The 455,770-nt window shown below is 67.5% G+C and carries 410 protein-coding genes, 10 tRNA genes, 2 rRNA genes, 1 other RNA gene, 25 pseudogenes and 1 riboswitch (1 of these 449 cut by a window edge); of the genes and pseudogenes, 193 read left to right on the top strand and 255 right to left on the bottom strand.

What is annotated here, in order from left to right:
* Positions 1-698: the 3' portion of an adenosylmethionine--8-amino-7-oxononanoate transaminase gene (locus tag AAG689_RS06610; RefSeq protein ID WP_406625251.1), read on the top strand. Its footprint begins 580 nt before the window's first position; 698 of the gene's 1,278 nt are visible here — the last part of the coding sequence; its start codon lies off the left edge, out of view; it ends in the stop codon at positions 696-698.
* A gap of 573 nt (positions 699-1,271) precedes the next feature.
* Here AAG689_RS06610 and AAG689_RS06605 read toward each other — a convergent pair.
* The 5 genes from AAG689_RS06605 to AAG689_RS06585 form a co-directional block, all read right to left on the bottom strand.
* Complete coding sequence (locus tag AAG689_RS06605; protein WP_406625250.1) at positions 1,272-1,895, bottom strand: hypothetical protein; 624 nt, start codon at positions 1,893-1,895, stop codon at positions 1,272-1,274.
* 126 nt (positions 1,896-2,021) lie between these two features.
* A complete protein-coding gene (gene glyA / locus AAG689_RS06600) occupies positions 2,022-3,293 on the bottom strand; it encodes a serine hydroxymethyltransferase (protein ID WP_406625249.1) in 1,272 nt (423 codons plus the stop codon).
* Between the two features lie 314 nt (positions 3,294-3,607).
* Positions 3,608-4,465 (bottom strand): tryptophan synthase subunit alpha, encoded by an 858-nt coding sequence (gene trpA, locus AAG689_RS06595; RefSeq protein ID WP_406625248.1) that lies wholly within the window; start codon positions 4,463-4,465, stop codon positions 3,608-3,610.
* A complete protein-coding gene (gene trpB, locus AAG689_RS06590) occupies positions 4,462-5,697 on the bottom strand; it encodes a tryptophan synthase subunit beta (protein WP_406625247.1) in 1,236 nt (411 codons plus the stop codon). Before trpB ends, trpA begins: the two co-directional genes overlap by 4 nt.
* A 56-nt stretch (positions 5,698-5,753) precedes the next feature.
* Complete coding sequence (locus AAG689_RS06585) at positions 5,754-6,995, bottom strand: benzoate/H(+) symporter BenE family transporter (RefSeq protein ID WP_406625246.1); 1,242 nt, start codon at positions 6,993-6,995, stop codon at positions 5,754-5,756.
* 403 nt (positions 6,996-7,398) lie between these two features.
* Between AAG689_RS06585 and AAG689_RS06580 the strand changes: the two genes are divergently transcribed.
* From AAG689_RS06580 to AAG689_RS06560, 5 genes are all read left to right on the top strand, one after another.
* The gene (locus AAG689_RS06580) at positions 7,399-7,845 is read left to right on the top strand and encodes a cupin domain-containing protein (protein ID WP_406625245.1); all 447 of its coding nucleotides are present in this window, start codon (positions 7,399-7,401) and stop codon (positions 7,843-7,845) included.
* Positions 7,846-7,955: 110 nt separating this feature from the next.
* Positions 7,956-8,918: a Bug family tripartite tricarboxylate transporter substrate binding protein gene (locus AAG689_RS06575; protein ID WP_406625244.1), complete on the top strand. Its 963-nt coding sequence runs from the start codon at positions 7,956-7,958 to the stop codon at positions 8,916-8,918.
* Positions 8,919-8,962: 44 nt separating this feature from the next.
* Positions 8,963-9,718, top strand: a complete 756-nt coding sequence (locus AAG689_RS06570) for a GntR family transcriptional regulator (protein WP_406625243.1) — start codon at positions 8,963-8,965, stop codon at positions 9,716-9,718.
* 318 nt (positions 9,719-10,036) lie between these two features.
* A complete protein-coding gene (locus AAG689_RS06565) occupies positions 10,037-10,933 on the top strand; it encodes a dihydrodipicolinate synthase family protein (protein WP_406625242.1) in 897 nt (298 codons plus the stop codon).
* Positions 10,930-11,898, top strand: a complete 969-nt coding sequence (locus tag AAG689_RS06560) for a Bug family tripartite tricarboxylate transporter substrate binding protein (RefSeq protein WP_406625241.1) — start codon at positions 10,930-10,932, stop codon at positions 11,896-11,898. Before AAG689_RS06565 ends, AAG689_RS06560 begins: the two co-directional genes overlap by 4 nt.
* Before the next feature lie 6 nt (positions 11,899-11,904).
* Here AAG689_RS06560 and AAG689_RS06555 read toward each other — a convergent pair whose 3' ends face one another.
* Positions 11,905-12,825, bottom strand: coding sequence for a LysR substrate-binding domain-containing protein (locus tag AAG689_RS06555; protein WP_406625240.1), 921 nt, complete (start codon positions 12,823-12,825; stop codon positions 11,905-11,907).
* A gap of 275 nt (positions 12,826-13,100) precedes the next feature.
* Between AAG689_RS06555 and AAG689_RS06550 the strand changes: the two are divergent.
* The 7 genes and pseudogenes from AAG689_RS06550 to AAG689_RS06520 all read left to right on the top strand — a co-directional run bounded on the left by AAG689_RS06550 (position 13,101) and on the right by AAG689_RS06520 (position 19,538).
* Positions 13,101-14,593: pseudogene (locus AAG689_RS06550) on the top strand (PLP-dependent aminotransferase family protein).
* Between the two features lie 303 nt (positions 14,594-14,896).
* On the top strand, positions 14,897-15,232 hold the full coding sequence (locus tag AAG689_RS06545; RefSeq protein ID WP_406626302.1) for an antibiotic biosynthesis monooxygenase family protein: 336 nt from the start codon (positions 14,897-14,899) through the stop codon (positions 15,230-15,232).
* Between the two features lie 33 nt (positions 15,233-15,265).
* Entirely contained in the window at positions 15,266-15,733 is a 468-nt protein-coding gene (locus AAG689_RS06540; RefSeq protein WP_406625239.1) for an HIT family protein, read from the top strand.
* A gap of 51 nt (positions 15,734-15,784) precedes the next feature.
* The gene (locus AAG689_RS06535; RefSeq protein WP_406626301.1) at positions 15,785-16,675 is read left to right on the top strand and encodes a LysR family transcriptional regulator; all 891 of its coding nucleotides are present in this window, start codon (positions 15,785-15,787) and stop codon (positions 16,673-16,675) included.
* Between the two features lie 102 nt (positions 16,676-16,777).
* Positions 16,778-17,560, top strand: a complete 783-nt coding sequence (locus AAG689_RS06530) for an aldolase (protein WP_406625238.1) — start codon at positions 16,778-16,780, stop codon at positions 17,558-17,560.
* Between the two features lie 41 nt (positions 17,561-17,601).
* Complete coding sequence (locus AAG689_RS06525) at positions 17,602-18,945, top strand: MFS transporter (RefSeq protein ID WP_406625237.1); 1,344 nt, start codon at positions 17,602-17,604, stop codon at positions 18,943-18,945.
* The gene (locus tag AAG689_RS06520) at positions 18,942-19,538 is read left to right on the top strand and encodes a 2-hydroxychromene-2-carboxylate isomerase (protein WP_406625236.1); all 597 of its coding nucleotides are present in this window, start codon (positions 18,942-18,944) and stop codon (positions 19,536-19,538) included. Before AAG689_RS06525 ends, AAG689_RS06520 begins: the two co-directional genes overlap by 4 nt.
* Before the next feature lie 584 nt (positions 19,539-20,122).
* On the opposite strand, the gene AAG689_RS06515 is transcribed toward AAG689_RS06520, so the two are convergent.
* The 11 genes and pseudogenes from AAG689_RS06515 to AAG689_RS06465 all read right to left on the bottom strand — a co-directional run bounded on the left by AAG689_RS06515 (position 20,123) and on the right by AAG689_RS06465 (position 28,265).
* On the bottom strand, positions 20,123-20,680 hold the full coding sequence (locus tag AAG689_RS06515) for a peroxiredoxin (protein WP_406625235.1): 558 nt from the start codon (positions 20,678-20,680) through the stop codon (positions 20,123-20,125).
* A 64-nt stretch (positions 20,681-20,744) separates the two neighbouring features.
* Positions 20,745-20,818: transfer RNA gene (locus tag AAG689_RS06510), tRNA-Cys, on the bottom strand.
* Between the two features lie 59 nt (positions 20,819-20,877).
* Entirely contained in the window at positions 20,878-22,104 is a 1,227-nt protein-coding gene (locus AAG689_RS06505) for a PLP-dependent aminotransferase family protein (protein ID WP_406626300.1), read from the bottom strand.
* Positions 22,105-22,300: 196 nt separating this feature from the next.
* Positions 22,301-23,500: an amino acid aminotransferase gene (locus AAG689_RS06500; protein WP_406625234.1), complete on the bottom strand. Its 1,200-nt coding sequence runs from the start codon at positions 23,498-23,500 to the stop codon at positions 22,301-22,303.
* 185 nt (positions 23,501-23,685) lie between these two features.
* Positions 23,686-23,871 (bottom strand): annotated as a pseudogene (locus AAG689_RS06495) (hypothetical protein); the annotation flags it as partial.
* Between the two features lie 152 nt (positions 23,872-24,023).
* Positions 24,024-24,467 carry a nuclear transport factor 2 family protein gene (locus AAG689_RS06490; RefSeq protein ID WP_406625233.1) on the bottom strand — a complete coding sequence of 148 codons (444 nt, stop codon included), beginning with the start codon at positions 24,465-24,467 and terminating at the stop codon, positions 24,024-24,026.
* 91 nt (positions 24,468-24,558) lie between these two features.
* Positions 24,559-25,527: a Bug family tripartite tricarboxylate transporter substrate binding protein gene (locus tag AAG689_RS06485; protein ID WP_406625232.1), complete on the bottom strand. Its 969-nt coding sequence runs from the start codon at positions 25,525-25,527 to the stop codon at positions 24,559-24,561.
* A 142-nt stretch (positions 25,528-25,669) separates the two neighbouring features.
* A complete protein-coding gene (locus AAG689_RS06480) occupies positions 25,670-26,083 on the bottom strand; it encodes a nuclear transport factor 2 family protein (RefSeq protein ID WP_406625231.1) in 414 nt (137 codons plus the stop codon).
* Positions 26,084-26,162: 79 nt separating this feature from the next.
* Positions 26,163-27,338 carry an NAD(P)/FAD-dependent oxidoreductase gene (locus AAG689_RS06475; RefSeq protein ID WP_406625230.1) on the bottom strand — a complete coding sequence of 392 codons (1,176 nt, stop codon included), beginning with the start codon at positions 27,336-27,338 and terminating at the stop codon, positions 26,163-26,165.
* 29 nt (positions 27,339-27,367) lie between these two features.
* Positions 27,368-28,009 carry an FMN-binding negative transcriptional regulator gene (locus AAG689_RS06470; protein WP_406625229.1) on the bottom strand — a complete coding sequence of 214 codons (642 nt, stop codon included), beginning with the start codon at positions 28,007-28,009 and terminating at the stop codon, positions 27,368-27,370.
* Between the two features lie 55 nt (positions 28,010-28,064).
* Entirely contained in the window at positions 28,065-28,265 is a 201-nt protein-coding gene (locus AAG689_RS06465) for a rubredoxin (protein ID WP_406625228.1), read from the bottom strand.
* Between the two features lie 120 nt (positions 28,266-28,385).
* Here AAG689_RS06465 and AAG689_RS06460 point away from each other — a divergent pair, with 120 nt between their 5' ends.
* Positions 28,386-29,945: a PLP-dependent aminotransferase family protein gene (locus AAG689_RS06460; RefSeq protein WP_406625227.1), complete on the top strand. Its 1,560-nt coding sequence runs from the start codon at positions 28,386-28,388 to the stop codon at positions 29,943-29,945.
* 147 nt (positions 29,946-30,092) lie between these two features.
* Here the strand turns inward: AAG689_RS06460 and AAG689_RS06455 are convergent, their stop codons facing one another.
* The gene (locus tag AAG689_RS06455) at positions 30,093-31,694 is read right to left on the bottom strand and encodes a GMC family oxidoreductase (RefSeq protein WP_406626299.1); all 1,602 of its coding nucleotides are present in this window, start codon (positions 31,692-31,694) and stop codon (positions 30,093-30,095) included.
* 149 nt (positions 31,695-31,843) lie between these two features.
* Positions 31,844-33,367, bottom strand: a complete 1,524-nt coding sequence (locus tag AAG689_RS06450; protein WP_406625226.1) for a CoA-acylating methylmalonate-semialdehyde dehydrogenase — start codon at positions 33,365-33,367, stop codon at positions 31,844-31,846.
* 98 nt (positions 33,368-33,465) lie between these two features.
* On the opposite strand from AAG689_RS06450, the gene AAG689_RS06445 reads away from it, so the two are divergent.
* Positions 33,466-34,383, top strand: coding sequence for a LysR family transcriptional regulator (locus tag AAG689_RS06445; protein WP_406625225.1), 918 nt, complete (start codon positions 33,466-33,468; stop codon positions 34,381-34,383).
* Between the two features lie 83 nt (positions 34,384-34,466).
* Positions 34,467-34,703 carry a hypothetical protein gene (locus AAG689_RS06440; protein WP_406625224.1) on the top strand — a complete coding sequence of 79 codons (237 nt, stop codon included), beginning with the start codon at positions 34,467-34,469 and terminating at the stop codon, positions 34,701-34,703.
* Between the two features lie 72 nt (positions 34,704-34,775).
* Here AAG689_RS06440 and AAG689_RS06435 read toward each other — a convergent pair whose 3' ends face one another.
* Entirely contained in the window at positions 34,776-36,236 is a 1,461-nt protein-coding gene (locus AAG689_RS06435) for a PLP-dependent aminotransferase family protein (RefSeq protein WP_406625223.1), read from the bottom strand.
* 353 nt (positions 36,237-36,589) lie between these two features.
* On the opposite strand from AAG689_RS06435, the gene AAG689_RS06430 reads away from it, so the two are divergent.
* The 6 genes and pseudogenes from AAG689_RS06430 to AAG689_RS06405 all read left to right on the top strand — a co-directional run.
* Entirely contained in the window at positions 36,590-39,007 is a 2,418-nt protein-coding gene (locus AAG689_RS06430) for a TonB-dependent siderophore receptor (protein ID WP_406625222.1), read from the top strand.
* A 130-nt stretch (positions 39,008-39,137) separates the two neighbouring features.
* Entirely contained in the window at positions 39,138-40,841 is a 1,704-nt protein-coding gene (locus AAG689_RS06425) for an ABC transporter ATP-binding protein/permease (protein ID WP_406625221.1), read from the top strand.
* 50 nt (positions 40,842-40,891) lie between these two features.
* Positions 40,892-41,224, top strand: a complete 333-nt coding sequence (gene trxA, locus AAG689_RS06420) for a thioredoxin (RefSeq protein ID WP_406625220.1) — start codon at positions 40,892-40,894, stop codon at positions 41,222-41,224.
* A 1-nt stretch (position 41,225) separates the two neighbouring features.
* A complete protein-coding gene (locus AAG689_RS06415; RefSeq protein WP_406625219.1) occupies positions 41,226-44,093 on the top strand; it encodes a S9 family peptidase in 2,868 nt (955 codons plus the stop codon).
* Positions 44,090-44,740 carry an IS21-like element helper ATPase IstB gene (istB, locus tag AAG689_RS06410; RefSeq protein WP_406625218.1) on the top strand — a complete coding sequence of 217 codons (651 nt, stop codon included), beginning with the start codon at positions 44,090-44,092 and terminating at the stop codon, positions 44,738-44,740. The genes AAG689_RS06415 and istB overlap by 4 nt, the downstream gene beginning before the upstream one ends.
* A 363-nt stretch (positions 44,741-45,103) precedes the next feature.
* Positions 45,104-45,238, top strand: a pseudogene (locus AAG689_RS06405) (transposase); the annotation flags it as partial.
* 63 nt (positions 45,239-45,301) lie between these two features.
* Here the strand turns inward: AAG689_RS06405 and AAG689_RS06400 are convergent.
* The 8 genes from AAG689_RS06400 to AAG689_RS06365 all read right to left on the bottom strand — a co-directional run bounded on the left by AAG689_RS06400 (position 45,302) and on the right by AAG689_RS06365 (position 53,616).
* Positions 45,302-46,762 (bottom strand): hypothetical protein, encoded by a 1,461-nt coding sequence (locus AAG689_RS06400; protein ID WP_406625217.1) that lies wholly within the window; start codon positions 46,760-46,762, stop codon positions 45,302-45,304.
* 233 nt (positions 46,763-46,995) lie between these two features.
* Positions 46,996-47,292 carry an ABC transporter ATP-binding protein gene (locus tag AAG689_RS06395; protein ID WP_406625216.1) on the bottom strand — a complete coding sequence of 99 codons (297 nt, stop codon included), beginning with the start codon at positions 47,290-47,292 and terminating at the stop codon, positions 46,996-46,998.
* Positions 47,268-47,726, bottom strand: coding sequence for an ABC transporter ATP-binding protein (locus tag AAG689_RS06390; protein ID WP_406625215.1), 459 nt, complete (start codon positions 47,724-47,726; stop codon positions 47,268-47,270). Before AAG689_RS06390 ends, AAG689_RS06395 begins: the two co-directional genes overlap by 25 nt.
* Positions 47,723-48,502 carry an ABC transporter ATP-binding protein gene (locus AAG689_RS06385; protein ID WP_406625214.1) on the bottom strand — a complete coding sequence of 260 codons (780 nt, stop codon included), beginning with the start codon at positions 48,500-48,502 and terminating at the stop codon, positions 47,723-47,725. The genes AAG689_RS06390 and AAG689_RS06385 overlap by 4 nt, the downstream gene beginning before the upstream one ends.
* A complete protein-coding gene (locus AAG689_RS06380) occupies positions 48,499-49,716 on the bottom strand; it encodes a branched-chain amino acid ABC transporter permease (RefSeq protein ID WP_406625213.1) in 1,218 nt (405 codons plus the stop codon). The genes AAG689_RS06385 and AAG689_RS06380 overlap by 4 nt, the downstream gene beginning before the upstream one ends.
* Complete coding sequence (locus tag AAG689_RS06375) at positions 49,713-50,630, bottom strand: branched-chain amino acid ABC transporter permease (protein ID WP_406625212.1); 918 nt, start codon at positions 50,628-50,630, stop codon at positions 49,713-49,715. Before AAG689_RS06375 ends, AAG689_RS06380 begins: the two co-directional genes overlap by 4 nt.
* Positions 50,631-50,676: 46 nt before the next feature.
* Entirely contained in the window at positions 50,677-51,843 is a 1,167-nt protein-coding gene (locus AAG689_RS06370) for a branched-chain amino acid ABC transporter substrate-binding protein (protein WP_406625211.1), read from the bottom strand.
* Positions 51,844-52,071: 228 nt separating this feature from the next.
* Entirely contained in the window at positions 52,072-53,616 is a 1,545-nt protein-coding gene (locus AAG689_RS06365) for a CoA-acylating methylmalonate-semialdehyde dehydrogenase (RefSeq protein ID WP_406625210.1), read from the bottom strand.
* Between the two features lie 261 nt (positions 53,617-53,877).
* On the opposite strand from AAG689_RS06365, the gene AAG689_RS06360 reads away from it, so the two are divergent.
* On the top strand, positions 53,878-54,495 hold the full coding sequence (locus AAG689_RS06360; RefSeq protein WP_406625209.1) for an amino acid synthesis family protein: 618 nt from the start codon (positions 53,878-53,880) through the stop codon (positions 54,493-54,495).
* Between the two features lie 225 nt (positions 54,496-54,720).
* Entirely contained in the window at positions 54,721-55,623 is a 903-nt protein-coding gene (locus tag AAG689_RS06355) for a LysR family transcriptional regulator (RefSeq protein ID WP_406625208.1), read from the top strand.
* A 145-nt stretch (positions 55,624-55,768) separates the two neighbouring features.
* On the opposite strand, the gene ptsJ (AAG689_RS06350) is transcribed toward AAG689_RS06355, so the two are convergent.
* The 4 genes from ptsJ (AAG689_RS06350) to ptsJ (AAG689_RS06335) form a co-directional block, all read right to left on the bottom strand.
* Positions 55,769-57,064 carry a transcriptional regulator PtsJ gene (gene ptsJ, locus AAG689_RS06350; protein ID WP_406626298.1) on the bottom strand — a complete coding sequence of 432 codons (1,296 nt, stop codon included), beginning with the start codon at positions 57,062-57,064 and terminating at the stop codon, positions 55,769-55,771.
* Positions 57,065-57,321: 257 nt separating this feature from the next.
* Entirely contained in the window at positions 57,322-57,828 is a 507-nt protein-coding gene (locus AAG689_RS06345; protein ID WP_406625207.1) for a redoxin domain-containing protein, read from the bottom strand.
* Positions 57,829-57,865: 37 nt separating this feature from the next.
* Positions 57,866-58,588, bottom strand: coding sequence for a peroxiredoxin (locus AAG689_RS06340; RefSeq protein ID WP_406625206.1), 723 nt, complete (start codon positions 58,586-58,588; stop codon positions 57,866-57,868).
* A complete protein-coding gene (gene ptsJ, locus AAG689_RS06335) occupies positions 58,585-59,886 on the bottom strand; it encodes a transcriptional regulator PtsJ (RefSeq protein WP_406625205.1) in 1,302 nt (433 codons plus the stop codon). Before ptsJ (AAG689_RS06335) ends, AAG689_RS06340 begins: the two co-directional genes overlap by 4 nt.
* Positions 59,887-60,247: 361 nt before the next feature.
* Here ptsJ (AAG689_RS06335) and AAG689_RS06330 point away from each other — a divergent pair, with 361 nt between their 5' ends.
* From AAG689_RS06330 to AAG689_RS06285, 10 genes and pseudogenes are all read left to right on the top strand, one after another.
* On the top strand, positions 60,248-61,075 hold the full coding sequence (locus AAG689_RS06330; RefSeq protein ID WP_406625204.1) for a YggS family pyridoxal phosphate-dependent enzyme: 828 nt from the start codon (positions 60,248-60,250) through the stop codon (positions 61,073-61,075).
* On the top strand, positions 61,072-62,022 hold the full coding sequence (rarD, locus tag AAG689_RS06325; RefSeq protein ID WP_406625203.1) for an EamA family transporter RarD: 951 nt from the start codon (positions 61,072-61,074) through the stop codon (positions 62,020-62,022). Before AAG689_RS06330 ends, rarD begins: the two co-directional genes overlap by 4 nt.
* A gap of 40 nt (positions 62,023-62,062) precedes the next feature.
* Entirely contained in the window at positions 62,063-62,785 is a 723-nt protein-coding gene (locus AAG689_RS06320) for a glutamine amidotransferase (RefSeq protein WP_406625202.1), read from the top strand.
* Positions 62,782-63,663 carry a pyridoxine/pyridoxal/pyridoxamine kinase gene (pdxK, locus tag AAG689_RS06315; protein WP_406625201.1) on the top strand — a complete coding sequence of 294 codons (882 nt, stop codon included), beginning with the start codon at positions 62,782-62,784 and terminating at the stop codon, positions 63,661-63,663. Before AAG689_RS06320 ends, pdxK begins: the two co-directional genes overlap by 4 nt.
* Positions 63,664-63,666: 3 nt before the next feature.
* On the top strand, positions 63,667-63,906 hold the full coding sequence (locus tag AAG689_RS06310; protein ID WP_406625200.1) for a cytoplasmic protein: 240 nt from the start codon (positions 63,667-63,669) through the stop codon (positions 63,904-63,906).
* A gap of 6 nt (positions 63,907-63,912) precedes the next feature.
* Entirely contained in the window at positions 63,913-65,097 is a 1,185-nt protein-coding gene (locus AAG689_RS06305; RefSeq protein ID WP_406625199.1) for an aspartate aminotransferase family protein, read from the top strand.
* Between the two features lie 177 nt (positions 65,098-65,274).
* The gene (locus tag AAG689_RS06300) at positions 65,275-66,012 is read left to right on the top strand and encodes a 2OG-Fe dioxygenase family protein (RefSeq protein WP_406625198.1); all 738 of its coding nucleotides are present in this window, start codon (positions 65,275-65,277) and stop codon (positions 66,010-66,012) included.
* A gap of 126 nt (positions 66,013-66,138) precedes the next feature.
* Positions 66,139-66,581 (top strand): annotated as a pseudogene (locus AAG689_RS06295) (universal stress protein).
* Between the two features lie 487 nt (positions 66,582-67,068).
* Entirely contained in the window at positions 67,069-67,662 is a 594-nt protein-coding gene (locus AAG689_RS06290; protein ID WP_406626297.1) for a GNAT family N-acetyltransferase, read from the top strand.
* Between the two features lie 93 nt (positions 67,663-67,755).
* The gene (locus AAG689_RS06285) at positions 67,756-68,646 is read left to right on the top strand and encodes a dihydrodipicolinate synthase family protein (protein WP_406625197.1); all 891 of its coding nucleotides are present in this window, start codon (positions 67,756-67,758) and stop codon (positions 68,644-68,646) included.
* A 78-nt stretch (positions 68,647-68,724) separates the two neighbouring features.
* Here the strand turns inward: AAG689_RS06285 and AAG689_RS06280 are convergent, their stop codons facing one another.
* On the bottom strand, positions 68,725-69,006 hold the full coding sequence (locus AAG689_RS06280) for a helix-turn-helix transcriptional regulator (RefSeq protein ID WP_406625196.1): 282 nt from the start codon (positions 69,004-69,006) through the stop codon (positions 68,725-68,727).
* A 420-nt stretch (positions 69,007-69,426) separates the two neighbouring features.
* Positions 69,427-70,188 (bottom strand): DUF1845 domain-containing protein, encoded by a 762-nt coding sequence (locus AAG689_RS06275; RefSeq protein WP_406625195.1) that lies wholly within the window; start codon positions 70,186-70,188, stop codon positions 69,427-69,429.
* A gap of 546 nt (positions 70,189-70,734) precedes the next feature.
* On the opposite strand from AAG689_RS06275, the gene AAG689_RS06270 reads away from it, so the two are divergent.
* The 6 genes from AAG689_RS06270 (at position 70,735) to AAG689_RS06245 (ending at position 76,018) form a co-directional block, all read left to right on the top strand.
* Positions 70,735-71,331 carry a hypothetical protein gene (locus AAG689_RS06270; protein WP_406625194.1) on the top strand — a complete coding sequence of 199 codons (597 nt, stop codon included), beginning with the start codon at positions 70,735-70,737 and terminating at the stop codon, positions 71,329-71,331.
* A 67-nt stretch (positions 71,332-71,398) separates the two neighbouring features.
* Positions 71,399-71,635 carry a hypothetical protein gene (locus AAG689_RS06265; protein WP_406625193.1) on the top strand — a complete coding sequence of 79 codons (237 nt, stop codon included), beginning with the start codon at positions 71,399-71,401 and terminating at the stop codon, positions 71,633-71,635.
* 11 nt (positions 71,636-71,646) lie between these two features.
* Positions 71,647-71,976 carry a hypothetical protein gene (locus AAG689_RS06260; protein ID WP_406625192.1) on the top strand — a complete coding sequence of 110 codons (330 nt, stop codon included), beginning with the start codon at positions 71,647-71,649 and terminating at the stop codon, positions 71,974-71,976.
* A 67-nt stretch (positions 71,977-72,043) separates the two neighbouring features.
* Entirely contained in the window at positions 72,044-73,684 is a 1,641-nt protein-coding gene (locus AAG689_RS06255) for an ATP-binding protein (RefSeq protein ID WP_406625191.1), read from the top strand.
* Positions 73,677-74,681, top strand: coding sequence for a toprim domain-containing protein (locus tag AAG689_RS06250; protein ID WP_406625190.1), 1,005 nt, complete (start codon positions 73,677-73,679; stop codon positions 74,679-74,681). The genes AAG689_RS06255 and AAG689_RS06250 overlap by 8 nt, the downstream gene beginning before the upstream one ends.
* Positions 74,682-74,953: 272 nt before the next feature.
* Positions 74,954-76,018 (top strand): DUF932 domain-containing protein, encoded by a 1,065-nt coding sequence (locus tag AAG689_RS06245; RefSeq protein ID WP_406625189.1) that lies wholly within the window; start codon positions 74,954-74,956, stop codon positions 76,016-76,018.
* 76 nt (positions 76,019-76,094) lie between these two features.
* On the opposite strand, the gene AAG689_RS06240 is transcribed toward AAG689_RS06245, so the two are convergent.
* Positions 76,095-76,748, bottom strand: a complete 654-nt coding sequence (locus tag AAG689_RS06240) for a helix-turn-helix transcriptional regulator (RefSeq protein WP_406625188.1) — start codon at positions 76,746-76,748, stop codon at positions 76,095-76,097.
* Positions 76,749-77,093: 345 nt separating this feature from the next.
* Here AAG689_RS06240 and AAG689_RS06235 point away from each other — a divergent pair, with 345 nt between their 5' ends.
* From AAG689_RS06235 to AAG689_RS06215, 5 genes are all read left to right on the top strand, one after another.
* Complete coding sequence (locus AAG689_RS06235) at positions 77,094-77,396, top strand: hypothetical protein (RefSeq protein ID WP_406625187.1); 303 nt, start codon at positions 77,094-77,096, stop codon at positions 77,394-77,396.
* 718 nt (positions 77,397-78,114) lie between these two features.
* Positions 78,115-79,182 (top strand): MobH family relaxase, encoded by a 1,068-nt coding sequence (gene mobH, locus AAG689_RS06230; RefSeq protein WP_406625186.1) that lies wholly within the window; start codon positions 78,115-78,117, stop codon positions 79,180-79,182.
* Positions 79,183-79,518: 336 nt separating this feature from the next.
* Entirely contained in the window at positions 79,519-79,872 is a 354-nt protein-coding gene (locus tag AAG689_RS06225; RefSeq protein ID WP_406625185.1) for a hypothetical protein, read from the top strand.
* 1 nt (position 79,873) lies between these two features.
* Positions 79,874-81,781: a conjugative transfer system coupling protein TraD gene (gene traD, locus AAG689_RS06220; RefSeq protein ID WP_406625184.1), complete on the top strand. Its 1,908-nt coding sequence runs from the start codon at positions 79,874-79,876 to the stop codon at positions 81,779-81,781.
* A complete protein-coding gene (locus AAG689_RS06215) occupies positions 81,778-82,401 on the top strand; it encodes a DUF4400 domain-containing protein (protein WP_406625183.1) in 624 nt (207 codons plus the stop codon). The genes traD and AAG689_RS06215 overlap by 4 nt, the downstream gene beginning before the upstream one ends.
* A gap of 25 nt (positions 82,402-82,426) precedes the next feature.
* Here the strand turns inward: AAG689_RS06215 and AAG689_RS06210 are convergent, their stop codons facing one another.
* Positions 82,427-82,672 carry a helix-turn-helix domain-containing protein gene (locus tag AAG689_RS06210; RefSeq protein ID WP_406626296.1) on the bottom strand — a complete coding sequence of 82 codons (246 nt, stop codon included), beginning with the start codon at positions 82,670-82,672 and terminating at the stop codon, positions 82,427-82,429.
* A gap of 138 nt (positions 82,673-82,810) precedes the next feature.
* Between AAG689_RS06210 and AAG689_RS06205 the strand changes: the two genes are divergently transcribed.
* On the top strand, positions 82,811-83,119 hold the full coding sequence (locus AAG689_RS06205) for a hypothetical protein (RefSeq protein WP_406625182.1): 309 nt from the start codon (positions 82,811-82,813) through the stop codon (positions 83,117-83,119).
* A gap of 27 nt (positions 83,120-83,146) precedes the next feature.
* Here AAG689_RS06205 and AAG689_RS06200 read toward each other — a convergent pair whose 3' ends face one another.
* Together AAG689_RS06200 and AAG689_RS06195 are read right to left on the bottom strand one after the other, a co-directional pair.
* On the bottom strand, positions 83,147-83,683 hold the full coding sequence (locus AAG689_RS06200; protein WP_406625181.1) for an RES family NAD+ phosphorylase: 537 nt from the start codon (positions 83,681-83,683) through the stop codon (positions 83,147-83,149).
* Positions 83,680-84,051, bottom strand: coding sequence for an antitoxin Xre/MbcA/ParS toxin-binding domain-containing protein (locus AAG689_RS06195; protein WP_406625180.1), 372 nt, complete (start codon positions 84,049-84,051; stop codon positions 83,680-83,682). The genes AAG689_RS06200 and AAG689_RS06195 overlap by 4 nt, the downstream gene beginning before the upstream one ends.
* Before the next feature lie 228 nt (positions 84,052-84,279).
* Between AAG689_RS06195 and AAG689_RS06190 the strand changes: the two genes are divergently transcribed.
* From AAG689_RS06190 to traE, 6 genes are all read left to right on the top strand, one after another.
* Positions 84,280-84,780 carry a hypothetical protein gene (locus tag AAG689_RS06190; RefSeq protein ID WP_406625179.1) on the top strand — a complete coding sequence of 167 codons (501 nt, stop codon included), beginning with the start codon at positions 84,280-84,282 and terminating at the stop codon, positions 84,778-84,780.
* Between the two features lie 142 nt (positions 84,781-84,922).
* Positions 84,923-85,450, top strand: coding sequence for a lytic transglycosylase domain-containing protein (locus tag AAG689_RS06185; RefSeq protein WP_406625178.1), 528 nt, complete (start codon positions 84,923-84,925; stop codon positions 85,448-85,450).
* Positions 85,447-86,217 carry an OmpA family protein gene (locus tag AAG689_RS06180; protein ID WP_406625177.1) on the top strand — a complete coding sequence of 257 codons (771 nt, stop codon included), beginning with the start codon at positions 85,447-85,449 and terminating at the stop codon, positions 86,215-86,217. The genes AAG689_RS06185 and AAG689_RS06180 overlap by 4 nt, the downstream gene beginning before the upstream one ends.
* A gap of 25 nt (positions 86,218-86,242) precedes the next feature.
* Entirely contained in the window at positions 86,243-86,605 is a 363-nt protein-coding gene (locus tag AAG689_RS06175) for a hypothetical protein (RefSeq protein ID WP_406625176.1), read from the top strand.
* 31 nt (positions 86,606-86,636) lie between these two features.
* Complete coding sequence (traL, locus tag AAG689_RS06170) at positions 86,637-86,936, top strand: type IV conjugative transfer system protein TraL (protein ID WP_406625175.1); 300 nt, start codon at positions 86,637-86,639, stop codon at positions 86,934-86,936.
* A gap of 13 nt (positions 86,937-86,949) precedes the next feature.
* A complete protein-coding gene (traE, locus tag AAG689_RS06165; protein WP_406625174.1) occupies positions 86,950-87,516 on the top strand; it encodes a type IV conjugative transfer system protein TraE in 567 nt (188 codons plus the stop codon).
* Here traE and AAG689_RS06160 read toward each other — a convergent pair.
* A complete protein-coding gene (locus AAG689_RS06160; RefSeq protein WP_406625173.1) occupies positions 87,509-87,700 on the bottom strand; it encodes a hypothetical protein in 192 nt (63 codons plus the stop codon). The genes traE and AAG689_RS06160 overlap by 8 nt on opposite strands.
* Here AAG689_RS06160 and AAG689_RS06155 point away from each other — a divergent pair.
* The 16 genes from AAG689_RS06155 (at position 87,677) to AAG689_RS06080 (ending at position 105,531) form a co-directional block, all read left to right on the top strand.
* The gene (locus AAG689_RS06155) at positions 87,677-88,465 is read left to right on the top strand and encodes a type-F conjugative transfer system secretin TraK (protein WP_406625172.1); all 789 of its coding nucleotides are present in this window, start codon (positions 87,677-87,679) and stop codon (positions 88,463-88,465) included. The two genes, AAG689_RS06160 and AAG689_RS06155, sit on opposite strands and share 24 nt — an antisense overlap.
* A 21-nt stretch (positions 88,466-88,486) precedes the next feature.
* Positions 88,487-89,854 (top strand): TrbI/VirB10 family protein, encoded by a 1,368-nt coding sequence (locus AAG689_RS06150; RefSeq protein ID WP_406625171.1) that lies wholly within the window; start codon positions 88,487-88,489, stop codon positions 89,852-89,854.
* Positions 89,838-90,662, top strand: a complete 825-nt coding sequence (locus AAG689_RS06145) for a DsbC family protein (protein WP_406625170.1) — start codon at positions 89,838-89,840, stop codon at positions 90,660-90,662. Before AAG689_RS06150 ends, AAG689_RS06145 begins: the two co-directional genes overlap by 17 nt.
* Positions 90,659-91,288, top strand: a complete 630-nt coding sequence (locus AAG689_RS06140; protein WP_406625169.1) for a TraV family lipoprotein — start codon at positions 90,659-90,661, stop codon at positions 91,286-91,288. The genes AAG689_RS06145 and AAG689_RS06140 overlap by 4 nt, the downstream gene beginning before the upstream one ends.
* Positions 91,285-93,867, top strand: a complete 2,583-nt coding sequence (gene traC, locus AAG689_RS06135) for a type IV secretion system protein TraC (protein WP_406625168.1) — start codon at positions 91,285-91,287, stop codon at positions 93,865-93,867. The genes AAG689_RS06140 and traC overlap by 4 nt, the downstream gene beginning before the upstream one ends.
* Positions 93,864-94,217 carry a hypothetical protein gene (locus AAG689_RS06130; RefSeq protein ID WP_406625167.1) on the top strand — a complete coding sequence of 118 codons (354 nt, stop codon included), beginning with the start codon at positions 93,864-93,866 and terminating at the stop codon, positions 94,215-94,217. The genes traC and AAG689_RS06130 overlap by 4 nt, the downstream gene beginning before the upstream one ends.
* A 95-nt stretch (positions 94,218-94,312) precedes the next feature.
* Positions 94,313-94,810, top strand: coding sequence for a conjugative transfer signal peptidase TraF (gene traF / locus AAG689_RS06125; protein WP_406625166.1), 498 nt, complete (start codon positions 94,313-94,315; stop codon positions 94,808-94,810).
* Between the two features lie 11 nt (positions 94,811-94,821).
* Positions 94,822-95,199 (top strand): hypothetical protein, encoded by a 378-nt coding sequence (locus AAG689_RS06120; RefSeq protein ID WP_406625165.1) that lies wholly within the window; start codon positions 94,822-94,824, stop codon positions 95,197-95,199.
* Positions 95,196-95,819, top strand: coding sequence for a type-F conjugative transfer system protein TraW (gene traW, locus AAG689_RS06115; RefSeq protein WP_406625164.1), 624 nt, complete (start codon positions 95,196-95,198; stop codon positions 95,817-95,819). Before AAG689_RS06120 ends, traW begins: the two co-directional genes overlap by 4 nt.
* Complete coding sequence (locus tag AAG689_RS06110) at positions 95,816-96,841, top strand: TraU family protein (RefSeq protein WP_406625163.1); 1,026 nt, start codon at positions 95,816-95,818, stop codon at positions 96,839-96,841. Before traW ends, AAG689_RS06110 begins: the two co-directional genes overlap by 4 nt.
* Positions 96,842-96,863: 22 nt before the next feature.
* On the top strand, positions 96,864-97,589 hold the full coding sequence (trbC, locus tag AAG689_RS06105; protein ID WP_406625162.1) for a type-F conjugative transfer system pilin assembly protein TrbC: 726 nt from the start codon (positions 96,864-96,866) through the stop codon (positions 97,587-97,589).
* Between the two features lie 9 nt (positions 97,590-97,598).
* A complete protein-coding gene (gene traN / locus AAG689_RS06100; RefSeq protein ID WP_406625161.1) occupies positions 97,599-100,019 on the top strand; it encodes a type-F conjugative transfer system mating-pair stabilization protein TraN in 2,421 nt (806 codons plus the stop codon).
* Between the two features lie 74 nt (positions 100,020-100,093).
* A complete protein-coding gene (locus AAG689_RS06095) occupies positions 100,094-100,402 on the top strand; it encodes a hypothetical protein (protein WP_406625160.1) in 309 nt (102 codons plus the stop codon).
* Positions 100,403-100,412: 10 nt separating this feature from the next.
* On the top strand, positions 100,413-101,282 hold the full coding sequence (traF, locus tag AAG689_RS06090; RefSeq protein WP_406625159.1) for a conjugal transfer protein TraF: 870 nt from the start codon (positions 100,413-100,415) through the stop codon (positions 101,280-101,282).
* Positions 101,283-101,291: 9 nt separating this feature from the next.
* The gene (locus tag AAG689_RS06085) at positions 101,292-102,743 is read left to right on the top strand and encodes a conjugal transfer protein TraH (RefSeq protein ID WP_406625158.1); all 1,452 of its coding nucleotides are present in this window, start codon (positions 101,292-101,294) and stop codon (positions 102,741-102,743) included.
* A 19-nt stretch (positions 102,744-102,762) separates the two neighbouring features.
* Positions 102,763-105,531 carry a conjugal transfer protein TraG N-terminal domain-containing protein gene (locus tag AAG689_RS06080; protein WP_406625157.1) on the top strand — a complete coding sequence of 923 codons (2,769 nt, stop codon included), beginning with the start codon at positions 102,763-102,765 and terminating at the stop codon, positions 105,529-105,531.
* Between the two features lie 4 nt (positions 105,532-105,535).
* Here AAG689_RS06080 and AAG689_RS06075 read toward each other — a convergent pair whose 3' ends face one another.
* The gene (locus tag AAG689_RS06075) at positions 105,536-105,871 is read right to left on the bottom strand and encodes a hypothetical protein (protein WP_406625156.1); all 336 of its coding nucleotides are present in this window, start codon (positions 105,869-105,871) and stop codon (positions 105,536-105,538) included.
* A 437-nt stretch (positions 105,872-106,308) separates the two neighbouring features.
* Between AAG689_RS06075 and AAG689_RS06070 the strand changes: the two genes are divergently transcribed.
* On the top strand, positions 106,309-106,527 hold the full coding sequence (locus tag AAG689_RS06070) for an AbrB/MazE/SpoVT family DNA-binding domain-containing protein (RefSeq protein ID WP_406625155.1): 219 nt from the start codon (positions 106,309-106,311) through the stop codon (positions 106,525-106,527).
* Entirely contained in the window at positions 106,524-106,952 is a 429-nt protein-coding gene (locus tag AAG689_RS06065) for a putative toxin-antitoxin system toxin component, PIN family (protein ID WP_406625154.1), read from the top strand. The genes AAG689_RS06070 and AAG689_RS06065 overlap by 4 nt, the downstream gene beginning before the upstream one ends.
* 111 nt (positions 106,953-107,063) lie before the next feature.
* Here the strand turns inward: AAG689_RS06065 and AAG689_RS06060 are convergent, their stop codons facing one another.
* The 5 genes from AAG689_RS06060 to guaB form a co-directional block, all read right to left on the bottom strand.
* Positions 107,064-107,693 carry a DUF6088 family protein gene (locus AAG689_RS06060; RefSeq protein WP_406625153.1) on the bottom strand — a complete coding sequence of 210 codons (630 nt, stop codon included), beginning with the start codon at positions 107,691-107,693 and terminating at the stop codon, positions 107,064-107,066.
* Positions 107,694-107,848: 155 nt separating this feature from the next.
* Positions 107,849-108,178, bottom strand: a complete 330-nt coding sequence (locus AAG689_RS06055; protein ID WP_406625152.1) for a hypothetical protein — start codon at positions 108,176-108,178, stop codon at positions 107,849-107,851.
* A 70-nt stretch (positions 108,179-108,248) separates the two neighbouring features.
* The gene (locus tag AAG689_RS06050) at positions 108,249-109,577 is read right to left on the bottom strand and encodes a tyrosine-type recombinase/integrase (protein ID WP_406625151.1); all 1,329 of its coding nucleotides are present in this window, start codon (positions 109,575-109,577) and stop codon (positions 108,249-108,251) included.
* Positions 109,578-109,797: 220 nt separating this feature from the next.
* Positions 109,798-111,414: a glutamine-hydrolyzing GMP synthase gene (gene guaA, locus AAG689_RS06045; RefSeq protein ID WP_406625150.1), complete on the bottom strand. Its 1,617-nt coding sequence runs from the start codon at positions 111,412-111,414 to the stop codon at positions 109,798-109,800.
* A 132-nt stretch (positions 111,415-111,546) separates the two neighbouring features.
* Complete coding sequence (gene guaB / locus AAG689_RS06040; protein WP_020227985.1) at positions 111,547-113,022, bottom strand: IMP dehydrogenase; 1,476 nt, start codon at positions 113,020-113,022, stop codon at positions 111,547-111,549.
* A gap of 95 nt (positions 113,023-113,117) precedes the next feature.
* On the opposite strand from guaB, the gene AAG689_RS06035 reads away from it, so the two are divergent.
* Positions 113,118-113,597 (top strand): DUF4124 domain-containing protein, encoded by a 480-nt coding sequence (locus tag AAG689_RS06035; protein WP_406625149.1) that lies wholly within the window; start codon positions 113,118-113,120, stop codon positions 113,595-113,597.
* A 67-nt stretch (positions 113,598-113,664) separates the two neighbouring features.
* Here the strand turns inward: AAG689_RS06035 and AAG689_RS06030 are convergent, their stop codons facing one another.
* Entirely contained in the window at positions 113,665-114,003 is a 339-nt protein-coding gene (locus AAG689_RS06030; protein ID WP_406625148.1) for an RnfH family protein, read from the bottom strand.
* Positions 113,996-114,436, bottom strand: coding sequence for a type II toxin-antitoxin system RatA family toxin (locus tag AAG689_RS06025; protein WP_020227982.1), 441 nt, complete (start codon positions 114,434-114,436; stop codon positions 113,996-113,998). Before AAG689_RS06025 ends, AAG689_RS06030 begins: the two co-directional genes overlap by 8 nt.
* 90 nt (positions 114,437-114,526) lie before the next feature.
* On the opposite strand from AAG689_RS06025, the gene smpB reads away from it, so the two are divergent.
* Both smpB and AAG689_RS06015 read left to right on the top strand, forming a co-directional pair.
* Positions 114,527-115,000 (top strand): SsrA-binding protein SmpB, encoded by a 474-nt coding sequence (gene smpB / locus AAG689_RS06020; protein WP_406625147.1) that lies wholly within the window; start codon positions 114,527-114,529, stop codon positions 114,998-115,000.
* Positions 115,001-115,087: 87 nt separating this feature from the next.
* Complete coding sequence (locus AAG689_RS06015; RefSeq protein ID WP_406625146.1) at positions 115,088-115,486, top strand: ATP-binding protein; 399 nt, start codon at positions 115,088-115,090, stop codon at positions 115,484-115,486.
* Between the two features lie 62 nt (positions 115,487-115,548).
* Here AAG689_RS06015 and AAG689_RS06010 read toward each other — a convergent pair whose 3' ends face one another.
* The 14 genes and pseudogenes from AAG689_RS06010 to rnr all read right to left on the bottom strand — a co-directional run bounded on the left by AAG689_RS06010 (position 115,549) and on the right by rnr (position 131,766).
* Entirely contained in the window at positions 115,549-116,643 is a 1,095-nt protein-coding gene (locus AAG689_RS06010; RefSeq protein WP_406625145.1) for an enoyl-CoA hydratase/isomerase family protein, read from the bottom strand.
* Positions 116,640-116,996: pseudogene (locus AAG689_RS06005) on the bottom strand (EamA family transporter); the annotation flags it as partial. The gene AAG689_RS06010 and the pseudogene AAG689_RS06005, both read right to left, overlap by 4 nt.
* Positions 116,997-117,158: 162 nt before the next feature.
* Positions 117,159-118,988, bottom strand: coding sequence for a translational GTPase TypA (typA, locus tag AAG689_RS06000; protein ID WP_020227978.1), 1,830 nt, complete (start codon positions 118,986-118,988; stop codon positions 117,159-117,161).
* Between the two features lie 13 nt (positions 118,989-119,001).
* Positions 119,002-119,988, bottom strand: coding sequence for a tRNA pseudouridine(55) synthase TruB (gene truB / locus AAG689_RS05995; RefSeq protein ID WP_406625144.1), 987 nt, complete (start codon positions 119,986-119,988; stop codon positions 119,002-119,004).
* Complete coding sequence (rbfA, locus tag AAG689_RS05990; RefSeq protein WP_020227976.1) at positions 119,985-120,362, bottom strand: 30S ribosome-binding factor RbfA; 378 nt, start codon at positions 120,360-120,362, stop codon at positions 119,985-119,987. The genes truB and rbfA overlap by 4 nt, the downstream gene beginning before the upstream one ends.
* A 6-nt stretch (positions 120,363-120,368) precedes the next feature.
* On the bottom strand, positions 120,369-121,049 hold the full coding sequence (gene lepB, locus AAG689_RS05985) for a signal peptidase I (protein WP_406625143.1): 681 nt from the start codon (positions 121,047-121,049) through the stop codon (positions 120,369-120,371).
* Between the two features lie 24 nt (positions 121,050-121,073).
* Positions 121,074-123,887 (bottom strand): translation initiation factor IF-2, encoded by a 2,814-nt coding sequence (gene infB / locus AAG689_RS05980; protein ID WP_406625142.1) that lies wholly within the window; start codon positions 123,885-123,887, stop codon positions 121,074-121,076.
* Between the two features lie 24 nt (positions 123,888-123,911).
* Positions 123,912-125,399 carry a transcription termination factor NusA gene (nusA, locus tag AAG689_RS05975; RefSeq protein WP_406625141.1) on the bottom strand — a complete coding sequence of 496 codons (1,488 nt, stop codon included), beginning with the start codon at positions 125,397-125,399 and terminating at the stop codon, positions 123,912-123,914.
* Between the two features lie 70 nt (positions 125,400-125,469).
* Entirely contained in the window at positions 125,470-126,057 is a 588-nt protein-coding gene (rimP, locus tag AAG689_RS05970; RefSeq protein WP_024001168.1) for a ribosome maturation factor RimP, read from the bottom strand.
* 183 nt (positions 126,058-126,240) lie between these two features.
* On the bottom strand, positions 126,241-126,582 hold the full coding sequence (locus tag AAG689_RS05965) for a thioredoxin family protein (RefSeq protein ID WP_020227971.1): 342 nt from the start codon (positions 126,580-126,582) through the stop codon (positions 126,241-126,243).
* 62 nt (positions 126,583-126,644) lie between these two features.
* Positions 126,645-127,928, bottom strand: coding sequence for a c-type cytochrome (locus AAG689_RS05960; protein WP_406625140.1), 1,284 nt, complete (start codon positions 127,926-127,928; stop codon positions 126,645-126,647).
* Positions 127,925-128,661 (bottom strand): annotated as a pseudogene (locus tag AAG689_RS05955) (c-type cytochrome). The gene AAG689_RS05960 and the pseudogene AAG689_RS05955 overlap by 4 nt, the downstream one beginning before the upstream one ends.
* The gene (locus AAG689_RS05950; RefSeq protein WP_406625139.1) at positions 128,658-129,413 is read right to left on the bottom strand and encodes an SDR family oxidoreductase; all 756 of its coding nucleotides are present in this window, start codon (positions 129,411-129,413) and stop codon (positions 128,658-128,660) included. The pseudogene AAG689_RS05955 and the gene AAG689_RS05950 overlap by 4 nt, the downstream one beginning before the upstream one ends.
* A gap of 64 nt (positions 129,414-129,477) precedes the next feature.
* Complete coding sequence (gene rnr / locus AAG689_RS05945) at positions 129,478-131,766, bottom strand: ribonuclease R (RefSeq protein WP_406625138.1); 2,289 nt, start codon at positions 131,764-131,766, stop codon at positions 129,478-129,480.
* A 19-nt stretch (positions 131,767-131,785) separates the two neighbouring features.
* Here rnr and AAG689_RS05940 point away from each other — a divergent pair.
* Positions 131,786-131,870: transfer RNA gene (locus AAG689_RS05940), tRNA-Leu, on the top strand.
* Positions 131,871-132,033: 163 nt separating this feature from the next.
* A tRNA-Leu gene (locus AAG689_RS05935) sits at positions 132,034-132,118 on the top strand.
* Positions 132,119-132,288: 170 nt separating this feature from the next.
* Here AAG689_RS05935 and AAG689_RS05930 read toward each other — a convergent pair.
* Positions 132,289-134,926, bottom strand: a pseudogene (locus AAG689_RS05930) (DUF349 domain-containing protein); the annotation flags it as partial.
* 263 nt (positions 134,927-135,189) lie between these two features.
* The gene (locus AAG689_RS05925) at positions 135,190-138,879 is read right to left on the bottom strand and encodes a DUF748 domain-containing protein (RefSeq protein WP_406625137.1); all 3,690 of its coding nucleotides are present in this window, start codon (positions 138,877-138,879) and stop codon (positions 135,190-135,192) included.
* A gap of 669 nt (positions 138,880-139,548) precedes the next feature.
* Between AAG689_RS05925 and AAG689_RS05920 the strand changes: the two genes are divergently transcribed.
* The 3 genes from AAG689_RS05920 to nrdR all read left to right on the top strand — a co-directional run bounded on the left by AAG689_RS05920 (position 139,549) and on the right by nrdR (position 142,303).
* A complete protein-coding gene (locus AAG689_RS05920; protein ID WP_406625136.1) occupies positions 139,549-140,385 on the top strand; it encodes a transglycosylase SLT domain-containing protein in 837 nt (278 codons plus the stop codon).
* A gap of 22 nt (positions 140,386-140,407) precedes the next feature.
* Positions 140,408-140,546, top strand: a riboswitch (ZMP/ZTP riboswitch).
* A 38-nt stretch (positions 140,547-140,584) separates the two neighbouring features.
* A complete protein-coding gene (gene glyA, locus AAG689_RS05915; protein WP_406625135.1) occupies positions 140,585-141,829 on the top strand; it encodes a serine hydroxymethyltransferase in 1,245 nt (414 codons plus the stop codon).
* A gap of 24 nt (positions 141,830-141,853) precedes the next feature.
* Positions 141,854-142,303, top strand: a complete 450-nt coding sequence (nrdR, locus tag AAG689_RS05910; RefSeq protein ID WP_406625134.1) for a transcriptional regulator NrdR — start codon at positions 141,854-141,856, stop codon at positions 142,301-142,303.
* Between the two features lie 63 nt (positions 142,304-142,366).
* Here the strand turns inward: nrdR and aroC are convergent, their stop codons facing one another.
* From aroC to AAG689_RS05895, 3 genes are all read right to left on the bottom strand, one after another.
* A complete protein-coding gene (gene aroC / locus AAG689_RS05905; RefSeq protein ID WP_406625133.1) occupies positions 142,367-143,461 on the bottom strand; it encodes a chorismate synthase in 1,095 nt (364 codons plus the stop codon).
* Between the two features lie 86 nt (positions 143,462-143,547).
* Positions 143,548-145,308: a bifunctional metallophosphatase/5'-nucleotidase gene (locus AAG689_RS05900; protein WP_406625132.1), complete on the bottom strand. Its 1,761-nt coding sequence runs from the start codon at positions 145,306-145,308 to the stop codon at positions 143,548-143,550.
* A 79-nt stretch (positions 145,309-145,387) separates the two neighbouring features.
* Entirely contained in the window at positions 145,388-145,846 is a 459-nt protein-coding gene (locus AAG689_RS05895) for a CBS domain-containing protein (protein WP_020227389.1), read from the bottom strand.
* 99 nt (positions 145,847-145,945) lie between these two features.
* Here AAG689_RS05895 and AAG689_RS05890 point away from each other — a divergent pair, with 99 nt between their 5' ends.
* From AAG689_RS05890 to AAG689_RS05880, 3 genes are all read left to right on the top strand, one after another.
* The gene (locus AAG689_RS05890; RefSeq protein ID WP_406625131.1) at positions 145,946-147,259 is read left to right on the top strand and encodes an O-acetylhomoserine aminocarboxypropyltransferase; all 1,314 of its coding nucleotides are present in this window, start codon (positions 145,946-145,948) and stop codon (positions 147,257-147,259) included.
* Positions 147,259-148,065, top strand: coding sequence for an alpha/beta fold hydrolase (locus AAG689_RS05885; RefSeq protein WP_406625130.1), 807 nt, complete (start codon positions 147,259-147,261; stop codon positions 148,063-148,065). The genes AAG689_RS05890 and AAG689_RS05885 overlap by 1 nt, the downstream gene beginning before the upstream one ends.
* A 200-nt stretch (positions 148,066-148,265) precedes the next feature.
* Entirely contained in the window at positions 148,266-151,001 is a 2,736-nt protein-coding gene (locus AAG689_RS05880; protein WP_406625129.1) for a cation-transporting P-type ATPase, read from the top strand.
* Here AAG689_RS05880 and AAG689_RS05875 read toward each other — a convergent pair.
* The gene (locus AAG689_RS05875; RefSeq protein WP_406625128.1) at positions 150,973-151,698 is read right to left on the bottom strand and encodes an HAD family hydrolase; all 726 of its coding nucleotides are present in this window, start codon (positions 151,696-151,698) and stop codon (positions 150,973-150,975) included. The two genes, AAG689_RS05880 and AAG689_RS05875, sit on opposite strands and share 29 nt — an antisense overlap.
* A 125-nt stretch (positions 151,699-151,823) precedes the next feature.
* Here AAG689_RS05875 and AAG689_RS05870 point away from each other — a divergent pair, with 125 nt between their 5' ends.
* Positions 151,824-152,927: a LuxR family transcriptional regulator gene (locus AAG689_RS05870; RefSeq protein ID WP_406625127.1), complete on the top strand. Its 1,104-nt coding sequence runs from the start codon at positions 151,824-151,826 to the stop codon at positions 152,925-152,927.
* Positions 152,928-152,932: 5 nt separating this feature from the next.
* The gene (locus tag AAG689_RS05865; protein ID WP_406625126.1) at positions 152,933-154,042 is read left to right on the top strand and encodes a LuxR C-terminal-related transcriptional regulator; all 1,110 of its coding nucleotides are present in this window, start codon (positions 152,933-152,935) and stop codon (positions 154,040-154,042) included.
* Between the two features lie 55 nt (positions 154,043-154,097).
* Here the strand turns inward: AAG689_RS05865 and AAG689_RS05860 are convergent, their stop codons facing one another.
* The gene (locus AAG689_RS05860; protein WP_406625125.1) at positions 154,098-154,472 is read right to left on the bottom strand and encodes a hypothetical protein; all 375 of its coding nucleotides are present in this window, start codon (positions 154,470-154,472) and stop codon (positions 154,098-154,100) included.
* A 77-nt stretch (positions 154,473-154,549) separates the two neighbouring features.
* Entirely contained in the window at positions 154,550-156,022 is a 1,473-nt protein-coding gene (locus tag AAG689_RS05855) for a hypothetical protein (RefSeq protein WP_406625124.1), read from the bottom strand.
* A gap of 174 nt (positions 156,023-156,196) precedes the next feature.
* Between AAG689_RS05855 and AAG689_RS05850 the strand changes: the two genes are divergently transcribed.
* The 3 genes from AAG689_RS05850 to hemH are packed head-to-tail and all read left to right on the top strand — an operon-like array spanning position 156,197 to position 160,863.
* Entirely contained in the window at positions 156,197-158,227 is a 2,031-nt protein-coding gene (locus tag AAG689_RS05850; protein ID WP_406625123.1) for a WD40/YVTN/BNR-like repeat-containing protein, read from the top strand.
* Positions 158,228-158,241: 14 nt separating this feature from the next.
* Entirely contained in the window at positions 158,242-159,837 is a 1,596-nt protein-coding gene (locus AAG689_RS05845; RefSeq protein WP_406625122.1) for an IPTL-CTERM sorting domain-containing protein, read from the top strand.
* Between the two features lie 33 nt (positions 159,838-159,870).
* Positions 159,871-160,863 (top strand): ferrochelatase, encoded by a 993-nt coding sequence (gene hemH / locus AAG689_RS05840; RefSeq protein ID WP_406625121.1) that lies wholly within the window; start codon positions 159,871-159,873, stop codon positions 160,861-160,863.
* Between the two features lie 58 nt (positions 160,864-160,921).
* Here the strand turns inward: hemH and AAG689_RS05835 are convergent, their stop codons facing one another.
* The 12 genes from AAG689_RS05835 to AAG689_RS05780 all read right to left on the bottom strand — a co-directional run bounded on the left by AAG689_RS05835 (position 160,922) and on the right by AAG689_RS05780 (position 175,399).
* The gene (locus AAG689_RS05835) at positions 160,922-161,800 is read right to left on the bottom strand and encodes an alpha/beta fold hydrolase (protein WP_406625120.1); all 879 of its coding nucleotides are present in this window, start codon (positions 161,798-161,800) and stop codon (positions 160,922-160,924) included.
* Positions 161,801-161,832: 32 nt separating this feature from the next.
* Positions 161,833-162,996: an ABC transporter substrate-binding protein gene (locus AAG689_RS05830; protein WP_406625119.1), complete on the bottom strand. Its 1,164-nt coding sequence runs from the start codon at positions 162,994-162,996 to the stop codon at positions 161,833-161,835.
* A gap of 7 nt (positions 162,997-163,003) precedes the next feature.
* Positions 163,004-165,184, bottom strand: a complete 2,181-nt coding sequence (locus tag AAG689_RS05825) for a 3-hydroxybutyrate oligomer hydrolase family protein (RefSeq protein WP_406625118.1) — start codon at positions 165,182-165,184, stop codon at positions 163,004-163,006.
* Positions 165,185-165,236: 52 nt separating this feature from the next.
* Positions 165,237-166,301 carry a branched-chain amino acid ABC transporter permease gene (locus AAG689_RS05820; protein ID WP_406625117.1) on the bottom strand — a complete coding sequence of 355 codons (1,065 nt, stop codon included), beginning with the start codon at positions 166,299-166,301 and terminating at the stop codon, positions 165,237-165,239.
* Between the two features lie 2 nt (positions 166,302-166,303).
* Positions 166,304-167,284 carry a branched-chain amino acid ABC transporter permease gene (locus AAG689_RS05815; RefSeq protein ID WP_406625116.1) on the bottom strand — a complete coding sequence of 327 codons (981 nt, stop codon included), beginning with the start codon at positions 167,282-167,284 and terminating at the stop codon, positions 166,304-166,306.
* Positions 167,285-167,352: 68 nt separating this feature from the next.
* The gene (locus tag AAG689_RS05810) at positions 167,353-168,078 is read right to left on the bottom strand and encodes an ABC transporter ATP-binding protein (protein WP_406625115.1); all 726 of its coding nucleotides are present in this window, start codon (positions 168,076-168,078) and stop codon (positions 167,353-167,355) included.
* The gene (locus AAG689_RS05805) at positions 168,075-168,842 is read right to left on the bottom strand and encodes an ABC transporter ATP-binding protein (RefSeq protein WP_406625114.1); all 768 of its coding nucleotides are present in this window, start codon (positions 168,840-168,842) and stop codon (positions 168,075-168,077) included. The genes AAG689_RS05810 and AAG689_RS05805 overlap by 4 nt, the downstream gene beginning before the upstream one ends.
* 67 nt (positions 168,843-168,909) lie before the next feature.
* Entirely contained in the window at positions 168,910-170,112 is a 1,203-nt protein-coding gene (locus AAG689_RS05800; protein WP_406625113.1) for a substrate-binding domain-containing protein, read from the bottom strand.
* Between the two features lie 157 nt (positions 170,113-170,269).
* The gene (locus AAG689_RS05795) at positions 170,270-171,766 is read right to left on the bottom strand and encodes a sigma-54 interaction domain-containing protein (RefSeq protein WP_406625112.1); all 1,497 of its coding nucleotides are present in this window, start codon (positions 171,764-171,766) and stop codon (positions 170,270-170,272) included.
* 140 nt (positions 171,767-171,906) lie between these two features.
* Positions 171,907-173,442, bottom strand: coding sequence for a tripartite tricarboxylate transporter permease (locus AAG689_RS05790; protein WP_020227369.1), 1,536 nt, complete (start codon positions 173,440-173,442; stop codon positions 171,907-171,909).
* Between the two features lie 267 nt (positions 173,443-173,709).
* Entirely contained in the window at positions 173,710-174,258 is a 549-nt protein-coding gene (locus AAG689_RS05785; protein ID WP_406625111.1) for a tripartite tricarboxylate transporter TctB family protein, read from the bottom strand.
* A 181-nt stretch (positions 174,259-174,439) separates the two neighbouring features.
* Positions 174,440-175,399: a Bug family tripartite tricarboxylate transporter substrate binding protein gene (locus tag AAG689_RS05780; RefSeq protein WP_406625110.1), complete on the bottom strand. Its 960-nt coding sequence runs from the start codon at positions 175,397-175,399 to the stop codon at positions 174,440-174,442.
* 153 nt (positions 175,400-175,552) lie between these two features.
* Between AAG689_RS05780 and AAG689_RS05775 the strand changes: the two genes are divergently transcribed.
* From AAG689_RS05775 to AAG689_RS05755, 5 genes are all read left to right on the top strand, one after another.
* The gene (locus AAG689_RS05775; protein WP_020227366.1) at positions 175,553-176,236 is read left to right on the top strand and encodes a response regulator; all 684 of its coding nucleotides are present in this window, start codon (positions 175,553-175,555) and stop codon (positions 176,234-176,236) included.
* The gene (locus AAG689_RS05770; protein WP_406625109.1) at positions 176,233-177,666 is read left to right on the top strand and encodes a sensor histidine kinase; all 1,434 of its coding nucleotides are present in this window, start codon (positions 176,233-176,235) and stop codon (positions 177,664-177,666) included. The genes AAG689_RS05775 and AAG689_RS05770 overlap by 4 nt, the downstream gene beginning before the upstream one ends.
* Positions 177,663-178,106: an RNA-binding S4 domain-containing protein gene (locus tag AAG689_RS05765; RefSeq protein ID WP_406625108.1), complete on the top strand. Its 444-nt coding sequence runs from the start codon at positions 177,663-177,665 to the stop codon at positions 178,104-178,106. The genes AAG689_RS05770 and AAG689_RS05765 overlap by 4 nt, the downstream gene beginning before the upstream one ends.
* 16 nt (positions 178,107-178,122) lie before the next feature.
* Entirely contained in the window at positions 178,123-178,680 is a 558-nt protein-coding gene (locus tag AAG689_RS05760; RefSeq protein ID WP_406625107.1) for a DUF1643 domain-containing protein, read from the top strand.
* An 89-nt stretch (positions 178,681-178,769) separates the two neighbouring features.
* The gene (locus AAG689_RS05755) at positions 178,770-179,252 is read left to right on the top strand and encodes a GNAT family N-acetyltransferase (protein ID WP_406625106.1); all 483 of its coding nucleotides are present in this window, start codon (positions 178,770-178,772) and stop codon (positions 179,250-179,252) included.
* A gap of 69 nt (positions 179,253-179,321) precedes the next feature.
* On the opposite strand, the gene AAG689_RS05750 is transcribed toward AAG689_RS05755, so the two are convergent.
* Positions 179,322-180,761 carry a short-chain fatty acyl-CoA regulator family protein gene (locus AAG689_RS05750; protein ID WP_406625105.1) on the bottom strand — a complete coding sequence of 480 codons (1,440 nt, stop codon included), beginning with the start codon at positions 180,759-180,761 and terminating at the stop codon, positions 179,322-179,324.
* Between the two features lie 147 nt (positions 180,762-180,908).
* Between AAG689_RS05750 and AAG689_RS05745 the strand changes: the two genes are divergently transcribed.
* Genes AAG689_RS05745 through AAG689_RS05715 form a run of 7 tightly spaced genes read left to right on the top strand, consistent with a single transcriptional unit; the run spans position 180,909 to position 188,117 of the window.
* Positions 180,909-181,268 carry an acyl-CoA thioesterase gene (locus AAG689_RS05745; RefSeq protein WP_020227361.1) on the top strand — a complete coding sequence of 120 codons (360 nt, stop codon included), beginning with the start codon at positions 180,909-180,911 and terminating at the stop codon, positions 181,266-181,268.
* A complete protein-coding gene (gene prpC / locus AAG689_RS05740) occupies positions 181,265-182,422 on the top strand; it encodes a 2-methylcitrate synthase (protein ID WP_406625104.1) in 1,158 nt (385 codons plus the stop codon). The genes AAG689_RS05745 and prpC overlap by 4 nt, the downstream gene beginning before the upstream one ends.
* A 21-nt stretch (positions 182,423-182,443) precedes the next feature.
* Positions 182,444-185,074: a Fe/S-dependent 2-methylisocitrate dehydratase AcnD gene (gene acnD, locus AAG689_RS05735; protein WP_406625103.1), complete on the top strand. Its 2,631-nt coding sequence runs from the start codon at positions 182,444-182,446 to the stop codon at positions 185,072-185,074.
* Positions 185,075-185,101: 27 nt separating this feature from the next.
* Positions 185,102-186,280 (top strand): 2-methylaconitate cis-trans isomerase PrpF, encoded by a 1,179-nt coding sequence (gene prpF, locus AAG689_RS05730; RefSeq protein WP_406625102.1) that lies wholly within the window; start codon positions 185,102-185,104, stop codon positions 186,278-186,280.
* Entirely contained in the window at positions 186,277-187,134 is an 858-nt protein-coding gene (locus AAG689_RS05725) for an oxaloacetate decarboxylase (RefSeq protein WP_406625101.1), read from the top strand. The genes prpF and AAG689_RS05725 overlap by 4 nt, the downstream gene beginning before the upstream one ends.
* A gap of 51 nt (positions 187,135-187,185) precedes the next feature.
* Entirely contained in the window at positions 187,186-187,506 is a 321-nt protein-coding gene (locus AAG689_RS05720; protein ID WP_406625100.1) for a TA system antitoxin ParD family protein, read from the top strand.
* A 5-nt stretch (positions 187,507-187,511) separates the two neighbouring features.
* Positions 187,512-188,117 (top strand): AAA family ATPase, encoded by a 606-nt coding sequence (locus AAG689_RS05715; protein WP_406625099.1) that lies wholly within the window; start codon positions 187,512-187,514, stop codon positions 188,115-188,117.
* A 51-nt stretch (positions 188,118-188,168) separates the two neighbouring features.
* On the opposite strand, the gene AAG689_RS05710 is transcribed toward AAG689_RS05715, so the two are convergent.
* Positions 188,169-189,098 carry a LysR family transcriptional regulator gene (locus AAG689_RS05710; RefSeq protein WP_020227356.1) on the bottom strand — a complete coding sequence of 310 codons (930 nt, stop codon included), beginning with the start codon at positions 189,096-189,098 and terminating at the stop codon, positions 188,169-188,171.
* A 97-nt stretch (positions 189,099-189,195) separates the two neighbouring features.
* Between AAG689_RS05710 and metE the strand changes: the two genes are divergently transcribed.
* The gene (metE, locus tag AAG689_RS05705) at positions 189,196-191,544 is read left to right on the top strand and encodes a 5-methyltetrahydropteroyltriglutamate--homocysteine S-methyltransferase (RefSeq protein WP_406625098.1); all 2,349 of its coding nucleotides are present in this window, start codon (positions 189,196-189,198) and stop codon (positions 191,542-191,544) included.
* Between the two features lie 77 nt (positions 191,545-191,621).
* Entirely contained in the window at positions 191,622-192,080 is a 459-nt protein-coding gene (locus AAG689_RS05700; protein WP_406625097.1) for a DUF4149 domain-containing protein, read from the top strand.
* 110 nt (positions 192,081-192,190) lie between these two features.
* Here AAG689_RS05700 and ppa read toward each other — a convergent pair whose 3' ends face one another.
* Complete coding sequence (ppa, locus tag AAG689_RS05695; protein WP_020230949.1) at positions 192,191-192,727, bottom strand: inorganic diphosphatase; 537 nt, start codon at positions 192,725-192,727, stop codon at positions 192,191-192,193.
* Positions 192,728-192,933: 206 nt separating this feature from the next.
* Between ppa and AAG689_RS05690 the strand changes: the two genes are divergently transcribed.
* The 3 genes from AAG689_RS05690 to AAG689_RS05680 all read left to right on the top strand — a co-directional run bounded on the left by AAG689_RS05690 (position 192,934) and on the right by AAG689_RS05680 (position 197,154).
* Positions 192,934-195,006 carry a sodium-translocating pyrophosphatase gene (locus AAG689_RS05690; protein WP_406625096.1) on the top strand — a complete coding sequence of 691 codons (2,073 nt, stop codon included), beginning with the start codon at positions 192,934-192,936 and terminating at the stop codon, positions 195,004-195,006.
* Between the two features lie 58 nt (positions 195,007-195,064).
* Positions 195,065-196,498: an aldehyde dehydrogenase family protein gene (locus AAG689_RS05685; protein ID WP_406625095.1), complete on the top strand. Its 1,434-nt coding sequence runs from the start codon at positions 195,065-195,067 to the stop codon at positions 196,496-196,498.
* Between the two features lie 86 nt (positions 196,499-196,584).
* Positions 196,585-197,154 carry a DUF2889 domain-containing protein gene (locus AAG689_RS05680; protein ID WP_406625094.1) on the top strand — a complete coding sequence of 190 codons (570 nt, stop codon included), beginning with the start codon at positions 196,585-196,587 and terminating at the stop codon, positions 197,152-197,154.
* A 78-nt stretch (positions 197,155-197,232) separates the two neighbouring features.
* On the opposite strand, the gene AAG689_RS05675 is transcribed toward AAG689_RS05680, so the two are convergent.
* Positions 197,233-198,006 (bottom strand): type IV pili methyl-accepting chemotaxis transducer N-terminal domain-containing protein, encoded by a 774-nt coding sequence (locus AAG689_RS05675; protein WP_406625093.1) that lies wholly within the window; start codon positions 198,004-198,006, stop codon positions 197,233-197,235.
* Positions 198,007-198,213: 207 nt separating this feature from the next.
* Between AAG689_RS05675 and moaA the strand changes: the two genes are divergently transcribed.
* The 6 genes and pseudogenes from moaA (at position 198,214) to AAG689_RS05645 (ending at position 202,051) form a co-directional block, all read left to right on the top strand.
* Positions 198,214-199,353, top strand: a complete 1,140-nt coding sequence (moaA, locus tag AAG689_RS05670) for a GTP 3',8-cyclase MoaA (protein ID WP_406625092.1) — start codon at positions 198,214-198,216, stop codon at positions 199,351-199,353.
* Positions 199,350-199,739, top strand: a pseudogene (locus AAG689_RS05665) (NTP transferase domain-containing protein); the annotation flags it as partial. The gene moaA and the pseudogene AAG689_RS05665, both read left to right, overlap by 4 nt.
* A complete protein-coding gene (locus AAG689_RS05660) occupies positions 199,724-199,951 on the top strand; it encodes a hypothetical protein (RefSeq protein ID WP_406625091.1) in 228 nt (75 codons plus the stop codon). The pseudogene AAG689_RS05665 and the gene AAG689_RS05660, both read left to right, overlap by 16 nt.
* A complete protein-coding gene (gene glp / locus AAG689_RS05655) occupies positions 199,948-201,270 on the top strand; it encodes a gephyrin-like molybdotransferase Glp (RefSeq protein ID WP_406625090.1) in 1,323 nt (440 codons plus the stop codon). The genes AAG689_RS05660 and glp overlap by 4 nt, the downstream gene beginning before the upstream one ends.
* Positions 201,271-201,329: 59 nt before the next feature.
* The gene (locus AAG689_RS05650; RefSeq protein ID WP_406625089.1) at positions 201,330-201,656 is read left to right on the top strand and encodes a thioredoxin family protein; all 327 of its coding nucleotides are present in this window, start codon (positions 201,330-201,332) and stop codon (positions 201,654-201,656) included.
* Positions 201,653-202,051: a hypothetical protein gene (locus AAG689_RS05645; protein WP_406625088.1), complete on the top strand. Its 399-nt coding sequence runs from the start codon at positions 201,653-201,655 to the stop codon at positions 202,049-202,051. Before AAG689_RS05650 ends, AAG689_RS05645 begins: the two co-directional genes overlap by 4 nt.
* A gap of 46 nt (positions 202,052-202,097) precedes the next feature.
* Here the strand turns inward: AAG689_RS05645 and rnhA are convergent, their stop codons facing one another.
* From rnhA to AAG689_RS05565, 16 genes are all read right to left on the bottom strand, one after another.
* Positions 202,098-202,544 carry a ribonuclease HI gene (gene rnhA, locus AAG689_RS05640; RefSeq protein ID WP_020229503.1) on the bottom strand — a complete coding sequence of 149 codons (447 nt, stop codon included), beginning with the start codon at positions 202,542-202,544 and terminating at the stop codon, positions 202,098-202,100.
* Between the two features lie 20 nt (positions 202,545-202,564).
* Positions 202,565-203,320: a methyltransferase domain-containing protein gene (locus AAG689_RS05635; RefSeq protein ID WP_020229502.1), complete on the bottom strand. Its 756-nt coding sequence runs from the start codon at positions 203,318-203,320 to the stop codon at positions 202,565-202,567.
* A 10-nt stretch (positions 203,321-203,330) separates the two neighbouring features.
* Positions 203,331-203,942, bottom strand: coding sequence for a recombinase family protein (locus AAG689_RS05630; RefSeq protein ID WP_406625087.1), 612 nt, complete (start codon positions 203,940-203,942; stop codon positions 203,331-203,333).
* A gap of 377 nt (positions 203,943-204,319) precedes the next feature.
* On the bottom strand, positions 204,320-205,477 hold the full coding sequence (locus tag AAG689_RS05625; RefSeq protein ID WP_406625086.1) for a zonular occludens toxin domain-containing protein: 1,158 nt from the start codon (positions 205,475-205,477) through the stop codon (positions 204,320-204,322).
* Positions 205,477-205,776, bottom strand: coding sequence for a DUF2523 domain-containing protein (locus AAG689_RS05620; RefSeq protein WP_406625085.1), 300 nt, complete (start codon positions 205,774-205,776; stop codon positions 205,477-205,479). Before AAG689_RS05620 ends, AAG689_RS05625 begins: the two co-directional genes overlap by 1 nt.
* 2 nt (positions 205,777-205,778) lie before the next feature.
* A complete protein-coding gene (locus AAG689_RS05615; RefSeq protein WP_406625084.1) occupies positions 205,779-206,273 on the bottom strand; it encodes a virulence factor TspB C-terminal domain-related protein in 495 nt (164 codons plus the stop codon).
* A gap of 158 nt (positions 206,274-206,431) precedes the next feature.
* The gene (locus AAG689_RS05610; protein WP_406625083.1) at positions 206,432-206,725 is read right to left on the bottom strand and encodes a hypothetical protein; all 294 of its coding nucleotides are present in this window, start codon (positions 206,723-206,725) and stop codon (positions 206,432-206,434) included.
* Positions 206,726-207,600: 875 nt separating this feature from the next.
* The gene (locus tag AAG689_RS05605) at positions 207,601-207,819 is read right to left on the bottom strand and encodes a major capsid protein (RefSeq protein WP_406625082.1); all 219 of its coding nucleotides are present in this window, start codon (positions 207,817-207,819) and stop codon (positions 207,601-207,603) included.
* Between the two features lie 4 nt (positions 207,820-207,823).
* A complete protein-coding gene (locus tag AAG689_RS05600) occupies positions 207,824-208,030 on the bottom strand; it encodes a hypothetical protein (protein WP_406625081.1) in 207 nt (68 codons plus the stop codon).
* Positions 208,023-208,235 carry a hypothetical protein gene (locus AAG689_RS05595; protein ID WP_406625080.1) on the bottom strand — a complete coding sequence of 71 codons (213 nt, stop codon included), beginning with the start codon at positions 208,233-208,235 and terminating at the stop codon, positions 208,023-208,025. Before AAG689_RS05595 ends, AAG689_RS05600 begins: the two co-directional genes overlap by 8 nt.
* A gap of 35 nt (positions 208,236-208,270) precedes the next feature.
* Entirely contained in the window at positions 208,271-208,621 is a 351-nt protein-coding gene (locus AAG689_RS05590; protein ID WP_406625079.1) for a hypothetical protein, read from the bottom strand.
* Positions 208,622-208,898: 277 nt separating this feature from the next.
* Positions 208,899-209,225 carry a hypothetical protein gene (locus AAG689_RS05585; protein WP_406625078.1) on the bottom strand — a complete coding sequence of 109 codons (327 nt, stop codon included), beginning with the start codon at positions 209,223-209,225 and terminating at the stop codon, positions 208,899-208,901.
* A gap of 23 nt (positions 209,226-209,248) precedes the next feature.
* Positions 209,249-210,511: a replication initiation factor domain-containing protein gene (locus AAG689_RS05580; RefSeq protein ID WP_406625077.1), complete on the bottom strand. Its 1,263-nt coding sequence runs from the start codon at positions 210,509-210,511 to the stop codon at positions 209,249-209,251.
* A 492-nt stretch (positions 210,512-211,003) separates the two neighbouring features.
* Positions 211,004-211,243 carry a multiprotein-bridging factor 1 family protein gene (locus tag AAG689_RS05575; protein WP_406625076.1) on the bottom strand — a complete coding sequence of 80 codons (240 nt, stop codon included), beginning with the start codon at positions 211,241-211,243 and terminating at the stop codon, positions 211,004-211,006.
* Positions 211,240-211,455, bottom strand: a complete 216-nt coding sequence (locus AAG689_RS05570; protein ID WP_406622940.1) for a hypothetical protein — start codon at positions 211,453-211,455, stop codon at positions 211,240-211,242. Before AAG689_RS05570 ends, AAG689_RS05575 begins: the two co-directional genes overlap by 4 nt.
* The gene (locus tag AAG689_RS05565; RefSeq protein WP_406625075.1) at positions 211,452-211,844 is read right to left on the bottom strand and encodes a hypothetical protein; all 393 of its coding nucleotides are present in this window, start codon (positions 211,842-211,844) and stop codon (positions 211,452-211,454) included. Before AAG689_RS05565 ends, AAG689_RS05570 begins: the two co-directional genes overlap by 4 nt.
* A 79-nt stretch (positions 211,845-211,923) precedes the next feature.
* On the opposite strand from AAG689_RS05565, the gene AAG689_RS05560 reads away from it, so the two are divergent.
* From AAG689_RS05560 to AAG689_RS05550, 3 genes and pseudogenes are all read left to right on the top strand, one after another.
* Positions 211,924-212,208 (top strand): hypothetical protein, encoded by a 285-nt coding sequence (locus AAG689_RS05560; RefSeq protein WP_406625074.1) that lies wholly within the window; start codon positions 211,924-211,926, stop codon positions 212,206-212,208.
* An 11-nt stretch (positions 212,209-212,219) separates the two neighbouring features.
* A pseudogene (gene gloB / locus AAG689_RS05555) lies at positions 212,220-212,995 on the top strand (hydroxyacylglutathione hydrolase).
* Positions 212,992-214,515, top strand: coding sequence for a transglycosylase SLT domain-containing protein (locus tag AAG689_RS05550; protein ID WP_406625073.1), 1,524 nt, complete (start codon positions 212,992-212,994; stop codon positions 214,513-214,515). Before gloB ends, AAG689_RS05550 begins: the two are co-directional and overlap by 4 nt.
* A gap of 11 nt (positions 214,516-214,526) precedes the next feature.
* On the opposite strand, the gene AAG689_RS05545 is transcribed toward AAG689_RS05550, so the two are convergent.
* From AAG689_RS05545 to dnaX, 6 genes and pseudogenes are all read right to left on the bottom strand, one after another.
* The gene (locus AAG689_RS05545; RefSeq protein ID WP_406625072.1) at positions 214,527-214,679 is read right to left on the bottom strand and encodes a DUF3096 domain-containing protein; all 153 of its coding nucleotides are present in this window, start codon (positions 214,677-214,679) and stop codon (positions 214,527-214,529) included.
* Between the two features lie 54 nt (positions 214,680-214,733).
* Entirely contained in the window at positions 214,734-215,765 is a 1,032-nt protein-coding gene (locus AAG689_RS05540) for an ABC transporter substrate-binding protein (protein ID WP_406625071.1), read from the bottom strand.
* Between the two features lie 118 nt (positions 215,766-215,883).
* Positions 215,884-216,291 carry an MAPEG family protein gene (locus AAG689_RS05535; RefSeq protein ID WP_034691160.1) on the bottom strand — a complete coding sequence of 136 codons (408 nt, stop codon included), beginning with the start codon at positions 216,289-216,291 and terminating at the stop codon, positions 215,884-215,886.
* 72 nt (positions 216,292-216,363) lie between these two features.
* Positions 216,364-216,954, bottom strand: coding sequence for a recombination mediator RecR (recR, locus tag AAG689_RS05530; RefSeq protein WP_020229496.1), 591 nt, complete (start codon positions 216,952-216,954; stop codon positions 216,364-216,366).
* A 14-nt stretch (positions 216,955-216,968) separates the two neighbouring features.
* Positions 216,969-217,301, bottom strand: coding sequence for a YbaB/EbfC family nucleoid-associated protein (locus AAG689_RS05525; protein WP_020229495.1), 333 nt, complete (start codon positions 217,299-217,301; stop codon positions 216,969-216,971).
* 56 nt (positions 217,302-217,357) lie between these two features.
* Positions 217,358-219,224 (bottom strand): annotated as a pseudogene (dnaX, locus tag AAG689_RS05520) (DNA polymerase III subunit gamma/tau).
* A gap of 166 nt (positions 219,225-219,390) precedes the next feature.
* Here dnaX and ffs point away from each other — a divergent pair.
* From ffs to AAG689_RS05505, 3 genes are all read left to right on the top strand, one after another.
* Positions 219,391-219,487: signal recognition particle sRNA small type (ffs, locus tag AAG689_RS05515), an RNA gene on the top strand.
* Positions 219,488-219,615: 128 nt separating this feature from the next.
* The gene (locus AAG689_RS05510) at positions 219,616-220,002 is read left to right on the top strand and encodes a DUF4398 domain-containing protein (protein ID WP_020229493.1); all 387 of its coding nucleotides are present in this window, start codon (positions 219,616-219,618) and stop codon (positions 220,000-220,002) included.
* 39 nt (positions 220,003-220,041) lie between these two features.
* On the top strand, positions 220,042-220,962 hold the full coding sequence (locus AAG689_RS05505) for an OmpA family protein (RefSeq protein ID WP_406625070.1): 921 nt from the start codon (positions 220,042-220,044) through the stop codon (positions 220,960-220,962).
* Between the two features lie 15 nt (positions 220,963-220,977).
* Here the strand turns inward: AAG689_RS05505 and AAG689_RS05500 are convergent, their stop codons facing one another.
* The 11 genes from AAG689_RS05500 to AAG689_RS05450 form a co-directional block, all read right to left on the bottom strand.
* Positions 220,978-221,802, bottom strand: a complete 825-nt coding sequence (locus AAG689_RS05500) for a TOBE domain-containing protein (protein ID WP_406625069.1) — start codon at positions 221,800-221,802, stop codon at positions 220,978-220,980.
* Positions 221,803-221,844: 42 nt separating this feature from the next.
* On the bottom strand, positions 221,845-222,696 hold the full coding sequence (gene modD / locus AAG689_RS05495; RefSeq protein WP_406625068.1) for a ModD protein: 852 nt from the start codon (positions 222,694-222,696) through the stop codon (positions 221,845-221,847).
* Complete coding sequence (locus AAG689_RS05490) at positions 222,693-223,352, bottom strand: molybdate ABC transporter permease subunit (protein WP_406625067.1); 660 nt, start codon at positions 223,350-223,352, stop codon at positions 222,693-222,695. The genes modD and AAG689_RS05490 overlap by 4 nt, the downstream gene beginning before the upstream one ends.
* Positions 223,353-224,069 (bottom strand): molybdate ABC transporter substrate-binding protein, encoded by a 717-nt coding sequence (gene modA, locus AAG689_RS05485; protein WP_406625066.1) that lies wholly within the window; start codon positions 224,067-224,069, stop codon positions 223,353-223,355.
* A gap of 11 nt (positions 224,070-224,080) precedes the next feature.
* A complete protein-coding gene (locus AAG689_RS05480; protein ID WP_406625065.1) occupies positions 224,081-224,845 on the bottom strand; it encodes a Rossmann-like domain-containing protein in 765 nt (254 codons plus the stop codon).
* 327 nt (positions 224,846-225,172) lie between these two features.
* Positions 225,173-225,967: a class I SAM-dependent methyltransferase gene (locus AAG689_RS05475; protein ID WP_406625064.1), complete on the bottom strand. Its 795-nt coding sequence runs from the start codon at positions 225,965-225,967 to the stop codon at positions 225,173-225,175.
* Positions 225,964-226,737, bottom strand: coding sequence for an ABC transporter ATP-binding protein (locus tag AAG689_RS05470; RefSeq protein WP_406625063.1), 774 nt, complete (start codon positions 226,735-226,737; stop codon positions 225,964-225,966). Before AAG689_RS05470 ends, AAG689_RS05475 begins: the two co-directional genes overlap by 4 nt.
* A complete protein-coding gene (locus AAG689_RS05465) occupies positions 226,734-227,732 on the bottom strand; it encodes a FecCD family ABC transporter permease (protein ID WP_406625062.1) in 999 nt (332 codons plus the stop codon). Before AAG689_RS05465 ends, AAG689_RS05470 begins: the two co-directional genes overlap by 4 nt.
* A gap of 58 nt (positions 227,733-227,790) precedes the next feature.
* Complete coding sequence (locus AAG689_RS05460) at positions 227,791-228,855, bottom strand: ABC transporter substrate-binding protein (protein ID WP_406625061.1); 1,065 nt, start codon at positions 228,853-228,855, stop codon at positions 227,791-227,793.
* Positions 228,852-229,385 carry a DUF2478 domain-containing protein gene (locus AAG689_RS05455; RefSeq protein WP_406625060.1) on the bottom strand — a complete coding sequence of 178 codons (534 nt, stop codon included), beginning with the start codon at positions 229,383-229,385 and terminating at the stop codon, positions 228,852-228,854. The genes AAG689_RS05460 and AAG689_RS05455 overlap by 4 nt, the downstream gene beginning before the upstream one ends.
* Complete coding sequence (locus AAG689_RS05450; RefSeq protein WP_406625059.1) at positions 229,366-231,348, bottom strand: TonB-dependent receptor plug domain-containing protein; 1,983 nt, start codon at positions 231,346-231,348, stop codon at positions 229,366-229,368. Before AAG689_RS05450 ends, AAG689_RS05455 begins: the two co-directional genes overlap by 20 nt.
* A 368-nt stretch (positions 231,349-231,716) precedes the next feature.
* On the opposite strand from AAG689_RS05450, the gene AAG689_RS05445 reads away from it, so the two are divergent.
* Positions 231,717-232,268 (top strand): hypothetical protein, encoded by a 552-nt coding sequence (locus tag AAG689_RS05445; RefSeq protein WP_406625058.1) that lies wholly within the window; start codon positions 231,717-231,719, stop codon positions 232,266-232,268.
* On the opposite strand, the gene AAG689_RS05440 is transcribed toward AAG689_RS05445, so the two are convergent.
* The 3 genes and pseudogenes from AAG689_RS05440 to AAG689_RS05430 all read right to left on the bottom strand — a co-directional run bounded on the left by AAG689_RS05440 (position 232,250) and on the right by AAG689_RS05430 (position 239,536).
* On the bottom strand, positions 232,250-233,575 hold the full coding sequence (locus AAG689_RS05440) for a TIGR03862 family flavoprotein (protein ID WP_406625057.1): 1,326 nt from the start codon (positions 233,573-233,575) through the stop codon (positions 232,250-232,252). The two genes, AAG689_RS05445 and AAG689_RS05440, sit on opposite strands and share 19 nt — an antisense overlap.
* Before the next feature lie 117 nt (positions 233,576-233,692).
* A pseudogene (locus AAG689_RS05435) lies at positions 233,693-237,012 on the bottom strand (UvrD-helicase domain-containing protein).
* Positions 237,005-239,536 carry a PD-(D/E)XK nuclease family protein gene (locus tag AAG689_RS05430; RefSeq protein ID WP_406625056.1) on the bottom strand — a complete coding sequence of 844 codons (2,532 nt, stop codon included), beginning with the start codon at positions 239,534-239,536 and terminating at the stop codon, positions 237,005-237,007. The pseudogene AAG689_RS05435 and the gene AAG689_RS05430 overlap by 8 nt, the downstream one beginning before the upstream one ends.
* Positions 239,537-239,637: 101 nt before the next feature.
* Here AAG689_RS05430 and trxA (AAG689_RS05425) point away from each other — a divergent pair, with 101 nt between their 5' ends.
* From trxA (AAG689_RS05425) to AAG689_RS05390, 8 genes are all read left to right on the top strand, one after another.
* On the top strand, positions 239,638-239,970 hold the full coding sequence (gene trxA, locus AAG689_RS05425; RefSeq protein ID WP_020229983.1) for a thioredoxin TrxA: 333 nt from the start codon (positions 239,638-239,640) through the stop codon (positions 239,968-239,970).
* A 217-nt stretch (positions 239,971-240,187) separates the two neighbouring features.
* The gene (gene rho / locus AAG689_RS05420; protein ID WP_406625055.1) at positions 240,188-241,450 is read left to right on the top strand and encodes a transcription termination factor Rho; all 1,263 of its coding nucleotides are present in this window, start codon (positions 240,188-240,190) and stop codon (positions 241,448-241,450) included.
* 105 nt (positions 241,451-241,555) lie between these two features.
* Complete coding sequence (locus AAG689_RS05415) at positions 241,556-242,635, top strand: HlyD family secretion protein (RefSeq protein WP_406625054.1); 1,080 nt, start codon at positions 241,556-241,558, stop codon at positions 242,633-242,635.
* 13 nt (positions 242,636-242,648) lie between these two features.
* The gene (gene rbbA / locus AAG689_RS05410) at positions 242,649-245,414 is read left to right on the top strand and encodes a ribosome-associated ATPase/putative transporter RbbA (protein ID WP_406625053.1); all 2,766 of its coding nucleotides are present in this window, start codon (positions 242,649-242,651) and stop codon (positions 245,412-245,414) included.
* On the top strand, positions 245,414-246,541 hold the full coding sequence (locus AAG689_RS05405) for an ABC transporter permease (protein ID WP_406625052.1): 1,128 nt from the start codon (positions 245,414-245,416) through the stop codon (positions 246,539-246,541). The genes rbbA and AAG689_RS05405 overlap by 1 nt, the downstream gene beginning before the upstream one ends.
* A 201-nt stretch (positions 246,542-246,742) precedes the next feature.
* Positions 246,743-246,988, top strand: coding sequence for a type B 50S ribosomal protein L31 (locus AAG689_RS05400; protein ID WP_020230649.1), 246 nt, complete (start codon positions 246,743-246,745; stop codon positions 246,986-246,988).
* A gap of 105 nt (positions 246,989-247,093) precedes the next feature.
* Positions 247,094-248,791 (top strand): hypothetical protein, encoded by a 1,698-nt coding sequence (locus tag AAG689_RS05395; protein ID WP_406625051.1) that lies wholly within the window; start codon positions 247,094-247,096, stop codon positions 248,789-248,791.
* 1 nt (position 248,792) lies between these two features.
* Positions 248,793-250,163, top strand: a complete 1,371-nt coding sequence (locus tag AAG689_RS05390; protein WP_406625050.1) for an MATE family efflux transporter — start codon at positions 248,793-248,795, stop codon at positions 250,161-250,163.
* Here AAG689_RS05390 and phoR read toward each other — a convergent pair.
* The 7 genes and pseudogenes from phoR to pstS all read right to left on the bottom strand — a co-directional run bounded on the left by phoR (position 250,126) and on the right by pstS (position 257,016).
* Positions 250,126-251,453, bottom strand: a pseudogene (gene phoR, locus AAG689_RS05385) (phosphate regulon sensor histidine kinase PhoR). The gene AAG689_RS05390 and the pseudogene phoR overlap by 38 nt on opposite strands.
* Positions 251,454-251,579: 126 nt before the next feature.
* The gene (gene phoB / locus AAG689_RS05380) at positions 251,580-252,299 is read right to left on the bottom strand and encodes a phosphate regulon transcriptional regulator PhoB (RefSeq protein ID WP_020229301.1); all 720 of its coding nucleotides are present in this window, start codon (positions 252,297-252,299) and stop codon (positions 251,580-251,582) included.
* Between the two features lie 18 nt (positions 252,300-252,317).
* Positions 252,318-253,019 carry a phosphate signaling complex protein PhoU gene (phoU, locus tag AAG689_RS05375; RefSeq protein ID WP_406625049.1) on the bottom strand — a complete coding sequence of 234 codons (702 nt, stop codon included), beginning with the start codon at positions 253,017-253,019 and terminating at the stop codon, positions 252,318-252,320.
* A 175-nt stretch (positions 253,020-253,194) separates the two neighbouring features.
* Positions 253,195-253,980, bottom strand: coding sequence for a phosphate ABC transporter ATP-binding protein PstB (gene pstB / locus AAG689_RS05370; RefSeq protein ID WP_406625048.1), 786 nt, complete (start codon positions 253,978-253,980; stop codon positions 253,195-253,197).
* An 18-nt stretch (positions 253,981-253,998) separates the two neighbouring features.
* Positions 253,999-254,880, bottom strand: a complete 882-nt coding sequence (pstA, locus tag AAG689_RS05365) for a phosphate ABC transporter permease PstA (RefSeq protein WP_020229298.1) — start codon at positions 254,878-254,880, stop codon at positions 253,999-254,001.
* The gene (pstC, locus tag AAG689_RS05360; protein ID WP_406625047.1) at positions 254,877-255,902 is read right to left on the bottom strand and encodes a phosphate ABC transporter permease PstC; all 1,026 of its coding nucleotides are present in this window, start codon (positions 255,900-255,902) and stop codon (positions 254,877-254,879) included. Before pstC ends, pstA begins: the two co-directional genes overlap by 4 nt.
* A gap of 73 nt (positions 255,903-255,975) precedes the next feature.
* Positions 255,976-257,016 (bottom strand): phosphate ABC transporter substrate-binding protein PstS, encoded by a 1,041-nt coding sequence (gene pstS, locus AAG689_RS05355; protein WP_406625046.1) that lies wholly within the window; start codon positions 257,014-257,016, stop codon positions 255,976-255,978.
* A gap of 189 nt (positions 257,017-257,205) precedes the next feature.
* On the opposite strand from pstS, the gene AAG689_RS05350 reads away from it, so the two are divergent.
* The 3 genes from AAG689_RS05350 to AAG689_RS05340 all read left to right on the top strand — a co-directional run bounded on the left by AAG689_RS05350 (position 257,206) and on the right by AAG689_RS05340 (position 258,998).
* A complete protein-coding gene (locus AAG689_RS05350) occupies positions 257,206-257,697 on the top strand; it encodes a fasciclin domain-containing protein (protein ID WP_406625045.1) in 492 nt (163 codons plus the stop codon).
* On the top strand, positions 257,694-258,839 hold the full coding sequence (locus AAG689_RS05345; RefSeq protein ID WP_406625044.1) for an ABC transporter substrate-binding protein: 1,146 nt from the start codon (positions 257,694-257,696) through the stop codon (positions 258,837-258,839). Before AAG689_RS05350 ends, AAG689_RS05345 begins: the two co-directional genes overlap by 4 nt.
* Before the next feature lie 69 nt (positions 258,840-258,908).
* A tRNA-Ser gene (locus AAG689_RS05340) sits at positions 258,909-258,998 on the top strand.
* Positions 258,999-259,080: 82 nt separating this feature from the next.
* Here AAG689_RS05340 and AAG689_RS05335 read toward each other — a convergent pair.
* From AAG689_RS05335 to AAG689_RS05190, 30 genes and pseudogenes are all read right to left on the bottom strand, one after another.
* Positions 259,081-259,518 (bottom strand): Fur family transcriptional regulator, encoded by a 438-nt coding sequence (locus AAG689_RS05335; RefSeq protein WP_406625043.1) that lies wholly within the window; start codon positions 259,516-259,518, stop codon positions 259,081-259,083.
* The gene (locus AAG689_RS05330; protein WP_406625042.1) at positions 259,515-260,939 is read right to left on the bottom strand and encodes an efflux transporter outer membrane subunit; all 1,425 of its coding nucleotides are present in this window, start codon (positions 260,937-260,939) and stop codon (positions 259,515-259,517) included. Before AAG689_RS05330 ends, AAG689_RS05335 begins: the two co-directional genes overlap by 4 nt.
* A 10-nt stretch (positions 260,940-260,949) precedes the next feature.
* On the bottom strand, positions 260,950-262,911 hold the full coding sequence (locus AAG689_RS05325; RefSeq protein ID WP_406625041.1) for an ABC transporter permease: 1,962 nt from the start codon (positions 262,909-262,911) through the stop codon (positions 260,950-260,952).
* The gene (locus AAG689_RS05320) at positions 262,911-264,089 is read right to left on the bottom strand and encodes an efflux RND transporter periplasmic adaptor subunit (RefSeq protein WP_406625040.1); all 1,179 of its coding nucleotides are present in this window, start codon (positions 264,087-264,089) and stop codon (positions 262,911-262,913) included. Before AAG689_RS05320 ends, AAG689_RS05325 begins: the two co-directional genes overlap by 1 nt.
* A gap of 10 nt (positions 264,090-264,099) precedes the next feature.
* Entirely contained in the window at positions 264,100-264,447 is a 348-nt protein-coding gene (locus AAG689_RS05315; RefSeq protein WP_406625039.1) for a DUF3325 domain-containing protein, read from the bottom strand.
* Positions 264,444-266,107: pseudogene (locus AAG689_RS05310) on the bottom strand (PepSY-associated TM helix domain-containing protein). Before AAG689_RS05310 ends, AAG689_RS05315 begins: the two are co-directional and overlap by 4 nt.
* Before the next feature lie 8 nt (positions 266,108-266,115).
* Positions 266,116-266,412: pseudogene (locus tag AAG689_RS05305) on the bottom strand (hypothetical protein); the annotation flags it as partial.
* Positions 266,413-266,558: 146 nt separating this feature from the next.
* Positions 266,559-269,021 (bottom strand): TonB-dependent siderophore receptor, encoded by a 2,463-nt coding sequence (locus tag AAG689_RS05300; protein WP_406625038.1) that lies wholly within the window; start codon positions 269,019-269,021, stop codon positions 266,559-266,561.
* Between the two features lie 83 nt (positions 269,022-269,104).
* Complete coding sequence (locus AAG689_RS05295; RefSeq protein WP_406625037.1) at positions 269,105-270,442, bottom strand: sigma-70 family RNA polymerase sigma factor; 1,338 nt, start codon at positions 270,440-270,442, stop codon at positions 269,105-269,107.
* Positions 270,443-270,510: 68 nt separating this feature from the next.
* Positions 270,511-272,982, bottom strand: a complete 2,472-nt coding sequence (locus AAG689_RS05290; protein ID WP_406625036.1) for a TonB-dependent siderophore receptor — start codon at positions 272,980-272,982, stop codon at positions 270,511-270,513.
* 241 nt (positions 272,983-273,223) lie between these two features.
* A complete protein-coding gene (locus AAG689_RS05285) occupies positions 273,224-274,204 on the bottom strand; it encodes a FecR family protein (RefSeq protein WP_406625035.1) in 981 nt (326 codons plus the stop codon).
* Positions 274,201-274,710 carry a sigma-70 family RNA polymerase sigma factor gene (locus tag AAG689_RS05280; protein WP_406625034.1) on the bottom strand — a complete coding sequence of 170 codons (510 nt, stop codon included), beginning with the start codon at positions 274,708-274,710 and terminating at the stop codon, positions 274,201-274,203. Before AAG689_RS05280 ends, AAG689_RS05285 begins: the two co-directional genes overlap by 4 nt.
* 102 nt (positions 274,711-274,812) lie before the next feature.
* Positions 274,813-277,215, bottom strand: a complete 2,403-nt coding sequence (locus AAG689_RS05275) for a TonB-dependent siderophore receptor (RefSeq protein WP_406625033.1) — start codon at positions 277,213-277,215, stop codon at positions 274,813-274,815.
* Between the two features lie 98 nt (positions 277,216-277,313).
* Positions 277,314-278,291: a FecR domain-containing protein gene (locus AAG689_RS05270; protein ID WP_406625032.1), complete on the bottom strand. Its 978-nt coding sequence runs from the start codon at positions 278,289-278,291 to the stop codon at positions 277,314-277,316.
* Positions 278,288-278,803 carry a sigma-70 family RNA polymerase sigma factor gene (locus AAG689_RS05265; protein WP_406625031.1) on the bottom strand — a complete coding sequence of 172 codons (516 nt, stop codon included), beginning with the start codon at positions 278,801-278,803 and terminating at the stop codon, positions 278,288-278,290. The genes AAG689_RS05270 and AAG689_RS05265 overlap by 4 nt, the downstream gene beginning before the upstream one ends.
* 97 nt (positions 278,804-278,900) lie before the next feature.
* On the bottom strand, positions 278,901-279,056 hold the full coding sequence (locus AAG689_RS05260) for a hypothetical protein (protein WP_406625030.1): 156 nt from the start codon (positions 279,054-279,056) through the stop codon (positions 278,901-278,903).
* The gene (locus tag AAG689_RS05255; protein ID WP_406625029.1) at positions 278,995-279,558 is read right to left on the bottom strand and encodes a TonB-dependent receptor domain-containing protein; all 564 of its coding nucleotides are present in this window, start codon (positions 279,556-279,558) and stop codon (positions 278,995-278,997) included. The genes AAG689_RS05260 and AAG689_RS05255 overlap by 62 nt, the downstream gene beginning before the upstream one ends.
* Positions 279,559-279,571: 13 nt before the next feature.
* A protein-coding gene (locus tag AAG689_RS05250) for an IS5 family transposase (protein ID WP_406625028.1) occupies positions 279,572-280,353 on the bottom strand; the annotation gives its coding sequence in 2 pieces (ribosomal slippage) (positions 279,572-279,648 and positions 279,648-280,353; 783 coding nt in all).
* A 63-nt stretch (positions 280,354-280,416) separates the two neighbouring features.
* A protein-coding gene (locus tag AAG689_RS05245; protein ID WP_406625027.1) for an IS5 family transposase occupies positions 280,417-281,209 on the bottom strand; the annotation gives its coding sequence in 2 pieces (ribosomal slippage) (positions 280,417-280,951 and positions 280,950-281,209; 795 coding nt in all).
* A gap of 43 nt (positions 281,210-281,252) precedes the next feature.
* Positions 281,253-282,785 carry a PepSY domain-containing protein gene (locus tag AAG689_RS05240; protein WP_406625026.1) on the bottom strand — a complete coding sequence of 511 codons (1,533 nt, stop codon included), beginning with the start codon at positions 282,783-282,785 and terminating at the stop codon, positions 281,253-281,255.
* Positions 282,786-282,795: 10 nt separating this feature from the next.
* Positions 282,796-285,036 carry a TonB-dependent receptor gene (locus AAG689_RS05235; RefSeq protein WP_406625025.1) on the bottom strand — a complete coding sequence of 747 codons (2,241 nt, stop codon included), beginning with the start codon at positions 285,034-285,036 and terminating at the stop codon, positions 282,796-282,798.
* A gap of 77 nt (positions 285,037-285,113) precedes the next feature.
* Positions 285,114-285,536, bottom strand: a complete 423-nt coding sequence (locus AAG689_RS05230) for a DUF2946 domain-containing protein (RefSeq protein WP_406625024.1) — start codon at positions 285,534-285,536, stop codon at positions 285,114-285,116.
* Between the two features lie 57 nt (positions 285,537-285,593).
* On the bottom strand, positions 285,594-286,064 hold the full coding sequence (locus AAG689_RS05225; protein WP_406625023.1) for a copper chaperone PCu(A)C: 471 nt from the start codon (positions 286,062-286,064) through the stop codon (positions 285,594-285,596).
* Positions 286,065-286,096: 32 nt separating this feature from the next.
* Positions 286,097-286,696, bottom strand: coding sequence for an SCO family protein (locus AAG689_RS05220; protein ID WP_406625022.1), 600 nt, complete (start codon positions 286,694-286,696; stop codon positions 286,097-286,099).
* A 247-nt stretch (positions 286,697-286,943) separates the two neighbouring features.
* The gene (locus AAG689_RS05215) at positions 286,944-287,303 is read right to left on the bottom strand and encodes a DUF2946 family protein (protein WP_406625021.1); all 360 of its coding nucleotides are present in this window, start codon (positions 287,301-287,303) and stop codon (positions 286,944-286,946) included.
* Between the two features lie 62 nt (positions 287,304-287,365).
* Positions 287,366-288,763 carry a Na+/H+ antiporter NhaA gene (nhaA, locus tag AAG689_RS05210; protein WP_406625020.1) on the bottom strand — a complete coding sequence of 466 codons (1,398 nt, stop codon included), beginning with the start codon at positions 288,761-288,763 and terminating at the stop codon, positions 287,366-287,368.
* A 373-nt stretch (positions 288,764-289,136) separates the two neighbouring features.
* Positions 289,137-290,138 carry a YcjF family protein gene (locus AAG689_RS05205; protein ID WP_406625019.1) on the bottom strand — a complete coding sequence of 334 codons (1,002 nt, stop codon included), beginning with the start codon at positions 290,136-290,138 and terminating at the stop codon, positions 289,137-289,139.
* 50 nt (positions 290,139-290,188) lie between these two features.
* Positions 290,189-290,599 (bottom strand): YgiW/YdeI family stress tolerance OB fold protein, encoded by a 411-nt coding sequence (locus AAG689_RS05200; protein ID WP_406625018.1) that lies wholly within the window; start codon positions 290,597-290,599, stop codon positions 290,189-290,191.
* Between the two features lie 95 nt (positions 290,600-290,694).
* Positions 290,695-291,972, bottom strand: a complete 1,278-nt coding sequence (locus AAG689_RS05195; protein WP_406625017.1) for a sensor histidine kinase — start codon at positions 291,970-291,972, stop codon at positions 290,695-290,697.
* Between the two features lie 101 nt (positions 291,973-292,073).
* Positions 292,074-292,742: a response regulator transcription factor gene (locus AAG689_RS05190; protein WP_406625016.1), complete on the bottom strand. Its 669-nt coding sequence runs from the start codon at positions 292,740-292,742 to the stop codon at positions 292,074-292,076.
* A gap of 141 nt (positions 292,743-292,883) precedes the next feature.
* Between AAG689_RS05190 and AAG689_RS05185 the strand changes: the two genes are divergently transcribed.
* From AAG689_RS05185 to AAG689_RS05160, 6 genes are all read left to right on the top strand, one after another.
* The gene (locus AAG689_RS05185; RefSeq protein ID WP_406625015.1) at positions 292,884-294,218 is read left to right on the top strand and encodes a diguanylate cyclase; all 1,335 of its coding nucleotides are present in this window, start codon (positions 292,884-292,886) and stop codon (positions 294,216-294,218) included.
* Positions 294,219-294,412: 194 nt separating this feature from the next.
* Positions 294,413-295,120, top strand: coding sequence for a FadR/GntR family transcriptional regulator (locus AAG689_RS05180; protein WP_406625014.1), 708 nt, complete (start codon positions 294,413-294,415; stop codon positions 295,118-295,120).
* Positions 295,121-295,126: 6 nt separating this feature from the next.
* The gene (locus AAG689_RS05175) at positions 295,127-296,116 is read left to right on the top strand and encodes an NAD(P)-dependent oxidoreductase (protein WP_406625013.1); all 990 of its coding nucleotides are present in this window, start codon (positions 295,127-295,129) and stop codon (positions 296,114-296,116) included.
* Between the two features lie 33 nt (positions 296,117-296,149).
* Positions 296,150-297,316 carry a mandelate racemase/muconate lactonizing enzyme family protein gene (locus AAG689_RS05170; protein WP_406625012.1) on the top strand — a complete coding sequence of 389 codons (1,167 nt, stop codon included), beginning with the start codon at positions 296,150-296,152 and terminating at the stop codon, positions 297,314-297,316.
* A gap of 42 nt (positions 297,317-297,358) precedes the next feature.
* A complete protein-coding gene (locus AAG689_RS05165) occupies positions 297,359-298,345 on the top strand; it encodes a Bug family tripartite tricarboxylate transporter substrate binding protein (RefSeq protein WP_406625011.1) in 987 nt (328 codons plus the stop codon).
* A gap of 189 nt (positions 298,346-298,534) precedes the next feature.
* A complete protein-coding gene (locus AAG689_RS05160) occupies positions 298,535-299,365 on the top strand; it encodes a Bug family tripartite tricarboxylate transporter substrate binding protein (RefSeq protein ID WP_406625010.1) in 831 nt (276 codons plus the stop codon).
* Positions 299,366-299,387: 22 nt separating this feature from the next.
* Here AAG689_RS05160 and AAG689_RS05155 read toward each other — a convergent pair whose 3' ends face one another.
* Positions 299,388-300,557 carry an MFS transporter gene (locus AAG689_RS05155; protein ID WP_406625009.1) on the bottom strand — a complete coding sequence of 390 codons (1,170 nt, stop codon included), beginning with the start codon at positions 300,555-300,557 and terminating at the stop codon, positions 299,388-299,390.
* A gap of 112 nt (positions 300,558-300,669) precedes the next feature.
* Between AAG689_RS05155 and AAG689_RS05150 the strand changes: the two genes are divergently transcribed.
* The gene (locus tag AAG689_RS05150; protein WP_406625008.1) at positions 300,670-301,047 is read left to right on the top strand and encodes a hypothetical protein; all 378 of its coding nucleotides are present in this window, start codon (positions 300,670-300,672) and stop codon (positions 301,045-301,047) included.
* Positions 301,048-301,055: 8 nt separating this feature from the next.
* Here AAG689_RS05150 and AAG689_RS05145 read toward each other — a convergent pair whose 3' ends face one another.
* The 16 genes from AAG689_RS05145 to rpsB all read right to left on the bottom strand — a co-directional run bounded on the left by AAG689_RS05145 (position 301,056) and on the right by rpsB (position 316,157).
* A complete protein-coding gene (locus AAG689_RS05145; RefSeq protein ID WP_406625007.1) occupies positions 301,056-301,829 on the bottom strand; it encodes a TrmH family RNA methyltransferase in 774 nt (257 codons plus the stop codon).
* Positions 301,826-302,452 carry a ribonuclease HII gene (gene rnhB / locus AAG689_RS05140; RefSeq protein WP_024002094.1) on the bottom strand — a complete coding sequence of 209 codons (627 nt, stop codon included), beginning with the start codon at positions 302,450-302,452 and terminating at the stop codon, positions 301,826-301,828. Before rnhB ends, AAG689_RS05145 begins: the two co-directional genes overlap by 4 nt.
* A complete protein-coding gene (lpxB, locus tag AAG689_RS05135; RefSeq protein WP_406625006.1) occupies positions 302,427-303,593 on the bottom strand; it encodes a lipid-A-disaccharide synthase in 1,167 nt (388 codons plus the stop codon). The genes rnhB and lpxB overlap by 26 nt, the downstream gene beginning before the upstream one ends.
* 12 nt (positions 303,594-303,605) lie before the next feature.
* The gene (gene lpxA / locus AAG689_RS05130) at positions 303,606-304,394 is read right to left on the bottom strand and encodes an acyl-ACP--UDP-N-acetylglucosamine O-acyltransferase (protein WP_406625005.1); all 789 of its coding nucleotides are present in this window, start codon (positions 304,392-304,394) and stop codon (positions 303,606-303,608) included.
* 16 nt (positions 304,395-304,410) lie between these two features.
* The gene (gene fabZ, locus AAG689_RS05125) at positions 304,411-304,851 is read right to left on the bottom strand and encodes a 3-hydroxyacyl-ACP dehydratase FabZ (RefSeq protein ID WP_406625004.1); all 441 of its coding nucleotides are present in this window, start codon (positions 304,849-304,851) and stop codon (positions 304,411-304,413) included.
* Positions 304,852-304,864: 13 nt separating this feature from the next.
* Positions 304,865-305,845, bottom strand: coding sequence for a UDP-3-O-(3-hydroxymyristoyl)glucosamine N-acyltransferase (gene lpxD / locus AAG689_RS05120; protein WP_406625003.1), 981 nt, complete (start codon positions 305,843-305,845; stop codon positions 304,865-304,867).
* Positions 305,846-305,870: 25 nt separating this feature from the next.
* A complete protein-coding gene (locus AAG689_RS05115; RefSeq protein ID WP_020230236.1) occupies positions 305,871-306,398 on the bottom strand; it encodes an OmpH family outer membrane protein in 528 nt (175 codons plus the stop codon).
* Positions 306,398-308,695, bottom strand: coding sequence for an outer membrane protein assembly factor BamA (gene bamA, locus AAG689_RS05110; protein WP_406625002.1), 2,298 nt, complete (start codon positions 308,693-308,695; stop codon positions 306,398-306,400). Before bamA ends, AAG689_RS05115 begins: the two co-directional genes overlap by 1 nt.
* A 45-nt stretch (positions 308,696-308,740) precedes the next feature.
* Positions 308,741-310,117 (bottom strand): RIP metalloprotease RseP, encoded by a 1,377-nt coding sequence (rseP, locus tag AAG689_RS05105; RefSeq protein WP_406625001.1) that lies wholly within the window; start codon positions 310,115-310,117, stop codon positions 308,741-308,743.
* 102 nt (positions 310,118-310,219) lie between these two features.
* A complete protein-coding gene (gene ispC, locus AAG689_RS05100) occupies positions 310,220-311,395 on the bottom strand; it encodes a 1-deoxy-D-xylulose-5-phosphate reductoisomerase (RefSeq protein ID WP_406625000.1) in 1,176 nt (391 codons plus the stop codon).
* Positions 311,392-312,246 (bottom strand): phosphatidate cytidylyltransferase, encoded by an 855-nt coding sequence (locus AAG689_RS05095; protein WP_406624999.1) that lies wholly within the window; start codon positions 312,244-312,246, stop codon positions 311,392-311,394. Before AAG689_RS05095 ends, ispC begins: the two co-directional genes overlap by 4 nt.
* 20 nt (positions 312,247-312,266) lie before the next feature.
* Complete coding sequence (gene uppS / locus AAG689_RS05090; protein WP_020230241.1) at positions 312,267-312,998, bottom strand: polyprenyl diphosphate synthase; 732 nt, start codon at positions 312,996-312,998, stop codon at positions 312,267-312,269.
* Between the two features lie 28 nt (positions 312,999-313,026).
* The gene (gene frr, locus AAG689_RS05085) at positions 313,027-313,587 is read right to left on the bottom strand and encodes a ribosome recycling factor (RefSeq protein ID WP_406624998.1); all 561 of its coding nucleotides are present in this window, start codon (positions 313,585-313,587) and stop codon (positions 313,027-313,029) included.
* A gap of 49 nt (positions 313,588-313,636) precedes the next feature.
* Positions 313,637-314,359: a UMP kinase gene (gene pyrH / locus AAG689_RS05080; protein WP_020230243.1), complete on the bottom strand. Its 723-nt coding sequence runs from the start codon at positions 314,357-314,359 to the stop codon at positions 313,637-313,639.
* 53 nt (positions 314,360-314,412) lie between these two features.
* Positions 314,413-315,309 (bottom strand): translation elongation factor Ts, encoded by an 897-nt coding sequence (gene tsf / locus AAG689_RS05075; protein ID WP_024002100.1) that lies wholly within the window; start codon positions 315,307-315,309, stop codon positions 314,413-314,415.
* A gap of 95 nt (positions 315,310-315,404) precedes the next feature.
* Positions 315,405-316,157, bottom strand: a complete 753-nt coding sequence (gene rpsB / locus AAG689_RS05070) for a 30S ribosomal protein S2 (RefSeq protein WP_020230245.1) — start codon at positions 316,155-316,157, stop codon at positions 315,405-315,407.
* Between the two features lie 270 nt (positions 316,158-316,427).
* Between rpsB and AAG689_RS05065 the strand changes: the two genes are divergently transcribed.
* The 5 genes from AAG689_RS05065 (at position 316,428) to AAG689_RS05045 (ending at position 322,171) form a co-directional block, all read left to right on the top strand.
* A complete protein-coding gene (locus AAG689_RS05065; protein ID WP_406624997.1) occupies positions 316,428-317,675 on the top strand; it encodes an FAD-dependent oxidoreductase in 1,248 nt (415 codons plus the stop codon).
* 13 nt (positions 317,676-317,688) lie between these two features.
* Positions 317,689-319,176: an NAD(P)H-hydrate dehydratase gene (locus tag AAG689_RS05060; RefSeq protein WP_406624996.1), complete on the top strand. Its 1,488-nt coding sequence runs from the start codon at positions 317,689-317,691 to the stop codon at positions 319,174-319,176.
* A gap of 88 nt (positions 319,177-319,264) precedes the next feature.
* Positions 319,265-320,770: a hypothetical protein gene (locus AAG689_RS05055; protein ID WP_406624995.1), complete on the top strand. Its 1,506-nt coding sequence runs from the start codon at positions 319,265-319,267 to the stop codon at positions 320,768-320,770.
* Positions 320,770-320,835: a hypothetical protein gene (locus AAG689_RS05050; RefSeq protein WP_406626295.1), complete on the top strand. Its 66-nt coding sequence runs from the start codon at positions 320,770-320,772 to the stop codon at positions 320,833-320,835. The genes AAG689_RS05055 and AAG689_RS05050 overlap by 1 nt, the downstream gene beginning before the upstream one ends.
* A 145-nt stretch (positions 320,836-320,980) precedes the next feature.
* Positions 320,981-322,171 carry a helix-turn-helix transcriptional regulator gene (locus AAG689_RS05045; RefSeq protein WP_406624994.1) on the top strand — a complete coding sequence of 397 codons (1,191 nt, stop codon included), beginning with the start codon at positions 320,981-320,983 and terminating at the stop codon, positions 322,169-322,171.
* A 347-nt stretch (positions 322,172-322,518) separates the two neighbouring features.
* Here the strand turns inward: AAG689_RS05045 and AAG689_RS05040 are convergent.
* The 4 genes and pseudogenes from AAG689_RS05040 to AAG689_RS05025 all read right to left on the bottom strand — a co-directional run.
* Positions 322,519-323,088 (bottom strand): annotated as a pseudogene (locus AAG689_RS05040) (hypothetical protein); the annotation flags it as partial.
* Between the two features lie 196 nt (positions 323,089-323,284).
* Complete coding sequence (locus AAG689_RS05035; RefSeq protein ID WP_406624993.1) at positions 323,285-324,268, bottom strand: MlaD family protein; 984 nt, start codon at positions 324,266-324,268, stop codon at positions 323,285-323,287.
* 2 nt (positions 324,269-324,270) lie between these two features.
* Complete coding sequence (locus AAG689_RS05030; RefSeq protein ID WP_406624992.1) at positions 324,271-325,080, bottom strand: MlaE family ABC transporter permease; 810 nt, start codon at positions 325,078-325,080, stop codon at positions 324,271-324,273.
* Between the two features lie 99 nt (positions 325,081-325,179).
* A complete protein-coding gene (locus AAG689_RS05025) occupies positions 325,180-325,623 on the bottom strand; it encodes a Cd(II)/Pb(II)-responsive transcriptional regulator (protein WP_020230254.1) in 444 nt (147 codons plus the stop codon).
* A 62-nt stretch (positions 325,624-325,685) separates the two neighbouring features.
* Here AAG689_RS05025 and AAG689_RS05020 point away from each other — a divergent pair, with 62 nt between their 5' ends.
* Positions 325,686-327,686, top strand: a complete 2,001-nt coding sequence (locus AAG689_RS05020) for a heavy metal translocating P-type ATPase (RefSeq protein ID WP_406626294.1) — start codon at positions 325,686-325,688, stop codon at positions 327,684-327,686.
* 143 nt (positions 327,687-327,829) lie between these two features.
* A complete protein-coding gene (locus AAG689_RS05015) occupies positions 327,830-328,459 on the top strand; it encodes a YitT family protein (protein WP_406624991.1) in 630 nt (209 codons plus the stop codon).
* Positions 328,460-328,569: 110 nt separating this feature from the next.
* Here the strand turns inward: AAG689_RS05015 and AAG689_RS05010 are convergent, their stop codons facing one another.
* Positions 328,570-329,799, bottom strand: coding sequence for a hypothetical protein (locus AAG689_RS05010; RefSeq protein WP_406624990.1), 1,230 nt, complete (start codon positions 329,797-329,799; stop codon positions 328,570-328,572).
* A 147-nt stretch (positions 329,800-329,946) separates the two neighbouring features.
* Here AAG689_RS05010 and AAG689_RS05005 point away from each other — a divergent pair, with 147 nt between their 5' ends.
* The 9 genes from AAG689_RS05005 (at position 329,947) to AAG689_RS04965 (ending at position 337,324) form a co-directional block, all read left to right on the top strand.
* Entirely contained in the window at positions 329,947-330,318 is a 372-nt protein-coding gene (locus AAG689_RS05005) for a hypothetical protein (RefSeq protein WP_406624989.1), read from the top strand.
* A gap of 69 nt (positions 330,319-330,387) precedes the next feature.
* Positions 330,388-330,693 carry a hypothetical protein gene (locus AAG689_RS05000; protein ID WP_406624988.1) on the top strand — a complete coding sequence of 102 codons (306 nt, stop codon included), beginning with the start codon at positions 330,388-330,390 and terminating at the stop codon, positions 330,691-330,693.
* Complete coding sequence (locus AAG689_RS04995) at positions 330,690-332,087, top strand: TolC family protein (RefSeq protein ID WP_406624987.1); 1,398 nt, start codon at positions 330,690-330,692, stop codon at positions 332,085-332,087. The genes AAG689_RS05000 and AAG689_RS04995 overlap by 4 nt, the downstream gene beginning before the upstream one ends.
* A gap of 1 nt (position 332,088) precedes the next feature.
* Positions 332,089-333,471, top strand: a complete 1,383-nt coding sequence (locus AAG689_RS04990; RefSeq protein WP_406624986.1) for a multicopper oxidase family protein — start codon at positions 332,089-332,091, stop codon at positions 333,469-333,471.
* Between the two features lie 17 nt (positions 333,472-333,488).
* Positions 333,489-333,983, top strand: a complete 495-nt coding sequence (locus AAG689_RS04985; protein WP_406624985.1) for a plastocyanin/azurin family copper-binding protein — start codon at positions 333,489-333,491, stop codon at positions 333,981-333,983.
* A 25-nt stretch (positions 333,984-334,008) separates the two neighbouring features.
* Positions 334,009-334,497 (top strand): DUF411 domain-containing protein, encoded by a 489-nt coding sequence (locus AAG689_RS04980; RefSeq protein ID WP_406624984.1) that lies wholly within the window; start codon positions 334,009-334,011, stop codon positions 334,495-334,497.
* 5 nt (positions 334,498-334,502) lie between these two features.
* Complete coding sequence (locus AAG689_RS04975) at positions 334,503-334,847, top strand: copper-binding protein (protein ID WP_406624983.1); 345 nt, start codon at positions 334,503-334,505, stop codon at positions 334,845-334,847.
* 138 nt (positions 334,848-334,985) lie between these two features.
* Positions 334,986-335,990, top strand: a complete 1,005-nt coding sequence (locus AAG689_RS04970; RefSeq protein WP_406624982.1) for a P1 family peptidase — start codon at positions 334,986-334,988, stop codon at positions 335,988-335,990.
* Positions 335,991-335,992: 2 nt separating this feature from the next.
* Positions 335,993-337,324, top strand: a complete 1,332-nt coding sequence (locus AAG689_RS04965) for a TAXI family TRAP transporter solute-binding subunit (protein ID WP_034691359.1) — start codon at positions 335,993-335,995, stop codon at positions 337,322-337,324.
* A 2-nt stretch (positions 337,325-337,326) separates the two neighbouring features.
* Here AAG689_RS04965 and AAG689_RS04960 read toward each other — a convergent pair whose 3' ends face one another.
* Positions 337,327-339,561: a DUF1631 family protein gene (locus tag AAG689_RS04960; protein WP_406624981.1), complete on the bottom strand. Its 2,235-nt coding sequence runs from the start codon at positions 339,559-339,561 to the stop codon at positions 337,327-337,329.
* Between the two features lie 59 nt (positions 339,562-339,620).
* A complete protein-coding gene (ettA, locus tag AAG689_RS04955) occupies positions 339,621-341,282 on the bottom strand; it encodes an energy-dependent translational throttle protein EttA (protein WP_406624980.1) in 1,662 nt (553 codons plus the stop codon).
* Positions 341,283-341,539: 257 nt separating this feature from the next.
* On the opposite strand from ettA, the gene AAG689_RS04950 reads away from it, so the two are divergent.
* Both AAG689_RS04950 and AAG689_RS04945 read left to right on the top strand, forming a co-directional pair.
* The gene (locus tag AAG689_RS04950; RefSeq protein WP_406624979.1) at positions 341,540-343,270 is read left to right on the top strand and encodes a DEAD/DEAH box helicase; all 1,731 of its coding nucleotides are present in this window, start codon (positions 341,540-341,542) and stop codon (positions 343,268-343,270) included.
* 118 nt (positions 343,271-343,388) lie between these two features.
* A complete protein-coding gene (locus AAG689_RS04945; protein ID WP_406624978.1) occupies positions 343,389-345,182 on the top strand; it encodes a M14 family zinc carboxypeptidase in 1,794 nt (597 codons plus the stop codon).
* A 111-nt stretch (positions 345,183-345,293) separates the two neighbouring features.
* Here AAG689_RS04945 and AAG689_RS04940 read toward each other — a convergent pair whose 3' ends face one another.
* The 15 genes and pseudogenes from AAG689_RS04940 to AAG689_RS04870 form a co-directional block, all read right to left on the bottom strand.
* The gene (locus AAG689_RS04940) at positions 345,294-345,926 is read right to left on the bottom strand and encodes a DUF6806 family protein (RefSeq protein ID WP_406624977.1); all 633 of its coding nucleotides are present in this window, start codon (positions 345,924-345,926) and stop codon (positions 345,294-345,296) included.
* A gap of 12 nt (positions 345,927-345,938) precedes the next feature.
* Positions 345,939-346,031 (bottom strand) — tRNA-Leu (locus AAG689_RS04935).
* A 111-nt stretch (positions 346,032-346,142) separates the two neighbouring features.
* Positions 346,143-346,218 (bottom strand) — tRNA-Gly (locus AAG689_RS04930).
* 111 nt (positions 346,219-346,329) lie between these two features.
* A tRNA-Cys gene (locus AAG689_RS04925) sits at positions 346,330-346,403 on the bottom strand.
* A gap of 58 nt (positions 346,404-346,461) precedes the next feature.
* Positions 346,462-346,537, bottom strand: a tRNA-Gly gene (locus tag AAG689_RS04920).
* Positions 346,538-346,636: 99 nt separating this feature from the next.
* Positions 346,637-349,057: an endopeptidase La gene (gene lon / locus AAG689_RS04915; protein WP_406624976.1), complete on the bottom strand. Its 2,421-nt coding sequence runs from the start codon at positions 349,055-349,057 to the stop codon at positions 346,637-346,639.
* A 111-nt stretch (positions 349,058-349,168) separates the two neighbouring features.
* Positions 349,169-350,434: an ATP-dependent Clp protease ATP-binding subunit ClpX gene (gene clpX / locus AAG689_RS04910; RefSeq protein ID WP_406624975.1), complete on the bottom strand. Its 1,266-nt coding sequence runs from the start codon at positions 350,432-350,434 to the stop codon at positions 349,169-349,171.
* 100 nt (positions 350,435-350,534) lie between these two features.
* Positions 350,535-351,143, bottom strand: coding sequence for an ATP-dependent Clp endopeptidase proteolytic subunit ClpP (clpP, locus tag AAG689_RS04905; RefSeq protein WP_406624974.1), 609 nt, complete (start codon positions 351,141-351,143; stop codon positions 350,535-350,537).
* A 95-nt stretch (positions 351,144-351,238) separates the two neighbouring features.
* Positions 351,239-352,552, bottom strand: a complete 1,314-nt coding sequence (gene tig / locus AAG689_RS04900) for a trigger factor (RefSeq protein ID WP_020230987.1) — start codon at positions 352,550-352,552, stop codon at positions 351,239-351,241.
* 53 nt (positions 352,553-352,605) lie between these two features.
* Positions 352,606-352,691, bottom strand: a tRNA-Leu gene (locus tag AAG689_RS04895).
* A 65-nt stretch (positions 352,692-352,756) separates the two neighbouring features.
* Positions 352,757-355,819 (bottom strand): efflux RND transporter permease subunit, encoded by a 3,063-nt coding sequence (locus AAG689_RS04890; protein WP_406624973.1) that lies wholly within the window; start codon positions 355,817-355,819, stop codon positions 352,757-352,759.
* Positions 355,820-355,902: 83 nt separating this feature from the next.
* Complete coding sequence (locus AAG689_RS04885; RefSeq protein ID WP_406624972.1) at positions 355,903-357,096, bottom strand: efflux RND transporter periplasmic adaptor subunit; 1,194 nt, start codon at positions 357,094-357,096, stop codon at positions 355,903-355,905.
* 109 nt (positions 357,097-357,205) lie between these two features.
* A complete protein-coding gene (locus AAG689_RS04880) occupies positions 357,206-358,507 on the bottom strand; it encodes a sensor histidine kinase (protein WP_406624971.1) in 1,302 nt (433 codons plus the stop codon).
* A complete protein-coding gene (locus tag AAG689_RS04875; RefSeq protein WP_406624970.1) occupies positions 358,504-358,644 on the bottom strand; it encodes a hypothetical protein in 141 nt (46 codons plus the stop codon). The genes AAG689_RS04880 and AAG689_RS04875 overlap by 4 nt, the downstream gene beginning before the upstream one ends.
* A gap of 29 nt (positions 358,645-358,673) precedes the next feature.
* Positions 358,674-359,216: pseudogene (locus tag AAG689_RS04870) on the bottom strand (response regulator transcription factor); the annotation flags it as partial.
* 183 nt (positions 359,217-359,399) lie between these two features.
* Between AAG689_RS04870 and AAG689_RS04865 the strand changes: the two are divergent.
* From AAG689_RS04865 to hpnE, 4 genes and pseudogenes are all read left to right on the top strand, one after another.
* Positions 359,400-360,191: pseudogene (locus tag AAG689_RS04865) on the top strand (IS5 family transposase).
* Positions 360,192-360,218: 27 nt separating this feature from the next.
* The gene (gene hpnC, locus AAG689_RS04860) at positions 360,219-361,094 is read left to right on the top strand and encodes a squalene synthase HpnC (RefSeq protein WP_406624969.1); all 876 of its coding nucleotides are present in this window, start codon (positions 360,219-360,221) and stop codon (positions 361,092-361,094) included.
* A 111-nt stretch (positions 361,095-361,205) separates the two neighbouring features.
* The gene (gene hpnD, locus AAG689_RS04855) at positions 361,206-362,054 is read left to right on the top strand and encodes a presqualene diphosphate synthase HpnD (protein ID WP_406626293.1); all 849 of its coding nucleotides are present in this window, start codon (positions 361,206-361,208) and stop codon (positions 362,052-362,054) included.
* Positions 362,051-363,337 (top strand): hydroxysqualene dehydroxylase HpnE, encoded by a 1,287-nt coding sequence (gene hpnE, locus AAG689_RS04850; RefSeq protein ID WP_406624968.1) that lies wholly within the window; start codon positions 362,051-362,053, stop codon positions 363,335-363,337. Before hpnD ends, hpnE begins: the two co-directional genes overlap by 4 nt.
* 24 nt (positions 363,338-363,361) lie before the next feature.
* Here hpnE and AAG689_RS04845 read toward each other — a convergent pair whose 3' ends face one another.
* Positions 363,362-364,654, bottom strand: a complete 1,293-nt coding sequence (locus AAG689_RS04845; RefSeq protein WP_406624967.1) for a YihY family inner membrane protein — start codon at positions 364,652-364,654, stop codon at positions 363,362-363,364.
* A gap of 21 nt (positions 364,655-364,675) precedes the next feature.
* Here AAG689_RS04845 and AAG689_RS04840 point away from each other — a divergent pair, with 21 nt between their 5' ends.
* The 6 genes from AAG689_RS04840 (at position 364,676) to AAG689_RS04815 (ending at position 369,350) form a co-directional block, all read left to right on the top strand.
* Positions 364,676-365,080: a DUF2069 domain-containing protein gene (locus AAG689_RS04840; RefSeq protein ID WP_406624966.1), complete on the top strand. Its 405-nt coding sequence runs from the start codon at positions 364,676-364,678 to the stop codon at positions 365,078-365,080.
* A complete protein-coding gene (locus tag AAG689_RS04835) occupies positions 365,077-366,498 on the top strand; it encodes an FAD-binding oxidoreductase (RefSeq protein ID WP_406624965.1) in 1,422 nt (473 codons plus the stop codon). The genes AAG689_RS04840 and AAG689_RS04835 overlap by 4 nt, the downstream gene beginning before the upstream one ends.
* Positions 366,499-366,552: 54 nt before the next feature.
* On the top strand, positions 366,553-367,365 hold the full coding sequence (locus tag AAG689_RS04830) for a thymidylate synthase (RefSeq protein ID WP_406624964.1): 813 nt from the start codon (positions 366,553-366,555) through the stop codon (positions 367,363-367,365).
* 11 nt (positions 367,366-367,376) lie between these two features.
* Positions 367,377-367,910 carry a DinB family protein gene (locus tag AAG689_RS04825; RefSeq protein ID WP_406624963.1) on the top strand — a complete coding sequence of 178 codons (534 nt, stop codon included), beginning with the start codon at positions 367,377-367,379 and terminating at the stop codon, positions 367,908-367,910.
* A gap of 7 nt (positions 367,911-367,917) precedes the next feature.
* Positions 367,918-368,412, top strand: coding sequence for a dihydrofolate reductase (locus AAG689_RS04820; RefSeq protein WP_406624962.1), 495 nt, complete (start codon positions 367,918-367,920; stop codon positions 368,410-368,412).
* A 74-nt stretch (positions 368,413-368,486) separates the two neighbouring features.
* Positions 368,487-369,350, top strand: coding sequence for a TIGR00730 family Rossman fold protein (locus AAG689_RS04815; RefSeq protein WP_406624961.1), 864 nt, complete (start codon positions 368,487-368,489; stop codon positions 369,348-369,350).
* Here AAG689_RS04815 and AAG689_RS04810 read toward each other — a convergent pair.
* From AAG689_RS04810 to AAG689_RS04785, 6 genes and pseudogenes are all read right to left on the bottom strand, one after another.
* Positions 369,338-370,533 (bottom strand): annotated as a pseudogene (locus tag AAG689_RS04810) (MFS transporter). The gene AAG689_RS04815 and the pseudogene AAG689_RS04810 sit on opposite strands and share 13 nt — an antisense overlap.
* A 1-nt stretch (position 370,534) precedes the next feature.
* The gene (rmuC, locus tag AAG689_RS04805) at positions 370,535-372,175 is read right to left on the bottom strand and encodes a DNA recombination protein RmuC (RefSeq protein ID WP_406624960.1); all 1,641 of its coding nucleotides are present in this window, start codon (positions 372,173-372,175) and stop codon (positions 370,535-370,537) included.
* A 63-nt stretch (positions 372,176-372,238) separates the two neighbouring features.
* A complete protein-coding gene (locus AAG689_RS04800; protein ID WP_406624959.1) occupies positions 372,239-373,219 on the bottom strand; it encodes a 2-hydroxyacid dehydrogenase in 981 nt (326 codons plus the stop codon).
* 32 nt (positions 373,220-373,251) lie between these two features.
* Positions 373,252-374,664: a sodium:proton antiporter gene (locus AAG689_RS04795; protein ID WP_406624958.1), complete on the bottom strand. Its 1,413-nt coding sequence runs from the start codon at positions 374,662-374,664 to the stop codon at positions 373,252-373,254.
* A gap of 63 nt (positions 374,665-374,727) precedes the next feature.
* On the bottom strand, positions 374,728-375,927 hold the full coding sequence (gene pncB / locus AAG689_RS04790; RefSeq protein WP_020231011.1) for a nicotinate phosphoribosyltransferase: 1,200 nt from the start codon (positions 375,925-375,927) through the stop codon (positions 374,728-374,730).
* Between the two features lie 82 nt (positions 375,928-376,009).
* Complete coding sequence (locus AAG689_RS04785) at positions 376,010-376,480, bottom strand: thioesterase family protein (RefSeq protein ID WP_020231012.1); 471 nt, start codon at positions 376,478-376,480, stop codon at positions 376,010-376,012.
* 234 nt (positions 376,481-376,714) lie between these two features.
* Here AAG689_RS04785 and AAG689_RS04780 point away from each other — a divergent pair, with 234 nt between their 5' ends.
* The 3 genes from AAG689_RS04780 to AAG689_RS04770 all read left to right on the top strand — a co-directional run bounded on the left by AAG689_RS04780 (position 376,715) and on the right by AAG689_RS04770 (position 379,430).
* Positions 376,715-377,272, top strand: a complete 558-nt coding sequence (locus AAG689_RS04780; protein ID WP_020231013.1) for a phasin family protein — start codon at positions 376,715-376,717, stop codon at positions 377,270-377,272.
* 230 nt (positions 377,273-377,502) lie between these two features.
* Complete coding sequence (gene ppx, locus AAG689_RS04775) at positions 377,503-378,981, top strand: exopolyphosphatase (protein ID WP_406624957.1); 1,479 nt, start codon at positions 377,503-377,505, stop codon at positions 378,979-378,981.
* Positions 378,982-379,037: 56 nt separating this feature from the next.
* Entirely contained in the window at positions 379,038-379,430 is a 393-nt protein-coding gene (locus AAG689_RS04770; RefSeq protein WP_406624956.1) for a hypothetical protein, read from the top strand.
* A 58-nt stretch (positions 379,431-379,488) separates the two neighbouring features.
* Here AAG689_RS04770 and AAG689_RS04765 read toward each other — a convergent pair whose 3' ends face one another.
* From AAG689_RS04765 to AAG689_RS04755, 3 genes are all read right to left on the bottom strand, one after another.
* Positions 379,489-379,953 (bottom strand): SixA phosphatase family protein, encoded by a 465-nt coding sequence (locus tag AAG689_RS04765; RefSeq protein ID WP_406624955.1) that lies wholly within the window; start codon positions 379,951-379,953, stop codon positions 379,489-379,491.
* Entirely contained in the window at positions 379,950-382,103 is a 2,154-nt protein-coding gene (gene ppk1, locus AAG689_RS04760; RefSeq protein ID WP_406624954.1) for a polyphosphate kinase 1, read from the bottom strand. The genes AAG689_RS04765 and ppk1 overlap by 4 nt, the downstream gene beginning before the upstream one ends.
* Before the next feature lie 104 nt (positions 382,104-382,207).
* Positions 382,208-383,044, bottom strand: a complete 837-nt coding sequence (locus AAG689_RS04755) for a GNAT family N-acetyltransferase (RefSeq protein WP_406624953.1) — start codon at positions 383,042-383,044, stop codon at positions 382,208-382,210.
* A 246-nt stretch (positions 383,045-383,290) separates the two neighbouring features.
* On the opposite strand from AAG689_RS04755, the gene AAG689_RS04750 reads away from it, so the two are divergent.
* Positions 383,291-385,513 (top strand): EAL domain-containing protein, encoded by a 2,223-nt coding sequence (locus tag AAG689_RS04750; protein ID WP_406624952.1) that lies wholly within the window; start codon positions 383,291-383,293, stop codon positions 385,511-385,513.
* A 69-nt stretch (positions 385,514-385,582) separates the two neighbouring features.
* Here the strand turns inward: AAG689_RS04750 and glmM are convergent, their stop codons facing one another.
* From glmM to AAG689_RS04730, 4 genes are all read right to left on the bottom strand, one after another.
* Entirely contained in the window at positions 385,583-386,917 is a 1,335-nt protein-coding gene (glmM, locus tag AAG689_RS04745; protein ID WP_406624951.1) for a phosphoglucosamine mutase, read from the bottom strand.
* Positions 386,914-387,774: a dihydropteroate synthase gene (folP, locus tag AAG689_RS04740; RefSeq protein WP_406624950.1), complete on the bottom strand. Its 861-nt coding sequence runs from the start codon at positions 387,772-387,774 to the stop codon at positions 386,914-386,916. The genes glmM and folP overlap by 4 nt, the downstream gene beginning before the upstream one ends.
* 65 nt (positions 387,775-387,839) lie before the next feature.
* Positions 387,840-389,759: an ATP-dependent zinc metalloprotease FtsH gene (ftsH, locus tag AAG689_RS04735; RefSeq protein WP_406624949.1), complete on the bottom strand. Its 1,920-nt coding sequence runs from the start codon at positions 389,757-389,759 to the stop codon at positions 387,840-387,842.
* 130 nt (positions 389,760-389,889) lie between these two features.
* On the bottom strand, positions 389,890-390,552 hold the full coding sequence (locus tag AAG689_RS04730) for an RlmE family RNA methyltransferase (RefSeq protein WP_406624948.1): 663 nt from the start codon (positions 390,550-390,552) through the stop codon (positions 389,890-389,892).
* Positions 390,553-390,573: 21 nt separating this feature from the next.
* Between AAG689_RS04730 and AAG689_RS04725 the strand changes: the two genes are divergently transcribed.
* Positions 390,574-391,047 carry a YhbY family RNA-binding protein gene (locus AAG689_RS04725; protein WP_020231024.1) on the top strand — a complete coding sequence of 158 codons (474 nt, stop codon included), beginning with the start codon at positions 390,574-390,576 and terminating at the stop codon, positions 391,045-391,047.
* Positions 391,048-391,093: 46 nt separating this feature from the next.
* Positions 391,094-391,816 (top strand): glycosyltransferase, encoded by a 723-nt coding sequence (locus tag AAG689_RS04720; protein ID WP_406626292.1) that lies wholly within the window; start codon positions 391,094-391,096, stop codon positions 391,814-391,816.
* Positions 391,817-391,828: 12 nt separating this feature from the next.
* Here AAG689_RS04720 and AAG689_RS04715 read toward each other — a convergent pair.
* From AAG689_RS04715 to AAG689_RS04620, 20 genes and pseudogenes are all read right to left on the bottom strand, one after another.
* Positions 391,829-392,697 (bottom strand): annotated as a pseudogene (locus tag AAG689_RS04715) (Kdo hydroxylase family protein).
* Between the two features lie 2 nt (positions 392,698-392,699).
* Complete coding sequence (locus AAG689_RS04710; protein WP_406624947.1) at positions 392,700-393,113, bottom strand: DUF4149 domain-containing protein; 414 nt, start codon at positions 393,111-393,113, stop codon at positions 392,700-392,702.
* Positions 393,114-393,115: 2 nt separating this feature from the next.
* Positions 393,116-393,592 carry a transcription elongation factor GreA gene (gene greA / locus AAG689_RS04705; RefSeq protein WP_406624946.1) on the bottom strand — a complete coding sequence of 159 codons (477 nt, stop codon included), beginning with the start codon at positions 393,590-393,592 and terminating at the stop codon, positions 393,116-393,118.
* A 104-nt stretch (positions 393,593-393,696) separates the two neighbouring features.
* A pseudogene (carB, locus tag AAG689_RS04700) lies at positions 393,697-396,938 on the bottom strand (carbamoyl-phosphate synthase large subunit).
* A gap of 11 nt (positions 396,939-396,949) precedes the next feature.
* On the bottom strand, positions 396,950-397,333 hold the full coding sequence (locus AAG689_RS04695) for a hypothetical protein (protein ID WP_406624945.1): 384 nt from the start codon (positions 397,331-397,333) through the stop codon (positions 396,950-396,952).
* 16 nt (positions 397,334-397,349) lie between these two features.
* On the bottom strand, positions 397,350-398,522 hold the full coding sequence (gene carA, locus AAG689_RS04690) for a glutamine-hydrolyzing carbamoyl-phosphate synthase small subunit (RefSeq protein WP_406624944.1): 1,173 nt from the start codon (positions 398,520-398,522) through the stop codon (positions 397,350-397,352).
* A 65-nt stretch (positions 398,523-398,587) separates the two neighbouring features.
* Positions 398,588-398,803, bottom strand: a complete 216-nt coding sequence (locus tag AAG689_RS04685; protein WP_406624943.1) for a hypothetical protein — start codon at positions 398,801-398,803, stop codon at positions 398,588-398,590.
* Between the two features lie 591 nt (positions 398,804-399,394).
* A complete protein-coding gene (locus AAG689_RS04680) occupies positions 399,395-399,664 on the bottom strand; it encodes a hypothetical protein (protein ID WP_406624942.1) in 270 nt (89 codons plus the stop codon).
* Positions 399,661-399,933 carry a hypothetical protein gene (locus tag AAG689_RS04675; RefSeq protein ID WP_406624941.1) on the bottom strand — a complete coding sequence of 91 codons (273 nt, stop codon included), beginning with the start codon at positions 399,931-399,933 and terminating at the stop codon, positions 399,661-399,663. Before AAG689_RS04675 ends, AAG689_RS04680 begins: the two co-directional genes overlap by 4 nt.
* Before the next feature lie 177 nt (positions 399,934-400,110).
* Positions 400,111-400,950: a hypothetical protein gene (locus AAG689_RS04670; protein ID WP_406624940.1), complete on the bottom strand. Its 840-nt coding sequence runs from the start codon at positions 400,948-400,950 to the stop codon at positions 400,111-400,113.
* A gap of 92 nt (positions 400,951-401,042) precedes the next feature.
* Positions 401,043-401,588, bottom strand: a complete 546-nt coding sequence (locus AAG689_RS04665; protein ID WP_406624939.1) for a hypothetical protein — start codon at positions 401,586-401,588, stop codon at positions 401,043-401,045.
* Entirely contained in the window at positions 401,585-402,046 is a 462-nt protein-coding gene (locus AAG689_RS04660) for an XF1762 family protein (protein WP_406624938.1), read from the bottom strand. Before AAG689_RS04660 ends, AAG689_RS04665 begins: the two co-directional genes overlap by 4 nt.
* A 42-nt stretch (positions 402,047-402,088) precedes the next feature.
* Positions 402,089-402,727: a lysozyme gene (locus tag AAG689_RS04655; protein ID WP_406624937.1), complete on the bottom strand. Its 639-nt coding sequence runs from the start codon at positions 402,725-402,727 to the stop codon at positions 402,089-402,091.
* Positions 402,724-402,930 (bottom strand): hypothetical protein, encoded by a 207-nt coding sequence (locus AAG689_RS04650; RefSeq protein WP_406624936.1) that lies wholly within the window; start codon positions 402,928-402,930, stop codon positions 402,724-402,726. The genes AAG689_RS04655 and AAG689_RS04650 overlap by 4 nt, the downstream gene beginning before the upstream one ends.
* Before the next feature lie 2 nt (positions 402,931-402,932).
* Positions 402,933-403,541: a DUF4376 domain-containing protein gene (locus AAG689_RS04645; protein ID WP_406624935.1), complete on the bottom strand. Its 609-nt coding sequence runs from the start codon at positions 403,539-403,541 to the stop codon at positions 402,933-402,935.
* Positions 403,541-404,533 (bottom strand): hypothetical protein, encoded by a 993-nt coding sequence (locus AAG689_RS04640; RefSeq protein ID WP_406624934.1) that lies wholly within the window; start codon positions 404,531-404,533, stop codon positions 403,541-403,543. Before AAG689_RS04640 ends, AAG689_RS04645 begins: the two co-directional genes overlap by 1 nt.
* A gap of 1 nt (position 404,534) precedes the next feature.
* Positions 404,535-405,152, bottom strand: coding sequence for a hypothetical protein (locus AAG689_RS04635; protein ID WP_406624933.1), 618 nt, complete (start codon positions 405,150-405,152; stop codon positions 404,535-404,537).
* 3 nt (positions 405,153-405,155) lie between these two features.
* Entirely contained in the window at positions 405,156-405,719 is a 564-nt protein-coding gene (locus AAG689_RS04630) for a hypothetical protein (protein WP_406624932.1), read from the bottom strand.
* A 12-nt stretch (positions 405,720-405,731) separates the two neighbouring features.
* Positions 405,732-405,899 carry a hypothetical protein gene (locus AAG689_RS04625; protein ID WP_406624931.1) on the bottom strand — a complete coding sequence of 56 codons (168 nt, stop codon included), beginning with the start codon at positions 405,897-405,899 and terminating at the stop codon, positions 405,732-405,734.
* The gene (locus AAG689_RS04620; RefSeq protein ID WP_406624930.1) at positions 405,892-406,224 is read right to left on the bottom strand and encodes a hypothetical protein; all 333 of its coding nucleotides are present in this window, start codon (positions 406,222-406,224) and stop codon (positions 405,892-405,894) included. Before AAG689_RS04620 ends, AAG689_RS04625 begins: the two co-directional genes overlap by 8 nt.
* Before the next feature lie 8 nt (positions 406,225-406,232).
* Here AAG689_RS04620 and AAG689_RS04615 point away from each other — a divergent pair, with 8 nt between their 5' ends.
* The 4 genes from AAG689_RS04615 (at position 406,233) to AAG689_RS04600 (ending at position 408,125) form a co-directional block, all read left to right on the top strand.
* Positions 406,233-406,742, top strand: coding sequence for a helicase-related protein (locus AAG689_RS04615; RefSeq protein WP_406626291.1), 510 nt, complete (start codon positions 406,233-406,235; stop codon positions 406,740-406,742).
* The gene (locus tag AAG689_RS04610) at positions 406,739-406,954 is read left to right on the top strand and encodes an excisionase (RefSeq protein ID WP_406624929.1); all 216 of its coding nucleotides are present in this window, start codon (positions 406,739-406,741) and stop codon (positions 406,952-406,954) included. Before AAG689_RS04615 ends, AAG689_RS04610 begins: the two co-directional genes overlap by 4 nt.
* Positions 406,933-407,871: an Arm DNA-binding domain-containing protein gene (locus AAG689_RS04605; RefSeq protein ID WP_406624928.1), complete on the top strand. Its 939-nt coding sequence runs from the start codon at positions 406,933-406,935 to the stop codon at positions 407,869-407,871. Before AAG689_RS04610 ends, AAG689_RS04605 begins: the two co-directional genes overlap by 22 nt.
* 74 nt (positions 407,872-407,945) lie before the next feature.
* A complete protein-coding gene (locus AAG689_RS04600; RefSeq protein WP_406624927.1) occupies positions 407,946-408,125 on the top strand; it encodes a hypothetical protein in 180 nt (59 codons plus the stop codon).
* 57 nt (positions 408,126-408,182) lie between these two features.
* On the opposite strand, the gene AAG689_RS04595 is transcribed toward AAG689_RS04600, so the two are convergent.
* From AAG689_RS04595 to AAG689_RS04585, 3 genes and pseudogenes are all read right to left on the bottom strand, one after another.
* Positions 408,183-408,259 (bottom strand) — tRNA-Val (locus tag AAG689_RS04595).
* Positions 408,260-408,323: 64 nt separating this feature from the next.
* Positions 408,324-410,539, bottom strand: a pseudogene (locus AAG689_RS04590) (RelA/SpoT family protein).
* 20 nt (positions 410,540-410,559) lie between these two features.
* Positions 410,560-411,498: an alpha/beta fold hydrolase gene (locus AAG689_RS04585; protein WP_406624926.1), complete on the bottom strand. Its 939-nt coding sequence runs from the start codon at positions 411,496-411,498 to the stop codon at positions 410,560-410,562.
* 69 nt (positions 411,499-411,567) lie between these two features.
* Here AAG689_RS04585 and AAG689_RS04580 point away from each other — a divergent pair, with 69 nt between their 5' ends.
* Complete coding sequence (locus AAG689_RS04580; protein ID WP_406624925.1) at positions 411,568-412,350, top strand: 3-hydroxybutyrate dehydrogenase; 783 nt, start codon at positions 411,568-411,570, stop codon at positions 412,348-412,350.
* Between the two features lie 204 nt (positions 412,351-412,554).
* Here the strand turns inward: AAG689_RS04580 and AAG689_RS04575 are convergent, their stop codons facing one another.
* Positions 412,555-413,268, bottom strand: coding sequence for an SIMPL domain-containing protein (locus tag AAG689_RS04575; RefSeq protein ID WP_406624924.1), 714 nt, complete (start codon positions 413,266-413,268; stop codon positions 412,555-412,557).
* A gap of 220 nt (positions 413,269-413,488) precedes the next feature.
* On the opposite strand from AAG689_RS04575, the gene ompR reads away from it, so the two are divergent.
* Together ompR and AAG689_RS04565 are read left to right on the top strand one after the other, a co-directional pair.
* Positions 413,489-414,220, top strand: a complete 732-nt coding sequence (ompR, locus tag AAG689_RS04570) for a two-component system response regulator OmpR (RefSeq protein WP_406624923.1) — start codon at positions 413,489-413,491, stop codon at positions 414,218-414,220.
* A 90-nt stretch (positions 414,221-414,310) separates the two neighbouring features.
* Positions 414,311-415,810, top strand: a complete 1,500-nt coding sequence (locus AAG689_RS04565; RefSeq protein WP_406624922.1) for an ATP-binding protein — start codon at positions 414,311-414,313, stop codon at positions 415,808-415,810.
* A 4-nt stretch (positions 415,811-415,814) separates the two neighbouring features.
* Here the strand turns inward: AAG689_RS04565 and AAG689_RS04560 are convergent, their stop codons facing one another.
* Genes AAG689_RS04560 through AAG689_RS04545 form a run of 4 tightly spaced genes read right to left on the bottom strand, consistent with a single transcriptional unit; the run spans position 415,815 to position 419,885 of the window.
* Complete coding sequence (locus AAG689_RS04560; RefSeq protein ID WP_406624921.1) at positions 415,815-416,657, bottom strand: citryl-CoA lyase; 843 nt, start codon at positions 416,655-416,657, stop codon at positions 415,815-415,817.
* Positions 416,654-417,856: a CaiB/BaiF CoA transferase family protein gene (locus AAG689_RS04555; protein WP_406624920.1), complete on the bottom strand. Its 1,203-nt coding sequence runs from the start codon at positions 417,854-417,856 to the stop codon at positions 416,654-416,656. Before AAG689_RS04555 ends, AAG689_RS04560 begins: the two co-directional genes overlap by 4 nt.
* 2 nt (positions 417,857-417,858) lie before the next feature.
* Complete coding sequence (locus AAG689_RS04550) at positions 417,859-418,824, bottom strand: Bug family tripartite tricarboxylate transporter substrate binding protein (protein ID WP_406624919.1); 966 nt, start codon at positions 418,822-418,824, stop codon at positions 417,859-417,861.
* Between the two features lie 47 nt (positions 418,825-418,871).
* Positions 418,872-419,885, bottom strand: coding sequence for an amidohydrolase family protein (locus tag AAG689_RS04545; protein ID WP_406624918.1), 1,014 nt, complete (start codon positions 419,883-419,885; stop codon positions 418,872-418,874).
* Between the two features lie 130 nt (positions 419,886-420,015).
* Here AAG689_RS04545 and AAG689_RS04540 point away from each other — a divergent pair, with 130 nt between their 5' ends.
* Positions 420,016-420,729 (top strand): IclR family transcriptional regulator, encoded by a 714-nt coding sequence (locus tag AAG689_RS04540; protein WP_020231042.1) that lies wholly within the window; start codon positions 420,016-420,018, stop codon positions 420,727-420,729.
* Positions 420,730-420,738: 9 nt separating this feature from the next.
* On the opposite strand, the gene ispF is transcribed toward AAG689_RS04540, so the two are convergent.
* Together ispF and ispD are read right to left on the bottom strand one after the other, a co-directional pair.
* Entirely contained in the window at positions 420,739-421,215 is a 477-nt protein-coding gene (gene ispF, locus AAG689_RS04535; protein WP_406626290.1) for a 2-C-methyl-D-erythritol 2,4-cyclodiphosphate synthase, read from the bottom strand.
* Between the two features lie 24 nt (positions 421,216-421,239).
* Positions 421,240-422,055 (bottom strand): annotated as a pseudogene (gene ispD / locus AAG689_RS04530) (2-C-methyl-D-erythritol 4-phosphate cytidylyltransferase); the annotation flags it as partial.
* A 64-nt stretch (positions 422,056-422,119) separates the two neighbouring features.
* Here ispD and mfd point away from each other — a divergent pair.
* From mfd to AAG689_RS04460, 14 genes and pseudogenes are all read left to right on the top strand, one after another.
* Positions 422,120-425,581, top strand: a complete 3,462-nt coding sequence (gene mfd, locus AAG689_RS04525; protein ID WP_406624917.1) for a transcription-repair coupling factor — start codon at positions 422,120-422,122, stop codon at positions 425,579-425,581.
* 70 nt (positions 425,582-425,651) lie between these two features.
* Entirely contained in the window at positions 425,652-426,326 is a 675-nt protein-coding gene (locus tag AAG689_RS04520) for a hypothetical protein (RefSeq protein WP_406624916.1), read from the top strand.
* 37 nt (positions 426,327-426,363) lie between these two features.
* Positions 426,364-426,867 (top strand): MarR family winged helix-turn-helix transcriptional regulator, encoded by a 504-nt coding sequence (locus AAG689_RS04515; protein WP_406624915.1) that lies wholly within the window; start codon positions 426,364-426,366, stop codon positions 426,865-426,867.
* Positions 426,854-427,645 (top strand): DNA alkylation repair protein, encoded by a 792-nt coding sequence (locus tag AAG689_RS04510; protein WP_406624914.1) that lies wholly within the window; start codon positions 426,854-426,856, stop codon positions 427,643-427,645. The genes AAG689_RS04515 and AAG689_RS04510 overlap by 14 nt, the downstream gene beginning before the upstream one ends.
* An 82-nt stretch (positions 427,646-427,727) precedes the next feature.
* Positions 427,728-428,450 carry a phosphoserine phosphatase SerB gene (serB, locus tag AAG689_RS04505; protein WP_406624913.1) on the top strand — a complete coding sequence of 241 codons (723 nt, stop codon included), beginning with the start codon at positions 427,728-427,730 and terminating at the stop codon, positions 428,448-428,450.
* A gap of 228 nt (positions 428,451-428,678) precedes the next feature.
* Entirely contained in the window at positions 428,679-429,464 is a 786-nt protein-coding gene (locus AAG689_RS04500; RefSeq protein ID WP_406624912.1) for a MetQ/NlpA family ABC transporter substrate-binding protein, read from the top strand.
* Between the two features lie 328 nt (positions 429,465-429,792).
* Positions 429,793-430,935 (top strand): branched-chain amino acid ABC transporter substrate-binding protein, encoded by a 1,143-nt coding sequence (locus tag AAG689_RS04495; protein ID WP_020231051.1) that lies wholly within the window; start codon positions 429,793-429,795, stop codon positions 430,933-430,935.
* 54 nt (positions 430,936-430,989) lie between these two features.
* Positions 430,990-431,919 carry a branched-chain amino acid ABC transporter permease gene (locus AAG689_RS04490; protein ID WP_406624911.1) on the top strand — a complete coding sequence of 310 codons (930 nt, stop codon included), beginning with the start codon at positions 430,990-430,992 and terminating at the stop codon, positions 431,917-431,919.
* A gap of 4 nt (positions 431,920-431,923) precedes the next feature.
* Positions 431,924-433,084 (top strand): branched-chain amino acid ABC transporter permease, encoded by a 1,161-nt coding sequence (locus tag AAG689_RS04485; RefSeq protein ID WP_406624910.1) that lies wholly within the window; start codon positions 431,924-431,926, stop codon positions 433,082-433,084.
* Complete coding sequence (locus AAG689_RS04480; RefSeq protein WP_406624909.1) at positions 433,081-433,869, top strand: ABC transporter ATP-binding protein; 789 nt, start codon at positions 433,081-433,083, stop codon at positions 433,867-433,869. Before AAG689_RS04485 ends, AAG689_RS04480 begins: the two co-directional genes overlap by 4 nt.
* A complete protein-coding gene (locus tag AAG689_RS04475; RefSeq protein ID WP_406624908.1) occupies positions 433,866-434,573 on the top strand; it encodes an ABC transporter ATP-binding protein in 708 nt (235 codons plus the stop codon). The genes AAG689_RS04480 and AAG689_RS04475 overlap by 4 nt, the downstream gene beginning before the upstream one ends.
* 13 nt (positions 434,574-434,586) lie before the next feature.
* Complete coding sequence (locus AAG689_RS04470) at positions 434,587-435,867, top strand: amidase (RefSeq protein ID WP_406624907.1); 1,281 nt, start codon at positions 434,587-434,589, stop codon at positions 435,865-435,867.
* Positions 435,868-435,887: 20 nt separating this feature from the next.
* Positions 435,888-437,167 (top strand): annotated as a pseudogene (locus AAG689_RS04465) (M20 family metallo-hydrolase).
* Between the two features lie 15 nt (positions 437,168-437,182).
* Positions 437,183-437,770: a cupin domain-containing protein gene (locus AAG689_RS04460; protein WP_406624906.1), complete on the top strand. Its 588-nt coding sequence runs from the start codon at positions 437,183-437,185 to the stop codon at positions 437,768-437,770.
* Here the strand turns inward: AAG689_RS04460 and AAG689_RS04455 are convergent.
* Positions 437,767-438,395 (bottom strand): annotated as a pseudogene (locus AAG689_RS04455) (LysE/ArgO family amino acid transporter). The gene AAG689_RS04460 and the pseudogene AAG689_RS04455 overlap by 4 nt on opposite strands.
* A 69-nt stretch (positions 438,396-438,464) precedes the next feature.
* On the opposite strand from AAG689_RS04455, the gene AAG689_RS04450 reads away from it, so the two are divergent.
* The 3 genes from AAG689_RS04450 (at position 438,465) to xth (ending at position 441,058) form a co-directional block, all read left to right on the top strand.
* Entirely contained in the window at positions 438,465-439,373 is a 909-nt protein-coding gene (locus tag AAG689_RS04450) for an HTH-type transcriptional regulator ArgP (RefSeq protein ID WP_406624905.1), read from the top strand.
* A 194-nt stretch (positions 439,374-439,567) separates the two neighbouring features.
* On the top strand, positions 439,568-440,206 hold the full coding sequence (locus AAG689_RS04445) for a DUF1345 domain-containing protein (RefSeq protein ID WP_406624904.1): 639 nt from the start codon (positions 439,568-439,570) through the stop codon (positions 440,204-440,206).
* 75 nt (positions 440,207-440,281) lie between these two features.
* Entirely contained in the window at positions 440,282-441,058 is a 777-nt protein-coding gene (gene xth, locus AAG689_RS04440; protein ID WP_406624903.1) for an exodeoxyribonuclease III, read from the top strand.
* Positions 441,059-441,070: 12 nt separating this feature from the next.
* On the opposite strand, the gene AAG689_RS04435 is transcribed toward xth, so the two are convergent.
* From AAG689_RS04435 to AAG689_RS04375, 13 genes and pseudogenes are all read right to left on the bottom strand, one after another.
* Complete coding sequence (locus AAG689_RS04435; RefSeq protein ID WP_406624902.1) at positions 441,071-442,012, bottom strand: PA2169 family four-helix-bundle protein; 942 nt, start codon at positions 442,010-442,012, stop codon at positions 441,071-441,073.
* Between the two features lie 184 nt (positions 442,013-442,196).
* A complete protein-coding gene (ntrC, locus tag AAG689_RS04430; RefSeq protein WP_406624901.1) occupies positions 442,197-443,729 on the bottom strand; it encodes a nitrogen regulation protein NR(I) in 1,533 nt (510 codons plus the stop codon).
* A 35-nt stretch (positions 443,730-443,764) separates the two neighbouring features.
* A complete protein-coding gene (glnL, locus tag AAG689_RS04425; RefSeq protein WP_406626289.1) occupies positions 443,765-444,796 on the bottom strand; it encodes a nitrogen regulation protein NR(II) in 1,032 nt (343 codons plus the stop codon).
* An 81-nt stretch (positions 444,797-444,877) separates the two neighbouring features.
* Positions 444,878-445,375: a hypothetical protein gene (locus tag AAG689_RS04420; protein ID WP_406624900.1), complete on the bottom strand. Its 498-nt coding sequence runs from the start codon at positions 445,373-445,375 to the stop codon at positions 444,878-444,880.
* Between the two features lie 177 nt (positions 445,376-445,552).
* On the bottom strand, positions 445,553-446,968 hold the full coding sequence (gene glnA / locus AAG689_RS04415) for a type I glutamate--ammonia ligase (protein ID WP_020231072.1): 1,416 nt from the start codon (positions 446,966-446,968) through the stop codon (positions 445,553-445,555).
* A gap of 166 nt (positions 446,969-447,134) precedes the next feature.
* Entirely contained in the window at positions 447,135-447,956 is an 822-nt protein-coding gene (locus AAG689_RS04410) for a competence/damage-inducible protein A (RefSeq protein ID WP_406624899.1), read from the bottom strand.
* Positions 447,953-448,812: pseudogene (locus tag AAG689_RS04405) on the bottom strand (EI24 domain-containing protein). Before AAG689_RS04405 ends, AAG689_RS04410 begins: the two are co-directional and overlap by 4 nt.
* Before the next feature lie 33 nt (positions 448,813-448,845).
* Entirely contained in the window at positions 448,846-449,820 is a 975-nt protein-coding gene (locus AAG689_RS04400) for a sterol desaturase family protein (RefSeq protein WP_406624898.1), read from the bottom strand.
* Between the two features lie 6 nt (positions 449,821-449,826).
* Positions 449,827-450,666 (bottom strand): polysaccharide deacetylase family protein, encoded by an 840-nt coding sequence (locus AAG689_RS04395; protein WP_406624897.1) that lies wholly within the window; start codon positions 450,664-450,666, stop codon positions 449,827-449,829.
* Positions 450,653-451,624, bottom strand: a complete 972-nt coding sequence (locus AAG689_RS04390; RefSeq protein ID WP_406624896.1) for a YncE family protein — start codon at positions 451,622-451,624, stop codon at positions 450,653-450,655. Before AAG689_RS04390 ends, AAG689_RS04395 begins: the two co-directional genes overlap by 14 nt.
* 138 nt (positions 451,625-451,762) lie before the next feature.
* Positions 451,763-452,500, bottom strand: a complete 738-nt coding sequence (locus tag AAG689_RS04385) for a 16S rRNA pseudouridine(516) synthase (protein ID WP_406624895.1) — start codon at positions 452,498-452,500, stop codon at positions 451,763-451,765.
* 65 nt (positions 452,501-452,565) lie between these two features.
* Positions 452,566-452,678: ribosomal RNA gene (gene rrf / locus AAG689_RS04380) — 5S ribosomal RNA — on the bottom strand.
* A gap of 125 nt (positions 452,679-452,803) precedes the next feature.
* A 23S ribosomal RNA gene (locus tag AAG689_RS04375) occupies positions 452,804-455,679 on the bottom strand.
* Positions 455,680-455,770: the final 91 nt, after the last annotated feature.

Here is a 455,770-nt window from a genome sequence, read left to right as displayed (position 1 = left end):
AGCACTTGGCCAGGCACGCCGGCCAGCTCGCGGGCATCATCGTGGAGCCATTGGTGCAAGGGGCTGGCGGCATGCTGATGCACTCCGCCGACGTCCTGTCACGACTGCGCGCGCTGGCCGACAAGTACGGGCTGTTGTTCGTACTGGACGAGGTATTCACCGGCTTCGGGCGTACCGGCAGCATGTTCGCCTTCCAGCAAGCGCCGATCTTTCCCGACATCCTGGTGCTGTCCAAGGCGCTGAGCGCCGGCACCCTTCCGCTCGCCGCCACGGTGGCCAGCCGGCGGGTCTTCGACGGCTTCTGGTCGGACGATCCCGCGCATGCCCTTATGCATGGCCCCACCTTCATGGGCAACGCCCTGGCCTGCGCGGCGGCCAATGCCTCACTGGACCTGTTCGAGCAGCACCCCAAGTTGGCGCAGGTCACGGCAATCGAGCGCGCCTTGCGGGCCGGACTGGCGCCGCTGGCCGACCGGCCCTGGGTGCGCGACGTGCGTGTCCTCGGGGCGATCGGCGTGGTAGAACTGCACAGCATCGGAGACCAGAAGGCGCTGCGTCACCGGCTCGTCGATGCCGGCGTCTGGATCCGCCCCTTCGGCAACATCGTCTACCTGACGCCTGCGCTGACCATCCCCGAAGATGAGCTGCAGACGCTGCTCCGCGCGGTGCAGCGCGTCGTCGGGGAAGCAGCACCGTAGCCGTTGCGGAGCGATCCTCAAGCCACGCGCTCGCCTCATCGGCGGGCAATCCACCCCAGCTGTCTGAACCAGGCGTAGTCGATCGGGACCAGCAGCAGGAAGGTGACGATGGCCAGCGCCAGGCAAAGCCGCAGGCCACCCCTCGCCGGCACCCCCGTCTTATGCCCATGGCAACCACGATGGGGGCTGCCTGGTACGGCAGCAGCGGCGTCGTATAGCCGATGACCTGCACCATGAGCATCGTGGACAAGGGGAAGCCCGCGGCATCGGCCAGCCCGACCTTGCGGATGGCGACACCAAGCACGAACCCGCTGAGCACCAGCCAGAAAGCAGCCGACGAGAATCCCGAGAACAGGACGTCCGGCGGCGCCAGATGGAGGACCACCGCTGCCGAGAGGAAAAGCAGCGCGGAGAGGTACTCCGGTAGCCTTGCCGTCGCCCACAGGCCGATTGTCAATGCGATGAGCCCGGCACTGGTCCACATGGAAACCGTCATCCCTTTTCCCTTGGTAATGCTTCTGCCGTGGACCCGGAAAGCAACTGGCCGGGCTCCGGGCAATCGTCTACTACCGGTCAGGCCGTGGGAGCCTGCACACCGCCCGCCGTGGCGGAAAGCTTGTCCAGTAGTTCTTGCAGGCCCATACGGCCGTTGTCGAAGAATTCGCCGTTCAGGTAGATCTTCGGCACCATCTGGATCTCGCGCTGCCGGACCTCGTCGGGGAACAGCGCGCCGTCGATCGACACGTGTTTCACGCTCGGATTCAGGATGGCCAGCAGGTTCAGCGCCTGCACCGCCTCCGGGCAGCTCTGGCAGTCCTGGGCGAAGTAGGTCTCGAAGCTGTAAGCCCCCTTCAGGCGCCTTGCCCGCTCCAGAAGTTCCGGCGCTTCCCTGGGGGCGTGGCCACCGACCTGCAGCAGCGCCAGCACCAGCGACGTGAACTGCTGGCCCATTGGCAGGCCTGCGAAGGCCAACTCGATGTGCTGCCCCGGCGAGCGGACAGCGAAGGATGGGACGCGGCCGCCCTCGCCTCGCCGCTCCGTGACGCTGATCTTGCCCGACAGCGACGCGATCTCCGCCAGCAGTTCGCGTATTCCCTGAGATGCGTCGCTGTCGTCCAGCGCACCGACCAGCAGCACAGGGCGGTTGATCCGGTCCAGGTAGGTCTTGAGCTGGTCTTTCAGGGCTTGGTCGAGCATTGAGCGGTCTCCAAAGGTTAAGCACACGGCGGCCAGGCACGAACGCTGATTAATGATCCAAGAGTCTCCAAGCGTTTGAGATCCTCCTCCGTGCTGTGCAACGCTTGGAATCGAAGACGATAGAGATCAGTTTGCGCGATACACGGGATGGCGGCGGCACAGCGCCACCACTTGTTCACGCACGCGCGACCGCACCCGCTCGCCGGTCCCGGCTTCGAGGGCGTCCAGCACGTCGCAAAGCCAGCCTGCCAGTTCTTCACATTCGGCGACGCCGAAGCCGCGGGTCGTCACGGCCGGTGTTCCGATGCGCAGTCCAGAAGTCACGAAGGGGGAGCGCGGGTCGTTGGGCACCGAGTTCTTGTTCGCCGTGATATAGGCATCGCTCAGGGCCGCGTCCGCATCCTTGCCGGTATATGGCTTGTCGGACAGGTCGATCAGCATCAGGTGGTTGTCCGTGCCGCCGGAGACTATCTTGTAGCCGCGCTCGAGTAGCACCGCAGCCATGGCCCTTGCGTTCGCCACCACCTGCTTCTGGTAGGTCTTGAACTCGGGTTGCAGGGCTTCCTTGAACGCGATCGCCTTGGCGGCAATCTGGTGCATCAAGGGGCCGCCCTGAACACCGGGGAACATCGCCGAGTCGAGCTTCTTGTAGAAGCCTTCGTCTTGACCCTTGCCGAGGATGATGCCGCCGCGCGGACCGCGCAAAGTCTTGTGTGTGGTGCTGGTCACGACGTGGGCATGCGGTAGCGGGTCCGGGTACTCGCCGGCGGCGACCAGGCCGGCCACATGCGCCATGTCCACCCAGAAGATCGCGCCGACCCTGTCGGCGATGCTGCGCATGCGGGCCCAGTCCTTGTAGCGCGAGTAGGCGGAGAACCCTCCGATGAGCAGCTTGGGCCGGCTCTCGAGCGCGATACGCTCCATCTCGTCGTAGTCGATCAGCCCGGTCTCGGGGTCGAGTCCGTACGGAACGATCTTGTAGAACCGGCCGGAGAAGTTCGCCGGGTTGCCGTGGGTCAGGTGGCCGCCCTGGGCCAGATTCATGCCCATCACGGTATCGCCGGGCGCGACCAGCGCCAGGAATACCGCGGTGTTGGCCTGGGCGCCTGCATGCGGCTGGACGTTCGCGTAGTCGCAGCCGAACAACTCCTTGACCCGCTCGATCGCCAGGCGTTCGGCCACGTCCACGTACTCGCAGCCGCTGTAATAGCGGCGGCCCGGATAGCCCTCGGCATACTTGTTGGTGAACACCGAGTTTTGGATGGCCATCACCAGCGGGCTGGCGTAGTTTTCCGAGGCGATCAGTTCGACATGATCTTCCTGGCGACCTTCTTCGTCATGGACGGCCTTGGCCAGTTCCGCGTCGAAGTCGGCGAGTTTGAGGGAGGTGTCATACATGGAAATGTGGTCCTAGTGGGTTGAATGAATGGAGGCCTGCATGGATGGCGGCAGCCCGGCGCGAGAGGCCGGACTATCCGGTGTCCCCTGTTGACACTTTCGGGTGCCCTTCAGACATCAATGATACTATTGACCTAGGACAAATGGCGACGTATGGACGTGCTGCGCCGTGAATACTGAAGGAGCCTCCCATTCGGCGGGTGAAGACATGCCACGCATGGCATGTCTTCACCCGCCGAGACGAGCCGCACGTTTTGGGCCCCTCGGGGTCGAAATCGGCGAGGGTCAGCGAAGTGTCGAACATGGGATTCGTCCTAGGTTTTGGAATGCTTGGGGTTTGGGGTTGAGTCTTGTTCCGGCACGTCTTTGTCCAGTTCCCGGCGCACATCGCGGACCAGGTCGCTGGCCGCGGCCAGCGCTTCGGCCGCCGGTTTGCCGGCCAGGCTCTCGATCAGCCAGGAGCCGATCACCACGGCGTCGGCGACCTGGGCGACTTCCCGGGCGGTGCTGGCATCACGGATACCGAACCCGACCCCGACAGGGATGTGCACATGACGGCGGATGCGTGTCAGCGTGTCACGCACGCTTGCCATGTCGAGTGTGGCAGCACCGGTAACGCCCTTGATGGACACGCAATAGACGTAGCCACCGGCCCGCTTGGCGACCTGCCGGATGCGCTGCTCGGTGGAGGTCTGCGCAAGCAGGAAGATCAGATCGAGGCCGTGCTGGCGTAGCTGTGCCGCGAGGTCAGCAGATACTTCGGGCGGGTAATCGACCACCAGCACGCCATCCACTCCGGCTTTGGCCGCGTCCGTGGCGAACGTGCCCGGCTGGCGCAGCAGGTCATAGCGTTCGATGGGGTTGGCATAGCCCATCAGCACCACCGGGGTCTCGGTGTCCGATTCGCGGAAGCGCCGCACCTGGTCGAGCACCTGCGGCAGCCCTATGCCCTGGCGCAGGGCGTGCTCGCTGGCCGCCTGGATCGTGGGACCGTCTGCCGATGGATCAGAGAACGGCACGCCCAGTTCGATGACGTCGGCACCGGCCTCGACCAGCACGTGCATCAGCGCCGGGGTGATGTCCGCGCCGGGGTAGCCCGCGGTGACATAGGGGATCAACGCCTTGCGCCCCTCTCGCCGCAGATACCGGAAGGTGGGATCGAGCCGGGTCATAGCTTTCCTCCAGGCGCGTTGGCCTGCGCCATGACCGTCTCCATGTCCTTGTCGCCCCGGCCGGACAGGTTGACCAGCAGGGCCTGCTCCATGGGCAAGGTGGCCGCCAGCTTGATGGCATGGGCTACGGCGTGACTGGCTTCGAGCGCGGGAATGATGCCTTCCGTGCGGCTCAGTTGATGGAAGGCGTGCAGCGCCTCGTCGTCGGTCGCACCGACGTACTCGGCGCGGCCAATCTCCTTGAGCCAGGCGTGTTCCGGCCCGACGCCGGGGTAATCCAGCCCGGCGCTGATGCTGTGGGTTTCCTGCACCTGTCCGTTGTCATCCTGGAGGATGAGCGAGCGGCTACCGTGCAGGACACCGGGACTGCCGCACTGAAGCGATGCAGCATGCCGGCCCGTGTCCAGTCCCAGGCCCGCCGCCTCGACACCGATCAGGCGCACGCTCTCGTGTTCGATATACGGATGGAAGATGCCGATGGCGTTGCTGCCGCCGCCCACGCAAGCAATCACTGCATCGGGGTGCTCCTTCGCCATGCCCAGGCGCTTGAGCAGTACCGGCATCTGGGTCAGGCACTCCTTGCCGATCACGGTCTGGAAGTCGCGCACCATCGTCGGGTACGGATGCATGCCCGCGACCGACCCGATCAGGTAGAAGGTGTCATCGACGTTGGTGACCCAATCGCGGATCGCGTCGTTCATCGCGTCCTTGAGTGTGCGGCTGCCGGAGGTCACGGGGACCACGGTTGCGCCAAGCAGCGCCATGCGCTGGACATTGGGGCGCTGCCGCTCGATGTCCTCGCTGCCCATGTAGATCACGCATTCCAGACCGTAGCGCGCGCAGATCGTCGCGGTGGCAACACCATGCTGGCCTGCACCCGTCTCGGCGATGATGCGCCGCTTGCCCATGCGCCTCGCCAGCATGGCCTGTCCAATCACGTTGTTAATCTTGTGGGCGCCGGTATGGTTGAGGTCCTCGCGCTTGAGGAAGATGCGGGCACCGCCCGTTTCCTCGCTGAGACGCCGGGCGTAGTAGATTGGTGACGGACGGCCGACGTAATCGGCCAGTTCTTCTTCATATTCGGCGACAAACGCGGGATCGTCGCGATAATGCTGCCAGGCGGCCGCCAGTTCCTCGACTGCCTGCGCCAGGGCCTCGCTGATGAAACTCCCTCCGAAGTGGCCGAAGAAGCCTCCTGTGTCGGGTTGCTTGTCGTTCAGAATCGTGGTCATGTCGTCAGTTCCTCCTGGGTGGCAATGGCGATCGGCGCTATCCGAAGGCCCGGTCATCAGCTTGACTGCCCGTTGACGTGCTGCGGTGCGACGACAGGCCTTGATGCTCGCTGCGGCAACCGACCGTTGAGCACGGCGTAGGCCGTCAGCCCGATCACCAGGCCCCAGAAGGCACCACCAATGCCAAGCAAGTTGATGTTGGCAGCGGCACCCAGGAAGGTGATGAGCGATGCTTCGCGGGCCTTGGGATCGACCAGCGCACCGGCGAGGCTGCCGCCGATCGTGCCCAGTAGCGCCAGACCGGCCAACGTGGTGATGAAGGTCGCCGGAAAGGCCATGAACACGGCGGCGAGCGTGACCCCGAACACCCCGACCAACACGTAGAAGATACCTGCGGCAATACCGGCGATCCAGCGCTTGGACGGGTCTTCGTGGGCTTCTCTGCCCGTCGCGATGGCGGCCGTGATGGCGGCGATGTTGAAGGCGTGCGAACCGAACGGTGCCATCAGCAGCGAACCCAGCCCGGTGACGGTTACGATGGGGTTGGCGCTGGTCTTGAACCCATCGTTGCGCAACACCAGCATGCCTGGCATGTACTGCCCGGTCAGGGTGATCAGGAACAGCGGCAGCGCGACGCTCAACAAGGCATTGAGCGAGAACGCGGGCATGGTGAAGATCGGCGTAGCCAGTTCCAGTCTCAGCCCGGACAGATCAACGCGCTCTTGGACCAGCAGGAAGGCCAGCCCCAGCACCAGGATGCCCACCACCGCGTAGCGCGCGCTGAAACGCTTGAACACCAAGTAGGCCACGATCAGCAGCCCTGCGAGCAGTGGATCGACGGTCATGCCGCCAAAGGCGCCGATGCCGAACTGGAGCAGGATGCCGGCCAGCAATCCGGCGGCCACGCCCGGCGGAATCATGCGGATGACCCGCTCGAACCAGCCGGACAGCCCGAGCACCACAAACGCGGCGGCCGAAATCAGGTAGGCGCCGACCGCTTCCGCATAGGGCGTGGTCGCCAGCGCAGTGACCAGGAACGCCGCTGCCGGCGTGGACCAGGCCGTGATGATTGGCTCACGGGAGATCCAGCTCAGGAAGATCCCGGTCACGCCCACGCCAATCGAAATCGACCAGACCCACGAAGCCGTCAGCTCGGGGCTGAGGCCAGCCACCTTGGCGGCCTGAAACACCAGAATGAACGTGCCACCGTAGTTGACGATGACCGAGATCAGGCCGGCTACGACAGGATGGGTGAGATCGCTCAGACGGACAGATGAAGATGGGGCAGCGGAGGACATGGTCTTGTCATAACTCCTAAAAGATCGGCTCTTAGACCTTGTTGGAAAGCTACTTTTTAATCGGAAAATGGCTCGTTGTGCCCCACCATTTTTAACATTGTTAGCAGACCAATTTTCAGATTTTGTTAAGTCCAAACCCTTCCAACCGGGACGAAAGAACAACCTCACGGCTTTGTCGCGGTCCAGATTGAGGAAACCGCCTTCAAGGGCATGTCTGTTGTGAGCAAGCTTCCGCCCGTTGAGCTCCCAGAAGCGTGTGCCAGCAGAGGAGACCCTCCATGGCACGTCGGTCGCGGCGGTGGCTCCATTGATAAGGAAGACATGTGCCGCCTCGTTTTTGTATCCAGTATTTTTTTTAGAGCGTTCATAGAATGGCTCATCTATTCACAACTGGAGTATCAAGATGACCACAGATGGTAAGGACGTCACTTCGTTTGTTCACCGGATGCCTCAATACCGTCGTCCCGAGGACATGGAGTGGGAGATGGGGCGTTTTAAGAACAAGACCAAATTTCTGTTTCATACGCGTCCCGAAGCCCCGACCGAACCCAACGCAGGATTCCTCCGCTATGAGCCTGGCGCCGGCTTCAGGCTCCATAAGCACGATTTTGCACAGGTTTGGTATGTGATTGAAGGGGAATTCAAAATGGGCGACAAGCCCTTCGGTCCGGGCACAGTTGTGTTTCATCCAGACCCCCACATCGAGGAGGAGCTCACCACCGAAACGGGCGGCACCATTTTCTTCGTGCAATACCAGGGCCCGACAACCGGGGGGCGCCCGGTGTATGAAGGCCGAATGAATATTAAAGGTGATGTTCCAGAGATAACGGACAAGGATCTGGAGCACTAACTGCAAGAAGCCGTCATCAGCATATGGTGAGCGATGTCTTATGGGCTCCCGGAAGACTCCGCGGCCCATAGACTGTTTACAGAAAAGCTACAATCACCACGAGACAAAATATGTTTACCTTTTTTATTCAGAAAGTGCTAATCGGCACCGCCCTCGCGATCAGTACTGTCGGCATTTCCAACGCATCCGAAAACTGGCCCACACGCCCTGTGACGCTTGTGGTTCCATTCGGGGCAGGTGGCATCACAGACGTGACGGCGCGCACGGTCGCAAAACTGCTTCAGGAGGAATTGGGGCAGCCAGTTGTGGTGGAAAACAAACCAGGTGCCAGCGGAAACATCGCTGCTGGCCTCGTCGCGCGAGCGAAGCCGGATGGTTACACGTTGATGGTGATTACTAACGGGATGGCTGCAGTCAATCCTCTCATCAACAAAGAGCTCAATTACAATGCCTTGAAGGATTTCACGTATATCTCCATGATCGCCAATACTCCGCTGGTATTGGTGGTGTCCGAGAAGTCCCCGATCCGTGATCTGAGCGCACTCATAGCCCAAGCAAAACAGCAGCGAGAGAACGTCACCTTCGCCAGTTCTGGACTTGGCACTTCCATTCACCAAGTGCTCGCATCGCTCCAGCATGCAACGGATACCACCTTCTTGCACGTGCCGCACAAGAGCGGCGCCGAGGCAGCAAACGCCTTGCTGTCGGACGCCGTGCAAAGCACCGCCGTGGAGACCGTGGTTGTTGGTCCCTTCATTGATTCAGGCAAGATGCGGCCGCTTGGCGTGACCTCCAGCCAGCGAGTACCTCAGTTCTCAGAGATTCCTACGGTTGAAGAACAACTCGGAAAAGAGTTTGATGTAGGGTCGATTTCCGGGCTTGTTGCTCCGACCAATACTCCGGCCCCCGTCATCAGACGGCTTGAGGATGCAATGGCCAAGGTGCTCAAGGGTGAAGGTATGAAGAATTTATTTGCACAGGGCAGCCAGCCAATGCCAGTCGGTTCTGAGGCATTTCAAGGCCGTATGCGACAGGAGGTTGCTAAATGGAAGGATTTTTTTGGCACTCGCTGACGCAACAGACTGGCTCTCCTTCACGTACCGCCAGGAGCGTAGGTATGGACGACGAAGACCTCAATGACAAGGATTTGTTGCAAAACCTTGTGGAGTCGATTGCTAGCAAGATCTTCAACGGAACCTACGCGCCTGGCCAAAAGCTGCGTCAGGAAACTTTGGCTGAAGAATATGAGGTCAGCCGCACGCCGGTAAGGGAAGCGCTTCGGCAACTTGAGATCAAGGGCTTGGTCGTACAGAGAAAGCGCTTCGGAGCCACGGTGGTAGCTCCCACCGCCAAAGACATCAGTGCCAATTACTGGCTGCGTGGTGAACTTGAAGGAATGGCAACGGAGTTGGCGGTGCAATGGATATCGGATGCTGATCTGCAACGTTTGCAAGCGGTGCATGCCGAATGCACGGACTCCGTCCGCGCCTTGTATGATGCCGTAAATGCAGCAGGGGGCCTACCCTGTCGGGAGGCCGCAGAGCCCATGCGCCATTGGGTTATCAAGAATCAGGAATTTCACGCGTTGATCTACAGCGCCTCGGGCAACGCATCGCTGGAGCGCATCATTCGGGAACTTCATCTGGACTATACGCGTAACATCCTAAACATGACGGTCCTAGGTATGTACGATTCCCGCATGAGGAAAAATATCGAGCATCATTCCGCGATTGTGGAAGCCATGGTTGCTCGTGATCCCATTGCAGCCAGGCATGCAATGAGAACCCATATTCAAGAATCGGGTGAATTCGTAGTGGACTGGCTGCAGAAGCGCCCCGCACCGCCGCGCTCACGCTCAGGCCGTCGAACCTGAGTATCCGAAGCCTATTCGAGGACAGTCAGCGCGCTGCACTAAAAATGAAGCAGCGGCGACAAAAGTGTGGAAAACCTCGGATAGGGCTAGGCTGTCCTCAAGGTACATGAACAAGTCCATAGCAGGTTGCCGAGATCGCTTCCTAGGATACCCACCCAGCCACCGAGATAGACACGCCTACCGTGCTGCGATACTTAATGTATATGCTCTTCAAACATGACGTAATTCCGCATCCAATTCCAAAAGATATCAGGTACACACAAATTCAAAATTGGACGAAACCACGCCACTCTTTCATCATTGCGGTAACTGAAACCAATGCACAAGCAAGCAATGAAACTACGTGGCATCATAGGATATCTGTTAACACCGTTGGCCGAAGATAATTCTGTAGACGGTGAACTTCTCGCATTGCATGTCGAGCGGCTCATAGATGCAGGCGTTCATGGTATCGCACCGCTTGGTAGCGTGGGTTGCCTACCGTATCTTTCAGATGAAGAGCGGCACACAGTTATTGCCCGAACTGTCGAAGCCTGCGCTGGGCGTGTTCCGGTTTTGGCAGGCGTCTCCAGTCTTGGTACCGAAGCAACCGTACGGTATGCGCGCGCAGCCGAAGCTGCAGGCGTGTCGGCCATCCAGGTTCTACCGAGTACATACTGGAAACTTACCGAGGAAGAGATCTTCACTTATTTCCGCTCAGTTGCGGAGGCCGTATCAATTCCCGTCATGGCCTATAACAATCCGTTTACAACGGGAATAGATCTGACAGTGGATTTTCTTCACAGGTTGACATCTCTTCCCAACATCAGTCTCATCAAAGAGGCCAGCCCGGATCCGACGAAAATAGCCAAACTGCGCAATGCGTGTGCCGACCATGTGCAAATATTTGTTGGGCTCAATAGCATGGCCCAACAAGGCTTCCGGGATGGGGCAGTTGGTTGGTGCACAGCGGCCCCCAACATCTGCGCGCCATGGATACTTAATTTCTATCACAGTATCATCGAGAATAATGACGCAGAGGCAGCGCGTTGGTTCAATCAGGTGCGCAACCTGCTTGGATTTCTAATGGACTTCGGACTGCCACGCACAGTCGCCGCTGGATTGGAATTAAGTGGTGTGAGCAGCGGGAAACTTCGTCCACCTCTCATGCCGCTTCACCCAGATCATCGAAAAAAGCTGGAATCGATTCTAAAAACCATGGAGATCGTTAAATGATGCGAAACCGTATTTTCGCTGCTGTAGCACTCGCAGTTGGAATGGTCGCTTTTGCGCCCGCCCAGGCTGATACTTATCCCACTCAACCTATACGGGTAGTGGTGCCGTTTGGCGCCGGTGGCGTCACAGACATCACTGCCCGAGTGTTTGCAGAAGGGCTGAGCCGAGAACTCGGCCAGCCGGTTGTTGTAGAAAATCGACCCGGTGCCGGTGGTGGTATTGCAGCCAGTGCTGTTGCAAAAGCACGACCCGATGGTTATACGCTTTTGGTGATCACGAACGGTATGTTCGCGGTGAATCCATGGATATATCCGAAACTTCCTTATGATCCAAAGAAGGATTTCACCTATGTCGCGATGCTCGCGCACACACCAAATATCCTGGCCGTCAGCGCCAACAGCCCTTACAAGTCGCTGGGAGACTTGGTGAAGGCTGCCGCTGGTGGCAAGGGCAAGCTGTCGTTCTCGACTGCGGGGGAAGGCTCTGACAATTATCAAGTCCTACAACTTTTCCAGCAGGCCACTAACACCCAGTGGCTTCAAGTACCGTACAAGAGCGGCTCTGAATCCCTTACAGCGATGATCGGAGGGCAGGCGGACGCTACCGCGATCTCCGCAGCGACGGTTGGAAGCTTCATACAAGGAGGTCAAGTCCGCCCATTTGTGGTGACTTCGAAGCGCCGGTTGGAAAGCCTGCCCGAGATACCGACCGTGAAGGAAGTGCTCGGCAAGGACTTAGAGGGTGGATCTCTGTCTGGCGTCGCCGTGCCGGCGGGCACACAGGCAGACATTGTCCAGCGGTTGAATTCAGCAATTTCCGCCGTGGCAGCTTCGCCACTTGCACATGAAAAGATCTACAGCAGGGGAAGCGAGCGTGTCGACAGCTCTCAGACGGCTTTCGAGGAGCGGGTGAAACGAGAGCAGGAAAGATGGTCTTCGTTGCTACGTAATCGTAAAGAGCAATAAGGTCAGCTACGCTCCGATGGAAGTTGTTTGCTCGGGAGAAAATATCTCCCGGGCAGTCGCTATAAATTGCCTAACTGCGGGATTTATATTCTTTCGATGATATGCAAGTGCCATTGCATAAAAAAGCGGGGCTCCGAAAGAGTTGTGTAATTCAACATAGGTCACATTATCGAGGTTGACGCGCTTGAGTGCGGCAGGCACGATAGCCATCCCCAGTCCGGCAGATACCAACGGCAATGTCACCAAAGCGTGCGAGGACTCCTGCAATATCTTTGGATGAAAACCCTCACGCTGACAAGACGCCATTATTTCTCCAGCAAAACCAGGGCTATCCGAGTGTGCCAATGCCACGAGGGGTTCATCTCCGAGGTCACTCAGCTTGACATGGCGCCTCTGCGCAACCTTGTGAGCGCTCGGTACAGCGAGCAGGAGTTCTTGGCGCGGCATTTGGACGTACTCAATTTCCGGGTATTTAGATGCGGGCGGCACGACAAAGGCTGCGTCCAGTCCACCTTGCTGCAGGTCACCGAGGATTTGGACTGTACTGCCGCTGCTAAGCGCTATTCGGATAGATGGGAACCGCTGGGTGAAGACCGGCAATATTTGAGGAAGCAGCAGTATCGCCGCGCTTGGAACGGAGCAAAGCCGCAAAGTCCCGATACGCCCCCTATCTGCATCCCGAGTGGTTTGCACGGCGATCTCTGCATTTTCAAGCAGCCGGCAAGCTTCATCTAAGAACACACCTCCGGGTACAGTCAAGCGCACTCCAAGGCGATCCCGCTCGAAGAGCTTCACCCCGAGATCTTCCTCAAGCCGCTTAATGGCGATACTCAATGGGGGCTGCGTCATATTCAACCTTTCCGCGGCCCGTCTGTAGTTTAGCTCCGTAGCGAGCACCACGAACTGCCTTAACTGTCGAAGATCCATGGCATATAAAGAAAATTCCTGGGGAGGCACCAACCAGCTTTGATCGCACGCCCTTGATTGCATTGTCTCATGCGGACGCATAGGCCAACCGCACACAGGTCTGATTCTGTGGCCTCCGTGCGCCTATCCTTCCTGCCGATTTCATTAGCCCCGTCCAGTTAGTGGGGAGATCTGCCCGCTTTGCAAATTCTTCCAGCTCAAACTTGGCGAGACTTTGTCTTTATCTTAAAATGGTCGGTGTGTTCATACCAATTTTTCGATAAGAGCCATACCAATTGTTTAAGCATGCCCAACTTGAATCCGTCAAGGCATGGATCAGCGATCCGGCGCACGGGACGTTGCCGCTGCATGCACGCATCCAGCGGGGCATCCGCCAACTGATCCTCGACGGTGCCCTCGACGTGGGCAGGCCATTGCCTGCATCACGTGCCTTGGCCAAGTCGTTGGAGGTCTCCCGCGATACGGTCGAGTCGGCCTATAGTCAGTTGCACGCCGAGGGATTCATCGAGCGACGTGTGGGCAGCGGCAGCTTCGTGTCGGAGCGGGCACAGCGCTTGCCGGGTCGGGGGAAAGCGCGGCCAAGGGGGATCAAGCCGCGCCGCGCCTCAGTCAGCGTGGGACCGCGATGTTCAAGAGCGGCGGCGTGCGAGACTTCCTGATGCCTCGACCGTTTGCGCCTGGCGTCCCGGAGACGCGCAGCTTTCCGCTCCAGAGCTGGGAGCGATTGGAGAGGCAGGTGTTGAAGGAGTACGGCACCTTGGCGCTGCTACACAGCCCACCCCAGGGCATGGAGCCGTTGCGCCGCGCCATCGCCGATTACGTCAATCTTGAACGCGGAGCACGTGCGACGCCTGAGCGAGTACTGGTGCTGACCTGTTCGCAGCAGGCCCTGACCCTGTGCGCCACTGTGCTGCTCGATGCCGGTGACCAGATATTCATTGAAGATCCCGTGTACCACGGCGCACGCAAGGCGTTCGATGCCGCCGGGCTGCAATGCGTGCCTGTACCGCTTGATGCCGACGGCATGCGAGTGGAATACCTGACCCAGGCTGCGACCGCTCCGGGTGGTCAGCCCAAAGCGGTGTTTCTGACGCCATCGCACCAGTTCCCGACGGGGACAACACTGGCGTTGGACAGGCGACTTGCCGCCATTGAATGGGCGAGGCAGCATCAGAGCTGGATCATCGAGGACGACTACGACAGCGAGTTCCACTACGCAGGCAAGCCTACAGCTTGCGTCCAGGGACTTGATCCGTATGAGCGGACGATCTACATCGGCACCTTCACGAAATCACTGTTTCCCAGCTTGCGCATCGGCTACATGGTGCTGCCGTCTTCGCTTGTGGCGCCCATGACGGTGGCCCGCACCTTGCTGGACGGCCACAATGCAACGATTCCGCAACTCACACTGGCGCGCTTCATGGAGGGCGGCCACTACGGGGCTCATGTCCGCACGATGCGGGCCGTGTATGCCGAACGGCGCGACGTGCTGGCCCGGCTGGTACGCGAGCACCTGGCCGAGTTTGTGGAGCCGCGGATACCTGCGGGGGGCATGCAGATGCCTTGCGTGTTCATTCGAGACATTCCCGAGCACGAGGCCGTGGCGTCGGCACGTCGCGCAGGTATTGATCTGTTGGGATTGATGGCACTTCATGCGTCGGTCCGCCACAAAGCCGGATTCCTCATGGGGTTTGCTGCCTATGCACCGCATGAACTTGAGGTCGCCATCAAGAAATTGGCGAACGTGCTGCGGGCGCTGTCCAACTGAAACTACGAGCACCTAGTGAGAACCGCAAGATTGAAATTCTCGTACAACGGGCTGCTGGCCCACCATTGCAGTTATCCATCACCCAGCTCACGGACACGAACTCACCTCGGAATATGTTACATTGAAATTTGTCATATGACACAATCCAAATAAAAACAAGTCCCTCTCAGAAAGGCCCTACCCAGGCCAAGGTGACGCGGTGAGTTGGAAGGAGTCGCGCAACCTTCATCGATTGGCCCATTCCACTCTGGCGGATGTCCTTCCGAGGTCTGATACAGCACGATGAAAGGCTCTCTCATGGCGATGTTTTCCTCTACCTTCATCTTTGCCAAGAAGGAGTTTGACGACGAGTTCCATGTCCTGGACCAAGCCATCGCGTGCAAAGCGCGCAGCATCGCCGGCTACTTGGGCGAGGAAGCCTGGGAAAACCCTGCCACGGGCATCATCTGCAATGTCTACTACTGGAACAGCCTGGAAGCGCTGCAGGAACTGGTGCGGGATCCGACACACCAACTGGCGAAGGCAAAGCAGGAGAAATGGCTCGACGGCTTTCGCGTCGTGATTTCCGAAGTTCACCACGAGTACGGCCAGAAAGGACTCGGCCTGCTACCTCACGGCGCTACCACGTCGGCGGGCTAGCGGTCGAAACCAGAAAAAGAAAAAGGAGACACCATGCCGAATTTCATCGACGACTCCCCGCCAGGAGAGTGCATTTTCTGTCGCCTCGTGGAAGGTGCGATCCCAGCCGCCAAGGTCTACGAAGACGAGCTGACCTGTGCGTTCATGGACATCGGCCAGGTCAATCCAGGCCATGTCCTCGTCGCGACCAGGCAGCACTGGACGAACATCTTCGATATCCCTTCCGTGCAGGCGCAAGCGGTCATGGCAACGGCCCACCGCATCGCTACCGCAGCCAGGGACGCCTTCGGCTGCCCAGGGCTGATGCTGTTCCAGGCAAATGGCCGCGAAGGCGAGCAGACGGTCTTCCACTTCCACCTGCATGTGGTTCCCCGGCATGCCGACGATGGCGTCGGCTTGATCTGGCCGCGTAAGGAGCCGCCGTTCAGCGAGTTGGAAAAGCACGCGCAGGCATTGAGGAACCGCCTCGGCGGCGGAAGCCTCGAGCAGGAACGCAGTTGAACTACCCTGCACAACGGCTTTCGTAAGCCGCGACCATGAGCCGGCATGGCGATAGAAACACTCGACCGATCTCTGCGCTATTTCCTGCGCATCGCCGAACTCGGCTCGCTATCGAAGGCCGCCGAGGTTCTCGACCAGACGCAATCCGGGCTCAGCAAGCAATTGGCTGGACTGGAATCGAGCCTGGGTCTACCCTTGTTTGTCCGCACGGGTCGAGGCGTCGAATTGACGGACGCCGGCGCGAGGCTTTATGACGTACTGCGGGCGTCATACCGGGAGATCGACCAAGCTGTCGAAGGCGTCCGGCAACGTGGCTTCACCCACGGCACCGTCCACCTGGCGACAGTGCATACGCTGAGCTACTACTTCACCGCGGACGTCGTCGCTCGATTTGTCAGCACACGCCCCAATGCGAATCTCTCGCTCCTGGGAAGAAGTTCACCCGAGGTCGTCGCTCTGGTCGAGAGCGGCAAAGCGGATCTAGGGCTGGTCTATGACGTCGCGGTAGACACGGACCGCGTGATCTCCCACCACTTGTTTGACGATGAGATGTCGCTCATTGTGCCCCGGGACAGCCCATTGGTCGGCCCGCAGGATCTGTCGGAGATGAAACTGCGCCTTGTGGGCTTTCCGCCGCACTATGCGTTGCGCCGCATGCTCCACAGCGCCGGCCTGCAGGCGACCTACGCGACCGAGGCCGAGACGGTCGATGCCATGCTCAAACTGGTGTCATCGGGCGTGGGTGATTGCATCTTGCCTTCGCGGATTCCGAACAAGCTACTGGCGGACAACGGCCTTCGCTACGTTCCCATCGAAGCCCCTCCCCTACGCCGCCGCGCCGTGGCGATCACGCCAGCGGGACCTCTGTCGCCCCTGACGGCGGGTCTGCTGCAGTGCGTCATGCACGTGGCAGGCGGACTGCGACACAACCAAATGGAATAGCTGGTATGAGCCTCGATTCATGGAGATTTTCGACATAGATCAACACACTATGGGGTGATTGTAGGCATGTAAGCCGGCAACAACATCAAAAGGAGACAACACATGAATGCCCCATTGCGAGAGAAAACGTACTTCGACCAGCGAGCGACGCAAGACATGGCCAAGCACCTGCACAAGGCCAAGCGCAGCACGCAGGAGACCATGGCCTATGCCTGCCGGATTCTGGCGATGACCGAGCAGGAGGCCGGCCTGGCCGGTCAGATCAGTGTCCGCTCGGAACGCCCCGGTGCCTACTGGACCCTGCGCTTCGGTCTGGGCTTCGATGAGGCCAAGCCCGGCGACTTCATCGAAGTCGACCGTGACCTCAACACACTGAGCGGCGAAGGCATGGCCAATCCCGCCACGCGCTTCCACCTCTGGGTGTACGAAGCGCGCCCCGATGTGAACTCTATCATCCATACGCATTCGCCCTGGGCGACCACGCTCGCAGCGGCGCGCCAGCCACTGGTGATCGCGCAGATGGACATGACACCACTGCACAACGACTGCGCCTTCCTCGCCGAGTGGCCTGGAGTCCCAATTGCTGACCAGGAAGGAGTGATCATCTCCGGGGCGCTGGGCAACAAGCGCGCCATCATCCTTGCACACCACGGCTACCTGACCGCGGGCGCAAGCTGTGAAGAAGCTACCTACCTGTCGGTCTACCTGGAGCGTGCTGCTCGCCTGCATGTCCGTGCGCAGTCGGCGTTCGGTCCGCTGACGCCGGTCGACGACAAGCTCGCTGCCGAGGCACATGACTACTTGCTCAAGCCCTCGATTGTCAACGCGACCTTCGATTACTGGTCGCGCCAGACGCACGGCATCCCTCCCCTGGCGGTCAAGTGACCAGCTGACTTCCCCAATTTCATTTCACAAAGGAAGTCACGATGACTACGCCTGCACCCCAGGCGGCGCGGTCGCGCCGCCAATACGTTACCGCTGGCCTGGCCAGCATGATGGGAACCACCATCGAGTGGTACGACTTTTTCCTTTACGGCACCGCCGCAGCCCTGGTCTTCAACAAGATCTTCTTCCCGGCGATCGACCCACTGACCGGCACGCTGGCAGCATTCGCGACCTACGCGGTGGGGTTCTTCGCCCGACCGCTGGGCGGGATCGTTTTCGGGCACTTCGGCGACAAGATCGGACGCAAGTCGATGCTGATCGTGACGCTGCTCCTGATGGGCGTTCCTACCATCATCATCGGCCTTATCCCTTCTTACGAGAGCATCGGCTACTGGGCAGCGATCCTGCTTACCCTGATGCGCATTCTGCAGGGCCTAGCCGTGGGTGGTGAATGGGGAGGTGCGATCCTGATGGCGGTCGAACACGCACCCGAAGGCAAGAAGGGCTTCTTCGGCAGCCTTCCCCAGGCAGGTGTCGCTCCGGGTTTGATCCTGTCGTCCTTGGCGATGGGAGCCGTCGCAACGCTGCCCGAAGAGGACATGCTGTCCTGGGGCTGGCGACTGCCCTTCCTGGCGAGCATTCTGCTGCTTGCGGTTGGCTGGTTCATCCGGATCAAAGTGGCAGAGTCGCCGGACTTCGAACACGTGAAGTCCAAGGGGCACGAGGTGAAGGCTCCAGCCCTCGTAGTGCTCCGTCAGTACCCCAAGGAGGCATTGCTGCTGGTGGGGAGCAAACTGGCCGAGACGACCTGGTTCTACACCGTGGTGACCTACTCGCTGTCCTACGCAACGACCCAACTGGGCATCGCCCGCACCGTCATGCTTGATGCCACTGTCTGGGGTGCGCTGGCGGGGCTCTTCACCATACCGCTGTTCGGTATGTTGGGCGACCGATTCAGTTTCAAGTGGGTGTTCATCGCCGGCGGGGTCGGTATCCTTGTCTTCGCGCCCAAATACTTCACCATGCTGCAGACCTTGGATCCTATGACGATCAAATGGGCGGTGGTAATCGCTATCGGCGTGGTCTATGCCGCCATGTGGGGCCCTGAGGGCGGTCTGTTCTCTGCGCAGTTCCCACCGGAGGTGCGCTACACCGGGCTTTCCATGCCGGTCCAGATCGGAGCCGCCATCGGTGCCGGCCTGGCCCCCATCGTCGCCACGTCGCTGCTGGCCTACGGCGACGGAGATCCCAAGTACATCGTGTGGTACCTGAGCGCGCTCGGCATCATCGCCATCATCAGTGCATTGCTGATGCACGGACCGTCCCGCTTCGCGCTGCCCACCGCCTCACGCGAAGCCTCCACGCACGGAGGAGCCCGGCCATGAGTTCGCGCCACATCGACTACTACTTCTGGATGAACTCGGACTGGGCCTATCTCGGCGCCGATCGCTTGGAGGCGCTAGCCGCGCGGCAGGAGGTGCAAATCCGGTACAAGCCCGTTGACCTGCCGAACGTCTACTCACGCACGGGCGGTGTCCTGCTGGGCCAGCGCGCGCCGGAGCGCCAAGCCTACCGCATCGCCGAACTCAAGCGCTGGTGCCGCAGGCTAGGCATCCACATCAACCCGCAGCCGGCCCACATGTGCCCGAACGCCGACCTGGCCTCGCGCATCGTCATCGCGGCCGATCAAGCCGGGCTTCCGGTCGCAGGTCTCTATAAAGCCATCCTGCACGCCGAATGGTGCGAGGACCGGGACATCTCGTCCGAGACCACGCTACGCGAGATCCTGCGCGAGCAGCACCAGGACGCTGATCTGCTGCTGCGGGAAGCCGGCAAGCCGGCCACCGAGCAGCGGTATAGGCGCTACACCGATGAGGCCGGCGTCTTCGGCTCGCCCTCGTACGTCTACCGCGGCGAGCTGTTCTGGGGGCAGGATCGGTTGGACATGCTGGAGGAATGCGTGGCCGCTGCGACGTGATCAAGGCTGCCGATGGCTCCCTGCTGTCGGCATCGTATTCCGATTCGACGCGCTGGGCGGGCTGGGCAACCAGCTCGCCTACCTGAACCTTGGATAGGCAAAGGAGCCCCCGATCAGCAGCTAGGGCCGGTAGAGGCCATCGTTATCTCCAAAGTTGCGATGGTTCGATTATGTCAAGATCGAGTTTCTCCAACTCCTCAACAGCATGTACCAACGCCACTCTGATGTAGCTGCCACCAGATTGGCAGAAAAATCCTGTCGCAGCTGGCTGATGCCGAGATCGGTCTACGCCCATGTCACTACTTCATTCATGCCAGCGGCAGCTCCGTGAAGATCGGTCGTACTCACGGACAGCAAGCTGTTGAGGCGCGCCACGATGTCAGGCGGCGCATGTTGTGCGAAAGGTGTCGTACCCAATTCAGGGATGCGGCCAGGTGCATTCATCATCCGCACCCCGACCTCGACAGGTTGGTGCGGCGCTGAACAAACGGGAAGGTCAGTCCGGGAGCGAGCCTGCGGCCATACGTGATGGGTGATGGGCGTGGCCCCGCGGGCGGGATGATTGAAAAAAGAAGGAGGACGGTTCAAAGCGGATGCTCGTGCAGCCAGAGCAGCACTGTCAAGGCGTTTTCCTCGGGAACGGGGACTGGATAGAAGACGTGCTCGATACGGCCGTCCCGCACGATCAGAGTCAAGCGGCGCAGGACACGGAGTTGTCCCACCTGGAAAGTAGGCAAGCCGAGCGCTGAACTCCACTTCAGGTCTGCATCCGAAAGCAGCGGAAACGGCAGATGCAGCCGAGCCACGGCCTCGCGCTGCTCGGTGCTCGGCTGGATCGACAAGCCGAATACGTGCGAGCCGCTCATCAGATCGACAAAGACATCGCGAAAGGCACAAGACTGCGCGGTGCAACCGCGCGCGCCAGGTGCTTGCTCCCATCCCAGAGGTGACGCTGCGCCGGGGCGGCGAATCATCGGATGGACATAGACCACCGATCGTCCCGCCAAGCGGGCCAGATCCATCAAATGCCCATCGGTTGAAAGTAGTCGCCGATCGGGTGGCAACGGCCTGCCGAGCAGGGCAGCAACAATCTCCGCATCCGTTGCCGAGATTGCGGCTTTGTTAGTGCGAGTTCGTCCCATTCAATCCCCTTCGGACCGGCTTCACCTGCCAGTGAAAAAGAAGGTTTTCGAGGTCACCAGTCTGTGGAGGCGCGGGCTGGAATCGAACCAACTTGAGCGGATTTGCAATCCACTGCATAACCATTCTGCCACCGCGCCATTTTGTCATATGCCAAACATTATATTGGCATATATATAAGAAAACAAGCCCGCGTAGCCTATTGCGGGCCAATACTTTGGTCCAGCGCCTCGCGCAGAGTTCGCGCCAGCGCTGCAATGGCGATATCGATTTGCGCCGGGCCGACTGTGGCGAACGACAGGCGCAGCTCTCGCAGCCCCGTCCCGTCGCTGTAGAACGGCGCACCGGGCACATAGGCGACACCGCGCGCCATCGATTCCGACAGCATCTTTCCTGTGTCAATGCCAACTGGCAGCCGCAGCCAGAGGAACATGCCACCCGCAGGCACGGTGAACTGCACATCCATCCCTTGCATCTCGCGCCGGATCGCGGCCACCATCGCATCGCGCTGCACCCTGTAGCGAGCGCGGATGGCGGGCACATGGCGACCGAGGAAACCGTCCCGAATTACCTCGGCCACCACGCGCTGCGTGAAGATTGGCGTGTGCAGATCCACCGCCTGCTTAGCCTGCAGCAACTTGGGATACAGCGTTCTGGGCGCCACCAGGAAGCCCAGCCGCAGACCCGGCGCCAGCACCTTGGAGAAGGAACCAAAATAGAGCACGCCCTCCGGATTGCGAGAGGCCAGCGGTGCGGGCGGGGGCTGGTCGAACCACAGTTCGCCATAAGGGTTGTCCTCCAGCAACGGCAGGCCGGTCCGCGCCGCGGTGGCTATGACGGCCGTGCGCCGCGCCTCCCCCATGCTGCGGCCAGTGGGGTTCTGGAAGTTCGGCACCAGGTAGGCGAAGCGCGCCTTGTTCTCCAGCATGCCGTCGCCCAGGGCCTTGTCAGCCATATCGTCGGGCAGCGCGCCCTCGCCGTCGCTGGCCACGCCTACGGGCTGCGGTTCCATCGGGCCGAAGGCCTGCAGCGCACCCATGTAAGTTGGCATCTCCACCAGCATGCGGCTGCCGGGATCGAGCAGTACCTTGGCGGCCAGATCCAACCCCTGCTGTGAGCCCGTCGTGATGAGCACCTGGTTCGGGGCCACGTTCCAGGGAAGCATGGCGGCCACGGCCTCGCGTAGCGGGCCGTAGCCCTCGCTAGCGGCGTATTGCAGTGCGGCCGCGCCATCATTCCGCAACACCCGCTCGCAGGCGGCGGAGAAGGCATCGATGGGGAAAGTCTCGGGTGCAGGCAATCCACCAGCCAGGCTGATGATGCCGGGTCCGCCCACCTTGAGCATTTCGCGCAGCACCGAGGATTGCATGACATTTGCTCGACGAGAAAGCGTCCAAGGGCATGCAAGTGTTTCGTCGGGTTTCATCAGCATGCCGTTTTTTTCGAGAGATGACAGTTTCATGGATTTGGTCGAGATCAACGGGTGCGCGATTTGACTTTTTAGTCAGGGGCAGACGTCGATACGGCTGACCGGCCCGCACGCCGGCGAACGCACACGGACAGCGACACGGACGGATGGGCCGGTGCGGAATCGGCGAGAACCGAGCCGCAACTCGCTAGGATCAGCCGGAAACCTGGGCAATCGCCTGGCAGACGTGGTCGATGTTCTTGCTATTGAGCGCAGCCACGCAAATGCGGCCCGTGTCGGTGCCGTAGACGCCGAACTCGCTACGCAGGCGCACCATCTGCTCCCTGGTCAGGCCTGAGTAGCTGAACATGCCGATCTGCTCGGTTATGAAGCTCATGTCCTGCTTCACACCGGCGGCCGCGAGGCCTTCGACCAGCTTCTGACGCATCGCCTTGATGCGAGCACGCATTTCACCCAATTCCTGCTTCCACAGAGCACGCAGCTCGGGGTTGCCCAGCACCGCCGCGACCACGGTGCTACCGTGGATTGGCGGATTGCTGTAGTTGGTGCGCACCATGATCTTCAGCTGCGACAGCACGCGCGCTGCCTCGTCCCCGTCCTGGCACAGCGCGGACAGAGCGCCCACCCGCTCGCCGTACAGGCTGAAACTCTTGGAAAACGATGTGGCGACGAAGAAGGTCAGGCCAGCGGCGGCGAACTTGCCGACGGCTGCGCCGTCCTCCCGGATGCCATTGCCGAAGCCCTGGTAGGCCATGTCGAGGAAAGGGGTCAGGCCGCGCGCCTTGACGGCTGCCACCACCTGATCCCACTGCGCGGGCGTGATGTCGTAGCCGGTCGGGTTGTGGCAGCAGGCGTGCAGCACGACGATGGTACCGGTGGGGGCGGCATTCAGCGCGGCCAGCATGCCCTCGAAGTTCACACCACGCGCGGCGGCGTCGTAGTAAGGGTAGGCCTCGACCGTGAAACCCGCCTGACTGAACAGGGCACGATGGTTTTCCCAGCTCGGGGCGCTGATCAGCACCTTGGCGCCCGGTGAGAGCTTCTTGAGGAAGTCGGCGCCGATCTTCAGGCCACCGGTGCCGCCCAAGGCCTGCACCGTGGCCACACGACCGGACTTCACCGGCTCGCTATTGACGCCGAAGACCAGCGCCTTCACGGCGGCGGCGTAGGCCGCCAAGCCGTCGATCGGCAGGTAGCCGCGGGCGCTGGACGCCTTCATCATGTCGACCTCGGCCTTCTTCACACACGCCAGAAGCGGCACCTTGCCATTGTCGTCGCAATACACACCCACGCCCAAGTTGACCTTGTCAGGGTGGGTGTCGATGGCGAATTGTTCGTTCAGGCCCAGGATCGGGTCGCGCGGCGCCATTTCGACGGCGTCGAAGAGTGACATGGCGAATACATCCTTGAAAAAGACAAGTTCCCCAAGCCAACCTTCCCTGCCGGCCAACAGAAGAGAGGAATCTTCGGAATCACGGATAAGGAGCCGCGTGCTGTATTCGAACCGACCTGAGCGGATTTGCGATCCGCCGCATAGCCATTTTGCCACAGCGCGAATTTTGACCTAGGACAAATATTCTATTGACATAAATCCTTGAACGCAAGTCCCTGGTACACGATCGCCCCCTGCTCAATGATGTAGTGACGGTCGGCGAGCTGGGTGCAGACCTCGAGGTTCTGCTCCACCAGCAGGACCGCCACGGCAGCACGGCGGATATCCTTGAGCTGGGCGACGATCTTCTCGACGATGACTGGCGCCTGACCGCCTCGGCGCAAGCGAGGGCCGCGCGAGCGACCTCGACCGGCGAGACCTCGGGCGACCGGAAGAGCGCGACCAACTCGGCACGCCCAGCCCGCACAGTGGGTCGGAATCGGAAAGCGGAGACTGCCCGGGAGCTGACCTCGTCGGGGCTCCCTTACGCCAGATCGAAGTATTCGTTTTCCAGCCGTTTGCCCTCTTCCCAAACGTGGAAGCAGGCATCCCACAGAACCAGCTTGCCATCCTGGTACTGGAGGAACTCGATGCCCCGCCCCTCCATCTTCTTCCTGGTCTGCGAATCGACCCAGTGGCCGGTCCAGCTCCGGGTCACCTTCTGACCATCGATGGCGAGCAGTTCCTTCTTCAGTGTGTAGTTGAGCTGCCGCTCAAGCCGCTTCTGGAGCCAGCGTCGGGCGGCTTCCTTTCCACGGAACTCGGGCAGCGACGCGAACCGGATGATCACATCGTCGTGGTACTTCGAAACCAGTCCCTCGACGTCGCCGGCCTGGAATCTTTCCTCGGACAATTTCAGCGCCGCCTCCGCCGCATCCCATGTGATGGGTTCTTCCGTCTTCTGGACAGTTGCAAATTGATCGGCCATTTCCGCTTCCTTTCGATGTTTATCAGACACACTCGGCATCTCCGCACACGGGTGGCGCGCACTCGCTGCGGAGGACAAGACATGAGGCCCTTCAATCCAAACGAATGCCCGTTCGGTCCACAAGTTCGCGCCACTTCGTGATCTCGCTCGCCTGGAAAGCGCCCAGTTCCTCGGGGCTCCAGCCACCGCCGGCGTACTCGACAAAATCCTTGGCGCGAATGTAGTCGGCGTGCCCTTGGAGTGCATTGATCTCGGCGTTCAATCGCTTGACGATCTCGCTGGGCATTCCCTTCGGCGCGAACACCGCGAACCAAGGATCGACCTCCAGTTGCGTGATGCCGAGTTCCGAAAGCGTCGGAACGGTCGCGTTGAACTTCCCTCGCGTTTTGGACGTCACGGCGAGAGGTATCAGCTTCTTGCTGCTGACCAAGGCTCTGGACGTGCCCGTGTTCTCCACGGAGAGCGGAATCTGGCCGCCGACCAGGTCGTTCAGCATGGTTCCGGCATTCGAGTAGAGGACGGTCTGGGCCTTGATACCAGCTGCGGATGTGATGAGTTCGATCCAGACCCTGGCGGTGGTATTGGCCGCTCCGAAGTTGATCTTCTCGGGATTCGACTTCGCAAGCGCCACCAGCTCCTCCATGCTGCGAATCCCGGAGGCCGGCGTGGCCAGCACCACCATCGCGCCAGTCCCGAGGAACGCCACCGGCGTCAGGTCCGCCTGTGGATCGAATCCAAGGTGGCGATAGAGACTCTTATTGGCGGCGAAGCTGGAGTTGGCACCGATCACCAGGGTGTACCCGTCCGGCTTGGCGCGGGCGACGGCAGCGGTGCCGATGTTGGTCCCCGCACCAGGGCGGTTCTCGACGATGACAGGCTGGCCCAGGCTCTTGCCCAGGTTGTTCGCGAGCGCTCGCGCCAGCCCGTCGATGCCTGTGCCTGCGGAATACGGAACCACGAGGGTGATGGGGCGCGACGGCCAGTCCTGCGCCACCGCGAAAGTCGGAAACATGAGCCAGGTGCAGAGGCAACACACCAGGGATTTGAAGAGCAGTTTCATCGGGGATCTCCAGTAAACCGAACATGGAAATGGGCCAGTGCAGGCGGGCACGGGCATGACTCTCCCTGGCGACGATCGAGGTGCCATGGAGGAAACCATCCGTCGTGCCGCACTGCGGTGCGGCCGAGCGGGCGAGGCGGGGCTACGGGAGGTTGGGAGGCCTGGGGCTGGAGACCAGCTCCCACTTGGCCAGCTTCTTGCCGCGGAAGGTCAGGATTTCAAAGGCCCGCGTCCGCCGGGGTTGCCCCTGGGACGCCTCACCGGCCCATTGAATGTCCAGTTCGGTCAGGACCACATTGCCCTGCACGAGACGGACCGTCTTCTGGAGGTGGTAGCAGGTGAACGACTCCAGTCGCTTGCGGAGTACGGGTTCAAAGGCCTTCTTGCCGTGCATGACCGGGAGATCGCCGTAGTGGATCTCGGCGTCGTCCTCGAGCCCGTCGAGTATGGCTTCGACGTTCCGGTCGTTGTACAGGGCTGCGCGGCTGTCGAAATGGGCTTGCGCCTCTTCGACAGTCAGGAATGGCGGGGCTCCCGCCGAATGCGTTATGGTCATGTTTGTCTCCTTTTATGTTCTCGTGGCGTTGATCGCCCCGGATCTGTGCTCTGGGCGCTTTACGCGCCTCGGTTATTCCTTAGATGGTGGCAAGCACCCCCTTGTATTCCTTGATCGGCGCGGCGATGTCCCGTATCGCGCCGAGCGCGCTCACGCCGCGCAGCACGCCGTCGGCATCCGAGGAAAGGAACAGCCGCGAACGGCCGATCCCCTGCACTTCGGTGCGGCAACCCAGGGCGGGCAGCCCGGCAACCTGCAGCGCGAAATCGAACTGATTGCTCCAGAACCAGGGAACCTCGTCAAACGCGCGGTTCTCGCCAAGCAGGTTGCGGGCCACCGTATCGGCCTGGTCCTCGGCGTTGCGCCAGTTCTCCAGCCGGACCGGCTGCCCGTAGCGCTCGCTGTCATAGAGGCAGACGTCGCCGCACGCGAAGATCCGTTCGTCCTCGGTCTGGAGATAGCGGTTGGTGCGTATGCCGTTGGGCGCACCGAGACCGGCCGCGGCCGCGAGATCGCTGTTGGGCCGCACGCCGACGCCGTACACGACCGCATCGCAGGCCAGTATCTCGCCTGTGGTCAGCCGCACCGCCTCCACGGCGTCGTGGCCGTCGAAGCCCACCACTTGCACACCAAACCGCACGTCGATGCCGCGCCGCCTGTGCTCGGCCACGACGGCTTCCGACACGGCAGCCGGAAGGCTCCTGCCCATGGCCTGCGGTGCCAGCTCCAGCACCTGCACGCTGCAGCCGCGCTCGAACGCGGCCGCGGCCACCTCGAGACCGATGACACCGGCGCCGATGACCACCAGGCGGCGCCCCTCTTGGAGCGCCCCGGCGATGGCGTTCGCATGGTCCGGCGCACGCAACGGCCAGATGTTGGCAAGGTCTGCCCCCGGCAGGGTGAGCGGATTGGGCGTGGAGCCTGTGGCCAGCAGAAGCCGGTGGTACGCGAGATCGCTGCCGTCGGTCAGTTCCAGTCGGCCCCGCTCCCGGTCGATCCGAACGACCGGGCTACCGAGCATCAGGTCCACCTCCTTCTCCGCATACCAGGAGCGGGGGTAGAAAGCGCACTGCTCGCTCGTCTTCTTCCCCAGGAGAACCGCCTTGGACAGCGGCGGTCGGTCATACGGCAGATGTGGTTCCGCACCGATCAGGCGGATGCCGCCGGTCCAGCCGTGCTTGCGCAGCGCGGCCGCGGCCTTGGCGCCGCTGTGGCCTGCACCGACGATGGTGATCGGGGCTTGGAGAGCACTCATCTTTCGTTCCTCGGCGCGGCGGTTCTGGACTACTGCCCGGCCTTGACGGCGGCGGCGGCCACCATGGCGTCGCCGATCAGGTGTTCGTCCTTCGCCTTCAACGCTTCTCCGGCGCTTTGGATATCGCGGACTTCCTTGTTCTGGCTCAGTTTGGCCTTGCCGACCCAGCGCGTGACTTCGATCTCGATACCGACGATGGCCTTGAGCATCATGTCGATGTAGTCCTTAGGACCGTCCGTCATCTTCCACGGTACCGGCTGGCTCGCCTCGTGGGTTCGGGTAAGGCGCGCGACCATGCCACGAACGTAGCGCTCGTCGTCGCGGATGGTCGCTCTCCCGTAGGCATGCACCACGATGTAGTTCCAGCTCGGCACCTGCTTGTGGAACTCGTGCTTACTGGGAAACCACTGCGGCGAGATGTAGGCATCCGCAGCGCGGAAGACCACAAGCACTTCGTCTCCGCTGGCGATGTCTTGCCACACAGGGTTGTTGCGCGCCACGTGAGAATGGAGCACGCCCTGGGCACCCTCCTTCGGATTCAGCTCGAATGGAAGGTGGTTGGCATCCAGACCGCTCTCGCCATGGGTGAAAAGAATGCCGAGCGAATGCTTGGCAATGATGTCATGCAGCACTTCGGGCCGCGATTCGTCGAAATGGGGAGGAACGTACATATCGGTGCTCTAGTAGGGAATCAGAAGGTTCTTGCGCCGGATCTGGCTCAAACGGCTAGATCTCGACCAGCTCGAAATCGCTTTTGCCAGCACCGCATTCAGGACAGACCCAGTCGTCGGGCACATCTGCCCAGCGGGTTCCCGGCGCGATGCCTTCGTCGGGCAGTCCTTCCTGTTCGTGGTACACGAAACCGCACAGCACACAGAGCCAGCTCTTAAATACAGCGGTACTTGTTGTCTCCTCAGGGTCAGCCATGGGGTCCTTGCTGTTTGTTGTTGGGCAGGCGGTTGAGCAGGCCTGCGATTGCCGTTAGTATCACTTGGACTGGATTACATAACTGGTCCAGTTTCCGTCTATTTTTCAGGACCAGAAAAAATGGCAAGGACCGCCAAGTCCCCTCATATACCGTCGATCGGCGAGTTGGATCGCAACGCCGGCCCTCTGGGTCGCCAACTGGCACAAAAGCTGCGCGAAGCCGTTAGAGGCGGGGATATCAAACCCGGCGAATTGCTACCCTCGACACGGGCTCTCGCTAAATCCTTAGGTGTTGCACGCGGTACGGTTGTTGAAGCGTTCGAACAGCTGCAAGCGGAAGGCTTCCTTGACTCCCGCCCGGGCGCCAGTACCCGAGTCGCACTATCCCTGGCCGGTACGCAGCGCACGCCATCTGGACCACGCAAAGGATCTATGCGGGGCAAGCAGCCGCCGCTACCGTCTCCAGCCAGCGCCTTTGCTCAGGTTGCCCGGCAGTTCATGCCGTTGCCGCCCGTGCCATTCGCCATTTCAGTGCCCGTGGGTCCGGCAGCACCTGGTCTTGTGTGGCGTCGCCTTGGCAATCGCATTCGCTCACATGGGAAAGGCGCCCCAGACGGATACGGCGATCCCCAGGGCGTCCTCCCCTTACGCAAGGCGATCGCCGACTACGTCCGGCGATCACGCTCGGTTCACTGCGAGCCTGAACAAATCATCGTGACAACGGGCACACAGCAGGGCCTGTATCTTGCCTGCCTGGTACTGCTCGGAAGCGAGGATACGGCCTGGGTGGAGGATCCAGCCTATCGAGGGATCACAGCGATCCTGGAAACCCTGGAGCCCAAGGGCCGCATGGTTCGCGTTCCGGTAGATGCCGAAGGCATGGACATCGAAGCTGGCTTGCGACTACAGCCCGACGCGCGGGCCGCCTTCGTTACCCCATCGCATCAGTATCCGCTGGGCATGCCTATGAGCATGGCCCGGCGCAATGCGTTGCTGCATTGGGCGCGTTCCAACGCAGCTTGGGTCGTGGAGGACGACTACGACAGCGAGTTGCGATACGCCGGGCACCCCTTCCCGTCGCTGCAGGGCCTTGATCCGGATCGCGTCATCTACCTCGGAACCTTCAGCAAGATCCTCTTCCCCTCGTTGCGGCTGGGCTACGCCATCGTCCCACCGCGCCTCGTCGATGCATTCTGCGGTGCACGCGCCCTGCTGGATCGGCACCCGCCAAGCGCGGACCAGCATGTGCTTTCGGCCTTCATCGGAGAGGGTCATCTGGACCGGCACATCCGACGCATCCGTGGCGTCTACGCGGAATGTCGCACCCAGCTCTCGCAGATCCTAGAAGATGTGCTTCCCAGTGACTTAGCATGGCTGCAACCCAGCGACCAAGGCATGCACTCGGTGCTCTGGCTGGCCCCGCATATCGACGACGAAGCCGTCGCCATCGAAGCAGCCCGCGCTGGCGTGGCGGTTCGCCCGCTGTCGCCCATGTGTGCGCAAAACAACCGGCGCTCTGGCCTGGTGCTGGGCCTGGGAGCATTCCCAACGGAGCAAATCATGAGCGCCGCGAAGCGGCTCGCAGCCATCATTGCTGCAGCGTCTTCCCCACCAACGCCGCAGGCCCGCAAGCGAGCTGGCTTAGCGATGAGAATCCGCGGGCCATCAACTCTCCTCTAAGCCTGCAACACCCTATCACTCGCATCTTCCACCACCATTATCTATGGCTGCCAGCGTTCTTCCCTGTCACCGGATTGTGTCTGCTGCGCGGAGGACCACCGATCGATAAAAGCCGGCCCTTGTCATGGTCTACTCCACTCCGACTCCCTATTGTCCAGCAAGAATCCAACTCGCGGCCTTCTCTGCGATCATGAGCGTTGGACTATTGGTATTGCCACTAACAATAGTTGGCATCACGCCCGCATCAACCACACGCAGTCCGGCAACGCCGCGCACGCGCAAGTGGCTGTCGACCACTGCTGCGGGGTCGTCTGCACGCCCCATCGTAGTAGTGCCCACAGGGTGAAAGATAGTGCTGGCGATGTCGCCAGCCAGCCGTGCGAGTTCCTCATCGGTTTGGTACTGGCGCCCGGGCTTGAACTCTTCGGGTCGATAAGGGGCGAGTGCAGGCTGCGACACGATACGGCGCGTCACGCGCAGGCTATCGGCCGCGACGCGGCGGTCCTCGGCCGTGCTGAGATAGTTGGGCGCGATGGCCGGCGCCACCTGAGGATCATGGCTTCGAATCTGCACCGTGCCGCGGCTGGTCGGGTTGAGATTGCACACGCTTGCAGTGAATGCGGGGAAAGCGTGCAGCGGGTCGCCGAAAGCATCCAAGCTGAGCGGCTGTACGTGGTATTCGAGGTTGGGGTAGCGCTGGCCCGGATCACTTCGGGTGAACGCTCCGAGCTGCGACGGCGACATGCTCATCGGTCCGCTGCGCTTGAACAGGTATTCAAGCCCGATGCGGGTCTTGCCTATAAGCGTAGAGGCCAGCACGTTGAGTGTGTCCGCTCCGTTGATCTTGAAGACCGTGCGAATCTGCAAGTGGTCCTGTAGGTTCGCCCCCACGCCGGGCAAGTCGGAAACCACCTCAATACCATGCTGGCGCAACAGTGCGGCCGGGCCGATCCCAGACAGTTGCAGCAGTTGTGGTGAGCCAATTGCCCCCGCACACAGCACCACCTCCTCGGCGGCATTCACCGACACCTGCTGCTTGCCGTCCCAGACCTCCACCCCGGTACAACGTACGCTGCCATCGGCCTCGCATTGTGTGAGTAGGCGCGTGACCTGCGCCTTGCTCCAAAGCGCGAAGTTCGGCCGGGTGTGACAAGTCGGCCGCAGAAAAGCCTTGGCCGTGTTCCAGCGCCAACCTGCCTTCTGGTTCACCTGGAAGTACCCCACTCCCTCATTGTCGCCCCGGTTGAAATCGGCTGTGGCCGGGATTCCCGCCTGCTGCGCGGCCTCGGCGAAGGCGTCGAGGATATCCCAACGCAACCGCTGATTCTCCACACGCCATTCGCCACCGTGGCCATGGAAGTCCGAAAAAGCAGCGTCGCGCTTGGCAGCATTTTCCTCGTCGCCCAGGAAGTGGTTCTCATGGCGCTTGAAGGCAGGCAGGACCTGATCCCAGCACCAGGTGTCGTCTCCGGTGAATTCGGCCCATTGGTCGTAGTCACGTGCCTGGCCGCGCATATAGATCATGCCGTTGATGCTGGAGCTGCCACCCAGCGTCTTGCCGCGCGGGTAGCGCAGCGTGCGGCCGTTCAGGCCGGTGTCCGGCTCGGTCTGGTAGCACCAGTCGGTGCGCGGGTTGCCAATGCAGTAGAGATAACCCACCGGGATATGGATCCAGTGGTAGTCGTCCTTGCCCCCAGCCTCGATGAGCAACACCCGTTTGTGCGGGTTGGCCGATAGGCGATTGGCCATCAGGCAACCGGCCGAACCGGCGCCGATGACAATGTAGTCGAAGCTGGTGTTCGTGCTCACGCTTGTCTCGCTTCCATGTCATTTTCTTGTTGATGCCACTGCGCCGCTCCCATGAACGGAAGCAAGCACTGTCGACGCGCCGGAAAGCCTTACTTGGCCGTAGGCATGGCGAACTCGGCGCCCTTGGCAATGCTCTGGGGCCAGCGCTGCATGATGGACTTCTGCTTGGTGTAGAAGCGCACCCCCTCCTCGCCATAGGCATGGGTGTCGCCGAACAGGCTCTTCTTCCAACCGCCGAAGCCGTGCCACGCCATCGGCACCGGGATCGGCACGTTGATACCGACCATGCCTACCTGGATACGGCGGCCGAACTCGCGCGCCGCGTGCCCGTCACGCGTGTAGATGCTCACGCCGTTGCCAAACTCGTGGGCGTTGATGAGGTTCACCGCTTCGGCGAAGTCGTTGACGCGCACCACGGCCAGCACGGGACCGAAGATCTCTTCCTTGTAGATGCGCATCTCGGGCGTCACGTGGTCGAACAGCGTACCGCCCAGCCAGAAACCGCCCGAGGTATCGGTGCGCGTGCCCGCGCCGGCGGCCTTGCCGTCGAAGCCGCGGCCATCCACCAGCAGTTGCGCACCTTCCTGCACGCCCAGCGCGATGTAATTGCTGATTCGCTCGTGCGCGGCGCGCGAGACGATCGGCCCCATCTCGGCCGTGAGGTCCTCACCGTCGAGCACCTTGAGGTTGTGGGTGCGCTCGACGAGCTTGGGTACGACACGGTCGGCCACGTCGCCCACCAGCACTGCCACCGAGATCGCCATGCAGCGCTCGCCGGCGGAGCCGTAGGCTGCGCCGATCAGCGCGTCCACCACCTGGTCGAGATCGGCGTCGGGCAAGACCACCAAATGGTTCTTCGCACCGCCCAGGGCCTGCACGCGCTTGCCGTGCTTCGCGCCGGACTCGTAGATGTAATTGGCGATCGGTGTAGAACCGACGAAGCTGACGGCCCGCACGTCGGGGTGTTCGATCAGCGCGTCCACCGCCTCCTTGTCGCCCTGCACGACGTTGAACACACCATCGGGCAGGCCAGCCTGCTTGAGCAGGTCGGCGAACAGCAGTGAGGGCGTGGGGTCGATCGGACTGGGCTTGAGCACGAAGGTGTTGCCCGCCGCGATGGCCACCGGGAACATCCAGGCCGGCACCATCACCGGGAAATTGAAGGGCGTCACGCCCGCCACCACGCCGAGCGGCTGGCGCAGCGTCCAGTTGTCGATGTTGGTGGAGACCTGGTCGGTGAAGTCGCTCTTGAGCAGCTGCGGGATGCCCGTGGCGAACTCGACGATTTCGATGCCACGCGTGACCTCACCCTGCGCATCGGTGAACACCTTGCCGTGCTCGGCGGTGATCGCATGGGCGAGTTCATCCTTGTAGCGGTTGAGCAATTCCAGAAACTTGAACAGCACGCGGGCTCGGCGGATCGGCGGCGTATCGGCCCACCTGGGGAAGGCCGCCTGCGCGGCGGCCACAGCAGCATCCACGTCAGCGCGATTGGCCAGCGCCACGCGGCCAGTCACACGGCCAGTGGCGGGGTTGGTGATGTCCTGCGCACGGGTCGAGGTGCCCGTAACCACCGCACCGCCGATGAAGTGATTAATATTGGAAATGCTCATAATGGTCTCCTGTAAAGCCGTTAGTTTCAACAGGAAAAACGAATAAATCCAATGAAAAATTGCCCAATATTCAATAAGGATCACAAATAATGGTAGACATGCCGTCCCGGCCTCATCTGCCCGTCGACCCCCAGGCCCTGCGCGCCTTCACCATCGTGGCGCGCGAGGGCAACGTGTCGCGCGCGGCCGAACGGCTGCACCTGAGCCAGCCCGCAGTCAGCTTGCAACTCAAGGCCCTGGCCGAGGTCACCGGGCTCAAGCTGTTCCAGCGCACGCCGCAAGGCATGGCACTGACACCCGACGGCGCCGCGCTGCTGCCGCTGGCCGACAAGGCGCTTGCCGGGCTGGGCGAGTTCGCCAGCGCCGCGGCCGCGCTCCACACAGCGGTGCGCGGAAGCCTGCGCATCGGGACGATCCTCGACCCCGAGTTCACGCGCCTGGGGAGCTTTCTGCACCACCTGGTCGAGTCGAGCCCGCAGATCGACACGGTGCTGCACCAGAACATGAGCGGCGAGGTCCTGGCCCTCATCGACAGCGGCCAGCTCGACGTGGGCTTCTTCCTCGACCTGCCCGACGATCCAGTAGGGGCGCCCTGGGCGCGCAAGGTGCTCACGCGCTTCACCTACCGCGTGCTCGCGCCCAAAGGCTGGGGGCCGCAGGTGCGCGGCAAAGACTGGAAGGCCCTGGCGGCGCTGCCATGGCTGGGCACGCCGCCGTCCAGCGTGCACAACCGCCTGCAGCGCCGCGTGTTCGGGTCCGGTTCTGTCACTGGCCTCGAGCCGCGTCGCGTGGCGCTGGTCGACCAGGAGGCCTCAATGCTCGACTTGGTGCGCAGCGGCGTGGGCCTGTCGCTGGTGCGCGATTCGATCGCGATCCGCGAGGCGCAGGCCCGGGGCCTGGCCGTCGCCGACCGCGTGTCACTCGACTGCGAGCTAAGCTTTGTCTGCCGGGCCGAGCGCATGGCAGAACCGGTCATCGCTGCCGCCTGGGGCGCGCTCGAAACGGTATGGGCCTAGTGCAATCACTTTAGGACGCGAGTGCTACGCGGCCGCGTGGTGTGTAGCGACGTGAGTTGAGGTGGTCCATCCTCCTGCCAACGGTGTTCCTGGGCCTGGACCACAATCCTTTCCCAGACCGCGATCCGGCCCTGTTCGGGACCATCGTGTTCGCCCAGGGCGAGCCGCACCGGCTGCGCCGCTACTTCATCTGGGAAGAAGCCGAAGCGGGCCACCTGGAAACGGTGACCGAGATCCGCAGCGAGATGGACAGTGCCCAGGTCGAGGCCATGAAGGCCTGGGAGACGCTGGCGGCGCGGTTGATGCGCGAGCCGCGCTAGCGTTGCTTGTTGCAGATCCCTGAGACGGGATTGGCGACCATGCCCAACCCACCAAGTAGCGGGGAACAACCGCTAAGGGCTAGGCATTCTGGATGCCTCGATGGCTTCGGCCAGCGGTTTCGCCCAGTCCGTGCTGGTCTCGGCGAACGCGACATTGAACCTCATGTGCGAGGTGTGCTCTGGCGCGCGGGAGAACACGGGACCCGGCGCGGTTTGGATACCCAAGGGAGCCAGTTTCCGGGACACTGCGAGGGCGTCGACCCCTGGCCCCAGAGAGGCCCAGAGATACATGCCGGACGCCATGGGCGCAATGCGGCACCCCAGCGCAGCAAGGGCGTCCTGTACCGGGCCGCGCGCTGCATCCAGCCGTGTGCGCACGGCCTCGCAATGGGACCGGTACCGTCCGCTCGCCAACAGGTGGTGCATCAACAGGTCGGTCAGCGGGGTGCCATGAATGGCCCCGACTGTGCGATAGAGCAAGATGCGCTCGATCTGTCGAGGGCTGGCCGCCAGGAAACCGGAACGCAGGCCGGGCGCCACCGTCTTGGAGAAGCTGCCGATATGGATCACCCGGTCCAGTTGGTCCAGGGCCGCCAGGCGCCCCACGCTGCCGGCCGCGGCCGGCGGTAGCAGATCCCCATAGGTGTCGTCATCGATGATCAGCAGGTCGTGGGCTTCGGCGATCTTCAGGACCTGATGGGCCTTGTAAGGGGTCAGGCTGGTCGACGTGGGGTTCTGCATCACGGAGCTGCAGAAGAACGCGCGCGGCTTGTGCTTCTCGCATGCCGCCTGCAAGGCCTCCAGGTCCGGCCCGTCCTCGAGGCGCGGTACGCGCATGACCTCCATGCCGCCGGCCAGGATTCTCTGGATCTGCAGGAACGGCCCCGGGTCTTCGGCAAGGACGTAGTTCCTGGGAAAGAAGTTCGCCCAGATGGTGAGGTGCAGCGCATCGGTGGCCCCTGCCGTTGTGATGATCTGCGACGACTTCGCCGGGATGCCCTGCTCATGCAGTTTCAGCCGCAGCTGTTCCCGCAACGGCCAGTATCCACCTGGATCCGCGTAGCCCGAAAGGAACTGGGCCGGACCTGCCGAGAGAGTTTGAAGCGCCTTGCCGATGGCTGGCTGGTCCAGCCAGTCAGCGGGCAGAAGTCCAGATCCCAGGCCCGTGCTGTCTGCGCCGCTCTCGAACAGGACACGCAGCCACGCCTCGTCCGGCCTGAGATTACCGGACCAGGCCGCACGGGGTGTATCCGATTCGATCCGGTTGCGCACGACGAAGAAGCCCGCCCCTCGGCGCGCTTCCAGGTACCCGAGGGCCACCAGATTGTCGTACACGCGCAGCACGGTCTCGTTGCTGACGCCGCACTCCTTGGCGTATCCCCGCACGGAAGGCAGGCGCGTCCCCACCGGCAGCGCGCCCTCGTGAATGCGGCGCAGGACCTCGCTGGACAGCCTATTGACCAGCGAGCGCGCCCGAGTGGCGGAATCGCCCATCCCGGCACGGGTGCCGGTCTTGGTGCGGGATCGGGTCATAGGTCTCCAAAGTCAGGGAACCGCGCCACGAGCCAGCAGGGCCGATGAGACCAACCCCGGGAGGAGTAGCGCAGCCGATAGGCGGCGTTGAACCCGATGGATTATAGCCCATTGACGCAAAGTGTTCTACTCAAGGCCCCAACTGACCAGAACACCACATGCATATCCAGCTACGATTTTTCATATCTTCAGAACTGTATCAAACAGATGCTATAAAGAACGTCCAGAAGGAGTATGTATATTCTATTATTTTATAACATCTACCTGTAAAAGTAGCTGAACATAGAGCTCTGTGGTTTTCAATTGAAAACAATTTTGTGTGTGACAGTTGATCGCAAAGGACAGCGAAACACATGCATAAGCAATTGTCGGAGGGCAATGTGTTCAGAACAGATGAGTTAAGAGCGGTCGCTTCGACAACCGCGGTGTCCCATGGTTTCGTCATGACTGCGCTTTGCACAGCCCTGCTGGGCGTGAGCCCGCCGTTGTTCGCGCAGGCCTCATCGGCCGTGTCGTCCGCAAGCCAGGGCGAGAAAGCGGTCCACGACTACGCGATCCCGGCAGGGCCACTGGCCGCCACACTCAGGGAAATTGCCCGGATAACAGGCCGGAGCATCCGCTTCGAGACCCGCGACGTGCAGGGTCGAGAGGCTCCAGCCATCCAGGGACGCCGGCACGTCTCAACGGCGGTGCAGGAAGCAATCGCGCAAAGCGGCCTGACGATGACCACGCTGGCCAACGGCGACGTGGCGGTGTTCGTGCCTCAGATGCACGCCGTGACGGTCACCGCGACGCGCGGCGAAGCGGAGACCGGCTTCCGGGCATCACGGTCCGAAACATCGACTCGCAGCGATGCCGATCTGCTCGATGTACCGCAGGCCGTGACCATCGTGACGGCCAAGGTGATCGAGACCCAGCAGGCGCAAAGCGTGCAGGAGGTGCTTCAGAACGTCGCCGGCGTCGTGACGCGTGAAAACGCGCAGAGCCTGCCGACCTACACCATTCGCGGCTTCAGCCAGGCCAGCACCCTGTCCAATGGCGTGACCGACCCCTTCTCCAGCGCTACCAACATCGCGAGCATCGATCGGCTCGAGGTGCTCAAAGGTCCTCAGGCGATCCTTTCGGGCGGCGACTCGCTGAGCGGCGCCGTCAACATCGTCACTAAGAAGCCGACAGCGGAGCGGGTGCGCGACGTAGCCTTGCAGTACGGGTCGTTCGGCGACAAGCGCGGCTCGGTGGATCTGGCCGGGGCGGTCACCGAAAACAAGAAGCTCAGCTTCCGTCTCATCGGCGCCACGGCGAGAGCCGACCGCAGCGTGGCCCGGTACGACGGCGCCGAGAACGACTACCTGTCGGCGCAGCTGCGCTGGAAGGACGATGCCACCGATCTGAACGTGGGCGCCTCCTACGACGACTCCCTGTCCCGGCAGGGGCTCTATACGTTCGCGCTCAACGGCGCCATTCAGCCCATCCCCAAAATGCGCCTGGGCGCCAAGGATGCCGGGGTGCGCCTGCGCAGCAAGGCGGTTTTCTATAGCCTGGAGCACGCTTTTTCGCCTTCCGTCACGGTGGTGAGCCGCCTGCAGCGCACCTTGACGATGCAGGACCTGAGCCTGTTTCAGCCGCGCTTTCCGATCAGCACCGCGAACATGATCCTGAGCTACGGCAACACCAGCGACCGCCAGAACTACCGGAGCACAAGCGGCGATCACTATCTGCGCCTGAGCTTCGCCACGGGCCCGCTGGCGCACACGCTGTCGACCGGCATCAATCACACCAGCCGGCGCACCAACGTCTACGGCTATTCGGGCAGTGGCCAGTCGGTCCCCGTATACCAAGACGAGCAGTTCCCGTTCGTCAGGTTGGTGCGCGATGCCAGCACGCTGCAAAGCATCTATTCGACCGAGAGCGAGCAGCGCGCACTGTTCGTCCAGGACGTAATCCGGCTCGGGAACTGGAGCGCCACGCTGGGCCTGCGCAGGACAAAGTACGACAGCGGTCCGTTCCAGAACATCCAGCCGCTGAGCAATCGCGTCACCTCCGAGGAGAAGCGGTCGATGTCGCAGACCACGCCGAACGCGGGCCTGGTGTACAACCTGAGCGCGACCTCGTCGGTGTACGCGAGCTATGCCGAAGGGTTCTCACCGCAGTTCGTCACCGTCAGGCCGTGCGGCGGCGGCACCGACTTCGATCCGATAGAGACCGTGAACAAGGAGATCGGCTTCAAGCACGGCTCGGAAGATGGCGCATTCGGTTTCAGCGCCGCGCTCTTCCAGCTGGATCAAAGCAATCGCCTGGAACTCAATCGCGCCGACAACTGCTATGCCCAGCGCGACGGCCGGCGCATTCGGGGCCTCGAACTCGAGAGTTCCGGCCAGTTGACCGCGGGATGGAACCTGCTGTTCAACTACACCTACATCCAGGACAAGGACCTGACCGACGGTACCAGGCTTTCGGGCGCGCAACCGCGCCACCAGACCAGCCTGTGGACCACCTACGACTTTCAGTCCGAGGCCCTGCGCGGCTTCGGCGTCTCGGCGGGCCTGACGGCATACAGCACGGCGCGCATCGGCACGCTGGCGAGCGACCCCATGGCGCCGGGCGGCGCACGGGTGGATGCCGGCATTTCCTATGTGCGCGACAACTGGTCGCTGCGCCTTGGCGTGAAGAACCTATTCGACCGAGAGCTGTATGGCTACTCAAATTCCACGCTCTATGTCCCGGTCCAACCGGGACGCACGGCGACTCTGACATTCCGCATGAGCCTCTGATGCTCCAAAACACGTTCGATAACATGCCGTCCATCCGAACCCAAGTCGCCCGCGAGCAGCGCCGGCATCTTTGCTGCAAGGACGGCGCCGGCGTATGAAGCCTGTGCCTTCTTCCGACCAGCGTCCAAGCGTGCTGGGCATCCTCCTGCCCTACTGGAAGTCCCGCCAAAGCTGGAAAGGCTGGATTCTCCTGACGGTTCTGCTGGTGCTCATGTTCACCGGCGTCTACATCTCGGTCTGGGAGAACCAGCTCGATGGTCAGGTCGTCGATGCGATGGTCGCGCGCAAGTGGGAGGGCCTGTGGCAGGTGCTGCTGCTGGCGCTCGGCGTCAGCGGGTTGGGGGTCTTGATGCGGCTGCTGTCAGGGTACCTGGGCTATGAGATCCTCAAGTATCAGTGGCGCAGCTGGATGACCACGTGGTACCTGCAAGCCTGGACCCGCCATCGCGCTTTCTACGGCATCGAGCGCGATGGCCGCGTGGACAACCCCGACCAGCGCATCGCCGAAGATGTCGAGCAGTTCATTCAGCTGACCCTGACGCTCACGCTTGGCACGATCCGGGTAGTGGTGACCACCGTCACCTTCACTGTCGTGCTGTGGACGCTGTCCGGGACGCTGGAGTTCAGCGTGGGTGGACGCGACTTCGCGATTCCCGGCTACATGGTCTACATCGCCTACGCCTACGCATTGGGCGGCCTGCTGATCTCCCACCTGGTCGGCCGGCCTCTGATCGGGCTGTTCAACCGCCGGCAGACCGTGGAGGCCGATTTCCGCTATCGCGGCATGCAACTGCGTGAGAACGCGGAGCAGATCGCCTTCTATGACGGCGGGGAGCGTGAATACCGGCGGCTGATCGGCGCCTTCGAGAACGTCAAGAGCAATTGGCGCGACGTGATGATTCGGACGTGCAAAATGGTCCTGGCGCGAGACATGTACGTCCAGGCCGGCTCCATCTTGCCGACCGTCGGCGCCCTGCCGCGCTATCTATCCGGCGCGATCAGCCTGGGGGACGTCACCCGGATCACTGGCGCGTTCAACACGCTCAACAGCAGCCTGTCTTTCTTCACACAGGCCTATGTGGGGTTCGCCGAATGGCGCGCCGTCGGCAACCGCTTGCGCGACCTCTCGGCCGCCATCCACCAGGCGGAACACCTGCCGCGGCACATCGCGATCGCCCGCCAAGCTGGCTCGGAAGTCCGCGCCGAAGCCGTGGCGCTGTCCCGTCCTGATGGCGGCCACATCGCCAGCGTACCGACACTGCAGGTCGGACGCGGCGAGCGCTGGCTGATCCGCGGCCCCTCCGGGGCCGGCAAAAGCACGCTGCTGCGCGCGATCGCCGGCATGTGGCCCTACGGCCGCGGGAAGGTGCACGTTCCGCCCGGCGACCAGCTGATGTTCCTGCCTCAGCGCAGCTACATCCCCTATGGAACGCTGAAGGAGGGGTTGTGCTATCCCGGCGATGAGCAGTCGTTCGATGATCAGACCTGCCTCGAGGTGTTGACGGCAGTCCAGCTCGACGGTCTGGCCGGGACGCTCGGCGAGCAGGCTCGCTGGCAGCAGAAGCTGTCCGGCGGCGAACAGCAGCGCCTGGCGATTGCCCGCGCCCTGCTGCACAAGCCCGACTTCCTCTTCCTGGACGAAGCCACCAGCGCGCTCGATCCCGCGAGCGAGCGCGCCCTTTACGGGACGCTGATCGAGCGCCTGCCCGCAACTGCCATCGTCAGCGTGGCCCACCGTGAATCGCTGGCCAGCTTCCACGATCATGTGTTCGAGATCGCCCCGGGATCTGGACCGGAATCCGGTCCTCCGGCTACGGCGGCAATCTCCGCTTGAGCGTCGTTCTTCCATTTCCTTCAGTCTTGCCTTCAGAGATCGCTTATTCCATGACCAACAAGGTGCTTTCCGTCACGACATCCAGCTTCGACCACGAGGTATTGCAGGCCGACGGCCTGGTTCTGGTCGACTTCTGGGCCGAGTGGTGCGGTCCATGCAAGCAACTGCTACCCATCCTCGACGACGTGGCAGGGGAGTACGCGGGCGAGGTTCGCATTCGAAAACTCAACGCGGACGAAAACCAAGAGATCGCCGCACGGTTGGGCGTGAAAGGACTGCCCACAATGATTCTGTTCGCCGACGGCATCGAACGCGAACGCCTGCCCGGGCTGGTCTCCAAGACCCGCATCGCGCAACTGCTCGACCGGCACCTGGAGACTTGAGATGACATTGCTTGCCTACAAGGCCGACCCGGACTGCAAACAGCGCACCATGGATCGCCTGCGGACGCTCAAGCAGGCAGGGCAATGGTCTGCACGCCCTATCCACTGGGACGGGAGGACGGGCAGTCTCGTGGGCAGCCTGCTGCAAAGCGAGGACGTTGAGCAATGGCAGCCGTGCCTGGGCTTGCCGGCGTGGCTCGCGCTGGCGCTCGACGGCGTGCTGGCCAACACGCCGGATCTGGCCGCGGGGATCCGGCGCGCCGTCGCACTGCTCGAGGCCGTGCCCGCCGGAATCGACCTGTCCCTGGCTGGTAGCCGCTGCATTCTCGTACTGCTGCTAGACCCGGCACATGGATTGGCCTCGTTCGCGCAGGCTCGCGCCGAGCCTCTGGCCGGCATACTGCAGGCCGTGGCCGCGCTGCATCTCGCCTGCCTCCGGGGCGATCGCGTCGAGCCAGCGGAGTGGCGGCGCGTGCGCCGGCAGGCTGTCCAAGAGACCGACGGCTTCGCCAAGACGGACGTCGAGGCTGCCCTCGGCGCGGTCATCGAGGCTGCCGCCTGGGATCCACGGACCTCGCGCACCGCCGTCTCCGACACCTTGCGGCAATGGGCATGGGCGAGCAGCGCGCGCGCTGCCAGGAGCGATCCGCCAGGCTGGACGGCAGACGATGAGCAGCGCGTCCGGCAAAGGCTGGAGGAACTTCATCGCCAGGCCAAGGCGCAGGCCCTGCCTGGTCAGGAGCACGAACACATCGACGTTTTCAAGCTGCTGCGCGAGCAGGACCCGGCGTTGTACGACCATGCGATGCTGCCCGGCCGGTATAGGAAGGCCCAGGCTGCGCGGCAATGGGACATCGGCCTGGACCTGCTGTGGGCCGCAGCCATGCAAGGCGTGGCGCCAGAGCCGCCGGCCCTGATCCCAAGGGCCGATCTGTTCGCCAATCCGGCGCGCGGGCTCATCCGCATCAGCCCGGATGGCCAGTGGCTGGCTTGGCTCGCCGACGACGAAGGCGTCATGAACGTCTGGGCCGCGCCGCGCGCGAATCCCGGGGCGACCCGCCAGATCACCTTCGACCGGCGCCGCGGCATTCAGCAGTTCAGCTGGTCCTACCTGCCCGGCACGCTCCTGTATGCGCAGGACCATGACGGTGACGAGAACTGGCGCCTCTTCGCCGGCGACGCCGGCAGCGGCGGCAGCCGTGAACTCACGCCCCTCAAGCCAGGGGTGCGCACCTCGATCCAGGCCGTCAGTCGCGTACGCCGCGCCGAGATCGTCATCACGCTCAACGAGCGCGACCCACGCTATCCAGACCTCTACCTGCTGGAGCTGGCCAGCGGCAAGCTGACCCTGCTGCAGGAAAACACCGGCTTCGCGGGCTACCTGCTCGACGACCACTACCGCGTTCGGCTGGCGGCCCGAAGTCTGGCCGATGGCGGCAGCCTCATCCTGCGACCCGATGCCGATGGCTGCTGGCAGCCCTGGATCCAGTTGGCGCACGAAGATACCCGCGGTTCCGGCCCCTCCCACCTGAGCGCCGACGGCCGGACACTCTACTTCTTCGACAGCCGGGGGAGGAACACCGCCGCGCTGTGTGCCATCGACCTGGAAAGCGGGGAGACGACGGTACTGGCCGAGGACGATCGCGCCGATATTGGTGGCATCCTCAGCGATCCGCGCGATTACCGGCCGCTTGCCTGCGGCGTGACCTATGACCGGTACCGGCTGCGCGTGCTGGACGATGCGCTGAAGGGCGACGTCGATTTCCTGTCGGCGAGCGTACAAGGCGAGTGGCGTCTGAGCGGCCATACCGAAGATGACAGCCTCTGGCTGATCAACGTGTCAAGCGACGTTGCGCCGCCGGCCGTCTGGCTCTACGACCGCGCTGGCCGGTCGCTGACCCACTTGCTGGATGTGCGCCCTCGACTGTCCGGCGTCCGGCTGGCCCGCATGCAGCCCGCGGTAATCGGTTCGCGCGACGGACTGAACCTCGTGTCCTACCTCACGCTGCCCGTGGAATCGGAAGCCGGCGAGCTACGCGCCGCCGCGCCCCTGCCGATGGTGCTGCTGGTGCACGGCGGTCCGTGGTCGCGCGATACCTTCGGCTACAAGCCAATGCACCAGTGGCTCGCCAACCGGGGCTATGCGGTGTTGAGCGTCAATTTCCGGGGCTCCACGGGCTTCGGCAAAGCCTTCGTCAATGCGGCCGACGGCGAATGGGGCGCAAAGATGGACGAGGACCTGGAAGACGCCGTGGCCTGGGCTGTGGCAAGGGGAATCGCCGACCCCGCCCGCCTGGCCATCTTTGGCGGCAGCTACGGGGGGTACGCCGTGCTGTCGGCGTTGACCCGCTATCCCCAACGCTATGCCTGCGGCATCGACCTCTTTGGACCTTCCAGCCTGGAAACCTTGCTGGATTCCATTCCGGCCTATTGGGAGGCGCACCGCGCCAGGCAATACCGGGTCATCGGCGACCCGCGGACGGAGGAAGGAAAAGCGCGCCTGCGCGAGCGCTCGCCATTGCATCACGCCGCCGCCGTCCGCGCGCCGCTGCTGATCGCGCAGGGCGGCAATGATCCGCGCGTACGCCAGGCGGAATCCGAACAAATGGTGGCGGCCCTGAGAAGCAATGGGATCGAAGTCAGCTACGCCTTGTACCCTGACGAAGGCCATGGCTTCCTACGAGAAGCGAACCGGATGTCCTTCAATGCGCTGTGCGAGTCCTTCCTTGCACGCCATCTGGGCGGGCGCTGTGAACCCTGGGCAGCGCCGGATTTCCCCGGCAGTTCGCTGCAGCTCAGCGAAGGTGTCGGCCACGTTGAGCGTGAAAAGGAACTGAAATCCACCGTGGAAGATGCTCAAGACCGATGATCAGCGAGGTCGACTGGCGCGACGACAAGCAGCTGGCCCGGCTGCTCAAGGCCGCGCAGCTCAAGGTCTCGAGCACTTGCATGCAGGACATCGACTGGCGCGCCTCGCGCGGGCTGAACCGGGCGCTGATGGCCGAGCTGGCCACGGCCCAGTGGGTGCGCGATGGGCGCAGCGTGCTGCTGACCAGGGCCACCGGTTGCGGCAAGACGTGGCTGGCCTGCGCGCTGGCGCGCCAGGCCGCGCGCGCCGGCCACGCCGTGCTGTACACGCGGACCGCGCGGCTGCTGCAGGAGTTGCACGTGGCCCATGGCGACGGCAGCTTCAAGCGCCGGCTCGGCCAACTGGCGCGCGTGCAACTGCTGGTGCTGGACGACTTCGCGCTCACGCCCATTGCCGCCAACGAGCGCAGCGATCTGCTGGAGTTGCTGGACGACCGCGTGGGCAGCCGTGCGACCATCATCACCAGCCAGTTACCGCCGACTGCCTGGCACGCCTGGTTGGGCGAGCCCACGCTGGCCGATGCCATCTTGGACCGCGTGGTGCACGGTGCGCACAAGATCGCGCTGAAGGGCGAGTCCATGCGGCGCAGCCGCGCCGCCAGCACCGCCGAGGACGCCGTGGCCCAGGACGTCGGCCAGGTCGGCTGACACCTGCGCTGCGCGCAGCACGCCGCCATGCCCACCGTGGCGTCGCGTGCACCGCCTTGCCCACCGCGGCGGTCGGTTCGTTGCAGGCGCCGACCGCCGCCGTGGACAAGGCTGCCAAGCACCTCATCAAGACGCTCTCATCGCCTGCCGCGCACCCGGTTACCCACCCGGCGCTGCGCGCCGCGTGGATAACCGAAACACCCCGCGTTCCACGCTGATCGCGGGCACCTGCACTACCATCGCCGCCGTCACTCCGGGCCGCGCGCGGCTGCCCGCCATCGCGTGGAACGCTGCCCGCGATCAGCGTGGACTGCTGCCCGCCATCGTCTGGAATGAGTGCCCGCGATCAGTGGAATGCGCAGGTGGTTCAACAGATTCCGCAAGCTGCCGGTGCGCTACGAAAAGCTGGAGCACACCTTTCTCGCTCTAAACCATCTAGCCGCTGCCATCATCGCCTTGCGGAAGATCAGCCTGCCCGTCAATATTATTTACGGATAAATCCTTATTCGCGACTCGTTCGTTTGAAGAATGATCAGATAAGGCTAAAGGAGAGCATCGGATTTAAGTGGTCATGACCCACGCCGCCATCGTCAAGAGTAGAAGATAGGCCGCAATGATCGCAGGCAGAAGTTCCCGGTAAACCAGGCGCTCCTGACCGTGGCCGTGCGCGAGGCCGGCAGCAATGGACATTCGCACCGGCGAGAAGATGCACATCGCCGTTGCGGTAACGTGCTGAAGTGTGGCAACGGCCAGCACGCTCAAACCCGCTTGGGACGCCAAGGCGACCTGTGCCGGCAGGAACAAAATGCTGGAAGAGTTGGCGTTGTTGGTGAGGATACTGAGCGTCCCCGAAAGCAGCGGCGTGACGAGGATTGCCTTCTCTCCCAAGGCGGCAAGCGTGCCAGTGGCAAATGCGTCGGCAATGCCCGACGCGGTGAGCACTTCCGCGATCATGGCAAACAGGAATACCGTGAGGACTGCCTGCTTTCCTGTTCGCCACGCTGCCTGCGCCTCTGGCACCAGCACATGCACCTGCTGGCGTGCGGCAGCCGTCGCGAAGGTGCCCACGATCAGCCAGCTTCCGGCATGCAAAAATGGGGACAAGGTCGGCAGATCGTCGAATGGGGTCAGCGCAAGCAAGGTGGCGAGTGTGTTCCTGGCATCCGGCAGCAGCCGCGTCAATGCCAGCATGATGATCAGAACGATGTACGGGAGCACGTTGCGCGCTGCAGCGATGGCCTGTTTCCGCCTTGGACGGAAATCCAGCAAGTATCGAATTACGATCAACGGCCCATAAGCAGCCAACAATGCCGCTTCTGGCCCCAGATATTGTGTGGCAACAGTCAACAGTCCCAGACTGACTGCTACCCAGATGGATTCCCGGACGTGTTCGGACAGTGGTGCGCCCACACCTGCGCCGCGTGCCGTTCTCCAAAACAGAGGCATCCAGATGAGCATGAGCAATGCGACTGGCAAGACCGAGTAAACGCCCAACTGCACAACTGGCACCCGAGCATAGGCAGCTGCCAGCAATGTGGCACTGCTCATCACTCCCCACGGAATGACCGTCTGGCTCAACAACGCAAATACCATGAGCTGCCTGGGCCGGAATCCGAGGTGGCGAATCAGCATGACGGTGCCGAGCATTCCGACACCGAAGCCGGTTACCGATTCGGCGAACGGCCCTACCAGAAAGCAGGCAAAAAACACCAACCGTCGATTGCCCAAGGGCACCTGCACTGGCGCCGTCGTGGTTCCAGCGTGAGTGGACGCCCCCCGTGCTGCAACCTGCCAGAACAGCAAGCCACCAAGGATGTAGGGAACAATGATCGTCCCGACCCAAAGGCCGCGCAACAACGCCTGACCCAACTGCGCTGTATCAAATGCCACCGGACCAAGAAGCAAAGTGACGGGAACTGCTACCAGCAGGCCAAGGACGGCTGCGATGGTGGTGTTGGCACGGCCGCTGACGATCGCGGCAAATACTGTCAACATCGGCAGTGCCCACAAGAAGTAGGTCATTCTCACTTTCCTTTCACGATGGCGAACTTCCCCTTTCCAACTGGTGTTGCGAAAATCCGTGTTTCAACCATGTCATCCATTATTTTGGCATAGGTCAAAAATTCCTGCAGTGACGGCACTGCCAGACGGAGGCAGATGCAGGCTCTAGAAACGAAAAATCCAAGGTGCAGGCACACCTTGGATTGCTCTCATCTTTCCGAGCCCCCCTGTCAAGGGCAGAAGCGGGCCTGTTGTCAGTGGCTCGCTGTCTCCCCACCAAAGTACGCTTCGCTGACCTCAGGGCTTTGTCGCAGTTCCGTGCTGGACCCCTCCAATGCCACCTTGCCCTGGGAGATCACGTAGCCGTACTGGGAGACCTCCAGCGTTTGCCGGACGTTCTGCTCCACCAGCAAGATGGTGCACTCCTCGCTGCCCAGTTCTCGGATGAGCTTGAAGTTCTCCTTCACGAAAAGCGGCGACAGACCCAGCGAAGGCTCATCGATGACGAGCAGGCGCGGACTGCTCATCAGCCCGCGGCCGATCGACAGCATCGAACGCTCTCCCCGGACAAGGTGCCTGCGAACTGGTCGCGCCGTTCAGCCAGCCTGGGGAAAAGTGCCATGACCCGCTCAAGGCGCGAGGCGATCTTCGCACGCGAGCGCTCCAGGTAGGCACCGGCCATGAGATTGTCCAGTACCGACATGCGTGGAAACACACGATTCCCTTCCGGGATGCTGGCCAGGCCCTGAGCTACCACGCGATGCGTCTCCCAGCCCGTGATGTCCTGTCCCAGGAATCGCACCGTCCCCTGTCGAACAGGCACCAAACCGAAGATCGCCTTGATCAGCGTGCTTTTACCCACGCCATTGGCGCCCAGCAGGCAGGTGATGGCGCGATCCTGCGCCTGCACGGAGATGCCGTTGAGCACATTGGCGTTGCCGTAGCCCGCGACAAGGTTCTCTACCGTCAGAATCGCTTCACTCATACGTCGTCTCCCAGATAGGCTTTGCGCACCTGCACATCATTGGTCACCTCGCGATAGCTGCCTTCGCAGATTTTCTTGCCGAAGTTCAGCACCACGCAACGCTGGCTGACACGCTCGATGACCTGCATCTCATGCTCGATGAGGATGATGGACAGATCCGGGCGCTGGCGTTGGAAACTTGTCACGTCGTCCATCAGGCTGAAGGTTTCCTCATGTGTCATGCCTGCGGAAGGTTCATCGAGCAGCAAAAGCCGAGGCTCGCCCAGTAGGGCCCTGCACAGTTCGATGCGGCGGCGGTCGATCATGTTGAATGAGCCGGCAGGCTCGAACAGGCGGTCCGCGATGTAGGGGTTGAAGCGTGCGCACAAGTCGCGCGCCGTACCGATGAACGATGTAATGGATCGCTGTGTCGCCTTGCGGGCAAACAGATTACGCAGCAGCCCATTGTGGAGCCGGTTGTGCGCGCCCAACAGCAGGTTGTCGAACACCGACAGTTCCAACAGCAGACGGCAGCGCTGGAAGCTGCGCGCGATTCCGGCGTGATTGATTTCCGCCGGCGGCCTGCCGAAAAGGTCCGCGTCGCCAAAACGGATGCTGCCCCCAGCGGGCTTGTAGAGGCCGGTGATGACATTGAAGAATGTCGTCTTACCGGAGCCATTCGGTCCCAGCAGACCCACCACCTCTCCAGCATGCACATCCAGGCTGAAGGAGTCCAGCGCCACGAGGCCGCCAAAGCGCATGGTCACATCGCGGCATGAAAGAATGGCTTGACTCATCGCGTGCCCCCCTTGACCGAGAAGTCGCGCATGCGCCGCGGCACAAGCCCCTTGGGCCGGAACAGCAGGATGGCTACGACAGCCGCGGAGAAAATCAGAATCCTGTATTCCTGCAAGGATTGCAACTTCTCAGGCACAAGCACCACCAGAGCCGCCGCCAGCAGCGCACCCCAACTGTTGCCGATGCCGCCAAGAATCACGATGGAGATCAGCAGCAGCGATTGCTCGAACGTCGCACCCGCCGGACTGACGAAGCTGGTCAGGCCCGCGTACACAGCACCTGAAATTCCGATGAGGAAGTTTCCCAACAGGAACGCGGTGATCTTCCAGCGCTGCAGGTTGATGCCGAAGGTGGAACTCACCAGTTCGTCATTGCGCACGGCGTCGAAGTTCACGCCGATGGCCGACCATTCCACTGCGTGGGCCAGCAGGGATGCCAGCAGGAACACCGCCAGGGCCAGCAGTGCATAGCCAAAATAGAACGACACCTCGCGGCCGGCGATCTCCAGGCCCTGGCCCATGTCCCATCCCAGTATGTTCAACGCATCCAGTTGGAGACCCTGCGCACCGCCCAGATGTTCATTGACCTGCAGGAAGGAACTGCAAAGGATGCCGAAGGCAATGGTCACCAACGCCGAGTAGTACCCGCGGGTGCGCAGCACTGGCAGCAGCAGGATCGCGCCGATGGCTGCCGTCACCACGCCGCCCGCCAGAATTGCCAGAACATGCGGCAGGGCTGTGTTCTTTGTGAGCACGGCCACGGTGTAGCCACCGCAAGCGAAGAATGCCGCGCCCGCAAAGTTCGCGATCCCCGCGAAGCCGGTCTGGATATTGATGCCAGCGCACGCGGCGGCATAGAGCAATACCGTGGCCACCATCAAGAGCGCATAGTGCTCCTGGTGAAACAGCAACAGCAGTACGGCACCGGCGGCGACAAAGATCGCACGCGACAGGCGTGGGTGGCAGTCGGCAAAGACCCCTGCCCTGCCGAGCACGCCGCTTCGTTGACCGCCCCACCATAGGGCAGCAGCCGCGAGGAGCGTGCCTGCCAAGGCCAGCTCTGACTCGAAGGCGAGAAGCAGCGCCAGAATGCCTGTGGCCGCCACGACAGTGAGGATGAATGGCAAAGGCTGCGCCGCCAGTGCGCGAGGGACAGGGGTAGTAGCCATCGGCTGTCCAGCGATCGGTAAGGTCGTTGTGGTTCTCTGGTTCATACCCGCTCCTGGAAACGCTCGCGCAGCAGACCTGTGGGCCGGATGGCGATGATGCAGATCATCATGGTGAAAGCAAAAACATCCTTGTACGCACTGGGAATCGGCAGTGCCACGGTGGCGAAGGTTTGCAGCCCGGCGAACAGGAAGCCGCCAAGCACGGCCCCCAGCAGGCTTCCCAGCCCGCCCACCACGGCGGAGCAGAAGCCGATGACACCGAGCATCACCCCCATGTTGTAGATGACCTGCCGGTAGTACAGTCCCGACATGATCCCGGCCAGTGCCCCCAGGCTGGAGCCGAGCACAAAAGTCAGGATCACCACCCGCTTGAAGTTGATGCCCATGAACCGGGCAGTCTCTTCATCCTGGGCGACACCACGAACGGCCAGACCCAGGCGTGTATGGTTGAGCAGGAAATGGGTACCGAAGATTGCCGCGGCCCCTGCCAGCAGAATGATGATGCTGCTCACGCGCATGCTGGCGCCCCCGAAGCTGATGAGCGTGTCAGGCAACACCATCGGAAATGGGTTGGGGTTTGAGCCGCCAGGCACGAAAAGGCGCAGGGCCTCGCGAATGGCCGTACCAGTCATCAGCGTGATCAGCAGCACGTTGATGTGAGGTGCCTGCCGCAGGGGCAGGACCAGATAGCGCCCGATCAAGACCCCCGCAGCACCCGTGGCGATGACGGCCAGGACGATCATGCCGATGATCGAGCCTACTCCGCCAGCACCAGCGGCCGTGGCCAGCAGGATTCCGGCCAGGCCGGCGTATCCTCCCAGCGCCAACACATCGCCATGGGCAAACTGCACGACGTCGACGACTCCGAAGTACAGCGAGAAGCCCACGGCAACGATCGAATAGATCAGACCCAGCATGAGGAAGTTAACCAGATGCTGGAAGGCAAAGGACAATTCCATGTCGTATGCTCCCTAGGTTGGTGGTTTACGACTCTCTGCTGCGTGCTTACTTTTGCTCCTTGGCGTACTTGCTATCGGCCCAATAGACCCACTTGCCGTCCTGCACCACATATTGGTGGGCGTTGGTGATGTTCTGGCGGTGGTCGTCGAAGTTGATGGTGCCCACCAGACTTTCGTAGTCGCGCGTGGTATTGAGCTCGTCGCGCACCTTGGCCCGGTTGGGGCCGACCTTCTCGATGGCGTCGATCAGCAGCTTGGTAGCGCTGTACGCAAAGGGGCCGTAAGCATCAGGCTCCTCCTTGAATCCTGCGGCAGCATAGGCCGTCAGGAACTCCTTGCCCTTGGCGTATTTTTCGATCGGAGCACCGTTGTGGAACGACACGACACCTTCGGCGACTGCTGACCCCAGCCCGGCAATGAAACCTTCGTTGAGGATGCCCGAGACACCGATGAAAGGCGTGGCGATACCGATGCGTTGCAGTTGCGCCTTGATGGAAACGCCCTGCGGCGTCAGCCCACCGAACCAGATGACATCGGGCTTGCCGCGCTGCGCGGCGGTGAGTTCCGCGGAGAAGTCCTGCTGCGTCACATCTACCCCGTATGACCCGGTGACGGTGATGTCAGGGAACTGCTTGAGGGCGTTCATGAAATGCACACTCTGGCCCTTACCGTAGTCGGTCGTGTCGTAAATCAGCGCGACCCGCTTGAAGCCAGCCTTCTGCACGTACTCGGCAGCCAGCTTGCCTTCATTGATCATCGTGCCATTGACGCGATGGATCTCCTTGAAGCTATTGCCGTAGGTGATCTCCGGCAGCACCGCACCCCAGATCACCAACGGCAGGCCGAACCGATGGAACGTATCGACCGTCACGATGGCCACTGCCGAGCAGTAGTGGCCGACGGCGCCGATGATGTTGCGATCTGTGGCCGCCCTGGTGACGACCTGCACCCCGACGGCAGGCTTGCATTCGTCATCGAGCTTGACCAGCTCGACCCGGTACTTCTTGCTGGGATCGGCGTTGTGCTGATCGACCGCCAGTTGCGCCGAGTTGCGTCCGCCCAGGCCGGTGGATGAAACACCGCCGGTCAGCGGACCGATGAATGCGATTTTGACGAGATCTTTGGCAGTGGCAGCCCCTGCATTGAGGGTCAATAAAGCAGCCACGGTGCAATTCGCGATGGCACCCGCAACGCGCAAGTACTTCCTGTTCATGATTTGTCTCCTACTTTTTGCTGGCGCTTTTGGCCTATTTTTTTGCCGCGTACCAGCGTTGGTTTCAACGATGATGTGGGCCACCTGAAACGGTGTTTACCTGGCGCAGACGGGTGGCATGCCTTGCCTAGGTTCGATGATGTAGTGAATGGAGGTGGGTAAAGTTCTCCTGTTGCCTCCAGCGGGCACGGTGCAACCCGCTGGATGATGACCTTGTAAGCCTGTCCGTTACTTCGAGACCGGCATCGAAAACTCGGCACCCTTGGCGATGCTGTCGGGCCACCGCTGCATGATGGACTTTTGCTTGGTGTAGAAACGCACACCTTCCTCGCCATAGGCGTGTGCGTCGCCAAACAGCGAACGCTTCCAGCCGCCGAAGCCATGCCAGGCCATCGGCACGGGAATCGGTACGTTGATCCCTACCATGCCCACCTGAATGCGGCGGCCAAACTCACGCGCTGCGTTGCCGTCACGCGTGTAGATGCTCACGCCGTTGCCGAACTCGTGGTTGTTGATCAGATCGATCGCTTCGCCGAAGTTCTTCACGCGCACACTGGCAAGCACGGGGCCGAAGATCTCTTCCTTGTAGATGCGGTGGTCGGGCGTAACGTGATCGAACAGCGTGCCACCCAGCCAGAAGCCACCGGATGTGTCCGTGTCAGTTCCCTCTCCCGCCACCCTACCGTCGAACTGCCGGCCGTCAACCAGCAGCTTGGCGCCTTCCTTCACGCCGAGATCGATGTAGCTGCTGATGCGTTCGTGTGCGGCGCGCGTGACGATGGGTCCCATCTCCGCGTCGAGGTTGGTGCCGTTGAGGACCTTGAGGGTCTTGGTGCGCTCGATCAGCTTGGGAATGACCTTTTCCGCGGTCTCATCGCCGACGAACACGGCCACGCTGATGGCCATGCAGCGTTCGCCCGCGGAACCGTAGGCCGCGCCGATCAAGGCATCGACGACCTGATCCAGATCGGCATCCGGCAATACCACCAGATGGTTCTTCGCACCGCCGAGCGCCTGTACGCGCTTGCCGTGCCGTGCACCGGTTTCGTAGATATAGTTGGCGATCGGCGTGGACCCGACAAAAGATACTGCCTGCACGTCCTTGTGCTCCAACAGCGCATTGACGGCGTCTTTGTCACCTTGGACCACGTTGAAAACACCATCGGGAAGTCCGGCCTTCTGCAGCAGCTCTGCGATCAGCAAGCTCGGGCTCGGATCGATCGGGCTGGGCTTGAGCACGAAGGTGTTGCCCGCTGCGATGGCCACCGGGAACATCCAGGCCGGCACCATGACAGGAAAGTTGAACGGCGTGATGCCGGCCACCACGCCCAGGGGTTGGCGCAGCGTCCAGTTGTCGATGTTGGTCGAGACCTGATCGGTGAAGTCGCTCTTGAGCAGTTGGGGGATGCCAGTGGCGAACTCGACGATCTCGATGCCGCGCGTGACCTCGCCCTGCGCGTCAGTGAACACCTTGCCGTGCTCGGCGGTGATGAGTCGGGCCAGATCGTCGCGGTGCTGGTTCAGCAGTTCCAGGAACTTGAACAGAATGCGCGCGCGGCGCAGCGGAGGCAGATTCGCCCAGGCCGGGAACGCGGCCTTGGCCGATGCCACGGCGGCGTCCACCTCCGCGCTGCTCGCCAACTGCACATGGCCCGAAATCTGGCCCGTGGCAGGGTTATGAACATTCGAGAGTTTATTATCAACTCCATCATGTTTCTGTCCGCCGATCCAATGGTGGATCTTCGTAATCTTCAAATCGCTGACCGCGTTCATGGTTGGCTCCTTTTGCCTTCGATAGGTTGGCACTGAAAATTAGATACTTGTAGCCGCTGCGTCTCGCGGGCCACAAACTGGTTGAACTCTCGAACCCCTCGAAGATAACCGCAGACCACACATGCAAACGTCTAGAAAAGTGCAAGGGGCCTTGCACTTTTCCAAGCTGACGCCTCAAATACCTGCCGATAAAGTCTGACGAGCAATCGGAATTCGCCGATCGCAGTTCTTCGAACATCCAAAGAAGTAGTGGAGATAATCATGGGAAATACATCCATCCCGGCTATTCGTCAGATTTATGTCATCGACCGGGAAACGCTCAGCGAAGGCGGCAAAATCGCCGAAAAGCCAGCCCGTCATGTGGTCGCAGGTGCAGTCTTCAAGAATCCTTATGCAGGCAAGGGAGCCGCTTCGTCCGAAGAGCTGGACCACCTCGCCGCCATCTCCTTCGAGCTGGGCACCATCCTGACCCAACGAGCGCTGGCTGGCTTCACCACCGAGAACTGGCCGCGCGCCTACGGTAAGGCTGTCATCATCGGTAGCGCAGGCGAAGCCGAGCACGGTGCAGCGCTGATTCACCCGCGACTGGGTCTGGCGCTGCGCACCGGTTTGGGAGCCGGCCCAGCCCTGATTCCAGGAAACTCGAAAGTCGCTACGGCGGGCAGCACCATCGACGTGGTGTTCGGCGGCGCAGACGACGCCTGGGACTACGATGCCATGGATGGCATCGAGGTCTCCATTCCGGGCGCCCCGGCCGCGGACGAGATCGTGCTGTTCGTCGGTTTCGGTACGGCACGTGTGAATGCTCGCGTGCAGGGTGCCAGTGCTGACAAGGTTGCGGAAGCCGTTGCCAAGATCAAGGCCGCGCGTACGAAGTAAGTGCAGTCCGGCGTCTAGGCAAAGACAGGCGTGGCAACGGCCTACGGCTGTCTTTGCTCCTTTGAGTGCTCTGCCTCGGGAGGAAGGCCGTCTGAGCGGTAGCCATCCTGTCGGAGACGGCATGAGCCCTCAGGCTTACATGGTTTACATCAATTGGTAAAATGTATGGTTCCTGTAGACTGGAAAGTTTCCGTCACTAGACCGAAGCTTTGGGCCTCTTCCTCCGTGGGAACCAAATTTCTTTCCTTAGACCAGCTTGGGTGGGATCAGCTGCGTGCCATGCTGGAGACAGTCAGGTGCGGTTCTCTTGCGGCAGCCGCCAAGAGACTGGGCGTGGACCAGTCGACGGTCAGCCGACGTCTTGCCCAGGTAGAGTTCAGCTCCGGCAGCACCCTCTTCAAACGTGATCCCAAGGGGTTGGTGCTGACCTCGCTTGGGCGAGAAGTGTTCATCCGGATCGAGCGCATGGAAACGGCGCTTCACGAAATCCAAGGACTCACTTCACAAGGCCAGGTCGTGGGAGGGCTGGTCACCATCGCCTCGATGGAGGGTGTGGGTTCCCTGTTGATCGCTCGCATGGCGAAGGATGTGGCAGACCGGCATCCAGGCGTGGAAATCCATCTGGTAACCTCGTCCAATTATGTGGACGTTGCCAAGCGAGAGGCTGACATATTCGTCAGCTTTTTCGAGCCCAGTGCCGCGTCTCTGGTGACCTACAAAGTTGCGGATGTCCCGTTCCACCTCTACGCCAGCGAGAATTATCTCAAGGGTCGCGTCATTTCGAGTGCCGAAGATTTGTCCGACAATGAGAGTTTCATCAGCTACATTGATGACCCGGTTTATCTGCCATCGGCACGATGGCTCGAGGGCATCATCAAAAATCCCAGAATCCGCTTTCGCGCAACCAGCATGTTTTCTCAGATGTCAGCAGCACAGGAAGGTGTAGGTATTGTTATCTTGCCTTCGTATGCAAACGCGCAGGAAGCTGGCCTTACGAGAATTGTGGAAGAGCGGCAACTGACGGTACCGTTGTTTGTCAGCGTACAGCATGATCTTCAGTATTTACCACACATCAAAGCTTGCGTAGATTCCGTAAAATCCTACCTTGAGTCGAAGATAATGGATTGAAACTGGATCTTTTGCGCCGCTCATTGCCCCCAGCATTAGTTAAACCATCTTTGCTCCAGGTTTCAGATAGCTTGGTTGTGCCAATTGCAAGGTAGTATTTCTGCCGCTCAACGAGCACCCGGGTTTGCTGTGCTGCGCATGTGATTCAGATCAGGCATGCTTTTAAGTCCCGAGCAAAGCGCTGTGCTTGTTCCGGCTGGAGCTTGGATACGGTAATGCGGAGAGCCCGGGACTGCCCCTGGACATCGAAAGCTCCGCTCGGTCGGACCAGCCAGCCCTTTTTCGCCAGTTCATAGGCCACATCCTTTTCATCGCAGGGCAACGGCACCCAGACGTTGAGCCCTCCTGAAGCTGGCGGAGCATCGATGCCCTCGACATGCAACGCCCTGCAAAACTCGTCTCGGTAACCCGCATAAGCTTCACGGGCACCGTCTATATCCTTGCGCACGGCCTTGGAGGTCAGCGCTGTCGCGACAATGGCCTGAAGAATGTGGCTGACCCATGTCATGCCCGGCGCCAATCGGCTGCGGAGCCGCTCCGCGGAGGCCGTGTCACACCCCACGAAGGCCACTCGCATATCCGGCCCAAGCCCCTTGGACACCGATCGAACCAGCGCCCATCGCATTGTCGTGGCAGGGATGATGGAGTGGTACGGCGTCTCTGCCTGCAACCAGAAGTGATCATCAACGACAACCAGCACGTTCGGGTGAGCCGCAAGAACCCGCTTAAGCGCATCAGCCCGGCGCTTGGAGAGGCTGCAACCTGTCGGGTTGTGAGCACGTGGCGTGACCAGCACTGCCCGCGCCCCTTTATCCAGGGCCGCTTGCAGTGCCTCTGGCCGCATGCCCGCGTCGTCAATATCCACTCCGATCGCCTGCATGCCCGCCAACCTCAAGGCGTTGATGGTACCGAGGAAGCAGGGATCCTCGACCGCGACCTTGTCTCCCGGCACCAAATGAGCTGCAGCCAAGCGTTCAATGGCATCGACCGCGCCATGAGTCAGCTCCAGTTCTCCGCCTGGCGGGCAATCTGACAATACCCATTCCCGCCCTATCTGCTGCAGTTCGGGCAGCATTGTGTCGTCGCCATACAGATACGGTCGAGGCACATTCGCTGCAAGCAGCTTCATAGGGTCCGGCAACCTTCGGGGATCAGGGTTCCCATCAGCAAGGTCGATCAGCTTTGTCCCGGTACTCAGCCCTTCCTGCTCACCCGCACGTGGCGGTTCGCAGATGGCGGTACCGAGGCGGCCTTGTGTGATCGCAATGCCGCCCTTGGCCAGACGCTGGTAGGCCGCCGCGACCGTATTGCGATTGACGCCGAGTTCGTCGGCCAGTTCGCGCACAGGAGGCAACGGACTGCCCGGCTGAAGGTCGCCACTTTGCACCAACGCACGAATGTGGTCGGATATCTCAAGAGCGGTCTTCCCGATGATTTTCAACATTGTCCCATGCCAATATATGAGGTTCTCGAGGACAATTTTATCTTAGACTGGCTGAAAGCATCCTATGTAGTCAGTTTCCCGACTACCAACCACCCCTGATTCCCTGCGTGATGCGGGCTCGACGCACAGGTAAAGGAACGAGCACGCGAGCCAGCGACTGCTTAGGCACAACGAAACCGGATCCGTCATCAGGGCTTTGGAATGCACGCATCGCCGGGACATCCGCCCACCGCTGAGGCGGCTCCTCAAGATCTTCAAGGTGACACGTCCTGGCCGGAAAAAGACTTGCTCTCTAATATCAACTCTGCGATCTCCGCGCCCAGTGACAGATCAGCAATCTGGCCGAAGTGATGGTGCCGCAGCCGCCCATGTCCATCAATGATCAGCAGCGTCGGTGTGCCTCGCATGCCATAGGCCTGCATGGTCCGCGGCGGTCCACCGCGGCCATCGGGCTGATCCACGCCGACCGGGAAGCCGATTCGATACTCGTGCAGGAAAGCCTGTAGCGACGTCGGCGTCATGGCTTCATGGTGCTCGAAGACAGTGTGCAGCCCGAGCACCTCGACTTGCACAGGAGAAAACGCCTGGCGCACGCGGGCGGCCTGTGGCAGGCCGTGCAGCACGCACCCCGGACACAGCATCTGAAAAGCCTCTACCACGATCACCTTTCCGCGCAGGGACTCCAGGCTCAACGGCTGCTCGGTGTTGAACCACTGCGCCACCTCCCACGTCGGCGCCAGCGAATGAAGATGCTGTTTCACGTTGTGCCCCTGTCAGTGTGCAAAGCCCGCACCGGCATCAGGCCGAACGGGTGGTGTTGTTGTGCAGCCATGAGAGAACCTCGTCCGCGTTGCGGTCAGGGGGAAACACTGGATAGAAGACCTTGCTAATTCGGTCGTCCTCGGTGATGAATGTGAGGCGCTTGTACAGCTCGATACCGTCAATCGCGAAGGTTGGCAACCGCAGTGCTTGCTTGAGTTTCAGGGAGGCATCGCACAAGAGCTCGAAGGGAAGATGCAGTCGGTCTTTGGCCTCGCACTGCTCGTCGGACGCCTGCGCGCTCAGCCCGAGCACCCCGACGTCAAGGCCGAGGAGTTCTTTGTGGTGATCCCGAAAACTGCAAGACTGCGATGTGCAGCCACGCGCACCGGGAACATCGTTCCACCCGTCCGGCAAAGGCGCACCCGGGCGCCCCGTCATGGGATAGACATAGATAACCCACCTACCCTTCAAGGAACCAAGGTCGATGCTGGTGCCATCGGAGCTGGCAAGTATGACGCTCGGCAGGTGCAGTCCCTCGAGATGTCTTGCCGCACCGTCATCTACAGGCTTGGGAAGGTCAGAGGGAAGCCGGGAATGGTTCGATGTATTCATGGTGATGTGGATGCTGTTGGTTGCTATAGACCCGACAACTGAAGCCATCTGGGTATTGCAGGCACTGGCAAGAAATGCACGCACCTCGCCCCATGCCTGGTTCAGCTTTCTGGCTCCCCTGTCGTCTCTTGCTCGTCTGGGCGTCATGTCGGCTCCAGGACGTGTCGGAGATCCAGTGCAAACGCATGCGCCGCTCCTTCATCGAGGGTGGAAATCGTGATGCGCAGCCCATGCGAAGACGTCTGAACCCCAAATATCTCGCCGCCGCGCACCATCCAGCCATGACGCGCCAGCGCCGACGCTGCCGAGGCGCTCGCTCCGCGCAAGGGCAACCACAGGTTCAGGCCGTCCGCAGGATCCCAGACGTTAAGGCCTTGTCCAGCCAACGCCTTCGCCATGACGCTCCGACATCGGGCATAGCTCACCCGAGCCTCTTTCATCCGGTCACGTGCCTGCGGCCTGGTCATGCAAGCAAGAACGATGTCCTGCAGCACATGGCTCACCCAGTTGGTTCCACGCGCCAGATGCAGGCGCAGATGCCGCGAGGTTTCGCGGTCGCTGGCGACGAACGCCACTCGAAGATCCGGCCCAAGCGTTTTCGATACGGATCGCACCAGCGCCCAATGGCCGACCATAGGCGGAATCACGTCGTGGTAGCTGCTCTCAGCCAGCAACGAAAAGTGGTCGTCCACGATCACCAGCACGTGCGGGTAGCATGCGAGTACGGATCGCAACGCATGTGCACGTTCCGAGTCCAGGCTACAACCGGTCGGGTTATGCGCACGCGGCGTCACGATCACGGCTTTTGCGCCCTGGGCCAGCGCACATGCCAGAGCATCAGCCGACATCCCCTGCTGATCCACGGCAACGCCAATTGCTTGCAGGCCGGCCGTGCGCAGCGTGTTAACGCTGCTGATGAAGCAAGGATCCTCCACCGCGACCTTGTCGCCTGCCACCAGGTAAGCCGACAGCAGCCGCTCGACAGCGTCCACCGAACCGTGTGTCAGATTGATCTCGAACGGCGTCGGACAGTCCCTCCCCAGCCACGGACGAACCATATCTTCCAGATCGGGGTCAACGGGCGATTCGCCATACAGGCGTGGCCGGTACGGACGGCGTACCAAGGCAGTCCGAATATCCGGCAGCAGGTTGGGGTTTGGATTGCCGCTGCCCAAGTCGATCAACGGTGAGCCAGGCGCAACGCCCTCCTGCTCGCCCGCGCCTGGCAATCCCCGAATAACCGTTCCCAAGCGTCCCTGAGTCACCGCGATTCCGCCATTGACCAACCGTCGGTAGGCCATCGACACCGTATTGCGGTTGACGCCCAGTTTTGCCGCCAGTTCCCGCACGGTCGGCAAAGCCTGACCTGGCACCAGCGCGCCCGTCTGCGTCAAGGAACGGATGCTGTCAAAAATTTCCGCTGAAGTTTTACCGACTATGCGCATGAAATTACTAGGACGTGGTAAAGTTTGGCATAGGACAATAGCACATTAACAACGGATCGGCCATATATTCCCCCCCACTGCAGAGCCCATGACCAACGAAACCAACTACCCGCTCATTGGGAGCGCTTCCATGCGAACCGCACGCGGCGGCACGACAAACCGTGGCTGGTGGCCTTATCAGCTGCGCCTAGATCTGTTATGGCAGCATTCGTTCGGTCCAATTCGCTGGGTGGCGAGTTTGACCATCGCGCCGAGTTTCCCAAGGCTCATACAGAATTCTGTGAGCTCCTGGACAAGGTGATGAACCTGGACCGCTTCGACTTAGCCTGACTTTGGCACCTATTGCATCGAGATTGCCGCCGTGAACATCGACAACACCGAATCATCTTCTCAGACGCAAACCCAGCACGACCAGCATGGCCGCTGGCCGCAAGCCGAGTCCGTGGAGGACTTCCGCCACAACCTCGCGGAAGTCCACGCACGCATTGCCACTGCTTGCCAGCGCGCGGGGCGCGATCCGGCCAGCGTGCGCCTGCTGCCGGTGAGCAAGACCAAGCCCGAGACCAGCCTGCGCCTTGCCTATGCGGCGGGTTGCCGTCTGCTCGGTGAGAACAAGCCGCAAGAGGCTTACCGCAAGTGGGAGGCGATGCAGGACCTGGGCGACCTGCAGTGGTCCGTGATCGGCCACCTGCAGACCAACAAGGCCAAACTGGTGGCCCGCTTCGCCTCAGAGTTCCAGGCGCTCGACAGCCTGCGCGTGGCCGAGGCGCTGGAACGTCGCCTGCAGGCCGAGGGTCGCGCACTCGACGTGTTCGTACAGGTCAATACTTCCGGTGAGGCCAGCAAATACGGTCTGAATCCCGACGACGTGCCGGCCTTCCTGCGCGCGCTACCCGCGTTCTCCGCACTGCGTGTGCGTGGACTGATGACGCTGGCGCTGTTCTCCGCCGAAGCCGAACGGGTGCGCAAGTGTTTCGTGCTGCTGCGCGAACTGCGCGACCAACTGCGTCATGACGCACCGCACGGCATCGATCTGGACGAGTTGTCCATGGGCATGTCGGGCGACTACGAGATCGCGATCGAGGAAGGTGCAACTATCGTACGCGTCGGCCAGGCAATCTTCGGCGCGCGATTGACGCCAGACTCGTACTACTGGCCGACGGCCCCGGACGGAGAGCCCGATCAGTGAACGCCGTCCATCCGGCATCAGCAGCCACAGGCGTCGGTCTTTCACTGGCGGCCTCGGCGTTGTTCGCGCTGCTCTACTATTACGCCAGTCTGTTGTCCTCGCTGGGAAGCTGGCAGGTCTATGGCTGGCGCATCGCGATGACCTTCCCACTGCTGACCCTCTTTCTTCTGCTGCGAGGTCAAGGCGCACAGTTAAGGAGTCTCTGCCTGCGCATGGGCGCGCGCCCCGCTCTTTGGGTGCTCTTACCGCTGTCGTCACTGCTGCTTGGTGTCCAGCTTTGGCTGTTCGTGTGGGCCCCCATTCACGGCCATGCACTGGACGTTTCGCTCGGCTACTTCCTGCTGCCCTTGACCCTGGTACTGACAGGACGGCTGTTCTACCGGGAACTCTTGTCGCGGTGGAAGCTAGTGGCCAGCCTGCTGGCGACCATCGGAGTCGCCCATGAACTGACAGGATTGTCGCAGGCATCCTGGCCGGTATTCGTGGTGGCACTGGGTTTCCCCGCCTACTACATGCTGCGCCGCCATCTGGAAACCGACAACCTGGCCGGACTGTGGCTGGACATGGCTCTCAGTCTTCCCGTCGCACTGTACGCGGCACTCGGGGTTGTTCCTGCCGCCAGCGGTGAAGCCGACGTATCCGGGTTCGGAATGGGACTGTGGCTTGCAGTGCTTGGCTTGGGCCTCGTCAGCACCGCGGCGCTGCTGGCGATGATCGCCGCGAGCCAGTCGCTGCCACTGGCGCTGTTCGGTCTGCTGAGCTATGTCGAGCCACTTCTGCTGGTGGCCGTGGCGGTGTTGATTGGCGAGCGTATCGACGTCGGGCGGTGGCCTACCTATCTCGCGATCTGGGCGGCGGTAATGACGCTGTGCACCGAAGCACTCGTGAACCGCGTATACGTCTCCCGTCTCCCGTCGCCCGGCGGCCGTGCCCGTGCCCGCGGATGACCTCTCACGAATCACCCCCTCTTCCTGATAGGACCTCCCCATGACACGCACTGTCATTGCCATCCGCCACATCCATTTCGAAGACCTGGGCACACTCGAGCCGCTGCTGCAAAAACGCGGCTACACGGTGCACTATGTCGATGCCACCGTGGATGATCTGTCCGCCGTCGATACGCTGGCACCCGACCTGCTGGTCGTGCTCGGCGGCCCTATAGGCGCCTTCGACGACGGCATTCATCCGTTCCTTGTAGACGAGTTGGCCGTAGTGCAGCGCCGGCTCGCGGCCGGTTTGCCGATCATGGGGATCTGCTTGGGTGCGCAACTGATCGCCCGCGCCCTGGGTGCTAAGGTCTATGCGCTGGGTGTCAAGGAAATCGGCTTCAGCCCCGTGCAACTCACCGAAGGCGGCCGAGCGTCCGTGCTCGCGGCGTTGGGTGATACACCGGTGTTGCACTGGCATGGCGATCAATTCGACATCCCGGACGGCGCAGAATGGCTGGCCCGCACGGAGATTGGAGAGAACCAGGCGTTCTCGCGCGGCGCCACGGTGCTTGGCCTGCAGTTCCATCTGGAAGCCGACATCCGTCAGATCGAGCGCTGGCTGGTCGGCCACGCCTGCGAACTGGGACAGGCCGGCATCGACCCGCGCACCCTGCGCGCCCAGGCACTGGCACAGCAAGACCGGCTGGCAGCTGCCGCCACGGCTGTCGTCGGTGCTTGGCTCGATGGCATAGACAAGCCCGTGGGAGGGTCCGCTGAATGACGGAATCCTTCGACCCAAGCCGGACGGGACACCAGCCACCACTACAGCCGCTTCCCATTGACGTGGTTTCGATCCAGTCGCAGGTCGTCTATGGCCGCGTCGGAAACAGCTTGGCTGTCCCGGTGCTCCATGCGCATGGACTGAACGTCGCAGCAGTTCCAACCGTCCTGTTTAGCAACACACCGCACTATCCGACACTCCATGGTGGCCCACTGCCCGTCGAGTGGTTCGCTGGCTATCTGGAAGATCTGAAGGCACGCGGCGCCTTGCGCCAGTTGCGCGCCATCCTGGTCGGCTATCTAGGCAGCCCAGAACAGGCAACTGTGCTGTCCCAATGGATCGACGAAGTTCGGGTCGAGCGCCCCGAGTTGCGAGTCATCGTCGATCCAGTGATCGGCGACCATGATCACGGGGTGTATGTCGCCCCTGGTTTGGCCGATGCCTGTCGCCAACTCCTGCTACCTCGGGCTTATGGCCTAACGCCCAACGGTTTCGAGCTGGAGTACCTCACCCGCCACGCCGCTGGCAGCTTAGAGGACGTCGTCGTCGCCGCGCGCAACGTGCTGGTCGGCCAACTCCAATGGGTGGTTGTCACCAGCGCGGCGCCCGACGCCTGGGCGCCTGGCGAAATGCAGATTGCCATCATCACTCGCGACGAGGCCAGGACCATCAGGCACCCACGCATCGAAGCCTCGCCCAAAGGCACCGGCGACCTATTCAGCGCGGAGTTGTGTGCCCACCTGCTGGCCGGGTTTCCTCTGTTCGAGGCGGCTGAACGGGCTTGTCGACGCACCGTGGCCGTGGTCGATCGCACCAACATGGTGCGTAGCGCCGAACTGCTGCTACCTCAACCACTGCACATATCCCAAACAAACTGATCCATGCATACCTATCGACTCGTCATCCGGCGCCACGACAAACCGCTTGGCCACTTCGAATCGAGCACGCCCTGGTCGCGTGAGGCCGTCGAGGACATCGCCGCGCGCCTACCCGCGGCCGATGGCTATCGGCTCGAATTACTCATCGCCAACGGCGAACGACGCCTTCTGGAAAGCGGCCCAGACGGCATCCGGGTACTGAGCACCGACCTCATCTTCACCACCACTTCCCTTGACGACTGAACCGTTATGCCCTCCCCCACCCCCCACTTGATGCAGACTTATGCACGCCAACCCGTATCCTTCGTTCGCGGCCAAGGCGCGCGGTTGTGGGATGACCAAGGAAACGAATATCTCGACGCCATCGCCGGCGTGGCCGTGACCAACCTTGGCCACGCCCATCCCGAGATTGCCGCTGCCATCGCCGAACAGGCAGGCTTGCTACTGCACACGTCCAACATGTTCGGGATCTCTTGGCAACAACATCTGGGCGAACGGCTGTGTGCCCTCTCCGGCATGGAACGCGCCTTCTTCTGCAACTCGGGTGCGGAAGCCAATGAGACCGCGCTGAAGCTGGCCCGCCTGCATGCTCACCGCCTCGGCGCCGCGCAACCGCAGGTGCTGGTGATGGAGAACAGCTTCCATGGGCGCACCTTCGCAACCCTGGCAGCCACAGGAAATCCGGCAGTGCATCGGGGCTTCGAGCCGCTGATGCCCGGCTTCCTGCGGGTACCCTACAACGATATCGATGCCGTGCATGCGGCTGCGGCTGACACGCCCGGCATCGTTGCAGTGCTTGTCGAGCCAGTGCAGGGCGAAGGGGGCGTGCGGGTCGCCTCGCACGATTACCTGCGCGGGTTGCGCGGGCTGTGCAACGAGCACGGCTGGCTGTTCATGGTCGACGAGGTGCAGACTGGCATGGGTCGCACCGGCGCTTGGTTCGGATTCGAACATGCCAGCGTGATGCCGGATGTCATCACGCTCGCCAAGGGCCTGGGCAACGGGTTTCCGATCGGTGCCTGCCTGGCGCGCGGCGAGGCCGCCGAACTGTTCACCCCTGGCCACCACGGTTCAACCTTCGGCGGCAATCCGCTCGCCAGCCGTGTGGGCTGCTCCGTACTCGACATCATGGATCGAGACCACATCCCCCTGAATGCGGCGCTCATGGGAAAACGACTGCTCGCTGATCTGCAGCAACGGCTCGCGGGCCATCCCAATATCGTCGCCATCCGTGGCCATGGGCTCATGGTGGGCATTGAACTGGATCGGCCATGCAATGAACTGGTGGGACACGCACTACAACGGGAGCGCTTGCTCATCACGGTGACGCGTGACAGGACCATTCGCCTTCTGCCGCCGCTGGTGTGCGACGCAGCGCAGATCGATGAAATCTCCGTGCGCATCGACCGCTTACTAAAAACTGATAAGCCGTGAACGAACCACCTGTTAACGATGCTGGCCGACGCCAAGATCCTGGCCAAGACGCCAGTCGGCGCGCGGGTCGTATTGCGCGGGCGGACACGGCGCGCACCCGTGTCCCTGGTCTTCGCCGTGCTCATGCAATGAATGATCCCTCAGGGGCGCGGTTCGTTCACACTTTCTGAGAAGCCCATGGCCCACGAGACCTTCAGCCCGCCCTACACGCCGCCCGAGGAACTGGGCACGTCACTGAAGCAGCAGGGCTATGCGGTGCTCAGCCCCAAGGGAATCGCCGACTGGCTGCAGCGCCCGCTGGCCGAACTGGAGGCCCTGCACGCCGACTGGGACGGCCTGCCGACCGACGAATACCTCAAGGACAGCGGCCGCTACCGCCAGCGCCGGCATGCCTGTTTCGTCGCCGAAGGCGGCGCGCTGGAGGCGGCGCCGCACCGCGCCCACTGGCAGCCCGTGGAATACAACGCCCTGCATGGCGGCATGCAGCGCTGGTTCGCGCCCATGGAGGCGGCGACCGTGGCGCTGCCGGTCTGGCGCGCGCTGCTGCTGCAACTGGCGGGCGCCGCCAGCGCGCTACGCGGTGAGCAGCGCTGGTACATTGAAGCGCACCAGTTCCGCATTGACACCGAGGGCGGCATCGGCCGGCCCACGCCCGAAGGCGCGCACCGCGACGGCGTGGACCTGGTCGCCGTGGCACTGGTCGGCCGCCACGGCATCAAGGGCGGCGAGACGCGCATCTTCGAGGGCCGGCGCGGCGAGCGCTTCACGCTGGAGCAGCCCTGGGCGCTGATGCTGCTGGACGATGAACGCATGATCCACGAATCCACGCCCATCCAGCCGCTGACCGAAGGCGAGCCGGGCTGGCGCGACACGCTGGTGCTGACCTGCCGCGCGGGCGCCTTCCAGGGAGAATAGGGGCCTCGTTGCGGCTGCAGATTCGCCACATTTCGCTGTGTCAGCCCGCCAAATGGGCGTCCCACAGAGGCTTGCGGAAGCTCGGGGTCAAGTTCGGGGGATTTCCGACCAGAGAGAGGTACGTCCATGTTCAATCACCTCCTCGTCCCCGTTGACGATTCCGAAACTTCGATGATGACCGTGAGCAAGGCCAGCGGCGTGGCGCTGGCCTTCGGCAGCCGCATCACGTTATCCACGTGATCGACAGCTACCCCTTCATCGGCGTGGGCGCCGACTACACGCTGGGCCAGAACGAATACTTGGCGGCCGCCACCTCCAGCACCAATGCCGACCTGGCCCGCGACATGCCCGCTCTGGCGGCCGAAAGCCTGCACAGCGACCAGCGCGTGATCGACGGGCACGTGGTGCACGAAGGCATCGTCGACACCGCCGTGGCCTTGAAAGCCGACCTCATCGTCATGGGCTCACACGGCCGTTCGGGAATCGAGAAGCTGCTGCTGGGCAGCATAACCCAGCGCGGGCTGCAGGAAGCGCCGATGCCGGTGCTGGTGGTCAAGGCCGAGGGCTGAGAAGCTGTGCACGAATCCGCCGCGTCCGAGCGGCGCGCCAGGGCGGCACCCGTCGAGGCGCAAAGCGCAGCCATAGCTCGGGCTATGGCGAGCATTTGCAACGACGAGGGGCGTCATCAGGGCGGTTCAAGCGGGCGAGGCGGATTCGTTCACAGCTTCTGAGGCCAACGCACAACTAGCATGACCAACGGCTCAAGCGAGATTCGGCCGAGGCCGGGTTGCAAACCAGCCTACTGAGACGTGTGAAATTCCTTGACCATTTCCCTCTCCATTCTGGTCCATGAAAACCATTCAATACTGGACCTACCAGATATTCCAGGAATTAATCAAAATGCCTCGCATCGACGTGCGCGGATGCTTGCGAAAAAGGTTCTCTTACCCTTCGATGAGTAATCTCTCCAGGTAATCGGCAGTCTCGCTGTCACGGCATCAATCCAGTTCACCGGGCTTTGCATACCGTGTAGTTTCAATCAATGGAGAAAACGCCATCGTCTGGATAAAGCCTTTCGAGTTGACTGGGCAATTTGTGGTCCTGAAACCGCTCGACCCGAGTCACGCCTCAGCGCTGACAGAAGCAGTCGCGGATGGCGAGTTGTGGAAGCTCTGGTACACGAGCGTTCCGGCGCCGGAGCGAATCGAATCCGAGATCGCGAGGCGGCTGGCGTTGCAAGAAGCGGGGAGCATGCAACCCTTCCTGGTCGAAGAACGACACACCGGGAAGGCGCTGGGCATGACGACCTACATGAACATCGAATCCAGGCATAGGCGACTGGAAATCGGCTCGACGTGGTACCGGGCCTCGGTACAACGGTCTCCGGTCAACACCGAGTGCAAGAAATTACTGCTCGGCCAGGCGTTCGATGCCCTGTCATGCATTGCCGTCGAATTCCGGACCAACGCACTGAATCGCCAGAGTCGCATGGCCATCGAGCGGCTTGGCGCCAAACTGGACGGAATCCTCAGAAGCCACCAAATCGTGGATGGCGACCTCCTGCGCGACACCTGTGTCTACAGCATTGTTGCAAACGAGTGGCCCGCCATCCGCAAGCACCTCGACTGGCAGCTTGAGCGGCCCCGCTGATTCCGCCCTCTACCGGCGACGGGGGTAGCCCCCCGTTCGAGTCACACACAGGCAGCCCCTATTCTCAATTCAACGCTTACGATGGAGTCTTCCATGTTCTCTGGCCTCAGCGCATTTCCCCTGACACCGCTTCGCGACGGGCAGGTTGACAAACCCGCATTCGCTCGCCTGGTCGAGCGGCTTGCCACTGCGCAGGTGGATTCAATTTGCACCCTGGGCTCCACCGGGAACTACGCCTACCTGGAACGCGAAGAGCGAAAGCGCATCGCCCGCCTTGCCATCCAGCACGCCGGCGAGGTGCCCGTGATCATTGGCGTGGGAGCACTGAGCACTCGCGACGCGCTGGCGCTGGCGGAAGACGCGCAGAAAGCAGGGGCAAGCGCCGTCCTGCTGGCGCCGGTGTCCTACCAGAAGCTGACCGCCGACGAGGTCTTCGGCCTGTTCGAGACCGTGGACCGGGCACTGTCCGTGCCGCTGGTGGTCTACGACAATCCCAGCACCACGCACTTCGACTTCAGCGACGAATTGCACGCCCGCATCGCCCGGCTGCCCCATGTTGCCTCCATCAAGATTCCGCCTGTCCCTGCCGATCCTGCCGCTGCCAAGGCTAGAGTCGATGGCCTGCGTTCCCAGCTCCCTTCGCATGTCACCATCGGCATCAGCGGCGACGCCGCGGCCGCCACCGGCCTGGCGGCCGGCTGCCAGGTCTGGTACTCGGTCATTGGTGGGCTGTTCCCCGAGACAACGCTGGCGATCACCCGTGCCGCCCAGGCAGGCAACACCGACGAGTCCGCGCGCCTGTCCGCGCGTCTGGAGCCCCTGTGGGCACTGTTCCGCCAGTATGGAAGCCTGCGCGTCGTCGCGGCCGCGGCGGAATTGCGCGGCGACGCCCAGCATCCGAGCCTGCCTGCCCCGCTCAAGGCGCTAGAGGGGCATGACCGGGACCGCCTGTCGGCGCTGCTCGACAAATTGAATCTGGCGTGAAGATCCATCCTGGCGAGGTTCGCCCGTACGGCCCGGCAAGGGCTCACAGGCATCGTCTGGCCCTCCCGCCAGCCCTCCTCACGACGATTTGATTCGCGGCCGGCCGTCAATCCATTGACGGACTTCTTCGACGCGCCATGCAGTCACGCCGTCGGACAACTTGACGGGTGCTGGAAACAAACCCGTGGCCACATGTCTCCAGAGCGTCGATTTGGAGAAGGGGACGAAGCGCAGCAGCAGCTTCTGGCGAACGAAGCCAGTTTCCGGCAACGATGGCATCGTCCCGTTGTCGTCGTAAACGACTTTATCGTAAGCGGTAAACCCATTGGGGAATGTAGAGGTTGGCATGATCAGATCCATTCCTCGGCGCTTGCCGCAGGAGTAAGGGAGTGACCTGCTCGGTCGCAGCGGTTGGTGGTCGAAGAATGTCCGCTGCCTAGGAACGCATGTCTCCACGCCCCCCGCCGGCGTTCCGGTCAGACAGGGGGTTCTGTTGCGATGCTTGCGCGGCCGCACGCAGGCAAGAAATCGGATGGGGATCAAGAAGCCGGGCAGCGCCAAGAAGTGGCGTGCCGGGCACAGCGCTATGGGAAGGTATTGCCAGGTGGCAGGTGACGACTGCGACGAACGGCGAGCCCGGGAAGCCGCGTGGAAGCCGGGGCATTTCGAACCGCTGACGCCACTCTAGGCCGGCTGGCCAGCCTCGCCAAGACCCGCAGCATGCCTGAGCGCGGGAAATGGCCGCTGACGCGGCCGCTTTCGGTTGGAAACACCCTGGGACTAGGTGAGCTCGGAAGCGACCGTATCGCCGTCCCCCGCCGGCTCCGGGGAAGCGGGGATGTCAGTGACGGATTCAGCGCCAGGTGCAGCATCCTCCGGCGCAGGCAGGGCTGCCGGCATCGGTGCTCCGCCATCGTCATCCGCTTCGGTAGATTCCGCCCCCCGATGGGTGTCCAGCGCGTTCATCTCGCGCCGCAGCCGCGTTGCCAAGTTGCGCGCACCGTTGGCGACATCGCGAACCTTGCGCTTGAGCGCGGCCCGTTCGATGTCCACGGCCTGGGTCGTGATCACTTCGTGGATCTCCAGTGTCTGCAGCAGTGGCATCAACTGGTCGAGCTTGGTCAGCACGTCCAGGTAGCGTCGGCTGCTGGAGGACAGGACGCCGACTTCCAGATCGAGCGGCACGGTGTCGTAGGTCGCCACGCTCGTGATGCCATGGTTCGTGAACAACGCTTCGGCGCCGTCAATCGCCTTGTTCAATTCCTCCGTGACCTTCTCCGTCTGCGCGCGGATGAGCATCTCCACCTTCGTCACGTCGTCGTGGTTCAGCCGTGTGCGGGAGATCACCGAGATGAAATGGCTGCTCAACTGGAAGGTATTGAAGTAGCGGATAAACATCCGCTTGCCCTCCGCGCTCGCGAAGCTGGCCTTCAACTTCACGCTGGCGGCCTCCACCCGGCGGAAGTCCGCCTTGCTTTCCCTGGCGATGATGCGTGCGTTCACGCCACCTTGGTCACGCTTCACGAAATCGATGTCGGCCATTCGGACTCTCCTGGCGCGATGCGCCTTTCCCGAATCATCCGCAAGGTTGGGCTTGTCCGCCACGCGAAACGACCATGATCTCGGGACGCTTTCGGCATCGGCCGCGAAATAGCCCCACCAACCCGTTGACGCGACTGTCTCCCCCCGTACCTTCACCTCCATGCAGTAGCTAGCCCTGCATCCAATCTGGCAAGCCCTGGAGATTTCGCCGACGCGGCCCCGCCATGCGCGGGCCGCACCCCGGCGCCGCATCGCGCCGTCCTGTGCCCTGGGCATGGGATGCGGCGTGGCCTCCTGCCCCGGCCGAAGGTTTTCGAGGCGGGAGTCTGCCTCTTCGACTCCCACCGGCTCCTGCGCCGAAAGCCTTTTCCCTGCCGGTAGCTGGCACACCGGTTCAGCGACGCTCCACGTCGCCCACAAGCCAGCCTTGAAGTTCTCGATCCTCCCTCGGGGTCCTCCGAGCGGATCCGCCATGTCATCCACCCTACGGGGGCATCTTGCCTCCCTGCCGGGTGTGCGTTGCCTCCTTCAATCCAGGAGCCAACGATGCTGACCCATGCCGCCTCCTTCGAGGCCTATCCCCATGCGCCGATCGGCGCCGAATACGGCGAAGGAAATTTTTCGTCGCCCACGTTTCTCTCCGTTTTCGAGAGGTTGCGTGCCGAAGGTACGCGCACTATTGCCTCCACAGCGGCATTCGATGCCGCTGGCGATGACGAATCGTCCGTCGAATGGAGCGAGGAAGACGTCGTGCAACTGCACTGGCGGCTGCTGAAGGAAGTCGCGCGACTGGCCGACCCTGAAGCGCCGCTCGAGGAGAAATTCGACACGCTGCGCTGGGTATTCACCGAGCGCGAGAAGGACGACAAGCCGTTCTCGTTCGCGTCGTGCCTTCGCGTGATCGGTTGCAGCCCTCTTTCGCCCGCGCCGTATTGCGGTGCGGTCGATGTCGAGGTAGTGCGCGACTACATCCATGCAGCCTGCCAACGCTGGCTGCAGGACACCCTGCTGCGCTACCCACCCTGGGTTCGCGAAGCCGTGATGACCCATCCCGAATGGGTCGAGGCGCGGCTCGCGCGCAATCCGCAATGGATCAACGAGGAAGTGAAGCGGATCGCCGTCGAGGGCGACCTCTTCGTCTGACTCTCCCCGAACCGGGCGGCGCCAAGCGCCGACCCGGCTTCTCAACCCGATTTGAAAGGAGTCCGCCATGTTGCATTGGAAGGACATTCTTTGCCTGCTGGCGATCCTCATGGCCTGGGGCGTCGCCGGGCACTTCGATTACGAAGATGCCGTCGCCCTGGAAGAGGCCCAGCGTGACTATGTCCGGCAGCACTGCCTGGAGTCCGGCATGGCGTCACCCCCCAACACCCGATCCGTCGGCACTGCCTTTCGCGGCAGCGTAGCGAGGGAATCGGAATGGCCCTGCGCCACCGATGCGCCTTGAGGAGCAACACCATGTACCGCACATCCGAACATGTCGCGACCGCACCTGTCTGGCTCCCGGTGCAGACGCTGAGCGACATCGAATTCCTCATCAAGGAAAGCGAGGTGCTGACCGGCCAGGCCGGCCGCTGCTTCGTCGTTGCCGGGGCTGACCATCTGGCCTACCGGGTCCACTGGCACCCATTGGGCTTCAAGGTGGAACGTCTGGATGACACCGGCCGGGTGCTGGACATCCGCCACCTGCGGCCTCGGGAGTTCGAGGGCCACAGCCTTGCCGAGGCGCTGGCCACCGGCCAGCTCTTCACCGTCCCCGTCCTGTTCGATTCCAGGGACGCCGACTGAATTTGTACCCCACCGCCGGCGGGACCACCCCGCCGGGGTGGTGCGCCGGCATTCACCGGAGATCTCCATGAAGATCCAAGTTCGCATCAATGAAGAAGGCACTCTGCGCAACCAGCGCTATGCCTTCACCGACCGCTTCACGCTGGTGTCGGAACTGCTACAGAACGCACGCCGCGCCGGCGCGTTGCACATAACAGTGGACTATGACGCGCAGAGCAAGACGCTGACGGTTCGCGATGATGGCCGCGGTATCGACGACTTCCAGAAGCTGCTGAGCTTCAACGAGTCCGGCTGGGACGACGTCATCGCGGAGCGCGAACGCCCCTTCGGCGCCGGGTTCACGAAATGCCTGTATGCCGCGGCGCGCGTTCTCGTCGCGTCGGGACGGCAGCGCGTGGTGATCGAGACCGCGGCGGCGCTGCGGCGCGAGCGGTTCGACGTCGAGACCACGGACGAAGCCGTCGATGGGACTTGCATCGAACTGCATGACGTCGACCTCGCGGGCCTCGACACGAAGATCGAGACCTTGTGCCTGGGATTCCCGGTCGATGTCGTGTTCAACGGCCAACCCCTCGAACGGCGCTACGCCGGAGACAGGATCGCCATGGTGCAGACGCCGATCGGTTCGGTTCACATCGCCGGCAATCGCGACGGCCGGGAAACGCAGGACACCTTGGTCTTCTTGCAAGGGTTCTGCGTCAAGAATCCGGTCTACTTCGATCAGTCCCGTGTCAACGTCGTGCATCTCGATGCGCGGGAATTCACGGCCAGGCTGCCCGATCGGGACGTCCTGATCGACAGCGATCAGCAGCTTCAGCGCATCCAACGCCAGCTCAAGCAGTGCTGGCGGGAAATCCTGGAGGTCGCCAAGACGCAATTGCCGCCACAGCAGTTCGTGGACACCTACTACCGCGCCATGCGCAGTTGGGGGCACATCGATCTGCTCAATGCGATGGACGAACTGCCGGCCAAGCTGTTCAAGCGCATCGTCGACTACCCCATCCAGGCGGAGCAGGATGACCGGCGCTACCTGGAAAAACCGGATGCGGCACCCAGCCGTGCAGACATCGAGCAAGGGCGAGCCACCCTCGTCGCCATCGACTCGATCAATGAGGACAACGCCGCACAGTGGATGCTCGCGCGGGAACGCGGCTGGCTGGTGTTCAGGGACTACGTCCTCGACGAAGGCCACTGGATCCACCCGTTCGTGCGACGCATCGAAGTGGAGGAAGCCGAAGTTGAGGCACTTGACGTTCTGGACTCCACGTCCTTTGATGGCCGGTGGGTATGGGCCCAGGTCATCCTTTGCCGGGCGGTTCGTATCCGCCTCGGAGACGACGAGGCCGAAATCACCGACGCGGGCGTCTGCCACGGCGGCAACATCCTGGTCCCCGCCGGAGAAACGTCCGGCGAACCCGTGCGCCAGTTGTCCAGCTACATCGACGACAGTGAGCGCTTCCGCGAGGATGACATGGAGGCCGACTGCGATGCGCTGGCTGATCTGATCCGGCGCTTGAGTTCGACCGACCCGGTCAGCACGCTGGACTCGCTGCTTGGCGAACTGGAGCTGGGGCGGTATCCCCTGCTGCGCGGCCGGCGCTTCGAGATCATGGTCGGCGGCGACGGAACCCAGCGCAACCGCCACACGGTGACGCTGCTGGAAAGCCAGCCCGTGCTGCCTCCTCCCGATGGAGGCCACCATGCGTAGCGAGGAATACGCCGCCCGCGTGGATGCCGTCAAGCAGCGCGCGCACGGACGCTGGACCGAGATCCTGGGCGCCCTGGGACTGGAAGATCGCATGCTCAAGCGCAAGCCCATGCCCTGCCCCGTCTGCAAGGACGGCGTGGACCGGTTCCAGTACACCGACAAGTTCGGCGAAGGGAACTACCACTGCCGCATGTGCGGCCCGGGCGGCGGGTTCAAGCTTCTGCAAGCATGCAAGGGCATGGACTTCCATACGGCCCTTTGCGCGGTGGAAAAAGCGGTGGGCATGCTGCCCCCCGCTTCGCCATCCGCAGATCCGGCCCCCGAACGCATGAAGAAGCTAGTGCAGCGGATCTGGGACGATGCACGTCCGGTGACGGTCGGCGACGAAGTGGACCGGTATCTGCGGGGGCGCGGGCTGGATCTGCCCGAGTACCCGCCATCGCTGCGGTTCCACCCGGCGCTGGGCTACTACCAGAAGGAAGGAGTGGCCAAGGCACGCAAAGTCGCGGATCACCCGGCCATGCTGGCCCGCGTGGAAGGTGCCCAAGGCGCCGTGACGCTGCACCGTACCTACCTGCACGCGGGCCGCAAGCTCGACGCGCCGGATGCGAAGAAGGTGCTGAGCGGCGGCTTCTCGGGTGCCGCGGTGCGGTTGGCCGAGGTCGGCGAGGAACTGGCCGTATGCGAAGGTATCGAGACCGGCATCGCCGTCATGCTGGCGACCGGCAAGCCGGTGTGGTGCGCGCTCGGCTCGGGCAACCTGGAGAGGCTCTGGGTGCCTGACACCGTGCGGGTCATCTGCGTCTACGGCGACAACGATGCCGACGGAGACTTCGCTGGACAGGCGAGCGCGTTCGCGCTCGCGCGCCGGATCAAGCGCGAGCAAGCGCACAGCGGCCCGCGCACGGTCCGCGTGTTCCTGCCCCGGCATCCCGGCACGGACTGGGCCGACGTCTGGCGTCGGCGACAGGAGGCGCGCCACTTGCGCGTCGCCTGATCTTGAGTGGGATGCGGCTTGATGCCGCATCCCCGCCTTTTCAGCGCGGGTGCGTGCTTTTCGCACACGCCCGCGGCGAAAAGGTTCATTTTCCCCTGGTCGCTGCCAGACCAGACCGCCCATACGCGGTGAAGGCAGCCTTGGAGATCCGGCGCAACCCGTTGCGCCTTCGCGGTACCGGTCCTGACCGATGCCATTTCATACCCCGCGGGGACGCGCGTCCCCGTGAGGGAAAAGCCGTCCCCGTTTTTCATCCATCTAAGGAAATTGCCATGAAAAGCGGACGTACCCTGGTGAGCCTGGCCCATGAACTGCAACGCCAGCTCGATACGAAGAAAGACCTGATCGTGCCCTCGCCACTGGTGCGGCACACGACCGGAGAGAACGGCGGCACCCGCCTGGTGGTCGAGGAAGCCGGCGGCCCCGCCAGCTACGGCGTCACGTCGCTGGCGCGCCGCCAACTCGCCGACAAGCTGGGCATCCCGTATGCGTACTTCGAGCGCATGCGCGAAAACCAGCCCGAGCTGCTCGACCGCAACGTCAACACCTGGCTGCAAAGCGAGGATGACCGCCGCCTGCTGCGCACGCTCGACGGCAACGTGCGCGCTGTGCTGTCAGACCGCTACCGCCGGCTCGACAACTACGACCTGGCCGAGCACGCGCTGCCCATCCTGCAGAACCTGCCCGGCATTCAGTTCGAATCGGTGGAATTGACCGAGACGCGCATGTACATAAAGTGCGTTACGTCCCGGCTGACGTTCGAGATGGCGCCCGGTGACGTCGTGCAGGCCGGCATCGCGATCTCGAATTCTGAGGTCGGGCAGGGCACGCTGTCGGTGCAGCCGCTGTTGTACCGCCTGGTGTGCCGCAACGGCTTGATCGTGGCGGACCGCTCGTTGCGCAAGACGCACGTCGGGCGCTCCATGGGGCAGGAGGATGAAGGCGTCACGGTCTACCAGGACGACACCCTGCAGGCTGACGACAAGGCCTTCTTCCTGAAGGTGCGCGACGTGGTCCAGGCCGCGGTGTCGGACGTCACCTTCCGGCAGGCGGCGGTGAAGATGCAGAAGACGATGGGCATCAAGCTCGTCGGAGATCCCGTCCAGACCGTCGAAGTGCTGGCGCAGCGCTACACGCTCAACGACGTGGAGCGTTCCGGCGTACTGCGGCATCTGGTGGCGGGCGGCGACCTGTCGGGCTACGGTCTGGTCAACGCAGTCACGCACTATAGCCAGGAAGTCGAGGACTACGACCGGGCGACCGAGTTCGAGGCACTTGGCGGCAAGCTCATCGAGTTGAAGCCGCAGGAGTGGAAGGCGCTGGCCGAAGCGGCATAAGGGCTGGTAGTTGAGACGGGGAAGGGTTCGCCCTTCCCCTGTCTCGACGAACGGATGCCGCGGCGCGGCGCCCGGCTCAGAAAACCCGAGCGCTGACGGCACCGTAGACCTTGCCGACGACTTTGACTCCCAGGCGCCTCGCCATGGCATGGTTCTTCAACTCTTGATGACTGTAGACCTGGTTGTCGCACTTGAGAAGAAAGCCGTCGCCGAGCTTCTGCTCCACACGGCGGATGATGAGCTTGCCTCTGCACTCGAGCGCATAGACACCATTTCCAGCCAGACGGTTGGCGGACATATCGACGAAAACCAGATCACCTTCGAGAAGGTAAGGCGCCATCTCGTCTCCTGGAACGCGCATCGGCACGCCCAGGCTGTCGTGCTGCGCGAGCACATCGGCCATCGAATGGATGCAGTCGGCGACTTCGGTAAAGCGTCTCATCCGCTTCGAGGTAGCTCCGGCTTCGCTCGTCATGCCGATGATCTCGTCGGCGCTGCAACCGAGGCAGGCACACAACCGGGCGAAGGACTCGAGATCGGGCAACCCTGGATCTCGTGCATCAAACCAGCGGCGCACGCTCTGGACCGCGCGATGCGTGAGTCTGGCCACGTGCGAAACCGTCCTCTCCTCGGGAATGCCCAAAGCGGCGAGCCGTGCTTGCAGCCGTTTGCGCAAACCCGGAATCAAGTCCAGCGCCGCTGGCGTCGAGCGGGGGACTGTGTGCTGCAACGCTCTCCCTTTTCGTCGGGCATCGCCAGTTGCCATTTGGCCAGACCGGACCACGCGCTTCTGTGCGCTGGTCGGGAGAGGACTTTTCGCGGGCATGAATCTTTCCTCGTGTACTGGAAAAGTTGGTGTTCTACCGCTACTTCTGTTACCGGATGTGCTCATTTTCGATAACACCGGGGAATCCGGGCGGTTTCGGGTGGCGACGATGCTTGCAGCAGTTCCGGGCCTTCCAAGTACATTTCCTGAGCATATGCTGTCAGTAGTCATAAATCCAGCCAGTCCGAGACCGAGGAACCTGTGAATTACCACTGATGCCCCCCGCCGGGAATCGTCAAGGAGACGATCATGTGCCACCTGCTGCTATCCGATGTGCAAGCCACGAACCTGCGAATGCTCTACGCGATCCGCCTGGGCGCAGAGCGCGACAAGGTTGAAACCTGCCGCAAGTTCTCCCTGAATGCCGAGCAGGCCGAGCGACTGCTCACCATCACACCCGAGGGACTGTGGACCCTGGTCCACGCGGTCGGGCAGACATCCCTGTTCATCCCACGCAGCGACCTGGTGCAGTTGCTCGACGCGCCTCCCGCGCTGGTCGGCACCCTGGCAGCGGCACACTCGCCGAGCCTTCCAACCACAGGGCGGCCGTAGCCATGCCAATGCCATCCCGCATTGACCATCGCGTGCGGGCGCTGGAACTGGCTCACATCTGCGCCACGCTGGGAGCCCGCATTCGCACGATCCACCATCTCACCGGCTTGCGCCCGCGTGAATTGCTGCATCTGCTGTTCACGGACAAAGAACCGCCGAGGGGACGCGCCCCCGATACGCGCGAGTGGTATCACAGAGCCAATCTTTTCGACCAGACCGAAGCTTCACTCGTCGCAGCCAATTTCCATCGTTTGCGCCTCATGGGGTTCGCGGCACCTGAGGCCCTGATTGCAGCCTATCGCTACTATCAATCGGTTTACCGACCTCCTTATCGCATCAGTTTTGACCGAGCCTTCGATCTGGCGGCGAACACGGACGGAAGATGGATTGCGAAGTCCGCAAGCTTCCACGTGTTGAGGTGCCCCCGGTGCGGCAGCGAGTACCTCGATGCAATCGGTGCCGAAGTCGCAATGGACCGCAGTTGCCCCTTCTGCCGCCTCGTCGACCGGCATGGACGCCACCCCCATCTCGCGACATCGTTCCCCGGTACACCGCCCGCCTACCCCCAGGATGCTCTGGTATGGATGCAGTTCATCGAAGCACCGCCTGGCGCCGATGCCGAAATCCCCCGACATCGTTCGAATTTCCAGCGGCGAAAACCTGAGTACGACCGAACAATGAAGGCTCCAGACGCCCTACCGGGCAGGGAGACCTTGCAATGGCCGCCGATTCGCTCTCAGGCACCGGCGCCGGGCGCTATGCGTCCTCGGACCCGGGGTTCGAGGCGCTGCCGCTGCCGGCCATCCTGGCAAGCCATGAGCATTTGCTCAACCGGACCAAGCTGTGCTTTGGTGCCGACCGCCCGACCTTCGAGCGCGAACTGATGCCGCTGGTGCGCGGCTACGCCGGCTTCGTGCATCTGCTCCCCGCTACCGCCAACAACTACTTCCACACCCCGGGCGGGCTGCTCCAGCTCGGCCTGGAGACCGCCTTCTTCAGCCTTCAGGGCACGGACGCCCACATCTTCTCGGGCCGCGCCACCATCACGGAGCGCCGGGCGCTCGAGCCGCGCTGGCGCATCGCCACCTACATCGGCGGCCTGTGCTGCGAACTACACCGCGTGCTCAGTCATTTGATCGTCACCACGGCGGATGGCGAGGAATGGCCCGCCTTCCTGGGTGGCCTGACCGACTGGCTCGCGCAGCAGCGCGCCGACCGCTACTTCGTGCGTTGGCGTCCCAACGCGCAGGAGTCGCGCGGGCTTGGCCTGTTCGCCCTGCCCCATGTGATTCCGGCCGAAGTGCTGCAGTCGCTCGGCGAGGGCAACGCGATCATCCTGCCGCAGCTCATGGCCAGTATCGGAGGGGTGCCGCAATACCGCGAGCACAACGTGCTTGACGAACTCGTCCGGCGGTCGATGGCGCTCGTTATCGACCGCAACCTGCTGGCCAGCGCGGATCGTTACGGCACACCGCAGTACGGCTCGCACCTAGAGCGCTACCTGGTGGACGCCCTGCGCCGGCTGGCCGCTGGCCACTCCGCCTGGACACCCAACCGCGAGAAAAGCCGAGTCTGGTTCGGCCCCGAGGGATTGTTTCTCGTCTGGCCCGGTGCCGCCGAGGATGTGCTGTCGCTGTTGGAGAGCGACCAGCTCGCCGGTATCCCGAAGTCCCCGCACACGCTGCTCGACCTGCTGCTCGAAGCCGCGGTCTTCGTCGCACCGGATGCCACGCGGCAGACCTGGCCGATCCTTCCCCCGGAGCCAAGACGCCGCTTGAAGCGGTGAAGCTGTCCACGCCCGCGATCATCCTGACCGGCCTCGACCCGATGCCAGCCGCGCTTCAGGGCAAGCTGATCGCTCCCCCGACTGATCTCCCCTCCACCGTTCCTCCCACCCCCGCGTCCCCCCGGGCCGCAGACTACGCCCACGCCCACGCCCACGCCCACGCCTGCAGCAGCATCGACGGAGCCGCCGCTGACAACAACCCATGCCATCGCCCCGGCACAACAGCTGTCCCTACTCGACGGAACGGCAGGCGCGGCAATCCCTAGCCCCCTTGAACCCACCGCCCCCGTCGAACCACCGGGCCCGCCTGTAGCGGCCATCAGCCTGAAGGCGCCGATGCGCCTGAACCCGTCCGTTCGGCACGCGCTCGCGGAAGCGGTCGCAACACTCAACGATGCAGCGAGTGCATCAGACGTCTGTACTGTGGCGGAAGGTGTCTTCGTACCACTGGCGGAGTTTGAGCGCCGTGGCGTCCAGCCTGGCATCGCCATTCGGGCGCTGGAGGACACCAAGATGCTGCAGCGCGCTGCCGCCGGCGGTCCACCCACGGTATCGCGCCAGATCCGGGATGAATCCGTGATCGGTCTGATCCTCGCGCCAGCGCACGTGGAGGGGCTGGACCAGTCGCTTTTCGCACCGGCCGGCCTCACAACCCACGTGCCGGCTACCGCGCAGCGCCGAGGGCACTGACATGCTGGTGCGGCGCTACGAGATGCCCTGGCGGCCTGCCTTCGAGGCCCATGCGGGCTTGGCGTGGCTGTCGACAGCCGCTTACTTCGCCGGCGTTGCCGCCGCTGGGATCATCCCGCCGCTGCCGGCGCTTGCGCTCGCGACCGGCTGCTCGACCATGGCGCTGCACCGGATCGGCCAGGCCGTGCGCGTACTGCGTCTGCGCAGCTCGCTGGGCGGGCGTCGCATCCAGGTCATCAGTCCCGAGGACCTCGCTCGCCTGAGCAGCAATCCATCCGAAGTGTTCCTGGGCTTCGGCTTCGAGTGGCAGCCGGTGCACGCGCAGCGACTCTACGAGCTTTCGAAAGTGGACTATCGGGAGTTCGCCGTACCGCCCTGGCTGCAGCGCGCGCTGGGCCAGGGCCACGACGCCCAGCCCGACGCCGAGATCGGCCTCCCCTATATCCATGGCGTCGAGCCCTTCGAGCACCTGCTGCGCCGCCCGCTGCAGAATTTTGAAGGCGGGACGCTCTTGGTTGGAACCACCCAGTCAGGCAAAGGTGTCGCGCTGGCCAACCTCATCACGCAGGCCGTTCGCCGCGGCGACGTGGTCATCGTCATCGACCCGAAGAACAGCCGGCGGCTCAAACGGATCGTGGAGCGTGCCTGCGCTGACTACCGGGAGGCGGATACCTTCATGGAGTTCCACCCGGCCTTCCCTGAGCGCGGCGTGCGGCTGGACTTCACTTTCAACTGGCAGAAACCCACCGAGATCGCCTCGCGCATCCAGGCGATCATGCCGCCCGATACTGCCGGGGCCTTCAGCGCATTCGGGTGGGACGCCGTGAACGTCGTGGTGCAGGGCCTGGTGGAACTCGAGGAGCGGCCGAACCTGCGCAAGCTGACTGCCTACATCGAAGGCGGTATCGAGCCCGTGCTGGAAGCATCGCTGCGCCGCTTCTATGAGAACCTGCTCGGCAACGGCTGGCGCGACCTACCCGACATGCGTAAGCTGCTGCACGACGCGCACAAGGGCAACATGCGGCGTCCCTCGGAGGCTGCCAGCGCCGATCTGATGGCCTTCGTCGCCTACTACGAGCACCACGTCGCGCAGAACCAGCGCAACAAGGTAATCGACGCCCAGGTGCGTACCTACAGGCATAACCGGGAACACTACCAGAAGATCACCGCGAACCTCCTGCCCATCCTGTCCATGCTGACGTCGGGTGATCTGGGGCGCAGCCTCTCGCCGGACCCCTTCGATGCCAGCGACCAGCGCCCCATCATGAACTTCGAGAAGGTCGAGCGAGGCGGACATGTTCTCTACATGTGCCTGGACTCGCTGCCCGACCCGTCGGTGGCCAGCGCCATTGGTGCGCTGGCACTGGCCGACCAGGCCGCGCGCGCGGGGATGAGATATAACCTGGGGCAGTACCGGCGCATCTCGCTGTTCGTCGATGAAGTCTCGAACGTGATCAACCAACCGTTGATCGAGATCCTCAACAAGGGCGCCGAGGGCGGCATCTTTGCCACCTGCGCGATGCAGACCCTGGCCGACCTCGCCCGGCGCCTGGGTAGCGAGGATGCCGCACGCATGGCGCTGGGCAACCTGAACAACCTGATCGCGTTGCGCACCAAGGACCGCCCGACCCAGGACTTCGTGGTCGAAACCTTCGGCAAGACCGCCATCCACACGGTGCGCGTGGGTCTGAGCCACGGCGCCGACGCCCACCTCGGAGACTTCTCGTCGAGCTATTCGACCCAGCTCACCGAGAGTTTCGAGGAACTGGTCCCCGCCGACATCCTCGGCAAGCTGCCGAACCTGCAATTCTTCGCATCGGTCTCGGGCGGGCGCATCATCAAGGGACGCTTTCCGATCATCGACCCCGATCGCGGGCCTGCCTCGGGCAGTTGGGGCGCCCGGTCATGATCCGCGGCGTCTCCATCGTCTCGCTCGTCGCGCTGCTCGTGCTCGTGCTCTACGTCCCTTCGGCCCATCCGCCCGAGCGATTCCTCGATCAACTGCGCAGCGAGCATGAGGCGGCCGTCGCCTTCTGGGGAGCCGAGCCCGCCTACCGGATGCTGGACCGCGCCATGCAGATGCAATCAGGCGCGGCGTCGGCCAGCCCGATCCCGACGGCGCGCGACATGCCCCGTTCCGCCGGGCTCAATGGCGCCGTGTCCAGCGAGATGGCTTCGGTCAATCAGCGCTTGTTCAACAATGCCTACTTCCGATCCGTGGACGCGCTGCTGATGCTCGCGAGCTATCGACTCTCCGCCCTGCTTCAGTGGCTGCCCTGGCTACTGCCCCTGGCGCTCGTCGCCGGTATCGACGGGGGCCTGGTGCGTGTCATCCGGGCCAAGGAGTTTCTGCAGCACGATCCCGAGATGTTCGCCGTGTGGTGCTCCCTGCTGATCATCTCGGTCTGCGCGACGGTCATCGCCTGTGTCGTTCCCGTGGAGCTGCACCCCGCCACCATGGCAGCCGCTCCGATCACGGTGGCGCTGCTGCTTGGTCGGGCCGTGGCGAACTTTCATCGCCATGCATAGGGAAAAGAATGGGTGCAGGCAGGCGCTACAACTGAGCCTCGGTCATCAGTTCCGCCACGGACATTTCCAACGCGCGCGCGATCCGCGCCACGGAAATAATCCCCGGATTCTGGCCGCCGCGTTCAATGCTGCTCATGTAGGACCGGTCGATCTCACTGCGATGCGCGAGTTCCTCTTGAGAAATTCCCCGTACGCGTCGGCTGCGGCGGATGGCCTCGCCCAATGCAACGAGCACCGGGTCATTGGCGTACCGGGGTGAGGTAATAGGCATTTCCACATAGTGGGTTTATGATGCCAATCAAACCACGGATGATCTTCCACACGCCCTATGAAACCGCCCTCCAAACTGTGTGTCGTTTTCCGTTAAAGGCTGGACTGTTCCCGTTAAAGCTGGACTCGCCACGCATACATGGACACCGTGCTCACAGAACGTCTTCGTCAACTGGCGGAGCCCTTGGTCTCGCTGTCATCGTCGCATCTACATCCCGCGACGCGGGCCCTGCTTCGGCGTAACGCGCTGTCCGTGAATGCCTATCCCACTGAATTTGGCGGCCTTGTCTATGTGGGTGCACCACGCCAGCGCGTTCCGGCTGAGCACGAATTGGACGTGATTACCGAGCTTGCCGAGCGGGCCGGTATTGTCTGGTTGCTATTCGATGCGGAAGCTCCAGTCCTGACGGGTCTAGCCACCTTCGACAGGCAAGGATCCTCGACCTAGAAGTGGCGAGCCCGGCCTTGGCTCGGATCACCTGCTTCCGGGCGAGGCGATTCTTAGCAGCACACCGTTCGGGTCATAAACACGCAGCTGGGAGGCGGGCCTGACCGAACTTCGGTACACCACGAGATTGGTGCCCCCAGCATGGGCCTGCGACGGGAACAAGATGCCATCCAACCCTGCGGCCACCACGTCGTCGGCCATATACCAAGTCGGCGGCTCATTGCCCTTGCCGAACCACTCGGCCCGCCAGTCCACTGCGAAATCGGCCCACAGCGGCGGCCAACGTTCCGGGTCGAAGCCCCTGCTGAAATCGGCCACCCGCAACCCGCGGGCAAGAAACGTGCAGATCGTGCCCGGCGGCAGCCAGGGGTTGTCCTGCTTGTATTCGGCCAGCGCGGTGACTTCGTCCATCGCCAGGTAGAGCGCCTCCTGGCCGGGCCGGTTGAACCGGCCGCCCCGACGCGCCGCACCCATGCCGGACAGCGGCGTGCTGGCATAGGCTGGGCCGATCACGCGGTAGTAGGCGGCGTCCTTGGCTTCGCCCAGGGTCGTGTCCAGAATCATCCAGCGGCACCGCCGGCGATGGACTCCAGATAGGCGATGACGTCATCGGTCCGCCCTTCCTGGACCAGTGCATCAGCCGTCTTGTAGCCGAAGGCGCGCAACGGTTCGTTGCGCAACAGGAAGGCAGCGCGCTTCTCGTCGCCGGTCATCTCGGAGGCCACCGCCAGCACCCGCACCATGTCCTGCAGATACTTCTGCAACTGCGGCGCCTGCGGTCGGGCGGTAGGCGTATTGCGGTGCACGTGGGCACGCTCGGCCAGTTCCTGGATCTGGAAGCCGAAGAACTCCCCGATCCGGGCCGGTGACAGGTAGGGCGTGTCCGGCTCGCGGAACTGCTCGACAAAAGGCTGTTGCAGGACGGTGCTCATGGCGTCACTCTATGCAGTTCATATGCACTTATTTTGCACCATAATCACTCTCTCCGCAACCCTGAACGCCCTGCCCAAGCCCCCCGGCCTTCTGCTCATTGGCCGCCGATGGCGAAACACCCCCCATAAGTCGTCCATTCCAAGGCGACACCCACCTGGCCCGCGCCTACGCTTCGTCCATGCGCTCATGAGCGTGTTCACCACACCGATCGCACAAGGATGGACGCCATGTACACCACCACGCCCAGCACCAGTCACCCGGCCCGTCCGGCTGCCGTTGCCGCCGACCCGAGCGAGGTTGTCGAAACCCGGCTCTGGATCGAAGAGCACAACTGGCTCTACGCGCTGCTGCGCAGCGAGGACAACGTCGCGCCGACGTTCCGCTTCCCGGATCTGCTGAGCGCCTGCGTCGCCCTCGTGTTCAGCAAGGACGATGCAGCGGAGCGGATCTTCGAGTTCCTGGGCACGGCCCTCGTGATGCGCTCGCCGACCACGCCGCGGCGACGTGAATCGCTCTGGCGCCCCCAATACGAACTGCTCCATGACCTGCAATGCTCGCCAGCGAACCGGCATCCGAACCCGAAGTTCGGGCTCGACCAACTGACGACGGCCTGCGTGGCCCTGTGCCAGTTCGATGACAGCACGGGCGCCTCCGTGCTGCGCCAGGCCCGATGCAACATGGTGGAGCGCCATACGGCTTCGCACGTCTCACTGCAGCGCCTGCGCTGAAGCTGCGGCGATGCGCCGCCACCCGCTTCGACCCTGACCGGCACCTGCCGGCCTCACCCGCCAAGACCCTGGCCAGTCCGCTGGTCCACACCCCATGCCCCGCCTTCCGGCGGGTCCGTCCCGAATCCCGTGGGGGTCTTCGATGCGTGTGGCCGTCGCTTTCATCGTCGCAATGCTGCCTGGCGTCCTGCAGGCCGAGCCGTGCTGGGACGCGGCGGCGCAACGCTATGGCATCGCGCCGGAGCTGCTCTACGCCGTGGCCCGGACGGAATCGGATCTGAATCCCCGTGCCGTGAACCGGGGACACCAGCAACGCACCGGCAGCTACGACATCGGCCTGATGCAGATCAACAGCCGGCATCTGCCGAAGCTGGCCCGGTTCGGTATCCGCGAAGCCGATCTGTACGACGCGTGCGTGAACCTACACGTCGGCGCCTGGCTGCTGGCCGACAACTTCGCTCGCCACGGCGTGACCTGGAACGCGGTGGGAGCTTACAACGCCGCCTGCAGCCAGCTCAAGGGCGAGGACTGCACGCGGGCCCGCGCCACCTATGCCTGGCGCGTCTACCGCCACCTACCCTCGGTTTCCTCCGGCAATCGCCAGCGAGGGCCGGCGCCGGCGCGCGGCCAAAGCGCGACACCTCTGGTCAACGTGAAGGTCGCACCATGACATGCCGCCTGACCCGACGTCCCATGCGCGGCGTGCTGGCCAGCGCAGCGCTGCTGATCGCAGGCTGCGCGGCCACACCCCTCCCTACGCCAGCCATGCCCAGCAGCCCGGTGCCGCAGCGCCTAGCCCAGGTCGGCTACGGCCGGGAAGCCGCGTTCGAAACATGCAGGACGGACGCCTGCCCCCAGCGCACGCCGAAGACACTGCCGATCCTCGCTTCGCCGCCAGCCCATGCACTCGCACCGCCCGCCCCGCTACAAGGCTCTCCTGCCAACGACCGCGAGACAAGTGGCCATGCGCACGCACAGGCCGGCCACCCCCAGGAAGAGGCCGCGCTCCAGCAGATCGACATTCAGTTCGCCTTTGCCAGCGCAGGGCTGGGCCCGGATGCGCGCCAGGCCTTGCGCGCACTCGCGCCGCGACTAGCGCAGGCCCGGCAGGTCAAGGTCAGCGGCCGGACCGATAGCACTGGCCCGACCGCGGTGAACGAACGGCTTGCCAAAGCCCGTGCCGACGCGGTGCTGCGTGAGCTGCTCGCGCTGGCGCCCGGGATCGCGCCGGTGACCACTGTGGACGCCCAAGGCGCCTGCTGCTACGCACAAGCCAACGACAACGCGGCCGGCCGCGCGCGCAACCGCCGCGTGGAGATCCGCTACCGGCTGGACAGCGACGTCCCGCCTGAGTCTCGGCCCATCCCGAGTTCTCTCCAACCCGCATCCGACCCGCCATCGACACCCGCACCAACACCCGATTCCACCCGTCCCTAGTCTGCCCTCTTGTTGGAGCTTTCCCATGAACACTGCCGTCCTGCCCTCTTCCGCGCCGACTTCGCTGCGCACCCACGCACGCAAGATTTCCGGCTTCCTCGCCCTGCTGGTCCTCGCCTGCATTGGCCTGGCGATCGCGTTCCCGAGCCACGCGCTCGACCTCGTCACCTTCACCGGCATCACCGGGCCGCTCACCTCCGCGCTGACCCAGATCGCCGACCTCGGCCCCGGCATCAAGGCGCTGGTGGGCTTCGTCGGCTTCGTGGTGGCGCTCATCTCGCTGTCGGCCCTGCGCAACTTCGGACCTGTGCTGTTTTATGTCGGCCTGGCCATCTTCGGGGCGGTCGGCTTGGTGATCGCCGGCGCCATCATGGGCGCGGTCATCTGAGCCCCGGGCTCCCCTCATCCCGGAGGTCTCCATGCAAGCGGACACCTATATTCCGCGGCGCCTCGATGACCAGTGGAAACTGGGCTTCTGGGACGTCGACGTCGCCGCACCGGTCCTGCTGATGTTCTTCATCGGCTACCTGACGGGCAGCAAGCTGGCCTTCGCGGTCTGCATGGCGGTCGGGATCGCCGTCTCGCGCTGGATCTCCCGGCTCAAGACGGATAAGCATCCGGCCTTCGCCATCCACTGGCTCTACTGGCACCTGCCCGCGAACCCTGTCACGTCGATGCGCGCCACGCCGCCATCGCATGTCCGCCGCATGGTCGGCTGAGCGGAGCAACGTCATGGACTTCGAACGGCTCAACGGCGATCTCAAGGAACTGCGCCGGCGCAACCGAAGCTTGGGGCTGGCGGTGGGCGCGCTGGCAGCAGGCCAGGTGCTCGCACTCATCGTGATCCTGAGCCTGCTGGGCACCGTGCGCACCGTGGTCGTTCCTCCGACCCTCAACAAGACCTTCTGGGTCACGAGTGACAAGGCATCCGGCGAGTACCTGGAACAGATGGGCAGTTTCGTCGCCTGGCTGATCCTGGACGTCAGCCCCGGCACCATCGACTGGAAGAAAGACATCCTGCTCGGCTACGTCGATCCCAAGCAGTACGGCGCGCTCAAGACGCGCCAGGAGGTCGAGGCCGAGCGCCTCAAGCGCATCAACGCCGCCACGTCCTTCGCACCCCAGCAGCTGGTCGCCAGCGAAGACGCCCAGACCCTGGTCGTGCGCGGACGCCTGCGCACGCTGATCAACGGATTCGAGACCGCCAACGACCTCAAGGCCTACCGCATCGAATTCACCTATTCCGGCGCACGCATGCACGTCGCCAGCTTCCAGGAGGTGCCCTATGCAGTCAAGTGAGCGCATCGCCGCGCAGGCGACTGCCCAGGTCCAGCCCGGCGCCGTTGCCGACGCAGCGCGACAGCAGCCTTGCAGACACGTTCCCGCCCCACCGCACGCCGAACGCGCGCGGCGGAACGACCTGTCCATCCATGCCCGCCGGATCATCGCCGTGACGGCCATGTCCTTCGGCCTGCAGGCCCATGCGCTGCAGCTCGTGGAGGCCAGCGACGGTGTGGCCGTCGAAGCCATCATTTCCATGAAGGAGCCGACCCGCGTGCGGATCGAAGGGGCGCCGATCACCGATGTGTTCGGCAACATCCATTCGAGCCATTGCGCCGCGGCTGGGCTGCCGCCTGCTGCCGCCACACCGGGCATGGCCAGCCCCGTCGCCGCGTCCCCGGCGGTCAATCCGTCGGGCGACGTGGTGGTCGAGTGCGATCGCGACAAAGGCGAGGTCTACATCCGGCCTGCCGGCGATTCGTCCAAGCCGATCAACCTGTTCGTGTCCTCGGCGCGCGCGACCTACACGCTGCTGCTGCGCCGTGCGGACACGCCGGCCGACACCATCGTGATCCGCGACAAGACACCCTGGGCCCTGCAGCCGAGCCCGGCAGCGCCCTCCGGCCCGGCACCGAGCCACATCCGGGCGATGAAGGCGATGCTGGTCGCGATGGCTTCCGACCGCGTGCCGCCCGACCTACGTGTCGAGGAAACGTCCCGCGACGTCCAACTCTGGAAGGAGGCCAAGCTCTCGCTGCGGCGCACCTATGAAGGCCGCGGCTACGTCGGCGAGAAGTACTTTCTGCAGAACGTCAGTTCAGCCCTGATGGTGCTGGCGGAACAGGAATTCGACCGGCCCGGCAACACAGCACAGGGCGAAATCAGCGGCATCGCCATCGAGCAGCACAACCTGCGTCCGGGCGAAAGCACCAGCGTGTATGTGATCCGCCGCGGAGGTGTGCGATGACGATGCGATCCCACCCCCGGCATGCAGCCGCCGCCATCGTCCGCCCTGCGTGGCCTGCTGGAACGGCTCACGCCGCGCCAGCGCCAGTACGCGTTGCTGGGTGCCATCGTCGCCGGCGGCGTCGGCGTGCTCTGGCTCGTGTTCGCGTTCACCGGCTCGCCGAAGCCACAGGCTGGCCGTACGACGGCCCAATCCAGCGACGTCACCAACATCGGCGTGATGCCGCCGGGCAGTCAGGTCAACCCAGTGGACCAGTGGGTCGGCACAGCCGGCCGCAAGCTGGCCCAGTACGAGACCGAGCGCGAGGAGCAGAGCCGCCTCAACAAGGACAGGCAGGCCTGGGAGGCGCGCACGATGCAGCGCTTCTCCGAACTCGAGCAGCGGCTGACCGCCAGCCAGCAGTCGGCGAACGCCCCGCCGGCACGCCCAGTCCCAACACCGGCCCCAGCTCCGCCCACGCCGACGACGATGCCACCCGCCGTGAGCCTGCCTCCGGCACCGCCGGCGGCCGGTTCCGCAGGCGCGCTGCCCACTGGCCAGCCGCCGCAGCCGCCCGCCCCTCCTGTTCCAGTCATCGCGCGCGTTTCGCTCGCCCAATCTTCCCGAGCGGGAACGGGCGCACCAGCTGCCGATGGCGGTGCGCGCCAGGACGGCGGCGGCAGCGCAGCTAGTGGCAAGACGGTCTCCACCTTCCTGCCTGTCAGCTTCACCCGCGGCACGCTGCTGGGCGGTCTGGATGCGCCCACTGGCGGGCAGTCCCAGAGCAATCCTCATCCCGTCCTCATCCGGCTTTCGGACAACTCGGTCCTGCCGAATCGCTTTCGCGGCGAGTACAAGGAGTGTTTCGTGATCGCGGCCGGCTACGGCGACATCAGCTCCGAGCGCGCGTATCTCCGTACCGAAAACCTCTCGTGCGTGCGCACCGACGGCGCCACGTTGGAAGTCCGCATCCAGGGCACGGTGTACGGCGAGGACGGCAAGGTCGGCATGCGCGGGCGACTGGTGACCAAACAGGGGCAGATGCTGGCTAATGCTCTGCTCGCGGGCGTGGTCAGCGGCATCGGCCAGGGGCTGTCCACTGCCAACACCACCTACAGCACCTCGGCGCTCGGCAGCATCGCCAGCGCCGACAACAGTGCCGATGCCTACCGCGCCGGCCTGGGTCAAGGCGTGGGCAAGGCCCTGGACCGGCTGGCCCAGTACTACATCAAGCTCGCGGAAAACACCTTCCCCGTGATCGAGGTCGACGCCGGGCGCGAAATCGACGTCGTAGTCACCAAGGGCGTGCGCATCGACGTACCGATGACCGATCTGGCCGCGAACGCCGCGCGCCTGTCCGCTTCCCCCGAAACCCGCTACCTGGAGGCCTCCGATGATGGTAACTACTGACGCCCTGGGCGGCCGGCGCTGCCGCGCCCTGCCGCTCCTGTCCGCCGCGCTGTTATGCGCGCTGTCCATCGGCGCACAGGCCGCTTCGAAGGACAAGGCCCAGCTGCTCGACGTGCTGCGCAAGAACCACCCCGGCACGACCTTCAGCGAGGTGTCGCGCACCGACGTCGAAGGGCTTTACGAGGTGTGGATGAACGGCAATGTCGCCTACGTCACCGCCCGAAACCCGCGCTATTTCATCTTCGGCCGGTTGTTCGACACCCAGACCATGCGCGACGTCACGGGCCCGAAACTGGCCCAACGCGCGGGCGGCCAGGACGCCCTCCTCCAGGCCGAAACCGCCCCTACCGCCAGGGTGGACTTCGATCAGTTGCCAGTCACCGACGCGATCAAGACGGTGCGCGGCAACGGCCAGCGCAAGGTCGCCGTGTTCAGCGACCCGAACTGCATCTACTGCAAACAGCTTGAGCCCGAGCTCGCCGGCATCGACAACGTCACGATCTACACCTTCCTCGTGCCCTTCCAGGGCGAAGGTCGGCCGGTCGCGATCTGGTGCGCCGCCGACCGCGATCAGGCGTGGCACCGGTGGATGCTCCAGGGCGACGCGAGCGCGCAGGACGCCTCCACAAACTGCCCACATCCCATTGGACGCAACCTGGCGCTCGCGCGCCAGCTCGGCGTGCAAGGCACGCCCACCCTATTTTGGGCCGATGGCACGCGCACGGATGGCTTCGTGGGTCGCGCCGTGCTCGAAGCCAGGCTGGCCGCTGCCGGGACGCAGCCACCATCCACCGAGAAGAAGCCATGACCGGCCCGCTCTCGCGCGCCAGCGCCGCGATCCTGCTCCTGCCGTTGGCCGCCTGCGTGAACATGTCCGGCCTGGACGGCGGCTCCAAGTACGCCTGCGCCGCGCCCGAAGGTGTCGCCTGCGATTCGGTTTCCGGCACTTACGAGAACGCGATCCGCGACAACTTGCCCAGCCAGCGCCGCGCCTCGGGTCCGGCTGCGAGCAAGACGCAAGGTGGAGCGCAGGCCCCGGCCACCGACGCGCCGACGCGGCAGCCACCCGCCGCCCTGCTCACGCCGAATGCCGATACGCCCCAGCCCCAGGCGCTGCGCTCGCAGGCGCGCTACCTGCGACTGTGGATAAAGCCCTGGGAAGACATCGACGGCGACCTGTTCGACCAGGCCCATGTCTATGTGCAGATCGACAACGGCCGCTGGCAGATCGACCACATCCGGCAGGCCATCCGTGAACGCTATGCACCGCTGCGCCCGCCGCCAGCCAAGCCAGCGAGCGAAGCCAACGCGGCAACCGACGCCGCAGCGGCGCTACCCCTACCCGTCCAGCGTCCCACGGGGACCAGCGGGTTCCCGATGCTGAACAACCCACCTGCGGCCCCGGTCGGCCGCCCTGCCGGGAGCCCCCAATGAGCATCCCATTCTCCTCACTGGGCAGCCCCCATTCGGGCCGGTTGCCAGTGTTCGGCCTCGGCGCGGCGGCGGACACGCCCGCCGAGCAGTTCGCAGGCTGGCTGCCCTATTCCGCCTATCTCGCCGACGAACGCATCTTCGTCAACCGAGACGGCATGGGCTTCGTGCTGGAGCTGATGCCGCAGTCGGGTGCCGACGAGCGCATGGCCGAAGTCCTGGTGTCGCTGTACGCCAACTGCCCTGCCGACACGGGGCTGCAGTTCCACCTGTTCGCATCACCCCATATCCGCCATCAACTGCGCCAGTACACCAACCTGCGTGTCGAGGATGAGGATCAAGCCGAGAAGGCGCGTCCCTGGGGGCGTCCCGTGCCCGACGAGAACCTGTTCCGCAAGCTCGCGCGCCAGCGCGTCAACCATCTGCTGCAGGGCACCCAGACCTCGCTCACCGCGGGCTTCCACTACACCTTGCGCGACTTCCGGCTGATGCTGAGCGTCGCCTTTCCGGGCGACGCGAGCGATCTGAATCGGCGTGACGCGCTGCTGGCCCTGCGCGACTCGATGGCCGCGACCTTGCGCTCGGCCATGCTGCCCAGCCGCGTCTGCGACGCCGCCGACCTCATCAACTGGTGCGCGATGTTCACCAACCCCGACCGCATCGCCCACTCGGATGAAGAAGACCTAAACCACGACGACGACCGCTGGCTGAACTACGACGACGGCCGCGAGATACGCGACCAGATCATCGACTTCGACACCATCCAGGATCCGCACCCGTCCGGCCTCACGCTCTGGAAGGAAACCAGCCCCGACGTGCTGGAGGCGCGCTTCTACTCGATCAAGAGCTTCCCCGACCGCTTCGCGTTGTGGCAGATGGGATCGCTCATCGGCGACCTGATGCAGCCGGCACTCCAGTACAGCGCGCCCTTCCTCATCACGCTGGGCGTGCACATGCTGGACCCGAATGCCACCCGAACCTCGGTGATGGCGAACCACGTGCGGGCCACGCAGAACGCCAAATCGAAGATGGCCGACGTGATGCCGGATGTGAAGAAGAAGCTCGACGACTGGACGGCCGCCGCCAATGCCATCGACACCGGTGGAAACCTCGTGAGCCTGTACCACCAGCTCGCGATCTTCACGCACCCGGGCAAGGCAGCCGCCGCGCACGAAGCCGCGAACGCGATCTGGCGGGCGCGCGGATTCGGGCTCAATGCCGACGCCTACATGCACCGCCAAGCCCTGCTGGCCAGCCTGCCGATGACGCTGACGCCGCGCTTCCACCGCGACCTAGCCAAGATGCGCCGGGTCACACGCAAGACCATGGCCAATGCCATCCACATGGCGCCGCTGATCGCCGAATGGCGCGGCACGCGCACGCCGGCGCTGGTGTTCGGCGGCCGGCGCGGCCAGCTCATGACACTGGACATTTATGACAACGATCTCGGCAACTACAACTTCGCCATCATCGGCGCGCCCGGCTCGGGCAAGTCGGTGCTGATGAACGAGTTGGCCTGGTCCTACCGCGCCATTGGCGCCAAGGTCTGGATGCTCGACCTTGGGCGCAGTTTCGAGAAGCTGTGCAGGAAGGCCAATGGGACCTATATCGAGTTCCGACCCGACGTGGATCTCTGCCTGAACCCTTTCACGGTTGTCCACGACATCAACGAGGACATCGACATGTTGGTGCCGGGCATCTCGAAGATGGCCTCGATGCAGCACACGCTGGAGGAGGTCCAGTACAAGGCGATCTCTGCGATGGTGCTCAAGCTCTGGCGGCAGTACGGCCGCGACCTCACGATCACCGGCCTGCGCGATGCTTTCAAGACCGGGACGATCGAGGAACTGGGCGCCACGAACGACCAGCGCATCAAGGACCTCGCCATCATGCTCAACCCCTATGCCAAGGGCGGGCAGTACGAGCGCTTCTTCGAAGGCCGCGCGAACGTGGACTTCAGCAACGATTTCATCGTCATCGAGAATGAGGAACTCAAGCGCCGCCCGGATCTGCACGCGGTGGTGAACATCCTGCTGCTGCACCAGATTACCGGCGAGATGTACCTCACGCGCAACCGGCGCAAGGTGCTGTTCATCGACGAGCTGAAACAGCAACTGGGCGATATTGGGGCAGACGATCCGGTCAAGGCCGCCGTGGTCGAGGAGGCAGCCCGGCGCGCGCGCAAGTATGGCGGGGCACTCGGCACTGCGACCCAGAGCGCCGACGACTACTACGGCTCGGCGCAGATGGAAGCCGCCTTCAATTGCAGCGACTGGGTGTTCCTGCTGCGCCAGAAGCCCGAATCCATCGAGATGCTCGACCGCAAGGGCCGTCTGTCGATGGACGAGCCCAAGAAGCGGCTGCTCAATTCCTTGCGCACCGAGGCGGGTGCCTTCTCCGAGCTGTACATCTCCTCGCCGGTCGGCGAAGGCGTAGCGCGCAACATCCTGGATCCGGCCACGCACCTTCTTTTCAGCAACAAACTGGAAGACAACGCCCCGATCGACGCGCTGCGCGCCCAGGGCCTGTCGATCGACGAGGCCATCACCGAGCTACTGCGGCAGCGGGGGCATGTCCTGTGAAGGCCGCCGCCCTCCACGCATTGGTCGCGGCCTTGCTAGTCGCTACCGGCATCGCGCTCTACGACCGGCTGGTGCTGCGTCCGGCTCTTGTTGTCGGCATCGTGGACCTGTCCGAGGTGTACCGGGCCAAGGAAACCGAGTTCACCCACCTGCTGACCCAGACTGGCAGCGAGGCTGAGCGGGAACGCGCGCTCGCGCTGGCGCGGGACTTCTCGCAGCGCCTGCCCGCGGCCCTCGACGAACTGCCACAGGAATGCGGTTGCCTGGTGGTCATCAAGGGAACCGTCGCCGGCGCGCCGCATAGCCTGGACCTGACACCCATGCTTCGCAGAAAGGTGGATCGGCGATGAACACGGAACCGCGCCCAACCACCAGCACCTCCGGCCCGGTCCCCTTGGGATGGGGGCGCAGGTGCGTACGAGAGTTCGTCGCCTTCCTCGGCCACATGCGCCGGCGCTGGTATCTGTACCTGCCGCTGTTCACGATCTGGGGGTTCGCCTACGTGCGGCTCTTCATCGACCCGACGCCGCGCGTGCCGATCCTGGTCAACTGGACACCCAGCCTGCCATACCACGTTGCCCTGATGCAGTTCCAGCAGCATCCCGTGGCGCGCGGCGATCTGATCGTCTTCGCGTTCGCGGGCGAAGCCAAGAGCCACTACGCGGGCCTGCGTGGCCAGCCCTTCTTCAAACGGGTGCGAGGGATTCCGGGCGATGTGGTCACGGTCATCGAGCGCACGGTATTCATCAACGGCGAGCCGGTCGGTCAGGCCAAGACCCGCACATTCGACGGCCATCCGCTGGCCCCCATCGCACCCGTGGTGATCCCGCCCGACCACTTCTACGTGCAGGGCATCGGCCCCAACAGCTTCGACTCGCGCTACCGCGAAAGCGGCCTGGTGCGTGCCGACCAGGTGTTGGGCGTCGTGGTGCCCATCTTCTGAGGAGACCAGCCATGTCCCGTCGTGCCCCCGCCGCTGCGTTCCTGGTCGCTGGTGCTCTGGCCGGCACCAGCGCCCTGGCGCAGACCAGCCCGGCCTTCGGCGCCCTGCCGGCAACCACCGCCCCGGCCGACGACATGCCGCTGGCCGACTACCTTGGCCTGCTGCTGCAGATCGCCCCGGCCGCGGAAGACGGCGCGCGCACCTACGTCGCGGCCGTCCAGCTGCGTTGCCGCCACGCCATGAGCACGGCCGAGCTGCGGCGCGCTATGGCCGAGGGCGAAGGCAATCCCACGCTGATGGGCCTGATCCGCGCCGCCCATCTGAAGGACACGGCGACGCGCGACCGGCTGGTCGCGCAACTGCCCTGCCCACCGGGGAGTGCCCGATGAAGGCCCGAGCCATCTTCATCGCCGCCGCGCTAGCTTGCCCGGCCGCGTGGGCGACCGATCTCGGCACGCTCGGCCCCACCTACGACATTGCCGAGCCGCACCTGCTGCAGATGATCGAACAGCGGCTGCGCGAAAAGGAACGCTCGGGCGAGCTGGCCCGGATCGAAGAAGAAGCACGCACCCGCGGCACGGACAGCGTGCGCAACCCGCTGCCCGTCGCGAGCGTACACACGACCCTGCGTCCCCGGACCTTCTATTTCGACCCGACGTTCACGCTGGACCGTAACGTCCTCGGCGCGCAGGGGGAACTACTGTTCGCCGCCGGCACACGCAAGAACCCGCTCGAGGTGGTGTCGCTCTCACGCCACCTGCTGTTCTTCGATGCGCGCGACGCTCGCCAGGTACGCCACGCCCGCTCGCTGATGGACCACTACCGGGGCAAGGTGAAGCCCATCCTGACGGGAGGCTCCTACCTGGATCTGATGAAGGCCTGGCGCACGCCCGTCTACTACGACCAGCAGGGCGTGCTGACGCGCCGGCTCGGTATCGCCCAGGTTCCGGCCCTGGTGTCGCAGGAAGGCCAGCGGCTGCGCATCGACGAACTGGAGGTGCCCCAATGAGCCGCCACCTTCGCACCTTTCTGGCTGGCATGCTGGCCGCGCTTCTCCTGTCGGTGGCCCCTGCAGCCTTCGCTGCAGGCGCCGCAACCTGCACCGGCAAGTTCCCGAACCCGATCACGGATATCTGCTGGAGCTGCATCCTGCCCATCAGCATCGGCGGCGCGCGCATCGGCAACTTCGGCGGCCAGGAGGACATCGACAACCCGTCGAGTCCACTGTGCACCTGCGGCGTCAACCCTGTCATCGGGCTGTCGATCGGCTTCTGGGAGCCCGCACGCCACGTCGAGGCGGTGCGCAAGCCCTTCTGCCTCACCTCGCTCGGCGGCGTCGATCTCGACCCCGGTCTGCCCGCGCCCGAGGCCGCCCGCTTCACCCAGCCCGAAGGGGACGGCGACGGCGGCAGCTTCTACCAAGCCCATTTCTACATCAACCCAGTCCTCTATTACCTGGAGGTCGTCACCGACTTTCCCTGCCTGGAGAAAGGCTCCTTTGACCTGGCCTACCTGACCGAGGTCGATCCGCTCTGGGCCGACGACGAACTCACGCTGATCCTCAACCCGGACGCCGTGTTGTTCGCCAACCCCGTGGCCATCGCCGCCTGCGCAGCCGACTGCGTGGCCGCCTCGTTGGGTTTCGGGATCCGGGAAATGTTCTGGTGCGCGGGATGTCAGGGCGGCCTGTACCCGATGAACGGCCACGTGCCCTACCACCTCGGCGGCGTGCGCACGGCGGCGCTGATGGCCCAGCGCCTGACCGCCAAGATGCACCGCGAGCTGATCGCCTGGGGCTGGCACGGCCAAGCCGGGCTGTGCGGGCCGTACTTCGAGCCGGTCATGGACAAGTCCGCCTACAAGACCCAGCTCACGTACCCGATCCCCGCGACCGAGAAAGAAGCCGGCAAGTGCTGCCAGCCGTTCGGCCGCCAGACCATCTCCTGGGGCGCCGGCAAGGAATACCCGGTGCGCGGCGAGGACTTCGCCTTCATGTTGTTCAGAAAAAGGAACTGCTGTGTCGGCTACTGACCTCCCTTTCATCCTTCGAAGCATGCTCGCGCTCCTGCTGGCCGGTGTAGCCGCGCACGCGGCATGCGCAACTGGCGTTTCCAGCCCCCCGAACATCACGGAGGCCGACATCGAGCGCGTACGCCGCGAGCAGCCGACCATCACCGACCGGGACATCGAGGAAGCCCGTCGGAAACACCGCACGCCCCCGGATGTCGAGATGCAGGCAGTACCGCCCGCCCCACGCATCGACGCCCTTCCGCAGCCGGTGACGTCCACGCCGATCGACCTCGAGGCGCTGGCGCGTGGCTACGCCTCGCAGGCCGACGCGATGGACGCCGCCCAGGGGCTGGCCAGCGGCCCTGGCCTGTTCGTGTTCATCAGCCTCTCGATGCCCCGGCCCACGCTGCAGCGCCTGATCGCCCAAGCCGAACGCGCGCGCGCCTCGGTCATGCTGCGCGGGTTCGCCAGCGGATCGTTGCGCGAGACCGTGGCCCAAGTCCAGGCCCTGATCGGACAACGCAACGTCGCTGTGCAGGTAGATCCCCAGGCTTTTGACCGCTTCGCTATCTCACGCGTGCCCAGTTTCGTCCTGGTGCGCGACGGCACACGCCCCGTCTCCTGCGCTGCGGGCAGTTGCGCGCCACCGGAGGCATTCCTGCTGACGGCCGGGGATGTGAGCCTGGACTACGCGCTCGACCACATGCAGCGCGCCGCGCCGGCGTTTCGCGCCGATGTGGACACCTTCCTGGCGCGCTTGAGGAACTAGGAGGCCTGCATGCTCACCACCGCCGTGTCCCTGCTGCGCAAAGCCGTCGTCTGGATCACGTTGGCGAGCTTTCTCGCCACGCAGACAGCCGCCGGCGCCGACCCGCACGCGGAGGGTACGGCGGCGGGCCAGGCGGCGAACCCGGTGGCGCGCGGCGCCATCGACACGTCCAGCGCCTCGTCGGTGGTGCCCGGCTATACCACGACGGCGCCGCAGAGCAGCTACTTCGGGCAGCCCAACCTCTCGGGGCCGGCGAGCGCCCAGCTCGCGGCCTGCGCGCTCACGCCGAACGACCCGACCTGCCAGGCCCTGCTCGGCGCGCGCGCCTCGGCCAACACGCCGCGTGAGGCCGTCTCGCCCTACGACCCCGCCGTGCTGGCGGCGCGGCGCATCGCCAGCAATCCCTCGACGACGCTGGAAGACATCGCCTCGTACTACAGCGGCTGCCAGGTTGACACCGTCGCCACGCCCGCGACGGAGACCCGCGTGTGCCGGCAGTACAGTGGCACCACGGGCCAGTCCTGCGCGCGCACGCTGTCCGTGTCGGTAACGCGCACCAGCAGTTGCTCGCCCGGTGACTGGTTCGCGCAGGCCGCCTCCGGTAGCACAGCCATGGCCGTGCAGTGCAAGCCCGACCTGCCGGCCTCGGCCCAGCATTTCCGGGTCACGAGCGGCGGTGTGCCGCTGGCCTTCTTCGACGTGGACATGACGACAGCCCTGGTGTTCCCGCAGATGGTGGCCCAGTTGCCGAGAACTGGCGGGTGGTGGGGTGGCGGTCAGAACGGCTTCTGGGTGGCGAACAACCGCTGCACGGGCGACAACTGCCGCCTGACCGGCTTCATAGCCCAGGAGTACCGACAGATCTGCACAGGCTCCGGCGGCGATGCGGGCGATTACGCATGCACGAACGAGCGACCATTCCTTGAGGAATATGCCAGCTGCCCCGCCGGGACACAGAGCGGCGACAACATCACTTACACCGTCGGGGGTGGAGGGGATGCGGGCGACAGCCAGACGTTCTATCTGGATCAGGCCACCTGCTACGCACCCACACAGCGGTTTTCGCAACACTACGGCTACGACGTCACTGGAACGGTACGGGGCTACTACTGGACGACACATTCGAGCCGGGCCGTGGTCGGTTTCCGCCTGAATCCCGCCTACGGATCAATCCCGCAGATGACATTGGCCTACGAGCGGCCCCACACAACCGTCACCGAATCGGACCAATGGGATGATCAGTGCCCGAGCCTTGAAGCCGACAGTCGCTGCGCCGTCATCGGAGCGGCGCGCTGCGTCGACGGCCCGTCGATCAAGGAAGTCGACGGCGCCCAGGTCAGCCGGGCCTGCTGGCGCTACGAGACGGCACTGTCCTGCCAGTTTGGCGCGCCCACCGACGAGTGCGCGCCGCTGGCCGCGGCCGGCTGCACGCCGGCGGGCACCAGTTGCCAGCAGGCGAACCCGGCCACCGGCACCTGCGAGGTCACCGAGAACCGCTATACCTGCCCGGTGGCCGCGGGCTCGGCCGTGACGGCCACCAACTGCCCGGCCAACGTGTTCTGCGTTGCGGGTAGCTGCTTCAGCACCGCTTATACGAACGACGCCGACTTCGCGCGCTCGATGTCCTTTCTCGAGGCGGCGCGCGAAGCTGGTGTCTACCTCGACACCGACAATCTGCGGGTGTTCAGCGGCGAGTCGAATAGCTGCCGCGACCGGCTGCTCAAGAACTGCTGCGCGTCGGATTCGGCCGGCAAGGGCATGACCAACCAGAGCATGTTCGGTGTCGGCTCGCGGCTGGTGTTCGACGTGCTCATGAATTCTGGCAACCGCCAGTTCCTCTACCAGGGTATGCAGGCCCTGCTCCTGGGCGGCGGCTTCTCCGGCAGCTTCACCACCTATGGGGTGACGGTCGCCATCAACGGCACAGCCCTGCCGGCGGGCTCTGCCGTGCTCTATTCCGGCCAAAGCATCGTCGTCGCCTTCGACCCGTGGAGCCTGGCCATCGCCGTGGTCATCTACGCCGTGATGTCGATGATGTCCTGCAATGCGGAAGAAGGGAAACTCGCCATGAAGGAAGGCGCACGGCTGTGCCACACCATCGGCACTTACTGCTCGTCGTGCATCCGGGTGTTCGGTCATTGCGTTTCGTGCATCGAGCACACGACGAGCAAGTGCTGCTTCAACTCCGTACTTGCACGCATCATCAACGAACAGGGCCGGCAGCAGGTCGGCAAGGGATGGGGCGCAGCGAAAGCGCCCGACTGCTCGGGCTTCACGATCGCCCAGCTTCAGAGCCTGGATTTCGCGCGGATGGATCTCACGGAATTCTACGCGTCGATCGTACCCAACCTGCCCAACGTGAGCGCGATCCAAAGCGGCAATGCGGCGCGCGTGAACGAATGCTACTACGGCGAGGGAAGATGCCAGTGAATCCTATATGCCGCGCGGTAGCCGCGCTCTTGTACCTCTCCTGCGCGGCCGATGCCGCCCAGTGCGCTGACACTGTGCGCACGCCCGTTCCCGACGCCCGGCCAGTCCTGCTCGCCGCGTTGCAATCCTCAACCGGCGCCGCCTATGGCGTGCTCATCGGCGAGACGGCGGATGCGATCACCCGGCATTTCCAGGCGACCTCGCCGATCTACATCGACGTGTCCACCGAGAAACGCTATCAGCAGCCCGGCTGCAGCAGGCTCAAGGTTTTGTTCTGGCAGGAAGGCGTGCGGCTGCCTGATGTCCCCGCCCCCCGGAAACAGACGATCGAGTTCAGCATCAACTACTGCCTCGACGGCCTGCCGCCGAAGTCGCTGTCGTGAGGGCCTGCCCATGTGGAGCCGCCACCCTCATCCTCTTTACCGCATCGCCACCGGCATCCTGGCCTGCCTGGCCGCCGCAGCAGCGCAAGGCCAGGAAACCCTGCCGGAGCTGTCCCTCGCGCCATCCGCACCCTACTGGTCAGACCGGTGGCGCGGGTGGCACTTCTACGAAGACCCAGAATCCGAGGACCTGCCAGTGGCCCCCACGCCGCAGGCGCAGCGACCGGTGGCCTCGCCGCCACGGCCGCCCGAGCTGGTCGAGTTCGAGCGGCTTCAGAAGACACTGGAGGACTTCCGCAACATCGCGATCATGCGGCCCACCGAGGCCAACGTGCGTCGCTACATGGAGCTCGAATCCCAGGTCGTGAACCGCGCCTCGTATTTCGCCGACGTGGCCCAGCGCGTGGCCTGGGCCACGCCTGCGCTCGACCCGACCCTGCAGGGGCGACCGGTCAACGCCAAGGCACTGGAAGTGTTCGAGCAACAGCAGCGCGAGGAACGTTCCGGCTCCGTCACCGAGCTGGGCCGTGACCACGTGCTGTTCTTCTTCTACAGGTCGGACTGCCCCTACTGCCACGCTTTCGCGCCGGTGCTGGCGGCCTTCCAGGCCCGCTACGGCATCCAGGTCGTCGCGGTGAGCGTAGACGGTGGCCCAATGCCGGGCTTTCCAAACGCGCGCCCCGACAACGGCATCGCCACCACGCTCAAGGTCACCCAGGTTCCCGCGGTGTTCCTCGCCCAGCCCTACACGGGAAAGATCACGCCGATCGGCTTCGGCGTGCTCTCCGAATCGCAGCTGCTAGAACGCATCGCCATCGTCTCGTCACCACAAACCGAAGCGATGGTTCCCAGCGCGACCCAGCATCTTGCATTGCCCTAGGAGGCCGACATGAAACACGCCCGTCCCGTCACACCCGCCAGAAAAACCATCGCCATCGCCACCGCGTTGGTCGTGCTCGCCGTGTCCTTCCCAAGCCGCGCCGGCGACCTGAATTCCGAAGTGAACGACATGTTCAATAACCTCGGAGCCATCGGGAACTACACGGCACCCGGCGCCTTCCGCGGCCAGACCTACAACACCTACACGGGCGGTAACCTGATGATGCGCTCGCCGAACAAGGTCTATCAGCTCGCGGCCATCCAGTTCCCGAGCGCGAAGGCCGGCTGCGGCGGGATCGACATCTTCGGCGGCAGCTTCAGTCACATCTCGGCCGAGGAGTTCAAAAACCTCCTCAAGAACATCACGGCGGCGCTGCCCGGGATCGCCTTCCAGCTCGCGCTCGAGGCCGTCTCGCCGCTGCTGGGCGGTTTGACCAAGTGGGCCAAGGGCCTGGAGACCTGGATCAACAACGCCCGCATCAACTCCTGCGAAACGGCCAAGGCCATCGTCAGCACGGCAGCCGAGGCCGTGGGCTACAGCTCTCAGGAGACCTGCGCCGACCTGGCAATCGAAATGGGGATGGAAAGCGACCGGGACGCCGCGCGGCGGCGCTGCTCGAGCGACCGCTCCAGCATCCTGTCTTCCGCGCGTTCCTCGGGCGACGCCAATCTGCGCAACAAGGCTCCCTTCGTCGGCAACCTGACCTGGAAGGCCTTGCAGTACACCGGCAGCTATCTCGACGACGCCGAGCGCGAGCTGATCATGAGCATGGTCGGCACCATCATCTATTACCCGGAAGAAGCGAACCGCGATCCGGACCCCGTCGCTCCCACCCTCACCTCGATCAGCCAGTTGCTCTACGGTCAGGCGGCAGGCAGCGGCGGCAACGTCGTCCAGCACCTGCTGCGCTGCAACGACTACACCAACTGCGACGCGGTGACCTTGAACACCAACTACGACCACGTCCCGTTCACCTCGCGCGTGGAAACGCTCATGCGCTCCATCGCCGACAAGATCGCATCTCGCACGCCTATCCCGAACAACTCGGCGGAGGTGGGTTTCGTCAACCAGACCACCGAGCCGGTCTACAAGATGCTCTCGATCGGCACCAGCATCCCGGGCTCGGGCCTGGCCGACAGCCTGATCAGCCAGTACCGCGACGTGATCGCGGCCGACTACGCCTACGTGTTCCTGGAGCGCAACCTGCGCCTGGGCATGGCAGCCCTGGACAAGGACTACACGCTGCAACAGACCCAACGCGAGCAGGCAAGCCAGGTTCGGCAGCGCGCGCAGGCGATGCTGCTCCAGCTGTCCCAGGAGAAAAGCCTGCTGTACCAGAAGGTCGGCTCGTTCCGCGCGGCAGCCAGCCACCTGGAGGAGCTGGAGCGCCAGTTGCGCTCCAGCATGCCGCAGCATGTGATGGACATGCTCGGCCAGCAGGCCGCCTACCTGTCCCGGTAGGCCCAGAAGAGAGGCCGCCATGTGGGAGATCTACGCCTACCAGAACTCGGACAGCCTGTTCGGTGTCTTCAACGCGGCAGCGGCCATCCATGCCTCTGGTGACTATGCCTCGGCGGTCGCGGCAGTGGCGTTCTGCGGGTTTGTGGCGGCCCTGATCGCCTACGCCTTTGCGCCCGAAAAGTTACAGGGGTGGAAATGGCTCGCCACCGCGGTGCTCGTCTTCAGCGTCCTGATCGTGCCCAAAGTGACGGTGGGCATCGTGGACAAGACTGGCAGTTCGGCCGTCAAGGTCGTGGACAACGTACCCTTCGGAGTGGCGGTGCTCGGCAGCCTGACCAGCACCATCGGCCACACGCTGACCGGCCTGTTCGAGACGGCCTTCCAGGTCATCCCGGGCGTCGGCGCGCTGCCCGCCGAGCTGACCTACGAGCAGAACGGCCTGATGTTCGGCAACCGGCTGATCCGCGAGACGGGCAACGTGGTGTTCCAGGATCCAGCCTTCCGAACCGATCTGGTGAACTTCATCCACAACTGCACCACCTACGACTTGGTCGATGGCACGCTGGATCCGGCGACCTTCTCGGCGGCCGACGACGTGTGGGCGCTGATGGCCTCGCCGAACCCCGCCCGCTTCAGCACGCTCACAGGCGGGAGCGCTGGCGTCGATACCTGCCCGAACGTCTACCTGAACCTGAACGGCCGGCTGCCGGCGCAGATCCAGCGCATCCAGGGACGGCTGGCCTTCCAGCTCAACCCAACCCTGCCGACCACGGCCGCTGCCGCAGTGATCGCCGGACAGATCCAGCAGGCCTACGCAAAAAACAGCATCGCCAGCGCATCGGCCACGGCCGCCGACATCATCCGGCAGAACGCCATGCTCAACGCCGTCGAGGACACCGGCAAGATCGTCGGGCAAAAGGTCAATGACCCTGCGGCCATGGTCTTGGCGGTGGGGCGGGCACAGGCCGTGGCCCAGATCAACGCCACCTGGTTGAACTACGGCAAGGTAGCCGAGCAGGCGCTGCCGGTGTTTCGCAACGTGATCGAGGCCGTTACCTATGCCATGTTCCCGCTGTTCGTACTGTTGCTCCTGTTGACCAGCGGGCGGGACACCATGATCGCGTTCAAGGGTTACGCGGCCATCCTGATCTGGATCCAGCTCTGGCCGCCGCTCTACGCCATCCTGAACTACATGGCCTCGATCTACGCCGCCTACGACCTGGCCGCCGCAGCGGACCTTGGAACCGGGGCGAAGGCGCTAGCGCTGCAGACCTCCTCGGTGATCTACTCGCGCGCGATCTCGGGCGAAGCCATCGTGGGCTACCTGGCGATCAGCATCCCCTTCGTGGCCTGGGCGGCGCTCAAGCGCATGGAGAATTTCGGCACGGCCCTGGTGGGCGGCCTGTCAGGGCTGCAGGCCATGCTCTCGGGATCGACCTCGGCATCAACCGTGGGCAATACATCCATGGGCAATGTGTCGATGGATCAGATGCAGCTCGCGCCGAACCGCACATCGGCCTTCATGTCGAGCTGGCAAAACGACCTCTCCGGCAACACCCTCTCGTCCAACGCCCTCACGGGTCGGACGGCGATGAGCCTGCTGCGCAACCAAGGCTTCGCCTCGCGGGTCGTATCCATGCGGGTGTCCGAACAGGACGTGCAGGACGCGAGCCGCCAAGCCGACGCAGCGCGCAGCGAGTCGGTGGCAGCCAGCAATGAGCGGTCGGCGGTGCTGACCGAGGCATTCACCAAGGGCCTCGCGAAGCTGCGCTCGTCACGCAGCAGCAGCGGCTCCACGTCGAGCAGCTTCGAGCAGTTCGGTGAAACGATCAACCGGCTGGACCAGATCAGCAAGAGCGTGGCGGACTCCACTGGTTTGACGCAGGCGCAGGTGGCTCGCATCGCGATGGGTGCCTCTGGCCGGCTTGGGATAAACACGCCAGTCTTTGGCCTCCAAGGGAATGCCACTGCAGACAAGAACTTCACCTCAGGCCTCTCCTCAGAAGAACGCAAGGTGCTCGGTAGCATGAGTTCTGACCAGTTCGCGGAGTTCAAACAGTTCGGCGACCGGACCTCCCGCGATACGAGCTTCGTGAATGCCGTCTCCAGCGACGCCCGCGAGGCGCAGGATCTATCCTCTCGCCTATCCTCAACCGCTACGCGTTCGGAGCGGGCTGACGCCAGCCTCTCAGAACGAACGTCCTTCTCCGAACGGGTCTCGACCGCCTACGAGCGCGGCGAAACCATCTCGATTGATATCGCCCAGGACCCGCACAACCTTGAGATGTTTAGGCGCTACGCGGAACAGTATGGCGGCAATAGTGCATCGGCACGCGTCCTCATGGAGGCAGAACTGGCCCGGCAGTCACTACGTCCCCATCAAGTTTTCTCGGATGGAACCGCCGTGCCCACCACATTCGGGGATCTTGGTGCACAGCACCTACGCAACACAGGAGATCCCGCGATCGGAGCGGATATCAGCGGCCGTCACCGAGCGAACCAAACCGAAGTGCGTCAGTTCGACAGATCCCTGTCTTCGACTGTTCCTGCCGCTGGCGCTCCATCCTTTGTGCGCAATTCCATCCGAGAAGAAGGTGGGCGCATTCGGACAACCACAGGCTCTGACCAAGAGGCTTTCGAGCAAAAAGCACAGATCAGGGAAACTCCCGACGGCACCTTGGCCTCCGAACGTTCGTTGATGAGGCAGACGGGCAAGCAGGCCGTAGAAGATGCCAGCCCACTTATCGAAGATGCGAAGGACGCGGTGAAGGATGCGCTCCGGAAGTGACCGGTCACCCGATACGATCAGGGTCGTACATATGCTTGTCCGGCTCAGCGTCAGGCATGCGCGTGAAGGGCGGAAGCCCTTTGTCTCTCCAGTAGTTCGCGGCGAGATCACGACCTGATGAGCCTCCTCCGGGGATCGGTTCGATCTCTTCCTCGGTAAGCAACCGCCGACGTCCAGATTGCCGTTTGCCGATCTGCGATAGCCCTCCGCCGATCGCGCCGCCAAACAGGGCTCCAACGGCCATCATGACAATGCGCAAGCCCCAGCCATCGGGCCAGGCCGACAGCAGGCCAATGCCGATGCCCAGCAGCAGGAAGAACAGGAAGATGGCTTTTCGCATAGAGCCTCCTTGCAGATACCCGGACCAGAGACGCCTTCAGGTCAAGACCACGTCGACATGATCGCACGCGGGTTCCTAAGGAACTAGACAGCCGCGCTCTGGACCACCTGCATCCAGCGTATCACGTTGATTCCCCGCTCCAAGGCGTGCAAACGCTCGACGATGCGTTTGGGATGGCATGGTGTCGCCGCAGAACCATTTCCGCCGCCTGCATCGCAGGGTAGTCCTGCCTCAACACATCCAGCAACGGCCCTTCAGGTACCAGTCGCAATCCGCCCGTCAGACAGAGGATCTGAAACAGCCCCGAGCCTCGTTTGCTAGCCCCCGATCGCAACGCCCGCGGGGGCGACGTCGGTTGCCCTTGGCGGCAGCGCAACTTGCATCTAGGACAGTAAGGAAGTAAGATTTCCTTTAATTCCCCTCCCCAGAGTGCTGCCATGCTTGCTAAGTTGACCTCGAAGAATCAGATCACGCTGCCCAAGGCCGTTGTGTCGGAAGTAGATGCAGCCGAATACTTTGACGTCGTCGTGGAGAATGGCCGAATCGTACTGACCCCAGTTCGCGTACAGCGAGCGCAAGCCGTCCGCGACCAGTTGCAACGGCTCGGCATTACCGAACAGGACGTAGAAGACGCAATTTCTTGGGCCCGCCAATGACCCGCGTTGTGCTGGATACCAATGTCGTACTCTCGGCGTTGCTGTTCACGTCCGGCCGGCTCGCATGGATACGTCGGGCCTGGCAACACAAGCAACTGCAACCCCTGGTGTGCAAGGAAACGGTCAGTGAATTGCTCCGTGTGCTTGCGTATCCGAAGTTCAAGCTGACAGCCGAAGATCGGCAAGAACTGGTGGAAGATTTCCTGCCTTTCGCCGAGGCCGTCCAGCTACCACAGCCGTGGCCTACCCTACCAGCCTGCCGCGACGAGAAAGATCAGATGTTTCTCGTGCTGGCACGTGTAGGTCAAGCCCGACTCCTCATCACGGGCGACAGTGATCTCTTGGCGATGCGCGATGAGTTTCCCAACCTGATCGTGACCCCCGATGAATGGGCCAGACAACAAGACTGCGAATCGCAGCCGTGAACGGAGCGGCGATAAAGATTTGATCAGACGTGCTGCCGCCGAAGAGCACAACAACGGCACGCTTGCCGTCACCAAGACAGCGTCAATGGCATCCAGGAACGACGCAATTTTTCAGCCTGCCCTCGCTGATGAGGCATTCATACCCTCGCCTCGCTCATAGCGGTTCAGGACTGCCACCATCCAGGCCGGCATCGACCTCTTGGCCTCGCACAGGGCCTGGAACTCCCCGGAAGGCAGCTTTTCCGCAATGCGCCTGAACATGTCAGGCGTTACCTGGTGGCGTCCCAGGTACCAGAGCGCAGACAGCGCTTGACCAGCCGGCCGCCCTGCCAGCACCAGTTTGCGCGGGGCAACATGCTGAAGCCGGACGACCATCTTGCCCAGTCGGATCGCACGCGACGAGCCCGTCGTGTAAAAGACGGCCTGCGCTGGCACCTGGGTGGTAAGACCGAAACGCCGCGCAGCCTCCGCACCGTGAATCTCGATTGTCGCCCCTTCGGTCTGGGCAACGGTCTTCGCCACCACCTCAGGGGCCGGCTGCGCCTTGATGCCGAAACGGCTGGGCTTGGGAACGATGTACAGACCATGCCCGACACACTCGATGCTGCCGGCCTTGGCGAGACGCATCAATGACTGATCGATGGCCGCACGTGACCCCAAACCAGTGAAAAGCGCAGGGGTGAACGGCTCTCCTGCCGGCTGGGCGGCAATGTGCTCCCGAATGGCTTGCGACACGGTCATAATGATCTCCTTTGTTAGAAATCTTATATAAATATCTAACACGGTGCGAGAACTCGGCTCTAATTCGCAAGCCAACCGTCCTTGACCAGCGGCATAGCAAGGCAGCCCGTCCTGGCCTCCTGCAGCCCATCCCCGCGCCTGCCGCTTGCTACTTGCTATCGCGCCACCTTGGCCACGGCCTCGTCACGCCCTCGACCTTCAACCATCGCAGCTGCTTGCGGCGGCGCCAAGCGGCAGGACTTAAGCAACGATGACAACGCTTGCAACGAAGCCAGAGCGCGCAGCAACTCTGTATCGGTGTTCTCGGGACAGTTTCCTGCTTCGATCTGCCGCTTGACGGCGTCACGGACAACCCCGATGGCATGCCCATACTCGCCGCATTCGTCACCACGCAGAAATACACCTGGCCAGTCGCCACTGAACTGCAACGGCCCCGTGAGCGGCCGAAACGCCATAGGGACATGTGCGATCGTCCTACGTGCCATGTTTCACTCCTTTGATGGGCCTTCTGCCATCGAGAAGACGCCGCCTCCACCCAAGCGGAAGCATTGCTCCTCACACAGACTGCATCAAAGCCACCTGACGCTCGTCATCCGCCCCAGGCTCAGAGGAATAGGCCAGCTTCAACGGCTTCACAGGGCTGGGCCCATTCATGATCCATGAATCGACCATATCGGCCCAAGCTTGGAGCATTGTTCTACGCTGCTCGGCGTATTCCGCCTTGTTGTAGACCGCCCGCACGCCCCGCTGCTCGTGGGCAAGGCATTTCTCAATCCAGTCGCTATTGAATCCAGCCTCATGCAAGTGGGTGCTGGCCGTGCGGCGCAGGTCATGCACGGTAAAGGATTCGAACTCCTCTCCGCGATCGCGAATCAGTTGCACAGTGACCTCGAGGACTCGATTCAACGCTGGGTTGCTGATCGGCCGATTCATCTCATAGCGTCCGGGGTGCAAGTACTGGCTGGACCCGAAGCAAGTCTTGAAAGCCACCAGAATATCGAGTACCTGCTGACTGAGATAGACGTTATGAGGGCGACCCGCTTTCATGCGCTCCTTCGGAATCGTCCAAATGGCTGTTCCGAAGTCCACCTCCTCCCACGTCGCCTGGATGAATTCCGATTTACGGACCATCGTCAGCAGCATGAATTTGACAGCCAAACGCAATGTCGATGCAGTCCCCGTTTCTTCAAGCGCGTTGAAGAACACGTGAATTTCCTTCGGCGAAAGGGCCCTATCCCGAGCCTTGAACGTGGCAATAGCGCTGGGCCTGATCGCCTCCGCGGGATTTTCGATTTTCATCCCCCGCGCCTTCACGTACTGGTACACCTGCAGCACAATGTCCCGTGCATGAACAGCTGGCGCCGCTGCGCCCTTCGCCTTGATCCTCTCGCATCGCGCCATCAGGATGTCCGGCGTGATCTCCTCGAGCTTTAGCCGGCCAAACTCCTTCTCCAGATGCCGGTCATAGACCGACTTCCGCATGGCCTTGGTCGAGTCGGCTAGGTCAGCGTCTTCGAAATACTTTTTCGCCCAGCCGCCGAACGTCAGGGCCTCCGCGGCCTTGATCCGCTTTTCGACCTTGCCGCGCGAAGGGCTCTCCCCTTGCTCCACGCTCCGAGCCGCCCGCGTGAGTAGCAGTCGAGCCTCGGCCAAGCTGACGGACATGCCGTAGTCCAGCTCATCCAGGGCACGTGGGTTGCGTGCCCCCAGGTTCGAGTCATATTGACCGATCACCAAAGTCTCGCGGCGCTTGCCCATGCGGTAGTCGAACCGGAAGCTGACGACGCCGGTTCGCGTCACCGCGACGTAGAGGCCTTGTTGGTCCGCGACCTTGTAGATCTTTCCCGTGGCCTTGAGGGCCTTCAATTTCAAGTCAGTGAGCATCTTGTCCTCCGACGAATCCATCGAATCTGATACCGTCAAGGCATTTGACGGTATCAACCGAGGTCGTCCAAGGGGTTGCTCTCCGGTACCGCCAACAATACCGCCAAATTCCGGGGGCTTTGCTGAGGCGACTTGAGACCGTATAGGACTTAACTCACTGTCAGGGCGGGCTTTTCAGCGAAAAGCGGGACCACATGGGACGACCTGACGTGAAGGTATTTCATTCCCACTCGATCGTCGCCGGCGGCTTGCTGCTCACGTCGTAGGTCACCCGGTTGATCCCGCGCACCTCGTTGATGATGCGGCCCGACACCTTCTTCAGCAGCCCATAGGGCAGTTCCGCCCAGTCGGCCGTCATGAAATCGCTGGTCTGCACGGCGCGCAGGGCGACGACGTAGTCGTAGGTGCGGCCGTCACCCATCACGCCCACGCTCTTGACGGGCAGGAAGACGGTGAAGGCCTGGCTGGTCAGGTCGTACCAGGTCTTGCCGGTGGCTTCGTCGCGGAAGTTGTGCAGTTCCTCGATGAAGATGGCGTCGGCGCGGCGCAGCAGGTCGGCGTATTCCTTCTTCACTTCGCCGAGGATGCGCACGCCCAGGCCGGGGCCGGGGAACGGGTGGCGGTAGACCATCTCGCGCGGCAGGCCCAGGGCCACGCCGAGTTCGCGCACCTCGTCCTTGAACAGGTCGCGCAGCGGCTCCAGCAGCTTCAGGCCCAGCTGCTCGGGCAGGCCGCCGACGTTGTGGTGGCTCTTGATGGTGACGGCCTTCTTGCTCTTGGCGCCGCCGCTCTCGATCACGTCGGGGTAGATGGTGCCTTGGGCCAGGAAGGTCGCGCCCTTGTGGCCCGCGTCGCCGGCCTTGAGCTTGGCGGCTTCGGCCTTGAACACATCGACGAACAGGCCGCCGATGATCTTGCGCTTGGCCTCGGGCTCGCTGACGCCGGCCAGCTTGCCCAGGAACAGGTCACTGGCATCCACGCGGATGACCTTGGCGTGCAGCTTGCCCTCGAACATCTCCATGACCATGTCGCCCTCGTTGAGGCGCAGCAGGCCGTGATCGACGAACACGCAGGTGAGCTGGTCGCCGATGGCACGGTGGATCAGCGCTGCGGCGACGGAAGAATCGACACCGCCCGACAGGCCGAGGATGACCTCCTCGTCGCCTACCTGCTCGCGGATTTTCGTGACCGCTTCCTCGATGTAGTCGCCCATGATCCAGTCCGCATTGGCGCCGCAGATATCGCGCACGAAGCGCGTGAGCATGGCCGCGCCCTGCACGGTGTGCGTGACTTCGGGATGGAACTGCACGGCATAGAAACGGCGCGCCTCGTCGGCCATGCCCGCAATGGGGCACGACGGCGTGGAGGCCATGACCTTGAAGCCCGGAGGCAGCGTGGTCACCTTGTCGCCATGGCTCATCCATACCTTGAGCATGCCGTGGCCCTCGGCGGTGGTGAAGTCGGCAATGTCCTTGAGCAGCGCGGTGTGCCCATGGGCACGCACTTCGGCGTAGCCGAATTCGCGGGTGTGCGAGCCCTCCACCTTGCCGCAGAGCTGCGTCGCCATGGTCTGCATGCCGTAGCAGATGCCGAGCACAGGAATGCCGAGCTCGAACACCGCGTCGGGCGCGCGGTCGTCTACCTCGTACACGCTGGCGTGGCTGCCCGAGAGGATCACGCCCTTAAGCCGGCCGTCGGCGGCGAAGGCGCGTACCCAGTCGCTGCTCACGTCGCAGGGATGCACCTCGCAGTAGACGTGGGCTTCGCGCACGCGGCGCGCGATGAGCTGGGTGACTTGGGAGCCGAAATCGAGGATGAGGATCTTGTCGTGTTGCATGGCGGAGCGGCGGGTCGGGAAAGACAAAGGCCCGAACACCTGGCTGCGGGGTTCGGGCCTGCGGGCTGCGGCGTATCAGTCCGCAGGCCCGAACCCCGCAGCCAGGTGTTCGGGCCTGCGGGCTGCGGCGTATCAGTCCGCGCGGTAGTTGGGGGCTTCCTTGGTGATCTGCACGTCGTGCACGTGCGACTCGCGGATGCCGGCGGCTGTGATCTCCACGAACTCCGCCTGGTTGTTCATCTCCTCGATGGTGGCACAGCCGCAGTAGCCCATGGCCGCGCGCACGCCGCCCGCCATCTGGAAGACGATGGACACCATTGAGCCCTTGTAGGGCACGCGGCCCTCGATGCCCTCGGGCACAAGCTTGTCGGCGTTGGGGTTGCCGGTGGTGGCTTCCTGGAAGTAGCGGTCAGCCGAGCCCTGCTGCATGGCGCCGATGGAGCCCATGCCGCGGTAGCTCTTGTAGGAGCGGCCCTGGTAGAGGATGACCTCGCCGGGCGCCTCTTCGGTGCCGGCGAACATGCCGCCCATCATCACCGTGGATGCGCCTGCGGCCAGCGCCTTGGCGATGTCGCCCGAGAAGCGGATGCCGCCGTCGGCGATCAGCGGCACGCCCGTGCCCTGGAGCGCCGTGGCCACGCTGTCGATGGCCATGATCTGCGGCACGCCGACGCCGGCGACGATGCGGGTGGTGCAGATCGAGCCCGGGCCGATGCCGACCTTGACCGCGTCCGCGCCGGCCTCGACCAGCGCCAGCGCAGCGGCGCCCGTGGCGATGTTGCCGCCGATGACCTGCACCTGCGGATGCTTCTGCTTGACCCAGCGCACACGGTCGATCACGCCCTTGCTGTGGCCGTGGGCCGTGTCGACCACGATGGCGTCCACGCCGGCCTTGACCAGCAGTTCGACGCGCTCCTCGGTGCCCTCGCCCACGCCCACCGCGGCGGCCACGCGCAGGCGGCCGGCCGCATCGCGCGCGGCGTTGGGGAAGGTGGTCTGCTTGTTGATGTCCTTGACGGTGATGAGGCCCTTGAGCTCGAAGGCATCGTTCACCACCAGCAGGCGCTCCAGCTTGTGGCGGTTGAGCAGCGCCTTGGCCTGCGCGGGCGTGGTGCCGTCCTTGTCGTTGACGGTGACCAGCTTCTCGCGCGGCGTCATGATCTCGCGCACCTTCACGTCGTAGCGCGTCTCGAAGCGCACGTCGCGGCTGGTGACGATGCCCACCACCTTGCCGCCGTCGCATACCGGGAAGCCCGAGATGCCCAGGTTCTCCGACAGCTCCAGCACCTGCAACACCGTGTGCTCGGGCGTGATCACCACGGGGTCGCGCACCACGCCGGACTCATGGCGCTTGACCTTGGCAACCTCGGCCGCCTGCTCCTGCGCCGTCATGTTCTTGTGGATCACGCCGATGCCGCCCTCCTGCGCAATGGCGATGGCCAGGCGCGCCTCGGTGACGGTGTCCATGGCGGCGGACACGAGGGGGAGATTCAGGGTGATGTCGCGCGTGAAGCGCGTGGAGAGGGAGGTGTCCTTGGGCAGGACCTGGGAGTACGCTGGCACCAGCAACACATCGTCGAAGGTGAGCGCTTTTCCGAGAAGGCGCATGTGAAAGCTCCAAAAGAAGGATTGTACCCGCGGCGCGACACGTTCCGCCGGGGCGCCGCTGGTGGCAGCGCAGTGCCGCCGCTACACTCTGCCGCATGAGATCCCGCAAGCTGCTTCTGTTGGCCATTGCCTGCACCTGGGCGATGGGCGCCTCGGCGCAATGGCAATGGGTGGACAAGGATGGGCGCAAGGTCTTCAGCGACCGGCCGCCCCCGCAGGACGTTCCCGAGAAGAACATCCTCAAGCAGCCGCACACGCTGGGCCGCGCCGCACCGGCGGCGGCGCCCGCTTCGGCGGCCGCCGCGCCGCAGATCAGCGGCAAGGACAAGCAGCTCGAGGACAACAAGGCCAAGGCCGATGCCGCCGAGGCCGCCAAGAAGAAAGCTGAAGAAGACCGCATGGCCAGGGCCCGCGCCGACAACTGCGCGCGCGCCAAGCGCGCCAAGGCCGCGCTGGCGCCCGGCCAGCTCGTGGGCCATGTGAACGCGCAGGGTGAGCGCGGCTACATGGACGACGCCACGCGCGCCGCGGAGCTGCGCCGCGCCGACGAGGTCATCGCCTCCGACTGCCGGTGAGAGCGTAGACACGCTCTAAGCCCCTCTCCTGGAACCGCAAGGCCGCCCGGGAGGCGGCCTTTTCGCATCAGTATCCGGCCTTGGCGCCCGGCCGGCGCTTGGAGAAAAGGCCCGCCGCGCGTGCGCCCTGGCTCGCGAAGCGTTGGCGGCGCGCCAGCTTGGGGTCCACCCGCAGCGGGCGGCACCACTCCACGCGGTCGCCGTCGCGCAGCGCCTCGTCGGCCGGGACTGCGCGGCCCCAGATGCCGCAGGCGAAGCGGCTGTCGCCCATCTCCAGTCCGCACGCCCGCAAGGCGTCGGCTACGGTAGCCCCCGGCGGCAGTTGCAGCGTCCACTCGCGCACCCCGCCCGGCACCAGCCCGGCGGCCACGGTGATCCGCAGCACAGCCCCCACGGCATCAGCCATAGACCTGCTCCGCGCGCTGGATGAACGCATCCACGAAGCTGGCGGCGATGCGGTCGAACACCGGCCCCACGAGGGCAGCCAGGGCCCGGTTGTCGAATCCATAGCGCAGTTGCAGTTCGACCTTGCAGGCGCGCTGCGAGCCATCGCCCACGGGGTGGAAGTGCCAGTCGCCGTCCAGCTGCGAGAACGGGCCTTCGACCAGCTCCATCTTCACGCGGCGGCCCGCCTCGTGCGTGTTGCGCGTGACGAAGGACTTGCGGATGCCCCCCAGCGCGATGCCGACCTCGGCCTTCATGCCGTGCTCGTCACGCTCCAGCACCCGGGCGTGGTCGCACCAGGGCAGGAACTGCGGATACTTCTCCACGTCCGTCACGAGTGCGAACATTTCTTCGGGGCTGTACCAGATGAGGACGGACTTATTGACTGTTTTCATGAAGGCGGAGCGCCTAAAATCCATGGCGCGAGACGGATGACCATTGTAGGGAGGCATTGCATCCTCCTATGGCATCCGCATCTAGGACCCATGGCCAAGAAACCCGAAACATCGTCACGCATCGCCGACAACAAGAAGGCGGCATACAACTACTTCTTCGAGGAACGCTACGAGGCGGGCATGGTGCTGCACGGCTGGGAGGTGAAGGCGCTGCGCGAAGGCAAGGCCCAGCTCACGGACGGCTACGTGGTCATCAAGGAGGGCGAGCTGTACCTGATCGGCTGCCAGATCAACCCGCTCAAGACCGCCTCCACCCACGTGAGCCCCGACGCCGCCCGCATCAAGAAGCTGCTGATGCACAAGGACGAGATCAAGCGCCTGATCGGCAAGGTGGAGCAGAAAGGCTACACGCTGGTGCCGCTGAACCTGCACTGGAAGGACGGCCGCGCCAAGTGCGAAATCGCCCTGGCCAAGGGCAAGGCCGAGCACGACAAGCGCGACACCATCAAGGACCGCGAAGGCAAGCGCGAGGTGGAACGCGCGATGAAGAGCCGCCACCGCTGAAGCATCTCGGGCACCCGTCCGACAGCCGGGCAGCGCCGCCCACCCCTACAGTCGAAGGCTCCGCCAACTCCAGCAAGGAGCCCGTCCATGACCCGCAAGCTTTCCCTCGCCGCAATTGCCCTGTCGGCCACCCTCCTGGCCGCCTGCGGCACCGGCGGCATGCACCACGCCAAGCCCAGCACGCCCACCCGCGCCGCCGACGGCACGCTGATCGGCCCCGACGGCCGCACGCTGTATTTCTTCACCCGGGATGCCCAGGGCAGCGGCGCCTCCGCCTGCTACGACCAGTGCGCCGTCAACTGGCCGCCGCTGGCCGTGGCGTCCGGCGCGCAGCCCCAGGGCGACTACACCATCCTCGTGCGCAGCGACAACACCCGCCAATGGGCCTACAAGGGCCAGCCGCTCTACTACTTCGCCAAGGACACCAGGCCCGGCGAGAAGCTGGGCGACGGCGTGAACGGCGTCTGGAAGGTGGCGCGGCCCTGACGGCCCTGCCGCCTGCATGAAAAAAGCCGCACGGTTGTGCGGCTTTTTTCACGGTGCCCTCCTCAGTCGCGCAGCGGCGCCAGCGGATGCGCGTGCACGGGCCAGGGGCTGTCGAAAAACGGCTGCCACATCGCGGGCGTCACGTCCTCGATGCGCGCGGGGGCCCACTGCGGGCTGTGGTCCTTGTCCACGGCCAGCGCGCGGATGCCCTCGATGGTCTCGCTCTGGCCGGGGCGCAGGTAGAAGCAGTGGCGCACCATGTCGCGCTCCATGCGCAGGTCGTCGGCCAGGCCCATGCCCCGCGCGCGGCGGATCTGCTCCAGCACCACGTGCAGCATCAGCGGCGAGCGCTTTCGCAGGGTGGCGGCCGTGGCGCGCTCCCATTCGCCCGACGCGGCTTCCAGCGCCGCGATGATGGCGGGCACGCCGCCCAGACCGAAATATTGGTCGATTTGGGCTCCAGCGCTTACCTGGCAAGCGCCAGCAGCTACGAATTTGGAAGCAACGAAGTCCTGCACCGCCTTGCCGTCGGAGAACGGCTGGCTGCCCAGTTGCTCCCACACGGCGCCCAGCTCGCCGCAGGGCAGGAAGCCGTCGGCCAGCTGGAACGCGATGGCGTCCGCCGCGCCGATGGTGTCGCCCGTCAAGGCCAGCCACTCGCCCACGCGGCCCGGGCAGCGCGAGAGGAAGTAGCCGCCGCCCACGTCTGGGAACAGGCCGATGGCCGTCTCAGGCATGGCCATCTTGGTGCGCTCGGTCACCACGCGCAGCGTGCCGCCCTGGCTGATGCCCATGCCGCCGCCCATGACGATGCCGTCCATGAACGCGATGTAGGGCTTGCCGAAGGTGTGGATCAGGTGGTTGAGCGCGTATTCCTCGGTGAAGAAGTCCTCGAGCTGCGGGTTGCCGCTGCTGCCCGCCGCGTGCAGGAAGCGGATGTCGCCGCCCGCGCAGAACGCGCCGAACGGCCCCTCGCGGCCGTTGCCGCGGATCGCCACGGCCAGCACCTGGTCATCTTTCTGCCAGGCCAGCAGCGTGGCCATGAGGCTGCGCACCATGCCCAGCGACAGGGCGTTGAGCGCCTTCGGGCGGTTCAGTGTGATGCAGCCAACGCGGCCGCGCACCTCGGTCACGACTTCCGCCGTCATCTCCGTCATTGTTGTTCCTTCCATCCAAGCAGTTCATTGAAAACGAGCGCGCCGATCACCAGCGCGCCACCCATCAGCACGGCCGGGGCCGGACGCTCACCCGCACCCGCCCAAGCCAGCAAAATGCCGAAGATCACCTCCAGCAGACCCAGCAGCGCCACCTCGGGCGCCTTGAGCACGCGCGCACAGTACACCACGAGCACGCACGGAATCGCCAATTGGACCAGACCCAGCAAGGCCAGCAGCGCCAGGTCGTGCCTCGTGGCCTGGAACGGCCAGGCCAGCGGGAAGGTGGCCAGCGACGAAAGTGCTGCGCCCACCAACACGGCCGGCACCAGGTCCACCGCATGGCCCTGGCGCTGCCCGCGCAGTCGCTGCCACAGGCCGTTGTCTGCATCGCTGTGTGCAGCGCCGCACGGTAGCCGCGCAGCCCGCTTTGCGCAGGCCCGGATGCGCGCAGGGCGAGCCCTCCTTGCGGAGCGGCTCGCCCTGCGGGCCACGGGCCGGTCAGCCGGCGCGCAGCGTCATGCGCCCTCGCGGCTGGCGCGCTTGCGCTCGTGCTCCTTGAGGTGGCGCTTGCGCAGGCGGATGCTCTTGGGCGTGATCTCGACGAGTTCGTCGTCCTCGATGAACTCCACGCCGTATTCCAGCGTGAGGTCGATGGGCGGCGTGATCTTGATCGCGTCTTCCTTGCCGCTCACGCGGAAGTTGGTGAGCTGCTTGGTGCGCGTGGCGTTCACCACGAGGTCGTTGTCGCGGTTGTGCACGCCGACGATCATGCCCTCGTACACCGGGTCGCCCGCGCGCACGAACATGCGGCCGCGGTCGTCCAGCTTGCCCAGGGCGTAGGTGAAGATCTCGCCGTCGTCCATGGAGATCAGCACGCCGTTCTTGCGCCCGCCGATGTCGCCCTTGTGCGGCTCGTAGCTGTCGAAGATGTTGCTGATGAGGCCCGAGCCGCGCGTCAGGTTCAGGAACTCGTTGGTGAAGCCGATCAGGCCACGCGCAGGGATGCGGTATTCCAGGCGCACGCGCCCGCGGCCGTCCGGCTCCATGTTCACCAGCTCGCCCTTGCGCTCGCCCAGCGCCTGCATCACGCCGCCCTGGTGGCCTTCCTCGATGTCGGCGGTCACCAGCTCGATGGGCTCGCAGCGCTCGCCGTCGATGTCCTTGAAGACCACGCGCGGCTTGGAGACGGCCAGCTCGTAGCCCTCGCGGCGCATTTCCTCCAGCAGGATGGTCAGGTGCAGTTCGCCCCGGCCGGACACCTCGAAGATCCCGTCCTCGTCGGTCTCCTTCACGCGCAGGGCCACGTTGGAGCGCAGTTCCTTCTGCAGGCGGTCCCAGAGCTGGCGGCTGGTCACGAACTTGCCTTCGCGGCCCGCCAGCGGCGAGGTGTTCACGCAGAAGTTCATGGTCAGCGTGGGCTCGTCGATCTTGAGCATGGGCAGCGGCTGCGGGTTGGCCGGGTCGGTCAGCGTCTCGCCGATGCCCACGTTCTCGATGCCGTTGATGAGCACGATCTCGCTGGGGCCGGCCTCGGTCACCTGCACGCGGTCCAGGCCCTGGAACTGGTGGATCTGGTTCACGCGGCCCTTGTAGCTCTCGCCATCGGGGCCGGCCATGACCAGCACGTCCTGGCCGGCCTTGAGCGTGCCCTGCGTGATGCGGCCCACGCCGATGCGGCCCACGAAGGTGGAGTAGTCCAGCGCGGACACCTGCATCTGCAGCGGCGCGGAGGGGTCGCCCTTGACCGAGGGCACATGCTTGAGGATGGTCTCGAACAGGGCCGACATGTCGGGGCCCCACTGCTCGCCCGGCGCGCCCTGCTCCAGCGCGCTCCAGCCGTTGATGCCGGAGGCATAGACCACGGGGAAGTCGAGCTGCTCGTCGGTCGCGCCCAGCTTGTCGAACAGGTCGAACGCGGCGTTCACCACCTTGTCGGGGTTGGCGCCGGGCTTGTCCACCTTGTTGACCACCACGATGGGCTTGAGGCCCAGGGCCAGCGCCTTCTTGGTCACGAAGCGCGTCTGGGGCATGGGGCCTTCCTGCGCGTCGATCAGCAGCACCACGCCGTCCACCATCGAGAGCGCGCGCTCCACCTCGCCGCCGAAGTCGGCGTGGCCGGGCGTGTCGAGGATGTTGATGTGCGTGCCGTTCCAGCTCACGGCGCAGTTCTTCGCCAGGATGGTGATGCCGCGCTCGCGCTCGATGGCGTTGTTGTCCATCACCGTGTCCACGACTTTCTCGTGGGCGGCGAAGGTGCCGGACTGGCGCAGCAGCTGGTCCACCATGGTGGTCTTGCCATGGTCGACGTGGGCGATGATGGCGATGTTGCGGATTTGTTTGCTCATAGCGTTGTTGCCTTCAATGTGCCGCGTTGGCAGCGCGCGGCGCGCTTTCCAGGATCTGTTGTATTTCGATGGGAGAGAGCAGCCGGCCAGGGATCAGCTCGCCCCGCGTGATGTGTGCCACGCCCAGCAGCGCGCGTGGGCGCGTGCCGAACACGGCCACGGCCGGCGCATCGGGCCAGGGCCCGCGCCGGCGCATGCCGGAGAGGAACCGGCCTGCATTGTCTTCGTCGAGCGTGACAGGCACGTGCCCGGCCAGCAGCGTCTCCACCGGCTGCACGCAGGCCAGGCGCTCGTCCTCGCCCATGGCCTCCAGCGCGGGTAGCGTCACGCAGCGCGCGACGCCCAGGCCCCCGGTGTCGGTGCGGCGCAGGAAGGTGAGGTGCGCGCCGCAGCCCAGGGCCGCGCCGATGTCCTCACCCAGCGTGCGGATGTAGGTGCCCTTGCTGCACGTCACTACCATCTTGATAGCTGGCTGTGCCTGCCCAGCCTGCGTCAGGGTCAGTTCCAATGCGTGGATCGTCACGTCGCGCGCCTCGCGCTCCACGGACACACCGGCGCGCGCGTATTCATAGAGCGCCTTGCCGTCCTTCTTGAGCGCGCTGTGCATCGGCGGTACCTGCCGGATGGGGCCGGTGAACTGCGCCTGCACGGCCGCCAGGCGCTCGGGCGTGAGCTGCGCGGGGTCGACCGCCCGCCGCTGCAGCACCTCGCCCTCGGCATCGCCGGTCGCGGTCGTCACGCCCAGCAGCGCGATGGCCTCGTAGGTCTTGGGCGCATCGAGCTGCAACTGGCTGAACTTGGTGGCCGCGCCGAAGCACAGCGGCAGCACGCCCGTGGCCAGCGGATCGAGCGTGCCCGTGTGGCCCGCCTTCTCGGCGCGCAGTAGCCACTTCGCCTTCTGCAAGGCGTCGTTGCTGGACAGGCCCAGGGGTTTGTCGAGCAGCAGCACTCCGTGCACCGGGCGCCGCTGCACCCGGATGCGGGGAGCGCGCTCGGTCATGCGTCGTCGTCGTCCTTGGAACGAGAGGCCACCGCGCGTGCGATCAGCGCATTCATGTCGGCCGCGCGCTCGGTGGTGCGGTCGAACACGAAGTGCAGCGTGGGCACGGTGTGGATGTGCAGGCGCTTGAACAGGCCGTTGCGCAGGAATCCCGCGGCCTGGTTCAGCGCCTCCTGCGTGGCATCGGCATCACCCACGAGCACGCTGAAAAACACCTTGGCGTGCGCGTAGTCGGGCGTAACCTCCACGCCCTGCAGCGTGCACATGCCGATGCGCGGGTCCTTCAACTCGCGGATCAGCTCGGTCAGGTCGCGCTGGATCTGGTCCGCGACTTTGAAGCCGCGGTTAGGGGTGGATGATTTCTTGGCTGCCATGGCGGTTCAAAGATGCAGGGGTTGCCACCAGCGGTCCACGCGCGGCACGTACATATGGTCCGGATCGTGGGACAGCACCACGCGCACGGCCTTGCCGGTGACGCGGCGCACGTCGATGAAGCCGAGGAAACGCGAATCCTTGCTGTTGTCACGGCTGTCGCCCATGACCATCACGTGGCCTTCTGGCACGCGCACCGGCGCGAAGCCGGTGTAGAGGTTCATGCCGGGCAGGCGGGCCACCTCGATCATGTGGCCGTCCAGCGCTTCGTGCCAGACCTCGGCCTTCAGCAAGCCCTGCTCCGTGGGTATGTCGCGCTGCACATCCACCAGGGTGCGCGGCTGCGGCCGGCCGTTCAGGAACAGCTGGTTGTTCGACATGGACACTTCGTCGCCTGCCACGGCCACCACACGCTTGATGAGGTTGAGCCCGTCGGCCGGCGAGTCGAAGGTGATCACGTCGCCGCGCTGCGGCGTACCCCAGCGCGCCACCTCGTGCAGCGTGAAGGGCACGCGCAGGCTGTAGGCACGCTTGTCCACGAGTACGCGGTCGCCCGCGTACAGGGTCGGGTTCATCGACGACGAGGGCACGTAGTTCCAGTCGGCCACGGCCGAGCGGAACACGAGCATCAGCCCCACGAAGAGCATGAAGCCGCGGTGCTCACGCCACATTCTGTGAATGATCTGCATAGCGTGCCCTTCCCGTCGTCCTGCTTATAGCGTCCGTGCTATTTCCTTGATGTCGAAGAACTCCAGCTGGTCACCCTCGCGGATGTCGTTGTAGTTCTTGAGCTTGATACCGCACTCGAAGCCTTCCTTGACTTCCTTGACGTCGTCCTTGATGCGGCGCAGCGATTCGACCTCGCCCGTGTACACCACCACGTTGTCGCGCAGCAGGCGGAAGCGTGCGTTGCGATGGACCATGCCCGAGGTGATGTAGGAGCCGGCCACCGTGCCGATCTTGGAGGCCACGAACACTGTGCGGATCTCGGCCGTGCCGATGACTTCCTCGCGCTGCTCGGGCGCCAGCATGCCGGACATGGCCACCTTCAGCTCGTCCACGGCGTCGTAGATGATGCCGTAGTAGCGCAGGTCCACGCCGTTGCTCTCGGCCAGCTTGCGCGCGCCTGCGTCGGCACGCACGTTGAAGCCGATCACGATGGCCTTGGAGGCGATCGCCAGGTTCACGTCGGACTCGCTGATGCCGCCCACGCCCGCATACACGAGTTGGACCTTGATCTCGTCGGTCGAAAGCTTGAGCAGCGACTGCGCCAGCGCTTCCTGGGAGCCTTGCACGTCCGCCTTGATGATGATGGGCAGGTTCTGCACCTCGCCCGCTGCCATATCGGCGAACATGTTCTCCAGCTTGGCAGCCTGCTGCCTGGCCAGCTTGGTGTTGCGGAACTTGCCCGCGCGGTAGGTCGCGATCTCGCGTGCACGGCGCTCGTCGGACAGCACCATGAACTCGTCGCCCGCCTGGGGCACCTCGGTCAGGCCCTGGATCTCGACAGGGATCGAGGGGCCGGCTTCCTTGGTGGAGCGGCCGTCCTCGTCGGTCATGGCACGCACGCGGCCGAAGGTCTGGCCCGCGAGCACCACGTCGCCCACCTTGAGCGTGCCGGACTGCACCAGCACCGTGGCCACGGGGCCGCGGCCCTTGTCGAGCTGGGCTTCGATGACCAGGCCCTTGGCCATGGCGTCCACCGGGGCCTTGAGCTCCAGCACTTCGGCTTGCAGCAGCACCTGCTCCAGCAGCTCGTCGATGCCCATGCCGGTCTTGGACGACACGGCCACGAAGGGCGAGTCGCCGCCGTATTCCTCGGGCACCACCTGCTCGCCCACCAGCTCCTGCTTGACGCGGTCGGGGTTGGCTTCGGGCTTGTCGGCCTTGGTAATGGCCACGACGATGGGAACGCCAGCCGCCTTCGCGTGCTTGATGGCTTCCTTGGTCTGGGGCATCACGCCGTCGTCGGCTGCGCACACCAGGATGACGATGTCGGTCGCCTGGGCGCCGCGGGCACGCATGGCCGTGAAGGCCTCGTGGCCGGGGGTGTCCAGGAAGGTGACGATGCCGCGCGGCGTCTCGACGTGGTAGGCGCCGATGTGCTGCGTGATGCCGCCGGCCTCGCCCGCCGCCACCTTGGAGCGGCGGATGTAGTCCAGCAGCGAGGTCTTGCCGTGGTCCACGTGGCCCATGACGGTGACCACAGGCGCGCGCGACAGGGCCTCTGCCTGGTGGCCGGAGACTTCCTCGGCGGTGAACGCTTCCGGATCGTCCAGCGCGGCGACCACGGCCTTGTGGCCCATTTCCTCCACCACGATCATGGCGGTGTCCTGGTCCAGCGGCTGGTTGATGGTGACCATCTGGCCCATCTTCATGAGCGCCTTGATGACCTCGGAGGCCTTGATGGCCATCTTGTGCGCCAGCTCGGCCACGGTGATGGTCTCGGGCACGTGCACCTCGATCGCGCGGAACTCGGCCGGCGCCTGCTGCTGGCGCTGGTCGTCGCGGTCGTTGCCGCGCCGGCCGCGCGGGCCGCCGCGCCAGTTGTTGCGCCCCACCCCGCCGCTGCTGTCGCCGCGGGTCTTGATTTCCTTCTTCTTGGTCGTGTCGTTGGCCCAGCTCGACGAGAGCTTGGCGGACTTCACTTCCTTGCCCGCGCCCGGAGCGGCAGGCGCGCCCGCGCGGGCGCCGCCCGTGCCGGTGGCCGGCTTGTGCAGCGTGCCCTTCTTGGCATCGGCCGCGGGGGTGGCTGCCTTGGCGGCCGGCTTGGCCTCCTCGGGCTTCTTGGCCACGAGCACCTTCTTGGGCGCGGCCATCATGGCGCGGATGGCCTCGGCCTCGGCCAGGGCCTTGCGGCGGCGCTCGTCCAGGTCGGCCGCGCGCGCTGCATCCTCGGCCGCGCGGGCCTTGGATTCGGCTTCGGCCTTGGCACGCGCCTCGGCCTGCGCCTGGTTGCGTGCCTCGGCCTCGGCGGCGGCTTCGCGCTGCGCTTCCTGGCGCTCGGCGGATTCCTGGGCCTTCTTCTCGGCCTGCTGGGCCGCATAGGCGGCGGCGCGCTCCTCGGCCTCGCGTTCGCGGCGCTCGCGCGCCTCGCGCTCCTGGCGCTGTGTGGCCAGCTCTTCCTCCTGGCGGCGGAACAGTTCGGCCTGCTGGCGCGCTTCTTCCTCGCGGCGAACCAGGTCCTGGTCCTCGGCGGAGGGTGCCTCGGGCGCCTCGGCAGCGTCGTCGCGCTTGATGAAGGTGCGCTTCTTGCGCACTTCCACCTGGATGGTGCGCGCCTTGCCCGTGGCGTCGGCCTGCTTGATCTCGCTGGTGGACTTCTTCACCAGGGTGATCTTCTTGCGGTCGCCGCCCACGGTACCGTGGCTGGCCTGCAAATAGGCCAGAAGCTTTTGCTTGTCGGACTCGTTCAGCGCATCGACCGCGGACGTCTTGGCCACGCCGGCAGACTTGAGCTGCTCCAGCAGGGTTTCAGGCGATTTCTTGAGCTCTGCAGCGAACTCGGCAACAGTGTTACTCGACATATTCAGTTCGAACCTCCCTGACCTTTACTCTTGCCCCGCGGCAAACCAGTGCTCACGCGCCTTCATGATCAAGGCCTTGGCATCCTCGGCGGTCTGGCCGGTCAGTTCGGTCAATTCGTCAATGGCCAGATCGGCCAGGTCATCACGCGTATGCACTCCGCCGGCGGCGAGCTTGGCGATCAGCTCGGCATTGAGGCCTTCCAGGTCGCGCAGATCCTGGGAGACGGTGCCGATGCTCTCCTCGCGGGCGATTTCCATGGTCAACAGCGCGTCCTTGGCGCGGGCGCGCAGCTCGTTCACGGTGTCTTCGTCGAAGCTCTCGATCTCCAGCATTTCCTGCAGCGGCACGTAGGCCACCTCCTCGAGGCTGGCGAAGCCTTCCTCGATCAGGATGTCGGCGATCTCCTCGTCCACGTCGAGCTTCTCCATGAACAGCTTGCGGGCCGCGTCGGTTTCCTCGGCCTGCTTCTGGGCGCTTTCGGCCGCGTCCATGATGTTGATCTTCCAGCCCGTGAGGTCCGAGGCCAGGCGCACGTTCTGGCCGCCGCGGCCGATGGCGATGGCGAGGTTCTCCTCGTCCACCACCACGTCCATGGCATGTTTTTCCTCATCCACCACGATGGACGACACGTTGGCCGGCGCCAGCGCGCCGATCACGAACTGGGCGGGGTCCTCGGACCAGAGCACGATGTCCACGCGCTCGCCTGCCAGCTCGTTGGTCACGGCATTCACGCGTGTGCCGCGCACGCCCACGCAGGTGCCGATCGGGTCCACGCGCTTGTCGTGCGACAGCACGGCGATCTTGGCGCGGCTGCCCGGGTCGCGGGCGCAGCTCTTGATCTCCAGCAGGCCCTGCTCGATCTCGGGCACTTCGTTGCGGAACAGCTCGATCATGAACTCGGGCGCCGAGCGCGACAGGAGGATGGGCGCGCCGCGCAGCGTCAGGTCCACCTCCATGATCATGGCACGCACACGGTCGCCGTTGCGCAGGTTCTCCTTGGGGATCATCTCGCTGCGGCGCAGGCGCCCTTCCACGCGGCCGGACTCGACGATGATGTCGCCCTTGTCCATGCGCTTGACGGTGCCGGTGAAGATCCTCTCCCCACGGCTCATGAAGTCGTTGAGCAGCATCTCGCGCTCGGCGTCGCGGATCTTCTGCAGGATCACCTGCTTGGCGGCCATTGCGCCGATGCGGCCGATGGGCACGGACTCCACCGATTCCTCGATGTATTCGCCCACCTCGATGTCGGGGACGCGCTCCTGCGCATCCATCAGCAGTTCTTCGGCGTCGGGGTTCTGCAGGCCCGCGTCGTCGGGCACCACCAGCCAGCGGCGGAAAGTCTCGTACTCGCCGCTGTCGCGGTCGATGGCCACGCGGATGTCCACCTCGCCCTGGTACAGCTTCTTCGTGGCCTGCGCCAGCGCCGACTCCACCGCGCCCAAGACCACATCGCGCTCGACGTTCTTCTCGCGCGAAATGGCTTCCACCAACATCAACAATTCGCGATTCATGCGACGACTCTCCTGTTTCTCAATCTCTCGTGGGCCCCGGCCATGCACGGCGGCCCCACTGTTCGGTTTCTCAGCCTTCGGTCCCGGGCTTGGCGCCCCGCCCCTTGAAGTCCACGATGGGCGCCAGCCGCGCCTCGCGCAGCTCGTCGAACGTGAACCCCAGCGCCTGCAGCGGCGGCGGCACGCGCTTCTTGCTCACGCGCTGGCCTGGCTTCGGGGGCGGCTCGTCGCTCCACACGACCTGCCAGCCACCGGCCTGCACGCGCTCCAGCGTGCCCCGGAATTTCTTGCGGTTGGCAGACACCTGCCCGCCCGCCGCCGCACCCAGCGGGGCCTTGAGCGTGATGTCGACCATCTCGCCCTCGAAGCGCTCGAAGTCGCGCTCGTTGCGCAGCAGGCGGTCGATGCCCGGGGAGGACACCTCCAGGCGCTTGTAGTCCACGCCCTCGACCTCCAGCGCGAACTGGAGCTGGCGCGTGACCTTCTCGCAATCTTCCACGGTGATGAACTGCTCCGCGGCGGGCGGCTCGCCCTCCTGCACGGGAGTCCACGGGAGGTCGATGGTGATACGCAGCAGCCCCCCTGCGGAGCGTTCGATCTCCACCAGGTCATAGCCCAACCCGGCCACGGTCTGTTCAACAATCTGCTGCAATGCCACTTGTGTGCGCTCTGTCCAATTCCAGATGAAATGCCCGGCCTGCCCTCGCCTTCGTGGCGGCCGGGACTGAAAAGCAAACGCCCAAAAAAAACGGGCGGTTGGTACCCGCCCGATTGGTCGTGAAGCGAGTATTGTACTCGCTAATGCCCCGCGATGCAAAGGATCGCGGCACGCATCTTGCATTCAAGCGCGGCTGGCAACAATGCGCCGCAACAGCGCTTCCGCAGGCCCGTCCGCCACAGGGGAAAACCCTTTGCTGCCGAGCCCTTGCAGCAGCCGCCCCAGCACGCCGGCCTGCGGCAGCAGAGGCCCCAGGAAGCGCACGCCCCGGCCGTCGCCGATCAGGAGCGTGGGGAAAGTCTCCACGTCCACGTCGCCGACGACGCCTTCCTCGTCCTCCACATCCACCCACAGGAACCGGGCCCCGGGCCACTCGCGGGCCAGGGCCTCGAAACCGGCGCGGTACTGGCGGCACACGTCGCACCACTGCGCGCACAGGCAGATGACCCACAACCCTTCCCGCATGGAAGAGGCAGGGGTCGTCGCATTCGGTTCGGCAGGTGGGCCCATGGAGGAGGTGCTCGATGTCAATGGCCGCGCCGCTCCCGGCCGCGGTGGACGTCAATGGTATCCACCCTGGAGCCCTGGTTGCCCCAGGCTGCGCGGATGTAGGAAAGCACCGCGGCCATGTCCTCGTCGCCCAGGCTGTGCATGAAAGGCGGCATGCCATGGGGACGCGGGTTGCCCTGGGTGGCCGGCAGGTAGCCGCCTTGCAGCAGCACGCGCACCAGGTTGACGGTTTCCGGCATCTCCACCGCGCGGTTGCCTGCCAGCGCGGGAAATGCGCCGGCGCTCCCCTCCCCCTGCCGGCCGTGGCATTGCGCACAGTGCTGCGCATACACCTGCTCGCCCCGCTCCATGACCTTCTGCGATGGCCTGGCCACCGGCAGGGGCGCGTCCTGCGCCTGCGGCAAGCCACGCAAATAGGTGGCCATGGCACGCAGGTCCTCCTCGCTCAGGTACTGCAGGCTGCGGAACACCACCTCCGCCATGGGGCCGGAAACGGCCGCCCGGGGAGACACGCCGGTCTTGAGCAGCGCTACGGCATCCTCCAGCGGCCACGCCGCCAGCCCGGCCTCGCGCGCGGAATTCAGTGCAGGGGCATACCAGTTCTGCACCGGCATCAGCCCGCCCTGGAAGGCCGCCCCCTCGCGCGTGGCACCCAGGGCGTTGCGCGGCGTGTGGCATGCAGCGCAATGGCCCAGTCCCTGGACCAGGTAGGCACCGCGGTTCCATTCGTCGGTTTGCCCGGGCTGCGCGTCCAGCACGCCGGGACGGAAGAACAATGCCCGCCAGACCGCCAGCGCGGCCTGCGTGTTGTACGGGAACCGCAGCGCATGCGCAGGGCTGGGCTGCTCGACCGGCGCGAGGCTGCGCAGATAGCTGAAGATGGCGTCCGAGTCCTCGCGCGTCACGCGCGTGTAGTTGGGATAGGGAAACGCAGGGTACAGCAGGCGGCCGTCGCGCGAACGGCCGTTGTGCAGTGCGCGCCAGAATTCGGAAGACGTCCACCGGCCGATGCCCGTGGCATCGTGCGGCGTCAGGTTGGAGGCGTAGATGGAGCCGAAGGGCGTGTCGATCGCCCGCCCGCCCGCGAAGGCGGCGCCTCCCGGGCTCGTATGGCAGGAGATGCAATTGCCCGCACGCGCCAGGTATTCCCCCCGCGCGATGGTTTCGGGCGCCGAGGACACGGGCGCGTCCTGCGCGGGCAGAGGCGCCTCGTCGAGGCGGTTGAGCGCCCACACGCCCGCCGCCGCGACGGCCACGGCGCAGGCCAGGCCTGCCCCCCAGAGCGCGAGGCGGGACGTCATCGCACACCTCCCGCCGCCGCTTGCAGCTGCTGCGGCACGCCGCCGCAGGGCAACGGCAGCCGCATCGCCAGCGCAGTAGCCGGCCGCCCCTGCGCAGGCACGGGCTGGGAGGCCAGCCATGCGGACACGGCGCTCACGTCTTCCACCGAGAGCTGCCGGGCCACTTGCGCCATGCAGTCGGGCGCCTGCGCGCGCCGCTGGCCGGTCTGCCAGGCACCCAATTGGCTGTTCACATAGTCACGCGACAGGCCCAGCAGGCCGGGAATGAACGGCGCCACGCCGGTCAAAGACTCTCCATGGCAGTGCACGCAGGCCGGGAGGTCGCGCCCGGCATCGCCCTGCAGCACGAGCGCGCGCCCCCGCTGCAGCACGGCGGCAGGGGCCTGCGCAGGCTGGGGGGCGGCGCATAAGGCAGGTCCAGCGCGGCGAAATGCTCCGCGATCTCGCGCAGGTAGTCGTCCGTCAGGTGCTCCAGCAGGTACGACATGGGAGGGTAGCTGCGCCGCCCGTCGCGGAAGTTGAGCAGCTGATGGTAGAGATAGCCTGCGGGCTTGCCCGCGATGCGCGGGAAATAGCCGCCCGGCGTGGCCCGCCCTTCGCGCCCGTGGCACGCGGTACATGCCAGCACGCGCGATGCCATCGACTCCACGGGAGGATGGTCCGCATCGGCCGCCCAGGCAGACGGCGCCAGGATGGCGGCCCACACCGCCAGCGCCCGGAGGAGCGCGCTCATCCGCGTCCGGCGAACGGCATCTTCGTGGCCATGACGGTGTGGAACATCACGTTGGCTTCGAGCGGCAGGTTGGCCATGTAGAGCACCGACTGCCCGACGATGTTCACGTCCATCAGCGGCTCGGGTGCGACGGCGCCGTGCGCCTGCATCACGCCCTGGGTCATGCGCTGGGCCAGTTCCGTCCCCGCGTTGCCCACGTCGATCTGGCCCACGGCGATGTCGTACTTGCGCCCGTCGAGCGAGGCCGTCTTCGTCATGCCCATCACCGCGTGCTTGGTGGCGGTGTAGGCGATGGAATTGGGGCGCGGCGTGTGGGCGGAGATGGAGCCGTTGTTGATGATGCGCCCGCCGCGCGGCGCCTGCGCCTTCATCACGCGGAAGGCGTTCTGGATGCAATAGAACATGCCGTTCAGGTTGATGTCCACCACGTTCTTCCACTGCTCCACCGGCAGGTCTTCCAGGGGGACGGCGGGGGCGCCCACACCGGCGTTGTTGAACAGCAGGTCCACGCGGCCGAAGCGCTCCACCACCTGGTCGAACAGGCTGCGCACGGCCTGCGGGTCCGACACATCGGTGGGCACGGCCAGGGCACGCTGCCCGGCGCCCGATTCGGCCGCGGCGTCCAGCAGCGGCTGCTCGCGGCGGCCGGCCAATGCTACGGTCCAGCCGTTGCCCAGCAGGGCCAGCGCAGCCGCCTTGCCGATGCCGGTGCCGGCGCCCGTGACGATGGCGATTTTGGAAGTCTCACTCATGGCGATGCCTCTTGTTCTCAAAGGGTGGTGGGGATGCGGGCAGCGCCCGCAAGGTGCAGAAGACTCAGCCGCGCGAGCGGCGGCCCTTGCCGCCGCGGCCGGCCTTTCCGGCTTCGGGCTTGCGGCCGGAGGGCTTGTCCGCCTTGCCGCGTGCGCCGCTGCGGGCCTGCCCGCGCGCCGGGGCGGACGCCCTGGCATCGTCCACCGGAGCACGCACGGGCGATTCTCGCCCTTTCGCGGCCTTGCCGGGCTTGGCAGGCATGCCGTCCATCTCGTCGCGCACGAGGCGGAAGTCGATCTTGCGCCCGTCCAGGTCCACGCGGCTGACCTGCACGCGCACCCGCGTGCCGATGGAATAGCGGATGCCGGTGCGCTCGCCCCGCAGCTCCTGGCGCGCCTCGTCGAACTTGAAGTATTCGCCGCCCAGCTCGGTGATGTGCACCAGGCCCTCGACGTACAGCGCATCCAGGGTGACGAAGATGCCGAAGCTGGTCGCCGCGCTCACGACGCCGCTGTACTCCTCGCCCAGGTGCTCGCGCATGTATTGGCACTTGAGCCAGGCCTCCACGTCGCGGCTGGCTTCGTCGGCGCGGCGCTCGTTGGCGCTGCAGTGCAGGCCGGCGGCCTCCCATGCCTCGATCTCGCGGCTGCTGCCCGCTGCCTTGCCGCGCGGCGGCTTGGCGCCGTCCGACGCCTTGGAGGCCGCCAGGCGCTTGGCCAGCTTGAACTGCGCCTCGCCCGGCGTGGGCAGCTGGGGCAGCACGTAGCGGCTCTTGCCCAGGACGGACTTGATGACGCGGTGCACCAGCAGGTCGGGGTAGCGGCGGATGGGGCTGGTGAAGTGTGTGTAGGCCTCGAAGGCCAGCCCGAAGTGCCCGCTGTTGACGGGCGTGTAGATCGCCTGCTGCATGGAGCGCAGCAGCATGGTGTGGATCTGCTGCGCGTCGGGCCGCTCCTTGGTCGCATCGGCGATGGCCTGGAACTCCGACGGACGCGGGTCGTCACCGATCGTCATGCCCACGCCCATGGCCTTGAGGTAGGAGCGCAGGATGTCCTGCTTTTCCGGCGTGGGGCCTTCGTGCACGCGGTACAGGCCGGGGCGGTCGGCCTGCCCGATGAAGTCCGCGCTGCAGACGTTGGCCGCCAGCATGGCCTCCTCGATCAGCCGGTGGGCCTCGGTACGCACGCGCGGCACGATGCGCTCGATGCGGCCGTTGTCGTCGCAGACGATCTGCGTCTCCGTGGTCTCGAAGTCCACCGCGCCGCGCGTCTGGCGCGCCCCGAGCAGTGCGCGGTACACGTCGTGCAGGTGTAGCAGGTTGTCCACGCGCTCCTTGTAGCGGCTGGCCTCCGGCCCGCGGGTGTTGGCCAGGATGGCGGCCACCTCGTTGTAGGTGAACCGGGCGTGGCTGAGCATCACTGCCGGGTAGAACTGGTAGGCGTGGATCTCACCCTTGGCCGTCACCAGCATGTCGCAGACCATGCACAGGCGCTCGACGTGCGGGTTCAGCGAGCACAGGCCGTTGGAGAGCTTCTCCGGCAGCATGGGGATGACGCGCCGGGGAAAGTACACGCTGATGGCGCGGTCGTAGGCATCCACGTCGATCGCGCTGCCCGTCTCCACGTAGTGGCTCACGTCGGCGATGGCCACCAGCAGGCGCCAGCCCTTGCCGCGGCCCACGCGCGCCGGCTCGCAGTACACGGCGTCGTCGAAGTCGCGCGCGTCCTCGCCGTCGATGGTGACCAGCGGCACGTCCGTCAGGTCCACGCGCTGGCGCTTGTCCTTGGCGCGCACCTTGTCGGGCAGCGCCTTGGTCTCGGCCAGGCAGGCCTCGGAGAATTCGTGCGGCACGCCGTACTTGCGCACCGCGATCTCCACCTCCATGCCGGGGTCGTCCACCTCGCCCAGCACTTCGACCACCCGGCCCACGGGCTGGCCGAACAAGGCGGGCGGCTCGGTCAGCTCGACCACGACCACCTGGCCGGGCGTCGCCGCGCCGGTGGCGCCTTTGGGAATCAGCACGTCCTGGCCGTAGCGCTTATCCTCCGGCGCCACCAGCCACACGCCACTTTCCTGCAGCAGGCGGCCGATGATGGGCTGGGGCAGCCGCTCGACGATCTCGACCACGCGGCCCTCGGGCCGGCCCCGACGGTCGTGGCGCACGATGCGCACGCGCACGCGGTCCTTGTGCAGCACGGCGCGCATCTCGTTGGGAGGCAGGTAGATGTCGGCCTGCCCGTCGTCGCGCAGGACGAAACCGTGCCCGTCCCGGTGCCCCTGCACGCTGCCTTCGATCTCATCCAACGAGAGCTGCGGCGCGGGTGCACTGGAGTGATTTTTTTTGATATACAATCTCTGTCTTTCCTGAAATGCCCAGGTGGCGGAATTGGTAGACGCACTAGTTTCAGGTACTAGCGAGTAACATCGTGGAGGTTCGAGTCCTCTCCTGGGCACCAAGTTTAACGAGAACCCGCCAGGGTTTCCTACAAAAGGCCGCTTTCGCTGAAAGCGGCTTTTTTTATTGCCCCGCCGCAGGCCACGCACGGCCGCCGCAGAAATTTTTCGGTTTTTGACTGGAAGGCCAAAAAACCTGTCCTATAATCGTGGCTTCCCTGAAATGCCCAGGTGGCGGAATTGGTAGACGCACTAGTTTCAGGTACTAGCGAGTAACATCGTGGAGGTTCGAGTCCTCTCCTGGGCACCAAATACAAAAAGCCGCTGTGTCGCCACAGCGGCTTTTTTCATGCCTGCGCACATCACAAAAGAGAGCTGCCTGCGCTTGCTGCACAAGGGTTTCAGGTATTTTTGAACCTGAAACGCCCAGCCAGTAGGCGCAGGCAGCTCTTTTTTCAGGAGCGCGCTACGCGCTCCGCTCTTGCGCAGCAGCGCCTTGAGGGCGCTCTGCAGGCGCCGCGCGCTGGCCGTGTCGCTGGGGGCGGCCAGCACGCGCGCCGTGTCCTGCCCCCAGGTCTGGGCAGGAGCGGGATCGTTGCGCTTGGTCAGCAGCTGCAGCTGCAGCGCCCGGCGCGCCGGCAGTTGCTCGGCGGGGGTGGGCACTTCGGCCGCCATTTCCAGGCGCAGCAGCGCCTCGGCGGCATCGCCCGCAGGCGCTGCGGAGAGCGACTGCGCCCATGCGCCGCGCACGGCGGCAGTCACGGGGCCGCCCAGTTCCTGGGCGCTGGGCAGTTGCGCGGCGTCGCGCTTCTCCCAGGCCGCCAGCAGCTGCGTGAGGGCTTCGCCATGCGCCTGCGCGGCCAGCTTGCGCAGCGCGGCCTGGGCGTGGTCCATGGCCTCGCGCTGGGCGCGGAAGGCCGCATCGCCCAGGCGCGGGCCGCGCGGCTCGCGGTCGCCGAAACGGCCGCCGCGATCCCCCCCATGCGCCCTGCGCCCTCGCGCGCGCCACCCTCACGCGGGCCGCGGCCGTCCCTGCGGTCGCCAGGGCGTGCGGGGCCGCGGCCGGGCGCTGCGGGAGCGTCCTTCTTCATGCCGGGGCGGTCGTCGCCACGCACGGCGACCACGGGGCGCGGCGCAGCCTTGGGCGCCTCGGCCGTTTCTCCTGCTGCGCTTTCAGGCGCTGCTTGCGCGGGCCCTTCCCCTTCCTGCGCTGGAGCCGTTTTTTCCTCGGATTGCGCCTCTGCCTGGCTGCGCAACGCAGCCTCCAGCGCGGCCATGGCAGAGCGGATCTGCTGGGCGTCGCCGCCCGCGTTCGCGGCTTCGAGCGCCTTGGAGGCGTCGAGCACGGCGCGGTCGCGCGCACTCAGCTCGGTAGCGGTGCGTTCGCGCTGCGCGCTCTTGCGGTTGAAGGCCTCGTCGATGGGCTTGCGGAAGGCGTCCCACAGGCGCTGCTCCTGCTTGCGGTCCAGCGGCACGGCCTGCGCCTCGGCCTGCCAGCGCTGCTGCAGGGCCTTGATGGCATCGATGCGCAGCGCGGGCGCGGCGCCCAGCGCGGTGGCTTCCTCGATCATGGCGTGGCGGCGCTCCAGGCTGGCCTTCTGCGCGGCGTCCAGCGGAGCGCTGGCAGCGGCCAGGGCCTGCTTCCACACCGGCTGCAGCTCGGCGAAGACCTTTTCGCTCACATGGCCGCCGGCGCGCCAGCGCTCGGCAAACTGGTGCAGCGCACGGCCCGCGGCCTTCCAGTCGGCGGCCGCGCCCTCGCGCTGCGCCTGGGCCCAGGCGTTGACCTCGTCGATCAGCGCCTGGCGCTGCGCGCGGTGCTCGGCGGCCTCGGTGCGCACCTTGTCGAGCCAGGCCTCGACCACCTTGTGGGCGGCGTTGCAGGCGTCGTCGAACTTCTTCCACAGCCCGTGGTTGGCGGGGGCGCCCTGGTCGGCCTGCTTCCACTGCTCGCGCAGCTGGCGCAGCGTCTCCTGCATCTTGCGCCCGCCCAAAGCCTGGCCTTCGGGACGCTGCAGGAGCGCCTCGGCACGCGCCACGAGGTCTTCGCGCACCTGGTCGGCACTCCAGCGCTGCCAGCCTTCGAGCTCGCCCGCGGCCACCAGCGCCGCATGCCCGCGCTGCTCCAGCTCGTTGTCGATGACGCGGCCGTGCACCTTGAGCACGCCGCGCAGCGCGGCGGCGGCGCCCACGCTGGCCTTGCCGTGGCCTTCGGCCGTTTCCTTCTCCAGCGTGGCCAGGGCCTCGCGCACGGCCTGCATGGCCTTGTCACGCTGCTGCGGGTCCACCTTGGGCTTGGCGGGGGCTGCCTTGGCCGCCGCGGCGGCAGCCTCGGTGGGCAGGCCGCGCGCGGCGCGCAGTTCGTCGGCCCACACGGGCACGGGCGGCAGGGGGCCTGCGCGTCCTCGGCAGCGGCCGCGGTCTGGGCCAGGGCGGACTGGAAGGCTTCCCACACCACCTGGAGCTGGCTCTGCGATGCCTCCAGTTGCGTGGGGAAGCGCGCCTCCACGCTGGGCCATGCGGCGTCGCCCGTGAGCTCTTGCGCCTGCTCGCGCCAGCGGCCCACGTCGGCGCCCAGCACGTCCAGCGCCGCCTGCGCGTCGCGCCAGGGCTTGGTGGAGAGCACTTCGATGCGCTGCGCGAGCAGCACGGCCGCTTCGCGCTGCACCTGCACGCGGTGCTGCAGGTCTTCGATGGTTTTCACGCGGTCGGCCAGCTGCGTCTTGAACACGGACAGGGGCTCGCGCGACAGCGGCGCGCCGGCCTTGGCGGCGTCGCGCTGCCACGCCAGGGCGTCGGCGATGTTGAGCTTGGGCAACGCCAGCAGGGCCTCGGCCTTGGCGGCCCATTCGGCGGCGATGGCTTCCTGCGCGCCAGCGCGGCGGATTTCGTCGAGCCGCTCGCGCACGGCGCGCGCCGCGCCCTTGTCGCGCGCGCTCAGCTCCTTGAACACCTCCTGCAGCTTGTCGGCGGCGGGCTGGGTGGCGAGCCACTCGCGGATGCGTGCCGACCGCTCGCCCGACGTGGGCGCGGAGAAGGCGCCGCCCGTCAACGCGTCGAGAGGATGCGGCTCGGAGGTCTTGGCCGGGGCCGGGGTCGCTTCAGGTGCGTCGGACATTTTGCTGCGAGAAGAAAAAGGGAACATGGGTTCTTGTGGTGAGAAACGGGCGGCCTGCGCCGCCCGTGCCGGAGCCTGCCGCCACGCTGCGCGCAGATGGTGGAAGGCGAAACCGCTATTTTCGCCCGGTTTTACCGGAAGCCGACTCTGCGCCACGTCATGAAGGCGCCAATGCCTGCGCACCACCCCACATCGGGCGTGTGCAGCGCAGTACAAGGCGCCACTCTATCGGCAGGGGCCGCCGTGTGCTGCAAGATCGTGTTTCAGCGCGCCGCGAGCGTCAGTTCGGCCTTCGGGCCGCTGCCCTGCGCGCCATCGTCGGTGAGCTTGCTGGCCCCCACGAACAGCCGCTCCAGAGGCACCTGGCGGCTGGCGAGGTAGTCGCGCACGGCCACGCCGCGCGCCAGCGCCAGCTCCTGCATGGAGTTGCCGGGCACGGCGATGCTTTGCAGCAGCAGCGCCTCCATTTCGTGCTGCGGCAGGTCCTTGGCAATACCCACCAGGTTGCGGGGCTTCTTGATGTCGGCGCGCCGGTAGACCTCCTTGAGCAGCGCGGGGTATTCCGCATCGCTGACCGGGGTGACCTCGGCGGCGTTGCCGCCGTCGCGCACGGCGGCGCGGCGCTTTTGCGCCATGGCCAGGTCCCGCAGGCGCATGCGCTTCCAGGCTTCCTGCTCAGCCTGCGGCTGGGCCCAGCCCACCACCGTCACCCGCAGGGCCGGCCGCTCCACCAGCGCCTGGGCCATCTTGTCGAGCTGCTGGCGCGCGCCGTCGTCCAGCGCCGAGCTGCCGGCGGCGAAAGCCACCGCGCCCTGCTCGTCTCCGCCGCCGAAGACGCCTGCCAGCAGCGAGAACGGCGCCGTCACGGCCTTCATGATGAGATTGCCGATCACCTTGAGGATCACCGCTCCCAGGCGAAATTGCGGGTCGTTGAGCGAGCCGCTGACGGGCAGGTCCACGTCGATCACGCCGTTGCGGTCGGCGAGCAGGGCCGTCGCCAGGCGCACCGGCAGGCTGGCGGGAGCCCCCTCCACGGGGTCGCTGAACGCCAACTGGTTGAGCACCAGCTTGTTGCTGGCCGTGAGCTGCCCGTCGGGCTGGACCTTGTAGGCGACGTCCATGCTGAGCTTGCCCCGCTCGATGCCATGGCCGGCGTATTTGATGCTGTAGGGCGACAGCGGCGGCAGCTCCAGGTCGCGCATGCGGCCCTGGATGTCGAGCGCCAGGGGCTTGGCCAGCGGGTTGAGCTTGCCCGTCACCTCCAGCGACGCCGTGCCCTGCACGCGGCCACGCAGTTCCAGGTCGGCCATTTGCGGCCCGCCGCCCGGCGTGGTGGCGACGGAAGAAAACGCGCTCAGCCGGCCGCCCAGGTCGCTGATGTTGGCGGAATAGTTGGGTTTGATGAAGTGGTCGGTGAAGTGCACCGCGCCGTTGGCCAGCGCCACGGGGCCGAAGCGGATCACGGGGGCCAGGGGGTCGGTGGCCTGCTCCCGGGCCTCTTGCGGCTCGGCCGCGGCAGCCTCCTTGCGGATGTCCTGCAGATTGATGCGCCCGCTCTCCTGGACGATGATGCGCGCGAAGAAGTCGCTGAGCGCCGTCTCCTGCACGTCCAGCGTCAAAGGCTTGCCTGGCTCCATGCCCAAGGCCACGCCGCGCAGGCCCAGCGACTTCCAGCGCAGCAACTCCTCGCCCTGCTCGGCCACGCGCGGGGCCTGGCTGCCCTCCCCGTCCGCAGCGAGCACGCGTACATCGTCCAGGGACAGGTCGCCCTTCACCGCCACCGAGGGGCCGGCCTTGGCATCGGCATAGCGCACGTCGCCAGTGAAGCTGCCGTCCGCGCGGCGGATGTCCACGTTCAGGTCCTGGCTCACATAGGGCTCGAAGGCATGCAGCGGCAGGTTGCGCGCCCGCACCTTGCCCTGCAGCGCCAGGCCGGGCGCCATGGACAGCGTGGCGTCCAGCGTGAGCTGCCCCGCCTCGGCGCGGCCCGCGCCAGCGCGGGTTTGCAGGTGCACGGGGAACGGCGCCATCTTTCCGTCCCGCCAGGCGAAGCCGCTCGCGCGCAACTGCAGGGCGGAGAGGTTCAAGGCCACGGGCCGGGGCGCGGCCGCGTCACGGAAGGCCACGTCGGCGCCCGCGATCTCGGCCGACTCCACCTGCACCGACCACGGTGCACCGGCTCCGGCACTCGCCGCCTGCGGGGCCTGCTGCTGCACGGCCAGCCACTCCTCGAACATCCAGCCACCCTGCCCGGAGCGCGACACCAGCAGGCGCGGCTGCTGCAGCGCCACGCGCGCCAGCGACAGCCGGCGCTGCGACGGCAGGACCCAGGCGTCGGCCACTTCCAGGCGCCCCAGCTCCACCAGGGCGGATTTGGCCGCGACCGCCACGCCCCCGTGGCGCAGCGTCTCGCAGCGCGTGCCGGAGGGGCAGGACAGGCTGGCCTTGTCCAGCGACAGGCGGGCCACCTTGGCGGCCAGCACCTCGCCGTCCCGGGCCAGGCCGATGTCCGCGTCCAGCGTGCCCGCCACCGAGGGCTTCAGCACGCCGGCGAGGTACGGACCCGCCATGGCGACGGGCAGGCCGCGGATGGAAACGGCCGCCTGCGCGCGCGTGCCGGCGGCCTGGCCCTGCAGCGCCAGTTGCGCACCGCCTTGCGGCACGCCGCCGCCCGACAGTTGCGCACTGGCCTGGAACTGCAGGGGCTGGTGCAGGGGCCAAGCGATGGCCGTGGCGTCCATGCGCAGCTGATCGGCCTTCCAAGTGGCACGCCCGCCCGGCAGGCTCTCGTCCTCCCAGTCGAATACGCCGTCGCGCAGGCTCAGCCGCCCCAGCCGGAACTGCCAGGGCGCCTCGGCCGATACGGCGGGCGCTTCGGCGGGCGCCGATGCCTCCATGCCGGGGAGCACCACGGCGCCGGAGGCGTCCCGGCGCAGCAGCGCCCGCACGCCTTCCCAATCGACGGATTCAATATCCACCTGGTGCTGCAGGGGCTGCACATCCTTGAGCACGACGCGCAGCGCGTCGAAGCCCAGCAGCCGCCCGCCCTGCGCATCGGTGGTCTCGGCGCCGCGCAGCGCCAGGGAGCCCGCGATCTTCACGCGCGGCGCGGCGGCCTGCTCGAAATGCACCCGCAGATCGGCGTCCAGCACGCCCGCGCGCAGGCGCAGCGGCACGGAGTGCGGGATGTAGCCCGCGAAAGGCGCCAGGTCGAAATCCTGGATGCGCACGCGGGCCTCGGCCTCGCGGTCGTCGGCGAAGGGCGTGGCCTGCGCGGCCGAATCGAATGCGCTGCCATTGAGCTCGAACGCCAGCCGAGGGGTTACCTTGACCTCGCGGTCCGCGGACAGATTGCTCAGGAACGGCACGTCCAGGCGCACCTGCCGCAGCGTGTGGACCTTGTCCACCGTGCGGTCGTCGAAATCCACGGAGCCTCCGCGCAGCACCATGTTGTAGAGCGCGAAGCGCGCAGGCTTCGCTTGCGGATCTTCAGGCTCCGGCGGCTGCGAGAAGCGGGCCAAGATGTCGTCCACGTCATAGTGCCCCGCCGACGTCTGCGCGACGCGCAACACCGGCCCATCCACCTCGATGGCATCGACCACCGGCGCCAGGCGCCACAGCGATTGCAGTTCCGCATCTATATAGATACGCTCCACCTGGGCCTGGGGCTTGCCCGCTCCCTGCGACGCGATGGACAGGCCGTGGAGGGTCATCTCCAGCGTCCAGGGCGAGAAGTCGACTCCCGCGACGGTGACCTCGCGGCCCAGGGCTTCGGATGCGTGGCGCTCGATCTGCGACCGCACGATGGGAGGCACCGCCACCCATGCCAGGACCCAGAAGACCAACAGCGCGCCCACGCACCAGGCTACCCGCCGCGCCCATGGACGACGCCCTATCTCTTTTACAAACTGGAACACACGGCCCCCATACTCTGACGCATCCGGCGATTGCATCAGAAATCCGTGGGTTGGCCTTGTAAAAAAGCGCAAACCGCAAAGAAAGCCCGGTGAGCGGAATTCTCCGGTCACCGGGCTTGATGGCAGACACAAGGTCTCTTGCCATCTTTTTGCGCCATGGAGATAGCTGTCCACGGTGCAGGAGGCAACGATTGCCTCCAGGGGGTGCCAAGAATGGGGCGGCCTGGCTGGACGGTGCACTGCATGCAAGCCATCCAGAAGACGTTGCCTCATCCGGCGGATGCCTGAATCGATCAGGCAGGGATAAGGTACCAGACTTGCACGGCAGGTGCCAACAGCTTCTTTCAATGGCAGCAGCGCCACGATTGCGTGTTTCATTTGCGGCGCCCGCCGGCCTGAAATTCGTCAAAAACTGTGCTTTTTTACAAGTTGTATAGAATTTTTAATTCTAAAAACCTCAATCATCAGTATTGACCTGGAATTTGAGGAACTCCTAGAATCCGCCAGCTCCAAAAACGGACCTCAGCAGAAACCCTCATCCGCTGCCATCCCGGCTACCACAGCCTGCCCTTTCCCCGGCGCGACGCGCCAGACACAGGCTATCGATGGCACACCCCACCGGGCAACACCGCCTGGCAAGACCGAGTCTTCCGAGCTTCTTCGGGCCACAGCGCCCCTCGGGACTCGACTCAGAAAGGAAGAGCTATGACAGAGTCAGGAAAAGCGGTTGCCGGCGTGCGCACCTTCGCGGCCGATGTGGCCAGCGGTTTTCTTGAAGTAACCCACAGCGGCTTCGCCCTCCTCGGGCTGGCCGTGGCCTTCGCCGCCATCGCGCTGACGGCGCGCCCCGACCTGCGCCAGGCAGGCGAGGAGCAACTCATGGGCTGGCTCCAGGCGCGCCAGGTCGCGGTGATCGGCTTCCCCGTGGAGCCCGGCGCCAGCGAACGCGCCACCGCCAGCAACCCCAAGGACCTGCCCCGCGAGCAGGCCGCCGTGGCGTACTGGCTCAGCAAGAAGTACCGCGTGGCGCCGGAGCCCCTGGCCGTGCTGGTGGCCGAGGCCTACGACATCGGTGCCCGCACCAAGCTCGACCCGACGCTGATCCTGGCCGTGATGGCCGTGGAGTCCAGCTTCAACCCCTTCGCCCAGAGCCCCGTGGGCGCGCAAGGGCTGATGCAGGTGATGACCCGCGTGCACACCGACAAGTACGAGGATTTCGGCGGCCGCTTCGCCGCATTCGACCCCGTGGCCAACCTGCGCGTGGGCGTGCGGGTGCTGCAGGAGTGCATCGCGCGCGCCGGCTCGCTGGAGGGCGGCCTGCGCTACTACGTGGGCGCTGCCAACCTGCCCGAGGACGGCGGCTATGCGGCCAAGGTGCTGGCCGAGCACTTCCGCCTGCGCCAGGTGGCCGGCGGCCGCGCCCCGGCGACGCCCCCGGCCCTGGTGACGCCGCCCACGCTGTCGACCAAGGCCGCGCCCGACGCCGCCGTGCCCGCGGCGCAGCCGGCCGCGCAGAAGGTGGCCCTGCTGGAAGGCGTCTGACCTGCCGGCCGTCCGCTACACTAGCGGGGTACGCAACTGGCGATAGGCGCGGCGCCCCTCCAGGCCCGCCGCTGACGTGGAAATCCGGCAAAGACCTCTTTGCAAACCACTGGGGAGCGTACCGCGCACCGCGCGATCCGTCGTTCGCCTGGGCAGCCCTTGAAGATTCCCAAGGGACACACCCGTTCATCTGACTGCCATGTACCAACGCAACATTCTTGTCGAACAAACCGACCCCGAGGTGTGGGCCGCCATCCAGGCCGAGAACCTCCGCCAGGAAGAACACATCGAGCTGATCGCCAGCGAGAACTACGCCTCCCCCGCCGTGATGGCCGCGCAGGGCTCGCAGCTCACCAACAAGTACGCCGAGGGCTATCCCGGCAAGCGCTACTACGGCGGCTGCGAGAACGTGGACGTGATCGAGCAGCTCGCCATCGACCGCATCAAGCAGCTCTTCGGCGCCGAGGCCGCCAACGTGCAGCCCAACTCGGGCTCGCAGGCCAACCAGGCCGTGCTGATGGCCTTCCTCAAGCCCGGCGACACCATCCTGGGCATGAGCCTGGCCGAAGGCGGCCACCTCACGCACGGCATGCCGCTGAACATGAGCGGCAAGTGGTTCAACGTGGTCTCCTACGGCCTGAACGCCAAGGAAGAGATCGACTACGACGCCATGGAAGCCAAGGCGCGCGAGCACCGCCCCAAGCTCATCATCGCCGGCGCGTCGGCTTACTCGCTGCGCATCGACTTCGAGCGCTTCGCGAAGATCGCCCGGGAAGTCGGCGCCATCTTCTGGGTGGACATCGCCCACTACGCGGGCCTGGTGGTCGCGGGCGAATACCCCAACCCCATGCCGCATGCCGACGTGGTGACCTCCACCACGCACAAGAGCCTGCGCGGCCCGCGCGGCGGCATCATCCTGATGAAGGCCGCGCACGAGAAGGCCCTCAACTCCGCCATCTTCCCCGGCCTGCAGGGCGGCCCGCTGGAGCACGTGATCGCCGCCAAGGCCGTGGCCTTCAAGGAAGCGCTCTCGCCCGAGTTCAAGGCCTACCAGCAGCAGGTCACGAAGAACGCCAAGGTGTTCGCCGAGACGCTGATCCAGCGCGGCCTGCGCATCGTGAGCGGCGGCACCGAGAGCCACGTGATGCTGGTGGACCTGCGCGCCAAGGGCATTACCGGCAAGGAGGCCGAGGCTGCCCTGGGCCAGGCCCACATCACGATCAACAAGAACGCGATCCCCAACGACCCCGAGAAGCCCATGGTGACCAGCGGCATCCGCGTAGGCACGCCCGCCATCACCACGCGCGGCTTCAAGGAAGAGGAAACGCGCATCACCGCCAACCTGCTGGCCGACGTGCTGGACAACCCGCGCGACGAGGCCCACATCGCGGCCGTGCGCGCCAAGGTGAACGCGCTCACCAGCCGTTTCCCGGTCTACCGCTGACCCGGCGCCCGACGCCCCGCCGCCATGAAGTGCCCTTTCTGCGGCCACCCGGACACCCAGGTGGCCGAAACCCGCGTGTCCGAGGACGGGGACTTCGTGCGGCGCCGGCGCCGCTGCAGCGCCTGCGACAAGCGCTTCACCACCTATGAGCGGCCGGAAGTCAACTTCCCTGCCATCGTCAAGAAGGACGGCCGCCGCGTGGAATACGACCGCAGCAAGCTGCTCGACTCGTTCAACCTGGCGCTGCGCAAGCGCCCGGTGAGCACCACGCAGATCGACAGCGCCATCGAGCGCATCGAGGAAAAGCTGCTCAACCTCGCGCAGCGCGAGGTACTCTCCAGCCGCATCGGCGAGCTGGTGATGCGCGAATTGAAGAAGCTCGACAAGGTGGCCTACGTGCGCTATGCCAGCGTCTACCGCAGCTTCGAGGACATCGACGAGTTCCGTGCGCTCGTCGACGAAGTGCGCAAGTAGCCCCGCGCTCCTTCATTCATAGCTGCCAGCGCTTGGCTGGCAAGCGCTGGAGCCCTTTTTCATTCAAATGCTGGCCGGAATCGGCGGCACTGGCTGCGCCACGTCGCCGCACTGCGCGCGGTGGCGCAGCGCGTGGTCCATGAGCACCAGGGCCAGCAGCGCCTCGGCGATGGGTGCGGCGCGGATGCCCACGCAGGGGTCGTGGCGGCCCTTGGTGACGACCTCGGTGCTCTGGCCGTGGATGTCGATGGACTCGCGCGGGCTGATGATGGAACTGGTGGGCTTGATGGCGAGGCTGACCTCGATGTCCTGCCCCGAGCTGATGCCGCCCAGGATGCCGCCCGCGTTGTTGCTCGCGAAGCCCCGGGGCGTGAGCGAATCGCCGTGCGTGGTGCCGCGCTGCGCCACGCTGGCGAAGCCCGCGCCGATCTCCACGCCCTTCACCGCGTTCAGGCCCATCATCACGTGGGCGATGTCGGCGTCCAGCTTGTCGTAGAGCGGCTCGCCCAGGCCCACGGGCACGCCCGTGGCCTGCACGCGGATGCGCGCGCCGCAGGAGTCGCCCGCCTTGCGCAATGCGTCCATGTAGTCCTCGTAGGCCTGCACGTCGGCCACGGGGGCGAAGAAGGGGTTGTGCGGCACGTGCTCCCAGCCCTCGAAGGGAATCGGCAACTCGCCGATCTGCGTCATGCAGGCGCGGAACCGGGTGCCGAACTTCTCGGCCAGCCACTTCTTGGCCACGGCGCCCGCCGCCACGGTGGGCGCCGTCAGGCGCGCCGACGAGCGGCCGCCGCCGCGCGGGTCGCGGATGCCGAACTTGTGCCAGTAGGTGTAGTCGGCATGGCCGGGGCGGAAGCTCTGCGCGATGTTCGAGTAATCCTTGCTGCGCTGGTCCTGGTTGCGGATCAGCAGCGCGATCGGCGTGCCGGTGGTCTTGCCCTCGTAGACGCCCGAGAGGATTTCCACCGCGTCGGGCTCGTTGCGCTGGGTGACGTGGCGGCTGGTGCCGGGGCGGCGGCGGTCGAGGTCGGCCTGGATGTCGGCCTCGGAAAGCTGCATGCCGGGCGGGCAGCCGTCGATCACGCAGCCGACCGCCGGGCCGTGGGATTCACCGAAGTTGGTGACGCAAAAAAGGGTGCCAAGTGTGTTGCCGCTCATAGGGGCGCGATTATCCCAGAGCGGCTCACACTACTAAAAAAAGAGCTGCTCGCGCTTGCAGGACAAGCGCTACAGCCCTTTTTCATTCAAGAACCGGCGCGCACGATGCGGCCCGCGCCCGGCGGCGCCACGGGGCTGTGCGTGCGGAAGTAGTCCTCCAGCGCATCCAGGTCCTGCCCGCCGCCCACCGCGTCGCGCCCCTCGGTGAACATGGTGAAGTTGTCGCCGCCCGAGGCCAGGTAGCTGCTGACGACCACGCGCAGCGTGTCGCCCGGCGCGATGGGCGCGCCGTGCAGCGTGAGGCCGGACACGCGCTCGCCGCGCGGGCGCGAGAGGTCGTAGCGGTAGCCGAAGCCCTCGGACACCGACAGCACGCGCGGGCGCTGCACGGTGTTGGTGCCGCTGTCGAACTGCTGCTCCAGGATCTCGCGCAGCTGCGCGCCGCTGTAGCTGCGCACCTCCAGGCTGTTGCCGAAGGGCTGCACGGCGAAGAGCTGGCCGTAGCGCACCAGCCCCTGTTCATCGGGCACCAGGTCGGCGCGCACGCCGCCGGGGTTCATGAAGGAGATCTGCGCCCCGCCGCGCTCGGGCGCGCGCGTGGCGGCCAGTTGCGCGTCGGCAATCAGGTTGCCCAGCACCGACTCGCCCGAGGGCAGTTGCTGGCGCAGGAAGGGCCCGCCGGCCTGCCCCACGGGCCGCTGCACGAGCGGCGCGGCGGCGGCGCGGTAGCGCTCCACCAGGCTCGCCACGCCCGCATCGGGCGCGAACACGGGAAAGCCGGGGTGCAGCGCCACCCGCCCCTGCGCGCCCGTGAACGCCTCGCCCTGCACGATGACCTGGCGCGCGCTCTTGCGCGCCACGCGGCGCGTGCGCGTGTCCACGGCCAGGCGGATCTCGGTGAGCAGCGTGCCGTAGACGCCCGCGCTGGTGAGCAGGAAGGGGCGCGCGGGATCGACGCGGCCGTAGTCGCAGATGTAGGCCCGGTGCGTGTGGCCCGAGACGACCACGTCCACCTCGGGGCTCAGGCGCTGCAGGATGGGCACGATGTCGCCGCTCAGGCCTTCGCAGCCCGGCTCGGTGACGGGCGCGGTGGTACTGCCGCCTTCGTGGATCACGGCCACGATCACGTCCGCGCCCTGCGCGCGCAGCAGCGGGATGAGCGCATTGGCCGTCTCGGCCTCGTCGGCGAAGCGCAGGCCCGCCACGCCGGCGGGCGTGACCATGGTGGGCGTGGTGCGCAGCGTCAGGCCGATGAAGCCCACGGTGACCGTGGCGCCGCGCTCGGTGAAGCGCTTGATGCCGGTGGCGGGCAGCAGCGGGCGGCCGTCCTCTTGCAGGGTGTTGGCGGTGAGGATGGGAAAGCCGGCGCCCGCGAAGGGCCGGCTGATCTGGCACGGCTCGCGCAGGGTGTGCTTGTCGCAGCCGCCGTGCTGCAGGCGCAGCAGCTCGCGCCAGCCCCGGTCGAACTCGTGGTTGCCCGCGGCGTGGAAGTCGATGCCGATGGCGTTGAACGCCTCCACCGTGGGCTCGTCGAGGAACAGCGCCGACACCAGCGGCGACGCGCCCACCATGTCACCCGCCGACACCACCGCGTGGTGCGGGTGGCGCGCCTTGAGCGCAGCGATGGCGCTGGCGAAGTAGGCCGCCCCGCCCGCCGGCACCTGCGCGGCGCCGGTGGCCGCGGGCACGGGCACGGCCTGGCGCGGCGGCTCCAGCTGGCCGTGGAAGTCGTTGAAGCCGATCACGGCGATGTCCATGAGCGGCGGCGGCGCGCTGGAGCCGCAGCCCGCGATCAGCGACAGGCAAAGCGCCCATGCCGCCCCGTGGATGAATCTGTTGCTGCCCATGCCTGCTTGTGCTCCCCAAAAAGAGCTGCCAGCGCTTGTACAGCAAGCGCTGGCAGCCGTTTCGACGCTTATTGCGCGATCAGCTCGCGGAGGGCGCTTCCTTTTCCTCCGGCCAGTCGCGGATGTAGGCCTTGAGCATCCTGTTCTCGAAGTTCTGCGCGTCCACGACGGCCTTGGCCACGTCGTAGAAGCTGATCACACCCATGAGCATGCGCTGGTCCATCACCGGCATGTAGCGCGCATGGCGGCCCAGCATCATGCGGCGCACCTCGTCCATGTCGGTCTCCATGGTGCAGGTCAGCGGCGCGTCGTCCATCGCCGTGCGCACCAGCGTGGTGCCCACGCTGCCGCCGCTCCTGACCAGCAGTTGGATCACCTCGCGGAAGGTGAGCATGCCCACCAGGTCGCCGTGCTCCATCACCACGAGCGAGCCGATGTCCTTCTCGGCCATGGTCTCCAGCGCGCGCGCCAGCGGTTCGTCGGGGGTGACGGTGTAGAGGGTGTTGCCTTTGACGCGCAGGATGTCGCTGACTTTCATGGGATGTGTCTCTCTCGTACTCGGTATAGCGGTGCTCCGGAAAATATAGCCCACAAATCCCCCACAATGGCGCACGAATTCACCACTTTGGAGACATGGATGCCCGGATATTCCGACCCCGGCTTCGACACGCTCGCGCTGCACGCGGGCGCGCAGCCGGACCCCGCCACCGGAGCGCGCGCCGTGCCGATCCACCTGAGCACCTCGTTCGTGTTCGAGTCGAGCGACCACGCCGCGGCCCTGTTCAACCTGGAGCGCCCCGGCCACGTCTACAGCCGCATCAGCAACCCCACCAACGCGGTGCTGGAGCAGCGCGTGGCCGCGCTCGAAGGCGGCGTGGGGGCCATCGCCGTGGCCAGCGGCCAGGCGGCGCTGCACCTGGCGGTCAGCACGCTGATGGGCGCGGGCGGGCACATCGTGGCCAGCACCGCGCTCTATGGCGGGTCGCAGAACCTGCTGCACTACACGCTGCGCCGCTTCGGCATCGAGACCACCTTCGTCAAGCCGGGCGACATCGACGGCTGGCGTGCGGCGGTGCGGCCCGAGACGCGCCTGTTCTTCGGCGAAACCGTGGGCAACCCGGGCCTGGAGGTGCTGGACATCCCCACGGTGGCGCAGATCGCGCACGAGGCCGGCGTGCCGCTGCTGGTGGACTCCACCCTCACCTCGCCCTGGCTCATACAGCCCTTCGCGCACGGGGCCGACCTGGTCTACCACTCGGCCACCAAGTTCCTCTCCGGCCACGGCACCGTGATCGGCGGCGTGCTGGTGGACGGCGGCAGCTTCGACTGGGAAGGCTCGGGGCGCTTCCCCGAGCTGACGCAGGCCTACGAAGGCTTCCACAACATGGTGTTCAGCGAAGAATCCACGGTGGGCGCCTTCCTGCTGCGCGCGCGCCGCGAGGGCCTGCGCGACTTCGGCGCCTGCATGAGCCCGCACACGGCCTGGCTGATCCTGCAGGGCATCGAGACGCTGCCGCTGCGCATGGAGCGCCACGTGCGCAACACCGAGAAGGTGGTGCAGTTCCTCGCCAGCCACCCGTTCGTGGCGCGCGTGGGCCACCCGCTGCTCGCATCGCACCCCAGCCACGCGCTCGCGCGCAAGCTGCTGCCGCGCGGCGCGGGCTCGGTGTTCAGCTTCGACCTCAAGGGCGACCGTGCGCAGGGCAAGAAGTTCATCGAGACGCTCAAGGTGTTCAGCCACCTCGCCAACGTGGGCGACTGCCGCTCGCTGGTGATCCACCCGGCCAGCACCACGCACTTCCGCATGAGCGACGAGGCGCTGGCGGCGGGCGGCATCGGCCAGGGCACCATCCGCCTGTCGATCGGCCTGGAAGATGCCGACGACCTGATCGACGACCTGCAGCGCGCACTCAAGGCCGCGGAAAAAGCAGCAGAAAAGGCAGGTGCCTGATGTACATCGAAGTCAACGGCGCCCGCACCTTCTGCTACACCGGCGGCAAGCCTTTCGACGCGGCCAAGCCCACCGTCGTGCTCATCCACGGCGTGCTCAATGACCATAGCGTCTGGGGCTGGCAGAGCCGCTACCTGGCCCACCACGGCTGGAACGTGCTGGCCGTGGACCTGCCCGGCCACAGCGCCAGCGCCGGCGAGGCGCCCGCCAGCGTGGAGCAGGCGGCGGACTTCATCGCCGCGCTGCTCGATGCGCTGCACATCGACCGCGCCGCGCTCGTGGGCCACAGCTGGGGCTCGCTGATCGCGCTGGAAGCCGCCAGCCGCCTGGGCGCGCGCGTGAGCCACCTGGCGCTGGTGGGCACGGCGTTCCCGATGAAGGTGTCGCCCGCGCTCATCGACGCCGCGCTGAACGCGCCCGAAAAGGCGCTCAAGATGGTCAACGTGTTCTCGCGCAGCACGCTCGCGCCGCCCTCCGGCGCGGGCTTCTGGGTCTACGGCGCGGGCATGGCGCTGGGCCGGCGCGTGCTGCGCAGCAACCCGCAGGTCAACGTGTTCCACCGCGGCTTCGTGGCCTGCGACAGCTATGCCGGCGGCGAACAGGCCGCCGCCGCGCTGCAGTGCCCCGTGCTGTTCGCGCTGGGCACGCAGGACCAGATGACGCCGCCCAAGGCCGCTCAGGGCCTGATCCAGGCCGCGCGCTCCGCCGGCGTGCCCGTGAAGGTGGCGCACCTGCCCGTGGGCCACCACCAGATGAGCGAGGCGCCCGACGCCACGCTGTTCGCATTGCGCGATTTTTTGATGTGAATCAAAAACGGCTGCAGCGCTTATCCAGAAAGCGCTAGCAGCTATCAATTCAGCAGCATGCGGCGTGTGAGGGCGGCGGTTTCCCGCCCCGCGCCCTGGGGCATTGCCGCGCCGCCCGGCGCCGCGCCCTAGACTGGGCCGCTCCGCCCTCCACCACCCGCGTGGCCTGGCGCGCGCAACGCCGGGCACGCGGCCACCGCATGCCATCGACACCACCGACCGGACACAGCGACACCCCCTGGCACGCCCTGCCCGCCGGCGCCGCCGCCGAGCGCCTGGCCACCGACGCGCAGCACGGCCTGCCGCACGCCGAGGCCGCGCGGCGCCTGTCCGTGCACGGCCCCAACCGCCTGCCCGCGCCGCCGCGCCGGCCCGCATGGCTGCGGCTGCTGGCGCAGTTCCACAACGTGCTGATCTACGTGATGCTGGTGTCGGCCGCCGTCACCGCCGGGCTGGGGCACTGGATCGACACCGGCGTGCTGCTGGGCGCGGTGGTCATCAACGCCCTCATCGGCTTCGTGCAGGAGGGCAAGGCCGAGTCGGCGCTGGACGCCATCCGCCGCATGCTCTCGCCGCAGGCCACGGTGCTGCGCGGCGGCGAGCGGCAACTGGTCGCCGCCGCGCAGCTCGTGCCGGGCGACATCGTGCTGCTGGCCTCCGGCGACAAGGTGCCGGCCGACCTGCGCATCGTCTCGGCCAGGAGCCTGCGCGCCGACGAGGCGGTGCTGACCGGCGAATCCGTGCCCAGCGACAAGAACGACGCCCCCGTGGCCGGGGACGCGCCGCTGGGCGACCGCCACGGCATGCTCTATTCGGGCACGCTGGTGGCCGCGGGCACGGCCACGGGCGTGGTAGTGGCCACCGGCTCGCACACCGAGCTGGGCCGCATCAGCGCGCTGCTGGCGCAGGTGGAAACGGGCACCACGCCGCTGCTGCGCCAGATCGCGCGCTTCAGCCGCTGGCTGGCATTGGCCATCCTGCTGTTCGTGGCCGCCACCTTCGCCATCGGCGTGCTCTGGCGCGGGCAGGCGCCGGCCGACATGTTCATGATGGCCGTGGCGCTGGCCGCATCGGCCATCCCCGAGGGGCTGCCCGCCATCATGACCATCACGCTGGCGCTGGGCGTGCGCCGCATGGCGCAGCACCGCGCCATCATCCGCCGCCTGCCGGCGGTGGAGACGCTGGGCTCGGTCACCGTGATCTGCTCGGACAAGACCGGCACCCTTACCTGCAACGAGATGACGGTGCAGCGCGTGGTGACCGCCAGCCACGTCTACGACGTGACCGGCAGCGGCTACGCGCCGCAGGGCGGCTTCCACGTGGGCGGCGCGGCCGTGCCGCCCGCCGAGCACCCCACGCTGCAATGCATGGCCCGCGTGGCGCTGCTGTGCAACGACGCCGCGCTGCACCAGGGCGCCGAGGGCTGGCAGCTCACGGGCGACCCGACCGAGGGCGCGCTGCTCGCCTTCGCCCTCAAGGCCGGGCTCGACGGCCCGGCCACGCACGCGGCGCTACCGCGCATCGACGCGATCCCGTTCGAGTCCGAGCACCGCTTCATGGCCACGCTGCACCACGACCACGCGGGCCACGCGCTCATCCTGGTCAAGGGCGCGCCCGAGCGCGTGCTGGACATGTGCAACACACAGCACAGCGGGCAAGGCTGCGAGCCGCTGGACCACGACTACTGGCGCCGCGCCGCCAACGACTGCGCAGCGCGCGCGCTGCGCGTGCTGGCCATCGCCGCCAGGCGCGTTCCTGCCCGGCAGCACGCACTGGACTTTGCCGACATGGAAGGCGGCTTCACGCTGCTCGGGCTGCTGGGCAGCATGGACCCGCCGCGCCCCGAGGCCATGGCCGCCGTGGCCGAATGCCACGCGGCCGGCGTGCGCGTGAAGATGATCACCGGCGACCATGGGGAGACCGCCCGTGCCATCGGCGCGCAGCTCGGCATCGGCCTGGGCCGCCCCGCCCTCACCGGCGCAGAGATCGAGCTGATGGACGACGAAGCGCTGCGCGAGGTGGTGGACAGCGTGGACGTCTTCGCCCGCGCCAGCCCCGAGCACAAGATCCGCCTGGTGCAGGCCCTGCAGGCGCGCGGCGAAGTCGTCGCCATGACGGGCGACGGCGTCAACGACGCCCCCGCATTGAAGCGCGCCGACGTAGGCGTCGCCATGGGCAGGAACGGCACCGAGGCCGCCAAGGACGCCGCCGCCATGGTGCTGGCCGACGACAACTTCGCCACCCTGGGCGCGGCCGTGCGCGAGGGCCGGGGCGTCTACGACAACGTGCGCAAGTTCATCCTGTTCATGCTGCCCACCAACGGCGGCGAGGCGCTGGTGGTGTTCTTCGCCATCGCCTTCGGGCTGATGCTGCCGCTCACCGCCGCGCAGGTGCTGTGGATCAACCTCGTCACGTCGAGCACGCTGGGCGTGGCGCTGGCCTTCGAGCCCACCGAGAGCGACGTGATGCGCCGCCCGCCGCGCGACCCGCGCGAGTCGCTGCTGTCGGGCCTGTTCGTGTGGCGCGTGGTGATGGTGTCGGTGCTCATGGCCTGCGCGGCGCTGGGCCTGTTCCTGTGGGAGCTGGGGCGCGGTTCGAGCCTGGAGACCGCGCGCACCATGGCCGTCTGCGCCGTGGTGGCCGCCGAGATGTTCTACCTGCTCAACAGCCGCCACATCCTGCGCAGCGCGCTCTCGCGCGAAGGGCTGCTGGGCAACCCGCAGGTGCTGCTGGCCATCGGCGTGTGCGCGCTGCTGCAACTGGCCTTCGTGCACGCGCCGTGGCTGCAGGCCGTGTTCGGCTCCACCGACCTGTCGCCCGGCGAATGGCTGCGCGTGCTGCTCGCGGGCGCAGGGGTGTTCGCGGCGGCGGAGCTGGAGAAGTGGGCGCTGCGCAGGCTCGGCCGCGCTACGCCAGCCACTGGCACAGCACGGTGAGGCTGGGCACCGTAGCGTGGGGCGCCGCGCCCTCGTGCGCCCAGGCGGCGCCGGCCGTGTTCAGCCACGCGGCCTGCATGCCGGCATCCAGCGCGCCGCGGCAATCGAGCAAGGCATCGTCGCCCACATGCAGCACCGCGCCGCACGCCACGCCCGCGGCCTGCGCGCCCGCCTGGAAGATGCGCGCATCGGGCTTGGCCACGCCCAGCACCGTGGCACTCAGGCTGGCCTTGAAATAGCGGCCGATGCCGATGCGGTGCACATCGGCGTTGCCGTTGGACACCGCCACGACGGGATAGCGCGCCGCCAGGAATTCCAGCGCCTCCAGCGCATCGTCGAACAGGTCCACGCGCTGGCGCTCGGCGAAGAAGAAATCGAACGCGGGCTCGGCCAGTCGCGGATCGTCGCCCGCCTGCGTCAGCGCCAGGCGGATGGACTCGCGCCGCAGCGCGCTCAGGTCGCGCAGCAGATCGGGGCGCAGCGCCTCCACCTGCACGCGCACGGCACGCAGCGCCTTGGCATCGGCATACATCGCTGCCGTGGCGGGCGCATGCACGGCCAGCCAGTCGGCCAGCGCAGCCTCGGCCCGCGCGATGGTGGGCCATACGGGCCAGAGCGTGTCGTCCAGGTCGAGGGTGACGGCGCGGATGCGGCCCACGTCCATGCTGTGGGGATGAGTCCCTGCGGATTGCGTCATGGCCGCGAGCATATCCCGCGCAGCCCGAGCGCCTTTCAGCAAGGGCAATGCCAGCCAGCCCGGGAAAACCCAAGGCCCAACCACCAACAACTGGTTACTAAAATGACACAGGCAAGGGGAGTGCCATGCAAGAACAAGCAAGACGCATCGCCGGACTGCTGTACGACGGCGTGCTGTCAACACAGGACTGGTATGACGGCATGGAAGCCTTCAAGATGGCCGTCGGTGGTTTGAACTTCCACCAGCTCACCGTCGACATCCAGCAAGGTGCTGTGCTGGAGAGCATCACCAGTGCCAACGATGACAAGGGAGTAAGAAACTACGAACAGCACTATGCCCTGACGGACGAGCGTGTTCCCGCCATGATGCGCCTGGGCCAGGGGGAGATGATGCTGGACCACGAGCATTTCAGCGATCGCTATATGTCGCACAGTGCTCTCTACGCAGACTGCCTCGTCCCCATGGGCATGAAATACACCATGGGCCTGATGCTGCGTGTAGAAGGCAGTGTGCAGCAGTATGTAGGCTTCATACGCGCTGCGGATAGGTCGCACTTCAACAATGACGACCGCAACTTCGCGCTGCATCTTGTGCCTGATGTAGTCCGCGCGTCGCACCTCCGAGCCCGTGCCGGCCAACTGGCCCGCCATGCGGCGCTAGGGCTGTCCGCACTCGACGCACTGCCGCAAGCCATTGCCGTGGTGGATGCGCAGTGCCGCATCCAGTATTCCAACCCCTCCGCCGACCGCATGCTGGCCCGCCCTGGCGCAATGGGCATACGGCACGGCCGCCTGTCGTGCCAGGACGGCAATGCGCAGGTGCGATGGCAATCCATGGTGGCCGCTGCCTGCACCCGCCAGGGAACGGGAATGGCAGGCGCACTGCAACCCGCGCCCGGCGCGCGCAGCTTCGTGGTTACCGTTCTGCCGATCAATGCCCGGCATCCGATGGCTTTGCACCAGGCCCCTCTGGCGTTGGCAGTACTGCACGATCCTGGCGCCCCCGGTGGCCTCGACCCGCGCCTCATTGGGGAAATGCTAGGCCTGTCGCCTACCGAAACCCGGCTGGCGCTGCTGCTGGCAGCCGGCAAGACTGTCAAGGATTTCGCAGCCGCCGAAGGCATGAGCTGGCACACGGCGCGCTCGCACGCCAAGAACCTCCTGCGCAAGACAGGCTGCCGCCGCCAGTTGGAGCTGGTGGCTCTTCTGCAATCGCTGCGCATCGGCTGACACACATGCAGAGCGAAACCCAGGCCATCGCGGGACTTTTCTACGACGGGGTGCTGCAGCCCCAGGCCTGGCACGCGGCCATGGATGCGATGTGTACCCGGCTGCAGGCGGGCGTCTTCCACAGCTTCACGCTGGACGAAAGCAGCGCGCCAACGCCCGAGAGCGCCGGCAACCTGGAGCAGTTCGGGCTGCACGCCAGACACATGGCCGAATACGAAACCCAGCATGCCGGCAATGACCCGCGCCTGGCGGCCACGCTGCGCCTCGCGACGGGCGGGGTCATGCTCGACCATGAGCATTTCAGCGCACGGGAAGCGCTGCGCAACCCTGTCTATGCAGACTGGCTCATTCCCCTGGGCCTCAAGCACACGGCGGGCACCGTCGTGCGCCTGGAAGGCAGCGCGCTCGACATCATCAGCTTCATGCGCCCCAGAGACGCCAGGCCGTATTCCGCCGATGACAAACGCTTCATCGAACGCCTGGTGCCCGACATCGCCCGCGCGGCCAAGCTGCGCGCGCGCATGGTCACGCTGTCGCGCAGCGCCCACCTGGGCATGGCGGCGCTGGACAGCCTGCGCCAGGGCATCGTGGTCGTGGACGCGCAATGCCGCATCCATCACGCCAACGCCGCCGCCGAGCGCCTGCTGGCCCTTCCGGGCGCGCTGGGCGCGCAGCACGGCCGGCTGCGGTGCGCCGTGGGCACGGCGCATGAGCGGCTGGAACAGCTGGTGCGCGGCGCATGCGCCACGCCAGCCAAGGCCGGGGCCATCGCCCTGACGGACGGTCCACAGCGGCTGGTGGCGGCCGTGCTGCCACTGCAGGCCAGCCATGCCTGGGCCGGCATGCAAGCGCCCATGGCGCTGGTCGTGGCCGCCATGCCAGGCGCGGCATCCAGCCTGGACCCTCGGCTGGTGGGCGACATGCTGGGCCTGTCACCCACCGAGACGCGCCTGGCGCTGCTGCTGGCAGCCGGCAAGACCGTCAAGGACTTCGCCGCCATCGAGGGCATGAGCTGGCACACAGCGCGCTCGCACCACAAGAACCTCCTGCGCAAGACGGGCTGCCGACGGCAGACGGAGCTGGTGCAGTTGCTGCAAACGCTGCAATTCGCTTGACGGCCTATTGCCATTCGACGGCTCATGGCGGCCTTCGCCTCTCAGCCTCCATGCGTCATTTCAGCTGAAAACTCACCACCTCGCCGCTGTTGCGCTTCAGGTAGAGCACGCCGTCCTTGCGCCGCATTTCATTGCAGCCCACGTTCTTGCCCGAGTCCAGGCACAGGCTGCTTTCCTTGGTGCTCCATTGGCCGGAGTCGGAGTAGTTGCCCACGCTCAGGTAGAAACGGCCGTCTGCCTTGAACTGCCACTGCCACTTGGGACCCTGGGCCGGGGCCGTCGAGAACACCTTGTCCGCCAAAGCCTCGCGCAGCGCCTCTTGCGTCAACAGTTCGGCTCCTTCGGGGTAGGCGGTGGTTTGTGCGGTGACAGTGGCGCTGGCGCCGAGCAGGGCCATTGCCATGGCAGTGGTCGACAGGAATTGCTTCATGGTGGTTTCCTTCATTGAGTCTTGAGAGTGCAGCAAGGAGCGCCGCCACCGTGCGCCGCCCTTGCCGGGGTTGTGCCTTACTGGGCTTCCAAGGTGAAGTGCATGTCCCGCCCATTGCGGTCCGTATAGGTCAGGCCGAATTCGGCATAGGTGGTGGCCGATGCGCCATCCGGCTTGCCACCGAAGGGGATGGAGGCTGTCTTGCCGTCCGCCGCCACCGTGCCCGGCATGCTGGCCGTGCGCACCACGGCCGGGCCGCTGGCCGATGCGTCCTTGGGTCCCTGGCGGAAGGAGTACAGCGCCGATCGCGCCATGGGCAACCCGCCAGCCGGAGGCTTTGCCGCCTGCAACTCGGCCTGGGCTGTACCACCGCTAGCCTTGAAGGCCGCCACGATCTCGGCTTCGCTGGGCGAGAGATCCAGGAACCGGGGGAAGGCCTCCACATCGAACTGCGCGAAGGGGTACGAAGGGTTCTTGAGCTTCACAACGTAGGTGGCGATGGGTGTCTTGCCCTGCTGGCCGTTGACGGTCTTCCAGCCGTCGTCGGCATAGAGGGCGAAGGTCACATCGGCGCCTGCCTTGTCCAGGCCCAAACTGGCAATCACGGCGTCGCCCCCGGCAAAGCCTTCGGCATCGAACCGGTGCACGTTGTAACCCCACGCATCGGTGCGCGCACCCAGCTTTGTGCAATCGGCCGTGGCGGCATTGGCTTCAGTGTTGTCGGCGTTCGAGCGGCAGTTGCGGAAGCTGTCGCCGTCCGTCCAGTTGGCATTGCCAACCAAGCCCTGCATCTCGGCCGCATCGCGGGCGATGCGCGGCGACAGCAGCTTGAGCGAATGGGGTGCTGCACCCGCCTTGCCCGAAGCCCAGGACACCACGGCATAGGTAGCCACCTTGGCGGGATCGGTCACGCTGAACAGCACCTCCCGCCGCAACTGGTACGGCGTGTTGGCCGGCGCGCCATCCGCCAGCTTGCGGAATACCTGCAGGCGGTTGCGCGACACCAGTCTCACCGCTGCCACGCGACGGTTGCCCAACTCGCGCAGGGCCTCGCCCGTCTGCGGCGTGGCGCAGCTACCGCTGCTGCTGCCTGAGACAAGGGTCTGCACCTGCCCCGTGACGGACGTTCCGTCGGTGTACTGCTCGTCGTAGCCGATGTCCACCTCATGCCGAGCTGAGCCGTCGGCGTTGGTGGTCTTGCGCTCGGCCAACATCTGCACGTTGGCCATCTTGCGGCCCACCAAGTAAGCGGAGTTTTGTGCCTGCGCAGCGCTCCAGTTCGCCACCAGCATGGCCTTAGTGCTGCCGTTGCCTAGATAGCACGCATCCACCAGGGAATAGCGCTCTGCCCCGCCGTCGGGCATGCGCTGCGCCAGCAGCGCCTCGTTCGCCTGCACGTACTTCTGCACCAGCTCTTGCGTGCTGGGGCCTGCGGGCGGCGGGGTGGAGGGTCCGCTGCCGTCGCTCCCACCGCCGCAGGCGGCAAGGGCGATGACAGCGCTGGCGACTGCCGTGCAGCGCCACAGGGTGGTGGGTTGGTTTCTTTTCATGGTTGCGTGCCTTTCTTGAGCTCGGAATCGTCGGGGTGGATGCAGCGGATGCGCTCTCCGTCTCCACAATGCAGGCTACCCAGGCCCCCATGGAGGCGCCATCCCACAAATGCGGGATGGCGCACAGCCTTGGGCACACGGATAGTTCTGAGCACTTCGCCATGGACTTCAAAGATGATTTCAAAAATGAGAGCTGCTAGCGCTTACCCAGCAAGCGTAGGAAGCCAAAAATACGCCCAATTCATTGTCTGGTGGCTGCGCTGGCTGCTGGCGTTGTGCCTGGGCCTGGGCGGCAGTGCGGCGGCCTGGGCGGCGAATGCCTGGGAGCAGACCTCGGGGCCGGAAGGCGGCTGGATCAATCAATTGGCCGTGGCCCCCAATCTGCCCACGACCCTTTATGTCGGCACTGAAGGTGGCGGAGTGTTCAAAAGCACCGATGCCGGTGCGACCTGGGCGCCTGCCAGCAACGGGTTGACGCGCAGGTTAGTGGCTGCCGTCGCCGTCGATCCCACGGCTTCGACCACGGTGTATGCCGGCACCAGTGGCGGCGGGGTTTTCAAGAGCACGGATGGGGGCATGAACTGGGCGATTGCCAGCCCCGGCTTTGCAGGAGCCTACGTGCTGTCACTGGCCATCGACCCCGCTTCGCCCACTATTTTGTATGCAGGCACCTACGGCGGCGTGTTCAAGAGCGTTGATGGCGGCGCGAACTGGGCGGCTGCCAGCGTCGGGCTGACGAGCACCTATTCGGCTGCATTGGCGATTGACCCCGTCACGCCTACAACGCTATACGTGGGCACATCGGGCGGGGGTGTCTTCAAAAGTGTCGACGCTGGCGCCAGTTGGTCGGCCACAGGCTTGGCGACTGGCAGCGTGAATGCCCTGGCGATTGATCCCGCCAACCCTGCCACGCTCTATGCGGGAGGCAGCATGGGGATTTTGATGATGAAGAGCGTGGACGGCGGGGCCAATTGGTCTGCGGCGAACGGTGGATTGTTCCAACAGCCGATGTCCATCGCCATCGACCCTGCGGCCTCTTCGACGGTCTATGCAGGCACCGCAGGCGGTTTGTATAGAAGCCTGGATGCCGGGTTGACTTGGGCTCAACATGGGCCCGGGGATTGGCCGAGCCTTGGAGTGAGATCAGTGGCCACTCATGAATCGAATGTGTACATGGGCGCTTCTGGAGGCGTATTCCGCAGTATGGATAGCGGGGCCAGCTGGGCAATGGCGAATACTGGCCTTACGAACAGTACGGTGCGTGCGCTGGTGATTGATCCGGTCTCGCCTTCTACCGTCTATGCCGGCATCCAGGCGGGTGGTGTCTTCAAGAGCAACGATGCCGGGATGCACTGGTCTGCGGTCAACACGGGTCTTACGGTTACCGACATACGCGCATTGGCCATGGATCCGAGTACACCCACGACGCTTTATGCAGGGACTTGGAGCGGGGGCATTTATAAAAGCGTGAACGGCGGCGCGTCCTGGACGCCATCCAACAGCGGAATGACGACCTTCACGGTTCTCGCGTTGGCCATCAACCCGGCGGCGCCGGCCGTGCTGTATGCGGCTACCAACATCGGCGTGTTCAAGAGCACCAACGGAGGCGCCGCCTGGCTGCCGTCCAGTACCGGACTGCCGGCCGAGTACGTGTATTCACTGGCCATTGATCCCACCTCGCCGTCCACGCTCTATGCGGGTCTCAATACGGGCGGTATTTACAAAAGTACGGACGCAGGGGCGAACTGGACGGTGAGCCGATCCGGTGGGGAAGTAGCCCCGTTGGTGGTCGACAGTGCTGCGACGGTGTATGCAGCCGTGCGCTTTGTCGGGCTGCTGAAAAGCACCGATGGGGGCGCCAGTTGGGTAAGTGCCCAGCCGGGGTTGCCCGATACGCCCTACGCGCTGACCATCGACCCCACCACGCCCTCGACACTGTATGCCGGCGCCAGTGACGGCGTTTTCAAGAGCGTCGATGGAGGCGCCCATTGGTCGGCCGCAAAGACGGGCTTGGCCAATATCGCCCTGTATTCCCTGGCTGTCGACCCCGTGACACCCACGACGATCTATGCCGGTACCCTGGGCAGCAGCGTGTTCAAAAGCACCAACGGGGCAGTTTCCAGTGAATCGCGCCTGCTGGATCTGGCATTGGCTGTGGGCGGCAGCCCCGTGGCTATGACCCCCCGTTTAGTACCGGCACGCTGAACTACGCTGCCACGGTGCAGGGCGCCGCCAGCGCCACGCTCACGCCCACTGGGTGGATCAACGACGCCGCCATCACTGTCAACGGCACTGCTGTGGCCAACGGCGCCCCCTCGGGCGCCATCGCGCTGAACCCCGGCAGCAACACATTGAGCGTCGTGGTCACGTCTGGCGACGCAACATCCACCCGCACCTACACCGTTAGCGTCACCCGCCAAGTCATCGCCCCCGCCGCGCCCACCGGCGTGCAGGCCGCGCTGGGCGCGCCGGGCACTGGCCAGGCCACGGTGAGCTGGACACCCAGCGCATCCAGCGGCAGCAGCGCGCTGGCGGGCTACACCGTCAACGGCGGCAGCGGCTGCACGGCGGGGCCGGGCGACAGCAGTTGCGTGGTGTCGGGGCTGGTGGATGGCACGGCCTATACCTTTACCGTGACGGCAGCCAATGCCGAAGGCGGCACGGCCATATCGAGCATCAGCAACAGCGTGACGCCCATGGCGTCGTGCACGTTCAACGGCATGCCGATTCTCCATGGTGGCTCGGTCACGGCATATGCGCAGTCCTCGGTGCCTTTCGGCAACACCTGCCAGCAGCAAACTAGGACTTGCAGCAACGGGGCGCTCTCCGGCTCCCATGCCTATGCCACCTGTTCTGTCTCGGCGGCCGCGTCCTGCACCTTCAACGGGCAGCCCGTCGCCCACGGCCAGTCCGTCACCGCCTACCTGAACGCCGCCGAGCCGGCGGGCGGCAGTTGCACGGCCGAATCCCGAAGCTGCTCCAACGGCGCGCTCTCCGGCTCCCACACCCACGCCGCATGCCAGGTGGCTCCCGGTGCGCCCACGGGCGTGCAGGCCGTGCCCACTGGCAGCGGGCAGGTGACGGTAACGTGGCAGGCGCCTGCCGACACCGGCAGCGGTATCACCGGCTACGTGGTCACGGCCCAGCCGAGCGAGCAGACCTGCGTGCCCAACCCCGCCACGGCCACCAGCTGCACGTTCGCCGGCCTGCCCAACGGGCAGACGCAGACCTTCGCCGTGGAGGCCACGAACGGCGCGGGCAGCGCCACGTCGGCAATACCATCGAACCCGGCGACGCCGCTGGCGGATCCCAAGGCGTTCTCGGCTCCGTCGCCCACGGGCACGGGCACCGTGGACGTTGCGGTGGCGGGCGGCAGCGGCACATGCGCGTTCGAGAGCGTGCAGCTCGTGTCCGCCGCCAGCGCCGGAGCGCCCGCGACGCGCAGCTTCCCGCACGGGGTGCTGGACTTCGTGCTGCACGCCTGCGACGCAACACCCGCCACGGTCACTGTCACCTATCCCCCTGGCACGCCGCTGCAGGGCGCGCAGTACTGGAAGCGCCAAGGCGGCACGTGGGCACCGTTCGCAGGCGCCGTGCTGGGTGCGAACACGGCGGTGCTAACGCTCACCGACGGCGGCACGGGCGATGATGACGGCGTGCCTACGCCCAACGGCCGCATCGTCGATCCGGGCGGCATCTCGGTGCTGGCGGCGGCCAGCGGCGCAGCGCCCATTCCCACGCTCGGCGAATGGGCGCTGGCGCTGCTGGCGGTGCTGCTGGGCCTGCTGGCCTGGCGACGCCAGTGGCATGCCTAGACCCGCCCAGGGCCTGCCACAATCGCGGCCCATATGTCTGCACACACCGCCATCCTGCTCTGCAACCTGGGCACGCCCGACGCGCCCACCGCCCCCGCGCTGCGGCGCTACCTCGCGCAGTTCCTGGGCGACCCGCGCGTGGTGGAGATCCCCCGCGCGGCGTGGCTGCCGATCCTGTACGGGATCATCCTGCGCACGCGGCCGGCGAAGTCCGCCGCCAAGTACGCGACGATCTGGACGCCCGAGGGCTCGCCCCTGGCCGTGTGGACGCACAAGCAGGCGCTGATGCTGCGCGGCTGGCTGGGCGAGGCCGGCGTGCGGGTAGCGGTGCTGCCCGCGATGCGCTACGGCCAGCCGGCCATCGGCGCGCAGCTGCAGGCGCTGCACCATGAAGGCGTGCGGCGCGTGCTGGTGCTGCCGCTCTACCCGCAGTATTCGGGCACGACCACGGCCAGCGTGGTGGACGACGTGGCCGCGTGGGTGCGCCGCTCGCGCAGTTTTCCCGAGCTGCGCTTCGTGAACGACTACCACGACGACCCCGGCTACATCGCCGCGCTGGCCGACAGCGTGCGCGCGCACTGGCAGCGGAGCGGCGGGCCGGCCGAGAAGCTGGTGATGAGCTTCCACGGCATTCCCGAGCGCAACGTGCGCCTGGGCGACCCCTATGCCGACCAGTGCCGCGCCACCGCGCGCCTGCTGGCCGAGGCGCTGGGCTTGGCGCCGGAGCAGTACCTGCTCACCTTCCAGTCGCGCTTCGGCAAGGCGAAGTGGCTGGAGCCCTACACCGAGCCCACGCTGGTGGCGATGGCCCAGGGCGGCCTGCGCCGCGTGGACGTGATGTGCCCCGGCTTCACCGGCGACTGCCTGGAGACGCTGGAGGAGATCAACCAGGAGGCGCGCCACGCCTTCCTGCAGGCGGGCGGGCAGGAGTTCCGCTACATCCCCTGCCTGAACGACGGGCACGCCTGGATCGGCGCCCTCTCCCGCATCGCGCAGAGGCACCTGGCGGGCTGGGTGGACTCATAGTCGAATCGGCCTCCAGCGCTTATCCATCAAGCGCAAGCAGCTCCTGTTTCAGGAGCGATCAGAAGCCCCGCGCCTCCGCATCGGCCAGGAAGCGGTCCACCAGCGCATAGTGCTGCGGCACGTTGAGCGCAGGCGCATGGCCGCAGCCCGGCACCTCGACCACCTGGGCGAGGCCGCGCGCGCCGGGGCCGCGCGCGAGCATTTCGGCCGTGGTCTCGCGCAGCACCAGGTCGGAGTCTGCGCCGCGCAGGCACAGCACGGGGATGGCAAGCCGGTCGTAGTCGTCCCACACAAGATAGTCGTTCTCGTGCGCCGTGAACTGCCGCACCATGGCCGGGTCGTAGTGCGGCGTCACGCGCCCGTCGGGCAGGCGGCGCGTGGAGGTTTCCGTGAGGCGCCGCCACTGCGCGTCGCTGAGCCAGCCATAGGGCGCATACACCTGCCGGAAGAACGCCTCCAGCTCCTGCACGGTGCCGAACGCGGGCGGCTGGCCCGCGTAGGCGCGGATGCGCGCAAGCGCCGCGTCGGCCAGTCGCGGCGCGTTGTCGTTGAGCAGCAGGCTGCGGATGCGTCCGGCCAGGCGCGGCTCGGCGCGGCCGGCGGCGCACACGGTGCCGATGGCGCCGCCCATCGAGGTGCCCAGCCAGTGCGCGCGCTCGATGCCCAGCCGCTCGAACAGGTCGCCCGCCAGGCGCGCGTAGAACGCCAGGCGGTACTCCTCGTCGGGCCGCGCGGCCCACTGGCTCAGGCCGCGGCCCACCGTGTCGGGGCAGATCACGCGGTAGCGGCCGGCCAGGTGGGCGGCGATCTCGTCCATGTCGCGCCCCGTGCGCGCCAGGCCGTGCCAGGCAATCACCACCGGGGCATCGGGCGCGCCCCAGTCCATGTAGTGGATTTCATAGCCGGCGCAGGTGGCGTAGTGCGACGAGGGAGACATGGTGGACCGCCTTGTGGGAGCAGGGAAGAAAGCTATTTCATGAGCCGGCCGTTGGCGCCGATCACGGTGACCTCGACGTAGCGCGAGCCCACGCGGCTGGTGGGCGAGTAGCCGACGGAGACGCCGCCCAGGTCGAAGCCCTGCAGCGATTCGAGCGCCTTGACGACCCTGGCCCGCGTGGGCGCGGGGCCCGCGCGGCGCAGCGCCTCGACCAGCACCTTGGCGCCCAGGAACTCCTCGAAGCTGGTGTAGTTCACCTCGGCCCCGGGAGCGTACTTCTTCAGGAGCTGCTGGTATTCGCGCACCACGGGCAGCAGCGGCCGGTAGGGGTACGGCACCACCTGGCTGATGCCCAGGCCGTGCGCGTTCTTCAGTCCGGCGATCTTCACGATCTCCGCCGGATCGACCACCGAGATGCTGTAGAGCTGCGCGCCGCCGCCCACCTCGCGGTAGCGCTTGACGAACGCGGCCGCGGGCTTGTTGATGGCGATCATGATGACGGCCTGCGCGTCCACGGCCTTGATGGCCTGGGCCGCCGCCTCGACCTGGTCCGTGTTGCGCTCGTAGCCCGCCGATGCCGCCAGCTTGAGCCCACGCCTGGCCAGCGCCGCCTCCACGCCGGCCAGGCCGGCCAGGCCGGCCAGGCCGAAGCCGTCGTCCTGGTACATCACGGCCACGCGGTCCATGCCCAGCGTGGCGAGCTGCTGCACCATGTGCTCGGCCTCGTCGGCGTAGCCCGCGCGCACGTGGAAGATCCAGGGGTTGAACGGGCTGCGCAGCGACTCGCCGCCCGTGTAGGGCGCCACCAATGCCGCCCCGCCCTGCTCCAGCACGCCGTCGGCCAGCAGCTGCGTGACGTTGGCCGTCCCCGCGAAGCCGAACAGCGCCACCACCTCGGGCCGCGCGAGCAGCGCGCGCGTGAGGCGCACCGTCTCGGGCACCTTGTAGCCGTCGTCCACCACCTCCTGGCGGATGGTGGCGCCGTGCACGCCGCCCTGGGCGTTGACCCAGTCGAAATAGATCTTGCCGCCCAGCACCATCTGCTGGCCCGTGGAGGCCAGCACCCCCGACAGCGGCGCCACCTGGCCCACCACCACCTCGGCGGCCAGGGCCGGGCGGCCCGTGGCGCCGAGGGCGCACAGCGCCAGGGCGGCGAGCAGCCCCCTGGCGCGCATGCCGATGCGCAACGCTTTCATGCCGGCGTCAGCGGGGCACCGTGATGGACGTGCCCGCGAAGCCGATCTGGTCGGCCGCCGCGGGCGCGGCCACGAACGGCGGCACGTTCGCCGCGGTGATCGCGGGCGCCGCGCCCGGCGTGCCGCCGCGCGGCGTGGTGCGCACCACCTGGCTGGCGGGCAGCGCGGCGCCGCTCTTGAGGTGCGCCCACATCGCGTCCATGGCCTGGTTGAAATACGGGTGCAGCGGCACGAAGCGCGTGTCGAAGCCCGCGAACGGCAGGAAGGCGTCGAAGTGCTGGCCGTTCACGACCTCGATGTAGCGCAGCTTGCTCGATGCGCCCTCCACGGTGCGGTTGAGCGCCGTGTAGGCCCGCGCGTTGTTGTTCACCGGCACCAGCGCGTCGCTGCGGCCCGCGACGATGATGGCCGGCTTGCCGCGCAGGTTGGCGCTGTGCAGCACCTCGGCGATGCCCGCGCGCACCTTGTCGCTGTCGGCCTTGGTGGGCGTGCTCGACGCCGTGAGCGCGGCGCCCGTCGCCGGGTCCTTGCCGCTCACCAGCGCGTGCTGGCACAGCGCGTTGTCCAGCCCCAGGTCGGCCGCGCCGGTGGAGGGCGAGACGGCGAACTGCCAGGCCTTGGCGCCGCCTACCGAGTCGTTGTAGACCACGGTGGCCGGCGTGCCGTTGGCGGTGCCGTTGGCGGTGGCGAAGCTCTGCGCCAGCGCTGCGGGTGCGGCGGCCACCACGTCGCCCGTGGCATTGGCGGCCGCGAAGCTCGTGCGGCACAGGTTCGCGTCGGCGGCGAAGCGGCCGTACGCCATGGTGTACATGGCCGAGAGGATGGGGCCGTTGCCCAGCCCGTAGTGGGCGTTGTGCATGGTGTCGTTATCGGCCGTCCAGCCATAGGCGTGCAGCTTGGCCAGCGCGTCCGCCGCGCGCTCGGCCGTAGTGGCGCCGTTCACCAGCCCCTTGGCGGCCAGGCCGTCGCAGCGCGCCGTGGCGCGTGCGGTCATGGCCGTGAGGCCGATGTAGTTGTAGATCGACACTTCGTTCAGCGCCGCATCGGCCGCCAGCGCCGCGCAGGGCTGGTAGATGTTGCCGTAGGTGGTGTATTCGGCCAGCGTCTTGCCGTAGCCCGCCACGGCCGCGCCGCCGAACTGGATGCCGTAGCCGCTCATGGTGGGCATCTCGGTCACGGGCTCTGAGGCCACCACGCCGTCGATCAGGCCGTCGCCATCCTGCTCGGCCGCGCGCAGCGAGGCCGCGCCGCCGTTGGAGGCCGAGCCCGCGATCACCAGCGTGTTGCCCTTGGTGAACGGCACGGGGTCGGTGGCCGTGCCGTAGCGCGCGTTGAGCACGTACAGCGCGTAGCGGCCCGCGGCCAGCGTGTCGCTGCCCCAGTCCTTCTCGGGATTCTGCTGCGAATGCGCGTGCTTGATGGCGATGCGGTGGGGGAAGGCCGCGTCGTAGGCCGCGCGTGCCGCCTCGCCCAGGGCGGTGAAGAAGCTGGATGCGCCCGCCGCGCTGCGCGTGGCGCGCGTGCCGTCGATCTGGTTCACCGTGTCGTCGGCCAGGTTGTGCAGGCCCACGCCCTTGCCCGCGTCGGTCAGCGCCACGGCGCAGCCCTTCTTCAGGCCCCACTCGCCCGCCGTGCCGATGGCGCCGTATACGCCGCGCGAGCCCGACGAGGGGCCGAGCACGATGCAGGGGTTGCTGGCGCTGAAGCTGTCGGGCACCTGCACGGCGATCACGGTCTGCTTGCGGCCCGAGCCGTCGTCGAGCACGGCCACGTATTCGCGTCCCGGGATCAGGCCTTCGCCGGCCGTCACCTGGCCGCCGGCCGTGACGTTGGGGCCGTACAGCGTGCCGTAGCCGCCGGCGGGCAGCGGGTCGAGGATGCCGCGGTAGTTGGAATAGAGCGCGTTGCGGCGCAGCTCGGCCGCCGTGGGGCGGGCCGGGTCGGCATAGGCCGGCGCGGCGGCCGCGCCCAGGCCGGTCTTGCCGATGCCGCCCGTGAGCAGGTCCTGCGTGGCCGCCGTGGCGCCCGTGCCCGCCGTGGTGGCGGGGTAGACCGTGGCGCCGATCTCCTTGATGCCCTTGGGCAGTTCGTTCGACGGCCCGGAAGAGCCGCCGCCGCAGGCCGCCAGCGCCGCCACGGCCAGGGCCGTCGCGGTGCAGCGCATGGTCACTCGTTCGTTCACTCGCATGTTGTCTCCTTGGGGGTAATGGTTGTCATGCAGGGACGGAAAGGCACGTCCGCTAGCGGGCGCGCAGGGAACGCAGGCGCCCCACCACGCCGGTGGGGAAGTAGTAAACGGACAGCACGAACAGCAGGCCCAGCCACAGCAGCCAGCGGTCGGGCGAGAGCAGCGCGGCCAGCCACGGCAGGCCGGCGGCGGCCTCCGAGCCGATGCGCAGCAGGTCCTGCAGGTAGCTCTGCGCCACCACGAAGAGCACCGAGCCGATCACGGCGCCGTAAATGGTGCCCATGCCGCCGATCACGACGATGAGCAGGCAGTCCATCATGATCTCGAAGCTGAGCGAGGTGTCCGGTCCGTTGTAGCGCAGCCAGAGCGCGAGCATGGCGCCCGCGAGCGTGGCGAACAGGGCGGAGAGCACGCTGGACGTGGTGCGGTAGACCACGACGCGGTAGCCGATGGCCTCGGCGCGGAACTCGTTCTCGCGGATGGCCTGCAGCACGCGGCCGAAGGGCGAGTTCACGATGCGCAGCAGCGCCAGCACCAGCACCACGGCGGCCGCGAACAACAGGTAGTAGGTGACGATGCGCCCGTCGATCAGCACGCCCAGCACCTCGTCCTCGAACGGCTCGAAGCTGGGCGACAGCAGCAGCGGCAGCTTGAAGGTCAGCCCGTCCTCGCCGCCCGTCCAGTCGGAGAGCTGCGAAGCCAGCGTCTGGAACGCCGCCGCCACGGCCAGCGTGATCATGGCGAAGAAGATGGCCCGCACGCGCAGCGAAAACAGGCCGATGGCCAGCGCCAGCAGCAGCGACAGCGCCAGCGCCGCGCCCAGCCCCACGGCCAGCGCCCCCCAGGTGGCGCCCATGCGGCTGGTGGCGATGGCGATGCCGTAGGCGCCGATGCCGAAGAACATGGTGTGCGCGAAGCTCACGATGCCGGTGTAGCCCAGCAGCAGGTCGAAGCTGGCCACCAGCACCACGAACACCAGCACCTTGGCCGCCACGTTGAGCGCCTTCACGCCGGGAAAGACGAAGGGCGCCGCCGCCAGCCCGAGGAGGACGGCCACGAGCAGCACCGCCAGCACCCTGCTGCGCGGATAGTCGCCGGAAAGAATGCGGTTCATCATGGTCAACGGTTCGCTACGGGGTACACACCTTGCGGCCGCCACAGGAGCACGGCCACCATGAGCGCGATGTTGGAGAACAGCGCCACCTTGGGCACGAGAAAGCCCGTGTAGTTCGCCATCAGCCCCACGAGCAGCGCGCCGATCAGCGCACCGCCGGTGCTGCCCAGCCCGCCGATGATGATGACGATGAAGATCAGCACGTTGACCTGCGCGCCCATCTGCGGCACCACGTTCTGCTGGTACAGGCCCCACATCACCCCGCCCAGGCCTGCCAGCGCGCTGCCGGCCACGAACACGCCCACGAACAGGCGCCGCACGCGGTAGCCCAGGCTCTCGACCATCTCGCGGTCCTGCACGCCCGCGCGGATCAGCAGGCCCACCTTGGTGCGCGAGAGCGTCCACGCCAGCAGTGCGAAGACGCCCAGGCCCACGCAGACGGCAAGCACGCGGTATTTCTCCACCGCCGCGTCGCCCACGATCCACGCGCCCTTCATCGCCTCGGGCAGCGGCAGCGGGATCTGCTGCGGGCCCCAGATGACCTTGATGAGCTCCTCGCCGATGATCATGCCGCCCATGGTGATGAGGATCTGCTTGAGGTGCTGCCCATAGACGGGCCGCACGATGCAGCGCTCGAACGCCAGTCCCACCGCGCCCGCCACCAGCATGGCGATGACCATCGCGGGCAGCACGGCGAGCAGGTTGCGCCAGAGTTCGGCGCTTTGCGTGTAGTCGCCCATGGCGCCGAGCACGCTGGTGGCCACGAACGCGCCCAGCGCGATGAACACGCCGTGGCCGAAGTTCAGCACGTCCATGAGGCCGAAGACCAGCGTGAGGCCCGAGGCGATGATGAACACGATCATGCCCATCGCCAGCCCCGCCACGGTAAGCGTGGCCCAGGTGCTGGCCGAGCCGATGAAGGGCAGCACGGCCAGCATCAGCGCGGGCACGAGGGCGATGGGCAGCCAGTCGACGTCACGCGCCATTGCTTCTTTTTTGATAGCTTGTTGCGCTTGACTGGCGGGCGCTGTGGCCTGATTTGGCTTGTATCCGCTCATAGCGCCAGCCCCAGCAGCGACTGCTGCAATGCCTCGTCGGCGGCCAGCGCGGCCATGGGGCCGGCGTGCACCACCACGCCATCGTCCATCACCGCCACGTGGTCGCCCAGGCGCTTGGCGAAGTGCAGGTTCTGCTCCACGAGCAGGATGGTGGTGCCGCTGGCTTTCAGCTGCGCGAAGGCGTCGATCATGTTGTTCACGATGGCGGGCGCGAGGCCCTTGCTGGGCTCGTCCACGATGAGCAGTGCGCGCGGCTCGACGATGGCGCGGGCCACGGCCACCATCTGCTTTTGCCCGCCGCTGAGCTTGCCGGCCGGGTGGTTCCAGAACTTCTGCACGGCGGGAAAGAGGCCGAAGATCCAGTCCAGCCGCGCCTCGTCCATCTGCGCGGCGGTGCGCGCGCCGCGCGCGGCCAGCAGCAGGTTTTCCTTCACCGTCAGGTCCGCGAAGATGCCCATGTTCTCGGGCACGTAGGCGATGCCCTGCTGCGCGATGCGCGGCGTGGGCCAGCCGGCGATGTCGGCGCCGTCCATCACGATGCGGCCCTGGCTGGCCTGCCACAGGCCCATGATGGTGCGCAGGGTGGTGGTCTTGCCCGCGCCGTTGCGGCCCAGCAGCATGGTGAGCTGCCCGCGCGGCACGGCGAGGTTCACGCCGTGCAGGATGTGGTAGGCGCCGATGTGCGTGTGCACGCCGGAGAGCTCCAGCAGATTGGCGGTCATGCGGCCTCCTTCGCGGCGGTGCCCAGGTAGGCCTCCTGCACGATGGGCGAGGCGATCACCTCGGCCGGGTTGCCGTCGGCCACCAGCGTGCCGTTGTGCAGCACGATGATGCGGTCGGCCAGCTCGCGCACCACGTCCATCTTGTGCTCCACGAGCAGGATGGTCTTGGTCTTGTCCTTCTTCAGCTCGCGGATGAGCTGCAGCACCACGGGCGCCTCGTCGTGGCTCATGCCGGCCGTCGGTTCGTCGAACATGTAGACCTGCGGCTCCAGCGCCATGAGCAGCGCCACCTCCAGCTTGCGCTGGTCGCCGTGCGGCAGGCTGGCGACGGGCGCGTCCTGCCGGTGCATCAGCGCCACGGCGCGCAGGATCTCCTGGGCGCGCGCCGTGAGCTGCGGGTGGTCGCTCCACACGCTCCACAGGTTCAGGCCGCGCCGGTGCGCGCCCTCCCGGGTGGCCTGCACGGCCAGGCGCACGTTCTCCAGCACGCTGAGGTGGGGGAACAGGTTGGTGAGCTGAAACGCGCGGCCCAGCCCGGCGCGCGTGCGTGCCGAGGCGGGTAGCCCCGTCAGGTCGCGCCCGCCCAGCGACACCGTGCCCGCCGTGGCCTTGAGCTGGCCCGAGATCAGGTTGAAGTACGTGGTCTTGCCCGCGCCGTTGGGGCCGACGATGGCGGTGAGCGTGCCCGGCGCGAAGGCGCAGGTCACGGCGTTCACCGCCACGTGGCCGCCGAAGCGCACGGTCAGGTCCTGGGTTGCAAGCATTGTTTGAATGAAAATGGCCTCCAGCGCTTGATGGACAAGCGCTGGCAGCTATCAAAACAGGAGTGGATCAGCGGCCGTTGCGGATCGGCACCTGCATCTCTTCGGGCTTGATCTCGCGCACCAGCTCCGGCACGCCCCAGGCGAAGGCCGGGTCGTTCTTGATGCGGAAGTGGTACATGCTCTGCATGGCCTGGTGGTCTTCCTTGCGGAAGGTCATGGTGCCCTTGGGCGTCTCGAAGCTCATGCCCTCCATGGCCTTGATGAGGGTGTTGCTCCTGCTGTCGCCGTTCGTCTTCTTGAGCGCGGTGACGATGGCCATGGCCGCCGAGAAGCCGCCGGCGGTGAAGAAGTCCGGCGGCGTCTTGTACTGCTTGTAGTGCATGGAGACGAGCGCCTCGTTCACCGGGTTCTTGGGGATGCCGAAGTAGTAGTAGGTGGCGCCCTCCATGCCCGGCATGCCCTTGTAGGCGGCCATGGCCGGCAGGATGTTGCCGCCCGTGGCGATCTCGATGCCGTAGCGCTTCAGGTCCATGTCGTTGATCTTGAACGGGTTGCCCGCGCCCGCCCAGACGATCCAGATCACCTTCTTGCCCGGCTGGTCCTTGAGCTTGTCGATCAGGCGCTGCGCGCCGGCCGTGAAGTCGGTGGTGGCGGCGGGCAGGTATTCCTCGTGCACCAGCTTGCCCTTCTTGATGGCGTCCTTGAACGCCTTCACGCCGTCGCGGCCGAAGGCGTTGTCCTGCGCCAGCGTGGCGATGGTGGTGCCGGGCTTGTCGATGGCGACGGCGTTGCCGATCGCGTCCTGGCTGGAGTTGCGGCCCGTGCGGAAGATGTACTTGTTCCACTTGTCGCCGGTGATGGAGTCGGCCACGGCGGGCTCGACGATCAGCACCTTCTTGTACTCCTCGGCCACCGGCAGCATGGCCAGCGCCACGCCCGAGGCGCTGGGGCCCACGGCCAGGTCGGCCTTGTCGTCGGAATACGCGGTGGCGAGCTGGCTCTTGCCCAGGTCGGGCTTGCCCTGGTCGTCCTTCTCGATCACCACCAGCTTCTTGCCGGCCACCGCCATGGTGCCGCCGGTGGCGTATTCCAGGCCCATCATCAGGCCCGCCTGCGTCTGCTTGCCGTAGGCCTCCAGCGGGCCGGTCTTGCTGTAGACGTGGGCGATGCGGATCTCCTGCTGGGCCATGGCGGCGGACGGCCCCCACGCGGCGGCCAGGACGGCGGCCAGCCCGCAGGCGCGGACGGCGAAGGTGCGGCGATGGTGCATGTGTGTCTCCTCTTGAATCGTTGGGCAATGCCGCCCCGTGATTGCACACACCATGCCAGCCTGTCTGCAGGCGGTTTTTCTGCGAAATGGCGCAAAAGCCACTGGTTTTGTTTGTTTTTGAGACAAATCAATGCCTGAAAAACAGACAATTGCCTGATTATTTATCAGGGTTTTCCATGCGTTCGTACAGCGTGGCGCGTGAGATGCCCAGGTGCCGCGCCGTGGCCAGCTTGTTTCCGCCGTGCAGCGCCAGCGCGGCAGCGATGGCACGCTGCTCCAGCTCCGCCACCTGCACGGCCAGGGGCCGCAGCAGGCGCGCGGCCTCGTCGGGCTCGGCATGCTCCAGCGCAGGCGCCGGGGCGGCGGGCTCCACGCCGCTCTCGCGCAGCACGTCGTGCAGCTGCTGCGCGCCGATGGCCAGGGTGTCGCTGCGCATGGCCGCCTGCTCCAGCACGTTGCGCAGCTCGCGGATGTTGCCGCGCCAGGCCTGGCCTGCCAGCAGCGCCAGCGCGTCGGGCAGCAGCTCGGGCGGCGCGGCGGCGCTGCGCAGGGCCAGGTCTTCGCCCAGCGCTTCCACGAGCGCGGGGATGTCCGAGCGCCGCTCGCGCAGCGGCGGCACGCGGATGGGCAGCACGTGCAGGCGGTAGAACAGGTCTTCGCGGAAGCGCCCCTCGCGCACCAGCGCGGCCAGGTCGCGCGAGGTGGCGGCCACCACGCGAACGTCGAACGGCACGAGCTGGTTGCTGCCCAACGGCTCGATCTCGCCCTCCTGCAGCGCGCGCAGCAGCTTGGCCTGCAGGCTGGGCGGCATGTCGCCGATCTCGTCGAGGAACAGCGTGCCGCCGTCGGCCAGCTTGAACTTGCCCTCGCGCCCCTTGGCCGAGGCGCCGGTGTAGGCGCCCGGCGCCACGCCGAAGAACTCGGCCTCCAGCAGCGTGTCGGGCACGGCCGCGATGTTCACGCTCACGAAGGGCCCGGCGGCGCGCGCCGAGGCCGCGTGGATGGCATGCGCCAGCAGCTCCTTGCCCGTGCCCGTCTCGCCCAGCAGCAGCACCGGGCTTTGCGACTGCGCCGCGCGGCGCGCCTGGCGCTTGACCTCCACAGCTGCGGGGCTGGCGCCCACGAAGCTGGCGAAGGTGTGCTTGGCCCGGCGCGCGCCCTGCCCCGCGGGCAGCCGGCTGCGCTGCGCGGCCAGCTCGCGGCGCGCCTCGTCCAGGTCGCGCTGCAGCCGGGCGAACTTGCCGATCAGCGGCTGCAGCGTAGTCTCGGGGTGGTCGAACAGCACGATGCCGATGGCGCCGATCACCTGCCCGTCGTCGCCGCGCAGCGGAATGCGGCTGACCACGAAGGTGCCGGCCTTGTTGGTGAGCAGATCCACCAGCACGGGCTGGCCCGTCTCCAGCACGCGGCGCATCTGGGTGTTGGGAATCACCTCCTCCACCATGCGGCCCACGAAGTCGTTGACGGAGCCCACGCCCAGGTCCGGCAGGAAGCGCCGGTAGCCCTCGTTCACCCACACGATGCGCCCGCTCAGGTCCACCAGGAACATGCCCTGGCTCATGCTGGAGAAGAGCTGGAACATGGAGCGCGCGGCCAGTTCCAGGATGCCCTGCGCATCCAGCGGCAGGGGCGAGGCGTCGGTGTTCAGCGGCATGGGGCGATGGTAGCGCGGCGCCCCATGTTGACCATTATTAACAAGAACGATTCTCAATCACGTGCTACACTCCGCGCCCGTGCAAGCACACTCTCTGGTGGGGAGTCCCGGGGGCGGCCAAGCCCCCGGGTGCTGGCCCGTCAGACGATGTCGTCGGCGGACTGGTAGTGGTGGCGGCGAGCTGCCTTGCGCACCGCCCAGTGGCGCAGCACGCGCGGCACGATGAGCACGGCCAGCACGATCACCACCAGCGCCAGCGACATGGGCCGCTGCAGGAAGATCCACCAGCTCCCCTCTCCCAGCGCCACGGCGTTGCGCATCTGCGCCTCGGCCAGCGGCCCCAGGATCATGCCCACCACCACCGGCGCGGTGGGGAAGTCGAAGCGCCGCATCACCACCCCCAGCACGCCGATGGCGTACAGCAGGAACAGGTCGAACGCGCTCTGGCGCATGCCGTAGGCGCCCACCGTGGCGAAGATCAGGATGCCCGCGTAGAGCTGCGGGCGCGGCACCTTGAGCAGCTTGACCCACAGGCCCACCATGGGCAGGTTCAGCACCAGCAGCATGAGGTTGCCGATGTAGAGCGACGCGATCAGCGCCCACACCAGCGCGGCCGAGCTGCTGAACAGCTGCGGCCCCGGGTTGATGCCGTAGTTCTGGAACGCGCCCAGCAGCACCGCCGTGGTGTTGCTGGTGGGAATGCCCAGCGTGAGCAGCGGGATCAGCGCGGCCGTCACCGTGGCGTTGTTCGCGGCCTCCGGGCCGGCCACGCCCTCGATGGCGCCCTTGCCGCCGAACTCGGCCTTGTCCTCGCCCTTGGCGAGCTTCTTCTCGGTCGCATAGCTCAGGAAGGTGGGGATCTCCGTGCCGCCCGCGGGGATGCAGCCAAACGGCGTGCCGATGGCCGTGCCGCGCAGCCATGCGGGCCAGGAGCGCTTCCAGTCGCGCGCCGACATGTGCACGCGGCTCAGCTTGTTCTGCGTCTCGACCACGCGGCCCTCGTAGAGCGCCGCGTAGAGCACCTCGGCCACGGCGAACAGGCCCACGGCCACGAGCACGATGTCGATGCCGTCCAGCAGCTCCATCTGCCCCGCCGTGTAGCGCGCGGCGCCCGAGATCTGGTCCATGCCCACGCAGCCCAGCGCCAGGCCCAGGAACAGCGCCGTCATGCCGCGCAGCGCGCTCTGGCCCAGCACCGCGCTCACGGTGGTGAAGGCCAGCACCATCAGCATGAAGTATTCGGGCGGGCCCAGCTTCACGGCGAACTCGGCCACCGAGGGCGCGAACAGCGTCACCACCACCGTGGCCACCGTGCCCGCCACGAAGGAGCCGATGGCCGCCGTGGCCAGCGCCGCCCCCGCGCGGCCGCTCTTGGCCATCTTGTTGCCCTCCATGGCGGTGACCATGCTCGCCGTCTCGCCCGGCGTGTTGAGCAGGATGGAGGTGGTCGATCCCCCGTACATGGCGCCGTAGTAGATCCCCGCGAAGAAGATCATCGAGGCCGTGACCTCGACCTTGGCCGTGATGGGCAGCAGCATGGCCACGGCCACGGCCGGCCCGATGCCGGGCAGCACGCCCACGGCCGTGCCCAGGGCGCAGCCCACCAGGGCCCACAACAGGTTGGCAGGGGTGATGGCGGTGGCGAAGCCCGCCAGGAGTGCGTCGAAGATTTCCATTGAGAACCTCTTTGTGGCCTTTTTATGGGGTGCGCATGGCAGCAAACGGCCACGATCTAGGCGCCCACCGCAGCCCATGCTGGCGGCCTGGGCAAGGTGGGCAACAACGAGCGTGGCCGTTTGCTGCCATGCCCGAAGGGTTGCCCTGCCACGGCAGCGTCTGCCGCGTTGCAAATCCTCGCCGGGCCACCAGCCCGTCTGCGGTTTGCGCTTTGCAGCCACTGCCGTGGCGGGGCAACGTACCCCATAAAAGGGCCATAAAGAGGTTCATAGCCACCCCGTTTCAGTGAGACCCGGCAGGTTGATCGCCAGGAACTGCGTGAAGGCCCAGAACACCGGCGCGGAGATCAGCAGCCCCGTCGCCACGTCCTTGGCCCAGGTGGCGGGCGTGCCCGCCAGCGGCTGGCGCCCCGCGCGGCGCAGGCCCTGCACGGCCAGCACATAGCACACGGTGCAGCTCACGATGAAGCCCACGGTGCCGATCAGCGCCGCATTGACCAGCAGGCCCGCGGACACCCAGACGAAGGGGCCGATATCGGCCCGGGGCTGCCCGCCCGGATCGGACGCCTCGCGAAAGCCTCCGGTGCGCGCCTCCCACACCAGCCAGGCGCCGCACACGGCCAGCACCACGGCACACAGCCACGGCAGGAAGTTGGGACCGACGCCGCCGTAGCCGGCCTCGGACGAGATCTGCAGCGCGCCGAAAGCCATGCCGGCGGCCACGAGCAGCACGCCGACGCCGACGACGGTCTGCGCACGCGGCGAGGGAATGCAATCCGGCGCCTCGTCGGCGCCGGTGAGGGAAGGTTCGGACATGAACGGCTCCTGGAAAAGGGGGCTAAGCAAGCATCACCCACAACGCATGAAACTGGCGTGGCCCAAGCGCGGGCAGCCGCGCAAGGGCCGCCCCGCCGCGCTGGCTGCGTCCCCCTGCCCGGAGCGCGAAGCGCGTAGAGAGCGGGGGAAGGCCCGCAGGGCCTCAGGGAGGTGTACCTGCTTACACCATGCCGGACTTGACCATGGTGGCGCGCAAGCTGGCGAACTCCTGGTCCACGAAGCTGGCGAACGCATCCCCGGCCAGCCACGCGGGCGTCCAGTCGTTCTTCTGCAGCGCCTCGGCCCAGGCCTTGCTCTTGGTGGCCTTCTCGATCAGCGCGATCAGCGCATCGCGCTGGGCCTTGGAGATGCCGGGCGCTCCATAGACGCCGCGCCAGTTGCCGATCTCGACGTTGATGCCCTGCTCCTTGAGCGTGGGCACGTTCACGCTCGGCAGGCGCGTGCCCGAGGTCACGCCGATGGGGCGCATCTTGCCCGCGGCGATGTACTCGGCGAACTCGCTGTAGCCGCTGCCGCCGATGGTCACGTTGCCGCCCAGGATGGCCGCCGTGGCCTCGCCGCCCCCACGGAAGGCCACGTAGTTGATCTTGGCCGGGTCCACGCCCACCTCGCGCGCGATCATGGCCGCCGCGATGTGCTCGGTGGAGCCGCGCGAGCCGCCGCCCCACTTCACGCTGCCCGGGTCCTTCTTGAGCTGGGCCACCACGTCGGCCATGGTCTTGAAGGGCGAGTTGGCGGGCAGCACGAACACGTTGTATTCGCTGGTCAGGCGCGCCAGCGGCGTCACCCGGTCCAGGCCCACGGGCGGCTTGCCGGTGATGATGCCGCCGAGCATCACGGCGCCCATCACCATCATGGCGTTCGGGTCGCCCTTGCTGCCGTTGACGAACTGCGCCAGGCCGATGGCGCCGGCCGCGCCGCCCTTGTTGTCGTACGTGACCGACGAGGCCACGCCCGCGTCCTGCAGCGCCTTGCCCAGGGCGCGGCCGGTGGTGTCCCAGCCGCCGCCGGGGTTGGCGGGGATCATCATCTTGACGGCCACGGCCGCCTGGGCCGACAGCGGCAGGCTGCCGGCGGCGGCCAGCGCGGCCAGGGATTTCAGGAAGGTGTCGCGGCGCATGGAGTCTCCTTGTGCATCATTGGTTGAACCGACCGGACGATGATGCGCGCGCAAGCTGTCAAACCGCTGTCCTGGCGCTAGGGGTTATCACGCATCCGCGCACGCTCCGCCGGCGCCGCCGCCCCGCGCCGCAGGCGGGACAATCCGCGCACCATGCAACTGCTCCTCGTCGAAGACGATGCCACCATGCAGGCCACGCTGCAGCGCTCGCTCACGCGCCGGGGCATGGCCATCACCGCCTTGTCCGACGGCCGCGCCGCACTGGCCGAGTGGCGCGCCCGCCCGCCCGACGCCGTGGTGCTCGACCTGACCCTGCCCGGCCTGGACGGCCTGCAGGTGCTGCAGCAGGCGCGCGCCGCCGGCCTGCGCACGCCCGTGCTGCTGCTCACCGCGCGCGGCACCGTGGGCGACCGCGTGCTGGGCCTGAACGCCGGCGCCGACGACTACCTGCCCAAGCCTTTCGACCTGGACGAGCTGGAGGCGCGCCTGCGCGCCCTGGTGCGCCGCAGCAGCGACGCGGCCGAGGCCAGGCCCGCCCCCGCCGCCGCCACGCTGGGCGTGCTGCGCCACGACAAGGACAGCGGCGCCATCTATGCCCACGACGCGCCCATGGACCTCACCCCGCGCGAGCTGGCCCTGCTGCGCGCGCTGCTGGCCCAGCCCGGGCGCGCCGTGGCCAAGGAGCGGCTGTACGAGCTGGTCTTTCCCGGACAGAGCGACGTGCAGTACGAGGCCATCGAGGTCGTGGTCTACCGCGTGCGCAAGAAGCTCGCGGGCACCGGCGTGGTGCTGATGACGCTGCGCGGCCTCGGGTACCTGCTGAAGGCCGAGGCGTGAGCCGCCCCCGCTCGCTGCGCCGCCAGCTGCTCGTGGGTATCCTGCTGCCCACGCTGCTGTTCGTCGCCGTCAACACCTACAGCCTGCACCGCCAGGCGCTGGCCGCGCTGCACACGGCCTACGACCGCACGCTGCTGGCATCGGCCAAGACCATCAGCGAACAGCTCGACGTGCGCGGCTGGGACGAGCTGGCCGAGCTGCACGCCACCGTGCCCTACGCGGCGCTGGAGGCCTTCGAGGCCGACAACCAGAGCCGCATGTTCTACCGCGTCTCCAACCTGCACGGCGAGATGGTCTCGGGCTTCGCCGAGCTGCCCGTGTGGCGCGGCGCCATCCCCGCGCGGCCGCCCTATGCGGCGCTGGTGGACTTCTACGACGACCAGTTCCGCGGCGCGCCCGTGCGCGTGGCCGTGCTGCTGCAGCCCGTGGCCAGCAGCGAGGGCCGGGGCATGGCCGTGGTGCAGGTGGCCGAGACGCTGGAGCTGCGCGAGGCCGCCGCGCTGCAGATCCTGCGCACCACCCTCACCCGCCAGGCGCTGCTGCTGGGCCTGATCGCGCTGCTCGTGGTGCTGGTGGTGCAGCGCGCCACGCGGCCCGTGCGCCAGCTCAGCGCCGACCTGCGCGCGCGCCCCGAGGGCGACCTGGCCCCCATCGCCGCGCCCGCCGCGCCGCGCGAGCTGCAGCCGCTGATCGACGCCACCAACGCCGTCATGCAGCGCCTGTCGCACCTGCTCGCGCACCAGCAGCGCTTCGTGCGCGATGCCTCGCACCAGCTGCGCACGCCGCTGGCCGTGCTCAAGGTACAGGTGCAGTCCGCGCTGCGCGGCGACACGCCCGCGCCGCAGGCGCTGCACGAGATCGGCGACACCGTGGACCGCGCCACCCAGCTCGCCAACCAGATGCTGGCCCTGGCCAAGGTGGAGCAGTTGCGCCAGCAGGGCGCCGTGCCCGTCACGCGCCTGGACGCGGTGCTGCGCGAGATCGCGCTGGAGCTCTCGCCCCTCGTCGCCCAGGGCGACCTGGACTTCGGCATCGACACCTGCGCCGCCCCCGTGCATGCGCACGAATGGATGCTGCGCGAGCTGTGCCGCAACCTGCTGCACAACGCCATCCGCCACGCCCCGCCCGGCACCGAGCTGGCCATCGCCCTGCGCGCCGACGGCCGCCACGGCGATGGCCGCCATGCCATCCTCACCATCGCCGACGGCGGCCCCGGCATCGACGACGAGCTGGCCGCGCGCCTGTTCCAGCCCTTCTCGGCCGGCGACGTGCGCACCGGCTCCGGCCTGGGGCTGGCCATCTGCCGCGAGATCGTGCAGGCCCTGGGCGGCACCATCGCCCTGGCCAACCGCCGCGAGGGCGCGCGCATCCTCGGATTGGATGCCGTCGTACGCCTGCCCCTGGCGCCGTTGGCGACAATTGCGCCATGACCCCTCCTCCCGAATCCATGCGCCTGGACAAGTGGCTGTGGTGCGCCCGCTTCTACAAGACACGCGCCCTGGCGGTCGAAGAAACGGCCAAGGGCCGCGTCACCGTCAACGCCCAGGCCGCCAAGGCCTCGCGCGAGCTGCGCGTGGGCGACACCGTGGCGCTGCGCCAGGGTCCGGTGGCGCGCACCGTGGTCGTGCGCGCCCTGAGCAACTACCGCGGCCCCGCCCCCGTGGCGCAGCAGCTCTACGAAGAAACCGCCGACAGCCTTGCAGCCCGCGCCCAGGCCGCCGAGGCGCGCCGCCTGGCGCCCGAACCCGCCGCCAGCCTGCGCGAAGGCCGCCCCACCAAACGCGACCGGCGCAGTATGGACGCGCTGGAGCGCGGCTGGGGCGACCGGTGGAGCGCGTCGGTGGACGATGAACCACCGGCCAAACTCTGACCCGAGGAATCCACGAATGTCCCGCTTATCTACCGCCGCCCTCGGATCGGCGGCCCCGCCTCCCATCCACCCCATAGACCCACTGGTCGCGCAACGCACGGTTTTCAGCACCTGCAGAACCCATCGGTTCACCCTCTTTCGGCATTGGGGCGATGCGCAGGACTACGCATGTGGCATCGGCATGAACCCCTCCGGCGCGGCGGAGGACGCGGGCGACCGCACCGTCAACGGCATGGTGCGCCGGGCTAGGGAGTACTGGGGTGTCGGTGCCTATTACCAACTCAACGCCATGTCCATTCGCGGCACCCGCTCGGCGGACCTGGTCAAGGCCGCCGTGGTCAACCTTCCCGAGAACGACGAATGGATACGGCGCATTGCGGCCAAGGCCAGAATCGTCGTCGTGGGCTGGGGCAATCCCGGACACGCGTCGGGGCGCGGGCAGGCGGTGGAAGACATCCTGCGAGACGTGTGCGACCCCGCGAAGGTCTATTGCTTCGGCAAGAACAAGAGTGGCGCGCCTGTCCATCCGCTGTACCAGCCGTACGACGCTCCCCTGATTCCCTACTTCGCGTAGGCCGCAGATTCCGATGCATTTTGGCCGCCAGCGCTCTCCCACCAAGCGCAAGAAGCTCTTCTTTCAATAGCAAACTTTCCACAGACACCATGGAAACCATCGTCATCGCAGACTGGAACAACCCACTGCACGCCCAAGCTGTCGTGCAGCTTCTCGACGCCTATGCGCAAGACGCCATGGGCTGCGGCGCCCCACTTCCGGAGTTCGTGAAGGACAACCTCGTTGCCGAGTTGCACAAGCGCCCGCAGGCCCTGGCGGTATTGGCGTTCGTCGGCAGCGAGCCGGCAGGCCTGGCGATCTGCATCGAGGGGTTTTCCAGCTTCGCCTGCAGGCCGCTGCTCAACGTCCACGACATGGCGGTCGCGCCCCGGTTCCGCGGCCGCGGCCTCTCACAAAAGATCCTCGCCAAGGCCGAGGAGTGCGCCCGGGAGCGCCAGTGCTGCAAGCTGACCCTGGAGGTGCTGGAGGGCAACGCCGTGGCGCAGCGCGCCTACCGCGCCTTCGGCTTCGCGGACTACGAGCTCGACCCGGACATGGGCAAAGCCATGTTCTGGCAGAAGAAGCTGGCCTGACCTGGATTCAAGCCTTTTAGGCCTCCAGCGCCTATCCAAAAAGCGCGAGCAGCTCCTTATTCGATAGCGCTACGCCACCCGGTACGGCACCAGGCTGCTGCGGTCTTCCTGCACTTCCAGCGCGCGCCCGATGGGCGGGAAGGCCCGCTGCGGGCAGGCCGTGCGCTCGCACACCTTGCAACCCATGCCGATGGGCACGGCGGCCCCGGGGTCGGCCAGGTCCAGCCCGCGCGCGTAGACGAGCTGGTCCGCGTGCTGCACGTCGCAGCCCAGCGCCACCGAGAAGGTCTTGTCCGGCGCGCCCCAGCCGCCCGCGCTGCGCGTGACGGTGCGCGCGATCCACAGGTAGGCGCGGCCGTCGGGCATGCGAGCCAGCTGGCGCACGATGCGGCCGGGCTGGGCGAAGGCTTCGTACACGTTCCACAGCGGGCAGGTGCCGCCGATCTTGCTGAAGTGGAAGTGCGTGGCCGACTGGCGCTTGCTGATGTTGCCCGCGCGGTCCACGCGGATGAAGAAGAACGGCACGCCGCGCGCGCCGGGGCGCTGCAGGGTGGACAGGCGGTGGCACACGGTCTCGAATCCCACGCCGAAGCGCTGGCCCAGCCGCTCGATGTCGTAGTGCAGCGCCTCGGCCGCGTGCAGGAAGGTGGCATAGGGCAGCAGCAGCGCGCCCGCGAAGTAGTTGGCCAGGCCGATGCGCGCGAGCGAACGCGCCGCATCGCCCGACAGGCCCGCGCCCTGCACGATGCGGCGCAGCTGCGGCTCCATCTCCAGGAAGGCCAGTTGCGTGGCCATCTGGAAGGCGCGCTGCGCACCCTGCAACGCGGGCGACAGGTACAGCACGCGCGCGGCCGCGTCGAAGCGCCGCTGCGTGGCCTCGCCCTCGTGGCCGGGGCCGGGCTCGGCCAGCAGCGCCACGCGCACGCCGTGGGCGGTCTCCAGCCGGTGCAGCAAACCGGGCTCGGGCGCGCCGGGCGGCAGGCGCCATTCAAAGGCCAGGCGCTCGGCCGCGTCGTCCAGCTCGGCGATGTGGTTGTGCCGGGCGAAGAAGAAGTCGCGCACCTCCTCGTAGGCCATGGGCGCCTGCGCCGCCGGGCCCGCGCGGTCGTCGCCCAGGTGCTGCGACAGCGCCTCCAGCCGCTCGCGCGCCTCGCGCCGCCCCTCGTGCAGGGCGAGCAGCGTACGCGCCACGGCGGGCATGTTGGCGGCCAGCTCGCGGATCTCGGCGAGCGACACCGCATCGCCCGGGCTGGCGGCGGCCACATCGGCCATCACGTCGCGCAGGCCGGCGATCAGGCGCGCCTCGTCGTCGTCGGAAAAGCGCTGCACGTCCACGCCGAACACGGCGTTGATCTTGAGCAGCACGGGCACGGTGAGCGGGCGCTGGTTCTGCTCGATCTGGTTCAGGTAGCTGGCCGACAGGTCGAGCGCGCGCGCCAGCGCCACCTGGGTCATGCCGCGCTCCTCGCGCAGGCGGCGCAGGCGCACGCCCATGAAGGTTTTTTTCATCGCTCTCTCTTGCTGATCTTTCGCAATATTCGCAAAACCCGGGGGAAAAGTTCACAACCATTCGCCAATTCAGGCCTTATGCGGGGGAGCTATTGTGCGTAGATTGCGAAGCATGACAACCCCCAAGGCACCGCCGAGACGGCGGACATGGTGTTTCCCGGAGATGCCAACCACCACGGCACGCTGTTCGCCGGCAACGGGCTGAACCGCATGGCCCGTGCTGCTTTCCTGGCCGCGCGCGGGGCGGCGCAGCGCGAGGTGGTGATGGCCAGCGTGACCCGCGTGGACTTCCTCGCCCCCGTGGGCGTGGGCCAGCAGCTCCTGCTGCGCGCCTGGGTCAGCCGCGTGGGCCGCAGCTCGCTCACCGTGTGCGTGACCGGCCTCGCGCAGGCCCCGGGCACGCCGACCGAAGAAGTGCTGAAAGGGGTTTTCGAGATGGTGGCCGTGGACGCCCACGGCCGCCCCGCGCCCATCGCCAACGCCTACCTGAAACCGGAGACCACATGACCACCGCCACCACGACCGCCGCCCCCAAGGCGAAGAAATCCGTCGCCCTCTCGGGCGTGACCGCCGGCAACACGCAACTCTGCACCGTGGGCCGCACGGGCAACGACCTGCACTACCGCGGCTACGACATCCTGGACATCGCCGAGGTCTGCGAGTTCGAGGAAATCGCCCACCTGCTGGTGCACGGCAAGCTGCCCACGCGCGCCGAACTCGCCGCGTACAAGGCCAAGCTCAAGGCGCTGCGCGGCCTGCCCATCAGCGTGAAGCAGGCGCTGGAGCAGTTGCCCGCCGCCAGCCACCCGATGGACGTGATGCGCACGGGCGTCTCCGCCCTGGGCTGCGCGCTGCCCGAGAAGGACGACCACAACCTGCCGGGCGCGCGCGACATCGCCGACCGGCTCATGGCCTCGCTCGGCTCCATGCTGCTGTACTGGTACCACTTCAGCAGCTCGGGCAAGCGCATCGAGGTGGAGACGGAGGACGACTCCATCGGCGCGCACTTCCTGCACCTGCTGCACGGCAGGAAGCCCAGTGCAGCATGGGAGCGGGCCATGCACACCTCACTCAACCTCTATGCGGAGCACGAGTTCAACGCATCGACCTTCACCGCGCGCGTGGTGGCGGGCACGGGCAGCGACGTGTACTCGGCCATCACCGGCGCCATCGGCGCGCTGCGCGGCCCCAAGCACGGCGGCGCGAACGAGGTGGCCTTCGAGATCCAGAAGCGCTACGACAACCCCGATGAGGCGGAAGAAGACATCCGACGCCGCGTGGAGTCCAAGGAAGTAGTGATCGGCTTCGGCCACCCGGTCTACACGGTGAGCGACCCGCGCAACGTCGTCATCAAGGGCGTGGCCAAGCGCCTGTCCGACGAGGCGGGCTCGACCAAGATGTACGACATCGCCGAGCGGCTGGAGCAGGTCATGTGGGAAGTGAAGAAAATGTTCCCCAACCTCGACTGGTTCAGCGCCGTGAGCTACCACATGATGGGCGTGCCCACCGCCATGTTCACCCCGCTGTTCGTGATCGCGCGCACCAGCGGCTGGGCGGCGCACATCGTCGAGCAGCGCATCGACAACAAGATCATCCGGCCCAGCGCGAACTACACGGGCCCGGAAGACCAGACCTTCGTCCCGATCGAACAACGCCGCTGATCCCTGCCTCGCTCCACGATGATGAACAACGCATTCCGCAAGCGCCTGCCCGGCACGGCGCTTGACTACTTCGACGCGCGCGAGGCCGTCGAGTCCCTCCGGCCCGGCGCCTGGGACACCTTGCCCTACACCGCCCGCGTGCACGCCGAGAACCTGGTGCGCCGCGCCGACCCGGCGCAGTTGAACGGCTACCTGCGCCAGCTCATCGAGCGCAAGCGCGAGCTGGACTTCCCCTGGTTCCCGGTGCGCGTGGTGTGCCACGACATCCTGGGGCAGACCGCGCTGGTCGATCTGGCCGGCCTGCGCGATGCGATTGCGCAAGAAGGCGGCGACCCCGCTGCCGTGAACCCCGTCGTGCCGGTGCAGCTCATCGTGGACCACTCGCTGGCCGTGGAATGCGGCGGCTACGACCCCGATGCGTTCGCCAAGAACCGCGCCATCGAGGACCGCCGCAACGAGGACCGCTTCCACTTCATCGAGTGGACCAAGAAGGCCTTCGCCAACGTGGACGTGATCCCGGCGGGCAACGGGATCATGCACCAGATCAACCTGGAAAAAATGTCTCCCGTGGTCTACGTACAGGACGGCGTGGCCTTCCCCGACACCTGCGTGGGCACCGACAGCCACACGCCGCACGTCGACGCGCTGGGCGTGATCGCCGTGGGCGTGGGCGGGCTGGAGGCCGAGAACGTGATGCTGGGCCGCGCCTCGTGGATGCGCCTGCCCGACATCGTGGGCGTCAGGCTCACCGGCAGGCGCCAGCCGGGCATCACCGCGACCGACATCGCCTTGGCGCTGACCGAGTTCCTGCGCAAGGAGAAGGTGGTGGGCGCGTATGTGGAGTTCTTCGGCGAGGGCGCGGACAGCCTCTCGATCGGCGACCGCGCGACCATCTCGAACATGTGCCCCGAGTACGGCGCCACGGCGGCGCTGTTCTACATCGACCAGCAGACCATCGACTACCTCAGGCTCACCGACCGCAGCCCCGAACAGATCGCGCTGGTCGAGAACTACGCCAGGCAGGCGGGCTTCTGGCGCACGGCGCTGCAAACCGCGCAGTACGAGCGCGTGCTGGCGTTCGACCTGTCCCGCGTGGTGCGCAACATGGCCGGCCCGTCCAACCCGCACCGCCGCCTGCCCACGTCGGCGCTGGTGGACCGCGGCATCGCGGGCCCCATCAAGCTGGAGATGGCCCGCTCGGAAGAAGCGCGCGGCCTGATGCCCGACGGCGCCGTCATCATCGCCGCCATCACCAGCTGCACCAACACCAGCAACCCGCGCAACGTGATCGCCGCCGCGCTGCTGGCGCGCAACGCCAACCGGCTGGGCCTGGTGCGCAAGCCCTGGGTCAAGACCTCGCTCGCGCCAGGCTCCAAGGCCGTGGAGCTGTATTTGAAGGAAGCGAACCTGCTCGGCGATCTGGAAAAGCTCGGCTTCGGCATCGTCGCCTTCGCCTGCACCACCTGCAACGGCATGAGCGGCGCACTCGACCCCAAGATTCAGCAGGAGATCATCGACCGCGACCTCTACGCCACGGCCGTGCTCTCGGGCAACCGCAACTTCGACGGGCGCATCCACCCGTATGCCAAGCAGGCGTTCCTGGCCTCGCCGCCGCTGGTGGTGGCCTATGCGATCGCGGGCACGGTGCGCTTCGACATCGAGAACGACGTGCTCACGGTGGTGGACAGCAAGGAAATCCGCCTGAAGGACATCTGGCCCAGCGACGAGGAGATCGACGCCATCGTCGCGAAGGCGGTCAAGCCAGAGCAGTTCCGCAAGGTCTATGAGCCGATGTTCACCATCCGTGTCGATGACGGCGAAAAAGCCGCGCCGCAGTACGACTGGCGCCCGCAGTCCACCTACATCCGCCGCCCGCCCTACTGGGACACGGAAGGCGTGGGCGCGCTGGCGGCCAACCCGCGCACGCTCAGGGGCATGCGCCCGCTGGCCCTGCTGCCGGACAACATCACCACCGACCACCTGTCACCGTCCAACGCGATCCTGCTGGACAGCGCCGCCGGCGAGTACCTGCACAGGATGGGCCTGCCCGAGGAGGACTTCAACTCCTACGCCACGCACCGCGGCGACCACCTGACCGCCATGCGCGCCACCTTCGCCAACCCGCAGCTCGTCAACGAGATGGCCGTGGTCAATGGCCAGGTGAAGAAGGGGTCGCTGGCCCGCATCGAGCCCGAAGGCCAGATGGTGCGCATGTGGGAGGCCATCGAGACCTACCTGAACCGCCGCCAGCCGCTCATCATCATCGCCGGCGCCGACTACGGCCAGGGCTCCAGCCGCGACTGGGCCGCCAAGGGCGTGCGCCTGGCGGGCGTGGAAACGGTGGTGGCCGAGGGCTTCGAGCGCATCCACCGCACCAACCTGATCGGCATGGGCGTGCTGCCGTTGGAGTTCAAGCCGGGCGTCAACCGCCTCACGCTGCAACTCGACGGGACAGAAACGTATGACGTGGAGGGCGACCTGCAGCCGCGCGCCGACCTTACGCTGGTCATCCACCGCAGGAACGGCCAGACCGATCGCGTCGACGTCACCTGCCGCCTCGACACGGCCGAGGAAGTCTCGGTGTACGAAGCGGGTGGCGTGCTGCAGCGCTTCGCCCAGGACTTTCTGGCCCAATCGGCCTGCAGCGCTTGATGCGCAAGCGCGAACAGCTACTGAAAAATGAGCAATTCACCACAGATCCGCATCCCTGCCACCTACCTGCGCGGCGGCACCAGCAAGGGCGTGTTCTTCGAAGCGAAGGACCTGCCCCCGCCCGGCCCGCAGCGCGACGCCATCCTGCTGCGCGTGCTCGGCAGCCCCGACCCGTACGGCAAGCAGATCGACGGCCTGGGCAACGCCTCGTCCAGCACCAGCAAGGCCGTCATCCTCTCCCGCAGCACGCGGCCCGGGCACGACGTCGACTATCTGTTCGGGCAGGTCAGCATCGACCGGCCCTTCGTCGACTGGAGCGGCAACTGCGGCAACCTCTCCGCCGCCGTGGGTCCCTGCGCCATCCACCTGGGGCTGATCGACGCGGCGCGCATTCCCATCCATGGCAGCGTGACCGTGCGCATCTGGCAGGCGAACATCGGCAAGACGATCGTGGCCCATGTGCCGATCAGCAACGGCCAGGTGCAGGAGACGGGCGATTTCGAGCTGGACGGCGTGACCTTCCCCGCCGCCGAAGTGCCGCTGGAGTTCATCGAGCCGGCCGACGAAGGCGGCGCGATGTTCCCGAGCGGCAACGTGGTGGACACGCTGGAGGTGCCGGGTGTCGGCAGCTTCCAGGCCACGCTCATCAACGCGGGCATTCCCACCATCTTCCTCAATGCCAGGGACATCGGCTACACCGGCACCGAGCTGCAGGGCGACATCAACGAGAACCCGGCCGCGCTCGCGCGCTTCGAGGCCATCCGCGCGCACGGAGCCGTCAGGATGGGCCTGATCCGCGACGTGGCCGAGGCGGCCCAGCGCCAGCACACGCCCAAGATCGCCTTCGTCGCCCCGCCCGCCGGCTACACCGCGTCCAGCGGCAAGCGCATCGAAGCGAGCGACATCGACCTGCTCGCGCGCGCCCTGTCCATGGGCAAGCTGCACCACGCCATGATGGGCACGGCCGCCGTGGCCATCGGCACGGCGGCGGCCATTCCCGGCACGCTGGTCAACCTGGCGGCGGGCGGCGGCACGCGCAACGCCGTGCGCTTCGGCCATCCCTCAGGCACCTTGCGCGTGGGGGCGCAAGCACAGCAAACCAACGGCCAGTGGACAGTCACCAAGGCCCTCATGAGCCGCAGCGCCCGCATCCTGATGGAAGGATTCGTGCGCATTCCGGCCGACACTTTCCGAGCATCCGCATGAACACCAAGCAGCAACTCAAGGCCCTCGCCGAAGCCCGCCGGGGCGTCATCGTCCCTGGCGCATTCAACGCCCTCTCCGCCCGCGTCGTCGCCGACCTGGGCTACGAGGCGATCTACGTCACCGGCGCGGGCGTCACCAACATGTGGTTCGGCCTGCCCGACCAGGCCTTCATGGGCCTGACCGACATCGCCGACCACACCGCCCGCATCCGCGACGCGGTGGAGGTGCCGCTGATCGTGGACGCCGACACCGGTTTCGGCAACGCGCTCAACACCTACCACGCCGTGCGCACCCTGGAGCGCGCGGGCGCGGACTGCATCCAGCTCGAAGACCAGGTGAGCCCGAAGCGCTGCGGCCACTTCAACGACAAGGCCGTGATCGAGACCAGCGAGATGGTCGGCAAGATCCGCGCCGCCGTGGATGCGCGCCGTGACGGCCTGCTGGTCATGGCCCGCACCGACGCGGCGGCCGTGCACGGCTTCGACGCCGCCGTGGAGCGCGCCCAAGCGTACGCCGAGGCGGGCGCCGACATCCTCTTCGTCGAGGCCGTCACCACGGCGGAGCACGTGCGCGCCCTGCCCCAGCGCCTGCAAGCGCCCCAGCTCATGAACATGGTCATCGGCGGCAAGACGCCCATCGTGGGCGCCGACGAGCTGGGCCAGCTCGGCTACGGCTTTGTGCTCTACGCCAACGCCGCGCTGCAGGGCGCCGTGGCCGGCATGCAGAAGGTGCTGACCCAACTGCGCGACGCGCGCGAGGTGCGCGAAGACCCGGCGCTGGTCGCCCCGTTCGCCGAGCGCCAGCGGCTGGTAGGCAAGCCGTTCTGGGATGCGCTGGAGCAGCGGTACCGTTGATTTTTGGCAAGGGCAGGCGTTTTGGCGCAAAATGCGCCAAAGGAGCACTTCATGGCCCATTCTGCTTTCGCCTCCGTCAAGCTGCCCGGGGCCCTCGTGGAGCAGGCGCGGCAGGCCGCCCAGCCCCTGCGCCGCTCCGTGGCCAGCCAGATCGAATACTGGGCCACGCTCGGCCAGGTGGTCGAGCACACGGGCCTGAGCGTGCAGGAGGCCCGTGCCGCCATCGAGCAGTACGAGGCCGCCGCGCAGCAGGCCACGGCACCCACTTCCATCGATGCGCTCACCAGCCGCCTGCTGGCCGCCCAGGCACGCGGCTCGCTGGCCGAGCGCGTGCGCGAGGTGGTGCGTGAAAACCAGTCGCGCGCACGCTGACGCGCATGGTCACGGCGCCCTGCTGGTTCCACCTGCTGGCAGGCCCCAACGGCGCGGGCAAGTCCACGCTGTACCGCGCTCTGGTGCGTGAAGGATTGCTGGGGCCGCCGCTGGAGTTCGTGAACGCCGACCTGCACGAGCGCAACGCGCTGCAGCACATTGCGGACCCACTGCAGCGCTCCGAAGCCGCACGCGCCTGGGCCGATGCGCGGCGCGCGGCGCTCATCGCGGCGCGCACGCCTTTCGCCAGCGAGACGGTTTTCTCGCACCCTTCCAAGCTGGAGCTGCTCGACCATGCCCGCCGCCACGGCTTCACGGTGGCCCTGCACGTGGTGGCGCTGGACGACCCTGCGCGGCTGCTGGACCGCGTGGCCCAGCGCGTGCGTGAAGGCGGCCACCCGGTGCCGCCCGAGCGCATCCTGGCACGCTACCCACGCACGCTGGCGCTGCTGGCGCAGGCCGTACGCCGTGCCGACGTGGCCTATCTGTACGATGCCGCCGACACCCAAGCCGGCGGACCACGGCTGGTCGCCCTGCGCACGCCACAGGAAGTGACGGAACTGGCTGCGCCGCTGCCCCTGTGGGTCCAGGCGATGCTGTTTCCCGCCTGAAGGCAGATTCAAGCCTAGCGCTTACCCAGCAAGCGCAAGCGGCTATCAAAACTAAAGCAGCTCCACGCCCTTGAGCGTGACGAAGCTCGTCTCGCGCGTCACGCGCACGAAGTCCTGCAGGAAGGGCCTGGGCGAGAGCTGCGGCAGGCAGGCCGCGTGCAGTTCGCCGCGCAGCCCGCGCGCGCCGATGGGGCGCGCGGCCACGTAGCCCCGGTCCAGGTAGCCCTGCACCGCCCACAGCGGCAGGGCGGCCACGCCCCGGCCGCTGGCCACAAGCTGCAGCATGGCCACCGTCAGCTCGGTGGTGCGCCGGGGCGGGCGCACGCCGGCGGGCTCCAGCACCTGGCGCACGAGGTCCAGCATCTCGTCGGGCACCGGGTAGGTGATGAGGGTCTGGTCCGCGAAGTCCTGCGCCTGCAGGAAGGGCTTGTCCAGCAGCGGGTGGCCGTGGGCCAGCAGCGCGCGGATCTCGAAGCCGAACAGGGGGTGGTAGTCCACGGCGCCCGCCTCCCCGGCGTCCAGCTCGGAGACGATGGCCAGGTCCGCCCGGCCCTGGTGCAGCAGGCCCACTGGGTCGGCGTGGAAGCCGCTCACGATGTCCAGCTCCACCTCGGGCCAGCGCGCGCGGAAGGCATCCATGGCGGGCATCAGCCAGTCGAAGCAGGTATGGCACTCCACGGCGATGCGCATCTGCCCGCCCTGGCCCTGGGACAGCCGCGCCACGTCGCGCTCGGCCGCCTCCACCTGCGGCAGCACGGCGTCGGCCAGCTGCAGCAGGCGCGCGCCGGTGGCGCTGAACTGCGGCGGCACGGACTTGCGCTCGAACAGCGGCGTGCCGTAGCGGTCCTCGAGCAGCTTGATCTGGTGCGACAGCGCCGACTGCGTGAGGTTGAGCAGCTGCGCCGCCCGGACCAGGCTGCCGCTGTCGCGCAGGGCCTGCAGCGTGCGCAGGTGGCGGACTTCCAGGATGGACTGCATCATTAAAAATATTCAAGCTGACAAGACAAAACTTTCGTTTGAATCATAAACGCGCTTGGCCGACCATCGCGGTTTTCTCTTGCACAAGGACTTCCGGACCATGGCCGCCTCCCCCATCCTCACCCACACGCTGGGCTTTCCCCGCATGGGCGCGCAGCGCGAACTGAAAACGGCGCTGGAGCGCCACTGGCGCGGCGAGATCGACGCCGCCGCGCTCGAAGCCGTGGGCGCCCAGCTGCGCGCGCGCCACTGGCAGGCCCAGCGCGACGCGGGCCTGGCCTTCGCCACGGTGGGCGACTTCGCCTATTACGACCACATGGCCCACCACATCCAGATGCTGGGCTGCGAGAGCCCGCGCTTCGGCTTCGCGCCCGGCACGCCGGAGCTGGCGCGCTACTTCGCCATGGCGCGCGGCGTGCAAGGCCACGGCGCCGAGGCCTGCGGCGCGGGCTGCGCGCACGCGCCACATTCCGGCGAAGGCCAGCCCGCGCTGGAGATGACCAAGTGGTTCGACACCAACTACCACTACCTCGTGCCCGAGCTGCACGCCGGCACCGCGTTCCGCCTGGCCAGCGAGCGCCTGTTCGACGAGGTGGCCGAGGCCCAGGCACTGGGCCACCGCGTGAAGGCGCAGCTCGTGGGGCCGCTCACCTTCCTGTGGCTGTCCAAGGAGAAGGGCGAGGCGCCGTTCGACCGGCTGGCTTTGCTGGAGCGCCTGCTGCCCGTCTACGCGCAGATCCTCGCGCGCCTGAAGGCCCAGGGTGTGGAGTGGGTGCAGATCGACGAGCCCATCCTGGGCCTGGACCTGCCCTCCGCCTGGACACAGGCCTTCGAGCCCGCGTACTGGCAGCTCGGCAAGGCCGGCCCGCAGGTACTGCTGGCCACCTACTTCTCGCCCCTGGAGGGCCACCTGCGCCTGGCCTGCCAGCTGCCCGTGGCCGGCCTGCACGTGGACGCCGTGCGCGCCCCGCAGGAGCTGACGGGCGTGGCCGACTGGCTGCCGGGCTACAAGGTGCTGTCGGTGGGCGTGGTGGACGGGCGCAACATCTGGCGCACCGACCCCGACGCCGCCCTGGCCCTGCTGCGCCCCGTGGCCGCCAAGCACACCGGGCCGCTGTGGGTGGCGCCCTCATGCTCGCTGCTGCACGTGCCCGTCAGCCTGGCGGGCGAGGATGCGCTGGACCCCGAGTTGCGCACCTGGCTCGCATTCGCCACCGAAAAGCTGGGCGAAGTGGCGCTGCTCGCCGGCCTGCTGGACGGCCGCGTGGCCGATGCCGACCCGCGCCTGGCCGCCGCGCGCGCCGCCATCGCCAGCCGCCGCGCCAGCCCGCGCGTGCACCGCCCCGCCGTGGCCGCCCGCCTGGATGCGGCGCCCGAAGGCTGCGACCGGCGCCGCTCGCCCTTCCCCGCACGCCAGCAGGCGCAGCGCGCGCGCCTGCGCCTGCCGCCGCTGCCCACCACCACCATCGGCTCGTTCCCGCAGACGCCCGCCATCCGCGCCGCGCGCGCGGCCCATCGCCGGGGCACGCTGGGCGAGGCCGAGTACCAGGCGCAGATGCGCGCCGAGATCGAACGCGCCGTGCGCACGCAGGAGGCGCTGGGCCTGGACGTGCTGGTGCACGGCGAGGCCGAGCGCAACGACATGGTCGAATACTTCGGCGAGCAGCTCGAGGGCTTCGCGTTCACGGCCAACGGCTGGGTGCAGAGCTACGGCTCGCGCTGCGTCAAGCCCCCCGTGCTCTACGGCGACGTGGCCCGCCCGCGCGCCATGACGGTCGACTGGACCGTGTATGCCCAGAGCCTCACGGCCAGACCCATGAAGGGCATGCTCACCGGGCCGGTGACCATCCTGCAGTGGTCCTTCGTGCGCGACGACCAGCCGCGCAGCCGCACCTGCGAGCAGATCGCCTGGGCCATCCGCGACGAGGTGGCGGACCTGGAGGCCGCCGGCATCGCCATCGTGCAGATCGACGAGCCCGCCATCCGCGAGGGCCTGCCGCTGCGCCGCGCGCTCTGGAAGCCCTACCTGGACTGGGCGACACGGGCGTTCCGCATCAGCGCCTGCGGCGTGCAGGACACGACGCAGATCCACACCCACATGTGCTACAGCGAGTTCAACGACATCCTGCCCGAGATCGCCGCCATGGACGCCGACGTCATCACCATCGAGACCAGCCGCTCCGACATGGAGCTGCTGCGTGGCTTCGGCAGCTTCAAGTACCCCAACGAGATCGGCCCCGGCGTCTACGACATCCACTCGCCGCGCGTGCCCGGCGTGGAGGAGATGGCGCGCCTGCTGCGCAAGGCCGCCGAGGTGGTGCCCGCGCGCAACCTCTGGGTGAACCCCGACTGCGGCCTGAAGACCCGCGGCTGGCCCGAGACCGAGGCCGCGCTGCGCCACATGGTGCAGGCCGCGCAGGCGCTGCGCCCCGCCCTGGCCGCCGCTTGACGGCGGACAAGCATCAACCCTGCGGCGCACCGGTGCATGGCCCGCGCCGGGCGGCGCGGCGGCACAATGCGCCCGCCATGCTCTACAACGCCCTCAAGCTCGCCCACGTGCTGTCGATCATCGTCTGGATCGGCGGCATGGTCTTCGCCCACTTCTTCCTGCGCCCCGCCGTGCAGGAGCTGGAGCCGCCCCAGCGCGTGCGGCTGATGCATGGGGTGCTGCGCCGCTTCTTCGCGGCCGTGGCCGTGGCCGTGGTGGTGGCGCTGTCCACCGGGCTGGGCATGATCGGCACGGTGTCGGTGCTGTCGGAGGGCGCGTTTGCCATGCCGCGCGACTGGAGCATCATGGCCACGCTGGGCGTGGTGATGATGGGCATCTTCGCCTACCTCTACTTCGCGCCCTTCACCCGGCTGGAGCACGCCGTCGCCGCGGCGGACTGGCCCCAGAGCGGCCAGGCGCTGGCCCGCATCCGCGCCGGGGTGGGGGTGAACCTGGCCATCGGCACCGTCATCGTCGTGGTCACGCTGCTGATGTGAACGCGGATGCGCATGCAAAAAGGCCGCCCTTCCGGACGGCCTTTTTTCATGGCCTTTTCGGCCTCCAGCGCTTGATGCACAAGCGCTGGCAGCTATGGAAACCGGAGCAATCAGCCCAGGGACTTCTTGTAGTTCTCCACGCCTTCCAGCACTTCCTTGTGCGCGGCGTCCACGCCTTCCCAGCCCAGCACCTTGACCCACTTGCCTTCTTCCAGGTCCTTGTAGTGCTCGAAGAAGTGGCTGATGGCCTTCAGGCGCATGGGGTTCACGTCCTCCACGGTCTTCCAGGGCTCGTACATCTTGAGGATCTTGGTGGTGGGCACGGCCAGCACCTTGCCGTCCACGCCGGCCTCGTCCTCCATCTTCAGGATGCCCAGCGCGCGGCAGGGCACGACCACGCCGGGGTGCAGCGGATAGGGGGTGATGACCAGCACGTCCACCGGGTCGCCGTCGCCCGAGAGGGTCTGGGGCACGTAGCCGTAGTTGCAAGGGTAGTACATGGCCGTGGTCAGGAAACGGTCCACGAAGACGGCGCCCGACTCCTTGTCCACCTCGTACTTGATGGGATCGGATTCCGCGGGGATCTCGATCACCACGTTGAAGGTTTCGGGGAGCTTGTTGCCGGGCTTGACGTTGTTGAGCGACATGTTTGAGGGGTTGGGGTATGAAACGACGGGCGGATTTTAGGCGCTTGATGCTTGCGGCTTGCTTGCAGCGCCGGGTTTGGCGTTAAATGCATCCGTTGGCCAATCGTCTCCACCGGTGATCGCGGGAGCACGAGGAAGCAACGCAGCGGAAGCACTTCCCATGCGTTGCGCTTCCATCCCGTGCAACCCAACGAGGAGACTCTGCAATGAATGGACCGACGGGCCTGACCTCCCCTCTCGTGCTGGCGCTGGTGTGCGGACTGATCGCTGTGGCCTATGGCATCTGGGCGCGCAGCTGGATTCTTTCGAAGGACACGGGCAACGCCCGCATGCAGGAGATCGCGGGCGCCATCCAGACCGGCGCGGCCGCGTACTTGGCGCGGCAGTACAAGACCATCGCCCTCGTGGGCATCGTGCTCGCGGTGCTGATCGGCGCGTTCCTCGACGTGCTGACGGCGGCGGGCTTCGTCGTCGGGGCGGTGCTCTCGGGCGCGTGCGGCTTCATCGGCATGAACGTCTCGGTGCGCGCCAACGTGCGCACGGCGCAGGCGGCCACGCAGGGCATGGGGCCGGCGCTCGACGTCGCCTTCCGCGGCGGCGCCATCACCGGCATGCTGGTGGTGGGCCTGGGCCTGCTGGGGGTGACGGGCTTCGCCTGGTTCCTGCTGGGCCGCGCCGCGCCGGGCGCGCCGCTGCCCAGCGTGCTCAACCCGCTGATCGGCTTCGCCTTCGGCTCGTCGCTGATCTCCATCTTCGCGCGGCTGGGCGGCGGCATCTTCACCAAGGGGGCGGACGTGGGCGCCGACCTCGTGGGCAAGGTGGAGGCCGGCATCCCCGAGGACGACCCGCGCAACCCCGCCGTGATCGCCGACAACGTGGGCGACAACGTGGGCGACTGCGCGGGCATGGCGGCCGACCTGTTCGAGACCTACGCCGTGACGCTCATCGCCACCATGGTGCTGGGCGCGCTGTTGATCGGCGCGGCGCCCGGGGCAGCCGTGGCCTATCCGCTGGCGCTGGGGGCCGTGTCCATCGTCGCCTCCATCATCGGCTGCTTCTTCGTGAAGGCCTCGCCGGGCATGAAAAACGTGATGCCCGCGCTCTACAAGGGCTTGGGCGTAGCGGGCGTGCTCTCGCTCGTCGCGTTCTGGTTCGTCACCGCCTGGGTGGTGCCCGACAACGCGCTGGGCGGCACGGGCGCGCAGGGGCGGCTGTTCGGCGCCTGCGCCACGGGCCTGGTGCTGACTGCCGCGCTGGTGTGGATCACCGAGTTCTATACGGGCACGCAGTATTCGCCCGTGCGCCACATCGCCCAGGCATCGACCACGGGGCACGGCACCAACATCATCGCGGGCCTGGGCGTGTCGATGCGCTCCACGGCATGGCCGGTGCTGTTCGTGTGCGTGGCCATCGTGGTGTCGTACGCGCTGGCCGGACTCTACGGCGTGGCGGTGGCCGCCATGTCCATGCTGAGCATGGCGGGCATCGTGGTCGCGCTGGACGCCTACGGCCCCATCACCGACAACGCGGGCGGCATCGCGGAGATGGCCGAGCTGCCCGGCAGCGTGCGCGACATCACCGACCCGCTGGACGCCGTGGGCAACACCACCAAGGCGGTGACCAAGGGCTACGCCATCGGCTCGGCGGGCCTCGCCGCGCTGGTGCTTTTCGCCGACTACACGCACAAGCTGGAGAGCTTCGGCCAGGCGATCCGCTTCGACCTGTCGGACCCGATGGTCATCGTGGGCCTGTTCATCGGCGGGCTCATCCCCTACCTGTTCGGCGCCATGGCCATGGAGGCCGTGGGCCGCGCGGCCGGCAGCGTGGTGGTGGAGGTGCGCCGCCAGTTCAAGGAGATCCCGGGCATCATGGAAGGCACGGCCAAGCCCGAGTACGGCCGCGCGGTGGACATGCTGACCAGCGCCGCCATCAAGGAGATGATCGTGCCCAGCCTGCTGCCCGTGGCCGTGCCCATCGTCGTGGGCCTGGTGCTGGGCCCGAAGGCGCTGGGCGGGCTGCTCATGGGCACCATCGTCACGGGCCTGTTCGTGGCCATCAGCATGTGCACCGGCGGCGGCGCGTGGGACAACGCCAAGAAGTACATCGAGGACGGCCACCACGGCGGCAAGGGCAGCGAGGCCCACAAGGCCGCCGTGACCGGCGACACCGTGGGCGACCCCTACAAGGACACGGCCGGGCCGGCCGTGAACCCGCTCATCAAGATCATCAACATCGTGGCGCTGCTCATCGTGCCGCTGGTGGTCAAGTTCCACGCCTAGGGCGCGCCGCAGGCGCGCGCCAGCACGGCGCGCGCATCTGCCGCACAATCCGGGGGTTATGCAGCTCCACTACATCGCCAATGCCGGCGTGCCCTCCACGTCCGGCCGCACCCTCCCGGTCATCGATCCTTCCGACGGCCAGCCCTTCGACGAGATCCAGCGCGGCACGGCGGAAGACATCGACGCCGCCGTGCGCGCAGCGCAGCAGTGCTACCAGAACGTGTGGCACAAGACCGCCCCGGTCGAGCGCGGGCGGCTGCTGATGCGTCTGTCGGCCAAGATCACCGAGCATGCCGAGGAGCTGGCCGCCATCGAGCAGCGCGACTGCGGCAAGCCCACCAAACAGGCCCGCGCCGACGCCCTGGCCCTGGCGCGCTACTTCGAGTTCTACGCCGGCGCCTGCGACAAGCTGCACGGCGAGACCATCCCCTACCCCGACGGCTTCAGCGTGCTCACCTGGCGCGAGCCGCATGGCGTGACCGGCCACATCGTGCCGTGGAACTACCCCATGCAGATCTTCGGCCGCTGCGTGGGCGGCGCGCTGGCCGCGGGCAACGTGTGCGTGGTCAAGCCCGCAGAAGACGCGTGCCTGTCCCTGCTGCGCGTGGCGCAACTCGCGGCGGAGGTGGGCTTTCCGGCCGGCGCGCTCAACATCGTGACCGGCTACGGGCACGAGGTGGGCGACGCGCTGGCGCGCCACCCCGGCATCCACCACATCAGCTTCACCGGCAGCCCCACCGTGGGCACGCTGATCCAGCAGGCCGCCGCCGAGCGCCACTGCCCGGTGACGCTGGAGCTGGGCGGCAAGAGCCCGCAGGTGGTCTTCGCCGACGCCGACCTGGACGCCGCCGTGCCCGTGCTGGTCAATGCCATCGTGCAGAACGCGGGCCAGACCTGCTCGGCCGGCTCGCGCGTGCTCATCGAGCGCGCCATCTACGAACCCCTCCTGGAGCGCCTGGGCCACGCCTTCGAGGCCCTGCGCGTGGGCCCCGCCGCCATGGACCTGGACCTGGGCCCGCTGATCCGCCAGAGCCAGCAGCAGCGCGTGTGGGACTTCCTCTCCGACGCGCAGGTGGCCGGCATCCCGCTCGTAGCCCAGGGCACGGTGGTCGACGAGGCGCCCGACACCGGCTTCTACCAGGCCCCCGCCCTGCTGCGCGACGTGCCGGTGGACCACCGCCTGGCGCAGGAGGAAATCTTCGGCCCCGTGCTGGCCGCCATGCCCTTCGAGGGCGAAGACGAAGCCGCCCACCTGGCCAACGCCACGCCCTTCGGCTTGGTGGCCGGCATCTGGACGCGCGACGGCGCGCGCCAGTTCCGCATGGCGCGGCGCATCGCCAGCGGCCAGGTGTTCATCAACAACTACGGCGCGGCCGGCGGCGTGGAGCTGCCCTTCGGCGGCGTGAAGTCCAGCGGCTACGGCCGCGAAAAGGGCTTCGAGGCTCTCTACGGCTTCACCACCCTCAAGACCGTGGCCATCCGCCACGGCTGAACGGCCCCGCGCGGTGCAGCGGCGGCCTGCCGCCGCCCCTGCACCGCCGGCCTCTACTCTCCCCTCTCCCGGTTTTCGCGTTGTCCATGCCTCTGTCGCCCCCCGCCCCCCGCACCGCCCAACACGTTCGCCGCGTCACCTACCAGGGGTTCGCGCGCGAGGACGGCCTGTGGGACATCGAGGGCGAGCTGCACGACAGCAAGGCCCAGGACCGCCCCGCCCTGCGCAACCCCGAGCGCATCCGCCGCGCCGGCGAGCCCGTGCACCACATGTGGCTGCGCGTGACGGTGGACGGCGACCTCGTGGTGCGCGCCATCGAGTCCGCCATGGACGCCCACCCCCTGGGCGACTGCCCCGAGGCCCAGCGCGCGCTGCAATCCATGGTGGGCTGCAGCATGGCGCGCGGCTGGCGCCAGGCCATCCAGTCCCGCCTGGGCGGCGTGGCCAGTTGCACCCACCTGCGCGAGCTGCTGTTCAACCTGGCCACCGCCACCTTCCAGACCGTGCAGGGCGCCTTCAAGAGCGAAGGCGACGCGCCGCCGCGCCACCTGGGCCAGTGCACGGGCTGGGACTTCAACGGCAGCGGCGTGCAGGAGCACTACCCCCAGTTCTACGGCCACGTGCCGCGCCCGGCATCGCCTCCGAAGGCGGCGTGAGCGGGCGCGAAGAATATCAGCCAAAACAGCCTCCAGCGCCCGCCCATCAAGCGCGAGCAGCTATTTTTCGTATAGCAATCAACCCAGGACATCCCGCAGCGCGACCTCGTAGAGGGCCGTGAGGCTGTCCATCAGCTCCAGCAGGCGCTCGCTGGTGGTGGCCACGTTGTCCAGGCCGCGCGCATCGGGCTGGCGCTTGAGCGCCGCGTCGAAGAACACCCACTGGGCCTGCCCCTGCTCCAGCGCCTGGCGGATCGCGGGCGTGGAGATCGGGGCCTTGGCCAGCTGGGCCAGCGCGCGCTGGAATTCCTCGGCATCGCCCGCCATCTGCTCGCGCACGGCGCGGCCGTCCAGGCCCGCGGCCATCAGCTCGTAGTTCTTGGCCAGGCGCTGCGACAGCATGCGCTGGCGGCCCGCCGTGTTCACCAGCCGGGCCGTGGGGGCATGGGCCAGCTTCTCCAGCGCCTCGGTGGCGGCGTGGGCCGCCGCCATCATCTGATCGGACTGGGCGGACACGGCGGCGAAGCCCTCCTTGCTGGGCGCCTGGCCCAGCAGCGCGTCCAGCCGGTCGGCGCTGCGGCGCACGTCCTGCAGCTGGCGCGCTACCTCGGGCGGCCAGGCCTGGCCATCCATCTCCTCGAAGCCGGCCAGCACCTGCCTGCGCGTATGGCCCAGCACGTCGCGCGCACGCTCGGGCACCACGCCCAGGTGCAGCTGGCCATAGGCCTTGGCCGCGCGCTGCGACAGAGCCCGAAAGCGCGCCGTGCGGTTGATGGCCGTCGCCAGCGCCATGCGCGCCTGGGCGGACAGCGGCAGCGCCGGCACGATGAAGGCCGCGGCCAGCGTGCGCATGGCGACGCGGCGGCTGCGCCGGCAGGACGGTGCGAGGGAGGCGGGGGAGTGGAGCGGTGGCTGGGCATGCCCGCCATTCTGGGAGCGCAGCCGCGCGGCGCTTCTGATGCCGGTCAAACGGCGGCCCCGGCCCCGGCCGATTGACCGACATCAAATTCCGCCCTGCCTGGGCCACCCCCCGCGCCCCCTTGGGGCACAATTTGGCCCATGGCTGAACGTGTGATTCCCGTGGTGGACCAGCGCAGCACGGTGCTGGTGCCCACCGTGCGCAGCGGCGTGCCCGCCGCGCCGAGCGGCGAGTTGGCGGACCTGCGCGGGCGGCCCCTGCGCGACCTGCGCATCAGCGTGACCGACCGGTGCAACTTCCGCTGCAGCTACTGCATGCCCAAGGAAGTGTTCGACCGCAACTACCGCTACCTCCCGCACGACGACCTGCTGCGCTTCGAGGAGATCACGCGGCTGGCACGCCTGTTCATGGCGCACGGCGTGCGCAAGATCCGCCTGACCGGCGGCGAGCCCCTGCTGCGCAAGGACCTGGAGCGGCTCGTCGCCCAGCTCGCCGGGCTGCGCACCGTGGAGGGCCGCCGGCCCGACCTGACGCTGACCACCAACGGCTCGCTGCTGGCGCGCAAGGCCCGCGCGCTCAAGGACGCGGGGCTGCGGCGCGTCACCGTCAGCCTGGACAGCCTGGACGACGCCATCTTCCGCCGCATGAACGACATGGACTTTCCCGTGGCCGACGTGCTGGCCGGCATCGAGGCCGCGCAGGCCGCGGGGCTGGAGCGCATCAAGGTCAACATGGTAGTCAAGCGCGGCACCAACGACCACGAGGTCGTGCGCATGGCGCGGCACTTCCGCGGCACAGGCATCACGCTGCGCTTCATCGAATACATGGACGTGGGCGCCACCAACGGCTGGCGCATGGACGAGGTGCTGCCCTCGGCCGACGTCATCGCGCGCCTGCAGGCCGAGCTGCCCCTGGTGCCGCTGGCCGCCACGGCCGTGGGCGAGACCGCGCAGCGCTGGGGCTATGCCGGGCCCGACGGCCGGCACGATCCGCGCCTGGGCGAGGTGGGCGTCATCAGCAGCGTCACCCAGGCCTTCTGCGGCGACTGCAACCGCGCGCGCCTGTCCATGGAGGGGCGGCTGTACCTGTGCCTGTTCGCTACTCAGGGCTGGGACCTGCGCCGCCTGCTACGCGGCGAAGTGAGCGACGCGCAGATCTCCGCCGCCATCGCCGACATCTGGCAGGGCCGCAGCGACCGCTATTCCGAGCTGCGCGCCAGCCTGCCAGCCGAGGCCGGTGCGGGCCAGCGGCGCGTCGAGATGAGCTACATCGGCGGATGACCATTCCCGCCCATGACATCACGGGCCTGGTGCTCGCCGGAGGCCGAGGCACCCGCATGGGCGGCGTGGACAAGGGCCTGCAACCCTTTCGCGACACCCTGCTGGCGCTGCATGCGCTGCGCCGGCTGCAACCCCAGGTGGGCGCCGTGGCGCTGAACGCCAACCGCCACCTGGCCGAATACGCCGCCTTCGGCGCTCCCGTCTGGCCCGACACGCTGGCTGGCCACCCCGGCCCGCTGGCAGGCTTCGTCGCCGGGCTGGAGCGCTGCGGCACGCCCTGGCTGCTCACCGTGCCCTGCGATACGCCGCTGTTCCCCCCGACCTGGCCGCGCGCCTGGCCCAGGCTGCCGCGCGCACCGGCGCCGGCGCCGTGCTGGCGGCCGACGCCGGCGGGCTCCCGCAGCCCGTGTTCTGCCTGCTGCGCGCGGCGCTGCTGCCCGACCTGCGGCAGTTCGTCGCCGGGGGCGGCCGCAAGGTGCGCCAGTGGGCCGCGCGGCATGGCGGCACCCTTGCCGCCTTCGACCAGCCGGGCGACGACCCGCGTGCCTTCGACAACGCCAACACCCTGGCAGAACTGCACGCTTTGGAGCACCCATGACCACCATCGCCCAGATCGCCGCCAGCCTGCCGGGCTACGACCCGCAGGCCCTGCGCGCCGACGACGTGACCGCCTTCCTGCGCCAGTTGGCGCAGCCCGTCGCCCAGGCCGAAGAGGTGGCCCTCTTCGACGCCCTGGGCCGCGTGCTGGCGCAGGACGTGGTCTCTCCCATGTCCGTGCCGCCGCACGACAACTCCGCCATGGACGGCTATGCCTTCGACGGCGCGCAGCTCCAGGGCGGCCAGCCCCTGGTGCTGCGCCCCGTGGGCGCCACCGCCTTCGCAGGCGCGGCGGGCGCGGCCGCCGTGGCACCGGGCGAGTGCGTGCGGATCATGACCGGCGCCGTCATGCCCGCCGGGCTCGACACCGTCGTTCCGCAGGAGCTGGCCACCGCCGAGCCCGACGGCCGCATCCGCGTCGCCCCCGGCCTGCTGCGCCGCGGCGACAACCGCCGCCTGAAGGGCGAAGACCTGCTGCAGGGCCGCGTCGCACTGCCGCAGGGCGAGTTGCTCACGCCCGCCGCGCTGGGCCTGGCGGCCAGCCTGGGCCTGCAGAGCGTCACCGTCTACCGCCGCCTGCGCGTGGCCTTTTTCTCCACCGGCAACGAAATCCTGAGCCCGGGCGAGCCGCCGCGCGAGGGCGCCGTGTACGACAGCAACCGCTACACCCTCTTCGGCCTGCTCGCACGCCTGGGCGTGCAGGCGATCGACCTGGGCGTGGTGCGGGACGACCCCGCGCTGCTGCGGGCCGCGCTTGCGCGGGCCGCCCGCGAGGCGGACGCCATCATCACCAGCGGCGGTGCAGGCGCGGGCGATGCCGACCACATGCACGCCGTCCTGCAGGAACTCGGCGACGTGGCCTTCTGGCGCATCGCCATGCGCCCGGGCCGCCCCATGGCCGCAGGCAGGATACAAGCCGAATCGCCTTCCAGGGCTGATGCAGCAAGCGCTGGCAGCTATGGAAACGCAAGCATCCTGTTCGGCCTGCCCGGCAACCCGGTGGCCGTGATGGTCACCTTCCTCGCCTTCGTGCGCCCCGCCCTGCTGCGCATGATGGGCTGCACGCGCCCCGCCCCGCCGCTGCTACGCGCCGTGGCCGCCGAGCCCCTGCGCAAGCGTCCCGGCCGCACCGAATACCAGCGCGGCGTGGTCACGGCGGCGGCCGACGGCACGCTGCAGGTGCGCACCACCGGCAACCAGGGCTCAGGCGTGCTCAGCTCCATGGTGCAGGCCAACGGCCTCGTCGTACTGCACCACGGCCAGGGGCCCGTGGCCGCGGGCGACACAGTGGAGGTGATGATGTTTGACGGCGCCCTCTGACACGGCCATCCCCGCCGCCCGGCTACCCTGAAACGCATCGATCTTTCCTGCGAACCGCCATGCCCTACGCCAGCCAACACCTCGCCCAGCCCCCCGCACGCGACGCCGTGGACCGGCTGCCGGGCGCCACCGTCGTCGAGTTCGGCACCCCCTGGTGCGGCTACTGCCAGCGCGCGCAGCCGCTCATCGCCCAGGCGCTGCAGGACCGCGCCGACGTGCAGCACGTCAAGGTGGAAGACGGCTCCGGCCAGCGCCTGGGCCGCAGCTTCGGCGTGAAGCTGTGGCCCACGCTGGTGTTCCTGCGCGATGGCCAGGAAACGGCGCGCCTCGTGCGCCCGCAGACCGCGCGCGAGATCGAGGACGCGCTGCAGAGCACCGCCCCGTGACCGGCTCCGCGCCCCTCACCGCAGCCGAACTGCAAACGCATGCGGCCGAGGCCGCCGCGCATCCACGCTGCGCAGACTGCACTGCGCTGCAGCAACCCGGCTGGGAATCCATTTCCGGCGCGATGCAGACTTCGCACCTGCAGTGCGTGGGCGCCCTGGGCAGCGCAGCCGACTGGGAGCAGCTTGACGAATACCACCCGCACGGCACCAGCCTCTGGTCGACCGATGCGCCCATCGCCCTGGGCTGGCACCCGTACACCCGCTGCACACTGTGGCGCTGCCCCCGCTGCGCGGGCGCCTTCCTGCGGTACACGGAATATGGCGGCTACTACGAGGACGAGCGCATCCGGCCGTTGCAGGCTGGGCTGATCGTGGAGCCCGGCAACACGGATTGACCGCAGCAAGGCGCTGGCGTCCGCCCAGCGCCGGCTTCCAAGACCATCAGCGCCCCAGCGCCTGCTCCACGCCCTTGTTGGCCAGCGCATCCGCGCGCTCGTTGCCCGGATCGCCTGCGTGGCCGCGCACCCAGTGCCAGTCGATGGCGTGGCCCGCGCCGTGCGCCAGCTCGTCCAGGCGCTGCCACAGCTCCACGTTCTTCACCGGCTGGCCGCCGGCCGTGCGCCAGCCCTTCTTCTTCCAGCCGTGGATCCACTGGGTGATACCCTGACGCACGTACTGGCTGTCCAGGTAGAGCTGCACCGCGCAGGGACGCTTGAGCGCGGCGAGGGCCTGGATCACGGCCATCAGCTCCATGCGGTTGTTGGTCGTTCCTAATTCACCGCCGAACAGTTCTTTTTCCAGCGCGCCGGACCGCAGCACCACCCCCCAGCCACCGGGACCTGGATTGCCCTTGCAGGCCCCGTCGGTATAGATCACCACCTGATTCAAAAAACACTCCTGCGAATTTTTCACTGCGGTTCGGGCGGAACGCGCCGCGCGACCTGCACCTGCGCGCCGGCCGCCTGCGGCGCCTTGCGCCACGAAGGCTCCAGCAGCCGCATGCCCTGCACGCGCTTGACGGCCACGACCACATAGCCGGCCCCGAGTATCGGCCACCAGCGCGCGCCTGGCGCGTCCATCCAGCCATAGCGCTGCAGCCAGCGTTCGCTGGCGACGGCAGGGCGGTAGCAGCCGAAGCTCATCGTCTCCAATTCGAACCCCAGCAGCCGCAGCCAGTCGCGCAGCCGCCCCGGCGCGATGAACTCGCCCACCTCGGGCAGGTACAGCCGCCCGCCCGCGCCCAGGCGCTGATACAGCCGGGCGCGGCGCTGGCGCAGACCCCACAGGCTCCAGGGGTTCAGGCCGCTGACCACCACGCGCCCCTCGGGCACCAGCACGCGGTGCACCTCGCGCAGCGCCGCGTGCGGGTCCGCACTGAGCTCCAGCGTATGGGGCATGACCACCAGGTCCAGGCTGGCCTCGGCGAACGGCAGCGCCACGGCATCGGCGAGCAGCGCGGGGGCTTCGCTTCCCGGCAGCAGCGATTGGGCGGAGTCCAGGGCCAGCCAGCGGTGCGGCATGCGGTTGGCGCGCAGCCCCTGCAGGCCGGGCATGCCGAGCTGCAGCGCGTGGTAGCCGAAGATGTCGGCCACCAGTTCATCATGGCGCTCCTGCTCCCAGGCCAGCAGATAGCGGCCGGGAGGGGAGTCGAACCAATGGTGCAAACCTATTACTTCAGCGCTTTGTGCAGGCATTCAGCAACGGCCCAAGCACGGGCCTTTGTGGGGCATAACGAGGGCGCCACGGATTCATCACCCGGTCCACCACAGCGCGAGAGACCTGCAATTGTCGCGCAATATCAGCCTGCCGCACCCCTTGCGCCGCCAGCCTCCTAACCTCATCTTCCTGCACATCCGTCAAGGTACGCGGCCTACCATGACGCTGACCACGTGAAATAGCCGCAACCTGTCCAGCAATCACTCGCTCCCGAATCATCGACCGCTCAAGCTGAGCTATCGAGCCCAGGCTCTGAATCAGGTACATACCCAACGGCGTGGACGTATCCAGCGGCTCATTCAGCGACTTGATACGAGCGCCCACCACATCGAGCTGATCGAGCAAGGAAAGCAGATGCTTGAGCGATCGCGCCACACGATCGACTTTCCAGACGACCAGCACATCACCCTTGCGCAGCGAAGCCAAACACTCACGAAGCACGGGCCTGTCTTGCGCGGCGCCACTGGCCTTTTCTTCAAAGATGCGCCGCACACCCGCCGCCCTCAATGCGTCAAGCTGCAATCTCGTTTCTTGTTCACGCGTGGATACGCGGGCATACCCCACCAGCATTCAACCTCCTATGCGTCGCCGGGAACGAAACGCCAAATATTGGCCGGAATACACTGGCGCCATCCATCGATAAGAGGGGCAGGAATAGCCCCAAAAGCCAACGACCAGCAAGGGAGGTGCAAGGCCATGAATATAGACGCGTACATTCGAAATCTGCAGGAACTAGGGATTCGAATCCTGATATTCGAACTATCCATAACCATCGCAATCACCATCATCCTGTTCTGGTTGACATACCACTGCATCAAAGCAGCAGTGAGGGATGGCATCAAAGAATCAGGCATGAACAAGCGAACTCATGAAAAGCCACCCGCCCCACCGGGCTACCGATGGGCACTAGTGCGCGAGACAGAGCACACCCAAGAAATGCGCGCCGACTAACGCACCAGCTCAGAGCGCACTTGCGCGTTGCGCGCAGCCAACCCCTGCGCCCACTCCGACAACTGGGCACCCTGCTGCTGCATGGGGGGCACGTTGACATTGATGACGGGCGCCGCTTGCTGCTGCATCGGTGCTGGTGCCGATATCGGCGCTGGCCTGGATGGCGGGTTTGCCGCCGACGTGAGCTGGGCTTGCTGCCACTCGACAAAGAAACCCTGCTTGACTATCTGCACGCACACGTCGCCGCTGACTTGCATCAGCGTGGCCTGCTGCGTGTAGCACTTGCATGTCTTGCCCATCATCACGCACGCGGCAGGGTATGGCGCATGCACGGGCTTGACGACTTCGTCATAGGCAGGCGCGGTATGGGGGAAGTCTTTCAGGCGAGGTTTGCGCAGGTCCAGCCAATCAACCGCAGAGAGCTTTTGACCCATGGGTGAAGGGGGCGCACTGGTTTGCGCGACTGCGGCCGCAGTGGCGGGTTTGGGCTGCTGCACCACCGCCTTCTGCCCGCCCACGCCGGGCAGCTTAGACAAGGCGAACCAGCCAAGGACGGGGATCGCAATGACGCATGCCACCAGCACCCAGACTTTCGCCGGGATGCGCTTTTTGCCCGTGTGCAGGCTGGCGCTTTTGTACCAGCCATAAACCTCTTTCGGGTAAGCCTGCATGCTGACGCTGGCATTCTTGCCGGAGCCGTCTTTCTCACAATTAGGGTTGACGGCAGACCACTCCAGCACGCTCACCATGTCCACGCCGAAAGAGCGCTTGAGGTGGCGATGCCATCCAGGCGGGCCGACCAAGCGGCGCACGAAGCTATCGATGTTTTGGGGGTGCTGGGTGACGAGGTAGAAATCGAAACCCCGCCGCCGATGCTCCGCGAGCATGCGAACGTAGTCCGGGGGCGTGCCGCTGGGTGGTCGTAGCGGGAAGTCGTTATGGCATTCATCGACAAGAAAAATAGTGCCGTCCGGCTCGGACTGCCATTCCTTCATGTCGATCTTTTTCCAGCTCGACAGCTCGCCGCCCTCGACGGGTTCGAATCGTCCGTTATGGCAGACGGGGCGGTTTTCCTTGAGCTGGCGTTCCCGGACCCATTTGAGGGTGTTCAGCGTCTTGCCTGCGCCATTGGCGCCCGTGATGAGGTACAGCATTACGTATGCACCCAGCGCTTGAAGGTGTCACCCGACAGGCCGTTGAGGATCAGGCGGGCCGTGATGGCACTGGTGACGATGCTGATGGCCACTCCCACTTTCATGGTGCCGAGCATGCCCATCACCTCAGGGGGTAGAGACGCTATGGAGCTTACGGCCTGATCCTTGAGCCACGTGAGGCTCGCGTTCACGCCCGTGAAAGTAGCTACACCGATGCCCAAGGCGATAAGCACGCGGCCAGCCAGGGTGCCGACCAGATTAATGAGCATGCCACCTATGGCGGCGATGAATACAGGCATGGTCAACCCCTTCCGACGATGCGAACAGCCAGGAGCAGGGAGACGGCCACGAGGACGTTCCCCAGGATGGAGAGATACGGGCAGATGCCGCTAATCGGCAGGCTAACGGACTGACCCATGACGGAGATGCTCAGATCGCCGATGCAGGAGCCGCCGCCGATGGCATCAGAGGTATCGATACGGCCATTCAGGTCAATCGACTGGTTACCCGGCAAATCACCGGTTTGATTGCCCTCTTTGCCCTTGTGCTGGTCATACAGCCGAGATTCATCGGAGGGATCGTTAAACAGCACACAGTTACGACGATGTTGTTCACGCGCAATAGCGCACTGGATCGCGTCGCCCTCACACGCAAAGCCGGCTTCGCACGAGCCCCCGAAGCCCGAGCCATCACCGTCACCCTCACCATTGCCACTACCGCCGCCACCGCCACCACCACCGCCACCGCCACCACCACCGCCACCGCCACCGCCACCGCCACCGCCAGGATTCGGCACAAGGGGTATGCACTGGCTATTGACCTTGACATATCCATCAGGACATTTGCCATCACTGTCCGGAGGCTTGGGCTCAGTCGGATAGCAACGACCGCCGACAGGCTTGGTGCCGGGCCGACACGCGCCATCAGGCCCGGGGTCTTCGCCCGGCGGCTTCTTTACCCCAGGGATCGCGCTCCCACTGCCGCCACCGCCGCCACCACCAGCATTACCGCCATTGTTCCCACCGCCGGTTCCGCCGCCGGTACCACCAGTGCCACCAGTTCCGCCACCAGTGCCACCAGTTCCGCCGCCTGTGCCACCAGTGCCACCAGTTCCGCCGCCGGTACCACCAGTGCCACCGGTTCCGCCGCCGGTGCCACCCGAGCCAGGACCAGTCCCGCCGCCACCCCCGCCATTGCCTCCACCATTACCAGGACCAGACCCTCCGGGGCCAGAACCGCCAGGGCCACCAGAACCCGAACCACCCGTACCACCGGTACACGACGCGCCCGTTTGCGTACCGCTACCGACGATATCAGTCACCACGGTGCCATCCCCACGGGTATAAGTAGCCGAGAAATCCGCAACGACACGGACAAGGCACTTGTCCTCGCAGAGAAACTCGGTGGAATTACTACTCATGGCGTAAGACCCCATGTCCTTACCCCGCTCACAATTGTTAGCCTTGCAGACACCGTTAACACGTGTCTGCCCCTCATCGCACTCGGGCTCCTTGACGCAAAGGCCGTTAACGCGGACCTCATCGGGTTCGCACTTACGCGTGCACTGACCGCCCTCCTCATACCAACCCGGCCCCTTGTGGGCGCACGGGTTTTTCAGCCTGCACTGTCCGTCTTTTTCCTCGTAGCCGTCGTCACAGACACAGGTAGCAGCCGCACCCGACCCGCTCATCGTGGAGTTATCAGGACAGCTATAGACGGGCTCAGGCTTATTGCACGCACCCGAATACACCCCTTTTGCACTAGACCCATCCCATCCATATTTGGGCGAGACATATGACCAACCGCACTCCCGCTGTGGGCGCCCCTCAAATCCACAGACCCACGTCGCCGACGTAACGTCAGGGTTATTGGCGTAGTGCCGGGGATACTGCGCCGGTGTACAGGTATCGCCCGGGTAAGTGACAACAGGCGCCAACGCATAGGCTAGCGAGGTGCACGCCAGCAGGCACACGACCAGGATTAGGCGGTGAATATGAGCCATGCCGCCCCCAGGATTGCGATGATGACGAACAGGCCCATGTGCCCCTCCCTTGACGAAGCACCCACCTCGGGCGCTTTGGCAAAGGCCCCTGCCGGCCGGCCAGGGACGCTTTGTCAGCCGCTTAGCTGATGGCGCGGCGCACCCACTTGAATGCGGCGATGGCGACCACCACCAGCAGGACGGCGGCGCCGATCAGACCGATGGGGGCGACGGTGTCGCCAATCTCCGACACGACTGCCGTGACATCGATGGCCGCATGAGCGGCGTTGGTTGCCAGTGCCAGGGCACAAGCTGCTGCGGCTGCTGCGAGGCGGCGGGTTTGGGTGTTGATGCGGTTCATGGATTTACTCCTCAGTGGTTGATGAATTGCCGTCAGTTTTCAAGGCTTGGATGGCCGCGCGGAATGCATAGCCAACGGCCCACACCAGCAGGACGGCGCTGCTGATTGCTGCGCCTTCTGCCGGGCTCAGATCGAGCACGGGAAGGCTGATTTCATGCACCACGGTGACCGTGCAGGCCCCAGTGCATTCGATGGTTTGGGGATCAGCCAAGGCTGGCCCCGTTGATGTGGCGCACGTGGGCACGGGCGCGGGCTGCACCGATGCGAGTGCGCTTGTCTTCCCAGTCCTGAATGGCGTCCGCAGCGTCCGCGACGATGCGCATGACCAGGGACCAGCAGATGGCACCGAGGACGCCGCCAGCGAATGCGAGCTTCAAGATGGACAGCGCAAAGTGCTGCAGTTCGGTTTCAGTCATTACGTTTGGCATAGCTCACAACCCCTCATCGCGCATCACTTGCGCAAGCGCTCCCATTCGTCCATTTCCGCAACTTGACGCGAGATGGCCTCGCGCTCCCGTTGGCGCTCCCATTCGTCCATTTCCTCAACTTGGCGCGAGATGGCCTCGCGCTCCCGTTGGCGCTCCCATTCGTCCATTTCCTCGACTTGGCGCGAGATGGCCTCGCGCTCCCGTTGGCGCTCCCATTCGTCCATTTCCTCGACTTGGCGCGAGATGGCCTGACGTTCACCATCCAGATCACGACTAGAAAACGACGGGGCAGACCCACCGCCAACCGAACCACCGCCACCGCCACCGCGATTAGCGAACCACCACCGGCGATGTGCATCAGACTTGAATGACATTTGCGACTCCGGGAACGAATTGCGATGTTTGGCGCTTAATGGTCAGGTGCCATACATCGGGTTAAAGCTCTACAGGGCGATGCAACTTGGACAGGTCCACGACCTGCACTTGGTGGCACGGCTCTACGTGGTCTTCGATCAGCTGCGCGCAGGTTTCGAGGTCTTCGACCGCTACAGCCTCGCGCAGCAGTAACACCCATTCGGGCTGTCCGTCCTCATACGAGGGGGCCAGGAAGCAGCCCGTGAACGCCGATTGGATGACGTACATGCCAGCCTCTCACGCCGCCTTCGGGGCAGTGGGTTTGGCTTGCTCCAGGGGGCGGATGTCGACCAGGACCATCTTTGTGCCATCCTGTGCTGCCGCTGCCATTTCGAAGGTGGCGATGGCCTTGAGGGGCAGGGACTGGCCGAGGTGCGCCCACTTGTCGAATTCCTTCGCGTCGCCCAGTTTGAAGGGGCGCGTGGCGCGGCCGATGGAGCGGCCTGCAGAGTTCTCCGCAAGGTCCACCTCGCAGTGGAACGTGGTGCTGCTGAATGCGCGGCCATCGATGCTGCCCTGGCTTTCCTTGACGCCGTGAACGATGACTTCGGATTTGAATTGCATGGTGCTTCCTTTGTGGTCGGGGTTTAGGCTTGTGCGAATGCGTGACCAGCGCTTGCGGCCTTGCGGGTTCTGTGGTGCGCGCTGCTGTAGGCGCGGCGGATTTCGGTTTGCTTGAATCGGCGAAGACGGCCGGGAACGTTTTGGTTCGTGACCATTTCGAGGAAGGCATCAGTGCCGAGGTGTTCGAAGGCCAGGGCCATGCTGGGTGCGGCTACGTCGCGCAGCCAACGCACGTTGCGGGTGACTTCTGCCTCGATGGTTTGGGCCGCGAGCTTTGCCTCACACGGCACGGGCTCAGGCAGGGCCTGCATGGCGGGTTTGGCTTCGCGCAGGATGGCCGCGTGGTAGTCGCTGGCGCCTGCGAAATAGTCTTGCGGGCGGCGCAGCATGTCGGTGCCGAGGACGCGCAGTTTGTTGCCGTAGCGCAGTTCCGCGCGCAGCCAGCTGGTGGCGTCTTTCTCGCCGAAGAGCTGGTGGCCTTTTTCGTAGAAGTTGGTTTGCTTGCCCGCTTCCTTGCTACCCATGTAGAAGCTGCGCGCCTTGCCGTTGCACCAGTCTCCGACCATGTTGCATTTCGGGCGCTTGCCTGCGACGTCGCACAGGCCGTTTTCGTAGTCCCGCTTGATGCGCTCCATGCCGCCTGTGATGCCTTCGAAGAAGTCCAGGGCGAGATCGATGCGGGTCAGGGTGCCGCCCACGTCATCGATGAGGTTTGCGAGGTGATCGCGCCAGCCGTTTTGGGCAAAGGTGCAGGCCGTGCCGTAGAGGTTGACGTGCATGGTTTTGGCCTGCGCTTGCTGGCGCGGGCTGTCGCCGCTGGCGAGGAAGCCGACCCAGCCGACTTCACTGCCGTTGCGCTCGATGCTCCAGCGGTGACGGTAGAAGTCATGGCCTTTGCGCAGTTCGGGGGCGACGGTGAAGTCTTCGCCCAAGGTTTCCGCTACGCGTTCGGCCAATTCCATCGCTTGCGCGCTAGGGGCGAATTCGGCGTTCGGGAGCTTGGCCAGGAGCTTGCGAAGGCGCAGCAGGCGCTGACCGCGTTCAGTGCGCTCCTGTTCGCTGACGGGTTCCATGTCCACGTCGGGCGTGGGCGTAGGGAACAGGGTTTCAACGCCGGGCATGGGGGCGTTGCGCAGCAGACAAGTGAAGCGCACCCAATCCACATGCACCACGTTGCCGGTTTCAGTACGTTCGGCCAGAAGGCGGAATTTGATTTCGTTGCCTTCAAGGACGAGGGCGCAGGTTTTGCTGTGCTTGTTCAGCACGGAGCGTGTCGGGCGGGTCATTGAAGGTTCTCCCCGTGATTACCATCGGGGAGGGCTTGCGCCTGCCCCGCCTCGGCGCGCGCGCCCGCGCTCCGCCTGCATGCGCGCGCGCCCGCATCGGCGTCCGCGCCGGTGGTCGATGCGGTGCACTGGCCGCAGGAGGAGCAGCCGGGCGCATCACCGCTGGCGCGGTGACCGGGCTCTATGGCTTCGCCACCAAGCCCCGCATGCGGGTCTTGGCCCATTCGGGTGACGATCCCTTGCGCGGGTGAACTGGCGGCAGCGCCCAGGGCATGGGGCACGGGCCGCGCATGGCTTGACATGGGGTTTGGCACCCCATACCCCGCCCCCACCAAGCTCGCTGCGCTCGACGCGCTATTCGCGCTTTGGCGGGGCCCCGGCTTGTCTCCAAAGAGGGGGCGGGCAGGACGCGCGCAAAGTGGGTGAGGACGTGCGTCACGCTCGCGGCCGCAGTGGCGGGTTTCGCGGCTTGTGCCTGGCACGTGGCGGGTTTCACCATGGCGCCCCCAATCCGCGCTCAATGGCGCGGCGCGTGGACGGGTCCACATAGTCGCCCGATTCCGCGCGCTGGAATGTGCGCAGAGACACGCGGCAATGCTTTGCGGCTTCGGGTTGCGTCAGCCCCTTTGCCACGCGCTGGCGGCGGATGAACGTCGCGCCGCGCGGGGCCTCATAGGGGCCACGGCGACCGGCGCCGGCCCCGATGGCGGGATCCGTGAAGATGCCGGTCATGGAAGCAACCCCTGCGCGCCCTCCAGGCGCAAGACGTGCAGACGGGCGCGATCAGGCGTCTTGCCGTCGCGCAGGTACGCGGCGCAGGCTTGCGCGGCGGTTTTGTAGTCGGCGGCGGAGCGGGCGTTGCCGTCGCGGATAGAGGCTGGCACCGGGGCCGCGAGGGCGCGGCGGCAGCGGTATTGCAGGTCGCGTTTGGCTTCGGGGCTCATTGCAGAACCCCATTGCGGCGGGCACCGTACAGGCCGACCTGCTTCCAGTTCCGGTTTGTGAGGGCGAAGCGCACAATGGACTGCAGCAACTCGTTTTTGCTGCAGTCCAGGTCGGCGGCGATTTCGGACAGCGTGGAGGCAATCTCGGGCTTGTCGGTGAAATCGATGCGGGCCTTGTCGGCGCGATAGGCAGCCTTGCGGGCGGCAGCGCTGGCATGGACTGCCTTGCGCCCCCGTCGCTTTTCGTTCCCGGGCTCGCATTGATTGCCACCCTCGCCGCCAACCTGAGCCAGCAGGGCTGCGGATGCACCCGCAAAGACGGGAGGATGGCAATCGTTTGCCGCATCCATCGCGGCTATCTCGGGCAATTGCAATTGCAAGGCTGGCATGGCTGGCTCCATACGTGTTAAATTCGCCATCAATCGCACAATTCACGACTGATCGTGATATTGATTATAGCGATTGATCGTGAATTTAACGATTGAGTTTGCTATGCGAACCGCAGAATTGATAGCTATTGCAAAAATTCGTTCAGGAAAAGAGCAGCAGCAGATGGCCGCAGAAATGGGCATCAGCGCAAGCAGGCTATCAGCCGTTGCCAAAGGGAAATTGCAGCCGAACGCCTCAGAAGTGGCCTATCTAGCGCAGCAAGCCCAAACCGACCCTCTACGAGCAATCGCAGACATCGAGACAGAACGCGAACCAAAATTCGCCCCCATATGGCAACGCCTATTGCACGCAGCGAATTCATAATTTCGCCGCTCATGACCTTGCTGCCGCTGCCTGCCTTCACCGACAACTACATCTGGATGTTGCACGACACGCAAGGCGCGGTCGTGGTGGATCCGGGCGATGCCGCGCCCGTACTGCAGGCGCTCTCCCGCTTGGGACTGCCGCTGCAGGCGATTCTAGTCACGCACCACCATGGCGACCACGTGGGCGGCGTGCAGGCGCTGCGGCAGGCCACCGGCGCGGCGGTCTACGGGCCCGCGCGCGAGGCCATGCCCGAGCCCCTCACGCGCCTGGCGCAGGGCGACGCGGTGGATGTGCTGGGCCTGCGCTTCACGGTGCTCGACGTGCCCGGCCACACGGCGGGGCATATCGCCTACTACTGCGCCGATGTCGATGGCGCGCCCGTGCTGTTCTGTGGCGACACGCTGTTCTCCGGCGGCTGCGGGCGGCTGTTCGAGGGCACACCGGCGCAGATGCTCGCGTCGCTGGATGCGCTGGCCGCCCTGCCCGGCGATACGCGCGTATGCTGTGCCCACGAATACACGCTTTCCAACCTGAAATTCGCGCGCGCCGTGGAACCTGCGAACGCCGCGCTGCTCCAGTACACAGCCGCCTGCGAAGCCTTGCGCGGCGCGGGCCAGCCCACGCTGCCCGCGCGCATGGCCACGGAGCGCGGCATCAACCCTTTTTGCGCACGCGCGAAGCTTCGGTCGCCCAGGCGGCCCGGGCGTTCGACGCAGGCGTGGACCCGCATGACGCCGTGGCCGTGCTGGCCGCGCTGCGCCAATGGAAGAACGAGTTTCGATGAGATTTCTGAACCTGTTGTGGCTCGCCAGCCTGCTGTGGCTGGCCGGCTGCGCCACCACCGGCACCCCTTCCGACACCACCAGCGGCGGCGCCCCCGCGGAGGCCGGCACCGCCGCCCACACGCCGCTCTACCCCTCCGGGCCGCTGCAGCCCATCACGCCGGGCGCCGCCGGGGCCTATGCGGTGGCCGGCATCAGTGCCCCCGCCGACCTGTGGGACCGCATCCGCCGGGGCTTTTCCATGCCGGACCTGGACACGGAACTGGTGCGCGACCGCGAGCAGTGGTATGCCACGCGGCCCGACTACATGCAGCGCATGACCGAGCGCTCCAGCAAGTACCTGTTCCACATCGTCGAGGAGCTGGAGCGTCGCGGCATGCCGACCGAGCTGGCCCTGCTGCCCTACATCGAGAGCGCGTTCAATCCCCAGGCCGTCTCCAGTGCCAAGGCGGCGGGCATGTGGCAGTTCATGCCCGCCACGGGCACCTACTTCGACCTCAAGCAGAACGCCTTCCGCGACGACCGGCGCGACGTGCTCGCCTCCACGCGCGCAGCGCTGGACTACCTGCAGAAGCTCTACGGCATGTTCGGCGACTGGCACCTGGCCCTGGCCGCCTACAACTGGGGCGAAGGCAGCGTTGCGCGCGCCATCGCCCGCAACGAGAAGCAGGGCCTGGGCACCGGCTACACCGAGCTCACCATGCCCGCCGAGACGCGCATGTACGTGCCCAAGCTGCAGGCCGTGAAGAACATCGTGGCCGACCCGGAGCGTTTCCGCACCGAACTGCCGCTGATCGAGAACCATCCCTACTTCCAGAGCGTGGAGATCACGCGCGACATCGACGTGTCGCTGGTCGCCAGCCTGGCCGGCATCCGCGAGGAGGATTTCCGCGCGCTCAACCCCTCGCTGCACCGCCCCGTGATCCTGGCCGCCGGCATGCCCCGCATCCTGCTGCCCTGGGACAATGCGCAGGTGTTCCGCCGCAACCTGGAGGCCTACAGCGAAGGCCAGTACGCGAGCTGGACGGTGTGGACCGTGCCCTCGACCATGAGCGTGTCCGCCGCCGCCAAGCGCACCGGCATGAGCGAGGCCGACCTGCGGCAGCTCAACGGCATCCCGCCGCGCATGATGATCAAGGCCGGCTCGGCCCTCATGGTGCCGCGCGCCACCACCACGCGGCAGGATGTGTCCGGCCACCTGGCGGACAACGGCCAGATCGCCTTCACGCCCGAGATCGTCACGCGCCGCACTACCGTGCGCGCCGGCAAGCGCGACACGGTGGCCAGCATCGCCCGGCGCTACAAGGTCAGCGCCGCCGACGTGGCAGACTGGAACGACGTGAAGGCCTCCAGCGCCTTCAAGGCCGGCGAGGCCGTGGTGATGTACCTGCCCGTGCGCCTGAGCAAGACCTCCTACGCGCGCACCAGCCCGCGCCAGCCGGTGGCCGTGGCCACCAAGGCCCGTGGCGGCAAGGCCGCCACCACGCCCAAGGGCGGCACGCCCTCCAAGCGCAAGCGCTGACTGGAACCTGGTTACAGGCGCAGGTTGTGCGCCCCCACCAGGCCCAGGATGCCGATCGCGATCAGGTACAGCGCCACGATCAGGTTGAGCAGCTTGGGCATGACCAGGATGAGGATCCCGGCGATCAGGGAGACGAGCGGTCCGATGCTGAGGTTGAACGACATATGCGGTTCCTGTGAACGTGAAACCGCCCACTTTAGCGCCGCCGCACACCCCTTTCAGATCTGGAACTTGAGCTTGGCCTTGCGCACCCAGTCGTTGCTGAACGTCTTGTGCAGGTCCACCCGCGTGGGCGAAAACTCCGGCTGCAGCCGGGCCACCGCGCGCAGGGCCGTGGCAGGGCCGTCGTCGGGCATCAGGCCGTCGGGCGACAGGGTTTCGCGCACCTTGTGGAAGGCCGCCAGGTAGGCGCTGCGGTCGCCCAGCAGGAACGGCTGGGGCACCACGCGCACCAGGTCCGCGGGGCTGGCCGTCTGCAGCCACTTGAGGGCATGCACCAGCGCATTGGCCAGCGCCTGCACTTGGGCCGGCTGGCGCTGCACGAAGGCCTGCGGCGCATAGAGGCAGGCCCCGGGCATGGAGCCGCCGAAAATTTCCGCCGAGCCTTTCAGCGTGCGCGTGTCGGCCAGCAGCCGCACCTCGCCGCGCTGCTCCAGCATGGTGAGCACCGGGTCGGCGTGGCACAGCGCATGCACCCGCCCCTGGCGCAGGGCCGCCAGCGCCGAGGCCGCGGTGCCCGTGCCCACGAAGGTGACCTGGTCCAGCGGCACGCCCGACTGGTTGAGCCACAGGCTCGCCAGGAACTGCGTGGACGAGCCCGGCGCCGTCACGCCCACGCGCAGGCCCTTGAAGCCCGCCACGCTGCGTACCGGCCAGTTGCGCACCGAGGCCGCCAGCGCCAGTTGCGGCGTGCGCCCCAGCAGCACCAGGCTGCGCAGCACGGCGCCCTGCGGCTGCTGGCGGATGACGTGGTCGTAGGCGCCGCAGCACACGTCGGCCTCGCCCTCGTGCACGGCCCGCAACGCCAGCGCGCCGCCCGGGTGGTCCTGGACCTGCACGTCCAGCCCCTCGTCGCGGAAGAAGCCCAGCTCCTGCGCCACGGTGAGCGGCAGGTAGTACAGCACGCTCTGCCCGCCCACGGCGATGCGCACCCGCTCGCCCGCACGCGGCTGCGCGCGCGCCCAGGCGGGCATGGCGGACAGTGCGCACCACTGGCCGAACCGGCGGCGGCTGATGGACAAGGGAGGCATGGCCTGATGACTATGGAAACAACACTGCATGTTGCAGTGCAGCAATCGTGCCCGACCCCGCGCGCTTGCGGTATGGGGGGAACCCTGTCGGGGAACTACGTACCTTCCGCCCGCCGCGTCAGCGCCAGCCCAGCAGCAGGATGGCGATATTGACCAGCAGCCCGGCGGCCCAGACGGCGCTGCGCACGGTGGGCATGTCGCCCACGTACATGGTGATGTAGGAGATGCGCAGCATCACGAACACGAAGGCCAGCATGTCCAGCATCATCTGGGGCGCACCGAGCTGGTGCGCGATGACCACGGCGCCGATGAAGAACGGCAGCGCCTCGAAGCTGTTGGCCTGCGCCGCGTTGGCGCGGGCGCGCCAGCCCGTCTGGCGGGCCAGCCAGGCGCGCGGGTCGTGGTTGTCCTTGCCGCGGAAGCTCCCGCGCTTGGCCAGCAGTGCGCAGGCCATGGGCAGCAGCGCGGCGATGAGTACGCACCAATAGGCCACGGTGAACCGTGCCACGTGCATCGTCGTGTTCATGGTGATTGGTAGTGTTTTTGGCCTATATCGCTTGGCAGACAAGCGCCAGCAGCTATCGATTGAAGAGCATCATCAGCGCCGGTCCGCGAGCGCATGAGCAATGGTGCCCAGGTCCACGTACTCCAGCTCGCTGCCCACGGGCACGCCGCGCGCCAGGCGCGTGACATGCACGCCCCGGCGCTTGAGCGCCTCGCCGATGGCATGGGCCGTGGCCTCGCCCTCGGCGGTGAAGCTGGTGGCCAGGATCACCTCCTGCACCACGCCGTCGCTGGCGCGCTCCAGCAGCTTGTGCACGCCGATGTCGCGCGGCCCCACGCCGTCGAGCGGCGACAGCCGCCCCATGAGCACGAAGTACAGGCCCTTGAACGCGCCCGTGCGCTCCATCGCGGACTGGTCGGCCGGCGTCTCCACCACCGCAAGGCGCGTCGCGTCGCGCCCGGGGTCGAGGCAGACCTCGCACACCGCGCCCTCGGTGAAGGTGTGGCAGCGCTCGCAGTGGCGCACGCTCGAAGCCGCCTGCGCGAGCGTGCGCGAGAGCACCTGCGCGCCCTCGCGGTCGTGCTGCAGCAGGTGGAAGGCCATGCGCTGCGCCGACTTCACGCCCACGCCCGGCAGGCGCCGCAGCGCCTGGATCAGCGCGTCGAGGGAGCTGGTGTCGGACATGCGCCCTGCACAGGTCAGAAGGGGAACTTCATCCCGCCGGGCAGGCCCGGCATGCCGGCCGTGATCTTGCCCATCTTCTCCTGCGAGGTTTCCTCGGCCTTGCGCACCGCGGCGTTGAAGGCGGCGGCCACCAGGTCTTCGAGCATGTCCTTGTCGTCGGCCAGCAGGCTCGGGTCGATGGTGACGCGCTTGACGTCGTGCTTGCAGGTCATCAGCACCTTGACGAGGCCGGCGCCGGATTCGCCCTCGACCTCGATGCTGCCCAGCTCGTCCTGCGCCTTCTTGAGGTTGTCCTGCATGGCCTGGGCCTGCTTCATGAGGCCGGCGAGCTGTCCCTTGTTGAACATGGTGTTTCCTTTGCTTTCTCTGGTTGATCCGTTTCCCCGGGAGAGGGGGGCTTGTTCTATGCGGGCTTGATGCTGCCTGGGACGATTTTCGCCCCGAAGTCGCGCATGAGCCGCTGCACGTAGGGATCGCCATGCACGATCTCCTCGGCCGCCCGCTGGCGCTCGGCCGCAGCGTGGGCATTGCGCAGTGCGGGGCTGTCGATCACCTTGCCCACCTCCACGGCGATCTGGCGCGCGTGGCCCGCCGCCTCCAGCGCGGCGCGCAGGCGCTCGCGCGCCGTGGGCTGGTTGAGCGATTCGCGCTCCACGCGCAGCAGCCAGTGGTCTGCGTCGCGCGCGACGAGCTGCGACTGCAGCGCCAGCTCGCGCACCAGCGCGGTGATGGCCTCCTGGGCGATGAGCTGCTGCACCGTGGCATGCCAGACGTCGCCCTCCTCGGTCGGCACGAGCCGGGCCGATGCAGGCACGCCCGCAGGCACCCCCTGCGGCTGCAGCCGTACGCCGGGCTCGGGCGCGGAGCGCACCGGGATCGCTACGGTTTCAGGAGCTGCTTGCGCTTGGCTGGCAGGCGCTGGAGGCTGATTTCGCCTCAAATCCTCGGGTGCCCGCACAGGCAGGCGCACGGGTTCCGCCCTGCGGGCGGTGTCGGGAGCGGCGTCGTGCAGCGCTTCGCTGACGGCCTGGTTCACGTCCTCGGGCGACAGGGCCTGCGGCGGTGCGGCAGGCACAGGCGCCGCGGCCGGCTGAGGTGCGGCCGGCTGAGGTGCCACCCGCGGCGGCGCAGCCGGCTCAGGCGGCGTCAGAGTTTTTTTCAGCCGAAGCAGCGGGCTTGAAGGCCAGCAGCCGCAGCAGCGCCATGGTCAGCGCGGCATATTCGTCGGGTGCCAGGCCCAGTTCGGTGCGGCCATGCAGGCAGATGCTGTAGAGCAGCTGCGTCTCGTCGGCAGGCATGGCGGCCGCCAGGCGGGCGATTTCGGCGGCCTCGGGGTCGCTGGCGTCCACGGCCATCTGCGGCACGGCCTGCAGCACGGCCATACGCTGCAGCACGGCGCTCATCTCTTCCAGCGTGGAGGCAGCGGACAGGCCATGCAGGCGCAGCGCATCGGCGGTCTCCACCACGGTCTTCCCGTCGCCGCGCGCCAGCGCGTCGATCAGCCGGAACACATGGCCCCGGTCCACGCTGCCCAGCATCTGGCGCACGCCCGCCTCCTGCAGCTGGCCGCTGCCGAAGGCGATGGCCTGGTCGGTGAGCGACAGCGCATCGCGCATCGATCCGCGCGCCGCGCGCGCCAGCAGGCGCAGCGCCTGCGGCTCGGCAGGCACGCTCTCCTGCGCCAGCACGCGCGTGAGATGCTCCAGCACCGTCTCGGGCGCCATCGGGCGCAGGTTGAACTGCAGGCAGCGCGAGAGCACCGTGACCGGCACCTTCTGCGGGTCGGTCGTGGCGAGCACGAACTTGAGGTACTCGGGCGGCTCCTCCAGCGTCTTGAGCATGGCGTTGAACGCCGTGTTCGTGAGCATGTGCACTTCGTCGATCATGAAGACCTTGAAGCGCCCCTGCACCGGCTTGTAGACGGCCTGCTCCAGCAGGCCCTGCACCTCGTCCACGCCGCGGTTGGAGGCCGCGTCCAGCTCGGTGTAGTCGGGAAAGCGGCCGCTGTCGATGTCGGTGCACGCGGGACACACGCCGCACGGCGTGGCAGTGATGCCGCCCTGCCCATCCGCCCCCTGGCAGTTGAGCGACTTGGCCAGGATGCGCGACACCGTGGTCTTGCCCACGCCGCGCGTGCCGGTGAACAGATAGGCATGGTGCAGCCGCTGCTGCGTGAGCGCGTTGGTCAGCGCCTGCACCACGTGCTCCTGGCCCACCATCTCCGAGAAGGTCTTGGGACGGTATTTGCGGGCGAGCACGAGATAAGACATGGGGGGTGATTCTATGACCCACGCCGCCCGATACCGGCGCGCGCCTTGCGAGAGACACCGCGCAAGGGCCGCCCCGCCGCGCCGGTGTCATCCCCCTTCCCGCATTGCGCAGCAATTCGAGAGAAGGGGAAGGCGCGAAGCGCCACAGGGGGTAGAATCCCATCCCGACGGGCCTCCCCGCATGGTGAAGCGGCCAACCGGGTCAGGTGGGGAACCAAGCAGCCCTAACTGTGGAGCCAGTGCCGGGGGTAAGGCTCGTCACCTCTTTCTTTTTTCTCCTACGCGAAAGTCGGACCAAACCGACGCCGATGTGCACCCCCAGGCCGACGCGCGCGCCCTGCAGTGCACGCCAACAATGGCCCGGCACACAACGCGATCAAGGAGAAAAACCATGCCTCTCGCCCTTTCCGCCAAACGCGCGCCCCTGTGGGCCGCACTGGCCGCAACCCTGGCGCTCGGCGCTTGTTCCAGCACCCCCGCTCCGCGCGAGCAGATGGCCGTGGCCAAGAGCACGGTGGACCGCGTCACCACCACGCCCGATACGGCGGCGGCCGCACCGGTCGAGTTGCAGGCGGCGCGCGACAAGCTCGCCAATGCCCAGCGCGCCATGGACAACAAGGACTACGACGAAGCCCGCCGCCTGGCCGAGCAGGCCCAGGCCGACGCACGCCTGGCCGAGGCCAAGGCGCAGGCCACGCGCAGCGAGCGCGCGGTGCGCGAGGTGCAGGACTCCGTGCGCGCCCTGAGCGATGAGCTGCAGCGCCGCTCCCCGCGGTAACCGCCCCTTCTTCGCCCAAGCCCTACACGGAGTTCCGACATGACTGAACGCATCACCTTCCCGCATTCCCGCGCGCCGCGCCTTGCCAGCGGCGCCATCGCCATGGCCGCCGTCCTGGCACTGTCCGCCTGTGCCACGCGCGAGCCCCCGCCCGAGCTCGACCAGGCGCGCACGATGGTCAACACCGCCGCGTCCAACCCCGAGGTGGCGCGCCGCGCCCCGCTGGAGCTGAAGAACGCCACCGACGCGCTGGCCCGCGCCGACAGTGCCTGGCAAAAGGATGCCGACGGCCCCGAGGCCCGCCACCAGGCCTACCTCGCACGCCAGAGCGCCGCTACCGCCACGGCCCTGACCCAGGCCCGTACCGCCGAGGACCAGATGAAGGACGCCAACGCCGAAGCCGACCGCCTGCGCCTGAACGCCCGCACGCGCGAGGCCGAAGCCGCACGCGGCCAGGCCGCCGCCGCGCAGGCCCAGGTGGGCAGCGCCCAGGCGCAGGCCGCGCAGGCCAATGCCCAGGCCGCACAGGCCAACGCACGTGCCGCCGCGCTGGAGGCCCGGCTGAAGGAACTGCAGGCGCAGCAGACCGAGCGCGGCCTGCTGGTGACACTGGGCGACGTGTTGTTCGAGTTCGGCAAGGCGCAACTGCTGCCCACCGCCGGGCCGCGGCTGGATACGCTCGCGGACTTCCTCAAGCAGTACCCCGACCGCCGCCTGCTGATCGAAGGCCACACCGACTCGGTGGGCTCGGACGCGACCAACCTCACGCTCTCCGAACGGCGCGCCCAGGCCGTGCAGCAGGCGCTGACCATGCGCGGAGTGGATGCCAGCCGCATCACCACGCGCGGCTACGGCAAGTCGTATCCGGTGGCCAGCAACGCCACGCCCGAGGGCCGCGCGCTGAACCGCCGCGTGGAGGTGGTCATCGCCGACGAGCGCGGCACCCTGCGCTCGCGCTGACCCCGCGCAGGGGTCTCAGGCCGGGACGCCGACGATCACGCTCGACGCCTTGAACAGGGCCGACGCCGCCACGCCCGGCGCCAGGCCCAGCGCGTCGCAGCTCTCGTTGGTGACGATGGCGGCCACCGCGCCGCCGCCCGGCAGGCCGATCACCACCTCGGTGTTCACGGCGCCCTTCTGCACGCGCGAGACCGTGCCCTGCAGCCGGTTGCGCGCCGAGAAGCGCGCGCCGTGGTCGTCGGTCACCACGATGACCGACGACGCCTTCACCAGCGCGAACGCCTCGGCGCCCGGCACCAGCCCCAGGTCCACCGCGCTGCCGTGCGTGACGATGGCCACGATGGCCGCGCCCATGCCGGGCACCTCCAGCGCGATCTCGTCGTTCACGGCGCCGGCGGTCACGCGGGACACCGTGCCAAAGAATTGGTTGCGTGCGCTCGTCCTCATTCCCATCCTCCGTATCAAAAGCAAATCATCGGCCACGCCCTGCGCCTGCACGCTGAGCTGGTCCACGAAACGGCGGTGCGCGCGCTCGATCACGCCGAAGCTGCGCACCAGCCGCATTCCCCGGTCGGTCAGGCGCGTGCCGCCCCCGCCCTTGCCGCCCACCAGCCGCTCGACCAGCGGCTCGCCGGCGAGCTGGTTCATGGTGTCGATGGCATCCCACGCGGCCTTGTAGCTCATGCCCATGGCCTTGGCCGCCCGGGTGATCGAGCCGTGCGTGGCGATGTGCGTCAGCAGTTCGACCCGGCCCGGGCCGCCCAAGCTGCGGCCGTCCACCGTCATCCACACCGATCCGCGCAATTCGATGCGCCCACCGCCCTGCTCCTCTGCCGCCATGGCCGCCCCTTTCGCTGAAAGACGCTAGTGTAGAGAAGCCGCCTACAGCGCTTCCACGCTCACGCCCACGTCGGCGGGCGGGGCGTAGTGCAGGCTGCTCGTGACCAGCGCATCCACGCCGCTGGCGGCGTAGTCCGCCGCGTTGCCCGCGTGGATGCCGCCCGCGGCCAGCAGCCGCAGGTGCGGATGGCGCTCGCGCAGCGGCGGGCACCATGCGCGCAGGTCTTCGGGCGTGGCCTTGTCGAACTGCACCACGTCCGCCCCCGCGCCCGCAGCGCGCAGGGCGTCGTCGAGCGAGTGGGCCTCGATCACGCATTTCTTCTCGGCCAGCGCATGCGCCACGGCGGCCAGGCGCCCGGCCACGCCGTCCCAGCCGCCGAGCAGCGCACGGTGCTGGGGGAACACCAGCACCGTCTCGCCCACGCCCAGGCGGTGCGGGAACGCGCCGCCGGCGAGCGTGGCCTTGAGCGCGATGCGGCGCAGCCCCGGCGCGTGCTTGCGCGTGGTGAGCACCGCCACGCCGGGCGCGGCGGCCTGCACGGCGCGCACCATGCGCGCGGTGGCGCCGGCCACGCCGCAGGCATATTCCAGCAGGTTCTGCGCCACCTTCCAGGCGCGCAGCAGGCCGGCCGCATCGCCCGTGGCGGCCAGCAGCACGTCGCCCGCCGCCACGCGCGCGCCGTTGGCGGTCACGGCCTGCACCGCGCCGCCGCAGTGCTGCACGATGCGCGCGGCCTCCTCGGTGCAGGCGGCCACGGCCTCGCCGCGGACGGTGAAGCGCATGCGCGCCTGCCGGCCGCCCACGGCGAGCAGGTAGGTGGTCAGGTCCACGAGCGGCGCATCCTCGGCGATCCAGGCGTCGATCGTGGCATGGTCGAAAAACACGGAATTCATAGCGCTCCCCAGCGACGTAGTACGAAGAAAGCCAGCGCGGCGATGCCCGCCAGCAGCAGCGACAGCGCGTTGGCACAGGCCAGGTTGCCGTCCATGACGTGGTTGTAGATGGCCAGCGACAGCGTCTCGGTGCGCCCGGCGATGTTGCCGCCGAGCATGAGCGACAGACCCACCTCGCCCAGCCCGCGCCCGCCGGCCAGCACCAGCCCGGCCGCCACGCCGCGGCGGGCCAGCAGCACGTCGATGCGCCAGAACACGCTCCAGGGCCGGTGCCCGAGCAGCGCCGCCGCCTCGCGCAGGCGCGGCGGTATGCCCGCGAAGGCCGCCTGCGCGGGCTTGACCATGAGCGGCAGCCCGGCGACGAAGGCGGCCACCACCAGCCCCGTCTGCGTGAACACGATCTCGGGCCGCAGCGCGGGCGGCAGCCACTGCGCGAGCCATCCCTGGCGCCCCAGCAGCATCAGCAGGAAGTAGCCCAGCACGATGGGCGGGAACACCAGCGGCAGCGTGACCAGCGCGTCGAGCAGGCCACGCCCCGCGAAGCGCCGGCGCGCCAGCAGCCACGCCAGCGCCGTGCCCAGCACGAGCAGCAGGCCCATGCTCCATGCCACCACCCCGAAGGTGAGCGGCAGCGGCGCGCCCGGACAGCCGAACATTCACATCCCGTGGCGTTCGAGCAGCTTGCGCGCGGCGGGCGAGGCCAGGTAGCCGAGGAAGGCGCGCACGGCAGCCCCGTCGGCGCGGCCCTTGAGCACGCCCACGCTCAGTTCGATGGGGTCGTAGCAGTCCTTTGGCGCGTCGATGGCATCGCCCGCGCGGCCCGCAAGCGCCAGCGCCTCGGTGCGGTTGACGAAGCCCGCGTCCACCTCGCCCGTGGCGAGGTACGCGCCCACCTGCGGCACGGTGGCCACCTCCAGCAGCCGCCCGGCCAGCGGCTGCGCGAGGCCCAGGCGCTCCAGGCTGGTGGCGGCCGCGTTGCCGTAGACGGCCTTCGCGCGGTCGGGCATGGCGATGCGCGCGAAGCGCGGCTCGCGCAGGTCGGCGATGGCGCCCAGAGCCTGGCCGCGCGCGGCCACCAGCACCAGCTTGCCCGTGCCCAGGTGCTGGAAGCGCTCAGCCAGCCCCATGGGCTTCAGAAAGGCGCGGTCGCCGATCATCAGGGCGATGTCGGGGTTCTGCCGCGCCTGCGTCTCCACCTGCTTCATGTTGCCGAAGCTGGCCTCGGCGCGGATGCCGGTGGTCTTCGTGAACTCCTCCAGCAACTGTGTCACCGGCCGGCGGTAGCCGGCACCGGCGGCGACCAGCAGGGTGTCGGCCGCCCAGGCGTTCGCGGCCACGAGAAAGGCCAGGCAGGCCAGGAAACAACGTCGCATGGGGACTCCTTTCACAAGCAAAGACAAATGCGCTCCACCGATTGGCCGAAGAAGTGGTAGCCCGAGCCGCCCTCGGCCAGCAGGTCGAGCAGTTCGGCGGGCGCATGCACGCGCGTGCCGCCCACCACGGTGACGCCCCGGCGTGCGAAGGGCGCGGCGCGCAGCGTGGCCGTGGGGCCGACCACGGCCGCCTGTGCGCCGCGGCGCAGGTGGCGCAGCAGACCGTCGAGCGTGCCGTTGACCAGGGTGGTCCCGGTGGCGATGAGCACGTCGGCCTCGGCCACGACCTCGGGCGCGCGCTCGGCAGGCGCGAAGAACGGCAGCTCCTCGGGCTTGAGCGTGGCGGGGTCGAGTTCGAGCATGTGGAAGGATTGGCCGCTGCGCCGCAGCGCGCGCAGGTACGGCGGGAAGGCGCCCACCAGCGCCACGCGCTGGCTGGGCGCGATGGCGAGCGCGTCGAACGCGTCGCCCGCCACCACCCGCGCGCCGGGCGGCGGGCCATCGCGCCGCCACAGCGTTTCGGCCAGCGCGTTGAGCGTGGCGATGGCCAGCGCCCGGCGCAGGTCCTGCGGGCGGTACAGGTCCCGCAGCACCTCGGCCGCGCTGCGCCCCGCGATGCGGCCGGGCACGGGCATGGCCCGCGCCGAGCTGGGGCAGCACACCGCCTCGGGCACGCTCTTGACGGGCGTGGCGCACAGGCCGCCCACGCCGTTGTCGAGCTGCACGCCGGTGAAGAAGATGCCCAGCACGGCGCGCGCGATGCGCAGGTGTTCCACGGCGCCAGGGCCTGTTCACACTATTTTTGCCAGTGCGAAGGCTGCGAAAACCGCGCCAATCTAGGCGCGTGACGACGCCACGGCCGGGGCCTTGGCTAGGAACGCAACGACGAGTGGCGCGGTTTTCGCAGCCTTCCCTTCGGGTTGCGATGGAAAAGGGCCATCCGCGGCGTTGCCAAACCTCGCTGGGGTGGCACCCCAGCTTCGTTTGGCGCCTAGCGCCTGGCCCTTTTTCATCGCAACGCATCTGGCAAAAATAGTGTGAACAGGCCCTAGCGTCCAGCACGTCGGCGTGCAGCTCGGCCAGCAGGCTGTCGGACTCGGCGTTCAGCATGGCGTTTTCTCCCAGGAGATGAAGGCCCAGCGCATGGGCTCGCCCGCGCGCTGGGCGGGCGTGGCGCGTTCGTACCAGGCCAGCAGGCGCGCGGTTTGCGCCACGCTCAGCTCGCCCACCGACCAGGCCAGTCGGCGCGCGAAGTCGTCGAAACCCTGCGCGTCGGCCAGCCGGCTTTCCTGCACGAGGTAGTCCAGCCGCGGGTGGATGCCCATGCGGTGCAGGATGTTCACGACGTAGATGTAGTCGGGCACGGTAGGCACGCGCCGGCCGATGGCGTCCTGGATGGCCGGATCGGTGAAGTGCCCGCCCACCAGGTGCGTGAGATAGACGCGCCGGCGCGCCTGGGCATGCAGCCTGGCGAGCGCGGCGGCGATGTCGTCCACCTGGGTGGAGCGCGAGGCGACCACGATGTCGCACACGGGCACGTCGCTCCAGTCGTCCTCCCAGGCGCGGTGCAGGGTCTCGACGTGGGCCAGGCCGCGCGCAGCCGCCTGGGCCTGCATCGCGTCGAGCATGGCCCGGCTGTAGTCCAGCCCCACCACGCGCTGCAGCCGCCCGGCCACGGCCAGCGCGATGGTGCCGGGGCCGCAGCCCACGTCGAGCAGCGACTCGGCCCCCGCGAGGTCCATGCGCGCGACGAATGCGTCGGCATAGCGGCTGTGCAGCGCGCGGGCGGCCATGCCGGCAGCGCGCGCGTCCCAGGCCGCGGCGGTCTTGCGCGTGCGCGCAGCGATGGCGAGGTGGTCGCGGTAGAGGCGGCCGAAGTCGATGGCTTCGATGGTCATGCGGTCATCCGGCGGAGAAACGGCGAGAGGGAGGCGGCCACGGCGCCCTCGCTCACGCCATAGAGCGCGGCGAGCGCCGCCGGCGTGGCCGTGGCGCGGGGCGTGCCGATGGCCGCGAGCCGCCCGCCGCCCAGCAGCGCGATGCGGTCGGCGACGCGCAGCGCGTGCTCGGGCTGGTGCGTGGTCATGAGCACGGCCATGCCGCCCGCGCGCAGGCGTTCGATGTGCTCCAGCACGCGGATCTGGTTGCCGAAGTCCAGGCTGGCCGTGGGCTCGTCCATCACCAGCAGCGCGGGCTCCTGCGCCAGCGCGCGGGCGACGAGGGCGAGCTGCCGCTCACCGCCGCTGATGGCCGTGTAGCTGCTGACGCGCAGGTGGGCGATGCCGAGCATCTCCAGGCAGTGCCGCGCGACCTGCCGGTCCGCCGCGCCCGGCGCGGAAAAACGCCCCACGCGCGCGGCGCGGCCCATGAGCACCACGTCTTCCACAGTGAAGGGGAACAGGCCCGCGTGCGCCTGCGGCACGTAGCCCACGTGCCGCGCGAAAGCCGCGCGGGGCCAGGCGGCCACGCTCTGCCCGCTGCAGCGCACCTCGCCCGCCAGCGGCGGCAGCAGGCCGAGCAGCGTGCGCAGCAGCGTGGTCTTGCCGCAGCCGTTGGCGCCCAGCAGGCATAGCACCTCGCCGGGCGCCAGCGCGAAGGCCAGCCCCTGCGCCACGCAGCGCCGGCCGTGGCCGATGGAGAGGGCCTGCGCCTGCAGCACCGCGCTCATTCCTGCCTCCCCGGGCGGGCCAGCAGGAACAGGAAGAACGGCGCGCCCACCAGCGCGGTGAGGATGCCCAGCGGCACCTCGATCGGCGCCACGGTGCGCGCCAGCGTGTCCGTCGCCACCAGGAAGCCCCCGCCCAGCAGCAGCGACGCGGGCAGCAGCCGCGAGAACTCCGGCCCCACCAGCAGCCGCGCCACGTGCGGCACCACCAGCCCCACCCAGCCGATGATGCCGGTGAGCGACACCGCCGCCGCCGTGGCCAGCGTGGCCGCGGCCACCAGCACCAGGCGCAGGCGGCCCACGGCCACGCCCAGCGCCAGCGCTTCTTCATCGGGCAGGCCCAGCAGGTTGATGCGCCAGCGCAGCAGCGCCATGGGCACCAGCCCCGCGAGCAGCGCGGGCGCGGTGGCCAGTAAGTCGGCGGCGGTGACGGCGTTCAGCCCGCCCAGCAGCCAGAAGGTGATGGTGGGCAGCTGCGCCATCGGGTCGGCCAGGATCTTGACGAGCGAGATGCCCGCGCCCAGCAGCGCGCCCACGGCCACGCCCGCGAGCACCAGCACCAGCACCGGGTCGTGCCGCCGCACCAAGCCTGCCACCGCCAGCACCACCCCGACGGCCAGCAGCCCGCCCACGAAGGCCAGCGCCTGCACCGCCACGATCGGCAGGCCCGCGTAGATGGCCGCCACCGCGCCCAGCCCGGCGCCGGCCGACACGCCCAGGATGTCGGGCGAGACCAGCGGGTTGCGGAACATGCCCTGGTAGGTGGCGCCCGCCGCCGCCAGCGCCGCGCCCACCAGCAGCCCGGCGGCCACGCGCGGCAGGCGGATGCTCCACACCACCGTCTCCACGGCGGCAGGCAGGCCTGATTCGGCCCCCATGAGGCGCGCGGCCACGGCGCGCCACAGCTCGCCCGGCGCAACGGGAAACTTGCCCGAGGCGAAGGCCACCAGCACCACGGCCGCGAGCAGCCCCACGGCCAGCAGCCAGCGCAGCGGCATCGCTATTGAAACAGGAGCTGCTTGCGCTTGACCAGCAAGCGCTGGAGCCCGATTTGGCTCATATTCCATCGAGCAGCCTTCGCACCTCCTGCGGCGCCAGGCTGGCGCCGTAGAAGGACTGGTAGAAGCGCCCCACGGCCTCGGGGAAAGGCTCCAGCGCGCGCAGCGCCGGGTGGCCCGGGTGCAGGCGCTCCAGCAGCCAGCGCACGCCGATCAGGCGGTTGATGCCGGGCGGCCCGTCCAGCCAGCCGAAGGGCAGCGCGGGCGCACAGTGCACCCGCCGCTCGCGCACGGCGGCGATGCCGCGCCACAGCGGGTCGGAGAGCACGCGGCGCGCGAAGGCCGCATCCTGCGTGACGATGACCTCGGGGTCCCACAGCAGGATCTGCTCCAGCGACACGCGCGCGAGCGAGCCCTGCCCTGCCTCGGCCGCCACGTTGCGGCCCGCGCAGAAGTCCAGCAGCTCCACGTTGATGGCGCCGGACAGGCCCGTCTCCAGCCCGTCCGTGCCGCGCCCGTAATAGACCCGCGGGCGTTCGGCCGGCGGCACGCTGGCGCGCACCCGGCCGGCCAGGGCGATGGCCGCCTCGGCCTCGGCGGCCAGTTGCTCGCCGCGCCCGGCCGCGCCCAGCAGGCGGCCCACCGTGCGCAGCTGCGCGGCATGGTCGGCGATGCGGCCCTGGATCAGCACCGTGGGCAGGCCGGTCTGCTCGCTCACGCGGCGCGCGCCGGAGACATAGGTGGCATCGGCCGTGCCCGCGTCCAGCACCAGGTCGGGCGCCCACTGCAGCAGCGATTCGAGCGGCACCGTGCTGCCGCGCCCCGACAGGCGCCCCGTGTGCGGCAGCGTGCGCAGCGGCGGGCCGAGCAGCGCGCGCGCCTCGTCGCCGAGCGTGAGCGGCCAGCCGACGAGCTTGCCGGGCGCGAGCGCCGCCACCAGCACGCCGGCGGGCGGCCCCGCCGCGAACACCTTGCGCACCCGTTCGGGCGCGGGCAGCGTGCCGAAGCGCGCGACGACCACGTCCTGCCCGCCGGGCGCCTGCCCGCGCGCCTGCGCTCGCGCGGCGGCGAGCGCCAGCGGCAGCTGCAGCAGCAGGCGGCGGCGCACCGCAGGAAGCGTCATGCGGGCACCGCCAGCGTGAACCAGTCGCGCAGCGCGGCCGGGCGCGCGGGCAACTCCTCGCCCACGCCACCCGTGAAGCGGCGCCAGGCATCAACGTGCTTGTGGGCGATCACGGTGAGCACGGGAATGCCCCCGCCCGCCAGCGCCGCGATCTCGGCCGCGAAGCCGCCGCCCGCGGCCTCCAGCTCGCCGAAGCGGTTGGTCACCGCCAGGTGCACGCCGTCGGCCAGCGCCTGCCGCAGCACGCCGCTGGCCTGGGCGACGCCGCCGGTGTCGAGGCTGCAGGCGCGCGAGAGCGCCCCGAGCCTCTGCGAGATGGGAAAGACCTGGCCCGTGCGCACGTCCTCCAGCTCCAGCAGCGGCTTGCCGCCGCCCGGGGCCGGCAGGCGCCGCTGCACCAGCCCGCCCACGCGCCAGCCGGCGCGCTGCAGGCCCTGGCAGAAGTCCCGCACCAGCGCGTCGGCCGCGTCGCCGTGGGCCATGTCGCCGGAGTAGACGACGGCCGCGAGATCAGAAACGGTAGCTGCCATTGACGTACCAGAAGCGGCCGGGCATGGGATGGCCGTCGGCCAGCTCGTACCACTTGTCGGCCAGGTTGTTCACGCCGAAGTCCACCGCAACGTCCTTCGCGGGCCTGTAGATCGCCTTGAGCCCGGCAGTGCCGAAGCCGCCCAGCTGGCGGTAGGCGCCGTCGAAGTTCACGCTGCGGCCCTGTTCGGCCTCCAGCGTGGCGCGCAGTTCCCACTGCGCGCCGGGCAGCCAGCTGACGGCGGCGAACAGGCGGTGGCGCGGCGTATCGACGAGCGTCACACGGCGGTCGCTGAGGTTGGTGCGGTTCAGGTAGGTGTAGCTGGCGTTCGCGCTCCACTGGGCCGAGAGCTGCTGCGCCAGCGACAGCTCCAGCCCCAGGTTGCGCGTGCGGCCCACGTTCTGCGCCTGGTCGCAGGTGGTGCCGCCGCAGGCGCCGGAGGGCACCACCACGGTCTGGATTTGGTCGTTCACGCGGCTGTAGAACACGGCCGCCTGGCCCTTGCCGCCCGCCCAGGGCTGGCCGCTCACGCCCAGCTCGAAGTGGTTGGCGTTCTCGGGCTGGAGATCGGGGTTGGGCAGCGCGCGGCCCATGCGGGCGGAGTAGCGGTCCTTGATGGTGGGAAAGCGCGTCTTGTGCGAGACGACGGCGTACACCTCGTCGCCCTGCTGCGTGAGCGCGTAGCTCAGCTTGGCCAGGCCGTTGGTGGCGTCGGCCGAACCCTTGGGCCAGTAATAGACCTCCTTGGCATCGCGCTTCTCGTGGCTCACGCCCAGGTTCAAGCGCCAGCGGTCGCCCAGGGCGATGGTGTCCTCGGCCACCAGCGAGGTGGTCACGTCGCGGTAGAACTGGCCGGCGTCGTCGTGCTCGTCGACCTTGTAGTGCGCGGCGAAGCGCAGCTCGTGGTGGCGCAGGCTGTAATTGGCCCACTCGATGGTCGCGCCCTTGCTCGTGTCCTTGTAGGCGCTGGTGGGGTCGTGGCGGGTGTAGGTGGCATCGCCGTAGATGTCCAGCCCGTTCTCGTAGGTGTCGTGGTACAGGCGCGTCTTGAGCACGTTGTCCGCGCCGATGCGCGTGGTGCTCAGGAAGTAGACGCTGTCCTTGTCCCAGTACGGCCAGCGCCAGTAGCGCACGGCGTTGCGCTGCGCGGACTGGCCGGTGTAGACCGGGTTGCCCTTCTCGCCCTCCTGGCGCACGTAGCCAAGCGCGTATTCGTCGGTGGCGTTGGGCGTCAGGCCCAGCTTGAACGACAGGCGCTCGTCCGTGCGGTAGGCGTTCTCGCGGCGGCTGCCGGTGTCGGTGGGCTGCCGCTTGTAGTCCCTGAAGCCCTTGGGCAGCGGAAAGCTGTCGGCGTCCAGGTACGAGGCGCCGAGCTGGTAGTACCAAGCGCCCAGGTTGCCGCCCAGGTTGACCGCCGCCTTGCGCGTCTGCCCGGCGCCGAAGCCCAGGCGCACGTCGCCCTCGAACGGCTTGACCGGCTTGCGCGTGACGAGGTTGATCGCCCCGCCCAGCGTGTTCGGGCCATAGAGCAGCGAGGCATCGGCCTTGGCGACGCAGATCTCGGCCAGGTCGAAGGTGGTGAAGCGGCTGAAGTCCACGTAGCCGTCGTAGGGCACGTAGAGCGGCACGCCGTCCACGTAGACCGGCACCTGGCGCGAATCGAAGCCGCGCAGGTAGATCATCTCCTCGTTGCGCGCACCCACGCGCGAGAGGTTCACGCCGGGCAGCAGCCGCACCGCCTCGGACACGGTGTCGGCGTTGTTGCGCGCGATCTCCTCCTGGCCCAGCACGGCCTCGCCGGGCGCGCGGCCGGGCACCGGGGCTCCCACCACCGTCACCGTGCCCAGCTCGAAGACCCCGTCCGCGGCCTGCACCGCGCCCGCGGACAGCCCCAGCGCCAACAGCACCGGGCCGGCCCCGCCGTGCCTGTGCGCCCATTTCACCGCCGATACCCTCGCTGCCATCTCATCTCCTTGGTTCGCTATAGAAAATTGTATATAGCGATAGACAAAAACAAGCGCCACCGCCTGGCCGTGCGGTGGCGCCGCCCTGCTTTATCTTTCGCAATATATATTCAAATATAACGAAACCTCGCGGCTTCCGAACCGAACCTGACCTGGATCAATTCCCCGAGGAGCCCTCGCCGCGGTGGCGTCCTACAAACCAAAGCGCCTGGCTGGAACTCCGCAAAATCCGCGCGCTCTCACACTGAAAGGCATCGACCGCCCTTCACGCCAGGAGTGACGCCATGCCACCGCTCGCAACAGCACGGACACGCACTTGCCGCTTGTGCCTAGCCTGTTTGCTGGCCGGCGGTCCCCTGTGCCAGGCCATGGCCGAAACGTCGCTGGCCGATACGGCGATGGCAGCCGCGGCCATGGCCGCCAACGACGCAATGCCCTCCCAGGCGCTGCCGTCCCTGGAAATCTCCGGCAGCACCCCGCCCCTGGACACGATGGGCGAATCCCTGCGGCTGGACGTCACGCGCTGGATGCGCCCCGGCCGCGCCGGCAGCCTCGGCTTCACGTTCGGCATGGCGCTGCCCACCCAGGCCGACCTGCGGCCGCACACCACGGCGATGGCGCCGTGGGGCACCGACATCGGCGTGCGCTGGCGCGCGCCGCTGGGCAGCGGCCGCCACCTGGACATGTCCGCCTGGGCCCGTGCGGCGCGGCCCGGCCAGGAGCCCGACGCCATGGGCATGATCTGGCACCGCGAGCAGCCCAGCTACGGCACGCGGCTGGAGGTGCAGTGGAAGACCTCGCGCACGCGCGGCCTCGTGCCCGAGTTCGGCGCCATCGGCGTGCAGCTGGAAGGCCATTCGCGCCTGGTGCTGCGCGCGCGCGGCGGCGGGCCCATGGTCTACTACCGCACCAAGTTCTGAGCCCAGCCCGCCGCACCCTCCCCGGCCGCCCGGCCCGTGGCGCAGCAGGCGGTGAGCAGGTAGCCGCCGGTGGGGGCCTCCCAGTCCAGCATCTCGCCCGCGCAGAACACGCCGGGCAGGTCGCGCAGCATGAGCCGCTCGTCCAGCGCTTCGAAAGGCACGCCGCCGGCGGTGCTGATGGCCTCGTCCAGCGGCCGGGACGCCACCACGGTGATGGGCAGCGCCTTGATCGCGTGCGCCAGGGCCACGGGGTCCTGCATGCCGTCCTTGCCCAGCTGCTCGTACAGCACGGCCGTCTTGATCCCTTCCAGCCCCAGCCGGCCCTTGAGGTGGCTGGTCAGGCTGCGCGCGCCGCGCGGGTGGCGCACCTCGGCCAGCACGCGCTCGGGCGAATGGTCGGGCAGCAGGTCCAGGTGGAAGGTGGCATGGCCGTGCGCTTCGATCTCACCCCGCAGCAGGCTGGAGACGGCGTAGACCAGGCTGCCCTCCACGCCCGTGGCCGTGGCGACGAACTCGCCGCGCCGCGCGAAGTGGCGGCCCTGGCTGTCGGTGAAGGACAAGGCCACCGGCTTGAAGGGCCGGCCCGCGAAGCGCTCGGCGAAGAACGGCGTCCAGCCCACGGCCGGCGCGGGGCCGCGCCCGATCAGCTCGCGGAAGAAGTCGCGCCGGGTCTCGCCCGCCGGCGCGTCCACGCGCGGCACGTCGAAGCCGCAGTTGGCGGGCAGCAAGGGCGCCACGGGTACGCCGCGCTGCGCGAGCAAGGGCACCCAGGCCCCGTCGGAACCCAGTCGCGCCCAGCTGCCGCCGCCCAGCGCCAGCACCACGGCGCGCGCCTGCGCCGCCGCCTCGCCCTGCGGCATGGCGAAGCGCAGGGCGCCCTCGTCCGTCCAGCCCAGCCAGCGGTGGCGCATGTGGAAGCGCACGCCCTGCGCGCGCAGCCGGTGCAGCCAGGCACGCAGCAGCGGCGCGGCCTTCATGTCTTTCGGGAACACGCGGCCGGACGTGCCCACGAAGGTCTCGGCCCCCAGCGCATCGGCCCAGGCGCGCAGCTCCGTGGCGCCGAAGGCGCTCAGCCAGGGCGCCAGCGCCTCCTGCCGCGCGCCGTAGCGCGTGAGGAAGGGCTCGGGCGGCTCGGAGTGCGTGAGGTTGAGCCCGCCCTTGCCCGCCAGCAGGAACTTGCGGCCCACGGAGGGCATGGCGTCGAACACGTGCACGCGCAGGCTTGCGCTGGCGGCCGCCTCGGCGGCCATCAGGCCTGCGGGGCCGGCGCCGATGACGGCGACGTCGCAGGAGAGGGAATCGGTCATGGAAAGTCTTTGCATTGCGGGTGATGGTACCCAGGAGGCGTGCCGCCTTGAGAATTCTTGATAAGAACAGGCTCTATCGCTTATGCAGCAAGCGCTGGCAGCTATTCTTTTTGATAATCAGAACAACTCCCCCTGCGCCACGCCATCCACCACCACCATCCGCCCATCCCCCGTCAGGAACGCCGCGAACACCGCCTCCCCCGGCGCCATCTCGCGCACTGCGGCACGGTACTGCCGCAACTGCGCCTGCAGCTGCGGCTGGCTTTCTGGCCGCGCCGCGCTCTTGTAGTCCAGCACCCACCACGCGGCAGGCCGCCCCGCCTGCGCGCGGCGGCGCACCAGGCGGTCCAGCCGCAGGCGCAGCCCCTGGTGGACCAGCGGCGCTTCGTTGAACGCCCGCTCCACCTGCGCCGCGTCCCACGCCCAGGCGCCCTCCCCCTGCAGCACGCGCTGCGCGAGGTCAGCCGCGTGCCGCGCGGCCTGCGGCGCGATGTCGAAGTCGCGCGCCAGCTGCGCCAGGCGCCGCCCGGACCAGCCCTGCGCGCGCAGGGCCGCCAGGGGTGCGCCGGCCACGCCGGCCTGCTCCAGCAACTGGTGCATGGCCTCGCCCAGGCGCGTCTGCGGGGTGGAGATGTCTTGCGGATCGGGCGCCGCAGGCTGGGCGGGCGCCGCATAGGGGGCAGCTCGGGCAGCACGGCCGCTGCGGCGTGGTCGGCCATGGCATCGCCCGCCTTGGGCGCGGGAGCAGCCTGCATGCCGGGGGCGAGCCGGTTCCACCAGCTGCCCGGCGACGAATGGGCCGCCTGCACGCAGGACAAGGCCAGGCAGTGCTTGGCGCGCGTCATCGCCACGTAGAGGGTGTTGAGCTCCTCGCGCTGGCGCTCGGCCTGCTCCAGTGCCAGCACCTCGGCCGCACTGGGCGGCGGGCTGGTTTCGCTGGCCAGGAAGACGAAGCGGCGCGGCACGGGCTGCTCGCCCGGCCAGTCCACCAGCGCGCCCATGGTCTCGGCCTTCTGGGCGCGGGCGTCGGTGTCCAGCAGCAGCACGCTGTGCGCCTCCAGCCCCTTGGCGCCGTGGATGGTGAGCAGGCGCACGGCCTGCGCATCCACCCGGCCGGGGGCGTGGGTGCCGGGGCGCTTCATGGCGCGCACGAAGGCATAGGGCGTGAGGTAGCGCCCACCGCCCTGCTGCAGCGCGGCGGCCAGCAGCGCGCGCAGGTTGGCCAGCACGCCGCCTCGCTGCGTGGCGGGCGCGGCGGCGGCATAGCGCGCGAGCACGTCGCGGTGGCGGTAGATGGCGTGCAGCGCGTCGTGCGGCGGCCAGGCGGCCACCCATTGCTGGTATTGCATCAAATCGGGTCCCAGCGCTTGCAGGGCAAGCGGCAGCAGCTCTCTTTTTTGAAGCAGCAGATCGAACCAGCTGGCGCGCTCGTCCTGGCGGCGCAGCAGGGCGAGCTGCACCAGCGCTGCGTCATCCACGCCGAACAGGGGCGACTTGAGCGCACGCGCCAGCGACAGGTCGTGCCCCGGGGAGACCAGCGCGTCCAGCAGCGCGACGACGTCGCGCACCTCGGGCGCATCGCCCAATTCGGCCTTCTCGGGCTGCACGCATGGGATGTGCTGGGCGCGCAGCGCGTCCTGCAGCGCGGCGAGGCGGTCGCGCTTGCGTGCGAGCACCATGATCTCGCGCGCGGGCACGCCGGCGGCGATCTGCGCGGCGACCCATTGAGCGGCCTGGGCGCATTCGCGCATGCGCAGGGTTTCCTCGGCCTCGTGGCGTGGCTGGGTCAGGCTGTCGCGCCAGGCCGGGAGCGCGTCCTGCGGCGGCGCGCCGCCGCCGTCGTCAGCGGTGATGGCGGGCAGGCACAGCAGGCGGCCCGCGTCGGCGGATTCGGTGGTGTGCGCGCGAAAGCCCGCGTATTCGCCTTGCGCCTGCGCGGCCAGCATGGCGTGGTTGACGGCGTCGATCACGCCGGTGGCGTTGCGCCGCGTGTGGTCGCAGGCGAGCAGGTCGCCCCCCAGCCCCTCGCGCACGAACGCCTGCGCGGCCAGGAAGACCTGCGGCTCGGCGCGGCGGAAGCGGTAGATGCTCTGCTTGGGGTCGCCCACGATGAACACGCTGGGCGCCTGCTGGCCGCCTCCCGTGCCCGCGTAGCCCGAGAGCCAGGCATGCAGCGCCTGCCACTGCAGCGGGTTGGTGTCCTGGAACTCATCGACCAGCAGGTGGCGCACGCGCGTGTCCAGGCGCTCCTGCACCCAGCCGCTGAGCACGGGGTCGGACAGCATGACCAGCGCCGTGCGCTCCACGTCGTTCATGTCCACCCAGCCGCGCTCGCGCTTGAGCTGGGCGAACTGCGCGATGAGCGCGCGCGCCAGCAGCGCCATGCGCCGCTGGTGCTGCCAGGCCTCGTGCTGGCGGCGCGCGGCCAGGGCGCGCTCGCACAGTGCCTGGGCGTGGCGCACCTGCTCGATGCCGGCCAGCTTGTCGTTGAACTTGCGCGGCTCGCCCTTCTGCGTGAGCAGGGCGGCGGCCACGCCGTCGCCGTCCTGCGCCGTCACGGCCATCTCCAGCGCCACACCCTTGTCCGAATAGGTGCGCGCGCTGGCGCGGCCCAGGGCCAGCGCGGCGGCCAGCAGGGCCTCGCGCTCGCGCAGCACCAGGGCCTGCAGCGGGCCGCCCTCGCCCGCCAGGTCGGGAAACAGCGCCTCCACCGGCTCCACCGATGCGTCGACCACGCCTGCCTCGTCGGCCAGCGTGAATTCCACGCGCTTGGCCAGCGCGCCTTCGAGCGCCTTGTGCGTCTGCGAGCGGCCATGGCGCGCCACGCATTCCTCGTAGGCGGCGCGCAGCGCGGGGCTGTCCGCCACGGCCTGCAGGTAGGGGCGCCAGACCTCGCGCACGGCCTCGGCGTCGTCTTCCAGCAGCTCGTAGTGGGCAGGCAGGCCCTGCTGCTCCAGCACCGCGAGCGGCGCGGTGGACAGCAGCGCGGCGAACCAGCTGTGGAAGGTGCGGATCTGCACGGGGCGGCCCGCCTCCAGCGTCTGGCGGTACAAATTTTGTAGCTGCTCGCGCTTGTCCCGTGCGGCCTGGAGGCTGATTCCCCTTGCAATCAGCTCTTTTTCCAGATCAGGCAGCGGCTTCCCGGAAAACTCCTGCAGCCACTCCTGCAGGCGCTGGCGCATCTCGCCCGCGGCCTTCTTGGTGAAGGTGATGGCCAGGATCTCGTGCGGCGCGCTGCCCTCCAGCAGCGCGCGCAGCATGCGCGACACCAGCATCCACGTCTTGCCCGCGCCGGCGCAGGCCTCCACGGCCACGCTGCGGCGCGGGTCGCAGGCGATGGCGTAGAAGGCTTCGCGGCTGACCGGCTGGCCGTTGTGTTCGTACGCGGCTTGGCCTGTCATTTCCGTTGTCCGCCACCCAGGGGGGTTCCTATGCATTCCAGAAGTCCTTGCGGCACAGGCCGCGGGCGGCGCACCAGTCGCACACCGCGCCCTCGCCCAGCGCGGGCAGCGGCGCGCCGTCGGCGATGCGGGCCATGTCGTGCACGATGCCTTCGACGAGCTGGTCGCGCAGCAGCACCACGTCGTCCTGCTCGTGCAGGCGGGTGTCGCCGCGCTCGCCCACGTTGACGTAGGCGGCGCGCAGGTGGTCGTCCCCCATGAGCGCGGCGTAGAAGGCGAGCTGCGTGTCCTCGCCGCCCGCCTGGATGCGGCGGCGCGTGGCGGCATCGCTCTCGGTCTTGTAGTCGATGACCAGGGCCGTGCCGCCTTCCCCGCCCACCCGGTCCACGCGATCGAGCGTGCCCACGAGTTCCAGCGCGCCGAGCGGCTGGCTGGCCTTCAGTTCGGCCCGCTGGAAGGCGGCGCCGGTGGCCTCGTGCCCGGCGAGCCAGTCCAGGTAGCCGGCGCGCAGCTGGGGCCAGCCGCTGGCGTAGGGCAGGAAATCGCCCGCGTGCAGCTGCTGCTCGCGCGTGGCGCGCGCGGCGGCCTCGTCCATGAGGGCGATGCGGTCCGCTCCGGGCGCGTCGCGCAATGCCTCGTGGAAGTGCTGCAGCACGGCGTGCAGCCAGGTGCCGAAGTCGCGCTTGTCGATCTGCGCGTCCAGCTCCTCCTCTTCCTGCAGCCGCAGCTGGCGCAGCGCGAAGAAGCGGTAGGGGCAGTGGCGCAGGTCCGCATAGGCCGAGGAGGACAGCCGCGGCACGGGCAGCTGCGCCCCCACGGGCAGCGGGCGCGGCACGGGCGCGGCGGCGATGGCACGCGCGGCGCGCGCATCGCCGCCCGGGGCGGCTGCGCCATCGAGCTGCAGCGCCAGCACCAGGGGGCTGGCGAGCAGCGGCTCACCGCCCTCGTCGCCCGCGCGCCAGAGGATGTCCACCCACGGCGTGCCGAGCGCATGGGCCCAGGCGGCGCGCTGGACCACGGCGAGCTGTTCGCGCGTGGGCAGGCCCAGGGCCGTGCGCTGCGCGGCGGTCCACACGCCGGGCGGCTCGGGCGCGGTCTGCAGGCGCTTTTCGTCGCAGCCGGGCAGGACCAGCGCGGCGAAGGGGCGCGCCAGCAGCTGCGGCAGCGGCAGCACGGTCACGGGAGCGCCGGCCAGGTATTCGGGGCGGTAGCGGCCCGTCTCCAGCACCGCGTCGACCCAGCGGGTGAATTCGGCCAGCGCCAGGCGGCGTCCCGCGCCATCGAGCGCCTCCAGGTCGGCCTCCAGGCCCTGGGGCAGGCGCAGTTCTGCCAGCACGTGCTCGCCGGCGCTGTCGTGCGCCAGCGCGTCCCACAGGCCGGTCTGCTGCAGCAGCTCGCGCAGCGCCTGGAGCCACTGCGCCAGCGGCCGCGCGGCGCGCAGCGGCGCGCGCCAGGCGTCGGCCTGCGCCGCGAGCGCAGCGGCCTGGGCCTGGCTGGCGCGGCCCTGCAGCGCGGCCACGGCCGCGCTCCACTGGCGCAGGCCGGCACGGCGCAGCCCGTGCTCCAGCGCGCGCAGCGCGGCGGCCTCCACGGCGGGCAGCTGCTTGAGCGCGTCGAGCACGGCGTCGGCCGGCGCGTCCCAGGTGCAGGCGCGCAGCAGGGCCATGAGCTGCGCCCCGGCGCGCGTGGTGGACAGCGTCCAGCCGTTCTCGTCGTGCACGGGCACGCCCGCGCCGTCCAGCAGCGCGCTGATGCGCCGTGTGAGCGCGCGGTCGGTGGCCGCCAGCGCCACGGGCGCGCGGCCCTGGGCCAGGTGGGCCAGCACGCAGGCGGCGGCGCGCTGGGCCTCGTCTTCCGCGTCGGCGGCGGTGTGCAGCGCGGCGCGGCCATGCACCGCGGGCGCGGGCAACGCAACGGCCAGGCCCGCGTCGCCCCAGTGCGCCAGCAGCGCCTGTGCCAGCGGGTCGGGGTGGAAGCCCTGCACCACGGCCAGCAGGTCCGTGCTGGCGCGCACGCCGGGGTCGAACAGCACATCGGTGGCGTGGCGCGAGGCCAGCACCCATTCGAGCGCGATGCGCGCGGCAGCGGCCTCCAGCCGCAGCGCGCCGCCGTCGCCGCCGGCGGCCAGCAGCGCGCGGGCCGCGTCGGCCCAGGCGGCGCGGCCGTGCGGGCCGGCGGCGGCCGCGGCGGCGGCGAGCTGGGCCGCCATCTCCAGCAGCGGATCGGCCAGGGCTTCGCGGTGGGCGGCCAGGCCGGCGCGCTCGAGCAGCGCGCGGGCGGTGACGGCGTCGCGCGCCACATCGCCCGCGAACTCGCTGCCCTCGGGCAGCGGGGCGCCGAGCCGCCGCGCCCAGTTGCGCGTGGTCTCGAACTGCGGCATGAAGCCCTGGGGGTGCAGGCGCGCCCATTGCCGCCGCGCCTCGGCCATGAGCTGGGCGTAGGGCACGAGCACCACGGCGCCCGCCAGGTGCACGCCGCACTGCTGCGCATGGGCCCTTACGCTGTCGAAGACGGTGCGCCAGCAGGCATCGGCGCCATCGTTTTTCGCTATGACTGTCATAGCGTCGCAGTCACCGGCCATACCGGGGTGCAGGGTTTGCGTTTCTGTCACAATGCCCGACTTTATACGCCCCGCCTCTCAAGGAACCCAAGGAACGCGCCATGGCCAGCGAACTCATCCGACATATCTCCGACGCCAGTTTCGAAGCCGACGTGCTCAAGGCCGGCACACCGGTGCTGGTGGACTACTGGGCCGAGTGGTGCGGCCCGTGCAAGATGATCGCCCCGATCCTCGACGAGGTCGCCACCGCCTACCAGGGCAAGCTTTCCATCGCCAAGATGAACGTGGACGAGAACCGCGAGATCCCCGCCAAGTTCGGCATCCGCGGCATTCCCACGCTGATGCTGTTCAAGAACGGCGAGCTGGCCGCCACCAAGGTCGGCGCCATGAGCAAGGCCCAGCTCACCGCCTTCATCGACCAGCAACTGGCCTGATGTCCCGCGCCGGCGGCCCCGTGCCAGGCCGCCAGCGCACCTGCCCTGCAAGGGCCCGGAATTTTCCTGTCATAATCCGCATTGATCGCCTCGCCGCACGCAACCCAACCAGCGGCTGGTTCCAGGTCACAGGCTCGCCAGGGTAACCCAGCCCGCACGGCACGCAGCCAACTCCCCTCCAGTCAAGAGACATATCCACTCCGTTCAGGAGTCATTCATGCACCTTAACGAACTCAAGGCACTGCACGTGTCTGAAGTCCTCAAGCAGGCGGAAGCCCTTGAGATCGAAAACGGCGGCCGCATGCGCAAGCAGGAGCTGATGTTCGCCATCATCAAGAAGCGCGCGAAGGCAGGCGAGCAGATCTTCGCCGACGGCGTGCTCGAGATCCTGCCCGACGGCTTCGGCTTCCTGCGCAGCCCCGACACCAGCTTCACCGCCAGCACGGACGACATCTACATCAGTCCCAGCCAGGTGCGCCGCTTCAATCTGCACACCGGCGATATGATCGAAGGCGAGGTGCGCACGCCCAAGGACGGCGAACGCTACTTCGCGCTGACCAAGCTCGATTCGGTCAACGGCGGCCCGCCCGAGCAGAACAAGCACAAGGTGATGTTCGAGAACCTCACGCCGCTGTTTCCCAAGGAGCAGATGAAGCTCGAGCGGGACATGAAGGGCGAGGAGAACATCACGGGCCGCATCATCGACATCATCGCCCCCATCGGCCGCGGCCAGCGCGCGCTGATCGTCGCGCCCCCGAAGAGCGGCAAGACGGTGATGATGCAGCACATCGCCCATGCCATCACGGCCAACAACCCCGATGTGCACCTGATGGTGCTGCTCGTGGACGAGCGTCCCGAAGAAGTGACCGAGATGCAGCGCACGGTCAAGGGCGAGATCATCGCCTCGACCTTCGACGAGCCCGCCGCGCGCCACGTGCACGTGGCCGAGATGGTGATCGAGCGCGCCAAGCGCCTGGTGGAGCTGAAAAAGGACGTGGTGATCCTGCTGGACTCCATCACCCGCCTGGCCCGCGCCTACAACAACGTGGTGCCCTCCTCCGGCAAGGTGCTGTCGGGCGGTGTGGACTCCAACGCGCTGCAGCGCCCCAAGCGTTTCTTCGGCGCGGCGCGCAAGGTGGAGGAAGGCGGCTCGCTGACCATCATCGCCACCGCGCTGGTCGATACCGGCAGCCGCATGGACGAGGTGATCTTCGAAGAGTTCAAGGGCACCGGCAACAGCGAAGTCCACCTGAGCCGCCGTCTGTATGAAAAGCGCGTGTTCCCGGCCATCGAGATGAACAAGAGCGGCACGCGCCGCGAAGAGCTGCTGCTGCCGCCCGAGATCCTGCAGAAGACCCGGATCCTGCGCCAGTTCATGTACAACATGGACGAGATCGAGTCCATGGAGCTGATGATCAAGAAGATGAAGGAAACCAAGACCAACGTGGAATTCTTCGAAGCCATGCGCCGCGGCGGCTGACCCTCCGCCCCGCGCTCCACGCACGCAAGCCCCGCTCCTCGCGGGGCTTTTGTTTTTGACTCGCATCAAGGCGCCGAAGGCGCCCGCCGGCATACTGGAGCGCGCATGACACAGCTTTCTTCCCGGAACAAGGCCCTCGTCCTGGCGGCCGCGCTCGTGGCGCTGCTGCTCGCGGGTGGCTACGCCTGGCGGCAGTGGGATGCCGCGCACCAGAACGACGGCCTGGCGGGCGGCAACGGCCGCATCGAAGCCACCGAGGTCGATGTGGCCACCAAGTACGCGGGCCGCGTGGCCGAGATCCTGGTGCGCGAGGGCGACTTCGTGCAGGCCGGCCAGCCGCTGGCACGCATGCAGGTGGACAGCCTGCTGGCCCAGCGCCGCGAGGCCGAGGCCGGGCGCGAGCAGGCGCGCCAGGCGGTGGCGGCAGCGCGCGCGCAGGTGGCGCTGCGCGAGAGCGAGCACGCCGCCGCGCAGGCGCAGATCGTGCAGCGCGAGGCCGACCTGGACGCCGCCCAGCGGCGCACCGTGCGCTCCGAGGCGCTGGCGCACCAGGGCGCCATGCCCCTGCAGGAGCTGGACGACAACCGCGCGCGCGTACGCGGCATGCAGGCCGCGCTGAAGGCCGCGCAGGCACAGGCGCGGGCCGCGCAGGCCGCCATCCAGGCCGCGCGCACGCAGGTGGACAGCGCGCAGTCGGCCGTGCAGGCCGCCGAGGCCACGGTGCAGCGCATCGTGGCCGACCTGGACGACAGCCAGCTCGCCGCGCCGCGCGACGGCCGCGTGCAGCTGCTGCTGGCCCAGCCCGGCGAGGTGCTGGCAGGCGGCGGCAAGGTGCTCAACCTGGTCGACCTGACCGACGTGTACATGGGCTTCTTCCTGCCCGAGACCGTGGCCGGCCGCGTGGCGCTGGGCAGCGAGGTGCGCATCGTGCTCGACGCCGCGCCGCAGTACGTGATCCCGGCCACCGTGTCCTTCGTCGCCAGCACGGCGCAGTTCACGCCCAAGACGGTGGAGACCGCCAGCGAGCGGCAAAAGCTCATGTTCCGCGTGAAGGCGCGCATCGCGCCTGAGCTGCTGCGCAAGCACCTGGAGCAGGTGAAGACCGGCCTGCCCGGCCAGGCCTGGGTCCGGCTGGATGCCAGCCGCGACTGGCCCGTGCATCTGCAAGCGGCCGCGAACCCCTGAGAACCTGTTTGCGATGGAGCCCGTCATCCGCCTGCGGGATGTGCGCCTGCGCTACGGCGAGGCGCAGGCCCTGCGCGGCGTGACGCTGGACGTGCCGCCGGGCCGCATGATCGGCCTGATCGGGCCCGATGGCGTGGGCAAGTCCAGCCTGCTGGCGCTGGCCGCCGGCGCGCGCGCCATGCAGGAGGGCCGCATCGAGGTGCTGGGCGGCGACATGCGCAGCCGCCGGCACCGCGACCGCGTCTGCCCGCGCATCGCCTACATGCCGCAGGGCCTGGGGCGCAACCTCTACCCCACGCTGTCGGTCGAGGAGAACCTGCAGTTCTTCGCGCGCCTGTTCGGCCACGGCGCGGCCGAGCGGCGTACGCGCATCGACGCGCTCACGCGCAGCACCGGGCTGTACCCGTTCCTGGCGCGGCCAGCGGGCAAGCTGTCGGGCGGCATGAAGCAGAAGCTGGGTCTGTGCTGCGCGCTGATCCACGACCCCGACCTGCTGATCCTCGACGAGCCCACGACCGGCGTGGACCCGCTGGCCCGCGCGCAGTTCTGGGACCTGATCGCCGGCATCCGCGCGTCGCGCCCGCAGATGAGCGTGCTGGTCGCCACCGCCTACATGGACGAGGCGCAGCGCTTCGACTGGCTGGTGGCGATGGACGACGGCGCCCTGCTCGCCACCGGCACGCCGGCCGAGCTGCTGGCGCGCACCGGCACCGGCACGCTCGAAGCCGCCTTCGTCGCGCTGCTGCCCGAGGCGAAGAAGCGCGGCCACGCGCCCGTGGTGATCCCGCCGCTGCGGGAGGACGAGGGCGACATCGCCATCGAGGCCCAGGGCCTGACCATGCGTTTCGGCGACTTCGTGGCGGTCGATGGCGTGGATTTGCGCATCCGGCGCGGGGAGATCTTCGGCTTCCTCGGCTCCAACGGCTGCGGCAAGTCCACCACCATGAAGATGCTCACGGGCCTGCTGCCCGCCAGCAGCGGCCGCGCGTGGCTGTTCGGCCGCGAGGTGGACCCGCACGACATGGCCACGCGCCGGCGCGTGGGCTACATGTCGCAGGCGTTCTCGCTCTACGGCGAGCTGACGGTGGAGCAGAACCTCGTGCTGCACGCGCGCCTGTTCCACGTGCCCGAGGGCGAGGTGCCCGCGCGCGTGGCGGAGATGCTGGAGCGCTTCGGCCTGCAGGACGCCCACGCCGAGCTGCCCGCGCGCCTGCCGCTGGGCATGCGCCAGCGCCTGTCGCTGGCCGTGGCCATGGTGCACCGGCCCGAGCTGCTGATCCTGGACGAGCCCACCTCGGGCGTGGACCCGGTCGCGCGCGATGCGTTCTGGCGCCTGCTGGTGGAGCTGTCGCGCCGCGACCGGGTGACCATCTTCATCTCCACCCATTTCATGAACGAGGCCGAGCGCTGCGACCGCATGTCGATGATGCACGCGGGCCGCGTGCTCGACAGCGACGCACCCGCCGCGCTGGTGGCCAAGCGCGGCGCGGCGACGCTGGAGGAGGCCTTCATCGGCTACCTGCTCGAAGCGGCAGGCGAATCGAAAAGCATAGCTGCCAGCGCTTCTCCAGAAAGGGATTCAGGCAAGAAACCATCTGAAACCCAGGAACAACAAGCGCAACCAGCTCCCGAAACAGGAGCGATCCGCCACCGCGCCTTCAGCCCGCAGCGCCTGCTGAGCTACACGTGGCGCGAGGCGCTGGAGCTGCGCCGCGACCCGGTGCGCGCCACGCTGGCGCTGGTGGGCTCGCTGATCCTGCTGCTGGTGATCGGCTTCGGCAGCAGCATGGATGTGGAGAACCTGCGCTTCGCCGTGCTCGACCGCGACGAGACCACGGTGAGCCAGGGCTACGTGAACGCCCTCTCGGGCTCGCGCTATTTCACCGAGCGCCCGCCCATCGCGGACTACGCCGAGCTGGACCGGCGCATGCGCAGCGGCGAGCTGTCGCTGGCCATCGAGATCCCGCCCGGCTTCGGGCGCGACGTGCTGCGCGGGCGCGCTGTGCAGATCGGCGCCTGGGTCGATGGCGCCATGCCCATGCGCGCCGAGACGGTGCAGGGCTACGTGCAGGGCATGCACCAGCACTGGCTGGCCACGCAGCTCCACGAGCGCACGGGGCAGCGGCCGGGCGCGCTCGCCAGCATCGAGACGCGCTTTCGCTACAACCCCGACGTGCGCAGCCTGCCGGCCATGGTGCCGGCCGTGATCCCGCTGCTGCTGCTCATGCTGCCCGCCATGCTGACGGCGCTGGCCGTGGTGCGCGAGAAGGAAATGGGCTCCATCCTCAACCTCTACGCCACGCCCGTCACGCGCACCGAATTCCTGCTGGGCAAGCAGCTGCCCTACGTGCTGCTGGCGCTGCTCAACTTCCTGCTCATGGTGCTGATGGCGACCGCCGTGTTCGGCGTGCCCCTCACCGGCAGCTTCGCCACGCTGCTGCTGGCGGCCGTGCTCTACGCCGTCTCCGCCACGGGCATGGGGCTGCTGGCCAGCAGCGTGACCCGCAGCCAGATCGCTGCCATGTTCTTCGCCATGATCGGCACGCTGATCCCGGCCGTGCAGTTCGCGGGGATGATGGACCCGGTCTCCTCGCTCGAAGGCGGCGCGCGCCTGGTGGGCGAGGTCTACCCGGCCACGCACATGTTCACCATAAGCCGCGGCGTGTTCAGCAAGGCGCTGTCCTTCGGCGACCTGGGCCAGCCGCTGCTGGCGCTCGCCGTGTCGGTGCCGGTCATCATGGCGGTGGCGATTCTGCTGCTGAAGAAGCAGGAGAAGTGATGCGCCGGCACCTGCTCAATATCTACCGCCTGGGCGTGAAGGAGCTCTGGAGCCTGCTGCGCGACCCGGCCATGCTGGTGCTCATCGTCTACGTGTTCACCGTCTCGGTCTACACGGCCGCCAAGGCCATGCCGGAGACGCTGCACAACGCGCCCATCGCCATCGTGGACGAAGACGGATCGCAGCTGTCGCAGCGCATCGCGGGCGCGTTCTACCCGCCGCACTTCAAGGCGCCCGAGCACATCGGCATGCAGGCCATGGACGCCGGGATGGACGCGGGCCGCTACACCTTCGTGCTCGACATCCCGCCCCACTTCCAGCGCGACGTGCTCGCCGGGCGCGGCGCCCAGCTGCAGCTCAACGTGGACGCCACGCGCATGAGCCAGGCCTTCACCGGCAGCGGCTACGTGCAGCAGATCGTGATGGCCGAGGTGCAGGAATTCGCGCAGCGCTACCGGGGCGCAAGCGCCCCGCCGGTCGACCTGGCGCTGCGCATGCGCTTCAACCCGGCGCTGGACAAGGCCTGGTTCGGCAGCCTGATGCAGATCATCAACAACGTGACCATGCTCTCCATCATCCTCACCGGCGCGGCGCTCATCCGCGAGCGCGAGCACGGCACCGTGGAGCACCTGCTGGTCATGCCCGTCACGCCGGCCGAGATCATGCTGGCCAAGGTCTGGTCCATGGCGCTGGTGGTGCTGGCCGCCGCCGCCGTGTCGCTGCTGCTGGTGGTGCAGGGCTGGCTGGCCGTGCCCGTCGAGGGCTCGCGCGCGCTCTTCCTGGCGGGCGCGGCGCTGCACCTGTTCGCCACCACGTCCATGGGCATCTTCATGGCCACGCTGGCGCGCTCCATGCCGCAGTTCGGGCTGCTCATGGTGCTGGTGGTGCTGCCGCTGCAGATGCTCTCGGGCGGCACCACCCCGCGCGAAAGCATGCCGGCGGCCGTGCGCGACCTGATGCTGGCCGCGCCCACCACCCACTTCGTCGAGCTGGGCCAGGCCATCCTATACCGCAGCGCGGGGCTGGAAGTGGTGTGGCCGCAGCTGCTGGCGCTGGCCGTGATCGGCGCGGTGCTGTTCACGCTGGCGCTGGCGCGCTTTCGCAAGGCCCTGGGCGCCATGGCCTGAGATGAAACGGCAACCCGCTGAGCCGCTTCGCGGCTGCCCGCGCTTGGGTCGCGCCAGTTTCATCGTTGCGGGTGGCGCGCAGCGCTATGGAAAACTGATATGCGATAATGGCGGGCTTTTTGCGGAAAGTACGCCAAGTTTTCGAATGCGCAAACCGGTTGCGCATGGCTGGCACGGCTCCCGCTGACTTAGGAAAAGGCTATGAAAGAAGGCATCCACCCCGATTACCGCGAAGTGCTGTTCGTCGATCTGTCCAACGGCTTCAAGTTCGTGACCCGTTCCTGCGTGAACACGAAGGAAAAAGACACCTTCGAAGGCAAGGAATACCCCCTGTTCAAGCTGGATACCTCCAGCGAGTCGCACCCCTTCTACACCGGCACGCAGAAGTCGGTGGACAACATGGGCGGCCGCGTGGAGCGCTTCCGCAACCGCTTCGGCAAGAAGTAAGCAACGCCTCTCTCCAGGTTTTGCCGATCGAGGGCAGCCGGTTCGCCGAGCTGCCCTTTTTCTTGGCTATCCTCCAGCGGTCCCGTTGTCCGCCTTGTCCACCGCGTGAACCATCCCACCCCCGCCATCGTTGCCCAAAGCGCCGTGCGGCCGCTGCCGCGCTGGGCGCTGCTGCTGCTGTGCCTGGCCTATGCCGTGCCGGGCTTCGTGGGGCGCGACCCCTGGCGCAACGCCGACATGGCTGCTTTCGGCTACATGCGCGAGCTGGCCCTGGGCCGCACGCCGTGGATGAACCCGCTGCTGGCCGGCATGCCGCCCGACACCGACGGCCCCCTGCCCTACTGGCTGGGCGCCTGGGCCATCCAGGCGCTGGGCGGCTGGCTGCCCATGGACGTGGCCGCGCGCCTGCCCTTCGCCGCGCTGCTGGCCGTCACGCTGGCCGCCACCTGGTACTGCATGTACTACCTGGCGCGCAGCCCCGGCGCGCAGCCCGTGGCCTTCGCCTTCGGCGGCGAGGCCCAGCCCGCCGACTACGCCCGCGCCATGGCCGACGCGGCCCTGCTCGCGCTCATCGCCTGCCTGGGGCTGGCGCAGCTCTCGCACGAAATCACCAGCCACCTCACCCAGCTCGCCTGCACGGCGCTGCTGTTCTTCGCCGCCGCCGCCATGCCCTGGCGCATGGGCGGGCCGGCGGCCGCCGCAGCGGCGGGGCTGTTCGGGCTGGTGCTGAGCGGCGCGCCCGCGCTGGCGGCGCTGCTGGGCTTGGGCGGCGCCTGGCTGGTGTGGCGCGAGCGCGGCGCCACGCTGCGCGCCCGCGCCGCGGGAGCCGGCGCGCTGCTGGGGCTGGTGCTGGCTTCGGCGGCGCTGGCATGGGCGCTGGGACTGTGGGACTGGCGCGTGGTGAGCGCCGACGACGCCAAGGAATGGCACAGCCTGCTGCGCCTGTTCACCTGGTTCAGCTGGCCCGCCTGGCCGCTCGCGCTGTGGACGCTGTGGCGCTGGCGCCACCAGATCACCAGCCGCGCCTGGCACCGGCACCTGCTGCTGCCGCTGTGGTTCGCACTGGTGGCGGCGCTGGCCACCCTCACCACGCGGCCGGCCGACCGCGCACTGCTGCTGGGGCTGCCCGCCTTCGCGGTGCTGGCGGCCTTCGCGCTGCCCACGCTCAGGCGCAGCATCTCGGCGCTGATCGACTGGTTCACGCTGCTGTTCTTCAGCATCTCGGCCATCGCCATCTGGGTCATCTGGGTGGCGGTGCAGACCGGCGTGCCGGCCAAGCCCGCGGCCAACGTGGCCAAGCTGGCGCCGGGCTACGCGCCCGCGTTCTCGCTGCTCGCCTTCGGCGTGGCCCTGGCGGCCACGCTGGCCTGGTGCGCGCTGGTGTGGTGGCGCGCCGCGCGCAACCGCGCCGCCATCTGGAAGAGCCTGGTGCTGCCTGCCAGCGGAGCCACGCTGGGCTGGCTGCTGCTGATGACGCTGTGGCTGCCGCTGCTGGACTACGGCCGCAGCTTCGCGCCGCAGGTGGCCCGCGTGACGGCCGCGCTGGACGCCGCGGGCGCACGCGGCTGCGTGGCCGGCTACGGCCTGAGCCGCGCGCAGACCGCCGCGCTGGCCTTCCACGGCGGCCTGGACATGGTGGCCCCCGCCCAGGCGCAGGCCTGCGGCTGGGTGGTGGCCGATGCGGCCGCCGAGCCGCCCGTGCGCGCCGTGCTGCCCCCGGGGCAGTGGCGCAAGGTGGCCAGCGCCACCCGCCCCACCGAGCGCACCGACCGGCTGCTGATCCTCCAGCGCATCACCGACTGACATGCAGGAGCTGTCCGTCATCGCCCGCCACGCCGTCACGGTGCTGGCGGGGCAACTGGCCGTCATGGCCTTCGGGGTGACCGACACCATCGTCGCCGGGCGCCACTCGCAGGAATCGCTGGCCGCGCTGTCGATCGGCTCGGCCGTGTTCATCAGCGTCTACGTGGCGCTCATGGGCGTGCTGCAGGCGCTGCTGCCCGTCTGGGCCGAGCAGCGCGGCGCGCGGGCGCAGGCGGAGATCGGCGCCAGCCTGCGCCAGTCGCTCTACTTGTGGGCCGCGGCCTGCGTGCTGGGCATGGCGGTGCTGCTGTCGCCCGACGCCATCCTGCGCTGGACGGAGGTGCCCGAGGCGCTGCGCGGCCAGGTGCGCGAATACCTCGCCATCCTGGCCTTCGGGCTGCCGCCCGCACTGCTGTTTCGCATCTACTCCACGCTCAACCAGGCGCTGGGCCGACCGCAGCTCGTCACTTGGCTGCAGGTGGGGTCGCTGGCGCTGAAGGTGCCGCTGTCCATCTGGTTCACCTTCGGCGGCGCGGGCCTGGCGCCGCAGGGCGCGGCGGGCTGCGCCTGGGCCACGCTGGCGGTGAACTACGGCCTGATGGCGCTGGGCTGGCGCATGCTGCGCACGCAGCCGCTGTATGCGCCGCTGGCCCTGTGGCGGCCGCTGGAGCGGCCCGACGCGGCCCAGCTCGCGCGCTTCCTGCGGCTGGGGCTGCCGGCGGGGCTGTCGATCCTGGTGGAGGTGACCTCGTTCACGCTCATGGCGCTGTTCATCGCGCGCCAGGGGGCGCTGGCGGCGGGTGCGCACCAGATCGCATCCAACCTGGCGGCGGTGCTCTACATGGTGCCGCTGTCGCTGGCGATCGCCACCAGCGCGCGCGTGAGCTTCTGGCGCGGCGCGGGCGACGAGCACCAGGCCGCCGCCGTGGCATGGAAGGGTTTCTGGCTCGCAGCGCTGATGGGCTGCGCGCTGGCAGCTATTTTGCTGATAGCGCGCCAGCCCGTCGCCGCGCTCTATTCGACGAGCGCCGACGTGGTGCGCCTGGCCACCGCCCTGCTCGCCTGGGTGGCGGCCTACCACGTGGCCGACGCGCTGCAGACGCTGTGCATCTTCGTGCTGCGCAGCTACCGCATCACGCTGGCGCCTCTGGCGGTCTACAGCGTGATGCTGTGGGGCGTGGGGCTGGCGGGCGGCTATGCGCTGGCCTACCACGGCCTGGGCGGCTGGGAGCCGCTGCATTCGCCCGCGCCCTTCTGGGCGGCCAGCGCCGCGGCGCTGGCGGTGGTGGCGCTGGTGTTCTGGGCGCTGCTGGCCTATGTGCTGCGGCGCGTGCTCAGCGGCGTACGCGCATCGGTGGCAGATCCACGCTGAAGACGCTGCCCTGCCCCACCACGCTGCGCACGTGCAGCGTGCCGCCGTGGCGCTGCACCACGTGCTTGACGATGGCCAGGCCCAGGCCGGTGCCGCCGGTGTCGCGCGAGCGGCTGCGGTCCACGCGGTAGAAGCGCTCGGTGATGCGCGGCAGGTGCTCGGCCGCGATGCCGGGGCCGGTGTCGCTCACGCTGAAGCGGGCGCCGCCGCCTTCTCCCGCTTCCCAGGCCACGGTGATGCTGCCGCCCGCGGGCGTGTAGCGCACGGCGTTGTTGACCAGGTTGGCCAGGGCGCTCTGCAGCTCGGCCGCGATGCCCGCCACCTGGCCGGCGGCCTGGGCCTCATCGGGCGTGGGGAAGGCGATGCGGTGCGGCTGGGGGGCGCCCTGCGTCAGCAGGGCCGACAGCGCCCGCGCCTCGTCCTCGCAGTGGCGCAGCAGCGAGGCCACGGGCACCCAGTCGACCAGGCCCGGCAGGGGGCTGCCTTCCAGGCGCGAGAGGGTGAGCAGGTCCTGCACCAAGTGGTGCATGCGCTGGGCCTGCTGGGACATCATGCCCAGGTAGCGCGCGCGCTCGTCGGCGCCGAGCTGCAGGGTCTGCAGCGTTTCCACGAAGCCCATGAGCACGGTGAGCGGGGTGCGGATCTCGTGCGACACGTTGGCCACGAAGTCGCGCCGCATGGCCTCGGCCTGCTCCAGCGCGGTGATGTCGCGCGACAGCAGCAGCTTGCGGCCGTCGCCATAGGGATGCAGGTGCATGGAGATGCGCACCGGCCGCGAGGGGGTGCTGGCGCGGCCCTGCAGGACCACGTCGCGCGTGAAGTCGTGCCCGGCGTAGTAGGCGCTGAAGTCCGGGTCGCGCACCAGGTTGCCGATGGACTGCAGCGCGTCGCGCTCGAAATGGATGCCGAAGTGCTCCTCCGCCATCTGGTTGCACCATTCGATGCGGCCTTCGGCATCCAGCAGCGTCACGCCGTTGGGCGAGGCCTGCAGCGCGGCCAGGATCTCCTGCAGCCGCGCGTCGCTGGCCTGTTCGCGCAAACTGCCCTGGCGCACCAGGCGGCGTGCGCGGTCGGCCGCCTCGCCCCACATGCCGCGCAGGCGGGGGCGCGGGCGGGATCGCCCTCGCGCATCCAGGCCAGCACGCGGGCGCCGCGCCACAGGTCCCACGCGAACCAGACCCACGCCGCCGCGCAGGCGCCGGCCACCGCGCCCCAGGGGCCGGCCTGCCACCAGCCCAGGGCGGCACCCGCCGCCTGGCACAGGAAGAAGAAGAGAAAGCGCAGCAGCATGGGGCGGAAGGGTTTCGCTATTCAAAAAGGAGCTGGTGCCGCTTTCCAGCCCTGGGTTTCAGATGAAAAAGCACCTGAAACCATTGTGCATCAAGCGCAAGCAGCTCACATTCTTGAAGCGCGCGCTCATGCGCGCATCCCGTCCTGCGCATCGGCCTGCACCTGCCCGGTGAGCCGGTAGCCCGCGCCGCGCACGGTCTCCACCATGCGGCCGGCGCCGCCCAGGGCCTCGCGCAGGCGCTTGATGTGCACGTCCACCGTGCGCTCCTCGATGAAGACGTGGTCGCCCCAGATCTTGTCGAGCAGCTGCGCGCGGCTGTGCACGCGCTCGGAGTGCTTCATGAGGTAGTGCAGCAGCTTGAATTCGGTGGGGCCCACCTTGAGCGGCTGGCCCTGGTAGCTGACGCGGTAGGTGGCGGCGTCGAGCACCAGCTCGCCGATGGCGACGCTGTCGCTCACCTGCTCGGGCGCGCGCCGGCGCAGCACGGCGCGGATGCGCGCCAGCAGCTCCTGCGTGGAGAAGGGCTTGGTGATGTAGTCGTCGGCGCCGGCGTCCAGGCCGGAGACCTTGTCGGGCTCGTCGCCGCGCGCGGTAAGCATCAGGATGGGGATCTGCTTGGTGCGCGCGTCGCTGCGCCAGCGGCGCGCGAGCTGCAGGCCGCTGGCGCCCGGCAGCATCCAGTCGAGCAGGATCACGTCGGGCAGCACTGCGTCGAGCTCGCGCTGGGCCGATTCGCCGTCCTCGGCCCAGATCGGCGCGAAGCCGTTGTGCCGCAGGTTCACGGCCACCAGCTCGGCGATGGGCGCTTCATCCTCGACGATGAGTACGCGGGGGAGTTTCTTCATGCGGTGGTGTGCCCTTCCTCAGGCCAGGGCCGACTCGATTTCCTCGAGCGTGGTGTGGCGCACGTCCTTGCCTTCGACCAGGTAGATGATGAGTTCGGCCACGTTCTTGGAGTGGTCGCCGATGCGCTCGATGGCCTTGGCCAGGAACAGCAGGTCCAGGCTGGCGGAGATGGTGCGCGGATCCTCCATCATGTAGGTGATGAGCTTGCGCACGAAGCCGTCGAACTCGTGGTCGATGAGGTCGTCTTCCTTGAGGATGGCGACCGCCGCCTTGGTGTCCAGGCGCGCGAACGCGTCCAGCGCCTTGCGCAGCAGGCCCGAGGCCAGGTCGGCCGCCACGCGCAGGTCGCTGGAGGGGAGCGAGCGCGCGGCGCCGCTTTCGATGATGGAGCGGCACATGCGCGCCATGCGCGTGGCCTCGTCGCCCATGCGCTCCAGGTTGGCGATGGCCTTGGAGAAGGCGATCAGCAGGCGCAGGTCGCGCGCCGTGGGCTGGCGCCGGGCGATGACGGTGGACAGCTCGTGGTCGATCTCCACTTCCATGCGGTTCACGCGGCGCTCGAGCTGCTCGACCTGCTCGGCCGCCTCCATGCTGAAGTGCGACAGCGCGTGAATGGCCTGGCGGATCTGAGATTCCACCAGCCCGCCGAGTTCCATCACGCGGGCGGAGATGCTGTTGAGTTCGCTGTCGAACTGGGAGGAAAGGTGCTTGTCGGTCATGTCTTTTTCCTTGAAATCAACGCCCAATGACGCAATGCTTTGCCCACATCGCATGCCACTGGCGCAACCCTGGCGAGGGCCACCGCGCAAGGGCCGCCCCGCCGCGCTGGTGGCGTCCCCCACTGCGCAGCGTAGCGAAGCAAAGAGGGGGAAGCGGCGAAGCCGCTCAGGGGGGTCATCCAAATCTTCCGGTGATGTAGTCCTCTGTCTCCTTGCGCTGCGGCTTGAAGAACATCTGCTCCGTGCGGCCGAACTCCACCAGGTCGCCCAGGTACATGTAGGCGGTGAAGTCGCTGCAGCGCGCGGCCTGCTGCATGTTGTGGGTGACGATGACCACGGTGTAGTCGTCCTTGAGCTCGGCGATCAGTTCCTCGATCTTGGCGGTGGAGATCGGGTCCAGCGCCGAGCAGGGCTCGTCGAGCAGCAGCACCTCGGGCTTGATGGCGATGCCGCGCGCGATGCACAGGCGCTGCTGCTGCCCGCCCGACAGGCCGGCGCCGCTCTGGTGCAGCTTGTCCTTGACCTCGTTCCAAAGCGCGGCCTTGCGCAGCGCCCATTCCACGCGGTCGTCCATGTCGGTGGCGTTCAGGCTCTCGAAGAGCTTCACGCCGAAGGCGATGTTGTCGTAGATGGACATCGGGAACGGCGTGGGCTTCTGGAACACCATGCCGACCTTGGCGCGGATCAGCGCCACGTCTTCCTTGCTGGTGAGCAGGTTCTCGCCGTCCAGCAGGATCTGGCCCTGCGCGCGCTGCTCGGGGTAGAGCTCGAACATGCGGTTGAAGGTGCGCAGCAGCGTGGACTTGCCGCAGCCCGACGGGCCGATGAAGGCGGTGACCTTCTTCTCGGGGATGTCGAGGTTGATGTTCTTGAGGGCGTGGAACTTGCCGTAGTAGAAGTTCAGGTCGCGCACCGCGATCTTGGACGGCAGCGGCTCTGGGGTCTTGAGGGTGGTGGGCATGGGGTTCTTCCCGGATGTTTACTTCTGGCGGGTGACCACGCGGGCCAGGATGTTCAGGCCGAGCACGGCCAGGGTGATGAGGAACACGCCGGCCCAGGCCAGCTGCTGCCAGTTCTCGTAGGGGCTCATCGCGAACTTGAAGATGGTGACCGGCAGGCTGGCCATGGGCTTGGAGAGATCCCCGTTCCAGAATTGGTTGTTGAGCGCGGTGAACAGCAGCGGCGCCGTCTCGCCCGCGATGCGCGCCACGGCCAGCAGCACGCCGGTGATGACGCCCGCGCGGGCCGCGCGCAGCGTCACCAGGGTGATGACCTTCCACTTGGGCGTTCCCAGCGCGTAGGCCGCCTCGCGCAGGCTTGCGGGCACCAGCACCAGCATGTTCTCGGTGGTGCGGATCACCACCGGGATCACGATCAGCGCCAGCGCGATGATGCCGGCCCAGGCCGAGAAGCTCTTGAAGCGCGCCACGACCACGGCGTAGACGAACAGGCCGATCACGATGCTGGGCGCCGACAGCAGGATGTCGTTGACGAAGCGCGTGGTGCTGGCCAGCCAGCCGCGCGGGTCGTATTCGGCGAGGTAGACGCCCGCCATGATGCCGATGGGCGTGCCCACGAAGGTGGCCAGCAGCACCATGACGAAGGAGCCGAAGATGGCGTTGGCGATGCCGCCCGCCTCGTTGGGCGGGGGCGTCATCTGCGTGAACAGGGCGACGCTCAGGCCGCCCAGGCCCAGGCGGATCGTCTCCCACAGGATCCAGATCAGCCAGAACACGCCGAACGCCATCGCCAGCAGCGACAGGGTCAGCGCGATGCCGTTCAGGCGCTTGCGCGATGCGTAGCGCTGGGCGCGCACTTGCGCCAGTTCGGCGGCGGAGATGAGTTGGCGTGAGGTGCTCATGCGCGTGCTCCTTCGCCCTTCTTCAGGCGGGCCAGCAGCAGTTTGGACAGCGACAGGACGACGAAGGTGATGAAGAACAGCACCAGCCCCAGGTAGATCAGCGAGGCCTGGTGCAGGCCTTCGCCGGCCTCGGCGAATTCGTTGGCCAGGGCCGAGGTGATGCTGTTGGCCGCCTCGAACACCGACAGGGAATTGAGCTGGTTCATGTTGCCGATCACGAAGGTGACGGCCATCGTCTCGCCCAGCGCCCGGCCCAGGCCGAGCATGACGCCGCCGAGCACGCCCGACTTGGTGTAGGGCAGCACGACCTTCCACACCACCTCCCAGGTGGTGGAGCCCAGGCCGTAGGCGGATTCCTTGAGCAGCGCGGGCGTGACCTCGAACACGTCGCGCATCACCGAGGCGATGAACGGGATGATCATGATCGCCAGGATGATGCCGGCCGACAGGATGCCGATGCCCACCGGCGGGCCGGAGACGAGCGCGCCCAGGTAGGGGACACCGGAAAACAGCGATTGCAGCGGCTGCTGCACATAGGTGGCGAGGATGGGGCCGAACACCATCAGGCCCCACATGCCGTAGACGATGGAGGGCACCGCCGCCAGCAGTTCGATGGCCGTGCCCAGGGGCCGCTTGAGCCAGGCGGGCGACAGCTCGGTCAGGAACAGCGCGATGCCGAAGCTCACCGGCACGGCGATCAGCAACGCGATGAGCGACGTGGCCAGCGTGCCGTAGATCATCACCAGGCCGCCATACTCGTTCTGCACCGGGTCCCAGGCGCTGCTGGTCAGGAAGCCCAGGCCGTACTGCTGGATGGAAGGCCAGGCGCCGTACACCAGCGAGGCCAGGATGCCCAGCAGCAGCGACAGCGTCAGCAGCGCCGCGCCGCGCGCCATCCAGCCGAAGATGCGGTCTGCGAGCACGCCCGAAACCATGGAGGAGCGCGGCGGCGGGGAGCTTCGGGAAGCGCCGCGCTCCGCATCGCGCGGCGGCGCCTGGTGGACTGGCAGCGTTGTGGACACGTCGGTTGCCTTGTGTGTGATGGGAGGAATCGGGGCGGCCCGCCGCGCCGGGCGGCAGGCCGGTGGCGCCAGCTTACTTCAGGGCGATGGCCTTGCCCGAGGCGTCCTTGATGCCGTCCCAGGATTTCATGATCACGCCCTTCACGCTCTCGGGCATGGCCACGTAGTCGAGGTCGGACGCGGTCTTGTCGCCGCCCTTGTAGGCCCATTCGAAGAACTTCAGCGCCGTGGCGGCCTGCACCGGCTTGTCCTGCGTCTTGTGCATCAGGATGAAGGTGGCGGAGGTGATCGGCCAGGCGTCCTTGCCGGGCTGGTTAGTCAGGATCTGGTAGAAGCTCTTGGCCCAGTCGGCACCCGCGGCGGCGGCCTTGAAGGAAGACTCGTCGGGCGAGACGAAGTTGCCGGCGCTGTTTTGCATCTGCGCGAAGGTCAGCTTGTTCTGCTTGACGTAGGCGTATTCCACGTAGCCGATGGAGTTGGGCAGGCGGCCCACGAAGGCGGCCACGCCCTCATTGCCCTTGCCGCCGGCACCCACGGGCCAGTTCACGGCCGTGCCTTCGCCCACCTTGGACTTCCACTCTGCGTTCACCTTGGACAGGTAGTTGGTGAAGCCGAAGGTCGTGCCCGAGCCGTCGGCGCGGCGCACGGGGGCGATGGTGGCGTCGGGCAGGCCCAGGCCGGGGTTCAGCGCCTTGATGGCCTCGTCGTTCCACTTGGTGATCTTGCCCAGGTAGATGTCGCCGATCACCTGGCCGCTGAGCTTGAGCTGGCCAGGCTGGATGCCCTTGATGTTCACCACGGGGACGATGCCGCCTATCACGGTGGGGAACTGCACCAGGCCCTTGGCCGCCAGCTCTTCGTCCTTGAGCGGCGCGTCGGAGGCGCCGAAATCCACAGTCTTGGCCTCGATCTGGCGCAGGCCCGCGCCGGAGCCCACCGACTGGTAGTTGATCTTCACACCCGTGGCCTTGTGGTAGTCGGCGGCCCACTTGGAATACAGCGGCGCGGGGAAGCTGGCGCCTGCGCCCGTCGCTTCCTGCTGCGCCCAGGCGCCAGAGAACGCACCCATCGCCACCACACCAGACACCAGAACCCGAATCGCGGAGAGTTTCATGAAAGAGCCTCTTGGTTGAAAAAACGCTATGCCGTGACTCTAGGAGGCGTTTGTGACATCGACATGACACCCCCGGATGACCGTCACACAGCGGCGCGGCCGGCCGCTGTCACGGGGCTGTCGCATGCGCAGCGTACGCTCCCGCCGCCGACTGCCGTCGGTCACAGACCCACCACACGGGAGAAAACCATGTTCCGCCGCTCTGCACTCCGAACCGTCCTGGCCCTGGCCACCGTGGCCACCCTCGGCGCCTGCGCCACCCCGGCCTCCGCGCCCGGCACGGTGTCCGCCGCCCTGGCGCGCACGCCCGCACTGAGCACTTTCCACCGCCTCGCCGGCGAGGCCGGCCTGCTGGCCACGCTGGACGGTACGGGGCCCTACACCGTCTTTGCGCCCACCAATGCTGCCTTCCAGGCCCTGCCCGCCAAGACCCTGGAGGCGCTCAAGGCCGACAAGGCCCAGTTCAAGGCCGTGCTGTCGCACCACATCGTCGCCGCCCGCCTGGCCGCTGCCGACGCCAAGGCCGGCAAGCTCAAGACGCTGCAGGGCTCCGACATCACGCTCGCGCGCGCAGGCGCCTTCCTCACGGTGGAGGACGCCCTTGTGGAGCAGGCCGACATCCGCGCCGGCAACGGCGTGGTGCACGCCATCGACCGCGTGCTGATGCCCCCGCGCAAGTGAGCACGGGCCACCGCAGCGCCATGGCCATCGCCGCCCTCCCCGCGCCGCGCCGCCGCGCCGTCCTGCAGGCCGCCGGCGCGGCCACCGCCGCCTGGGCGCTGCCGGCCATGCCCGCGCGCGCCCAGGACATGCGCAGCATCGCCGTTGCGCAGATCGTGGACCTGTCGGCCCGGCACCAGGACGTGAGCCGCGACTTCCTCGTCGGCTCCCGCGCCGCCTGGGCCGCCTTCAATGCCCAGGGCGGGCTGCGCGGCAAGCCGGTGCAGCACCTGGTCCTGGAAACCGACGGCTCCGCCGCCAGCCTGCGCGCTGCATGGCAGACGGCGCACGCAGACCCGGTCTGCGTCGCCCTCTCCGGCTGCGTGGGCGACGGCACCGCCGCCGCCATCGCATCGCTGCAGCCCGCGGATGCGCCCCTGCCCCACGCTGCGCCGTGGCTGCACCGCCAGTGGCAGGACCCCGGCGACACCGTCTTCGGCATCTTTCCCAACTACCAGGCCCAGATCGCCCACGCCGTGCGATCGCTGTCCGTCATGGGCGTGCAGCAGGCGGGCGTGGTCTTCGCCCATGCGGACCTGCAGCGGCAACTGCAGGACTCCGTCACGCAGGCGGGCGCCGCCGTGGGGCTGCGCATGCAGACCCTGCCCGCGGCGCAGCGCCACCCCGCGCCACCCGCCATCGTCCTCTTCGTGGGCGGCACGCCCGAACTGCACGACTACGTGCGCCGCATGGCCCTGCCCCAGGGACGCCAGTGCTACGTGATCGCGCTGGCCGACGTCAACCTGCAGGTGCTGGCCCAAATGGGCGGCCTGCACCGCAACGTCTCGGTGATCGCCACGCAGCCCGTGCCGCTGGTCACCGCCAGCCTGCCCGTCGTGCGGACCTACCGCGAGGTGATGGCCCGGCTGTACGACGAACCCCCGTCCCCCCAAGGACTGGCAGGCTTCATCGCCGCCCGCTACACGGCCGAGGTCCTGGCCTCCGTCACCGGCCCGCTGCACCGCGCCAGCGCCCTGGCCGCGTTCAGGAAGCGCTCGGAAGTCCAGGTGGGCGGCTTCGTGGTCGCCTACGAAGGCCGCCGCCTTGCCACCACCCACGTCACGCAAAGCATGCTGACCACCGATGGCCGCATCGTCGGGTGAGACGGCCGGCGGTTCGCGCCTGGTTCTTTCCCGAACGCGGCCCGAAGTCCTGCTACAATAGCGGGCTTCGGAGAGGTGGATGAGCGGTTTAAGTCGCACGCCTGGAAAGCGTGTGTGGGCTAATCCCCACCGCGGGTTCGAATCCCGCCCTCTCCGCCAGTTGGGTAAGTTCGGTCGCCTCAGGCGATCGGCACATGACAAAAGCTGCATCACCTCTGATGCAGCTTTTTTATTTCCGAGGCTACTGCGTGCCGTCGAACTCCACGGCCATCCGGCTGCCGTTCAGCACCAGCCCGGAACGCGCCGCGGCCATCAGCAATCTGGCGAGCAGTTCGCTGTCGGACACCTGCACCCGCTCGCCATTGCTGCGGTTCACCAGCCACAAGGGCGTGGCCGTCTTTCCTGCAACCGGCTCCGCGCCCTGCAGCCGGTAAAGCCGCTTGGTTCCCGCAGGGTATGCTGAGTGCAATACCCCCTGTGCTTCCATCTGGCGCACCGAGCGATAGACCGTGCCCAGGCTCACACGCAGCCCGCGCTCGGAGATTCGACGGAAGACCTCTTCGACGGACAGCGGCTGGTCCCCGAGATCGTCGAATACCTGCAGCACGGCGATGCGCGGCACCGTGGGCCGCACGCCCGCCTCACGCAGCCGCTGGAGGGCGTTCCCCGATACCGTCATGGCAATGGCTCCGCCTGTGCCATGGACGTAGCCTCGGGCGGGCGCCAGCCGCCTCCGAGCGCGCGGTACAGCGACACGGCCGCCTGCAGCCGCGCGAGCCGGATCTGCACCTGCGCGTCTTGCGCCGCAGTCACGACGCGCTGGGCGTCCAGCAACGCCAGCATCGTCTCCGCCCCCGACCGGTAGCGGCTTTCCGCCAGCGCCAGGGCCGCACGCGCCTGCACGAGCGCCTCGTCCTGCGCCCTGGCCTGCTCCTCCAGGGAGGCGGAGGCATCGAGGGCCAGTTCGACATCCGTGAAGGCCGCAACGATGGCTTTGTGGTAATTCGCCAATAGTTCTTCGCGCCGGGCCTGCGCGGCGTCGTGCTGCGCCGCCAGACGGCCTCCGTCGAAGATGGGCCCTGCCAGCCCCGCCAGCAGTGTGGCCACGGGCGCGTGCAGCCAGTCGGCGGCACGGCCCGCGCTCGCTGCCGCGCTGCCCGTGAGGGTCAGCCGGGGCCAGAGCGCCGCGCGCGCGGCCTGCACGTCTGCGCTGGCAGCGGCCAGCAGCGCCTCGGCCTGGGCGATGTCGGGGCGGCGCTCCAGCAGTTGGGCCGGCAGGCCGGCGCCCACCCGGGGCAACGCCAGCGCCTGCAGCGATGGCGTGCGCAGATCGATGCGCCGCGCCTGGCCCAGCAACAAGGACAGCGCCACCGCGGCCCCTTCGCCCTGGCCGCGCAGCTCGGCCAGCATCTGCTTCTGGGCAGCCACCAGGCCGCGCTGCTGCGCAAGCTCCAGCGGCGACGCCGCGCCGGCGCGCACACGCGACTCCACCAGGGCCAGAAACCGCTCGACCGTGGCAAGGTTCTGCTGCGCGATGTGCTGGCGCTCCCGCAGGGCCACGGCCTGCAGCCAGCCATGGGCCACCTGCGCTGTCACCGTGAGCCGCACCGTGTCGCGGGCGAAGCGGCTGGCCTGCCAGGCAGCCGACGCGGCTTCGTGCGCGGCGCGGTTGCGGCCCCAGAAGTCCACTTCGTAGGTTGCCACCAGCGAAGCGCCGTAGAGACTGGCCTGCCCGCCGGTGGCCGTTGCCCTGCTGGCACGCTGGGCACTCAGTCCGCCCTCCAGCGCAGGCCACAGCGCCGCCCCGGCCGCATGCGCCGCAGCCTGCGCCTGGCGCACCCGTGCCGCGGAGGCCGCGATGTCCTGGCTCCGGGCATGGGCGAGCGCGACGAGGTGGTCCAGTTCCTCGCTGCCGAAGGCCTGCCACCATTGCGCCGCGATGGCCTCTGCCGCAGCGCCTTCGGCATGCGGCCAATGCGTGGGCGCCAGGGTTGCCGCTGGCGGCTGTTGCACGGCCCTGGGCACTCCGCAGCCTGCCAGCGCCGCGACGGCCAGCGCCATGCCTGCGAAGCGGGCCCAGTGCTGCCCGGGTTTGCTCATGCCTTGCATCTCACTCCCCCGCCAACGCACGCACCGGATCGAGCCGCGCCGCCGTGCGCGCCGGCATGTAGCCGAACACCAGCCCCGTGGCCACCGCGCAGGCAAAGGCGCCCACCATGGCCCGCACCGAGAACACCACGGGCACGCCCGAGGCGATGAGCACCACGCCCACGGCCAGGCCCGCGAGCAGTCCGGCCAGGCCGCCCACCAGGGTGACGAGGCTGGCCTCGGTCAGGAACTGGCGCAGGATGTCGCCCTGGCGCGCGCCCACGGCCATACGAATGCCGATCTCGCGCGTGCGCTCGCGCACCGTCATCAGCATGACGTTCATCACGCCGATGCCGCCTACGACCAGCGAGACGGCCGCGATCAGGCCCAGCATCACGGCCATGCTCTCGCGCGTGGCGGCCTCGGCCTGGATGCGCGCGGCCGCGTTGCCGATGCCGAAGTCCTCGCGCCCGCCGTGCCGCGCCAGCAGCAGCCGGAGCATGGCCTGCTCGGCCTCGTGCACCACCTGCGCGCTGCGCGCCTCGATCACCACGTAGTCGGGCTGGGTCTGCGCCTGGTAGACGCGCGCGCGGCCCGAGCGGTAGGGAATGAACACCATGTCGTCATAGTCCTGCGCGCCGGAATCCGCGCCGCGCTCGCTCATCACGCCGATGACCTCGAAGGCCGAAGTGCCGATGATGAGCTGCCGGCCCAGCGGGTCGGGCGTATCGGGAAAGAAATGCCTGTGCGCCTTGTGGCCCAGGACCACCAGGGGTGCCAGGTCGCGGTCCTCGGCCTCGGTGTAGTAGCGGCCCAGGGCAGTTCTCCAGTGGTGCACCAGCGGCATTTCTTCGCTCGCGGCGAAGACGTAGACCTGCTTGTCGGCATTGCCGTAGCGCACCGTGACCGGGTCGCCGATGACCGGCATCACGCGCCGGATCTCGGGCAGCTCGCGCAGGGCGGCCAAGTCGTCCTCGGTGATCTGGCCCGCAGGCCCGCCCGTGGCCGGCGGCTTGCTGCCCATGTAGAGGATGGCCGTGCCCATGGTGCCCATCTGCTCGACCACCTTGCGCCGCGCGCCCTCGCCGATGGCCAGCATCACGATGACCGAGGCCACGCCGATGACGATGCCCAGCAGCGTCAGGCTGGTGCGCACGCGGTTCAGCCGCATGCCGCGCCAGGCGCTGCGTGCGGCCTCCAGCAGTTCGGCCGGCCAGGGCGTGCCGGCCGCCTCCGGGCACCGGGGCGCCAGCGGCTGCGCCAGCCGCCCGCGGCCCACCATGCTGTCGCCGACGATGCGCCCGTCGCTGATCTCGATCACGCGGCGCGCCTGCGCCGCCACGGCGCGGTCGTGCGTGATGAGGATGATGGTGTGGCCGGCGTCGGCCAGCTCGCGCAGCAGCGCCATCACCTCGGCGCCGCTGTGCGAATCGAGCGCGCCTGTGGGCTCGTCGGCCAGGATGATCTGGCCGCCGTTCATGAGCGCGCGCGCGATCGACACGCGCTGCTGCTGCCCGCCCGAGAGCTGGTTGGGCCGGTTGCCCAGGCGCTCGCCCAGCCCCAGGCGCGCGAGCAGCGCCTGCGCGCGGCGCACGCGCTCCTCCTTGGGCAGGCCCGCGTAGATGGCAGGCATCTGCACGTTCTCGCTCGCGCTTTCGCTGGCGATCAGGTGGTAGCCCTGGAACACGAAGCCGAACGCCTCGCGCCGCAGCCAGGCCAGCGCATCGGCGTCGAGCCGCGCCACGTCCTGCCCCTGGAAGCGGTAGCTGCCCGCGCTGGGACGGTCCAGGCAGCCCAGGATGTTCATCAGCGTCGATTTGCCCGAGCCCGAGCTGCCCACCACGGCGACGAACTCCCCGGCATGTATTTGCAGGTCGATGCCGTGCAGCACCGTCACCCGCGGCTGCCCGCCCTCGCCGCCGTAGTGCTTGCAGATACCGTGCAGCGCGATCAGCGGCGCATCGGCATCCAATGCTCCGCTCATCACCATTGGAGCCACCGCAAACCACGCTCCAGCGGCGTCTCGCCCACGATGACGCGCTCGCCTTCGGCCAGGCCTTCGAGCACCTGGGCCTGGTGGCGGCTGCGCACGCCCAGCCTCACGCTGCGAGTCTCGGGCTGCCCGCGCGCGTCGAGCACGCGCGCCGCATGGCCCTGCCCGTCCTCGCGCTCCTGTACGGCGGTGAGCGGCACGGTCAGTGCCTGCGGCGCGTCGGCGGTGACGAAGACCACCTGTGCCGTCATCTGCGGCATCAGCTCGGCGTCTTCGTTGCCCACGTCGAACAGCACCGTGTATGCCACGGCCTTGGTGGCGGGCGCGGGCGACGCCGCCGTGCCGCCGGCCGGCGCCTGGCTGGCCGCGGGCGCGGGCAGCACCTGGCGGACCGTGCCGCTCCAGCGCCGGGGCCTGGACTGCCCGGCACTGCCCAGCGTCGTGAAGTACACCGGCATGCCCTGCCGGACGCGGCGCACGTCGGCCTCGGAGACATCGGTCCAGACCGTCATGGCCGACAGATCGGCGATGCGCAGGATGTTCGGCGTCTGGTAGGTGGCATTGAGCGTCTGGCCTTCGCGCGCCTCCACCGACACCACGGTGCCGGCCATGGGCGCATAGATGCGCGTGTAGCCCAGGCGGGCCTCGTCGGCCTGGAGCGTGGCCTGGGTCTGGTCAAGCTGCGCACTCAGGTGGCCGATGCGCGCCACGGCCATGGCCAGGTTGGCTTCGGCCGTCTGCACGTCCTCCTCGCGCGTGGCGCCGTCGCGGCTCAGCTGCCGCTGGCGCGCGAGCTGCTGCTCGGCCAGCCGGCGCCGGGCCTGCTGCTCGGCCAGCTGCGCGCGCAGCCCGGCCAGTTGGGCGCGGCCCGCGTCCACCGTGGCGCGCTGCACGCTGGGGTCGATCTCCACCAGCAGATCGCCCTTGGCCACCTGCGCGCCGGGCTCCACGCGCAGCCGCGTGACCTGGCCCGACACCTGGGCGCCCACATCCACGTAGCGGCGCGGCTGCAGCGTGCCGATGGCCGTCACGGTGGCTTCGATGTCTGCACGGGCCACCGTCTCGGTCTGGTAGGCCACAGCCGGGCGCTGGGCCCACCAGAAGCCCGCACCGATGGCGAGCGCGGCCACCGCCGCGATAGCTGCCCAACGCAGCTGGGTATGTTTCATTGCACTTTCCTCACACGCCGTGGACCAGTCCGAGCACCGCCGCGGCCGCTGCGGCGCATGCCACCCCGGCCGCCACGCGCGCCGCGGCGCCGATGAATGCCGTTGCGCCCAGAGCCCCGGCGGACAGCCAGCCCAGCCAGGCCACCGGCCCCACCGTGGCGCCCCAGGCCAGGACGCACGGGATGCCCGCCGCAGCCAGCAGCAGCGCGCCGGCGCAGCGCAGCAGCCGCTGGCGCGCCAATGGCACCTCCTGCGCGCCCGTCAGCTGCGCATGGTGGCGGTCCATGGCGAAGGCCAGCGCCGCCATGCCCGCATAGGCCGAGGCCAGCGCCAGGAACGAAGCGTGCAGCGGGCTCATGTGCGCACCTCCGCCCCGGCATCGCCCGCCGGCCGTGGCCGCCCGGTTGCCGCGCTGCGGCGCCTCTGCCAGTGCCAGGCTCCGGCCGCTGCCAGCCCTGCCGCCATGCAGAACAGCTCCACGCCCGCGCTCTCCCAGTCGCCGCGCAGCACCTGCGCAGGCAGGTGGTCGCCCATCGACAGCCCGTTCAGCATCGGCAGCGACAGGCACAGCACGGCCAGCAGGCCCAGTTGCGCCCGCCACGCGGCCGCAGGCGCACGCACCAGCGCATGCGCAAGGGCCAGCCCCCAGACGCCGAAGAAAACGGCCAGCTCCCAGTCGCCCCGATGCGCCAGTCCCACGGGCACGAGCCGGTTGGCCCACAGGTAGCCGATGCAGGCCAGGCCCAGGCCCGCGATGGCCGCCACGTTCATGCCCTCGATCAGCCGGTACACGCGCGCCGTTGCAGCGCCGAATTCGCCCAGGTGTTTGCCGCGGCGCTTGACCATGAACAGGATGGCCCCCGTGGCCGCCATCGCGCTGCCTGCCAGACCGCACAGGAAATACAGCCACTTGAGCGCCAGGCCGCCGAACTGCACCATGTGCAGGCCGCCCATCACGGACTGTGCCAGCGAGGCCGTCCCTCCATCCACCCCGCCGGGCAGGCGCACCTGCAGCACCTCGCCCGTCGCGGCCGAGAACATCGCCATGCCGCTGGTGGGGCTCAGGCGCTGGCGCATGCTGTCGCCGCTGTTCCAGCCATAGACGCCGATGCGCGCGGCGGCATCGCCCGGGTGGTCGATGACCACGGCCCGCACGGGCTGGCCGATCAGTGCCTGCCCGCGCTGTGCGAACGGCTCCAGCGCGGGCACTGCCATGGCTTGCCCCGAGGGCCGGGGCTTGCCGGACTCATGGAGCGCGGCGAGGTAGGCCCGCGTGCCCTCGCTGCCAACGCCGAAATGGGCCGCGATGCCCGCGGGCATGAAGGTCATGCCCGACAGGACGATGCCCGTGTAGGCGATCATGAACTGGAACGGCAGCGTCAGCACAGCCACCGTGTTGTGCGCGTCGAGCCAGCTGCGCTGGCCCTTGCGCGCGCGGAAAGTGAAGAAGTCCTTGAAGATGCGCCGGTGCGTGACCACGCCGCTGACCAGCGCCACCAGCATGGCCATGGCTGCGATGCCGACCACCCAGAGCCCGGCCTGCCCGGCATGCAGTTCGTAGTGGAAGTCCACGAAATGGTGGCCGCCCAGGGTGGCGCGCGCGGCGCCCTGGGCGCGCGCGGGCAGCGGCCGGCCCGTGGCAGTGTCCAGGTCGGCCGAGGCGTACTGGCGCTGGTCGTCGAACCAGTACACGCGCAGTTCGCCCGCGCCTTCGGCGTTCGCGGGCCACAGCTCCCACATCCCGGCACCCGGGTGGTGCTGCTCCATGTAGGCCAGCCCCCAGGCAAGGCGCTGCGCGCGGCCCGCGCCCGCGGGCGCCTGGGCTGTCGCGGCCTCCCCGGCGTGGTGCTCGGGCGCCATCCAGTGGGTGATGGCCTCCTCGAACACGGCCAGCGTGCCTGTGAGGAACACCGCGAACAGCAGCCACGAGAACCACAGCCCGCACCAGGTATGCAGCCAGGCCTGGGCCTGGCGAAAGCCCCCTGCCCCGCGCCGGATGCATTTTTCTGCCGGGCCACCGCTCAAGCCCCCCGCGTGTCCAGAGCCCGATCACCGCCGCCAGGCCCGCCAGCGCCGCCGCGAACCCCAGCAGACCCCACCAGACCCGAGCCGGTGAGAGCGGCGAGAACGCCCAGACCACCGCCAGCACATGCAGCGCGAAACTCCACTGCACGCCCACCAGCACGGCCTCGGCGCGCGGGCCGGGCAGCGCCGCTGGCAGGAACACTGCCAGCGCGCTGGCCAGCAGATAGCCGCCGAGCACGGCGGCCAACAGGCGGGAGAGGATGGACAGGCCCGGGAGGGCGGCAGGAAAACGGGTCATGGGGTGGCTGCTCGGGGCTGCGCCCCTCAGGGGCGGCCGGATTTCTCTACGGTCGGGCCGGGCCGAAAACACGGCCCTTCTCCATACATGACAAACGAAAACCCAAAAAGGGCCATCGCAAATGACGCGGCCCCTTGCCAGATGGCTCAGAACGAGCCGCGCAGCGTCAGCATCGCGTTGCGCGGCGCACCATAGAGGTTGTTGCTGAAGGTGCTTCCCAGGGTCTGGTAGTAGGTCTTGTCGAACAGGTTGTTGACGTTCAGCGTCAGCGTCCAGCGCGGGTCGATCCGATACTGCACCATCGCGTTCCACAGCGCATAGCCGTCCTGGGTGAAGTCGAAAGGCACAGACGCCCCGCTGGCAGACAGCGCCGTCCCGCTCACGTAGTGGGTGCTCTGGATGGTGGCGCTGCCTCCCACGCGCCACTGCGATAGCGCACCCGGCAGCGTGTAGGCCGTGGAGAGCTTGAGCAGATGGCGCGGCGTGATGCTGCTGTAGGTCTTCGCGGTGCTGTGGTCCCTGGTGTTGTTGAAGGTATAACCCGCAGCCAGTTGCCAGCCCGGCCGCACCTCCCCGCCCACTTCCATGTCGAACCCGCGGCTCGTCACCTTGCCCTGGGCGATATAGCAGCAATTGCCGCTCCAGCGGTTGTTGGAGGTCTCGTAGTTCGGGTCCACGGCGGCCGAGCCGGTGCGCTCCACGTTGAAGATGCTGAAAGTCGCGTTCAACCGGCCGTCCATCAGTTCACCCTTGAGGCCGGCCTCGTAGCTAGCCCCCTTGACCGGCGGCAGCGGCGTGCCCGGCGGCGGGCCCGCCATGTTCAGCGCCTGCGGGTTGAAGATGGACGCATAGCTGGCATAGGCCGACCATTGGCCACCCAGGTCGTAGATCACGCCGCCATAGGGCGTGACCTTGGTGGGCTCCTTGAAGGGCGTGTCCGACCAGGGTATGCGGTTGCCGCTGGCGTCCATGCTCCAGATCGCCTGCGCGAAGTCGTAGCGGCTGGCCCGCGCGCCCACGATCACGTGCAGCCGGTCGGTGGGGTGCAGGCGCAGCACGCCGTAGCCGCCCACCTGCTTCTGGCCCCAGGGGCCGTAGCGGGTATTGAAATAGGTGTCCGTGGACGGCGTCCAGACGCTGGGGTCGAACGGGTTGCTCGCCACCGTGCCGCTGCCGGGGAAGTTGCCGGTCTGCCAGAAGCTGTCCACGCGCTGCCAGTCCATGCCCACCAGCACCTCGTGCGTGCGGCCCATCAGTCCGAAGGTGCCGCCCAGGCTCAGATCGACCATGTCCTGCGTGTTGCCCGACTGGATATGGCCGCCGCGCCATACCGCGCCGGCCAGCGTCTGCGGATGGATGGCGCCGCCCATGTAGACCCAGTTGCGGTCCAGTTCCGTTTCCACGCGGGAGGCGTTGAGCTTGGCCTTCCAGCCGTTGGAGAAGCGGTGCTCCAGCTGGGCAAAGAACTCTTTGGTCTCGTAGTCGTAGTACGCCCAGGGCTGGGTGAAGTTGGTGCTGCGCGGCAGGCCCAGGCTGCGGCCGTCCGTGTAGCGCGGCAGGCCCGCATAGTCGCCGTTCTCGTGCTGCTTGCCATAGCTGCCGCCCACGGTGAGCAGGGTGTCGGGCGTCAGGTCGGCCTCCAGCACGCCGTACAGCGCGGGCTTTTCGCTGCTGCGCCAGTCCATGTACGAGTCGCCCTTCTGGTAGGACAGCACGGCGCGCCCGCGCACGCTGCCGTCCTCGGCCAGCGGACCGGTGGCGTCCAGCTCCACGCCGCGCCGGCTCCAGGAGCCGGCCGACAGCTCGACCTTGACCTGGCGCTGCGCCAGCGGCTTCTTGCGCACGATGTTGATGATGCCGCCCGGGTCGCCCACCCCGCCCAGCAGGCCCGAAGCGCCGCGCATCACCTCCACCCGGTCGTAGAACGCCATGTTCTGCTGCGGCGAGTAGGTGTAGGCGCCCAGCGCCAGCGGCGCGCCGCCGTCGACCTGCATGCTGGTGACCTGGAAGCCGCGCGAATAGAAGTCGCCCACGGTGTTGGCCACGACGATGCCGGGCGTGAGCTTGAGCGCCTCGGTCACGTCGGTCGCACGCTGGTCGTCGAGCTGCTGGCGCGTCACCACCGACACCGACTGGGGAATCTCGCGGAACGACTGGTCCGTCTTCGACGCGATGCTGGTCACGCGGCTGGTATATGCGCCCGTGCCTTCGGTCGTGCCATCGCCCGCGCGGCGGGCCAGCACGCGCACCTCGGCCAGGGTCTTGCCGCTGGAGTCCGCGGCAGGCTGGACGGTCAGCGTGCCGTCACGCACCTGGCCGTCGAGGCCGCTGCCTGCAAGCAGCGCATCCAGCGCCTGGCGCAGCGGCAGCTCGCCGCGCACGGCGGGCGCCTGGCGCTGGGCCGCCAGGTCAGGTTTGAACACCAGTTGCAGCCCCGCCTGCCGCGCGAACTGGTCCAGCGCGCTGGCCAGCGGCTGCGCGGCGATATCGAAGCGCACGGGCTGCGCCGCCGTCTGGGCCAGGGCGGCGTGCAGCGGCAGGGCCAGGCCCAGGCACAGTGCGGCCCGGGCCAGCGGGGCGCGGCGGAAACGGAAGAAAAGCGAAGGCATGGAATTCGTCCTTGACAGTGAGTGATGGCAAATCCGAAGGGATCACTGCCTAGACGACCGGCCGAGAAAATTCCTGAAAAAAACTACCGCGCCATTGCCACCAGCAGACCGCCATCGGCCTGCTGCCGCACCTGCACCGGCAGCGCACGGGGCAGCGCCCTCACCCAGGCACGGGCCTGCGCGATGCGCACGCGCCCGCTCAGCGGCAGGCGGGCCGCCTCCGGTGTGGCCGCCAGCGTGAACGGCGCATAGCGCGACAGCCGCTGCAGCGCCTCGCCCAGCGTGCTGCCAGCAAAGGCCAGCTCGCCATGGCGCCACAGCGCCGCGTCGCCGGGCGGCGCCTGGGTCTGCGTGACAGTGGCGCCCTCCACCTGCAGGCCCTGGCCCGCGCCCAGTTCGCAGGCCTGGCCGCCCGCGCCAGGCTCCACGCGCACGCGCCCGGACTCCACCTGCACCGTGACGCGCTCCCGGCCATCGGCGCCCGCGGCGACCTCCACGCCGAAGCGCGTGCCCAGCACCGTGACGCGCACGCCGCGCGCCTGCACGGTGAAGGGCCTCCCCGGGTCGCGCGCCACGTCGAAGAACGCGGCTCCGTGCGCCAGCGTCACCGCGCGCCGCACCGCGAAGTAGCGGACTTCGGCGCTGCTCTGGGCGTCGAGCAGCACGCTGGAGCCATCGGGCAGGCCGTGCCGCGCCAACTGGCCGCGCGTGCTGCTCCAATGGGCCTGCCATTGCACATGGGTGTCGCGGTAGAGCTGCCACTGCCGCCAGCCGACGCTGCCTCCCACGCCCATGCCGGCCAGCCCCAGCAAGGCGCCCAGGCTGCGCCGCCGGCCCGCGCGCCGGGTGTCGGCGCTGCCGGGCCGGGTGCCGCGCCAGCGGTGCAGCGCGTCCTCGATGCAGGCCTGGGCCTGGATCAGGTCGCGCTCCACGGTATTGAGCGACACCCCCAGCCGCGCGGCGATCTCGGGCTGGCGCTCGCCGTGCACGCGGTGCGCGACGAAGGCGGCGCGGCCGCGCGCGGGCAGGCCGGCCAGCGCCGCCTCCAGCGCGGCCAGCGCCTGGCGGTACATGACGGAGTCGGCCGCGTCGGGCGCATGGCTGGGCGCCAGCTGCTCGTGCAGGACCGCCGCGTCCAGGTAGCGCCCGTGGCGCTGGCGGCGGCGCTGCGCATCGAGCGCCATGTGCTGCGCCATGACGGCCAGGTAGGCAGCGGCATCGCGCGGTGCCTGGGGCGCTTCACCGTGCCGCTCGGCAGGCAGGCCGCGCGCATGCTCGGCCAGCCTGAGCCAGGTGTCGTGCACCAGGTCGCCGGCCTCCTCGCGGCTGCCCGTGCTGCGCGTGGCCACGCGCAGCAGGTCGGCATAGGCGCGGTCGAAGCCCGCCAGCAGCGCGCGGGTGAAGGAGGCGGACAGTTCCATGGGGCGGCATCATAACCATGGTAAGGAGAATCATTCTCAATATCACCTTGCCACCCGCGGCCTCGCCGTCAGAACGCGCCGCGCAGGGTCAGCGTGGCGTTGCGAGGGGCGCCGTAATAGCTGCCGCCGATAGTGCCGCCGATCGCCGACCAGTAGGTCTTGTCGGTCACGTTGTTGATGTTGAGCGCCGCAGTCCAGTGCGGGTTGATGCGGTAGGACGCGCGCAGGTCCAGCACGGTGTGGCCGGGGTTCTTGACCGTCTCGACATAGGCCCGGCTCTGCGCGGCCACATTCGCACCAACGGTCCAGGCGGACCAATCGCCCGGCAGGTTGTAGCTGGTGGATACGCGCAGCAGGTTGCGTGGTGCATCGCTGGTGAGCGGCGCGCCCGACGAGTCCTTGCTCGTCAGATACGTGTAGCCACCGGCAATCTGCCAGCCGTGTGCGAGTTGGCCCCCGACCTCGGCGTCAAAGCCCTTGCTGCGCACACTGACCGCGCGATAGCAATCACCGGTGGTGATGATCATGCCGCCCGGGCATGACGGCAGCGTGCTGTTGTCGTACAGCGCCATGTTGCGCTTCTTGATGTCGAACACCGCGAAGGCCACGTTGAGCTTGCGATCGAAGAACTCGCCCTTCACGCCGGCTTCGAGGTTGGTGCCGACGGCGGGGTCGAAGCTGCCGCCCGTGGCCGAGAGGTATTGCGACTGCGTCACGAAAGTGTCGGCGTAGCTCGCGTAGACCGACCAATTCGGATCCAGGTCATAGACCAGGCCTGCATAGGGCGTGAGTTGGGCGTCTTCCTGGTAGTCGTTGAGCACCGTGCCAGTGACCAGGTTGTCGGTGCGGGACTGGTACCAGTTGAGCCGGCCGCCCAGGCTCAGGTGCAGGTTCTTGGCCAGCTCCAGGCGGGTGCTAGCGTACAGGCCCGCGGTCTCCACCCGCTGCTGTTGCCGGTTGGCGTAGCTCGCCGGGTTGGCCGGCTCCGGGATCAGCCCATGGTTGAAGTTGAAGATGTCGACGGCAATGCGTTGCGGCACGGTGGTATTGCCGATGAACGTGTCTTGCCGGGACCACATCGCGCCCACCAGGAACTTGTGCGTGCCGCCCAGTGCCTGGAAGCTGCCGGTCAGGTTGGCGTCCAACCCGCTGTAGTCGAGATCACGGCGAGAGAAATACTGGCTCACCGTACTGGCGCCGGTCATGGTCGTGGGGTCGATCGCACCGCGGGCGGTGCTCAGTTTTTGCGTGTAGTCGCTGTTGCCGTGGTTGGCGGTGATCTTGCCCACCCAGGCGCCATCGAACGCATGCGACAGTTCGGCGAAGAAGTCGTCGGTCTGGGCCTTGTGGCGGTTCCAGTTCTGCCCCAGCGAGGTGGAGCGCGGCAGGTTCAGCGAGGCGCCCGTGGTGTAGCTGGGCAGGCCGTAGATGGTGTAGCCCGGCGTGTCCACCGTTTGGTGGCGGTAGCCGCCGGTGAGCCTGGTGCGGCTGCCCAGGTCGGCGTCGATGACGCCATAGAACAAGGGCTCTCGGGTGTGGGCCACGTCATAGAAATAGTCGCGGTCGGTATACGCCGCGACCACGCGGCCGCGTACCGTGCCGGCAGCGTTGATCGGGCCGCCGGTATCGATCTCGGTGCGGTAGTTGTTCCACGAGCCGATGCTTTGCGCGATCTCGAAATGCGCCTCGGCGCGCGGGCGCTTGCGCACCATGTTGACCACGCCGCTCGGGTCGCCGGCGCCCACCGCCAGGGCGCCCGCGCCGCGCAGCACCTCGACGCGGTCGAAGATGGCGGAGTCCATCGGGACCCAGCCCGTCGGGCTGAGCGCGCCGCTGGAGACGCCGTCCATCAGGTAGTTGTCGTCGGGGATGACGAAGCCGCGCATGGTGTAGGTGTGCGAACCGAAGTTGCGCTGCGATTTGCTGGCGCCGGTGGTCTGCACGATCACGTCCTCGATCGCCGTCATGCGCTGGTCGTCCATCTGCTGGCGCGTCACCACCGTCACCGACTGCGGTGTTTCGCGGATCGACTGCTGCATCTTGCCGATGGACAGCGCCCGGGTGGTGTACGAACCGGTCTGCTCGGTGATGGGGCTGGAGACCGCCTCGGCCGTTACCCGCACCTCCGGCAGCGCGGCATCGCCGCCGTAAGGCGCCGTCTGCCGGACCCGGGGCGCCGCGCGCAGCACGTAGCCGCCCTGCGCCTGCGCCGCAGCCTCCAGCCCCGTGCCCCGCAGCAAGGCGTCCAGGCCGCTGCGCGCCGTGTGGCTGCCCTGCACCCCCGGGCTGCGCAGGCGCTGCACCTGGTCCTGGGTGAAGGACAGCAGCAGGCCCGAGTCGCGCCCGAACCGGTTGAGCGCGTCTTCGAGCGGACCGGCGGGAATGCTGTAGCTGCGTGCCGCTTCGGCACCGGAGGATGCGCCGGGCGCCTGGGCATGCAGGCTGCCGCCCAGGCTGGCGCAGGCCAGCGCCAGCACGAGGCTGCGGCAGGCTCGGGCCTGCGGGTAGAGCGGAAAACGGGGGGCTGAAAGAGGGGCCATGGTGGTCAGGAGGAAGGAAGGGCAAGGCGCCTGCGCGCCGGGCGGGCGCGGCGCGGGGCCGCACTCCCCTTCCATGTCCCGCGAGTTGCCAAAACAGCCCACCGCGCGCGCAATTTTTTCGCAACGGCGAGTGCCACTATCAAAAAAGAGAGCTGCTCGCGCTTGCCAGTCAAAGAATCCAATAGGTTTTTGTACTGAAACCCAGGAATAGCAAGCGCGAGCAGCTCTCTTTTTTGCAGAGTCACCGGGGCGCGGCTTCGGCCACCACCTCCTGCCGCCCCCACCAGCGCGCGAGCGTGCGCACCCGCAGCCCGGGCAGGGCACCGAGCGCGGCCAGCACGCGCGGCACGTCGTCGAGCGGGTAGGTGCCTGACACCCGCAGGTGCGCCACCTCGGGCGCGCAGACCAGCCGCGCCGCGCTGTAGGGCTGCAGCGCGGCCAGCAGGTCGGGCAGCGGCAGGCCGCGTGCGACCAGCATGCCCTCGGTCCAGGCCGTGCTGTCCTCGTGCACGGCGGCCGGGGCCGACACGCCCTGCGCCTGCAGCGTGGCCTGCCGGCCCGCGGGCAGCACCAGCGCGCTGGCGGCGGCGTCGCGCGGCGTGAGGCGCACGGCGCCCTCGAACACGCCGACCCACGTATCGCCCCCGGCCAGCGCGCGCACGGCGAAGCGCGTGCCCAGGGCCTGGGCCTCGCCGGCGGCGGTCTGCACGGCGAAGCCGCGCGCGGGCTGGTGGCTGTCGGGCGCGGTGGTGATGAGCACCTCGCCCTCCAGCAGGCGCAGGCGGCGCAATGCGGGGCCGTAGGCGATGTCGAGCGCACTGGCACCGTTGAGCACGAGCTGCGTCCCGTCTTCCAGCACCAGGCGGCGGCGCTCGCCGCGCGCCGTGCGCACGTCGGTCACCCAGGTGCGCCAGGGCGTGCGCTGCTCCAGTTGCCACGCCACGCCCGCGCCGAAGGCCAGCACGGCCAGGGTCTGCGCCACGCGGCGGCGCGCCGGGCCGCGCGGCGCCAGCGCCGCGCGCGCGATGGCCGCCTGCTGCGGCGCGGCCAGGCCCGCCAGCCGTTCGTTGACGGCGGCGATGTGCTGCCAGGCCTGCTCGTGCAGCGCATCGGCCGCGCGCCAGGCCTGCCACGCGCGCCGCAGGGACTCGGGCAGGTCTCCGTCCTGCAGCAGCAGCCACCATTCGACGGCGCGGCGCGCCACCGCGGGCGGCACCGTCACGGCGCCACCGCGAAGTAGCAGCGCATGCCCGCCTGCACCAGGTAGCGCTTGACGGTGGTGAGCGACACGCCGAGCGCGCGGGCGATGTCGGCCTGCTTCATGCCGTCGAGCTGGGCCATCAGGAACGCGCGCCGCACGGGCGCGGGCAGGCCGTCGAGCAGGCGGTCGATTTCGTCCAGCGCCTCCAGCAGCAGCGCGCGCTCCTCGGGCGACAGCGCGGCGGCCTGCGGCGCCTGGGCCAGCGCCTCCAGGTAGGCGCGCTCCAGTTGCTGGCGCCGGTAGTGGTTGGCCACCACGCGCTGCGCCACGGTGGTCAGGAAGGCGCGCGGCTCGCGCGCCTGCACGGGCTCCTCGCGCGCCAGCAGGCGCACGAAGGTGTCGTGCGCCAGGTCGGCCGCCTGGTGCACGTCGCCGAGCTTCTTGCGCAGCCAGCCCTGCAGCCAGCCGTGGTGGTCGGTGTAGAGGGTGGCGATTTCGCGGTGGAGGGGGCTGTGGGCGGAGGGCATGGCGGTTCCCGGCGTGACTGCGGGACTGCTGGCCCACAATAAAACAAGAATCATTCTTATTCTATTGGGACCGCCGGCAGCCCCCGGAACCCGCGGCAGTGCCTACCAGTAGTACTTGAAGCTCAGGGTCGCCTCGCGGTCCACGCCACGGAAGATGCCCGCGTAGTAGGTCTTGTTGAACAGGTTGTTGACGTTCAGCGCGATGCGGTACTGGGGCGTCTCGTAGGCCACGGCCAGATCGGCCAAGGTTACGGCGTCATTGAAGTTGAGGCTGCCGTCGGACGCGACGTTGTAGGGTGAACGTCCCTTGTAGCGCAGGCCGCCCGCGACCATCAGGCCTGGCACTGCGTGCGGACGGTAGTCCAGCCAGACGCTGGCCATGTGGCGTGTGGTTTGCAGGGTCTGACGGCCGATTTCCGCAGCGCACGTGCTCTGCGTGGTGCGCGGATCAAGGTAGGTATAGCTGGCAAGGGCACTGAGCTCGCGTGTCAGGCCTGCACGTCCCTCCAGTTCCACGCCGGTGGATCGCACTTCGCCGGTCTGGATGCTGAAACGCGGGTGGTCCGGGTCCTGCGTGGTCACGTTCGTCTGGCGCAGGTCGAACACCGAGGCCGTGAGCAAGGTGTCGCTGCCTGCGGGCTGGTACTTCACACCCACCTCGTACTGCTTGCCACGGCGCGGTGCGAACGCGCTGCCGTCATAGGCCAGGCCCGTGGTCGGGTCGAAGGACGTGGCGTAGCTGGCGTACGGCGCCCAGCCGCTGTCGAACTGATAGAGCACACCCGCGCTGCCCGTGTTGGCGCTGTCGGACATACGCGGCTGGGTCATGCTGCCTTGCGTGGTGCGGGCCGTGTCGTGGCGCAGGCTCAGCTTGGCGATCCAGCGGTTCCACTGGAACTGATTGAGCGTATAGATGCCCGTCTGGCGCAGGGTGGAACGGCTGTCCTCCAGTTCGGGCATGGCAATGGTCTGGCCGTAGACCGGATGGTTCAGGTCCAGGTTGGGCACGTCCCAGCCAAAACCCAAGCCACCGCGCTCCTTGTAGCGGTTGTGGTCCACGCCCACGACCAGGCGGTGCTGAACCGCGTCCCAGCGCAGATCCTTCTGCGCGCGGCTGTCCACGGCCAGGGTGGTGCCCTTGGTGCGCTGGGCCAGGTTGGCGCGCGAGATGCTGCGGCCGTCGGCCAGCACATCCATGGCGTAGATATGGCGGTAGTCGATGTCGATGGTGGAGTAGCGCAGGTTCTGCGTCAGCTGCCAGCCGCTGTCGGTCTGGTGGCCCAGCTCATAGCCCAACGATTTCGTGTCGCGGTCGAAGCGGTCGAAGGCCGGATCGCCGGCCGTCAGGCGTGCAGGCACGTCCTTGATTTGCGGGTAGGTGAACAGGCTGGGCCACCAGGACTTTGGCGTGCCGCGTTCGCGCGAGTAGCTGCCCAGCACGGTCAATTGGGTCTGGCCTGAGAGCCTCCAGCGCAGCGACGGGGCAACCGAGATACGGTCGTCGCGCGCGCCCACGGTACGGCCATCGCTGTCACGGCCCTTGAGATTGAGGCGGTAGAGCACGTCGCCCGCCTCGTCCAGCGTGCCGCCCAGGTCAGCGGTGAGCTGTGCGCGGTGGTAGCGGCCATAGGTCACGCCCACACTGTTCACATGATCGGCTTCGGGCCGCTTGGACACGACGTTGACCACCCCGCCCGTCCGGCCTTGCCCGAAAAGCACCGAGGCCGGGCCCTTGATCACCTCGATGCTTTCGAGCTCATCGATCTCGTCGTTCAACGAACCATATGTGCCGGCCGCGAACTGGCGCAGGCCGTCCTTGTAATAGGAGCTCCCGTCGCTGAAGCCGCGGATGATGGCGCCGGTCATGCGCACATCGGCGCTGGTGACCTCGGTGGACACGCCGGCCGTATACGACAGTGCTTGCTCGATGCTCTTGGGCGCCTGGGTCTTGAGCTGCTCCTGGCTCACGATGGAGATGGAACGCGGCGTTTCCATCAGCGTGGTGCCCAGCTTGGTGCCCGAGGCACGGCTTTGAGCGGCATACAGACCTTCCGCCGCATCGCGCTGCGAGGTGACGGTGACCGTCGACAAGGTGGCGGTGTTGGCGGCAGCCGCGGATGGCCGCAACGCGGGCGCAGGCGCCAGCACATAGCCGCCCTGCCCTGCTGCGGCCTGCGCCTGCAGGCCGGAGCCGGAGAGCAGCCGCTCCAGCGCCTCGCGCACCGTGTAGCGGCCCTGCAGTCCCGCCGTGCGCTTGCCCTGCACCAGCGCGGGCGGCGCGCTCACGTTCACGCCCGCATCGGCGGAAAAAGCCGTCAGCGCCCCGGCCAGCGGCCCCGGCGGCACCTGGAACTGGCGCTGCGCCGCCGCGGGCGCCTGCACCGCCTGCTGGGCCTGGGCCGCGCCCGGCAGGGCCGTGGCCGCGAGGCCCACGGCCATCAGCACGGCCAGGCCGGCCTGGGCGATGGGATGAAGGGTAAAAGGTGCGCTGGGCTGGGAGGCCATGGTCTGTGTTTCCTTCGGGAAATGCCGGTCGATGAAATTGCTTGCCATCGAACAGGACACGCCCCGAAGCGCAAAGGGGCCAGCGCAGGGCCGTTTTTTCAGCGCTCCGCACCCGCTGGCGCGATCGTGACCCAGTAGCGCGTGCGGTAGAGCACCTGCACGGGCAGCAGGTGCGTGAGGTTGCCGAGCACGGCGCCGGTGTCCCCGAGCTGGAAGGCGCCCGTGATGCGCAGCCCGGCCACGGCCGGGTCGCAGTGCAGCCAGCCGCGCCGGTAGCGCGCCAGCTCCGCCGCGAAGTCGTCCAGCCGCATGTCGTCCACCGCGAGCACGCCGCGCGCCCACTGGCCCGCGCTGGCGGGCGCGGGCTCGGCGGCCGACACCTCCCAGGGGTCGAACCAGGCCTGCTGGCCGGCCTGCAGGCGCTGCACGGCCGCGCCCGCGCGCGGCGCCACCTCCACGGCACCCTGCAGTACGGCCACACGGCTACGTGCGGCCTCCAGCCGCACGGCGAAGCGCGTGCCGATGGCGCGCACGCGGCCCTGCGGTGTCTCCACCGCCAGTGCGCGCGCGGGGGTCTGCGGGTCGGGCGCGGTTTCAACCCAGATTGCCCCCGAGCGCAGGCGCAGCAAGCGCTGGCCGCTATCAAATTCGATATCCACCGCGCTGGCCGTGTCGAGCACGATGCGGCTGCCGTCGGCCAGCCGCCACTCGCTCCGCTCGCCCGTGGCCGTGGCATGCGTGGCCGTCCACTGCGGCGCATGGCGCCAGGCCAGCCAGCCGGCCGGCGCAGCCACCATCAACAGCGCCAGCGCGCGCACGGCCTCGCGGCGGCCGGTGCGGTGCCGGGCGCGGCCCAGCACCGGGGCGCCGAGCGCGGACGGCACGCTGCCGGCCTGCCGGCTCACGGCCAGGGCGCGCTGCCAGGCGCGGGCGTGGTCGGGATCCTGGGCGTACCAAGCCTCGAAGGCCTGCCGGTCCGAGGCGCTGGCTTCGTCCGAATGCAGCAGCACGAACCATTCGGCCGCCTGCAGCGCCACCTGGCGCGACAGCGGCGCGGCGGCATCCGCGGCACTCATGCGGACAGCAGGATGCATTCGGCCATGGCCTGGGCCATGTAGCGCTTGACCGAGCGCAGGCCGATGCCCAGCTCGGCGGCGATGGCCGCATAGGTGAGGCCCTCGACCTGGGACAGGATGAAAACCGCGCGCACCTTGGGCGGCAGGCCGTCGAGCATGGCGTCGATCTCCTGCAGCGCCTGCAGCACCAGCATCTGCTGCTCGGGCGACGGCGCCCGGGGCTCGGGCAGCGCGGCGAGCGCCTGCAGGTAAGCCTGTTCCAGCGACTGGCGGCGCAGGTGGTTGAGCAGCAGCCGACGCGCCACCGTGGCCAGGTAGGCGCGCGGCTCCCGCAGCGGGGCATCGGCCGGCGCGGCGGGCGCGGTGAGCAGGCGCACGAAGGTGTCTTGCGCTAGGTCGGCCACATCGCCGGCATGGTTCAGCCGGCGGCGCAGCCAGCCCTGCAGCCAGCTATGGTGATCAATGTAGAGAATGGCGACTGCGCGGTGCAGGGAAGGTTCGACGGTGGACATGGGCGGCCGATGCACAAACGCGCGCAGCGGAACAATACAAATAAGAATCGATCTCATTGTAGTGATGCACGTTCACCGTCATCGCCCGTTCTGTGCCTCAGAACCAGCCACGCAGCGTCAACAGTACGTTGCGGGGTTCGCCGTAATAGTTGCCCAAGGCAGAGCTGCCTACCGTCCGGTAGTACCACTTGTCAAATAGATTGCTGACATTGAGCGTCAACGTCCAGCGCGGATCGAAGCGATATTCGGCCATGAGATTCCAGACTGCATAGCCGCCCTGGGTTAGGCGAACGGTGCCGAAGCGCGCCGCTCCAGTTCTGCGCGGCGGCATTCCAGGTGGCAGCCGTGCCTGTCACATACTGCTTGCTGTTGATCGTGGCGCCGCCGCCGATCTTCCAGGCCGAGGCCTCGCCAGGCAATTGCCAAGCACCGAAGAACTTCAACGAGTGTTTTGGCGTAATGGTGCTGAATACTGCGTTCTCGGTCTTGTTGCGGTTGTGGTTGTAGGTGTAGCCGGCATACAAGTTCACACCCTGTGCGACTTCGCCGTTGATCTCCACGTCCAAGCCTTGACTCACCACCTCGCCAGAGTTGACGTAACAGCACGCACCGGCGAACAGCGTTTCGCTAGCCGGGTAGCGACTGTCTCGTACCGCACGATCCTTCTGAACCACGCGGTATAGCGCGAAGGACGTGTTGAGCCGGCCATTCAGCAGTTCGCCTTTCACACCCACTTCAGTAATGCTCCCATGCATTGGCTTAGAGCCGCTAACAAAAGGCTGGCAGAGTACGAGCGCAGATGACGCAACAGGCGAGGCTAAGCAGGGCGACATGAGTCTGGCAGTGCGCTCGAAGCGAATGCGCAACTTGCCGAAGGCCGCCAGCCAGGCGTGCGTGCGCTCCACTACCCAGCGATGACGCCCGAGCCGGTCATTGCGCTCGACGCCCCGGCGAGCGATGCGGCTTTGGATGCCTCTTTGCCTGAAGTCGTAGCCCTTGTCGGCGTGCAGCTTGTCGGGCCGGCTGCGCGGTCGGCCGCGCTTGCCCGCGACGCGAGGGATGGCGTCCACGAGTTCCTCCAACACCACCGAGTCATGCCGGTTGGCGCCCGTGACGCAGAACCTCAGTGGGATACCCTGCCGGTCCGTGACGAGGTGGCGCTTGCTGCCGAGCTTGCCCCTGTCGGTCGGTTGGGCCCCGTGTACGATCCCCCCGGAGTTGGACACACTGGCCCCGTCCAGGCTGACCCGACTGAAGTCCAGCCGGCCGGCACCTCGCAATTCGGCCAGCAACAGCAGATGCAGTTGGTGCCACACCCCTGCGGCCTGCCACTCTCGCAGCCGGCGCCAGCACGTCATGCCGCTGCCAAAGCCCAGTTCTTGAGGCAGATACTCCCAGGGTGTGCCCGTGCGCAACACGAACAAGATGCCGTTGAGCGCGAGTTCATTGCTCAGCCGGGGACGGCCTCCGCGTGGCGACTTCGAGACATCCGGCAGCAGAGGCTGTATCCCCGACCACAGCGCTGCGCTCACTTCCTTCTTGACTGCCATCCGCCTCAACAATTCTTGAACTGGGGCGAATGATAGGTTTCGTTAGCGGATCTTAGAGCCCGTTCAAAGTCTTTTGAGCAGTAGAGCCAAGAACGCCAAGTGGATGAACTGCAGGCTGGTGTTGAGCCGTCTCTCGCAGTTCTTCCACAACTGCCTGTTCTTCTCCAGCCACGGGAAGCTGCGCTCGACCACCCTGCGCTGGGGCATCACCTTGAACGTATGCAGTTCACTGCGCCTGGCAATTTGCACGCTGACGTGTCCGCCCAGAATGTCTTGGACGCCCTGGGCGAACGGTTTACCCACATAGCCGCTGTCACACAGCAGACCTTGCACCCGGCCCAAAGCAGGTATGCAGCGCTGCAGTGCCTGTAGCGCCCCTTTGCGATCTGTCACTTCTGCCGTGGTCACCTCAATGGCATGCGGCAGCCCTTGGGTGTCCACTGCAATGTGGCGCTTGATGCCCGAGACCTTCTTGCCCGCGTCATAGCCCTTCGAAGCCGCCGTGTCCGTGTTCTTCACGCTCTGCGCGTCCATTATCAAGAACGCGCTTGAGGCGTTGCGCCCCAGTCTCTCGCGGGCCACGCCAACCTGATTTTTTTAAGGCCTGCTCCAGCAAGCTACCGCCTTCGCGCGGCTCGCTCAAGATGGCAAAGTACGCATGCACCATGCGCCACTTGGGAAAATCCTCGGGAAGCATGCGCCACTGGCAACCGCTTCTGAGCAGGTACAGCACTGCACAGAACACCTCGTAAAGTTCCACTCTGCGCGGCGCAGTCTTCCTGCGCGCGCTCTCCAAGAGTGGCTTGATGGTCTCGAATTGTTCGCGACTGATGTCGCTCGGATAGTTCTTTCTCACTCCCCGAGATTCTCACGCCCTCGGGGAGACTTTGAACAGGCTCTCAGCGCATAGCACGCATCTTCACGCCTAGCCTGCGCCAGCCGATCACCACACCAGTCAGGCTGAGAATCGTGCCCCCCAGACTCAGGACGATCAGCACGCTGTCCCACAGCGGACGGCGCTCCAGCAAAGGCAGCCAGTCCCAACTGTGCAGCATGGCAAACAGCCAGCGGCTGACGCGCCGGCTGCTGTCTGTGCGGCCCAGCACGGCGCCTGTGTGGGGATCGACGTGAACCCAGGTGGCATGCGCGTCATCGAAGACCACCCGCAGGATGGGCAGCGGCTTGTCGGCGCCCCCGGTCATCGTGTGCGCCTCGCGTGCGTAGTAGTAGAGGTCGTAGGCCGCCAGCGCCTCGATGCGTGCGACCGCATCGGGCAGCAGCCGTGCCGCGGCCACCCTCAGCGCTTCGGGGTCGAAGGCGCGGGCCAACGCGGTATGGCTGTCGAGCAACGTGGGCCTGCCGATGGCGCCCTGGGCGAGCACCGTGGTCTGGCCCAGCGTGCGCACCCAGCGCAGCTCACGCACCGCGCCGCCGGTCGCAGCCAGCAGCGCCTGCGGCGCGGCGTCCTGCGCCGTGACCACCAGTGGGCCCCCCTGCAGCGCTTCGGTGCGCAGTGGCCGCGCCCCGTTGTCGAAAACGCGCCAGGGGTTCATCGACATCAGCCCGCTGAAGATCCAGGTGATGGTCACGAGCGCGAACAGCAGCCCCGAGATGTGATGCCAGCGCATCATGCGCCCCTGGTAGGGTGAGCGCGAACCACTGCGATAGGGCTGCGTGAAGCGCCAGCGCAGCACGCCGACGATGGTGCCGGTCAGCGCCATCGCGATGCCGAGGATCGACAGCCAGTTCACGATGTCGGCCCAGTAGCGGTCGAAAGCATTGCCCCGGAATGGGTACAGCCAGTGGATCCAGGCACCGGCGTAGTTCCACAGCCGCTCGGCACGGGGCGCATCACGCACCACTTCTCCGGTGCGGCTCGACACATAGAGTAGCGTGGCATCCGCATCGGCCAGTTGCACGCGGTGCAGCGGCCGATGTGCATCAAGGCCCCGGGAGTGGGTGAAGGCGTCCTCGCCGACCGTGCCCCGGTAGTCCAGCCCCACCCCGGGGCCGGCATAGCTCGCGGCGCTCGCCAGCGCGAGCGGCGCATCGACAGCCTGCAGGCGGGCACCGCTGCGAGCGTCGATCGTGACCACGCCGCTGCCCGGCGATACCCTGCGCATGCCCGCGGCGGAGCCAGCCCCCAGCGGCACCGCGAGGTAGACCGCGCGGCCGCCGCTGGACGCGGACAGCCGCAGTTCCTTGAGCGGCCCGGCGACGCCGGCCGCGTCCAGCGCCTCGCGCGGCGCCATGAGCCCGCTGCCCGTGCCCAGCGGCAGCAGATGCTGCAGCCGCTCGGTCTCCGTGAGCTTGGGATAGCCCACGTACATCATGACCACGCCCGAGACGAACCACATCGCGAAGAAGGCGCAGGCGACGATGCCCAGCCAGCGGTGGATCAGGAACAGCCAGCGCTTCGCGTGGGTTCGCATCGCCGCGCTCCTAGAAGGCCACGCGCACGCTAACGTCGGCCGTGCGCGGCGCGCCCAGATAGGCCATCGTGCTTGTCAGGTTGGCCGCATAGCGCTTGTCCGTGGCGTTGCGGATGCGGCCGACGAGGGAGACGTTGCGGTTGACCCGATAGCTCAGACCGAGATCAATCAACGTGTAGGCCGGCCAGCGCAGGGTATTGGCCGCATCCGCATAGACCTTGCCGACATGGCGCACGCCCACGCTGGCCTGCAGCGCCGGGGTGAATGCGTAGGACATCCAGAGATTCGCCACCGTGGAGGGGGTATTGGCCGGTGTCCTGCCGGCCAGCGACACGCCGCCCTGCTGGTAGTTCTCATAGCGGGCATCGACATAGGTCACGTTGCCCTGGATCGCCCACTGCCGGGTAGGCTGCAGGCCGACCGACAGTTCCATCCCCTGGGACGACTGTTCGCCCACCAGCACCGTGAGCGCGCTGTTGTTCGGATCCTGGGTGGCGATGTTCTTGCGCGTGATGCGGTAGGCCGCCAGCGTGGCCGTGCCTTTGCCCTGCCAGAAGTCCAGCTTGGTGCCGACCTCAACCTGCCGGCCCGTCGTCAGTTCACTGTTGTTGCGCACGTCCGCGAATGATGCAGTGGACAGGACGCCCGAAGGAGGATCGGCGGCCGTTGCATATTGGGCATAGACATTGGCGCCCGGCGCAATGTCCCAGACTAGGCCGATGCGGCCGGTGGTCGGGTGGTAACGGCGCTGGAAGCTCGCGGGATTGGCAGCCGTGACTTCACGCCGGTTGGTCAAATCCAGGTCGATGCGCTCGTGCCGCAGCGCGGTGATCAGGTTCAGCGTGGGCAAGAGGGCCGTGCGATTCTCCAGATACAGAGCGGTGGTCGTGACCTTGTTGTCCCGGTCGGGTCGGAAGCCCGGCGTCATGCCCGGAATGTTGAAAAAATTCTCGGTGACGAAGCGGTACGGATTGACTGTGCTGACCGTGCCCGAGAGGCTGTTGGGAAACCGAGTCTGCTTGTTGACGCTCACGTCCAGCCCGAAAGCCCAATCGCTGCGGCGCCCCGCGATCTGACCTTGGTATGTGCCCTCGATCCGGTCGCCAATGACGTTCTGATCGTGCCGCTGCAGCAAGGTGCTGGAGCGGATGACCGCAGTGTTGGTGGCATCGAAGCGGTAGTTCTCCACGTTGCGGTAGTCGCGCAAGGCGTCGTAGACGTAGAAGGTGTTCTTCAGTTGCAGGGCGTCGGACACGCGCCAGTCGGCAATCGAGCGCAGCCACTGCACACGCTGCGCGTAAATGCCATCGGCACTGTTGTAGTTTTTGAAGCGCGTCGCATCGTCGATACGCAGTGTCCCGGCGATGGGGTTGAGCAAGGGCGTTCCCCAGTAGGGACGATCCACCTTCTCGTCCTGGAACTCATAGGCCAGGGTATGGGTGAAGCCGCGCCCCAGGACCGACAGCAGCGAGGTCGCGAACTGCGTCGATCGCGTGCCGGTGCCCTCGGTCCAACTGTCGGCGTCGCGGTGGTTCAGGTCGATGCGGGCATAGTGGTCCGCGCTGCCCGTGCCATCGCCGGCGATGCGCCGGTTCAGCCCGACGGAGGCCTCCTTCAGGCCACGGGTGCCCAGGCGCACCTGGGCCTCGGAAATGTCGTAGCGTTCGGCGAGCTTGGTGATGTAGTTGATCGTGCCGCCCACGCCGCCGGCGCCATAGAGAAAGCTGGACGCACCGCCGACGGCCTCGACGCGGTCGTAGATCCAACTGTCCACCGGCCGTGCGGCGATGGTGTACTGCACGTTGATGCCGTTGAAGAGCTGGCTCAGCGAAGCACCGCTGAAACCCCGGTAGCTCACGCCGATGTTGCCGGGCGCGTTGTGGGCGGTGACGCCGGGAATCGCACGCAGGACCTCCTGCGTATCCTGCGCCCCCCGGGCCTCGATGGTGGCTCGGTCCACCACCGTGACCGTGGCAGGTGTCTCGCGCGGTGTCAGGCCGAGCCGGCTGGCCGTGCTGGACGGCGTGTCGAGGTTCAGCCTGCCGTTGGCCTCGGGCGTGGAATCCGTGACGACCACGGTGGGCAGCGTGGCCGGCTCGGACTGTGCACGAACTGCCGCAGGCACGACGCCCAGTGCAACCCACAGGCTTTTGACGAGAAGCCGGTGGCGAAATGCGTAGCTTGAAGGGAATGGAGAGGAGTGCGCGCTCGGGCGCGCCGGGATACTGAAAGTGAAGGCGAAAAAGTTCATGGACGACTCCTGTCGCTGCCCCACGAGGCAGGCAGCACATGGGACGGCGCTGCGCGCTCATGCGCAGGCCGGGCGGTTCAAGCAGAGGTCGTCGATGGCGGCGCGCGTGGCAGCGCCGGGGGCCAGGGAGGATCGGGAGATACGGCGCGCTTTGCCGGTGGCAGCGGCGGCGCATGGACTGCGCTGGGAAGCACCGGTATCTGGACGTCGGCCGGCGCCAGCCCCAGACTGGCATGCAAACGGCAATAGGGGCAGTCGGTGGACAGAAACGCCGAAGGGGCGGATTGACTGTCCTGGGGCGCGGATGCGCCATCGTCCTGGTCGAGCTGAACGAACTTGGTGCCCAGACTGGTGCATATCTGTACCCAGCCGCTCTCGGAGGGGCTCAGGGCCTGCACGAGCGGCCCCGCTAACCATCCCCAGAGCAGCGCGAGCACGACCAGCCGGACGCAGCGGATGCGCCACGAAGGACAGCGGAGTGCCGAAGGCCGCTTGTGCATGCGCTGCGCGTTGATGGCCGGTGAATACCGCTGGGTCGATGCAGGTTGCGAAACCGGTCAGTGCTTGTGGCCGCCGTGCATCGCGGGCGCCGCGTTGCTGTTGAGCGGGCGCACGGGCGCTTTGACCTCCACGGTCTCGCGCTGGCCGTCCTTGCCCTCGAATACCAGTGTCAATGGCACCGTGTCACCCTCTTTCACGGGCTGGGTCAGGTTCATGAACATGATGTGGTAGCCGCCGGGTTTGAGGTCTACCGTTTTGCCTGCGGGCAGTTCGATGGCGGGCACCTGGCGCATCCTCATCACGTTGTCCTGCATCGCCATCTCGTGCACCTCGACGTTGGGGGCGAGGGGCGAGCTGGCCGAGACGAGCCGGCTGCCCTTGGCGGATTGCAGTTGCATGAAGGCGCCAGTGGCTTTTTGCTGCGGCACGGTAGCGCGCACCCAGGCGTCCTTGACGGTGACTTGGGCCTGGGCTGTAGCCGCGAGCATGGCGATGGCGACGATGGTGGTGCGAATGGCGAGTTGCATGGTGATCTCCTGGGTGATGGTGGAAATGCGGGTCAAGCCGAGTGCAGAAGCTGGCGCAGATCGTCTGCGTACTCCTGCGCGCTCTGTTCGTGGCGCAGCACGAGACGCAATCGTCCTGATGGGTCGTAGACGTAGCTGAGCGCCGAGTGGTCCAGGGTGTAGGAGTTGCCGGTGGGCACTTTCTTGAAATACACCTTGAAGTGCTGGGCGGTCTCGGCGGTGCGTGGCGCGTCGGCGTGCAGGCCTATGAAGCTGGGATCGAAGGCCGCGGTGTAAGCCTTGAGCACTTCGGGCTTGTCACGCTCAGGATCGAGGGTGACGAACAGCACCTGCAGGCGCTCGCCGTCGGCACCAAGCAGGCGCTTGACCTCGGCGGCACGCGCCAGGGCAGTCGGACACACGTCGGGGCACTGGGTGAAGCCAAAGAACATCAGCACAGCCTTGCCCTTGAAGTCCGCCAGCGTGCGCTTGCGCCCCTCGGGGTCGTTCAGCCGGAAGTCGGAGCCGTAATCGGCGCCGGTGACGTCGATGCCATGAAAAGCTGCGGCGGGCTTGCGGCATCCGGCCACGGCCAGCAGCCAGGCCAATACGCCGCATATGGCGTAGCGCCGATGCCGGGAATGGGTGTCCATGCGTGTCTGCTCCTCGTTGGGGTGGTGATCGTTGCCTTGGCCGCTTGCAGGCGGGTGCGCAGCGGGCATGCGGGCGTGCCCATGCCGCGACGGCAGCGCTTGCTGCCAGGCGTGTGAACGTCAGCCGTCCGAGCCCGTGCTGCCGTGCAGCGACCGATGTTCGGTCGGCGGTCCGGCCGTGCATGGCACGGCGGGGCCGCGCTCAGGTGCGGCAGCCTGCCCGAACGGGCCAGGCCGGCGCGTCGGATCAGGTGAGAGACGGAGGCCCGCGTGGGGGCAGAGGCGCGCCCACGAGCGCGGCGATGTGGGCCGAGACAAGGGGCTTGAGGGCGTGTGCCAGGGGCTGGGGCATGTCCAGCGCAACGCTGACCATCGGCACGGGGGCGCCGGCAGGAAGACACAGGGAGCAGTCGAGCGTGTGCTGGTTGGCCTGCACCGGCTCGCCATCGGCGTCGGTGTAGACGATCTTCACGCCGCCGCCGGCGGAGCACACCACTTCCATCGTCTTGGGATGGACGAGGGGCGACGCAGCCGCGACACCCAGCATCAACACGAACCACGCCAGGATCAGGCGGACAAGCATTGAGGAGGTGCGCAGCGCGTGCATACTGGCATTATCCGTGAATCAGGCCACGAGACGGGTTTCGCAGGCGTCACCCACGACGGGCCTCATGGCTGCTTCACGTTGGTCGAGACGCCGATGGGTGTCGCAGGCGCAGCGTGCGCGGCGTCGTGTGCGCGCCGGTACACGGCCCCCCAGGCCAGTCCGGCCAAGGCCGCCACCAGCGACCCGGCCAGCACGCCCAGCTTGGCCGCGCCCAGCAGGGCCTCGCTGTCGAACGCGAGCATGGCGATGAAGATGGACATGGTGAAGCCCACGCCCGCCAGCAGGCCGATGAGGACGATGCCGCCCCAGGTCACGCCGGGCGGCAGCCGGCACCAGCCCAGGCGCACCATGAGCCAGCTCACGCCGACCACGCCCAGCGGCTTGCCCAGCACCAGCGCCAGCGCGACGCCGGCCATCACCCACTGTGGGCCGGGCGCGGACAGGTCGATGCCGCCCATGCTCACGCCCGCATTCGCCAGCGCGAACAGCGGCATGATGCCGAACGCCACCCAGGGGTGCAGTGCCGTCTGCACGCGCACCACGGGCGGCAGCAGTTCGCGCTGGGCCAGCCGCAGTTGCCGGAGGGGCACGGCCAGGTGGTGCGCCTCCTTCGCGTCATCGTGGTCGCGCAGTTTCTGAGCCGCGTGCGCCACCATGTCCAGCGGGCGCTCGCGCGTGGGCCGTGACAGCACCGGCGTCAGCATGCCGAGCACGACGCCGGCCAGCGTCGGGTGCGCGCCGGTCATCAGCAGGCCGATCCAGACGATGGCGCCGGGCAGTACATAGGCGAAGGCGGAGCCGACGCCCATGCGCTGGAAGCCCAGTACCACGAGGATGCCCATCGCGGCGACGAGAAAGCCCGACAGGTCCAGCCCTCCCGAATAGAACAGCGCGATGATGAGCACCGCGATGATGTCGTCGATGATGGCCAGCGCCAGCAGGAAGACGCGCACGTTGGAAGGAATGCTCCGGCCCAGCAGCGCCAGCACGCCCACGGCGAAGGCAATGTCGGTGGCCGTGGGCACGGCCCAGCCTTGCAGCCGCGACGGGTCGGTGTTCAAGGCGGCGTAGATCAGCGCGGGCACGGCCACGCCGCCCAGCGCCGCCATGATCGGCAGGCTGGCCTGGCGCAGATTGCTCAAGGCGCCTTCGTGGATTTCGCGGCGGATTTCCATGCCGACGACCAGGAAGAACACGGTCATCAGGCCATCGTTGATGAGGAAGTGCAGCGATTGGGAGAACGTGAAGCCGCCGATGCCGAGCGACACCGGCAGGTGCCAGAGCGCGTGGTAGCTGTGGGCGAGCGGTGAATTGGCCCAGATCAGCGCCACGGCGGCGGCGATCAGCAGCACGATGCCGCTAGCGGCTTCGATGTGCAGGAAACGGTCGAAGGTGGCGAAGGCGCGTTCGGCCAGAAGTTGGGCGCGCGGCAGATCCTGCCGTGGGGTGTGGCGGTGCATGGTCGTCAGAACTCCGCGTGGCGGCCCGACCGACGCATGAACCTGTCCCGCTGCGGCATGCAGCTAACACCCGGCCCGTATTCTACAGAGCGACAGCACGAAATTCAGGCCGGCAGCGCCCCAACTACCGCATCCTGACGAGGCAAGGCGGCCGGCGACGCGCGCAGCGCGATATCCAGCTTGAAGACGCCGGCAGCCCGCACCAGTTCCTGCGCTTAGCTACGCAAGCTGGATGCTGCTGCAGACTTTGGACGCAACCTCGACAGGTTCTGACAGATCGTTTCCTGAAGAAAAATCGCCCCGTCCGGCACAAAGCCGGACGGGGCGATTGCTATTCAAACGGAGGATTCGCCCTATTTCGACCGGGACCGAATCAACCGCCCCGCACCATCTGCATGATCTTCGCGGTATTCAACCCCCGCGCCATCTCCTGCATTTGCGGCAGGTATTGCACCTGCAGTTGACGACCATCGGCCATGACGTGCTGGTAGGCATCACGCAGCATTTGCGTGCCCAGCGCGCGTCCACCCGCGTAATACTGGTTGGCCACATGGCCCAGTGCGTAAGTGGCAGCGAAGCTCATGCCAATGCTTACGGCCTGGCGTCCCAGTCCACCCAACAGACCCTTGCCCGCCTTGCCCAGCAGGCCGCCGAGCAGTTTGCGCCCGGCCTCTTCCAGGTACTGGGAGGTCAGCCCTACGCCCAGGGCCGCCAACAGGTCCTTGATGTGGCCGCGGTCCAGTTCGTAGCCGTAGCTCTGGCCGGTTTGGTAGACCATCCGCATCTGCAGCGGAATGATGGCCAGCGTGGACAGGTTCTCAGGCAGCAATTCGATGGCACCGTTGAGAATCGCCGCATGGAGGATCTTGCGGTCCATGTCGGCGGCAGACAACGTACCGGTGCGGCGCTGTGCCGTGGTGCCAGGCAGCGCATCGACGACAGCAGGATGCGGGGCCGGCAGGCCTGCCTGCTCCATCTCCGGCGTGGCTGCGGCGGCAGTCTGCAAGGGGGCGCAGGCCAATGCCTCGGCCTGCGCAGCAAACGCCGTAGGCTCTTGCCCCAGGGCTTCGTTCAGCTGGACAAGAAAGGCCTGCTCCTGCGCGCTGACTTGGCCGTCGGCCTCGCATACGCACACGGCCATTTCATAGGCCAGCAGGCGTGCCTCTGCGCTGGCCAGTTGCGGAAGCACGTCGGCCAGTTGGACGCGGCGCACCAGCACGTCCTGGTACAAGCTTGGCAAGTTGACCTGCTGGTCCTGCGCCAGGCCTTGCGCCACCTGGCGGATCTGCTCGCGCTCGCGGTCATGCTTGGCACCGTCCGCATACGAGGCCAGCAGGCAAACGGTAAGGATGGCGCGGATTTCTTCGGTGCTCATCAGGTTCCTCCTCGAAATGGACGGCCAGCCGATTCGTGGCCGCCACGAGCTCAGGGCAGCAGAGTAACGCGGTCCACCTCGAACTCGGTCTTGCGCAGGCCCTTGTCGAGTTCACCCACGAGTTCCACGCGCTGCTCGGCGCTCACGGTCTGGCCTGGCGGGAAGTCCTCGTTGTCGATCTCCACGGTGATACGGCCGGTGGCGTCTTCGAAGATGTAGCGTTCATCGCCTTCGAACGACACGATGCGCCCCTGCAGGCGGGCGACCTGGTCGTCCCGGCCCGTGTCGAGCAGTTGCTTGACCGTCATCAGCGGCACGTTGCTGGGGCCTGTGTAAGTGCCTGGAACGACGGCCTTGGGGGCGTTGCTGGGACCCGTGTAACCCGAGGGCTGGGCAATGGCGACGGTAGCGCCCAGGGCCATTGCGGCGGCAACCGCCAGTGTGGAAGCGATGTAGCGCATGGTTTAACTCCTTTTTTCCGTGGTTGCAAGAAGCTCCGCCGGTTGCGGAACAACGCTATTGGAAAGCGCGAACCTGAAGGCAATCTGATGTGCTTTCAGTCCGCGGGGAAGTCGAGCACCGCGCCGAGCCCCCGCCCCTCCAGCCCTTCTTCGAAATGCAGAGTCGCTCCATGCAGCGCCGCGATGCGCGCCACGATGGACAGGCCCAGGCCGTTGCCAGTCTGGCCGGTGCCCAGCACCCGGAAGAACCGCTCGCCCAGGCGCGCCCGCTGCTCGGACGGCACACCCATGCCGTCGTCGCGCACGGCCAGGCGTATACCGCCGTGCGGCAACTGCATGGTTTCGACACGCACCCGGCCCCCTACGCGGCCATAGCGCGCGGCGTTGTCGATCAGGTTGCGCAGCGCACTGTTCAGCAAGGCGGGGGCTGCCCGCAGGTGGGGTACGGCCAGGGCCCGTTCCACCCGGACGTTCGGCGGCAGACTCAAGCCATCGAGCAAGGCATTCAGGTCCACGGCTTCACGCACCAGGCCCTCGGCCTGAGGCTCCAGACGGGCCAGTGCCAGCAGGCTTTCCACCAGTGCCGTGCAGCGGTCCAGATCGGCTCGCAGCTGCCGCAGATGGGTCGTGGGCAGCTTCAACTCGCGCTCGATGAGCTGCACACGCATGCGCAACGCGGCCAGCGGCGTGCGCAGCTCGTGCGCGGCGTCTGCCGTGAAACGCCGCTCGCCATCCAGCGCCGTAGCCAGGCGCGCCAGCAGCGCATTCAGCGCATCCAGAATAGGCTGCAGCTCGCGCGGCGGATTGTGTGCCTGCACAGGCGCCAGATCGTGCGGTGACTTGGCATCGATGCGCATCGCCGCGTCCTCCAGCGGCCGCAACAGACGCCGGATCAATGCCCAGCTCAGCAAGCCCAGCAACGCCAGCAGCGTCAGCGCGGGCCAGGCCAGGTCTTCGGCCATGTCTTCCAGCATCTCCAGGCGTTCCTCCATCGGCTGCGCCACCTGGGCGGTGATGCCGCGCGGACCGGGACGCACGTACACGCGCCAGAGTTCTCCCTCGACCCAGACCGAGGTTTTTTCCTTGTACCGGGCATGGGGCACGAATGCCTTCTCGGGAGTGTCTTCCCCGCGCAGCAGCACGCGGCCATCGGGTGCCACGAGCTGGTAGTACATGCGCAGCTTCAACACCTCGCCATGTTCCATCCGCGGCTCCCGAGATGCGCCTGCGGCCCCTTCGCCCTGGGGCGCCAGCTGCAGCACCAGGCGCGAGCCTTCTTCCAATGCATCGTCGAGAACGTCTCCAGTGGCGGCCCAGGCCACACTGACAACGATGGCCAGGCTGACCAGCCACAGGCCGATGCTGGCACCCATCACCGCCAGCAACAGGCGCCGCCGCAACGACCAGCTGCTGCCCGGCGGTGCGCTGCGCTGAGTGCTTGGCCGAGGGCCCTCCGGCAGCCATCGCAAGAACTTCATGCGGGCGCCAATCCGTAGCCCTGGTTGCGCACCGTCACGATGAAGCGGTTGCCCAGCTTCTTGCGCAGGTTGTAGACGTGCACCTCGATGGCGTTGCTTTCCACCTCCTCGCCCCAGCCGTACAAGGCTTCTTCCAGTTGTGCGCGGCTCAGGATGTGGGTGGGATGGCGCATCAAGGCCTGCAGAACGGCGAATTCGCGCGCGGTCAGCGTGACGGGAGCCCCGTCCAGCGCTACCCTTTTGGCTGCCGGATCGAGGGCTACCGCACCATGGCGCAATTGCGGTGCCTGCTGCGCCGCGCCCCGCCGCAGAGCCGCACGCACCCGGGCCGACAACTCCTCCAGGTCGAAAGGCTTGACCAGGTAGTCGTCCGCACCCAAGTCCAGGCCCTGCACGCGGTCGGCCAACGTATCGCGCGCCGTGATCACGATCACCGGCAACTGCGCCTGGGACGCACCGGCGCTGCGCAGGGCTTTGAGCACGGCATCGCCGTCAAGGCCAGGGAGTCCCCTGTCCAGCAGCACGCATTGGTATGCATGGGTGGCCAGCGCAGTGGCCGCCTGGTCGCCACGCTGCAGCCAGTCCACCGCGTAGCCATCCATCTGCAGCCATGACTGCAGGGAACTGCCCAGGGAAGGGTCGTCTTCGATCAGGAGGATGCGCATGTGGCAAGCCTAAGACATGAAGATGAAGCGGATCTGATGTGGACGCGCCGTAGCGCACAATAGCTCACCGAAATCCAACCAGTGCCCATCGCTCGCGCTCCTTGCTTCGGAAGACAGCGCTCAATCCCGTGGAACTCCGCCGTGAACACATCCGACGAAGCCGCTTTGCGCACCCTGGCTACGGCGCTCGACCAACTCGAAGTCGCCCTGTGCGTCTTCGACGAAGAAGACCGGACGCTCCTCTGGAACGATACCTTCCTGCAGTTCTTCCCCGAACACGCGGGGCACGTCTACCCTGGCGAGCACTACCGGGAGAATCTGCGGCGGTTCTACCGGCAAAGGCTGAGCGAGGAGGAACTGCCTTCGATGGAGCGCTACATTGACGATGGCGTTCTGCGGCACCGCAGCCAGCAGCGCTCCTACGAGTTCGATCACCATGGCTACCGGGTACGGGTGGCGTCCCTGCCGCTGGGAGGCCACGGCCGCGTGCGCTTGTGGCGCAAGACACAGCCCTTGCTCACGGGCATGCAGGACCGGCTCAACCCCCAGGTGGCGCCTTTGCCGGCGTCCATCTCTCCTGACGCGGCGACGGCGCTGGAGAGCCTGGCGGACGGCGTGTTGATGGTCGATAAGCACGACCTGGCCATTTGGGCCAACCACGCTTTCCTCGTGCTCTACGGCTTGTCCGGCATCGCGGACCTGGCACGGCGCCACTTCGGCGACATCTATGCGGGTGCATGGCTCGGCGAAGAGCCGACGGCACGCTACACCGCCGGCCTCGCGGCACTGAAGGAGCGGCAGCGCTTTTCCGGTGCTCCCTACGAACTGGCGTTGCCGCACGACCGCTGGGTGCGCATTGTCGAGCTGCGCGGCACCCAGGCCAACGGCTGCAGCTTCTTCTCGCACATGGACGTGACGGAATCGCGGCGGCAGCAGGAAGAGCTTCGGCTGCTGACCTCGCGCCTGGAGTCGCTGGCCGTGACGGATGCGCTGACCGGGCTGGCCAACCGGCGCCGGTTCGACGAGGTGCTCGAGGCGGAATGGCGCCGCGCGCAACGCGCGGGCACGACGCTGGCGCTGCTCATGATGGATGTGGACCACTTCAAGCACCTCAATGACACGCACGGGCATCCGTTCGGCGACGAGGTGCTCAAACGTGTCGGCAGCGTGCTGGCGCAGCAGGTGCAGCGCACGGGCAGCTTGGTGGCACGCTACGGCGGCGAAGAGTTCGCCGTGCTGCTGCCCGGCACAGACGCCCAGGGTGCGCGGGAACTGGCCGAGTCCATCCGGCAGACGGTGCAGGACCTCGTACATGGCAACGAGCGGACCGGCCCCATGGGCGTGACCGTCAGCATCGGCATGGCCTGCGCAAGCGACGGAGCATTCAATGCCTACAGCGCCATGCTGGTGGACATGGCAGACCGCGCGCTCTACGAAGCCAAGCGCACGGGGCGCAACCAGGTCGCCTGCGCCTGAAGCACCCTCGTCCATCGGGCGAATTTCCAGGCCAAGTGCCCTCCAGGGAATCGCTCCGCTGCGCCGGGCGCCATCCCATCTACCTCGATCAGCACTGCACGCAACGTGGCCCGGGATAACCCGTAGTCAGAAAAGTATGTCTTGGTCGCAAAATTGGTTCAACCAAATTGGTTAGACCAAATTAACGCCGATCCATGGAAACCCAGCAAGTCCTCGCCCGCATCCTTCCGTTCATCCGCGAACGCGGCTACCAGCCGGGCGAACGTATTCCTTCGGAGCGTGAACTGGCCGAGCGCTTCCAGGTCAGCCGCGGCATCCTTCGCGAGGCATTGGCTACGCTGGAGGCGATGCGCGTGCTCGAGCGGCGCCCCCAATCGGGCATCTACCTCAAGGACATCGCCACAGAAGCCTCGCTCGACATGGTGGTGCTGGAATCGGACCTGGGCATGCCAGTGTCGGCCGCCGACGTACTCGATCTCAACCAGTTCCGCTCCATGCTCGAAATCCAGGCCGTCACCCTGGCCTGCCAGCGCCGCACGGAGCAGGACATGGAACACCTGGACCTGATCCTCACCGCATCGCGGGCGCGCCATGCCGCCGGGCAATCGCTCAGCGAGCAAGACGCCCAATTCCACATGGCGCTGTGTGCCGCCAGCGGCAACCGGCTGATACAGCGCGCAGCCAACTCCTTCTGGCTGGCGTCACGGGCGCGGCGCGAGCAGTATTTCGGCGAGCCCGGCAATGCCAAGCGCTCCATCACCCAGCACACGGCGCTGCGCAACGCCATCGCGCAGGGAGACACGGGCAAGGCGCTGGACGTGCTCAACCAGCACCTGGGCAACGTCGAGCGCTACTGGATGGCCCACGTGCAGCCTGCCAACGCCCGCCCAGGGCAGGCCTGAAGCGCCATGCCGCCGCCCATCGTTTTGCTCACCAACCCCATGGAGGCCGGCGTGGAACAAGCGCTGTCACTCCAGTTCGAGCTGCGCCATGCGCCCGCCACCGACGCCGACACCCTGCGCGCGATGGCTCGAGACGCGCAGTACATCGTGGTACGAGCACCCCTGCCTGGCGATCTGTTCGCCGCAGCTCCCGCGCTGCGCGGCGTCGTGCGCCACGGCGCAGGCCTGGACATGATCCCCGTGGACAAGGCCAGCGACCAAGGCGTGGCAGTTGCCAACGTGCCGGCCGTCAATGCGCGCAGCGTGGCCGAATACGCCATGGGGCAGATGCTCTCCCTGGCGCGGCAGCTCCCGGAAATGGAGGACCTGCTGCGCGCAGGGCAATGGAACGCCCCACGCGCCGCGGCCGAGCATCTGCCCGACCTGCATGGAAAGACCGTCGCCATCGTAGGCCTGGGAGCCATCGGCCGCGCCTTGGCAGGAATGTGCTCCGCAGGCTTCGGCATGCGTGTGCTCGGCGTACGGCGCAGCACTGCAACCGCTGGCGACCCGATCCCCTGCACATCCCTGGCCGAGGCCCTCCGCCAGGCCGATTTCCTCGTGCTGGCCTGCCCGCTCACCGACGCGACGCGCCACCTCGTCGACGCCGATGCCCTGGCGCATGCCAAACGGGGCCTGTTCATCGTGAACGTGGCGCGCGGCGCGGTGATCGACACCCCTGCGCTGATCGCAGCGCTCGAAAGCGGCCAGGTGGCAGGCGCGGCATTGGACGTCTTCGAGACCCAGCCCCTGCCCTGCGCATCGCGGCTGCGGGAGCTGCCGCGCGTGCGCCTCACACCGCACTTGGCCGGCATTACCCGCGACAGCATGCAGCGCATGAGCGCCAGCGTAGCCGAACAGCTGCTGCAGATGCAGGCAGGCCATCTGCCACGCCACCTGTGCAACCCGGAGGCCGAGAGCGCCATTCGCGCGCACTGGGCCCGCCTCGGCAGCTAGCCCCTTCTTGTTCCACCCCCTGCTCCTTGTCCCATGAAGATCAAAAGCATCCAGGCCCGATGGCTCCACGTTCCCATTCCCTACGAAAAGCAGCACGTCTCGGATTTCGGCCGCGTCGCGTCGTTTGATTCGGTCCTCGTGCGCATCGAAACCGAGTGCGGCCTGGTCGGCTGGGGCGAAGCCAAGGAGGAAGTCGGCAGCGAAGGCAACAGCCACGGGGTCGTGGCCATCATCAACCACAAGTTCGGCCCCGCGCTGGTGGGCGAGGACCCGCGCGACATCAACCGCCTGTGGGAGCTCATGTACAACGGCTGCCGGGGGCACTACGCACTGGCGCATGGCCATGTGTTTCCCATCATGGGCCGCCGCGGTGTCTCGGTGGCCGCGATCAGCGGCATCGACATGGCGCTGTGGGACATTCTGGGCAAGCACCTGAACGCCCCGGTCTGGCGCCTGCTGGGTGGGCGCAAATCCGAACGCATGCCCGCCTATGCATCGGGCGGCTGGGCCGATGCGCAGCACATCGGCGAGCAGTTGCTGGGCTATGTCGCACGCGGCGGCTTCAAGGCGGTGAAGATGCGTGTGGGCGTGATCGACGGCGATCCGATCCATTCGGCACGCCGGGTGCGCGCCGCGCGCGAAGCCCTGGGGCCCGACATCGGCCTGGCCTGCGACGCGCACGGCACCTACACCGTAGCGGAGGCCAAGCGCTTTTGCCGCCTGGTGGAAGACTGCAACCTGCTGTGGTTCGAAGAGCCCGTCACGGCCGACGACAAGCACGGCATGGCCGAGGTACGTGCCGCCACCGCCGTTCCCATCGCGGCCGGCGAGAGCGAATTCAACCGTTTCGATTTCCGTGACCTCGTGCAACTGCGCGCGGCAGATGTCTTCCAGCCCGACCTCGCCATCTGCGGCGGCATCTCGGAGGCGATGCGCATCGGCGCGCTTGCCGCCGCATGGAACATCAAGCTCGCGCCGCACCTGTGGACCGGCGCGCTCGCCTTCTCTGCCGGCATGCACGTGGCTGCCGCATCGCCCGCAGGCTTCATCCTGGAGTACTCCGTGGGAGCCAACCCGCTGCTCCAGGAACTGGCCGAAGAACAGTTCACCGTGCAGGACGGCTACGTGGAAATCCCTGATCGCCCGGGCCTGGGCATCACGGTGCGACAGGAATTCGTGGACCGCTACAGCGTGGACTGACGCGCCACCCCACTTCCAGAAAACAAACCAGGAGACAACGCCATGACCTTTTCTTCACCGCTGCGCCGCCGCGCGCTGCTCATCGCTGCCGCCGCCACCCTGACGGGGGCAGGCATTGCGCACGCCAGCACCGCGGCCTATCCCACCAAGCCCATCCGCCTGGTCGTGCCCTTCGCTACAGGAGGTACGACCAGCATCCTGGCGCGCCTGCTGGCAGACCGCATGGGACAGAGCCTGGGGCAGCCCGTGGTCGTGGACAACCGCCCCGGCGCGGGCGGCAACGTGGGCATGGAGGTCGTGGCCAAGTCCGAACCCGACGGCTATACCCTGCTCATGGGACCGATCGGGCTGGCGATCAACCCGGCGCTCTACGCCAAGATGCCCTTCGATCCCATCAAGGACCTGACGCCCATCGGCCGATATGCCGGCGTGCCCAACCTGCTCGTCGTGCATCCGTCGGTGCCGGCCGCCAACGTCAAGGAACTGGTGGCCTATGCCAAGGCCCATCCCGGCAAGCTCAACTACGCGTCCAACGGCAATGGCACGTCCAGCCATCTTGCGGCAGAGATGCTCAAGTCCGCGGCCGGAGTCGAACTCACGCACGTGCCCTACAAGGGCGGCGGCCCCGCCATGCAGGATCTCATCGGAGGGCAAGTGCAGATGCTGTTCGACCAGATGCCTGCCGTGTTGCCGCAAGTCGAAAGCGGACGTGTGCGCGCACTGGGCGTTTCCAGCATGCAGCGCTCCGCAGCCGCCAAGGAAATCCCTGCCATCTCGGAAACGTTGCCCGGATTCGACATGACCGTCTGGTTCGGTTTCCTGGCGCCTGCAGGCACGCCGAAAGACATTGTCAACAAGCTCAACGGTGAAATGCGCAAGGCGATCGACGCCCCCGACTTCCAGGCCCAGCTGGCCAAGATGGGTGTCACCCCCATGCCGAGCAGCCCGGAGGAATTCCGCAGCTTCATCGCCTCCGAAACGCAGCGCTGGGCGCAGGTCGTCAAGACCTCCGGCGCAAAGATCGACTGACCCCAGGCCGCACCAGAAAGGCACAGCCACCATGCACTCGCCACGACGCCAACTCTTGTCCATTGCCACGGCTCTCTGCTGCGCGCTCGGCTTGCCCGGCGCGGCCATGGCACAGGCCGACTATCCGAACAAGCCGCTGCGCGTGATCGTTCCGTTCCCCCCGGGGGAGCCTCGGATACGCTGGGCCGCATGGTGGCCCAGCAGCTTTCCAATGCCTGGGGGCAGCCGGCAGTGGTGGAAAACCGTCCCGGCGCGGGCGGCAACATCGGCGCGGAAGCGGGCGCCAAGGCAGCGCCCGACGGCTACACGCTCACCTTGGCGGCAGCGGGGTTCATGGCGGTGAATCCATCGCTCTATCCCAAACTCAACTACGACTCCGCCAGCGACTTCCAGCCTGTCGCATTGCTGGTGCGCGCACCGCTGCTGCTCGTGGTGAATCCCACGAAGGTGGACGCAACCACCGCGCGCGATTTCGTGCAGTTGGCCAAGCGCCAGCCAGGCAAGATCGCCATCGGCAACGGCGGCACGGGTACGGCCCAGCACCTGGGCGGCGTGAGCTTCGCCCTCGCTGCCGGGATCGACGTGGCCCATGTGCCTTACAAGGGCAGCGCTCCGGCCACCAACGACCTGCTGGGAGGCGTCACCGATGCGCAGTTCGACAACCTGGTCACGCTCGTGCCTTTCGTGAAGTCCGGCAAGCTGCGCGCCCTGGGTGTGTCGTCGAAGCAGCGCGTCTCCGCGCTGCCGGACGTTCCCACTCTCTCGGAAGCAGCGCTGCCCGGCTTCGAGGACGGCACCTGGTACGGCATCGTCGCGCCCCGGGGAACACCCCAGCCCATCGTCGAAAAGCTCAATGCGGAACTGCGCCGCATGCTGGCCCAGCCGGACACACAGCAAAAGCTGCTGTCGATGGGGCTGGAACCTGCGGGTGGAACGGCGGCGGAATTCGGAACGCTGATCCATTCCGAGATCGCCAAGTACCGCGACATCGTGCGCAAGGCGCACGTCACACTGGATTGACGGGCGCTGGGATGGCTCCGGCTCATTCCTGCCGCATGTCGGACGCCAGGACGGCCAACGCGCCGAACGCCAGCACCCCCAGCAGCGCGGAGAACGCCAGGGCGCCCGCGCCCCACTGCTCCACCGCCAGCCCGAACAGGAAAGGCGCGCCCGCCTGGGCGACGCGGGCCGGCACCATCAGCAGTCCCTGCCGCTGCCCGTAGCCCTGCGCACCGAACACCAGCAGCGGCAGTGTTCCGATGGCGATGGTCAGGATGCCGTTGCCCAGGCCGTGCAGCACGGCGAAAGCCGGCGCCGCATACCCACCCAGCAGCACCAGCACCAGCACGCCCAGCGGATGCGCCAGGGTGGCCAGCCGCGCAGACAGCAGCGGGTGCGCATGCCTGAGCACGGTGAACTCGATCAGCCGCCCTCCCACCTGCGCAGGCCCCACCAGCGCCGCGATGCCGATGGCCGCTGCCGCCGCCACTCCGCAAGCCTGCAGGACCTTGGGCAGATGCGCTGCCATGGCGGTGCTGTTGAACCATGCGATGGCAAACACGCAGGCCATGAGCAAGGCCGCACGCCGCTGGCGTGCGACGGGCACGCCCGGCTGATGGGCATCGGCATGCGCGGGCCTTGTCTCGGCGGCCCCGGCGTCGCCCCGCACCACCTTGGGCAGCATCGCGTTCAGCGGCAACCCCAGGAACAGGTGAAGCCCCGCCCACACCAGGCAGGCACTGCGCCAGCCGGCGGTGGTTTCCACATAGGCCGACAGGGGCCAGCCCACGGTGCTCGCGAAACCGCCCAGCAAGGTGATCCCGGTGATCGCGCGGCGGGCTTCCTGGCCATGCAGGCGCACCAGCGTGGCGAATGCCGCCTCATAGAGCCCGCTGCCCATGGCCAGTCCCATCACTGCCCATGCGGTAAAGACATGGACGGGCTGGGAGGCCTGGCTCATCGCAGCCAAGCCGGCTGCGAACACCAGGTTGCTGAGGACCAGCACCGGCCGCCCGCCGAAGCGGTCGATCGCGCGCCCGGCCCACGGGCCGATCCCTGCGGCGAACAGCAATGCCATCGAGAAGGCGCCGAAGATGCCGGAGGAGGACATTCCGGTGTCCCTGCCCATGGGGTCCGCGAGCACGGCGGGCAGGTAGTACGACGATGCCCAGGCCAGCGTCTGGGCAACGCCCAGCATCACCGTGGTGGTCATTTTGCTTTGCATGCTTGCGGCACGTCAGTAGCCCCGTCCAGCGTGCACAATCCACGGCCGCCCCAGCCAGGGGCTGAGCACTTCTTCCCCATCCTTGCCATCCCGAAAAAACATGAAACAGCAGTTCCTCGCACTGACGGCCTTCCTGTGCGCCCTCTGCGCGTTCCAGGCCCATGCCCAGCAAGACCAGGTGATCGGCCAGTATGGCATCCATGTCTACGTGATGGTGCCCACGGACAAGGCCGGCGACCGCAACTACGTGCGGCGGGCTGCGGAGCACGCATGCGCGAGCAAGAGCGTGTGCTATGCCTCCGTGTGGGCCGAGAGCCTGGACCGCCCCGAGGGCGTTCCGCCCCATCCCCGCTACGAGGAAAACAAGCTGGCGCAACTCCAGCGCAACCGCAACGCGGGCGTGGAGGCGTCGTTTGCCGCGAACTGCCGGCTGTTCAAGAAGGACATCAACGTGCCCTGCCTGACGGGCACCGACTGAGAGCAGGCTCAGCAGCGCGCCGCCGCGCTCGCATGCAGGCAGATGGCAGCGGCTGCGCCCACGTTGAGGGACTCCTCACCCCCCGGCTGGGTGATGCGGATGTGCAGGCGCGCCCGCGCTTGCAGCGCGGGCGACACGCCCTGCCCTTCGTGCCCCAGGATCCAGCCGCACGGCCACGGCAGCGCAGCGCGGTGCAGCCAGTCGCCCTGGTGCGAGCTGGTGGCCAGCAGCGGCACGCGCAGGATGTCGATGTGCTGCACGTCCAGGCCTTCCACCAGCCGCAGCGCGAAATGCGCGCCCATGCCCGCGCGCAGCACCTTGGGCGACCAGAGCAGCGCCGTGCCCTTGAGCGCAGCCACCTGCGTGAAGCCGAAGGCCGAGGCGCTGCGCAGGATGGAACCCACGTTGCCCGCATCCTGCAGCCGGTCGAGCACCACCGTGGGCGCATCGGCATCCAGCGCCGCAGCGGCGGGCATGTCGAGCACGAAACCCATGCGCGCCGGCGATTCCAGTGCGCTGATGTCGGCCCACAGGGCATCGGCGATGACTATGTTCTTGATAGCTGCTCGCGCATACTGCTCGGGCGCTACAGGCCAAAAAGACTCTGAAAACACGGCCAAGGCCGGGCGCCGGCCGCGCGCCAGCAGCGCGCTGCACAGATGATCGCCTTCCAGCCACACGCGGCCCTGCTTGCGGTAGGCGGTGCTGTCCTGCGACAGGCGGCGCAGGTCCTTGACGAAGGCGTTGTCGCGCGAATGGATGGTGAGAGGCGTGGCAGTCATGCGGAAACGGCCTGAAGGGCGCGCGCCACGGGCGCGAACGAGCGGCGGTGCTGCGGACAGGCGCCGTGCGCCTGCAGCGCAGCCATGTGTTCGAGGGTGCCGTAGCCCTTGTGGCCTGCGAACCCGTACTGCGGGTACTCCGTGTGGAGCTGCGCGCACCAGCGGTCGCGCGTGACCTTGGCAAGGATGGAAGCGGCCGAGATGGCCTGCACCAGCGCATCGCCCTTGACGATGGCCTCGGCCGGCACGTCCAGCGGCGGCAGGCGGTTGCCATCCACCAGCACGCGCACGGGCTTCAGGCGCAGGCCCTGCACCGCGCGGCGCATGGCGAGCATGGTGGCCTGCAGGATGTTGAGGCGGTCGATCTCCTCCACGCTGGCCTCTGCGACACTGCAGCAAAGGGCCCTGGCGCGGATTTCGTCGAAGAGCTGCTCGCGGCGTGCGGCGCTCAGCACCTTGGAATCGGCCAGTCCGGCGATGGGCTGCAGGTCGTCCAGGATCACCGCGGCGGCCACCACAGGCCCGGCCAGCGGGCCGCGCCCGGCCTCGTCCACGCCCGCGACCAAGCCGGGCGGGTGCCAGTCGAGGCAGCCCTGTTCAAGCGAGGATTTTCTGGATCGCATCGGCGGCAAGGCGGGGGGTATCGCGCCGCAGGCTTTCGTGCAGCGCGGTGAAACGTCGTTCGAGGGAAGCCATGCGGGCCGGATCGCGCGCAGGCGCGTCCAGCCACTGTTGCACGGCGTCGGCCAGCGCCTGGGGCGTGGCGGCGTCCTGCAGCAGTTCGGGCACCACGAAATCGCGGCACAGGATGTTGGGCAGCCCCACCCAGGGCTGCAGCTGCTTGCGCCGCATCAGCCGCCAGCTGATCGGGTGCATGTGGTAGGCGATGACCATGGGGCGTTTGAAGAGCGCTGCCTCCAGCGTGGCCGTGCCGCTGGCGATCAGCGTGCAGTCGCAGGCCGCCAGCACGGCATGCGACTGGCCGGTGACGAGGGTGAGCTGCTCCAGCACGCCGCACTCGCGCGCGATCTGCTCGATGCGCGCGCGCAGCGCAGGCACGGCGGGCACTACCAGTTTGATAGCTGGCCGCGCTTTCCTGATAAGCGCTGCAGCCTGAAAGAAGGGTTTGGCGATGTAGGCCACCTCGGCCGACCGGCTGCCGGGCAGGATGGCCAGCACCTCGTCGTCCTTCGCCAGCCCCAGCTGGGCGCGTGCGGCCTGCTGGTCGGGCTGCATCGGAATGACGCTGGCCAGCGGATGGCCCACATAGGTCGCGGCGATGCCGTGACGCGCGAGCAGTTCGGGCTCGAACGGGAAGATGCACAGTACATGGTCCGCGCTGGCGCGGATTTTCTCCACGCGGTTGGCGCGCCACGCCCAGATGGACGGGCAGACGAAATGCACCGTCTTCACGCCGGCGGCGCGCAGGCCGCGCTCCAGGCCCAGGTTGAAGTCGGGCGCGTCCACGCCGATGAACACGTCGGGCTTGTCCGCCAGCAGCCGCGCGCGCAAGTCCTTGCGGATCTTCAGGATGCCCAGCAGGCGCCGCACCAGCTCGATGCTGTAGCCGTGCACGGCCAGCCGTTCGCTGGGCCACCAGGCATCGAAGCCGCGCGCCTGCATCTGCGCGCCGCCGATGCCGTGGCCCGCCACGCCGGGCCATTGGGCCTGCAGGCCATCGAGCAGCAGGCCGGCCAGCAAGTCGCCGGACGTTTCGCCGGCCACCATCGCCACCTTTGGCGAGTACTGTGGCGGATGCTGCATGCCCTCGCCCCTTCAGCGGGCGATGCCGCGGCGCGATGCGGCGACGAAATCGCGCAGCAGGGCGATGTCCTGCACGGCCTCGGGGTGCGCCTGCCCCGCCTCCTGCATGGCCGTTACCGCCGCTTCCAGCGTGAGGCCCTGGCGGTACAGCAGCCGGTAGGCCTGCTTGAGGCCCGCCACGCGCTGCGGCGAGAAACCCCGGCGGCGCAGGCCCTCGGTGTTGAGGCCGCGCACAGCCAGCGGGTTGCCGTCCACCATCATGAAAGGCGGCACGTCCTGCGACACGTGGCTGGCAAACCCGGCCATCGCATGCGCGCCGATGCGCGAGAACTGGTGCACGCCCGTCAGGCCGCCGATAATGGCCCAGTCGCCCACGTGCACATGGCCGGCCAGCGTGGCGTTGTTGGCCAGGATGGTCTGGCTGCCCACCACGCAGTCGTGCGCGATGTGCACGTAGGCCATGATCCAGTTGTCGTCGCCGATCACGGTCTCGCCGCGGTCCTGCGCGGTGCCAGTGTTGAAGGTGCAGAACTCGCGGATGGTGTTGCGGTGCCCGATCACGAGGCGCGTGGGCTCGCCCGCGTACTTCTTGTCCTGCGGCGCGGCGCCGAGCGAGGCGAACTGGAAGATGCGGTTGTCCTCGCCGATCGTGGTGTGCCCCTCGATCACGCAGTGCGCGCCCACCGTGGTACGCGCGCCGATGGCCACGTGCGGCCCGATAACCGCGTAAGGCCCGATCGAGACATCGCCAGCGAACTGCGCGGCGGGATCGACGATGGCTGTGGGATGGATCGCGCTCACGGCATTCCAGGGCCGATCAGGCCACCGTGCGCATGGTGCACATGATCTCGGCTTCGCAGGCCACGCTGTCGCCCACGCGGGCCACGCCCTTGAACTTGTAGATGCCGCCCTTGATGCGGTCGAGCTCCACGTCGAGGATGAGCTGGTCGCCCGGCTCCACGGGGCGCTTGAAGCGCGCGCCGTCGATGCCCACGAAATAGAACACCTTGTCGTCGCCGGGGGCCTCGCCCATCATGTCGAACGACAGCAGGCCCGCGGCCTGGGCCAAGGCCTCCAGCATCAGCACGCCGGGCATCACCGGGCGGGCAGGAAAGTGGCCCGTGAAGAAAGGCTCGTTGATGGTGACGTTCTTGATCGCCTGGATGCGCTTGCCGCGCTCGAGCTCGACCACCCGGTCCACCAGCAGGAACGGATAGCGATGGGGCAGGAGCTTGAGGATTTGGTGGATGTCCATCATTTTTCGATGCGGCCTAGCCGTCTTTTCGTGTTTGTTCGAGAGCCTTGATGCGCTCACGCAGCCGGTACAACTGGCGCAGCGTGGCCGCGTTCTTTTCCCATTTCGCATTGTCGTCCATGGGAAACACCCCGGTGTACTGCCCGGGTTGCGAGATCGAATGCGTGACCACCGTACTGGTGGAAACGTGCACATTGTCCGCCAATTGCAGGTGCCCCACGATGCGCGCGGCACCGGCGATGGTGCAGTGCGCGCCGATCTTGGTGCTGCCTGCCACGGCCGCGCAGCCAGCCATCGCGGTGTGGCGGCCGATATGCACGTTGTGGGCGATCTGGACCAGGTTGTCGAGCTTGACGCCCTCCTCGATCACCGTGTCGCCCAGGGCGCCGCGGTCGATGCAGGTGTTGGCGCCGATCTCCACGTCGTCGCCGATGCGCACGGCCCCGAGCTGCTCGATCTTCACCCACTGTCCGTTCTGCGGCGCGAAGCCGAAGCCGTCTGCGCCAACCACCACGCCCGGATGCAGGATGCAGCGCTCGCCCACGCTGCAGCGCTCGCCGACCGTGACGCGCGACTTGAGCACCGTGTGCGCGCCGATGGACGCGCCACGCTCGACCACGCACAGCGGGCCGATCCATGCCGTGGGGTGCACGTGCGCCTCGGGGTCCACGACGCCGCTGGGGTGGATGCCCGCGCGCTCGCCCCCGCCCTGCGCCCGTTTCCACCACTGGGTGGCGCGGGCGAAATAGACATAGGGCTCGTCCGCCACGATGCAGGCGCCGCGCTGCAGCGCCACGGCCCGCATCGCGGGCGCCACAATGACGCAGGCCGCCCGGGAGGCGGCCAGTTGCGACTGGTAGCGGGGGTTGTTCAGGAAGGCCAGATCGCCTGGCCCTGCGGACTCCAGAGGGGCGATGCGCAGGATTTCCGTGTCCCTGTCGCCCCCTTCGAGGCTTCCGCCGAGCGCGTCGACGATCTGCCCGAGCCGCACACTCACGCGTTGCCCGCCCTGAGCCAATGCATCACTTGCCGCCGTTACCGGCAGCAGCGTTCATCGCCTTGATCACCTTGTCGGTGATGTCGTGCTTGGGGTTGATGTAGACGGCCTCCTGGAGGATGACGTCGTACTTCTCCGATTCGGCGACCTGCTTGACCACCTTGTTGGCGCGCTCAAGCACCTGGCCCAGCTCTTCGTTCTTGCGTGCGGTCAGGTCTTCCTGGAACTCGCGGCGCTTGCGCTGGAAGTCGCGGTCCTGGTCGACCAGTTGGCGCTGGCGCGAAACGCGCTGGCTCTCGGCCATGGTGGGCGCTTCGCGCTCGAACTTCTCGGTGGCGGACTTGAGCGCATTGCCCTGGTCCACCAGCTCTTTCTCCCGGCGGGAGAATTCCTGCTCCAGCTTGGCCTGCGCCGCCTTGGCGGTGCTGGCCTCGCGGAAGATGCGGTCGGTGTTCACGAAGCCGGCCTTGAACTCCTGGGCTTGCGCAGGCACGGCAGTGGCCAGGGTGCCCAGCAGGAAGACCAGGGGAATATGGCGGGAAAAGGATTTCATTAGAAAGACGTTCCGATCTGGAATTGCAGTTTCTGGATTCTATCGCCAGCGAATTTGCGCACGGGCTGTGCATAGGCGATACGCAGCGGGCCCAGCGGCGAGATCCAGGAGATGCCCAGGCCCGCCGAGGCGCGCATTTCGCTCATCTCCCAATTCTCGTGCTCGCCGTACACGTTACCCGCATCGACGAAGGCGTACCAGCGCAGCGTGCGGTCGTTGCCGGCGCCGGGGAACGGCGCGATGAGTTCGGCATTCAGCGTGACCTTCTTGGGGCCGCCTAGCGAGGCGCCCGTCACGTCGCGCGGGCCCAGCGTGCCCTGGTCGAAGCCGCGCACCGAGCCCAGGCCTCCCGAGTAGAAGTTCTTGAACACGGGGAACGACTGGCCGTTCATGCCCTTGCCCATGCCCAGCTCGCCATTGAATGCCAGCGTGAACTGCTTGTTCAGCGGCACGTACTGCTGGATCTGGTAGTTGGCACGCACGTAGCGCGCATCGCCCGCCACCGACCATTCGGAGTTCAGGCGCTGGTAGCGGCCGGAATTGGGTGCCAGCGCGCTGTCGCGGTCGTCGCGCGACCAGCCGATGGTCAGCGGCACGGACATGCTGGTGGTGCCGTATTCCTCGGCATAGGCCAGGTAGGCCGCCGGGATGTTGGTGCCCGCCTTGATCTTGGTCTGCTCCACGCCGCCGCCGAAGAACACCGTGTCCGTCTCGCTGAACGGCACGCCGAAGCGCACGCTGGTGCCGGCGGTGACGAGCTGGTAGTTGCCGCCCTGGTCCTCGTAGGGCTTGGCCGTACGGTAGTACAGGTCCAGCGTGCGGGAGATGCCGTCCTTGGTGAAGTACGGATCGGTGGTGGAGAAGACCAGCGTGCGGCGGTACTTGCTGGTGTTCACGTCCACGCCCAGGTAGTTGCCCGAGCCGAAGACGTTTTCCTGCTTGATGCCGAAGGACAGCGAGATCTTCTCCGCGCTGGAAAAGCCCGCGCCGAGCTGCAGCGAGCCGGTGGGCTTTTCGGTGACGTTCACCACCAGGTCCACCTGGTCGGGCGCACCGGGCACTTCCTGCGTCTCGACGTTGACATCGGTGAAGAAGCCCAGGCGGTCCACGCGGTCGCGCGAGAGCTTGATCTTGTCGCCGTCGTACCAGGAGGCCTCGTACTGGCGGAATTCGCGGCGGATGACTTCGTCGCGCGTGCGGTTGTTGCCGCTCACGTTGATGCGGCGCACGTAGGCGCGGCGCGAAGGCTCTGCGCGCAGCACCAGGGCCACGCGGGCGTTCTCGCGGTCGATCTCGGGCACGGCCTCCACGCGCGCGAAGGCGAAGCCGAAGTTGCCGAAATGGTCGCTGAAGGCCTTGGTGGTCTCGGCCACGCGGTCGGCGTTGTAGGGCTCGCCGGGGCGGATGGTTATGAGCGACTTGAACTCGTCGTCGCGGTCCAGGTAGCTGCCCTCCAGCTTCACGCCGGACACCACGTATTTCTGGCCTTCGGTGACATTGACGGTGATGGAGATGCCCTGCTTGTCGGGCGAGATGGCGACCTGGGTGGAGTCGATGCGGAATTCCAGGTAGCCACGCGCCAGGTAGTACGAGCGCAGGGTTTCCAGGTCGGCGTTGAGCTTGGCGCGCGAGTAGCGGTCGCTCTTGGTGTACCAGCTCAGCCAGCCGCCGGTGTCCTGGTCGAACAGCCCCTTGAGCGTGGAATCGCTGAAGGCGTTGTTGCCGACGATGGTGATGTCCTTGATCTTGGCGGGCCCGCCCTCGGTGACCGTGAAGGTCAGGTTGACGCGGTTGCGCTCGATGGGCGTGACCGTCGTGACCACTTCGGCGCCGTACAGGCTGCGGTTGATGTACTGGCGCTTGAGCTCCTGCTCGGCGCGGTCGGCCAGCGCCTTGTCGTAGGGACGCCCTTCCGTCAGGCCCACGTCGCGCATGGCCTTCTTGAGCGTGTCCTTGTCGAACTCCTTGGTACCGGCGAACTCGACGTCGGCGATGGTCGGGCGCTCCTCCACGACCACCACCAGCACGCTGCCGGAAGCTTCGAGGCGCACGTCCTTGAACAGGCCCAGCGCGAACAGCGCGCGGATGGCCGCGGCGCCTTTGTCGTCGTTGTATTCGTCGCCCACCCGCAGCGGCAGCGACGCGAAGATGGTGCCGGGCTCCACCCGCTGCAGGCCCTCCACGCGGATGTCCTGAACCTTGAACGGCTCCAGGGCCCAGGCCGCGTTGGCCGCGAAGATCATGGCCGCTACGGCCGATGCCGTGCGCACGCCCAGGCGATTGATGTGTGTTCTCATGAATGAAGCTGGAGCCGCCATGGCAGCGCGCATGCGGCAAAAAGGTTAGCCAAAGAGCCGGGTGACATACCGGGTGACATCGTTGAACAGGGCAATGGACATCATGAGCAGGAGCACCGCCACGCCACCGCGCTGCAGACGCTCCATCCAGGCCTCGGAGACGCCGCGCCCGGTCACCCCTTCCCAAAGATAATACATCAGGTGCCCCCCATCCAGAACGGGCACGGGCAGCAGGTTCAGCACCCCCAGGCTCACGCTGATGAGGGCCAGGAAGGCCAGGTATTGGGTGAGGCCCATGCTGGCCGAGCGGCCCGCATAGTCGGCGATGGTGAGCGGGCCGCTGAGGTTCTTGATGGAGGCCTCGCCGATCACCATGCGGCCCATCATGCGTAGCGTGAGCGACGACATTTCCCAGGTGCGCGCCATCCCCTTCCACACGCCCTCCAGCGGGCCGTGGCGCACGGTCACCATCTCGGGCGCGGCGCCCACGTAGGCGCCGATGCGGCCCACCGCGCCGCCAGACTCCTGCGCCAGGTCGGGCGTGACCTCGATGTCGAGCATGCGCCCGCCGCGCTCGATGCTCCAGCGCTGCGCGAGCGGCTGCCCGTCCCGCACGCTGGCGCGGATGAGTTCGCGCAGTTGCGCGCCGTCCACCGCATCCACCGCGCCCACGCGCTGCACCAGGTCGCCCGCGCGCAGGCCCGCGCGCTCGGCGGCGCCGCCGGGCATCACCTCGCCGAGCAGCGGGCGCGTCCACGGGCCGGCGATGCCTATCTGGCGGAAGAGCTGCGCGTCGGCCTCGCGCACGTCCATGCCTTCCAGGCGCAGCAGCACGTCGCGCGCCGGCGCGCCGGGCGCGGCCTGCACAGCCAGGCGCACGTTCTCGCCGTCGAGCGCGCCGCGCGTCAGCGCCCAGCGCAGGTCCTCGAATGAGCGCACGTCCTCCGGCTCGCTCTCGCCGACGGCGGCGCTCAGCACCAGCTCGCCGCCGCGCAGGCCCGCCCGCTCGGCGATGGAGCCGGCCACGGGGCTGGCCACGTAGGCCTTGGGCTCCTCCACGCCGATCCAGTTGACGGCCGCATAGAGCAGCACGGCCAGGAGCAGGTTGGCCAGCGGCCCGGCCGCGACGATGGCGGCGCGCGCGCGCAGCGGCTGGGTGTTGAAGGCCAGGTGGCGCTCGTGCGGCGCGACGGGCGCCTCGCGCTCGTCGAGCATCTTCACGTAGCCACCCAGCGGAAACGCGCCGACGACGAACTCGGTGGGCGAGCCCTGGGGCTGCCAGCGCAGCAGCGGCTTGCCAAAGCCCACCGAGAAGCGCAGCACCTTGACGCCGCAGGCCACGGCCACGCGGTAATGGCCGTATTCGTGCACGGCGATCAACACGCCCAGCGCGACGATGAAGGCGACGATGGTCAGCAGCATGCCGACTCCCTTTCAAAAATCATAGCTGGTTGCGCTTGTCACACATGGGTTTCACATTCAAAACCATTTGAACCCCTTATATGGCAAGCGCAGGCAGCTCACTTATCCGAAGCGCCGTGCCAGTTCCTGCGCCACGGCGCGCGTCTGCACGTCCAGGGCCAGCAGGGCCGGCAGCGAATCCGGGTTGGAGGGTTGCACCGCCTCCAAAGTTGCAAGGTTGAGCGCGTGGATCTGGTCGAAGCGGATGCGTTGCTCCAGGAACGCGGCCACCGCCACCTCGTTGGCCGCGTTGAGCACGGCCGTGGTGCCGGGCGCGGCGCGCAGTGCCTGCCAGGACAGGTGCAGGCCGGGGAAGCGCACGGCGTCGGCCTCCTCGAACGTCAGGCCGGCCAGGCGGGTGAAGTCCAGCGGCGCGGCGCCGCTGGCGATGCGCTCAGGCCAGGCCAGGCCATAGGCGATGGGCACGCGCATGTCGGGCGTGCCGAGCTGGGCGACGACCGAGGTATCGCGGTACTGCACCATCGAATGGATCACGCTCTGGGGGTGGATCACCACGTCGATCTGCTCGGGCGCGAGGTCGAAAAGCCAGCGTGCCTCGATCACCTCCAGCGCCTTGTTCATCATGGTGGCCGAATCCACCGAGATCTTGCGGCCCATGACCCAGTTGGGGTGCGCGCAGGCCTCGTCGGGCGTGACGGTATCCAGCGACGCCGGCGCGCGGGTGCGGAACGGCCCGCCCGAGGCGGTGAGGACGATGCGCTCCACGCGCGCGGCCCAGGTGGCGGGGTCGTCCGGCAGCGACTGGAAGATGGCCGAGTGCTCGCTGTCAATCGGCAGCAGCGTCGCGCCGCCTTCACGCACGGCGGACATGAAGAACGCGCCGCCGACGACCAGCGCCTCCTTGTTGGCCAGCAGCAGCCGCTTGCCAGCGCGCGCGGCCGCCAGGCAGGGCGCCAAGCCCGCCGCGCCGACGATGGCCGCCATGACGGTGTCCACCTCGTCGTGCGATGCTATGACCTCAAGAGCATCCTGCGCCTGAAGCACCTCGGTTGCGAGGCCGTTGGCCTTGAGCTTCTCGGCGAGCTGGCGTGCGTGCTCCGGGCTGGCCATCACCGCGTAGCGCGGGCGGAACTGCGCGCACTGCGCGAGCAGCAGGTCCACCTGGGTAGCCGCGCTCAACGCGAAGACTTCGTAGCGACCGGGGTGGCGCGCCACCACGTCGAGGGTATTGGTGCCGATCGAGCCCGTGGAGCCCAGCACCGTGAGGCGTTGTTTCATGCGGCGGCGTAGTGAGAGAGCATCAGGGCCAGCGGCAGCGTGGGCAGCAGCGCATCGATGCGGTCGAGCACGCCGCCGTGGCCCGGCAGCAGGCCGCTGCTGTCCTTGACGCCCGCGCTGCGCTTGATGAGCGATTCCACGAGGTCACCCACCACGCTCATCGCCGCCATGAAGACCGCGCCGAGCACCAGCAGCCACCAGCCGCGCCGCGCCAGCAGCGAATAGAAGCTGGGCACGGCCGCCTGCCAATGCGTATCGGCCAGCGTCCAGCACACGGCCAGCAGCAGCACGCCGAGCATGCCGCCCCACACGCCTTCCCAGCTCTTGCCAGGGCTGATGGCGGGGGCCAGCTTGTTCCTGGTGAACTTCAGCCCGAACGCGCGGCCCGCGAAATAGGCGGCGATATCGGCCATCCACACCAGCGTGAGCACCGACAGCAGGTAGTTGATGCCCGCCACGCGCGCTTGCGCCACGGCCAGCCATGCCAGCCACAGCGCCAGCACGCCGCCCACGACGCGCAGCAGGCGCGGCACGCGCGGCCAGCCTTCCACGCCGCCGCGCAGCAGCAGCGCGCCGCCCAGCACCCATGCAGCTCCGCCGATGGCCCAGAGCCATGGCAGCGGCTGCTGCAGCCAGCCCGTGGCCCAGGCTGCGCCGCACAGTGCCACGCACACGGCTCCCAGGCCCAGGCTGGCGCCGCCGCCCAGGCCGTTGAGCCGCCCCCACTCCCATGCACCCGCAGCCATGAGCACCAGCGCCACGGCCGCGAACGCGGTGGGCGACGGATAGAACAGGGCCGGCAGCAGGATGGCCAGCAGGACCAGGGCGGTGATGACACGCTGTTTGAGCACGGGGGCTCCTTTCGTGAGGGTCAGGCCACTGTGGCCTGGACCTGGTCGGACGTGCGGCCGAAGCGGCGCTCGCGCCCCGCGTAGTCGGCGATGGCCTCGTCGAGCGCGGCCTCGTCGAAATCCGGCCACAGGCGGTCGCTGAAGTACAGCTCGGAATAGGCGGCCTGCCACAGCAGGAAGTTGCTGATGCGTTTCTCACCGCCGGTGCGGATCAGCAGGTCGGGGTCGGGCACGTGGGACATGCCCATGGCCGCGTGCAGGCTGGCCTCGGTGATCGGCTCGCCGCGTGCCGCCAGGGCGGCCGCGGCCTGGGCGATGTCCCAGCGGCCGCCGTAGTTGAAACACACGTTGAGCACGAGGCGGCCGTTGCCGGCCGTGAGCGCCTCGGCCTGCTGCAGGCCTGCGCGCACCTTGTCGGACAGGCCCGCCTTGTTGCCCACGAAGTGCAGGCGCACACCGTCCTGGCACAGCTGCGGCACTTCGCGCGCCAGGGCCTTGCCCAGCAGGTCCATGAGGCCCGAGACCTCGTCGGCCGGGCGGTTCCAGTTCTCGGAGGAGAAGGCGAACACCGTCAGCACGGCCACGCCGCGCTCGGCGCAGGCGCGCGCGCAGCGGCGCAGCGATTCCACGCCCTGGCGGTGGCCCGCAAGGCGCGGCAGGAAGCGGCGCGTGGCCCAGCGGCCGTTGCCGTCCATGACGATGGCGATGTGGTGGGGAATGGCTCCCGGAGCCTCTTTGGCTGCTGCGGACATGGCGTCCCGACCGATCCGAGCGGGCGGATCAGATCGCCATGATTTCCTGTTCCTTGGCCGCAACCAAGGTGTCGATCTCGGCGATGCGCTTGTCGGTGGCCTTCTGGATGTCGGCCTCGCAGCGCTTCTGGTCGTCCTCGGAAGCCAGCTTGTCCTTGACCAGCTTCTTCACGCCTTCGTTGGCGTCGCGGCGCAGGTTGCGCACCGCCACCTTGGCGTTCTCGCCCTCGCTGCGCGCGAGCTTGGTCATTTCCTTGCGGCGCTCCTCGCTCATCGGAGGCATGGGCACGCGGATCAGGTCGCCCATGGACGCGGGGTTCAGGCCCAGCTCGCTTTCGCGGATGGCCTTCTCGATCTTGGCGCCCATGTTCTTTTCCCAGGGCTGCACGCTGATCGTGCGCGCGTCGAGCAGCGACACGTTGGCCACCTGCGACAGCGGCACCATGGAGCCGTAGTACTCGACGTGGATGGTGTCCAGCAGCGCCGGGTTGGCTCGGCCGGTGCGGATCTTGGACAGGTTGTTCTTGAAGGCGGCGATGGACTGCTCCATCTTGGCCTCTGCGTTCTTCTTGATGTCGGCAATGGTCATGTGTTTCTCCTGCTGCACTTGCTGCAGCCCAAGGCGTGCGGCAAAGCGGTCAAGCGTACACCAATGTGCCTTCGTCCTCGCCCATCACCACGCGCTTGAGTGCGCCGTGCTTGACGATGGAGAACACGCGGATCGGCAGCTTCTGGTCGCGGCACAGCGCGAAGGCCGTGGCATCCATGATGCCCAGGTTGCGCGACATGGCCTCGTCGAACGACAGCTTGGCGTAGCGCGTCGCGGACGGATCCTTCATCGGGTCGGCGGTGTAGACGCCGTCCACCTTGGTGGCCTTGAGCACCACCTCTGCGCCCACCTCGGCGCCGCGCAGCGCGGCGGCCGTGTCGGTGGTGAAGAAGGGGTTGCCCGTGCCGGCGGCGAACACCACCACCTTGCCTTCTTCGAGGTACTGCAGCGCCTTGGGACGCACGTAGGGCTCGACCACCTGCTCGATGCCGATGGCCGACATCACGCGCGCGGTGAGGCCCTGCTTGTCCATGGCATCGGCCAGCGCCAGGGAGTTCATGACGGTGGCCAGCATGCCCATGTAGTCGGCGGTGGCGCGGTCCATGCCCACGGAGCCGCCGGCCACGCCACGGAAGATGTTCCCCCCGCCGATCACCACCGCCACCTGCACGCCCAGGCGCGTGACCTCGGCGATCTCCTCGACCATGCGCACTATGGTGGCGCGGTTGATGCCGAACGCATCGTCACCCATGAGGGCCTCGCCAGACAACTTGAGCAGGATGCGCTTGTGGGCTGGCGTGGCGGGGGTCATGGGCAATTCTCCGTAAGGCAAGGACAGGGGGGTTCGGACAGGGGTTGCGAGGATCAGGCGGCGGACTTGGCCGCCGCGACCTGCGCCGCCACTTCGGCGGCGAAGTCGTCGGCCTTCTTCTCGATGCCTTCGCCCACGACGTAGAGGGTGAAGCCCTTCACGGTGGTATTGGCGGCCTTGAGCATGGCGGCCACGGTCTGCTTGCCGTCGGCCGCCTTCACGAAGACCTGGTCGGCCAGCGAGACTTCCTTGAGGTACTTCTGCACCGAGCCTTCGACCATCTTGGCGGCGATATCGGCGGGCTTGCCGGATTCGGCGGCCTTGCCTTCGGCCACGGCGCGCTCCTTGGCGATCAGGTCGGCAGGCACGTCGGCGCTCGTCAGGGCCACGGGCTTCATGGCGGCCACGTGCATGGCGACGTCCTTGGCGGCCACGGCGTCACCGTCGAACTCCACAACCACGCCGATGCGCGAGCCGTGCAGGTAGGCCGCCAGGCTGGAGCCTTCGAAACGCTTGAAGCGGCGGAAGGACATGTTCTCGCCGATCTTGCCGATCAGGCCCTTGCGCACGTCTTCCAGCGTGGGGCCGAAGCCATCCTGCTCGTAGGCCAGTTGGCCCAGTGCCTCGATGTCGGCGGGGTTCTTCTGCGCGATCAGCTTGGCGGCGGCATTGGCCATGGCGATGAAGCTGTCGTTCTTGGAAACGAAGTCGGTCTCGCTGTTCACTTCGATCAGCGCGCCCACGTTGCCATCGATGAAGGAAGCCACCACGCCTTCGGCCGTGACGCGGGAAGCGGCCTTGCCCGCCTTGGTGCCCAGCTTGACGCGCAGCAGTTCCTCTGCCTTGGCCATGTCGCCGTCGGCCTCGGTCAGGGCCTTCTTGCACTCCATCATGGGGGCGTCGGTCTTGCCGCGCAGTTCAGCGACCATGCTTGCGGTAATAGCAGCCATCGTTTTTCTCCAATTCTTCAGTTTGTCTTGACGTTAAAAAAAGGGGGCTCACCAGGGGCCCCGCTTTTCTTGCGACGCGTCGCATGCGCCTGAGGTCAGGCAGCGGCTTCTTGCACTTCCACGAACTCGTCGGAGCCTTCGGCGGCAACGGCCTTGGCCACGTCGGACACGGCGTTGGCACGGCCTTCGAGGATCGCGTCGGCGATGCCGCGGGCATACAGCGCCACGGCCTTGGCCGAGTCGTCGTTACCGGGGATCACGTAGTCGATGCCCTCGGGCGAGTGGTTGGAGTCCACCACGCCGATCAGCGGGATGCCCAGCTTCTTGGCCTCGGCCACGGCGATCTTGTGGTAACCCACGTCGATCACGAAGATGGCGTCGGGCAGCGCGTTCATTTCCTGGATGCCGCCGATGTCCTTCTCGAGCTTTTCCAGCTCGCGGGTGAACATGAGCTGTTCCTTCTTGCTCATGGACTCCAGGCCGGCTTCCTGCTGGGCCTTCATGTCCTTCAGGCGCTTGATGGAGGTCTTGACGGTCTTGAAGTTGGTCAGCATGCCGCCCAGCCAGCGTTGGTCCACGAAAGGCACGCCGGCGCGCTGCGCCTCGGCCACCAGGAGCTCGCGCGCCTGGCGCTTGGTGCCCACCATCAGGATGGTGCCACGGTTGGCGGCCAGCTGGCGCACGAACTTCTGCGCGTCCTGGAACAGCGGCAGCGTCTTTTCCAGGTTGATGATGTGGATCTTGTTGCGATGGCCGAAGATGTAGGGGGCCATCTTGGGGTTCCAGAAGCGGGTTTGGTGGCCGAAGTGGACACCGGCTTCCAGCATTTCGCGCATGGTGACGGACATAGGGTTTCTCCGAAGGTTGGGTCTAAAATCCAGCCCCAATAACCGCAGCCTGAGGGCCGCAGCACCTTGAAAGGGCTGGTTTGCGATTGGTTTCACCGCAGCCGCACCACAGAAAACCCTGCGCGCAGCACCCGGCAAAACCCAAGGATTCTAGCACACCCCCATGTTTCCCCTATTGCCGCGCGCAGCCTGGCGCGGCAATGGACATCAAAATGCATAGCTGCCAGCGCTTTCCCTGTAAGCGCTGGAGCCCGAAAACACTAAAAACCCATGCAGATCGCCATCGTGGGCGCCGGCATCGTCGGCGTGGCCACCGCTTATGAACTGGCCTGTGACGGCCATGAAGTCACCGTCTACGAGCAGCGCAGCGCTGCGGCCGAGGAGGCGAGCTTCGGCAACTCGGGGCTGCTGGCCCCGTCCCTGCTCATTCCATGGGCCGCACCCGGCATCGGCGGCCCCCTGCACCGCCTGATGCTGGGCAGCGAGCCCGCGCTGCGCCTGGTGCGCGGCGCCGGGCGCGAGGGCCTGTCCTGGCTGTGGCGCTGGGCCCAGGCCGGGCGCCGTCCCGACACAGCCGAGCGGCTCGCGGCGCTGGAGCGCCTGGGGCGCTACAGCTTGGCGCGCACGCATGAGATCGCGGAAGGGCTGCAGCTGGACATCGAGGCCAGCCGCGGCGCCCTGGTGCTGCTGCGCAAGGACGAAGACGTGGAGCGCGTGCAGCCCGCGCTGCGCATCCTGCGCGAGGCCGGCGTGGCCCTGCGCGACGTGGACGCCGACACCGCCCGCCTGATCGAGCCCGGCCTGAGCACCGACGTGCCGCTGGCCGGCGCCGTGCACGCGCCCGATGGCGAATCAGCCAACTGCCGCCTGTTCGCCCAATACCTGCGCCAGGTGGCGCAGGAGCTGGGCGTGCGCTTCGTCTTCAACGCCCGCGTGCAGGCGCTCCAGGCCCAGCCCGCCGGCCTGCGAATCGCCGGCGAGGATGCGCCCCGCCGCGCCGACGCCGTCGTCCTCTGCGCGGGCCTGGCCAGCGCCGCCCTGCTGCGCCCCCTGGGGCTGCGCCTGCCGATGGCCGCAGTGCATGGCTACTCGGTCAGCGCGCCGCTGCGCGAGGACTCGCACGCGCCGCAGGGCGCCGTCATCGACCCGCTGCACCGCATCACCATCACCCGCCAGGGCCAGCGCGTGCGCGTGGCCGGCGGCGCCGAAATCGGCCATGGCGACGGCATGCACCGCGACGCCACGCTGCAGACGCTCTACCTCGCCCTGTCGGGCTGGTTCCCGGGCGGCGCGCTCACCTCGTCGCCCCAGGTGCAGGTCTGGCGGGGCGCCCGCCCCACCCTGCCCGACGGCGCCCCGGTGATCGGCGCCAGCGGTGTGCCCGGCCTGTGGCTCAACGCCGGCCACGGCGCCTGCGGCTGGAGCCAGGCCTGCGGCAGCGCCCGCGCCCTGGCCGACCAGATCGCGCAGCAGGCACCCGCCATCGACCTGCAGCCTTTCGCCCTGAACCGCTTCTGACCACAATGCGCCGATGCTGCGCATCCCCACCGCCCAACCCCACGCCCTGTACGGCACCGCCGCCACGCGCGCCATCGAAGCCGCGGCTGCCGCCGCGCTGCCGCCCCACACGCTGATGCAGCGCGCCGGCCAGGCCACCGCCCGGCTGGCCTTGGCCCTGGCGCCCCACGCGCGCTGCATCTGGATCGCCTGCGGCGGCGGCAACAACGGCGGCGACGGACTGGAGGCCGCCGCACTGCTGCACCGCGCGGGCCACCCCGTGGCCGTGACCTGGCTGGGCCGGCCCGACGCGCTGCCACCCGATGCGCGCCGCTCGTGGCAGCGTGCGCGCGATGCGGGCGTGCCCTTCATCGACACACCGCCCGCCCTCGACCCGCAGGACCTGTGCGTGGACGCGCTGCTCGGCATCGGCCTGGGGCCCTCCTCGCGCGCGCCCGACCCGCGCCTGCTGCAGTGGCTGGAGCACCTGCGCACCAACGCCGCGCCCACGCTCTGCGTGGACCTGCCCTCGGGCCTGATCGCAGACACCGGCCAGTGGGCGCCGGGCTTCGCGCCCACCCGGCCTCCGGCCAGCCAGAGCCATACGCTGAGCCTGCTCACCCTCAAGCCCGGCCTGTTCACCGCCCATGGCCGCGACGCGGCAGGCACCGTCTGGCTCGACGACCTGGGCGTGCCCGCCCCCCACGCTCCCACGGCCTGGCTGGCCGGTGCGCCGCACGGCGCAGCCCGCGCGCATGCCAGCCATAAAGGCAGCTTCGGCGACGTGGCCGTGGTCGGCGGCGAGGGCCTGCACGCACGCGGCATGGGCATGACCGGCGCGGCGCTGCTCGCGGCCAGCGCGGCCCTGCACGGCGGCGCGGGGCGCGTGATGGCGGCACTGCTGGACTGCGGAGCCACCGCCGCCTTCGCACAGCAACTCGAGATCATGCTGCGCCGGGTGGATGCGCTCGACCTCGCCCGCCTCACCGTGGTCTGCGGCTGCGGCGGCGGCGCGGCCGTGACCGCCGTGCTGCCGCAGGTGCTGCGCGAGGCCCGGCGCCTGGTGCTGGACGCCGACGCGCTCAACGCCATCGCGGCCGACGGCGCGCTCCAGCGCCTGCTGCAGGCGCGCGGCCCGGCCACCATGCTCACGCCCCACCCGCTCGAGGCCGCGCGGCTGCTGGGCACCGACACTGCCACCGTGCAGGCCGACCGCCTCGCCGCCGCCCAGGCACTCGCTGGCCGCTTCGGCTGCACGGTGCTGCTCAAGGGCTCCGGCAGCGTGATCGCCGCGCCAGGGCACACGCCGCTCGTCAACCCCACCGGCAATGCGCTGCTGGCCACCGGCGGCACGGGCGACGTGCTGGCCGGGCTGGCCGGCGCGCTGCTGGCGCGCATGCCCGGCGATGCCTTCACCGCCGCCGCCCATGCCTGCTGGCTGCACGGCGCGGCGGCCGACGCCTGGCCGCCCGCCCGGGCGCTGACGGCCTCGCGGCTGGCGCAGGCGCTGCGTCCGGGATGACCCGCGCGCTTTCCTTCATTTGACGGATGTTTTTCCCCGCGGCGTTTGCAACCATCGCCGCGTTCATGTTCCATGAGGGGAAAACACCGTGCAGTCCACCGTTTCGCGTTCTTTTCGTGCCGTGCGGCGCGCCGCCCCCGCCCTGGCCGCGCTGGCCCTGCTGGCCGCCGCCCCTGCCCAGGCCGCATGGCAGGCGGCCCCCACCTGGCAGGGCAGTACCGACGCCTCTATCAACGCGCTGGCGCGCCAGTCCGCCGGCCAACTGGTGATCGGCGGCGCCTTTGACACCGCATCGGGCCAGCCGCGCACCCGCCTCGCCCGGCTGAATGCCGACGGCACGCTGGACACGGCCTTCACTGCTCACATCAACGCCGGCGCAAGCGTCTACCGGCTGCTCGTCCAGAGCGACGACTCCATCTTCGTGGGCGGCGGCTTCACCGCGCTCAACGGCGTCCCGCGCGCGAGCCTTGGCCGCCTGCTGGCCGACGGCACGCTGGACACGGCCTTTGCGCCCCCTGCCACGTTGAGCGGCGGCGGCGTCGCAGCGATGGCCGTGCAGGCCGACGGCAAGCTCCTGATCGGCGGCGACTTCGTCACCGTGGACGGCAACCCCACCCATGCCCGGCTGGCCCGCCTGAACGTGGACGGCAGCTTCGACAGCACCTTCCCCGACCTGCAGATCAACGGCATGGTGCGCAACATCACGCTCGACGGCTCCGACATCCTCATCGCGGGCGAGTTCACGCAGGTGGACGGCACCACGCGCAACCGCATCGCGCGCCTGAACAGCGCGGGCGCGCTGGACAACAGCTTCAACCCTGACGCCAATGCCACCGTATACACCGCCATCCTGGAAACCGGCAGCGGCGGCATCCTCACGGGCGGCAGCTTCGCCAACATTGGCGGCGCGACGAAAAGCCGACTCGCGCTGCTGAACGTGAGCAGCGGCGCCGACACGCCCACGTTCACCCTGGGCGTCACCACGGGGTCTTCAGTCAACCGGCTGGTGGCCCTGGGCGGCGGCACCGTGCTGGCGGCAGGCAGCTTCACGTCCTTCGGCGGCGAGCCCATCACCGGGCTGGCGCGTTTCAACACCGGCGGAGCCGGCGTAGTGGACACCACGCTGAACGTGGCCTTCACACCAGCCCTGGGAGTCGGGCTGTACGACGTGGTGGAGCAGGCGGACCACAGCCTCGTCGTCATCGGCAACTTCACCACGGCGGGCGGCGGCACGCACCCCCATATCGAACGGCTGGTCAACCTGCCCGGCGCGCCCGCCATCACCGTCGCCACGCCCGGCCCGGCCCGGATCGCGCTCGCCATCGCCGCGCCCGCCGACGTTGGCGCGGGGGTTACCGGCTACACCGCCACCTGCACCCCCGTGGGCGGCGGCGCCGCCGTGCAGGCCAGCGGCGCCAGCCCGCTCACCGTGACCGCCGTGCCCGGCACGGCATACGACTGCACCGCCACGGCCCAAAGCAGCCACGGCCCCGGCCCCGCGAGCGCGCAGGCCGGACCCGTCACCCCCTGGCCGCGCCCCCCGGCGGCGGCGGAGCCACGGCAGCCATCCCCACCCTCAGCGAATGGGCGCTGATGCTGCTGGCGCTGGCCTGCGCGGCGCTGGGCGCACGCCGTCTGGGGCAAGCCAACCGCTATTGATTAAATAGCTGCTTGCGCTTGGTACACAAGCGCTGGAGGCAATTTTTATACACATATCTCCGCTGGACACCGGTTTGCGCGTGTCGGCGCCGGCCGCACAATCGCCGGTGGCCGGCCCGCGGCGGGCCGGGAGAGCGAGGGCCTGATGGCAGAGTCGGCACAGACCACAACGAACGCGGCCGCCCCGCTGGTGCAGGACGGCGAGATGTCGCTCGCCGCCTTCGACCGCGTGCAGACCGCCCTGTACGGCGCCGTGGGCCGCGACGAAGCCTGGCATGGCGTGGTGCAGGCGATCGCCCAGGCGTTGAAGGCCGACGTGGCCTGCTGGTGCACCACCTACGGCCAGGGCCCGCACGCGGCGAGCTTCTATGCCGCCTGGAACCTGCCCGAGGCGCTGGAACGCGCCTACGCGGAGCACTGGATCCAGCACAACCCCTGGCTGCACGCGTGCATGGCGCGCAACGTGCTGGTGCAGGGCAGCATCTTCCGCGGCACCGACCTCGTGCCCGCGCCCGTGCTGTGCGCCAGCCGCTTCTACCGCGAATACATGCTGCTGTACCCCGTGGAGCACATGCTGACGGCGGTGGTTTCCGACGGCAGCGTGCCGGGCCTGGCGCCGCCGATGATCCTGAACCTGTTCCGCCACCCGGACCAGCCCGACTTCGACGCGCGCGACGTGGAACGGCTGCACCTGCTCTACCCGCACATGCTGCGCGCCTTCGACCTGCACTGGACCACGCGCCGGCTGCAGGAGCAGGTGTCGCTGCTGCATCGCTTCCTGGATGCGCTGGACTTCGGCCTGGTGATGCTCGACCCCGCAGCGCAGGCGCTCTACGCCAACCATGCCGCGCGCGCCCTGGCGGCCGCACCGGCGCTGGCGCAGTGGATGGGCAGCTTGCCCGTGCGCGTGGAAGCCCGCGACGCGCTGGGCCGGCTGGTGCATGCAGCCGCGCGCGGCCAGGGCGGCGGCCTGGTGCTGGGCGACGGGCCGCAGGCCCTGATGGCGCTGGCGCTGCCCATCGAGGAACGCGCGCAGGCCGGCGGCGAGGCGCGCGCCGCCCAGCCCGGCGCCTGCATGCTGCTGCTCACGCGCCAGGGCCATGCGCCCGAAGGCGTGGCTGATTTCGTCACGCGCCTGTTCGGCCTGTCGGCGGCCGAGGCGCGCGTGCTGCCGCTGCTGCTGCGCGGCGCCAGCCCGGCGCAGATGGCCGGCGCGCTGGGCGTGAAGGTGAGCACGGTGCGCTCGCAGCTCTCGGCCATCTTCGCCAAGACGGGCACGGTGCGGCAGCAGGATCTGATCCGGCTGCTGGGCAGCGTGCCGCCGGTGCGGTTGTAGCGGGGTGTAAGTGCGGTTTCAAACCTGGGTGCCACAAGCCTCTGTCAAGACTGTCTGACACAGCGCGCGGCGTGGCGCTGGTTCAATAGCGGCATACCCGTTTTCGACCTGCCCTTTCAGAGGTTTCCGCCATGAACCGCCGTCGCCGCCCTGGATCGCATGCCGCTGCCACCTTCGCCCTCACCGTGCTGCTGGCCCTGGCGGCCTACGGCATGACGCTGGAGCCGCGCCACACGGCGCAGGCGGCCGACTCGCAGGTACACAGCCAGCTCGACCAGTTGGTACCCGCCGAAGTCTTCGACTGACCCGATTTCCCGATGTCTCCTCCTTGAGCCGCCCTCACGGGCGGCTTTTTTCTGCCCGCCGCTCTCCACCAGCGCGATACGGCGGCGCAGCGCGGCGGCCGAAGAAGCGTCGCCCGCCTGGTCGGCGGCATCGGCGCGCAGCAGCAGCCAAGCCAGCAGCGGCCGGCGCCAGCCCTGGGCGGAGGCGGCATCGGTGGCGGCGACCAGGGTCTCGGGCGTGGCACGGCCGGCGCGCAGGGCGCTGCCTGCGGCCACCAGGCGCGCGAGCGGGTCGGCGATGCCCGGGATGGCGGCCACGCTGGCATGGGCCGCGCGCTGGGGCTCGGGCAGCAGCGCGGCCTGCTGCGCGGTGGCGCGGCCGGCGAGGTAGTCGGCATAGGCCGCCTCGGCAGGGCCGGCATCAGCGCGCAGGGGCTCGAAGGCGTCGCAAGGCGCGACCTCCAGGCTTGCGGCCTGGGCAGCGCAGCGCAGCAGTTCCACGCGCGCCAGCAGCGCGGGGCTGCCGGTGCGCGACACCTCGCTGCGTGCGCGGGCCCATTCCAGGTCGGCGACGCGGCTGTCCCCGGACAGGTAGGCCTCCACCGCCTTCTGCGCGGCACCGTGGGCGTTCATCTGCCAGTCAGGCACCGGGGGCTTGGAGGCGCAGGCGGCCAACAATGCCGCCAGCAGAACCGCTGGCGCAGCCCATACGCGGGCAGCCGCGCAAGGGCCTGAGCCGGCCGCGCCGCCCCGCCGCGCTGGCTGCGTTCCCCTGCCCGGCAAAGCCGAGAGCGGGGAGAAGGCGCGAAGCGACTCAGGGGGTGTTGTTTCATGGCAGCTTCAGCTCCGTGTCGCGCGCAAAGGGCCACTTGCGGTTGACTTCGTTGACCAGGCCCTCCACCTTGCGCAGGCTCGCCTCCACCTCGGCGCGGAGCAGGCCCAGGTCGGTGGTGGCCTCGCGGGCGTTGGCGCCCACAGCCTGGGCCTCGGCCAGCACGGCGTCCACCTTGGTCAGGCTCTGGCGAGCATCGGCCAGCAGGGCATGGAGTTGCACGACGGCGGCGCGCACCTCCGGCACCAGGCCGGGATCGGCACCCGCGCCGAAGACCTGCCTGTCGGCCTTGGCGGCCATGCCGTCGATGCGAGCCAGCAGCTGGTTGGTGCGCTCCAGGGTGGTGACGATCTTCTTCGCGTCCTGCTCGTTGCCCATGAGCACGCCCAGGGCGCCGCCCGGCGCGTTGAGCCGCTCGGTGAGAGCACGCACGTTGCCCACGGCGCCGCCCAGGGCCGAATCCGACGCGGTGAGCGCGTTGAGGTTCTCCAGCAGCTGCCGCGCGTTGGACATGAGCTGCGGGATCTCCGCCGTGGCGTCGCCGCGCAGCACGGGGCGCTCGGCGCCATCCTCCAGCGGCGGGTCGGTGAGGATGCCGCTGTAGGCCTTGATGGTGGTGCCGCCCACGATGCCGCGCACCAGCGTGAACACGCTGGACTGGCGCAGCCAGTGCGCATCGCGGCGCGCCACGTCCACCAGGATGCGCACGTTGCCGTCGCCCGCCAGCTCGATGCGCCGCACGCGGCCGATGGGGAAGCCCGAGAAGGTCATGTCCATGCCCACGGCCACGCCCTCGGAGTCGTCGGCGGTGAGCACCAGGCGCTGCGTGGGCTCGAACGCGCCGCGCGCATAGAGCAGATAGAGCACCGAGCCCGCCACCAGCAGCAGCGTGAACAGCAGCAGCGCCGCCGCCTTGGCGCGCAGGTGGGCCACGGGGCGCAGCAGTTCGCCATCGGGCGTGGGAGTACGGGGGTCGTTCATCGTCAGTAGTAGTTGCCCATGAGCGAGGCGACTTCGATCAGCAGCAGCACGGCGAACATGCGCGCCAGCCCGCCCAGCTCGGAATCGGGCTGCAGGGCGCGCCCCGCGTCTCCGCTTTCGTAGAGCCCGGCCGCCATGGGAATGAGCGCCACCGCCAGGCTGAAGAACACGGTCTTGAGCGCGAACACCAGCGTGATCTGCGGCGTGAACACTTGGCCGAACATGCGCGTGTAGCCGGGCAGCCCCGCGGTGTTGAAGCCGTAGACGCCCAGGTAGGCCATGACCAGCGCCACCACGCACGACAGCGCCGCCAGCGTGATGCTGGCGTACACCCCGGCCACCACGCGCGGCATCAGCTCCATGCGCACCGGGTCGGCGCCCCGCTGGCGCAACGCCTCCAGGCGGCCGGACTGGCGCATCAGCGCGAGCTGCGTGCCGTTGGGGATGGTGGCGCGCATGGCCACGAACAGCGCGGCGGTAAGCGGGATCAGCTCCAGCACGAGCACGCGGATCACCATCTCCAGCGCATAGCGCGACAGGCCGTAGCTCTGCGCCGTCACCACCACGATGCGCGTGATGACCAGGCACAACAGCGCCGCCAGCACGGTGAAGCCCAGCAGGATGGGCGCCGTGTCCTGGTACATATGGCGCGCCAGCCGCCAGCGCGTGGCGCGCGAGTAGCTGGAGGGCGAGAGCATCAGCACCATGACCACCGCACCCAGGTAGAGAATGCGCCACCACGCCACGGCCCAGCGCCGCGCCACGCGCCAGGCGCGCTCGGGCAGGGGCAGGATCAGGGGGGCCGCGTTCATGCGCGCATCATAGGCGAGCCAGGGTGTTCCCATGTATCAAAAAGCCCCGCAGCGCCCATCCATCAAGCGCAACCAGCTATCAATCGAATAGCAATGCAGTCACACATGGCGCCGCGCCAGCGGCGCGGGCGGCGGCACGGGCTCGGCGTCAGCCCGTGCGTGCAGCGCCTCGATCACGTGGCACTGCCCGCCCGTGCCGTCGCAGCGGCCGCGCAGCGCGCGCAGCTCCTGCTCCAGCGCGTGCAGCTCGGCCAGGCGCGTGCGCACGTGGCCCAGGTGCTCGTCCAGCGTGGCGCAGGCGGCGTGGCCGTCGGCGGTGCCTCCTGCATCCAGCGCGAGCAGCGTGCGCACTTCATCCAGGGACATGTCCATGGCCCGGCACAGGCGCACGAAGCGCAGGCGGTGCACCTCGTCGTCGCTGTAGAGGCGGTAGCGGTTGTCGGCCCGCGCCTGGGCGGCGAGCAGGCCCTCCTTCTCGTAGTAGCGGATGTTGGCGGCAGGCACGCCCGACAGGCGGGCGGCGTCTCCGATGCGGTGCTGCATGGCTTGACCTTCAAGCAACTTCAAGGTTTCCAATCATGGCATGACCCAAAGCCACTCCTCCCATCCCCCCCCATTCCCCGGGCCACGCGCATGGGCACGCGCACGGCCACGAGGCCGCCGCATCTCCCGCCGCCGCCTGCGGCGGCTGCGCCTGCAGCGCCGGCGCGGGCCATGACGGCCACGACCACGGCGCCCTGCCCGGCTGGCCGCGCATCGCCGCGGCGCTGGCTCTGGCCATGGGCGCCGAGGCCGCGCACTGGCTGCAGCAGGAAACGCCGGGCATGCTGCTGGCCGTGGCGGCCATCGCGCTCGCGGGCCTGGGGGTGTACCGCGCGGGGCTCAAGGACCTAGCACGTCTGCGCCTGGGCATCCACGCGCTCATGGCCGTGGCCGTCACGGGCGCCTTCCTGATCGGGCAGTGGCCCGAGGCGGCCATGGTCATGGCCCTGTACGTGGCGGCCGAGCGCATCGAGGACGGCGCCATGGACCGCGCGCGCAACGCCATCCGCAGCCTGCTGGATCTCGCGCCCGAAACCGCCGACGTGCTGCAGCCGGACGGCACCGCCGTGCGCACGCCGGTGCAGCAGGTGCCTCTGGGCGCGCATGTGCGCATCGCGCCGGGCGCGCGCGTGCCGCTGGACGGCACCGTGGCCGAGGGCGAGAGCGCCGTCAACCAGGCCCCCATCACCGGCGAAAGCCAGCTGGCCGACAAGGCGCCGGGCGACCCGCTGTACGCCGGCAGCGTCAACCAGCACGGCGAGCTGCTGATGCAGGTCACCGCCCGCGCTGGCGGCACGCTGCTGGCGCGCATCGTGCACGCGGTGGAGCAGGCGCAGGCCTCGCGCGCGCCCACCCAGCGCTTCGTGGACCGCTTCGCCGCCGTCTACACGCCCATCGTCTTCGTGCTGGCCCTGCTGCTGGCGCTGCTGGCGCCGCCGCTGCTGGGCTGGAGCTGGCTGCAGGCCGCCTACCAGGCGCTGGCGCTGCTGGTCATCGCCTGCCCCTGCGCGCTGGTCATCTCCACGCCCGTGACGGTGGTCAGCGCCCTCACCGCCGCCGCGCGCCGCGGCATCCTCATCAAGGGCGGCAGCGCGCTGGAGGCCGCGCGCAGCCTGCGCGCCATCGCACTGGACAAGACCGGCACGCTGACCACCGGCAGCCCGACCCTCGTCGACTGGCAGGTGCTGGGCGGCCAGGACGGCACCCATGGCACAGCCATCGCCGCCGCCGCATGGCAGCTGGCCAGCCGCTCCGACCATCCCGTGTCCCGCGCCATCGCCGCCGGCCTGCCGGCGCAGGAGGCGCACGGCGCGCAGGACGTGCGCGCCCTGCCCGGGCGCGGCGTGGAAGCCACCATCGACGGCCGGCGCCACGTGCTGGGCAACCTGCGCCTGGTGCGCGAGATGGGGCTGGCCGACGCCGCGCTGGAGCAGGCATTGCTGGCGCACGAGCAGCAGGGCCGCACCGTCACCTTGCTGGCCCGGGACGACACCGTGCTCGCCCTCTTCGCCGTGGCCGACCCGCTGCGCAGCCATGCGCGCGAAGCCGTCGCCCAGCTGCAGGCCGTGGGCGTGCGCCCCGTGGTGCTCTCCGGCGACAACGCCGCCACCGTGCAGACCGTGGCGCGCGAGGCCGGTATCCAGGACGCGCGCGGCGGCCTGCTGCCGCAGGACAAGCTCGACGCCCTGGCCGCGCTGCAGCGCACCGACGGCCCCACGGCCATGACGGGCGACGGCATCAACGACGCCCCGGCCCTGGCCCGCGCCGACTTAGGGATAGCCATGGGCGGAGCGCACAGCACCGGCATGGCCATGGAGACGGCCTCCGTCGTGCTCATGAACGACGACCTGCGCCGCATCCCCGACACCGTGCGCCTCTCGCGCCGCGCCCACCGCGTGCTGTGGCAGAACATCGCGCTGGCGCTGGGCGTGAAGGCGGTGTTCTTCGCGCTGGCCCTCATGGGCCAGGCCACGATGTGGATGGCGGTGGTGGCTGACATGGGCGTGAGCCTGCTGGTGGTGGCCAACGGGCTGCGCCTGCGGCGCTGGGCGGGTTCGGAATAAAATCGCCTCCTAGCGCTTATCTCACAAGCGCAAGCAGCTCTCCTTTCCATAGCATCCGGCGCCCTGGCGGCGGCCCGCCTTGATCCACCGCAAGGCAGGCTGCCGCAGCGCCGTGGTGCAATCGCGCGCCCGCAACACACGCCATGTCCTCCCGCACCGCCGCCGCTCCCGCCGCCGTTCCCCACTCCCGCACCGAGGACGCGGTGGCCATCGGCGTGGGCGTGACGCTGATCTCGGTGGGCGTGGCCTTCCTGGCCAGCGCGGGCCTGCTGACCGGCGGCATGGCCGGGCTGGCCTTCGTGCTGCACTACGCCACGGGCATCGGCTTCGGCAAGCTGTTCTTCGCGCTCAACCTGCCGTTCTACTGGCTGGCGCTGCGCAAGCTGGGGCTGGAGTTCACGCTCAAGACCTTCGCGGCCGTGGCGCTGCTGTCGGTGCTGTCGGAGCTGCAGGCGCAATTGCTGCAGATCAGCCAGTTCCAGCCGCTCTATGCGGCGCTCACCGGCGGGCTCATCATGGGCATGGGCTTCCTGGTGCTGTTCCGCCACCGCTGCAGCCTGGGCGGCGTGGGCATCCTGGCGCTGTACCTGCAGGACCGCCATGGCTGGCGCGCGGGCAAGGTGCAGATGGCCGTGGACTGCTGCATCGTGCTGCTGGCCCTGGCCACCGTGGAGCCGATGCGCGTGCTCTGGTCGGTGGCGGGCGCCGTCGCGCTGAACCTGGTGCTGGCGATGAACCACCGGCCGGGGCGCTACATGGGAACACCCTGCTGAGCGCTGGGTGCTCGGAGCGTGATCGGGAGCTAACTCCTGTTTTAATAGCTGCCTGCGATTGCTGGTCAAGCGCTAGCGGCCAATTTCACCCGATCACGCAGCTGCTCCTGCTATTGCGGCAGTCCCACCCTCGCCACCGCACTGCCAGTGGTGAAGTACAGCCTGGAGCCCCGCACGGCAATGCCCACAGGCAAGTCGATCACGCCCGGCAGCGGTCCCGCTGCAAAGCCCCGCTGCCCGGCCTGCCCCACGACCGTGGAAACTTGGCCGTTCGGCGTGATCTGGCGGATTACGCTGTTGACCGGGTCGGTCACGTACAGGTTGCCCTTGCCGTCCAAGGCCAGGCTGGCCGTCCCGCCCCACGCAACGGGGTAGTTGCCGAAGTCCTCCCCTTGGTTGGTGAACCCATGCATCCAACTGGTCCGCTCCGCCCCCGAGAAACGGGCGCTGTCAGCCGGTCCATCGGCAAGCCCGGCGGGCTGGTCAGCGCGGCCGGCAACGGTGCTGACCATGCCTGCGGGCGAAATCTTGCGGATGGTGGGGCCGATGCCGGTGATGCCGTCATGCAGACCATCCACCACATACAGGTTGCCCGCCGGATCAAAGGCCATGTTCCCCAGGACACCGAAGCGCGCGTCGGCGGCATTCCCATCGACATGCCCCAGAACACCCGGGCTGCCGGCGAACACGGCGGCCCCGCCGCGCGGGTCTATCCGCAGGATGACGCCATTGACGCCCGAGGCGTACACATTGCCAGAGGCATCCACCGCCAAACCGTTGATGGCACCCTTGTAGTGGTAGTCGTAGGTATAGGCACCATCGGTACGGCTGAACGGCCCTATCCAGGCCGACAGATCGGCCAGCACCGCGGCGTCCCCGGCCGGGGTGATCTTGAAAACCGCACGCGGGTCATCGCGAAGCATGGCTTCCGAGGCCGTATAGACATTGCCCTGCCCGTCCACGGCCATCGCCCGCCATGAAGGCCCGATGTTCCGCAAGTCATCCGTCCTCCTCACCGGCACGGAACTGGCGGCACCATCTTCATCCATGATCCGCAAGGCCTGCCCACTGGGATTGAGGTCCCCCACATACAACGCTCCCGAAGGTGCGATAGCCAGCGCCAGCGGCCTGCGAAAGCGCGCATCGGCGGCAGCGCCATCCTGGCTGCCGGGAATGGCGGCGGCGCCGGAAAACAGGCTGAGCGCAGGTGGCTGCGGCTGCTCGGGCTGCGGCGCCGGAGCATCCGAGCCTCCGCCGCCTCCACAGGCGGCGACGAAAAGACTGATAGCCACAACCGCTGGTCGCCAAGCGCGGGTTCGTAGGTCAAGAAACGAATGCATGAGAAGCTCCTTTGAAGACACCGCCTGCGATGTTTTTCGTCCATTCAAGTGATGGCATTATTCTCATGCGCCCTCAGGGCGCGCTGACGCCCCTCTCTTTCAAGGCCCTTGGAGCAACCCAAGCCCCACGCCGGTATCATTCCCACCATGCGCCGCGTTGTGTCCCTGGGCCTCGTTCTGCTGCTGGTCCTGCGCGGCCTGCTGGGCGACGCCATGGCCATGGGCGTAATGCCCGTACCAGCCGTGCCCCAGGCGCAAGCACAGCAGGAGCACCACGGCCACCATGCGGTGGTGGACAGCACCGCCACCCACTGTGGCGACACCACGGCCGCCGCGCAGGGCAGCCATGCGGACCACCCGGCCGGCTGCTCGGCCTGCGGCATCTGCCACTCCGCCTTCTCGGCCGTGCACGGCGCCCTGCCCCACCTGCCTCCGGGCGATAGCGCATTGCACCCGCACGGCAGCGCGCACTTCGCCAGCGCGCAGTCCGCCCAGGCCATCAAGCCGCCCATTTCCTGAGCATCGACACCCGAGGTGCGTCCGCCGCATGGCGGGCGCGCGCCCGTCCTTGTTCCTGGAGATGACCCCATGCGCACTGCGCACCTTCGCGCCGCCGCGGCCCTGGCCGCCGGCGCGCTCGCCCTGTCCGCCGGAGCGCAATCGCCTGCGCCCGCCTCTGCAGCCGACGCGCCCGCCGCACCGCTGCGCCACGCGCCCCTGCCCGAAAGCGGCAGCGTGATCGCCGAGGCCGACGACTGGCGCGCCGCCAACGCCGCCGTCGCCACCTTCCCGCGCGGCCATGCCGACATCGTGCGCTGGGAGGCCGCGCAGCAGCCCATTCCCCCTGCCGCCCCCGCCGCCCCCCACGACCACCACCACGGACACCAGCCATGAAGCGCCTCCTTCCCCTGGCCGTGGCGGCGCTGCTCGCAGGCTGCGCCAGCGTGGCCCCCGACGGCCTGCGCGGCGACGTGCAGGCCCATGTGCAGCAACGCCTGCCCACCGATGCCCAATTGCCGCCCACCGGCGCATCCGCCCAGGCACAGGCTCGCGACCACATCGCCCAATGGCTGCGGCAGCCGGTGGACGCCGACACCGCCGTGCGCATCGCCCTGCTGAACAACCCCGGCCTGCAGGCCCGCTTGGCCGGGCTGGCCGCGCAGGACGCCGAGCGCGCCCAGGCGCTGACGCTGTTCAACCCCACGCTCACGCTGGGCCGCTTCACCAGCGGGCACGAGCGCGAGATCGAGCGCCAGGTCGGCTTCAGCCTCGCACAGCTCGTCACACTGCCCTGGCGCACGCGCTGGCACGGCTGGCAGATGGAGCGCGCCACGCTGGACGCCGCGCAGCAGGTGCTGCTGCTGGCGGCCGACACGCGCCGCGCCTGGCTGCGCGCCGTGGCCGCGCGGCAGACGCTGGCCGCGCGCGAGCGCATGCACGAAGCCGCCGAGGCCGGCAGTGCGCTGGCCCAGCGCATGGCGCGCGCGGGCAACTTCAGCAAGCTGCAGCAGGCGCGCGAGATCGCCATCACCCAGGAGGCCGCCGCCCAGCTCGCGCGCGCCCGGCTGAACGCCGCGCTGGAGCATGAACAGCTCGCGCGCCTGATGGGCCTGTGGGGCATGCAAGCCGACTTCACCCTGCCCGATTTGCTGCCCGCCCTGCCCGAAGCGAGCGGCCTGCAGGGCGGCCAGGACGCCGAAGCCACCGCCCTGCGCGAGCGCCTGGATCTGCGCGCGCTGCGCCGCGACCTGGACACCCTGGCCGACCGCAACGGCTGGGCCGGCCTGGGCGCGGTGCTGGGCGACGTGGGCCTGAGCTACAGCCGCAACACCACCACCGAGCGCGCCACGGGCCACGCCGACACCACGCGCGGCTGGGAGCTGGACGTACCCCTGCCGCTGTTCGACTGGGGCGGCGCCGCCACCGGCCGCGCGCGCGCCGAGCTGCAGCGCGGCGCCGCGCAACTGCAAAATGCCGCCCTGCGCGCGCGCAGCGAAGCCCGCAGCCACTGGCTGCGCTACCGCACCGCGTGGGACCTGGCCCGCCAGCAGCAGGCCGAGGTGCTGCCGCTCGCGCGCTTCATGCAGGACGAAGCCGTGCTGCGCTACAACGGCATGTTCATCAGCGTGTGGGACCTGCTGGCCGAGGCCCGCAACACCGCGCAGGCCGTCGCCACGGCCACCGAGGCGCAGCGCGACTTCTGGCTGGCCGATACCGACCTGCAACTGGCCCTCACCGGCACCTCGCCCGACACGTCGTCCGGCGTGGCACTCCCCGAAAGCCCCTGACATGAACCGCCGCAACTTCTTCTCCGGCGCGGCCACCGCCGTGGCCGCCGCCTCCGTCGGCCGTGCGGCCCTGGCCGCGCTGCCCGAGGCGCCCTCGCAATCCTCGGCCAACACCGCCGCGCCCTTGGCGCCGCCCAACGGCCGCCCCTACCGCCCCGTGGTCACGCTCAACGGCTGGACGCTGCCGTGGCGCATGAACGCCGGCGTCAAGGAATTTCACCTGGTGGCCGAGCCCGTGGTGCGCGAAGCCGCACCCGGCTTCTTCATCAACCTGTGGGGCTACAACGGCCAATCGCCCGGCCCCACCATCGAGGTGGTGGAAGGCGACCGCGTGCGCATCTTCGTCACCAACCGCCTGCCCGAGCACACCACGGTGCACTGGCACGGCCAGCGCCTGCCCAACGGCATGGACGGCGTGGGCGGCCTCACGCAGCCGCACATCCCGCCGGGCAAGACCTTCGTCTATGAATTCGAGGCGCGCCGCCCCGGCACCTTCATGTACCACCCGCATGCCGACGAGATGGTGCAGATGGCGATGGGGATGATGGGCCTGTGGATCACGCACCCAAAGGGCAGGCACCCGCTGATTGCCGACGTGCAGCGCGACTACGCCTTCCTGCTCGCCGCCTACGACGTGGAGCCGGGTGCGATGACGCCGCGCGTGAACGAGATGACGGACTTCAATATCTGGACCTTCAACAGCCGCGTGTTCCCCGCCATCGACCCGCTGGTGGCGCGCCAGGGCGACCGTGTCCGCATCCGCGTGGGCAACCTGACGATGACCAACCACCCCATTCACCTGCACGGCCACGAGTTCGAGGTGACCGGCACCGACGGCGGCCCGGTGCCCAAAAGCGCGCGCTGGCCCGAGGTGACCACCGACGTCGCCGTGGGCCAGATGCGCCAGGTCGAATTCATCGCCGACGAGCCCGGCGACTGGGCCCTGCACTGCCACAAGAGCCACCACACCATGGGCGCCATGGGCCACGGCGTGCCCACCATGATCGGAGTGGATCACCGGGGCCTCGTCGGCAAGATCCAGAAGATCGTGCCCGACTACATGGTGATGGGCGAGCGCGGCATGGCCGACATGGGCGCCATGGAAATGCCGCTGCCCGACAACACCCACCCCATGATGACCGGCACCGGCCCCTTCGGCCCGCTGGAGATGGGCGGCATGTTCACCACGCTCAAGGTGCGCAAGGGGCTGGGTGCCAACGACTGGCGCGACCCGGGCGATTTCCAGCACCCGCACGACACCGTGGCGCGCGAATGGACCGGCGCGCCTGCCGATGCCGCGGCCCCGCGCCAGGCCCTGCCCGGCCAGGCCCCCGGCGCGCCCCGCGTGCGCAAGCCCGAGGGCGGCCACCACAACCACCATTGATTCCTGGAAACCCTCCGATGAAAACTCTCAAATTCATAGCTGCTTGCGCTTTATGGGCGTGCGCTACAGCCAGTTTTGGCCACGAATCCGCTGCGCACGGCGGCCATGCGGCCTCGGCGGCCCTCGCCCCGCAGCAGCAGGACTGGGGCATTGCCGGCCAGGCCCGCGACGCGCGGCGCACCATCACCCTGCGCATGACGGACGACATGCGCTTCACGCCGTCGCACTTCAGCGTGCGCCGCGGCGAGACCGTGCGGTTGCGCGTGGAGAACCGGGGCCAGGTGCTGCACGAGGTGGTGCTGGGCACGCCGGCCACGCTGGACGCGCATGCCGAGGCCATGCGCCGGCACCCCGGCATGGAGCACGAGGAGCCCCACATGGCCCACGTGGCGCCGAGCCGCCAGCAGGACCTGGTCTGGCGCTTCAACCGCGCCGGCCGCTTCGACTTCGCCTGCCTGATCGCCGGCCACTACGAGGCCGGCATGCGCGGCACCTTCACCGTCACGCCCTGATTTCTTTCACCTCCGGAGTCCCCCCATGCACACCTTCCGCCCCCGCCGCCGCCAATGGATGGCCGCACTCGCCGCCGGCATCGCCGGCGCCGCCCTGCCCGCCCTGGCCAGCGCACCCAAGACCGCCGTGGAGGTCTGGAAAGACCCGAGCTGCGGCTGCTGCCAGGACTGGGTCACGCACATGGAGCAGAACGGCTTCGCCGTCACCGTGCACGAGACGGGCAACGCCGCCGTGCGCGCCCGGCTGGGCCTGCCCACGCGCCTGGGCTCGTGCCACACGGCGCTGGCCGGCGGCTACCTGCTCGAAGGCCACGTGCCCGCGGCCGACGTGCGCAAGCTGCTCCAGCAAAAGCCCAAGGCCCTGGGCCTAGCCGTGCCCGGCATGCCTGTGGGCAGCCCCGGCATGGACGGCCCCGAGTACAAGGGCCGCAAGGACCCGTACGACGTGCTGCTGGTCACCAAGAACCTCATGAACAGCGACGTCTCCACCCGCGTCTTCACCAGCTACCGTTGACCGCCATGCCCTTCTTCCGCCCTCTTCTCGCGGCCATCGCGCTGCAGTGCGCCGCCGCTGGCGCCATCGCCCAGGTGCATGACGGCCATGACCACGCCGCGCCGCCCGCCGCTGCGCCGCAGGCCCAGGAATGGTCCGACGGCGTCGTCACCCGCTGGGATGCCCGCACGGGCAAGGTCACGATCCGCCACGGCGAGATCAAGCCCCTGTCCATGCCGCCCATGACCATGGTGTTCACGCTGGAGGACCCGGCGCAGGGCGCCGCGCTCAAGCCGGGCGACGCGGTGCGCTTCCAGGCGCGCGACGCCGGCGGCGCGCTGGTGGTCACGCGCATCGAGGCGGTGCGCTGACTCGCTCATTCTTCGATAGCTGCTTGCGCTTGCCCCTCAAGCGCTGCAGCCTGATTTGACTCGAAACCCGCGGCCTCTCCCGCCAGGCCGCGCGTCTTCGGCTATGGTTGCGCCTTCCTTCCACAGCACTGCCGCACCATGCCCCATCCCACCGACCACCGCTGCGGCGCGATCACCGACGTGCCCGGCATCGAGGTAGGCCATTTCACCGACACCCGCCGCCCCACGGGCTGCACCGCCATCATCGCCCGCGCGGGCGCCGTGGCCGGGGTGGACGTGCGCGGCGCCGCGCCCGGCACGCGCGAGACGGACCTGCTGGAGCCCGCCAACCTCGTGCAGCAGGTGCATGCCGTGATGCTCTCGGGCGGCAGCGCCTGGGGGCTGGACGCGGCCTCGGGCGCCATGCGCTGGCTGGAGGAGCACGGCGTGGGGCTGGACGTGGGCGCCGGCCTGGTGCCCATCGTGCCCGCCGCCGTGCTGTTCGACCTGCACGTGGGCGACGCGCGCGTGCGGCCCGACGCCGCCGCGGGCTACGCCGCCTGCGCCGCCGCCATCAGCGCGCCGCCCGCCGAGGGCAACGTGGGCGCGGGCACGGGCGCCTGCGTGGGCAAGGTCTTCGGCATGCAGCACGCCATGAAGGGCGGTGTGGGCAGCGCGTCCGTCACCGTGGACGGCGTGACGGTGGGCGCGCTGATCGCCTGCAACGCCGTGGGCGACGTGGTCGATCCCGACACCGGCCTCCCCCTGGCCGGTGCGCGCACCGAGGACGGCCGCGCCCTGCGCGACATCCGCCGAGCGCTGCTGCGCGGCGAGCCGCCGCACACGCTGCTGGCGGGCACCAACACCACCATCGGCGCGATCGCCACCGACGCCGCGCTCACCAAGGCCCAGGCCCAGCGCCTGGCCGTGGCGGGGCACGACGGCCTGGCGCGGGCCACCAACCCCGCGCACACCCAGCTCGACGGCGACACGCTGTTCGCCCTGGCCACCAGCCGCGCCCCGCGCCACCCCGGCATGCTGGTGCTGGCCGCCATGGCGGCCGAGGCCGTGGCCCGCGCCACCGTGCGCGCCGTCCTGGCCGCACGCACGCTCACCACGGCCGAGGGGCTGGTGCTGCCCTGCCACGCGGACCTGGCGCGCTGAGCATGGGACGCATGTCGCGCCGTCTGCGCACCCTGCTGCTGTCGCTGCGCGACCTGCTGGTTTCCGCCGGTCCGCTGGCCTTGCTGGGCGTAGGGCTGGCGGTCGCGGCCTACTGGTGGCTCAATCCCACGCCGCCGCGCAAGGTGGTGCTGGCCACCGGCCCCGCGCAGAGCGCCTACGAGACCTTCGGCCAGCGCTACCGCGATGCGCTGGCGGCCAACGGCATCGAGGTGGAGCTGCTGCAAAGCGACGGCTCCTCGTCCAACCTGCAGCTGCTGCGCGAGGGCCGCGCGGACCTGGCCTTCGTGCAGGGCGGCACCGGCGAACTGCGGCCCGAGGACAGCGATGCGCTGGTCTCGCTGGGCAGCTTGTTCGTCGAGCCCATCTGGCTGTTCTACCGCGAAGGCGTCGCGCGGCGCATCCAGCCCGCGGGCCAGCAGGGCGGCCTGCACCGGCTGCACGGCCTGCGCGTGAACGTGGGGTCGCCCGGCAGCGGCGTGCCTACGCTGATGGAACGGCTGCTGGAGGCCAACCACGTGAGCCCCGGTGCGCTCACGCTCACGCAGATGGAGCAGACGCCGGCCACGGTGGAGTTCCTCGCGGGCCGGCTGGACGCGCTGGTGTTCGCCTCGGCCCCCGAGTCGCTGATGGTGCAGATGCTGCTGCAGACCCCTGGCGTGCAGCTCATGGGCTTCGCGCAGAACGAGGCGTACAGCCGGCGCTTCCCCTTCCTCACGCCCGTGCTGCTGCCGCGCGGCGTGGTCGACCTGGCGGCCAACGTGCCGCCGCGCGACGTACGGCTGGTGGCCTCCACCACCTCGCTGCTGGCCCGCGAGGACACCCACCCCGCGCTGCTGCAGCTTTTCGCACAGGCGGCGCAGACCATCCACGGCGGCGCGGGCTGGTTCAACCGCGCGCGCGAGTTCCCCAACACGCGGCACGCCGAGCTGCCCATCGCCAAGGAGGGCGAGCGCGCCATCAACGAACCCGCGCCGCTGATGCAGCGCTACCTGCCGTTCTGGATCGCCAACCTCGTCGAGCGCATGTGGCTGGTGCTGGGCCTGCTGCTGGCCGTGATGCTGCCGCTGTCGCGCGTGGTGCCGCCGCTCTACCAGTTCCGGGTGCGCTCGCGCGTGTTCCGCTGGTACGGCCACCTGCGCGAGGTGGAGGACGACCTGGAGGCTGCCCGCGCCACGCCCGAGGAACTGCGCGAGCGGCTGGACCGGCTGGAGGCGCAGGTGGAGAAGGTGAGCGTGCCGCTGTCCTATGCGGACGAGCTGTACGCGCTGCGCAACCACATCCACCTGGTGCGCAAGCGCCTGCCGCGCACGTAGGCTCAGCGCGCCTTGGGCTTGGACCTGCCGCCGCTCTTCGCGTCGCTCAGGGCGCGCGCGACCACGGGCTGGGAGGACAGCAGCTTGAACGCTCCCTCCGCCGCCAGCTTGTCGATCATGCGCCGCGTCATGGACTGCGTGCTGCCATCGGCCCCGGTGAACAGGAACAGCGTGTTGTGCGGGCTGCACCAGGTGAGCTGCGTGCGCACCACGCGCTGGTTGTTCACCACCTCCACCCACTGGCCCACGCGCAGGACGGGGCCCGCCACAGCAGGCTCGGCCGGGGCGGGTTCGGGCACTTGCGGCTCGGCGGGCGGCGGCGGCTCTGCGTCCTGCGCCTCGTCCGCAGGCACGGCGGCCGCGTATTCCTGCGCCTGCTGCTGCAGTTGCGCCAGACACTCCAGCACCTGGGCGATGCGTTCGGCAGGATGGCCGATGCTTTCCAGCCCCTGGCGCACGGCAGGCGCCATGTTCGCCAGGGCGGCGCCCAGGCCGTCGGGGTCGGCGCGCAGCTGGTCGGGCTGTGCGCAGCGCAGCAGCAGGGGCGCCAGGGCCTGGCAGCCGCCCGGGTCGCCCTCGCCGCCTTGCTGGCTGCTCCGCGCCAGCGCTGCCACATCGGCCCACGGGCCGGTGACGAAGGCCAGCCAGTCTTCGGGCGCGCCGGCCGCATCGGGCAGCGCACGGAATCCGGCCGCGAACTGCTCGGCCAGCAACTCGCGCTGCTCCCTTTGCAACAGCTCGCGCTGCTTGGCCTCGCGGCGCTCGCGCTGCTGGCGCTCCTGGGCCGTCCAGGCCTTTTCCAGGGCCTTGAGCACGTGGTCGAACGGCGCGGCGTCGCGGATCTCCACGGCGGACAGATGGCCTACCACCTCATCCACCAGCCGCATGAAACGGCTGAACGCGGGGGCATCCTCGCTGCGGAACGCCAGGCTGCGCTGGGTCAGCTCGTCGAGCAGCCGCCGCGCCGGGTGCTGGTCGTCGGAGAAGAAGCGCGTGTCGTGCAGCACGAGTTGCTTGAGCGCGGGCTCCAGGCTTTGCACCGCGCGCTGCACCGAGGGCAGCAGGCGCGAGTCCTGGGCGATGTTCTCCATCATCCGGCCCACCACTTCGTGCGCCGTGCGCGCGGGCGAGGCCGGCACCGCGGCGGCAGCCGGCGCCATGCCGCTGTTCCAGCCGGTGGCCACGGGTGCCGCCTGCGCGGCCGACAGGCGGCCCACCAGGCGTTCGAGCTGCGCGATGTCCTCCATGGCTTCCGCTGCGGCAGGCGGCAGGTAGCCACTGGGAGGCGCCACGGGCACCATCGCCGGCACGCCGCCAACCGGGGCGTGGCCGCTGCGCATGGCGTCGTAGGCGAACGGGTCACCCCCGCCGGCCAGCATCTGCCGCAGGATGCCCACGGTGAGCAGGGCCTCCTCGGCCTCGGGCGCCAGGGGCACGCCTGCGGAGGCAGAGCCCCAGCTTGACCCATAGCCGCCGCCATAGGCGCTGCGCGCGCCCGCCTCCGCGCCGTAGGCCGTCGCCGGGTAGCCCGCAGCAGCACCGCCGCCGGCATAGCCGCCGTAGGCGCTGCGCGGAACGCCCGCAGCGCCCGCCACCGCATAGCCTACGGGCTCCACGCCATGCTGGCGCAGGCTCTCGGCGGCGCGCTGGTAGGTGTCGACCAGCAGCGCGCCCAGCTGCTCGCGCATGTGCCGCATCCAGAGCTGGCGCACGTCGCCGGACACGCCGGTCTCGCTCACGACCTGCTGCAGCGCGCGGATGTAGTTCTCGGGGCGGAAGGGGTTGCTTTCCGGCTGCACGCTGTGCAGGCCCTGCGCAGCGCTCACCAGCGTGTTGAGCTCGGCCAGCGAGGCCTCGGTGGCATGCACGGCGATCTGCTGCGCGCGCGACAGCTCCACCTGGGCCATGACGTCGGCGTCGTCCATCAAGGCCAGCTCGCCGAAATCCATGCCGCCATCCCGGCCCTGGCGCGCCTTGGGCTGCGACGGCCCCTCGGCGAAGATTTCCAGCAGCGCCGTGGGGTAGCCCTTGACCAGCGTCGCCGCATGCCCCTGGAGCTGGCGCAGCGCATCGCCCACCAGCGCACGCTGACGGACGTCGCGGCCGTTCGATTCCTCCTCGGTCAGCGCGTTACGCGTGACTTCGATCAATTTCCCGATGAGTGTCTCGCTTTCCCGGACGGCATTGACGACGCATGCGCGAAAAACCGTTCTGGCGCGGGACGCTGGAAGGGACATGGTGAGGGAATGCAAGAAATGGGCGGAGGGAGCCGCCCGATGCTACTACCTGTAAGCGATTACTTGAGCGCCTTGTAGCGCATACGCTTCGGTTTGGCACCCTCTTCGCCCAATCGTTTTTTCTTATCGGCCTCGTACTCCTGGTAATTGCCGTCGAAGAAAACCCACTGGCTGTCGCCCTCGGCGGCCAGGATGTGAGTGGCGATGCGGTCCAGGAACCAGCGGTCGTGGCTGATGACCAGCACCGTACCGGCGTATTCCAGCAGCGCGTCTTCCAGCGCGCGCAGGGTTTCCACGTCGAGGTCGTTGGAGGGCTCGTCCAGCAGCAGCACGTTGCCGCCCTGGATCAGCGTCTTGGCCAGGTGCAGGCGGCCGCGTTCGCCGCCCGAGAGATTGCCGACCTTCTTCTGCTGATCCTGGCCGTTGAAGTTGAAGCGGCCGGCGTAGGCGCGCGAGGCCATCTGGAACTTGCCGACGTTGATGATGTCCAGGCCGCCCGAGATGTCTTCCCACACGGTCTTGTCGTTGGCCAGCGCGTCGCGGTGCTGGTCCACGAAGGCCATTTTCACCGTCTGGCCGATTTCCACCACGCCGGAGTCCGGCTGCTCCTTGCCCGCGATCAGCTTGAACAGCGTGGATTTGCCCGCGCCGTTGGGGCCGATGATGCCGACGATGGCGCCGGCCGGGATGTTCATCGACAGGTTGTCGATCAGCAGGCGGTCGCCGAAGGCCTTGGAGACGTTCTTGAACTCGATCACCTTGCTGCCCAGGCGCTCGGCCACGGGGATGAAGATTTCCTGCGTCTCGTTGCGGCGCTGGTATTCGTAGTCGCTCAGTTCCTCGAAGCGGGCGATACGCGCCTTGCTCTTGGCCTGACGGCCCTTGGCGTTCTGGCGCACCCACTCCAGCTCCTTCTTCAAGGCCTTGGCGCGGGCTTCCTCGCCTTTTTGCTCGGCCTCCAGGCGGTTGCCCTTCTGGATCAGCCAATCGGAGTAGTTGCCCTTGTAGGGAATGCCGTGGCCCCGGTCCAGTTCCAGGATCCACTCGGCCGCGTTGTCGAGGAAGTAGCGGTCGTGGGTGATGGCCACCACGGTGCCGGAAAAGCGGTGCAGAAACTGCTCCAGCCAGTCCACGGATTCGGCGTCCAGGTGGTTGGTGGGCTCGTCCAGCAGCAGCATGTCGGGCTTGGACAGCAGCAGCTTGCACAGCGCCACGCGGCGCTTCTCGCCGCCCGAGAGCTGGCCGATCACCGCATCCCACGGCGGCAGGCGCAGCGCGTCGGCGGCGATTTCGAGTTGATGCTCGGAGTCGGTGCCGGCGGCGGCGATGATGGCTTCCAGCTGGCCCTGCTCGGCGGCCAGGGCGTCGAAGTCGGCATCGGGCTCGGCATAGGCGGCGTAGACCTCCTCCAGGCGGGCGCGGGCGTTGTTCACCTCGGCCATGGCTTCCTCGACGGCCTGGCGCACGGTGTGCTCGGGGTCGAGCTGCGGCTCCTGCGGCAGGTAGCCGATGGACAGGCCCGGCATGGGAATGGCCTCGCCCTCGATCTCCTTGTCGACCCCGGCCATGATCTTGAGCAGCGAGGACTTGCCCGAGCCGTTCAGGCCCAGCACGCCGATCTTGGCGCCGGGGAAGAAGGACAGCGAGATGTCTTTCAAGATCTGCCGCTTGGGCGGCACGGTCTTGGAGACGCGATTCATCGAGAAAACGTACTGGGCCATGGATTTCTTCAGGGGAACTGTGGAAAAGAAGGCGCCGTAAACGGGCGCGCAAACAGAGATTATCGGCGCATGCGACAATAGCGTTCGTCTTGGGCTCCAGTCGCCCGGGGCATCAGCACAGAAGCTGGGGACGATGGAAGCTCGCCTTCCGGGCTCCCGCCCTTGAACCTATCGGCCTGACGCACTGGCTCGGCGGCCCGCAAAGCCGCCACGACAGACCGATACCCCAGCGCCCCGGATGGGCGCATCTTGACTACATGACATTTGAAGAACTGAAGCTGGCTCCGGCCATCCTGAAGGCCGTGCACGAACAGGGTTACGAGACCCCGACCCCGATCCAGGCCCAGGCCATCCCCATCGTCCTGGAAGGACACGACCTCCTCGCCGGCGCACAGACCGGCACCGGCAAGACCGCCGCCTTCACCCTGCCCCTGCTCCAGCGCCTGGCCGGCGGCAGCGTTCCCACCAGCAAGTTCGGCGGCAAGGGCGTGCGCGCCCTGGTGCTCACGCCTACGCGCGAGCTGGCCGCGCAGGTGGAAGAGTCCGTGCGCGACTACGGCAAATACCTCGACCTGCGTTCCACCGTGATCTTCGGCGGCGTAGGCATGAACCCGCAGATCGACCGCATCAAGAAGGGCGTGGACGTGCTCGTGGCCACGCCGGGCCGCCTGCTCGACCTGCAGCAGCAGGGCTTCATGGACCTGTCCACGGTCGAGGTCCTCGTGCTCGACGAGGCCGACCGCATGCTCGACATGGGCTTCATTCACGACGTGAAGAAGGTACTGGCCCTGCTGCCCGCCTCCAAGCAGAGCCTGCTGTTCTCCGCCACCTTCAGCGACGAGATCCGCGAGCTGGCGGGCACGCTGCTCAAGAACCCGCAGAGCGTCCAGGTCACGCCGCGCAATACTACGGTGCAGCGCATCAGCCAGGTGATCCACCCCGTGGGCCGCGCCAAGAAGAAACAGGTGCTGCTGCACATCATCCAGCAGCACGACTGGAGCCAGGTGCTGGTCTTCACGCGCACCAAGTTCGGCGCCAACAACGTGGCCGACTACCTGACCAAGAACGGCGTGACGGCCATGGCGCTGCACGGCAACAAGAGCCAGAGCGCCCGCACGCAGGCGCTGGCGGGCTTCAAGAGCGGCGAGATCCGCGCCCTGGTAGCTACCGACATCGCCGCGCGCGGCATCGACATCGATGACCTGCCGCACGTCGTCAACTACGAAATTCCCAACGTGCCCGAGGACTACGTGCACCGCATCGGCCGCACCGGCCGCGCCGGCAAGGAAGGCCAGGCCGTGAGCCTGGTCTGCATGGACGAGGAAGGCTTCATGATGGAGATCGAGCGCTTCACCAAGCAGGAGATCCCCGTGCAGGTGATCGAGGGTTTCGGGCCTGACGAGGGCGAGAAGGCCGAGCCCATCGCCATGGGCCGCCAGACCATCTGGGGCGGCGCCGGCAAGCCGCCGGGCCGCGATGTCATGCAGGCCGCCGCCAAGGCCGCGCGCCAGGAAATGATGGAGCGCATCCGTACCAACAAGGCCACCCAAGGCTCGCCGCGCGGCGGCCGCCAAGGCAGCGGCAATGGGGGCAATGGCGAAGGCCAGCGCGCCGGCGGCCCGCAGGGCAATGGCAACCGCCCCGCCGGCCAGCGCGCCCAGCAACAGCAACCCAGCGCCGGCGCCGGGCGCCGCCGCGGCGGCAGCGCCGGCGGCAACGGCAATGCCGGTGGCAACGGCGGCGGCAACCGCCGCTTCGACGACAGCCAGCCGCGCAGCGAGAACGCCCACCTGGGCACCCAGCTGGGCCACCTCGGCATCGGCCCGCGCCATGGCGCCGGCGGCCGAGGCGGCCAGCCCGATCCGATGCGCACCAGCGTGGACAGCATGGCCGACCGCGGCCGCCGCGGCGGCGGCGGTGGTTTCCGCAGCGGAGGCGGCGGCGGTTCACGCAGCCCGCGTGGCGGCGGCGGCGGCTTCGGCCGCTGAAAACGCCTCTTCTGAACGAGCCCGGCAGCGCCGGGCTTTTTTTCTAGGTGGTTAACATCGCCCAAGCAACCCACTTCCACGCCATACGATGATGCCGACGACCTCCCCGCGCAGCCTCATGGACACCCTTCCCTCGCGCCCCGCGCTGCGGCGCGGCGCGGCGCTGCTGGCCGCGGCGGTGCTCTCGGCGTGCTCCAGCACGCCGCTGCCGCCCTGGCCCGATGCTTCCACGTCACCTGGAACCGTCTCGCAGCCTCCTGCGACACGCACCGTGCCGCCGCCGCTGGGCACGGCACCGCGCCCCGGGGCGGTCACCGCTCCGGTCTCGGAAAGTCCCATCACCCCCGGCGCGGTGGACGCCCCGGCGGCCGAGCTGCCCTACGGTGCCGCCGTCGCGGCCCGCTTTCCCGACCCGCCGGTGCGCTACGACACCCCCGGCCTGGCCGATGGACGCCGCGCCTTCACCACCAACGCCGAACTCACCCAGTGGCTGCGCCAGCTGGCGGCAGCGCAGCGCGGCACGACACGCGCGCAGATGCTCGACCTGGGGCTGTCGCAGCGGAGTGAACCCATCCACGCGCTGGTGCTCACCCGGGCCAAGGGCACCGACGTGGCGGCGCTGGATGCCAGCGGCCGTCCCACGGTGCTGCTCATCGGCCAGCAGCACGGTGACGAACCCGCAGGCAGCGAGGCCCTGCTGGTGCTGGCGCGCGAGCTGGCGCAAGGCCTGCTCGAACCCATGCTGGAGCGCATCAACGTCATCCTCGTTCCGCGCGCCAACCCTGATGGCGCAGACGCCGGTCAGCGCACCACGGCCAACGGCATCGACATGAACCGCGACCACCTGCTGCTGCAGACCCCCGAGGCCCGGGCGCTGGCGCGGCTGGTGCGCAACTACCGCCCCATCGCCATCGTGGATGCGCACGAATACACCGTGGCCGGCCGGTTCCTGGAGAAATTCCAAGCCATCCAGCGCTACGACGTGCTGCTGCAGCATGCCACCACGGCCAACGTGCCGGAATTCATGACCAAGGCCGCGCTGGAGTGGTACCAACAGCCCCTGGTCAAGGCGCTGGGCGACGCCGGCCTGAGCCAGGAGTGGTACTACACCACCTCCACCCGACCCGACGACCTGCGGGTCTCCATGGGCGGCACCCGGCCCGACACCGGCCGCAACGTGAACGGGCTGAAGAATGCCGTCAGCCTGCTCGTGGAAACCCGCGGCGTGGGCATCGGCCGCACGCACATCCAGCGGCGCGTGCATTCCCAGGTCACGGCCCTGACGAGCACGCTGCGCAGTACCGTGGAGCGCGCCGGCAACCTGGAACAGGTGCGCTCCTTCGTCGCGCGCGACACCGCCGCGCAGGCCTGCCGCGGCGAAGTGGTGGTCGAAGCCGGCCCTACGTCCACGCAGCACGACCTGCTCATGCTGGACCCGGATACCGGAGCGGACAAGACCGTGCGCGTGGACTGGGATTCGTCGCTGCGCCTGCGCGCCCTCAAGCACCGCGCGCGCCCCTGCGGCTACTGGCTGGGCGCCGGCGCAGCCGATGCCGTGGAACGCCTCAAGCTGCTGGGACTTCAGGTGATGCGCGTGGCCGAGCCCGGTTCCGTGCTGGCCGACATCTACCAGGAAAACAGCCGCGACACCGCCGATCGCCAGGACGTGCGTGGCACGGTGGCGGGTAGCGGGCAGATCATCCGCGCGCAGGTCACGCCGGTGCGCAGCGCCATCGACGTCCCGGCGGGCAGCTATTTCGTGTCGCTCAACCAGCCCCTGTCCAACCTGGCCGTGGCCGCCCTGGAGCCCGATACGCAAAGCAGCTACTTTGCGAACCGCCTCATCGCCAATCTGGCCGACACGGCGCGGGTGATGGCGCCGCCCTCCCTGGTGTTCGAGGAAACCGACTGAGGGAATGCGAGAGCGGCCAGCTATCTCATTGATAGCTGGCCGCGCTTGTGGAATAAGCGCTAGAGGCGCTTTTTATTCAGAATCCGCGGCAAAGGCAGCGGACCTCCGGTATCAATGCAGATGACGTGGGCGGCGTCCGCCGCCACCATGGCCGCTGCCGCCCTGCCCGCCCGTGCCGCGCGGCGGCTTGCCGATCTCCAGCGAATTCACCAGGGCATCGAAACGCTGCGAAAACAACTTGTCGATTTCGGACACTACACCGCCGAGTTCGGAACCATCGAAATGGCGCTCCATGAGATTGACCACGTCCTGCACCAGCAGGTCGCGCTGCACCTGCATGATCGCCGCCGGCGTGGGGCCGACGAACAACATCACGAAATCGTCGCGCGCCTCGGCATCGTCGTCCGCTTCGTCCTCATCGAACTCGGTGTCGTAGAAAGTGACCTCGATGGCCGCGCCCTGCTCTGCGAGTTCGTTCAGTCCCATGCACATTTCGTCGAGAGACTGGCGGAAATCTTCGTCGCCAGGCACCGTCCAGCAGACCTGCAGCACATGCTCCTTGGCGTCGAACTGGATGCCCGGTTCTTCCTCATAGGCGCTAGCTGCACCATCGGCCAGCGAGCGAGCCCCCGCGTACTTCCACAGCGGCCGCAGCGCCTCCTGAAGCTGGTCGAATCCCACATCGGCCCGCAGCTGCACTTGGCCGTGGACATGGATCTCAAAAGGAGCGTTGTAATGTGACATATCGAATCTTCATGGTGCCCCGAGCCGGGGTCGAACCGGCACGCCCCTCTGCAGGAAAGCGGCGGATTTTAAGTCCGCAGTGTCTACCAATTTCACCATCGGGGCTCGGCCGCATATTGGTCTTCCGGACAGCGTAACCGGGCCGGCGCCGCAGCGCAAACACGGGCATTCCAAGCGGCCAATAAAAAAGGGAAGCCTGGGCTTCCCTTCGAATCTTGGAGCGGGAAATCGGTCTCGAACCGACGACCTCAACCTTGGCAAGGTTGCGCTCTACCAACTGAGCTATTCCCGCATTTGCCTTTTGGCAAGATTTCAATTATAGCACATCGACAATATGCTTGGCATTGATTCCCTGGTGCCGCCCTCACTGCCAAGCGCTGCATTTCCATGCAATGCTTGAAACTGGAGGCGCGACCCGGAGTCGAACCGGGCTAAACGGATTTGCAATCCGGTGCATAACCGCTTTGCTATCGCGCCGTAACCGGCACCACTCCTGACGAAAAAAGGAAGCAATCGCCTCCCTTTTCCTGAAAAGTGGAGCGGGAAATCGGTCTCGAACCGACGACCTCAACCTTGGCAAGGTTGCGCTCTACCAACTGAGCTATTCCCGCATTTACCGAAGCCTCACATTCTACAACGTTCCGCATCGATGGAATGAATTGTAGCCTATTTTTGGAGGCTCTCAGGAAAATTCCAGATTTCTTCGTGCCTCAGTGCTTCACCGAGCGCTGCTGCGCCGCGTCAGCCTGGGGCGCTGCCACCGCAGGCGCGATCTCGTCATCGGTCAGCGCCACGGGTTTGCGCTCCAGCGCCACATCCAGCACCTTGTCGATCCACTTGACGGGCACGATATCTAGGCCGCTCTTCACGTTGTCCGGAATCTCCTGCAGGTCCTTGACGTTTTCCTCGGGGATCAGCACGGTCTTGATGCCGCCGCGCAACGCGGCGAGCAGCTTTTCCTTCAGGCCGCCGATGGCCGTGACCTCGCCGCGCAGCGTGATCTCCCCGGTCATCGCCACGTCGGCGCGCACCGGAATACCCGTGAGCGCAGAGACGATGGCCGTGGTCATGGCGATGCCAGCGCTCGGTCCATCCTTGGGCGTGGCCCCATCAGGCACGTGGATGTGCAGATCGCGTTTCTCGAAGGCCTCGTCCTTGATGCCCAGCATCCTGGCGCGGCTGCGCACCACGGTACGCGCGGCCTCGACCGACTCCTTCATCACATCGCCCAGCGAACCCGTGCGGATGATGTTTCCCTTGCCGGGCATGGTGGCCACTTCGATGGTGAGCAGATCGCCTCCGACCTCGGTCCATGCCAGGCCCACCACCTGGCCCACCTGGTTCTGCTGTTCAGCCCGGCCGTAGTTGTACTTGCGCACCCCCAGGTAGTCCGCGAGGTTGTCCGCCGTCACTTCCACGCGCGGCTCCAGCTTCTTCAGCTGCAGGCCCTTGACCACCTTGCGGCAGATCTTGGACAGCTCACGCTCCAGCGAGCGCACGCCCGCCTCGCGCGTGTAGTAGCGCACGATGTCGCGCACGGCACTTTCCGCCACGTGCAGTTCCTCGTCCTTCACACCGTTGTTGGCCATCTGCTTGGGCAGCAGGTACTTCATGGCGATGTTGGTCTTCTCGTCCTCGGTGTAGCCCGACAGGCGGATGACCTCCATGCGGTCGAGCAGCGCCGGCGGGATGTTCATCGAGTTGGACGTGGCGACGAACATCACGTCGGACAGGTCGAAGTCCACCTCCACATAGTGGTCGCCGAACTTGTGGTTCTGCTCGGGGTCCAGAACCTCCAGCAGAGCGCTGGAAGGGTCGCCCCGGAAATCGGTGCCCAGCTTGTCGATTTCGTCAAGCAGGAACAGCGGGTTGCGCGTGCCGACCTTGTTCAGGTTCTGCAGCACCTTGCCCGGCATGGCGCCGATGTAGGTGCGGCGGTGGCCGCGGATCTCCGCCTCGTCGCGCATGCCGCCCAGCGCCATGCGCACGTACTTGCGGCCCGTCGCCTTGGCGATGGACTGGCCCAGCGAGGTCTTGCCCACGCCCGGCGGCCCCACCAGGCACAGGATGGGGGCCTTCACCTTGTCCACGCGCTGCTGCACCGCGAGGTATTCGAGGATGCGGTCCTTGACCTTCTCCAGGCCGTAGTGGTCCTCGTTGAGGACGTCCTCGGCATGGGCGAGGTCGTGCAGGATCTTGGTCTTCTTGCTCCACGGCAGGCCGGTGAGCACGTCGATGTAGTTGCGCACCACCGTCGCTTCGGCCGACATGGGCGACATGAGCTTGAGCTTCTTGAGTTCGCCCTCGGCCTTCTTGCGCGCTTCGGCCGGCATGCGCGCGGACTTGATCTTCTTTTCGATCTCCTCGATGTCCGCGCCTTCCTCGCCCTCGCCCAGTTCCTTCTGGATCGCCTTGACCTGCTCGTTCAGGTAGAAGTCGCGCTGGTTCTTTTCCATCTGGCGCTTCACGCGGCCACGGATGCGCTTGTCCACGTTGAGGATGTCCACCTCGCGGTCGAGCTGCTCGAACAGGTTTTCCAGACGGCCCTTGACGTCGGCCAAGTCGAGCACGAGCTGCTTGTTCTCCAGCTTGAGCGGCAGGTGCGCGGCAATGGTGTCGGCCAGGCGGCCGGGATCGTCGATGCTGGAGATCGAAGTCAGGATCTCGGGCGGAATCTTCTTGTTCAGCTTGACGTACTGGTCGAACTGCTGCATCACCGCACGGCGCAGCGCTTCGATCTCGCTGGGACGGTGCTCCTCGCCTGCAGGCTGCACGGGCGTGACCGTGGCCGTGAACAGCGTATCGCCGTCATGCACCGTAGCCACATGGGCCCGCTGCAAGCCTTCGACCAGCACCTTGACCGTGCCGTCGGGCAGCTTGAGCATCTGCAGGATCGTGGAAACGCAACCGACATCGAACATGTCGGACACCTGCGGCTCATCCTTGGCGGCAGCCTTCTGCGCCACGAGCATGATGCGGCGGTCCGCATCCATGGCCATTTCGAGGGCCTTGATGCTCTTGGGGCGTCCCACGAACAGCGGGATCACCATGTGGGGGAATACCACCACGTCGCGCAGCGGCAGCAGCGGCAGGTCGATGGGGTCGGCAGGCAGGGGCGTGTGTCCGGACATGGGCAATCCTCAAGAAGCTCCATGGAATATGGTCCATGGGCGGGAAATTTCAACCCGGCGGCCGATGACCGGCCGCCCGGTGGGAAAAGAGGCGCTGACCGCGCCCCGGCCTCAGGCCGTCTTGGCCGCCTCGCGATAGACCAGCAGGGGCGCCTTGTTTTCTTCGATCGTGGCCTCGTCCACCACCACCTTCTCCACGTTGGAAGCATTGGGCAGATCGAACATGGTGCCGATCAGCGACTGCTCCAGGATGGATCGCAGGCCGCGCGCGCCGGTCTTGCGGGCAATGGCCTTGCGGGCGATGGCCTTGAGTGCCGCGGGGCGGATCTCCAAGTCCACCCCCTCCATGGCGAGCAGTTTGCTGTACTGCTTGACCAGGGCGTTCTTGGGCTCGGTGAGGATCTGCACCAGCGCGTCCTCGCCCAGCTCGGCCAGTGCCGTCACCACGGGCATGCGGCCCACGAGTTCGGGGATCAGGCCGAACTTGATCAGGTCTTCGGGCTCGATGTCCTGGAACACCTCGGTCAGCGAGCGCTGCTTCTTGCTCTTGACCGATGCGCCAAAACCGATGCCCGATGCCTCGGTGCGGTTCTCGATGACCTTCTCCAGCCCCGCGAAGGCACCGCCGCAGATGAACAGGATGTTGGTCGTGTCGATCTGCAGGAAGTCCTGGTTCGGGTGCTTGCGCCCGCCCTGCGGCGGCACGCTGGCCATGGTGCCCTCGATGAGCTTGAGCAGCGCCTGCTGCACGCCTTCGCCCGACACGTCGCGCGTGATGCTGGGGTTGTCGGACTTGCGCGAGATCTTGTCGATCTCGTCGATGTAGACGATGCCACGCTGGGCGCGCTCCACCTCGTAGTTGCAGCTCTGCAGCAGCTTCTGGACGATGTTCTCCACGTCCTCGCCCACATAGCCCGCCTCGGTCAGCGTGGTCGCGTCGGCCATCACGAAGGGCACGTCGAGCATGCGCGCCAACGTCTGGGCCAACAGCGTCTTGCCCGAGCCCGTGGGCCCGATGAGCAGGATGTTGCTCTTGGAGAGCTCGACGTCGTCCTTGCCCGCCTTGTCCTTGTGGCGCAGGCGCTTGTAGTGGTTGTAGACAGCCACGGCCAGCGTGCGCTTGGCCTTTTCCTGGCCGATCACGTAGTTGTCGAGGTTGGCCTTGATCTCGGCGGGCGTGGGCAGGTCGCCGCGCCCTTCGCGTGTAGCTTCGCCTGCGGGCAGCTCATCGCGGATGATTTCGTTGCACAGGTCAATGCACTCGTCGCAGATAAAGACCGACGGACCGGCGATCAGCTTCTTCACTTCGTGCTGGCTTTTACCGCAGAAAGAGCAGTAAAGGGTTTTTTCGCTGGAGGAGCCTTTTTTCTCGGCCATGGGGGCAATGCCTTATGACAGGGGATGTTGTCAAGATGATAACGAAATAAAAACGGCGTTTCCCGCAAGGGGAAACGCCGCGCGCAGGCGCCTCGGACGCTCAGGGGCGCTTGGAAATGACCTGGTCGACGATGCCGTAGTCCTTAGCTTCGTCCGCCGTCATGAAGTAGTCGCGCTCGGTGTCGGCCTTGACCTTCTCGATGGGCTGGCCCGTACGCTCGGCCAGGATGCGGTTCATCTGGTCCTTGGTGCGCAGGATGTCGCGCGCATGGATCTCGATGTCGGTCGCCTGGCCGCGTGCGCCGCCGAGCACCTGGTGGATCATGATCTTCGAGTTGGGCAGCGAGAAGCGCTTGCCCTTGGCGCCGGCGGCCAGCAGGAAGGCCCCCATGCTCGCGGCGAAGCCGCAGCACAGCGTGGACACGTCGGGCTTGATGAATTGCATGGTGTCGTAGATCGCCATGCCCGCCGTCACGCTGCCGCCAGGGGAATTGATGTAGAAGGAGATGTCCTTGTCCGGGTTCTCGCTCTCGAGGAACAGCAGCTGCGCCACCACCAGGTTCGCGGTCTGGTCGTTGACCTCGCCCACCAGGAAGATCACGCGCTCCTTGAGCAGGCGCGAATAGATGTCGTAGGACCGCTCGCCGCGGCCCGATTGCTCGATGACCATGGGAATCATGCCCAGGGCCTGCGTTTCCAGTGCGCTCATGTGTTTCTCCAATTTCTGTCGCCGTACTGTACCCAGAAATGAATTGGGGCCTGCGCGCGCCGGCACAAGCCCCAGATGTCAGAAGGCGGGGGAAATCAGCCTTGCTGGCCCATCAGTTCGTCGAACGACACGGCCTTCTCGTTCACCTTGGCCTTGCCCAGGACGAACTCGGCCACGTTGTTCTCGATGACCACGGCCTCGACCTCGGCCAGGCGCTGGCGGTCGCCGAAGTACCAGCGCACCACCTCTTCGGGCTTCTCGTAGCTGGCAGCCAGCTCGTCGATGTGGGCCTTGAGCTGCTCGGGCTTGGCCTGCAGTTCATTGGCCCGCACCAACTCGGCCACCACCAAGCCCAGGCGCACGCGGCGCTCTGCCTGGGGACGGAACACGTCCTCGGGGATCTCGGCCTTGTCGGCATCCTTGATGCCGCGCTGCTTCAGGTCGGCACGGGCCGCTTCCAGCAGGCGGGCGACCTCGGCCTGGACACTGGCGTTGGGCAGCTCCAGCTCGGCCTTGGACAGCAGGGCCTCCATCACGGCCTGCTTGTTGCGGGCCAGCAGGCGGAACTTGACTTCGCGCTCCAGGTTCTTCTTGATGTCGGCGCGCAGGCCTTCCACCGTGCCGTCGGCGATGCCGAGCGACTTGGCGAGCTGCTCGTTCACCTCGGGCAGGTGCGCGGCCTCGATCTTCTTCACGGTGACCAGGAAGTCGGCCGTCTTGCCAGCCACGTCCTTGCCGTGGTAGTCCTCGGGGAAGGCCAGCGGGAAGGTCTTGCTCTCGCCCGACTTCATGCCGCGCACGGCGTCCTCGAACTCCTTGAGCATCTGGCCTTCGCCGACCAGGAACTGGAAGTCCTCGGCCTTGCCGCCCTGGAAGGGCTCGCCGTCGATCTTGCCTTCGAAGTCCACGGTCACGCGGTCGCCATCCTCGGCGGCAGCGCCCTGCGCGCGCTGGGCGAAGGTGCGGCGCTGCTTGCGCAGGATCTCGACGGTCTTGTCGATGGCGGAATCCGTCACCTCGGCCGACAGCTTCTCCACCTCGGCGGTGGACAGGTCGCCGATCGTGACTTCAGGGAACACCTCGAACACGGCGTCGAAGGTGACCTGGCCTTCAGGGGCGCCGTCCTTCTCGGTGATGCGGGGTTGGCCGGCCACGCGCAGGTTGGCTTCGTTGGCGGCTAGGGAGAAGGCCTCGCCCACCTTGTCGTTGAGCACTTCGTACTGCACCGAATAGCCGTAGCGCTGGGCCACCACGCTCATCGGCACCTTGCCGGGACGAAAGCCATCCATCTTCACGGTACGGGCCAGGCGCTTGAGGCGCGAGTCCACTTCGGACTGGATGGAGGCGACGGGCAGGCTCAGCGTGATCTTGCGCTCGAGCTTCTCAAGGGTTTCAACAGTGACGGCCATGGTAATTCCTAGGGTCGGGGATGTGTGCCGGGCTGCGCCTCGGCCTTCGCTTGTGGTGCGCGGGGGGGACTCGAACCCCCACACCATTGCTGGCGTCAGGACCTAAACCTGGTGCGTCTACCAATTTCGCCACCCGCGCTTCTCTCATGCCACCCGGATGGCTCGCAGCACGGCCACCCCGGTGAAATAGGTAAACAGCAGATTTTAACCTGCCTGCGGGGGCTCCTCGCGGCGCACGCGAAACCAGGCCGCATACATGGCCGGCAGCGCGAGCAGCGTTAGCACGGTGGCGACGATGAGACCGCCCATGATGGCCACGGCCATCGGGCCCCAGAACACGCTGCGCGACAGCGGAATCATCGCCAGCACCGCCGCGGCGGCCGTGAGCACGATGGGCCGCATGCGCCCCACGGTGGCGGTCACGATGGCGTCCCAGGCGGGCACGCCGGCCGCGCGGTTGAGCTCGATCTGGTCGATCAAGATCACCGAGTTGCGCTGGATCATGCCCATGAGAGCGATCACGCCCAGCAGCGCCACGAAGCCGAAAGGCCGCCCCAGCAACAGCAGCGCCGCCGCCACGCCCGCGATGCCCAGCGGCCCAGTGAGGAACACCAGCACCGAGCGGCTGAAGCTGTGCAGCTGCAGCATGAGCAGCGTGAACACGATGAACAGCATGACCGGCACCCCGGCCACGATGGAGGCCGAGCCCTTGCTGCTCTCCTCCACCGCGCCGGCCACCTCGATGCGCACGCCCGTGTCGCCCGCCGCGTGCCAGCCAGCCTCCAGTTCGCGCAGGCCGGGCAGCAGTTGGGCAGTGACCGTGGCGCCCTGCAGGCCCTCCACCACGTCGCCCTGCACGGTGATGGCGTAGTTGCGGTTCCAGCGCCACATCACGCCGGGCTCCCACGTGAAGACCGGCCGGGCGATCTGCGTCAGCGGAATCGAGCGGCCCGAGGCCGTGGGCAGGTAGGCGTTGCCGATGTCGGAGATGGCCTCGCGCTCGTCGGGCGACTGGCGCAGCACGATCTCGATGAGCCGGTCGCCTTCGCGGTACTGCCCCACGGCGGTGCCGCTGAACAGCGTGCGCGCGGCCTGGGCGATGGACTGGCTGGACACGCCCAGCGCGCGGGCCTTTTCCTGGTCCACCTCCAGGCGCACCACCTTCACCGACTCGTTCCAGTTGTCGTTCACGCCGATCATCTGCGTGTTGGCGCGCATCGCCGCCTTGACCTCGTCGGCGCGCAGGCGCAGCGCCGCCGGGTCGCTGCCGACGATGCGGAACTGCACCGGGTATGGCACCGGCGGCCCGTTGGGCAGCAGCTTCACGCGGCCGCGCACCTCGGGGAAGTCCTGGGCCAGCACCTCGGGCAGGCGCAGGCGCAGGGCCTCGCGCTCGCGCAGGCTCCTGGCCAGCACGATGAATTGCGACACGTTGGTCTGCGGGAACACCTGGTCCAGCGGCAGGTAGAAGCGCGGCGTGCCGGAGCCCACCCAGGTGGCCACGCTCTCCACGCCCTCTTCGTGCATCAGCCGCTGCTCCAGGCGCCGAGCCACGGCCTCGTTGGCCAGGAAAGACGTGCCTTCGGGAAACCAGATGTCCACCATGACCTCCGGCCGGCTCGAATCGGGAAAGAACTGCTGCTGCACCTTGCCCATGCCCACCAGCCCCAGCGCAAAGATCAGCAGCGTGGCGCCGATGGTCAGCCAGCGGTGCTGCACGCACCAGTCCACCATGGCGCGGAAGCGCGCGTAGAACGGCGTGTCGAACAGCTCGTGCGGCGGCGCCTCGGGATCGTGCGGCTTCACCTTGAGCAGCAGAGTGCCCAGGTAGGGCACGAAGTACACCGACACGATCCACGACAGCACCAGCGCGATCACCGTCACGGCGAAGATGGCGAAGGTGTATTCGCCCGTCACCGACTTGGCGATGCCGATGGGCAGGAAGCCCGCCGCCGTGATGAGCGTGCCGGTGAGCATGGGCTTGGCCGTCACGTCGTAGGCGAAGGTGGCGGCACGCACCTTGTCGTAGCCCTCCTCCATCTTGCGCACCATCATCTCGACGGCAATGATGGCATCGTCCACCAGCAGGCCCAGCGCGATGATGAGCGAGCCCAGCGACACCTTGTGCAGCCCGATGCCGAAGTAGTGCATGGCCAGGAAGGTCACGGCCAGCACCAGCGGGATGGTGATGGCCACCACCAGCCCGGGCCGGTAGTCGATGTACCAGCCGAAGCGACCGCCCTTGTGCAGCCCCAGCGACACGAAGCTCACGCCCAGCACGATGACCACGGCCTCGATGAGCACCTTGACGAACTCGTTCACCGAGCTGGCCACCGCCGCCGGCTGGTCCTGCACCTGCGCCAGCTGCACGCCAGCGGGCAATTGCGCCTGGATCTCCTGCGCGGTGGCGCGCAGCGTCTTGCCCAGCGCGATGATGTCGCCGCCCTTGGCCATGGAGATGCCCAGGCCGATGACCTCGTGGCCCTGGAAGCGCACCTTCACCGCCGGCGGGTCCACGTAGCCGCGCCGCACCTCGGCGATGTCACCCAGCCGCAGCTGCGCCGCCGACTGAGCGCCGCGGATCGGCATGGCGCGCAGTTCCTCCACGCTGGCGAACTGCCCGCCCACGCGCACCTGCACCACGTCCTGCGGCGACTGGATGGCGCCCGCGCTCTCCACCGCGTTCTGGCTGCCGAGCTGCTGCAGCACGCCGTTGAAATCGAGCCCGAGCTGCGCCAGGCGCTTTTGCGAGACCTCGATCCAGATCTTCTCGTCCTGCACGCCGAACTGCTCGACCTTGGCCACGTCCTTCACGCGCAGCAGGCGCTGGCGCACGTCGTCGGCGAAGTCGCGCAGCTCGGCATAGCTGAAGCCCTCGCCGTGCAGTGCGTAGATCACGCCGTACACGTCGCCGAACTCGTCGTTGAAGAACGGCCCCTGGATGTTGCCCGGCAGCTGGTAGCGCATGTCGCCGATCTTCTTGCGCACCGTGTACCAGACATTCGCCACCTCGGCGGGCTTGCTGGAGTCCTTGATCTCGAAGATCACCTGCGACTCGCCCGGCTTGCTGTAGCTGCGGATCTTGTCGGCGTAGGGCACCTCCTGCAGCGTGCGCTCGATCTTGTCGGTCACCTGCTCGGCCACCTGCTGCGCCGTGGCGCCGGGCCAGTAGGTGCGTACGACCATGGCGCGGAAGGTGAAGGGCGGGTCCTCGTCCTGCCCCAGCTGGAAATAGGCGGCGATGCCCAGCACCATCAGCACCACCATCAGGTAGCGCGTGAGCGCGGCGTGCTCCAGCGCCCACTTGGAGAGGTTGAAGCCCCCTTCGGCTCGATCGACATGGCGGCCCCTCAGCGTGCGGCTGCGGAGGCATTCGCTCCCGCATTGATAGCTGCTTGCGCTTGTCCTGCCTGCGCATGAGCCGATTTTGACTGGTAAACCGTCACCTTCTGCCCCGACGCCAGCACGTGCACGCCCGTGGCCACCACGCGCATGCCGGGCGCCAGGCCCGAGGCCACCACGGCCTCGTTGCCGTCGGCCGTGGCGATCCGCACCGGCTGCGAGCGCACGGTGCCGCCCGCGCCATCGCCCTCGCCCGCGGGCTCGAACACCCACACCGCCGTCTGCCCGCCCTCCTGGCGCAGCGCGCTGGTCGGCAGCTTGATCGCCTGCACACCCTCCCGCGCCAGCGCCTGCGGCGCCACGTACACCGTGGCGCCCAGCGGCGGCACGCCGCCGCCCTGCACCGCCACTTTCACCAGGAAGGTGCGCGTCACCGGGTCGGCGCTGGCGGCCACCTCGCGCACCTCGCCCGGCATCTCCGTACCCTGCGACCACGCACGCACCCGCACCGGCTGACCCGGGCGCAGCTGGCCCACCTTGTCCTCGGGCACCGAGAACACCGCGTCGCGCGGGCCGTCGCGCGCGATGCGCACCACCGGCGTGCCTGCCGCCACCACCTGGCCCGGCTCGGCGTCGATGCCCGTCACCACGCCCGCCGCGTCGGCCGCGAGGCGCGTGTATTCCTCCTGGTTGCCCTGCGCCGCGAGCTGCGCGCGCGCCTGGTCCAGCGTGGCCTGCGCGCCCTTCAACGCGGCCTCGCGCCGGTCCAGCTCCGCGCCGCTGATGAAGTTCTGCGCGCGCAGTTTGGAAAAGCGTTCGAAATCCGCCGCCGCCAAGTCGCGCTGCGTGGCCGCCGCCGCCACCTGCGCACGCGCGGCCTGCGCTGCCAGCGCGTAGTCGCGCGGGTCGAGCTGGGCCAGCACCTGGCCCGCCTGCACGCGCTGGCCCAGCTCCGCCTGGCGCTGCACGATCTTGCCCGCCACGCGAAAGCCCAGGCGCGACTCCACACGCGCGCGCACCTCGCCCGCGTATTCCAGATGCGTCTGCAGGGGCGCCTCGCCCACGGTGACGAGCTTCACCGCGCGCACGGGCTCGGGCGGCGGCGCCGGGCGCGAGCAGCCCACCAGCAGCAGCGGCAACGCGAGCGCGCCCCAGGACAAAAGACGCCTGCAGGCAGGCCGCGATACGGAAGGTGTGCGCATGGGAGAAACCGTGGAAGTGGCACGAAGGGAGATGGCGCCGCACGCCAGCGCCTATCCCGCATATTACTGACTGACCGGTTAGTAATCTACGAGAGCATCCCCACGCCTGTCAAGCGAATGCCAGGGTGAAGCAGGTGCCATGCCCCTCGGCCACGGGCGAGAGCACCTCCAGGCGCCACGACTGCATGACGCAGACGCGCTGCGCGATCGCCAGCCCCAGGCCCGTCTGGTCCACGCTGGCGGCCGCTTCGCCGCCGCGCTGGTCGGCCCGGCGGTTGCTGAAATACCGCTCGAAGACGCTGCCCAGCTCCGAGGGCTCGATGCCCGGCCCCGTGTCCGTGAAGCGCAGGCCCTCCGCCGTGGACTCCACCACCAGCGTGGCCGGCGCCGCATGCAGGATGGCGTTGCGCATGATGTTGCGCATCACCGTCATCAGCGCGTGGCGGCTCAGCGTGGCCTCGTGCCCGGCCTGCACCGCATTCACGAAGGCCAGGCCGGCCTTCCCGGCTTCGAGGCGCAGGTTCTCGAAGACGTCGTCGACGCACGAGCGCAGGTGCACGCGGGCCTCGTCCTCGAAACGCGCGTGCGCCAGGTTGTAGGTGCTTTCCAGCGACTGGCTGATTTCCTGCACCAGCCCGGCGATGCGCTCCAGCCGCAGGCGTACGCCCTCGGGGTCCTTGACGCTGCCCTTGAGCATCAATTCCGTGTCGCTGCGGATGACGGTGAGCGGCGTGCGGATCTCATGGTGCAGGTTGGCGGAGAACTCGCGCTGGTCCGCGATGGCCGCATCCACCTGATCCTGCACCCGGTTGAAGACCTCCACCAGCCTATCGGCCTCGTTGCCCTGCCGGGCTACGGCGCTGGCCGAGCTGGGCACCCAGCGCGTCAGCCGCTCCGTCAGCTGGTTGAGCGGCGTGACCAGCCAGCGCGCGACGGAACGGCTGACGAGCAGCGCCAGCAGGGAGCATCCCAGCACGATGGCCACCAGGGCCAGCGCGAAATCCCTCAGCTGGTGGCGGATGACGATGGAGTCGTAGAGCACGTAGAGCCGCCCGTCCAGGGCATCCGCCACGGCCACGTGCCAGGTGCTCTCGCCCTGGTCCAGATGGTGCAGCCCCAAGGGCAGGGAGCGCAGCTCGGCCGGCATGCTGTCGGCGGGGTGCCTGTCCGACTCGCCCCAGGCGTACATCGAGGGGCCCATGTCGCGCTCGAACGGTTTCGTCCAGTCGCCGCCGAACCGCGTCACCCGCGCCACCAGACGCCCGGATTCGGTTTCCATGAGCTTGTCGATCATGTTTTCCTGGATGCGGACGTAGGCCAGGTACGCCAGCAGCGCCGACAGGCAGACGGCCAGGCTCACCAGGCAGGTCAGCACGAAGGTGGTGCGCGCGGCGATGGACTTGTTCTTCATCTGTCCGGACTCGCCAGCCGCCAGCCGATGTTGTGCACCGTCTCGATGCCGTCGTAGCCGTGGGCATTGAGTGCCTTGCGCAGCAGATGGAGCTGGCCGCGCGCAGGGCCTCCGCCGAGGGCGGCTCGCCCTGCCACAGGTAGTCCTCCAGCCGCTGGCGCGACACCACGCGGCCCGCATAGCGCATCAGCAGCTCCAGCACCATGAGGCTCTTGCGCGGCAGCCGGACCTCCCGCCCGTCCACGGTCACGAGCTGCTGCGCCACCCCATAGCGCAGCGGACCGTGGCTGAGCACGAAGGCGGTGTCGGACAGCTGCTTGCTGCGGCGCAGCAGCGCCCTGGCACGCATCACCACCTCTTCCAGCGCGAACGGCTTGACCAGGTAATCGTCGGCGCCGCCGGAAAACCCCAGCGACTTGTCCTCCAGCGCGGAGCGGGCCGTCAACACCAGCACCGGCGTCGCCAGCTGCATGGCCTCGCGCATCTGCCGCAGCATCTGGTAACCGTCCATGCCGGGCAGGCCGATGTCCAGGAGCACCAGGTCGAAGGGGTCGCGCGCCAGCCTGTCCAGGGCCGTCCTCGCGTCGCGCGTGGTCTCGGCGATGAAGCCTTCGCCCTCCAGGACCAGCAGCAGGTTTTCTGCAATGGCGCGCTCGTCCTCCACGATCAGGACGGTGTAGGGAATCTGCTGGGGTTTTCTATGGGGCATCAAGGTCTCGGGGCGCATGCGCTGGCCGCCGGGCACGTTAGCAGAACGCCCGTGGAAAAAGCGTTAAACGGGGTACGAACCGTTCTCGTTCCTACTTCTTATCCTGCTCTTATTTGATGAGAATTCGACGCACCCCTTCTTAGAACGTGTTCAAGGTCTCTGTCGATATGAGAAGCTCGCAGGGTGAGAAAGAGCTACCCGAGCGACATCAGTCGCGAACAATTCGAGATCATCAAGCCGTTGCTGGAGAGCGCACGCAAGAAGACAGCGCCGCGCAAGATAGACCTGTACGAGGTGTTCTGCGCGGTGCTGTACCTGCTGCGCACGGGCTGCCAGTGGAGAGCGCTGCCCAGTGACTACCCGAAATGGCGCACGGTGCATTCGTACTGGGCCATCTGGAGCGAGCCGCGCGAGGTGGCAGCCTGCTGGAGCAGGCTTTAAAAAAATCAGGTTGGCGCGGCCCGCGAGAAACTGGGTCGCAACGCCTGCAGCGCGTTCTTGATCGTGGACGCGCAGAGCGTGAAGAACGCGGATCCGGCGGCATTGAGGGGCTATGACGCGGGCAAGAAGGTCTCGGGGATCAAGCGCCACATCGCGGTGGATACGCAAGGGCTGCCCCATGCGGTGGCGGTGACCACGGCCGAGGTGACGGACCGCAAAGGGGCATCGGGGGCGCTCAAGCGCTGCAAGCCCACCTTGGGCCGGGTGCAAAGCTTGCTGTGCGATAGCGGCTATGTCGGCCAGCCGTTCTCGCAGGGTGTTAGGGGCATCCTGGGCGAGCACGTGACGGTACAGATTGCCAAGCGCAGCGAGTTGCACACCTTCAAGGTCATGCCCAAGCGCTGGATTGTCGAGCGCAGCTTTGCGTGGTTGGAGAAGAACCGCAGGCTATGGAAGAACTGCGAGCGCTGGCTCAACACCAGTTTGCAGTTCGTCCATCTGGCCTTCCTGGGCCTCTTGCTCAGAAGACTTTGAACACGTTCTAAGGAGCCATCGGGTACATTGCGCCCCGTGCCTTCCTCCCCCGAACCGCTCCACGCCACGGCGGCGCCGGTCACGCACTACGAGAACTTCCCCGTCGCCTCGCTGCTGTGCCCGCCGCACTTGCGCCAGCCCATCGCCGCCCTCTATGCCTTCGCGCGCACGGCGGACGACATCGCCGACGAAGGCGACGCACCCGCCCCCGAACGCCTGGCCGCGCTGGCCGCCTACGGCGCCGACCTGCAGGCCATCGCCGAGGGCCGCGCGCCCTCCCCGCGCTGGGCGGGCGTGTTCTTGCCGCTGCAGCGCGTGCTGCGCAGCCACGCGCTGCCCGTGCCGCTGCTGCACGACCTGCTGAGCGCCTTCGCGCAGGACGTGGAGATGACCGCGCGCGGCGCCACCTATCCCGATCGCGCCGCGCTGCTCGACTACTGCCGCCGCTCGGCCAACCCCGTGGGACGCCTGCTGCTGCACCTGTACGGCGTGCAGGGCGAAGCGGCGCTGCGCGAGAGCGACGCGATCTGCTCGGCGCTGCAGCTCATCAACTTCTGGCAGGACCTGAGCGTGGACATTCCTCGCGGGCGCCACTACCTCGCCGACGCCGACTGCGCCGCGCACGGCGTGTCGCGCGCCGAGCTGGCCGCGCTGCGCCCCACGCCCGCCACCACGCGGCTGCTGCAGGACAACGCCCAGTGGGCACGCGCGCTCATGCAGTCCGGCGCGCCGCTGGTGCACCGCCTGCCGGGCCGCGCGGGCTGGGAGCTGCGCCTGGTGGTGCAGGGCGGCCTGCGCATCCTCGACAGGATCGACGCGCTGCACGGCGCCAACCTGTGCCGGCGCCCCGTGCTCGGCCCGCTGGACTGGCTGCACATGCTGGCGCGGGCCATGCGCATGTAGCTCCTGAAACAATAGCTCCTTGCGCTTGCTACGTAAGCGCTGGAGCCATTTTTCATGCATAACCTGCGTGGGGCCAAGCCGCCCGCGCGCCATGGGACAATCACGCCCCACATGACCCCCGAGCAGTACGTCCAACAAAAAGCCGCCGCATCCGGCAGCAGCTTCTATTACGCCTTCCTGTTCCTGCCGCGCGAGCGGCGCGCGGCCATCACGGCTTTCTATGCGTTCTGCCGCGAAGTGGACGACGTGGTCGACGAGGTCAGCGACCCGGGCGTGGCCGCCACCAAGCTCGCTTGGTGGCAGGGCGAGGTGGCCCAGGCCTTCGCGGGCCAGCCCACGCACCCGGTGATGCAGGCGCTGATGCCGCACGCCGCGCTCTACGGCATCGAGGCGCAGCACCTGCAGGCGGTGATCGAGGGCTGCCGCATGGACCTGGAGCAGACGCGCTACCTCGACTTCGCGGGCCTGGCGCGCTACTGCCACCTGGTGGCCGGCGTGGTGGGCGAGGTGGCCGCGCGCATCTTCGGCCAGACCGACGCGCGCACCACCGAATACGCGCACAAGCTGGGCCTCGCGTTCCAGCTCACCAACATCATCCGCGACGTGGGCGAGGACGCGATGCGCGGGCGCATCTACCTGCCCATCAGCGAGCTGCAGCAGTTCGACGTGCGCGCGCACGAGATCACCAAGCGCGAGTATTCCGAGCGCTTCACCGCGCTCATGCGCTTCCAGGCCGAGCGTGCCCACCGCCTCTACGACGAGGCCATCGCCCTGCTGCAAACCTTGCCCAAAGCCGACCGCCGCGCGCAGAAGCCCGGCCTGATGATGGCCAGCATCTACCGCACGCTGCTGCGCGAAATCGAGGCCGACGGCTTCCAGGTGCTGCACCAGCGCACCAGCCTCACGCCGCTGCGCAAGTTCTGGCTCGCCTGGAAAGTACAAGCGCTGGGCATCCTGTGAAAGTCGCGGTCATCGGCGCGGGCTGGGGCGGCATGGCCGCCGCCGTGCGCGCGGCGCAGGCGGGCCACGGCGTGACCGTGTTCGAGGCCAGCCGCACGCCGGGCGGGCGCGCGCGCGCCGTGGCGGCGCAACTGGCCGACGGCCGCTCCATCACGCTAGACAACGGCCAGCACATCCTCATCGGCGCCTACGCCGAATGCCTGCGGCTCATGCGCGAGCTGGGCGCCGACTCCGATGCCGCGCTACTGCGCCTGCCGCTGGCGCTCGTCTTTCCCGACGGCACGGGCCTGACCCTGCCCGACGCGCCGCCGCCCTGGGACGCGCTCTCCGGCATCGTCCGCGCGCGCGGCTGGAGCACGGGCGAGCGGCTTGCCCTGCTCGCGCGCGCGGCGCGCTGGCAGCTGGCGGGATTCCGCTGCGCCCCGGGCGCCAGCGTGGCTGACCTGTGCGCGGGCCTGCCGCCGCGGCTCGTGGGCGAGTTCATCGAGCCGCTGTGCGTTTCCGCGCTCAACACTCCCGCGCAGGCAGCCTGCGGCCAGACCTTCCTGCGTGTGCTGCGGGACAGTCTGTTCAGCGGGCGCGGCGGCTCCAATCTGCTGCTGCCGCGCGCCGACTTGGGCGCGCTGCTGCCCGAGCCCGCCACGCAGTGGCTGCGGGCGCGCGGCCATACCGTGCACCTGGGCCGGCGCGTACAGGCCGTTGCGCAGGACAGCGGCTGGCACGTGGACGGCGAGCCGTTCGACGCGGTGGTCCTCGCCACCGGCAGCGCCGAGGCCGCGCGCCTCGCGGCCGGCACCGGCCTGCCCGCGGCGCACGCATGGGCCGCCACCGCCGCGGCGCTGCGCTTTGGCGCCATCGCCACCGTGTATGCCGAGCACATAGGCGCGCAGGACCCGCTGCTGCCGCATCCCATGCTCGCGCTGCGCAGCCGTTCGGGGCGGCCGGCGCAGTTCGTGTTCGACCGCGCGCATCTCGGCGGCCCGGCCGGCGTGCTGGCCTTCGTGGTCAGCGCCTTCGAGGGCGAGCGCGGCGCGCTGGAACCGCAGGTGCTCGCCCAGGCGGCCGAAGACCTGGGCCTGCACGGCCTGCGGGTGGTGCAGACGGTGGTGGAAAAGCGCGCCACCTTCGCCTGCACGCCCGGCCTGCAGCGCCCGCCGCGCCGCATCGCGCCAGGCCTGCAGGCCTGCGGCGACTACGTGGCCGGGCCCTACCCCGCGACGCTGGAGGGGGCGGTGCTGCACGGCGCGGCGGCCGCGCAGGACTTGAATGAAATCGACCTCTAGCGCTTATCCATAAAGCGCAAGCAGCTATCTTTTCAAGAGCAAAGGAGGCGGCAGTGATTGCGCGTCGCCGCGCTGCAGCACGTCTGCGAGCTTGAGCACTTCCATGCCCGTGTTGCCCCAGAAGCGCTCCAGCGCCTCGGCGCGTTCCACCAGCAGGCGCTGCACCAGCGGCTCCATGTGCGTGGTGGCGGGGTCGGCCAGCAGCACGTAGCGCGCGTCGACCGAGCCGGGTGCGCCGGCGGCCGTCTCGTTGACCTGCACCACCCAGCCCAGGCCGGTGAAGGCGTCCAGCACGGGTTCGAGCTGCAGCACGTCCACGCGCAGCCGCTGCGCGAGCTGCACCGCGGTGAGGCCGTGGGCCGGCACGCCGCGCGCCGCGTGCAGCTGCTGCAGCGCCTCCACGGCCAGCAGGAAGGCCCAGCCCTGCCCGCCCGCGGGCCGCGCCACGCCGGCCAGCAGGCTGGGCAGGTAGGCGGCCACCACCGCGCCCAGCAGCACGATCACCCAGGCCACATACACCCACAGCAGCAGGATGGGCAGCGTGGCGAAGGTGCCGTAGAGCACCGAATAGGTGGGCACCGAGGCCAGGTACAGCGCGAGCAGCTTCTTGGCCAGCTCCATGCCCACCGAGACGAACACCCCGCCCGCCCAGGCGTGGCGCCATTGCACCTGGGTGTTGGGCACGTAGCGGTAGAGCGCCGCCATGCCAGCGGCCAGCACGGTGAACTCGATCGTGTCGAACAGGAAGCGCGCGCCGCCGGGCAGCGTCTCGCCCAGGCCGCGCGACACCGCGCCCGCCACCGACGTGGTCAGCGCCAGGCTCGCCCCCAGCACCAGCGGCCCGAGCGTGAGCGCGGCCCAGTAGATCAGCACGCGCTGGCCCAGCGGGCGCAGGCGGCGCACGCGCCAGATGGTGTTGAGCGTGCGGTCGATGGTCAGGATCAGCGCCAGCGCCGTCACCATCAGGATGGAAAAGCCGGCCACGCCCAGGCCGCTGGCCTTGGCGGCGAACTGCGTCAGGTAGCCCAGCACGGGGCGCGAGATGCTGTCGGGCACCAGGCTGTCGACCAGCCAGCGCTGCAGCACCATCTGCATCTGCCCGAAGATGGGGAAGGCCGTGAACACGGCCAGCGCCACGGTCACGAAGGGCACCAGCGCCAGCAGCGTGGTGAAGGTGAGGCTGCTGGCCGTCAGGCCCAGGCGGTCCTCGCGGTAGCGCTCGCGCAGCGTCTGCGCGGTGGTGCGCCAGGGGAAATGCGACAACTCCACCAGCCACACTTCGAGGCGGCGCGCGGCGGGCAGTAGGGACAAGGGCATGGCCGATATGATGCCAGCCCCATGCAACCGCAAACTCCCTCCCCCGCGCCCGACGTGGCGGCCACGCGCTGGCTGGCCGTGGGCAGCCTGCTGGGCCTGATCGTGCTGTGCGTGGCCTGGGAGCTGTGGCTCGCGCCCCTGCGCCCCGGCGGCTCGTGGCTGGCGCTGAAGGCGCTGCCCCTGGCCGTGCCGCTGGCGGGCCTGCTCAAGCGGCGCATGTACACCTACCGCTGGGTGAGCCTGGTGGTGTGGCTGTACTTCACCGAGGGCGTGGTGCGCGCCTGGAGCGATCCCGCGCCCGGACGCTGGCTGGCCGCCGCCGAGATCGCGCTGTGCCTGCTGCTGTTCACCGCCTGCGCCCTGCACGTGCGGCTGCGCCTGCGTGCCGCCAAGGCCCGTTCCCTTCCTGCCACCGAACCGCTATGACCACCCCTCTGACCGACACCCTGCGCGCCATCGTCGGCGCGCCCCATGTGCTCACCGACGGCGACCTCACCGCCTGGGAGCAGGACTGGCGCAAGCGCGTGAAGGGCCGCGCGCTGGCGGTGGTGCGCCCCGGCTCCACCGAGGAGGTGGCCGCCGTGGTGCGCGCCTGCGCGGCGGCAGGTGCCAGCATCGTTCCCCAGGGCGGCAACACCGGCCTATCTGTCGGCTCCACGCCCGACGGGAGCGGCACGCAGGTGGTGCTGTCCACCACGCGATTGAGTCGCGTACGCGCCATCGACCGCGACAACCTCACCATGACGGTGGAGGCCGGCTGCATCCTGCAGAGCCTGCAGGAGACGGCCGAGAAGGAAGGCCTGCTGTTCCCCCTGTCGCTCGCGGCCGAGGGCAGCTGCACCATCGGCGGCAACCTGGGCACCAACGCCGGCGGCACGCAGGTGGTGCGCTACGGCAACACGCGCGAGCTGTGCCTGGGCCTGGAGGTGGTCACGCCGCAGGGCGAGGTGTGGGAGGGGCTGTCGGGCCTGCGCAAGGACAACACGGGCTACGACCTGCGCGACCTGTTCATCGGCAGCGAGGGCACGCTGGGCATCATCACCGCCGCCACCATGAAGCTCTTTCCCCAACCGGCGGCGCAGCTCACGGCCTGGGCCGCCGTGCCGTCCATGGAGGCGGCCGTGCGCCTGCTGGGCCTGGCGCACCGGTACCTGGGCGCGGGCCTCACGGGCTTCGAGGTGATGGGGCAGTTCGCACTGTCACTGGTCATCAAGCACATGCCGCAGCTGCGCGTGCCCTTCGCCGGCCTCAAGGGCGCGCCGCCCTACTACGTGCTGCTGGAAAACAGCGACAGCGAGTCCGAAGAGCACGCGCGCCAGCGCTTCGAGACGCTGCTGGAGCTGGCCTTCGAGGACGGCTGCGTGCTCGACGCCGTGGTGGCCGAGAGCCTGTCGCAGGCCCACGAGCTGTGGCACATCCGCGAGAACATCCCCCTGGCCCAGGCCGAGGAAGGGCTGAACATCAAGCACGACATCTCCGTGGCCGCGTCGCGCATCCCCGCCTTCGTGGAGCACACCGACGCGCTGCTCGCGCGCGAGATCCCCGGCGTGCGCCTGGTCAACTTCGGCCACCTGGGCGACGGCAACCTGCACTACAACGTGCAGGCGCCCGAGGGCGGCGACGCGCGGGCCTTCCTGGACACCCAGGAAGCGCGCGTGAACGCACTGGTCTACGACGCCGTGGCACAGTTCGGCGGGTCGTTCTCGGCCGAGCACGGCGTGGGCGCGCTCAAGGCCGACAAGCTGGCGCTGTACAAGTCGCCCGTGGCGCTGTCGATGATGCGCGCCATCAAGCGCGCGCTGGACCCGCAGGGCCTCATGAACCCGGGCTGCATGCTCCCATAACCATAGCTGCCAGCGCTTTCCCTGCAAGCGCTGGAGCCATTTTCGATGCACGACATGACGCAACGCCCCATCCGCACCCAGTACGAAGACTTCATGCGCCACGTGTACGAGCACGGCTGCCCGAAGGGCGACCGCACCGGCACCGGCACGCGCAGCGTGTTCGGCCACCAGATGCGCTTCGACCTGCGCGAGGGCTTCCCGCTGGTCACCACCAAGAAGGTGCACCTGAAGTCCATCATCCTGGAACTGCTGTGGTTCCTGCAGGGCAGCGGCAACGCGCGCTGGCTGCAGGAGCGCGGCGTGACCATCTGGGACGAATGGGCCGGGCCCGACGGCGACCTGGGCCCCGTCTACGGCGTGCAGTGGCGCAGCTGGCCGACCCCCGAGGGCGGGCACATCGACCAGATCGCGCAGGTGGTCGAGCAGCTCAAGGCCAATCCCGACAGCCGCCGCATCATCGTGAGCGCCTGGAACGTGGCCGCGCTGGACCAGATGGCCCTCATGCCCTGCCACGCGTTCTTCCAGTTCTACGTGGCCGAGGGGCGGCTCTCCTGCCAGCTCTACCAGCGCAGCGCCGACATCTTCCTGGGCGTGCCCTTCAACATCGCCAGCTATGCCCTGCTCACCCACATGCTCGCGCAGCAGTGCGACCTGGAGGTGGGCGACTTCATCTGGACTGGCGGCGACTGCCACATCTACAGCAACCACTTCGAGCAGGTGCGCACGCAGCTCGCGCGCGCGCCCTACCCCTATCCCACGCTGCACATCAAGCGCCGCCCGCCCAGCATCTTCGACTACGCCTACGAGGACTTCAAGGTGCTGGAATACGAACACCATCCGGCGATCAAGGCGCCGGTGGCCGTGTAGCCGCACACGCCATGACGCCCGGGACCGCCGTGCTGATGGCCCGCTACAACCGCTGGATGAACCAGCGGATGTACGACGCCGCGCGCACGCTGCCGCCGCGGGAGGCCATGCGCGACCGGGGTGCCTTCTTCGGCTCGGTCTTCCACACCCTGAACCACATCGCGGCCGGGGACACGATCTGGCTGCACCGCTTCGCCCAGCATCCCGAGGCCGGAGCGCTGCGCGAGGCGCTGGCACGCTTTCCCGCACCCGCCTCGCTGCGGCAGGAGATGGCCCCGGCCCTGGACGGCCTGCAGGCCTACCGCGCGGCGCTGGACGAGGTCATCGACCAGTGGGCCCATGCCCTCACGCCGGAGCAGCTCGCCGCACCGCTCACCTACCGCAACATGGCGGGCCAGGCGCACTCCAAGCCCCTGGGCGCGCTGGTGCAGCACTTCTTCAACCACCAGACCCACCACCGCGGCCAGGCGAGCACGCTGCTGTTCCAGGCCGGGGTGGATGTCGGGATCACGGACCTGCTGGCCGTCATCCCCGACGCAACCTAGACCACCGATGGAACTCGCCCTCATCTACGCCCGCGCCGCCAACGGCGTGATCGGCGCCAACGGCACCATGCCCTGGCACCTGCCGGAAGACCTGGCGCACTTCAAGGCGCTCACCCAGGGCCACCCGGTCATCATGGGGCGCAAGACCTGGGACTCGCTGCCCGCGCGCTTCCGGCCGCTGCCGGGACGCGCGAACATCGTCGTCACGCGCCAGGCCGATTGGCATGCGAACGGAGCGCAACGCGCAGCCAGCCTGCATGGCGCGCTCTCGCTGGCGGAGCAGTCCGGCGCGGCCACCGCCTGGATCATGGGCGGCGCGCAGATCTACGCGCAGGCCCTGCCGCTGGCCGCGCGCGTGGAGGTCACCGAGATCGGCCGCGACTACGAGGGCGACGCCCACGCCCCGGTGCTCGGCCCCGAATGGGTGGAAACGGCGCGCAGCCGCCACGTGGGCACGGGCGGCCTGCCCTACTGCTTCGCCACCTTCGCGCGCCGCGCCTGAAGAAGCTATCAATTGCGTAGCTGCCTGCGCTTGCACCATAAGCGCTAGCGGCCAATTTCACTAGAATTCTCCCCATGGACGCCAATACCAACCTCCGAGAAAGCCGCCTGGCCGACGCCTGGGCCGAGCTGCACAACTTCGCCGTCGCCGGCAACCCGCTGCACGCCGACGCCTACCGCCTGGCCTTCGCCGACCCCGAATTCATGCTGCGCCGCGAGACGCGCGGCATCCGCTTCCAGCTGGAGCTGCTCAAGCCCGACCTGGGCCAGACGGCGCAGGGCATCGAGAACACCGTCGTGGTGTACGGCAGCGCGCGCTTCGTGGCACCCGAGGACGCCCGGCAGCAGCTGGCCGACGCGCAGGCCAGCGGCGACGCCGAGCGCATCGCGCGCGCAGAGCGCGCCGTGAAGAACGCGCACTACTACGCGCAGGCCTGCACGTTCGCGCGCCTGGTGGCCGAATACAGCGAGAGCCGCCCTCTGCCTGAGCGCATGTACATCTGCACCGGCGGTGGCCCCGGCATCATGGAAGCGGCCAACCGCGGCGCGCACGAGGCCGGCGCGCTGAACGTGGGCCTGAACATCACGCTGCCGCACGAGCAGAGCGGCAACCGCTACATCTCGCCCTCCCTCTGCTACAAGTTCCACTACTTCGCGCTGCGCAAGATGCACTTCATGATGCGCGCCAAGGCCCTGGTGGTGTTCCCCGGCGGCTTCGGCACGCTGGACGAGCTGTTCGAAGTGCTCACCCTGGTGCAGACGGGCAAGGCCAAGCCGGTGCCCATCGTGCTCTTCGGCACGGCCTTCTGGAAGCGCCTCATCAACTTCGAGGCGCTGGTCGAGGAAGGCACGGTCTCGCCCGAGAACCTGAAGCTCTTCCACTACACCGACGACCCGGCCGAGGCCTGGTCGCTGATCCGCACCTTCTACGAACTGTGATGCGCAAGGGGCGGCGCATCCTGCAGCCGCCGCGCGACCCGTGAGCCCGCGCCCACGGCGGCGCCAACGATCCAGAACAGGCCGCTCACCCCGATCAGCACGCCGGCCGTGCCGAACAGCATGGGCATGGCGACGCTGGAGGCGTTGATGGTCATCAGCCGCAGGCCCAGCGCCTCGCCGTGGCGCTGCGGCGGCGTGAGCTGGTGCAGCATGCTCATGACCATGGGCTGCACCGAGCCCAGCGCGAAGCCCAGCAGCACCGAGCACGCGCCCAGCAGCAGCGCCGTGGGCATGAGCGGGTAGACGGCGAACAGCAGCGCCGCCGCCACCATGGCCCAGGCCACCACGGTGGACTCGCGCAGGCGCTCGGCCACCAGCGGGATCAGCACGCGGATCACCGCGGCGGCCACGGCGAACGCGCCCAGGATGGTGCCGATCACCGAGGCGGGCAGCCCGCGCTCGTGCCCGAGCAGCGGCACGACGAAGGTGTGCACGTCCCAGCACGAGGACAGCAGCCAGTTGACGATGAGCAGGCGGCGAAAGCCCGGCTCGCCCAGCAGGTCCCACGCGCGCGGGCGCGGCCGCCGGCGGCGATCACGCTGGGCATGTCCTGCACGGCGCGCACCCAGAACCAGGTGGCCAGCGGCAGCACGGCCATGAAGAGGAACGCGGCGCGGTAGCCTGCGTCGCTGCCCGCGGGCAGGCCCCACAGCGCGCCGCCATGGTCGATGAGCATGCCGGCGCAGAACGGCCCGAGGAAGTTGGACACCGCCGGCCCGATGGCCAGCCAGCTGAACACCTGGCGCAGCTGCGTGGCGTCGTGCGCGGCGCGGCCCACGTGGCGCTGCAGCGCGATGGTGGCCACGCCCGTGGCGCCGCCCGTGAGCAGCGCCGCCGCGCACAGCACCGCGAAGGTGGGCCACACCAGCGCCGCGCCCGCGCCCACGCAGGCCGCCACCACCGCGTGGCGCACCGGGCGCTTGAGGCCGTGCCGGTCGGCATAGCGCCCCGCAGGCAGCGCCAGGAACACCTGGGTGAGCGCGAACAGCGCCAGCAGCACGCCCACGGCCGCCGCGCTGTAGCCTTCGCGCAGCGCCAGCAGCGGCGCGGCCATGCGCATTCCGGCCATGGTGGCGTGGATGCAGACCTGCGCCGCGATCAGGCGGGCGAGCGTCCAGCCCACGTCAATCGCCTTCGTCTTCCAACAGCAGGCCGGACTGGGGCGGCGGCGGCTCCTGCTCCTGCGGCGCCGGCAGCTCCTGCACGCCGCGCAGTCGGCGCTGGATGGCGCGCGTGCGCACGTCCACCTGCTCGAACTTCTTGGCCGCCGCGTCGATGGACTTGCGCGTGGCCTCCACCACGTCGCCGAACTTGGCGAACTCGGTCTTCACCTGGCCCAGCACGCTCCAGACCTCGGAGGAGCGCTTCTCGATGGCCAGCGTCTTGAAGCCCATCTGCAGGCTGCTGAGCATGGCCGCGAGGTTGGCCGGCCCGGTGATCATCACGCGGCAGTCGTTCTGCACGGCCTCCACCAGGCCGGGGCGGCGCATGACCTCGGCGAACAGGCCCTCGGTGGGCAGGTAGAGCACGGCGAAGTCGGTGGTGTACGGCGGGGCCACGTACTTGGCGAAGATCTTCTTCGCCTCGAACTTGATCGAGGCCTCGAACGCATTGCCGGCCGCCTGCATGGCGCCCTTGTCCGCCGCCTCCTGCGCGTCCAGCAGGCGCTGGTAGTGCTCCACGGGGTACTTGGAGTCGATGGGCAGCCACACGGGCTGCTCGTCGCTCTTGCCCGGCAGGCGGATGGCGAACTCCACCAGCTCGTCGCTGCCGGGCTGGGTCTTGACGTTGCGTGCGAACTGCTCGGGCGTGAGCACGTTGTCGATGATGGCGCCCAGCTGCATCTCGCCCCAGGTGCCGCGCGTCTTCACGTTGGTCATCACGCGCTTGAGGTCGCCCACGCTGCCGGCCAGGGTCTGCATCTCGCCCAGGCCCTTGTGCACCTGCTCCAGCCGGTCGCTGACGAGCTTGAAGGATTCGCCCAGGCGCTGCTCCAGCGTGGCGTGGAGCTTTTCATCGACCGTGCGGCGCATCTCCTCCAGCTTGGCGGCGTTGTCCTGCTGGATGGCGGCCAGGCGCTCGTTGAGCGCGCCGCGCAGCGCCTGCGCGTCCTGCTGCTGGCTGGCGACGAGGCCGGTGAGCTGGCGGGTGTTGGCGTCGAGCTGGTCCTTGAGCGCGGCCGACATGGCGGCGAGCTGGCCGTGCAGGTCGCCCTTGAGCGAATCGAGCGTGCCGCGCGTGGCGGCGGTGAGGGCTTCGAAGCGCTCCTGGATGCGCTGGCCGAAGACCTGCGTGCTGTCGGCCATGGCGTCGCGCGACTTCAGGCTGTCGGCGGTGAGCGCCTGCGCCGTCTGCGTGAGTTCGGCACGGAAGGCGGCGAGCAGCTCGGACTGCTCGCGCCGCGCCTCGGCCGCGTCCACGCGCGCCTGCGCCAGGTGCTGCTCCAGCCGCGCCTGCAGGGCCGAGAACGCCGCCTGCAGCTCGCCCCGGCTGGTGCGCGACTCCTGCGCGGACTGCGCCAGGCGTTCGTCCAGCGTGGCCTGGGTGGCCTGGGTGAAGCCGCGCAGCTGCTGGCCCATGCCGTCGAGCGCGCCGTCGTTCTTGGCCACGGCCAACTGCGTGGCCTGCACCGCTGCCTCCAGCGCCTGCAGGCGCAGCGGCCACTCGGGCGGCAGCTCCACGCGCGGGCGGCGCAGCAGCAGCACGATGAGCAGCACCGCGATCAGCACCAGCAGGGCCAGCGCGGCGTAGATCTCCAGGGTCATTCGGTCACTATCTTTTCAGTAGCTGCCAGCGCTTTCTGCACAAGCGCTGGAGGCGTATTTCACTCAAACCTTGGCCGGCGTGTTCACGGGCGTGAGCGGCGCACCCTTCTCGAAGAAGGCGATCAGGTTGTCGGCCGCGAGGTTGGCCATGGCCAGGCGCGTGGGCACGGTGGCGCTGGCGATGTGGGGCGTGAGCACCACGTTGGGCACCTCCAGCAGGCCGGGGTGCACGCTGGGCTCACCCTCGAACACGTCCAGGCCGGCGGCGGCGATGCGCTTTTCCTTGAGCGCCGTCGCCAGCGCCGCGTCGTCGACGATGCCGCCGCGCGCGATGTTGATGAGCGTGGCCGTGGGCTTCATGCGCGCGATCTCGGCCGCGCCGATGGCGTGGTGCGACGCGGCCGAGTAAGGCAGCACCAGCACGAGGTGGTCGGCCTGCGCGAGCAGCTCGTCCTTGCCCACGTAGCGCGCCTTGCATTCGGCCTCCAGCTCCGGCGAGAGGCGCGAGCGGTTGTGGTAGATCACGTTCATGCCGAAGCCGTGCGCGCCGCGCCTGGCGATGCCCTGGCCGATGCGGCCCATGCCCAGGATGCCCAGCGTGCTGCCGTGCACCTCGCCGCCCGCGAACATGTCGTAGCTCCAGCGCGTCCACTGGCCCGCGCGCAGGTAGTGTTCGCTCTCGGTGATGCGCCGCGCGGTCGCCATGAGCAGCGCGAAGCCGAAGTCGGCCGTGGTCTCGGTCAGCACGTCGGGCGTGTTGGTGGCCTGCACGCCGGCGGCGGTCATCGCCTCCACGTCGAAGTTGTTGTAGCCCACGGCCATGTTGGCGACGATCTTCAGGCGCGGGCTGGCGGCCAGCACGGCCGGGTCGATGCGGTGGCTGCCGGTGGTGAAGGCGCCGTCCTTGTCGGCCAGGCGCCGGGCCAGTTCCTCCTGCGACCACAGGTCGTCCTGCGGGTTGGTCTCCAGCTCGAAGTGCTGCGCCAGGCGGTCGATCACTTCGGGGAACACGTTGCGCGTGACGAGGATGCGGGGCTTGGACATGGAGGTCTCCTGGTTAGAGCGTGTTTGCGATGTTAGAAAAAGAGGAAGGTCATGGCGATGAACAGCGGCACCAGGACGGCGCCCGACCACAGCATGTAGCCGAAGAAGCTGGGCATCTTCACGCCGCGGTCTTCGGCGATAGCCTTGACCATGAGGTTGGGCGCGTTGCCGATGTAGGTGTTGGCGCCCATGAACACGGCGCCGGCCGAGATCGCCGCCAACGTGGCCGCGTGCGTGGTCATGAGCGTGGCCGGGTCGCCCCCGGCGGTGTTGAAGAAGACCAGGTAGGTGGGCGCGTTGTCCAGGAAGGACGACAGCGCGCCGGTGGCCCAGAAATACATGGCCGGATCGGGCGAGCCGTCGGCATGCGTGACCGCGGAGACGATTGCGCCGAAGGGGCCGTTCACGCCCGCCTTGAGCATGGCGATCACGGGAATGATGGTCAGGAAGATGCCCGCGAACAGCTTGGCCACTTCCTGCATGGGCCCCCAGTTGAACTGGTTGTCCTCGTGCACCTGGCGCGGCGTGAGGGCGAGCGAAGCCAATGTGACCGCGATCAGGCCCACGTCGCGCACCAGGCCGGGCAGGCCCACGGGCGTGCCGGCGATGGACCATTCCACGGGCGACTTCCACAGGCCGCTCATCAGCACCAGCGCCACCACGGCCAGCAGCAGCATGAAATTCACCTTGCCGTCGAAGCCCAGGGCCTGGGGCGCCGTGTCGGGCGTGGGATCGCTGCGGCCCACCTCCCCCGCCTGCCGGTAGAACCAGGTGTCGAGCACGAAGAACAGCGCCAGCAGCACGCCGACCAGGAACAGCGTCTCGGGGAAGATGTGGCGCACCGTCCAGAAGAAATCCACGCCCTTGAGGAAGCCCAGGAACAGCGGCGGATCGCCCAGCGGAGTGAGCGAGCCGCCGGCATTGGAGACGATGAAGATGAAGAACACCACCACGTGCGCCACGTGCTTGCGGTTGTCGTTGGCGCGGATCAGCGGGCGGATGAGCAGCATCGAAGCACCCGTCGTGCCCATGAAGCTCGCCAGCACCGCGCCGATGGCGAGGATGCCGGTGTTCAGCAAGGGGCTGCCGTGCAGGTTGCCGCGGATGTAGATGCCGCCCGCCACGGTGAACAGCGCCGTGAGCAGGATCACGAAGGGGATGTATTCGGCCACCAGGGCATGCGCCAGGCCCGCGCCGGCCGCGCCCGGCCCGAACACGGCGGCGAACGGCAGCAGGAAGGCCAGCGCCCAGCCCGCCGCCACCTTGCCGAAATGGTGGTGCCAGAACACTGGCGCCAGCAGCGGCATCAGCGCGATGGACAGCAGGATGCCGGCGAAGGGCACGCCCCACAGTACGGAGAGCTGGCTGCCGTCGATGTCGGCGGCCAGGGCCAGGGCGGGCGCCATGCCGGCCAGTGCGAGCAGCGGGGTACGGAGTGTCTTCATATTCTTCGAAAAAAGCTTGCAGCGCCCGCACAGCAAGTGCGGGCAGCTATGAAAACAATAGCCTCAGGCGGGCGTGGGAATGTCGAACACCTGGCGCAGGTAGGCGAGATATTTCTCGTCGTCGCACATGTTCTTGCCAGGGGCGTCGGAGAGCTTGGCCACGGGCTGGCCGTTGCAGCGCGTCATCTTGACGACGATCTGCAGCGGCTCGTAGCCCAGGTCGTTGGTCAGGTTGGTGCCGATGCCGAAGGCGAGCTGGCAGCGGCCGTGGAACTGGCGGTGCAGCTCCACGATGCGCGGCACGGTGAGCGCGTCGCTGAAGATCAGCGTCTTGGTCAGCGGGTCGACGCGGTTGTTGCGGTAGTGCTCCAGCAGGCGCTCGCCCCAGGCGAAGGGGTCGCCGCTGTCGTGGCGCGCGCCGTCGAACAGCTTGCAGAAGTACAGGTCGAAGTCGCGCAGGAAGGCGCTCATGCCGTACACGTCCGACAGCGCGATCCCTAAGTCGCCGCGGTATTCCTTGGCCCACATCTCGAAGCCGAAGACCTGGCTGTCGCGCAGGCGCGGGCCCAGCGACTGGCAGGCCTGCAGGTACTCGTGCGCCATGGTGCCCAGCGGCGTCAGACCCAGCTTCATCGCGTAGAGCACGTTGCTCGTGCCCGCGAACTGCCCCGGCGCGCCGCTGCGCTGCTCGTGCACGCCCAGGCGCGCGCACAGCACGCGCAGCACCTCCTCGTGCCAGGCGCGGGAAAAGCGCCGGCGGGTGCCGTAGTCGGCAATCTTGAGGTCTTCCAGGCCGTGCTCGTGAAGCTGCGCGATCTTGGCGTCCAGCCGCTGGCGGCCCTCGGGAAAGGCCGGCACTTTCTGGGTGTTGCGGAAATAGACCTCGTTGACGATGGCCAGCACCGGAATCTCGAACAGGATGGTGTGCAGCCAGGGCCCGGTGATGGTGATGTCGATTTCGCCCGAGGGCAGCGCGCTCACGCGGATGTACTTCTCGTTGAGGCGGAACAGCCCCAGGAAATCGACGAAGTCGCTCTTGATGAAGCGCAGGGAGCGCAGGTAGGCCAGCTCGGCGTCCTGGAACTGCAGGCTGCACAGCGCACGGATCTCGTCGCGGATCTCGCTCACGTAGGGCGCGAGCTGCACGCCCGGGTTGCGGCATTTGAAACGGTATTCGACCTGGGCGCCGGGGAACTGGTGCAGCACTACCTGCATCATGGTGAATTTGTACAGGTCGGTGTCGAGCAGGCTGGTGATGATCATGGATACGCGCGTGCCGGCGGCCGCGGTGCTGTAGGGGATTTGTCTCTCTGCCCCGATTCTGTCACCAACGCATAACCCCCGTTCAGGCGGGCATGCGCAACCCTTCGAGCACCTCGCGCAGCCGGGGCGGCAGCGGGCGCGGGCGGCGGTCGTCGCGCCCCACGTAGACATGGATGAAATGGCCGCAGGCGGCGCTCATCGGCGCGCCCTGCGCGAACAGGCCGACCTCGTAGCGCACGCTGCTCTCGCCCAGCCGCGCCACGCGCAGGCCCGCCTCGATGGTCTGCGGGAAGGCCAGCGGCGCGAAATAGTTGCACTGGGTCTCGATGACCAGGCCGATCGTCTCGCCCTGGTGGATGTCCAGCGCCCCCTGCTCGATCAAGTAGGCGTTCACGGCCGTGTCGAACCAGCTGTAGTAGACGACGTTGTTCACGTGGCCGTAGACGTCGTTGTCCATCCAGCGGGTGCCGATGGCGCGGAAGACGCGGTAGGCGTCACGCGGCTGCGCCATGGGGCGCGGCGCGGCGGGCGAAGGAGCGAGGGGCGCATTCATGGGCCCTGGATTCTGCCAGCGCCGGACATGCGCGGCCGCCCGCCTTGCGCCAGCAGGCATAGGGGCCATATTGGGGTGTCGCCCCTAAAAATGCTGCAATGCAACAAAAAGGGCTTGCATCTGCGGGCCGCTTCCCTAAAATTCGCTCCATGCTGCACTGCAACATGACTCGAGAGGTCAGTCAGGGCAGAAGTCTCAACCCGCCCGCGAGGGCCTTCCATCTGGAGATCTGACATGTCGCTGACCCCTGAACAAGTTCTGGCCGCCCACAAAGCCAACCTCGAAACCCTGTTCGGCCTGACGAACAAGGCCTTCGAAGGCGTCGAGAAGCTCGTCGAGCTGAACGTGACCGCCTCCCGCGCCGCCCTGTCGGAAGTGTCTTCCCACACCCAGGCCGTGCTGTCCGCCAAGGACGCACAAGAGCTGCTGTCGCTGCAAGCCAACCTGTTCCAGCCCCTGGCCGAGAAGACCCTGGCCTACAGCCGCCACCTGTACGAAATCGCCTCCGGCACCGGCGCCGAGTTCGGCAAGGCCTTCGAAGCCCAGGCCGCTGAAGCCCAGCGCACCTTCGGCAACCTGGTGGACACCGCCGCCAAGAACGCCCCCGCCGGTTCCGAAACCACCGTGGCCGTGTTCAAGAGCGCCGTTTCCGCCGCCAACAACGCCCTGGAGTCGGTGCAGAAGGCCGTCAAGCAAGCCAGCGACGTGGCCGAAGCCAACTTCAACGCCGTGGCCAGCAGCGCTGCCAACGCCGCCAAGACGGCCGTTGCCGCCGCTCCCCGCAAGCGCTGATCGCGTTAACCCCGCGGACCTTGATTTGCGAGGGTTTACCCCTATAATTTGATCAACTGCCTTGCGGCGTTCCCGCAAGGCACTCCGGTTGTCTCCTTGGATCCTCTCGAAACACCGTTTCAGGGATCCTTTCATAGCCCAGTCGCCTGACTGGGCTTTTTTTGCCTGCCGGCGTGCGCGGCACCGTCTTTTTCTTGCGTTATGCTGCGCCGCAATCAACCAGCCTACCCATGCAAGACGGAACACTGCTGGCGGCCGTGGACCTCGGGTCCAACAGCTTTCGCCTCGAAATCGGCCGCCTCGACCACGGGCACATCCTCCGCGTCGAATACCTCAAGGAAACCGTCCGCCAGGGCGGCGGACTGGACGAAGACCGCAACCTCACCCCCGCCGCCATGCAGCGCGGCTGGGACTGCCTGGCCCGCTTCGCGGAGCGCCTGTCGGGCTTCGAACGCGGCCACGTGCGCGCCGTCGCCACGCAGACGCTGCGCGAGGCCCGCAACCGCGAGGACTTCATCCGCCGCGGCAGCGAGATCCTGGGCTTTCCCATCGACGTGGTCTCCGGCCCCGAGGAGGCGCGGCTCATCTACCAGGGCGTCGCGCGCCTGCTGCCGCAGTCGGACGAGCGCCGGCTGGTGGTGGACATCGGCGGCCGCTCGACCGAGCTGATCCTGGGCCAGCAGTTCACGCCCAGCGCCGTGGCCTCCTACCGCGTGGGCAGCGTGGCCTGGTCGGCGCGCTATTTCGCCGACGGCGCGTTCACGCGCGAGGCCTTCCAGGCCGCCGAGATCGCCGCCCAGGCGGTGCTGGACGAGGCCGCCCAGGCCTACCGCAGCGACCTGTGGGACGTGGCCTATGGCTCGTCGGGCACGGTGGGCGCCGTCGGTTCCGTGCTCGCCGCGGCCGGCTGGGAGGAAGGGCGCATCACGCGCGACGGGCTGGACTGGTTGCTCGACCAGCTCCTGCGCGCACGCCATGCCGACCGCGTACGCATGGAAGGCCTCAAGGAGGACCGCCGCGCGGTGATCGGCGGCGGCGTGAGCATCGTGCGCGCGATCTTCGACTTGCTGCGCATCGACCAGATGACGGTGGCCCAGGGCGCGCTGCGCCAGGGCGCGCTCTACGACCTGCTGGACCGAGAGCAGCCCGGCACCGACCTGCGCACGGCCACCGTGCGCGCGCTCATGCTGCGCTTCGCGGTGGACGAGGCGCATGCCGAATGCGTGGCGCAGCTGGCCTGCCGCCTCTTCGCCCAGGCCGCGCCCGCCGGCAGCGAGCGTGCCGCGCGCAAGCTCGAATGGGCGGCCCGGCTGCACGAGATCGGCTGCCGCATCTCGCACAGCGACTACCACCGCCACGGCGCCTACATCCTCGACCACACCGACGCCGCCGGCTTCGCCCTGCCCGAGCTGCACCGCCTGAGCCTGCTGGTGCTGGGCCACCGCGGCAAGGTGCGCAAGCTGGAGGCCGACCTGGGCGACGCGGTGTTCGCGCTGCAACTCATGTGCCTGCGCACCGCCATCGCCCTGTGCCACGCGCGCCGCACGCCCGACGTGGAAGGGCTGGCCCTGCGGCTGGACGGCAACCGCTGCACCGTGCGCTCGCGCCAGGGCTGGGCCGCCGCCTATCCGCAGTCGGCCCACCTGCTGCGCGAGGAGGCGCAGGCCTGGCAGAAGACACCGTGGGAGTTCGTGGCCGAGCTGGCGTGATGGCGCGCCGGTTGAAAACGGTATAAACTGTTTATATCGTTTTCAACACCTCGACCATGTCCACCGCCACACCCGAAACGCCGCGCGCGCCGGCCACTCCCGCAGCCCCTGCCGCCAAGACCCGGGCGAAACCCAAGGCCGCCCCGCGCGCTGCGGCCAAGAAGGCCGCCCCGCCCGCACCGGCCCCGGCCCCCGCTCCCGCCGACAAGGACGCCAAGCCCCGCAAGCCCAAGCTGGTGCGCGACAGTTTCACGATCCCCAAGGACGAGTACGCGGCCATCGACACGCTCAAGCAACGCACGACGGCGCAAGCCCATCCCGCGAAAAAGAGCGAGCTGCTGCGCGCGGGCCTGAAGCTGCTGTCCGGCCTGGACGATGCGGCGCTGCTGGCAGCCCTGCAGGCCGTGCCGGCGATCAAGACCGGCCGCCCCAAGGCGTCGCGCAAATAACAGCCCAAATAGCCTCCAGCGCTTTTCCAGCAAGCGCAAGCAGCTATTGTTCCAGTAGCTAAAGGAAGTCCGGCGACTGCACCGCCATCAGCAGGGTTTCCTCGGTTTCCTGGCGCTGGCGGTGCCGCAGCCACCAGACGGCGCCCTTGCGGATGGCGCACAGGGGCGCCTGCAGCCCCAGTAGGCGCGCAGCGGTCTGGCCCAGCAGCGGCTGGTGGCCCACGACGAGCACGGCGCCCCGGGCACGCGGCCATTGGACCAGCTCCAGCAGTTCGTCGGGGCTGCCGCCCGGCAGCAGCTCGGCGCGCAGCTTGACCTTGCGGCCCAGCGCGCGCGCCGTCTGCTCGGTGCGCCGCGCGGGGCTGGCCAGCACGCGCAGCCCGTCGGGCAGCTGGCGGTCGAGCCAGACGGCCATGCGCGCGGCCTGCTTCTCGCCGCGGTGCGTGAGGGGCCGCTCCAGGTCCTCGCCCCCGTCGGGTGCGTTTTCCGCCTCCGCGTGGCGCCAGAGTATGAGATCCATCATGGTTGTCCGTGGTTTAGGGGCGGCGGCGCGTAGCGCGCCATGAGCGCGTTCTGCGCGCCCGTGCCGTCCAGGGCGCACGGCGCGCGCGTGTAGCGGCCGTCGCTCTGCAGCGTCCAGGCGTCGCGGTCGTCGTGCAGGTAGGCCACCAGGCACTCGTCGATGATGCGCTGGCGCAGCTTGCGGTCGGTGACGGGCCAGGCGATCTCCACGCGGCGCAGCATGTTGCGGTTCATCCAGTCGGCGCTGGACAGGTACAGATCCTCCTGCACGCCGCTGCGGAAATAGAACACCCGCGTGTGCTCCAGGAAGCGGCCGATGACGGAGCGCACGCGGATGTTGTCGGTCACGCCGGGCACCTGCGCCGGCAGCATGCAGGCACCGCGCACGATCAGGTCCACGCTGGCGCCGCGCCGGGCGGCGCGCACCAGCGCGTGGATCAGCGCCTCGTCGGTCAGCGCGTTCATCTTGGCGACGATGCGCCCGCCCTCGCCGCGCTCGGCCGCCAGCCCCGCGGCGTCGATCTTCTCGATCATGCGGCGCTGCAGGTCGAAGGGGGCCAGCACCAGCCGGCGCAGCTGCGGCAGGCGGTTCTGGTTGGCCAGGTGGTCGAAGACCGCGTCCATGTCGGCCGTGGTCTGCTCGTCGGCGGTGAGGTAGCTCAGGTCGGTGTACAGGCGCGCGGTGCGGGGGTTGTAGTTGCCGGTGGACAGGTGCCCGTAGCGGCGCAGGCCGCCGCCCTCGCGCCGGGTCACCAGCAGCATCTTGGCGTGGGTCTTGAGGCCCACCACGCCGTAGACCACCTGCGCGCCGATGGACTCCAGCGCCTCGGCCCAGTTGATGTTGGCCTCCTCGTCGAAGCGGGCCTTCAGTTCCACCACGGCCATCACCTCCTTGCCGCGGCGCACGGCCTCGCGCAGCAGCTCCATCAGCTCGGAATCGGCGCCGGTGCGGTAGATGGTCTGCTTGATGGCCAGCACCTGCGGGTCGCCCACGGCCTCGCGCAGGAAGGCCAGCACGCCGTCGAAGCTCTCGAACGGCTGGTGGATGAGCAGGTCGCGCCGGCGCAGCCGCGCCAGGATGGCGCCGGCCTGCGGCAGCTGCGCGGGCCACGCGGGCCGCCACGGAGGGAACAGCAGCGCCGGGTCGTTGACGAGGTCCACGAGCTGCCCCAGCCGCACCAGGTTGACGGGGCCGTGCACGCGGTACAGCGCCTCCGCCGGCAGCCCGAACTGCGACTGCAGGAAGTCCGCCAAGAAAGGCGAGCAGCCGGCCGACACCTCCAGCCGCACGGCCTGGCCGTAGTGGCGGTGCTGCAGCCCCTGGCGCAGCGCGGTGCGCAAATTGCGCACGTCCTCCTCGTCCACCGCCAGGTCCGAGTGGCGCGTGACGCGGAACTGCGAGAACTCATACACCTGCCGCCCCGGGAACAGGTCGGCCAGGTGGGTGCGGATGATGCTCGACAGGCTGACGAACTGCAGGCCCGCCGGCGCCACGTGCGCGGGCAGCCGCATGAGCCGCGGCAGGGCCCGGGGCACCTTGACGATGGCGATCTCGTTCTCGCGCCCGAAGGCGTCGCCGCCGCGCAGGCGCACGATGAAGTTCAGCGACTTGTTGGCCACCTGCGGGAACGGGTGCGCCGGGTCCAGCCCCACGGGGATCAGCAGCGGGCGCACCTCGCGCCGGAAATACTCACGCACCCAGCGCCGCTGCGCCGCCGTGCGCTCACCGTGGGAGACGATGCGGATGCCGCGCGCCGCGAACGCCGGGACCAGCGAATCGTTGTAGAGCGCGTACTGGCGCGCCACCAGCTCGTGCGCCTGGGCCGCCAGCGCCGCGAAGGAACCGGCGCTGTAGCCGCCCTTGGCGCTGCCCTCCTGGGCCGCGCCGAGGTGGGCCGCCGCCCGCACTTCGAAGAACTCGTCGAGGTTGGACGAAACGATGCACAGGTAGCGCAGGCGCTCGAGCAGCGGCACGTCCTCGCGCACCGCCCAGTCCAGCACCCGTTCGTTGAAGGCGAGGATGCTGCGGTCCCGGTCCAGCAGAGCCACGCGCGCGGTGGGCACGGCCGGCTTGGACGCCACGGGGCCCGCGCCCGCCTCGGCATCCACGGCATGTTCAGCGGAGGGCAAGGAGGGCAGCAGGGGCATCATGTCGGAAACCGGAGGACGGGCGATGCCGCCAGTATTGGTCGTTCTGGTGACAGCTTCATGACACGGACTTCTGTTTGTCATACAGGACGCCGCCGGGCGCCGGTTCACTGGCCCAGGAAATGCCGGCGGTAGCGCGACGGCAGGTCCGCCAGGCGCATGAGCATGGGCAGGTCGGCGGTGTTGAAATCCGGGTCCCACGCGGGGGCGCCCAGCACCTTGGTGCCCAGCCGCAGGTAGCCCTTGATGAGCGCGGGGGGCTCGACGTGCAGGCTGTCGTCCAGCCGCTCCACCGGCAGGGGCAGGCGCGGCAGCACGTGGTACTCGATGGGCGCCATGTGCGTCTGGCGCAGCTGCCGCCAGAGGCTGGCGGCCACGTCGCCGCTCACGATGCCGCCGTGCAGCATGGGAATGCTGGCGCAGCCGATCATGGTGTCGAGCCGGTTGCGCACCATGAAGTCGGCCAGCGCGCCCCACAGCGCCATGATCACGCCGCCCTGGCGGTGCTCCGCGTGCACGCAGCTGCGGCCCAGCTCCACCATGCGCTCGCGCAGGCCGCGCAGGCGGGTCAGGTCGAACTCGGTGTCGCTGTAGGTGCTGCCCACGCGGCGCGCCTGCGCGGGCGTGAGCACCCGGTAGGTGCCGACCACCTGGCGCGATGCCGCGTCGCGTACCAGCAGGTGCTCGCAGTAGTCGTCGAACAGGTCCACGTCGTGCCCGGGCAGCGGCGTCTGCAGCCGCGCGCCCATCTCCCGGGCGAAGACCTGGAACCTCAGCCGCTGCGCTTCGCGGACTTCATCGAGGTGCCGCGCCCACGCCACCTCCACGCCGCCGTGCGGCTGCGCACCGACGCCCAGACCCGGCGTGCCGCATGGGCGGTGAAGCGACCCCCTGGGCAGGCTGACGGGGCTCAGGGGCATGGTGGGATTAGGCAAGTCACTCATACGGCACTCCTTTGTGTGCAAGGCCGGCGCTCCCGGACCCTCGGTCCGCCAGGCCCCGCACCTCTTGCCAGGGACTGTGCCGGGCGGGCGTGACAGGGCGGTGTCGGCCGCATGTCCGTTCGATGACCGCCCGCGCCGCGCGGCGGAAGGTGTAAATCCTCTTGCCTCGGATGCAACAATTTGGTACAAATTAATGTTTTCCTCCACCCTCCCCCATCCCTTTCCTTTTTCACGGACGCCCGGTCCATGTCACTCCTGCCGGACGCCTTGGCGCTGGAGCCAGAGCAGTCTTCCACGATGGCGTTGCAGCGCATCCTGCGCGAGCAGCAGACCTTGCTGGACAGCGCGGGGGTGGGCATCGTCTTCATCCGCCACCGCGTGGTGGTGCGCTGCAACCAGCGCTATGCGGAAATCTTCGGGCTGTCCTGCACCGCCGAGGCCGTGGGGCGCAGCAGCGAGGGCATGCATCCCAACCGCGACGCCTTCCGGGAACTGGGGCGGGCCGCCTTCGCGGTGCTGTCGCAGGGGCAGGCCTTCCGCACCGAGCGCCAGATGCGGCGCAGCAACGGGCAGCTGTTCTGGGCCCACCTCACGGGCCGGCTGATCAACCCGCTGGACACCTCCGAAGGCTCGATCTGGATCGTCGATGACGTCGACGAGCAGAAGCGCTCCCAGGCCCTGCTCCATGCCGCCCTGCGGGAAAAGCAGGTGCTGTTCGACCACGCCATGGTGGGCATCGTGTTCCTGCGCGAGCGGCGCCTCACGCGCTGCAACCGCCATTTCGAGCAGATGCTGGGCTACGCGCCGGGCGAGTTGCTGGGCTTGTCCACGCGGCGCTGGTATCTGAGCGACGCCGACTGGGAGGAGGCCGGCCGCAAGTGCTACGCGCCCCTGGCCCAGGGCCTGAGCTTCGAGGGCGAGATGACGCTGCGCGCCAAGGACGGTCGGGCCATCGTATGCGAGGTGCGCAGCAAGGCCATCGACCCGCAGAACGTGGCCCAGGGCTCGATCTGGATCGCCATGGACATCAGCGAACGCCTGCGCATCCAGGCCGCGCTGGCGCAGATGCACGGCGACCTGGAGCAGCAGGTGCGCGACCGCACGCGCGAGCTGAGCGAGACGGTGCGCGACCTGCACCGCGAGATCCACGACCGCCAGCAGGACCAGGAGCGCATCTACTGGCTGGCGCACTACGACGCGCTCACCCGGCTGCCCAACCGCGTGCTGCTGGCCGAGCGCAGCCAGGAGGCCATCCGCCGCGCGCAGGAAAGCGGCAGCCCGCTGGCTGTGATGTTCCTGGACCTGGACAACTTCAAGCACGTGAACGATTCGCTGGGCCACCGGGTGGGCGACGCGCTGCTGGTGGAGATCGCCAAGCGCCTGCGCGGCATCGTGCGCGAGCGCGACACGGTCTCACGCCTGGGCGGCGACGAGTTCGTGCTGCTGCTGCCCGGCGCCAACGCCCAGGGCGCGGCCCGCGTGGCGGCCAAGGTGCAGGAGGCGGCGCGCCAGCCCTTCCAGATCGCGCACCACGAGCTGTGCGTGGCACCCTCGATGGGCATCTCGCTGTTCCCCGAGCACGGCAGCGACTTCGAGACGCTGATCCAGGCGGCGGACACGGCCATGTACCGCGCGAAGGCCGACGGGCGCAACGCCTTCCGCTTCTTCACGCCCGAGATGCAGGCCCAGTCCACGCGCGCGCTGCAGCTGGATAACGCCCTGCGCCGCGCGCTGGAGCGCGGGCAGTTCACGCTGCACTACCAGCCTCAGGTGTCCATCGCCACGGGCTCTGTGCGCAGCGTGGAGGCCCTGCTGCGCTGGAACCACCCCGACCTGGGCCAGGTGTCGCCGGGAGAGTTCATCCCCGTGGCCGAGGACAGCGGGCAGATCCTGCAGATCGGCGAATGGGTGCTGCGCACCGCACTGGTCCAGCTCACCGCCTGGCACGCGGCGGGCATGCCCTGGCTGACCATGGCGGTCAACCTCTCGGCCGTGCAGTTCCGCCAGCCCCAGTTCCTGGACCTGGTGGACCGCCTGCTGCAGGAATTCTCGGTGCCGGCCCACCTGCTGGAGCTGGAGCTGACCGAGGGCGTGGCGGTGGACGATCCGCATTCGGCCATGTCTACCATGGAGCAGCTCCATGCCAAGGGCGTGCGCCTGGCCATGGACGATTTCGGCACAGGCTATTCGTCGTTGAGCCAGCTCAAGCGCTTCCAGCTCTACAAGCTGAAGATCGACCAGTCCTTCGTGCGCGACCTGGACCACGACGGCAACGACCGCGCCATCGTCAGCGCCATCATCCGCATGGCCCAGGCCCTGGGCATGCGCACCACGGCCGAAGGGGTGGAGACGGCAGACCAGCTGGCCTACCTGCGCAGCCAGGGCTGCGACGAGGCCCAGGGCTACTACTTCAGCCCGCCGCTGCCGGCCGCCAACGTGGAGAGCTACCTGCTCCAGCGGCGCGGCTGAATCCAAGCCAAATCGGCCTCTAGCGCTTATCCAGCAAGCGCAAACAGCTCACTTTTCAGGAGCGATACATCAACCGGCTTTTGCCGCATCGGCCAGGCGCTGAGCACACCGGCTGGCCTGCGCACCGTCGCGCGCCTCCACCATGACGCGCAGCAGCGGCTCGGTGCCGCTGGCGCGCACCAGCACGCGGCCGTGGTCGCCCAGCTCGGCCTCCACGTCGCGGATGGCCTGGGCCAGCACGGGGTTGGCCTTCCAGTCCTGGCTGGGCGCCAGGCGCACGTTGAGCAGCACCTGCGGGAACAGCGGCACGTCGGCCAGCAGCTCGGCCAGCGTGCGTTCGCTGCGCACGCAGGCCTGCAGCACCTGCAGCGCGCTCACCAGCCCATCGCCGGTGGTGTGGCGGTCCAGCGCCAGCAGGTGGCCCGAGCCCTCGCCGCCCAGCAGCCAGCGCTGGCGCGCCAGCTCCTCCAGCACGTAGCGGTCGCCCACCTTGGCGCGCAGGAACTTCACGCCGCGCCGCACCAGGGCCTGCTCCACGGCCATGTTGGTCATCAGCGTGCCGACCACGCCGGGCACATGTTCGTCGCGGCCCAGGCGGTCGGAGGCCATGAGGTAGAGCAGCTCGTCGCCGTTGTACAGGCGCCCGGTGGCGTCCACCATCTGCAGGCGGTCGGCATCGCCGTCCAGCGCGATGCCGTAATCGGCATGGTTGGCCCGCACGGCGCGCACCAGCGCCTCGGGGTGCGTGGCACCCACGCCGTCGTTGATGTTGAAGCCGTCCGGCGCGCAGCCGATGGCGATCACCTCTGCGCCCAGTTCGTGGAACACCTTGGGCGCGATGTGGTAGGCCGCGCCATGGGCTGCGTCCACCACGATCTTGATGCCGCGCAGCGTGAGATCCGAAGCGAAGGTGCTCTTGCAGAACTCGATGTAGCGGCCTGCGGCGTCGTCGAGCCGGCGCGCCTTGCCCAGCGCGGCCGAGTCCACCCACGCGGGCGGCTGCGCGAGCATGGCCTCCACCTCCGCCTCCCAGGCATCGGGCAGCTTGGTGCCCCGGGCGCTGAAGAACTTGATGCCGTTGTCCGGATGGGGGTTGTGGCTGGCGCTGATGACCGCTCCCAGGCTGGCGCGCTGCGCCCGCGTGAGGTAGGCCACGCCGGGCGTGGGCAGCGGCCCGAGCAGCACCACGTCCACCCCGGCGGAGTTGAAGCCGGACTCCAGTGCGCTCTCCAGCATGTAGCCGGACACCCGCGTGTCCTTGCCGATCAACACCGTGGGCCGCTCCTGCGTGCGGCGCAGCACGCGCCCCACCGCATGGCCCAGGCGCAGCACGAAGTCGGGCGTGATGGGAGGCTGTCCCACCGTGCCGCGGATGCCGTCGGTGCCGAAGTAGGTGCGTGTCATGGGAGGGCTCCTCGTGTCGTTGTCGTAGGTTCTTCTTGCTGCATGGCGCGCCACACGGCTAGCGCCGCCACGGTGGCGCGCACGTCGTGCACGCGTACGATGCGCGCGCCCCGCTCCACCGCCAGCACGGCGGCGGCGACGCTGGGCACGAGGCGCTCCTCGACCGGCAGGCCGGTGACCGCGCCGAGCGACGACTTGCGCGACCAGCCGGCCAGCAGCGGGTAGCCCAGGTCCAGCAGCTCGCGCTGGCGGGCGAGCAGTGCGAAATTCTGCGCCACCGTCTTGCCGAAGCCGATGCCGCCGTCCAGCACGATGCGGGCCTTATCGACCCCCAGCGATTGCAGGGACTGCGCGGACAGCTCCAGAAACGATAGCACCTGAGGCACCACGTCGCCTTCCATGGGTGCCGCCTGCATGGTCTGCGGGTCGCGGTGCATGTGCATGAGGCACACCCCGCAGGCGGGGTGGCGCGCGACTGCCTCGGCCGCGCCCGGCTGACGCAGGGCCCAGATGTCGTTCACGATGTCGGCACCCAGGTTCAGCGCGGCCTGCATCACCTCGGGCTTGTAGGTATCGACCGATACGGGCACGCCGAGCCGCACGGCGCCGGCGACCACCGGCAGCACGCGGGCCAGTTCCTCCTGCAGAGGCACGGCCGGGCTGCCGGGGCGCGTGGATTCGCCGCCGATGTCCAGGATGTCGGCGCCCTCTTCCAGCAGTTGCTCGCAGTGCCGCAGCGCCGCCGCCGCGCCGGCATGCTGCCCGCCGTCGGAAAAGGAGTCGGGGGTGGCGTTGACGATGCCCATGACCTGCGGGCGCGCCAGGTCCACGGCGAAGCGGGAGGTCTGCCAGAGCATGGTCGTCGGAAAAGGAGGGAAAGAAAAACGGGGCGCAGGCCCCGTTTCCATGGTGTTGCGGCGAATCAGGCCGCCGAAGGCGCGGGATCGGGCTTCACGGCAGGCGTGCCGCCGCTCGTCCCGTCGCCGCCGGAGGGCGGCGTACGCGGTGTCCAATCCTTCGGAGGACGGGGCTCGCGGCCGGCCATGATGTCGTCGAGCTGCTCGGCGTCGATGGTTTCCCACTCCAGCATGGCCTTGGCCATGGCGTGCATCTTGTCCTGGTTGTCCTCGATGAGCTTGCGCGCCAGTGCGTACTGCTCGTCGATGATGCGGCGCACCTCGTCGTCCACCTTCTGCATGGTCTGCTCGCTCATGTTGGTGGTCTTGGTGACCGAGCGGCCCAGGAACACCTCGCCCTCGTTCTCGGCATAGACCATGGGGCCCAGGGCCTCGCTCATGCCGTACTTCATGACCATGTCGCGCGCCAGGTTGGTGGCGCGCTCGAAGTCGTTGGAAGCGCCCGTGGTCATCTGGTGCATGAACACTTCCTCGGCGATGCGGCCGCCGAAGAGCATGGCGATCTGGTTGAGCATGTACTCCTTGTCGTAGGAGTAACGGTCCTTCTCGGGCAGGCTCATGGTCACGCCCAGCGCACGGCCGCGCGGGATGATGGTGACCTTGTGCACCGGGTCGCATTTGGGCAGCAGCTTGCCGATCAGCGCGTGGCCCGCCTCGTGGTAGGCCGTGTTGCGGCGTTCCTCCTCGGGCATGACCATGGTCTTGCGTTCGGGGCCCATGATGATCTTGTCCTTGGCCTTCTCGAAGTCCTGCATCTCCACGGTGCGCGCATTGCGGCGCGCGGCCATCAGGGCGGCCTCGTTGCAGAGGTTGGCGAGGTCGGCGCCCGACATGCCCGGCGTGCCGCGCGCGATGATGCCGGGGTTCACGTCCTGGCCCACGGGAATCTTGCGCATGTGCACGCCCAGGATCTGTTCGCGTCCACGGATGTCGGGCAGCGTCACGTAGACCTGACGGTCGAAACGGCCGGGACGCAGCAGGGCCGCGTCGAGGATGTCGGGCCGGTTGGTCGCAGCCACGACGATCACGCCGAGGTTGGTCTCGAAGCCGTCCATCTCCACGAGCATCTGGTTCAGCGTCTGCTCGCGCTCGTCGTTGCCGCCGCCCAGGCCCGCGCCGCGCTGGCGGCCCACGGCATCGATTTCATCGATGAAGATGATGCAGGGGGCGTTCTTCTTGGCGTTCTCGAACATGTCGCGCACGCGGGCCGCGCCCACGCCGACGAACATTTCCACGAAATCGGAGCCGGAGATCGAGAAGAACGGCACCTTGGCCTCGCCCGCGATGGACTTGGCCAGCAACGTCTTGCCGGTGCCCGGAGGGCCGACCAGCAGCAGGCCGCGCGGAATGCGGCCGCCGAGCTTCTGGAATTTCTGCGGGTCCTTCAGGAAATCGACGACTTCCTTCACCTCTTCCTTGGCCTCGTCGCAGCCCGCGACGTCGGCGAAGGTGACGGTGTTGTTGTTCTCGTCGAGCATGCGCGCCTTGGACTTGCCGAAGCTGAACGCGCCGCCCTTGCCGCCGCCCTGCATCTGGCGCATGAAGTAGACCCACACGCCGATCAAGAGCAGCATCGGGCCCCAGCTCACGAGCAGGGTCATGAGCAGCGAGCCTTCCTCGCGCGGCTTGACGTCGAACTTGACGTTGTTGTTGATCAGGTCGCCCACGAGGCCGCGGTCCAGGTAGGTGGCCGTGGTGCGGATCTTGCGATCGTCGTTGGTCGTGGCGACGATCTCGGTGCCGCCCTGGCCTTCCTGAATGGTGGCGCTCTTGATGCGGTTGCTGCGCACTTCTTCCAGGAATTCCGAATAGCCCACGGTTCCGGCGCCCGCGGTGGCACGGGTGTCGAACTGTTTGAACACCGTGAACAGCACCATGGCGATGACCAGCCAGACGGCGACTTTTGAAAACCACTGATTGTTCAAGCGGAACTCCAGATTTCAGAAACGGATGGACAGCCACGACAGTGTCACGGCGGCGTCCTAGGGCATTTGGGGCGCATTTTAGGCTTTTCAATCCGGCAGGCCCTGCGATTAACCCCGCCCCGGGCCATGGTCAGGCGGGGTGCTTGAGGCCGATGCCCACCAGGAAGGTTTCGGAGGACTTGTCGCGCGACGCCTTGGGCTTGACGGGCTTGACCACGCGGAAGGTCTCCTTGAAGAGCTGCACCAGCTGCGTATAGCCGCTGCCGTGGAACAGCTTCACGACCAGCGCCCCCTCGGGCTTGAGGTGGTGCACGGCGAAATCCACGGCCAGTTCGATCAGGTGCGCGATGCGCACCGCGTCCACCGATTCCACGCCCGAGAGGTTGGGCGCCATGTCGGACACCACCACATCCACCGCGCGGCCCTGCACCGCCTCCTGCAGGCGCGCGAGCACCTCCTCTTCGCGGAAGTCGCCCTGCAGGAAGGTCACGCCCTCGATGGGCTCCATGGGCAGGATGTCCAGCGCGATGATGGCTCCGTCGAGCCTTCCCGCGGCCGCACCGCCCGGCGCGAGGCGGCGGCGCACGTACTGGCTCCAGGCGCCGGGGCTGCTGCCCAGGTCCACCACCACGTGGCCGGTCCGGATGAGGCCGAACTGCTCGTCGATCTCCTTGAGCTTGTAGGCGGCGCGCGCGCGGTAGCCGTCCTTCTGCGCGGCTTTCACGTAAGGATCGTTGACGTGGTCGTTGAGCCACGCCTTGTTCACTTTTTTGCTTTTCGTCTGGGCTTTCATGTGATTGAGATAATACGGCCCATGCCCCAAATCCAACTGACGCCCGCCGAGCGCCGCGCACACCGCGCCGACGCCCACCACCTCGATCCCGTGGTCCTGATCGGCGGCGACGGCCTCACGCCCGCCGTGCAAAAGGAAATCGACGCGGCCCTGAACGCCCACGGCCTCATCAAGGTACGCGTGTTCGGCGACGACCGCGCGGCGCGCGAGGCCATGTACCAGAAGCTGGCCGACGACCTGAACGCCGCGCCCGTCCAGCACATCGGCAAGTTGCTCGTGCTCTGGCGCCCGATCCCGGCCAAGGAAAAGGCCGTCGATGAGGACCGCATGCCCGGTCCACGCGACGTGAAGGTGCTCAAGTTCAGCAAGCGCGCCGGCCAGAAGCCCGAGGTGAAGCAGTTGCGCGTGCTCGGCAACCAGCGCCTCACGGCGGGCGGCCAGATCAAGCGCGCCAAGCCCAAGCAGAAATCGGTGAAGAAGCGCCAGGCGGACTGACGTGACCGCCGCCCAACGGGTTGCCGCCCAGCGCCATGTGCTCTGCATGAAATGGGGCACCAAGTACGGCCCGGAGTACGTCAACCGCCTCTACGCCATGGTGCGCCGCCACCTGAGCGGCGAGTTCAACTTCGTCTGCCTGACCGACGACGGCACCGGCATCCGCCCCGAGGTGAAGTGCCTGCCCATTCCGCCCTTGAACCTGCACCTGGCGCCGGGCCAGCGCGACGGCGCGTGGAAGAAACTCACCACGTTCGAAGCCGACCTGCACGGCCTGCGCGGCACCGCGCTGTTCCTGGACGTGGACGTGGTGGTCGTCGGCTCGCTCGACGCATTCTTCGAGCAGCCGGGCGAGTTCCTCATCATCCACGACTACCCGCGCTTCTGGCGCTTCGGCCGGCGGATCACGGGCAACTCGTCGGTCTACCGCTTCGAGCTGGGTGCGCATGCCGACGTGCTCGCGTACTTCCGCGAGCACATGGACGAGGTGCAGGCGAACTACCGCAACGAGCAGACGTTCCTCTCGAAATTCCTGAACCGGCAGGGCAAGCTCTCGTACTGGCCCGAGGGCTGGTGCCCGAGCTTCAAGTACCACGGCATCCCGGCATGGCCCGCCAACTACTGGCACGAGCCTTTCGTGCCCGCCGGTGCGCGCATCATGATCTTCCACGGCGAATGCAACCCGCCCGATGCGCTGGCGGGGCGGCGCAACAAGCGCATGGGGTTCATCAAGCCAGCGAGTTGGGTCGACCGGCACTGGCGTGAGTGATGGCGCAAGTGATCAGACCAACTGCCTGCCTGTCAGCCGCGTGAGGATCGCCAGCGGACTCGCCTCCTTGTCGTAGGCGTGGTCGGCGGGCAGATGCAGCGTCTGCTCCAGCATGTACTGGCCCGACATGACCGCGTGCGTGGCCTGGTCCGAGAAGCACACCCACACCGATCCGGCGGGAAACGGCACCGTTTCCTGCGGGCTGCTCTGCTGGTACGCCATGTCACGCTTCATGCCGTCGTGCAGTTGCAGCATCAGATGGTCGTACTCGCTGCGCAAAGACTTGGTCACATGCAGCGCCTGCAGCACCTTGGCCTGCCATGCGGAATACGGCTTGGCCTTGGGCAGGAACGTGCGCGCCACCGTCTCGAAGGGCTCGCCCACGCGCCACACGCGCGGCACGCCGTCGGGATTGACGTTGGCGAACACGCGCAGGATGCGCTCGCCGTAGTTGGGGCGCGAGGGAAGGCGTCCACATGCAGGCGCCGGTCGTCGGCGCGCCAGGACTGCTGGCGGCTTTCCACCTGCATGGGACGGTAGCTGGTCGGCGCCATGCGCAGCGCGGAGGTGTAGTGGGGCAGCAGCGCATCGACCAGGCCCAGCGCCTGCTGGCGGAAGCGCCCGATCATGCCCGCCAGCAGGGCCTGCGTGGCGGCGTCGCCCGCCGCGCCCTTGAGGCTGCCGTCGACGTTCAGGCTGATGTTGCGCGCGCCGGGGTCGCGCACGTCGGGACGCAGCAGCGGGCGCTCCTCGGGCTGCAGTTCGAAGCCCAGGCTTGGAAAGAACAGCACCTTGCCGGCCTCCAGCGCCGCGCGCCAGGCGTCATTGCCCTGCACGGCCTGCCAGTCGCTGCCCTCGATACGGATGACCTGGGATTCCATGGCTAACTCCCTTGCTTCGCCGTCTTCCACAACGTGATGCCCGCGCACAGCCATTGGACGAAATACATGCCGCTGCCCACGCCGTGCCACAGCCGCAGATTCTCGCGCGCCACGATGCGCGGCGCCACGCCGTACTGCACCAGCAGGGCCAGCAGCAGGCCGAGGATCACAAAAACCATAGCTGCTTGCGCCCATTGTTCGGTCTTTTCGGCATGTTTTCGCTTGGAAAGCACCAGCAGGCAAGCGCAAGCCGCTATCGAAATGTAAGTCTGCGCCGCGAACAGCTTGGCCGCCATGTGGCCCGCCATGGCCGGCGTGGGCAGGTGCGCGAACAGCAGCGGCACGGCCACGAAGCCGATGGCCGACAGGCTGCCCCACCAGAGGGCGGCGGCCAGCACGGGCAGGCGTTCGTACATGCTCAGAGGTAGCTGACGGCCACCACTTCGTAGCGGCGCACGCCGCCCGGGGCCTGCACTTCGGCGGTGTCGCCCTCTTCCTTGCCGATGAGCGCGCGGGCGATGGGGCTGGAGACGTTGATGAGGCCCAGCTTCAGGTCGGCCTCGTCCTCGCCGACGATCTGGTACTTCACCGTGTCGCCGCTGTCCTCGTCCTCCAGTTCCACGGTGGCGCCGAAGACCACGCGGCCGCCCGCGTCGAGCGCCGAGGGGTCGATGATCTGCGCGGCGGAGAGCTTGCCCTCCACCTCCTGGATGCGGCCCTCGATGAAGCCCTGGCGGTCCTTGGCTGCCTCGTACTCGGCGTTCTCGCTCAAATCGCCCTGGGCACGCGCCTCGGCGATGGCGTTGATCACCGCGGGCCGGTCGACGGTCTTGAGGCGGTGCAGCTCTTCCTTGAGCTTCTCGGCGCCGCGCTTGGTGATGGGAATGGTGGCCATGGGAAAAAGTCTCCGTGAAAAGGAAACCGCCGCGCGTTGCCGGGCGGCGGTTTCAGTTCAGCGCTTGATTATGCCGCGTGCGGCGGCAAGATCAAGCCAGGCCGTCAGGCCAGTTGGGCATGCAGCTCCTGCACCGAGTACACATCGAGCTTGTCGAGGTACTTCATGCCTTCCACGGCCGCCTCGGCGCCGAAGATGGTCGTGAACGTCGTCACGCGCGCCAGCAGCGAGCTGGTGCGGATCTGGCGCGAATCGGCGATGGCGTTGCGGCGCTCTTCCACCGTGTTGATGACCATGGCGATTTCGCCCATCTTGATCATGTCCACGATGTGCGGGCGGCCCTCGGTCACCTTGTTGACCACCGTCACCGGCACGCCGGCCTCGGCGATGGCGGCCGCCGTGCCCTTGGTGGCCACGAGTTCGAAGCCCAGTTCCACCAGCTGGCGCGCGATCGCCACGGCGCGCGGCTTGTCGCCGTTCTTCACCGTCAGGAACACCTTGCCCGAGGTGGGCAGCTTGGTGCCCGCGCCGAGCTGGCTCTTGACGAACGCCTCGCCGAAGGTCTTGCCCACGCCCATGACCTCGCCCGTGGACTTCATCTCGGGGCCGAGGATGGTGTCGACGCCAGGGAACTTCACGAACGGGAACACGGCCTCCTTCACGCTGAAGTATGGCGGCGTCACTTCCTGCGTGATGCCTTGCGCCGCCAGCGTCTGGCCCGCCATGCAGCGCGCGGCCACCTTGGCGAGCTGGATGCCCGTGGCCTTGCTGACGAAGGGCACCGTGCGCGAAGCGCGCGGGTTCACTTCGAGCACGTAGATCACATCCTGGCCGTCCTTTTCCTGGATGGCGAACTGCACGTTCATCAGGCCGACCACGTTCAGCCCTTGCGCCATCGCGGCGGTCTGGCGCTTGAGTTCGTCGATGGTGGCCTGCTTGAGGTAGTACGGCGGCAGCGAGCACGCGGAGTCGCCCGAGTGCACACCCGCCTGCTCGATGTGCTCCATCACGCCGCCGATGAAGACCTTGCCCTCGGGGTCGCGCAGGCAGTCCACGTCGCACTCGATGGCGTCGTTCAGGAAGCGGTCGAGCAGCACGGGCGAGTCGTTGCTCACCTTCACGGCCTCGCGCATGTAGCGCTCCAGGTCGCGCTGCTCGTGCACGATTTCCATGGCACGGCCGCCCAGCACGTAGCTGGGGCGCACTACCAGGGGGTAGCCCAGCGCGGCGGCCTTTTCCAGCGCCTCGGACTCGGTGCGGGCCGTAGCGTTGGGCGGCTGGCGCAGGCCGAGGTCGTTGAGCAGCTTCTGGAAGCGCTCGCGGTCCTCGGCGGCATCGATCATGTCGGGCGAGGTGCCGATGATCGGCACGCCCTCGGCTTCCAAGCCCAGTGCCAGCTTCAAAGGCGTCTGGCCGCCGTACTGCACGATCACGCCCGCGGGCTTTTCCTTGTCCACGATCTCCAGCACGTCTTCGAGCGTGAGGGGCTCGAAATACAGGCGGTCTGAGGTGTCGTAGTCGGTCGAGACGGTCTCGGGGTTGCAGTTGACCATGATGGTCTCGTACCCGTCCTCGCGCATCGCCAGTGCCGCATGCACGCAGCAGTAGTCGAACTCGATGCCTTGGCCGATGCGGTTGGGCCCGCCGCCCAGCACCATGATCTTTTCTTGTCCGTGGGCGCTGCCTCGCACTCGTCCTCGTAGGTCGAGTACATGTAGGCCGTGTTGGTGGCGAACTCGGCCGCGCAGGTATCCACGCGCTTGTAGACCGGGCGCACGTTCAATGCGCGGCGGGCAGTGCGCACGGCCTTCTCGGTCGTCTTGAGCAGCTTGGCGAGGCGCCGGTCGGAGAAGCCCTTCTTCTTGAGCGCGCGCAGCGTGTCGGCATCCAGGGCGGCCAGCGCGGCATCGCCCTTTTCTTCCGCGAGCTTGTCCAGATCGAGTTCGATCTTCACGATCTCCTCGATCTGCACCAGGAACCACTTGTCGATCTTGGTGAGGTCGTGCACTTCATCGACGGACAGGCCCATGGCGAACGCATCGCCCACGTACCAGATGCGCTCGGGGCCGGGCTCGCCGAGTTCCTTCTCGAGCAGTTCGCGGTCCTGCGTCTTCTCGTTCATGCCGTCCACGCCCACTTCGAGGCCGCGCAGGGCCTTCTGGAACGATTCCTGGAACGTGCGGCCCATGGCCATGACCTCGCCCACGGATTTCATCTGCGTGGTCAGGCGGCTGTCGGCGGCGGGGAACTTCTCGAACGCGAAACGTGGAATCTTGGTGACCACGTAGTCAATGCTCGGCTCGAAGCTCGCGGGCGTCGCGCCGCCAGTGATCTCGTTCTTGAGTTCATCGAGCGTGTACCCCACGGCCAGCTTGGCCGCGACCTTGGCGATCGGGAAGCCCGTGGCCTTGGAAGCCAGCGCCGACGAACGCGACACGCGCGGGTTCATCTCGATCACGATCATGCGGCCGTCCTTCGGGTTCACCGAGAACTGCACGTTGGAGCCGCCCGTGTCCACGCCGATTTCGCGCAGCACCGCCAGCGACGCGTTGCGCATGATCTGGTATTCCTTGTCCGTCAGCGTCTGCGCCGGTGCCACGGTGATCGAGTCGCCGGTGTGCACGCCCATCGGGTCCAGGTTCTCGATGGAGCAGATGATGATGCAGTTGTCCGCCTTATCGCGCACCACCTCCATCTCGTACTCCTTCCAGCCGAGCAGCGATTCCTCGATCAGCAACTCGTTGGTCGGCGAGGCTTCCAGGCCGCGCTTGCAGATGGTTTCGAACTCTTCCGGGTTGTAGGCGATGCCGCCGCCCGTGCCGCCCAGCGTGAAGCTGGGGCGGATGACGGTGGGAAAGCCCACGTTCTTCTGCACGGCCCAGGCTTCGTCCATCGAATGCGCAATGCCCGAGCGCGCCGAGCCCAGGCCGATGCGCGTCATCGCGTCCTTGAACTTCAGGCGGTCCTCGGCCTTGTCGATGGCCTCGGGCGTGGCGCCGATCAGCTCGACCTTGTACTTGTGCAGCACCCCGTTGCGCCACAGGTCCAGTGCGCAGTTCAGCGCGGTCTGGCCGCCCATGGTGGGCAGGATGGCGTCGGGCCGCTCCTTGGCGATGATCTTCTCGACCGTCTGCCAGGTGATGGGCTCGATGTAGGTCACGTCGGCCGTGGCCGGGTCGGTCATGATCGTGGCGGGGTTGCTGTTGATCAGGATGACGCGGTAGCCTTCCTCGCGCAGCGCCTTGCAGGCCTGTACGCCGGAGTAGTCGAACTCGCACGCCTGGCCGATGATGATCGGGCCGGCGCCGATGATGAGGATGCTCTTGATGTCTGTGCGTTTTGGCATGGTGTATCGGTTCAGTCGGTGGCGGCGGAAACTGCCACGGGGCGCCGTGCGTCAAGCCGGTCCAGCAGCGCCTGGGCGCGCTCGGCGGGCAGGTTCTTCTGCATGAGCTGGATCAGGCCATCGCCCTGCACCAGCGGGCGCAGCACCTCGGCTTCGGCCTCGTAGAAGGTCACGCCCCATTCGCGCAGGCCTTCGGCGAAGGTGGCGTTATCCCAGGTCTTGCCCTTGGCGATCAGCGTGACCAGCGGCATGGCCTTGTTCTCCACGAACGCCTTCTTGTAGGGCTTTTGCTGCCAGCGTTCGGCGAACCATTCGCGGTGCGGCGCGGGCAGCGTGAGCATGCGCTTGTGGATCGCCTTCTCGAGCGCCGCGGCCGGGAAGCTGAAGAGTTTCATGGCGCCAGGATTTCCTTCACTTGGCCTTGGCAGCCTGCATGAGCGCCGTGAAGCGGTCGAACAGGTAGGCGATGTCGTGCGGGCCCGGCGAGGCCTCGGGGTGGCCCTGGAAGCAGAAGGCGGGCTTGTCCTTGTGCTCCAGCCCCTGCAGCGTGCCGTCGAACAGGCTGATGTGGGTAGCGCGCAGCGTCTCGGGCAGCGTGGCCATGTCCACCGCGAAACCGTGGTTCTGGCTCGTGATGCTGACACGGCCGCTGTCCAGGTCCTTCACGGGATGGTTGGCGCCGTGGTGGCTGTTGTCCATCTTGAAGGTCTTGGCACCAGCGGCCAGCGCCATGATCTGGTGCCCCAGACAGATGCCGAAGGTGGGCACGCCGCTGGCAACGATCTGCTGCACGGCCGCGATGGCATAGGCGCAGGCAGCCGGGTCGCCGGGGCCGTTGGACAGGAACACGCCATCGGGATTCATCGCCAGGACGTCGGCCGCGGGTGTCTGCGCCGGCACCACGGTGAGCTTGCAGCCGCGCTCGGCCAGCATGCGCAGGATGTTCAGCTTCACGCCGTAGTCGTAAGCCACCACATGGAAGCGCGGCGCGTCCTGCGTGCCGTAGCCCTCGCCCAGTTTCCACTCGGTCTGGTCCCAGGCGTAGGTGGCGGACGTGCTCACGACCTTGGCCAGGTCCAGGCCGTTCATGCTCGGCGCGGCCTGGGCGGCCGCCACGGCTTCGTCGATGCGCGCCTGCGTCACGGCTTCGCCCAGGGCCAGCCCGACGATGACGCCGTTCTGCGCCCCCTTCTCACGCAACAGGCGGGTCAGCTTGCGCGTGTCGATGTTGGCGATGGCCACCGTGTCGGTGCGCACGAGGTACTGGGACAGGGTCTCGGCCTGGCGGAAGTTGCTCGCGACCAGGGGCAGGTCCTTGATGACGAGGCCTGCGGCATGGACCTTGTCGGCCTCGATGTCCTCGCTGTTGACGCCGTAGTTGCCGATGTGCGGATACGTCAGGGTGACGATCTGCTGGCAGTAGCTGGGGTCGGTGAGGATTTCCTGGTAGCCGGTGATGGCGGTGTTGAACACCACTTCGCCGACGGTGGTGCTGGTGGCACCGATCGAGTTGCCGATAAAGACCGTGCCGTCTGCAAGCGCCAGGATGGCGGGAGGGAAGGTTCCCTTGAGAGACAAAAGCACTGGGTTCTCCGATGGGTTGCGGGTCGCCCGGGAGCCCTCGGGAAGACGGTTCCTGAGGACTGCTGCTAGTTGAAGATTGCTTTGGATGCGGCCGGGCGACGTTTTTTGCGGGAAAGCCTCCTATTGTAGCGCGTCGGCTTCCAGTTGCCGGGCGCTTCCCCAAGCCCCGCGCCCGGCACAGGGATAGCAACCTGGCGCACGAATGCACCAAGACGTCGCAAGGCGAAAGGAAAAAGGAAGGCTGAACTCTCCTGCGTGCCGTGGAAGCTGGTCACTTCCACGAGGAGAGAAAATGGTAGGCGCGATTGGACTCGAACCACTTCTGAGGGGCATTGTAGTCGGAAAATGTCGGGGCTCCAGAGGAAAGCGCACCCCATCCCCCGACAACGATCTACAGCAAGTTCCCCAAAGAGTTCCCTGGAGGGCGGCGCGGGAGTTGGTAGCTTGCCGTTCTACCCTTGCTCTGGCGCGGCTCCAACGCGAGGGTAGCGCCGCCCGGGCGCGGCGCGAGAGCGAGTGGCCTGCCGCGCTCACCCGGCGCAGGAGCGGACACCGGTCCGCGCGTAGCCGCCCATGTTAATTTTTTAGACCTACAACGTAGGCGGGGAAAATTAACACGCCCAGAGTCGAGGTGGTGCTCTGCCCCCGGGCGATGCACTGTGGAGTGCAACGCTTTGCGACTATCTTTCAGCGAGTTGCAAAAGGGTCAGATCAGTTCTGATCCCTTTGCTCTGTCCCAAAAATTTCGAAATTTCGAAATTTCGAAATCTGGGAGGGTCGAGGTGGGGCTCGACCTTGCAGAACGGCCGATCTGTCAACCTGCGAACCTTGCAGATTCGGCGAACTGTCAACCAACCCAATATCCAGCAAGTTCAGCCCCGGATGGAGCCATGGAGCGTCATGAGCCGCTGCGCGATGCCCTCGGGGCCGATGCGCATCTTCTGGAGCGGCACCGTGCCCGCGCAAACGTGCTCATACCAGATGTGAAAGCCCGACAGCTCGGGCATCTTCACTTGGGCGCATTGCCGGATGGTCTCCCCGATGCCGGAGGCTTCCCATTCATCCATCTCCGAACGGCCGTTCAGGACTGCAGCGTGGTAGTGGCCGGGCTCGATCTTGCTGATTTGAAGGGTCAGGATCATGGGCGCTTGCTGTCGGGTGAAAGCTGGATGGTATCCACCCCGCCCTGCTGGGGCGCTATCCAGTACACCCACAGCCCCTTCATCCACGCCAGCGCGTACAGCACCGACACCGCGAAGATGCCCCACTGCTGGGCCTTCCACGAAGCGTAGAACCAGAACGGCTGCCCGAGCATGCCAAAGACGGGCGCCCACCGCCGCGCCTGCGCGCCACGGGCCTGGGACAGCCAGGCGGCCAGCGCGCCGAGCACGGCGATGGCGACCTGATCCATCAGGCCAGCCGAACTTCGAAGTAGGCTTCTTCCAACTCGCCGATCTGAGCCAGCGCGCGGTCGTGGCCCACGATGGCGGCCTTGCCCTCGTAGGCGTTACGCACGCTGGAAGGCGAGAACCCGGCCGCCTGCCCCCAAAGAGCCGCGGCGCCCCTCTCAGGAGGAGCGTCGCACCGACTACGGCGTGAACCATCCAGAGTGGATGTCCCAGATATCCACCGAAAACTCGCCACCCCCATCCATACAGGAAGCGCCAACACCATCGTTACACAGCACTGCGAAGACCATTCCCGAATCAAATAGCATGGGACGTGCTGACGGGTTATTGACATCGTAGGTTGCAAAGTGATGCCATGGCAGCACCTCATTTGTAATGGTATTTGTTACGGAATAGGAGATTCCAGTAGGAGCCGAATGCACGTTGAATTGATAAGTCACTCCATCATTCAATTTAAATTGTTTCTGCGCAGCGCTTATCGGCTCCATATAATTACCGCCTGGATGCCGAAAATACTCCCCCATCACACTACCACCAGGATCGGATGATCCGAATAGCGCCAGACCTGCCCCGGTATACTGCTCTTGACCAACCACATCCATGTTGCTGTAAGCGCCACGCATCATCATGGCGATATGATTTCCAGTCGGTGTACTATAAAAGTTCCATGTCCGCAGCTTGAACGATAGGGACTGGTATTTTCCATAGGGATCGGCACCAGTCGTGCATTTTTGCGTCTGAGTCGGTCCGTGGACGATGACCTTCTCCGGATTTTTTGCCGTAGGAGTTCCCACCATTTTATATGTCTCAACCTCATTGCGGAATTTCACATATCGCTCGACTTTTGTTTGATTATGAGGCGAAGAATAAAATCTAGCAAACTTGACTCCCTCGGGCACCCTACAGTCATCCAGCTCATACATTCCAGCATTTTTGAATATTGGTGAATATATCCATATCTGCGAATGTGCCCCCAGAGCCAACAAGCCACCTACTATCCCAATGATGAACCTCTTCATTGCTACCCTCTCTTTGATAAATCAGCCATAGCGTGGCAGACGCGAGAAGATTAGGGGCCGGATGATAAAAAAACTCCAATTGAATTTGACGATCATTTATCGGAGTTCATCAGCCGCGTGTCCTGCAGCAGGTCCCTGTCAATGTCGATCTGCCCGCGCAGCAGCACTACCTCGGCATCGCGCCGGACAAGATCAGTTCGGAGTCCTGCAACCACTCCTGCCCCGCGGACAACGTGCGCGTCGAGGGCTGCGTGTCGATCTGCAAGATCGCGGCAGGCAGCGGCGCCGGCCTCGGCCATCGCGCGATAAGTGGCGGCTCGGCGCTCGGCGTCTGTGCGCAGCCGGTCAGTGCGAGCAGCATCAGCGCGAGCAATGGCGTCGCGCACAGGTTGCGAAGTCGTGAAGGCATCGGATATCTCCCGGGTAGCGGCTGCATGGCCGAATTCTTTAAGGCTGGTTGCGGCCTCGTGCTTGAGCGCGGCGGTGGCGCGCGCGCGTTCGGCCTCGGCCACGGTGGCGCGCAGTTGGGCATGCGCCATCTGCTCGCTGTGCAGCCGCCATGTCTGCGCCAGCACCAAGGCCAGCAGTGCGATGCACGCAACCTGAAAGCCGTAGGCCTTGAGCTTGTCGAGGATCATTCGGCCTCCTTCGGCCATGCACCCCAGCCCCAGGCCTGCTTGTCCTCGGTGGGATGCTTGTCAGTGCGTGGCCGGCTCGGGCAATCCCATGAGCGGCCTTTGACGCGCCACAGTGGACGCCACCCTGCAGCGCGCAGGCTGGCGCCACCCTCACTGGCCAGGATGTAAGTCAGGCCGCGCCGGAACCCCTTTGCCTCCGCAACCCGCCGCGATGCCGCGTAGAGCATGCTGCAGGCGTTCGGTGTGCCATCTGTGCAAAGCCGCGTGACTTCGCATGTCAGGCCGTCATCCAGCGCACGCGCCACCGGGCGGCCCGTGACGGCCACCCCCACGAGATCGCCTGTATCGTCGTGGCTCGCCTGCCACCACAACGCGCCCACCGGCACGCCGTGGTGACGATGGTGGGTCTTGATGAAGCTGCTGGCGTCAGCCTTGGTGATGGGGCGCAGTTCGATCAAGGCCCCTCCACCAGTACCACCACATGGCCAGCAGGATCGGGTTCATGGCATGCCTCCCACGCGCCACTCGCGGCAGATCTCGTCGTTGGCGTCGCCGCGCAACTGCAGGCCCGGCAGCACCGTGGACACGCCCTTGACCGTGCCCCGGTTCCAGCGCGGGTTCTCGCGGCATGCGCCCGCCAAGTCCCCGGCGTTGGCCTTGCGGCGCATCGTGCTGGCGGCAAGGTGCGCGCTGCCTTTGTTGTGCACGAAGTCGATGAACGTGCCTTGGACGAACGGGTCATAGCCGCGCCAGTACGTCAACAGCGCCTGCGCCTCACGCTCAGCCTGCAGATAGCGCTTGCGCTCCAGCAGGTAGCAGTCGCCGGGGCTGTACCAGCGGCCCGCCACCACGCCCTCGCCCGTGATGCCGTTGCACACCGTCAGGGGCTGGCCCTTGCCCAGCTTGTCCACATAGGGCGTGCCGATGTGCTTGCCGCTGCTCTCGTAGTAAGAGCCCATGACCATGGCCACCTTCACGGCCGCGCTCGTGGTGGGGTCGGTGGCCACGGCCTGGATGTAGGCATTGCGCTCGGACTCCAGGCGGGCGGCCTCGCTCACCGCCCAGGTGCCACCGCCAATGCTGGTCAGCAGCGCCAGCGCGGCAAGGCTGGCGCGCAGCTTGTCTGGGACGGCGCTCATCCTTCGCACTCCTTGCGCCCTTTACGGGCCTTGCGCTGCGGGTCCCGCCACCACTTGTCGCGCACCAAGAAGTAGAGTTGCGCGAGGGTGTAGACCAGGATTGCGATGGTCAGCCAGCGCTCCAGTGTGATCTCGGCGACTGCTCCCGCGAACGTGAGCAAGGCAATCTTGAAGGCCGCCACTTTCGTTTCGTTTTCGTTCATGGCTATGCGATCTCCTCGGATGAACTGGGCCAGCCCGCCTCGATGTCGTAGACCTGCAGGTCATCGGCGCTGGCCGCCGCGATCGCCTCATGGTGGGCACGTTCCGAGCTGAAGCAGGCTTGGACGTGCACTGCGATGGCCGCGGCGATGGCCTGCACTTCCGCTACGGTGAGCGTCAACCAGCCGCTGGAAGCCTTGAAGTCCACCGACTCCACGCCCGCGGCCTGGGCGTTCGCGATCACGCTGGTGATCCGGTTCTGATCGTCTATCGCCGTGCCGACCGTGACGCCGCCGGGCAGCGTGATGCCGCCCGTCTCGCGCTGCCAGCGCATGTCCGTGACAGCGCGCTGCAGGTTGGCGCGCACGTCCTCGACGGGCAGCGGCTGGGCCTGCCAGACACGCACCCACGCTGCGCCGCGCGCCTCGATGCCGCCCGGCTGCAGCACATGCGTGGCGGGGTGGTGCTCGGGCTGCTCGTCCGTCAGGGTGTAGAGGCCCGCCGCGTTGCGCTCTGCTTCGGTGGCGAGTTCGCCGAACGAGGTGGAGCGATATGCCAGTCGGAAGACCGAAATCGATGCGAACTCGCGGCCGGTGGTGGGTTCGTAGAACATCAGAAGTTCTCCCCGAAGAAAAGGACGTTGCTGGGGGCCGGCAGTTTGTAGAACACGCGAACCAGCACGTAGTGCCACGTCGTCGTCGTGGAAGTCGCGTTCGTGGATATGAGGCCGAAGCGCCACTCGTTGTTCGCGTCGTCGCGCAGCTTTGCCGTGGTCCACCCTTCGGCCAGCAGCTCGGCGCCGGTCATGCCGAACTCGTACCAGGCATCGGTCGTGACGATGTTCTGCCGCGGTTCCGCTATCCACACCGAGGTAGGCCCTGCAGGGTTGTATGGAGTGAAGAACCCGAACTGCATGTGGCCCGCCACGCTGGTCCTGGCCATCACGAAGATGGAGAGGGACTGCACCACAGCGTCCGCGGGGAGATGGGCGCTGAACGGCATGCGCACGTTGCCGCCGATCGTGCCGTTCACCGGCGTGCTGCCCGTGTACACGCCAGACGTCGCGGAGGGATAGGGATCGATCGCCTTTGCGAACTCGGCTTGCGTGAATCCCTCAGCCCAAATGATCGAGGACGGGTAAATATCGACGCTCAGCAGCGTCGGGTCTGGCGGCGGTCCGTAGTGGATCGTGATTCCGACATAGCGCATGTACCACGTAGTGGATTGCGGACCGGCAGTGAAGCGCAGCACGAGCGCGGCGAGCTGCGATTTGTCTGTGACCCCCATGGGATTCGCTGCACCGCCTCGGGTGTAGGCAGCTTGCACGCCGGTGAGGTTCACGGCCGGCATGCTGATGGCGGCCGTGAACTCGATCTTGTTCCCGGTGACCTGGTTCGATGGCAGGCCGCCTTTGATGATCACTTCGATGCCCAGCACCACGTTGCCCGCCGGGATGACAGAGCCCGCGTTGGTGCTGAATGACAGGTTGATGGATGCGTTGGCCGCCGTAGTGGCCACCGATTCAGTGGTGTTATCCGTCGTCAGCGAAGCAAGGTTCGTGAACGGTCCGGACAGGCCTGTGAGCGTAAGTGCAGCGCTCGGCATGTCAGGCGTTCACCTTGGCAGCGGCGAGCCACGCATTGCCGTTCGTCACGCCGTCGAAGAACAGCGAGACCATGGTGTATCCATTCACCGAAGCATTGATCGCGGGCGCCGCCGCAGAGCCAACGAAAGCGACGATGCCGCCTTGCGCAGCCCAGGTAACGGTGCGCCCTCCAGTGGCATCTTGCGCAAGGATGATCTGGTAATTGCCAGGGCCGGGGGCGGTCAGCGTCACGGTGCAGTTCGCCGTCAAGGTCAGCACCTGCTTCTGCCCGTTGGCGAAATTGATGGTCTTGGCGGAGCCGGAATTGCCGGCATTGAAATATCCGCCTTCACCGAAGTGCACCACCTTGGCCGACGCGGGCGCGCTGAGCCGCTGCGTTGCGGCCCAGGTGTTGGCAGCGTCGAGAAGCGGCACCGTGGCGCCACTCGTACCGATGTTCCTGCTGGCCGCCATGCCCAGCTCCGCGGCCGTGACGGCGTTGTGCTTGTGCGCGATGGCACCCGTCGAGTCCGAACAATAGAGATCAAACCCCGTGCCAGTTCGCACGAGATAGATCGTGTTCGGAGCCAGCGTGCCGGGGAGCGCGCTGACGACTTTTGCGGCGCGGAACTGGGCCATGGCTTACCAGCCCGTGCTGTTCCACTGGGTGGCTACCGGCTGGCCGCCATAGGTCAGGTCGCCGTTACCGTCCTCGCCGATCTTGTCCAGCTCGGTCTTGTTCGCGTGGGTGTGGCGCTTGGTTACGGCCTCATCGATGTTCGCGGGCGTGCTGGTGGGCTTGCCCGTCAGGTCGGCCCAGTCCAGCGACAGGTCGAGAGATTCGGTCTCGGCGGTCTTCACCCGCACCGTGTTGATGGTGTCCCACAAGTACATCGCGCCGCCGGCGCTCACGGAGGGGTCGCCCGTCGCGTCGCGGACGAACACCTGCCAGGAGCCGGTCGGCGCCAGCGCATCGCGTGCAGCGATGTCGGCCACCACCTGGATGGAATTGCCCGACGCCACAGCGGCGTTGATCATCGTCTGGATGTCGTTCTCGGTGGGCATGCGGCGCGTGGCCGTGCCGGCCGCATTCGTGACGTACATCTCGACGTAGTCGGGCTTCGCGGCGGGCGCGATCAGGTAGACCGCATAGGGCTGCAGACTGCCAGGCAGCGCGGTTTCGCGGAAGATTTTGAACTGTGCCATGTTGGTTTCTCCTTACCAGTTGGTGCTGTTCCACTCGAATGCCCCAGGGGGCGATGGCGGGCCCGGCGGCCCTACGATGACGGCCGCCATGTCTGCGGGAAGCTGGCTGGGCGGTTGCACGAGCCGCAGCTGCAGCACGTCGGGCAACACGATTTCCAGGTCAATGACTTCGCTAGGCATCGGCGGTCACTCCCTTGACGACATGAAAGCGGAAGGGCGTCGTGTAGAGCACGAAGCCATCGGGGGCCGTCATGCGCACGTCGAAGGACGCAGGCCCGACCTCCCACCCCGAGGTGTCCAGGCAACGCAATGCCAGGACGCGCGTGGTGTCCGGGTCTTCCCAGGTGGCTTCCAGGGTGGCGAGCAGCGCCCCCTTTTCGGTGCGCGCCTGCGCCTTGACATCCCAGCCCACGAAGTACCCATCAGCGAAGCGGCTGGGAATGCGCGTCAGGACTTGGAAGCTCGCGCCGCGCGTGTGATTGAAGGTGGCGGGTTGGCAGGTCATACGAATACATCCAGCTTGAAGGCGGCCATGCCGGCGGCCGTGACTACCGCGACCAGGTGCTGGCTGACTTCGCGCGGCCAGACACTGACATCAAGGTAGTCATCTCGGTGGCGGTTCTCAGTCGGGGCTTCGACCAGACCGACGTGGAGCACGTCATCCTGGCCCGTCCGCTTAAGAAGAGCTTTTCCGAGCACGTCCAGATGGCGGGGCGCGGTGCCCGCATCCATGACGGCAAGCAACTGTGCGTGATCCAGGACAACAGCGGCAACTGGCTCCGGTTCCAGGACGACTGGGACGAGCTTTTCCACCGGGGTGTTGCCACCCTTGCACGGCAGTTCGGCGTGCGCTTCAAGGACAGCTCAACGTTCCGCGAGTCCGCTGAGCGACGGCTGTCGGTGCTGGAGGAGCTGCGCCCCAAGGTGCTGGCGCTGCAGCAGGGTGCAGGCGAGGTGAAAAACTGCAGGTCCACCAAAAAACTGCAGGTCGAGCAAGAAACTGCAGGAGGTGCAGGAGCATGACCACCGGCGTGGAAGCACAGCCCTACGTGCAATCGGCGCGCTTCGTCACGATCAAGCTGTGCGCGACGATGACGGGCCTGACACCAGCGGCCGTCGAGAAGCGCATCGAGCGCGGCCTGTGGGTGGAAAACAGGGAGTGGCGCCGCGGGCGCGATGGTCGCATCTGGATCGACACCAAAGGGATTGAGGCATGGGTTCTGGAAACGGAGTAGAGATCCGCGAGAAGAGCATCCGCCTCTTCTTTGTGCACGATGGCCAGCGCTGCCGCGAAACGCTCACGGTGGCCGGCAAGCCCGCCCTACCCACAGCGGCGAACATCAAGTACGCCCACCGCGTGGCTGCTGAGATCCGCGACAAGCTGCGGCACGGCACGTTCGTGCTGGCCGAGTATTTCCCGGACAGCCCCAGGGCCGCGAGCGCCGGGCCAGCCACCACCGAAAGGAACTTCGGGCAGTGGTGTGCCCTGTGGCTTGAGACAAAGGGCCGGCTGGCCAAGAACACCTTGAGCCAGTACGGCAACGCCCTGGCCATCTGGCAGAGCCTGCTGGGCGCGGACACTCCGATGGAGCGCATCACGCATGCCACGGTTGCGGCGAAAGTCGGCAGCTACCCCTGGAAGTCGGCGAAGCTGCTCAACAACTACCTGATCCCACTGCGCGGGGTATTTGCCTTGGCTGGCCGGGAGCTGAAAGCCGAGAACCCCATGGAGGGGATAGAGAACAGCAAGCACCAGGCGGCAGCCCCCGACCCTCTGTCCACAGGCGAGATGGAGCGCATCCTCGCGGACATGCGCGAACGCTTTGACCCGCGCGTGCATGCCTACTTCGTGTTCGCGTTCCTGACTGGCATGCGGCCGGAGGAACTGATCGCGCTGCGGTGGGGCGACGTGGACTGGAACCACGAAACCGTGCGCGTGGAGCGCGCGCGTACGGCTGGCGAACTGAAGGACCTGAAGACCTACAACGCGCGGGACGTGGACCTGGTGGCCGACGCCATCTCAGCGCTGCAGGCGATGAAGCCCTGGACCTTCATGGGCGGCCCGGATGCGGAGATTTTCCAGAATCCGGTGACCAACCGCCCATGGCACGACGAGCGCAGCCAGCGCGACCACTATTGGACCCGTGCCTGAGACGACTTGGCATCCGGCGGCGCCGTGCCTATCAGACGCGACACACCTATGCGGCGAATGCGCTGGCGGCCGGGGTGAACCCGGCGTACATCGCCCGCCAGATGGGGCACAAGAACGCCAAGATGCTCTTCAGCGTCTACGCCAAGTGGATCGACGGGGCCGACCGTGGCCGGGAAAAGGCCAAGCTGGAAGCAGCGCTGAAAAAGAAAAAGCCGCCCGGGAAAAGGCGGCTTGATCGGATGGGGAAGCGTTGAAAGTTCCCCGGCAGTTCCCTGAAAGCCTGAAGTCTGGTGTTCTTCAGAGGGAAGGATTGGTAGGCGCGATTGGACTCGAACCAACGACCCCCACCATGTCAAGGTGGTGCTCTAACCAGCTGAGCTACGCGCCTGTGTGTATTCGAGAAGCGAGATTGTAGCAGTAAAAAAGGCCGCTTCCAGTAAACGGCGCAATGCTCAACGCCGCCGCGCGGAACGCACGCCCGGAACGCTGCCGACGATGCCCAGCACCTTGTTCAGGCGGCCCGCGTCCGACACTTCCACGGTGAAGGTCATCCAGGCCGTGCCCTTGACGGACTGGGTCTGCACGCCGATCACGTTGGTCTTCTCGCGCGCGAACACCTCGGAGATATCGCGCAGCAGGCCCTGCCGGTCCGAGGCCTCCACGGCCACGTCCACCGGGTAGACCGCCGCCGCCTGCAGCTGAGGCCGGCCCCATTCCACATCGATGACGCGCTCGGCATTGCGCGCCGCCATCTCGCGGAAGTTGCTGCAGTCCGCGCGGTGCACGCTCACGCCCTTGCCGCGCGTGACGAATCCGCGGATCTCATCGGGCGGCGCGGGCTTGCAGCACTTGGCGAGCTGCGTCATGAGCGAGTCCACGCCCACGACCAGCACCCCCCCTTGGGCACGCTGTCCGTCCGCGCCTTGCGGATCAGCAGCTGGTCTTCAGGCTCGGCCACGGGCTCGGGCGGGCGCAGCAGTGTCTCGATGGAGCGCAGGGAAAATTCGTCCTTGCCGACCACCTCGAACAGCGCCTCGGCCGATTTGAAGCCCAGCTGCACGGCCAGGTCGCCCTGCTTGACGGCCGTCTTGCCTTCGCGCTGCAGCAGCTTCTCGACCAGTTCGCGCCCGCGCGCGACGGTGGCATGCGTGGCCTGCGCGTTGAACCATGCGCGCACCTTGGCCTTGGCCCGGTTGCTGGTGAGATACCCCAGCTCCGGGTTGAGCCAGTCGCGCGAGGGGCGCCCCTCCTTCACGGTGGTGATCTCCACCGTCTGGCCGTTCTGCAGCGGCGTGTTGAGCGGCACCATGGCGCCGTCCACGCGCGCGCCGCGGCAGCGGTGGCCCACGTTGGTGTGCACGGCATAGGCGAAGTCGACGGGCGTCGCTCCCTGCGGCAGTTCGACCACGGCGGCATCGGGCGTGAGCACGTAGATACGGTCCTCGAACAGGCCGCTGCGGCTCGCGCCGCCGACCAAGTCGCGCTCCCAGGCCAGGAGCTGGCGCAGCACGGCGATCTTGGCGTCGTATTCGCTGCTGGCGGACACGCCCGCGTAGCCCTTGGTGCCCGCCTCCTTGTAGGCCCAGTGTGCGGCCACACCGTGCTCAGCGTGGTCGTGCATGGCCTGGGTGCGGATCTGGATCTCGATGGCCTTGCCGCTCTCGTCGCGCACCACGGTGTGCAGCGACTGGTAACCGTTGGGCTTGGGCCTGGCGATGTAGTCGTCGAACTCGGCCTCGATGGGACTGAACTGGCTGTGCACCCAGCTCAGGGCCGCATAGCAGTCCTTGACGCTGGGCACGATGACGCGCAGCGCGCGGATGTCGAACACCTGGTCGAAGCCCAGCGACTTGCCGCGCATCTTCTTGACGATACTGTAGATGTGCTTGGGCCGCCCCTGCACGCTGGCGCTGATGCTGCGCGCGCGCAGCTCGGATTCCAGCCGGCTGCGAACCTGCTCCATGTAGAGCTCGCGCTCCACGCGCTTCTCGTCCAGCAGACTCGCCACTTCCTTGTACGTGTCGGGCTCCAGGAAGCGGAAGGCCAGGTCCTCCAGTTCCCATTTCATCTGCCATATGCCCAGCCGGTTGGCCAGGGGTGCGAACACCTGCAGCGCCTCGCGCGCAATGCCGGGCGACACCGCGCGCTTGGTCGCGGCATAGAAGCGCAGCGTCTGCAGGCGCGAAGCCAGCCGCAGCATGACCACGCGCAGGTCGCGCGAGAAGGCCAGCAGCATCTTGCGCACGTTCTCGGTATGCGTGGCGGCATCGTCCACCTGCAGGCCGGCCACCTGCGCCTCGCGCGCCTGCTGCTGCACGCGCATGAGCTTGGTGGTCTCGACGGCCAGTGCGGCGAAGTTGTCGCCGAATGCCTTGGCGATGACCTCCTCCGGCCTGTTGAGGTGCGCGCAGGTATAGACCAGATAGGCGGCGGCCTGCATGGTCTCGGAGCCGCCCAGGTTCTTGAGGATGGCGGACACGGCATCCGCATGCGCGAGGGTGTTCTCCCCCGTACCCAGCGTCTCGCCGGTCAGCAGCGGTTCGGCGAAGGCGCGCGCGCGCACCAATGCGCCGTCGTGGCCGGGTTCGGTCTGCGCGGTGGCGGCGATGAGTTGCGGCACGGCCTCGGGCCGGCCCGCGGCAGCCGCCCCGCCCTGCCCCAGAGGCATGTGGCCGATGGCGCTGCTTCTCATGCGGCACCCTCCACGCCGTCGCCCTGCAGGAACGACACTACGGCATCCACTTGGCCCTGCGCCACCAGCGTGGGCGCGTGGCCTACACCAGCGAACTCCACCACGCGCGCACGCGGCCCGCGCTGCGCCATGTGTTGGGCCGTCTGCGCGGACAGCAGGTCGGACTCGGCCCCTCGCAACAGCAGCACCTGGGCCGTGATCTGCTCATAGAGCTGCCACATCTGCTGCTCGCCGGCACGGGCGGCCTCCTCGGTCAAGGTGCGGAACGGCACTGCGATGGCCGGGTCGTAATGCAGCGCCAGCCCGCCCTGCGGACCAGGCCGCACCATGGCGCGCGACAGTTCCAGCCACTCCTGCGGCGTGTGCGGCCCGAAGCTTCGCGAGATGGCCCACAGCGCATCGGCCGCCTGCTGCAGCGTCTCGAAATGCGCGGGCTGGCCCAGGTACTGGCCGATGCGCTCCAGCGCCTGCCACTCGATGGTCGGCCCCACGTCGTTGAGCACCAGGCGCCGCACGGGCACGGGCATCGGCAGGTCCGGCTGGCCACACAACACCATGCCGATGAGCCCGCCCATGCTGGTGCCCACCCAGTCCAGCATGCGCATGGGCGCCTGATGGTGCAGGTGCGCCAGCAGGGCCAGCATGTCGGCGGCATACAGCGGGATCTGGTAGCCCATGGGATCGGCCAGCCAGTCGCTCTGGCCCCGGCCCACCACATCCGGACAGACCACGCGGGCGTGAAGGCTCATGGCACGGGCCAGGGTATCGAAGTCGCGGCCCTGGCGCGAGAGGCCGTGCGCGCAGACCACCACGCGCGGATGCGCCGCGTCGCCCGTGGCATTCCATTCCCAATAGGCCATGCGGTGGCCTTCTTCTGCGGAGCCCACGGCGGCAGGGCCGGAGCACGGTACGTATTTCAGCGTAGGTTGAATCATGGAAACGGTACCGTCATGCAGCGCTCGATAATGCTTGGATTGCATCCTAATTCATTCGGAGAGACTCTCATGCTGAAAGGCAAAACCGCACTCGTCACCGGCTCCACCAGCGGCATCGGCCTCGGAATCGCCCTGGCCTTGGCCCGCCAGGGCGCCAACATCGTGCTCAACGGCTTTGGCGATGTGGACGGCCCCCGCTCGCAGGTGCTGGCCGCGGGCAGCGCGTCGGACGTGCGCGTGGCCTACCACGGCGCCGACATGAGCAAGCCCGCCGAGATCGAGGACATGCTCAAGTACGCCGCCTCCCAGTTCGGACGCGTGGACATCCTGGTGAACAACGCGGGCATCCAGCACGTGGCCAGCGTGCAGGACTTTCCGGCGGAGAAGTGGGACGCGATCATCGCCATCAACCTAACCAGCGCCTTCCACACCTCGCGCCTGGCGTTGCCGGGCATGCTGGCCGCAGGCTGGGGGCGCATCATCAACGTGGCGTCGGTCCACGGCCTGGTGGGTTCGGCGCAGAAATCCGCCTACGTGGCGGCCAAGCACGGCATCGTCGGCCTGACCAAGGTGACGGCGCTGGAAACCGCCACCACCGGCGTGACCTGCAATGCGATCTGCCCGGGCTGGGTGCTCACGCCCCTGGTGCAAAAGCAGGTGGACGCCAAGGCCGCCGAGCATGGCCTGTCCAACGAAGACGCCAAGAAGCTGCTGCTGGGAGAGAAGGAACCTTCCATGCAGTTCACCACGCCCGAGGAACTGGGCGAGCTGGCCGTGTTCTTCTGTTCGCCGGCAGCCAACAACGTGCGCGGCGTGGCCTGGAACATGGACGGCGGCTGGACGGCGCAGTAAGAGAACACCCCCTGAGCCGCTACGCGGCTTCCCCCGCTCTCGGCTTCGCCGGGCAGGGGAACGACGCCAGCGCGGCGGGGCGGCCCTTGCGCGGCGTCTGCTGGCCTGGGTGGCGCCAGTGCAGTAGGGCTTGCCCGTCGCTATTGCTTCAATAGCTGCTCACGCTTGCTGGATAAGCGCTAGAGGCCGATTCGGCTTGAAATATCAGCGCAACTGCACCGAGCCCGACACGGTGACCACCACCTGTGCCTTGCCCGCCTCCACCGGCACGGGCGCATCGGCGAAGGATGCAGCTTCAGCCTTCATGGCCATCATGCGCGGGCGGGGGCCGGGGAACATCTCGTTGCTGTTCACCGCCACCTCGCGCAGCGTGTAGCCGCCGAAGCCGAAGCCCCGCGCCAGCTCCGTGGCGCGGGCCTTGAACGCCTCGATGGCCTGGGACTGCGCCTCGGTCTCGGCCTTGGCGCGTGCCTCGCGCGACAGGTCGAATGCGATCTGGCTGATGGCCATGCTCTGCACCTTGCCCGCCGTGCCGGTGATGCGCGGGAAGTCGCGGCCTTCCAGCACCAGTTCCGCGCGGCCCTGCCAGCCGGCGATCTTGCCATCCTTGCCGTGGCGCGGGTACAGGCTGAAGGCGCCCGTGCGCACATCCATCTGCTGCGGCTGGGCCTGGCGGCGCGCCTCTGCCAGGGCCGCATCCAGCGCCTGCTTGAGCTGCGTCTGCACTGCCGCCGCGTCGGGCGCTTCCCTGGTGGCGGCCAAGGTCACCACCAGCAGGTCCTGCTGGGTTTCCACGGTGCCCGCAGCCGACAGTTGCAGCACATTCTGCGGCACGGATGCGCCACCGTTCTGAGCAAAACCCGCAGAAGCGCCCACCAGCAAAGCGGCAGCAGCTATTATTTTTGCAGCATTCTTCATTGATTTTCCCTTCCTGCCCATGAGGGCCTACACGCGGATGCGCCATCCGCTGACATACAAGCGTAGCCGCCGAAACGGCCGTTTTGGTGACGTGCAGGTAATGTCGATGGCACGTGGCGCAAAACCTGTAACACTTGGTCAAAGCCCTCGGAAAAACGCGAACTTCGCGCTGCAAGCTGGTCAGAATCGGCTCTGTTACAAATTGGACCGGGATCACAACATGGCAACTACGACCAACCGTACCGACAAAGTGCTCGTGGTGGACGACGATGCGCGCATCCGCGATCTGCTGCGCCGCTACCTCACGCAGGAGGGCTTCGAGGTCATGGTGGCGGAAGACGGCAAGGCGCTCAACCGCATCCTGCTGCGCGAGACGGTGGACCTGATCGTGCTGGACCTCATGATGCCCGGCGAGGACGGCCTGTCCATCTGCCGCCGCCTGCGCGCGGCCAATGACCGCACGCCCATCATCATGCTCACCGCCAAGGGCGAAGACGTGGACCGCATCATGGGCCTGGAGGTGGGTGCCGACGACTACCTGGGCAAGCCTTTCAACCCGCGCGAGCTGCTCGCGCGCATCCACGCCGTGCTGCGCCGCCGTCCGCCGCAGGAGGCGCCGGGTGCGCCCTCAGGCGACAACGAGGTGGTGACCTTCGGCCCCTTCACGTTCGACCTGGGCACGCGCGCACTGCAGAAGAATGGCGAGGAACTGCCGCTGACCACGGGCGAATTCGCCATGCTCAAGGCCCTGGTGCGCCACCCGCGCCAGCCGCTGTCGCGCGAGAAGCTGGCGCTGCTGGCGCGCGGGCGCGAATTCGAGCCCTTCGACCGCAGCCTGGACGTGCAGATCTCGCGCCTGCGCAAGCTGGTCGAGGTGGACGCCGCCGCCCCGCGCTACATCCAGACGGTGTGGGGCGTGGGCTACGTGTTCGTGCCGGACGGCACGAACTAAGCTCCCCTGGGCCGCCCGCGGCCTGGCGGAGCCAGCTCCGCGGCGGCTGCTGGCATGGCGGGCGCCGGTTTCAAGCGATCAAGCCTTTTTATGAGCGCCAGCCATCATCCTCCTCCTGATGCGACCAGTCCGGCACCGCTGGAAGCGCCTGCCAGTCAGCGGGCCCAGCGCGCGCGCGTGGGGCTGAATCTTTTCTGGCGCACCTTCTTCCTGCTGTCGCTGCTGCTGGTGGGCAGCATCCTGGCGTGGCTGCAGACGCTGCGCGCGTTGGAGTTCGAGCCGCGCACGCTGCAGACGGCCCAGCAGATCGCTTCGCTGGTCAACCTGAGCCGCGCCGCGCTGATCCACTCCGATGCGATCGCCCGCGTCTCCCTGCTCAAGACCATGGCCGACCAGGAAGGCGTGCGCATCCTGCCGCGCGAGCCCGGCGACAAGTTCGAGCTGCTGCCCCCCTCCGCCCTGGGTGCGCGGCTGACGGAGGAGCTCACCCAGCGCCTGGGCCCCGGCACCATCGTGGCCAGCAGCGTGAACGGCGAGAACGGGCTGTGGGTAGGCTTCACCATCAACGGCGACCTCAACTGGCTGCTCATGGACCGCTCGCGCCTGTCGGCCGCCAGCGGCAGGACCTGGCTGATCTGGCTCATCACGGCCGGCGCGCTGTCGCTGGCGGGCGCAGCGGCCATCGCACGGCTCATCAACCGGCCGCTCAAGCAGCTCTCGTATGCCGCCAACCGCGTGCGCGACGGCGACTTCGCCGCCAGCCAGCTCGACGAGGAGGCGGTGACCAGCGAGATCCGAGAAGTGAACATCGGCTTCAACCGCATGGCGCAGAAGCTCGCCAAGCTGGAGCAGGACCGCGCGGTCATGCTCGCCGGCATCTCGCACGACCTGCGCACGCCGCTGGCGCGCCTGCGCCTGGAAACCGAGATGAGCGTGCTCGACGAGGTGGCGCGCGAGCACATGGTGGCCGACATCGTGCAGCTCGACGCCACCATCGACAAGTTCCTCGATTACGCGCGTCCCGATACGGTGACGCTCAGCCCCGTGAACCTGCACGGCGTGGTGTCCTCGTGCGTCTACGCCGTGCAGGACCACCGCGAGCTGCAGATCACCATGAACGTGCCCGAGGAGTTGAACGTGCTGGCCGACGAGGTGGAGCTGGCGCGCGTCATCTCCAACCTGCTGGAGAACGCCCGCCGCTACGGCAAAGACCGCGAGACCGGCATCACCACGGTGGACATCGCCGCCAAGGCGCGCGAGAAATGGGTGCTGGTCAAGCTGCGCGACCACGGCCCCGGCGCCCCGCCGGAGCAACTCGCCAGCCTCACCAAGCCGTTCTTCCGCAGCGACTCGGCACGCACCGCCGCGGCCGGCGCGGGGCTGGGCCTGTCCATCGTGGACAAGACCGTGCAGCGCATGGGCGGCATCTTCGCGCTGGCCAATTCCGCGTCGGGCGGCCTCGTGGCGCACATCCAGCTCCAGCGCGCCGCCGACCTGCCGGGCGGCCAGGGGCCGGAGCAGCGCCTGCAGCGCCCGCAGATCAAGCGCCACCTGCCGCCCGAAGCGCGCAAGCCCGCGCGGCCCGTGTAGCCGGCTAGCCTTCGGAGCCGGGCAGCGGCCGCCGCGCGGGGCCGTCGTAGCTCCAGAGGTATTCGCGGGGTATCGGCCCCTTGTTGCGCCCGCCCTGCTGCGTCTGCTCCCAGGCGTGCGCCAGGATGCCCACGGAGCGCGACAGGCAGAAAAGCCCGCGCGCCAACGGAGCCGGAAAACCCAGCTCGGCATAGATCACGGCCGTGGCGCCGTCGATGTTCATGGGGATGCGCCGGCCGCCCTTGCGCGAGGCCAGCACGTCTTCGACGGCCCTGCCGATCAGCGCGAACCGGCCGCTGACCACGCCCGCCTGCGCAGCTTCGTCCACCAGCTCCAGCAGGCGCGGCGCCCGCGGGTCGATGGGGTGGAACCGGTGGCCGAAGCCCGAGACGAACTTTCCATGGCGGCCGATGGCCTCGTCGAGCCCCGCACCGGCAGCGACCTGCAGCTTCTCGCCGGCATCCATGCGCCGAGCAATGTCCACGTACATCTCGACGGCCTGCTCGCCCGCCCCGCCGTGCACGTCGCCCAGCACGTTCACCGCAGACGCCATCGCGTTGTTCAAGCCCACGCCGCACGTGGCGGCCATGCGCGCGATGGCGATGCTCGGCGCCTGGGGCCCGTGGTCCACCGCGGCCATCAGCGCGGCATCCAGCAGCCGCGCCTCGCCGGCGGACGGCAGTTCTCCGCGCGTCATCAGCCAGATCATCTGGGCGAAGCTGACGTTGCCGATCAGCTCCTGGATCGGGTAGCCGCGATAACGAATGCTGCCCGGCGCCATGTCGATGATGGACGTGCGCCACCAGTCCTGCACGCCTCGCTTCACTTCTTCTGCTGTTGCGCTCATATGGCCTCCTGTTGCCTGAGGGACGCGATCTCATCCTCTTGGAACCCCAGTTCGGCAAGGATGGCGTCCGTATGTTCGCCCAACCGGGGCGGAGGGGCCGCGACGGAGGGCGCCTCGCCATTGAGCTTGAAGCCCGTGCGCACCAGCCGGACATCGCGGCCGACGCCTGGCACGTCCTCGTAAGTGGCGACCATGCCGCGTGTGGCGATCTGGGGGTGGTCCAGCGCCTGGGGCACGGTCAGCACCGGACCGGCGGGGACGCCGGCCGCGTTGAACAGCCGCCACCATTCGTCGGCGGAGCGCGCGGCCATTTCCGCTTCCATCGACTGCGTGAGCTCGGCACGGTGCTTCAGCCGGGCATGGCGATCGGCGAACCGGGCATCCTGCTTCCACTCGGGGCGGCCCAGCACCTCGCACACCTGCTCGAACTGCTCCTGCTTGTTGGCGGCGATGTTCAGCAGGCCGTCGCCCGTCCTGAAGGTGCCGGAGGGGCTCGCGGTGACGTTGTCGTTGCCCATGGGCTGCGGGACGCGGCCCGCCACCAGGTAGTTGGAAACTGCCCAGCCCATCGTGGCCATCGTGGCCTCCAGCATCGACACGTCGATGAAGACACCCTCGGCCCGCTGGCGATCGGCCAGGGAAGACGCCACGGCGAAGGCCGCCGTGATGCCCCCGATGGTGTCGGCGATGGGGTAGCCGACGCGCAGCGGCGCCGAATCCGCGTCGCCGGTGACACTCATCACCCCGGACATGCCCTGGATGATCTGGTCATAGGCAGGCAGGTCCCGCAGCGGCCCCGACTGGCCGAAGCCCGAGATCGCGCAGTAGATGAGCCTGGGGTTCTCCTGGAGCAGGTCGGTATAGCCCAGACCCAGGCGGTCCATCACGCCCGGGCGAAAATTCTCCACCACCACGTCCGCCGTGCGCACGAGCTGGCGGAACACCTGCTTGGCCTTGTCCTTCTTGAGGTCGAGCGTGATGGAGCGCTTGCCGGGATTCTGGGCGAGGAACGACACGCCCATGTGGCGGCGGTTGAGCTCCACATCCGCGCCCAATTGGCGTGCCAGGTCGCCCCCGGTCCGGGTTTCGACCTTGATCACGTCCGCGCCCATGTGCGCGAGCTGGTGGCAGCAAAAAGGGCCGGCAAGCACATTGGTCAGGTCCAGCACCCGAACGCCCTGCAGAGGTTGTATCGGCATGCTCACTCCGGCTTGATGCCGGCCTGTTTGATCACTGCGCTCCAGCGCAGGATCTCGCTGTTCACGAACTGCGTCGCCTGCTCGGGCGTGTTGCCCACCACGGTGAGCCCCATCTCGGCGAATTTCTTCCTGGCCTCGGGTTGCGCCAGGGCGGCATTGATGGCCTTGCCGAGCCTGTCGACGACGGGCTGGGGCGTGCCTGCCGGTGCGCCGAGCCCGACCCAGTAGTCAATGTCCATCGCCGGGATGCCCGCCTCCTTGGCTGAAGGCACGTCGGGCAGCAGCGCATTGCGCTGCGCACCGGTCACCATCAGCGCCCGCAGCTTGCCGCTGCGGACATGCGACAGCGCAGTGGGCACCGCGGTGATCAGCGCCTGCACCTGGTTGCCCATCAGGTCGGCAAGCACCGCGCCGGCCCCCTTGTAGGGCACGTGCACGATGTCCGTACCTGTGACGCTCTTGAACAGCTCGCCGGCCAGATGGGTGTTGGTGCCATTGCCTCCCGAACCATAGTTGAGCTTGCCGGGCTGCGCCTTGGCCAGCGCGATGAACTCCTGCACCGTCTTGGCGGGCACGTTCGGATTCACCACCAGCACGTGCGGCACCTTGACGGCCGTCGTGATCTGGGAGAAAGCCTTGAGCGGGTCAAAAGGCATGTTCGGCAGCAAGCCTGCGGCAATCGCGTAGGCCAGCTCGACCGTCAGCAGCGTGTTGCCGTCGGGAGCCGCGCGCGAGGCGAGCCCCCAGCCGATGAGCCCGCCGCCTCCGGTGCGGTTGTCGACCACCATGGGCGAGCCCACGCTCGGCGCCGCGAACTGCGCGATCACCCGTGTCGAGAGGTCTGCCGTCCCGCCGGGCGAATAGGGAACGATGATGGTGATGGGCTTGCCCTGTGCGAAGGCAGGAGCGCCGAGCACGCTGGCGGCGCCCGCCAGAAGCATGTGGCGGCGTACGTTGTCGATTGGCATGGATGTCTCCTGAGTGGTAGTGGTGGAAAGAAGAAAAGGAACGGCCTTCAGCCAAGCCGATAGACGCGGCGGGCAGTGCCCTCGAAAAGCGCCTGGCGCTCCGTGGCGCTCGCGCCGGCCGCCAGGCGCTTGAAAGCGTTCCAGACGGTGGCGTAGCCGTACGAGCCCTTGTCGACAGGGAAATTGCTCTCGAACATGCAGCGCTCGGCGCCGAAGGCCTCGATGAGCGTGTGCATCCAGGGCTTCCAGGTGTCTGCCAGGTGCTGGGAGGTGGGCGGGCGCTCGCCCTGCTCGAAGCCGAAGCCATTGATGCGCATGCCCAGCCCGCCCAGCTTGACGAAGACGTTGGGCAGCGCCGCCAGTGCCCGCATCGACTGCGCCCAGAGGCCGAAGACCTCCGCACGGCGTTCCGCATAGGCGCCGATGCGCACGATGCCGCCGCAGTGGTTGACGATGACGGGCGTGTCTGAGAGCGCTTTGGCCAGGTCCAGCAGCTCCGGCAACTGCGGAAAGAAAAGCCACGCGCCGTACGACAGGCCCAGCGGGGCGAGCTGCGCCACGCCCTCCCGATAAGCCCGGTCGAGCAGGAGCCGGGCGGGAGCCGCCGACAGCGGGTTCACCAGCGAGGCATCGGCATCCCAGGCCGTGAGGTGCCGGATGCCGCGAAAGCGGCCGCGCCCCGCCGCGATGTGCGCCTGCAGAACCTCCCGCACCCGCGCGCCCTGGCGCAGGTCGGCATGCCCCACGATCCCGGCGGCAACGCGGACGCCGCCCGCAGCCAATGCTTCGGCGGCCGCTGCCACGTAGGCCGTTTCGCCCACGGGCCGCAGTTGCGCAGGCCCGTCCTCGCGGTACCGGGTCTGGGCCTGCATGTAGACCGTCGCACGCACGTTGTGCCCCGTCTGCACGTCCGCCAGGAATTCGTCTGCCAGGTAGGTCCAGCCGGGACGGTCGTAGAAGTGGTGGTGCGCGTCCACGATGGGCACATCCGGCTCCAGCACCTCTTCCGGCCCCAGTGCCAGCCACTCCGGACGGACCGCCAGGTAATTGCCGCTGCTCATGGCGTTGTCTCCTGCGATTCTTGTTTTGTTCTATAAGTTAGAACATAGATCCAATCTATAGAACAATGATAGAAGCGCCTCACCGGCCTGTCAAACGGAGCCTCCCTGTTTTCCCGTTACCCTCGGGCCCATGCCGAAGAAGTCCACGATCGCCTCTCTCGCCGATGAACAGGCCGCTCCGGGCGGCGCGGCGGCCGTCGACAAGGCCATCACCGTGCTTGCCGCATTCCGGTCGGGCGACAAGGTCTTGAGCGTCACGGAGCTGGCGGAGCGCACCCGCCTCTACAAGAGCACCGTGCTGCGGGTCCTGGCGTCGCTCGCCCATGGGCGGCTGGTGCAGAAGACGGCGGACGGCCTGTGGGGGCTGGGCCCGGAAGTCGCGCGGCTCGCGTCGGTCTATTCGGCGTCCTTCTCGCTGGAAGACCTGGTGCTGCCGGAAATGCGCGCTCTGACGGAGCGCACCGGGGAGAGCGTCGCGTTCCACGTCCGGCAAGGCGACCAGCGCCTGGTGCTCTACCGCGTGGATTCGCCCCAGCTGCTGCGCGACCACGTGCGGGCGGGCGACCTGCTCCCGCTGGACCGCGGCGCGGGCGGCCGCGTGCTGATGGCCTGCGCCGGAGCCAAGGGCCGTCTATACGACCAGGTGCGGCGCGACGGCTACGTGATGGTGACGGGAGACCGTGTCCCCGGCTTGGTGGGCGTCTCCGCGCCGGTGTGGAATGCGGCGCATGAGCTGGTCGGCGCGTTGACGCTCACGGCGCCGGAGCAGCGGATGCAGCCGTGGTTCGTCGATGCGCTGCGGCACTCGGCGCAAACGCTGACCGGGCAATTGGGCGGCGGCTAGCCGCGGTTTTCAGCGCTGCAGCAGCACCGCCGCGCGCGCCTCGATCGACAACCCCTGCCCTGCGGGCCCCAGGCGCTCGGCCGTCTTGGCCTTCACGTTCACCTGGCCCGTCTCCACGCCCAGCGCGCGCGCGATCGATGCGCGCATCGCGGGGATGTGCGCGGCCAGGCGCGGCGCCTGGGCGATCACGGTGCTGTCCACGTTGCCGATGGCGTAACCCTCTTCGCGCACGCGGCGCGCGGCCTCGGCGAGCAGCACGGAAGAATCCGCGCCCTTGAACCGCGCATCGGTATCGGGAAAGTGGCTGCCGATGTCGCCCAGCGCCGCCGCGCCCAGCAGCGCATCGGTGATGGCGTGCAACAGCACGTCGGCGTCGGAATGGCCGAGCAGACCCATCGCGTGGGGGATCGTTACGCCGCCGATGACCAGCGGCCGGCCCGGCACCAGCGCGTGAACGTCCCAACCCTCGCCAATCCTGAAATCCATGCGTGCTCCGTCAATGCTTGGAGGAAAAATGGTCTTGACCGATTCTCCCGACGCTTCGCCGCGTGCGCCGCCGAAGCGCGCCAGCGTGGCACCGTGCATGCGCTGCGCGAGCACCGCCTCGGCCAGCGCGAAATCGTCGGGGTAGGTCACCTTGAAATTCTGCGCGCCGCCCGGCACCAGGCGCGGGCGCAGGCCCATGGCCTCCATGGCGCTCGCCTCGTCGGTGGCGGCCGCGCCCACCTGTTCCAGCGCGTGGCGCAGCGCGCCGATGCGGAACATTTGTGGCGTCTGCGCGAGCCACTTGTCGCTGCGATCCACGGTGGCGGCCACGCGCACGCCGCCGGGGCCGTCGGTGGCGGTCTTGAGCGTGTCGGCCAGCTTGTGCGCCAGCAGGCCGCCCACGGCATCGTGCTCGCAGGCGTCGATGAGCGCGTCGATCTGCGCTGTGGTCACGAGGCAGCGCGCGGCGTCGTGCACCAGCGCCCAGTCGTCATCCAGCGCACCGCGCGCCTGCAGCTCCTTGAGGCCGCCGAGCACCGAATCGGCGCGCGCCGCGCCGCCGCAGGGCACGGCGAACCATGCGGGATGCGTGTGCGCGGTGAAGAAGCCGTCGCCCGGAGCCACCGCCACCAGCGTGCCCGCGAGCCGCGCCACGCCCGCGAACGCGGCCAGCGTGTGCAGCACCAGCGGCTGGCCCGCGACCAGCTGGTATTGCTTGGGCAAGGCCGCATTGCCGCCCGGCCCGACGGCGCGCGAGCCCGTGCCCGCGCAGGGCACCAGCCCCCAGAAGCGGGCCGGCGCGTGGCGCCTGGATGCGGAAGGCTGCGGCAGGTCGGTCATGGGCGGGCATTCTAGAATCAGCCGCTTGCGCCCCGAGCCTCAAGCGCCAGGGCGGCACACCTGCATGGATCTGCCCAAACTCTCCCCCGGAAAACGTTTCACCCTGCCCCGCCCCGTGGGCAGCGCCGATGCCCTGCTGCTGGCCCGCCTGGGCGAGCGCGAGAAGGCCGCGGGCCGCCCGACGGCCATCGTGACGGCCGACGCCACCGACGCGCAGCGGCTCATCGACGAAATGGCCTTCTTCGCGCCCGGCCTGCGCTGCGCGCTGTTCCCCGACTGGGAGACGCTGCCCTACGACAGCTTCTCGCCGCACCAGGACCTGATCAGCGAGCGGCTCGCCACGCTCTGGCGCATCTCGCAGGGCGAGGCCGACGTGGTGCTCGTACCCGCGACCACGGCGCTCTACCGCCTCGCGCCGCCCGCGTTCCTGGCGGGCTACACCTTCCACTTCAAAACCAAGCAGAAGCTCGACGAGGCCAAGCTGCGCGCGCAGCTCACGCTCGCCGGCTACCAGCATGTCTCGCAGGTGGTGGGCCACGGCGAATACGCGGTGCGCGGCGGGCTGATCGACCTGTTCCCCATGGGCTCGCCGCAGCCCTACCGCGTGGACCTGTTCGACGACGAGATCGACTCCATCCGCACCTTCGACCCCGACAGCCAGCGCAGCCTCTACCCCGTGCCCGAGGTGCGATTGCTGCCGGGCCGCGAGTTCCCCATGGACGACGCGGCGCGCGCGCGCTTCCGCCAGCGCTGGCGCGAGCTGCTGGAGGGCGACCCCACGCGCAGCCGCATCTACAAGGACATGGGCAACGGCGTGGCCACGGCGGGCATCGAGTACTACCTGCCGCTCTTCTTCGACGAGACGGCCACCGTGTTCGACTATCTGGGAGAACAGGCCACCGTGGTGCTGCACGGCGACCTGGAAACCCCGTTCCAGCGCTTCTGGCAAGACACGCGCGAGCGCTACCGCCTGATCCAGGGCGACCCGGACTACCCCGTGCTGCCGCCCGATGCGCTGTTCCTCTCCGCCGAGCAGTTCTACGGCGAGGCCAAGCCGCACGCCCAACTGGCGCTGCGCCCCGGCGTGGAGGACGTGCAGGACAACGCGCACTTCCAGAAGCTGCCCGACCTCGCCGTGGTGCGCGGCGCGGAAGACCCGCTGGCCCGGCTGCAGGCCCACATCCGCACCACCCGCCAGCGCCTGCTGCTGCTGGCCGAGAGCGACGGGCGCCGCGAAAGCCTGCTGGACTTCCTGCGCGCATCGGGCCTGAATCCGCCCGCGTTCGACAGCCTGGCCGAATTCCAGGCCACGCCCGAGGAGCGCGTGGGCATCGCCACGGCGGCGCTGGCCACGGGCTTCGCATGGCTGGAGGAAGGGCTGGACCTCGTCACCGAGACCGAGCTGTTCGCCGCCAGTGCCACCACTCGCCGGCGCAAGAAGCAGGAGCAGGCGAGCGACGTCGAGGCGCTCATCAAGGACCTCTCCGAGCTCAACGTGGGCGACCCCGTGGTGCATGCGCAGCACGGCATCGGGCGCTACCGGGGCCTCGTCAACATGGACCTGGGCGAGAAGAACCCCGACGGCACGCCCGCCCTGCAGGAATTCCTGCACCTGGAATACGCCGACAAGGCCGTGCTCTACGTGCCCGTGAGCCAGCTCCAGCTCATCGGCCGCTACACCGGCGTCTCGGCCGACGAGGCGCCGCTGCACAAGCTGGGCAGCGGCCAGTGGGAAAAGGCCAAGCGCAAGGCCGCCGAACAGGTGCGCGACGCCGCCGCCGAGCTGCTCAACATCTACGCGCGCCGCGCCGCGCGCGAAGGCCATGCGTTCCGCTATTCGCCGCAGGACTACGAGACCTTCGCGGGCGACTTCGGCTTCGAGGAAACGGCCGACCAGAAGGCCGCCATCCACGCCGTGGTGCAGGACATGATCAGCCCGCGCCCCATGGACCGCCTCGTGTGCGGCGACGTGGGCTTCGGCAAGACCGAGGTGGCCCTGCGCGCCTGCTTCGTGGCCGTGGCCGGGGGCAGGCAGGTGGCCTTCCTCGCGCCCACCACGCTGCTGGCCGAGCAGCACTTCCGCACGCTGAGCGACCGCTTCAGCAAGTGGCCGGTGAAAGTGGCCGAGGTCTCGCGCTTCCGCTCGGGCAAGGAGATCACCGCGGCCGTCAAGGGCATCGCCGACGGCACGGTGGACATCGTCGTGGGCACGCACAAGCTGCTCAGCGAATCGACCAGGTTCAAGAACCTGGGCCTGCTCATCATCGACGAGGAACACCGCTTCGGCGTGCGCCACAAGGAGGCCATGAAGGCCATGCGCGCCGAGGTGGACGTGCTCACGCTCACGGCCACGCCCATCCCGCGCACCATGGGCATGGCGCTGGAAGGGCTGCGCGATCTCAGCGTGATCGCCACCGCGCCGCAGCGGCGCCTGGCCATCAAGACCTTCGTGAGGAACGAGGGCACGGGCGTGATCCGCGAGGCCGTGCTGCGCGAATTGAAGCGCGGCGGCCAGTGCTACTTCCTGCACAACGAGGTGGAAACCATCGAGAACCGGCGCCAGAAGCTCGAAGAGATATTGCCCGAGGCCCGCATCGCCGTGGCCCACGGCCAGATGCCCGAGCGCGAGTTGGAGCGCGTGATGCGCGACTTCGTCGCCCAGCGCTACAACATCCTGCTGTGCTCGACCATCATCGAGACCGGCATCGACGTGCCCACCGCCAACACCATCGTCATCAGCCGCGCCGACAAGTTCGGCCTGGCGCAGTTGCACCAGCTGCGCGGCCGCGTGGGCCGCAGCCACCACCAAGCCTATGCCTACCTGATGGTGCCCGACATGGACGGCCTGACCAAGCAGGCGCAGCAGCGGCTGGACGCCATCCAGCAGATGGAGGAGCTGGGCAGCGGCTTCTACCTCGCCATGCACGACCTGGAGATCCGCGGCGCGGGCGAAGTGCTGGGCGAGAACCAGAGCGGCAACATGCTGGAGGTGGGCTTCCAACTCTACAACGACATGCTGGCCGAGGCCGTCAAGGCGCTCAAGGCCGGCAAGGAGCCCGACCTGCTCTCGCCCATGCAGGCAGCGACCGACATCAACCTGCACGCCCCCGCGCTGCTGCCGGGCGACTACTGCGGCGACGTGCACCTGCGCCTGTCGTTCTACAAGAAGCTCGCCACCGCCAAGACCGGCGACCAGATCGACGCGCTGCTGGAGGAAATCGTGGACCGCTTCGGCAAGCTGCCGCCGCAGGCGCAGTCGCTCATCGACGTGCACCGCCTGCGCGTGCTGTCGGCGCCCTACGGCGTGGCCAAGGTGGACGCGGCGCCCGGCGTGATCACCATCACCTTCAAGCCCCAGCCGCCCATCGACCCGATGGCCATCATCCACCTGATCCAGAAGAACAAGCACATCAAGCTCGCGGGCAACGACAAGCTGCGCATCGAGCGCGAGCTGCCCGAGCCCAAGGACCGCGCGCAGATGGTGCGCGACGTGCTGCGCAGCCTGGGAAAGCCGCTGGGAGCGTAGAGGAAAATATGAGACAAATCGGCCTCCAGCGCTTATCCATCAAGCGCGACCAGCTACTTAAACCATAGCAATGTGGATCGAAGCCGCCCTCGCCCTGCTGGCCCTGGCCCTCGCCCTGGCCGCGCGGCCCTGGCGGCTGCTGGCCAGCCGCGAGCCCCTGGCCCACGAAACCCATGGCGCGCCCGCCGCGTTGTGGACGCCGCTGCTGGCCACCCTGGCGCTGCTGCCCTGGGCCTGGGCGCTGCCCACGCTGCACCGCATGCCGCTGCAGCTGCAGTGGTCGGGCGCCTGCCTGGTGCTGCTCATGCTCGGCTGGCCGCTGGCCGTGCCCACGCTGCTGGCGGTGGGCGGCATCGCCGCGCTGGTCTCGCCCGGCCTGGCCTGGGGCGACGCGCTGGGCCTGGCCGTGTGGCAGGGCGTGGTGCCGGCCTCGCTGGCGGTGCTGCTGGGCGCGGCGGTGCGCCGGCTCTCCGGCACGCGCGCGCTGGGCGGCGCGCGCCTGTTCGTCTACGTGCTGGGCCGGGGCTTCCTGGGCACGGCACTGTGCGTGTTCGCCGCCGGCACGCTGTCGCAGTGGGTGGGCCACGTGCTGCCGGGCGTGGGCGAGCAGCTCTCGCTGGTGGCGCGCTGGCTCATGGCCTGGGGCGACGCGGTGGTCACCGGCATGCTGTGCGCGGTGTTCGTTGCCTTCAAGCCCGAGTGGCTGGCCACCTGGTCCGACCGGCTGTACCTGGACCAGCGATAGCACCTGATGATTAGCCGCCATACCGTATGATCGCGGCATGGTGCTCGAACAGAAATACCTCGCTCTGCTGCAGGAGGCCGAACGGCGGCAGCTTCCCGACCTGCAAGGCATCCGCCTGTGCTTCCAGACCCTGTCGCTGGCCGCGCGCATCGACCGCGACTGCGCCGCGCTGCTGGCCCCGCACGGCCTGTCGGAAGGCCGGTTCGTCATGCTCTTCCTGCTCGACGCCGCGCCCGACGGCCTGGCGCCCAACCTGCTGGCCGGGCAGGCGGGCGTCACGCGCGCCACCGTCACCGGCCTGCTCGACGGGCTGGAGCGAGGGGCGCTGGCCGAGCGCCATGCCGAGCCCGGCGACCGGCGCGCGCTGCGCATCCGGCTCACGCGCAAGGGCCGGCAGTTCGCCCGCACGCTGTTCGAGCAGCACGGCCAGTGGATCGCCGGCCTGTTCGGCAACCTGACCGCCGCCGAACGCACGCAGCTGGCCCGGCTGCTCGACAAGGTGGCCGCCAACACCGGCGCAGCGGCACATGGCGCCGCCTGAGCGCAAGGGCGCCACGCGCGCCGCGGACATTCCCGCCGGCGTGCTCGACGCGCTCTCGCGCGGCACGCTGCCCACGGCCACCCTCGCCGAATGCCTGGTACTCGACCAGGCCAAGCTGCTGCGCAGCGTGTTCCCCGGCCTGCCGCCCGCCCTCCATGCCGCTGCCGAGGACGCGTGCCGCCTCGGCATCCTGAAGCGCATGGAGCGCATCGGCGCGTTGCTGCTGCAGGCACTGGGCAGCCCCGGCATCGGCACCTGCAGGGTCCACCCCGCCGACACGGTGCGCGGCTGGGCCTGCTTCATGGTCGGCGCGCAGCCAGGGCTGGACCTGCCCACGCGGCTCGCCGCCATCCGCCCGCTGGCCGACGATGCGCACTTCGGCGTGCGCGAATGGGCCTGGATGGCCGTGCGCCCGCACCTCGCGCGGCAGCTGCCCGAGGCCGTCGCGCTGCTGGCCGCCTGGACGGATGCGCCCTCCGAGCGCCTGCGCCGCTTCGCCAGCGAGGCACTGCGCCCGCGCGGCGTCTGGTGCGCCCACATCGCGGACCTCAAGAGCCGCCCCGACACCGCACTACCCCTGCTGGTGCCGCTGCGCGCCGATCCCAGCGCCTACGTGCAGGACTCGGTAGCCAACTGGCTCAACGACGCAGCCAAGGACCGGCCCGACTGGGTGCGCGCGCTGTGCGCCCAGTGGCTGCAGGATGGCGGCTGCGCCGCCACGCAGCGCATCTGCCAGCGCGCGCAGCGCAGCCTGCAACCGGGCGCGGGGCGGCGATAATCCGCGCTCCCATCCGATTTTTAGTCTTTTTGCCTGTTTGCCCTTGTGGAACAAGCGCAGGCAGCTATCTTTTCAGAAGCATATGACCGCCCACGCCACCCCCACCGAATTCGCCCCCGGCCTCGTCGTGCAGGGCATCGCGCCGCCGCTGCGCCTGGCCGATTACAAGCTCATCGCGTTCGACATGGACTCCACGCTCATCAGCATCGAGTGCGTGGACGAGATCGCCGACGCCGCGGGCCGCAAGGCCGAGGTGGCGGCCATCACCGAGGCGGCGATGCAGGGCGTGATCGCCGACTACAAGGAAAGCCTGCGCCAGCGCGTGGCGCTGCTCAAGGGCGTGGGCATGGACCACCTGGAGCGCGTGTTCGCCGAGCGGCTGCGCTTCACCCCCGGCGCGAAGGAACTGATCGACACCGCCAAGGCCGCGGGCCTGGCCACGCTGCTGGTATCGGGCGGGTTCACGTTCTTCTCCGACCGCGTGAAGACGCATCTGGGCATCGACTTCGCACGCTCCAACGTGCTGGAGGTCGAGGGCGGCCAGCTCACCGGCCGCATGGTGGACCAGCCCTGGGGCGACATCTGCGACGGGGCCGAGAAGCGCCGCACGCTGCTGGAGGTGGCATCGCTCATGGGCATAGACCCGCGCCAGGCGATCGCCGTGGGCGACGGCGCGAACGACCTGCCGATGATGGGCGCCGCGGGCCTCTCGGTGGCCTACCACGCCAAGCCCGCCGTGCGCGCGCAGGCCAAGGTGGCGATCAACCAGGGCGGGCTGGACCGGCTACTGGAAGTGCTGCGCTGAACGCACGCGCGCCAACGCTCCCCTATTCATAGCTGCCAGCGCTTTCCAGTAAAGCGCCGCAGCCCTATTTCGCCATAAATTCCCTCCATAAAGATATGGCGCCATATATGAATATGAAAATAAAAACGAATTGCCGGGCGTGTGCCCGTCTTACACTTGCGCCCTAGCAATCGCCCTCTTGCATGAAGCGGCGATGTGGAGTAACCCATTCAAAGGACGCTGATCGCCATGCTGAAGAAAACCCTCTCCGCCATTGCCCTGGCCACCCTCGCGCTGGGCGCGCAGGCCGCCGACGTGCTCAAGGTGGCCGCCACGGCCGTGCCGCATGCGGAAATCCTGAACTTCGTGAAGCCCCAGCTCAAAGCCCAGGGCGTGGACCTGCAGATCAAGGAATTCAGCGACTACGTGCAGCCCAACGCCGCCGTGCAGGACAAGCAGCTCGACGCCAACTTCTTCCAGCACCAGCCCTATCTGGACAGCTACAACAAGGACCGCAAGAGCAGCCTGGTGGCCGTTCCCAACGGCAAGGTGCACGTGGAGCCCTTCGGCGCCTACTCCAGCAAGATCAAGAATGTGAATCAGCTCAAGGACGGCGCCATCGTGGCCATCCCCAACGACCCCTCCAATGGCGGTCGCGCGCTGATCCTGCTGGCCAAGCAGGGCCTGATCGAGCTGAAGGACTCCAAGAGCCTCACGCCCACGCCGCTGGACGTGGCCAAGAACCCCAAGAAGCTCAAGTTCAAGGAACTCGAAGCCCCGCTGCTGCCGCGCGCCCTGGCCGACGTGGACCTGGCCCTGATCAACACCAACTACGCGATCGAGGCCAAGCTGAACCCCACGCAGGACGCGCTGTTCATCGAAGGCGCCGATTCGCCCTACACCAACATCGTGGCGGCCCGCGCCGACCGTGCGGGCGACGCCACCATCGCCAAGCTGATCAACGCGCTGCACACGCCCGAGGTGAAGAAGTTCATCCAGGACAAGTACAAGGGCGCCGTGGTGCCCGCGTTCTGAGCCTCTCCACGCTCCATCCCTGAAGCGCTGCTCCTGCAGCGCTTTTTTTATTCCCGCCGCACCACGCCCCAAAGCCAGGCATGCGGCTGCACCAGCGTGAGGCAGCCGCGGTGTTCCTGCGCGCCCTGGCCCGCCGCCAGGCCGCAACAGTGCGGGTTACCGAGCATATTTCGGCACCCCCAGGTTGGCATGCTGCTTGCATAATTTTCAAGTCACTTGAATTTAGTGCCCATGACTTGCACAAATTTTCAATTGGCTTGAAACCCATCCAGCGCTCACTTCAAAGGGGAAAAAGGTGCCAAAGCAACATTCCGTCATCGCGGCCGCCATGCTGGCCGCCTCCGCCAGCATGCTCCTGGGCAGCGCGCCCGCAGCAGCCAAGGACGTCGTCAAGATCGCCTTCATCGGCCCGCTGACCGGCGGCGTGTCGGCCATCGGCCTGGGCGGCCGCAATTCGGCGGAGCTGGCCGTGCGCCTGCGCAATGCGGACCCCAAGGCGAAGTACACCTACCAGCTCGTGACGCAGGATGACGAATGCCGCCCCAACGTGGGCGTGCAGGTCGCCACCAAGGTCGCGGCCGACCGCAACATCGTGGCGGGCGTCACCCACTTCTGCTCCGCCGTGGCCATGGGCACCGTGGGCGTGTACAGCCGCTTCGGCATGCCGGCCGTGGTGTGGGGCGCCGTGCTGCCCGACATCACCTACGCGAACAACTTCAAGGAAGTCCACCGCGTCAACGGCACCATGATCAACCAGAGCGAGGTGGCGGCCAAGTTCGTCACCGGCCAGGGCTACAAGAAGTGGGCCGTCATCCACGACACCACCGACTACGGCAAAGGCCACAACAAGTACTTCAGCGAATACCTGAAGAAGGACGGCGGCACCATCGTGGGCACGTTCGGCGTCACGGCCGAACAGCAGGACTTCACGACCGAGCTGACCAAGATCCGCGAGCTCAAGCCGGACGTCATCTACTTCGGCGGCCTCACACCCCTGGGCGTGCGCATCCGCACGCAGATGGACAAGCTGGGCATCAAGGCGCAGTTCCAGGGCACCTCGGGTGTGATGTCCGACGCCTACATCCAGGGCGTGGGCCCGGAGCTGGCCGAGGGCTCGCTGGCCTTCCTGGAAGGCGCACCGCTGGAGAAGCTGCCGGGCGGGAAGCTCTTCTCCGAACAGTACCAGCAGCAGAAGTTCGGCGAGCCGCCCGAGGCCTACGGCCCGTTCGCCTTCGCCGCCACCAACCTGATCATCGACGCCGTGGAGAAGGTGGGCCCCGACCGCAAGAAGGTGCGCGACGTGCTCAACGCCACCAAGGATGCCGACACCGTGATCGGCAAGGTGACCTTCGACGACCACCGCCAGAACATCGTGCCGCTCGTGACCAAGTACGTGGTCGACGGCGGCAAGTGGGTGATCTGGGAAGACAGCGCCTACGCCAGCGGCAAGAAGAAGCTCGCCGGCCTGTAAGCACGACGCAGCGGCCCGCCCGCGTGCGGGCCGCGGCATGACAAGGGGAATCGGATGAGTGAACTCGGGCAATACATCTTCAACGGCCTGATGCTCGGCATGATCTATGCCATGGTCGCCGTGGGCTTCACGCTGTTCTTCGGCGTGCTGGACGTGATCAAGTTCTCGCACGGCGACGTGCTGATGGTCGGCGCGTTCGCCGGGTTGGCCGCATCGGTCGGCATGACCATGCTGAACTTCGGCTCGCCCTGGCTGCAACTGCTCGCGGTGGTGCTGTGCGCCATTTGCGTGACGGGCGCTTTAGGCGCGGCCATCGCCAAATACCTGATCCTGCCGCTGCGCAAGGCGCCGCCGCTCAACACCTTGCTCGCCACGCTGATGCTGGGCACGGTGATCCGCGAGGCGGTGCGGCTGTTCTACCCGGACGGCTCGAACCCCAAGCCCTTCCCGCGCCTGCTGCCCACCAGCTCGATCGAGCTGGGCGGCCTCTCGCTGCGGGTGGACAACCTGATGCTGCTCGCTGCGGGCACTGCCGTGATCGTGGGCGTGCACCTGCTCATCACGCGCACGCGCCTTGGCATGGCCATCCGCGCCGTGGCGCAGGACGGCGAGACCGCGCGCCTCATGGGTATCAACTTCGAGGCCGTGGTGCTGCTCACCTTCGCACTGGGCTCCGGCATGGCGGCCCTGGCGGGCGTGATGAACGGCCTGTACTACAACGAGATCAATTTCAACATCGGCCTGCTGCTGGGCGTGATCGGCTTCGCCGCCGCCATCCTCGGCGGCCTGGGCAACGTCTACGGCGCCATCCTCGGCGGCTTTCTGTTCGCCGGCCTGCAGGTGCTGGGCAGCGCGGCGCTGCCAGCCCTGGTTCCCGACATTCCCAGTGCGTACAAGGACGTGTTCGCCTTCGCCGTGGTCATCGTGCTGATGGCCTGGAAGCCGACTGGCCTGATCGCCGAAAAATCCAGCGAGCGCGTGTGACACCATGACCACCAGCCAACCCCACAATCCCACCCTGGTGCTGGCGCGCGCCAGCATCGCCCTCACCGTGTACATGTGGCTGTTCCTGCACGCCGAATCGCAGGCCGCCGTCGGCGCGCTGCTGGCCCTGGCTGCCATCGCGATCGCGCTGGCACGCAAGAGCGGCATCGCCGGGCAGATCGGCACGGCCGGCGCCCTGCGCCCCGGCCAGGCCAACCTCTGGGCCGCGGGCTCGGTGCTCGCCCTGATCGCGCTGTTCTACGACCAGCACTTCGCGCTGCTCATGATCTGCGCCGTGCTGCTCTACACCACCGCAGGCCTGGGGCTGACACTGCAGTTCGGCTTCTCCGGCGTGGCCAACTTCGCCGGCGCGGCCTTCTTCGGCATCGGCGCCTACGCCACGGCGGTGCTCGCCACGCACACGGGCATCCCGCACCTGCTGATCGTGGTGATCTCGGGCGCGATCGCCGCCGTGATCGGCTCGGTGCTGATCGCCCCGGTGCTGCGCACCCGCGGCCACTACGCGGCGCTGGTGACCATCGCCTTCGGCATCCTGTTCAAGACCTTCATCGAGGTGAACGACGTGCTGGGCGGCCCGCAGGGCCTGCAGGTGCCAGGCATGACGCTGTTCGGCTACGCACTCAACGACGGCTTCACCGTCTTCGGCCACGAGGCATCGTTCTACGTGAGCTACGCCCTGCTCAGCCTCGTGGTGTGCGGCGGCATCTTCCTGCTGGTGAAGGCGCTGGAGCGCTCCTGGGTCGGCCTCGCCATGGACGTGGTGCGCACCGACGAGACGGCCGCCGCCACCTTCGGCCTGCACATCGCGCGCTGGAAGGTCATCGCCTTCATGATGGGCAACTGCTTCGCCGGCATCGCGGGCAGCGTGTACGGCATGCTGACCGGCTTCGTGGCGCCGAACAACTTCACGTTCGCCGATTCGCTGCTGATGCTGTCGATCGTCATCCTGGGCGGCCTGGGCAACGCCGTGGGGCTGCTGCCCGCCGCGGTGATCGTGCTCGTGCTGCCCGAGAAGCTGCAGTTCATCCAGGAATACCGCTTCCTGTTCTACGCCGCGCTGGTGATCGCCATCCTGCTGTTCCGCCCCGACGGCCTGCTGCCGCGCAAGACCCGCCTGTTCTTCAGCCAGGAGGCCGCACGATGAGCCAGACACCCACCCTGGTCGAGGTCAAGGGCCTGACCATGCGCTTCGGCGGCCTGACGGCGCTCGACCATCTCGACATGTCCATCCATGAGGGCGAGGTGCTGGGCCTGCTGGGCCCCAACGGCTCGGGCAAGACGACGTTCTTCAATGTGCTGACGGGCCTGTACAAGGCCAGCAGCGGTAGCATCGCCTACCGAGGCGGCGAGATCATCGGCAAGACGCCGCAGGAGGTCTACCGCAGCGGCGTGGCGCGTACCTTCCAGCGCTCGCGCCTGTCGCTGCCGCTGACGGTGTTCGACAACATCGTCATCGGCGACTACCAGCACATGCAGCACGGGCTGGTCTTCAACCTGCTGCGGCGCCGTGCCTTCCGCGCCGAGTACGAGGCCTACGTGGAGAAAGTGCGCGGCCTGCTGGGCATCTTCAGCCCGCCGCTGGTGAGCCGCATGTTCGAGCCCGTGGAGACGTTCACGATGATCGACCGGCGCCGCATCGAGGTGTGCCGCGCGCTGCTGAGCCAGCCGCGCCTGCTGCTGCTGGACGAGCCCTCGGCCGGCATGACGCACGACGAGACGCACGCGCTGATGGGCGACATCCTGGACGTGCGCCGCAAGCTCGGCAACCTGACCGTGGTGCTGATCGAGCACGAGATGAACGTCATCGAGCGCATCACCGACCGCTGTGTCGTCCTGAACTACGGCAAGAAGATCGCCGAAGGGAGCTATGCGGAGATCACCTCCGACCCGCAAGTGCAGACCGCCTACCTGGGAGAGGAAACCGTATGAGCGCCCTGACCGTGAAAGGCCTGACCACGGGCTACGACAAGGTGAACGTGCTGCACGACGTGTGCATCGACGTCGCGCCGGGCAAGATCACCTGCATCCTGGGCGCCAACGGCGCGGGCAAGAGCACGCTGATCCGCTCCATCCTGGGGCTCACGCCGCCGCGCCAGGGCCAGATCCTGTGGAACGGCCGCGACCTCGCGGGCGAGAAGACGCACCGCATCATCGCCAGCGGCATCGCCTGCATTCCCGAAGGGCGCAAGGTGTTTCCGCGCATGACGGTGGCAGAGAACCTCGCGCTCGGCGCCTTCCTGGAAAAGGACTCGGCGCGGGTGCGCGAGCGTCTGGCCAAGGTGTACGAGATCTTCCCGCGCCTGAAGGAGCGCGCCGTGCAGCTCGCCGGCACCATGTCGGGCGGCGAACAGGCCATGGTGTCCATCGGCCGCGGCCTGATGGCCGAGCCCCGGCTGCTGGTGATCGACGAGCCTTCGCTGGGCCTGTCGCCGCTGTACGTGAAGGAAAATTTCAGCGTCATCAAGCACATCAACGCGCTGGGCATCACCGTGCTGCTGGTGGAGCAGAACGCGCGCCAGACGCTGGCCATCTCGCACTACGGCTACGTGCTCTCGCAGGGCCGCGTGATGGCCGAGGGCACGGCCGATGCGCTGGCCGCCAACGACGAAGTGAAAGCCGCCTATTTCGGCTGAGGAAAGGAACCCCATGCACGACTGCCTTGGATGGCCCGCCCGCGAACTGGTGGCCCGCCTCGCGCGCCGCGAACTGCGCGCCCAGGACGTGGCCCAGGCGTTCATCGAGCGCGTCCACGAACGTGAGCCCCAGGTGCTGGCCTGGCAGCACTTCGATGCCGCGCAGGTGCTGGCGCAGGCCCGTGCGCTGGACGAGGCGCCACAGGCCGGCGCGCTGCACGGCCTGCCCATCGGGGTGAAGGACCTGATGGACACCTGCGACATGCCCACCACCTACGGCTCGCCTATCTACGCAGGGCATAGGCCGCCGGTGGATGCGGGCTGCGTGGCGATGGCGCGCAGCGCCGGCGCCCTCGTCATGGGCAAGACCGTGACCACCGAATTCGCCACCTTCCAGCCCGGCCCCACGCGCAACCCGCGTGCGCCGCTGGACGCGCCGCGCACGCCGGGCGGTTCGTCCAGCGGCTCGGCCGCCGCCGTGGCGGCGGGCATGGTGCCGGTGGCCTTCGGCACGCAGACGGCGGGCTCCATCGTGCGCCCCGCGGCCTATTGCGGCGTGGTGGGCTACAAGCCCACGCACGGCACCCTGCCGCTCGCCGGCATCAAGCCGCTCTCGCCCAGCCTGGACACGGTGGGCGCCATCGCGCGCACCGTGGACGACGCCGCCTTCCTGGTCGGCACGCTGGCCGGTCTGCCGCTCGCGCCCCAGCCCATCGGGCGGCTGCGCATCGGGCTGTGCCGCACGCCGCATGGGGACCGGGCCGGCGACGACACACGCCGCGCTCTGCAACAGGCGGCCGACGTGCTCGCACGCGGCGGTGCGCGCGTGGCCGAGGTCATCCTGCCCGACACGTTCGCCTCGCTGAATGCCGCGCAGGTCGACATCATGGGCCACGAGGCCGCCGCTGCCTTCGCGCCGGAGCTGCGCACAGACTCCCACCTGTTCAGCCCGGCCTTTGCCGCCGTGCTGGCCAGCGGCCGGCAGGTGGACGGCATGCGCTTCTTCGCGGCGCAAGCGCAGGCACGCGCTGCGCGCCATGCGCTGGACGCCGTGTTCACCCAGGTGGACATACTGCTCGCCCCCAGCACGGAAGGCATCGCCCCGGCGGGACTGGAGGCCACGGGCGATCCCGTGTTCAACCGCATGTGGTCCCTGCTGGGCAATCCCTGCGTCCATGTCCCCGTGGGCACGGGCGCCCACGGCATGCCCGTGGGCGTAACGCTCGTCGCCCCCGCTTACCACGATGCCCAGGCCCTGAGCGCAGCACATGCGCTGGAGCGTACCCTGGCATAACCATCCCACAGGAGACCTCTTTGAACCAGCCACCCAGCCTCGACGCCCCGGCCCGCGCGCAGGACGCCGTGAACCACGACCGCCTGCAGGCCTCCATCGCCGCGCTGGCCGCATTCGGCGGCCGCGCGGACGGCGGCGTATCCCGCGAGACGCTCACCGACATCGACCTCGCCTCGCGCCGCCACCTCGTCGACCAGGCCCGCGCCCTGGGCTGCGAGGTCATGATCGACGACTGCGCCAACCTGTTCTTCCGCCGCCCGGGGCGGACAACGCGCTGCCGGCCGTGCTCACGGGCAGCCACGGCGACACCCAGCCCGTGGGCGGCAAGCTCGACGGCGCCTATGGCGTGCTGGCCGGGCTGGAAACCATCGCCGCGCTCAACGACGCAGACATCGAGACGCTGCGCCCCATCGAGGTCGTTGCCTGGACGAACGAGGAAGGCAGCCGCTTCGGCCCCGGCGCGATGGGCTCCAGTGCCTTCGTCGATCCGTCCCGGCTGCCGGGCTACCTCGGCTCCACGGACAAGGACGGCGTGCGCTTCGGCGATGCACTGCAGACCGCCCTCGCGCAGGCGCCCGGCCTGCCCCGCTGCGCCATGCAGCGCCCCCTGTCGGCCTGCGTGGAGCTGCACATCGAGCAGGGGCCCGTACTGGAGCGCGCCGGCATCCCGCTCGGCGTGGTGACGGGCATCCAGGCCGTGCGCTGGTTCACCGTGTCGTGCCACGGCGTGATGGCCCATGCCGGCACCACGCCCATGGACGAGCGCCGCGACGCGATGGCCGCGACCGTGCCGCTGGCGCAAAAGCTCTACGACTACGCAGCCTCGCAAAGCGCCGCCCAGCTGCGACTGACCCTGGGCCGCTGGCAGGTCACGCCCAACTCGGTCAACACGATTCCGGGCCAGGTGGACTTCACCGTGGACATGCGCTGCCTGGACGACGGCGTGCTCGACGGTTTCGAGGCGTTCCTGCATGCGCAGGCGGCCGCATCCCAGGGTGCCGTCACCATCGAGCGCTTCTTCCAGCGCGCACCCACGCACTTCCCGCAGCCCATGCTGGACCTGATCCAGGAAGCGGCCGGGCGCGCCAGCGCCCGGGCCGGGCTGCCCGCACCGCTGGCGCTGACCTCCGGCGCCTTCCACGACGCGATGTACCTGGCCGACCACTGCCCCACGGCGATGATCTTCGTGCCCAGCGAAAAGGGAATCAGCCACAATGCGGCCGAAGCCACGGCACCGCGCGACCTGTTCCTGGGCGCACAAGCCCTCGCCTACACGGTGACCGCCCTGGCCAATCGCTAGCTGAAAACCCCACCCGTGACGCCCCGCAAGCCCCGTGCCCCAGCCCCCGACCCGTCCCACCCCGCCAGCACGCTGGGCGTGCGTCTGCGGCATGCGCGGCTGGTCGCCGGCTTCACGCTGCTGGAGCTGGCACAGCGGGCCGAATGCTCGGAAAGCCTGATCTCCAAGATCGAACGCAGGTCGGCCACCCCGTCCCTGGCCATGCTGCACCGGCTGGCGGTGGCATTGAACACCAATATCGCGGCCCTGACCGCGGAAGGCTCGCCCAACGCCGGCCCCATCCTGCGCCAGGGCGAGCGGCCCGTGATCCGCAGCGGCGGCCTCGGCCTGGAGCGGCTGGTGCTGCCCCAGCGCGGCGGCCTGCTCCAGGCCAACATCCACATCATCGACCCGGGGGAGGCCAGCGACGGCCAGATCGAGCACACCGGCGAAGAAATGGGCTACGTGCTGGAAGGCACCGTGGAGTTGCAGCTAGGGCATGAACGCTTCATCCTGCAGCCGGGCGATGCCTTCGCGTTCTCCAGCCAGGTGCCCCACGGCTACCGCAATGCCGGCGAAGTGGTGGCTCGCATCCTCTGGGTCAACTCGCCGGCGACGTTCTAGGCCGACTGCCACACCCACCACGCCAGCACGAACATCATCGCGCCGGTGAGCGTATCCAGTACCCGCCATGCACGCGGGTTGGCGAACACGCCCTGCAGCCGCCGCCCCGCGAAGGCCAGTACCACGAACCACACCAGGCTGGCCGAGGCCGCACCCAGCACGAAGACCCACTTGAGGCTGCCATCCTGCCGCGCGCCGATGGAGCCGATCAGCAGCACCGTGTCCAGGTACACATGGGGATTGAGCAGCGTGATGACCGCCAGTCCGCTCACCACGCCCAGCACGCCGCGGGCCACGCCGCTGCCCGCAGCATGAAGCCCCGCGTCGGGCGCAAAAAAGCGCGGTGCCACGCGAACAGGCCATAGGCCAGCAGGAACAGCGCGCCGCCCAGTTGCAGGGCATGCGCCAGGGTGGGCGAGCTGCCCAGTACCTGCGCCATGCCTGCCACACCCAGGCCCACCAGCAGTGCGTCGCTGGCCACGCACCAGGCCACGCACACGCCCACGTGCCGGCCCTGCACCGCCTGGCGCAGCACATACAGGTTCTGCGCCCCGATGGAGACGATGAGCGACAGGCAGACGGTGAAGCCCGCAAGCCAGGAGGAGGAAACGGCAGTGGTGAACATGGGGGCATCGTAGGCCTCCGTCTGGTTTAAGTAAACTTCAAACTTCTAACCAATCTTTAGCAAAACTGAATGCTGGACTATGCTGCTCTGGAAGCCTTGGCCGCCGTGGTGCGCGAGGGCAGTTTCGAGCGCGCCGCACGGCGCCTGCACGTCACGTCCTCGGCCGTCTCGCAGCGCATCAAGCAGCTGGAGGAGCGCGTGGGCCAGGTGCTGGTGCAGCGCGGCACGCCCTGCACGGGCACCGATGCGGGCCGGCGCCTGTGCCTGCACGTGGAGCAGGTGGCGTTGCTCGAGAACCAGTTGCGCCGCACCAATCCGGACCTGCTGCCCGATGCCCCCGCTCCTGCGCCCACACTCAAGCTGGCGGTGAACGCGGATTCGCTTTCCACCTGGTTCATGGAGGCCATGGCCGCCTTCACCGCCGGCGGCAACGAACTGCTGGACCTGCGCATCGACGACCAGGAACACACGGGCGAGCGCCTGCGCGAAGGCGAGGTGATCGCCGCCGTGACCGCCACCGGCACAGCCATCGCAGGCTGCAACACCTGGCCGCTGGGCACCATGCGCTACGTGGCCGCCACCAGCCCGGACTTCGCCGCACGCCACTTCGCCGACGGCGTGACACCCGCCGCACTGGCCCGCGCGCCCATCATGATCTACGACCGCAAGGACCGTCTGCAGGACCTGTGGATGCAGGCACACGGCCTGGCTTCGCGCACGCAGGCGCCGCGGCACTTCCTGCCGTCCAACTTCGGCTACGTGCGCGCCTGCGAGATCGGCATGGGCTGGGGCATGCACCCCACGGTGCTGATCGACCGGCAGTTGCAGGACGGCACGCTGGTGGAGCTGCTGCCGGGCCGCACGCTGGACGTGCCGCTCTACTGGGCCCATCCGCGCAGCGCGCAGCAAGCATTGGACAGGCTGACTCAATGCGTGATGGGCGCTGCGCGGCGGTGGCTGGAGCCTGGCGCTACCTGATTGATAGCTGCTTGCGCTTGCTGGATAAGCGCTGGAGGCAATTTTGATACAGATCCACAAAAAAGCCTTTGGGGACTTGCGCCAAAAGGCACGCGTCCTTCGCAAAGTCCCACTACCATTGCCCTCCCATGCGGGAGTCCCAGGAGAAGGTGCAATGTTGACGTGGTTCGACCCTGCTGAATCAGCCAGCCACGATGCTTGACCGGGTAAGCAGCACCATCGCCCCGCTGCGGTTTCTCGCATTCGGCGCCACGTTCGTGATCGCGTTCGCGGTGTGCAGCACCCGTTTTGCAGACATACGCATCGCGTTGCTTCTGGGCTTCAATACCGCGGCGCTGGTTTTCCTGGGACTGGTGTTGCCGCTGCTGAACGACAACCCCGGCTCCATGCGCCGCACAGCCCAGGCCAACGATGCCAACCGCGCGGTTCTGCTGGCCATCACCGCACTCCTGTCCCTGGTGATCCTGTTCAGTATCGGGACGCTCATTGCGGGCAAGGCGTCCCTGCACTGGCAAGGCATCAGCCTCGTCGTCGGTGCACTCGCCCTTTCATGGATCTTCGCCAACACCGTCTTCGCCCTGCACTACGCCCATCTCTACTACCTGCAGGACAGCGGCGGAGACAGGGGCGGCCTGCAAGTGCCCGACACCCCTGCGCCCACCTATTGGGACTTTCTTTATTTCAGCTTCACCTTGGGCATGACGTTCCAGACCTCCGACATTGCGGTCACCGGGGCCCACATGCGCAAGGTCGTGCTGGGCCATTCGGTCATGGCATTTCTTTTCAACATGGGGGTCCTGGCCTTCACCGTGAATGCGCTGGGCGGACTGTGAACAGGAATTGCCGCACCCCACCCCAATGACACCCCCGGCTCGGAGCCGTACTCGTTCAACATCCTTCCACTTCACATGCAAATTGCCACCTGGAATATCAACTCCCTGTCCGTCCGCCTGCCGCAAGTGCTGGCCTGGCTACAAGCCAACCCTGTGGATGCCATCGGCCTGCAAGAGCTGAAATTAGTGGACGAGAAATTCCCGCACGATGCGTTCGAGGCTGCCGGCTACCACGCCGTGTGCTTCGGCCAGAAGACGTACAACGGTGTCGCGATCCTCAGCCGCACGCCGATGCGCGACGTGGTGCGCAACATCCCGGGTCACGACGACGCACAGGCGCGCGTGATCGCCGCTACGCTGGACACGCCGCAGGGCCCTCTGCGGCTGGTGAACTGCTACTTCGTGAATGGGCAAGCCCCGGGCACGGACAAGTTCGACTACAAGATGCTGTGGCTTACCGCCCTGCACCGCTGGCTGCGCGAGGAGATGCTGGCGCACTCGCGTCTGGCGCTGGTGGGCGACTTCAATGTGGCGCCCGAGGACCGTGATTCGTTCGACCCCGTGGGCCTGAAGGACACCATCCACCACACGGTGGAGGAGCGCACGCATTTCCGCCAGTTGCTGGAGCTGGGCCTGACCGATGCGTTCCGCCTGTTCGAGCAGCCCGAGAAGAGCTATTCGTGGTGGGACTACCGCATGCTGGGCTTTCAGAAGAACCGCGGGCTGCGCATCGACCACGTGCTGGTGAGCGATGCGCTGCGCGGCGAGGTCACGGCCTGCCGTATCGACCGCGCGCCGCGCAAGAACCCGCAGCCCAGCGACCACGCACCCGTGGTGGTGACGCTGGGCTGAAGCCGTCAGCCGTCAGGGCTGGCGGTCGCGCAGGGCGCGGATTTCGTCGTGGTTGCGCTGCACGCCCTGGGCCTGGCGCTCCACCAGGGCGCGCACGGAGGCCGGCAGCGTGGCCTTGAGGGCCTTGCGGTAGCGTGCCACGGCGGCGTCTTCGCCGCGTTCGCATTCTTCCAGCACGGCCTTGTCGTCGTTGCTGCTGAAGGCCGCCTTCACCGACACCCAGCCGCGGTGCAGCGCGCCGGCCACGGTGCCGCCCGACGAGGGCTCGCCGCCATAGGAACGGATTTCGCGCTCCAGTTCAGCGGCAGCGGTCGCGCATTCGCCGGCATGGCGCAACAGGATCTGCTTGAGCTCCGGGCTGTCGCTGCGCTCGGCCGAGGTGCGGAAGCCGTATTCGCCGTCGCGACTGCATTCGAGCAGGTCGTCCAGCACGTCCACCACGTCCTCGTTGTCCACCAGCACCGTCTCGCTCGCCACGGCAGAGCCGGTCAGCGCGCTGCCACGGGCGCGGTCCCACGCGGCGCGGGTCGCGGGACGGGCCTGCTCCCATTCCAGCGGGCTGGTGGCGCGGGCATGGCCCCAATCGCGCGAGAGCTGGGGCTCCACAGCTTCGAAGTCGCCCTCGTACCGGCCCACGGCGCTCCAGCCAAGCTCGTAGGCGGGACGGTATTCGTCATACGTGCGGCCGGCAACGTAGTACGGCTCGCGTTCGTAGGTGTCGCGCCAGTAGGCGTCTTCGGCGGTGGGGTCGATCGACTCGGCTGCAGCCTTGCCCGCCAGCCCGCCCACCACCGCACCGGCCACGCCACCGACCGCGGCGCCCACAGGCCCTCCGAACGAGCCTGCCGCAGCGCCGGCCACGGCACCGCCCGCAGCGCCAATGCCCGTCCCGATGGGGTGCGCCCCCGGTTCGTTGGTCAGGGGGTCTCGGTTGTCATCCTTGAAATCCGACATGAATCGACTCCGGTTGGTTGAACAATGGAGCCATTCTCAAAGCCGGCCCGCCCCCGTCGGGTCAGCAGGCGGACGACCCGGCTGTAGGACGCGCCGCCCACCCGCAGGCAGCGCTTTTCCCACAGCCGCAAGCTACAAATAAAGGAGCTGCTTGTGCTTGACTGGCAAGCGCTAGAGCCTATTTTCACCCTTCATCCGGTGCATCCAGACCCAGTTCCTGGATCTTGCGGGTGATGGTGTTGCGGCCGATGCCCAGGCGCTGCGCCGCCTCCATGCGCCGCCCGTGGGTCAGGTGCAGCGCGGTGCGGATCAGCTGCGACTCGAAGCGCCGCGAGAGTTCACCCCACACGTCGGGCAGCCCATCGTGCAGGAGCTTCTGCGCCTCGCTTTCCAGCGCAGGCTCCCAACCGGCCAGCGGCAGGGCCTGCACGGGTGCGGGGGCGGCGGGTGCCACCACCGGCACCGGGGCGAAGGGAGGCGCCTCCACCGGCACGGCGGGTTGCGCCGGAGCCGCCACCGGCAGGGACGCGGAGCCGGAGGAGGCGTCCAGCACCTCGGGGGGCAGGTCCTGCGGCGAGATCACCTGGGCCGGCGCCATCACCGTGAGCCAGTGGCAGATGTTCTCCAACTGGCGCACATTGCCCGGGAAGCCGAAGCGTGTGAGCAGCGCCAGCGCGCCCTCGGAGATGCGCTTGGGCTCCACGCCGAGCTGGCGCGCGCTCTGCTGCAAAAAGTGGCGCGTGAGCATGGGCACGTCCTCGCTGCGCTCCCGCAGCGCGGGCAGGCGCAGTCGGATGACGTTGAGGCGGTGGAACAGGTCTTCGCGGAATGCGCCGTCCTTCACCCGCTGCTCCAGGTTCTGGTGCGTGGCGGCGATCACGCGCACGTGCGCCTTCACAGCGGCGTGGCCGCCCACGCGGTAGAACTGGCCGTCCGAGAGAACACGCAGCAGGCGCGTCTGCAGGTCGAACGGCATGTCGCCGATCTCGTCGAGGAACAGCGTGCCGCCCTCGGCCTGCTCGAAGCGGCCGCGCCGCTGGGTCTGCGCGCCGGTGAAGGCGCCGCGCTCGTGGCCGAACAGCTCGGACTCCAGCAGGTCCTTGGGGATGGCGGCGGTATTGATGGCGATGAACGGCCCGTCCGCCACGGGCGAGTGCCGGTGCAGCGCGCGCGCCACCAGTTCCTTGCCTGCGCCCGACTCGCCCGTGATGAGCACGGTGACCACGCTCTGGGACAGCCGCCCGATGGCGCGGAACACGTCCTGCATGGCCGGGGCCTGGCCCAGCATCTCGGGCGCGGCGGCGTGCTGCAGCTCGGCCACGTCCTCGCGCTGGCTCTCCTCCACGGCGCGGCGGATCAGCTCCACCGCGCGGGGCAGGTCGAAGGGCTTGGGCAGGTATTCGAAGGCGCCGCCCTGGAAGGCAGAGACGGCGCTGTCCAGGTCGGAATAAGCCGTCATGACGATGACCGGCAGGCCCGGCTGCTGCTTGCGCACCTGCTCGAGCAGGTGCAGGCCTGATCCGCCGGGCATGCGGATGTCGCTCACCAGTACCTGCGGGCCCTGGTGCGCGCCCTCGCCCGCGGCCACCTCGGCCAGGGCGTCGAGCACGTCGCGCGCCTGGGTGAAGCTGCGTGTGGGCAGGTTCTCGCGGGCCAGCGCTTTTTCGAGGACGAAGCGGATCGAGGGGTCGTCATCCACTATCCAGATCGGCTTCATTACAGTCTTTGCTCCGTTGTTGCGTGTCGCGGACCTCAGGGCAGCGGGATGAGGATGCGGAAGTCGGTGCGGCCCGGCGCGCTCTCGCACTCGATCAAGCCATGGTGCTGTTGCACAAAGGTTTGCGCCAGCGTCAGGCCCAGCCCCGATCCCCCGTCCCGGCCCGTCACCAGCGGATAGAAGATCCGCTCCTTGATGGCGTCGGGCACACCCGGTCCGTTGTCGATGACATGCAATTCCAGTGCCAGCCGGTAGCGCTGGCGGCCGAAGGTGATCTGCCGCGCCACGCGGGTGCGCAGCGTGATCTCCGCGTCGCCCGTGGCGATGCGCCCGGCCAGCGCCTGCGCGGCGTTCTGCACGATGTTGAGCACGGCCTGTATGAGCTGCGCCCGGTCGCCCCGGAATTCGGGGATGGAGGTGTCGTAGTCGCGCAGCACGCGCAGGCCCTGCGGGTGCTCGGCCAGCACCAGGGCGCGCACGCGTTCGCAGACCTCGTGGATGTTCACGTCGCCCACCAGGTGGGGATGGCGGTGCGGCGCCAGCAGGCGGTCCACCAGGCTCTGCAGCCGGTCAGCCTCGTGAATGATGACCTGGGTGTATTCGGCCAGTTCGGGCCGGTCCAGCTCCATCTCCAGCAGTTGCGCCGCGCCGCGGATGCCGCCCAGGGGGTTCTTGATCTCGTGCGCCAGGTTGCGGATCAGCTCCTTGTGCGCCTGCGCCTGCTCGCGCAGGCGTTCCTCGCGGTCCTGGCGGGCCTGTGCCTCCAGCGGCCACAGCTCTACGAGCACGTCGCCGCCCGGCTCCACCACGGCCACGCTGGCGTGCACGGGCAGCGGCTCCTGCTGCGGGCGGCGCAGCACGGCCTCGAAGCGCAGCGCGGCGAAGTCCTGCCCGCGCGCCCCGGCCAGCGCGTGCTGCAGCATGCCGGGGTCGGTGAACCAGTGCGGAAAGTCCGCCCCTTCGAGCATGCGGCGCGAGAGGCCCAAGGCGTTTTCCAGCGCGGCATTGACGAACGCCGTGTTGCCGTCGGGGTGCAGCACGGCGATCAGCGTGGAGACGAGGTCCAGCGCCTGGTAGCGCTCGGACGGCGGCGCGGGCGCCGGGGAAGTGGTGGGCGGCTGCTGGATGATCGTGCCCTCGTGCGCGTTTTACTTGTTCAGGCGGGCCAGCTCGCGCTTGATGCCGGCCACGTCGGCCTCGGCGCGCGTCACGCTGGCCTTGAGCTCGGCCGTGCGCTCAATGTAGCCCTGCGGGTTGCGCAGCTCCAGCGCGGTGCGCTGGGGCGAGCCATCGTTGTATTCCCGGCGCAGGTCGGCCAGGCGCGCTTCGGCCTTGCGCAGCTCGGCCTCCAGGATGGCACGCGCGTCGGCGTCGCGGGCGCGCTGGTCGGCCGTGTCCACGCGTGGCGTGTTCGCGGGCGCAGTGCTGGCGGAGCCCCCGCCGCCTGCAGGCGCCGCCGGGGCTGCCGCCGGACGCGAACCTTGCAGCACCGTCACATTGCCACCTTCCACGAGCTTGCAGCCACGCTCCCGGGCCTGCGTGGCGTTGTTGGTGTATTCGTTGCCGCAGCGGTAGATGCGGTCCTGCGCCCAGGCGGGCTGGAGCGCGGCGACGGCGGCGGTCAAGGCGAGCAATGTGTTCTTCATGGAAATCCTCACGGGGCATGCGTGCCGCATGCATGGCGGTCGAGTATCCCCCAATCACCCCATGCAGCCAATCACGGCCGCCCGGACCGGCAGGGATTGCATGCGGGCCCTCGATGCAAAAAGGCGGCTCGCAGCCGCCTTTTTTCTACCATGAGCGAGATTGGCCTCCCGCGCAAATCACAGCGAGTAGTACATGTCGTATTCGACCGGGTGCGGTGCCATGCGGAAGCGCTGCACCTCGCCCATCTTCAGCTCGATGTAGGCGTCGAGCATGGCATCGGAGAACACGCCGCCCTTGGTCAGGAAGCCGCGGTCCTTGTCCAGCGATTCCAGCGCCTGGTCCAGGCTGTGGCACACGGTGGGCACCAGCTTGTCTTCCTCGGGCGGCAGGTGGTACAGGTCCTTGGTGGCGGCTTCGCCGGGATGGATCTTGTTCTCCACGCCGTCCAGGCCGGCCATCATCAGGGCCGAGAAGCACAGGTAAGGGTTGGCTGAAGGATCGGGGAAGCGCGCCTCGATGCGGCGGCCCTTGGGGTTGGCCACGTAGGGGATGCGGATCGACGCCGAGCGGTTGCGCGAGCTGTAGGCCAGCTTCACGGGTGCCTCGAAGCCGGGCACCAGGCGCTTGTAGCTGTTGGTGCCGGGGTTGGTGATGGCATTGAGCGCACGGGCGTGCTTGATGATGCCGCCGATGTAGTACAGCGCGAAGTCCGACAGGCCGGCGTAGCCGTCGCCCGCGAACAGGTTCTTGCCGTCCTTCCAGATGGACTGGTGCACGTGCATGCCCGAGCCGTTGTCGCCCGCATAGGGCTTGGGCATGAAGGTCGCCGTCTTGCCATAGGCGTTGGCCACGTTCCAGATCACGTATTTCATGACCTGGGTCCAGTCGGCGCGCTCGACCAGCGTGCTGAACTTGGTGCCGATTTCGTTCTGGCCGGCGCCCGCGACTTCATGGTGGAACACCTCGACCGGAATGCCCAGTTGCTCCAGCACCAGCACCATCTCGGCACGCATGTCGTGCGTGCTGTCCACCGGCGGCACCGGGAAGTAGCCGCCCTTGGTGGTGGGACGGTGGCCGCGGTTGCCGCCTTCGAGCTTGGCGCCGCTGTTCCAGGGAGCCTCGTATTCCTCGATCTCGAAGAACACCTTGCCGGGCTCGTTACTCCAGCGCACGCCGTCGAAGATGAAGAATTCGGGCTCGGGGCCGAAGTAGGCGGTGTCGCCCAGGCCGGAGGCCTTCAGGTAGGCCTCGGCGCGCTTGGCGATGGAACGCGGGTCGCGGTCGTAGGCCTTGCCGTCGCCCGGCTCCACCACGTCGCACTGCAGGAACAGCGTGGTTTCCTCGAAGAACGGGTCGATGTTGGCGGTGCTGGGATCGGGCATGAGCTGCATGTCCGAGGCTTCGATGCCCTTCCAGCCGGCAACGGAGGAACCGTCGAACGCATGGCCGGAGGTGAACTTGTCTTCGTCGAAATGCGAAACCGGCACGGTCACGTGCTGTTCCTTGCCACGGGTGTCCGTGAAGCGGAAGTCCACGAACTTGACCTCGTTCTCCTTCACCATCTTCATCACGTCTGCAACGGTCTTGGCCATCAGGGTTCTCCAGGAATAGAAGTGCTCATCAAAAATGACGAGGCAGAAAAAGCAGATTGCATGCCAGCACCGCCACCCCTGCCCGGCGGTAAAACCGCGCAGGTCTTTGACGCAAGCTCGGCGACAACGCACCAATAGAGTGCCGGATTCTAGATGGCAGCCGCCATCACAAATGCCGCACCATTTCAGGGCCTATGGTCGCACCAAAATCGTGCAGTCCTGTGCGTAGCGCATGCCAGGCTGCCGGCACCTTGTCTGCATCGCCCTTGACGCCCAGCTCCACGTGGCGTCCGTGCACCGGATGGTCCACGCTGGGCAGGCTGAAGACCTTGATGCCGGGATGCTCGGCCTCGATGCGCTCCATCAGCGGAGTGAGGGCGCCTTCCATCGCGCCGTAGAGCACGACGGAATGCTCCGTCTGCGGCCGGCGGTTGAACCACCGGGCGCAGTAGCGCTCCAGCACCCACTCCACCATGGGCCAGGCCATCACCGGAAAGCCCGGGACGAAATGCACCATGCCGCCGCCCGGTCCGTCGCAGGAGAAGCCGGGAATCTTGTTGTACGGGTTGGGGATGATGCGTGCGCCCTGCGGGAACACGCCCATGTTGAGCCGGTGCAGGTTGTCCGGCCGCTCGGGCTCGAAGGCCGTGCCCTGCTCGCGCGCCACGTCCTGCATGCGCTCGCGGATCAGGGCCTGCGCCTCGGGGTGCGGCGCCAGCGGCAGCTCCAGCGCGGCGGCAGCGCATTGGCGGGTATGGTCGTCGGGCGTGGCGCCGATGCCGCCGCAGCTGAAGACGATGTCCGGGGAGGCGAACGCCTTGCGCAGCGCGGCGGTGATGCGGGGCCGGTCGTCTCCCACATAGTCCGCATAGGCCAGCCCCAGGCCCCGGGCCGCCAGGAGCTCGATGACCTTGGGCAGATGCTTGTCGGCACGCTTGCCGGAGAGGATCTCGTCGCCGACGATGATGAGACCGAAGGAAGGCGTCATGGTGAGGGATTGTCGAGCAGGGGCGGCGCCTGCGCATCCGCAGGAGCGGGAAGGGGCTCTCCGCGCTCCTGCCGCAGCCGCTGCAGGGCAGCCAGGCAGAAATGGGTGAACCAGAGGGAGGAAAAGGCGAACACCAGGGTGTAGATCCAGATGGCGATCGGCACCAGCACGAAGAACGCCGCGGCGAACACCACGCCCGAGGCCCACACGATGCCTGGCGCAGCACCCAGGAAGCCGCTGAGCACGCCGATCAGCAGAAGGCTCCACTGGTGGCGCTTGAACAGCGTCTGGCGCTCTTCCTTGCTGGCATGCTCTGCCAGCGCATCGAAAGCCATCACCCGGTAGGTGAGCCACCCCCAGATCAACGGCGGCAGGATGAGCACGAGCGGCGGCACCAGCCACAGCGGCACGGACACGGCCAGCGCCACCAGAGCCGCGAGGGTGGAGCCCAGCGACCACAAGACGCTGACGAGAAAGGAGCCGCCCCGCTTGCGCTCCAGGCCAGGGAAACGCCGCTGCGCAACCAGCGTCACCACAGCCGGCGCCATCAGCAGGGCCACCGCCAGTACGCAGACGATGACGATGAGCGGCGTGGCCGCGAGCACCACGAGCACCGGTGCCAAGACGCCCGGCAGGTCACCGGCGCCGAATCCACGCAGCCAGCCCCACAGCATGCCGAGCCAGTCCGCATTCTCGAGCGCGCCCTGCACCCAGGCCACCGCCGGCGCCCAAAGAAATAGCCGCACGCGGCGGCCACGACGGCGATGAGCAGCAGCGGCAGCAGCGACAGCGCCACGACGCGCGGGACCAGGCAATATCCTGCCGCGCGCCAAAAGGAATCAAGAAGAGGTCCCATGCCGGCCAAGCATAGCGCCATTGCAGGCAACGCTCAGGCGCGCCCAGCCAGGCGCAGCAGCCCGCGCCACTGCTGCCTCCAGAACCCTCGGCCATAGTCCCGCAACCGTCCGTCCGGGCCCGGCCGTACCTGGTCGCTCACGCCCGTAGGCTCGTAGCGGCGGTCGAAATTCGCCGTGCCGAACAGCATGTCCCACCAGGGCAGCAGTACACCGAAGTTGCAGCCTGGCGGGACGCGGGCCTCCGCGGCAGGCACGCCTGCATCTCCGATCGCGTGGTGCAGCCGGTGAAAGCGCGGGCTGACCCACAGGCGGTCGCCCAGCGCACCGAATCCCAGCCGCAGGTTGGCATGGTGCAGGTTCTCGCTGAGCTGCGTGAGCGCCACGATCGCGATGAACTGGCCCGGCGCCACGCCGATGGCTTGCGCCACGAAGACCAGGAGCGTGTCGCGCAGCAGGTCGTCCAGCAAATGGTTGCGGCTGTCGCTCCACATCGTCATCTGGCGCTGCGAGTGGTGCAGCGCATGCAGGCGCCACCACCAGTCCCAGCGGTGCTGGGCCCGGTGGATGGCATAGTCGGCGCAGTCGAACACCAGCAGGTACAGCAGCAGGCTCACCAGGGGCCTGTCGGTCACGCCAGGCCACAGTCCATCCAGCTGGAACGTGCTCAGCCCCTGGATGCGCAGCGCACCGAACAGGCCGTCCCACAGCGGCTCGACAGAGAAGAACAGGACCAGGCGAAACACCCCGAGGCGGTGGATGAGCGTGTACAGCACATCGGTACGGATGGCAGCTCGGTCCACCACCGGCTCCACCGGTCTCCAGCGCTCCAGGGGAGCGATGACCACCAGCATCACCGCCAATTGCAGCAGCCCGACCAGCAGCCAGCCCGTGGCGGCATAGGCATCCTCGAGCACGCCGGCCTGCCCCAGCGCGAACAGCACGGGCTGCACCACGGCCTCGAAAAGCCACTGCTGCGCGGCGTCAAAGAGTTGGGTCAGCCATGCCATGGTGTCTTACCGTTGCCGTATCCATTCAGCATAGCCGGGATGGTCGCGCAGGGTGCGAAAGCAAAACCCCCGCTCCTTCAATCCCTTGATGAGGGGCTCCAGCACAGCCGGCGCCCACGGATCCTTGCGCGACCAGATGCCCAGATGCGCCAGCAGGATGTCGCCATCGCGGATGGTGCGCAGCGCCTGCTCCAGCAGAGCGCGGTTGCTGTAGCGCTCGCTAGGCAGCTCGTCGCCCAGGAAGCCCGCGGGTGACCAGCCCACATGGGCATACCCGCACGCCTGGGCAGTAGCCAGCAGACGCTGCGAAGTCTTGCCGCCGGGCGCCCGGAAGAGGGGCAGCGGCTCCTTGCCCGTAATGTCCCGCAGCCTGCGGGCAGCCGCGTCGATCTGCGCGCAATACTGCGCTCCCGTGAGCGTGAACTCCTGTCCCGCCTGCGGCCCGGCAGAAGGACGCACGCGGAACGACGGCTTGCCATCCGAACCTTCATCGGCCCGCCAGTAGACATGGTCCAGCGTGTGGGATGCGAACTCATGTCCCTCGGCTGCCCGGCTTTTCCACCACGCGGCCCAGTGCCCATCCAGACTGCCGCCACCGGTCTGCGTGCGTTCACTGGCAGCGAAAAAGGTCACCTTCACCTGTTGGCGCTGCAGCACCTCTGCCACCAGGGGCGCGACTCCCATGTGGCCGGTGTCGAACGTCAGGTATACAGTGGAATCACAGGCATTTTCGGCTATAGCGCTTACAGGGAAAGCGCCAGCAGCTATCAATAATGCAGCAATACTAATCCGATGCCACCGTGTGCGCAGCGCCTGCAGGCCGCGCAGCACCTCAGCGCGCAGCATGCCGCAGCGTCCATACGCCGTGGGGCGATTTTCCGACGGGAATGGCACGGACCACCTTGCGCTCGCTGGTATCGATCACCAGCATTTTGCGCGCCCAGCGCGCACTGACATACAGGAAGCGCCCGTCCGCCGAGACATCCATGCAATCCGGGCCGCCCGGCGCGGGGAAGCTGTCCACCACGCGCCCGGCCCGCATGTCGATCTTGCTGATGGTGTTGGCTACCCGGTTGCTCACGTACAGGTGGATGCCATCGCCGGCTGCACGGAAGGCATGGGCGCCATTGCCGGTCTTGATGCGTTGCACGCTGCGCGGCACCTCCCCCGAGATGTCGAAGACTTCCACGCTGTCGCTGCCCGTGAGGCCGACGAACAGTTGCTTGCCGTCCGGGCTTCCATACACATCAGCCGGCATGGCGCCCGTCTTGGTCCGCCACCGGATCTTCTGGGTAGCAATGTCGATGGCGACCAGTTCATCGCTGTCCTGCATCGTCGAATACACCGTGCGGCTGCCGCTGTCTATCCACAGGTGGCTTGGCGTCTTGCTGGTGGGCACGCGCTGCACCAGCGTGAGATCCGTGCCGTCCCACCGGTAGAAATCCACATGGTTCAGCCGGTTCGCCGCCGTCACCAGCCATTTCATGTCAGGAGAGAAACGCAGGTGGTACGGATCGACGATACCCCGCAACGTGCGCTGCACCTGCGCCGTGCGCGGGTCGACGAAGGTGAGGCTGTCGCCAAGGGCATTCGCGACGATCAGCGATTTCTCGTCTGGAGTGAGATAGAGGTGGTGAGGCTCCTTGCCCGTGGGAATGCGCGCCGTTTCCGCCCAGGTGGCAGGGTCGATGACGCTGATGTCCGCCTGCAGGGAGTTGAGCACGAAAACCGGCGGCTCCGCATTCGCGTGCGCGCCCAGCGTCGCCACCGCGGCAATCCACGCGCCAACGATGTGCTTGTACATTCCCTTCATCACCCGGCCCCTTTCGGCACGACACGCCCGCGGAACCGGACGATCACTCGGCGCGACGACATGCACGCCAGCGACATCAACGCGAACACGGCATGCAGCGTTGACGCCCTTCTTGCGTATGGCGCATGCCTACTTCAAAAGCGCCAAATCTTCCTCATTCAGCCAGCGCCATTGCCCAGGCTGCAGATCCTCGGGCAGCGCCAGGCCGCCGATACGCGAGCGATGCAGTGCCTCCACCCGGTTGCCAACCGCGGCGACCATCCGCTTGACCTGGTGGTACTTGCCCCCGGTCAATGTCAGGTCCATCTGCCGCTCCCCTTTCAGCACGCAAGCTGCCGCACGCACGGGCAGGGGATCGTCGTCCAGCACCACGCCGCTCAACAGGCGTTCGACTTGAACGGCTTCCACGGCATGCTTGGTCGTCACCTCGTACACCTTGGGAACATACTTCTTGGGAGAACTCATCCGGTGGATGAACTGCCCATCATCGCTGAGCAGCACCAAGCCTGTCGTATCCTGGTCCAGCCGTCCCACCGCCTGCACGCCATTCACGGCGCCCTTGCCCGGCCGTTGGCGTAAGGGGGCTGGCAGCAAGGTATAGATGCTCGGATAGGCGGAAGGGCGTTGGGAACACTCCGTCCCGGCGGGCTTGTGCAGCATCAGGTAAGCCTTGGCGTGGTACGCCCAGTCCACGCCTTGAACACGCAACATCAACCCCTCTTCCTCGAACTCTGCAGCCGCATCCGTGCAAACCGCAGACTCTCTAGAGCCATTCTGATAAACAGCCACCAATCCCTGCTGGATCAACCCTGCGCAGACACGGCGAGTACCAAAACCCTGCGAATAGAGAATTTCCTGAATCTGCATGTTTTCCTTCCAAAGCAAAACGCCCCCCTGCACGTAGGTACAGGGGGGCGGTTTGGGCTGTAAGAGCCTGACGATGACCTACTTTCACACGGGAACCCGCACTATCATCGGCGCGAAGTCGTTTCACTGTCCTGTTCGGGATGGGAAGGAGTGGTACCAACTTGCTATGGTCATCAGGCATAACTTGGTGCTGCTGCGGCGCGATGCCACAGCGGCGAATTCATAGAGTCGACTCTTTAACTTGATTGCGTGCTTGGCATAACTAGTCATGAACTGCGCCTGTGGATGGGCAGTCAAAGTTATAGGGTCAAGCCGCACGGGCAATTAGTACTGGTTAGCTCAAGCGCTTGCACGCCTTCCACACCCAGCCTATCAACGTCGTGGTCTACAACGACCCTTCAGGGGGCTCGAGGCCCCGGCAGATCTCATCTTGAAACGAGTTTCCCGCTTAGATGCTTTCAGCGGTTATCTCTTCCACACTTAGCTACTCGGCGATGCCACTGGCGTGACAACCGATACACCAGAGGTGTGTCCACTCCGGTCCTCTCGTACTAGGAGCAGGCTTCCTCAAATCTGCAGCGCCCACGGAAGATAGGGACCAAACTGTCTCACGACGTTTTAAACCCAGCTCACGTACCTCTTTAAATGGCGAACAGCCATACCCTTGGGACCGACTACAGCCCCAGGATGAGATGAGCCGACATCGAGGTGCCAAACACCGCCGTCGATATGAACTCTTGGGCGGTATCAGCCTGTTATCCCCAGAGTACCTTTTATCCGTTGAGCGATGGCCCTTCCATACAGAACCACCGGATCACTATGTCCTGCTTTCGCATCTGCTCGACTTGTCAGTCTCGCAGTTAAGCACGCTTATGCCATTGCACTATCGTCACGATGTCCGACCGTAACTAGCGTACCTTCGAACTCCTCCGTTACACTTTGGGAGGAGACCGCCCCAGTCAAACTGCCTACCATGCACTGTCCCCGATCCAGCTAATGGACCTAGGTTAGAACCTCAAACGCACCAGGGTGGTATTTCAACGTTGGCTCCATGAGATCTAGCGACCTCACTTCAAAGCCTCCCACCTATCCTACACAGATCCGTTCAAAGTCCAATACAAAGCTACAGTAAAGGTTCATGGGGTCTTTCCGTCTTTCCGCGGGGAGATTGCATCATCACAAACATTTCAACTTCGCTGAGTCTCAGGAGGAGACAGTGTGGCCATCGTTACGCCATTCGTGCAGGTCGGAACTTACCCGACAAGGAATTTCGCTACCTTAGGACCGTTATAGTTACGGCCGCCGTTTACTGGGACTTCAATCAAGAGCTTGCACCCCATCATTTAATCTTCCAGCACCGGGCAGGCGTCACACCCTATACGTCCACTTTCGTGTTTGCAGAGTGCTGTGTTTTTATTAAACAGTCGCAGCCACCGATTTTTTGCAACCGCTTTGGGCTCCCTTTGTACAAGTTCACCTACTTGCGGCATACCTTCTCCCGAAGTTACGGTATCAATTTGCCGAGTTCCTTCTCCTGAGTTCTCTCAAGCGCCTTAGAATACTCATCTCGCGCACCAGTGTCGGTTTGCGGTACGGTCGTCAATAGCTGAAGCTTAGTGGCTTTTCCTGGAAGCAGGGTATCACTCACTTCGTGTGCAAGCACACTCGTTATCACCCCTCATCTCAGCCCGGCGGATTTGCCTACCGGGCACGACTACAGGCTTGAACCAACATATCCAACAGTTGGCTGAGCTAACCTTCTCCGTCCCCACATCGCACTATTGATCGGTACAGGAATATTGACCTGTTTCCCATCAGCTACGCATCTCTGCCTCGCCTTAGGGGCCGACTCACCCTACGCCGATGAACGTTGCGTAGGAAACCTTGCGCTTACGGCGAGCGGGCTTTTCACCCGCTTTAACGCTACTCATGTCAGCATTCGCACTTCTGATACCTCCAGCATCCATTACCAGACACCTTCACAGGCTTACAGAACGCTCTCCTACCACGCACAGTAAACTGTGCATCCGCAGCTTCGGTAACTGGCTTAGCCCCGTTACATCTTCCGCGCAGGACGACTCGATCAGTGAGCTATTACGCTTTCTTTAAATGATGGCTGCTTCTAAGCCAACATCCTGACTGTTTTAGCCTTCCCACTTCGTTTCCCACTTAGCCAATTTTAGGGACCTTAGCTGGCGGTCTGGGTTGTTTCCCTCTTGAGTCCGGACGTTAGCACCCGGTGCTCTGTCTCCCAAGCTGTACTCTGCAGTATTCGGAGTTTGCCTTGGTTTGGTAAGTCGCCATGACCCCCTAGCCAAAACAGTGCTCTACCCCCGCAGGTAATACTTGAGGCACTACCTAAATAGTTTTCGGAGAGAACCAGCTATTTCCAAGTTTGTTTAGCCTTTCACCCCTATCCACAGCTCATCCGCTAGTTTTGCAACACTAGTCGGTTCGGACCTCCAGTACCTGTTACGGCACCTTCATCCTGGCCATGGATAGATCACTTGGTTTCGGGTCTACACCCAGCGACTGAACGCCCTATTCGGACTCGATTTCTCTACGCCTCCCCTATTCGGTTAAGCTCGCCACTGAATGTAAGTCGCTGACCCATTATACAAAAGGTACGCCGTCACCCCTAAGGGCTCCGACTTTTTGTAAGCATGCGGTTTCAGGATCTATTTCACTCCCCTCCCGGGGTTCTTTTCGCCTTTCCCTCACGGTACTGGTTCACTATCGGTCGATGATGAGTATTTAGCCTTGGAGGATGGTCCCCCCATGTTCAGACAGGGTTTCTCGTGCCCCGCCCTACTTTTCTCTAGCTCAGTACCACACGTCTGTTTTCGCATACGGGGCTATCACCCACTATGGCCGGCCTTTCCATGCCGCTTTGCTAACAGTCGTGCTATCACTAGAAGGCTCCTCCGATTTCGCTCGCCACTACTTTCGGAATCTCGGTTGATGTCTTTTCCTCGAGCTACTGAGATGTTTCAGTTCACCCGGTTCGCCTCGCTGACCTATGTATTCAGTCAGCGATACCCTTGCGGGTAGGTTTCCCCATTCAGAAATCTCCGGATCAATGCTTATTTGCCAGCTCCCCGAAGCTTATCGCAGGCTATCACGTCTTTCGTCGCCTATCATCGCCAAGGCATCCACCACATGCTCTTAGTCACTTGACCCTATAACTTTGACCTCTCTTGCGAGAAGCCTCCATTTGAGTTCAAAGACTTGCGAGGTCTTTCACCTCGCGCGTTATGCCGTAATGTGAAT

Origin of the sequence: Acidovorax sp. SDU_ACID1, from assembly GCF_045291395.1 — a bacterium.
Taxonomy (GTDB): Bacteria; Pseudomonadota; Gammaproteobacteria; order Burkholderiales; family Burkholderiaceae_C; genus MR-S7.
The sequence above is the reverse complement of the archived record's forward strand: the minus strand, read 5'-3'. Positions and strand labels throughout refer to the sequence as shown.

Coding starts and splice junctions, on each gene's coding strand:
- AAG689_RS06605 (WP_406625250.1), bottom strand. CDS start 1,895: ATGCTCGACCAAGCCCTGAAAGACCAGCTCAAGACCTACCTGGACCGG.
- glyA (WP_406625249.1), bottom strand. CDS start 3,293: ATGTATGACACCTCCCTCAAACTCGCCGACTTCGACGCGGAACTGGCC.
- trpA (WP_406625248.1), bottom strand. CDS start 4,465: ATGACCCGGCTCGATCCCACCTTCCGGTATCTGCGGCGAGAGGGGCGC.
- trpB (WP_406625247.1), bottom strand. CDS start 5,697: ATGACCACGATTCTGAACGACAAGCAACCCGACACAGGAGGCTTCTTC.
- AAG689_RS06585 (WP_406625246.1), bottom strand. CDS start 6,995: ATGTCCTCCGCTGCCCCATCTTCATCTGTCCGTCTGAGCGATCTCACC.
- AAG689_RS06580 (WP_406625245.1), top strand. CDS start 7,399: ATGACCACAGATGGTAAGGACGTCACTTCGTTTGTTCACCGGATGCCT.
- AAG689_RS06575 (WP_406625244.1), top strand. CDS start 7,956: ATGTTTACCTTTTTTATTCAGAAAGTGCTAATCGGCACCGCCCTCGCG.
- AAG689_RS06570 (WP_406625243.1), top strand. CDS start 8,963: ATGGACGACGAAGACCTCAATGACAAGGATTTGTTGCAAAACCTTGTG.
- AAG689_RS06565 (WP_406625242.1), top strand. CDS start 10,037: ATGCACAAGCAAGCAATGAAACTACGTGGCATCATAGGATATCTGTTA.
- AAG689_RS06560 (WP_406625241.1), top strand. CDS start 10,930: ATGATGCGAAACCGTATTTTCGCTGCTGTAGCACTCGCAGTTGGAATG.
- AAG689_RS06555 (WP_406625240.1), bottom strand. CDS start 12,825: ATGGATCTTCGACAGTTAAGGCAGTTCGTGGTGCTCGCTACGGAGCTA.
- AAG689_RS06545 (WP_406626302.1), top strand. CDS start 14,897: ATGTTTTCCTCTACCTTCATCTTTGCCAAGAAGGAGTTTGACGACGAG.
- AAG689_RS06540 (WP_406625239.1), top strand. CDS start 15,266: ATGCCGAATTTCATCGACGACTCCCCGCCAGGAGAGTGCATTTTCTGT.
- AAG689_RS06530 (WP_406625238.1), top strand. CDS start 16,778: ATGAATGCCCCATTGCGAGAGAAAACGTACTTCGACCAGCGAGCGACG.
- AAG689_RS06525 (WP_406625237.1), top strand. CDS start 17,602: ATGACTACGCCTGCACCCCAGGCGGCGCGGTCGCGCCGCCAATACGTT.
- AAG689_RS06520 (WP_406625236.1), top strand. CDS start 18,942: ATGAGTTCGCGCCACATCGACTACTACTTCTGGATGAACTCGGACTGG.
- AAG689_RS06515 (WP_406625235.1), bottom strand. CDS start 20,680: ATGGGACGAACTCGCACTAACAAAGCCGCAATCTCGGCAACGGATGCG.
- AAG689_RS06505 (WP_406626300.1), bottom strand. CDS start 22,104: ATGAAACCCGACGAAACACTTGCATGCCCTTGGACGCTTTCTCGTCGA.
- AAG689_RS06500 (WP_406625234.1), bottom strand. CDS start 23,500: ATGTCACTCTTCGACGCCGTCGAAATGGCGCCGCGCGACCCGATCCTG.
- AAG689_RS06490 (WP_406625233.1), bottom strand. CDS start 24,467: ATGGCCGATCAATTTGCAACTGTCCAGAAGACGGAAGAACCCATCACA.
- AAG689_RS06485 (WP_406625232.1), bottom strand. CDS start 25,527: ATGAAACTGCTCTTCAAATCCCTGGTGTGTTGCCTCTGCACCTGGCTC.
- AAG689_RS06480 (WP_406625231.1), bottom strand. CDS start 26,083: ATGACCATAACGCATTCGGCGGGAGCCCCGCCATTCCTGACTGTCGAA.
- AAG689_RS06475 (WP_406625230.1), bottom strand. CDS start 27,338: ATGAGTGCTCTCCAAGCCCCGATCACCATCGTCGGTGCAGGCCACAGC.
- AAG689_RS06470 (WP_406625229.1), bottom strand. CDS start 28,009: ATGTACGTTCCTCCCCATTTCGACGAATCGCGGCCCGAAGTGCTGCAT.
- AAG689_RS06465 (WP_406625228.1), bottom strand. CDS start 28,265: ATGGCTGACCCTGAGGAGACAACAAGTACCGCTGTATTTAAGAGCTGG.
- AAG689_RS06460 (WP_406625227.1), top strand. CDS start 28,386: ATGGCAAGGACCGCCAAGTCCCCTCATATACCGTCGATCGGCGAGTTG.
- AAG689_RS06455 (WP_406626299.1), bottom strand. CDS start 31,694: ATGGCCAATCGCCTATCGGCCAACCCGCACAAACGGGTGTTGCTCATC.
- AAG689_RS06450 (WP_406625226.1), bottom strand. CDS start 33,367: ATGAGCATTTCCAATATTAATCACTTCATCGGCGGTGCGGTGGTTACG.
- AAG689_RS06445 (WP_406625225.1), top strand. CDS start 33,466: ATGCCGTCCCGGCCTCATCTGCCCGTCGACCCCCAGGCCCTGCGCGCC.
- AAG689_RS06435 (WP_406625223.1), bottom strand. CDS start 36,236: ATGACCCGATCCCGCACCAAGACCGGCACCCGTGCCGGGATGGGCGAT.
- AAG689_RS06430 (WP_406625222.1), top strand. CDS start 36,590: ATGCATAAGCAATTGTCGGAGGGCAATGTGTTCAGAACAGATGAGTTA.
- trxA (WP_406625220.1), top strand. CDS start 40,892: ATGACCAACAAGGTGCTTTCCGTCACGACATCCAGCTTCGACCACGAG.
- AAG689_RS06415 (WP_406625219.1), top strand. CDS start 41,226: ATGACATTGCTTGCCTACAAGGCCGACCCGGACTGCAAACAGCGCACC.
- istB (WP_406625218.1), top strand. CDS start 44,090: ATGATCAGCGAGGTCGACTGGCGCGACGACAAGCAGCTGGCCCGGCTG.
- AAG689_RS06400 (WP_406625217.1), bottom strand. CDS start 46,762: ATGACCTACTTCTTGTGGGCACTGCCGATGTTGACAGTATTTGCCGCG.
- AAG689_RS06395 (WP_406625216.1), bottom strand. CDS start 47,292: ATGCTGTCGATCGGCCGCGGGCTGATGAGCAGTCCGCGCCTGCTCGTC.
- AAG689_RS06390 (WP_406625215.1), bottom strand. CDS start 47,726: ATGAGTGAAGCGATTCTGACGGTAGAGAACCTTGTCGCGGGCTACGGC.
- AAG689_RS06385 (WP_406625214.1), bottom strand. CDS start 48,502: ATGAGTCAAGCCATTCTTTCATGCCGCGATGTGACCATGCGCTTTGGC.
- AAG689_RS06380 (WP_406625213.1), bottom strand. CDS start 49,716: ATGAACCAGAGAACCACAACGACCTTACCGATCGCTGGACAGCCGATG.
- AAG689_RS06375 (WP_406625212.1), bottom strand. CDS start 50,630: ATGGAATTGTCCTTTGCCTTCCAGCATCTGGTTAACTTCCTCATGCTG.
- AAG689_RS06370 (WP_406625211.1), bottom strand. CDS start 51,843: ATGAACAGGAAGTACTTGCGCGTTGCGGGTGCCATCGCGAATTGCACC.
- AAG689_RS06365 (WP_406625210.1), bottom strand. CDS start 53,616: ATGAACGCGGTCAGCGATTTGAAGATTACGAAGATCCACCATTGGATC.
- AAG689_RS06360 (WP_406625209.1), top strand. CDS start 53,878: ATGGGAAATACATCCATCCCGGCTATTCGTCAGATTTATGTCATCGAC.
- AAG689_RS06340 (WP_406625206.1), bottom strand. CDS start 58,588: ATGACGCCCAGACGAGCAAGAGACGACAGGGGAGCCAGAAAGCTGAAC.
- ptsJ (WP_406625205.1), bottom strand. CDS start 59,886: ATGCGCATAGTCGGTAAAACTTCAGCGGAAATTTTTGACAGCATCCGT.
- AAG689_RS06320 (WP_406625202.1), top strand. CDS start 62,063: ATGACACGCACTGTCATTGCCATCCGCCACATCCATTTCGAAGACCTG.
- pdxK (WP_406625201.1), top strand. CDS start 62,782: ATGACGGAATCCTTCGACCCAAGCCGGACGGGACACCAGCCACCACTA.
- AAG689_RS06310 (WP_406625200.1), top strand. CDS start 63,667: ATGCATACCTATCGACTCGTCATCCGGCGCCACGACAAACCGCTTGGC.
- AAG689_RS06305 (WP_406625199.1), top strand. CDS start 63,913: ATGCCCTCCCCCACCCCCCACTTGATGCAGACTTATGCACGCCAACCC.
- AAG689_RS06300 (WP_406625198.1), top strand. CDS start 65,275: ATGGCCCACGAGACCTTCAGCCCGCCCTACACGCCGCCCGAGGAACTG.
- AAG689_RS06285 (WP_406625197.1), top strand. CDS start 67,756: ATGTTCTCTGGCCTCAGCGCATTTCCCCTGACACCGCTTCGCGACGGG.
- AAG689_RS06280 (WP_406625196.1), bottom strand. CDS start 69,006: ATGGATCTGATCATGCCAACCTCTACATTCCCCAATGGGTTTACCGCT.
- AAG689_RS06275 (WP_406625195.1), bottom strand. CDS start 70,188: ATGGCCGACATCGATTTCGTGAAGCGTGACCAAGGTGGCGTGAACGCA.
- AAG689_RS06270 (WP_406625194.1), top strand. CDS start 70,735: ATGCTGACCCATGCCGCCTCCTTCGAGGCCTATCCCCATGCGCCGATC.
- AAG689_RS06265 (WP_406625193.1), top strand. CDS start 71,399: ATGTTGCATTGGAAGGACATTCTTTGCCTGCTGGCGATCCTCATGGCC.
- AAG689_RS06260 (WP_406625192.1), top strand. CDS start 71,647: ATGTACCGCACATCCGAACATGTCGCGACCGCACCTGTCTGGCTCCCG.
- AAG689_RS06255 (WP_406625191.1), top strand. CDS start 72,044: ATGAAGATCCAAGTTCGCATCAATGAAGAAGGCACTCTGCGCAACCAG.
- AAG689_RS06250 (WP_406625190.1), top strand. CDS start 73,677: ATGCGTAGCGAGGAATACGCCGCCCGCGTGGATGCCGTCAAGCAGCGC.
- AAG689_RS06245 (WP_406625189.1), top strand. CDS start 74,954: ATGAAAAGCGGACGTACCCTGGTGAGCCTGGCCCATGAACTGCAACGC.
- AAG689_RS06235 (WP_406625187.1), top strand. CDS start 77,094: ATGTGCCACCTGCTGCTATCCGATGTGCAAGCCACGAACCTGCGAATG.
- mobH (WP_406625186.1), top strand. CDS start 78,115: ATGGCCGCCGATTCGCTCTCAGGCACCGGCGCCGGGCGCTATGCGTCC.
- AAG689_RS06225 (WP_406625185.1), top strand. CDS start 79,519: ATGCGCCTGAACCCGTCCGTTCGGCACGCGCTCGCGGAAGCGGTCGCA.
- traD (WP_406625184.1), top strand. CDS start 79,874: ATGCTGGTGCGGCGCTACGAGATGCCCTGGCGGCCTGCCTTCGAGGCC.
- AAG689_RS06215 (WP_406625183.1), top strand. CDS start 81,778: ATGATCCGCGGCGTCTCCATCGTCTCGCTCGTCGCGCTGCTCGTGCTC.
- AAG689_RS06210 (WP_406626296.1), bottom strand. CDS start 82,672: ATGCCTATTACCTCACCCCGGTACGCCAATGACCCGGTGCTCGTTGCA.
- AAG689_RS06205 (WP_406625182.1), top strand. CDS start 82,811: ATGGACACCGTGCTCACAGAACGTCTTCGTCAACTGGCGGAGCCCTTG.
- AAG689_RS06200 (WP_406625181.1), bottom strand. CDS start 83,683: ATGATTCTGGACACGACCCTGGGCGAAGCCAAGGACGCCGCCTACTAC.
- AAG689_RS06195 (WP_406625180.1), bottom strand. CDS start 84,051: ATGAGCACCGTCCTGCAACAGCCTTTTGTCGAGCAGTTCCGCGAGCCG.
- AAG689_RS06190 (WP_406625179.1), top strand. CDS start 84,280: ATGTACACCACCACGCCCAGCACCAGTCACCCGGCCCGTCCGGCTGCC.
- AAG689_RS06185 (WP_406625178.1), top strand. CDS start 84,923: ATGCGTGTGGCCGTCGCTTTCATCGTCGCAATGCTGCCTGGCGTCCTG.
- AAG689_RS06180 (WP_406625177.1), top strand. CDS start 85,447: ATGACATGCCGCCTGACCCGACGTCCCATGCGCGGCGTGCTGGCCAGC.
- AAG689_RS06175 (WP_406625176.1), top strand. CDS start 86,243: ATGAACACTGCCGTCCTGCCCTCTTCCGCGCCGACTTCGCTGCGCACC.
- traL (WP_406625175.1), top strand. CDS start 86,637: ATGCAAGCGGACACCTATATTCCGCGGCGCCTCGATGACCAGTGGAAA.
- traE (WP_406625174.1), top strand. CDS start 86,950: ATGGACTTCGAACGGCTCAACGGCGATCTCAAGGAACTGCGCCGGCGC.
- AAG689_RS06155 (WP_406625172.1), top strand. CDS start 87,677: ATGTCCTTCGGCCTGCAGGCCCATGCGCTGCAGCTCGTGGAGGCCAGC.
- AAG689_RS06160 (WP_406625173.1), bottom strand. CDS start 87,700: ATGGGCCTGCAGGCCGAAGGACATGGCCGTCACGGCGATGATCCGGCG.
- AAG689_RS06150 (WP_406625171.1), top strand. CDS start 88,487: ATGCAGCCGCCGCCATCGTCCGCCCTGCGTGGCCTGCTGGAACGGCTC.
- AAG689_RS06145 (WP_406625170.1), top strand. CDS start 89,838: ATGATGGTAACTACTGACGCCCTGGGCGGCCGGCGCTGCCGCGCCCTG.
- AAG689_RS06140 (WP_406625169.1), top strand. CDS start 90,659: ATGACCGGCCCGCTCTCGCGCGCCAGCGCCGCGATCCTGCTCCTGCCG.
- traC (WP_406625168.1), top strand. CDS start 91,285: ATGAGCATCCCATTCTCCTCACTGGGCAGCCCCCATTCGGGCCGGTTG.
- traF (WP_406625166.1), top strand. CDS start 94,313: ATGCGCCGGCGCTGGTATCTGTACCTGCCGCTGTTCACGATCTGGGGG.
- AAG689_RS06120 (WP_406625165.1), top strand. CDS start 94,822: ATGTCCCGTCGTGCCCCCGCCGCTGCGTTCCTGGTCGCTGGTGCTCTG.
- traW (WP_406625164.1), top strand. CDS start 95,196: ATGAAGGCCCGAGCCATCTTCATCGCCGCCGCGCTAGCTTGCCCGGCC.
- AAG689_RS06110 (WP_406625163.1), top strand. CDS start 95,816: ATGAGCCGCCACCTTCGCACCTTTCTGGCTGGCATGCTGGCCGCGCTT.
- trbC (WP_406625162.1), top strand. CDS start 96,864: ATGCTCGCGCTCCTGCTGGCCGGTGTAGCCGCGCACGCGGCATGCGCA.
- traN (WP_406625161.1), top strand. CDS start 97,599: ATGCTCACCACCGCCGTGTCCCTGCTGCGCAAAGCCGTCGTCTGGATC.
- traF (WP_406625159.1), top strand. CDS start 100,413: ATGTGGAGCCGCCACCCTCATCCTCTTTACCGCATCGCCACCGGCATC.
- AAG689_RS06085 (WP_406625158.1), top strand. CDS start 101,292: ATGAAACACGCCCGTCCCGTCACACCCGCCAGAAAAACCATCGCCATC.
- AAG689_RS06080 (WP_406625157.1), top strand. CDS start 102,763: ATGTGGGAGATCTACGCCTACCAGAACTCGGACAGCCTGTTCGGTGTC.
- AAG689_RS06075 (WP_406625156.1), bottom strand. CDS start 105,871: ATGCGAAAAGCCATCTTCCTGTTCTTCCTGCTGCTGGGCATCGGCATT.
- AAG689_RS06070 (WP_406625155.1), top strand. CDS start 106,309: ATGCTTGCTAAGTTGACCTCGAAGAATCAGATCACGCTGCCCAAGGCC.
- AAG689_RS06065 (WP_406625154.1), top strand. CDS start 106,524: ATGACCCGCGTTGTGCTGGATACCAATGTCGTACTCTCGGCGTTGCTG.
- AAG689_RS06060 (WP_406625153.1), bottom strand. CDS start 107,693: ATGACCGTGTCGCAAGCCATTCGGGAGCACATTGCCGCCCAGCCGGCA.
- AAG689_RS06055 (WP_406625152.1), bottom strand. CDS start 108,178: ATGGCACGTAGGACGATCGCACATGTCCCTATGGCGTTTCGGCCGCTC.
- AAG689_RS06050 (WP_406625151.1), bottom strand. CDS start 109,577: ATGCTCACTGACTTGAAATTGAAGGCCCTCAAGGCCACGGGAAAGATC.
- guaA (WP_406625150.1), bottom strand. CDS start 111,414: ATGCAACACGACAAGATCCTCATCCTCGATTTCGGCTCCCAAGTCACC.
- guaB (WP_020227985.1), bottom strand. CDS start 113,022: ATGCGCCTTCTCGGAAAAGCGCTCACCTTCGACGATGTGTTGCTGGTG.
- AAG689_RS06035 (WP_406625149.1), top strand. CDS start 113,118: ATGAGATCCCGCAAGCTGCTTCTGTTGGCCATTGCCTGCACCTGGGCG.
- AAG689_RS06030 (WP_406625148.1), bottom strand. CDS start 114,003: ATGGCTGATGCCGTGGGGGCTGTGCTGCGGATCACCGTGGCCGCCGGG.
- AAG689_RS06025 (WP_020227982.1), bottom strand. CDS start 114,436: ATGAAAACAGTCAATAAGTCCGTCCTCATCTGGTACAGCCCCGAAGAA.
- smpB (WP_406625147.1), top strand. CDS start 114,527: ATGGCCAAGAAACCCGAAACATCGTCACGCATCGCCGACAACAAGAAG.
- AAG689_RS06015 (WP_406625146.1), top strand. CDS start 115,088: ATGACCCGCAAGCTTTCCCTCGCCGCAATTGCCCTGTCGGCCACCCTC.
- AAG689_RS06010 (WP_406625145.1), bottom strand. CDS start 116,643: ATGACGGAGATGACGGCGGAAGTCGTGACCGAGGTGCGCGGCCGCGTT.
- typA (WP_020227978.1), bottom strand. CDS start 118,988: ATGAGCAAACAAATCCGCAACATCGCCATCATCGCCCACGTCGACCAT.
- truB (WP_406625144.1), bottom strand. CDS start 119,988: ATGACCGAGCGCGCTCCCCGCATCCGGGTGCAGCGGCGCCCGGTGCAC.
- rbfA (WP_020227976.1), bottom strand. CDS start 120,362: ATGGCAGCCAAGAAATCATCCACCCCTAACCGCGGCTTCAAAGTCGCG.
- lepB (WP_406625143.1), bottom strand. CDS start 121,049: ATGCAGATCATTCACAGAATGTGGCGTGAGCACCGCGGCTTCATGCTC.
- infB (WP_406625142.1), bottom strand. CDS start 123,887: ATGTCGAGTAACACTGTTGCCGAGTTCGCTGCAGAGCTCAAGAAATCG.
- nusA (WP_406625141.1), bottom strand. CDS start 125,399: ATGAATCGCGAATTGTTGATGTTGGTGGAAGCCATTTCGCGCGAGAAG.
- AAG689_RS05965 (WP_020227971.1), bottom strand. CDS start 126,582: ATGCGGGAAGGGTTGTGGGTCATCTGCCTGTGCGCGCAGTGGTGCGAC.
- AAG689_RS05960 (WP_406625140.1), bottom strand. CDS start 127,928: ATGACGTCCCGCCTCGCGCTCTGGGGGGCAGGCCTGGCCTGCGCCGTG.
- AAG689_RS05950 (WP_406625139.1), bottom strand. CDS start 129,413: ATGAGTGAGACTTCCAAAATCGCCATCGTCACGGGCGCCGGCACCGGC.
- AAG689_RS05925 (WP_406625137.1), bottom strand. CDS start 138,879: ATGCAATCGCCGGATGCGTCAGAGTATGGGGGCCGTGTGTTCCAGTTT.
- AAG689_RS05920 (WP_406625136.1), top strand. CDS start 139,549: ATGACAGAGTCAGGAAAAGCGGTTGCCGGCGTGCGCACCTTCGCGGCC.
- glyA (WP_406625135.1), top strand. CDS start 140,585: ATGTACCAACGCAACATTCTTGTCGAACAAACCGACCCCGAGGTGTGG.
- nrdR (WP_406625134.1), top strand. CDS start 141,854: ATGAAGTGCCCTTTCTGCGGCCACCCGGACACCCAGGTGGCCGAAACC.
- aroC (WP_406625133.1), bottom strand. CDS start 143,461: ATGAGCGGCAACACACTTGGCACCCTTTTTTGCGTCACCAACTTCGGT.
- AAG689_RS05900 (WP_406625132.1), bottom strand. CDS start 145,308: ATGGGCAGCAACAGATTCATCCACGGGGCGGCATGGGCGCTTTGCCTG.
- AAG689_RS05895 (WP_020227389.1), bottom strand. CDS start 145,846: ATGAAAGTCAGCGACATCCTGCGCGTCAAAGGCAACACCCTCTACACC.
- AAG689_RS05890 (WP_406625131.1), top strand. CDS start 145,946: ATGCCCGGATATTCCGACCCCGGCTTCGACACGCTCGCGCTGCACGCG.
- AAG689_RS05885 (WP_406625130.1), top strand. CDS start 147,259: ATGTACATCGAAGTCAACGGCGCCCGCACCTTCTGCTACACCGGCGGC.
- AAG689_RS05880 (WP_406625129.1), top strand. CDS start 148,266: ATGCCATCGACACCACCGACCGGACACAGCGACACCCCCTGGCACGCC.
- AAG689_RS05875 (WP_406625128.1), bottom strand. CDS start 151,698: ATGACGCAATCCGCAGGGACTCATCCCCACAGCATGGACGTGGGCCGC.
- AAG689_RS05870 (WP_406625127.1), top strand. CDS start 151,824: ATGCAAGAACAAGCAAGACGCATCGCCGGACTGCTGTACGACGGCGTG.
- AAG689_RS05865 (WP_406625126.1), top strand. CDS start 152,933: ATGCAGAGCGAAACCCAGGCCATCGCGGGACTTTTCTACGACGGGGTG.
- AAG689_RS05860 (WP_406625125.1), bottom strand. CDS start 154,472: ATGAAGCAATTCCTGTCGACCACTGCCATGGCAATGGCCCTGCTCGGC.
- AAG689_RS05855 (WP_406625124.1), bottom strand. CDS start 156,022: ATGAAAAGAAACCAACCCACCACCCTGTGGCGCTGCACGGCAGTCGCC.
- AAG689_RS05850 (WP_406625123.1), top strand. CDS start 156,197: ATGATTTCAAAAATGAGAGCTGCTAGCGCTTACCCAGCAAGCGTAGGA.
- hemH (WP_406625121.1), top strand. CDS start 159,871: ATGTCTGCACACACCGCCATCCTGCTCTGCAACCTGGGCACGCCCGAC.
- AAG689_RS05835 (WP_406625120.1), bottom strand. CDS start 161,800: ATGTCTCCCTCGTCGCACTACGCCACCTGCGCCGGCTATGAAATCCAC.
- AAG689_RS05830 (WP_406625119.1), bottom strand. CDS start 162,996: ATGAAAGCGTTGCGCATCGGCATGCGCGCCAGGGGGCTGCTCGCCGCC.
- AAG689_RS05825 (WP_406625118.1), bottom strand. CDS start 165,184: ATGCGAGTGAACGAACGAGTGACCATGCGCTGCACCGCGACGGCCCTG.
- AAG689_RS05820 (WP_406625117.1), bottom strand. CDS start 166,301: ATGATGAACCGCATTCTTTCCGGCGACTATCCGCGCAGCAGGGTGCTG.
- AAG689_RS05815 (WP_406625116.1), bottom strand. CDS start 167,284: ATGGCGCGTGACGTCGACTGGCTGCCCATCGCCCTCGTGCCCGCGCTG.
- AAG689_RS05810 (WP_406625115.1), bottom strand. CDS start 168,078: ATGACCGCCAATCTGCTGGAGCTCTCCGGCGTGCACACGCACATCGGC.
- AAG689_RS05805 (WP_406625114.1), bottom strand. CDS start 168,842: ATGCTTGCAACCCAGGACCTGACCGTGCGCTTCGGCGGCCACGTGGCG.
- AAG689_RS05800 (WP_406625113.1), bottom strand. CDS start 170,112: ATGCACCATCGCCGCACCTTCGCCGTCCGCGCCTGCGGGCTGGCCGCC.
- AAG689_RS05795 (WP_406625112.1), bottom strand. CDS start 171,766: ATGCCGCTGAACACCGACGCCTCGCCCCTGCCGCTGGATGCGCAGGGC.
- AAG689_RS05790 (WP_020227369.1), bottom strand. CDS start 173,442: ATGGAAATCTTCGACGCACTCCTGGCGGGCTTCGCCACCGCCATCACC.
- AAG689_RS05785 (WP_406625111.1), bottom strand. CDS start 174,258: ATGTCCGAACCTTCCCTCACCGGCGCCGACGAGGCGCCGGATTGCATT.
- AAG689_RS05780 (WP_406625110.1), bottom strand. CDS start 175,399: ATGCGCCGCGACACCTTCCTGAAATCCCTGGCCGCGCTGGCCGCCGCC.
- AAG689_RS05775 (WP_020227366.1), top strand. CDS start 175,553: ATGCAACTGCTCCTCGTCGAAGACGATGCCACCATGCAGGCCACGCTG.
- AAG689_RS05765 (WP_406625108.1), top strand. CDS start 177,663: ATGACCCCTCCTCCCGAATCCATGCGCCTGGACAAGTGGCTGTGGTGC.
- AAG689_RS05760 (WP_406625107.1), top strand. CDS start 178,123: ATGTCCCGCTTATCTACCGCCGCCCTCGGATCGGCGGCCCCGCCTCCC.
- AAG689_RS05755 (WP_406625106.1), top strand. CDS start 178,770: ATGGAAACCATCGTCATCGCAGACTGGAACAACCCACTGCACGCCCAA.
- AAG689_RS05750 (WP_406625105.1), bottom strand. CDS start 180,761: ATGAAAAAAACCTTCATGGGCGTGCGCCTGCGCCGCCTGCGCGAGGAG.
- AAG689_RS05745 (WP_020227361.1), top strand. CDS start 180,909: ATGGTGTTTCCCGGAGATGCCAACCACCACGGCACGCTGTTCGCCGGC.
- prpC (WP_406625104.1), top strand. CDS start 181,265: ATGACCACCGCCACCACGACCGCCGCCCCCAAGGCGAAGAAATCCGTC.
- acnD (WP_406625103.1), top strand. CDS start 182,444: ATGAACAACGCATTCCGCAAGCGCCTGCCCGGCACGGCGCTTGACTAC.
- prpF (WP_406625102.1), top strand. CDS start 185,102: ATGAGCAATTCACCACAGATCCGCATCCCTGCCACCTACCTGCGCGGC.
- AAG689_RS05725 (WP_406625101.1), top strand. CDS start 186,277: ATGAACACCAAGCAGCAACTCAAGGCCCTCGCCGAAGCCCGCCGGGGC.
- AAG689_RS05720 (WP_406625100.1), top strand. CDS start 187,186: ATGGCCCATTCTGCTTTCGCCTCCGTCAAGCTGCCCGGGGCCCTCGTG.
- AAG689_RS05715 (WP_406625099.1), top strand. CDS start 187,512: ATGGTCACGGCGCCCTGCTGGTTCCACCTGCTGGCAGGCCCCAACGGC.
- AAG689_RS05710 (WP_020227356.1), bottom strand. CDS start 189,098: ATGATGCAGTCCATCCTGGAAGTCCGCCACCTGCGCACGCTGCAGGCC.
- metE (WP_406625098.1), top strand. CDS start 189,196: ATGGCCGCCTCCCCCATCCTCACCCACACGCTGGGCTTTCCCCGCATG.
- AAG689_RS05700 (WP_406625097.1), top strand. CDS start 191,622: ATGCTCTACAACGCCCTCAAGCTCGCCCACGTGCTGTCGATCATCGTC.
- ppa (WP_020230949.1), bottom strand. CDS start 192,727: ATGTCGCTCAACAACGTCAAGCCCGGCAACAAGCTCCCCGAAACCTTC.
- AAG689_RS05690 (WP_406625096.1), top strand. CDS start 192,934: ATGAATGGACCGACGGGCCTGACCTCCCCTCTCGTGCTGGCGCTGGTG.
- AAG689_RS05685 (WP_406625095.1), top strand. CDS start 195,065: ATGCAGCTCCACTACATCGCCAATGCCGGCGTGCCCTCCACGTCCGGC.
- AAG689_RS05680 (WP_406625094.1), top strand. CDS start 196,585: ATGCCTCTGTCGCCCCCCGCCCCCCGCACCGCCCAACACGTTCGCCGC.
- AAG689_RS05675 (WP_406625093.1), bottom strand. CDS start 198,006: ATGCGCACGCTGGCCGCGGCCTTCATCGTGCCGGCGCTGCCGCTGTCC.
- moaA (WP_406625092.1), top strand. CDS start 198,214: ATGGCTGAACGTGTGATTCCCGTGGTGGACCAGCGCAGCACGGTGCTG.
- glp (WP_406625090.1), top strand. CDS start 199,948: ATGACCACCATCGCCCAGATCGCCGCCAGCCTGCCGGGCTACGACCCG.
- AAG689_RS05650 (WP_406625089.1), top strand. CDS start 201,330: ATGCCCTACGCCAGCCAACACCTCGCCCAGCCCCCCGCACGCGACGCC.
- AAG689_RS05630 (WP_406625087.1), bottom strand. CDS start 203,942: ATGCTGGTGGGGTATGCCCGCGTATCCACGCGTGAACAAGAAACGAGA.
- AAG689_RS05625 (WP_406625086.1), bottom strand. CDS start 205,477: ATGCTGTACCTCATCACGGGCGCCAATGGCGCAGGCAAGACGCTGAAC.
- AAG689_RS05620 (WP_406625085.1), bottom strand. CDS start 205,776: ATGCCTGTATTCATCGCCGCCATAGGTGGCATGCTCATTAATCTGGTC.
- AAG689_RS05605 (WP_406625082.1), bottom strand. CDS start 207,819: ATGAACCGCATCAACACCCAAACCCGCCGCCTCGCAGCAGCCGCAGCA.
- AAG689_RS05595 (WP_406625080.1), bottom strand. CDS start 208,235: ATGACTGAAACCGAACTGCAGCACTTTGCGCTGTCCATCTTGAAGCTC.
- AAG689_RS05590 (WP_406625079.1), bottom strand. CDS start 208,621: ATGTCATTCAAGTCTGATGCACATCGCCGGTGGTGGTTCGCTAATCGC.
- AAG689_RS05585 (WP_406625078.1), bottom strand. CDS start 209,225: ATGCAATTCAAATCCGAAGTCATCGTTCACGGCGTCAAGGAAAGCCAG.
- AAG689_RS05580 (WP_406625077.1), bottom strand. CDS start 210,511: ATGACCCGCCCGACACGCTCCGTGCTGAACAAGCACAGCAAAACCTGC.
- AAG689_RS05575 (WP_406625076.1), bottom strand. CDS start 211,243: ATGACCGGCATCTTCACGGATCCCGCCATCGGGGCCGGCGCCGGTCGC.
- AAG689_RS05570 (WP_406622940.1), bottom strand. CDS start 211,455: ATGAGCCCCGAAGCCAAACGCGACCTGCAATACCGCTGCCGCCGCGCC.
- AAG689_RS05565 (WP_406625075.1), bottom strand. CDS start 211,844: ATGCCAGCCTTGCAATTGCAATTGCCCGAGATAGCCGCGATGGATGCG.
- AAG689_RS05550 (WP_406625073.1), top strand. CDS start 212,992: ATGAGATTTCTGAACCTGTTGTGGCTCGCCAGCCTGCTGTGGCTGGCC.
- AAG689_RS05545 (WP_406625072.1), bottom strand. CDS start 214,679: ATGTCGTTCAACCTCAGCATCGGACCGCTCGTCTCCCTGATCGCCGGG.
- AAG689_RS05540 (WP_406625071.1), bottom strand. CDS start 215,765: ATGCCTCCCTTGTCCATCAGCCGCCGCCGGTTCGGCCAGTGGTGCGCA.
- AAG689_RS05535 (WP_034691160.1), bottom strand. CDS start 216,291: ATGAACACGACGATGCACGTGGCACGGTTCACCGTGGCCTATTGGTGC.
- recR (WP_020229496.1), bottom strand. CDS start 216,954: ATGTCCGACACCAGCTCCCTCGACGCGCTGATCCAGGCGCTGCGGCGC.
- AAG689_RS05525 (WP_020229495.1), bottom strand. CDS start 217,301: ATGTTCAACAAGGGACAGCTCGCCGGCCTCATGAAGCAGGCCCAGGCC.
- AAG689_RS05510 (WP_020229493.1), top strand. CDS start 219,616: ATGCCTCTCGCCCTTTCCGCCAAACGCGCGCCCCTGTGGGCCGCACTG.
- AAG689_RS05505 (WP_406625070.1), top strand. CDS start 220,042: ATGACTGAACGCATCACCTTCCCGCATTCCCGCGCGCCGCGCCTTGCC.
- AAG689_RS05500 (WP_406625069.1), bottom strand. CDS start 221,802: ATGGCGGCAGAGGAGCAGGGCGGTGGGCGCATCGAATTGCGCGGATCG.
- modD (WP_406625068.1), bottom strand. CDS start 222,696: ATGAATTCCGTGTTTTTCGACCATGCCACGATCGACGCCTGGATCGCC.
- AAG689_RS05490 (WP_406625067.1), bottom strand. CDS start 223,352: ATGTTCGGCTGTCCGGGCGCGCCGCTGCCGCTCACCTTCGGGGTGGTG.
- modA (WP_406625066.1), bottom strand. CDS start 224,069: ATGCGACGTTGTTTCCTGGCCTGCCTGGCCTTTCTCGTGGCCGCGAAC.
- AAG689_RS05475 (WP_406625064.1), bottom strand. CDS start 225,967: ATGACCATCGAAGCCATCGACTTCGGCCGCCTCTACCGCGACCACCTC.
- AAG689_RS05470 (WP_406625063.1), bottom strand. CDS start 226,737: ATGAGCGCGGTGCTGCAGGCGCAGGCCCTCTCCATCGGCCACGGCCGG.
- AAG689_RS05465 (WP_406625062.1), bottom strand. CDS start 227,732: ATGCCGCTGCGCTGGCTGCTGGCCGTGGGGCTGCTCGCGGCCGTGGTG.
- AAG689_RS05460 (WP_406625061.1), bottom strand. CDS start 228,855: ATGACGCTTCCTGCGGTGCGCCGCCGCCTGCTGCTGCAGCTGCCGCTG.
- AAG689_RS05455 (WP_406625060.1), bottom strand. CDS start 229,385: ATGGCAGCTACCGTTTCTGATCTCGCGGCCGTCGTCTACTCCGGCGAC.
- AAG689_RS05450 (WP_406625059.1), bottom strand. CDS start 231,348: ATGGCAGCGAGGGTATCGGCGGTGAAATGGGCGCACAGGCACGGCGGG.
- AAG689_RS05445 (WP_406625058.1), top strand. CDS start 231,717: ATGGCCGAAACGTCGCTGGCCGATACGGCGATGGCAGCCGCGGCCATG.
- AAG689_RS05440 (WP_406625057.1), bottom strand. CDS start 233,575: ATGACCGATTCCCTCTCCTGCGACGTCGCCGTCATCGGCGCCGGCCCC.
- AAG689_RS05430 (WP_406625056.1), bottom strand. CDS start 239,536: ATGACAGTCATAGCGAAAAACGATGGCGCCGATGCCTGCTGGCGCACC.
- trxA (WP_020229983.1), top strand. CDS start 239,638: ATGGCCAGCGAACTCATCCGACATATCTCCGACGCCAGTTTCGAAGCC.
- rho (WP_406625055.1), top strand. CDS start 240,188: ATGCACCTTAACGAACTCAAGGCACTGCACGTGTCTGAAGTCCTCAAG.
- AAG689_RS05415 (WP_406625054.1), top strand. CDS start 241,556: ATGACACAGCTTTCTTCCCGGAACAAGGCCCTCGTCCTGGCGGCCGCG.
- rbbA (WP_406625053.1), top strand. CDS start 242,649: ATGGAGCCCGTCATCCGCCTGCGGGATGTGCGCCTGCGCTACGGCGAG.
- AAG689_RS05405 (WP_406625052.1), top strand. CDS start 245,414: ATGCGCCGGCACCTGCTCAATATCTACCGCCTGGGCGTGAAGGAGCTC.
- AAG689_RS05400 (WP_020230649.1), top strand. CDS start 246,743: ATGAAAGAAGGCATCCACCCCGATTACCGCGAAGTGCTGTTCGTCGAT.
- AAG689_RS05390 (WP_406625050.1), top strand. CDS start 248,793: ATGCAGGAGCTGTCCGTCATCGCCCGCCACGCCGTCACGGTGCTGGCG.
- phoB (WP_020229301.1), bottom strand. CDS start 252,299: ATGAAGAAACTCCCCCGCGTACTCATCGTCGAGGATGAAGCGCCCATC.
- phoU (WP_406625049.1), bottom strand. CDS start 253,019: ATGACCGACAAGCACCTTTCCTCCCAGTTCGACAGCGAACTCAACAGC.
- pstB (WP_406625048.1), bottom strand. CDS start 253,980: ATGCCCACCACCCTCAAGACCCCAGAGCCGCTGCCGTCCAAGATCGCG.
- pstA (WP_020229298.1), bottom strand. CDS start 254,880: ATGAGCACCTCACGCCAACTCATCTCCGCCGCCGAACTGGCGCAAGTG.
- pstS (WP_406625046.1), bottom strand. CDS start 257,016: ATGAAACTCTCCGCGATTCGGGTTCTGGTGTCTGGTGTGGTGGCGATG.
- AAG689_RS05350 (WP_406625045.1), top strand. CDS start 257,206: ATGTTCCGCCGCTCTGCACTCCGAACCGTCCTGGCCCTGGCCACCGTG.
- AAG689_RS05335 (WP_406625043.1), bottom strand. CDS start 259,518: ATGACGGTATCGGGGAACGCCCTCCAGCGGCTGCGTGAGGCGGGCGTG.
- AAG689_RS05330 (WP_406625042.1), bottom strand. CDS start 260,939: ATGAGCAAACCCGGGCAGCACTGGGCCCGCTTCGCAGGCATGGCGCTG.
- AAG689_RS05325 (WP_406625041.1), bottom strand. CDS start 262,911: ATGAGCGGAGCATTGGATGCCGATGCGCCGCTGATCGCGCTGCACGGT.
- AAG689_RS05320 (WP_406625040.1), bottom strand. CDS start 264,089: ATGAAACATACCCAGCTGCGTTGGGCAGCTATCGCGGCGGTGGCCGCG.
- AAG689_RS05315 (WP_406625039.1), bottom strand. CDS start 264,447: ATGAGCCCGCTGCACGCTTCGTTCCTGGCGCTGGCCTCGGCCTATGCG.
- AAG689_RS05300 (WP_406625038.1), bottom strand. CDS start 269,021: ATGCCTTCGCTTTTCTTCCGTTTCCGCCGCGCCCCGCTGGCCCGGGCC.
- AAG689_RS05295 (WP_406625037.1), bottom strand. CDS start 270,442: ATGGAACTGTCCGCCTCCTTCACCCGCGCGCTGCTGGCGGGCTTCGAC.
- AAG689_RS05290 (WP_406625036.1), bottom strand. CDS start 272,982: ATGGCCCCTCTTTCAGCCCCCCGTTTTCCGCTCTACCCGCAGGCCCGA.
- AAG689_RS05280 (WP_406625034.1), bottom strand. CDS start 274,710: ATGCCCTCCGCCCACAGCCCCCTCCACCGCGAAATCGCCACCCTCTAC.
- AAG689_RS05275 (WP_406625033.1), bottom strand. CDS start 277,215: ATGGCCTCCCAGCCCAGCGCACCTTTTACCCTTCATCCCATCGCCCAG.
- AAG689_RS05270 (WP_406625032.1), bottom strand. CDS start 278,291: ATGAGTGCCGCGGATGCCGCCGCGCCGCTGTCGCGCCAGGTGGCGCTG.
- AAG689_RS05265 (WP_406625031.1), bottom strand. CDS start 278,803: ATGTCCACCGTCGAACCTTCCCTGCACCGCGCAGTCGCCATTCTCTAC.
- AAG689_RS05260 (WP_406625030.1), bottom strand. CDS start 279,056: ATGGCCGAATATCGCTTCGATCCGCGCTGGACGTTGACGCTCAATGTC.
- AAG689_RS05255 (WP_406625029.1), bottom strand. CDS start 279,558: ATGCATGGGAGCATTACTGAAGTGGGTGTGAAAGGCGAACTGCTGAAT.
- AAG689_RS05240 (WP_406625026.1), bottom strand. CDS start 282,785: ATGCGAACCCACGCGAAGCGCTGGCTGTTCCTGATCCACCGCTGGCTG.
- AAG689_RS05235 (WP_406625025.1), bottom strand. CDS start 285,036: ATGAACTTTTTCGCCTTCACTTTCAGTATCCCGGCGCGCCCGAGCGCG.
- AAG689_RS05230 (WP_406625024.1), bottom strand. CDS start 285,536: ATGCACAAGCGGCCTTCGGCACTCCGCTGTCCTTCGTGGCGCATCCGC.
- AAG689_RS05225 (WP_406625023.1), bottom strand. CDS start 286,064: ATGCAACTCGCCATTCGCACCACCATCGTCGCCATCGCCATGCTCGCG.
- AAG689_RS05220 (WP_406625022.1), bottom strand. CDS start 286,696: ATGGACACCCATTCCCGGCATCGGCGCTACGCCATATGCGGCGTATTG.
- AAG689_RS05215 (WP_406625021.1), bottom strand. CDS start 287,303: ATGCACGCGCTGCGCACCTCCTCAATGCTTGTCCGCCTGATCCTGGCG.
- nhaA (WP_406625020.1), bottom strand. CDS start 288,763: ATGCACCGCCACACCCCACGGCAGGATCTGCCGCGCGCCCAACTTCTG.
- AAG689_RS05205 (WP_406625019.1), bottom strand. CDS start 290,138: ATGAGCACCGAAGAAATCCGCGCCATCCTTACCGTTTGCCTGCTGGCC.
- AAG689_RS05200 (WP_406625018.1), bottom strand. CDS start 290,599: ATGCGCTACATCGCTTCCACACTGGCGGTTGCCGCCGCAATGGCCCTG.
- AAG689_RS05195 (WP_406625017.1), bottom strand. CDS start 291,972: ATGGGTGCCAGCATCGGCCTGTGGCTGGTCAGCCTGGCCATCGTTGTC.
- AAG689_RS05190 (WP_406625016.1), bottom strand. CDS start 292,742: ATGCGCATCCTCCTGATCGAAGACGACCCTTCCCTGGGCAGTTCCCTG.
- AAG689_RS05180 (WP_406625014.1), top strand. CDS start 294,413: ATGGAAACCCAGCAAGTCCTCGCCCGCATCCTTCCGTTCATCCGCGAA.
- AAG689_RS05175 (WP_406625013.1), top strand. CDS start 295,127: ATGCCGCCGCCCATCGTTTTGCTCACCAACCCCATGGAGGCCGGCGTG.
- AAG689_RS05170 (WP_406625012.1), top strand. CDS start 296,150: ATGAAGATCAAAAGCATCCAGGCCCGATGGCTCCACGTTCCCATTCCC.
- AAG689_RS05165 (WP_406625011.1), top strand. CDS start 297,359: ATGACCTTTTCTTCACCGCTGCGCCGCCGCGCGCTGCTCATCGCTGCC.
- AAG689_RS05160 (WP_406625010.1), top strand. CDS start 298,535: ATGGTGGCCCAGCAGCTTTCCAATGCCTGGGGGCAGCCGGCAGTGGTG.
- AAG689_RS05155 (WP_406625009.1), bottom strand. CDS start 300,557: ATGACCACCACGGTGATGCTGGGCGTTGCCCAGACGCTGGCCTGGGCA.
- AAG689_RS05150 (WP_406625008.1), top strand. CDS start 300,670: ATGAAACAGCAGTTCCTCGCACTGACGGCCTTCCTGTGCGCCCTCTGC.
- AAG689_RS05145 (WP_406625007.1), bottom strand. CDS start 301,829: ATGACTGCCACGCCTCTCACCATCCATTCGCGCGACAACGCCTTCGTC.
- rnhB (WP_024002094.1), bottom strand. CDS start 302,452: ATGCGATCCAGAAAATCCTCGCTTGAACAGGGCTGCCTCGACTGGCAC.
- lpxB (WP_406625006.1), bottom strand. CDS start 303,593: ATGCAGCATCCGCCACAGTACTCGCCAAAGGTGGCGATGGTGGCCGGC.
- fabZ (WP_406625004.1), bottom strand. CDS start 304,851: ATGATGGACATCCACCAAATCCTCAAGCTCCTGCCCCATCGCTATCCG.
- AAG689_RS05115 (WP_020230236.1), bottom strand. CDS start 306,398: ATGAAATCCTTTTCCCGCCATATTCCCCTGGTCTTCCTGCTGGGCACC.
- bamA (WP_406625002.1), bottom strand. CDS start 308,695: ATGAGAACACACATCAATCGCCTGGGCGTGCGCACGGCATCGGCCGTA.
- rseP (WP_406625001.1), bottom strand. CDS start 310,117: ATGCTGCTGACCATCGTCGCCTTCATCGTCGCGCTGGGCGTGTTGATC.
- ispC (WP_406625000.1), bottom strand. CDS start 311,395: ATGAAACAACGCCTCACGGTGCTGGGCTCCACGGGCTCGATCGGCACC.
- uppS (WP_020230241.1), bottom strand. CDS start 312,998: ATGTCCGCAGCAGCCAAAGAGGCTCCGGGAGCCATTCCCCACCACATC.
- frr (WP_406624998.1), bottom strand. CDS start 313,587: ATGACCATTGCCGACATCAAGAAGAACGCAGAGGCCAAGATGGAGCAG.
- pyrH (WP_020230243.1), bottom strand. CDS start 314,359: ATGACCCCCGCCACGCCAGCCCACAAGCGCATCCTGCTCAAGTTGTCT.
- tsf (WP_024002100.1), bottom strand. CDS start 315,309: ATGGCTGCTATTACCGCAAGCATGGTCGCTGAACTGCGCGGCAAGACC.
- rpsB (WP_020230245.1), bottom strand. CDS start 316,157: ATGTCCGTCACCATGCGCGAAATGCTGGAAGCCGGTGTCCACTTCGGC.
- AAG689_RS05065 (WP_406624997.1), top strand. CDS start 316,428: ATGCAGATCGCCATCGTGGGCGCCGGCATCGTCGGCGTGGCCACCGCT.
- AAG689_RS05060 (WP_406624996.1), top strand. CDS start 317,689: ATGCTGCGCATCCCCACCGCCCAACCCCACGCCCTGTACGGCACCGCC.
- AAG689_RS05045 (WP_406624994.1), top strand. CDS start 320,981: ATGGCAGAGTCGGCACAGACCACAACGAACGCGGCCGCCCCGCTGGTG.
- AAG689_RS05035 (WP_406624993.1), bottom strand. CDS start 324,268: ATGAACGACCCCCGTACTCCCACGCCCGATGGCGAACTGCTGCGCCCC.
- AAG689_RS05030 (WP_406624992.1), bottom strand. CDS start 325,080: ATGAACGCGGCCCCCCTGATCCTGCCCCTGCCCGAGCGCGCCTGGCGC.
- AAG689_RS05025 (WP_020230254.1), bottom strand. CDS start 325,623: ATGCAGCACCGCATCGGAGACGCCGCCCGCCTGTCGGGCGTGCCTGCC.
- AAG689_RS05015 (WP_406624991.1), top strand. CDS start 327,830: ATGTCCTCCCGCACCGCCGCCGCTCCCGCCGCCGTTCCCCACTCCCGC.
- AAG689_RS05010 (WP_406624990.1), bottom strand. CDS start 329,799: ATGCATTCGTTTCTTGACCTACGAACCCGCGCTTGGCGACCAGCGGTT.
- AAG689_RS05005 (WP_406624989.1), top strand. CDS start 329,947: ATGCGCCGCGTTGTGTCCCTGGGCCTCGTTCTGCTGCTGGTCCTGCGC.
- AAG689_RS05000 (WP_406624988.1), top strand. CDS start 330,388: ATGCGCACTGCGCACCTTCGCGCCGCCGCGGCCCTGGCCGCCGGCGCG.
- AAG689_RS04995 (WP_406624987.1), top strand. CDS start 330,690: ATGAAGCGCCTCCTTCCCCTGGCCGTGGCGGCGCTGCTCGCAGGCTGC.
- AAG689_RS04990 (WP_406624986.1), top strand. CDS start 332,089: ATGAACCGCCGCAACTTCTTCTCCGGCGCGGCCACCGCCGTGGCCGCC.
- AAG689_RS04985 (WP_406624985.1), top strand. CDS start 333,489: ATGAAAACTCTCAAATTCATAGCTGCTTGCGCTTTATGGGCGTGCGCT.
- AAG689_RS04980 (WP_406624984.1), top strand. CDS start 334,009: ATGCACACCTTCCGCCCCCGCCGCCGCCAATGGATGGCCGCACTCGCC.
- AAG689_RS04975 (WP_406624983.1), top strand. CDS start 334,503: ATGCCCTTCTTCCGCCCTCTTCTCGCGGCCATCGCGCTGCAGTGCGCC.
- AAG689_RS04970 (WP_406624982.1), top strand. CDS start 334,986: ATGCCCCATCCCACCGACCACCGCTGCGGCGCGATCACCGACGTGCCC.
- AAG689_RS04965 (WP_034691359.1), top strand. CDS start 335,993: ATGGGACGCATGTCGCGCCGTCTGCGCACCCTGCTGCTGTCGCTGCGC.
- AAG689_RS04960 (WP_406624981.1), bottom strand. CDS start 339,561: ATGTCCCTTCCAGCGTCCCGCGCCAGAACGGTTTTTCGCGCATGCGTC.
- ettA (WP_406624980.1), bottom strand. CDS start 341,282: ATGGCCCAGTACGTTTTCTCGATGAATCGCGTCTCCAAGACCGTGCCG.
- AAG689_RS04950 (WP_406624979.1), top strand. CDS start 341,540: ATGACATTTGAAGAACTGAAGCTGGCTCCGGCCATCCTGAAGGCCGTG.
- AAG689_RS04945 (WP_406624978.1), top strand. CDS start 343,389: ATGGACACCCTTCCCTCGCGCCCCGCGCTGCGGCGCGGCGCGGCGCTG.
- AAG689_RS04940 (WP_406624977.1), bottom strand. CDS start 345,926: ATGTCACATTACAACGCTCCTTTTGAGATCCATGTCCACGGCCAAGTG.
- lon (WP_406624976.1), bottom strand. CDS start 349,057: ATGTCCGGACACACGCCCCTGCCTGCCGACCCCATCGACCTGCCGCTG.
- clpX (WP_406624975.1), bottom strand. CDS start 350,434: ATGGCCGAGAAAAAAGGCTCCTCCAGCGAAAAAACCCTTTACTGCTCT.
- clpP (WP_406624974.1), bottom strand. CDS start 351,143: ATGAGCGCACTGGAAACGCAGGCCCTGGGCATGATTCCCATGGTCATC.
- tig (WP_020230987.1), bottom strand. CDS start 352,552: ATGGCCGTCACTGTTGAAACCCTTGAGAAGCTCGAGCGCAAGATCACG.
- AAG689_RS04890 (WP_406624973.1), bottom strand. CDS start 355,819: ATGGTGGTGCTGATGGTGCTGGGCATCGCCGCCTATTTCCAGCTGGGG.
- AAG689_RS04885 (WP_406624972.1), bottom strand. CDS start 357,096: ATGCGCACACCTTCCGTATCGCGGCCTGCCTGCAGGCGTCTTTTGTCC.
- AAG689_RS04880 (WP_406624971.1), bottom strand. CDS start 358,507: ATGAAGAACAAGTCCATCGCCGCGCGCACCACCTTCGTGCTGACCTGC.
- hpnD (WP_406626293.1), top strand. CDS start 361,206: ATGACCCCCGAGCAGTACGTCCAACAAAAAGCCGCCGCATCCGGCAGC.
- AAG689_RS04845 (WP_406624967.1), bottom strand. CDS start 364,654: ATGCCCTTGTCCCTACTGCCCGCCGCGCGCCGCCTCGAAGTGTGGCTG.
- AAG689_RS04840 (WP_406624966.1), top strand. CDS start 364,676: ATGCAACCGCAAACTCCCTCCCCCGCGCCCGACGTGGCGGCCACGCGC.
- AAG689_RS04835 (WP_406624965.1), top strand. CDS start 365,077: ATGACCACCCCTCTGACCGACACCCTGCGCGCCATCGTCGGCGCGCCC.
- AAG689_RS04830 (WP_406624964.1), top strand. CDS start 366,553: ATGACGCAACGCCCCATCCGCACCCAGTACGAAGACTTCATGCGCCAC.
- AAG689_RS04825 (WP_406624963.1), top strand. CDS start 367,377: ATGACGCCCGGGACCGCCGTGCTGATGGCCCGCTACAACCGCTGGATG.
- AAG689_RS04820 (WP_406624962.1), top strand. CDS start 367,918: ATGGAACTCGCCCTCATCTACGCCCGCGCCGCCAACGGCGTGATCGGC.
- AAG689_RS04815 (WP_406624961.1), top strand. CDS start 368,487: ATGGACGCCAATACCAACCTCCGAGAAAGCCGCCTGGCCGACGCCTGG.
- rmuC (WP_406624960.1), bottom strand. CDS start 372,175: ATGACCCTGGAGATCTACGCCGCGCTGGCCCTGCTGGTGCTGATCGCG.
- AAG689_RS04800 (WP_406624959.1), bottom strand. CDS start 373,219: ATGTCCAAGCCCCGCATCCTCGTCACGCGCAACGTGTTCCCCGAAGTG.
- AAG689_RS04795 (WP_406624958.1), bottom strand. CDS start 374,664: ATGAAGACACTCCGTACCCCGCTGCTCGCACTGGCCGGCATGGCGCCC.
- pncB (WP_020231011.1), bottom strand. CDS start 375,927: ATGATCATCACCAGCCTGCTCGACACCGACCTGTACAAATTCACCATG.
- AAG689_RS04785 (WP_020231012.1), bottom strand. CDS start 376,480: ATGAATGCGCCCCTCGCTCCTTCGCCCGCCGCGCCGCGCCCCATGGCG.
- AAG689_RS04780 (WP_020231013.1), top strand. CDS start 376,715: ATGTCGCTGACCCCTGAACAAGTTCTGGCCGCCCACAAAGCCAACCTC.
- ppx (WP_406624957.1), top strand. CDS start 377,503: ATGCAAGACGGAACACTGCTGGCGGCCGTGGACCTCGGGTCCAACAGC.
- AAG689_RS04770 (WP_406624956.1), top strand. CDS start 379,038: ATGTCCACCGCCACACCCGAAACGCCGCGCGCGCCGGCCACTCCCGCA.
- AAG689_RS04765 (WP_406624955.1), bottom strand. CDS start 379,953: ATGATGGATCTCATACTCTGGCGCCACGCGGAGGCGGAAAACGCACCC.
- ppk1 (WP_406624954.1), bottom strand. CDS start 382,103: ATGATGCCCCTGCTGCCCTCCTTGCCCTCCGCTGAACATGCCGTGGAT.
- AAG689_RS04755 (WP_406624953.1), bottom strand. CDS start 383,044: ATGAGTGACTTGCCTAATCCCACCATGCCCCTGAGCCCCGTCAGCCTG.
- AAG689_RS04750 (WP_406624952.1), top strand. CDS start 383,291: ATGTCACTCCTGCCGGACGCCTTGGCGCTGGAGCCAGAGCAGTCTTCC.
- glmM (WP_406624951.1), bottom strand. CDS start 386,917: ATGACACGCACCTACTTCGGCACCGACGGCATCCGCGGCACGGTGGGA.
- folP (WP_406624950.1), bottom strand. CDS start 387,774: ATGCTCTGGCAGACCTCCCGCTTCGCCGTGGACCTGGCGCGCCCGCAG.
- AAG689_RS04730 (WP_406624948.1), bottom strand. CDS start 390,552: ATGAAAGCCCAGACGAAAAGCAAAAAAGTGAACAAGGCGTGGCTCAAC.
- AAG689_RS04725 (WP_020231024.1), top strand. CDS start 390,574: ATGCCCCAAATCCAACTGACGCCCGCCGAGCGCCGCGCACACCGCGCC.
- AAG689_RS04720 (WP_406626292.1), top strand. CDS start 391,094: ATGAAATGGGGCACCAAGTACGGCCCGGAGTACGTCAACCGCCTCTAC.
- AAG689_RS04710 (WP_406624947.1), bottom strand. CDS start 393,113: ATGTACGAACGCCTGCCCGTGCTGGCCGCCGCCCTCTGGTGGGGCAGC.
- greA (WP_406624946.1), bottom strand. CDS start 393,592: ATGGCCACCATTCCCATCACCAAGCGCGGCGCCGAGAAGCTCAAGGAA.
- AAG689_RS04695 (WP_406624945.1), bottom strand. CDS start 397,333: ATGAAACTCTTCAGCTTCCCGGCCGCGGCGCTCGAGAAGGCGATCCAC.
- AAG689_RS04680 (WP_406624942.1), bottom strand. CDS start 399,664: ATGATCCTGACCCTTCAAATCAGCAAGATCGAGCCCGGCCACTACCAC.
- AAG689_RS04675 (WP_406624941.1), bottom strand. CDS start 399,933: ATGGATCAGGTCGCCATCGCCGTGCTCGGCGCGCTGGCCGCCTGGCTG.
- AAG689_RS04670 (WP_406624940.1), bottom strand. CDS start 400,950: ATGAAGAGGTTCATCATTGGGATAGTAGGTGGCTTGTTGGCTCTGGGG.
- AAG689_RS04665 (WP_406624939.1), bottom strand. CDS start 401,588: ATGATCCTCGACAAGCTCAAGGCCTACGGCTTTCAGGTTGCGTGCATC.
- AAG689_RS04655 (WP_406624937.1), bottom strand. CDS start 402,727: ATGAGCGCCGTCCCAGACAAGCTGCGCGCCAGCCTTGCCGCGCTGGCG.
- AAG689_RS04650 (WP_406624936.1), bottom strand. CDS start 402,930: ATGAACGAAAACGAAACGAAAGTGGCGGCCTTCAAGATTGCCTTGCTC.
- AAG689_RS04645 (WP_406624935.1), bottom strand. CDS start 403,541: ATGTTCTACGAACCCACCACCGGCCGCGAGTTCGCATCGATTTCGGTC.
- AAG689_RS04640 (WP_406624934.1), bottom strand. CDS start 404,533: ATGCCGAGCGCTGCACTTACGCTCACAGGCCTGTCCGGACCGTTCACG.
- AAG689_RS04635 (WP_406624933.1), bottom strand. CDS start 405,152: ATGGCCCAGTTCCGCGCCGCAAAAGTCGTCAGCGCGCTCCCCGGCACG.
- AAG689_RS04630 (WP_406624932.1), bottom strand. CDS start 405,719: ATGGCACAGTTCAAAATCTTCCGCGAAACCGCGCTGCCTGGCAGTCTG.
- AAG689_RS04625 (WP_406624931.1), bottom strand. CDS start 405,899: ATGCCTAGCGAAGTCATTGACCTGGAAATCGTGTTGCCCGACGTGCTG.
- AAG689_RS04620 (WP_406624930.1), bottom strand. CDS start 406,224: ATGACCTGCCAACCCGCCACCTTCAATCACACGCGCGGCGCGAGCTTC.
- AAG689_RS04610 (WP_406624929.1), top strand. CDS start 406,739: ATGACCACCGGCGTGGAAGCACAGCCCTACGTGCAATCGGCGCGCTTC.
- AAG689_RS04605 (WP_406624928.1), top strand. CDS start 406,933: ATGGGTTCTGGAAACGGAGTAGAGATCCGCGAGAAGAGCATCCGCCTC.
- AAG689_RS04585 (WP_406624926.1), bottom strand. CDS start 411,498: ATGATTCAACCTACGCTGAAATACGTACCGTGCTCCGGCCCTGCCGCC.
- AAG689_RS04580 (WP_406624925.1), top strand. CDS start 411,568: ATGCTGAAAGGCAAAACCGCACTCGTCACCGGCTCCACCAGCGGCATC.
- AAG689_RS04575 (WP_406624924.1), bottom strand. CDS start 413,268: ATGAAGAATGCTGCAAAAATAATAGCTGCTGCCGCTTTGCTGGTGGGC.
- ompR (WP_406624923.1), top strand. CDS start 413,489: ATGGCAACTACGACCAACCGTACCGACAAAGTGCTCGTGGTGGACGAC.
- AAG689_RS04565 (WP_406624922.1), top strand. CDS start 414,311: ATGAGCGCCAGCCATCATCCTCCTCCTGATGCGACCAGTCCGGCACCG.
- AAG689_RS04560 (WP_406624921.1), bottom strand. CDS start 416,657: ATGAGCGCAACAGCAGAAGAAGTGAAGCGAGGCGTGCAGGACTGGTGG.
- AAG689_RS04555 (WP_406624920.1), bottom strand. CDS start 417,856: ATGCCGATACAACCTCTGCAGGGCGTTCGGGTGCTGGACCTGACCAAT.
- AAG689_RS04550 (WP_406624919.1), bottom strand. CDS start 418,824: ATGCCAATCGACAACGTACGCCGCCACATGCTTCTGGCGGGCGCCGCC.
- AAG689_RS04545 (WP_406624918.1), bottom strand. CDS start 419,885: ATGAGCAGCGGCAATTACCTGGCGGTCCGTCCGGAGTGGCTGGCACTG.
- AAG689_RS04540 (WP_020231042.1), top strand. CDS start 420,016: ATGCCGAAGAAGTCCACGATCGCCTCTCTCGCCGATGAACAGGCCGCT.
- ispF (WP_406626290.1), bottom strand. CDS start 421,215: ATGGATTTCAGGATTGGCGAGGGTTGGGACGTTCACGCGCTGGTGCCG.
- mfd (WP_406624917.1), top strand. CDS start 422,120: ATGGATCTGCCCAAACTCTCCCCCGGAAAACGTTTCACCCTGCCCCGC.
- AAG689_RS04520 (WP_406624916.1), top strand. CDS start 425,652: ATGTGGATCGAAGCCGCCCTCGCCCTGCTGGCCCTGGCCCTCGCCCTG.
- AAG689_RS04515 (WP_406624915.1), top strand. CDS start 426,364: ATGGTGCTCGAACAGAAATACCTCGCTCTGCTGCAGGAGGCCGAACGG.
- AAG689_RS04510 (WP_406624914.1), top strand. CDS start 426,854: ATGGCGCCGCCTGAGCGCAAGGGCGCCACGCGCGCCGCGGACATTCCC.
- serB (WP_406624913.1), top strand. CDS start 427,728: ATGACCGCCCACGCCACCCCCACCGAATTCGCCCCCGGCCTCGTCGTG.
- AAG689_RS04500 (WP_406624912.1), top strand. CDS start 428,679: ATGCTGAAGAAAACCCTCTCCGCCATTGCCCTGGCCACCCTCGCGCTG.
- AAG689_RS04495 (WP_020231051.1), top strand. CDS start 429,793: ATGCTGGCCGCCTCCGCCAGCATGCTCCTGGGCAGCGCGCCCGCAGCA.
- AAG689_RS04490 (WP_406624911.1), top strand. CDS start 430,990: ATGAGTGAACTCGGGCAATACATCTTCAACGGCCTGATGCTCGGCATG.
- AAG689_RS04485 (WP_406624910.1), top strand. CDS start 431,924: ATGACCACCAGCCAACCCCACAATCCCACCCTGGTGCTGGCGCGCGCC.
- AAG689_RS04480 (WP_406624909.1), top strand. CDS start 433,081: ATGAGCCAGACACCCACCCTGGTCGAGGTCAAGGGCCTGACCATGCGC.
- AAG689_RS04475 (WP_406624908.1), top strand. CDS start 433,866: ATGAGCGCCCTGACCGTGAAAGGCCTGACCACGGGCTACGACAAGGTG.
- AAG689_RS04470 (WP_406624907.1), top strand. CDS start 434,587: ATGCACGACTGCCTTGGATGGCCCGCCCGCGAACTGGTGGCCCGCCTC.
- AAG689_RS04450 (WP_406624905.1), top strand. CDS start 438,465: ATGCTGGACTATGCTGCTCTGGAAGCCTTGGCCGCCGTGGTGCGCGAG.
- AAG689_RS04445 (WP_406624904.1), top strand. CDS start 439,568: ATGCTTGACCGGGTAAGCAGCACCATCGCCCCGCTGCGGTTTCTCGCA.
- xth (WP_406624903.1), top strand. CDS start 440,282: ATGCAAATTGCCACCTGGAATATCAACTCCCTGTCCGTCCGCCTGCCG.
- AAG689_RS04435 (WP_406624902.1), bottom strand. CDS start 442,012: ATGTCGGATTTCAAGGATGACAACCGAGACCCCCTGACCAACGAACCG.
- ntrC (WP_406624901.1), bottom strand. CDS start 443,729: ATGAAGCCGATCTGGATAGTGGATGACGACCCCTCGATCCGCTTCGTC.
- AAG689_RS04420 (WP_406624900.1), bottom strand. CDS start 445,375: ATGAAGAACACATTGCTCGCCTTGACCGCCGCCGTCGCCGCGCTCCAG.
- glnA (WP_020231072.1), bottom strand. CDS start 446,968: ATGGCCAAGACCGTTGCAGACGTGATGAAGATGGTGAAGGAGAACGAG.
- AAG689_RS04410 (WP_406624899.1), bottom strand. CDS start 447,956: ATGACGCCTTCCTTCGGTCTCATCATCGTCGGCGACGAGATCCTCTCC.
- AAG689_RS04400 (WP_406624898.1), bottom strand. CDS start 449,820: ATGGCATGGCTGACCCAACTCTTTGACGCCGCGCAGCAGTGGCTTTTC.
- AAG689_RS04395 (WP_406624897.1), bottom strand. CDS start 450,666: ATGCTGCGCGCTGAGGTGCTGCGCGGCCTGCAGGCGCTGCGCACACGG.
- AAG689_RS04390 (WP_406624896.1), bottom strand. CDS start 451,624: ATGTACAAGCACATCGTTGGCGCGTGGATTGCCGCGGTGGCGACGCTG.
- AAG689_RS04385 (WP_406624895.1), bottom strand. CDS start 452,500: ATGCAGATTCAGGAAATTCTCTATTCGCAGGGTTTTGGTACTCGCCGT.